At 30.2% G+C, this 461,373-nt stretch carries 414 protein-coding genes, 10 tRNA genes, 1 other RNA gene and 4 pseudogenes (1 of these 429 only partly in view); 230 read left to right on the forward strand and 199 right to left on the reverse strand.

The genetic code is table 11. The annotated features are described in order from the left end of the window. From GQR92_RS15445 to GQR92_RS15455, 4 genes are all read right to left on the reverse strand, one after another. Positions 1–424 carry the 5' end (the start) of a PorP/SprF family type IX secretion system membrane protein gene (locus GQR92_RS15445; protein ID WP_158841083.1) on the reverse strand. Its footprint begins 539 nt before the window's first position, so 424 of the gene's 963 nt are visible here — the first part of the coding sequence; its start codon is at positions 422–424; its stop codon lies beyond the left edge, outside the window. After that, positions 421–5,142, reverse strand: coding sequence for a cadherin-like domain-containing protein (locus GQR92_RS15450; protein WP_158841084.1), 4,722 nt, complete (start codon positions 5,140–5,142; stop codon positions 421–423). Before GQR92_RS15450 ends, GQR92_RS15445 begins: the two co-directional genes overlap by 4 nt. A 158-nt stretch (positions 5,143–5,300) precedes the next feature. After that, positions 5,301–5,474, reverse strand: coding sequence for a hypothetical protein (locus GQR92_RS18025; protein ID WP_233269886.1), 174 nt, complete (start codon positions 5,472–5,474; stop codon positions 5,301–5,303). A 144-nt stretch (positions 5,475–5,618) separates the two neighbouring features. Then, a complete protein-coding gene (locus GQR92_RS15455) occupies positions 5,619–5,825 on the reverse strand; it encodes a hypothetical protein (protein WP_158841085.1) in 207 nt (68 codons plus the stop codon). Positions 5,826–6,040: 215 nt separating this feature from the next. Here GQR92_RS15455 and GQR92_RS15460 point away from each other — a divergent pair, with 215 nt between their 5' ends. After that, positions 6,041–6,427 carry a nucleoside triphosphate pyrophosphohydrolase family protein gene (locus GQR92_RS15460; RefSeq protein WP_158841086.1) on the forward strand — a complete coding sequence of 129 codons (387 nt, stop codon included), beginning with the start codon at positions 6,041–6,043 and terminating at the stop codon, positions 6,425–6,427. 4 nt (positions 6,428–6,431) lie between these two features. Here the strand turns inward: GQR92_RS15460 and GQR92_RS15465 are convergent, their stop codons facing one another. The 3 genes from GQR92_RS15465 to GQR92_RS15475 form a co-directional block, all read right to left on the reverse strand. Beyond that, entirely contained in the window at positions 6,432–6,914 is a 483-nt protein-coding gene (locus GQR92_RS15465; protein ID WP_158841087.1) for an ABC transporter ATPase, read from the reverse strand. A gap of 91 nt (positions 6,915–7,005) precedes the next feature. Continuing rightward, positions 7,006–7,617: a thioredoxin family protein gene (locus GQR92_RS15470; RefSeq protein ID WP_158841089.1), complete on the reverse strand. Its 612-nt coding sequence runs from the start codon at positions 7,615–7,617 to the stop codon at positions 7,006–7,008. Positions 7,618–7,738: 121 nt separating this feature from the next. After that, positions 7,739–8,689, reverse strand: coding sequence for an NAD-dependent epimerase/dehydratase family protein (locus GQR92_RS15475; protein WP_158841091.1), 951 nt, complete (start codon positions 8,687–8,689; stop codon positions 7,739–7,741). Positions 8,690–8,869: 180 nt separating this feature from the next. On the opposite strand from GQR92_RS15475, the gene GQR92_RS15480 reads away from it, so the two are divergent. Further along, positions 8,870–9,514, forward strand: coding sequence for a hypothetical protein (locus GQR92_RS15480; protein WP_158841093.1), 645 nt, complete (start codon positions 8,870–8,872; stop codon positions 9,512–9,514). An 85-nt stretch (positions 9,515–9,599) separates the two neighbouring features. Then, on the forward strand, positions 9,600–10,037 hold the full coding sequence (locus tag GQR92_RS15485) for a nuclear transport factor 2 family protein (protein WP_233269887.1): 438 nt from the start codon (positions 9,600–9,602) through the stop codon (positions 10,035–10,037). Positions 10,038–10,209: 172 nt separating this feature from the next. Here the strand turns inward: GQR92_RS15485 and GQR92_RS15490 are convergent, their stop codons facing one another. From GQR92_RS15490 to GQR92_RS15510, 5 genes are all read right to left on the reverse strand, one after another. Further along, a complete protein-coding gene (locus tag GQR92_RS15490; RefSeq protein WP_158841096.1) occupies positions 10,210–10,683 on the reverse strand; it encodes a regulatory protein RecX in 474 nt (157 codons plus the stop codon). A 74-nt stretch (positions 10,684–10,757) separates the two neighbouring features. Continuing rightward, on the reverse strand, positions 10,758–14,291 hold the full coding sequence (locus GQR92_RS15495; protein WP_158841098.1) for an efflux RND transporter permease subunit: 3,534 nt from the start codon (positions 14,289–14,291) through the stop codon (positions 10,758–10,760). Positions 14,292–14,302: 11 nt separating this feature from the next. Further along, positions 14,303–15,475 (reverse strand): efflux RND transporter periplasmic adaptor subunit, encoded by a 1,173-nt coding sequence (locus tag GQR92_RS15500; RefSeq protein WP_158841100.1) that lies wholly within the window; start codon positions 15,473–15,475, stop codon positions 14,303–14,305. A gap of 10 nt (positions 15,476–15,485) precedes the next feature. Further along, entirely contained in the window at positions 15,486–16,829 is a 1,344-nt protein-coding gene (locus GQR92_RS15505; protein WP_158841102.1) for a TolC family protein, read from the reverse strand. Positions 16,830–16,836: 7 nt separating this feature from the next. Further along, on the reverse strand, positions 16,837–17,436 hold the full coding sequence (locus GQR92_RS15510; protein ID WP_158841104.1) for a TetR/AcrR family transcriptional regulator: 600 nt from the start codon (positions 17,434–17,436) through the stop codon (positions 16,837–16,839). Between the two features lie 127 nt (positions 17,437–17,563). Here GQR92_RS15510 and GQR92_RS15515 point away from each other — a divergent pair, with 127 nt between their 5' ends. Further along, on the forward strand, positions 17,564–18,535 hold the full coding sequence (locus tag GQR92_RS15515; protein WP_158841106.1) for a polyprenyl synthetase family protein: 972 nt from the start codon (positions 17,564–17,566) through the stop codon (positions 18,533–18,535). A 66-nt stretch (positions 18,536–18,601) separates the two neighbouring features. Then, positions 18,602–18,675: transfer RNA gene (locus GQR92_RS15520), tRNA-Ile, on the forward strand. A 244-nt stretch (positions 18,676–18,919) separates the two neighbouring features. Here GQR92_RS15520 and GQR92_RS15525 read toward each other — a convergent pair. After that, on the reverse strand, positions 18,920–19,723 hold the full coding sequence (locus GQR92_RS15525) for an ISAon1 family transposase (protein WP_233269889.1): 804 nt from the start codon (positions 19,721–19,723) through the stop codon (positions 18,920–18,922). A 95-nt stretch (positions 19,724–19,818) separates the two neighbouring features. After that, the gene (locus GQR92_RS15530; protein WP_158841108.1) at positions 19,819–20,169 is read right to left on the reverse strand and encodes an ISAon1 family transposase N-terminal region protein; all 351 of its coding nucleotides are present in this window, start codon (positions 20,167–20,169) and stop codon (positions 19,819–19,821) included. 704 nt (positions 20,170–20,873) lie between these two features. Between GQR92_RS15530 and GQR92_RS15535 the strand changes: the two genes are divergently transcribed. Beyond that, positions 20,874–21,053 carry a PID-CTERM protein-sorting domain-containing protein gene (locus GQR92_RS15535; RefSeq protein WP_158841110.1) on the forward strand — a complete coding sequence of 60 codons (180 nt, stop codon included), beginning with the start codon at positions 20,874–20,876 and terminating at the stop codon, positions 21,051–21,053. On the opposite strand, the gene GQR92_RS15540 is transcribed toward GQR92_RS15535, so the two are convergent. Further along, positions 21,043–21,627: a riboflavin synthase gene (locus GQR92_RS15540; protein ID WP_158841112.1), complete on the reverse strand. Its 585-nt coding sequence runs from the start codon at positions 21,625–21,627 to the stop codon at positions 21,043–21,045. The two genes, GQR92_RS15535 and GQR92_RS15540, sit on opposite strands and share 11 nt — an antisense overlap. A gap of 59 nt (positions 21,628–21,686) precedes the next feature. On the opposite strand from GQR92_RS15540, the gene pdxA reads away from it, so the two are divergent. The 10 genes from pdxA to GQR92_RS15590 all read left to right on the forward strand — a co-directional run bounded on the left by pdxA (position 21,687) and on the right by GQR92_RS15590 (position 28,734). Continuing rightward, the gene (pdxA, locus tag GQR92_RS15545; RefSeq protein WP_158841114.1) at positions 21,687–22,721 is read left to right on the forward strand and encodes a 4-hydroxythreonine-4-phosphate dehydrogenase PdxA; all 1,035 of its coding nucleotides are present in this window, start codon (positions 21,687–21,689) and stop codon (positions 22,719–22,721) included. Positions 22,722–22,792: 71 nt separating this feature from the next. Continuing rightward, the gene (locus GQR92_RS15550; protein ID WP_158841116.1) at positions 22,793–23,329 is read left to right on the forward strand and encodes a YceD family protein; all 537 of its coding nucleotides are present in this window, start codon (positions 22,793–22,795) and stop codon (positions 23,327–23,329) included. Between the two features lies 1 nt (position 23,330). Then, positions 23,331–23,528, forward strand: coding sequence for a 50S ribosomal protein L32 (gene rpmF, locus GQR92_RS15555; RefSeq protein WP_158841118.1), 198 nt, complete (start codon positions 23,331–23,333; stop codon positions 23,526–23,528). Positions 23,529–23,681: 153 nt separating this feature from the next. Continuing rightward, positions 23,682–24,677, forward strand: coding sequence for a beta-ketoacyl-ACP synthase III (locus GQR92_RS15560; protein ID WP_158841120.1), 996 nt, complete (start codon positions 23,682–23,684; stop codon positions 24,675–24,677). Between the two features lie 25 nt (positions 24,678–24,702). After that, complete coding sequence (accB, locus tag GQR92_RS15565; RefSeq protein WP_158841122.1) at positions 24,703–25,182, forward strand: acetyl-CoA carboxylase biotin carboxyl carrier protein; 480 nt, start codon at positions 24,703–24,705, stop codon at positions 25,180–25,182. 81 nt (positions 25,183–25,263) lie between these two features. Then, on the forward strand, positions 25,264–26,601 hold the full coding sequence (gene accC / locus GQR92_RS15570) for an acetyl-CoA carboxylase biotin carboxylase subunit (RefSeq protein ID WP_158841125.1): 1,338 nt from the start codon (positions 25,264–25,266) through the stop codon (positions 26,599–26,601). A gap of 91 nt (positions 26,602–26,692) precedes the next feature. After that, a complete protein-coding gene (locus GQR92_RS15575) occupies positions 26,693–27,142 on the forward strand; it encodes an Lrp/AsnC family transcriptional regulator (protein ID WP_158842203.1) in 450 nt (149 codons plus the stop codon). 114 nt (positions 27,143–27,256) lie between these two features. Further along, complete coding sequence (locus tag GQR92_RS15580; RefSeq protein ID WP_158841127.1) at positions 27,257–27,664, forward strand: response regulator; 408 nt, start codon at positions 27,257–27,259, stop codon at positions 27,662–27,664. A 30-nt stretch (positions 27,665–27,694) separates the two neighbouring features. After that, positions 27,695–28,009: an Hpt domain-containing protein gene (locus GQR92_RS15585; RefSeq protein WP_158841129.1), complete on the forward strand. Its 315-nt coding sequence runs from the start codon at positions 27,695–27,697 to the stop codon at positions 28,007–28,009. A 17-nt stretch (positions 28,010–28,026) separates the two neighbouring features. Further along, positions 28,027–28,734, forward strand: coding sequence for a LytR/AlgR family response regulator transcription factor (locus tag GQR92_RS15590; protein ID WP_158841131.1), 708 nt, complete (start codon positions 28,027–28,029; stop codon positions 28,732–28,734). Between the two features lie 239 nt (positions 28,735–28,973). Here GQR92_RS15590 and GQR92_RS15595 read toward each other — a convergent pair. After that, positions 28,974–29,046 (reverse strand) — tRNA-Phe (locus GQR92_RS15595). Between the two features lie 98 nt (positions 29,047–29,144). Here GQR92_RS15595 and GQR92_RS15600 point away from each other — a divergent pair. The 6 genes from GQR92_RS15600 to GQR92_RS15625 all read left to right on the forward strand — a co-directional run bounded on the left by GQR92_RS15600 (position 29,145) and on the right by GQR92_RS15625 (position 36,757). Continuing rightward, positions 29,145–29,873 (forward strand): type III pantothenate kinase, encoded by a 729-nt coding sequence (locus GQR92_RS15600; RefSeq protein ID WP_158841133.1) that lies wholly within the window; start codon positions 29,145–29,147, stop codon positions 29,871–29,873. Continuing rightward, positions 29,870–31,153 carry a hypothetical protein gene (locus GQR92_RS15605; RefSeq protein WP_158841135.1) on the forward strand — a complete coding sequence of 428 codons (1,284 nt, stop codon included), beginning with the start codon at positions 29,870–29,872 and terminating at the stop codon, positions 31,151–31,153. The genes GQR92_RS15600 and GQR92_RS15605 overlap by 4 nt, the downstream gene beginning before the upstream one ends. An 18-nt stretch (positions 31,154–31,171) precedes the next feature. Further along, positions 31,172–32,491, forward strand: coding sequence for a tetratricopeptide repeat protein (locus GQR92_RS15610; RefSeq protein ID WP_158841137.1), 1,320 nt, complete (start codon positions 31,172–31,174; stop codon positions 32,489–32,491). A gap of 6 nt (positions 32,492–32,497) precedes the next feature. After that, positions 32,498–33,058, forward strand: coding sequence for an LPS export ABC transporter periplasmic protein LptC (lptC, locus tag GQR92_RS15615; RefSeq protein WP_158841139.1), 561 nt, complete (start codon positions 32,498–32,500; stop codon positions 33,056–33,058). Between the two features lie 220 nt (positions 33,059–33,278). Further along, complete coding sequence (locus GQR92_RS15620) at positions 33,279–34,544, forward strand: hemolysin family protein (RefSeq protein ID WP_158841141.1); 1,266 nt, start codon at positions 33,279–33,281, stop codon at positions 34,542–34,544. Positions 34,545–34,666: 122 nt separating this feature from the next. Then, positions 34,667–36,757 carry a peptidylprolyl isomerase gene (locus tag GQR92_RS15625; protein ID WP_158841143.1) on the forward strand — a complete coding sequence of 697 codons (2,091 nt, stop codon included), beginning with the start codon at positions 34,667–34,669 and terminating at the stop codon, positions 36,755–36,757. Positions 36,758–37,117: 360 nt separating this feature from the next. Here the strand turns inward: GQR92_RS15625 and rho are convergent, their stop codons facing one another. Beyond that, complete coding sequence (gene rho, locus GQR92_RS15630) at positions 37,118–38,824, reverse strand: transcription termination factor Rho (RefSeq protein ID WP_158841145.1); 1,707 nt, start codon at positions 38,822–38,824, stop codon at positions 37,118–37,120. A 196-nt stretch (positions 38,825–39,020) separates the two neighbouring features. On the opposite strand from rho, the gene GQR92_RS15635 reads away from it, so the two are divergent. The 4 genes from GQR92_RS15635 (at position 39,021) to GQR92_RS15650 (ending at position 43,068) form a co-directional block, all read left to right on the forward strand. Continuing rightward, positions 39,021–39,452, forward strand: coding sequence for a DUF4293 domain-containing protein (locus GQR92_RS15635; protein ID WP_158841147.1), 432 nt, complete (start codon positions 39,021–39,023; stop codon positions 39,450–39,452). Positions 39,453–39,739: 287 nt separating this feature from the next. Beyond that, positions 39,740–40,405: a response regulator transcription factor gene (locus tag GQR92_RS15640; protein ID WP_158841149.1), complete on the forward strand. Its 666-nt coding sequence runs from the start codon at positions 39,740–39,742 to the stop codon at positions 40,403–40,405. A gap of 174 nt (positions 40,406–40,579) precedes the next feature. After that, a complete protein-coding gene (locus GQR92_RS15645) occupies positions 40,580–41,239 on the forward strand; it encodes a hypothetical protein (RefSeq protein ID WP_158841151.1) in 660 nt (219 codons plus the stop codon). A 14-nt stretch (positions 41,240–41,253) separates the two neighbouring features. Further along, complete coding sequence (locus GQR92_RS15650) at positions 41,254–43,068, forward strand: tetratricopeptide repeat-containing sensor histidine kinase (protein ID WP_158841153.1); 1,815 nt, start codon at positions 41,254–41,256, stop codon at positions 43,066–43,068. Here the strand turns inward: GQR92_RS15650 and GQR92_RS15655 are convergent. Further along, positions 43,055–43,552, reverse strand: coding sequence for a metallophosphoesterase family protein (locus tag GQR92_RS15655; RefSeq protein ID WP_158841155.1), 498 nt, complete (start codon positions 43,550–43,552; stop codon positions 43,055–43,057). The genes GQR92_RS15650 and GQR92_RS15655 overlap by 14 nt on opposite strands. Positions 43,553–43,652: 100 nt before the next feature. On the opposite strand from GQR92_RS15655, the gene truA reads away from it, so the two are divergent. The 3 genes from truA to GQR92_RS15670 are packed head-to-tail and all read left to right on the forward strand — an operon-like array spanning position 43,653 to position 46,798. After that, positions 43,653–44,378 carry a tRNA pseudouridine(38-40) synthase TruA gene (truA, locus tag GQR92_RS15660; protein WP_158841157.1) on the forward strand — a complete coding sequence of 242 codons (726 nt, stop codon included), beginning with the start codon at positions 43,653–43,655 and terminating at the stop codon, positions 44,376–44,378. 3 nt (positions 44,379–44,381) lie between these two features. Beyond that, positions 44,382–46,148 (forward strand): ABC transporter ATP-binding protein, encoded by a 1,767-nt coding sequence (locus GQR92_RS15665; RefSeq protein ID WP_158841159.1) that lies wholly within the window; start codon positions 44,382–44,384, stop codon positions 46,146–46,148. A 50-nt stretch (positions 46,149–46,198) separates the two neighbouring features. Next, complete coding sequence (locus GQR92_RS15670; protein WP_158841161.1) at positions 46,199–46,798, forward strand: hypothetical protein; 600 nt, start codon at positions 46,199–46,201, stop codon at positions 46,796–46,798. A gap of 78 nt (positions 46,799–46,876) precedes the next feature. On the opposite strand, the gene cdaA is transcribed toward GQR92_RS15670, so the two are convergent. Together cdaA and GQR92_RS15680 are read right to left on the reverse strand one after the other, a co-directional pair. Further along, the gene (cdaA, locus tag GQR92_RS15675; protein WP_158841163.1) at positions 46,877–47,653 is read right to left on the reverse strand and encodes a diadenylate cyclase CdaA; all 777 of its coding nucleotides are present in this window, start codon (positions 47,651–47,653) and stop codon (positions 46,877–46,879) included. Between the two features lie 52 nt (positions 47,654–47,705). After that, a complete protein-coding gene (locus GQR92_RS15680; RefSeq protein ID WP_158841165.1) occupies positions 47,706–48,311 on the reverse strand; it encodes an ExbD/TolR family protein in 606 nt (201 codons plus the stop codon). Positions 48,312–49,099: 788 nt separating this feature from the next. Here GQR92_RS15680 and fabD point away from each other — a divergent pair. Continuing rightward, the gene (fabD, locus tag GQR92_RS15685; RefSeq protein ID WP_158841167.1) at positions 49,100–49,987 is read left to right on the forward strand and encodes an ACP S-malonyltransferase; all 888 of its coding nucleotides are present in this window, start codon (positions 49,100–49,102) and stop codon (positions 49,985–49,987) included. A gap of 203 nt (positions 49,988–50,190) precedes the next feature. Here fabD and GQR92_RS15690 read toward each other — a convergent pair whose 3' ends face one another. The 5 genes from GQR92_RS15690 to GQR92_RS15710 form a co-directional block, all read right to left on the reverse strand. After that, positions 50,191–50,745, reverse strand: a complete 555-nt coding sequence (locus tag GQR92_RS15690) for a radical SAM protein (RefSeq protein ID WP_368074183.1) — start codon at positions 50,743–50,745, stop codon at positions 50,191–50,193. A gap of 370 nt (positions 50,746–51,115) precedes the next feature. Continuing rightward, a complete protein-coding gene (locus GQR92_RS15695) occupies positions 51,116–52,033 on the reverse strand; it encodes an IS3 family transposase (protein ID WP_158842205.1) in 918 nt (305 codons plus the stop codon). Further along, positions 51,928–52,368, reverse strand: a complete 441-nt coding sequence (locus tag GQR92_RS15700; protein ID WP_158841171.1) for a helix-turn-helix domain-containing protein — start codon at positions 52,366–52,368, stop codon at positions 51,928–51,930. The genes GQR92_RS15695 and GQR92_RS15700 overlap by 106 nt, the downstream gene beginning before the upstream one ends. Before the next feature lie 288 nt (positions 52,369–52,656). Continuing rightward, on the reverse strand, positions 52,657–53,667 hold the full coding sequence (gene galE / locus GQR92_RS15705) for a UDP-glucose 4-epimerase GalE (protein ID WP_158841173.1): 1,011 nt from the start codon (positions 53,665–53,667) through the stop codon (positions 52,657–52,659). Positions 53,668–53,676: 9 nt separating this feature from the next. Beyond that, positions 53,677–54,825 carry a DegT/DnrJ/EryC1/StrS family aminotransferase gene (locus GQR92_RS15710; RefSeq protein ID WP_158841175.1) on the reverse strand — a complete coding sequence of 383 codons (1,149 nt, stop codon included), beginning with the start codon at positions 54,823–54,825 and terminating at the stop codon, positions 53,677–53,679. A 98-nt stretch (positions 54,826–54,923) separates the two neighbouring features. On the opposite strand from GQR92_RS15710, the gene GQR92_RS15715 reads away from it, so the two are divergent. Then, the gene (locus GQR92_RS15715) at positions 54,924–57,308 is read left to right on the forward strand and encodes a penicillin acylase family protein (protein WP_158841177.1); all 2,385 of its coding nucleotides are present in this window, start codon (positions 54,924–54,926) and stop codon (positions 57,306–57,308) included. Positions 57,309–57,343: 35 nt separating this feature from the next. On the opposite strand, the gene GQR92_RS15720 is transcribed toward GQR92_RS15715, so the two are convergent. From GQR92_RS15720 to GQR92_RS15740, 5 genes are all read right to left on the reverse strand, one after another. Next, entirely contained in the window at positions 57,344–57,709 is a 366-nt protein-coding gene (locus GQR92_RS15720) for a hypothetical protein (protein ID WP_233269891.1), read from the reverse strand. 218 nt (positions 57,710–57,927) lie between these two features. Beyond that, the gene (locus GQR92_RS15725; RefSeq protein WP_158841179.1) at positions 57,928–59,301 is read right to left on the reverse strand and encodes an aldehyde dehydrogenase; all 1,374 of its coding nucleotides are present in this window, start codon (positions 59,299–59,301) and stop codon (positions 57,928–57,930) included. Positions 59,302–59,467: 166 nt separating this feature from the next. Continuing rightward, positions 59,468–60,154, reverse strand: a complete 687-nt coding sequence (locus GQR92_RS15730; RefSeq protein WP_158841181.1) for an RluA family pseudouridine synthase — start codon at positions 60,152–60,154, stop codon at positions 59,468–59,470. 6 nt (positions 60,155–60,160) lie between these two features. After that, positions 60,161–60,772 (reverse strand): ribosome biogenesis GTP-binding protein YihA/YsxC, encoded by a 612-nt coding sequence (gene yihA / locus GQR92_RS15735; RefSeq protein WP_158841183.1) that lies wholly within the window; start codon positions 60,770–60,772, stop codon positions 60,161–60,163. A gap of 5 nt (positions 60,773–60,777) precedes the next feature. Continuing rightward, a complete protein-coding gene (locus tag GQR92_RS15740; RefSeq protein WP_158841185.1) occupies positions 60,778–61,542 on the reverse strand; it encodes an alpha/beta fold hydrolase in 765 nt (254 codons plus the stop codon). Positions 61,543–61,745: 203 nt separating this feature from the next. Between GQR92_RS15740 and mraZ the strand changes: the two genes are divergently transcribed. The 14 genes from mraZ (at position 61,746) to GQR92_RS15810 (ending at position 80,022) form a co-directional block, all read left to right on the forward strand. Then, positions 61,746–62,213, forward strand: coding sequence for a division/cell wall cluster transcriptional repressor MraZ (mraZ, locus tag GQR92_RS15745; protein WP_158841187.1), 468 nt, complete (start codon positions 61,746–61,748; stop codon positions 62,211–62,213). Further along, entirely contained in the window at positions 62,200–63,099 is a 900-nt protein-coding gene (gene rsmH / locus GQR92_RS15750) for a 16S rRNA (cytosine(1402)-N(4))-methyltransferase RsmH (RefSeq protein WP_158841189.1), read from the forward strand. The genes mraZ and rsmH overlap by 14 nt, the downstream gene beginning before the upstream one ends. A gap of 1 nt (position 63,100) precedes the next feature. Then, on the forward strand, positions 63,101–63,427 hold the full coding sequence (locus tag GQR92_RS15755; RefSeq protein ID WP_158841191.1) for an FtsL-like putative cell division protein: 327 nt from the start codon (positions 63,101–63,103) through the stop codon (positions 63,425–63,427). A 59-nt stretch (positions 63,428–63,486) separates the two neighbouring features. Next, the gene (locus GQR92_RS15760; RefSeq protein WP_158842207.1) at positions 63,487–65,448 is read left to right on the forward strand and encodes a penicillin-binding protein; all 1,962 of its coding nucleotides are present in this window, start codon (positions 63,487–63,489) and stop codon (positions 65,446–65,448) included. Between the two features lies 1 nt (position 65,449). Continuing rightward, on the forward strand, positions 65,450–66,916 hold the full coding sequence (locus tag GQR92_RS15765) for a UDP-N-acetylmuramoyl-L-alanyl-D-glutamate--2,6-diaminopimelate ligase (RefSeq protein WP_158842209.1): 1,467 nt from the start codon (positions 65,450–65,452) through the stop codon (positions 66,914–66,916). A gap of 2 nt (positions 66,917–66,918) precedes the next feature. Further along, positions 66,919–68,145 carry a phospho-N-acetylmuramoyl-pentapeptide-transferase gene (mraY, locus tag GQR92_RS15770; protein ID WP_158841193.1) on the forward strand — a complete coding sequence of 409 codons (1,227 nt, stop codon included), beginning with the start codon at positions 66,919–66,921 and terminating at the stop codon, positions 68,143–68,145. Continuing rightward, positions 68,146–69,480, forward strand: a complete 1,335-nt coding sequence (gene murD / locus GQR92_RS15775; RefSeq protein WP_158841195.1) for a UDP-N-acetylmuramoyl-L-alanine--D-glutamate ligase — start codon at positions 68,146–68,148, stop codon at positions 69,478–69,480. Positions 69,481–69,581: 101 nt separating this feature from the next. Next, on the forward strand, positions 69,582–70,766 hold the full coding sequence (locus GQR92_RS15780; RefSeq protein ID WP_158841197.1) for an FtsW/RodA/SpoVE family cell cycle protein: 1,185 nt from the start codon (positions 69,582–69,584) through the stop codon (positions 70,764–70,766). Continuing rightward, positions 70,750–71,844, forward strand: a complete 1,095-nt coding sequence (gene murG / locus GQR92_RS15785) for an undecaprenyldiphospho-muramoylpentapeptide beta-N-acetylglucosaminyltransferase (RefSeq protein ID WP_158841199.1) — start codon at positions 70,750–70,752, stop codon at positions 71,842–71,844. The genes GQR92_RS15780 and murG overlap by 17 nt, the downstream gene beginning before the upstream one ends. Further along, complete coding sequence (gene murC / locus GQR92_RS15790; protein ID WP_158841201.1) at positions 71,841–73,193, forward strand: UDP-N-acetylmuramate--L-alanine ligase; 1,353 nt, start codon at positions 71,841–71,843, stop codon at positions 73,191–73,193. The genes murG and murC overlap by 4 nt, the downstream gene beginning before the upstream one ends. Next, complete coding sequence (locus tag GQR92_RS15795) at positions 73,183–73,908, forward strand: cell division protein FtsQ/DivIB (RefSeq protein ID WP_158841203.1); 726 nt, start codon at positions 73,183–73,185, stop codon at positions 73,906–73,908. Before murC ends, GQR92_RS15795 begins: the two co-directional genes overlap by 11 nt. Before the next feature lie 6 nt (positions 73,909–73,914). Further along, positions 73,915–75,273, forward strand: coding sequence for a cell division protein FtsA (gene ftsA / locus GQR92_RS15800; protein ID WP_158841205.1), 1,359 nt, complete (start codon positions 73,915–73,917; stop codon positions 75,271–75,273). A 61-nt stretch (positions 75,274–75,334) separates the two neighbouring features. After that, positions 75,335–77,188, forward strand: coding sequence for a cell division protein FtsZ (gene ftsZ / locus GQR92_RS15805; RefSeq protein WP_158841207.1), 1,854 nt, complete (start codon positions 75,335–75,337; stop codon positions 77,186–77,188). Positions 77,189–77,373: 185 nt separating this feature from the next. Beyond that, the gene (locus GQR92_RS15810; protein WP_158841209.1) at positions 77,374–80,022 is read left to right on the forward strand and encodes a DUF6923 family protein; all 2,649 of its coding nucleotides are present in this window, start codon (positions 77,374–77,376) and stop codon (positions 80,020–80,022) included. A 1,007-nt stretch (positions 80,023–81,029) separates the two neighbouring features. Here GQR92_RS15810 and GQR92_RS15815 read toward each other — a convergent pair. Continuing rightward, positions 81,030–82,217, reverse strand: coding sequence for a pyridoxal phosphate-dependent aminotransferase (locus GQR92_RS15815; RefSeq protein ID WP_199269150.1), 1,188 nt, complete (start codon positions 82,215–82,217; stop codon positions 81,030–81,032). A gap of 26 nt (positions 82,218–82,243) precedes the next feature. Beyond that, positions 82,244–83,335 carry a fatty acid desaturase family protein gene (locus tag GQR92_RS15820; protein ID WP_158841211.1) on the reverse strand — a complete coding sequence of 364 codons (1,092 nt, stop codon included), beginning with the start codon at positions 83,333–83,335 and terminating at the stop codon, positions 82,244–82,246. 123 nt (positions 83,336–83,458) lie between these two features. Here GQR92_RS15820 and rsmG point away from each other — a divergent pair, with 123 nt between their 5' ends. Continuing rightward, positions 83,459–84,088 carry a 16S rRNA (guanine(527)-N(7))-methyltransferase RsmG gene (gene rsmG / locus GQR92_RS15825; protein ID WP_158842213.1) on the forward strand — a complete coding sequence of 210 codons (630 nt, stop codon included), beginning with the start codon at positions 83,459–83,461 and terminating at the stop codon, positions 84,086–84,088. Positions 84,089–84,095: 7 nt separating this feature from the next. Here the strand turns inward: rsmG and GQR92_RS15830 are convergent, their stop codons facing one another. Then, a complete protein-coding gene (locus tag GQR92_RS15830; protein WP_158841213.1) occupies positions 84,096–85,175 on the reverse strand; it encodes an SGNH/GDSL hydrolase family protein in 1,080 nt (359 codons plus the stop codon). A gap of 127 nt (positions 85,176–85,302) precedes the next feature. On the opposite strand from GQR92_RS15830, the pseudogene GQR92_RS18030 reads away from it, so the two are divergent. After that, positions 85,303–85,452: pseudogene (locus GQR92_RS18030) on the forward strand (16S rRNA (guanine(527)-N(7))-methyltransferase RsmG); the annotation flags it as partial. Between the two features lie 54 nt (positions 85,453–85,506). On the opposite strand, the gene GQR92_RS15840 reads toward GQR92_RS18030, so the two are convergent. From GQR92_RS15840 to GQR92_RS15865, 6 genes are all read right to left on the reverse strand, one after another. Further along, entirely contained in the window at positions 85,507–86,463 is a 957-nt protein-coding gene (locus tag GQR92_RS15840; protein WP_158841215.1) for a bile acid:sodium symporter family protein, read from the reverse strand. A gap of 15 nt (positions 86,464–86,478) precedes the next feature. Further along, a complete protein-coding gene (locus tag GQR92_RS15845) occupies positions 86,479–87,177 on the reverse strand; it encodes a hypothetical protein (protein ID WP_158841217.1) in 699 nt (232 codons plus the stop codon). 125 nt (positions 87,178–87,302) lie between these two features. After that, positions 87,303–89,609: a type I pullulanase gene (pulA, locus tag GQR92_RS15850; protein WP_158841219.1), complete on the reverse strand. Its 2,307-nt coding sequence runs from the start codon at positions 89,607–89,609 to the stop codon at positions 87,303–87,305. A 61-nt stretch (positions 89,610–89,670) separates the two neighbouring features. Further along, entirely contained in the window at positions 89,671–90,588 is a 918-nt protein-coding gene (locus GQR92_RS15855; protein ID WP_158841220.1) for a glutaminase, read from the reverse strand. A 173-nt stretch (positions 90,589–90,761) separates the two neighbouring features. Then, a complete protein-coding gene (gene lysS, locus GQR92_RS15860; protein ID WP_158841222.1) occupies positions 90,762–92,456 on the reverse strand; it encodes a lysine--tRNA ligase in 1,695 nt (564 codons plus the stop codon). 572 nt (positions 92,457–93,028) lie between these two features. Beyond that, positions 93,029–93,529, reverse strand: a complete 501-nt coding sequence (locus GQR92_RS15865) for a DUF456 domain-containing protein (protein ID WP_158841224.1) — start codon at positions 93,527–93,529, stop codon at positions 93,029–93,031. A 165-nt stretch (positions 93,530–93,694) separates the two neighbouring features. Here GQR92_RS15865 and GQR92_RS15870 point away from each other — a divergent pair, with 165 nt between their 5' ends. The 10 genes from GQR92_RS15870 to GQR92_RS15915 all read left to right on the forward strand — a co-directional run bounded on the left by GQR92_RS15870 (position 93,695) and on the right by GQR92_RS15915 (position 107,218). Beyond that, a complete protein-coding gene (locus tag GQR92_RS15870) occupies positions 93,695–94,057 on the forward strand; it encodes a BlaI/MecI/CopY family transcriptional regulator (RefSeq protein ID WP_158841226.1) in 363 nt (120 codons plus the stop codon). A gap of 245 nt (positions 94,058–94,302) precedes the next feature. Next, positions 94,303–95,658, forward strand: coding sequence for a M56 family metallopeptidase (locus tag GQR92_RS15875; protein WP_158841228.1), 1,356 nt, complete (start codon positions 94,303–94,305; stop codon positions 95,656–95,658). Positions 95,659–95,665: 7 nt separating this feature from the next. After that, positions 95,666–96,919, forward strand: a complete 1,254-nt coding sequence (locus GQR92_RS15880) for a tetratricopeptide repeat protein (protein WP_158841230.1) — start codon at positions 95,666–95,668, stop codon at positions 96,917–96,919. A 42-nt stretch (positions 96,920–96,961) separates the two neighbouring features. Further along, a complete protein-coding gene (locus GQR92_RS15885) occupies positions 96,962–97,438 on the forward strand; it encodes a hypothetical protein (RefSeq protein WP_158841232.1) in 477 nt (158 codons plus the stop codon). 336 nt (positions 97,439–97,774) lie between these two features. Then, a complete protein-coding gene (locus GQR92_RS15890) occupies positions 97,775–98,356 on the forward strand; it encodes an RNA polymerase sigma-70 factor (RefSeq protein WP_158841234.1) in 582 nt (193 codons plus the stop codon). 118 nt (positions 98,357–98,474) lie between these two features. After that, entirely contained in the window at positions 98,475–99,614 is a 1,140-nt protein-coding gene (locus GQR92_RS15895; RefSeq protein WP_158841236.1) for a FecR family protein, read from the forward strand. A 149-nt stretch (positions 99,615–99,763) separates the two neighbouring features. Next, positions 99,764–103,348 carry a SusC/RagA family TonB-linked outer membrane protein gene (locus tag GQR92_RS15900; protein WP_158841238.1) on the forward strand — a complete coding sequence of 1,195 codons (3,585 nt, stop codon included), beginning with the start codon at positions 99,764–99,766 and terminating at the stop codon, positions 103,346–103,348. 11 nt (positions 103,349–103,359) lie between these two features. Beyond that, positions 103,360–104,853, forward strand: coding sequence for a RagB/SusD family nutrient uptake outer membrane protein (locus GQR92_RS15905; protein ID WP_158841240.1), 1,494 nt, complete (start codon positions 103,360–103,362; stop codon positions 104,851–104,853). A 2-nt stretch (positions 104,854–104,855) separates the two neighbouring features. Further along, positions 104,856–105,836: a substrate import-associated zinc metallohydrolase lipoprotein gene (locus GQR92_RS15910; protein ID WP_158841242.1), complete on the forward strand. Its 981-nt coding sequence runs from the start codon at positions 104,856–104,858 to the stop codon at positions 105,834–105,836. Between the two features lie 8 nt (positions 105,837–105,844). Continuing rightward, entirely contained in the window at positions 105,845–107,218 is a 1,374-nt protein-coding gene (locus GQR92_RS15915; protein ID WP_158841244.1) for a DUF4302 domain-containing protein, read from the forward strand. A 237-nt stretch (positions 107,219–107,455) separates the two neighbouring features. On the opposite strand, the gene obgE is transcribed toward GQR92_RS15915, so the two are convergent. The 8 genes from obgE to gyrB form a co-directional block, all read right to left on the reverse strand. Then, positions 107,456–108,445 carry a GTPase ObgE gene (obgE, locus tag GQR92_RS15920; protein WP_158841246.1) on the reverse strand — a complete coding sequence of 330 codons (990 nt, stop codon included), beginning with the start codon at positions 108,443–108,445 and terminating at the stop codon, positions 107,456–107,458. 73 nt (positions 108,446–108,518) lie between these two features. Further along, the gene (locus GQR92_RS15925; protein WP_158841248.1) at positions 108,519–109,637 is read right to left on the reverse strand and encodes an adenylate kinase; all 1,119 of its coding nucleotides are present in this window, start codon (positions 109,635–109,637) and stop codon (positions 108,519–108,521) included. 97 nt (positions 109,638–109,734) lie between these two features. Next, a complete protein-coding gene (secDF, locus tag GQR92_RS15930) occupies positions 109,735–112,710 on the reverse strand; it encodes a protein translocase subunit SecDF (protein ID WP_158841250.1) in 2,976 nt (991 codons plus the stop codon). Between the two features lie 154 nt (positions 112,711–112,864). Further along, on the reverse strand, positions 112,865–113,467 hold the full coding sequence (locus GQR92_RS15935) for a hypothetical protein (RefSeq protein WP_158841252.1): 603 nt from the start codon (positions 113,465–113,467) through the stop codon (positions 112,865–112,867). Positions 113,468–113,655: 188 nt separating this feature from the next. Then, a complete protein-coding gene (gene recQ / locus GQR92_RS15940) occupies positions 113,656–115,767 on the reverse strand; it encodes a DNA helicase RecQ (RefSeq protein WP_158841254.1) in 2,112 nt (703 codons plus the stop codon). A 303-nt stretch (positions 115,768–116,070) separates the two neighbouring features. Next, positions 116,071–116,997 (reverse strand): malate dehydrogenase, encoded by a 927-nt coding sequence (locus GQR92_RS15945; RefSeq protein WP_158841256.1) that lies wholly within the window; start codon positions 116,995–116,997, stop codon positions 116,071–116,073. 132 nt (positions 116,998–117,129) lie between these two features. Beyond that, on the reverse strand, positions 117,130–118,122 hold the full coding sequence (locus tag GQR92_RS15950; protein ID WP_158841258.1) for a DUF6588 family protein: 993 nt from the start codon (positions 118,120–118,122) through the stop codon (positions 117,130–117,132). Positions 118,123–118,374: 252 nt separating this feature from the next. After that, the gene (gene gyrB / locus GQR92_RS15955; RefSeq protein WP_158841260.1) at positions 118,375–120,312 is read right to left on the reverse strand and encodes a DNA topoisomerase (ATP-hydrolyzing) subunit B; all 1,938 of its coding nucleotides are present in this window, start codon (positions 120,310–120,312) and stop codon (positions 118,375–118,377) included. A 921-nt stretch (positions 120,313–121,233) separates the two neighbouring features. Between gyrB and GQR92_RS15960 the strand changes: the two genes are divergently transcribed. The 13 genes from GQR92_RS15960 to trpA all read left to right on the forward strand — a co-directional run bounded on the left by GQR92_RS15960 (position 121,234) and on the right by trpA (position 135,363). Then, a complete protein-coding gene (locus GQR92_RS15960) occupies positions 121,234–121,500 on the forward strand; it encodes a hypothetical protein (protein ID WP_199269151.1) in 267 nt (88 codons plus the stop codon). Between the two features lie 2 nt (positions 121,501–121,502). After that, positions 121,503–122,903, forward strand: coding sequence for an amidase family protein (locus tag GQR92_RS15965; RefSeq protein WP_158841262.1), 1,401 nt, complete (start codon positions 121,503–121,505; stop codon positions 122,901–122,903). Beyond that, entirely contained in the window at positions 122,903–126,241 is a 3,339-nt protein-coding gene (gene gatB/aspS / locus GQR92_RS15970; RefSeq protein ID WP_158841264.1) for a bifunctional amidotransferase subunit GatB/aspartate--tRNA ligase AspS, read from the forward strand. The genes GQR92_RS15965 and gatB/aspS overlap by 1 nt, the downstream gene beginning before the upstream one ends. A 258-nt stretch (positions 126,242–126,499) precedes the next feature. Then, on the forward strand, positions 126,500–126,751 hold the full coding sequence (locus GQR92_RS15975) for a hypothetical protein (protein WP_158841266.1): 252 nt from the start codon (positions 126,500–126,502) through the stop codon (positions 126,749–126,751). Then, on the forward strand, positions 126,752–127,057 hold the full coding sequence (locus GQR92_RS15980; RefSeq protein ID WP_158841268.1) for a type II toxin-antitoxin system RelE/ParE family toxin: 306 nt from the start codon (positions 126,752–126,754) through the stop codon (positions 127,055–127,057). Positions 127,058–127,416: 359 nt separating this feature from the next. Beyond that, on the forward strand, positions 127,417–128,808 hold the full coding sequence (locus GQR92_RS15985; protein WP_158841270.1) for an anthranilate synthase component I family protein: 1,392 nt from the start codon (positions 127,417–127,419) through the stop codon (positions 128,806–128,808). Between the two features lie 259 nt (positions 128,809–129,067). After that, positions 129,068–129,646 (forward strand): anthranilate synthase component II, encoded by a 579-nt coding sequence (locus tag GQR92_RS15990; RefSeq protein ID WP_158841272.1) that lies wholly within the window; start codon positions 129,068–129,070, stop codon positions 129,644–129,646. A gap of 91 nt (positions 129,647–129,737) precedes the next feature. Then, complete coding sequence (gene trpD, locus GQR92_RS15995) at positions 129,738–130,727, forward strand: anthranilate phosphoribosyltransferase (RefSeq protein WP_158841274.1); 990 nt, start codon at positions 129,738–129,740, stop codon at positions 130,725–130,727. Positions 130,728–130,923: 196 nt separating this feature from the next. Then, entirely contained in the window at positions 130,924–131,712 is a 789-nt protein-coding gene (gene trpC / locus GQR92_RS16000) for an indole-3-glycerol phosphate synthase TrpC (protein WP_158841276.1), read from the forward strand. A 170-nt stretch (positions 131,713–131,882) separates the two neighbouring features. Further along, positions 131,883–132,569: a phosphoribosylanthranilate isomerase gene (locus GQR92_RS16005; RefSeq protein ID WP_158841278.1), complete on the forward strand. Its 687-nt coding sequence runs from the start codon at positions 131,883–131,885 to the stop codon at positions 132,567–132,569. 57 nt (positions 132,570–132,626) lie between these two features. Beyond that, positions 132,627–133,811: a tryptophan synthase subunit beta gene (trpB, locus tag GQR92_RS16010; protein ID WP_158841280.1), complete on the forward strand. Its 1,185-nt coding sequence runs from the start codon at positions 132,627–132,629 to the stop codon at positions 133,809–133,811. Continuing rightward, a complete protein-coding gene (locus tag GQR92_RS16015; RefSeq protein ID WP_158841282.1) occupies positions 133,811–134,602 on the forward strand; it encodes a DUF3050 domain-containing protein in 792 nt (263 codons plus the stop codon). Before trpB ends, GQR92_RS16015 begins: the two co-directional genes overlap by 1 nt. Next, positions 134,599–135,363, forward strand: coding sequence for a tryptophan synthase subunit alpha (gene trpA, locus GQR92_RS16020; protein WP_158841284.1), 765 nt, complete (start codon positions 134,599–134,601; stop codon positions 135,361–135,363). Before GQR92_RS16015 ends, trpA begins: the two co-directional genes overlap by 4 nt. A gap of 77 nt (positions 135,364–135,440) precedes the next feature. Here trpA and GQR92_RS18195 read toward each other — a convergent pair whose 3' ends face one another. Then, positions 135,441–136,277, reverse strand: coding sequence for an FKBP-type peptidyl-prolyl cis-trans isomerase (locus GQR92_RS18195; RefSeq protein ID WP_368074165.1), 837 nt, complete (start codon positions 136,275–136,277; stop codon positions 135,441–135,443). 112 nt (positions 136,278–136,389) lie between these two features. On the opposite strand from GQR92_RS18195, the gene GQR92_RS16030 reads away from it, so the two are divergent. Continuing rightward, positions 136,390–136,623, forward strand: coding sequence for a CDGSH iron-sulfur domain-containing protein (locus GQR92_RS16030; protein WP_158841286.1), 234 nt, complete (start codon positions 136,390–136,392; stop codon positions 136,621–136,623). Between the two features lie 210 nt (positions 136,624–136,833). Next, complete coding sequence (locus GQR92_RS16035; protein WP_158841288.1) at positions 136,834–139,047, forward strand: FUSC family protein; 2,214 nt, start codon at positions 136,834–136,836, stop codon at positions 139,045–139,047. Positions 139,048–139,176: 129 nt separating this feature from the next. Here the strand turns inward: GQR92_RS16035 and GQR92_RS16040 are convergent, their stop codons facing one another. The 4 genes from GQR92_RS16040 to GQR92_RS16055 all read right to left on the reverse strand — a co-directional run bounded on the left by GQR92_RS16040 (position 139,177) and on the right by GQR92_RS16055 (position 145,497). Further along, on the reverse strand, positions 139,177–139,917 hold the full coding sequence (locus GQR92_RS16040; protein ID WP_233269893.1) for a hypothetical protein: 741 nt from the start codon (positions 139,915–139,917) through the stop codon (positions 139,177–139,179). Further along, positions 139,907–140,584, reverse strand: a complete 678-nt coding sequence (locus GQR92_RS16045) for a hypothetical protein (RefSeq protein ID WP_158841290.1) — start codon at positions 140,582–140,584, stop codon at positions 139,907–139,909. Before GQR92_RS16045 ends, GQR92_RS16040 begins: the two co-directional genes overlap by 11 nt. A gap of 75 nt (positions 140,585–140,659) precedes the next feature. Then, the gene (locus tag GQR92_RS16050) at positions 140,660–142,426 is read right to left on the reverse strand and encodes a TonB-dependent receptor (protein ID WP_158841291.1); all 1,767 of its coding nucleotides are present in this window, start codon (positions 142,424–142,426) and stop codon (positions 140,660–140,662) included. Continuing rightward, the gene (locus GQR92_RS16055; protein WP_158841293.1) at positions 142,426–145,497 is read right to left on the reverse strand and encodes a tetratricopeptide repeat protein; all 3,072 of its coding nucleotides are present in this window, start codon (positions 145,495–145,497) and stop codon (positions 142,426–142,428) included. The genes GQR92_RS16050 and GQR92_RS16055 overlap by 1 nt, the downstream gene beginning before the upstream one ends. Before the next feature lie 160 nt (positions 145,498–145,657). Between GQR92_RS16055 and GQR92_RS16060 the strand changes: the two genes are divergently transcribed. From GQR92_RS16060 to GQR92_RS16070, 3 genes are read left to right on the forward strand one after another with little or no spacing between them, the layout of a single operon-like run. After that, positions 145,658–146,344 carry a cell division ATP-binding protein FtsE gene (locus GQR92_RS16060; RefSeq protein ID WP_158841295.1) on the forward strand — a complete coding sequence of 229 codons (687 nt, stop codon included), beginning with the start codon at positions 145,658–145,660 and terminating at the stop codon, positions 146,342–146,344. Further along, positions 146,344–147,222: a glycosyltransferase family 2 protein gene (locus GQR92_RS16065; RefSeq protein WP_158841297.1), complete on the forward strand. Its 879-nt coding sequence runs from the start codon at positions 146,344–146,346 to the stop codon at positions 147,220–147,222. Before GQR92_RS16060 ends, GQR92_RS16065 begins: the two co-directional genes overlap by 1 nt. Next, positions 147,215–148,027 carry a 2OG-Fe(II) oxygenase gene (locus GQR92_RS16070; protein WP_158841299.1) on the forward strand — a complete coding sequence of 271 codons (813 nt, stop codon included), beginning with the start codon at positions 147,215–147,217 and terminating at the stop codon, positions 148,025–148,027. Before GQR92_RS16065 ends, GQR92_RS16070 begins: the two co-directional genes overlap by 8 nt. Here GQR92_RS16070 and GQR92_RS16075 read toward each other — a convergent pair whose 3' ends face one another. The 3 genes from GQR92_RS16075 to GQR92_RS16085 form a co-directional block, all read right to left on the reverse strand. Further along, the gene (locus GQR92_RS16075; protein ID WP_158841301.1) at positions 148,028–149,113 is read right to left on the reverse strand and encodes a glycosyltransferase; all 1,086 of its coding nucleotides are present in this window, start codon (positions 149,111–149,113) and stop codon (positions 148,028–148,030) included. It abuts the gene before it with no gap. Positions 149,114–149,626: 513 nt separating this feature from the next. Next, on the reverse strand, positions 149,627–150,775 hold the full coding sequence (locus tag GQR92_RS16080; RefSeq protein WP_158841303.1) for an alpha-hydroxy acid oxidase: 1,149 nt from the start codon (positions 150,773–150,775) through the stop codon (positions 149,627–149,629). A gap of 64 nt (positions 150,776–150,839) precedes the next feature. Then, entirely contained in the window at positions 150,840–151,070 is a 231-nt protein-coding gene (locus GQR92_RS16085) for a hypothetical protein (RefSeq protein WP_158841305.1), read from the reverse strand. Between the two features lie 1,016 nt (positions 151,071–152,086). Between GQR92_RS16085 and GQR92_RS16090 the strand changes: the two genes are divergently transcribed. The 6 genes from GQR92_RS16090 to GQR92_RS16115 all read left to right on the forward strand — a co-directional run bounded on the left by GQR92_RS16090 (position 152,087) and on the right by GQR92_RS16115 (position 160,555). Further along, complete coding sequence (locus GQR92_RS16090) at positions 152,087–153,325, forward strand: tyrosine-type recombinase/integrase (RefSeq protein WP_158841307.1); 1,239 nt, start codon at positions 152,087–152,089, stop codon at positions 153,323–153,325. 207 nt (positions 153,326–153,532) lie between these two features. Beyond that, the gene (locus tag GQR92_RS16095) at positions 153,533–154,558 is read left to right on the forward strand and encodes a BT4734/BF3469 family protein (RefSeq protein WP_158841309.1); all 1,026 of its coding nucleotides are present in this window, start codon (positions 153,533–153,535) and stop codon (positions 154,556–154,558) included. Positions 154,559–154,696: 138 nt separating this feature from the next. Continuing rightward, on the forward strand, positions 154,697–156,496 hold the full coding sequence (locus GQR92_RS16100; protein WP_158841311.1) for a reverse transcriptase/maturase family protein: 1,800 nt from the start codon (positions 154,697–154,699) through the stop codon (positions 156,494–156,496). A gap of 222 nt (positions 156,497–156,718) precedes the next feature. Further along, positions 156,719–157,723, forward strand: coding sequence for an IS30 family transposase (locus GQR92_RS16105; RefSeq protein ID WP_158838205.1), 1,005 nt, complete (start codon positions 156,719–156,721; stop codon positions 157,721–157,723). A 39-nt stretch (positions 157,724–157,762) separates the two neighbouring features. Next, on the forward strand, positions 157,763–159,667 hold the full coding sequence (locus tag GQR92_RS16110; RefSeq protein ID WP_158841313.1) for an ATP-dependent nuclease: 1,905 nt from the start codon (positions 157,763–157,765) through the stop codon (positions 159,665–159,667). A 186-nt stretch (positions 159,668–159,853) separates the two neighbouring features. After that, positions 159,854–160,555 carry a hypothetical protein gene (locus tag GQR92_RS16115; protein ID WP_158841315.1) on the forward strand — a complete coding sequence of 234 codons (702 nt, stop codon included), beginning with the start codon at positions 159,854–159,856 and terminating at the stop codon, positions 160,553–160,555. A gap of 182 nt (positions 160,556–160,737) precedes the next feature. Here the strand turns inward: GQR92_RS16115 and GQR92_RS16120 are convergent, their stop codons facing one another. The 9 genes from GQR92_RS16120 to ssrA all read right to left on the reverse strand — a co-directional run bounded on the left by GQR92_RS16120 (position 160,738) and on the right by ssrA (position 167,781). Next, a complete protein-coding gene (locus tag GQR92_RS16120; RefSeq protein WP_158841317.1) occupies positions 160,738–161,199 on the reverse strand; it encodes a hypothetical protein in 462 nt (153 codons plus the stop codon). A 3-nt stretch (positions 161,200–161,202) separates the two neighbouring features. Then, positions 161,203–162,063 carry a relaxase/mobilization nuclease domain-containing protein gene (locus GQR92_RS16125; protein ID WP_158841319.1) on the reverse strand — a complete coding sequence of 287 codons (861 nt, stop codon included), beginning with the start codon at positions 162,061–162,063 and terminating at the stop codon, positions 161,203–161,205. After that, on the reverse strand, positions 162,035–162,367 hold the full coding sequence (locus GQR92_RS16130; protein ID WP_158841321.1) for a plasmid mobilization protein: 333 nt from the start codon (positions 162,365–162,367) through the stop codon (positions 162,035–162,037). Before GQR92_RS16130 ends, GQR92_RS16125 begins: the two co-directional genes overlap by 29 nt. Before the next feature lie 118 nt (positions 162,368–162,485). After that, positions 162,486–163,337, reverse strand: a complete 852-nt coding sequence (locus tag GQR92_RS16135) for a toprim domain-containing protein (RefSeq protein ID WP_158841323.1) — start codon at positions 163,335–163,337, stop codon at positions 162,486–162,488. Between the two features lie 210 nt (positions 163,338–163,547). After that, a complete protein-coding gene (locus tag GQR92_RS16140) occupies positions 163,548–164,762 on the reverse strand; it encodes a primase-helicase family protein (protein ID WP_158841325.1) in 1,215 nt (404 codons plus the stop codon). Positions 164,763–165,079: 317 nt separating this feature from the next. Further along, positions 165,080–165,967, reverse strand: a complete 888-nt coding sequence (locus tag GQR92_RS16145) for an IS3 family transposase (RefSeq protein ID WP_158842018.1) — start codon at positions 165,965–165,967, stop codon at positions 165,080–165,082. An 8-nt stretch (positions 165,968–165,975) separates the two neighbouring features. Then, positions 165,976–166,287, reverse strand: coding sequence for a transposase (locus tag GQR92_RS16150; RefSeq protein ID WP_158838313.1), 312 nt, complete (start codon positions 166,285–166,287; stop codon positions 165,976–165,978). A 152-nt stretch (positions 166,288–166,439) separates the two neighbouring features. Further along, positions 166,440–167,075 carry a hypothetical protein gene (locus GQR92_RS16155; RefSeq protein WP_158841327.1) on the reverse strand — a complete coding sequence of 212 codons (636 nt, stop codon included), beginning with the start codon at positions 167,073–167,075 and terminating at the stop codon, positions 166,440–166,442. Positions 167,076–167,387: 312 nt separating this feature from the next. Beyond that, positions 167,388–167,781, reverse strand: a transfer-messenger RNA (tmRNA) gene (ssrA, locus tag GQR92_RS16160). Positions 167,782–168,001: 220 nt separating this feature from the next. On the opposite strand from ssrA, the gene GQR92_RS16165 reads away from it, so the two are divergent. The 3 genes from GQR92_RS16165 (at position 168,002) to GQR92_RS16175 (ending at position 171,816) form a co-directional block, all read left to right on the forward strand. Continuing rightward, the gene (locus GQR92_RS16165; RefSeq protein ID WP_158841329.1) at positions 168,002–169,207 is read left to right on the forward strand and encodes an NAD(P)-dependent oxidoreductase; all 1,206 of its coding nucleotides are present in this window, start codon (positions 168,002–168,004) and stop codon (positions 169,205–169,207) included. Then, positions 169,207–169,434 carry a DUF3820 family protein gene (locus GQR92_RS16170; protein ID WP_158841331.1) on the forward strand — a complete coding sequence of 76 codons (228 nt, stop codon included), beginning with the start codon at positions 169,207–169,209 and terminating at the stop codon, positions 169,432–169,434. The genes GQR92_RS16165 and GQR92_RS16170 overlap by 1 nt, the downstream gene beginning before the upstream one ends. 366 nt (positions 169,435–169,800) lie before the next feature. Continuing rightward, positions 169,801–171,816, forward strand: a complete 2,016-nt coding sequence (locus tag GQR92_RS16175; RefSeq protein WP_158841333.1) for a thiol-activated cytolysin family protein — start codon at positions 169,801–169,803, stop codon at positions 171,814–171,816. 330 nt (positions 171,817–172,146) lie between these two features. On the opposite strand, the gene GQR92_RS16180 is transcribed toward GQR92_RS16175, so the two are convergent. Next, positions 172,147–172,356, reverse strand: coding sequence for a lipopolysaccharide assembly protein LapA domain-containing protein (locus tag GQR92_RS16180; protein WP_158841335.1), 210 nt, complete (start codon positions 172,354–172,356; stop codon positions 172,147–172,149). Between the two features lie 188 nt (positions 172,357–172,544). On the opposite strand from GQR92_RS16180, the gene GQR92_RS16185 reads away from it, so the two are divergent. The 3 genes from GQR92_RS16185 to GQR92_RS16195 are packed head-to-tail and all read left to right on the forward strand — an operon-like array spanning position 172,545 to position 174,135. Beyond that, positions 172,545–173,114, forward strand: coding sequence for an RNA polymerase sigma factor (locus GQR92_RS16185; RefSeq protein ID WP_158841337.1), 570 nt, complete (start codon positions 172,545–172,547; stop codon positions 173,112–173,114). A gap of 6 nt (positions 173,115–173,120) precedes the next feature. Next, a complete protein-coding gene (locus tag GQR92_RS16190; RefSeq protein ID WP_158841339.1) occupies positions 173,121–173,321 on the forward strand; it encodes a hypothetical protein in 201 nt (66 codons plus the stop codon). Then, positions 173,308–174,135, forward strand: coding sequence for a mechanosensitive ion channel family protein (locus tag GQR92_RS16195; protein WP_158841341.1), 828 nt, complete (start codon positions 173,308–173,310; stop codon positions 174,133–174,135). Before GQR92_RS16190 ends, GQR92_RS16195 begins: the two co-directional genes overlap by 14 nt. Before the next feature lie 487 nt (positions 174,136–174,622). Here GQR92_RS16195 and GQR92_RS16200 read toward each other — a convergent pair whose 3' ends face one another. After that, the gene (locus GQR92_RS16200) at positions 174,623–176,470 is read right to left on the reverse strand and encodes an outer membrane beta-barrel protein (RefSeq protein ID WP_158841343.1); all 1,848 of its coding nucleotides are present in this window, start codon (positions 176,468–176,470) and stop codon (positions 174,623–174,625) included. Between the two features lie 167 nt (positions 176,471–176,637). On the opposite strand from GQR92_RS16200, the gene GQR92_RS16205 reads away from it, so the two are divergent. Beyond that, entirely contained in the window at positions 176,638–177,648 is a 1,011-nt protein-coding gene (locus GQR92_RS16205) for an OmpA family protein (RefSeq protein WP_158841345.1), read from the forward strand. A gap of 7 nt (positions 177,649–177,655) precedes the next feature. Here the strand turns inward: GQR92_RS16205 and GQR92_RS16210 are convergent, their stop codons facing one another. The 6 genes from GQR92_RS16210 to GQR92_RS16235 form a co-directional block, all read right to left on the reverse strand. Beyond that, positions 177,656–177,898: a DUF2809 domain-containing protein gene (locus GQR92_RS16210; RefSeq protein ID WP_158841347.1), complete on the reverse strand. Its 243-nt coding sequence runs from the start codon at positions 177,896–177,898 to the stop codon at positions 177,656–177,658. Positions 177,899–178,277: 379 nt separating this feature from the next. Continuing rightward, positions 178,278–179,666 carry a cell envelope integrity protein CreD gene (gene creD / locus GQR92_RS16215; protein ID WP_158841349.1) on the reverse strand — a complete coding sequence of 463 codons (1,389 nt, stop codon included), beginning with the start codon at positions 179,664–179,666 and terminating at the stop codon, positions 178,278–178,280. 31 nt (positions 179,667–179,697) lie between these two features. Continuing rightward, positions 179,698–180,087, reverse strand: a complete 390-nt coding sequence (locus GQR92_RS16220; protein ID WP_158841351.1) for a hypothetical protein — start codon at positions 180,085–180,087, stop codon at positions 179,698–179,700. A 54-nt stretch (positions 180,088–180,141) separates the two neighbouring features. Beyond that, on the reverse strand, positions 180,142–180,438 hold the full coding sequence (locus GQR92_RS16225; protein ID WP_082864288.1) for a winged helix-turn-helix domain-containing protein: 297 nt from the start codon (positions 180,436–180,438) through the stop codon (positions 180,142–180,144). A gap of 26 nt (positions 180,439–180,464) precedes the next feature. Further along, positions 180,465–181,073 (reverse strand): hypothetical protein, encoded by a 609-nt coding sequence (locus tag GQR92_RS16230; RefSeq protein WP_158841353.1) that lies wholly within the window; start codon positions 181,071–181,073, stop codon positions 180,465–180,467. Positions 181,074–181,211: 138 nt separating this feature from the next. Then, positions 181,212–181,769, reverse strand: coding sequence for a hypothetical protein (locus tag GQR92_RS16235; protein WP_158841355.1), 558 nt, complete (start codon positions 181,767–181,769; stop codon positions 181,212–181,214). A 37-nt stretch (positions 181,770–181,806) separates the two neighbouring features. Between GQR92_RS16235 and GQR92_RS16240 the strand changes: the two genes are divergently transcribed. Continuing rightward, a complete protein-coding gene (locus GQR92_RS16240) occupies positions 181,807–182,175 on the forward strand; it encodes a DUF5655 domain-containing protein (protein ID WP_158841357.1) in 369 nt (122 codons plus the stop codon). 203 nt (positions 182,176–182,378) lie between these two features. Here GQR92_RS16240 and kdsA read toward each other — a convergent pair whose 3' ends face one another. Then, complete coding sequence (kdsA, locus tag GQR92_RS16245) at positions 182,379–183,197, reverse strand: 3-deoxy-8-phosphooctulonate synthase (RefSeq protein WP_158841359.1); 819 nt, start codon at positions 183,195–183,197, stop codon at positions 182,379–182,381. A gap of 78 nt (positions 183,198–183,275) precedes the next feature. Here kdsA and GQR92_RS16250 point away from each other — a divergent pair, with 78 nt between their 5' ends. The 3 genes from GQR92_RS16250 to GQR92_RS16260 are packed head-to-tail and all read left to right on the forward strand — an operon-like array spanning position 183,276 to position 185,152. Continuing rightward, complete coding sequence (locus tag GQR92_RS16250) at positions 183,276–184,265, forward strand: M28 family peptidase (RefSeq protein ID WP_158841361.1); 990 nt, start codon at positions 183,276–183,278, stop codon at positions 184,263–184,265. Positions 184,266–184,274: 9 nt separating this feature from the next. Continuing rightward, positions 184,275–184,796 carry a DUF4136 domain-containing protein gene (locus GQR92_RS16255; protein WP_158841363.1) on the forward strand — a complete coding sequence of 174 codons (522 nt, stop codon included), beginning with the start codon at positions 184,275–184,277 and terminating at the stop codon, positions 184,794–184,796. Then, entirely contained in the window at positions 184,796–185,152 is a 357-nt protein-coding gene (locus tag GQR92_RS16260; RefSeq protein ID WP_158841365.1) for a TfoX/Sxy family protein, read from the forward strand. The genes GQR92_RS16255 and GQR92_RS16260 overlap by 1 nt, the downstream gene beginning before the upstream one ends. A 31-nt stretch (positions 185,153–185,183) precedes the next feature. Here GQR92_RS16260 and GQR92_RS16265 read toward each other — a convergent pair whose 3' ends face one another. The 3 genes from GQR92_RS16265 to GQR92_RS16275 all read right to left on the reverse strand — a co-directional run bounded on the left by GQR92_RS16265 (position 185,184) and on the right by GQR92_RS16275 (position 192,988). Then, a complete protein-coding gene (locus tag GQR92_RS16265; RefSeq protein ID WP_158841367.1) occupies positions 185,184–185,666 on the reverse strand; it encodes a hypothetical protein in 483 nt (160 codons plus the stop codon). Positions 185,667–185,823: 157 nt separating this feature from the next. After that, positions 185,824–186,270, reverse strand: coding sequence for a hypothetical protein (locus GQR92_RS16270; RefSeq protein ID WP_158841369.1), 447 nt, complete (start codon positions 186,268–186,270; stop codon positions 185,824–185,826). A 91-nt stretch (positions 186,271–186,361) separates the two neighbouring features. Then, complete coding sequence (locus GQR92_RS16275; protein WP_158841371.1) at positions 186,362–192,988, reverse strand: alpha-2-macroglobulin family protein; 6,627 nt, start codon at positions 192,986–192,988, stop codon at positions 186,362–186,364. A gap of 171 nt (positions 192,989–193,159) precedes the next feature. Here GQR92_RS16275 and GQR92_RS16280 point away from each other — a divergent pair, with 171 nt between their 5' ends. Further along, a complete protein-coding gene (locus tag GQR92_RS16280; RefSeq protein ID WP_158841373.1) occupies positions 193,160–194,512 on the forward strand; it encodes a UDP-N-acetylmuramate--L-alanine ligase in 1,353 nt (450 codons plus the stop codon). Here the strand turns inward: GQR92_RS16280 and GQR92_RS16285 are convergent. From GQR92_RS16285 to trkA, 4 genes are all read right to left on the reverse strand, one after another. Beyond that, positions 194,496–195,596 (reverse strand): nucleotidyltransferase family protein, encoded by a 1,101-nt coding sequence (locus GQR92_RS16285; protein WP_158841375.1) that lies wholly within the window; start codon positions 195,594–195,596, stop codon positions 194,496–194,498. The two genes, GQR92_RS16280 and GQR92_RS16285, sit on opposite strands and share 17 nt — an antisense overlap. Then, positions 195,583–196,722 carry a hypothetical protein gene (locus GQR92_RS16290; protein ID WP_158841377.1) on the reverse strand — a complete coding sequence of 380 codons (1,140 nt, stop codon included), beginning with the start codon at positions 196,720–196,722 and terminating at the stop codon, positions 195,583–195,585. Before GQR92_RS16290 ends, GQR92_RS16285 begins: the two co-directional genes overlap by 14 nt. Before the next feature lie 106 nt (positions 196,723–196,828). Next, positions 196,829–198,328: a TrkH family potassium uptake protein gene (locus GQR92_RS16295; RefSeq protein ID WP_158841379.1), complete on the reverse strand. Its 1,500-nt coding sequence runs from the start codon at positions 198,326–198,328 to the stop codon at positions 196,829–196,831. A 3-nt stretch (positions 198,329–198,331) separates the two neighbouring features. Beyond that, a complete protein-coding gene (gene trkA / locus GQR92_RS16300) occupies positions 198,332–199,678 on the reverse strand; it encodes a Trk system potassium transporter TrkA (protein ID WP_158841381.1) in 1,347 nt (448 codons plus the stop codon). A 185-nt stretch (positions 199,679–199,863) separates the two neighbouring features. Between trkA and GQR92_RS16305 the strand changes: the two genes are divergently transcribed. From GQR92_RS16305 to GQR92_RS16320, 4 genes are all read left to right on the forward strand, one after another. Next, positions 199,864–202,128 carry a tetratricopeptide repeat protein gene (locus tag GQR92_RS16305; RefSeq protein WP_233269895.1) on the forward strand — a complete coding sequence of 755 codons (2,265 nt, stop codon included), beginning with the start codon at positions 199,864–199,866 and terminating at the stop codon, positions 202,126–202,128. Positions 202,129–202,224: 96 nt separating this feature from the next. Then, complete coding sequence (gene radC / locus GQR92_RS16310) at positions 202,225–202,911, forward strand: RadC family protein (protein ID WP_158841383.1); 687 nt, start codon at positions 202,225–202,227, stop codon at positions 202,909–202,911. A gap of 65 nt (positions 202,912–202,976) precedes the next feature. Next, positions 202,977–204,281, forward strand: a complete 1,305-nt coding sequence (locus GQR92_RS16315; RefSeq protein WP_158841385.1) for a polysaccharide deacetylase family protein — start codon at positions 202,977–202,979, stop codon at positions 204,279–204,281. Between the two features lies 1 nt (position 204,282). After that, on the forward strand, positions 204,283–205,170 hold the full coding sequence (locus GQR92_RS16320; RefSeq protein WP_158841387.1) for a hypothetical protein: 888 nt from the start codon (positions 204,283–204,285) through the stop codon (positions 205,168–205,170). Here the strand turns inward: GQR92_RS16320 and GQR92_RS16325 are convergent. Both GQR92_RS16325 and GQR92_RS16330 read right to left on the reverse strand, forming a co-directional pair. Next, positions 205,150–206,415: an oligosaccharide flippase family protein gene (locus tag GQR92_RS16325; protein WP_158841389.1), complete on the reverse strand. Its 1,266-nt coding sequence runs from the start codon at positions 206,413–206,415 to the stop codon at positions 205,150–205,152. The two genes, GQR92_RS16320 and GQR92_RS16325, sit on opposite strands and share 21 nt — an antisense overlap. A gap of 1 nt (position 206,416) precedes the next feature. Continuing rightward, positions 206,417–207,550 carry a glycosyltransferase family 4 protein gene (locus GQR92_RS16330; protein WP_158841391.1) on the reverse strand — a complete coding sequence of 378 codons (1,134 nt, stop codon included), beginning with the start codon at positions 207,548–207,550 and terminating at the stop codon, positions 206,417–206,419. A gap of 74 nt (positions 207,551–207,624) precedes the next feature. Here GQR92_RS16330 and GQR92_RS16335 point away from each other — a divergent pair, with 74 nt between their 5' ends. Then, complete coding sequence (locus GQR92_RS16335; RefSeq protein WP_158841393.1) at positions 207,625–208,308, forward strand: YjjG family noncanonical pyrimidine nucleotidase; 684 nt, start codon at positions 207,625–207,627, stop codon at positions 208,306–208,308. Between the two features lie 134 nt (positions 208,309–208,442). Continuing rightward, the gene (locus tag GQR92_RS16340) at positions 208,443–209,201 is read left to right on the forward strand and encodes a hypothetical protein (protein WP_158841395.1); all 759 of its coding nucleotides are present in this window, start codon (positions 208,443–208,445) and stop codon (positions 209,199–209,201) included. Positions 209,202–209,358: 157 nt separating this feature from the next. Here GQR92_RS16340 and GQR92_RS16345 read toward each other — a convergent pair whose 3' ends face one another. Continuing rightward, a complete protein-coding gene (locus GQR92_RS16345) occupies positions 209,359–210,630 on the reverse strand; it encodes a replication-associated recombination protein A (protein ID WP_158841397.1) in 1,272 nt (423 codons plus the stop codon). 77 nt (positions 210,631–210,707) lie between these two features. Between GQR92_RS16345 and GQR92_RS16350 the strand changes: the two genes are divergently transcribed. After that, on the forward strand, positions 210,708–211,394 hold the full coding sequence (locus tag GQR92_RS16350) for a rhomboid family intramembrane serine protease (protein ID WP_158841399.1): 687 nt from the start codon (positions 210,708–210,710) through the stop codon (positions 211,392–211,394). Between the two features lie 94 nt (positions 211,395–211,488). Here GQR92_RS16350 and rlmB read toward each other — a convergent pair whose 3' ends face one another. From rlmB to GQR92_RS16380, 6 genes are all read right to left on the reverse strand, one after another. After that, on the reverse strand, positions 211,489–212,250 hold the full coding sequence (gene rlmB / locus GQR92_RS16355; RefSeq protein WP_158841402.1) for a 23S rRNA (guanosine(2251)-2'-O)-methyltransferase RlmB: 762 nt from the start codon (positions 212,248–212,250) through the stop codon (positions 211,489–211,491). 83 nt (positions 212,251–212,333) lie between these two features. Next, positions 212,334–212,816 (reverse strand): lipid-binding protein, encoded by a 483-nt coding sequence (locus tag GQR92_RS16360; RefSeq protein ID WP_158841404.1) that lies wholly within the window; start codon positions 212,814–212,816, stop codon positions 212,334–212,336. Between the two features lie 17 nt (positions 212,817–212,833). Beyond that, positions 212,834–213,568 carry a BT_2262 family domain-containing protein gene (locus tag GQR92_RS16365; protein ID WP_158841406.1) on the reverse strand — a complete coding sequence of 245 codons (735 nt, stop codon included), beginning with the start codon at positions 213,566–213,568 and terminating at the stop codon, positions 212,834–212,836. 23 nt (positions 213,569–213,591) lie between these two features. Beyond that, the gene (locus tag GQR92_RS16370; protein ID WP_158841408.1) at positions 213,592–214,974 is read right to left on the reverse strand and encodes a SusD/RagB family nutrient-binding outer membrane lipoprotein; all 1,383 of its coding nucleotides are present in this window, start codon (positions 214,972–214,974) and stop codon (positions 213,592–213,594) included. A 19-nt stretch (positions 214,975–214,993) separates the two neighbouring features. Then, the gene (locus GQR92_RS16375) at positions 214,994–218,167 is read right to left on the reverse strand and encodes a SusC/RagA family TonB-linked outer membrane protein (RefSeq protein WP_158841410.1); all 3,174 of its coding nucleotides are present in this window, start codon (positions 218,165–218,167) and stop codon (positions 214,994–214,996) included. Positions 218,168–218,282: 115 nt separating this feature from the next. Then, positions 218,283–219,947: a ShlB/FhaC/HecB family hemolysin secretion/activation protein gene (locus GQR92_RS16380; RefSeq protein WP_158841412.1), complete on the reverse strand. Its 1,665-nt coding sequence runs from the start codon at positions 219,945–219,947 to the stop codon at positions 218,283–218,285. A gap of 176 nt (positions 219,948–220,123) precedes the next feature. Between GQR92_RS16380 and rpsL the strand changes: the two genes are divergently transcribed. The 40 genes from rpsL to GQR92_RS16580 all read left to right on the forward strand — a co-directional run bounded on the left by rpsL (position 220,124) and on the right by GQR92_RS16580 (position 247,953). Continuing rightward, positions 220,124–220,498, forward strand: coding sequence for a 30S ribosomal protein S12 (rpsL, locus tag GQR92_RS16385; protein WP_018943587.1), 375 nt, complete (start codon positions 220,124–220,126; stop codon positions 220,496–220,498). 139 nt (positions 220,499–220,637) lie between these two features. Beyond that, positions 220,638–221,117, forward strand: coding sequence for a 30S ribosomal protein S7 (gene rpsG / locus GQR92_RS16390; RefSeq protein WP_087522435.1), 480 nt, complete (start codon positions 220,638–220,640; stop codon positions 221,115–221,117). A 5-nt stretch (positions 221,118–221,122) separates the two neighbouring features. Next, complete coding sequence (gene fusA, locus GQR92_RS16395; RefSeq protein ID WP_158841414.1) at positions 221,123–223,240, forward strand: elongation factor G; 2,118 nt, start codon at positions 221,123–221,125, stop codon at positions 223,238–223,240. Positions 223,241–223,259: 19 nt separating this feature from the next. Continuing rightward, the gene (rpsJ, locus tag GQR92_RS16400) at positions 223,260–223,565 is read left to right on the forward strand and encodes a 30S ribosomal protein S10 (protein WP_004568745.1); all 306 of its coding nucleotides are present in this window, start codon (positions 223,260–223,262) and stop codon (positions 223,563–223,565) included. Positions 223,566–223,847: 282 nt separating this feature from the next. Next, complete coding sequence (gene rplC, locus GQR92_RS16405; RefSeq protein ID WP_105050445.1) at positions 223,848–224,465, forward strand: 50S ribosomal protein L3; 618 nt, start codon at positions 223,848–223,850, stop codon at positions 224,463–224,465. Beyond that, positions 224,465–225,094 (forward strand): 50S ribosomal protein L4, encoded by a 630-nt coding sequence (rplD, locus tag GQR92_RS16410; protein WP_158841416.1) that lies wholly within the window; start codon positions 224,465–224,467, stop codon positions 225,092–225,094. The genes rplC and rplD overlap by 1 nt, the downstream gene beginning before the upstream one ends. 8 nt (positions 225,095–225,102) lie before the next feature. Then, on the forward strand, positions 225,103–225,393 hold the full coding sequence (rplW, locus tag GQR92_RS16415) for a 50S ribosomal protein L23 (RefSeq protein ID WP_158841418.1): 291 nt from the start codon (positions 225,103–225,105) through the stop codon (positions 225,391–225,393). A 12-nt stretch (positions 225,394–225,405) separates the two neighbouring features. Beyond that, positions 225,406–226,230 carry a 50S ribosomal protein L2 gene (gene rplB, locus GQR92_RS16420; protein ID WP_158841420.1) on the forward strand — a complete coding sequence of 275 codons (825 nt, stop codon included), beginning with the start codon at positions 225,406–225,408 and terminating at the stop codon, positions 226,228–226,230. A 6-nt stretch (positions 226,231–226,236) separates the two neighbouring features. Continuing rightward, the gene (gene rpsS / locus GQR92_RS16425) at positions 226,237–226,515 is read left to right on the forward strand and encodes a 30S ribosomal protein S19 (RefSeq protein ID WP_158841422.1); all 279 of its coding nucleotides are present in this window, start codon (positions 226,237–226,239) and stop codon (positions 226,513–226,515) included. A gap of 6 nt (positions 226,516–226,521) precedes the next feature. Next, a complete protein-coding gene (gene rplV, locus GQR92_RS16430; RefSeq protein ID WP_158841424.1) occupies positions 226,522–226,926 on the forward strand; it encodes a 50S ribosomal protein L22 in 405 nt (134 codons plus the stop codon). A gap of 11 nt (positions 226,927–226,937) precedes the next feature. After that, entirely contained in the window at positions 226,938–227,663 is a 726-nt protein-coding gene (rpsC, locus tag GQR92_RS16435; protein ID WP_158841427.1) for a 30S ribosomal protein S3, read from the forward strand. Between the two features lie 22 nt (positions 227,664–227,685). Beyond that, positions 227,686–228,117: a 50S ribosomal protein L16 gene (gene rplP / locus GQR92_RS16440; RefSeq protein WP_158841429.1), complete on the forward strand. Its 432-nt coding sequence runs from the start codon at positions 227,686–227,688 to the stop codon at positions 228,115–228,117. An 11-nt stretch (positions 228,118–228,128) separates the two neighbouring features. Continuing rightward, positions 228,129–228,320 carry a 50S ribosomal protein L29 gene (rpmC, locus tag GQR92_RS16445; RefSeq protein ID WP_100947456.1) on the forward strand — a complete coding sequence of 64 codons (192 nt, stop codon included), beginning with the start codon at positions 228,129–228,131 and terminating at the stop codon, positions 228,318–228,320. A gap of 20 nt (positions 228,321–228,340) precedes the next feature. Next, entirely contained in the window at positions 228,341–228,598 is a 258-nt protein-coding gene (gene rpsQ, locus GQR92_RS16450) for a 30S ribosomal protein S17 (RefSeq protein ID WP_065320234.1), read from the forward strand. Between the two features lies 1 nt (position 228,599). Further along, positions 228,600–228,968: a 50S ribosomal protein L14 gene (gene rplN / locus GQR92_RS16455; protein ID WP_068451523.1), complete on the forward strand. Its 369-nt coding sequence runs from the start codon at positions 228,600–228,602 to the stop codon at positions 228,966–228,968. 12 nt (positions 228,969–228,980) lie between these two features. Beyond that, a complete protein-coding gene (gene rplX, locus GQR92_RS16460) occupies positions 228,981–229,283 on the forward strand; it encodes a 50S ribosomal protein L24 (RefSeq protein WP_158841431.1) in 303 nt (100 codons plus the stop codon). Between the two features lie 8 nt (positions 229,284–229,291). After that, positions 229,292–229,843: a 50S ribosomal protein L5 gene (rplE, locus tag GQR92_RS16465; RefSeq protein WP_158841433.1), complete on the forward strand. Its 552-nt coding sequence runs from the start codon at positions 229,292–229,294 to the stop codon at positions 229,841–229,843. 3 nt (positions 229,844–229,846) lie between these two features. Continuing rightward, positions 229,847–230,116 carry a 30S ribosomal protein S14 gene (gene rpsN, locus GQR92_RS16470; protein WP_158841435.1) on the forward strand — a complete coding sequence of 90 codons (270 nt, stop codon included), beginning with the start codon at positions 229,847–229,849 and terminating at the stop codon, positions 230,114–230,116. 164 nt (positions 230,117–230,280) lie between these two features. Beyond that, positions 230,281–230,679, forward strand: coding sequence for a 30S ribosomal protein S8 (gene rpsH / locus GQR92_RS16475; RefSeq protein WP_158841437.1), 399 nt, complete (start codon positions 230,281–230,283; stop codon positions 230,677–230,679). 9 nt (positions 230,680–230,688) lie between these two features. Further along, the gene (rplF, locus tag GQR92_RS16480; RefSeq protein WP_158841439.1) at positions 230,689–231,234 is read left to right on the forward strand and encodes a 50S ribosomal protein L6; all 546 of its coding nucleotides are present in this window, start codon (positions 230,689–230,691) and stop codon (positions 231,232–231,234) included. A gap of 11 nt (positions 231,235–231,245) precedes the next feature. Next, positions 231,246–231,596, forward strand: a complete 351-nt coding sequence (gene rplR, locus GQR92_RS16485) for a 50S ribosomal protein L18 (RefSeq protein WP_158841441.1) — start codon at positions 231,246–231,248, stop codon at positions 231,594–231,596. Between the two features lie 3 nt (positions 231,597–231,599). After that, complete coding sequence (gene rpsE / locus GQR92_RS16490; protein WP_158842221.1) at positions 231,600–232,124, forward strand: 30S ribosomal protein S5; 525 nt, start codon at positions 231,600–231,602, stop codon at positions 232,122–232,124. Between the two features lie 11 nt (positions 232,125–232,135). Continuing rightward, the gene (gene rpmD, locus GQR92_RS16495; protein WP_068451547.1) at positions 232,136–232,318 is read left to right on the forward strand and encodes a 50S ribosomal protein L30; all 183 of its coding nucleotides are present in this window, start codon (positions 232,136–232,138) and stop codon (positions 232,316–232,318) included. A gap of 14 nt (positions 232,319–232,332) precedes the next feature. Next, positions 232,333–232,782: a 50S ribosomal protein L15 gene (rplO, locus tag GQR92_RS16500; protein ID WP_158841443.1), complete on the forward strand. Its 450-nt coding sequence runs from the start codon at positions 232,333–232,335 to the stop codon at positions 232,780–232,782. Between the two features lie 13 nt (positions 232,783–232,795). Further along, positions 232,796–234,118, forward strand: coding sequence for a preprotein translocase subunit SecY (gene secY / locus GQR92_RS16505; RefSeq protein WP_158842223.1), 1,323 nt, complete (start codon positions 232,796–232,798; stop codon positions 234,116–234,118). A 1-nt stretch (position 234,119) separates the two neighbouring features. After that, positions 234,120–234,335: a translation initiation factor IF-1 gene (infA, locus tag GQR92_RS16510; RefSeq protein ID WP_004568721.1), complete on the forward strand. Its 216-nt coding sequence runs from the start codon at positions 234,120–234,122 to the stop codon at positions 234,333–234,335. 13 nt (positions 234,336–234,348) lie between these two features. Beyond that, positions 234,349–234,465, forward strand: a complete 117-nt coding sequence (gene ykgO, locus GQR92_RS16515) for a type B 50S ribosomal protein L36 (RefSeq protein ID WP_004568720.1) — start codon at positions 234,349–234,351, stop codon at positions 234,463–234,465. Next, positions 234,465–234,830 (forward strand): 30S ribosomal protein S13, encoded by a 366-nt coding sequence (rpsM, locus tag GQR92_RS16520; protein ID WP_036825726.1) that lies wholly within the window; start codon positions 234,465–234,467, stop codon positions 234,828–234,830. The genes ykgO and rpsM overlap by 1 nt, the downstream gene beginning before the upstream one ends. A 77-nt stretch (positions 234,831–234,907) precedes the next feature. Then, on the forward strand, positions 234,908–235,291 hold the full coding sequence (gene rpsK / locus GQR92_RS16525; RefSeq protein WP_036825729.1) for a 30S ribosomal protein S11: 384 nt from the start codon (positions 234,908–234,910) through the stop codon (positions 235,289–235,291). Between the two features lie 82 nt (positions 235,292–235,373). Beyond that, positions 235,374–235,979 (forward strand): 30S ribosomal protein S4, encoded by a 606-nt coding sequence (rpsD, locus tag GQR92_RS16530; protein ID WP_158841445.1) that lies wholly within the window; start codon positions 235,374–235,376, stop codon positions 235,977–235,979. Positions 235,980–236,072: 93 nt separating this feature from the next. Continuing rightward, entirely contained in the window at positions 236,073–237,065 is a 993-nt protein-coding gene (locus GQR92_RS16535; RefSeq protein WP_158841447.1) for a DNA-directed RNA polymerase subunit alpha, read from the forward strand. Positions 237,066–237,125: 60 nt separating this feature from the next. Beyond that, on the forward strand, positions 237,126–237,599 hold the full coding sequence (gene rplQ / locus GQR92_RS16540) for a 50S ribosomal protein L17 (protein ID WP_158841449.1): 474 nt from the start codon (positions 237,126–237,128) through the stop codon (positions 237,597–237,599). 93 nt (positions 237,600–237,692) lie between these two features. Further along, positions 237,693–238,811, forward strand: coding sequence for a glutamine-hydrolyzing carbamoyl-phosphate synthase small subunit (gene carA, locus GQR92_RS16545; RefSeq protein WP_158841451.1), 1,119 nt, complete (start codon positions 237,693–237,695; stop codon positions 238,809–238,811). A gap of 274 nt (positions 238,812–239,085) precedes the next feature. Continuing rightward, the gene (gene eno, locus GQR92_RS16550; protein WP_158841453.1) at positions 239,086–240,375 is read left to right on the forward strand and encodes a phosphopyruvate hydratase; all 1,290 of its coding nucleotides are present in this window, start codon (positions 239,086–239,088) and stop codon (positions 240,373–240,375) included. A 177-nt stretch (positions 240,376–240,552) separates the two neighbouring features. Continuing rightward, positions 240,553–241,839 carry a citrate synthase gene (locus GQR92_RS16555; RefSeq protein ID WP_158841455.1) on the forward strand — a complete coding sequence of 429 codons (1,287 nt, stop codon included), beginning with the start codon at positions 240,553–240,555 and terminating at the stop codon, positions 241,837–241,839. Between the two features lie 63 nt (positions 241,840–241,902). Beyond that, on the forward strand, positions 241,903–242,817 hold the full coding sequence (locus tag GQR92_RS16560) for a dimethylarginine dimethylaminohydrolase family protein (protein WP_158841457.1): 915 nt from the start codon (positions 241,903–241,905) through the stop codon (positions 242,815–242,817). Between the two features lie 101 nt (positions 242,818–242,918). Then, a complete protein-coding gene (locus tag GQR92_RS16565; protein ID WP_158841459.1) occupies positions 242,919–243,362 on the forward strand; it encodes a hypothetical protein in 444 nt (147 codons plus the stop codon). Between the two features lie 333 nt (positions 243,363–243,695). Continuing rightward, positions 243,696–245,789 (forward strand): HAD-IIB family hydrolase, encoded by a 2,094-nt coding sequence (locus GQR92_RS16570; protein ID WP_158841461.1) that lies wholly within the window; start codon positions 243,696–243,698, stop codon positions 245,787–245,789. A gap of 4 nt (positions 245,790–245,793) precedes the next feature. Further along, a complete protein-coding gene (locus tag GQR92_RS16575; RefSeq protein ID WP_158841463.1) occupies positions 245,794–247,068 on the forward strand; it encodes a glycosyltransferase in 1,275 nt (424 codons plus the stop codon). Between the two features lie 3 nt (positions 247,069–247,071). Continuing rightward, complete coding sequence (locus GQR92_RS16580; RefSeq protein ID WP_158841465.1) at positions 247,072–247,953, forward strand: carbohydrate kinase family protein; 882 nt, start codon at positions 247,072–247,074, stop codon at positions 247,951–247,953. A gap of 15 nt (positions 247,954–247,968) precedes the next feature. Here the strand turns inward: GQR92_RS16580 and GQR92_RS16585 are convergent, their stop codons facing one another. The 5 genes from GQR92_RS16585 to GQR92_RS16605 all read right to left on the reverse strand — a co-directional run bounded on the left by GQR92_RS16585 (position 247,969) and on the right by GQR92_RS16605 (position 253,348). After that, complete coding sequence (locus GQR92_RS16585) at positions 247,969–249,336, reverse strand: M28 family peptidase (protein ID WP_199269153.1); 1,368 nt, start codon at positions 249,334–249,336, stop codon at positions 247,969–247,971. 143 nt (positions 249,337–249,479) lie between these two features. Then, positions 249,480–250,430, reverse strand: a complete 951-nt coding sequence (locus GQR92_RS16590; RefSeq protein ID WP_158841467.1) for a succinylglutamate desuccinylase/aspartoacylase family protein — start codon at positions 250,428–250,430, stop codon at positions 249,480–249,482. Then, positions 250,420–251,295 carry a 30S ribosomal protein S6--L-glutamate ligase gene (gene rimK, locus GQR92_RS16595; RefSeq protein ID WP_158841469.1) on the reverse strand — a complete coding sequence of 292 codons (876 nt, stop codon included), beginning with the start codon at positions 251,293–251,295 and terminating at the stop codon, positions 250,420–250,422. The genes GQR92_RS16590 and rimK overlap by 11 nt, the downstream gene beginning before the upstream one ends. After that, positions 251,295–251,732, reverse strand: coding sequence for an ATP-dependent zinc protease family protein (locus tag GQR92_RS16600; RefSeq protein ID WP_158841484.1), 438 nt, complete (start codon positions 251,730–251,732; stop codon positions 251,295–251,297). The genes rimK and GQR92_RS16600 overlap by 1 nt, the downstream gene beginning before the upstream one ends. A 59-nt stretch (positions 251,733–251,791) precedes the next feature. After that, positions 251,792–253,348, reverse strand: a complete 1,557-nt coding sequence (locus tag GQR92_RS16605) for an NAD(P)/FAD-dependent oxidoreductase (protein WP_158841486.1) — start codon at positions 253,346–253,348, stop codon at positions 251,792–251,794. Positions 253,349–253,532: 184 nt separating this feature from the next. On the opposite strand from GQR92_RS16605, the gene GQR92_RS16610 reads away from it, so the two are divergent. The 4 genes from GQR92_RS16610 (at position 253,533) to GQR92_RS16625 (ending at position 259,011) form a co-directional block, all read left to right on the forward strand. Next, positions 253,533–254,390 carry a PPK2 family polyphosphate kinase gene (locus GQR92_RS16610; protein WP_158841488.1) on the forward strand — a complete coding sequence of 286 codons (858 nt, stop codon included), beginning with the start codon at positions 253,533–253,535 and terminating at the stop codon, positions 254,388–254,390. A gap of 101 nt (positions 254,391–254,491) precedes the next feature. Next, entirely contained in the window at positions 254,492–255,319 is an 828-nt protein-coding gene (locus GQR92_RS16615; RefSeq protein ID WP_158841490.1) for a 3'-5' exonuclease, read from the forward strand. A 96-nt stretch (positions 255,320–255,415) separates the two neighbouring features. Beyond that, complete coding sequence (locus GQR92_RS16620) at positions 255,416–255,901, forward strand: ABC transporter ATPase (RefSeq protein WP_158841492.1); 486 nt, start codon at positions 255,416–255,418, stop codon at positions 255,899–255,901. Between the two features lie 191 nt (positions 255,902–256,092). Further along, positions 256,093–259,011, forward strand: a complete 2,919-nt coding sequence (locus tag GQR92_RS16625) for a glycoside hydrolase family 3 N-terminal domain-containing protein (RefSeq protein ID WP_158842227.1) — start codon at positions 256,093–256,095, stop codon at positions 259,009–259,011. 111 nt (positions 259,012–259,122) lie between these two features. Here the strand turns inward: GQR92_RS16625 and GQR92_RS16630 are convergent, their stop codons facing one another. The 7 genes from GQR92_RS16630 to GQR92_RS16660 all read right to left on the reverse strand — a co-directional run bounded on the left by GQR92_RS16630 (position 259,123) and on the right by GQR92_RS16660 (position 266,136). Beyond that, on the reverse strand, positions 259,123–260,181 hold the full coding sequence (locus GQR92_RS16630) for a 1-acyl-sn-glycerol-3-phosphate acyltransferase (RefSeq protein ID WP_158841494.1): 1,059 nt from the start codon (positions 260,179–260,181) through the stop codon (positions 259,123–259,125). An 11-nt stretch (positions 260,182–260,192) separates the two neighbouring features. Next, positions 260,193–261,104, reverse strand: a complete 912-nt coding sequence (locus GQR92_RS16635; RefSeq protein ID WP_158841496.1) for a bile acid:sodium symporter family protein — start codon at positions 261,102–261,104, stop codon at positions 260,193–260,195. Between the two features lie 184 nt (positions 261,105–261,288). Beyond that, positions 261,289–262,239 (reverse strand): alpha/beta fold hydrolase, encoded by a 951-nt coding sequence (locus tag GQR92_RS16640; protein ID WP_158841498.1) that lies wholly within the window; start codon positions 262,237–262,239, stop codon positions 261,289–261,291. 6 nt (positions 262,240–262,245) lie between these two features. After that, the gene (locus GQR92_RS16645; RefSeq protein ID WP_158841500.1) at positions 262,246–262,887 is read right to left on the reverse strand and encodes a DUF4159 domain-containing protein; all 642 of its coding nucleotides are present in this window, start codon (positions 262,885–262,887) and stop codon (positions 262,246–262,248) included. A 39-nt stretch (positions 262,888–262,926) separates the two neighbouring features. After that, positions 262,927–263,634 (reverse strand): 16S rRNA (uracil(1498)-N(3))-methyltransferase, encoded by a 708-nt coding sequence (locus tag GQR92_RS16650; RefSeq protein WP_158841502.1) that lies wholly within the window; start codon positions 263,632–263,634, stop codon positions 262,927–262,929. Positions 263,635–263,829: 195 nt separating this feature from the next. Continuing rightward, positions 263,830–264,951, reverse strand: a complete 1,122-nt coding sequence (locus tag GQR92_RS16655; protein ID WP_158841504.1) for a GTP cyclohydrolase — start codon at positions 264,949–264,951, stop codon at positions 263,830–263,832. A gap of 30 nt (positions 264,952–264,981) precedes the next feature. Continuing rightward, a complete protein-coding gene (locus GQR92_RS16660) occupies positions 264,982–266,136 on the reverse strand; it encodes a transporter (protein ID WP_158841506.1) in 1,155 nt (384 codons plus the stop codon). A gap of 178 nt (positions 266,137–266,314) precedes the next feature. On the opposite strand from GQR92_RS16660, the gene GQR92_RS16665 reads away from it, so the two are divergent. From GQR92_RS16665 to GQR92_RS16690, 6 genes are read left to right on the forward strand one after another with little or no spacing between them, the layout of a single operon-like run. Continuing rightward, positions 266,315–266,575, forward strand: a complete 261-nt coding sequence (locus GQR92_RS16665) for a DUF4834 family protein (protein ID WP_158841508.1) — start codon at positions 266,315–266,317, stop codon at positions 266,573–266,575. Between the two features lie 3 nt (positions 266,576–266,578). Next, positions 266,579–269,002, forward strand: a complete 2,424-nt coding sequence (locus GQR92_RS16670; RefSeq protein WP_158841510.1) for a YfhO family protein — start codon at positions 266,579–266,581, stop codon at positions 269,000–269,002. Beyond that, the gene (locus GQR92_RS16675) at positions 268,995–269,510 is read left to right on the forward strand and encodes a methyltransferase (protein WP_158841512.1); all 516 of its coding nucleotides are present in this window, start codon (positions 268,995–268,997) and stop codon (positions 269,508–269,510) included. Before GQR92_RS16670 ends, GQR92_RS16675 begins: the two co-directional genes overlap by 8 nt. Further along, positions 269,497–270,741 carry a glycosyltransferase gene (locus GQR92_RS16680; RefSeq protein WP_158841514.1) on the forward strand — a complete coding sequence of 415 codons (1,245 nt, stop codon included), beginning with the start codon at positions 269,497–269,499 and terminating at the stop codon, positions 270,739–270,741. Before GQR92_RS16675 ends, GQR92_RS16680 begins: the two co-directional genes overlap by 14 nt. Then, the gene (locus GQR92_RS16685; RefSeq protein ID WP_158841516.1) at positions 270,738–272,003 is read left to right on the forward strand and encodes a glycosyltransferase family 4 protein; all 1,266 of its coding nucleotides are present in this window, start codon (positions 270,738–270,740) and stop codon (positions 272,001–272,003) included. Before GQR92_RS16680 ends, GQR92_RS16685 begins: the two co-directional genes overlap by 4 nt. A gap of 1 nt (position 272,004) precedes the next feature. Continuing rightward, positions 272,005–273,495, forward strand: coding sequence for a lipopolysaccharide biosynthesis protein (locus GQR92_RS16690; RefSeq protein WP_158841518.1), 1,491 nt, complete (start codon positions 272,005–272,007; stop codon positions 273,493–273,495). Here the strand turns inward: GQR92_RS16690 and GQR92_RS18040 are convergent. The 10 genes from GQR92_RS18040 to GQR92_RS16735 all read right to left on the reverse strand — a co-directional run bounded on the left by GQR92_RS18040 (position 273,486) and on the right by GQR92_RS16735 (position 282,255). Then, entirely contained in the window at positions 273,486–273,794 is a 309-nt protein-coding gene (locus GQR92_RS18040; RefSeq protein ID WP_233269896.1) for a DUF6122 family protein, read from the reverse strand. The two genes, GQR92_RS16690 and GQR92_RS18040, sit on opposite strands and share 10 nt — an antisense overlap. A 123-nt stretch (positions 273,795–273,917) precedes the next feature. Then, positions 273,918–274,496, reverse strand: a complete 579-nt coding sequence (locus tag GQR92_RS16695) for a Crp/Fnr family transcriptional regulator (RefSeq protein WP_158841520.1) — start codon at positions 274,494–274,496, stop codon at positions 273,918–273,920. 50 nt (positions 274,497–274,546) lie between these two features. Further along, positions 274,547–275,149 carry a WbqC family protein gene (locus tag GQR92_RS16700; protein WP_158841522.1) on the reverse strand — a complete coding sequence of 201 codons (603 nt, stop codon included), beginning with the start codon at positions 275,147–275,149 and terminating at the stop codon, positions 274,547–274,549. 72 nt (positions 275,150–275,221) lie between these two features. Further along, a complete protein-coding gene (gene lepB / locus GQR92_RS16705; RefSeq protein ID WP_158841524.1) occupies positions 275,222–276,919 on the reverse strand; it encodes a signal peptidase I in 1,698 nt (565 codons plus the stop codon). A gap of 78 nt (positions 276,920–276,997) precedes the next feature. Continuing rightward, positions 276,998–277,699: a 4-hydroxy-tetrahydrodipicolinate reductase gene (gene dapB, locus GQR92_RS16710; RefSeq protein ID WP_158841526.1), complete on the reverse strand. Its 702-nt coding sequence runs from the start codon at positions 277,697–277,699 to the stop codon at positions 276,998–277,000. A gap of 1 nt (position 277,700) precedes the next feature. Further along, positions 277,701–278,291, reverse strand: coding sequence for a DUF5683 domain-containing protein (locus GQR92_RS16715; RefSeq protein ID WP_158841529.1), 591 nt, complete (start codon positions 278,289–278,291; stop codon positions 277,701–277,703). Then, on the reverse strand, positions 278,292–279,176 hold the full coding sequence (locus GQR92_RS16720) for a ParB/RepB/Spo0J family partition protein (RefSeq protein ID WP_158841531.1): 885 nt from the start codon (positions 279,174–279,176) through the stop codon (positions 278,292–278,294). Position 279,177: 1 nt separating this feature from the next. Continuing rightward, complete coding sequence (locus GQR92_RS16725; RefSeq protein WP_158841533.1) at positions 279,178–279,942, reverse strand: ParA family protein; 765 nt, start codon at positions 279,940–279,942, stop codon at positions 279,178–279,180. A 192-nt stretch (positions 279,943–280,134) separates the two neighbouring features. Beyond that, complete coding sequence (locus tag GQR92_RS16730; protein WP_158841535.1) at positions 280,135–281,595, reverse strand: aminoacyl-histidine dipeptidase; 1,461 nt, start codon at positions 281,593–281,595, stop codon at positions 280,135–280,137. Between the two features lie 27 nt (positions 281,596–281,622). Next, positions 281,623–282,255 (reverse strand): NAD(P)H-dependent oxidoreductase, encoded by a 633-nt coding sequence (locus GQR92_RS16735; protein ID WP_158841537.1) that lies wholly within the window; start codon positions 282,253–282,255, stop codon positions 281,623–281,625. A 112-nt stretch (positions 282,256–282,367) separates the two neighbouring features. On the opposite strand from GQR92_RS16735, the gene GQR92_RS16740 reads away from it, so the two are divergent. Beyond that, positions 282,368–283,639, forward strand: a complete 1,272-nt coding sequence (locus GQR92_RS16740) for a DUF2851 family protein (RefSeq protein ID WP_158841539.1) — start codon at positions 282,368–282,370, stop codon at positions 283,637–283,639. A 3-nt stretch (positions 283,640–283,642) separates the two neighbouring features. On the opposite strand, the gene GQR92_RS16745 is transcribed toward GQR92_RS16740, so the two are convergent. From GQR92_RS16745 to uvrA (GQR92_RS16765), 5 genes are all read right to left on the reverse strand, one after another. Continuing rightward, positions 283,643–286,069, reverse strand: a complete 2,427-nt coding sequence (locus GQR92_RS16745) for a zinc-dependent metalloprotease (protein WP_158841542.1) — start codon at positions 286,067–286,069, stop codon at positions 283,643–283,645. 147 nt (positions 286,070–286,216) lie between these two features. Further along, entirely contained in the window at positions 286,217–288,670 is a 2,454-nt protein-coding gene (locus GQR92_RS16750) for an alpha-ketoacid dehydrogenase subunit alpha/beta (protein WP_158841544.1), read from the reverse strand. A gap of 156 nt (positions 288,671–288,826) precedes the next feature. Beyond that, a complete protein-coding gene (locus GQR92_RS16755; RefSeq protein ID WP_158841546.1) occupies positions 288,827–291,637 on the reverse strand; it encodes an aminopeptidase in 2,811 nt (936 codons plus the stop codon). A gap of 145 nt (positions 291,638–291,782) precedes the next feature. Then, complete coding sequence (locus GQR92_RS16760; protein WP_158841549.1) at positions 291,783–292,490, reverse strand: TIGR00730 family Rossman fold protein; 708 nt, start codon at positions 292,488–292,490, stop codon at positions 291,783–291,785. Positions 292,491–292,588: 98 nt separating this feature from the next. After that, positions 292,589–295,411 carry an excinuclease ABC subunit UvrA gene (uvrA, locus tag GQR92_RS16765; protein WP_158841551.1) on the reverse strand — a complete coding sequence of 941 codons (2,823 nt, stop codon included), beginning with the start codon at positions 295,409–295,411 and terminating at the stop codon, positions 292,589–292,591. A 180-nt stretch (positions 295,412–295,591) separates the two neighbouring features. Between uvrA (GQR92_RS16765) and GQR92_RS16770 the strand changes: the two genes are divergently transcribed. The 24 genes from GQR92_RS16770 to GQR92_RS16885 all read left to right on the forward strand — a co-directional run bounded on the left by GQR92_RS16770 (position 295,592) and on the right by GQR92_RS16885 (position 317,277). Beyond that, the gene (locus GQR92_RS16770) at positions 295,592–295,813 is read left to right on the forward strand and encodes a PspC domain-containing protein (protein WP_158841553.1); all 222 of its coding nucleotides are present in this window, start codon (positions 295,592–295,594) and stop codon (positions 295,811–295,813) included. A gap of 3 nt (positions 295,814–295,816) precedes the next feature. Beyond that, positions 295,817–296,821 carry a potassium channel family protein gene (locus GQR92_RS16775; RefSeq protein WP_158841555.1) on the forward strand — a complete coding sequence of 335 codons (1,005 nt, stop codon included), beginning with the start codon at positions 295,817–295,819 and terminating at the stop codon, positions 296,819–296,821. A gap of 98 nt (positions 296,822–296,919) precedes the next feature. Next, positions 296,920–297,819 (forward strand): SDR family oxidoreductase, encoded by a 900-nt coding sequence (locus GQR92_RS16780; RefSeq protein ID WP_158841557.1) that lies wholly within the window; start codon positions 296,920–296,922, stop codon positions 297,817–297,819. Positions 297,820–297,906: 87 nt separating this feature from the next. Further along, positions 297,907–299,517, forward strand: coding sequence for an alanine/glycine:cation symporter family protein (locus GQR92_RS16785; RefSeq protein WP_158841559.1), 1,611 nt, complete (start codon positions 297,907–297,909; stop codon positions 299,515–299,517). Between the two features lie 11 nt (positions 299,518–299,528). Continuing rightward, complete coding sequence (locus tag GQR92_RS16790; RefSeq protein ID WP_158841561.1) at positions 299,529–300,416, forward strand: ComEA family DNA-binding protein; 888 nt, start codon at positions 299,529–299,531, stop codon at positions 300,414–300,416. A 25-nt stretch (positions 300,417–300,441) separates the two neighbouring features. Next, positions 300,442–301,608 carry an acyl-CoA dehydrogenase family protein gene (locus GQR92_RS16795; RefSeq protein ID WP_158841563.1) on the forward strand — a complete coding sequence of 389 codons (1,167 nt, stop codon included), beginning with the start codon at positions 300,442–300,444 and terminating at the stop codon, positions 301,606–301,608. A gap of 453 nt (positions 301,609–302,061) precedes the next feature. Then, the gene (gene rpsU / locus GQR92_RS16800) at positions 302,062–302,259 is read left to right on the forward strand and encodes a 30S ribosomal protein S21 (protein WP_036822200.1); all 198 of its coding nucleotides are present in this window, start codon (positions 302,062–302,064) and stop codon (positions 302,257–302,259) included. A 177-nt stretch (positions 302,260–302,436) separates the two neighbouring features. Beyond that, positions 302,437–303,327, forward strand: a complete 891-nt coding sequence (locus GQR92_RS16805) for a tyrosine-type recombinase/integrase (protein WP_233269898.1) — start codon at positions 302,437–302,439, stop codon at positions 303,325–303,327. A gap of 6 nt (positions 303,328–303,333) precedes the next feature. Further along, a complete protein-coding gene (gene hpf / locus GQR92_RS16810) occupies positions 303,334–303,642 on the forward strand; it encodes a ribosome hibernation-promoting factor, HPF/YfiA family (RefSeq protein ID WP_158841565.1) in 309 nt (102 codons plus the stop codon). A gap of 104 nt (positions 303,643–303,746) precedes the next feature. Next, positions 303,747–303,820, forward strand: a tRNA-Thr gene (locus GQR92_RS16815). 54 nt (positions 303,821–303,874) lie between these two features. Further along, positions 303,875–303,956: transfer RNA gene (locus tag GQR92_RS16820), tRNA-Tyr, on the forward strand. 16 nt (positions 303,957–303,972) lie between these two features. After that, positions 303,973–304,045 (forward strand) — tRNA-Gly (locus GQR92_RS16825). Between the two features lie 15 nt (positions 304,046–304,060). Further along, positions 304,061–304,133: transfer RNA gene (locus tag GQR92_RS16830), tRNA-Thr, on the forward strand. Positions 304,134–304,191: 58 nt separating this feature from the next. Beyond that, entirely contained in the window at positions 304,192–305,379 is a 1,188-nt protein-coding gene (tuf, locus tag GQR92_RS16835; protein WP_158841567.1) for an elongation factor Tu, read from the forward strand. Positions 305,380–305,453: 74 nt separating this feature from the next. Beyond that, positions 305,454–305,525, forward strand: a tRNA-Trp gene (locus GQR92_RS16840). A gap of 20 nt (positions 305,526–305,545) precedes the next feature. After that, positions 305,546–305,740, forward strand: a complete 195-nt coding sequence (gene secE, locus GQR92_RS16845; RefSeq protein WP_158841569.1) for a preprotein translocase subunit SecE — start codon at positions 305,546–305,548, stop codon at positions 305,738–305,740. 2 nt (positions 305,741–305,742) lie between these two features. Next, entirely contained in the window at positions 305,743–306,294 is a 552-nt protein-coding gene (gene nusG, locus GQR92_RS16850) for a transcription termination/antitermination protein NusG (RefSeq protein ID WP_158841571.1), read from the forward strand. Positions 306,295–306,370: 76 nt separating this feature from the next. After that, positions 306,371–306,808: a 50S ribosomal protein L11 gene (rplK, locus tag GQR92_RS16855; RefSeq protein ID WP_158841573.1), complete on the forward strand. Its 438-nt coding sequence runs from the start codon at positions 306,371–306,373 to the stop codon at positions 306,806–306,808. 20 nt (positions 306,809–306,828) lie between these two features. After that, on the forward strand, positions 306,829–307,518 hold the full coding sequence (rplA, locus tag GQR92_RS16860; RefSeq protein WP_158841575.1) for a 50S ribosomal protein L1: 690 nt from the start codon (positions 306,829–306,831) through the stop codon (positions 307,516–307,518). A 19-nt stretch (positions 307,519–307,537) separates the two neighbouring features. Further along, positions 307,538–308,056: a 50S ribosomal protein L10 gene (gene rplJ / locus GQR92_RS16865; RefSeq protein WP_158841577.1), complete on the forward strand. Its 519-nt coding sequence runs from the start codon at positions 307,538–307,540 to the stop codon at positions 308,054–308,056. Positions 308,057–308,107: 51 nt separating this feature from the next. Next, positions 308,108–308,482: a 50S ribosomal protein L7/L12 gene (rplL, locus tag GQR92_RS16870; RefSeq protein ID WP_158841579.1), complete on the forward strand. Its 375-nt coding sequence runs from the start codon at positions 308,108–308,110 to the stop codon at positions 308,480–308,482. A gap of 146 nt (positions 308,483–308,628) precedes the next feature. Next, a complete protein-coding gene (rpoB, locus tag GQR92_RS16875) occupies positions 308,629–312,438 on the forward strand; it encodes a DNA-directed RNA polymerase subunit beta (RefSeq protein ID WP_158841581.1) in 3,810 nt (1,269 codons plus the stop codon). Positions 312,439–312,533: 95 nt separating this feature from the next. Next, positions 312,534–316,808 (forward strand): DNA-directed RNA polymerase subunit beta', encoded by a 4,275-nt coding sequence (rpoC, locus tag GQR92_RS16880; protein WP_158841583.1) that lies wholly within the window; start codon positions 312,534–312,536, stop codon positions 316,806–316,808. A 157-nt stretch (positions 316,809–316,965) separates the two neighbouring features. Continuing rightward, positions 316,966–317,277, forward strand: a complete 312-nt coding sequence (locus GQR92_RS16885) for a DUF3467 domain-containing protein (RefSeq protein WP_105050526.1) — start codon at positions 316,966–316,968, stop codon at positions 317,275–317,277. 219 nt (positions 317,278–317,496) lie between these two features. Here the strand turns inward: GQR92_RS16885 and GQR92_RS16890 are convergent, their stop codons facing one another. The 3 genes from GQR92_RS16890 to aroC form a co-directional block, all read right to left on the reverse strand. Further along, a complete protein-coding gene (locus GQR92_RS16890; protein WP_158841585.1) occupies positions 317,497–318,384 on the reverse strand; it encodes a carboxylesterase family protein in 888 nt (295 codons plus the stop codon). 6 nt (positions 318,385–318,390) lie between these two features. After that, entirely contained in the window at positions 318,391–319,479 is a 1,089-nt protein-coding gene (locus GQR92_RS16895; protein WP_158841587.1) for a heparan-alpha-glucosaminide N-acetyltransferase domain-containing protein, read from the reverse strand. 80 nt (positions 319,480–319,559) lie between these two features. Continuing rightward, positions 319,560–320,624: a chorismate synthase gene (aroC, locus tag GQR92_RS16900; protein WP_158841589.1), complete on the reverse strand. Its 1,065-nt coding sequence runs from the start codon at positions 320,622–320,624 to the stop codon at positions 319,560–319,562. A gap of 248 nt (positions 320,625–320,872) precedes the next feature. Between aroC and GQR92_RS16905 the strand changes: the two genes are divergently transcribed. Beyond that, a tRNA-Ser gene (locus tag GQR92_RS16905) sits at positions 320,873–320,957 on the forward strand. Between the two features lie 230 nt (positions 320,958–321,187). Here GQR92_RS16905 and GQR92_RS16910 read toward each other — a convergent pair. Further along, the gene (locus tag GQR92_RS16910; protein WP_199269154.1) at positions 321,188–321,478 is read right to left on the reverse strand and encodes a DUF6922 domain-containing protein; all 291 of its coding nucleotides are present in this window, start codon (positions 321,476–321,478) and stop codon (positions 321,188–321,190) included. A gap of 305 nt (positions 321,479–321,783) precedes the next feature. After that, positions 321,784–322,281 (reverse strand): Abi family protein, encoded by a 498-nt coding sequence (locus GQR92_RS16915; RefSeq protein WP_158842233.1) that lies wholly within the window; start codon positions 322,279–322,281, stop codon positions 321,784–321,786. Positions 322,282–322,321: 40 nt separating this feature from the next. Between GQR92_RS16915 and GQR92_RS16920 the strand changes: the two genes are divergently transcribed. Next, complete coding sequence (locus GQR92_RS16920; RefSeq protein WP_158837462.1) at positions 322,322–323,215, forward strand: IS1595 family transposase; 894 nt, start codon at positions 322,322–322,324, stop codon at positions 323,213–323,215. A gap of 10 nt (positions 323,216–323,225) precedes the next feature. Here the strand turns inward: GQR92_RS16920 and GQR92_RS16925 are convergent, their stop codons facing one another. Both GQR92_RS16925 and GQR92_RS16930 read right to left on the reverse strand, forming a co-directional pair. Then, positions 323,226–323,630: an Abi family protein gene (locus GQR92_RS16925; protein ID WP_158841591.1), complete on the reverse strand. Its 405-nt coding sequence runs from the start codon at positions 323,628–323,630 to the stop codon at positions 323,226–323,228. Positions 323,631–323,888: 258 nt separating this feature from the next. Further along, positions 323,889–327,494, reverse strand: coding sequence for a type IIG restriction enzyme/methyltransferase (locus GQR92_RS16930; protein WP_158841593.1), 3,606 nt, complete (start codon positions 327,492–327,494; stop codon positions 323,889–323,891). A 313-nt stretch (positions 327,495–327,807) separates the two neighbouring features. On the opposite strand from GQR92_RS16930, the gene GQR92_RS16935 reads away from it, so the two are divergent. The 4 genes and pseudogenes from GQR92_RS16935 to GQR92_RS18210 form a co-directional block, all read left to right on the forward strand. Continuing rightward, a complete protein-coding gene (locus tag GQR92_RS16935; RefSeq protein WP_158838034.1) occupies positions 327,808–328,185 on the forward strand; it encodes an ISAon1 family transposase N-terminal region protein in 378 nt (125 codons plus the stop codon). Between the two features lie 104 nt (positions 328,186–328,289). Next, on the forward strand, positions 328,290–328,454 hold the full coding sequence (locus GQR92_RS18200; RefSeq protein ID WP_233269879.1) for a hypothetical protein: 165 nt from the start codon (positions 328,290–328,292) through the stop codon (positions 328,452–328,454). Between the two features lie 35 nt (positions 328,455–328,489). Beyond that, a complete protein-coding gene (locus tag GQR92_RS18205) occupies positions 328,490–328,693 on the forward strand; it encodes a transposase (RefSeq protein ID WP_368074166.1) in 204 nt (67 codons plus the stop codon). A 70-nt stretch (positions 328,694–328,763) separates the two neighbouring features. Further along, positions 328,764–329,120: pseudogene (locus GQR92_RS18210) on the forward strand (ISL3 family transposase); the annotation flags it as partial. Between the two features lie 112 nt (positions 329,121–329,232). Here GQR92_RS18210 and GQR92_RS16945 read toward each other — a convergent pair. Together GQR92_RS16945 and GQR92_RS16950 are read right to left on the reverse strand one after the other, a co-directional pair. Then, positions 329,233–329,305 (reverse strand) — tRNA-Gly (locus tag GQR92_RS16945). A gap of 66 nt (positions 329,306–329,371) precedes the next feature. Continuing rightward, positions 329,372–329,818, reverse strand: coding sequence for a GNAT family N-acetyltransferase (locus GQR92_RS16950; RefSeq protein ID WP_158841595.1), 447 nt, complete (start codon positions 329,816–329,818; stop codon positions 329,372–329,374). Between the two features lie 217 nt (positions 329,819–330,035). On the opposite strand from GQR92_RS16950, the gene GQR92_RS16955 reads away from it, so the two are divergent. The 7 genes from GQR92_RS16955 (at position 330,036) to GQR92_RS16985 (ending at position 337,532) form a co-directional block, all read left to right on the forward strand. After that, on the forward strand, positions 330,036–331,886 hold the full coding sequence (locus tag GQR92_RS16955) for a tetratricopeptide repeat-containing sensor histidine kinase (protein WP_158841597.1): 1,851 nt from the start codon (positions 330,036–330,038) through the stop codon (positions 331,884–331,886). Continuing rightward, positions 331,886–332,623: a LytR/AlgR family response regulator transcription factor gene (locus GQR92_RS16960; RefSeq protein WP_158841599.1), complete on the forward strand. Its 738-nt coding sequence runs from the start codon at positions 331,886–331,888 to the stop codon at positions 332,621–332,623. Before GQR92_RS16955 ends, GQR92_RS16960 begins: the two co-directional genes overlap by 1 nt. Before the next feature lie 107 nt (positions 332,624–332,730). After that, on the forward strand, positions 332,731–333,141 hold the full coding sequence (locus GQR92_RS16965) for a hypothetical protein (protein WP_158841601.1): 411 nt from the start codon (positions 332,731–332,733) through the stop codon (positions 333,139–333,141). A 41-nt stretch (positions 333,142–333,182) separates the two neighbouring features. Beyond that, entirely contained in the window at positions 333,183–334,154 is a 972-nt protein-coding gene (locus GQR92_RS16970; protein ID WP_158841603.1) for a hypothetical protein, read from the forward strand. 15 nt (positions 334,155–334,169) lie between these two features. Further along, positions 334,170–334,826, forward strand: a complete 657-nt coding sequence (locus GQR92_RS16975) for a hypothetical protein (protein ID WP_158841605.1) — start codon at positions 334,170–334,172, stop codon at positions 334,824–334,826. 51 nt (positions 334,827–334,877) lie between these two features. Then, positions 334,878–336,035, forward strand: coding sequence for a DUF6882 domain-containing protein (locus tag GQR92_RS17845; RefSeq protein ID WP_199269155.1), 1,158 nt, complete (start codon positions 334,878–334,880; stop codon positions 336,033–336,035). 6 nt (positions 336,036–336,041) lie between these two features. After that, positions 336,042–337,532 (forward strand): M48 family metallopeptidase, encoded by a 1,491-nt coding sequence (locus tag GQR92_RS16985; RefSeq protein ID WP_158841607.1) that lies wholly within the window; start codon positions 336,042–336,044, stop codon positions 337,530–337,532. An 89-nt stretch (positions 337,533–337,621) separates the two neighbouring features. Here the strand turns inward: GQR92_RS16985 and GQR92_RS16990 are convergent, their stop codons facing one another. After that, the gene (locus tag GQR92_RS16990) at positions 337,622–338,230 is read right to left on the reverse strand and encodes a hypothetical protein (protein ID WP_158841609.1); all 609 of its coding nucleotides are present in this window, start codon (positions 338,228–338,230) and stop codon (positions 337,622–337,624) included. Positions 338,231–338,777: 547 nt separating this feature from the next. Between GQR92_RS16990 and GQR92_RS16995 the strand changes: the two genes are divergently transcribed. After that, a complete protein-coding gene (locus GQR92_RS16995; protein WP_158841611.1) occupies positions 338,778–339,479 on the forward strand; it encodes an Ig-like domain-containing protein in 702 nt (233 codons plus the stop codon). A gap of 14 nt (positions 339,480–339,493) precedes the next feature. Further along, a complete protein-coding gene (locus tag GQR92_RS17000) occupies positions 339,494–340,360 on the forward strand; it encodes a hypothetical protein (RefSeq protein ID WP_158841613.1) in 867 nt (288 codons plus the stop codon). A 654-nt stretch (positions 340,361–341,014) separates the two neighbouring features. Here GQR92_RS17000 and GQR92_RS17005 read toward each other — a convergent pair. Then, positions 341,015–341,908: an IS1595 family transposase gene (locus GQR92_RS17005; RefSeq protein WP_158837673.1), complete on the reverse strand. Its 894-nt coding sequence runs from the start codon at positions 341,906–341,908 to the stop codon at positions 341,015–341,017. 191 nt (positions 341,909–342,099) lie between these two features. Here GQR92_RS17005 and GQR92_RS17010 point away from each other — a divergent pair, with 191 nt between their 5' ends. Further along, a complete protein-coding gene (locus GQR92_RS17010; protein WP_158841615.1) occupies positions 342,100–342,993 on the forward strand; it encodes a hypothetical protein in 894 nt (297 codons plus the stop codon). A gap of 259 nt (positions 342,994–343,252) precedes the next feature. On the opposite strand, the gene GQR92_RS17015 is transcribed toward GQR92_RS17010, so the two are convergent. The 5 genes from GQR92_RS17015 to GQR92_RS17030 form a co-directional block, all read right to left on the reverse strand. Beyond that, the gene (locus GQR92_RS17015) at positions 343,253–343,924 is read right to left on the reverse strand and encodes a DDE-type integrase/transposase/recombinase (protein WP_233269900.1); all 672 of its coding nucleotides are present in this window, start codon (positions 343,922–343,924) and stop codon (positions 343,253–343,255) included. Further along, positions 343,905–344,096, reverse strand: a complete 192-nt coding sequence (locus GQR92_RS18055; protein ID WP_233269902.1) for a hypothetical protein — start codon at positions 344,094–344,096, stop codon at positions 343,905–343,907. The genes GQR92_RS17015 and GQR92_RS18055 overlap by 20 nt, the downstream gene beginning before the upstream one ends. A gap of 50 nt (positions 344,097–344,146) precedes the next feature. Beyond that, positions 344,147–344,458: a transposase gene (locus tag GQR92_RS17020; RefSeq protein WP_158838313.1), complete on the reverse strand. Its 312-nt coding sequence runs from the start codon at positions 344,456–344,458 to the stop codon at positions 344,147–344,149. Positions 344,459–344,502: 44 nt separating this feature from the next. Continuing rightward, positions 344,503–344,982 (reverse strand): ion transporter, encoded by a 480-nt coding sequence (locus GQR92_RS17025; protein WP_158841617.1) that lies wholly within the window; start codon positions 344,980–344,982, stop codon positions 344,503–344,505. A gap of 72 nt (positions 344,983–345,054) precedes the next feature. After that, positions 345,055–346,059, reverse strand: coding sequence for an IS30 family transposase (locus GQR92_RS17030; protein WP_158838205.1), 1,005 nt, complete (start codon positions 346,057–346,059; stop codon positions 345,055–345,057). 412 nt (positions 346,060–346,471) lie between these two features. Here GQR92_RS17030 and GQR92_RS17035 point away from each other — a divergent pair, with 412 nt between their 5' ends. Next, positions 346,472–347,440: an IS110 family transposase gene (locus GQR92_RS17035; RefSeq protein WP_158838331.1), complete on the forward strand. Its 969-nt coding sequence runs from the start codon at positions 346,472–346,474 to the stop codon at positions 347,438–347,440. 128 nt (positions 347,441–347,568) lie between these two features. On the opposite strand, the gene GQR92_RS17040 is transcribed toward GQR92_RS17035, so the two are convergent. From GQR92_RS17040 to GQR92_RS17060, 5 genes are all read right to left on the reverse strand, one after another. Continuing rightward, positions 347,569–348,075, reverse strand: coding sequence for an Imm63 family immunity protein (locus tag GQR92_RS17040; RefSeq protein ID WP_233270121.1), 507 nt, complete (start codon positions 348,073–348,075; stop codon positions 347,569–347,571). Positions 348,076–348,222: 147 nt separating this feature from the next. Then, positions 348,223–348,543, reverse strand: a complete 321-nt coding sequence (locus GQR92_RS17045; protein WP_158841621.1) for a hypothetical protein — start codon at positions 348,541–348,543, stop codon at positions 348,223–348,225. A gap of 63 nt (positions 348,544–348,606) precedes the next feature. After that, a complete protein-coding gene (locus GQR92_RS17050; protein ID WP_158842018.1) occupies positions 348,607–349,494 on the reverse strand; it encodes an IS3 family transposase in 888 nt (295 codons plus the stop codon). Positions 349,495–349,502: 8 nt separating this feature from the next. Beyond that, on the reverse strand, positions 349,503–349,814 hold the full coding sequence (locus GQR92_RS17055; RefSeq protein ID WP_158838313.1) for a transposase: 312 nt from the start codon (positions 349,812–349,814) through the stop codon (positions 349,503–349,505). 326 nt (positions 349,815–350,140) lie between these two features. Further along, positions 350,141–351,034 carry a transporter gene (locus GQR92_RS17060; protein WP_158841623.1) on the reverse strand — a complete coding sequence of 298 codons (894 nt, stop codon included), beginning with the start codon at positions 351,032–351,034 and terminating at the stop codon, positions 350,141–350,143. Between the two features lie 315 nt (positions 351,035–351,349). Here GQR92_RS17060 and GQR92_RS17065 point away from each other — a divergent pair, with 315 nt between their 5' ends. The 4 genes from GQR92_RS17065 to GQR92_RS17080 all read left to right on the forward strand — a co-directional run bounded on the left by GQR92_RS17065 (position 351,350) and on the right by GQR92_RS17080 (position 353,984). Then, positions 351,350–352,384: a quinone-dependent dihydroorotate dehydrogenase gene (locus tag GQR92_RS17065; RefSeq protein ID WP_158842235.1), complete on the forward strand. Its 1,035-nt coding sequence runs from the start codon at positions 351,350–351,352 to the stop codon at positions 352,382–352,384. A 99-nt stretch (positions 352,385–352,483) separates the two neighbouring features. Then, the gene (locus tag GQR92_RS17070; RefSeq protein ID WP_158841625.1) at positions 352,484–353,098 is read left to right on the forward strand and encodes a LysE family translocator; all 615 of its coding nucleotides are present in this window, start codon (positions 352,484–352,486) and stop codon (positions 353,096–353,098) included. Between the two features lie 314 nt (positions 353,099–353,412). Then, a complete protein-coding gene (locus GQR92_RS17075) occupies positions 353,413–353,571 on the forward strand; it encodes a YqaE/Pmp3 family membrane protein (RefSeq protein WP_076686390.1) in 159 nt (52 codons plus the stop codon). 29 nt (positions 353,572–353,600) lie between these two features. Beyond that, positions 353,601–353,984 (forward strand): hypothetical protein, encoded by a 384-nt coding sequence (locus GQR92_RS17080; protein ID WP_158841627.1) that lies wholly within the window; start codon positions 353,601–353,603, stop codon positions 353,982–353,984. On the opposite strand, the gene GQR92_RS17085 is transcribed toward GQR92_RS17080, so the two are convergent. The 4 genes from GQR92_RS17085 to GQR92_RS17855 are packed head-to-tail and all read right to left on the reverse strand — an operon-like array spanning position 353,981 to position 356,063. Then, the gene (locus GQR92_RS17085) at positions 353,981–354,319 is read right to left on the reverse strand and encodes a tRNA-binding protein (protein WP_158841629.1); all 339 of its coding nucleotides are present in this window, start codon (positions 354,317–354,319) and stop codon (positions 353,981–353,983) included. The two genes, GQR92_RS17080 and GQR92_RS17085, sit on opposite strands and share 4 nt — an antisense overlap. A gap of 1 nt (position 354,320) precedes the next feature. After that, complete coding sequence (locus tag GQR92_RS17090) at positions 354,321–354,788, reverse strand: Mpo1 family 2-hydroxy fatty acid dioxygenase (RefSeq protein WP_158841631.1); 468 nt, start codon at positions 354,786–354,788, stop codon at positions 354,321–354,323. A gap of 57 nt (positions 354,789–354,845) precedes the next feature. Continuing rightward, on the reverse strand, positions 354,846–355,382 hold the full coding sequence (locus GQR92_RS17850) for a YfiT family bacillithiol transferase (RefSeq protein WP_199269156.1): 537 nt from the start codon (positions 355,380–355,382) through the stop codon (positions 354,846–354,848). Then, on the reverse strand, positions 355,383–356,063 hold the full coding sequence (locus GQR92_RS17855; RefSeq protein ID WP_199269157.1) for a tetratricopeptide repeat protein: 681 nt from the start codon (positions 356,061–356,063) through the stop codon (positions 355,383–355,385). Between the two features lie 197 nt (positions 356,064–356,260). Between GQR92_RS17855 and GQR92_RS17100 the strand changes: the two genes are divergently transcribed. From GQR92_RS17100 to leuB, 5 genes are all read left to right on the forward strand, one after another. Beyond that, positions 356,261–357,181 (forward strand): 1-phosphofructokinase family hexose kinase, encoded by a 921-nt coding sequence (locus GQR92_RS17100; protein ID WP_158841633.1) that lies wholly within the window; start codon positions 356,261–356,263, stop codon positions 357,179–357,181. Between the two features lie 663 nt (positions 357,182–357,844). Next, positions 357,845–359,242, forward strand: coding sequence for a 3-isopropylmalate dehydratase large subunit (leuC, locus tag GQR92_RS17105; protein WP_158841635.1), 1,398 nt, complete (start codon positions 357,845–357,847; stop codon positions 359,240–359,242). 91 nt (positions 359,243–359,333) lie between these two features. After that, positions 359,334–359,933: a 3-isopropylmalate dehydratase small subunit gene (gene leuD, locus GQR92_RS17110; protein WP_158841638.1), complete on the forward strand. Its 600-nt coding sequence runs from the start codon at positions 359,334–359,336 to the stop codon at positions 359,931–359,933. A gap of 108 nt (positions 359,934–360,041) precedes the next feature. Next, on the forward strand, positions 360,042–361,562 hold the full coding sequence (locus GQR92_RS17115) for an alpha-isopropylmalate synthase regulatory domain-containing protein (protein ID WP_158841640.1): 1,521 nt from the start codon (positions 360,042–360,044) through the stop codon (positions 361,560–361,562). 101 nt (positions 361,563–361,663) lie between these two features. Continuing rightward, entirely contained in the window at positions 361,664–362,719 is a 1,056-nt protein-coding gene (gene leuB, locus GQR92_RS17120) for a 3-isopropylmalate dehydrogenase (RefSeq protein WP_158841642.1), read from the forward strand. Positions 362,720–362,867: 148 nt separating this feature from the next. Here the strand turns inward: leuB and GQR92_RS17125 are convergent, their stop codons facing one another. The 3 genes from GQR92_RS17125 to GQR92_RS17135 all read right to left on the reverse strand — a co-directional run bounded on the left by GQR92_RS17125 (position 362,868) and on the right by GQR92_RS17135 (position 368,907). Beyond that, positions 362,868–365,081, reverse strand: coding sequence for an endonuclease MutS2 (locus tag GQR92_RS17125; protein ID WP_158841644.1), 2,214 nt, complete (start codon positions 365,079–365,081; stop codon positions 362,868–362,870). A gap of 12 nt (positions 365,082–365,093) precedes the next feature. Then, positions 365,094–365,234 carry a LytTR family transcriptional regulator DNA-binding domain-containing protein gene (locus GQR92_RS17130; protein ID WP_158842237.1) on the reverse strand — a complete coding sequence of 47 codons (141 nt, stop codon included), beginning with the start codon at positions 365,232–365,234 and terminating at the stop codon, positions 365,094–365,096. 253 nt (positions 365,235–365,487) lie between these two features. Next, on the reverse strand, positions 365,488–368,907 hold the full coding sequence (locus GQR92_RS17135; RefSeq protein ID WP_158841647.1) for a DUF7619 domain-containing protein: 3,420 nt from the start codon (positions 368,905–368,907) through the stop codon (positions 365,488–365,490). A gap of 210 nt (positions 368,908–369,117) precedes the next feature. On the opposite strand from GQR92_RS17135, the gene GQR92_RS17140 reads away from it, so the two are divergent. Continuing rightward, the gene (locus tag GQR92_RS17140; protein ID WP_158841649.1) at positions 369,118–369,780 is read left to right on the forward strand and encodes a uracil-DNA glycosylase; all 663 of its coding nucleotides are present in this window, start codon (positions 369,118–369,120) and stop codon (positions 369,778–369,780) included. On the opposite strand, the gene GQR92_RS17145 is transcribed toward GQR92_RS17140, so the two are convergent. From GQR92_RS17145 to GQR92_RS17195, 11 genes are all read right to left on the reverse strand, one after another. Then, a complete protein-coding gene (locus tag GQR92_RS17145; RefSeq protein ID WP_158841651.1) occupies positions 369,764–370,777 on the reverse strand; it encodes a glycosyltransferase family protein in 1,014 nt (337 codons plus the stop codon). The genes GQR92_RS17140 and GQR92_RS17145 overlap by 17 nt on opposite strands. A 5-nt stretch (positions 370,778–370,782) precedes the next feature. Beyond that, entirely contained in the window at positions 370,783–371,661 is an 879-nt protein-coding gene (locus tag GQR92_RS17150) for a UDP-2,3-diacylglucosamine diphosphatase (protein WP_158841653.1), read from the reverse strand. A gap of 264 nt (positions 371,662–371,925) precedes the next feature. Then, on the reverse strand, positions 371,926–372,066 hold the full coding sequence (locus GQR92_RS17155; protein WP_158841655.1) for a hypothetical protein: 141 nt from the start codon (positions 372,064–372,066) through the stop codon (positions 371,926–371,928). Between the two features lie 18 nt (positions 372,067–372,084). Continuing rightward, entirely contained in the window at positions 372,085–372,945 is an 861-nt protein-coding gene (locus tag GQR92_RS17160; protein ID WP_158841657.1) for a substrate-binding domain-containing protein, read from the reverse strand. Then, positions 372,946–373,815 carry a nucleoside phosphorylase gene (locus GQR92_RS17165; RefSeq protein WP_158841659.1) on the reverse strand — a complete coding sequence of 290 codons (870 nt, stop codon included), beginning with the start codon at positions 373,813–373,815 and terminating at the stop codon, positions 372,946–372,948. It lies immediately after the preceding gene. Next, positions 373,816–374,760: a DUF1835 domain-containing protein gene (locus GQR92_RS17170; RefSeq protein ID WP_158841661.1), complete on the reverse strand. Its 945-nt coding sequence runs from the start codon at positions 374,758–374,760 to the stop codon at positions 373,816–373,818. A 54-nt stretch (positions 374,761–374,814) separates the two neighbouring features. Next, entirely contained in the window at positions 374,815–375,138 is a 324-nt protein-coding gene (locus tag GQR92_RS17175; protein ID WP_158841663.1) for a translation initiation factor, read from the reverse strand. 223 nt (positions 375,139–375,361) lie between these two features. After that, complete coding sequence (locus GQR92_RS17180) at positions 375,362–376,309, reverse strand: isopenicillin N synthase family dioxygenase (protein WP_158841665.1); 948 nt, start codon at positions 376,307–376,309, stop codon at positions 375,362–375,364. Positions 376,310–376,372: 63 nt separating this feature from the next. After that, a complete protein-coding gene (locus GQR92_RS17185) occupies positions 376,373–377,080 on the reverse strand; it encodes a DUF6048 family protein (protein WP_158841667.1) in 708 nt (235 codons plus the stop codon). After that, a complete protein-coding gene (locus tag GQR92_RS17190; protein ID WP_233269904.1) occupies positions 377,061–377,534 on the reverse strand; it encodes a DUF6452 family protein in 474 nt (157 codons plus the stop codon). The genes GQR92_RS17185 and GQR92_RS17190 overlap by 20 nt, the downstream gene beginning before the upstream one ends. A 16-nt stretch (positions 377,535–377,550) precedes the next feature. Next, on the reverse strand, positions 377,551–377,841 hold the full coding sequence (locus GQR92_RS17195; protein WP_158841671.1) for a 4a-hydroxytetrahydrobiopterin dehydratase: 291 nt from the start codon (positions 377,839–377,841) through the stop codon (positions 377,551–377,553). Positions 377,842–378,011: 170 nt separating this feature from the next. Here GQR92_RS17195 and GQR92_RS17200 point away from each other — a divergent pair, with 170 nt between their 5' ends. The 3 genes from GQR92_RS17200 (at position 378,012) to GQR92_RS17210 (ending at position 382,100) form a co-directional block, all read left to right on the forward strand. Then, entirely contained in the window at positions 378,012–378,905 is an 894-nt protein-coding gene (locus tag GQR92_RS17200; RefSeq protein WP_158838075.1) for an IS1595 family transposase, read from the forward strand. Positions 378,906–379,059: 154 nt separating this feature from the next. Then, on the forward strand, positions 379,060–381,642 hold the full coding sequence (locus tag GQR92_RS17205; protein WP_158841673.1) for a sulfatase-like hydrolase/transferase: 2,583 nt from the start codon (positions 379,060–379,062) through the stop codon (positions 381,640–381,642). Beyond that, a complete protein-coding gene (locus GQR92_RS17210; RefSeq protein ID WP_158841675.1) occupies positions 381,639–382,100 on the forward strand; it encodes a DUF6702 family protein in 462 nt (153 codons plus the stop codon). Before GQR92_RS17205 ends, GQR92_RS17210 begins: the two co-directional genes overlap by 4 nt. Positions 382,101–382,132: 32 nt before the next feature. Here the strand turns inward: GQR92_RS17210 and GQR92_RS17215 are convergent. Next, positions 382,133–382,318, reverse strand: a pseudogene (locus GQR92_RS17215) (23S rRNA (uracil(1939)-C(5))-methyltransferase RlmD); the annotation flags it as partial. A 78-nt stretch (positions 382,319–382,396) separates the two neighbouring features. Here GQR92_RS17215 and GQR92_RS17220 point away from each other — a divergent pair. Together GQR92_RS17220 and GQR92_RS17225 are read left to right on the forward strand one after the other, a co-directional pair. After that, positions 382,397–382,651, forward strand: coding sequence for a DUF6364 family protein (locus GQR92_RS17220; protein ID WP_158841677.1), 255 nt, complete (start codon positions 382,397–382,399; stop codon positions 382,649–382,651). Beyond that, a complete protein-coding gene (locus GQR92_RS17225) occupies positions 382,641–383,066 on the forward strand; it encodes a type II toxin-antitoxin system VapC family toxin (RefSeq protein ID WP_158841679.1) in 426 nt (141 codons plus the stop codon). Before GQR92_RS17220 ends, GQR92_RS17225 begins: the two co-directional genes overlap by 11 nt. A gap of 226 nt (positions 383,067–383,292) precedes the next feature. Here GQR92_RS17225 and rlmD read toward each other — a convergent pair whose 3' ends face one another. From rlmD to GQR92_RS17245, 4 genes are all read right to left on the reverse strand, one after another. Then, a complete protein-coding gene (gene rlmD / locus GQR92_RS17230; RefSeq protein WP_158841681.1) occupies positions 383,293–384,747 on the reverse strand; it encodes a 23S rRNA (uracil(1939)-C(5))-methyltransferase RlmD in 1,455 nt (484 codons plus the stop codon). A gap of 100 nt (positions 384,748–384,847) precedes the next feature. Continuing rightward, positions 384,848–385,543, reverse strand: coding sequence for an OmpA family protein (locus GQR92_RS17235; protein WP_158841683.1), 696 nt, complete (start codon positions 385,541–385,543; stop codon positions 384,848–384,850). 13 nt (positions 385,544–385,556) lie between these two features. After that, complete coding sequence (locus tag GQR92_RS17240; RefSeq protein WP_158841685.1) at positions 385,557–386,036, reverse strand: hypothetical protein; 480 nt, start codon at positions 386,034–386,036, stop codon at positions 385,557–385,559. Positions 386,037–386,292: 256 nt separating this feature from the next. After that, positions 386,293–386,658 carry a c-type cytochrome gene (locus GQR92_RS17245; RefSeq protein WP_158841688.1) on the reverse strand — a complete coding sequence of 122 codons (366 nt, stop codon included), beginning with the start codon at positions 386,656–386,658 and terminating at the stop codon, positions 386,293–386,295. A gap of 202 nt (positions 386,659–386,860) precedes the next feature. Between GQR92_RS17245 and rocD the strand changes: the two genes are divergently transcribed. Continuing rightward, positions 386,861–388,102, forward strand: a complete 1,242-nt coding sequence (gene rocD / locus GQR92_RS17250) for an ornithine--oxo-acid transaminase (protein WP_158841690.1) — start codon at positions 386,861–386,863, stop codon at positions 388,100–388,102. A 148-nt stretch (positions 388,103–388,250) separates the two neighbouring features. Further along, positions 388,251–388,691, forward strand: coding sequence for a DUF5362 family protein (locus tag GQR92_RS17255; RefSeq protein ID WP_233269906.1), 441 nt, complete (start codon positions 388,251–388,253; stop codon positions 388,689–388,691). A 70-nt stretch (positions 388,692–388,761) separates the two neighbouring features. Here GQR92_RS17255 and GQR92_RS17260 read toward each other — a convergent pair whose 3' ends face one another. The 4 genes from GQR92_RS17260 to GQR92_RS17275 form a co-directional block, all read right to left on the reverse strand. After that, positions 388,762–391,389: an AsmA family protein gene (locus GQR92_RS17260; protein ID WP_158841692.1), complete on the reverse strand. Its 2,628-nt coding sequence runs from the start codon at positions 391,387–391,389 to the stop codon at positions 388,762–388,764. 150 nt (positions 391,390–391,539) lie between these two features. Continuing rightward, entirely contained in the window at positions 391,540–391,872 is a 333-nt protein-coding gene (locus tag GQR92_RS17265; RefSeq protein WP_158841694.1) for a CCC motif membrane protein, read from the reverse strand. Positions 391,873–391,881: 9 nt separating this feature from the next. Continuing rightward, a complete protein-coding gene (locus tag GQR92_RS17270) occupies positions 391,882–392,181 on the reverse strand; it encodes a DUF2752 domain-containing protein (protein ID WP_158841696.1) in 300 nt (99 codons plus the stop codon). Positions 392,182–392,186: 5 nt separating this feature from the next. Further along, entirely contained in the window at positions 392,187–392,510 is a 324-nt protein-coding gene (locus GQR92_RS17275; RefSeq protein WP_158841698.1) for a YbaB/EbfC family nucleoid-associated protein, read from the reverse strand. Positions 392,511–392,648: 138 nt separating this feature from the next. Between GQR92_RS17275 and GQR92_RS17280 the strand changes: the two genes are divergently transcribed. The 3 genes from GQR92_RS17280 to GQR92_RS17290 all read left to right on the forward strand — a co-directional run bounded on the left by GQR92_RS17280 (position 392,649) and on the right by GQR92_RS17290 (position 397,249). Continuing rightward, entirely contained in the window at positions 392,649–394,757 is a 2,109-nt protein-coding gene (locus GQR92_RS17280) for a S9 family peptidase (protein ID WP_158842241.1), read from the forward strand. Between the two features lie 165 nt (positions 394,758–394,922). Beyond that, complete coding sequence (locus tag GQR92_RS17285; RefSeq protein ID WP_158841700.1) at positions 394,923–395,918, forward strand: PLP-dependent cysteine synthase family protein; 996 nt, start codon at positions 394,923–394,925, stop codon at positions 395,916–395,918. Between the two features lie 83 nt (positions 395,919–396,001). Beyond that, the gene (locus GQR92_RS17290; RefSeq protein ID WP_158841702.1) at positions 396,002–397,249 is read left to right on the forward strand and encodes an aminotransferase class I/II-fold pyridoxal phosphate-dependent enzyme; all 1,248 of its coding nucleotides are present in this window, start codon (positions 396,002–396,004) and stop codon (positions 397,247–397,249) included. A 135-nt stretch (positions 397,250–397,384) separates the two neighbouring features. Here the strand turns inward: GQR92_RS17290 and GQR92_RS17295 are convergent, their stop codons facing one another. From GQR92_RS17295 to GQR92_RS17320, 6 genes are all read right to left on the reverse strand, one after another. Next, positions 397,385–398,821 (reverse strand): TolC family protein, encoded by a 1,437-nt coding sequence (locus GQR92_RS17295; RefSeq protein WP_158841704.1) that lies wholly within the window; start codon positions 398,819–398,821, stop codon positions 397,385–397,387. After that, entirely contained in the window at positions 398,811–402,062 is a 3,252-nt protein-coding gene (locus GQR92_RS17300) for an efflux RND transporter permease subunit (RefSeq protein WP_158841706.1), read from the reverse strand. The genes GQR92_RS17295 and GQR92_RS17300 overlap by 11 nt, the downstream gene beginning before the upstream one ends. 22 nt (positions 402,063–402,084) lie before the next feature. Then, positions 402,085–403,161 (reverse strand): efflux RND transporter periplasmic adaptor subunit, encoded by a 1,077-nt coding sequence (locus tag GQR92_RS17305; RefSeq protein WP_158841708.1) that lies wholly within the window; start codon positions 403,159–403,161, stop codon positions 402,085–402,087. A gap of 161 nt (positions 403,162–403,322) precedes the next feature. Continuing rightward, positions 403,323–403,715 carry a hypothetical protein gene (locus tag GQR92_RS17310; protein ID WP_158841710.1) on the reverse strand — a complete coding sequence of 131 codons (393 nt, stop codon included), beginning with the start codon at positions 403,713–403,715 and terminating at the stop codon, positions 403,323–403,325. 589 nt (positions 403,716–404,304) lie between these two features. Beyond that, positions 404,305–406,140, reverse strand: coding sequence for a DEAD/DEAH box helicase (locus GQR92_RS17315; RefSeq protein ID WP_158841712.1), 1,836 nt, complete (start codon positions 406,138–406,140; stop codon positions 404,305–404,307). Positions 406,141–406,273: 133 nt separating this feature from the next. Beyond that, positions 406,274–407,665, reverse strand: a complete 1,392-nt coding sequence (locus GQR92_RS17320; RefSeq protein WP_158841714.1) for a hypothetical protein — start codon at positions 407,663–407,665, stop codon at positions 406,274–406,276. A 187-nt stretch (positions 407,666–407,852) separates the two neighbouring features. On the opposite strand from GQR92_RS17320, the gene GQR92_RS17325 reads away from it, so the two are divergent. Next, the gene (locus GQR92_RS17325; RefSeq protein ID WP_158841716.1) at positions 407,853–409,472 is read left to right on the forward strand and encodes an ABC-F family ATP-binding cassette domain-containing protein; all 1,620 of its coding nucleotides are present in this window, start codon (positions 407,853–407,855) and stop codon (positions 409,470–409,472) included. 101 nt (positions 409,473–409,573) lie between these two features. Here the strand turns inward: GQR92_RS17325 and GQR92_RS17330 are convergent, their stop codons facing one another. Continuing rightward, entirely contained in the window at positions 409,574–410,515 is a 942-nt protein-coding gene (locus GQR92_RS17330) for a hydrogen peroxide-inducible genes activator (RefSeq protein ID WP_158841718.1), read from the reverse strand. Positions 410,516–410,620: 105 nt separating this feature from the next. Here GQR92_RS17330 and GQR92_RS17335 point away from each other — a divergent pair, with 105 nt between their 5' ends. After that, the gene (locus GQR92_RS17335) at positions 410,621–411,094 is read left to right on the forward strand and encodes a Dps family protein (RefSeq protein WP_158841720.1); all 474 of its coding nucleotides are present in this window, start codon (positions 410,621–410,623) and stop codon (positions 411,092–411,094) included. 52 nt (positions 411,095–411,146) lie between these two features. Here the strand turns inward: GQR92_RS17335 and GQR92_RS18060 are convergent, their stop codons facing one another. The 3 genes from GQR92_RS18060 to GQR92_RS17350 all read right to left on the reverse strand — a co-directional run bounded on the left by GQR92_RS18060 (position 411,147) and on the right by GQR92_RS17350 (position 413,849). Next, positions 411,147–411,785 carry an acyloxyacyl hydrolase gene (locus tag GQR92_RS18060; RefSeq protein ID WP_233269908.1) on the reverse strand — a complete coding sequence of 213 codons (639 nt, stop codon included), beginning with the start codon at positions 411,783–411,785 and terminating at the stop codon, positions 411,147–411,149. Positions 411,786–411,791: 6 nt separating this feature from the next. Beyond that, positions 411,792–412,679, reverse strand: a complete 888-nt coding sequence (locus GQR92_RS17345; protein WP_158841722.1) for a 3-hydroxybutyryl-CoA dehydrogenase — start codon at positions 412,677–412,679, stop codon at positions 411,792–411,794. Between the two features lie 210 nt (positions 412,680–412,889). Beyond that, complete coding sequence (locus tag GQR92_RS17350) at positions 412,890–413,849, reverse strand: Gfo/Idh/MocA family protein (RefSeq protein WP_158841724.1); 960 nt, start codon at positions 413,847–413,849, stop codon at positions 412,890–412,892. A gap of 175 nt (positions 413,850–414,024) precedes the next feature. On the opposite strand from GQR92_RS17350, the gene GQR92_RS17355 reads away from it, so the two are divergent. After that, positions 414,025–414,666, forward strand: a complete 642-nt coding sequence (locus tag GQR92_RS17355) for a protein-L-isoaspartate(D-aspartate) O-methyltransferase (RefSeq protein ID WP_158841726.1) — start codon at positions 414,025–414,027, stop codon at positions 414,664–414,666. Here GQR92_RS17355 and GQR92_RS17360 read toward each other — a convergent pair. The 4 genes from GQR92_RS17360 to GQR92_RS17375 all read right to left on the reverse strand — a co-directional run bounded on the left by GQR92_RS17360 (position 414,663) and on the right by GQR92_RS17375 (position 417,801). Continuing rightward, entirely contained in the window at positions 414,663–415,901 is a 1,239-nt protein-coding gene (locus tag GQR92_RS17360) for an ATP-binding cassette domain-containing protein (RefSeq protein WP_158841728.1), read from the reverse strand. The genes GQR92_RS17355 and GQR92_RS17360 overlap by 4 nt on opposite strands. Before the next feature lie 134 nt (positions 415,902–416,035). Beyond that, entirely contained in the window at positions 416,036–416,464 is a 429-nt protein-coding gene (locus GQR92_RS17365; protein WP_158841730.1) for a DUF2147 domain-containing protein, read from the reverse strand. A 51-nt stretch (positions 416,465–416,515) separates the two neighbouring features. Further along, positions 416,516–417,043: a KdsC family phosphatase gene (locus tag GQR92_RS17370; RefSeq protein ID WP_158841732.1), complete on the reverse strand. Its 528-nt coding sequence runs from the start codon at positions 417,041–417,043 to the stop codon at positions 416,516–416,518. Between the two features lie 59 nt (positions 417,044–417,102). After that, positions 417,103–417,801 carry a Rossmann-like and DUF2520 domain-containing protein gene (locus GQR92_RS17375; RefSeq protein ID WP_158841734.1) on the reverse strand — a complete coding sequence of 233 codons (699 nt, stop codon included), beginning with the start codon at positions 417,799–417,801 and terminating at the stop codon, positions 417,103–417,105. A gap of 72 nt (positions 417,802–417,873) precedes the next feature. On the opposite strand from GQR92_RS17375, the gene GQR92_RS17380 reads away from it, so the two are divergent. Then, positions 417,874–419,031, forward strand: a complete 1,158-nt coding sequence (locus tag GQR92_RS17380) for a trans-sulfuration enzyme family protein (protein ID WP_199269159.1) — start codon at positions 417,874–417,876, stop codon at positions 419,029–419,031. 37 nt (positions 419,032–419,068) lie between these two features. Here GQR92_RS17380 and pckA read toward each other — a convergent pair whose 3' ends face one another. Next, positions 419,069–420,679, reverse strand: a complete 1,611-nt coding sequence (pckA, locus tag GQR92_RS17385; protein WP_158841738.1) for a phosphoenolpyruvate carboxykinase (ATP) — start codon at positions 420,677–420,679, stop codon at positions 419,069–419,071. A 385-nt stretch (positions 420,680–421,064) separates the two neighbouring features. Between pckA and bshB1 the strand changes: the two genes are divergently transcribed. Together bshB1 and GQR92_RS17395 are read left to right on the forward strand one after the other, a co-directional pair. Further along, a complete protein-coding gene (gene bshB1, locus GQR92_RS17390; RefSeq protein WP_158841740.1) occupies positions 421,065–421,781 on the forward strand; it encodes a bacillithiol biosynthesis deacetylase BshB1 in 717 nt (238 codons plus the stop codon). 54 nt (positions 421,782–421,835) lie between these two features. Then, positions 421,836–421,911, forward strand: a tRNA-His gene (locus GQR92_RS17395). Positions 421,912–422,151: 240 nt separating this feature from the next. Here the strand turns inward: GQR92_RS17395 and GQR92_RS17400 are convergent. The 10 genes from GQR92_RS17400 to GQR92_RS17445 all read right to left on the reverse strand — a co-directional run bounded on the left by GQR92_RS17400 (position 422,152) and on the right by GQR92_RS17445 (position 435,175). Then, positions 422,152–422,901, reverse strand: a complete 750-nt coding sequence (locus tag GQR92_RS17400) for a LytR/AlgR family response regulator transcription factor (RefSeq protein WP_158841742.1) — start codon at positions 422,899–422,901, stop codon at positions 422,152–422,154. Position 422,902: 1 nt separating this feature from the next. After that, positions 422,903–423,748, reverse strand: coding sequence for a metallophosphoesterase (locus GQR92_RS17405; RefSeq protein ID WP_158841744.1), 846 nt, complete (start codon positions 423,746–423,748; stop codon positions 422,903–422,905). A 4-nt stretch (positions 423,749–423,752) separates the two neighbouring features. After that, complete coding sequence (locus tag GQR92_RS17410; protein WP_158841746.1) at positions 423,753–425,774, reverse strand: sensor histidine kinase; 2,022 nt, start codon at positions 425,772–425,774, stop codon at positions 423,753–423,755. A gap of 246 nt (positions 425,775–426,020) precedes the next feature. Further along, entirely contained in the window at positions 426,021–427,109 is a 1,089-nt protein-coding gene (locus tag GQR92_RS17415) for a hypothetical protein (RefSeq protein ID WP_158841748.1), read from the reverse strand. 104 nt (positions 427,110–427,213) lie between these two features. Beyond that, a complete protein-coding gene (locus GQR92_RS17420; protein WP_199269160.1) occupies positions 427,214–427,567 on the reverse strand; it encodes a DUF6686 family protein in 354 nt (117 codons plus the stop codon). A gap of 11 nt (positions 427,568–427,578) precedes the next feature. After that, complete coding sequence (locus tag GQR92_RS17425) at positions 427,579–429,768, reverse strand: PepSY domain-containing protein (RefSeq protein WP_199269161.1); 2,190 nt, start codon at positions 429,766–429,768, stop codon at positions 427,579–427,581. A gap of 10 nt (positions 429,769–429,778) precedes the next feature. Then, the gene (locus GQR92_RS17430) at positions 429,779–430,270 is read right to left on the reverse strand and encodes a DUF2271 domain-containing protein (protein ID WP_158841750.1); all 492 of its coding nucleotides are present in this window, start codon (positions 430,268–430,270) and stop codon (positions 429,779–429,781) included. Positions 430,271–430,281: 11 nt separating this feature from the next. Then, a complete protein-coding gene (locus GQR92_RS17435; protein ID WP_158841752.1) occupies positions 430,282–431,751 on the reverse strand; it encodes an ankyrin repeat domain-containing protein in 1,470 nt (489 codons plus the stop codon). 7 nt (positions 431,752–431,758) lie between these two features. Then, on the reverse strand, positions 431,759–434,173 hold the full coding sequence (locus GQR92_RS17440) for a TonB-dependent receptor (protein ID WP_158841754.1): 2,415 nt from the start codon (positions 434,171–434,173) through the stop codon (positions 431,759–431,761). Between the two features lie 99 nt (positions 434,174–434,272). Beyond that, entirely contained in the window at positions 434,273–435,175 is a 903-nt protein-coding gene (locus tag GQR92_RS17445; protein ID WP_158841756.1) for a DUF6607 family protein, read from the reverse strand. A 99-nt stretch (positions 435,176–435,274) separates the two neighbouring features. Between GQR92_RS17445 and GQR92_RS17450 the strand changes: the two genes are divergently transcribed. Beyond that, positions 435,275–437,404: a TonB-dependent receptor plug domain-containing protein gene (locus tag GQR92_RS17450; RefSeq protein WP_158841758.1), complete on the forward strand. Its 2,130-nt coding sequence runs from the start codon at positions 435,275–435,277 to the stop codon at positions 437,402–437,404. A gap of 25 nt (positions 437,405–437,429) precedes the next feature. After that, the gene (locus GQR92_RS17455) at positions 437,430–438,512 is read left to right on the forward strand and encodes an HmuY family protein (protein ID WP_158841760.1); all 1,083 of its coding nucleotides are present in this window, start codon (positions 437,430–437,432) and stop codon (positions 438,510–438,512) included. Positions 438,513–438,587: 75 nt separating this feature from the next. On the opposite strand, the gene GQR92_RS17460 is transcribed toward GQR92_RS17455, so the two are convergent. Together GQR92_RS17460 and uvrA (GQR92_RS17465) are read right to left on the reverse strand one after the other, a co-directional pair. Continuing rightward, the gene (locus tag GQR92_RS17460; RefSeq protein WP_158841762.1) at positions 438,588–439,700 is read right to left on the reverse strand and encodes a MauE/DoxX family redox-associated membrane protein; all 1,113 of its coding nucleotides are present in this window, start codon (positions 439,698–439,700) and stop codon (positions 438,588–438,590) included. A gap of 318 nt (positions 439,701–440,018) precedes the next feature. After that, complete coding sequence (gene uvrA, locus GQR92_RS17465; RefSeq protein ID WP_158841764.1) at positions 440,019–442,811, reverse strand: excinuclease ABC subunit UvrA; 2,793 nt, start codon at positions 442,809–442,811, stop codon at positions 440,019–440,021. 215 nt (positions 442,812–443,026) lie between these two features. On the opposite strand from uvrA (GQR92_RS17465), the gene GQR92_RS17470 reads away from it, so the two are divergent. Together GQR92_RS17470 and GQR92_RS17475 are read left to right on the forward strand one after the other, a co-directional pair. Further along, positions 443,027–443,614 carry an RNA polymerase sigma factor gene (locus tag GQR92_RS17470; protein WP_158841766.1) on the forward strand — a complete coding sequence of 196 codons (588 nt, stop codon included), beginning with the start codon at positions 443,027–443,029 and terminating at the stop codon, positions 443,612–443,614. 304 nt (positions 443,615–443,918) lie between these two features. Beyond that, entirely contained in the window at positions 443,919–444,542 is a 624-nt protein-coding gene (locus GQR92_RS17475) for an SDR family oxidoreductase (protein WP_158841768.1), read from the forward strand. A 35-nt stretch (positions 444,543–444,577) separates the two neighbouring features. Here the strand turns inward: GQR92_RS17475 and GQR92_RS17480 are convergent, their stop codons facing one another. After that, positions 444,578–445,240, reverse strand: coding sequence for an endonuclease III domain-containing protein (locus GQR92_RS17480; RefSeq protein ID WP_158841770.1), 663 nt, complete (start codon positions 445,238–445,240; stop codon positions 444,578–444,580). A 235-nt stretch (positions 445,241–445,475) separates the two neighbouring features. Between GQR92_RS17480 and GQR92_RS17485 the strand changes: the two genes are divergently transcribed. Further along, positions 445,476–446,333 (forward strand): follicular epithelium yolk protein subunit, encoded by an 858-nt coding sequence (locus GQR92_RS17485; protein WP_158841772.1) that lies wholly within the window; start codon positions 445,476–445,478, stop codon positions 446,331–446,333. 126 nt (positions 446,334–446,459) lie between these two features. Continuing rightward, the gene (gene bcp, locus GQR92_RS17490) at positions 446,460–446,912 is read left to right on the forward strand and encodes a thioredoxin-dependent thiol peroxidase (RefSeq protein ID WP_158841774.1); all 453 of its coding nucleotides are present in this window, start codon (positions 446,460–446,462) and stop codon (positions 446,910–446,912) included. Here the strand turns inward: bcp and GQR92_RS17495 are convergent. Next, complete coding sequence (locus GQR92_RS17495; RefSeq protein WP_158841776.1) at positions 446,909–447,535, reverse strand: response regulator transcription factor; 627 nt, start codon at positions 447,533–447,535, stop codon at positions 446,909–446,911. The genes bcp and GQR92_RS17495 overlap by 4 nt on opposite strands. Then, positions 447,528–449,351 carry an ATP-binding protein gene (locus tag GQR92_RS17500; protein WP_158841778.1) on the reverse strand — a complete coding sequence of 608 codons (1,824 nt, stop codon included), beginning with the start codon at positions 449,349–449,351 and terminating at the stop codon, positions 447,528–447,530. The genes GQR92_RS17495 and GQR92_RS17500 overlap by 8 nt, the downstream gene beginning before the upstream one ends. Positions 449,352–449,433: 82 nt before the next feature. Between GQR92_RS17500 and GQR92_RS17505 the strand changes: the two genes are divergently transcribed. Then, complete coding sequence (locus GQR92_RS17505; protein WP_158841780.1) at positions 449,434–449,841, forward strand: helix-turn-helix domain-containing protein; 408 nt, start codon at positions 449,434–449,436, stop codon at positions 449,839–449,841. 70 nt (positions 449,842–449,911) lie between these two features. Here the strand turns inward: GQR92_RS17505 and GQR92_RS17510 are convergent, their stop codons facing one another. Continuing rightward, a complete protein-coding gene (locus tag GQR92_RS17510) occupies positions 449,912–452,302 on the reverse strand; it encodes a TonB-dependent receptor (protein WP_233269909.1) in 2,391 nt (796 codons plus the stop codon). A gap of 64 nt (positions 452,303–452,366) precedes the next feature. Further along, positions 452,367–454,106 carry a M23 family metallopeptidase gene (locus tag GQR92_RS17515; protein WP_233269911.1) on the reverse strand — a complete coding sequence of 580 codons (1,740 nt, stop codon included), beginning with the start codon at positions 454,104–454,106 and terminating at the stop codon, positions 452,367–452,369. Positions 454,107–454,218: 112 nt separating this feature from the next. Between GQR92_RS17515 and GQR92_RS17520 the strand changes: the two genes are divergently transcribed. From GQR92_RS17520 to rny, 3 genes are all read left to right on the forward strand, one after another. Then, complete coding sequence (locus tag GQR92_RS17520; RefSeq protein WP_158841784.1) at positions 454,219–454,509, forward strand: hypothetical protein; 291 nt, start codon at positions 454,219–454,221, stop codon at positions 454,507–454,509. Between the two features lie 13 nt (positions 454,510–454,522). Continuing rightward, a complete protein-coding gene (locus tag GQR92_RS17525; RefSeq protein ID WP_158841787.1) occupies positions 454,523–454,813 on the forward strand; it encodes a cell division protein ZapA in 291 nt (96 codons plus the stop codon). 233 nt (positions 454,814–455,046) lie between these two features. Then, entirely contained in the window at positions 455,047–456,615 is a 1,569-nt protein-coding gene (gene rny / locus GQR92_RS17530; protein ID WP_158841789.1) for a ribonuclease Y, read from the forward strand. 458 nt (positions 456,616–457,073) lie between these two features. Here rny and GQR92_RS17535 read toward each other — a convergent pair whose 3' ends face one another. Both GQR92_RS17535 and GQR92_RS17540 read right to left on the reverse strand, forming a co-directional pair. After that, positions 457,074–457,865, reverse strand: coding sequence for a TerC family protein (locus tag GQR92_RS17535; protein ID WP_158841791.1), 792 nt, complete (start codon positions 457,863–457,865; stop codon positions 457,074–457,076). A 139-nt stretch (positions 457,866–458,004) separates the two neighbouring features. Further along, complete coding sequence (locus tag GQR92_RS17540) at positions 458,005–458,784, reverse strand: sulfite exporter TauE/SafE family protein (RefSeq protein WP_158841793.1); 780 nt, start codon at positions 458,782–458,784, stop codon at positions 458,005–458,007. Between the two features lie 77 nt (positions 458,785–458,861). Between GQR92_RS17540 and GQR92_RS17545 the strand changes: the two genes are divergently transcribed. Both GQR92_RS17545 and GQR92_RS17550 read left to right on the forward strand, forming a co-directional pair. Next, positions 458,862–459,116 carry a DUF4212 domain-containing protein gene (locus GQR92_RS17545; protein ID WP_158841795.1) on the forward strand — a complete coding sequence of 85 codons (255 nt, stop codon included), beginning with the start codon at positions 458,862–458,864 and terminating at the stop codon, positions 459,114–459,116. Between the two features lie 33 nt (positions 459,117–459,149). Further along, positions 459,150–460,835 carry a sodium:solute symporter family protein gene (locus GQR92_RS17550; protein WP_158841797.1) on the forward strand — a complete coding sequence of 562 codons (1,686 nt, stop codon included), beginning with the start codon at positions 459,150–459,152 and terminating at the stop codon, positions 460,833–460,835. Between the two features lie 9 nt (positions 460,836–460,844). On the opposite strand, the pseudogene GQR92_RS17555 reads toward GQR92_RS17550, so the two are convergent. Continuing rightward, positions 460,845–461,027, reverse strand: a pseudogene (locus GQR92_RS17555) (helix-turn-helix domain-containing protein); the annotation flags it as partial. Positions 461,028–461,373 lie beyond the last annotated feature (346 nt).

Raw genomic sequence — 461,373 nt, forward strand, 5'->3', positions numbered from 1 at the left:
TATTAAAAAAAGTTAAACCCCCTTTTAAACCAAAGGATAATCTTCCGAATCTGGAAGTAGGAAGCGTGTAAGAAGCATCTATATTTATGTTTGTGCTATTTGTTAAGCCTAATTTGTCGTTTATAACAGTTGCTCCATAACCAAAACCGTCCTTAGATCTTGCATTTATAGAAAAAGTTTGAGTTCTTGGAGCACCTTCAAAACCAACCCATTGTTGACGAGACAATAAGGAGATGTTTAAATCTGCTCTAGAGCCAACAAAAGCAGGGTTTAATATCTGCATATTGTACATATATTGTGTATAATGTGGGGCTTGTTGGGCGTAGTTAATTGTGTTAAATAAAAGAATTAAGATGACAACAACAAAGTGTTGTCTATAAAAATATTCAATTCTTAAATTTTTTAAGGGGGTTTTGTATATCATCTTATTAATTGAATAAAACTTCTTTTTGGGTTTGTAATACCATCATTAAAATCTAAAGTGTAATAATACACTCCTTCCGTAACTGGTATTCCATTATTTGTGCCATTCCACCATTCTGGGTTTGTGTCTCCATTGTTATTATAAGTATATACTTCACTTCCCCAACGGTCCATTATGGTAATTTTAAAGTATGGAAATTTAGACAATCCATTAATTTCAAATTCATCACTTTTTCCATCTCCGTTTGGTGTAAACAAGTTGGGGTAATCATTGTCTTCTATGGTTCCAATTCCAAATGTTATCGGAGAAAGGTTAGAAATATCTTTAGATGTTATTGTAGCTTGTAATAACATTGTTTCTGTATTTTCATTTAAATTATCATCTATGGTTAATATTGCTTGTGTTATAGATGCTGTATATGCAGGAATTGAAGTACTCGTTGATAAATTTTGATAATCTTCCAAATCGCTTGCAGTTTCGTTAACTGTATTTAAATTAAAATTGATAGGAAGTGAGTTTTGCATTGGTTCTTCTGTATCTGGGTTTACAAGTGAAATTGTAAAAACTAAAGTATTTCCTTCCATAACCGTTACATTGTCTATAAGTACTTTTGGTTCTGGGTTAATATCTAGTATTGTTCCTGTTTTTGTTAAGTCTTGCGCACCTACATTTGTTGATGCAGCTACTCCTAACACATTTAAAAACTCATCTGGTTCATTTAAATTATCAATTTTAGTAGGAATGTTAAATGAGGTTTCAATATTAGGATTATTAGGGTCTACAGTTTCTTCTATTGTTAAGGTTGTGTAAAAAGAATTGTAATCATCTGGACTTATTGCAGATCCATTAGTTGTATTTATATCAATATAAATAGGTCTTGATGATGGATTACTTATAGTAACAATGTGTTCTAAATCTTCACCTTCATTACTGATGGCATTGTTCATTGTTATTGAAGGAACTTCATCATCATCTAAAATAGTAGCAACTCCACTTATTTCTGTGTTAATGGTGTTGTTAGAGGTTATTTTGCCGTTTAAAGTAAATAGTTCATCCAGTTCATCAATAAGATCTTGTAAAGAAGCAACTGTAAAATGATCTACCTCTGTAAAAGGAGGGACGGTTAAAGTAACAGCTGTTTTCTTATCATAATCAAAAGGAGCAGTGGCTATATTGTATTTTTCTGTTGTGTCTGTTCCATCTTCTGTAGTAAAACTAATATGAATTGGAGATGCACTTTGAATTAATTTAGACTGATCATTTTTTTTAACTAATGAAATGGTAAAAATTGCATCTTCACTTTCATTTACAGTAACATTATCAATAAGTACCACAATGGCTATGATCTCTCTCCAATCTCTGTCAACATCATCAGCATCACCATCAGGTGTATCTATGTTTGGGAAATCTGTAGGAATTTGACCGTTTGTAGGGTTTAAAATAGTGTTATCCGTATCAAAAGCATCATCTAAACCATCATTATCGCTGTCTAAATTTAAAGCTATTGTTTCTGCAATTCCGTCATTGTTAAAATCCCAACCCTCAATGGCATCATTACGGATGTCGTTATCAGAATTGATATCAATATAATCTGGAGTCGCATCTCTATCTGTGTCTGTTGGTGTAATTCCGTTTGGATATGCTGTGTCAATTCCTAAATCCGTAATAGTTCCGTTTGGTGCTTTGTAATTAGCAGTTGTTTGTCCTTCGATATTATCAACAATTCCATCTCCATCAGCATCAATATCTATAAAATTAGGAGTCTTGCTTCTGTCTGTATTCGGAATTGTATAATTCGTTGCAGTTGTAAGAGAATCGTTATTTTCAACAGTATTGTCAAGTCCGTTTGTACCAACACTTTTATTTGTTCTACCAGTACGGTTGGTATCTGAAGCTTTATTACCGGCCTCTACAATATCTAAAATACCATCATTATCACTATCTAAATCAAAGTGGTTTGGTACGCCGTCATTATCAAAATCAAAAAGATCTACAATACCATCGTTATTAGCATCAACACCATAATCGGTATCTCTGTAGTTAGGTGTTAAATCTCCATCATGATCATCTAAAGGATTTAAGCCGTTATATTCATCAATATCTCGTATGGTATCATTATCGTCGTCAATATCAGTAACATTTGTAATTCCATCATTATCTGTATCTGTGGATGCGTTTACAGCTACAGAACCCCTAGAAGTTATAACTCTATTTAAAGGATCTGTTGCAGAAAAAACAGAAGTATTGGTACCCAAACAGTCTTCATTTAAAATTACAGAAAATTGAACCGTAATGGACTCTCCTTTCATTAATATACCCGATGTACCGTTAAAAAAATCAATATCAGATGTTCCGTTATAATCAGGGTTTAAGGTTGGGTCTGTTGTTGCGCTAGAGCTTTCTATAAAAGGAGTGCTCACAGAAACAATGTTTCCAGAACAAATATTCTTTAAGTTGTCTTGTAATTTAAGGTTTTCTAATTGTACAATATTACTCGTGTTTTTTATGGTAAGCTGAAACGTAATTTCTTGGTGTTCTAAGATACCATTTGGAATTTTATCTATTTTTGATATTGTTTTTTGATTACTCGTTAAAGAGTTAAATAAAAACACCATACTTGCCGATGTACAGCTACATTGCAATGAAGAAGACACTGGGTTTATAGGTGAATTAGTAGGGTAATATCTATCTAGATGATTTCCTAAACTATCTGACCAATTTACAAAAGAATAACCTCTGTTGTTAGCTGAAGTTGTTTCATCAAACCCATCTAAGATTCCTTGTGTTTGAGAAAGTTGTAATTGATTAAAATGATTTGTCTGAGAAGAAGAAAAAGGGGCTGTTAAATAAAATATTTCTAAAATTACGGTTTCTCCTGCATCAAGAGAATTATTAGGCATTAGTAATTGCGTGTTTGTGTTTCCGTTATAAGAGTCATTAACAGTAACTGTAGGTCCAGAGATTTGGGTAATTTTAAGTTCATTAAAAACAATTCGTTTATCTAAGAAATTACCTAGTCCCATGTTGTAATTAACATTGTTGGCAGTAGCAGTTCCTTCATTTGTTATAATTACTCTATTGGTGTAATCGAAAGTTCCATCTGGATTTACAGTTGGTTTTGGTACTGGAACATATAAACCACCTGCTATAATAGCCTCTGTGGTATGAAAATCTTTAAGTAATAAGTCTGTAGAATGGCTTCCTATTGTTGATGTAACCTCTAAAACGTGGTTAAAATCGATGCCAGAACCAGAAGGAGTAGGGCTTGGTCTACCATTACAAAAAGGATTTACAATAACACAAAACTCTATATTAATAGATTGCCTTGGGTATAAGGTAAAATTATTTATGGCATTTTGGTTAAAAATAGAATTTGATGTAGCCTTAAAAAAATCATCATTTATAGCATCATTATTAAACTCTAAAGGATAAGGATTGCCTACGTAATCTTTAACAGCAGTTGTGTTAATAGTAACACCTTCTACTTGAGTAACACATCCGTTTCCATAAATAGCGTTTAATTGATTTGTTAAATCTATGTTTTTAATAAGGTTTGTAGCATGATAATCTCTTGCTGTACTTGTGTTTGTAAGGGTTGTACTGTATTTAATTTTGTACATTCCATCTACAGTATATCCTTGGTTACAACTAGATAGCGATTTAATTTCTATTAGATTTGTAATATGTTCTACTGTTAAATATAAAGTAGCCGTGTCTGTAAAAGTTCCGTCAGAAACGGTATAGTTAATTGCAGGAACATTACCTGTGTAATCTTTAGTAGGAATGAATGTATAGCTACCATCCGCTTTAAAAGTAATACTACCTTGTATAAAGGAAGCTGTTTGTCCTATAGTGTAAGTGATATTATTTACTGTAAATTCTGTAACAGATAAAGCATTGTTATCTCTATCTGTATCATTTATTAAAACACCAGGGCCATCCACTTTTAGAGTGGTATTTATCTCTGCAGTATCATAATTGTTTTTCGCCTCTGGCGGATATAAGTTAATAATTTTAATATCTAAATTAGCAGAACCGGTAAAAGTTCCGTCAGAAACGGTATAGTTAATTGTAGGGATGCCATTATTATAATCTGAAGCAGGAGTAAAGTAAAAACTACCATCTGCATTTATAGAAATAGACCCTTCATAAAAAACAGCTTTTTCACCAACGGTGTAGCTTATTGTATCTATTTTAAAGGATGTAATTAATAAAGTGTTTCCATCTTTATCTGTATCATTATTTAATAAACCTGGGGCATAAATATTTAGAGCTGCGTTTGTTTCTGTTGTATAATTATCATTTTTTGGATCTGGCGGATATACATTAATAATGCTAAGGGTTAAATCAGCAGCATTGGTATAAGTTCCATCAGAAATGATATAGTTAACCATAAGAGTAATGTTATTATCATTAGCTGTAGGATTAAAAATAAAACCACCATTAGCTTTTATAGAAATAGTACCTTCGGGTAAACTAGCAGTATCACCAGCGGAATATGTATTGCCGTTTGCAGAAAAGCCTGTTACCTTTAAAAGATCTCCATCTGGGTCTTTATCATTAGCTAATACACCAAGAGAATCAATTCTTAGTGTTGTATTTGTTTTGGTAGAGTAGCTATCTGGTTCTGCTGTAGGAGCTGTTTGAGCTGTAACAAATTGAGAGAATAATAATAGGAATATAAATATTCTATATTTATTTTTTTTAGGGGTTATCATTTTATTAGGGGATAAATGATTTTAATAAGTAAATGTTAAAAGACGTAGATCTATTTTAAATATATCTGGGTAAATTATAGTTTTATGCTATAGAGAAATTAGGGCTTTGCCATGAAAATCTAGTGATTGAATAATTATCCAATCCTAAGATTGTATCATTAACGAACAAACTTAAATGAAGATTTTTTTTGAATAGAATAGTTATTCTTTGGTACTTCTGTATCTGCTAATGCAAATTTATTGAAGAATACATAAAATAGAATAAATAATAGTAGTAGACTTACAGAATATAATACAAACGTTTTGTATTTACTTTTTTTAGGGGTTATCATTTCTAGGGGGGTTAAATGATTAATTAGATATCTATAAAAGTATATAAAAATATTTACTTTACAAGTAAAATGTCTATTTTTTTTTAAAAAAAAAGTATTTAAATTACAAATATGTAATTTATTTTAAGCTGTTGTTTTTTTAGTTTATTGACCAAAAAGTAATCTAATGGCTATAAAGACCGCAATAATAAGACCTCCGTACATAAGAACCTTTTTTCCGGCATCTTTATAATAACGTTCATGATTTTTAATGTCTTTTCTGTAACTGTAAATCATTAAAGCTATAAAAGAAATGATAAAGAAAATCATAAAAATAATTCTTCCTGTTGTAAAATAAGCGCTTAAAAACATAGTTTATATTCTTTATAAGTTTTGAATTATTAGCAGAAAAGAAGCTTTTATTTTATCAGAAAGTTTCTATATATTGTCTAACTAAATCAACATAATTTTATTTTGCAAAAATACAAATTAAAAGAAGAACAATATCTTTTTTGGAGTAACTTCTAGCATTAGAAAATTATAGATAGAATGCTTTAAGTAAATAATTATAAATACATATATAAGTAATGAAAAACAAAATAGCAGCAGTAACTGAATTTCATACTGCTTTTAAACTAAACATGAATCAAGAACCAATTGTAAACATTGGTGAAGATAGAAAAAAACTTCGCTTTGATTTAATGAAAGAAGAAAATGAAGAGTACTTAGAAGCAGCAGAAAACAATGATTTGGTTGAGGTTGCAGATGCCTTAGGAGATATGTTATATATTTTATGTGGTACTATTATAGAACACGGTATGCAAGATAAAATTGAAGAGGTTTTTAATGAAATTCAACGAAGCAATATGAGTAAATTAGGTGAAGACGGTAAACCTATTTACAGAGAAGATGGTAAAGTTTTAAAAGGGCCTAATTATTTTAAACCCAATATTGCAGAAATTTTAGAAAAGTAAAATTTTATAAGTATCTGTTGTACCAACTTTCTTCAATAGGAATTTCCCAATTATGATCAAAATCTACCTTTGTGGTAATTAAGTTATCAAAAATGATGCTTTTTGCTGTTACAGCTTTATTTTTAAGTAACTTTTTAAAATCTTTTAGTTCTTTATATTGTACAAACTCACCTTGTTTAAAACAAGCATTCATTTTGTCTAACAATTCTACTTCGTATTCTTGTTGTAGGCCTAAGATAAAAGATACAGAAGCATCAATATCTGCATTTGTTAAAGAAGAGTTTTCATCATCAGCAAAAAGAACAATAAATCTGTTGTATAGAAATTGATAAGATGCTTTAAAATTTTCGTCATCCGATTTCCAGCTTTCGATAAAGGTTTTAATTTTATTTTCTAATCCTTCAATTTCGTTAGGATAAAATTTTCTGCTAGAAGGGTACACCCAAACTTTAGCATCATTAGTAATTATGGAATAATCTACAAACATTTTTATATAATTTTCGTTGCAAAGATACAGAAAAGAAAAACCGCAAATCAATTTATTAATTTGCGGTTTTAAAATTTTATTTTCTAGTAAATTAAACTTCTTTTGCTTGTACACTTTTTGTTAGCTTAACAAAATCATCTTGTACACTTTGTCCTTTATTTTTGTTATACCAAACTTGTAAGTCTTGCTTAAATTCTGCATCTAAAGCACCATGTTTGGCTTTGTAATCTGCAACCATTTGAGTAGCAATAGTTGGTCTTGGTCCCCAAGTATTTATTACATTATTATCTTTATCTAAGATAATTAATTTAGGAATAGATTTACCGCCGTTGGTTAAAAACAAATCCATTAACGCTTCATTGTCATCTCTTAAAACGAGTTTAAGTTTAATCAGTTCGTTTGCTTCTGCAATTTTAGCAATTACAGGTAAATTTTGTGCAGCATCTCCACACCATCCTTCGGTAATAACCAACCACGTTTGTGGGTCTTCAATTTTTTTAATTTCTGTAATTGTTTCATCAGAAATTTTTATGGTTTTATCTAGTCGCTTCATTCTTTTGTCATTTAACATGCTGTAATTTGTTAAATCTTCAGATTGATTATGACCTGTAGCTTTTCCTTCTGCTAATAAATTGCTTACTAAAGCTCTAAATTCTAGATATGATAATGTGTTTTCTAAACTTTTTTTAATAATATTTTTCATCTCCTAATATTTTATACAAAGGTATTTTTATTGATTAAAATATACTGTAACCTTTGTTACAAATGTGCTTTCTTTTAATCTTTTATGTAGACGAGAAAAAAGAAATACCTTACAAGCTTATTTAAAGGAGTGCTTTTTTTAGGTTCGTAATAATGTCTTTTGTCATAGAAGTTAAATCAAATTGATGTTGCCAATTCCAATCTGTTCTTGCTTCAGAATCATCTATAGATGCTGGCCAACTATCTGCAATTTGTTGTCTAAAATCTGGTTGATAAGTTATCTTAAAATCTGGAATATGTTTTTTTATTTCTAATGCAATTTCTTCTGGCGTAAAGCTCATAGCAGCTAAATTATAGCCTGTTCTATTTTTTATATTCTTTGCATCAGTTTGCATTAACTCAATGGTAGCATTAAGAGCATCATCTATATACATCATTGGTAATCTTGTTTTTTCTGATAAAAAACATTGATAAGTACCTTTTTCTATGGCATTAAAATAAATGTCTACCGCATAATCTGTTGTTCCGCCACCAGGTTTAGAGTTCCAAGAAATAACACCAGGGTATCTTAAACTTCTAACATCTACTCCAAATTTTTCATGGTAATAGTTACACCAAAATTCGCCCGCAACTTTACTAATACCATAAACTGTAGAAGGCTGCATAACTGTATTTTGAGGCGTATTCATTTTTGGAGTTTTAGGTCCAAAAACAGCAATAGAACTTGGCCAATATACTTGTTTAATATGTTTTTCTTTAGCTAAATCTAAAACAGCAAATAAAGAGTTCATATTTAAGTTCCAAGCTTTTTGTGGGTGTTGCTCTGCAGTAGCAGATAGCATAGCTGCTAATAAATAAACCTGCGTAACCTTGTGTTTTTTAATAGTTGTAAGTATTGTTTCTTTGTCAGTTGCATCAATAATTTCAAATGGACCAGAAGCCATCATTTTTTTATTGCCTTCTCTAATGTCAGAAGCAATTACATTATTGTTGCCATATAAAAGGCGAAGTTTCTGCGTCAATTCATTTCCTATTTGACCACTAGCTCCTAAAACCAAAATTATTTCACTCATATTTTTAAAATGTGATTTTAATAAAAACAAAGGTACTTAATTTTGTTATTCGTAAAATATTTTACGTAAAATAATTATTCAATAATTTAAAGCTTGTAAATAAGCATATTGTTACAATTTTCTTAAATACATGCTAGATGCTCTTAAAATGTGTATTTTTACCACTTATTATATATGGTCGTGAAACAATTAATGTACTTATTGCTGTTTGTAGTTTTATTTTCTTGTGGAAATAAGAAGACAGAAACTCTTAAAACAGATAAAGAAAAACCTAAATTAAGTATTGCTAAACAACATGTTGCTTTGGTAAATGTAAAACCTACTTATGAAAAAGAAGTAGAAAATTGGCAAGAGTTAAAATCGGTAAAAGCATTTATACAAAAATTCGAAAAAGTATCTCCTAACGAGGCTTTAAGTAATGCTTTAGAACTAAGAGATTTGGTTGTAAGTTTAAAAGATAGCGTAAAACCAACGCTTTTTGATAATAAGCCTTTCCAAACAAGAGTAAATGTACTACATAATGAAGTACTTCGTTTGGCAGATTTAACCTTTATACCTGCCATTACATCAGAAGAAGTTAATTTGCAAGTAGATAAAACAATAACAGCTTTTTCGTCTGTAAATTCAAAAATAAATAGCATACTGGCTAAAAAATCTTTTGAAGATGCCATAGATATCGAAATCGATTATATTGGAATAGATTCTACAAAAATAGATAGTATTTCTAAAAAATCTATCAATATAAAAAGGAAAGAAGATTCCTTAGAAAAGAGTGATCGAAATAAAGAGATACATCGAGAAATGAAACCAATAACAAGAGAATAAAATGAGAATATTTTTTTTCTTTTGTATGTTAATCTTTTCTTTTTTTGGATGTAGTCCTGCAAAAAAAGTTACAACAATTAAAAGTGTGTCAACTATAAAGGTAGAAGTAAACACTTTGTTAGATAATTGGCACAAAGCCGCTTCAGAAGCAGATTACAAAGGTTATTTTGGTGCAATGGATAGCGTTTCTGTTTTTATAGGGACAGATGCTACAGAAAATTGGAATAAAACGGAATTTGCAAGTTTTAGTAAACCTTTTTTTAACAAAGGTAAAGCTTGGTCTTTTAAACCTCTAGAAAGAAATGTTTACGTAAGTGAGCAAAGAAATTTTGTATGGTTTGATGAATTGTTAGATACTTGGATGGGAACTTGCAGAGGTTCTGGTGTTTTAGAGAAAAAGCAGAATATTTGGAAAATTAAACACTATGTTTTATCTGTAGAAATACCTAATAATAATGTTCAGGCGGTGATTAAAGCAAAGAAAAAAAGTGATTCTATTTTTTTAACTAGGTTTCATAACTAGTATTAGAAGCTATTTCCTGCTTTCGCTACTCGCTTTTTTTAGGTTATTTCGAGTAAATTTTTCATTCTTCAAAATTTACTCGAAATAACCTAAAAAAGAGCTCAAACACGCCGTTCTATCAGGGCTAAACTAGTTTGCTAGCTTTTAGTAATTATTTTACACCAATAGAAAATTAAGAAACTACTTCTGCAACCACTTTAAAAATCAACTCATTTTCAAAGCCTTTTCTCATTAAAAAATCGATGAGCTTTTTCTTTCTTTTGTAAATATTAGGTTCAGAAATTACATTGTTTCTGTTTTCTGTAATTCTGTAAATTGTTTCTAAATATTCATTTTCATCAATTTCTTTTAAAGCTGTTTTAATGTTGTATGCAGAAATGTCTCTAAACTTTAACTCTCTAACAATACGTTGTTTTCCCCAAGATTTAATTCTAAATTTTCCACGAGCATAACTTTTAGCAAAACGTTCTTCATTTAAAAAGTTGTCTTTCATTAAACTTAAAAGAATCATTTCTCTGGCTTCTGGGATTAAATTGTATTCATACATTTTTTGCTCCACTTCTTTGTGGCTTCTATCTTGGTAAACGCAGTAGTTTTCTAACTTTCGTTTTATTTCATCAACAGTAAAAGACTTCTTTTTTATCATTAGGTCTAAAATACAAAAAGAGATGAAATTATATGAATCTCATCTCTTTTATTATAAAAATATATGCTTAAAATTTAGATTTGATTTTTCTTATCTATTCTTTGATCTGTATTAAAAACTTCTTCAGTAATCATCTTTTTAGGAGATGTTTTGCTTTTTAACCACATTTTAAATAATGTAATTAGATAAAATAGAATAGGTACAACAATTAAGGTTAAGAAGGTTGCTATTAATAAACCATAAATAACTGTCCATGCTAAAGGTCCCCAGAAAACTACGTTATCTCCTCCAAAATATATATGAGGGTTAAACTCTGTAAATAAGCTAAAGAAGTCTATGTTTAAACCAATTGCTAAAGGAATTAAACCTAAAATAGTAGTAATTGCTGTTAATAATACCGGTCTTAAACGTGCTCTACCAGCTCTTACAATAGTTTCGAATAATGTTTCTTTATCTAAAAAATCATCCTCTTCTAAATCTAATTCACCTTTCTTTCTATCTATTAATAACTGAGCGTAATCTAACAGTACAACTCCGTTGTTTACAACAATTCCTGCTAACGATATAATACCCATCATGGTCATCATAATCACAAAAGAACTACCAGAAATAACAATTCCTCCAAAAACTCCAATAAAGCTTAAGAAAATGGCAATCATTATAATTCCGGGTTTAGAAACCGAGTTAAATTGGAAAATTAAAATAAAGAAAATTAACGCCAATCCAGTAAAAAATGCACCAACTAAGAATAACATTTGTTTGTTTTGCTCTTCTAACTGACCTGTATAATCAATTTTAATTCCTTTTGGTAAATTTTTAAAGTTTTTCATTTCTTCTCTAATTTTACCAACAACAGCACCAGCATCTGTTTCTCCTGGAGCTAAAGCAGAATAAACGGTAACAACTCTTCTTACATCTTTGTGTTTAATGGCACTAAAACCAGAGTTGTTTTTTTGTGTTGCCACAGTAGAAACCGGAATCTCTTTTATTTTACCAGAAGCCATGTCTCTAAATATAATGTTTTGGTTAAAAAGGGCACTTGTATTGTACCTGTCTTCTTTATTAAAACGAACATAGATGTCAAAATCATCTCCATCTTCTTTGTAGACACCTGCTTTGTTTCCAAAAATAGAAGCTCTTAATTGTGATCCTACTTGACCTGTAGAAACGCCTAATTCGCCAGCTTTTTTCCTGTCTACCAAAACTTCCATTCCTGGTTTGTCTCTGTTTACATCAATCTTTAATTCATCAATACCAGAAATGCTTTTTGTGTTGATAAAATCTCGCATTCTTTGAGCTGTATGAATTAATTCTGCATAATCATCTCCTTCAATTTCAATATTAATAGGAGAACCAACTGGTGGTCCGTTTGCATCTTTTTCAACAGAAATTAAAACTCCAGGATAAATACCAACCAAAGCAGTTTGTACTTTCTGACGCATTAATTCACTATCTAGGCCTCTTCTATATTTGTATTCTCTCATAGAGGCGGTTACTTTTCCTTTGTGAGGCATTTCTGCAGCAGAACCACCATCGGTTTGTGGGTTTCCTGCTCCTTCACCTACTTGAGAAACTAAACTTTCTACCATAAAATTATAGTCACCGTCCATATATTCATCACTATATAAAACGTCGGCTACATTTTTTTCAATCAATTTAGTAATCGAATTTGTTTTTTGAATATCTGTACCTTCGGGATATTCTATGTAAACAATTATTTGGTTTGGCTTGTTGTCTGGAAAAAATTCTACTTTGGTTCTTTGTGTATCTAAAGACCAACCAAAAGCCATAAATGATGCAATTAGTAAAACAAAAGTAAGAATAACCAAAGCGTAAGGTCTTTTACCAGATAAAGCTTTTCTCAGTCTAATTTCGTACCAAGCCTCTAATTTAGGTAACACTTTATTTTGAAAACTATTTGCCCAACCTCTTAAGAATAATCGGTAAGCCCATAACATAATTGCTGTAAAAATTATTAGTGTACCTAAAGCACTATAAGTACCACCTAATAGTAAAATAAGAACACCTATTACAGTCATTACACTTGTAATCATTACAATTTTTTTAATTGGCATATCTGCATCTTCTACACTCATAAACTGAGAAACCAATACCGAGTTAAAGAAAATGGCAACTAATAAAGAAGAGCCTAAAACGGTAGATAATGTGATTGGTAATAAAACCATAAAATCTCCCATAACTCCAGGCCACAAGCCTAAAGGAATAAACGCGGCAACAGTAGTTGCAGTAGAAATGATAATAGGAAAAGCAATTTCGCTAATTCCTTTTTTAGCAGCTTCAATCCTGTTCATTCCTTCTTCATCCATTAATCGATATACGTTTTCTACAACTACAATTCCGTTATCAACCAACATTCCAAGTCCCATAATTAATCCGAAAAGAATCATGGTATTCATGGTGTAGCCTAATAAATTTAAGATCATTAAAGACATAAACATAGACATTGGTATTGCAAAACCAACAAAGACAGCGTTTTTAAACCCTAAGAAAAACATTAAAACAACTACTACTAAAATAACACCAAAAATAATATTGTTAACTAAATCGTCTACTTGACCAATAGTTTTAGAAGATTGATCGTTAACAATTTTAACGGTTAAGTCTTTAGGAAAATGATTTGCAATTGCTTCGTTTACAATTCCTTGTATTTGTTCTGATGCCGCAACCATGTTTTCTCCAGCTCTTTTTTTAACGTCTAGCATTACAACAGGTTTTCCTTTTTCTCTAGCAAAGGTTGTTTTGTCTTTGTCTTTAAAGGCAACAGTAGCTACATCTTTTAAGTAAATAGGATTGTTAAATTCAGACTTAATTACAAAGTCTTCTAAAGCAGCAGGTTTATCAATTTCTCCAATAATTCTAACCGTTCTTCTTTGTCCGCTTGTAATAAAGTTACCTGCAGACATGGTTACGTTTCCGTTGCTAATTGCAGAGGTAATATCGTTAAAACTCACTTTTGCAGCCATCATTTTATAAATGTCTACAGCAACTTCTACTTCTTTTTCTTGGGCTCCACGAATATCAGCTTTCTTAATTTCTGCTAAATCTTCAATTTCATCTTGTAAATATTCTCCAAATTCTTTTAGCTTGTAGACAGGGTAATCACCAGAAATGTTAATATTTAAGATAGGTACCTCTTCAGACATACTTAAATTAAAAACATTAGGTTCAATTTTAGCGCCATTAAATGTAGGCCAATCTTCACTTGATGTTTCTGTAGATAGCTCGTCTTTAATTTTCTGTTTAGCAAGTTCTACAGATATGTTTTCATCAAACTCAACAACAACCATAGAGTAATCTTCTTGAGATGTAGAGGTAACTTCTACCACATTACTCACTGTTTTTACTTTATCTTCTATAGGATCTGTAATTAGTTTTTCTATATCTTCTGCTGTATTACCAGGGTAAATAGTGCTAATGTATATTTTGGTTTCTTTTACCTCTGGGAAGTTTTCTCTAGCCATGCTTAAATAAGCAGAAATACCATAGAAAAATAATACAGCCATTATTACATAAATGGTTGTTTTATTATGAATTGCCCAAGAGGATAATTTAAACTCTTTATCGACTTGTTTTTTTTGTTTTGTCATCCTTAATATTTTTATTTATTGATAACTTTTACTGTTTGTCCGTTGTTTACACTACGTGCCCCTTCTTTAATAATTTCTGTGCCAACGGTTAAGTTTTCTAAAACTTCAATAAAATTTCCTTGTGTTTTACCTGTTTTAATAACAACTCTTTCTGCAATTGCTTCGTTGTCTGAGTTTTTACCTTTTATGACATATACAAATTGTTCTCCGTTTGCATTTTCAGATATAATACTTTGCGGAATTAAAACAGCGTTAGCGTCAGTATAATCGTTAATTTGAAGTTTTGCGGTTAAATTTGGTTTTACATTGCCATTTTTATTTGTAACAGGTACTTCAATTTTAAAAGATCTATTATTAGGGTTGATAAAACTACCAACTTGTCTAATACTGCTATTTAAACTTGTGCCAAGTACCGGAAATTCTATTTTTACCTCTTTGTTTTTTTGAACACTTGTAATATATCTTTCAGGCACTTCTGCCTCTACATACATGTTGTTAAGATTTACAATTCTAAAAACTTCAGATCCTTGACCAGGAGCAATAACGGTTCCTGCTTCCTTCATAACATCATCTATAACACCAGAAAAAGGTGCTCTTATAGATGCTTTTGTTTGTTGACTTTTTAGTTGTTTTAAAGAGTTAACTTGAGATTGATAACTTGTTTTTGTTTGTAAAAACTCAATTTCTGAACCTATTTTTTGCTCCCATAAACGTTTTTGACGTTCAAAAGTTGTTTTAGCTAATTGGGTAGTACCTTCTAATTGTGCTACTTGGCTGCTTAAACCACCATCATCTATAGTTGCTAATAATTGTCCTTTACTAACCTTTTGTCCTTCTTTAACATATACTCTTTTTAAAATACCTGACATTTCTGGGTAAATTAAAATGTTTTGTTTTGTTTTTACATTTCCCTGAATTTCTAAATAGTGATTAAAAACTTCTTCTTTTACTGTGATGGTGGTAATTAAAGGAAGTTTTTTGATGGTGTCTTTTTTAGAAATAGCTGCGTTTATAGCTTCTAAATCTACATTTATAGCTTCTAAATTTGCTGTAATTTCTTTCTTTTTAGCTGTTAACTCCTTTAAATTTCCTGTAGCAACTATATCTGCCACAGAAGTTGTTTTTTCTTCTCCACAAGAAATTAAAACAAGTGTAATTACTAATAATGAATATATTTTTCTCATCGTTTGGTTATTATTTAATTGGTAGGTTTAATGCGTTTTCTAATGTTGCTTTTTTAGCAATAACATCTAACATAGATTGAATGTAGTTTTGTTGTTGCGTATATAATTGGTTTTGTGCCTGTAGTAAATCGAAACTAGAAGAAATTCCTTCAAAGAATTTAATGCGTTGTTTTTTTTCTATTCTTTCTGCTAAACCAACATTTTTCTTTGCGGTTGCATAATTTTCTATAGTTAGCTGATAATCACTTTTTGCTGTTTCTGCTAATAAACTTAAACGTTGTTTGGTTTCTTGTAATCTTATATCTGCTGTTTCTAAAGCAATTTTTGCTTGTGCAGTTTTAGAACTTCTTTGTAAACTACTAAAAATAGGAATGTTTAAACTAACCCCTAATAAAGAAGAGTTAAACCAATTCTGTTCTTTTCTAAAGAAAGAAAAATCACTTGAATATGCTTGTGCTCCATAGTTTACGTAAGCAGATAAACTTGGTAGCGCTTTGCTTTTTTCTAATTTTACAAGTAATCTTTTAGACTCTCTGTTGTTTTCTGCAATTTTAAAGTCTATATGATCATTTACATTAAATTCATCAGCAATTAAGCCTAAGTTAATGTTTTTCTCAGCTAAAGAGTCTAAAGAGTCTGTTAATACAAGTTTTGTTTCAATAGGGCTTCCTAAAGAAAGGTTTAGCATTTTGTATGCAATGTCTTTCATTCTTTTAACACTATTCAACTGACTTTTTATATTTCCTAAGGTAATTTCTAGTTGCTCTACATCTTCCTCTTCATTAAATCCATTTTCGTAGATTTTTTTAGCATCGTGTAGGTTTTTTTCTAAAATTTCAATATTTCCATTAAAAATTTCAATACTACTTTCTGCCACTAGTACATTTCCATAAGCATTAATAACAGCCTCTCTAGTTAAGAACTCTGTTTTTTCATTTGCTTGTTTAGAAATTTTTAAATAGGTTTTAGATGCTTGTAGGCCTACCAAGTAAGAACCATCAAATAATAACTGTTTTAAGGTTACTGTAGCACTTGTGTTTTGTTTTGGACTGAAAGTTACGGGTTCAAAAGTTCCTGGCGTTCCACCAACTAATTCTGCAGGCAACAAGGAAACTTGTTGTTTTAACCAATTGGTATAATCGATAGCTCCGTTAATTTGAGGTAAACCAGTTGCGGTTGTTTCCCAAACTTTTTCGGTTGCAGCTGTAATGTCATTTTTAGATGCTTTTGTATTGTAGCTACTTTCAATTGCAAAGGTTATGGCTTCATTTAGCGATAAGTGCATTGTTTTTTCTTGCGCATTTGTTATCAAGAAAAAGCAGGTGCTTATACAGGCTAGAATTAATTTTTTCATATGGTTATTATTTCAGTTTTAATTGGTTTTCTACTTGTTGTATTCCTTTTTCGGTGCAAATTCCTCGTAAATGATATTCTAAATAGTAGTTCATTAATGTGTTCATAGAATATTTTGTTAATGGAAATAAATCTTTATCTTTTATACCTATCATTCCGTTAAAGTAAATTCTGGAGATAAACTCTAAATCTATAGATTCTCTATATAACTTATTTTCAATCCCTTTTTTTAAGTTACTTATTACACAGTTTTGCATAACATGAAACTGTTTTTGTCTTAAAGTGGCATATATTTTAGGATAATATTTTTGAAGTTGATATTGTGGTGAAGATTTTTCGTCCTTTAAATTTTCTAATATTAACCTTTTTATAGAAAAAAGTTCGTTAATAGGGTTTAGGTCTAATGCACAAATACCATCAATACCACAACAAATAGTATTAAACATGTGTAAGGCTACAGCGTCTACAAGTTCGGTTTTATTCTTAAAGTACTTATAAATAGTCTTCTTTGAAACTCCTAAAGAACTCGCAATTTCATCCATAGTGACACTCTTAAAGCCTAGGTTTAAGAAGAGTTCGTTTGATTTTTCTAATATTTTTTCTCTCATAATTCGAGCGCAAATGTACGAACGGAAACTTTAGAAACCAATTTAGTTTCCAAAGTTTTAATTATTTTTTAACATTGGAATTATAAAGTAAAATTTCTTTACGTTATTTTTACAAAAAATTACAGATTTGGACATTCTACATTATCAGAAAGATTTTATTAATTATTTAGAATCTAAAAAGTGGGTTAATGAACCTAAAAATTTATATGAACCCATAGATTACATTATTAAATTAGGAGGTAAAAGAATGCGTCCTATTTTAACATTAATGGCAGCAGATATTTTTTCTGAATCATATGAAAAAGCAATGCCAGCTGCTTTAGCTGTTGAGGTTTTTCATAATTTCACTTTGATTCACGATGATATTATGGATGATGCTCCTTTAAGAAGGGGTAAAGAAACAGTGCACGAAAAATGGGATCTTAACACAGGTATTCTTTCGGGGGATGCAATGTTGATTTTAGCATATCAATATTTTGAAAATTATGAGCCTATCGTTTTTCAGAAATTGGCAAAATTATTTAGTAAAACAGCATTAGAAGTTTGTGACGGACAACAATTAGATGTCGATTTTGAAACCAGAAATGATGTAACTATTGATGAATATATCAATATGATTCGTTTAAAAACATCGGTTTTAGTAGCAGCGGCATTAAAAATGGGTGCTATTGTAGCAGAAACGAGTGATGAAAATGCAAACTTAATTTATGAATTTGGTTTAAACTTAGGGATTGCATTTCAATTGCAAGATGACTATTTAGATACTTTTGGGGATCCTAAGACTTTTGGGAAGCAAATCGGAGGTGACATTATAGAAAATAAGAAAACTTACATGTATTTAAAAGCTTTGGAAGTTGCGTCTGAGGATGATAAAAGAAAATTATATTTTTTTTATAACCAAAAAATTGAAGATAATTGGATAAAAATTAATGAGGTAACTCAAATTTTTGAACAAAACAATATCCCTGTTTTAATAAAAGAACAAATTAAAGATTATACAGAAAAAGCGTTTGAGACATTATTTTCAATGAATATATCTAAAGAAAACAAGCAGGGGCTAAGAAATTTTGGACTTTGGCTGATGAATAGATCTGTTTAATTAATTTTTTTAAAAAAAATATATAAATTATTCAAAATAAGTGTTACATTTGCAGCCAAATTATTCGGTCCCATAGCTCAGCTGGTTAGAGCATCTGACTCATAATCAGAGGGTCCTTGGTTCGAGCCCAAGTGGGACCACTTAAAAGCACTCTTATAGAGTGCTTTTTTTTTGTTTAAAACACATTTATTTAATGTTTTACCGGATCAAGTCAAAAAGTTGTGGGATTTAAGAATTACGCAAAAATAGTAGTAAGTCTATATAAGAAAAAATCGGAGATCAAGTCAAAAAGTTGTGGGATTTAAGAATTACGCAAAAATAGTAGTAAGTCTATATAAGAAAAAATCCACATTTCTGACGCCTCTAAACTGTACTCTAAAGGCTTTAAATTTTAGCATTGAATGATTCTGCTGATGCATTCGTACTTCGATTATCAAAATAGTTTAAGATGTTTTTATAATGTATCGACATCGTTCTAGCTATAGTGTTGAAGCTTTTAAAGTGTGCCTGTCTTACTTTTTCATCCCATTTAGCAAGTCTTATAAGTGCTGATGTTTTGTCTGTAGTGTTATTGAATATCCAAGATAGATTTTGACATAACTTGTATGCTTTCTCTATATCAGGATATTTTTCAAACAATATTTCTGCTCTTATAGATTGATTTTTAGTCCATTTACTACTTGATTTATATAATAGATATCTGCTTCTAGCTAATAGTTGTTTGAGTGTATCTCCATTTGGTAATAGTTTTTGGGTGTATTTTAAAGATTTACTTCTGGCGTTTTCAATGGCATCATTCTCAACATCAATCGCTTCCCACCGATGTTTAATTCTTATTTCTTGCAGTGCATCTAATGCTAATTTTTGCACATGAAAACGATCTATTACTAAGGCAGCGTTTGGAAAGGATTTCTTGACTATAAGCCCCATATTTCCTGCCATATCCAAGGTTACTTCCCTGACTTTCTTCCTATGTTTTAAAGGAATTTTATGAAGTATTTTTATGACAACTTCAGCTTTAGTTCCTTTGATCATGGCTACTATTGCTCCTTTCTTTCCTTTAGCTAATTTATTTGTTATTATGGTATATAAATCACCGTTAGAAAAGGCAGTTTCATCAAGTGATAAGTGAGTCCTAAATTCTTTGCAAACAATAACCAGTCTGTTGCGTGCTTCTGTTGATCCCAAGCTTTAAAATCACTTAAATAATCCTTATACTGTCTTTGTAAACTTCTGGGATTTACCCGTAGAAATTAGCTACAGTACTAGTGCTAGTGGCGTTATTACTGACTGATATCTTTTAAAAAAGCAGCAAATTCACTAGTTATTCTAGTGCCTTTTGCTACTAATTGCCAATCTCTAGTAACCACTTTTTTAGAATTTTCCTCAACCCAACGTCGTCTAATAACGTGTAGAAAAACGTTTTTACCTCGAATTGGGAAATCTTGAACAGTAGCTTCAGGAAAGAAACCTTTAGAATTTAATTTAAGTGCTTTGAATTCTTCAGGAATCGTATTTAATTCTGTGAAATGGAAATGAAGTTCTCCATTTTTAACTTCGTGCTTAGTTAGTTTAAAATAGTCAACAAGAATTTCTGGTAATAATAGTTTTGTTAGTTCAATTGAAGTATCCAAAATAGAGGTTTATTAGACTGTAAAGTTCATGCTTTTTAATTTACTCCACAACTTTTTGTGTTGATCCGTTTTACCTTTCTTTTTACATTTTCGATACCTTATAGATTCGTATGTTTTTGATCCTAGATTGATGCCTCAATTTATTCGGTATCAATTTACGAAGTAGTATTTTTAATATGCTTATTCAAAACTAACCATAAGTCACTCTTATTTTCTGTTTTTCTTCCCGTTTACTCTGTTTGTTTGTTAATTGTTTAGTTATCATTAGTCTAGATCTAATAATATGAGCCAGATATCATATTCCAAATTGGAAATAACTGAATGATAAGATGTATGGGGTGAAATTGTAATTTAATAATTAAAATAAGCTAACCCTAGTGCTTACCACTAGAACTCATTCTTTTTTTTTGATTATTAGTATGATTATGAAAAAAAAATAAAATTATTTTTAAAACAGGAGAAAAAAAATGTAATTAATAAAGAAAAGTCTATATATTTGCCGAATAAATTTTTAGATACTATTTTGATATCCAAAATAGTTAATTATTTTAAGTAGTTATAAAAGAGGTTTTTGTAGTCGTTTGGGTTATACCAAATCAGATCACTTTAGTTTTTTTTATTTCTTTTATTGTTAAAAGTTTTTTTTATATTTGTTATATGAAAGAAAAAAGTAATAATAAAATTTTAATCTGGGGGGGTATAAAATGAAAAACAAAAGATATTTTGCATTAATTATAATGCTAGCAATTACAAGTATAGGTATAGCACAAGGTCCACCGGGTTTAGGTCCACCTTCGCCACCGGGATTACCAATAGATGGTGGTCTACTTTTTTTAGTTATTTCGGGTGTTTTATACGGTGTAAAAAAGAAATTTAAGAATTAGTTAGTCTACTAACATATTTTCCAATAACATCAAATTCTAAGTTAACACAATCATTTTGTTTAAGAGACATAAAGGTTGTGTTTTCTTTTGTATATGGTATTATAGCTACACTAAATTCATTTTGTTTAGAATTAACTACCGTTAAGCTTACGCCGTTAACAGTTATAGAACCTTTTTCTATAGTTATATTTTTATTGGAAGAGTCGTAATTAAAAGTAAAAATGGTACTTCCATTGTCATTTTTAATATTTATACAAGTTGCTGTTTGGTCTACATGGCCTTGCACAATATGACCATCTAATCGGTCACCTAATTTCATTCCACGTTCTAAGTTAACAGAATCTGTTTCCACTAAATTGCCAATATTTGTTTTATTTAAGGTTTCTTTAATAGCTGTAACGGTATATTCATCATTATGTATTGCTACAACAGTTAGGCAAACTCCATTGTGAGCAACGCTTTGATCTATCTTTAATTCATTTGTAAAATTACTTCTTACAGTTAAATGAATATTATCTTGTTCTTTAGTGATGTTTGTTATTGTGCCAAGTGTTTCTATAATTCCGGTAAACATATTTGTAAAATTTAGTTACTTTTGTAGTATTCAAAAATAGGAATAATAGAAGAGTTACTATGAATAAATCTGATAAAATTATAGTTGGTATTTCAGTAGGAGATTTAAATGGAATAGGTTTAGAGGTAATTCTAAAAACTTTTCAAGACAAAAGAATGCTAGATTTTTGTACACCAGTCCTTTTTGGTAGTACAAAAGTAGTTTCTTATCATAAAAAAGCTCTAATGTCTGAAACTCCCGTTCATGGTATTACTTCTTTAAATCAAGTTAATCATAATAAGATTAATGTATTAAATATTTGGAAAGAAGATGTTTCTGTTGAGTTAGGGAAAGCTACTAAAGAATCTGGTGAGTATGCTGCCAAATCATTAGAAGCAGCTGTTGCTTGTTTAAAAGATAAAACGATTGATGTTTTATTAACAGCACCTATTAATAAGGAAACCATACAGTCGGAAACTTTTAATTTTCCTGGACACACAGAATATTTAGAAGATAAACTTGATGGAAAAAGTTTAATGATTTTAATGACTGATGCTTTAAGGATTGGTTTAATAACAGGTCATATTCCCATTTCTAAAGTAGCAGAGTCTATTACTCCAGCTTTAATTAAAGAAAAAGTAGCTACGATGTATACTTCTTTAGTGCAAGATTTCGGAATTAATAAGCCTAAGATAGCAGTATTATCGTTAAATCCTCATTGTGGAGATAAAGGCGTTATTGGGGTAGAAGATGATGAAATTATAAAGCCTACAGTTGATGAAATTAAGGCGACTGGTAAGTTGGTTTTTGGGCCTTATGCAGCAGATGGATTTTTTGGTTCTGAAACTTATAAGCAGTTTGATGGTGTTTTGGCAACCTATCATGATCAAGGATTAGCTCCTTTTAAAGCATTGTCTTTTGGTAATGGCGTTAATTTTACAGCAGGCTTAAGTGAGGTTAGAACTTCTCCGGATCATGGTACAGGCTTTGATATAGCTGGAAAAAACATTGCAAACCCTTCTTCTTTTAAGGAAGCTTTGTTTACTGGAATTCAAATTTATAAGACAAGAAAAGAATATAAAGAGCTTTCAGAAAAACCTCTTTTAGTAAAGTAAAAAACTTTTGACAGAAAAGATTGTAAAATAATAAATTTTTATATCTTTGCACGCTTAATTGATATTTGGAAATGAAAGACTTAAAGGAGTTCGACATACAGTTTGTAGGATTAAAAGAAGGAATTCATTTATTTGAATATGAAATTAATAATACGTTCTTTAATGTTTTTAATTTTGATGAATTTGAAAGTTCATCAATTAAAATATCGTTAAATTTTATAAAGAAGAGTACATTATTAGAGTTAAGTTTTACTGCCAATGGGTATGTAGAGGTACCTTGTGATGTTTCTAACGAACTTTATAAGCAAGATGTTCAAGCAGTTTTACCATTAGTTGTAAACTTTGGACCAGAATTTAATGATGAAAACGAGGAAATTTTAATATTACCTCATGAAGCGTATGAGTTTAGTGTAGCTCAATATATTTATGAACTAATAATATTGTCGGTTCCTAATAAAAGAGTTCATCCAAAAGTTTTAGACGGAACTATGGATTCTGAAGCATTAAATAAGTTAAGAGAGTTAGAAATAAAAGAAGTAAAGACTGTTGAAGAGACAGACCCAAGGTGGGATAAATTAAAGAATTTAATAACAGAAAAAAAGACATAAAATGGCACATCCTAAGAGAAAAATATCCAAAACTAGAAGAGACAAAAGGAGAACTCATTATAAGGCATCTTATCAGCAAATTGCTACAGATCCTACAACAGGAGAATCTCACTTATACCACAGAGCTCACTGGCACGAAGGTAAATTATACTATAGAGGACAGATCGTCTTAGAATCGGCGTCTGCAGTAGAAGCATAAAAGAATCAAAAGTTTTCTAAAAACCCTCATTAATTGAGGGTTTTTTTGCGTTTTTTAAGTAGAAATTGTCTCTTTTGATGATTATTACTTAAAAAAGTGAAATAAATTTCACTACTTTTGATCTTCCTAACCACATGGAAAACAACTAAAAATATGACAAAAATCACTGCAGCAATTACAGCAGTAGGGAAATATGTTCCTGAATATGTTCTGACTAATAAAGAGTTAGAAACCATGGTAGAAACCAATGATGAATGGATTACAAGTAGAACAGGCATCAAAGAAAGAAGGGTTTTAAAAGGAGAAGGTTTAGGTACTTCATATATGGCAATAAAAGCCGCTGAAGAATTATTACAAAAATCTAACGTTAACCCAGCAGAAATAGATTTAATAATTGTAGGGACTGCTACTCCAGATTTACCAATTGCATCTACAGCAGCATATGTTGCATCAGAAATTGGAGCTACAAATGCTTTTGGTTATGATTTGCAAGCGGCATGTTCTAGCTTTTTATTTGGTATGTCTACGGCAGCTGCTTATATAGAGTCTGGTAGGTATAAAAAAGTATTATTAATTGGAGCAGATAAAATGTCTTCAATTATAGATTATAGCGATAGAGCTACTTGTATTATTTTTGGAGATGGAGCAGGAGCTGCTTTATTTGAACCAAATTACGAAGGCTTAGGTTTGCAAGATGAGTATTTAAGAAGTGATGGAGTAGGGAGAGACTTTTTAAGAATTGAAGCAGGTGGGTCTTTAATGCCAACAACCAAAGAAACGGTAGCAGAAAATAAACATTTTGTATATCAAGAAGGGAAAACTGTTTTTAAATATGCCGTTTCAAGTATGGCAGACGTTGCAGAAAAAATGTTAACTAGAAATAATCTTACAGAAAAAGATGTTCAATGGTTAGCAGCGCATCAAGCTAATAAAAGAATTATTGAAGCAACAGCTAAAAGAGTTGGAGTGCCATCAGAAAAAGTGATGATGAATATTCAAAAATACGGAAACACTACTTCTGCAACCTTGCCACTTTTATTGGCAGATTATGAAAGTCAATTAAAAAAAGGAGATAACTTAATTTTTGCGGCATTTGGTGGCGGTTTCACATGGGGAGCAGCTTACGTAAAATGGGCATATAATTCATAAATACAACAATTAAACAATTATGAGTATGGATATTAAAGAAATTCAAAATCTTATAAAATTTGTAGCTAAATCTGGCGCTAGCGAGGTAAAGTTAGAGATGGAAGATGTAAAAATTACAATTAGAACTGGTTCTGGTAAAACAGAAACAACAATTGTACAAGCAGCTCCAATGGCTGGGATACCTCAAGTTGCAGCACCTGTTGCGGCTCAACCTGTGGCAACTGCAGATGCAGTAGCTCCACAAGCAGAAAATGAAAATTCTAAATATATTACTGTAAAGTCTCCTATTATTGGTACTTTTTATAGAAAACCGTCTCCTGATAAACCTAATTTTGTAGAAGTAGGAACTGAAATTTCTGAAGGTGATACGGTTTGTGTTATTGAAGCAATGAAGTTGTTTAATGAGATAGAATCTGAGATCTCAGGTAAAGTCGTTAAAATATTAGTTGATGATTCTTCTCCTGTAGAATTTGATCAACCCTTATTTTTAGTAGATCCGTCATAGTATAAATCATAATTTTTAAATTACAGATTCTATAAGAATATCTTAGAATTTGTTTTTTGAATATTGAAAATTTAAGACTTTATGTTTAAAAAAATATTAATTGCCAATAGAGGTGAAATAGCACTTCGTGTTATTAGAACCTGTAAAGAAATGGGCATTAAAACTGTTGCAGTATATTCTACTGCAGATGCAGAAAGTTTGCACGTTAGATTTGCAGATGAAGCAGTTTGTATTGGACCTCCTTCAAGTTCAGAATCATATTTAAAAATGTCTAACATTATTTCGGCTGCAGAAATAACGAATGCAGACGCAATTCATCCTGGTTACGGGTTTTTATCTGAAAATGCTAAGTTTTCAAGATTATGTGAAGAGCACAATATTAAATTTATTGGAGCTACAGGTGACATGATTGATCAAATGGGAGACAAAGCGAATGCTAAATCTACTATGATTGCTGCAGGTGTACCTTGTGTGCCTGGTAGTGAAGGTGTTATTGTTGATTTTGAAGATTGTGAAAAAGTTGCAATTGAAACAGGATACCCAGTAATGTTAAAAGCTTCTGCAGGTGGTGGAGGTAAAGGTATGCGTGCTGTTTGGAAACCAGAAGATTTAAGAGATGCTTGGGATTCTGCAAGACATGAATCTAAAGCTGCCTTTGGTAATGATGATATGTATATGGAAAAGCTTATTGAAGAGCCAAGACATATAGAAATTCAGATTGTTGGAGATTCTTACGGTAAAGCATGTCATTTATCTGAAAGAGACTGTTCTGTACAACGTCGTCATCAAAAGTTAACGGAGGAAACTCCTTCTCCTTTTATGACTGATGCTTTAAGAAAAAAGATGGGAACTGCAGCTGTAAAAGCAGCAGAATTTATAAAGTACGAAGGTGCCGGAACTGTTGAATTCTTAGTAGACAAGCATAGAAATTTCTTCTTTATGGAGATGAATACTCGTATACAAGTAGAACACCCTATTACTGAAGAAGTAGTAAATTACGATTTAATTAGAGAACAGATTTTAGTGGCTGCAGGTGTGCCAATTTCAGGGAAAAATTATTTTCCGCAAATGCACTCTATAGAATGTAGAATTAATGCGGAAGATCCTTATAGTAATTTTAGACCTGCACCAGGAAAGATATTAACTTTTCATGCACCAGGAGGTCACGGAGTAAGAATAGATACGCATGTATATGCAGGTTATATGATTCCGCCAAATTACGATTCTATGATCGCTAAATTAATTACTACGGCTCAAACTAGAGAAGAAGCAATTAATAAAATGAAACGAGCATTAGATGAGTTTGTGATAGAAGGAGTAAAAACAACAATTCCTTTTCATAGACAATTAATGGATCATCCAGATTATGTTGCAGGAAACTATACAACTAAGTTTATGGAAGATTTTGTAATGAAATAGAACATTAAGTTTTAGTTTAAATTTTATATAAAAATAGAGAACACAATTTGTGTTCTCTATTTTTTTTATCTTTATAGTTAAAGAAGAAATGATGAAAATTGACGGAATTGATAAAAAAATTATTAGAAGTTTAATAAAAGATGCAAGAACCCCTATCTTAAGTATTGCAAGAGATGTGGGGATCTCTGGAGCTGCAATTCATCAAAGGTTAAGGAAATTAGAGAAGTCTGAATTAATTGATGGCTATCAAATGATGATAAACCCCAAAACATTGGGATATAATACCATCGCTTTTGTTGGTCTCTTTTTAGAAAATACCGCTGTTTTATCCTCTATAATAAAAAGGCTTAAAGAGGTTGCGGAGGTTGTAGAATGTCATTATACAACAGGTAGTTTTACAATTTTTATTAAAGTATTATGTAAGGATAATGAAGATTTAATGAGGGTTTTAGATACTAAGATAAAAGAAATTAAAGGAGTTGTTAGGTTTGATACGTTTACATCTCTAAATAAACAAATTGATAGGCAAGTACAGATCTAGAAAGTAAATTAAACATTAAAATTTTACCATTTAACGAGTTTTTGAAACGGATAAACTAACAAATTTCTTTTTAGTATTTTTTTACACCACTTTTGTGTCAATAAAAAAAAATATATGAAATCCCTCTCCATCTTACTTATTGACGATGATGAATTAGAAAGAATGAAATTTAAAAAAGTATGTAAAGATATTCGTTTTCCGTGCGCTATTACAGAAGCGGTTAATGGAGAGCAGGCTTTAAATATTTTAAATATTTCTAAAAATGTATTTGATATTATCATTTTAGATCTACATATGCCTAAAATGTGTGGACTTAAACTTTTAGAGATTCTAAAATCTACCATAACTTTTAAATATACACCTATAATTATTATGTCTAATTCAGAAGATGATTCTGAATTAAAAAGATGTTATGAGTTAGGAGTTTCGGGCTACTTTACAAAACCAGTAGATTATACTAAATATTTTAAAAAAGTAAAATCATTATTAAACTATTGGAAACGTAACGAACTTATTGATTAATAATTCTATTAAAAAAAACAACATTAATATATGGAAACCCCTAATTTAAATTACATAAAAGAGCTTTCTGTGGGCGATATAGAATTTGAGGAAAGCATGCTTAAGGTCTTGAAAAAAGAATTCCCTGAAGAATATTTACTTTTTAATAAAAATTTTGAACAAAGAAATTATTTAGAAGTGGCAAACAATGTTCATAAAATAAAGCATAAAATTAGTATTTTAGGTCTAAAAGAAGGCTTAGAATTGGCTTCTAGATTTGAAAAAGATTTAAAAGTAGGAGATATAAAACTATATGGGGATTTTATAAAGCTTTTAAACAAAATTCATGTATATTTATTGGTCTAATAATTTTTAGAAATAGTATGATTTGTATAGTGATAGATGATGATTCCACGGCGAGATTAATTGTTAAGCAGTTATGTAGTAAATCTAAAGAAGTTTCTGTTATTGAGGAGTTTAGTTCTGCTATAGAAGCAATGAAGTATCTTAACTCTAATGATGTTGATTTAATTTTTTTAGATATACATATGCCTACCTTTTCTGGTTTTGATTTTATGGAAACCTTAAAATCTCCACCAAAAATAGTTTTAACTACTTCCGACAAGGATTTTGCTTTACAAGCATTTGAATATGAATGTGTGGTTGATTATCTTGTAAAGCCAATTGCAAAAGAAAGGTTTGACAAGTCTTTACTTAAATTAGCTGGTTTAAAACAAGCTAAAAACACTATTGAAATTGCAAATACATTAAATGATAACTCAGATTTTATATACGTAAGTGTAGATAGAAGATTAGTTAAAATTAATATTGCAGATATTTATTTTGTAGAAGCAAAAGGAGATTATATTAGTATAAAAACTGCAAGTAAAAATTACATAGTACACTCTACGCTAAAGAAAATTGAAGATAAATTACCTTCTTCGTTATTTCTTAGAATACATAGATCTTTTATTATTAATGTTTCTGAAATTGTAGATATTGAAGATAACAGTGTTCTTATTCAAAAAAGTGTTATTCCTATTAGTAGATCTAATAAAAGCGAATTAATGAGAAGATTAAATTTACTTTAGTTCTAATTTTTTTTAAAAGAATCCTTTTTTATTGATCAATTAATAACTAAAAAAAAAAGTTAGTTTTACTCCAACTTATATTTTAGTTTTATTTGTTTATAATTCTAAACTTTGTTTAATTTTAAGAAGTCATCATAAGTAAATGTATTTATGATGATTTTTAAGTTTTAAAATTTGGGTATTTTGTTTTATATAAAAATAAAAAACCCTATAAACATTGTGTTTAAAGGGTTTTTAAGTGGTACCTCCAGGAATCGAACCAGGGACACAAGGATTTTCAGTCCTTTGCTCTACCAACTGAGCTAAGGTACCGTGCCTTAGCGGCTGCAAATATACAACCTTTTTTAACTTCTCCAAACAAAAAACAAAAAAAAATGCATTTTTTTTTAAAATTTTTCTAAATTTGAATAATGAATATAGCAATTGATATAGGTAATACAAGAGTTAAATCTGCTGTTTTTGAGGGGGATAAGTTTGTGGAATTACATATTTTTGAGAAAGAAAAAATTATTTCAGAAATTAAAAAAATTTTAGAAAAAAATATAATTACTACTGGAATTATATCTAATGTGGCGTCTGTATCTGATAAAATAATGGCACAGTTAAAGAAAATGGTAAATCTTCAAGTGGTTTCAGCTTCTTCTAAAGTTCCTTTTATCAATTTATATAAAACTCCAAAAACATTAGGGGTAGATAGAATAGCCTTAGTGTCTGGTGCTGTAAAACATTTTCCAAATAAAAATGTTTTAGTTATTGATGCTGGAACTTGTATCACTTTTGATTTTGTTAGTGAAAATGCAGAGTATTTAGGAGGAGCAATATCTCCAGGAATAAAAATGAGGTTTAATTCCTTAAATCACTTTACTGCAAATTTACCCTTATTAGAAAAAGAAGATGTAACTTGTTTTGTTGGGGGCAATACAAAAGAAAGTATGAATTCTGGTGTTGTAAATGGTGTAATTCAAGAAATAGATGGCACTATTAATCAATATAAAGAGAAATATATCGATTTAACAGTGGTTTTAACAGGTGGAGACACAAATTTCTTGTCAAAGAAATTAAAAAGTAGCATATTTGCCAATCAAAATTTTCTTCTTCAAGGATTAAATGAAATATTGATATTTAATATAGACAAATGATTAGAAACATCTTATTAGTTTTTCTACTTATAACTTCTTTAGCTTTAACAGCTCAAAGAACAAATTCATCACCTTACTCTTTTTTTGGCATTGGAGACGAATTTAAACCGGTTACTGTAGAGCAAAGTGCAATGGGAGGTATTGGAGTTGCATATAGCCACTATAAATACTTAAACTTTACAAACCCTGCTGCCTATGCTAATTTAAGGTACACAACGTATTCGTTTGGTATGTTAAATAATAGGTTAGCAATAGAAAATGATGGTGAGAAACAGGTTTCCAACTCAACGAGTCTAAGTTATTTTACATTAGCATTTCCTATAGGTTCTAAAGCAGGTATGTCTCTTGGTATTCAACCTGTTTCTTCTGTAGGTTACTCGCTATCTGACTTGAATGAAGATATTTCAGAAGTAACTCTTTTTTCTGGTGATGGTGGTGTAAGTAGAGTATATGGAAGCTTTGGAATAAAAGTATATAAAGAATTATCTTTGGGTATTGAGGCAGATTATAAGTTTGGTACTATAGATAATAGTATAACTTCTCAGAGGTCAGATGTCTTATTAGCTACAAAATATAAAGAAACTACAATGGTTAGAGGAGGTTCTATAACACTTGGAGCTCAATATAAAAAAGAACTTAAAAATAAACTTATTGTAAGTGGTGGAGCTACTTTAAAATTGGGGAATAATTTAGATGTATCGGGAGACGATTATCTTTATTCTCTTAGTTTTACAAATACTGGTGGAGAGTTTGGGAGAGATACAATTTCTCAATCTGAAATTACAGGAAAGTATAAATTGCCTTTAAAAACAATTTTAGGAGCAGGGTTAGGTAAAGATGATAAATGGTATGTAGGTCTAGAATATGAAAGTCAAGATGCAATAGAAACTTCTGGTTTTTTAAATACAACTAATAACGCATATAAATATGGTAAATCAAATAGAGTTTCTTTAGGTGGGTTTTATTTGCCTAAAATAAATTCAATATCTAGTTATTGGCAAAGAGTTACTTATAGAGCTGGTGTTCGTTTAGAGAAAACAGGATTGTTAGTAGACGGATCTGGATCTAGTACTTCTAATAATTTTAATGCAATAGACGACTTTGGCATATCTTTTGGTTTAGGTTTACCAATGAAACAATTATCCTCTGTAAATATGGGGTTTGAATTTGGTAAAAGAGGAACAAACTCTAATAATTTAATTAAAGAAAATTATTTTAACTTTAGATTAAGTTTATCTTTGACAGATACAAATTGGTTTCAAAAAAGAAAGATAGATTAATACAAAAAACTAACAAAAATGAAGAAAATTACGTTTTTACTAGCTGCAATGTTATTATTAGCCTCAGCAAAAACAAATGCTCAAGATGATGCAAAAAGAGAGTGTACTATTAAATATAATCTTTTTAAAGGAGATTTTCAATCCAAAAAATATGAAGAAGCATATACAAATTGGATTTATTTAATGGACAATTGTAAAGATTTATCTGTAAACATTTATAAATTAGGTTCTAAACTAGCAGAAGATGTTAGAAAAGACCCTGTTTTAGCAAAAAGAGTTTATGAGCAAAGGTTGCAATATTATCCAAAGCAAAACCCAGCAAAATTACATAGTGATTATGCTACTTATTTGTTAGATAATAAATTAGCTTCTGATGATGAAGTTTTTTCAATTTTAGAAAAAGGATATAATATAGATCCAACTAAAATGGGAGTAAAAAACTTATACATTTACTTTCAGGGAGTTACAGATAGAAATAAAGATACTAACCCACAAAAAGTTTTTGATACGTATGATGATGTTTTAGAATCTGTAAGTTCTAAATTAGAAGGGTATGCAGCTAAACTTAAAGAACTTTCTAAAGATTCTGTAGCTAATAAAAAATTGATACATGCATATTCTACCAACTCTAGAGCATTAGGTACTGTAGAGGGAGGTTTAGATAATATTATTTCTGAAATAGCAACTTGTGAAAGATTAATACCTATTTACAAAAGAGATTTTGAAGCAAATAAATCTAATGCTGTTTGGTTAAAAAGATCAGTTTCTAGAATGTTTAATAAAGATTGTCAAGAAGATCCTTTATATCAAAAATTAGTGAGAGCTTATGCAGAAGCTTCTCCTTCACCAGAAGCATATTCTTTCTTAGCAAGTGTTTTAGAAGATAATGGAGATACTGCAGGAGCAAATGAAATGAGACAAAAATCTTTTGACTTAGAAACAGATCCTTTAAAGAAAGCAAAATATAAATTAAAGTTTGCACATGCAGCTAAGGTAAGAGGTCAATTAAGTAAAGCTAGAGGTTTAGCAAGAGAAGCATTAAGCTATAACCCTAACTTAGGTAAAGCATATTTATTTATTGGAAGCTTATATGCATCAAGTGTAAATAATTGTGGTGAAAACGAGTTCGAAAAAAGAATGGTATATGTTGCGGCATTAAACCAAGCACAAAGAGCTGCGTCTGTAGATCCTAGTATTTCGTCTACTGCAAGTTCATACATTAGAAGTTATAGAGGAAACGTACCAAGTAAAAAAGTTATTTTTACTGCAGGTGTAAATCCTGGTAGCAGTTATACTATTAAATGTTGGATAGGAGAAACTGTAAAAGTTCCTAATTAATACTTTGTGAGTAACTATAAAAAAATATTATATAAAAGCATTGCTGTACTTATTGTTACAGTAATGCTTTTTTCTTGCTCTAACAATACAAAGGAAGTTAGAGATTTTTTGGCTTCAAAAAACTTGCCGATTGCTGTTGCTAAAGATGCATTTCATGTGTACAAAGATTCTGGTAGAATTACATCAAAATTAATTACACCTTTAATGTATGATTTTAGTAATAGAAAACAACAACCTTATAGTGAGTTTCCGGAGGGAATTAAAATTATAAATTTTGATGGAAAAGACTCTGTAACTATTACAGGTAATTATGCATTATCTTATTCTAATACCCTAATTTCTGAAATTAAAGGAAATGTAGTTGTGGTTAATCCTAAGGAAAATTCTAAGTTAGAAACAGAGCAATTATTTTGGGATCAAAATACAAATTATTTTTTCTCAGAAAAACCATTTACTTTAACTACTTTAAAAGATACTATTTATGGTGTTGGTTTTGAGTGTAAAGAAGATTTAAGTAAGCATTTGGCAAAGAAAACAACAGGAAAGTTAATAACTTCAGAAGAATAATAAAATGAATACAGTTTGGAAATTTTTTCAGTATGGCTATTTGGTAGTCGCTCTAATATGTTTAGTAGAAGGTATTGTAATATGGAGTGAAGAGAGAGAAAAAGCCTATATGTTTCTTGGTGCTTCTATTTTTATTACCTTAGTTTTTTTCTTTAAAAGACATTTTAGAAAAAAAGTTGTAAAACGTAACAATCAAAACAAATAGATTATAAATTTCTTAATGGAAATTGAAGTCATAATTATTCTAATCTCAATCATTCTTTCCGCATTCTTTTCGGGAATGGAGATTGCATTTGTTTCCGCAAATAAACTTCATATAGAATTAGAGAAAAAAAGAGAAGGTTTTATTCCTAATATTCTTAATAAAATTACTCAAAAATCATCAAAGTTTATTACCACAATGCTCGTTGGTAACAATATCGCTTTGGTAATTTATAGTTATTATATGGGTAAATTCTTACTAAGGGTACTTCCAATAAATACTTTTAATGATTTTTCTATACTTCTTTTACAAACCATTATTTCTACAATAGTTATTTTAATTACTGCAGAATTTTTACCAAAAGCTATTTTTAGAATTTATGCTAATGAGGTTTTAAAATTATTTGCTGTACCAGCGTATGTTTTTTACGTCATATTTCATTTCTTTTCTGAGTTTATTACCTATATCTCAGATTTTTTTCTTCGAGTATTTTTTAAAACAAATGCAGAAGAACAACAAACAGAATTTAGTAAAGAAGAATTAGGCTATTATATTACAGAACAATTAGAAACAGGTAATAATGATGATGAAGTAGATTCTGAAATTCAAATATTTCAGAATGCTTTAGATTTTCATAATGTAAAAGCAAGAGAGGTTATGGTTCCTAGAACCGAAATTGTTGCTGTAGAACTTCATGAAAAAGTAACCAATTTAAAAAATATATTTATAGATTCTGGTTTGTCTAAGATACTAGTCTATAAATCATCTTTAGATGATGTAATTGGTTATATAAGTGCTTTCGAATTGTTTAAGAAACCAAAAACTATTAAATCTATTTTATTGCCCGTAGAGATTGTGCCAGAATCTATGATGATAAATCATATTTTAAATAGTTTAATGAAAAAGCGTAAAAGCGTTGCTGTTGTTGTTGATGAATATGGTGGTACTTCTGGTATGATCACGGTAGAGGACATTGTAGAAGAGTTATTTGGCGAAATTGAAGATGAACACGATAATCAAGAGTTTTTAGAAAAGAAAATATCTAAAACAGAGTTTAATTTTTCTGCAAGATTAGAAGTAGATTATTTAAATGAAGAGTATAATCTTAACATACCAAAAGCAGAAGCTTACGAAACTTTAGGAGGTTTTATTATAGAACACACAGAAAATATTCCGAAAGAAAATGAAGTGGTTGATATTGAGGATTTTGAGTTTAAAATCCTGAAAATGAGTAGTGCCAAAATAGAAGAAGTCCGCTTAAAAATAGTGGATGAAGATGCTTAAAAACTTGCTATTTATTTATAACTAGCTAGATGCCTAACTACTTGCCACTAATAAGTATAAAATCGGTTGCAATATTAAAACCCAAATCGTATATTCGCCAACTGAAATAAAATAAATTACTTATGGCAATTTTATCAAAAATTAGAGAACGTTCAATGTTCTTAATCATTATAATTGGTTTAGCACTTTTTGCTTTTGTATTAGATCCATCTACTTTAGGTGATTTTTTCAATTCAAGTAAAGTGAATCAAGTAGGTGAAATAAATGGGGAGTCTATATCAAGACAAGAATTTTCTACAGAATTAGAAGCCTACAAGCAACAATCTGGTAATGGAATTTCTGAAATGCAAGCATCTAAAAATGTTTGGGATAATATTGTTAGAAAAAAAATCTATCAAAATCAATTATCAGAAGCAGGAATTTCTGTGGGTGAAGCAGATGTTTGGAATGAAGTTATAAATGCTCCTTCTGTTAAAGATAACCCTCAGTTTCTAAATGAAGCTGGCTTATTTGATGAAGTAAAATTCAAACAATTTTTAGCTGATACAAAAGAAAATAACCCAGAAATGTGGAGTGCTTGGTCTAATTATATGACTCAAATTAGAGATAATGGAGAAAGAAATACATATAATAACTTAGTTACTGCTGGTCTTGGCGCTTCTTTAAAAGAAGGAGAATCTCAATATTTTGCAGAAAACACAAAGTTAACTACTCAGTTTGTATTTGTACCTTATACATCTGTTTCAGATAGTTTGGTTAAAGTTTCTAAAGCAGAAATAGAATCTTATATTAAAGCGAATGAGAATGATTTTAAAGTAGATGAATCTAGAGATATCTCTTATGTAAAATTTGATATTACAGCAACGACTGAAGATGAAAATAATATTAAAGCTGCAGTTGCAGAATTAATTGAAGATTATAAAACTAGCGCTAACGATAGAGAGTTTTTAAGTGAAAATGATTCTGATACAAGTATCGATGACAACTTTAAATTTGAAAGAGAAGTAAATGCTACAATAGCTTCAGAAATTTTTAAAGGAACTAAAGGTGATGTTTTTGGACCCTATAAAGAACAAGGATTCTTTAAAATATCTAAAATTACAGAAGTAACTAGTATGCCAGACTCTGCAAGAGCAAGTCATATTTTAATTCCTTTTTTAGGAGCACAAAGAGTTGCACCAGAAGTTACTAGAACAGAAGCTGAAGCAAAGGTTTTAGCTGATAGTATTTTAACAGTAGTAAAAAGAAATAAAAATAAATTTGCAGACTTAGCTAAAGAACTTTCTTCTGATAAAGGTTCTGGAGCAAAAGGTGGAGATTTAGATTGGTTTACTTATAATAGAATGACACCTGCTTTTAGAGATTTTGTTTTTGAAGGTAGTACAGGTGATATTGATGTGGTTTTAACGCCATTTGGTTACCATGTAATTAAGGTAGATGGACAAAAAAACAAGCAAACAGCTTTAAAGTTAGCTACATTTAGTAAGCAAATAATAGCTTCTGAGGCTACAGAAAATGCAGTTTTTCAAAAATCAGAACAATTTGCTTTATCAACATCAAAAGATAAAAAGTTTTTTGAAATTGCTAAAGAAAATAAATATGTTACAAGACCGGCTATTGGTTTAAAAGTTTTAGATGAAAATGTACCTGGTTTAGGAAACCAAAGACAAATTATTTCTTGGGCTTTTGGTAATGATACAAAACCTGGAGATTTTAAACGTTTTGATTTAGAAGGAAGTCATGTTGTTGCTTTTGTAACAGCTAAAACAGAAAAAGGACTAATGTCTGCTGCCAAAGCTACAAATAGAGTAAAACCTATTTTAGTAAATCAAAAGAAGGCAAAATTAATAGCAGGTAAATTTAACGGAAGTACTTTAGCTGATCTTGCAAAAGAGAACAATACAAACGTAAGAAATGCAAGTGGTGTTAATTTAAAAAGCCCTACATTATCTGGTGCTGGTTCTGAGCCTAAAGTTGTAGGGGCAATGTTTAATGCAGCATTAAATAAAGTGTATAAAAATATTGAGGGTAATAGAGGGGTGTATGCTTTTATTGTAACTAATAAAGAGTTACCAACTGCTTTACCTAATTACGAAGCTACAAGAAAGAGTATTGCTGAAACAAGAAAAAATAAGACTTTTCAAATTTATGAAGCGATTAAAAATGCTTCTGATGTAGAAGATAATAGATCTAACTTATACGTAGGGAACTAAGGTAAGTTTTTATAAAATATTAAAACCGTTCAATTTATTTGAACGGTTTTTTTGTGCATTAGATTTTAAATAATTGATTTTTCATACCGTGTAGAAAGTAACTGTTGTTATTTAAAGGCATTAAAAAGGCAAGTGTGTGTAGCCCTGATTGAAACGGCATCCTTTTTATAGCGTTTATAAATAAGCGTCATTGCGAGGCACGAAGCAATCTGTTTCTAATTATGAGATTACCTCGGTTTACAATAAGTAAACTTTGCAATAACTATATAAAAAGATATAGTGGAAAGCAGGAAATAGCTTCTAATAAAAAAAACCTTCTTGATTGCTCAAAAAGGTTTTATATAAATTAAAAGGTTATTTCTAACCGTTCATAGAGATTAAAAACTCGTCATTATTTTTAGAGAACTTAATTCTATCGTTTATAAATTCCATTGCTTCTATAGGGTTCATGTCTGCAAGATACTTACGTAAAACCCACATTCTTTGTACAGTTTTAGCATCTAATAATAAATCATCACGTCTTGTAGAAGATTTGATTAAATCGATAGCTGGATAAATTCTTCTATTAGAAATATTTCTATCTAATTGAAGTTCCATATTACCTGTTCCTTTAAATTCTTCGAAGATTACTTCGTCCATTTTAGAACCAGTTTCTGTAAGTGCTGTAGCAATAATGGTTAAAGAACCACCGTTTTCTATGTTTCTAGCGGCTCCAAAGAAACGTTTTGGTTTGTGTAGTGCGTTTGCATCTATACCACCAGAAAGTATCTTACCAGACGCAGGTGCTACAGTGTTATATGCTCTAGCTAAACGTGTAATTGAATCTAAAAGAATAACAACATCATGCCCACATTCTACCAAACGTTTTGCTTTTTCTAAAACAATGTTTGCCACTTTTACGTGTTTGTCTGCAGGTTCATCAAAAGTAGAAGCAACAACTTCTCCACGAACATTACGTTTCATGTCTGTAACTTCTTCCGGGCGCTCATCTATCAATAAAACAATTTGATAAACTTCTGGGTGATTGGCTGCAATTGCATTGGCTACATCCTTTAATAACATGGTTTTACCAGTTTTAGGTTGCGCTACAATCATACCACGTTGTCCTTTTCCTAAAGGAGAAAATAAATCGATAATTCTAGTTGATAAAGAGCTTCCTCTTTCTGCTAAATTAAATTTTTCTTGAGGGAATAAAGGGGTTAAGTGCTCAAAAGAAACACGATCTCTAACTAAGTTAGGGTTTAATCCGTTTATTTTTGATACTCTAATTAATGGAAAATATTTTTCACCTTCTTTTGGTGGACGAACATTTCCTCTAACGGTATCTCCTGTTTTTAATCCAAATAATTTAATTTGAGATTGAGAAACATAAATATCATCTGGTGATGATAAATAATTATAATCAGAAGAACGTAAAAAACCATAACCATCAGGCATCATTTCTAATACACCTTCACTTTCAATAATTCCATCAAATTCAAAATCAGGATCTTTATAACGGTTACCAGATTTATTTCCATTACTTCTATTAGAGTTGTTTTTGTCTCTATTTTGGTTTGGATTTTTCTTTGGAAGAGGTTTGTTAGCTTGCGGTTTGTTAGCAGGCTTTTGTTCCTGTTTTTCAATTTGCTTAACAACCCTTTCTTTTGGTGCTTCTGTTTTTGTTTCTATTTTTGCTACCACTTTTTTTGGTGCAGCTTTTCTAGGAATGGGTTTGCGTTGAGGCAGCTTTTCTTGTTTTGGTTTTTCTACTATTTTTTCTTTAGTAGTTTCTGAAATTATTGCCGGAATTATTTCTGGAGTTTCAATTATGCTTGCTGCTTTAGCTGGAGCAGAAACTTTAGAAACTCGTTTTCTTTTAGGTTTTTCAGTTTTTTGTTTTACTTCAGGCTCTTGTTCTGTAGAAGTTGAAATTGAAGTTTCTACAGGGTTTGCTGCTTGTGTATCTAAAATTTGATATACTAAATCTAGTTTTTTAAGTTGACTCGTCTTTGATAGACCAATAGATTTTGCAATTACCTGTAAATCAGCAAGCGTTTTTGCTTTTAGTTCTGAGATTTCGAACATTCGTTATATGTTAAGTTAAAATGTAAATCTTAATTATGTAAGATTAATTATAATATTTTTTGAGTTTGTGTATTGTATATAGTACTATACAATATTCAATGAGTAGTTATTATATTACAAATATATACTTTTTTTTTAAGTTTTAGGTTTTCTTTTTAAAAAAGAAAGTCTTACTTTTGTATTCTTACTTTTTAAGATGATTCAAAGAATACAGAGTATATATTTATTAGTAGCAACTGCCGTTTCGGGAGGCTTGATTTTTGTACTTGATCTTTGGAATAATCTTAAGGAAGAAGTTTATGCAATGGATTTATTTTCTAGGGATGCTGTCCTTTTAAAAATAATTCCTATATTGTTTTTGCTTTCTGCTGTTGTATCTTTTTTAGATATTTTTTTATTTAAAAATAGAAAATTACAATTTGTAGTTGGGCGTTTAGTTATTTTGATCAATCTCTTTTTACTAGGATTATTGATTTATGTATCTCTGACTTTACCTGGAGAAATTTCGATTTCGGAGAAAGGTATTGGGATGTTCTTACCAATTTTGGTTGTTTTGCTTATTGTTTTGGCAAATAAAGCTATTAAAAAGGATGAAGATCTTGTAAAATCTGTAGATAGATTGCGATAAACCTAACATATTAGTATATTTAGTGCGAAAAAAAAACCGAGAATTTATTTCTCGGTTTTTTGTTTTATATCTTATTGTGTTTAAATGTTATTCTAATATTTAAATTGTATTTTTAAATAATAAAATATTTAAATTATTGTTATTTATAACTAGATGACTTACAGTGTTTTGTGTGATGTGTCTCACTGTTTTCAGGGAGTAGTCTCACTGTTTTCAGGGAGGTGAAAATTTCACTGAAAATGGGTATTGTATAGTTCTAATTAGTATTCTAAATTTGTAATGTAATAATGAAAGAAAAGATATACGTTCACGTAGCTGATGATCATAAGATATTAATAGAAGGTATCATCGCTGTAATAAATACTGATAATGATATTGAGATTAAAGGTTATTCTTTAACAGGGCAAGAAGTTATTGATTGGTTTCATCAAAAAGAAAATTCTGCAGATGTTTTAATACTAGATATTACGATGCCTGTTTTAGATGGTTTTGAAGTTTTAAAACATTTTAGAAAAAAAAAGATAGATCAAAAAGTAATTATATTATCTAGTTATGATGATCTTAAAATTGTTCAAGAAGTTTTAACCCTTGGTTGTAAAGGTTATATTTCTAAAAACAATGCAGGTGAGCATATTATAAATGCTATAAAAGCAGTTGCTAGAGGAGAACAATATTTTAGTAATGATATTCAAAAGATTTTATTACAGTCTTTATCAGGTCAAATAGTGCCAAAAGGAGAATTGCCAGATAAATACTTGTTAGAGAGTTTAACAGAAAGAGAATTGGATGTTTTAAAGTTGATAACAAAAGAGTATAGTACCATAGAAATGGCAGACCTAATGAATCTTAGTACTAATACCGTTGAAACGTATAGAAAAAGTTTGTTAAAAAAATTAAAAGTTAAAAATGCAGTAGGCTTAGCAATGTATGCGGTAAAAAACAATATAGTATAATTCTTATTCCCCCTAAAATAACTATTTATAAACTTTGATTTTGTAAAAAAAAACGTCCCCTAAAAGGTTTTATAGTTGTTTAAGAAATATTATTTGTCGCATACATTTTAGCCTTACTATTTAAATATAAAAACACCCCTTATATCTAATTAAAATAACTATCAATCCATTACTATGAAAAATTTAAACTTATTTGTATTATTAGTGTCTGTAGCGCTTGTTTTTTCTTCTTGTTCAAACAATGAAACTCAATTACCAGAAGAACAATCTTTAGATTTATTAAAAACATACACCATAAAAAGAGACGCCAGTGGAGCTTATTCTGTTGATTTTGATTTAAATGATAATGCCAAAACAGAAACGGTAATTGATAAAAGTATTAATAATATTTTTTTATATTCGTCGGATAGTGAAACAAGTAGAAAAACTACGCAAAATTTAGTTATTGATAATTCTGAATTAATTGTAGGCTTTGTAGATACAAGTTCAGAGAAGTCTCCTAAAATTATCATTAAAGATACCAATATAAGATTGGCAAAAAGTTCTAATGATAAATTAAAGGAATACAGTATTAAGAGTAACGAAGATGGTACTTACAGTTTAGATTTTTCTGTATTTGAAAATGTAAGTGTAGATTTTGTTTTTAATGAGGATATTAAAACTTATGAAATTCATTTGGAGGATGGAAAAGAAGGTAAGACCAATTTTTCTAGAATTTTAGAAAAAGAAGAAGGAAAAGCTTTAAAGTTTGATTTTGTGAATCACATTATTAATTCTCAAGCAAAAAGTGAATCTACTACTATAGAAAGAAAACCAAGAGGTATTATTATTTAATTTAAAGTGAAATTTTGAAAATTCAATTATTACTGATAGTTTTTTGTTTACTATCAAACCATTTTTTTAAATATAAAAAAAAAGAAGTTGTATCTAATGCAACTTCTTCTTTTGTTATACAAGCAGATACCCTCTCTTCTGATTACCTTAAAGCCAAGGAATATTTTGATAATAAGAAGTATACAAATTCTTTAAAGTTAGCTTTAAAAATTGTTGATAACAAAAGTAATTTGTATTCTAAAGATAATATATTAATCAATTATTTAATAGCTAATATATTTTTTTCAACAAAAAATAATCATAATGCTATTAAATATTATAAGAAAACAATTAGTTACATTGAAAAATATCCTAGGACTGATAAAAATTATGATAATTTAAAGTCGGAATATGATTTTAATGAAAATAATATTTTAGCCGAAAGCTTATTGAGTTTAGGTAGTTCTTATTATAGATTAAATAATGTTAATAATTCAGAAACTCATAAAGATAGTGCCTTGTATTATTATAGGGAAGTGGATAGGATAGGGGTTCTGAATGATAATGTTTATAAAGTAAAGTCTAGGGCTTATACAAATATTTCTGCAATTTATATGAACGATAGTATTTATGATAAAGCAAAGTATTTTGCTTATAAAGCTATAGATATTCATAAAAAATTAAACAATAAAGTAAATGAAGCTGCGGCTTTAGGAAATTTATCAAGTATTTATTTGTCTCAAGGTAATTTGGATGAAGCAAAAAAAATTTATTTTGAAGCTTTAGATTTAATTAGAAATTTAAAAACTACGAAAGCTGTAAAAGTTAAAGAAGATTTATACTATAATCTAGCTTATAATTTATACAAGTTAAAAGATTATAAAGCTTATAATTTTCAAGAATTATCCTACAAAATTAAAGATAGTTTACGTGATAATGAATTTAGAGGTATGATTTCTGAAATTACTGAAAAGTATAATTTTGATGTAAAAAAGAATTTATTACTTAAAGAAGCCGAAAATCAACAATTAAAAAATCAACGGACTTTTTGGTTATTTGGTATTGGTAGTTTTATTGTAATTGTTACTTTATTATATGGGTTGAATTATTATAAACTTCGTCAAAAGAATTTAGGATTACAATTAACGCAAACTCAATTAGTTCAAAATCAGAATTTAGAGAAAATAAAATCTGAGTCTCAGGTTAGAATTTTAAATGCAACTATAGATGGTAAAGAATCCGAGCGCAAACAAATAGCAGAAACTTTACACGATAGCGTAAGTGCACTTTTGTCTTCTGCAAACCTTCATTTACAGGCTTCTAGAGGTTTGTTTAAGGAAGAAACTCCAGTAGAGATTAATAAAACACAAAAAATTATAATGGAAGCTTCTCAAACTATTAGAGATTTATCTCATACATTAGTTTCTTCGGTGTTGTTAAAGTTTGGGTTAAAATACGCCATAAAAGACATGGCAGATAAATATTCTAATTCTCAAATTAAGATTGATACAAGAATAGGTAAAGTTGTTAGATATGAACAAAACTTTGAAATAAAAGTATATAACATCATTCAAGAATTTATTAATAATATTTTAAAGCATAGTAAAGCAGAAAAAGCTATGATTAAATTAGATGAATCTGGCGGTCTCTTGTATCTAAGAATTTCAGATGATGGAATTGGTTTTGATAAAAACAAGATTATAAATAAAGATGGTCTTGGTTTAAATCAAATTGATGCAAGAATACAAATGATGGAAGGAGAGTTTCATATAGATTCTAGTAAAAAAAATGGAACTGTTATTAAAGTTGTTTTACCTATTTTAGAAAAAGAACCAATTAACCTCGTTTAGCAAGTTCTATAATTTCCATATTTTTTATCTCACCATTGTCTAACTCAAAACGCAACATGGTTCTTACTTTATGAAAACCATGGTTTCCTGCTGCACCAGGGTTTAAGTGTAGTAAGTTTAGTTTTTTATCAAACTGTACTTTTAAAATATGAGAATGCCCCGAAATAAATATTTTAGGAGGGTTTACTTTTATTTCTTCACGAATTCTTAAGTCGTATCTATTAGGGTAACCACCAATATGTGTCATCCAAACAGCTACTTTCTCAACCTCAAATTTAGCGTCTAAAGAAAACTCAGATCTTGCATCCGCACCATCAATGTTGCCAAAAACAGCACGTAAAGGTTTTAGTTTCTTTATAGTATCTGTTACGTCTAAATTACCAATATCTCCAGCGTGCCAAACTTCGTCTGCTTGTTTAACAAACTTTAAAATTTGAGTATCTATAAAACTATGAGTGTCAGATAATAATAGTATTTTTTTCATGGAAACAAATAGTAAGAAAAGTTTAACGTCTCTATTAGCTTCAAATGTAATCATAACAAAATAAATTCCGTAATTTTGATGGCTACAAAAACATATTTTCTTGAGGTATTTTATAGAACTTTCTTATAACGGAAAAAATTATCATGGTTGGCAAATTCAGCCAGATGTTATTTCTGTACAAGAAAAATTGAATAAAGCTGTGAGCACTATTTTTCAAGAAAAAATAGAGGTAGTTGGTGCAGGAAGAACAGATACAGGAGTTCATGCGTCCCAAATGTTCGCACATTTTGATTTAGAAAAAGAATTAAAAGGAGATATTCCTCATAAATTGAATTCGCTTTTGCCTTTAGATATCGTTGTGTACAATGTATTTGCAGTTGATGATGAAAAACACGCTCGTTTTGGAGCACTTAGCAGAAGTTATGAATATAAAATATGGTTAGGTAGAAATCCTTTTCTGTTAGATTTTTCTTGGCAAATTCATTCTCAGGGTTTAAATATAGATTTGATGAATGAAGCTGCAAAACTATTATTAGAATATACAGATTTTCAAACCTTTTCTAAGGTAAAGACAGATGTTTACACGTATAATTGTGATGTTACAGAAGCTGTTTGGAAACAAAACGGAAAGGAATTGGTTTTTTATATTACTGCAAACCGTTTTTTAAGAAATATGGTGAGAGCAATTGTGGGGACTTTAGTTGATGTTGGTTTAGGTAAAATAACAAAAGACGATTTTAGAAAAATTATAGAGAGTAAAAATAGAGGGAATGCAGGTCTTTCCGTTCCTGCAAAGGGGTTGTTTTTAACACAAATAAAATATTAAATTTTGGCAAATAAAACAGGTAAAACTTTCGATTTACAAATTTTTTTAAGATTAATGTCTTATGCAAAACGCTATAAATTAAACTTTTTTATTGCGGTTTCTTCCACTATTATTCTAGCTCTTGTAGCTTTACTGAATCCTTATTTAATAAAAGAAACTGTAGATAAATACATTACAGAAAAAGATACACAAGGTCTTATTAACAATGTTCTTTTAATGTTTGTTGTGGTACTTATTGAAGCATTACTACGATTTACATTTATCTATTTTGCCAATTGGGTTGGCCAGCATATTATTAGAGATATTAGAGCAAAAACTTTTAGACATATTTTACAGTTTAAAATGTCTTATTTTGATACAAATTCTGTAGGTAAATTAGTCACAAGAGTTGTTTCTGACATAGAAACTATTGCTGCTTTTTTTAGTAGTGGAGTTTTTACCATTGTAAGCGATATTTTACAAATGTTTGCTGTTGCTGTTTTAATGTTTTATCTTAATTGGAAACTGGCTTTAATTGCGTTAGCGGTTTTACCAATTTTAATTTATGCGACTAATGTTTTTCAGAAAGCAATAAAAGCAACCTTTCAGGAAGTAAGAAATCAAGTTGCAAATTTAAATGGTTTTGTTCAAGAGAGAGTTGCAGGAATGAAGATTGTACAACTCTTTAATAGAGAGAAAGTAGAGTATAAAAATTTTATGGATATCAATAATAAGCACAAAGATGCTTATGTAAAAACCATTTGGTATTTTTCAATTTTCTTTCCTATTGCAGAAATTTTATCATCAATAGGTATTGGTTTAATCGTTTGGTTTGGAAGTAAACAAATTATTGGGGGGGCAGTTCCTGGTCCTGGAACGGTAATGGCTTTTGTACAAATGGCACAAATGTTATTTAGACCTTTACGACAAATTGCTGATAAATTTAACCAATTACAAATGGGTATTGTGTCTGGAGAGCGAGTTTTTAAAGTGATTGATACACAAAGTAGTATTGTTAAAAACGGAACCGTTATAGCAAAACAATTAAAAGGCGATATCTGTTTTAAAGATGTTAGATTTAGTTATATAAAACAGGAAGAAGTTTTAAAAGGAATTTCATTAGATGTAAAAAGCGGACAAACGGTTGCCATTGTTGGCGCAACAGGAGCAGGGAAATCTACAATTATTAACTTAATAAACCGGTTTTACGAAATAGACAGTGGTACTATTTGTGTTGATGATGTTTCTATTGATGAATATGATCTAGAAAGTTTAAGAAATCAGGTTGCTGTGGTTTTACAGGATGTTTTCTTATTTTCAGATTCAATTTTAAATAACATTACGTTAAAGAATAATAAAATTTCTTTTAAAGAAGTAGAAGAAGCTGCAAAGCAAATAGGAATTCACGACTTTATAATGACACTTCCTGGAGGTTATCAATATAATGTAAAAGAACGTGGTGCCATGTTATCTTCTGGCCAACGACAATTAATTGCTTTTTTAAGAGCTTATGTTAGTAAACCAAGTATTTTAATTTTAGATGAGGCTACCTCTTCTGTAGATTCTCATGCAGAACAAATGATTCAATATGCAACAGAAACGATAACAAAAGGAAGAACTTCTATTGTAATTGCGCATCGTTTAGCAACCATAAAACAAGCGGATAAGATTATTGTAATGGATAAGGGGCTTATTGTAGAAGAAGGAACTCATAACGAATTGTTAGATAGGGAAGAAGGGTATTATAAAAATTTGTACGATAAACAATTTAGTCTAGAAAAAGCATCTTAAAGTTAGTTTTTTTGATATACATTTGTAGTTCAAACAAACAAATCAAAAAAATGAAAAAAATCGTATTATCTGTATTAGTTGCAGGTTCTTTATTAGCAACGTCTTGTAAAGAGGCAAAAAAAGGAGCATTAGATTTAAAAGATGCAACAGTAGAAACAGCTGGTAAAGCTGCAGACGCTACAACAGAAGCTGCTGGTACAGTAGCAAATGAGGCAAAAGAAGCAGCAGGTGCTGTAGTAGAAGGAGCAACTGACGCTGCAAATACTGTTGTAGATGGAGCAAAAGAAGCTGCTACTACAGTTGCAGATGGAGCAACTGATGCTGCAAATGCTGTTGTAGAAGGTGCTGAAAGTGCTGTAGAAGGAGTTAAAGAAACTGTTTCTGGAGCAAAAAATTCTGCATTAGCAGGAGTTACTATTCCTAGTTTTTCTAACGAAGCTGTAACAGAAAACTTAACTCAATATGCTGCTTATGCAAAAAATTATATTGCTGCTAATGGTAATTTAGCAAAAATAACTGCATTAGCGCCTAAAGGAGCTGCTTTATTAGCAAAAGGAAAAGAGTTAGCATCTAAATTAGATGTTACAGAAATGGCAAAATACAAAAGTGTATTATCTGCAATCCAATCTAAAATGGCTGCTTCTAAATAAGTAAAGTTATTTTTAAAATTTAAAAAGGTTCTCTATTTAGAGAACCTTTTTTTGTAAAATAGTAAAGTGTAAAAGTATTTATGTAAAATCTTTTCTAAGCTTTTCGTTTAGATCATTATGGTCAGAATAGAGCTCAAAACCTCCATCTTTTATATAAGATATTTCTCCTGTTTCTTCTGAAACTAATAAACAAACAGCATCTGTTTTTTCAGAAACACCTATTGCAGCTCTGTGTCTTAAGCCAAATCTTGCAGGTATTTTTGTACTGTCTGAAACGGGTAAAACTACACGTGTTGCAACAATATAATTATCTCTAATAATTAACGCTCCATCATGTAAAGGACTGTTTTTATAGAAAACACTTTCTAAAATAGCTACATTAACTAAAGCATTCATTGTATCGCCAGTGTTTATTAAAAAGTCTAAAGCATTTGTACGTTCAATAACAATTAAGGCTCCTGTTTTTGTTTTAGACATTTTTTTACAAGCGTCTAAAATTGTTTCTGTATCAATTTCTGAACTAATTTCTGTTTGTAAAAACTTTAGTTGTTTTAAAAAACTTCGTTTATTGGTAAAGTTTGTAGTACCGATCATCAGTAAGAATTTACGTATTTCTTGTTGAAATACAATAATTAAGGCAATAACTCCACCAGAAAGTAAGTAGCCTAAAATACCACTTAGCATTTCCATTTTTAAGGCTTGGGTAATTTTCCAGATTAAGAAAATAAATGCAATACCAATAACTATATTAATAGCAACTGTACCTTTTAATAGTTTGTAAATGTAGTAGAGTAGTGTTGCAACTAATAAAATGTCTAACACATCTAATAAAGAAAATTCAATAAAGTCGAACATGAAAACGGACTGATTTTAGGCTAAAGTACTAATAAATTTACTGATTATAGTATCAGTTATTAATTTCTGTCTCGGATAATAAAAGCGGATATTTTTCTCGAATTAATTTTATTTTTTCTTGAATGTTTTTATCACTGTTGTTAGAGGTATTGAAGTCTTCTAATAGGCTCTCATAATTTCGGTTGTGTAACTTAACTGCTAATTTATTTCGTAAATGTGTGTATGCAGAATTTAAAATGTTTAACGAAGAAATATAGGTTTCATAATTTATTAACCGGTCTGTTTTTATAGATATAATTGCTTTGGATGGATGATCTGATGATGATTTATCTCTTTTTCCTGTACACCAATCACAGTTGTTTTTGTTGATGTCTAAACCGCCACCATTATCTATAAAGTTAATCGCAATTTGTTTTAACTCTTTTAATTGAATTATTTTTCCGTCTACAAATAATTGATTGTTTTTGTTGATGTTTACTTCTAAGATATTCCTTTCATTGATATCTAAATCTGTTGGGTTTTTTTGCTTTTCCGGAATTTTCCTTGCTATTCCTGAATCAACGGTCATTGTTGTGGTTACTAAGTAGAAGATTAATAATAAAAACGCAATGTCTGCCATAGAGCCTGCGTTAATTTCTGGAGATTCTTTTCTACTCATAATTTCTAGTTATTAAAAGTTAATAAATGGGTTGTCTATCCGAATTATTTCGAATTGATTTATTAAAGTTTGATTAGGTAGATTTTTGATGTTAACATTTATTTAACAAAAAGAATGCCAGGTATCTTTATGTTAGCTAGTTGAAGTAAATAGATTTAAGAGGTGTCTTTAATTTTTCATTTTATTTATTAAATTTTTGTTAGTAAGGCAGAAAAGGCATGCTATGATTTTCCTTCTTGTATTTTTGTTTTAGTAATAATAAATTAATGTTAACAGGTTTTAAACTGTTGCACTTCACATTAAATGACTACTAATAATTGTGTATAAATAGTTCTTAGTATTATATAATTCCTCCCTTTTGTATTTTTTCTATTATTGTTTCAGATAGCGTTTCAAGTGTATTGTAACTAGCGTAATTAATAACCTTTTACAGGATTTTTTAGTTCTTTTTTTTTAGATTGATGAAAAAAGGATAAGTGTATTTGCTCATGTTTTATATAGATTTTACTGCTGAAGTTTAAATTGTTATTAAAACAAAATAGATTCGTTAAAGGTCAAAATATCATCTAAATGATATATTTCTCCCTGATAGAATTTTACTGTTTGGTTATTCTATTGAGCTCGATTAAAGTGATTATTTGAACCTTTTTTTACTCTTTTTCGGAATATAAAAAAGGAGTGCCTTTCGACTACACCCAAGATAAACTACAAGCGGGATTAGCTTCCAATAAAAATGATTATTTTTGTCACTAATTAAAAGAATAAATAGTTACAAAAACACATATTTTATGAAAGCATATATTTTTCCGGGTCAAGGAGCGCAATTTACAGGAATGGGATTGGATTTATACGAAAAGTCTGCATTAGCGCAAGAATACTTTGAAAAAGCAAACAAAATTTTAGGATTCTCGATTACAGATATTATGTTTGAAGGAACTGCTGAGCAATTAAAAGAAACGAAAGTTACGCAGCCAGCAATCTTTTTACACTCTGTAATTTTAGCGAAAGTTTTAGGAGATTCTTTTCAACCAGAAATGGTTGCAGGACACTCTTTAGGAGAATTATCTGCTTTGGTTGCAAACGGAGTTTTAACTTTTGATGATGGTTTAAAGTTGGTTTCTAAACGTGCTTTAGCAATGCAAAAAGCATGTGAAGCAGCTTCTTCTACAATGGCTGCTGTTTTAGGATTGGCAGATAATATTGTGGAAGAAACGTGTGCAGAAATTGATGGAGTAGTGGTTGCTGCAAATTACAATTGTCCTGGACAATTAGTTATTTCTGGGGAAATTGCTGCAGTTGAAAAAGCGTGTGAAGTATTAACAGAAAAAGGAGCAAGGAGAGCCTTGTTATTACCTGTTGGTGGAGCATTTCACTCACCAATGATGGAGCCTGCAAGAGCTGAATTGGCTGCTGCAATTGAGGCAACTGATTTTAGCACGCCTACATGTGCTATTTATCAGAATGTGGTAGCAAAAGCAGTTACAAGTCCAGATGAGATTAAAGAAAATTTAATTGCTCAATTAACTGCGCCAGTAAAATGGACGCAATGTGTACAAGCAATGATTGCAGATGGAGGAACTGAATTTATTGAAGTTGGACCTGGTAAAGTTTTACAAGGTTTAATGCGTAAAATAGATAGATCTGTTGCTGCTAGTGGAGCAAATTTACCAGAATAAATTTCAAAGAATTATTTATAATTTAAAAAACGAACTCGTAAGAGTTCGTTTTTTTTATGTGTTATTTTGAGGTTTCGTTAACTATATGAATATAGAATCGTTTCAATGTTTTATATTCGAAGTTAAGTTTTTAAAAAATTTAGAAACAAACTAAATTATTTTTGTTGCTGATGTTTCTAAGGATCTGTTTCTTTATTTTAAAACTATTTATTAATTGAAATGGATTTATAATTCTTTCCTTGCCAAGAATCTTCGTCTATCATTTTTTTATCAATTTTAGCAACCATTTCAAAGTTTTTTAGTCCGTTCCATTTTGGTGCTATTAATAAGTCAATAGGAGCTTGACTGATAAAACGTTCTATCACAATATCTGGTCTTAATAATGCTACGAACTCGGTTATAAATTGAATATAGCTCTCTGGAGTAAAAAGCTGAAAATCTTCTGGGTTTCGATTGTATTGAGAGACCATGATCGATTTTTTTACAATTTGTAAATGGTGTAATTTTAAGGAGTCAATAGGTCGTTTAGAAATTTCAATAGCGTGGTTTAATAAGTCTTCTTTGGTTTCTCCTGGTAAACCCATAATTAAATGGGTACCTAAATGAAAACCTCTGTTTTTACATTTGTTAAAAGTAGCAACAGTGTCATCATAGGTATGACATCTGTTTACTTTTTTTAATGTTTTATTTAAAGTGCTTTCCACACCAAATTCTAGAGAAATAAAATATTTTTTTGATAGAAAAGATAGGTAATCAATAACTTAATCAGAAATACAATCGGGTCTTGTGCCAATAACCAAACCAACTACATTTGTTACACTTAAAGCCTCGTCATACATTTTTTTTAACGATTCAAAATCTGAATACGTATTTGTGTATGCCTGAAAATACGCTAAGTATTGTTGTGTTTTATATTTGGTAGCAAATCTAGAAACACCTTCTTCTAACTGTTGTTTTATGTCTTTTGTTGGTTGGCAATAATCAGGGTTAAAAGGTGTTGTTATTGCAATAGGTACAACCTCTGTATTGTCCTGATATAGGTTGACCTTTTTTTAGGTTAATTTATACCGTTCAAACTATTTTTTTAGCCGTTTAGAAGGCAAAAAATATTTTGAACTATGTTTGTTTTTAAATTGTAAGTTCCGTCAAATTTACATTATTTTTTCGATAGGATTTGTATTTGATGTTTGGATTTAAATGTACTTCAGCTGGTTTTCTTAATTCTAGGCTAAAATGTGTTCTTAAATTGTTGTAAATATATACAGCTTGTTTAGCTGATTTTTGAGCAATAAGAGTGTTTTTAAGGCAGTTTCTAAGTCCATATTCATATTTCAAAGTTCTATTGATTCTCTCAGCAATAGCGTTTTCATATGGATCATATTGCTCTGTCATGCTCATTGTTATTCCATTACTTTCAGCAAACAGGGTATATTCTGGGCAACAGTATTGCATACCTCTGTCAGAATGATGAATCAACTTTTTCGATGGATATTTTCTATTTTTTAAAGCCATTTTTAAAGCATCTTTACAGAGTGATACCCTCATATGGTCATCTAATTTATATCCCATAATTTTCTTAGAGTATGCATCGGTTACAATTGCTAAATAGTTGTGTCCTTTTTCTGTTTTAATGTATGTAATATCGCTTACCCAAAGTTGTTCGGGTCTAGTAGGTATTTTGTTTTGAATGAGGTTTTTATATTTTTTAAATAGATGATTAGAGTTTGTGGTAGTTATGTAGTTTTTGAGTTTAGGGACGAGTAAATTATGCAGTCTTAATACATCAAAAAACTTATCTCTACCGATTTTAATTCTTTGTTCTATCAACTGATTTTTAAGTTCTTTATAGAGTTTTTTACCCCCAGTTCTGGAGCTTACTTTTTTACGATATTCTTTGACCATCGTAATTATTTTAGTGTCGTTTATCGCTTTACTTTGTTTTACTTTTTCTCTTTTGTAAAAGGCTTGTTTACTAATCCCAAAACATTGATAGAGCCATTTTCTTTTAAAATTTTTTTCTTCTTTAGTTCTATCTCTTTTGCTAATGTTTTGGGTAGCGACTTTTTTGACAAATCGACGCCAGTAATGATTTCCATATCAGCAATAATATCTTGCTGAAAGTCCTTTACAAACTCCAGTTCTTCAATACGTTCCTTTAGTTTTTTAATTTCGTCTAGTTTACTCATACCTTTATTTTGTTGAGCTAAGGTACTATATTTTCTAATCCAATATGAAATAGTAGTTCTAGGAATATCGTATTTTATGGAAGCAAAGTTTGTAGAGATCTGACCATTTTGAATTTGGTCAACGACGAATAATTTGAGTTCTAAAGTTACTTTTTCGTAGCTTTTTTTTCGCCAGTGTTCTTTTTGTGTTTTCATAAGTGACTATAATTAAATGTTTAATTTTTAGTCAACCTATTTCAGGACGCTTCACTCCGTAACCTTTAGATCCATCTCTATTAGGACAAGAAAACCCAATGTCTAATGATGTTTTTTAACTCTTTCGCCGAAAGTTAATTTAATAAATGATGAATAATCTAAATAGCGTTTCCCAGAAAATTTCATAAAAAATACCTTTAAGAAATAATATAAATAATAAGGTTATTGAAAGAAGGTGTGCTAAAAAAAAACTCCAATTTTAATAATTGGAGTTTTTTAGTTTTGAATTTATTTTTGAGCTAGTTGCCATTTCCATGAAGACGCTAATGCTTCTTCTAGAGTCTGTTCTGTTTTCCAGTTTAACTCTTTGTTTGCAATGGTAGTATCTGCATAAGCAGCAGTAATATCTCCTTCTCTTCTTGGAACAATTTTATAATTTAATGGTTTTCCAGATGCTTTTTCAAAAGCTTTAATTACTTCTAAAACAGAACTTCCTTTTCCTGTACCTACATTAAAATATTCAAATGCTTTTTTATTGTTCTTTTTAATCAAACGCTGTAAAGCAGCAATATGTGCTTTTGCTAAATCTACTACGTGAATATAATCACGAACAGCAGTACCGTCTACAGTATCATAATCATCACCAAAAACAGATAATTCGGCACGCATACCTGCTGCAGTTTGTGTAATATAAGGAATTAAGTTTTGAGGAACGCCTAAAGGTAATTCTCCAATTTTAATTGATGGATGCGCTCCAATTGGGTTAAAGTATCTTAAAGCGATAATGTTTAAGTTATGTGCTCTACTAGCGTCACTTAAAATTTCTTCACCAATTTGTTTTGTGTTTCCATACGTAGATTCAGCCGCTTTTACAGGTGCATTTTCTGTAATAGGTAATTCATCTGCTTGCCCATAAACTGTACAAGAAGAAGAAAAAATAAAATTGTCTAATTTTCTATCTCTCATTTCTTGTAATAAGTAGATAAGAGAACCTAGATTATTTTCATAATAATCTAAAGGTTTGTGCATGCTTTCTCCAACTGCTTTAAACGCAGCGAAGTGAATAATTCCATCTACTTTGTTATTGTCAAAAAAGTTTTTTACATCACTTTTAATTCTTAAATCAATTTGATGAAAATCTGGTTTAACACCTGTTATAGATGTTATGTTGTCTAAAACATTGATAGATGTATTAGATAAATCATCAATAATTACTACTTCAAAGCCTTCATTTTGTAACTCTACTACTGTGTGAGAACCAATAAAACCTAATCCTCCTGTTACTAATATTCTTTTCATTATGTTGTTTTAGTTAACGAAATCTAAAATCGTTTTTGTTATAAATGTAAGTTGTTCTTTATCTAGTTCTGTATGCATTGGTAAAGAAATTACAGTCTTTATCAATTCGTTTGTTACAGGGAAATCACTTTCTTTATAACGGGCGTCGGCATACGCTTTTTGAGAATGCAGTGCAACTGGATAATAGATTGCATTCGGAATTCCTTGTGCTAACAAATGTTTGTGTAAATCATCTCTTTTGCCATTTGTAATTTGTAATGTATATTGATGAAAAACATGGCAATCACAAGTGTCGCAAATTTCTCCACATGCGCTTGTTGTTGGCGTAATAATATGTTCTGAAACAGAAAGCGCTTTGTTGTAAAAACGAGCAGCATTTCTTCTAGCTTCACAATACGTATCTAATAAAGGTAGTTTCGCTTTTAGTACTCCAGCTTGTATAGAATCTAAACGAGAGTTTACACCAACTACATCATGATAATAACGTGTGTACATACCGTGATTTACAATACCACGAATGGTATGTGCTAATTCATCATCATTGGTGAAAATGGCTCCACCATCACCATAACAACCTAAGTTTTTAGAAGGGAAAAAAGAAGTTGTACCAACGTTTCCGATAGTTCCTGCTTTCTTTTTGGTTCCGTCTTTAAAGGTGTAATTAGCACCAATTGCTTGTGCATTATCTTCAATTACAAAAAGATTATGTTCTTTTGCTATTTCCAGAACAGCATCCATATTTGCTACTTGTCCGAATAAATGAACAGGTACAATGGCTTTAGTTTTTGGAGTGATGGCTCTTTTTAAAGCTTCAATATCTATGTTGTATGTTTCTGCATCTACATCTACCAAAACAGGTGTTAGTCTTAACAATGCAATAACTTCTACGGTTGCAGCAAAAGTAAAATCTGCGGTAATCACTTCATCACCTTGTTCTAAACCTAAACCCATCATTGCAATTTGCAATGCATCGGTTCCGTTTGCACAAGGGATTACGTGCTTTACGCCTAAATATTTTTCTAAATCTGCTTGAAACTCATGAACCAAAGGTCCGTTGATATATGCTGAAGTATTTAAAACTTGTTCTATAGAAGTATTTACAGCTTCTTTTATTTGTTGATATTGACCTTGTAGGTCAACCATTTGAATTTTTTTCATATAAAAAATTTTGCACCTCAAAAATACAAAATGTCTTTCATTTTCTTTGCAGTTATCCTTAAATAATAATTCTGTTATCTTTGATAAAAATCAATTTTATGAAGTTTTTAAGACGTTTTTTAAGAATTCTGTTAATTCTTGTGGTATTGCTCGCAGTTTCTGTTTGGTTGTACTCTAAAACATATCATCCAAATTATTCTGGAGAATTAGAATTGAAAAACCTTTCTGATGAGGTAACCGTCTATTTTGATGATATTGGTGTGCCACATATAAACGCCCAAAATCAAAAAGATGCCTATGTTGCTTTAGGATATTTGCATGCGCAAGATCGATTGTGGCAAATGGAATTAATGCGAAGAATTGCAGCCGGAAGATTGTCTGAAATTTTTGGAAAAGACTTGGTGAGAGTCGATCAGTTTTTTGGAGGGTTAGGGATAGAAGAAGCGGCAGATAAAACCATTACAGGTTTAGATAAAACGGCCGATTCTTATATTTTAACGCAATCTTATTTAGATGGTGTAAATCAATTTATAAAAGAAGGAAAAACGCCTATAGAATTTACTTTAGTAGGAGTAGAGAAAGAAAAATATACCCTAAAAGATATTTATAATGTTTTTGGGTACATGTCTTTTAGTTTTGCGGTTGCGCACAAAACAGACCCTTTATTAACGGAAATAAAAGAAAAATTAGGAAACTCTTATTTAAATGAATTGTTAAGTTCTAATAGTGACTACTTAACCATTAACAGAACAAGTGTACCAACAAAAATAGAAGCGACAATTTCTAATTCTGTAGCTTCTATTATGGACGATTTACCAGTGTCTCCTTTTATAGGAAGTAATTCTTGGGTACTTGCACCGGAAAAAACAAAGAACGGAAAAGTGATTTTTGAAAACGATCCGCATATTGCGTATTCACAGCCTTCAGTTTGGTATCAGAATCATATAAAAACTCCCAATTTTGAAATTTATGGTTTCAATATTGCGTTGATGCCGTTTCCTTTGTTAGGTCATAATAGAGAGTATGCTTACGGATTGACCATGTTAGCGAATGACGATTTAAATTTTTATGTGGAAGAAAGTAACCCTGATAATGCTTTAGAGTATAAAACAGTAGCTGGTTATAAAGCGTATGAATTAAGGAGTAAAACCATTTCTATAAAAAATGAGAGAGACACTACTTTTCAAGTAAAAGTAAGTAAACACGGACCTATAATGAATGGTTTAATAGAACATGTTATAGATGATAGGCCTATTGCCATGAGTTGGATTTATACGCAGTTGCCAAATGATATGCTAGATGTTTCTTATGGCCTTGCTCATGCAAATTCTATCAGTGATTTTAAAAAAGCGGTTTCTAGAATTCACGCACCTGGTTTAAATGTAATGTATGGAGATGCTGAAGATAATATTGCTTGGTTTTCTTCTGCTAAATTATATGCGTTAAGAGAAGGTTTATCTTCTAAAACGTATTTAAATGGAGCTTCTGGAGAGGATGAAATACTTGAGTATTTACCTTTTGAAGAGAATCCGAAAGCAATTAACCCGAGTTGGAATTACGTGTATTCTGCCAATAATCAAGTGGATTCTGTGCGAGGTAAATTGTATTCAGGCTATTATCAACCACAAGATAGGGCTAAAAGAATTGTAGAATTATTAGACAAAAAAAATGATTTTACAAAAGAAGATATTGCTGATATGACGTATGATGTAAAATCCGCTACAGTGCCAGGAATTATTCATAGTTTGTTAAAAAGTGTCGATAAGTCTATTTTAACAGTATCAGAAAGAAAAGCTTTTTCAGTTTTAGAAAATTGGGATGGAACGTATTTAAAAACGGCAGTTGCACCAACGATTTATAATCGTTTTTTATATGAATTTTTAAAGGAAACGTATCAAGATGAATTAGGAGGTAGTTTTGATTTGTTTATCAATTCGCAATTGCAAGATGAGGTTTTACCAAATCAAGTAAATAGAGAGAATTCTGTTTGGTGGGATAATATTGCTACCAAGAATAAAATTGAAACTAGAAAAGACATTGTTCTAGCATCCTTTAAAAAGTCTTTTGTTTTTTTACAAAATCAATTAGGAGAAAATGTAGATGATTGGACTTGGAATCGTGTTATTTCTGTAGAGTATGAACATGCAATTGGTAAAGCAGGTGGATTGTTGCGTGCTTTTTTTAATGTTGGTCCGTTTGAAACTATTGGAGGGAATGAGGTAATTAACAATCAGATTTTTAAACTAGATAGCACAGGGTATTATAAGGTAACTGCGGGGCCATCAACAAGAAGAGTTATCGATTTTTCTGATATAGAGAATAGTTTGGCAATTATTCCTACAGGTCAATCTGGAAATAGGTTTAGTGAGTATTACAAAGATCAAACTCAAAAGTATTTAGATGGAAAGTTTGTGAAGATGAGACTGAATCAATCTGAAATTGAAGCAAGTGAAAATGTGTTGATTTTGAAGCCCAAGGAATAATGATTATAACTTTGTTCTTTGTGGGCAAAGCGTTTTTATGCTTTTGTATGTCCGTTTAATATTTTCTTTAAATCATTTATTGATTTTTCTTTTTGACTATTGAATCCGTAATTAATTAATCCAATTCCGAAACCAATCATAATTAAGGGAACAATTAAAAATAAAGGGTTAATTCCTTGGTTTATGACTCCAATGATTCCTGTAATGAATGCAAAACCAACAAAAGTCAACCAGAATAGCATAAATACAATTACAGAAGAGTGAATTTTTAAATCTGCAACCAATCTAGTTCCGTTGATACTCGGTAGAATTTGTCCTTTAATTTGAGGGAGAAAAGAATTTCGACCAGTTATAATTCGTTGTATTTTAAAACTATCTTGCTCAAAATCTGCTTCAAACAATTCCTTTTCTTGGGGGTTGGTTAAAACTAAATTTAAATATTTTTTTTGGCCGAATATTTTCTGACAATATTTTTCTAGCTTCTTGAATTGAAAGAGTCGTTACTATTTCAATTTTATCAGATGGAATTATCTTCATTTCTGTTAAATGTTTACCAATGTTTATTATCTAAAGGTTTAGAAGTTATTTTACACTTTTAATAATTCTGGTTGTATAAAATTTATGTCCACTTTAATAATGCCCGTAATTTTTTTAATTTATCAGTATAAGGAGCGTATCTAATTGTTAAGTCTAACCAATTACCTCTTGTAACAACACCTTTGCTATGAGAAAATATTTCGAAAGTTAGTTTACCATGATAACTACCAATTCCACTTTCTCCTACGCCACCAAAGGGCAATCTATGATTTACAAAATGGACTGTTGTGTCGTTAATTGTTCCTCCGCCAAAAGAATATTTTGCAATCATTTTTTTAGCGATTTTCTTATCCGTAGAAAAAATATAGAATGCAAGTGGTTTATCGTATTTAGAAATAATTTTGTCTATTTCTTCTTCAGATTCATAAGAAATTACAGGGAGTATTGGGCCGAAAATTTCGCCTTTCATTACTTCGCTGTCTAAAGAAGGTTCGTTAATTAAAGTCGGAGTAATAAATAGGTCTTCTTTATTGGTTTTTCCGCCAATTAAAAAGCTTTCATTTTCTAACATTAAAGCAAGTCTATTAAAGTTTTTTAGGTTTATAATTCTAGGAAAATCTTTGGAGGTTTCGGGGTTTTCTCCATAAGCTTTTATCAATTCGTTTTTAAAGCAATTAACAAATTCTTCTTTTTTTGATTTGTGAATCAATAAGTAGTCTGGTGCAATACAAGTTTGTCCTCCGTTAATAAATTTTCCCCAAACAATTCTTTTAGCAGCTAATTTAATGTTAGCTGTTTTATCAACAATACAAGGACTTTTACCTCCTAATTCTAAGGTAATAGGAGTAAGGAATTCTGCAGCAGCCTTTGCTACAATTTTCCCTACAAAAACACTTCCTGTAAAGAAAATATAATCCCAACGTTGTGCTAATAATTTTGTAGAAACTTCAACACCACCCTCAATAACTGCAACTTGTTTTTTATCAAAAACGGTTTCAATTATTTTTTTGGTAATTGCACTTGTGTTTGGTGTAAGTTCAGAGGGTTTTAAAACAACAGTATTTCCTGCTGCAATTGCGCCTATTAATGGAGCAAAAGCTAATTGATGCGGATAGTTCCAGGGAGCAATTACTAAAACGGCTCCATAAGGTTCTTTGTGTATTTTTGCCGAAGAAGGAAAGTTTAAAAGGGATGGTAAAACACTTTTTGGTTTTGCCCAAGAGGTAAGTTTATCGATTGTCATTTTTAATTCAGACAATACAATAGAGGTTTCTGTTAAAACGGCTTCATATTCAGATTTTTTAAAATCATCGTGCAATGCTTTTACAATAGCAGACTCTCTTTTAATAAGTTCTTTTTCTAGTTTTTTTAAACACTCTTTTCTAAAAGAAATATCTTTTGTTTGTTGTTCTGAGAAGTAATTTCTTTGCGCTTGCAAAATATTAATTATATCCATAAATTATATTTCTTTTATTTTTTTATTTATTACTAAAAACCAACAAGAAGAGCAGAATGCGGGTAAAACCTGATAGATATAAAGTGTAAGCAGTTCTGGGTAAAGAACTTGTTAGTAAGTGCTTTAGCTTCTTCATAAAGAAAAATTAATTCTTTAAAGATAGCAATTAGTTACAAGCGTTCCAAATAACTTCTTTAGGGGTTGGAGCGGTAATGTTAACTTCCTCTTTGGTTACAGGGTGTATAAATTTAATTCTACGGGCATGCAAGTGGATGCTTCCATCTTTATTGCTTCTGTCAAATCCGTATTTTAAATCTCCTTTTATTGGGCTTCCAATATTAGCTAATTGAGATCTTATTTGGTGGTGTCTCCCTGTTTCTAAATCTACTTCTATTAAAGAGTAGTTGTCTAATTTTTTAACAACAGTATAATGTAGAATGGCTTTTTTACTGCCTTCAATTTCTTTAGGGTATGCGGTAGATTTATTGTTCTTTGGGTTCTTTCTTAAGAAATTAATTAAGGTATCTTTTTCTTTCTTCGGATGATTTTTTACAACCGCCCAATACGTTTTATTAATAGTTTTATCGCGTAGCATCTTATTAAGACGCTCTAAAGATTTAGACGTTTTAGCAAAAATAATAATACCAGAAGTGGGTCTGTCTAATCTGTGTACAACGCCTAGATAAACGTTTCCCGGTTTGTTATACTTGTCTTTAATATATTCTTTAACAACGTCACTTAAAGGTTTGTCGCCTGTTTTATCACCTTGCGTAATATCGCCAGCGCGTTTATTTACAATGATAATATGGTTGTCTTCAAATAAAATCTGTAGATTTTCTTTTGTAGAATGCATTCAAATTTATTTAAAATCTTTAGCAACATCTTCGTTAACACCATCAATAAATGTTAAAAATTCTTCTCTACCTAATCCTGTACTAGAAGAAGTGATAAAAGAGGTAGGGAGCGTTTCCCAAGTGTTTAATAATTTCTTTTTATAAGAAGTAATTTGTTTGTTTATTTTAGAGCTTCCTAATTTGTCTGCTTTTGTAAAAACAATACAAAACGGAATTTGGTTTTCTCCTAAGAACTTCATGAATTCTAAATCAATTTTTTGAGGATCGTGTCTAGAATCAATTAAAACAAAAGTACATACCAATTGTTCTCTTTCTTTGAAATAGTTTTCTATAAAAAACTGAAAAATAGTTCTTTTCTTTTTAGAAACTTTGGCGTAACCATACCCAGGTAAATCTACTAAAAACCACTCATCATTTATTTTAAAATGATTAATAAGTTGTGTTTTACCAGGTTTTCCAGAAATTTTAGCTAAATCTTTACGTTCCATTAACATATTAATTAATGAAGATTTACCAACGTTAGAGCGACCAATAAAAGCATATTCGGGCACTCTTTCTTTTGGAGCTTTAGTAACATTACTATTGCTCATTACAAACTCTGCAGATCTAATTTTCATAAAATTTATATATTTCTAGAAACAAACCATTTGTGAAGAACTTGATTGAATTCTTCTGGTTTTTCCATCATTGCTGCATGCCCGCATTTGTCTAACCAAAACAAGTCTGAGTTCGGTAAAAGTTTATGAAAGTCTTCTGCCGATTCAGGAGGTGTAACACCATCTTGTTTTCCCCAAATTAAACATGTTGGATGTTTCATATTTGGTAAGTCGTTTGCCATATTGTGTCTAATTGCGCTTTTGGCAATAGATAATGTTTTTAAAGCTTTCATTCTGTCATTTACAGTACTGTAAACGTCATCAACCAATTCTTTGGTAGCAATCGCAGGGTCGTAAAAGACCTCTCTAGCTTTCTGTTCTATATATTCGTAGTTTCCTCTTTTAGGAAAACTATCTCCCATCGCTTTTTCATATAAACCAGAGCTTCCTGTAAGTACAAGTGCGCTTACTTTTTCTGGGTATTGTTTTGTAAAATACAATGCAATATGACCTCCTAAAGAATTGCCTAAAAGGATGGCGTTATTTATATTTTTATGTTCTAAAAAATCTTTTAAGAACTTTGCTAAGTTTTTAACATTGGTTTTTATAAGAGGTAAAGAGTATAAAGGTAGTTCTGGGATTAAAACTTTGTATCCATTATTAGAAAAATGATCAAATGTTGAGTCAAAATTACTTAAAGCTCCCATCAATCCATGTAAAATAATGATTGCAGGTCCTTCTCCGGCTTCTGCATATGTAAATTTCCCTTCCGTTGTTAACTTGTCAGTCATTAATTTTTTTCAATTGTCTAAAAGCAAATGTAATTCTTTTTTGTGAAATAGATATCGTTTTCGGAAACGACTATTTTTAAATTAAATCAGATTTTAAATGCAATGATTTGTTAACAAATGCGTTATTTATTAACAATGTGGTAAAAAGTGGTAAAAAGTGGTAAAATTTATATATTTTTGATGTCAATTAACAATATACTAGAGTGGTAAACCTAATTGGTACATATGAGTGTAAATCAGATGCTAAGGGGAGATTGATGTTTTCATCAGCCTTTAAAAAGCAACTGAGTTCTGTGTTACAAGATGGTTTTGTGGTAAAGAGAGCTGTTTTTCAGCCGTGTTTAGAGTTGTATCCGATGCAAGAATGGAATTTGATGATGGAAAAAATCAACAAACTAAACAGATTTAATAAAAAGAACAATGATTTTATTAGAAGATTTACGGCAGGTGTAAAAATGGTTGAGTTAGATGCAACTGGAAGAATTTTAATTCCGAAAGATTTATTTGAGTTTGCGGGTATTAAGAAACAAGTTGTTATGTCGTCCTCTGTAAATATTATAGAGATTTGGGATAAAGACAAGTATGAAAAAGCCATTGATGATGCGGCAGATGATTTTGCTGATTTGGCTGAGGAAGTAATGGGAAATACAGAATTTGATGAATTATCATAATCCAGTTTTATTGCAAGAAAGTGTAGATGCGCTTTCTATTAAGGAAGACGGTGTCTATGTAGATGTAACGTTTGGTGGTGGGGGTCACTCAAGAGAAATCTTGAAGAGATTAGGTGAAAACGGAAGGTTGTTTGGTTTTGATCAGGATCCGGATGCTTTAGAGAATGTAATTGATGATGAACGTTTTGTTTTGATTCCTGAGAATTTTAGGTTTATCTCAAGATTCTTGAGGTTTCATGGAGTGAGGAAGGTAGATGGGGTTTTGGCTGATTTAGGTGTTTCTTCTCATCAGTTTGATGAAGCGGAAAGAGGGTTTTCTACTCGTTTTGATGGTGATTTGGATATGAGAATGAATCAAAAATCAAAAACATCGGCAAAAGAAATTGTTAATAAGTATTCTGAAGAGAAATTAGCAGAAATATTGTTTTTATATGGAGAATTAAGAAATTCTAGAAATATAGCAAAAACGATTGTTGAAAAAAGACAAGAAGAAAAAATTGACACAAGTTTTCAGTTAAGACAAGTTTTGCAAAAGTATTTGCCAAAAGCAAAAGAACATAAAATCATAGCACAGATTTTTCAAGCGATAAGAATAGAGGTTAACGAAGAGTTAGATGTTTTAAAAGAGTTTTTAGAGCAAATGCCTAATCTATTAAAAGAAGATGGTCGATTAAGTGTAATCTCTTATCATTCTTTAGAAGATAGATTGGTAAAGAGATTTATAAGAACCGGTTTGTTTAAAGGAGAGTTAGAAAAAGATGCTTTTGGGCGCAGTAATGAGCCGATGCAGAAAGTTGGAAAGTTGATTATTCCTACTCCAGCGGAAGTTAAGATAAATAATAGGGCTCGGAGTGCTAAATTAAGAATAGCAACATTAAAGAAGTAAGATGTCTAAGGCAAAAAAAAACATCTACGATTTTTTAAGAGGGAGTTTCCTTACGGATGATTATGCTTTTAAAAACTGGCGTATTATCATTTTTGTGGTGGCCTTGTTGCTGATAATGATAACAAGTGCGCATAATGCGGATAAAAAAGTTATTCAGATATCAAAATTGAATAAAAAGAAAAGAGAGTTAAGAGCAGTGTATGTAGATACGGGTACTATTTTAATGAGAATGAAAATGGAATCGAGTATCAGAGAAAAAGCAAAAGTAAGAGGTTTAGAGCCTTTAAAGTCCCCTCCAAAAAAAATTAAAGTAACCATTAAAGATTAATAAAATTGGCAACTCAGAAAAAAAGCATACTTACCAAATTCTACTTGATAGCTGCTTTTATGACGCTTTTTTTGTTAGCTATTGTGTTTCGTGTATTTACGATTCAGCATTCAGAAGGAGAAAAATATAGAAAGCTTTTTACAGAGTTAGCAATTAGGCAAGATACCATTTACGCTAATAAAGGTAATGTGTATGCGGCAGATGGTAATTTGTTGGCAACATCGATGTCTAAATTTACTATTAGAATGGATGTGGTTGCTGTAGCGAGTGAGGTTTTTGAGAAAAACATTGTTGGTTTGTCTAAAGAACTTTCCGGTATGTTTGGGAGAACTCCTTATTATTATCAAAATAAATTAAGAACGGCAAAAAAGAGAAGAAATAGGTATCTCTTAATTGCAAGAAATATTGGTTATACAGATTACTTAAAAATAAAGCAATTTCCAATTTTTAATAAAGGGGTTTATAAGGGTGGTTTTATTGCAGAACATAAAACAGTTAGAGCGCATCCGATAGGTAAAATAGCAGAGCGTACTATTGGGTATGATGATTTTAGAGGAGAAGCCGGTATAGAAGGTGCTTTTGCAGATTATATGCAAGGAGAAAATGGTTTAAGATGGAAGCAGAAAATTGCTAAAAACCAATGGAAACCAATTAATGATGTAAATGAGAAAGAGCCTATCGATGGCCATGATATTATTACAACAATAGATGTTAATATTCAGGATATAACGCATCATGCGTTGTTAGATAACTTAAAATATTTTGAGGCAGAACATGGTTGTGCGGTAGTTATGGAAACGGCAACTGGTGAAATTAAAGCAATTTCTAATTTAGGGAGAACTTCTAAAGGAACGTATTACGAAAAAAGAAACTATGCTGTTTGGGAAAGTCATGAGCCTGGTTCTACTTTTAAGTTGGCAAGTTTAATGGTGGCTTTAGATGATAAAGTGATAGATACTTCTACAATTGTAGATACCGAGAAAGGGAGGATTTATGTAAATAATAGAAAAGTAGAAGATTCTCACAGAGGTGGATATGGTAAAATTTCTGCAGCAAGAGTTTTAGAGGTTTCTTCTAATGTTGGTGTGGTGAAGATTATAAAAAAGTTTTATGATAAAAATCCTGAAAAATATTATAATAAAATAGTTGAATATGGTTTTACAAAACCTATTGGGTTTCAGATAAAAGGAGAAGGAATGCCTTATATACCGAATCCTAAAGATAAAGCTTGGAGTAAAATATCTTTAGAATGGATGGCTTGGGGGTATGGGATTTCTGTTACGCCAATGCAAACATTAATGTTTTACAATGCGGTTGCAAACAATGGTGTTATGGTAAAACCAAGATTTGTTAAGGAGTTAAGAAAAGAAGATAAAACGGAGAAACTTTTTGAAACCGAAATTGTGAACCCTAAAATAGCTTCAGATGAAACTTTAGCAAAGTTAAAGAAAGTGTTAGAAAATGTTGTAACTAAAGGTACGGCACGTAATATTTATTCTCCTAATTTTTCTATGGCAGGCAAAACAGGAACGGCACAAAAATACATTCCAAAACATGTAGATGATAAGGGCAAAACAGTATATGGGCATTATTCTACCAAGCATTATGTGACGTCATTTGTAGGTTTTTTTCCTGCGGATAAACCAAAATATTCTTGCATTGTGGTTATTCACGATCCAAAGAAAGAGAAAGGGTATTATGGGGCAACGGTTGCTGGACCTGTGTTTAAAGAGATTGCTCAGAAAATTTACACAACAACACCAATAGATAATCAATCTGTAAAAGATAAAACAGAATTTGCGTCAATAGATAAGCAATACTTAAATTTTGATAAAAAATTAAACAAGGAGTATCAAGAAATTCCAGATGTTAGAGGGATGTCCGGAATGGATGCTTTGTCTTTGTTAGAGAATATTGGATTAAAAGTGCAAGTTTCAGGATCAGGAAAAGTGAAGTCTCAATCACTACGTAAGGGAGAAAAGTTAATAAAAGGAAGAACAATTATTTTAAAACTTTCATAAGCTGAAGAATTTAAAAGACATATTATATCAGGTTGCTATTCACCAAGTATTTGGACTTACAGATGTTGAGGTGAGTGCTATTGTTTTCGATTCTAGAAAGATTGAAAAGAATGCTGTTTTTGTTGCTCAAAAAGGAGTTTCTGTAGATGGTCATTTATATATAGAGAAAGCAATTTCTTTGGGAGCAATCGCAATTATTTGCGAAGATTTTCCTGCGGATAAAAAAGAAGGCATTACTTATGTTCAAGTTGCAGATGCAAATGTAGCTTTGGCTGTTATGGCTTCTAATTTTTATGATAATCCATCAAAAAAACTTCCTTTAGTAGGAGTTACAGGGACAAATGGAAAAACAACAATAGCATCGCTTTTATATCAATTATTTAAAAGAGCAGGTTATAAAGTTGGTTTGCTTTCTACGGTAAAGGTTTTGGTTGATGAAACGGAGTTTAAAGCAACACATACAACACCAGATTCTGTAACAATCAATAGTTATTTAGATAAAATGATTGATGAAGGTGTAGATTATTGTTTTATGGAAGTGAGTTCTCATGGAATTCATCAAAAAAGGACAGAAGGGTTAACGTTTGCAGGTGGGGTTTTTACCAACTTATCACACGATCATTTAGATTATCATAAAACATTTGCAGAATATAGAGATGTAAAGAAATCATTTTTTGATTTGTTACCAAAATCTGCTTTTGCATTGACAAATATTGATGATAAAAATGGCGACTTTATGTTGCAAAACACCAAAGCAAAGAAGAAAACGTATGCGTTAAAAACGCTAGCAGATTATAAAGCGAAGATTTTAGAAAAGCAATTTTCTGGAACCCTTTTAAAGTTAAATGATACAGAAGTTTGGACGAAGTTAATCGGTCAATTTAATGCTTCTAATTTATTGGCAATTTATGCTACGGCAGAATTATTAGGTTTAGAAAAATTAGAAATCTTAACGATTATAAGTCAGTTAGAAAATGTAAGCGGACGTTTTGAATATGTGGTTTCTGGTGATGGAGTTACAGCAATTGTAGATTATGCACATACGCCAGATGCTTTAAAAAATGTGTTAGAAACTATTAATGATATTAGAACTGGTAACGAGAAATTAATTACAGTTGTTGGTTGTGGTGGTGATAGAGATAAAACAAAAAGGTCTAAAATGGCACACATTGCTTCACAATTAAGTAGTCAAGCAATTTTTACGTCAGACAATCCAAGAACAGAAAATGCGCAAACTATTTTAGATGAAATGGAAGTTGGTGTTGCTGCAGAAAATTATAAAAAAACATTATCAATTTTAGATAGAAGACAAGCAATAAAAACAGCTTGCAAGTTTTCTGAAAATGGAGATATCATATTAATTGCCGGAAAAGGACATGAGGATTATCAAGAAATAAACGGATTTAGAGTTCATTTTGATGATTTAGAAGAAGTGAAAAGTTGTTTCAACCAATTAAAAAATAATTAAGAATGCTGTATTATTTATTTGAATATTTAGAAAGTATAATGGATTTTCCTGGTGCAGGATTGTTTCATTTTATCACATTTAGAGCTGCAGCGGCCTTTATTTTATCCTTATTAATTTCTACCATTTATGGTAAAAGAATTATCGATTTTTTAAGAAATCAACAAGTTGGAGAAACGGTAAGAGATTTAGGTTTAGATGGTCAAAAACAAAAATCAGGCACACCAACAATGGGTGGTGTTATTATCATTTTAGCAACATTAATTCCGGTTTTATTATTAGCCAAATTAGATAATATTTATGTAATCATTTTGATTATAACCACGGTTTGGATGGGGTTAATTGGTTTTTTAGATGATTATATAAAAGTTTTCAAAAAAGATAAAGGCGGTTTAAGCGGTAAGTTTAAAGTTTTAGGTCAGGTTGGTTTAGGGATCATTGTTGGGTCTATGCTTTATTTTAACGATGGAGTTACCATTAAAGAACAATTACCTAAAGACCAGCAAATAGTAAATAAAGAAGGTAGAAAAATTGTTTTTGGTGAAGCGCATAAATCAACAAAAACAACGGTTCCTTTTTTAAAGAACAATGAGTTAGATTACTCTAAAGCATTGAGTTTTTTAGGTGATGGTTATGAAAAATATGGATGGATAGTTTTCATATTTGTAGTTGTTTTTATTGTAACAGGTGTTTCTAATGGAGCAAATTTAACGGATGGAATAGATGGTTTGGCAGCAGGTTCGTCGGCTATTATGGTTATAGCTTTGGCGCTCTTTGCATGGGTTTCTGGTAACATCATTTTTGCAGATTACTTAGATGTAATGTATATACCAAACTCTGGAGAAATGACTGTTTTTATATTGGCATTTGCAGGGGCTTTAATTGGTTTTCTTTGGTATAATACCTACCCAGCACAAGTTTTTATGGGCGATACAGGTAGTTTAACAATTGGTGGTATTATAGCTGTTATTGCAATTGCAATTCGTAAAGAATTATTGTTACCAATTTTAGCAGGAATATTTGTGGTTGAAAACCTATCGGTAATTATGCAGGTTTCTTGGTTTAAGTATACTAGGAAAAAATACGGAGAAGGAAGAAGAATTTTTAGAATGTCTCCGTTACATCACCATTATCAGAAATTAAGTTATCACGAAAGTAAAATTGTAGTCCGTTTTTGGATTGTTGGAATTTTACTAGCCGTACTTACAATTGTAACCTTAAAATTAAGATAGATGAAAAGGTTAGTAATTCTTGGTGGGAGAGAAAGTGGTGTTGGTGCAGCGCTTTTAGGAAAACAAAAAGGCTATGAAGTTTTTGTGTCTGACAAGGGTGCTATATCAAAAAAATATAAAGAAGTTCTTTTAAATAACGAGATTGATTTTGAGGAAAATCAACATACAGAAAACAAAATTTTAAATGCAGCTGTAGTTGTAAAAAGTCCTGGAATTCCAGATACCGTTGCTTTAATTGTAAAGTTGAAGGAAAATTTGATTCCTGTTATTTCGGAAATTGAATTTGCAGCTAAATATACCAAGGCAAATATTATTGGTATTACAGGTTCTAATGGTAAAACAACCACCACATTATTGTTGCACCATATTTTAAAAAATGCAGGTTTAGATGTTGGTGTTGCAGGAAATATTGGAGATAGTTTTGCACAACAAGTTGCGGAACAATCGTATGAGAATTATGTGTTAGAATTAAGTAGTTTTCAGTTAGATGGCATCGAAGAGTTTAATAGTCATATTGCTATTTTAACCAATATTACACCAGATCATTTAGATAGATATAACTATGATTTTGATAAATACATCGCCTCAAAATTTAGAATAACAAAGAATCAAAAAGCAACCGATTATTTAATTTATGATGCAGATGATGAAGCCATTAATACTTGGTTAAAGAAAAATAAAACAAGTGCAAAATTAGTTCCGTTTTCACTTGAAAAAAAATTAGAGTATGGAGCGTATATCAAAGACAACAATATTATTATCAATATAAATAAAGAAAAAATTAACATGCCGATATCAACTTTATCAGTAAAAGGAAAACATAATACTAAAAATGCAATGGCAGCAACAATGGCAGCGCAATTGTTAAAAGTAAGAAGACAAGCGATTAAAGAAAGTTTAGAAGATTTTGAAGGAGTAGAGCATCGTTTAGAGAATGTTGCAAAAATAAAAGGTGTAGCGTTTATAAATGATTCTAAGGCAACCAATGTAAACGCAACTTATTATGCCTTAGAGTGCATGGATAAAACAACTATTTGGATTGTTGGTGGTGTAGATAAAGGAAATGATTATAATGATTTATTGCCTTTGGTTAGAGAAAAAGTAAAGGCAATTGTTTGTTTAGGTCTTGATAATGAGAAAATAAAAAACACTTTTGGTAATGTAGTTGATATCATTGTAGAAACTGCCGGAGCAGAAGAAGCTGTAAAAGTTTCTCAAAAATTAGCAGAAAGAGGAGAGTGCGTTTTGTTATCTCCATGTTGTGCAAGTTTCGATTTGTTTGAAAACTATGAAGACAGAGGTATCCAGTTTAAAAATGCTGTAAGAAGTCTTTAAAAAGTGTAATTGTTTATTTGTTTAATTGTGTAAATGTTGATAATTAATTTTTGAAAAGATTATTTAAATCTTTTTAAAAACTAAAAACTAAAAATTATAAAGTGAAAACCATTTTTCAATACATAAAAGGAGATAAAACCATTTGGGCTATTGTTGCTATTTTAGCAATATTCTCATTTATGCCAGTATATAGTGCAAGTACAAACTTGGTCTATGTGGTAGGTTCTGGGTCTTCTTTGGGGTATTTAATGAAGCATATTTTGCTGTTAATTATGGGGTTTGCTATTATTTATGGTGTACACAAAGTACCTTATAGATATTTTTCTGGAGGCTCTGTTATTATGCTTCCGGTTATTATCTTTTTGTTGATTTATACGTTATCGCAAGGAACAACCATTGGGGGGGCAAATGCAAGTAGATGGATTCGAATTGGTGGTATTGGTTTTCAAACATCCACTTTGGCAGGTTTGGTTTTAATGGTCTATGTAGCAAGGTATTTGTCTAGAAATAAGGATAAAATAATTAGTTTTAAAGAAAGTTTATGGCAATTGTGGTTGCCTGTTGCTGTTATTTTACTCTTAATTTTACCTGCAAACTTTTCTACAGCAGCTATTATTTTTGTGATGATTTTAATCTTAACTTTTCTTGGAGGATACCCAATTAAGTACTTAGGATTTATAATGGGAGCAGGAGTTGGATTTCTCTTACTTTTTATTTTAGCAGTAAAAGCTTTTCCGGATGCTATGCCAAATAGAGTACAAACTTGGCAAAATAGAATAGAGAGTTTTTCTGATGATGAAGGCAAAGAAGCATATCAAGTAGAAAAAGCAAAAATAGCCATTGCTATGGGGCAAACATTTGGTGTTGGTCCAGGTAAAAGCATACAGAAAAACTTTTTGCCACAGTCTACATCCGATTTTATTTATGCAATAATTGTAGAAGAATATGGCTTAGTTGGTGGTTTTTTAATTGTGTCTATCTATTTTATTTTGTTGTTCAGAATATTTGTAGTCATTAGAAAAACAACAACAATTTTTGGAACTTTATTAGTGTTAGGAGTTGGATTGCCAATCATTTTTCAGGCATCCATAAATATGGCAGTTGCTACCAATTTATTTCCAGTAACAGGGCAAACTTTACCGTTAATAAGTAGTGGAGGTACTTCTATTTGGATGACGTGTTTTGCGTTGGGAATGATTTTAAGTGTAAGCGCATCCAAAGAAGAAACAGAAGAAGATATTTTAGATGATAACCCTTTAGACATACTTCATGAAGCACTCGATTAACATATTAATTTCTGGAGGAGGAACAGGAGGACACATCTATCCTGCAATTGCAATTGCAAACGAATTAAAGTTGCGTTATCCAGATGCAAAGTTTTTGTTTGTAGGTGCAAAAGATAAAATGGAAATGGAAAAGGTTCCGCAAGCGGGATATGAAATTAAAGGATTGTGGATTTCTGGTATTCAAAGAAAGTTAACGATTGCTAATTTATCGTTTCCTTTTAAGTTGATAAGTAGTCTGTGGAATGCATCAAAAATTATTAGAAAATTTAAACCAGACATTGCTATTGGTACTGGTGGTTTTGCAAGCGGACCAACATTAATAATGGCAAATAGAAAGGGAATTCCGACGTTGATACAAGAACAGAATTCGTATCCAGGAATTACCAATAAATTATTAAGTAAAAAAGCAAACAAAATTTGTGTTGCTTATGATCATTTAGAACGTTTTTTTCCTGTAGATAAAATAGTAAAAACAGGAAATCCTGTTCGGCAAGATTTATTATCAATTCATTCTAAAACGGAGGAAGGAAAAGCATTCTTTAAATTAGATGTGAATAAGAAAACGATTTTAGTTTTAGGAGGCAGTTTAGGTGCGAGGAAAATAAATCAATTGGTAGAAAATAATTTAGATTTCTTTAAAAAAGAAGGGGTTCAGGTTATTTGGCAATGTGGTAAATTGTATTTTGAAGAGTATAAAAAGTATAATAAATTAGATGGTGTTCAGGTTCATCAGTTTTTAAATAGAATGGATTTTGCGTATGCAGCATCCGATATTATTATTTCTAGAGCAGGCGCAAGTTCGGTATCAGAATTGTGTATTGTTGGTAAGCCGGTAATATTTATTCCATCGCCTAATGTGTCGGAAGATCATCAAACTAAAAACGCAAAGTCAATTGCAGATAAACATGGTGCAATTTTGTTAAAAGAGAGTGAGTTAGAAACGTTTTCAATAGTTTTTGAAACATTGCTAAAAGATAAAGGAAAACAAGAGCATTTATCAGAAAATATAAATGAATTAGCGCTTCCAGGAGCAACAACAGATATTGTTAACGAAGTAGAAAAATTATTAAAAAAGTGAATTTAAACAATATACATAACGTCTTTTTTGTCGGTATTGGTGGCATAGGAATGAGCGCAATTGCTCGTTACTTTGCTACGAATGGAAAAAAAGTGGCTGGTTATGATAAAACTCCTTCTCAAATCACTTTAGGTTTAGAAGATTTAGGAGTTGAAATTCATTTTGAAGATGAGGTGAAAAACATTCCAATTTCGTTTTTAAATACCAAAAAAACGTTGGTAGTATATACACCTGCAATTGCTAAAAATAATGCTGAATTAAATTATTTTTTAGAGAATGGTTTTACGGTTTTAAAAAGATCAGAAATTTTAGGAAGAATCACAGAAACTACCTTTTGTTTAGCGGTTGCAGGTACGCACGGAAAAACAACTACATCTTCTATTTTAGGTCATATTATGGCAACAGTTAATGCAACTTCTTTTTTAGGTGGAATTGCAGAAAACTATAACTCTAACCTAATTTTGGGTGAAGATAAAATTAGTGTGGTAGAAGCAGATGAATTTGACAGGTCTTTCTTAAAATTGAGTCCTAATATTGCTTGTGTAACTTCTATGGATGCAGATCATTTAGATATTTATGGAGATGCCGAAGCTTTAAATGAGTCTTTTATAGAGTTTGCAAACAAGGTTTCCGGAACGTTAATTGTTGCAAAAGGGTTACCGTTAAAAGGATTGACGTATGCTGTTAATGATGAAGCTGATTATACCGCTTTAAATTTAAAAATTGAAAGTGGAAAATATATTTTTGATGTAAAAACACCTGCGTCGGAAATTAAAAATATTGAATTTCATTTACCAGGTCAGCATAATGTTATGAATGCTTTAGCGGCATTGGCAATAGCAGATGTTTATGGTATATCGTTAGAAAATATCAAACAACGTTTGTCAACTTTTAAAGGGGTAAAACGTAGGTTTTCTTATAAAATTAAAACAAACGATTTAGTGTTGATTGATGATTACGCACATCACCCAACAGCAATTAATGCAGTAGAGAGTTCTGTGAGAGAAATGTATCCGGATGAAAAAGTGTTGGTTGTTTTTCAGCCTCATTTATTTTCTAGAACAAAAGATTTTATTGAAGATTTTGCTTCGGCTTTATCTAAATTCGATGAAGTTTTGTTGTTAGATATTTATCCTGCAAGAGAAGAACCTATTGTTGGAGTTGACTCTGAATGGTTGTTGAATAAAATTGATTGTAAGAATAAAAAATTAACTAAAAAAAATAATTTAATAAAAGATATTAAGAATTCAGACGCAAAAGTAGTGGTAATGTTAGGTGCAGGTGATATTGGAGTGATGATTAATGAAGTTACAAGTCAACTTTTAAAAACAACTAATAATGATGATTAAGAAGTTTTTAAAATACATAGCTTTCCTTTTGTTGATAGTGGTTTTGGGGTTATTGTATAGTTTTTCATCAACCAGAAATTCTAATAAAAAAGTGAAGGATATTGTGGTGGAATTTGAAGCTGGAGAGAATAATTTTTTGACACATGCCATGGTTAATAAATTGTTAATACAAAATGATTCAACCGTGAAAAACCAAGCAAAATCTGTGATAAATTTATACAGTTTGGAGAAAATGGTTTCTAAAAACCCGTATGTAGAACATGCAGCTGTATTTTTAACCATTGCCGGTACCTTAAAAACAATTATAAAGCAGCGAACACCTGTGGTGAGAATTATGAATAAAAATGATTCTTATTATGTTGATAAACAGGGTGTAAAAATACCTTTATCTCCTAATTATTCGGCAAGAGTAATGTTAGTTTCTGGTGTTAAAAAAGAGGAAGAAATTAAGGAGTTATTGCCATTAATATCCTTTATCTTGCAAGACAATTTTTTGCAAAAAGAAGTGGTTGGTATTGAGAAGTTTAATGACGGTGAGTATCAGTTTACCGTGAGAAGTGGAAGTTATAAAATCGATTTTGGGCAATTAACCGAAATGGATGTAAAATTTAAGAAGTTAAAAGCGTTTTATAATAAAGCATTTGAAGATAAAACGATTGAGGATTATAAAACGATTAATTTAAAATATCACAACCAAGTTGTGTGCGCAAAATAAATCAAAATGGAGAACAATAAAATAGCAATTGGTTTAGATATTGGTACAACCAAAATCGCAGCAATGATTGGACGCAAGAACGAATATGGTAAGATAGAGGTTATTGGTATTGGTAAAGCAAAAAGCTTAGGTGTAAAACGTGGTGTTGTAAGTAATATTACACAAACCATACAGTCTATTCAGCAAGCTGTAGAAGAAGCAGAAAGTGTTTCTGGTGTTAAAATAGAAGAAGTTGTTGTGGGTATTGCGGGTCAGCATATTCGTAGTTTACATCACAGCGATTATATTACAAGAAACAATGCAGATGAAGTAATTGATGAAAATGATATTGAAAATTTAGTAAACCAAGTTCATAAGTTGGTGATGCTACCTGGAGAAGAGATTATTCATGTGTTACCACAAGAATTTAAAGTAGATTCTCAAGCAGATATTAAAGAACCAATAGGGATGTATGGAGGTCGTTTAGAAGCGAATTTTCATGTAGTTGTAGGGCAAGTTTCATCTATTAGAAATATAGGACGTTGTGTTAAAAGTGCAGGTTTAGGATTAAGTGAAATTACTTTAGAACCTTTAGCGTCTGCATCCGCAGTATTAAGTCAGGAAGAAAAAGAAGCAGGTGTAGCATTGATTGATATAGGTGGCGGAACAACTGATTTGGCTATATTTAAAGACGGAATTATTAGACATACAGCAGTAATTCCTTTTGGAGGAAACGTAATTACAGATGATATAAAAGAAGGTTGTTCTATTATAGAAAAACAAGCAGAGTTATTAAAAATAAAATTTGGTTCTGCATGGCCAGGAGAAAATAAAGAAACAGAAATTGTTTCTATACCTGGATTAAGAGGCAGAGAACCAAAAGAAATTACGCTTAAAAATTTATCTAAAATTATACATGCAAGAGTGCAAGAAATTATTGAGCATGTGTATTTAGAAATTAAAAATTACGGTCATGAAACTGCAAAAGGAAAATTAATTGCAGGTATTGTATTAACAGGTGGTGGTGCACAATTAAAGCATTTACGTCAGTTAGTAGAATACATTACAGGTATGGATGCCAGAATTGGGTATCCTAACGAACATTTGGCAGGTGATTCTGATGAGATATTATCAAGTCCTGCTTTTGCTACCACTGTTGGTTTATTAATGGAAGGTTTAGAAAAGCAAAAAGCTAGAGAAGAAAAAGAAGTGGCTGAAGAAGTTATAGAAGAAGTTATAGATGAAAGTACAGAACAGGTTTTAGAAGAAAGACCACCTGTAGAGGAGGTACAACCCAAACCTATAGAAAAACCAAAGCCCAAAAAGAAGTCGTTTTTTGAAAAGTTTACAGAAGGATTAAAAGACTTTTTAGACAACGCAGAGTAAGATTAAGAGAAAAAGATAGAACAAAAAATAAAAAATAATAATAAACAATATATCGGTTATTATGAGCGCAGAATTCGATAACATTTCATTTGACATGCCTAAAACGCAATCTAACACAATTAAAGTAATTGGTGTTGGTGGTGGTGGTAGCAACGCAGTAAACCACATGTTTACGCAAGACATTAAAGGAGTAGACTTTGTAATTTGTAACACAGATGCACAGGCTTTAGAAAATAGTCCTGTTCCTAATAAAATTCAATTAGGGGTAAGCTTAACATCTGGTTTAGGTGCAGGAGCAAATCCGGAAGTTGGAGAGAAGGCGGCTAAAGAAAGCATGCAAGAAATACAGCAAATGCTAAATACCCAAACAAAAATGGTATTTATTACTGCTGGTATGGGAGGTGGTACTGGTACAGGAGCAGCTCCAATAATAGCTAAAATAGCTAAGGATATGGATATCCTTACTGTAGGTATTGTTACAATGCCTTTTGCTTTTGAAGGTAGAAGACGTTCTAAACAAGCTCAATTAGGAATCGATCAACTGCGCCAAAATGTAGATTCGTTAATTGTTATTAATAATAATAAACTGCGTGAAGTTTATGGAAATCTTGGTTTTAAAGCTGGTTTTTCTAAAGCAGATGAGGTTTTGTCTACTGCTTCTCGTGGAATTGCAGAGGTTATTACGCATCACTATAAACAAAATATTGATTTACATGATGCTAAAACGGTACTTTCTAACAGTGGAACCGCAATTATGGGTTCTGCAAAAGAAGAAGGACAAACTAGAGCTAAAACAGCTATTGTAAAAGCACTAGATTCTCCTTTATTAAATGATAATAAAATTACAGGAGCAAAGAATGTGTTGTTGTTAATTGTATCTGGTACAAACGAGGTTACGTTAGATGAAATTGGAGAAATAAACGATTACATTCAGGATGAAGCGGGTTATGATGCCAACATTATTATGGGTATTGGTGAAGATGAGAATTTAGGTGATGCTATTGCTGTAACTATTGTTGCAACGGGTTTTGCTGCAGATCAACAAAGTACCATTACAAATACTGAGGTAAAAAAAATTGTACACACTTTAGAGGATGAACAAAAAGCTACGTATGACTTTAGTGAAAAAACAGTTACAAAAGCACCATCATTAAATGAGCCTTTAACAAATAATGTAGAGCAAAAAATTGTACATACATTAGAAGAAGAGGTTGATGTACCAAAGTTAAACTTGGTTAAGACAACTAATGAAATAGCAAATATGTCTGTTGTTTATGATGAAATTCCGTTAGAAACTATTTCTGAAGAAGATTTTGTTATTACAGATGTAACACCTGTTCAAGAAATACAGGTTGTTGAAGAATCAAAAGCGAGTCAACCTAATTTATTGTTTGATTTACCTTTAAACCCAAAAGCAGAGGCAAAAGTAACAAAAGTAAATGAGATTGAAGTTTTTGAAGAGGAAGAAATTATCTTTAAGAGAAAGGACGTAGAAAAACGTTATGTTTTAGAAGATTTTGATGCACAACCAACCATTGGTAAAAGTTCTGGAATTGTTGAGAGAAAAGCTGTTGAAGAGGAAATTAAGTTTGAATTGAAAACGAGAACTCCACAAGGAGATATTAATCAAATTGATACGCAAAGCGAAGAAGTTTCTCCTTTAGATTTAACAATTACAGAATTGCAAAAGAGAGCAGAAGAGCGTCGTAAAAAAATGAAAGGTTTCAACTATAAGTTCAATGATCAAATGAACAAGAATATAGATGAAATTGAGCGTCAACCTGCATATAAAAGATTGGGTGTTAATTTAGATATAAACAGTCCGATAAGTAATACGAAAACATCTATTAAACAAGATGCTGACGAAATTGGTTTAAAATCTAACAATTCATTTTTACATGATAATGTAGATTAGTCACTACATACAACTCCCCTTTATAGACTTAGAACCACACCTTTTATCGGTGTGGTTTTTTTGTTTTAAAGAATATATTAATTCGTCATTTTAAAACATCAGTTCGTCTACACTTTTAGGTTAATTGTCTTGGTATGTGATGTTAAAAAGTAGTATATTAATACCTTTACATAAAAATACGAATTATGATTAAACATTTACCCTCTTCAATTACTAGCGTTTTATTCTTTTTAGTGGTCATTTTAAGCATATCTATAACTGCGCAAAATGAACCTTTTAATTGTGATTATAATGCATATTTATTTCAAAGAAATGATATTTATGCTTTAGATTTAGCTTCAGGTAGCTCTTATGTTGTTAAAGAAGATGTTACAGAAGGATATGTAAATGCAGTAGGTTATAACCCTGCAGACGGGTATATTTGGGGATCATTAAGTGCGCCTGCAAAAACAATTGTAAGAATCGGAAAAAACTTTAATGTAGAAACTTTTTATATAGACGAGTTACCAACTTCTAGTAGGTATGTTGGTGATGTTAGTTCGGAAGGAATTTACTATTTAAAAGGTGGTGGAACCAGTTATTTTAAAATAGATTTAAATCCAGAATCTGCTAATTACACAAAATATGTAAGTACAAATACTTTATCAAAAAATATTTCTGTACATGATTGGGCTTTTAATGCTGTGGATGGTCATTTATATACTGTAGAAAAAAAGACAAATATATTGTATCGAATTAACGCTGCTACAGGTGAAGTAACTGACTTAGGAGAAGTTCCAATTTTAGCAGGATTAAATTATACCTATGGTGCTGTTTATTTTGATGCTTCAGGTCGTTTTTATGTTTCAGCAAACCAAACAGGAACTGTATATGTAATTCAAAGTGTACAAACATTACAAGAAGGTAGTTCTTTAGATTCTAATCTTTTTGCATACGGACCTTCAAGTAGTTCTAATGATGGAGCAAGATGTCCTACGGCACCAGTGCCTCAAGAAGATTGTGCAAATGGAGTTGATGATGATGGTGATGGTTTAGTAGACTGTGATGATCCGGCTTGTTCTGGGGTAGCAGCGTGTCCTGTACTTGCACCGCAAGTTTCTAGTGGAAATGATGGTGGTTTAGAAAGTAATGACCGTCTTTCTCAGCAAATTAATCAAAGAAACTATTTAAGAAAAAAAGGAAACTATAAGTTTGATAAATTAAAAGCCAAAAAAGTTGTAAAATCTAAGAGTTATAAGAAGTCTGCGTCAAAAAGTACCAGTTTTGAATTAAAAGATTTAATTCCTTTGGATGTAATTCCTGGAACCACAACTGTGGAATCTTCACCGTCAGATTTAATTGCTATTACAAATGCAACCGAACTGTATTCTGTAGATTATGTAAAAGATGGTGAAACAGTAGCAGTTGTTTTAGCGACAAAAACAGAAAACGGAGTGTATGAACACACAAAGTTTATTTGTGATAGATTGTTAGGAGCAGAATTATTGTCTGTTTCTACGATAGAATTATTTCAAGAAGAGATTGAAGAAGGTGAAGAAGGAGAGGGAAAAGAAGGCGTGCATTTTATTAAATCAATTATAAAGAATAGCAACGGATCAAAGGAATTTGTTTTAAGTTTTTCTGGAAGATTGATAAACAACGATGTGAATTTTGAAATAGACAGTCATTGGAATATAGATAAATATGAAGCGGGTGCAACTTACTATAACTTTCAAATCTGGACAAATAGTGTAGATGATTTGTTAACTTTAGGAGAGGAAGCTTTGGCTTTATTTGAAATACAAAAACCTATTTCAGATTACGTTACATCAACACCACCACCTGTATTTGTTAAAAAAGGAGCTTATGTAAATGGTACTTTAGAGTTAGAGTTGATTAATATACGTAGGAGTAAAAGTGTGGTTATAGATGCAGGTTTTAAAAGAACGGAAACTTCTACAACAGAATATTTTAATAATACAATAGATTTAACTGGTAATTATATTGAAACTTTGGTTATTGAAACAGGAAACATTTTTGATATCGGTTTTAGAATAGAAAATGAATATAATTTAACGCCAGATGATTTATTTATGTCGGATGGTGTTTGGGGAAAAGACGATTCTCCTGCAGGAACCACTGTTAACGAATTTGTAATTACACAAAATGATAATATTTATGCTGGAAGTGGTTATAGGGTAGAAAGAAATATTTCTATAAAAGCAAGCACAAGTGAGTATGTTTCTGCATTTAGATCATTTACACCAAGAAGTACTGCTATAGATTTATCTGAATTTGATACGTTTGAATTAGATGCAAGCGGAACAGGAGATTTAGAAATTACCATCTTAAAAGAAGGTATTGATGCTTGGCAAAATCAATTTAGAACCACTATAAAATTAAATGAAACAGAAGCGCATTATGCAATTCCTTTATCGCATTTTGTGTCTGCAGCGGGCGGTAGTATTAATTTAACTGATGCTATAAATATTACTTTTACAATGTCTTCTGATGGAACAGCAGTTTTAGAGAAAGCAATGAATTTAAAAGACATACAGTTTACACAACAAGCACTTAGTGTTAATACAGATGTTATTGCAGAAAATGAAGCGCTTTTAATACCAAACCCAATGAAATCTAATGCTGAATTAAGTTTTTATTCAGAAACAAATGCAACCACCAAAATTGAAGTATATAATGTAACAGGTGCTTTGGTTAGAAAAATGGAAGAAAATACTACGATAGGAAACAATAGTATATCTATGTTAAGAGAAGGTTTAAAATCTGGTGTTTATTTTATCAAAATTAGAAATGATTTTAGAAATTATAAAACAATTAAATTGGTTGTGAATTAAAAATAATTTAAGCTTTTATTATTTATAAATCCCGTAATTAATTTTTAATTACGGGGTTTATTTTTAGAAAATTTTCTTTTTCCGTAAATTATCAATGCTATAATTCCTTCTTTTTTAGGTGATTGTTACTTTTTTGTTTTGTAACGTTTTTATTTAGAGGTTGTCTTCTTTGCATAATTAACTAAACAAAATATCATGAGATATAAACAAACAACTACCTAAGAGGAAAGAGGAATTTTAACATCTGTTTACAAACAAGATCTTAAAAAGAACATGAGGTTAAAGAAAGTTAAGTCTGTGTCTAGAATTAAATCTATGATTTTAAATCACCAAGGAAAAATAGAACGTCAGGTTGGTACAATCTTGTAGGTTCCTTTATTAGTTTGGTTATTATTATTTCCTCTTAATAGGGGTATTGTTGTTTATTTAGTGTTTTGCTGTTAATTAAGTTCTTAGTTACGGTTTAAGTAGCATTTTTTGTCTGGTTTGTAAGTAAGATTATCTTATAATCTAGTGTATTCGTTCTTTAAAAGGTTTTTAACTTACAAAACTCCGCTGAAAGGAGCAAAGTTGCTCTTTAACTATAGTTAAATGTTAATGAGCTGATTTGGTGTTTTTTAAGTTGTTTTAAAATTATCTTTGAGTAAGATTATAAGAAACTGATATAAATATTAAAGATATATAGCCCCCTAGAGAGTTCCCCCAAATTTTCTTAAAACCATGTCTAAATTTAGATGTGGTTTTTTGTTGTTATAGCTTTTAGAGAATATTAGAAATCTTTGTTCTTAATAAATAATTGGGCTTTAGGTGAGTAAATCTGTTTGCAAGTAATTATGCGTGAAGGATTGAAACAATTGTTTGAGCTCTTTTTGTTTTTACAAAAAAGCGAGTGTTGAAAGCCTGACCTGAAAGGGCACGCCATAAAATAGTAGATGCTGAAAATAAATTTGGCACAAAAAAAAATCCATCTAAAAAAGATGGATTTTATATTTAAGATATTTTAAAGTTTAGCTTAATGCTTCTTTAATTCTTTTTACTGCTTCTCTAATTTGTAATTCTGATGCTGCATAAGATATTCTAATACAGTTTGGTGTACCAAAAGCTTCACCAGTTACTGTAGCTACATTTGCTCTTTCTAAGATAAATAAAGAAAAATCGCTTGCAGTTTCAATTTTATATCCGTTGATGGTTTTACCAAAGAATGCTGAAACATCTGGAAAAACGTAAAAAGCTCCTTCTGGAACGTTTACTTTAAAGCCGTCAATTTCTCTTAATAAACCAATAATGATATCTCTACGAGTTTTAAACTCGTCTACCATATACTGAATTTTAGAAACTGGTGCTAAAACCGCTGTAATTGCTGCTCTTTGAGCAATACAGTTTGTACCAGAAGTAATTTGACCTTGCATTTTTGTACAAGCCTTAGCAATCCATTCTGGAGCACCAATATAACCGATTCTCCAACCTGTCATAGCAAATGCTTTTGCCAAACCGTTTACGGTAATGGTTCTGTCGTACATGCTTTCAATTGCTGCAAAACTAAATGGTTTTGTTTCGTAATTGATATGTTCATAGATTTCATCTGATAAGATAAAAATCTGTGGGTGTTTTTCTAAAACTGCTGCCAACGCTCTGTATTCTGCTTCACTATAAATAGTTCCACTTGGGTTGTTTGGTGAGTTAAAGAAAATCATTTTTGTTTTAGGCGTAATAGAAGCTTCTAACTGTGCTGGAGTGATTTTAAAATCATTCTCTATAGAAGAAGGAATTTCTACATACGTTGCTTCGCATAGAATTGCAATTGCAGAGTAACTAACCCAATAAGGTGCTGGTAATAAAACTTCATCACCTGGGTTTAATAATACTTGTGCAATGTTTGCTATAGATTGTTTTGCTCCTGTAGAAACGACAACTTGACTTGGTTTGTATACTAAATCGTTATCACGTTTAAACTTTACGCAAATAGCTTCTTTTAAATCTGCATACCCATCTACTGGAGAATACGAATTGTAATTTTGATTGATAGCTTCAATAGCAGCGTCTTTAATAAAATCTGGCGTATTAAAATCTGGTTCTCCCAAACTTAAACCAATAATATCTTTTCCTTCTGCTCTTAGTTCTCTTGCTTTAGCAGCCATTGCTAAAGTTTGAGATACAGGTAAACTGTTAATTCTGTCCGATAATGGATTTTTCATTTTACTGTTAGTTGTTGTTGTTCTACTTATGCTATTTCAGGGTTTTTACCCAAAACTCCCAAATGTCTAAAATGTTCTATAACTGCTTTACGCATAGTATCGTATTCGTTATATGGCAAATTAAATTCCTTGGCGGTTTCTTTTACAATTTTAGCTAATTTATCATAATGTACATGAGAAATGTGCGGAAAAATATGATGTTCAACTTGATGATTTAAACCACCTGTATAGAAATTTACCAACCAATTACTAGGCGCAAAGTTAGATGTGGTGTATAATTGATGGACTGCCCAAGTGTGTTCTAAATTTCCTTCTTTATCTGGAAGTGGCATTTCTGTATTTGGTACAATATGTGCCAACTGAAAGACCAAACTTAAAATCATACCTGCAGTATAATGCATAACAAAAAAGCCAATTAAAATTTTCCACCAAGCTACGTCTAAGACTAATAGCGGTAAAAGGATCCAAAGTGCATAATAAGCTACTTTAGAAATTATTAATTTAGTCCATTCTGTTGCTGGGTTTGGAAATTTACCGTAAGATAATTTTTGTTTTAAATAACGGTGCATTTGTTTAATGTCTGTAGTAATAGCCCAGTTTATAGTTAATAACCCGTATAAAAAGATAGAATAATATTTCTGAATTTTATGAATTGGTAACCAAGTAGAATGTTGAGAAAAACGAATAATTCGTCCTGCATCTATATCTTCATCATGGCCTTCTACGTTTGTAAATGTATGGTGCAACACATTGTGTTGTACTTTCCAATTATAAACATTACCAGCTAAAATATACATACTACTTCCCATGAGTTTGTTTACCCATTTTCTTTTAGAAAAAGAATCATGATTAGCATCGTGCATTACATTCATACCAACACCAGCCATTCCTATTCCTGTAACTACCATTAAAAGTGCCATTACCCATTGTGGCATAGAAACGGTTAAAATTAAAATAAATGGAACTAAGAAAAGAGAAAACATTATAATTGCTTTTGTGTACAATTTCCAGTTTCCTGTTTTTTGTAATTCGTTTTCCTTAAAATATGTATTTACTCTTTTGTTTAGAGTTCTAAAGAATTTCGCTTTATCTACTCTCGAAAAGTTTATTGTTTTCATGTACTGTTTTAAATAATTTACAAAAATATGCTTTTTGAAATAGCTTTTTATGATAAACGTCACTTATTGTTAAGAATTGTTTCAATACAAATAACTATTTTTGCAATTCAAATATATTTATTGATGGAAATTATACACAAGTATTTTAAAGACTTAACGGCTATTCAGATAGAACAGTTCTCTAAGCTTCAAGAATTATACCAAGACTGGAATTTAAAAATAAACGTTGTTTCTAGAAAAGATATAGACGAATTGTATTTGCGCCATGTGTTGCATTCTTTAGGAATTGCAAAAGTGATACAATTTAAACCAGGTTCTAAAGTAATGGATGTTGGTACAGGTGGAGGATTCCCTGGTATTCCATTAGCAATTTTGTTTCCAGAAACTCAGTTTCATTTGGTAGACTCTATTGGTAAAAAGATAAAAGTAGTAAAAGAGGTTGTAGAAGGTTTAGGTTTAGAAAACGTAAAAACTACAAACGGTAGAGTAGAAGAAGTAAAGGATACTTATGATTTTATTGTAAGTAGAGCAGTAGCACAAATGGAAACATTTGTGGGATGGACTAAGGGTAGAATTGCTAAAAAGCAAAATCACGATTTAAAAAACGGAATTTTATACTTAAAAGGTGGTGATTTATCTGAAGAATTAAAATTATATACGTCTGCAACAATTTATAATTTACCAGATTATTTTGATGAAGATTTTTATGAAACCAAAAAAGTGGTTCATTTAGCGATGAAATTTAAAGGGTAGGTATTATCTACCAATCTATATTTTCTTTAATAAAATTAATTAAACTTTTTGCCATTAATTCTTGTTCTTTTATAGATGGATGACCAACACTTTTTTTATATGGCATAACGTGTGTGTAAATTGCACTATCATTTAAATGATCAACTGCTTTTCTAATATATTTAATCCATTTAGAGCCTTTTTTACTTGCATCCATAGATCCTAGTGTGCAGATAATATTGGCTCTAGGATAATGTTTTCTTATTTTAGATACAAATTGTTGGTATGCATTTATAATATATTTTTCATTTGGAGGTTTAGTGCCAAACCTAGCTTTAAACTCATCGTTTTCTGGCATATTTACTAACCAAGAATCATTTTGTAATAAGTTAATCACTACTACATCCGGAGTATAAAGAGAGAAATCCCATTTGCTATTTGGGTCTTTAGGTATTAATCGATCATACATTTCTGGCATTATTAGTGGAAACCAACTAACTGTTATTCCAATTCCACTTTTACAGATGCATTGATATTTTGCATCAAAGTGTCTGGCAGTAATGGCAGCATAACTTAAATAATTGTTAGTGTAAGTACTGTCTGGAGAATCTTTTTCAGATAAATCTTCAACTGCATATCCAGCAGTTATAGAGTTTCCGTAAAATTCTATTTTTCTTTTTTTACTTATAGGCTTCTTTAGTACTTTTGAATTTCCTTCTAATTTGAAACCGTAAAAAGAAGTTTTACCTCTATTCCATTCAGTTCTTTTAAAAATTTCAAGGGTATGTTTTCCTTTCGGTAATTTTGATGCAAGTTTATAATAACGTTTAATTGTATCTGGACGTAAAATAAAGAGGCTATCATTATCAATTATAATATTGTAATAATTATCTCCTTTTTCATTTTTAAGCAATGCTGATATAGATTCGCCTTCAAAATTAATTTTTATGGAAGTTCCTGACCAATATAGTTCTGCTGCTTTCGTTTTTGAAGAGTCTATTCTGCCCGAATATTCTATTTGCGAATTTGTATAATTTATGAGTGTTTCTTTTTTTGAAGAACACGCAAAAACAAGAGATAAAACTATAAGTAAAAGTATCCTTCTCAAAATGATAGGTATTTTTTTTTGTATTTAAATGTGCAGCAACGTTATGTTTAGTAAAAAACAACATAATAACGAAGATACTTTAAAATCAAATAAAAATGTATTCTATTTAAAATAAACTACGGTTTTAAACGGAATTTTATACTTAAAAGGTGGTGATTTAACTGAAGAATTAAAATTATATACGTCTGCAACGATTTATAATTTACCAGATTATTTTGATGAAGATTTTTATGAAACCAAAAAAGTGGTTCATTTAGGGATGAAATTTAAAGGATAGGTTTTTTCTTTACAATTAAAAATTAGTAGTTTTTAGAATTTTATAGGCTGCTTTTTAAGGTTTTTTTTTTGTTGCCACAATACTAATTATTAGTATTTGTGTGGCATGAAACAGCATGAGTGGTAATAATATAATACCAATAGTTGCCATGTTGCCAAATAGTATTTTTGAAAAAACAGTGCCATGTACTAAAGATTTTTTTGTACCACAAAATTGTGCTGTAATTTGATCTTCTCTATTAAGGTTTATTTTTTTAGACAAAAAACCAGTGAGATAAAAGGCTGTAGAAAACAATAGCATAACACCAACTAAAATAATACTTAAATCTAAAAAGGAAACAGCACTAAATATGTTTCTTTCAAAAGATTCAGCAAAACTTTTGTAAATAATTAAAAGGATAATCGATTTATCAAAAATGGTAAGTTTACTGCTATGTTTTTGTACAAAAGCACCCAGAAAACGTTGTAAAAGAAGTCCAATTACAACCGGTACAATTATTTGAAGCATCAATTTTAGGTAAATGTCTGTAAAATTAAAATCCGTTTGTATCTCATTTACAAAGAGTCCCATCCATAAAGGAGTGATAGCAATACCTATAATTCCGGATATACTTGCATTAAAAATAGCTGCAGGAATATTGCCCTTTGCCATAGAGACCATAACCACAGAAGAAGATACTGTAGATGGTAAAGCAGCTAGGAAAAAGAAGGCTAACCAAATGGTTTCTTGTTCTTCGTTTTGTATGAAAGGGTGCAGTAATAAAACGAGTAAAGGAAAGATTAAAAAGGTAGATAGTTGCACTAGAATATGCAATTTCCAATTTTTGAGCCCTTCTTTTAGTTTACTAGGACTTAATTTTAGTCCATAAAAAAAGAAGATAAGTGAAATACCAATCGAACTAATAGTATTTATCGGAATTTCGCTTTCTTGTGTTCCCCATTGAGGAAATATATAAGCGATTAATATTACGATTATAATGGATACTACAAACTTATCAATCTTTATTTTCATTGACTATTTTTAAAATTAACAAATCATCATTAAACGAGTTTCTCCTGTTTTTTCTTTAGGAGCTCTATGAAGGCAAGGAAGTATTTTGCTTTCTGGATGGTCTATTGCTAGTTTCCATAAATGACCAATACCTAAACTAATTATTTGTGCTTCTGGTTTTGCTTGATAATGTAAATCAAAGAAAAATTCACTTAAAAAGGCTTCAAAACCAGCATCTGGTCCATCATAAAGTTTTTTGAGCTCTGCTCTTATTTCTGGAATAAGTATTTTTTGTGTGCCTTGTGCATTGGGTAAAATATCACTTGCTTCTCCGTAATACGTGCATAAAAAAGTGTCTGTTGGTATTGGAGAACGATCTACATGAAAAGAATACACGTCTGTAGGTAAAGAAGGAAAAACATCATCTCTCTCATAACATCTAATAAGGTTAATTGTAGGAGACGCTCCATGAGTTTTTAATAACTTAAAATCATTTAAAAGGATAGTACGAGCCAATTGTCCTTCTTTACTTAATTGAAGTTCTAGAAGTTTTTGGGGGGTAAGTTCTGCCATGTTTCCTTCTAGAGGTGCTTTTTTAACAATTTCAGAAAAATCTCCAATTAAATTACGAGACCAACACATTGCGTTTACTTCTCCTTGAAAAGGTGATGAAGTAAGGTCTTTAAAATTGGTAACTTGCTGAATTTGATTTTCAGTTTGAGACGAATTAATCATAAGAAATTATAGCGTTGTGTTTATTTGAGATAGGTTTTAATGACTTAAATTCCTAGCGCACAAATTTCTGTTTTTTCTTTTAGAAATAAACTAAATTTAAAAGGTTTTATTAATAGAATGAGTTTTTAATTTAACCTTGAGATTTCTTTTAATAAAAATAACAAATATTTTTCTAATGCAGTATTCTCTTTAGATTGAATGGTCATTAAGAATGATGATTTAAGCTCAATTGTATTATTAAAAAGAGCCTCTTTTTCGTTTAAATCATTCCATAGATTATCCCAAAAAGCAATAACATCATTAGAGTTAGATTCAATTTTAGAAGCAGTATAAGCAGCTTTTAATCTTTCTTCGCAATTTATAAACCGACTTCTAGCGTCTCCCGTTTCTATAAAAAGTTTTTCTACCAACTCTAAAAGTTTCTCTTTATAATATTTTTCTTTGGCAGTCATTTTTTTCTGAAACAAAACCATCATAGAAATAGCAGGAACAGTTACAGTGTCGCTAACACTTTCTTTGCCTTCAAAATCAAAAGAATCTTTTAGCACTGCAATTTTATAAGATTGGTTTAGCTCATAATTTATGTCATGATTTTGTCCATTAAAGATGACCAATATTTTTGACCAAGAATCATTATTTGCGTTGTTTTTTAGCAGATAAGAAACCAAACCATCATCTATTTTTTTAAATTTTAAATTATCTTGAACGTCCTTAGCTGTTGGCATTCTAAAAGCAGGGTGCTCTTTTCTTAGTTTGATAAGGTTTTTATAATAGGATAAAACATCGGCATTTTCTATTTTTAAATTCCAATCAATTTCATTGATAGCATCGGGAGATTTATAAGAGTTACGATCTCCTTTTTTTGTGCTCATCATTTCTGAACCTTCATGTAAAAAAGGAGTTCCTTGAGAGGTCATTACAATAGCGGTAGACAATTTATGCATTGCCTTAATTTCTTCTGCAGAAGCATCTGGGCTAGATATTTTTAATTTATCGAATAAGGTAAAATTATCATGACAGGAAACATAATTAATTGCTTGCCAAGGTTGTTGAGCCCAAGGAGCTTTCGAATAATTTACGTATTCATAATTTACTTGTGGATGCTCTATGGCACCTACAATTCCGCATTTAATAGATTCTTCAGTAAATTTTGCACCACTAACAAAACCTGTACTCTCATCTTCAAAAACGGCTCCTTTTATAGCATCTCTAATATCATCAGAAAAAGCAGCAATTTGTGGCATTTGCGAAATGTGTTTTTTTAAAGCACGCTTTTCTTCTGGTAGCGGAGAGCTACCACCAACCCAACCTTCACCATAGATAAGTGCATTGGGGTTTATTTTTTTTACTTCATTGGCAATTAAATTCATAGTTTCTATGTCGTGAATTGCCATTAAATCAAAACGAAAACCATCTAAATGATATTCTTCCGTCCAATATTTTACAGACTCAACCATAAATTTTTGAGTCATTTTTCTTTCAGAGGCAGTTTCATTACCACAACCCGATGCATTAGAGTAAGTACCATCAGTATTAAATCGATAATAATAACCTGGGTTTTCTAAGTTAAAATTAGAAGTTTCTGTTTTTCCTGTATGATTATAAACAACATCCAAAATAACTCCGATACCTGCATCATGAAAAGCTTGTACCATTGTTTTAAATTCGTAAATACGGACTTCTGCTTTAAAAGGATCTGTAGAAAAAGAGCCTTCTGGAACATTGTAATTTTGAGGATCGTAGCCCCAATTGAATTGTGGAGTTTCTAAATGCGTTTCATCAATAGAATATTGATCAAAAGTTGGTAATAAATGTACATGTGTAATTCCTAATCTTTTTATGTGGTCTATTGCAGTTGGAACATTTTGAGTGCTTTTTACGCCTTTTTCTATCAAACCTAAATATTTACCGGGATAAGATGAGTTGGCTTCTTTTTGAATGGTTATATTTCGAATATGAAGTTCATAAATAATAGCATGATTTGGCATGTCTAACGGAACATATTTGTCTTGCTCCCAATTTTCGGGATTCGTTTTATCAGTATTTAAAACCATGGCTCTATTTCCATTTACTCCAACTGCCTTAGCATAAATTCCTGGGGTTTCTGCCAACCAAGTTTCATTAATACATGTTTGGTATGTATAGTAGGTTCCGTCTAAATCTCTGTCAATAGTTTTAAACCAAAGTCCATTTTCTTCAGCAATTAAATCTAAGGTTTCAAAAGCATCAGTATTATTACCAGTTTTATATAAATTTAGCTTTATAGCGTTAGCTCTTGGAGACCATATTTTAAAAGTAGTTTTTTCTTTAGAGTAGTCTAACCAAAGGCTTTTATCTGTTGTAGGGTATTCTTCAAAAGAAGAAAAATTGTGTTTATTTTGTTCCATCTCATCCTTATTGAAAGTACAAGAAAGTTCCTCTTTTTTATTCATATATCCAATGTAATTATTGAATATATTTTGAGTTTTTATTGCGCTGTTATTTGTCTATTTTCTAAAAAATAGAAGAAGTAGTTTTTGAGGTAAATTTCTCTAAAAACAACATTCCTTTATAAGAATTTCCTTTGATGTTTAACTTCGGACTCCAAACAGCAATGCAGTATTTATCTGGGTGAATGGCAACAATTCCGCCTCCAACACCACTTTTACCAGGTAGTCCAACACGAAAAGCAAACTCACCAGATTCATCATAAAAACCACAAGTAAGCATAATGGCGTTAATTCTTTTTGTTTGACTTTCTGTAATTACTTTTTCTCCTTTTTGTGTTGTAAAATTATCAATCGTTAGATATAAAAATATTTTTGAAAGTTCTTTACAGGTCATTTCTAAAGAACACATGTGAAAGTAAAAGTCTAAGACTACATCTACGTCATTTTTAATGTTTCCAAAAGATTTTATAAAATTACAAAGCGCAACATTTCTATACCCAGAACTTTTTTCCGATTGTGCTACTTTCTCGTTATATTTTAAAGTAGGAATGTTAGAAATATCTTTACAGAAGTCTAAGAAGTCTTCTTTTGGGTTGTTAAGGTGACTGACCAATACATCGCAAACCACAATTGCGCCAGCATTTATAAAAGGGTTTCTAGGTTTTCCTAAATCTGCTTCTAATTGTAATAAAGAGTTAAACGGATTTCCAGAAGGTTCTACATCTACTCGGTCCCATAATTTTATGCCTTCAAATTTATAAGCTAAGGTTAATGAAAGAATTTTAGTAATACTTTGTACCGAAAACTTTTTGTCAAAATCGCCAACACCAAAAGATTCTTTATCAATAGTTGTAACAGCAACGCCAAAATTAGATGGATCTACAAATGCCAATTCAGGAATGTAATTGGCTACTTTACCAATGTCAGCTACATTTTTTACATCAGCATAAACGCATTCAATTACTTCTTTATAATTTTCCATTCTTATTGGTGTTCTTAGTAACACAAACCTATTCTAAAATTATGTAAGAAACAACATAAAAAGACATCATAAAAAAAAGGAACTACATTGCTGTAATTCCTTTTGTAAATTATGAGATTCCTCAATCGCCTAAAAAGGCTCATTTCAGAATGACAAGTCTTATCAAAGTATTGTTAAACAAGCTCCACAAACAAACCATCGTCTGTTTTAGTAACCTTTGCAACTTTATGTTTTGTTAAACCTTTAATGGTTTTATCCCATTTTTTGTTAGACAAACCAGATTTTACTTTTAAGTCGTTTAAATCTATTTTTTCTGCTTTGGTAACAATTGCCAAAACAGCTTTTTCATCAGCATTCAATTCTACTGCAGTCGCTTTTTTCTCTGGTCTCATTTGAGGGAAGAATAAAACTTCTTGTATAGATTGGTTGTTGGTTAAAAACATAATTAAACGGTCCATTCCAATTCCCATTCCAGAAGTTGGAGGCATTCCGTATTCTAACGCTCTTAAGAAATCTTCATCAATAAACTCAGTTGCTTCATCATCTCCTTTTTGAGCTAATTTTAATTGGTGCTCAAAACGCTCACGTTGGTCAATTGGGTCATTTAATTCAGAATATGCGTTGGCAATTTCTTTACCACAAACCATTAACTCAAAACGCTCTGTTAATTCTGGGTTGTCTCTGTGTTCTTTACAAAGCGGAGACATTTCTTTAGGATAATCGGTAATAAAAGTTGGCTGAATGTAGTTTCCTTCACATTTTTCACCAAAAATTTCATCAATTAACTTTCCTTTTCCCATTGTTTCATCCACAGGAATATTCATGCCTTTTGCAGCAGCTCTAATTTCATCTTCTGTTTTACCAGTAATATCAAAACCAGTAAAATGTTTAATAGAATCTGCCATTGTAACTCTGGCATAAGGCGCTTTAAAGTCTATTTTGTGTTCACCAAAAGTAGCTTCAGAAGTTCCGTTTACTGCAATAGCACAATGCTCTAAAAGTTGCTCTGCAAAATCCATCATCCAATTGTAATCTTTGTAAGATACATAGATTTCCATGGCTGTAAATTCAGGGTTATGAGTTCTGTCCATTCCTTCATTTCTAAAGTTTTTAGAGAATTCATACACACCATCAAAACCACCAACAATTAATCTTTTTAAATACAATTCATTGGCAATTCTCATGTATAACGGAATGTCTAATGAGTTATGATGCGTTATAAAAGGTCTTGCTGCTGCACCTCCAGGAATTGGTTGTAAAACCGGAGTTTCAACTTCAAAATAACCAGCATCATTAAAGAAAGAACGCATTGCGTTAAACAATTTTGTTCTTTTTATAAACACCTCTTTTACGTGTGGGTTTACTACTAAATCTGCATAACGTTGTCTGTAGCGTAATTCAGGATCTGTAAAAGCATCATAAGTAACACCGTCTTTTACTTTTGGTAAAGGCAATGGTTTTAAAGACTTACTTAACAATGTAAAGTTCTTAACACGTACTGTTTTTTCTCCCACTTTAGTGGTAAACAATTCTCCTTCAATCCCTACAAAATCACCTAAATCTAGTAATTTTTTAAAAACATCATTGTACAAGGCTTTATCCTCACCAGTACAAATTTCATCACGGTTAAAATACACTTGTATTCTACCTTCTCCGTCTTGTAATTGTGCAAAAGAAGCTTTTCCTTGTATGTTAATAGACATTAGTCTACCAGCAATAATTACCTTTTTTCCTTCAGCATAATCTTGCTTTATCTTTGCTGAATTTGAATCTATTGGATATAAATCTGCAGGATAAGGATTGATGCCTAAAGCGCGTAATTTTACGAGCTTTTCTCTACGTACAACTTCTTGTTCTGATAATTGCATTTGCTGTTTAGTTTTCTAATGTTTATTTAAGAATGCAAAGATACAATCAAATGAATTAATAGACAATTGAGAATAAAATAAAAAACAACTTCTTTATTTGAGAATATCTAAAAACATCGTATATTTGTCGGCTGCTTTTTGTTAGGGCAGCATTAGTTGTGTTGTTTTGGCGCTTTAGTAAAAGCGTCGTGGTTTTGTTAACCAATGGAAAGCTTCCCTGAAACGGGACGCTTTTTTTTATGCCTTTTTGTGAATAGAATGCACGTTTGTTTTTGTATAATGTGCTAATTGGTCTCTTAAATTTTCTTTTTTTTAGTAGCTATTTCCAGCTTTCCGTTATATCTTTTTTCTGAAATAGAAAAAAGGATGCCACTACAATCTGGGCTAGACTTGTTTGCAGACTTATATCAATCTTTAAATTATATGTAATCCTCGTTAAGGAATTGTCTCGTCATTGCTAAGAATGAAGCAATCTCTAAATATAGAATACGTAAATCTTAATAAACAGATTACTTCGTCGTTCCTACTCGTAATGACGCTTCTCATGATTTGTTGAGAATAAAAAATAGTATTTAAAAAAAGCTTCCTTTAAATTCCCAAAACTGAATTATAAATAGCACAAAATAGATCGCTGCAATAGAAAATTTAATGGTAGCTGAAGCTAAAAACCCAATAAATGCACCGAAAGAAGCTTTTAAAGCTCTGTTTGTGTCTTTGCTATCATAAAGTAGTTCTCCTACAAAAGCACCCAAAAAAGCGCCAATTAACATTCCAAACGGAATAGGAGAGAACAAGCCTACAAATAAGCCAATTGTAGTACCGTAAACTCCATATTTTGTGCCGCCAAAACGTTTTGTGCCCATGCCAGGTATAAAATAATCGAGAATCCAAATTAAAATGGCCACGGCTAATGTAATTCCTAAAAAAGTCCAATCCATCGGAATTATTTTAGTAAAATGTAATAAAAGTAAACCTACCCAACTTGTTAAAGGTCCGGGTAAAATGGGTAAAAAAGCGCCAATAATGCCTAAGCAAACAAAAAGGAATCCTAATAGTAATAAAAATATATCCATAAATATTTTAATAATTATACGGGTTTAAAGTCAATAAACATCACAGTTTTCTAATTATAAGACGATTATAGTTAAGTTATGTTACAAAATTTTTAACTAATAAATTAGTTTAAACTATATAATTAGTTATATTTGCATTGTTGAACTAAAAACTTAGTTATAATTATGAGCAAACAATTAACAAAAGCAGAAGAGCAGATTATGCAAGTCTTATGGGATTTAAAAGAAGCTTCTGTAAAGGAAGTGATAGAAAAATTACCGGAACCAAAACCTGCATATAATACCGTTTCTACCATTGTTAGAATTTTAGAAACCAAAGAATTTGTTGGGCATAAACCTGTAGGAAGAGGATTTATCTATCATCCTATTATTGAAAAAGAAGCCTACAGTAACCAGAGTTTACACAAATTAATGAATGGTTATTTTGATGGTTCTTTTAAAAGTATGGTTTCCTTTTTTGTAAAAGAAAATAAAATGGACGTTGCGGAACTAGAATCTATTTTAAAGGAAGTGAATAAAGGGAAGTAAGGATTCAGTATTCAGTCACAGTTTGCAGTTTACAAAACCTGTCATTCCGATGAGATACGAAGAGGAATCTCATTTTAGATTTCTCAATCGTCTAAAAAGACTCATTTCGAAATGACAGAAAAAGGAAAATAAGTAAGCAGTAATTCAGTAATAAGTTGGCAGTCTCAGTTTTCAGTTCCTGTCAGTTCGAGTGATTTTGACTTTTCGTTAAAATTGTATCGAGAACATTTAAAAATAAAAAAGCGATGATCAATTATATTCTACAAGTCATATTATTTCAAGTATTGTTTTTGGCTATTTATGATTTCTTTCTAAGTAAAGAAACCTTTTTTACTAAAAACAGATGGTATTTAATTAGTACACCAATTGTATCTTTCATTTTACCGTTTATTAAAATTCCTACGTTTCAAAAAGCGGTTCCAAAAGAGTTTATTATTTATTTACCAGAAATCGTTTTATCACCAGAAAAAGTAATTCAGGATGTTTTTCAAGAAACGAGTTTGTATCAATCTATAAATTATGTACACCTGTTATTTTGGTTTGGTTTCAGTCTTTTTTTGATACTTTTTTTAATAAAATTGTTTAAAATAACAAACCTAATTAGAAAAAGCGAAGTTGTAAAAAAAGCGAATCACACTTTAGTTTTAATACCGAATCAAACCAAGGCATTTTCTTTTTTCAACTTTATTTTTTTAGGGAAAGAAATTCCAATTTCTCAACAAACACAAATTATAGCACATGAACTAGTGCATAGTAATCAAAAGCATTCTTTAGATTTATTATTCTTCGAATTTTTAAAAATCATGATGTGGTTTAACCCAATGATTTTTATTTATCAAAAGAGAATAACACTCATTCACGAGTATATTTCTGACGAAGTAGCTGCAAAGTCTGAAACAAAAGAAATTTATATCAATAATTTGCTATCCAACTTTTTTCAAGTTGAAAACATTGCCTTTGTAAATCAATTTTATAAAAAAACCTTAATTAAAAAAAGAATTATTATGATGAAAAAGAAACAATCAAAAAAAATGAATCAGTTAAAGTATTTGTTACTAATTCCGGTATTGGCGAGTATGTTATTTTATACTTCTTGTGTATCTAATGATAGTACAAAAGAATCTGAAATAGAATTGTTAAAGGTAGAAAATCAACAATTAAGAGATTCGTTAAGTGTTAAAAATAAACAGTTAGAGATTTCATCTAAACTTGCTAGATATAAAAGAGATACTAAAAATAATATTTCTCCAGACGGTTCTGTTTCATTTATGATCATAGATAAAGCACCAACTTTTCCAGGTTGTGAGCCTGGAGATAAAGCTTGTTTCTCAAAAATGGTGCAAAAACATTTTATTAAAAACTTCAATAGTGAATTACCAAATACTCTTGGTTTAGAATCAGGTAAAAAGAGAGTGTTTATTGGTTTTAGAATAGATAAAGAAGGTAATGTTGTAGATGTAGATTCAAGAGCTCCACACCCAGATATTAAAGAAGAAGTGATTAGAGTTATGAATATGTTGCCGAAAGTAGCACCTGGCGAACAAGACGGTAAAACGGTGGGTGTAAAATATTCCATTCCATTTACAATAGTAATTGAATAATAAGTTTATGAAAAAGAACATTGTACTTGTATTTTTATTTGTAATTGTTAAAGTCGGGGCGCAAACTCCGGCTTTTTCTAAAGTAGATAGTTTATTTGAAATTGGTCGATATAAAATAGCTTTAATGGAGTTAGATAAAATAGAAAGTCCTTCCTTTTTATCAAATTATAAAACAGCTATTATTTATGAATCTATCGATAATTATAACAAAACGATAGAGTTTTTAGAAAAAGCATTGGTTTTTAAAGCAGATTACCAAGCAAAATTAAAATTAGCAAAAGCCTATCAAAGAATTAAAAATACGAATAAGGCTGTTGAAATTTATGAAGAAATTGTAGCAAAAGATTCTTTAAACTTAGTTTTAAAATATCAGTTAGGTAAGTTGTATTTATCAGCAAAGAAAGGAGATAAAGCAATTATTATATTTAAAGAATTGATAAAAGAAAATCCTTTAAATGCGCATTATTCATATCAATTAGGGATTGGGTATGCTCTAAAAAATGATAGAAATAGAATGATAAACAGTTTTTTAGATACGTACGCTAAAGATGCTACTCATTTTAATGCTGTTTTAAGATTGGCAACTAGTTTTAATAAATTAAAAGAAATTGATTCTACTCAAATATTTGTAAAAAAAGGACTTGAGTTGGATAGCAATCATATTGCTTTAAATAAGTTGAAAGTAAATCAATTATATAGAGATAAGAAATATGTAGAAGCAATTCCGTTTTTATTAAAATTAGATGCTATTTCTAAAAATGATACATTTCCGACTTCTATGTTGGGGAGAACTTATTACAATTTAGATAGTTTAGACAAAGCAGATATCTATTTTAAAAAACTATTTTCTATGGATGGAGAAAATTATAAAGCGTTTACATATCGTGGTCATATAGCATCAAAACAAAAGAAATATTTAATTGCTGCTACGTATTACAGAATGGCGACTTTTATAGGGAAAGATAAAAGAGATGAAGAATATTATGGTTTAGGAACTGTGAATTATGAGTTAAAGAAACCTAAAGAAGCAATTTTTTATTTCGATAAAGCGTTTTCGGAAAATAGAAATAATTACAAAGCATTGTATCAAGTAGCTAAATTATCTGATGATTATTATAAAGACAAATCGATTGGATATAAAAAGTATGTAAGGTTTTTAGAACGTTTTGAAAGTAGAGACACAATAATGGCTAAATTCGTAAAAAAACGAATTTTAGACATCAAAAAAGGCTATTTTTTAAGAGGTGAAAAGTTGGAATAAAAAGTCGTTAAAGTTTTGTAAATTCACACTCTAAATAAAAGTATGTTTTTAAAGGGTTTATCTTTTTTAATAATGTTGGTTTTTATCACTTCGTGTGATTTATTTTGCCCTCCAAAGGTTAAAAACACATCAGATTTAGACACTATTGTAGATTTTTCTTCTGTAGATACTTTTCCTTCTTTTAAGGCTTGTGATGCTATTATTGATAAACAAGAAAAAATGGATTGTTTTAGAATAACCATTCATCAGAAAATAGGGGCGGAGTTACAGAAGCTAGAATTATCGATTAAAGATTCTATTGATGAAATTATCTATGTAGATGTAATTATTAATTCTGATGGAATTTTTAGATTAGATGCTATTCAATCTTCAGATACTATAAAAAAAGAATTACCTAAACTAGACAGTTTACTTAAGGCTAGTGTAGAAAAACTACCAAAAATTTATCCTGCAAATAAAAGAGGCATTCCTGTTACTACAAAATATAGGTTGCCGATTAGAATTCAATTAAAAGAATAAAATATATATAATTTACTGCCTATTATTTAACTTTTTAATTTTTTTATTAAAGAGTCTAATAACTATATTTTAAAGCTAATATTATTTTGCTGATATGCCTTTTTTTCTGCGCATAATTTATTTTTTAATCGATTTTTATATAGTAAATGTAATGGTTTCGTAATAATTACTTTACAAAATGATAATTATGGTAACATTAAATTAATTTGTATTTAATGTTTTATATTTACGGCTAACAAAAATAGTTTTAACTTTCTTTTCTCTTTAAAAGAAGAATTTACGATTGTTTTGTAAGTTAAAAGTATTTTTAGAAATAAGTAAAATAGTATAGTTTTTATGAATAACCATTTTTTAATAGCGCAAATAAAAAAGAAAGATACTGTCGCTTTTGAAAAATGTTACGATTTATTTTTTCAAGATTTAGTGATTTTTGCAAATAGATATGTATCCGATTTTTCAGTTAGTGAAGATGTTGTTCAAGAAGTATTTGTTTATATATGGGAACACTCAGAAAAAATGGAGATTAAAACATCACTAAAAGCTTACTTATTTGTGATGGTAAAAAATAGGTGTTTGAATCATTTAAAATCTATAAAAATTACCGATAACCAAGATTATATAGAATATAGTAGGTCTTTAATTGATCGTGTAGAAATACTTAATTTTACAGAAGAGAACAATACTCTTTATTTAAAGGTTTTAGCAATTGTAGATGAGATGCCTTTAAAAATGCAAAAAATTTTTAAATTAAAATTTATAGAGGATTATAAGTATAATGAGATTGCAGAAGAGCTAAATATTTCTCTAAATACGGTTAAAACACAGTTAAAGAGAGCGAAAATTAGGATTAATGATTCTTTAGTGATTTTGCTTTTTTGGTTAATATTCATCAATGTTTTTGCCTTATTGTTGATTTAATTTAAATTTTATTTAAAAATTATTGCTTTTTTTGTCACCCTTTTTTAGTTTCATGTTGTCTATAGTGTATAGTATTTAATTACAAATTATAATTACACTTAAAAAAGACATTTTTAAAATGGAATTTCTCTTAATAATAAAAAAGATAAACAATACGCTTTCTGAGGAGGAAAAGGTAGCGTTTGATGCATGGTATTCAGAGTCTGAAAAACATAGAGCGTATTTTAAAAGTGTGCAAGAAAACAAGAATTCTGAAAAATACCTTTTTGATAAAGAAAAGAATTGGAAAGTAATTAAGAGTAAAACAAAAATTACAAAAAAAACAATTTGGAAATATTACGCGGCAGCAGCTTCAATAGCATTATTGTTTTCAATATCTTATTTATTTAATCCTATAAATAAAAAAGTAAATACTTCAGTAATAATTACCGATACAGGTTATAGTAATAAAGCAATACTAACTTTAGAAAATGGAGAGGAAATACTTCTTTCTAAAGATCATAAAATAGAAAATTCACTTTTTAAAAGTGAAGATAAAAGCATTGCGTATAAAAAGCCAGTTACAAAGCAATCTGAAGAAGTTGCAAATCAACCTGAAATTATCTACAACTACCTAACAACAAAAAAAGGAGGAGAATTTTCTTTAACCTTGGCAGACGGAACAAAAGTGTGGTTAAATTCAGAATCTAAGCTTAAGTATCCTGTCAGCTTTATAAAAGGACAACCAAGAAACGTAGAATTAATTTATGGAGAAGCTTATTTTGAAGTTTCATCAAGTGAAAATAATTTTGGAGATTGTTTTAATGTTTTAAATTCTTTACAGAAAGTATCTGTTTTAGGTACCCACTTTAATGTAAAAGCATATCCAGATGATCATTTAATAACTACTACATTAATAGAAGGTAAGGTAGTTGTAGAAAATAATAAAAACCATAAAATGTATTTAGAATCTAATCAAGAGATAACTTTAAATATCTTAACATTAGAAATGCAAAAGAAGTACGTAGATGCAAAAGATAAAATTTATTGGGTAAATGGGTATTTTAATTTTGAGAATACTTCTTTGTTAGAAATTACAAAAATACTTTCTAGATGTTATGATGTTAACATCTCTTTTGAAAATGACAAAATAGAAGATTTAAGATTTAATGGAGTTTTAAGTAAAAAGCAAGATATAAAATCTGTCTTAGATGCAATTATAAATACAACAGATATTACTTATGAAATAAATAATAAAAAAATTAAATTTAGAAAATAAAAAGGAACGTGGTTTGCCTATCTCTCACAATATTAAAACCACAATTCCTTAGGTTCATGCTTATTAATAATTAAACACTTAACAAATTTATGGAAATTAAATTTACTGGAGACTTTTTTCTGTTTCGAAAAAAGCTATTAACAACTATTATGAAAACATTCATATACTTATTCTGCGCAATTTCGTTTGCATTTGTACCAAGCGAAGGAGTGTCTCAAAATGCAAAAATTAAAATTGATACAGATAAAATTATATCTGTAGAAGAGGTTTTTGATTTAATTAAAAAACAAACAGATTATACGTTTGTTTACGAAAATAGTATCTTTAAAAAGCTGCCTAAAGTAAGCTTACATAAAGGTGTTATTATTGTAAAAGATCTTTTAGATAAAAGTCTACATGCAAGTAATGTAGTTTATCAATTTAATAAAAATGGATCAATATTATTAAAGAAGATGCCAGTGCAACAAAAAGTTTCTGGTGTTTTAGTTGATAATAATGATATGCCTGTTATAGGGGCGTCTGTGCGTGTAAAAGGAACAGGTGTTGGTACTGCTACAGATTTTGATGGGCAGTTTTCTATAGCCGCTTCTAAAGGAGATGTTTTGGTATTTCAATCTTTAGGTTTTCAATCTAAAGAAGTTGTGGTTGGTAGTTTGTTTGTAATTAAGGTAACCTTACAAGAATCATCAGAAAACTTAGCAGAAATCGTCATCACAACAGGTTACGATAAAATTAACAAGAAAAGTTTTACAGGTGCAGCAACAACAATTAAGTCGGCAGATTTAAAAATTGATGGTATAAATGATGTAAGTAGAATGTTAGAAGGTAAAGTAGCCGGTGTTGTTGTACAGAATATTACAGGAACTTTTGGGGCAGCACCTCAAATTACAATTAGAGGTTCTTCTTCTGTTTTTGGTAACAATAATCCATTATACGTAATAGATGGTGTGGTGCAAGAAGATATTGTAGAGCAAGATTTAGATGCCTTAACTTCTGGGGATGCTTCTACTTTAATTAGTTCTTCTATAGCTGGTGTAAATGCTACAGATATAGAGAAAATAGATATATTAAAAGATGCTTCTGCAACCTCTATTTATGGTGCAAGAGCAAGAAACGGAGTTGTAGTTATAACTACAAAAAGTGGTAAAAGAGAGAGCCCTTTAAAAGTAAGTTATACGCTAGAGCAAACGGTAAGAGATATTCCATCATATTCTCAATACGATATTTTAGATTCTAAAGAAACTATTGGTGTTTTAGAAGGCTTAAGAAGTCAAGGTTATTTAAGATTACCAGATGTTGGTAATTCTAGATTTTCTGGAGTTTACGGTATTTTAGAAAAGAAAATTAACAGCTATTCTAATGGTGGTTTTGGGGTGCCAAATACAGCAGAAGGAAGAAGTGCTTTTTTAAAGGATTATGAGTTGGCAAATACCAATTGGTTTAAAAAATTGTTTAGACAATCTTTAATGCAAAATCATACGCTAAACTTTACAGGAGGTGGAGAAAACAATTCTTTTTATGCGTCTATTGGTTTTTTACACGATCCAGGGTGGTCTGTTGCAGATAAAGTATCTAGAATAACAACTAATTTAAAGAATACATTTTATTTTTCAGATAAGTTTAATTTATCAATTGCTACAGTTGCCTCTGTTAGAAATCAAAAAGCACCAGGTTCTTTTAATAGAGAAGCCAATGTTGTAGACGGTCAGTTTAGTAGAAATTTTGATATCAATCCATTTAGTTACGCATTAAATACTTCTAGAGCTTTAAGACCAAGAGATAATGATGGTAATTTAGAATACTACACAAATAATTGGGCAGCATTTAATATCTTAGAAGAATTAGAAAACAATACATTAGATTTAGATGTAAAAGATATTCGTTTTCAATTAGATGCTTCTTATAAAATATCAGATAATATTACATACGATTTAAACGCATCAGCTAGATATGTAAATAGTGTTAGAGAACATCAAATTAGAGAAAACTCTAATGTTGTTAGAGCCTATAATGCCGATGAAACAAGTGTAATAGCAAATGCAAATATCTTTTTATATAGAGACCCAAATAATTTAGATGCAATTCCTATTCCTGTTTTTCCAGAAGGCGGTTTGTATCGTAAATTTGATAACAGTTTAACCTCTTATTATGTTAGAAATAGTTTTCAGTTAAAAAAAGAGTTTAATGAAAAACATGATTTTAATGCTTTATTAGGTCAAGAATTAAGATACGTAGATAGAAATAACGAAAATTTTACGGGTTATGGTTTGCAATATGAAAATGGATTTGTACCATTTACAGATGCTAGATTATTAGAAAAAGTAATTGCAGAAGGAGGAAACTATTTTGGTTTAGGTAGAGATAGAGAAAGAACAGTAGCTTTCTTTGGTAGAACTACTTATACCTACAATAATAAATATGTTTTTTCTTTAACAGGAAGGTATGATGGTTCTAACAGACAAGGTAAAAGTACCAAGTCTAGATGGTTGCCTACAGGTACTGTAAGTGCAAAATGGAATGCAACTGAAGAGAATTTTATACAAAAATCAGACGTTATTAATAATTTACAATTTAGAGCTTCATATGGTTTAAGTGCTTCTCCTGGTCCTGCTACCAACTCTTTGGCTATTTTTAGAAGTGAAATTACAGATAGGTTAACGCCAACGGAAAGAGAAACATATTTAGATATTCAAGATTTAGAAAACTCAGAATTAACTTGGGAAAAACAAAACGAATTAAATATTGGTGTAGACTTAGGTTTATTTAATAATAGAATTCAGTTTACAGCAGATGTGTATAAAAGAGATATTTTTGATAATATAGATTTTGTAAGAACTTCTGGTATTGGAGGTGAATTTGTTAAAAGAGGAAATAATTCTGATACAACTCAAAAAGGTGTCGAATTTGCTTTAACATCAACAAACGTAAAAACAGATAATTTTAGCTGGACTTCTTCTTTCAATTTCTCTTTTTTCGATCAAAAAATAACAAAACTTCAAAATACACCTAGAGTAATAGATGTTGTTGGTTTACAAGGAGGCCAGTTAGAAGGGTATCCAAATAATTCTTTGTTCTCTTTTCAATTTGATGGATTAAATTCAGACGGTATTCCAACATTTGTTTTACCAGAAGGAGACAACCCTGTTACCGATGTAAATTTTCAAGACAGTTTTAATATTACAGATTATTTAGTTTATAACGGTTCTGTGTTGCCAAACATAGCAGGTGGTATTTCTAATTCTTTTAAATATAAAAACTGGGATTTAAATATGTTAATCACAGGGTCTGGTGGTAATGTTGTAAGATTAAACCCTGCTTTAGACAACTTTTATTCTGGTACAAATGTATTTACAAAAAGTAGTGTAAATAGATGGCTTTTACCTGGTGATGAAAACATAACCAATATTCCTAAAGTTATAGATGTTAGAGATAATAATATTTATGACAGTAGCGATTTATCTAGAGCTTATAACGCTTATAATTTTTCTGATGCAAGAGTTGCAGATGGAGATTTCTTAAGAATGAAAAGTATTTCTTTAGGATATAGTTTTAATAAAGATGTATTGGATAAATTAAGTCTTTCTCATTTAAAAGTAAAATTTCAAGGAACTAACCTGTTTTTATTGTATTCAGATGATAAATTAAATGGGCAAGATCCAGAATTTTATGGCACAGGTGGTGTTGCTTTACCTATAACTAGACAATTTACAATGTCTTTAAATATTGGACTATAAAATATATTATAATGAAAAAAATACAGACAAATATTTTAAAAATAACCACAATTATATTTTTATTTTTAATAATTAGTTGTGATGATTATTTATCTGAACTACCAGATAATAGAGCAGAAATAGATTCTCCAGAAAAAATAAGTGGTTTAATTACCGGTGCTTATTCAGAAGGAAACTATCAATTAATGGCAGAATTAATGTCAGACAATGCTACTTCTAGATCAAATATAAGAAGTTATATAAATGTTTTTCTTGGAGAACAAATGTTTACTTGGAATACCAGTTTAGATGACGACCAAGACACACCAACATTTTTTTGGTCTAATACTTATGCTGCAATTGCACAAGCTAACCAAGCATTAGCTTCTATAAAAGAATTAGAAGGTCAATCTAATTTAGATGCACAAAAAGGAGAAGCTTTGTTAGCAAGAGCGTATGCACATTTTATGTTGGTTAATTTTTGGGGTAAACATTACAATCCTTCTACTTCAGAATCAGATTTAGGGATCCCTTATGTAACAGAACCAGAAACGGCTTTAATACAAAGTTATACTAGAAATACAGTTGCAGAAGTGTACGATTTGGTAGAGAAAGATTTATTAGAGGGAATGGATTTAATACAAGATAGAGAAAAAAATGCTAAATTTCATTTTTCTAAAGCAGCTGCAAATGCCTTCGCTGCTAGGTTTTATCAATATAAAGGAGATTGGGCTGAGGTTATTTCTTATGCCAATAAAATTCTTACCAATCCTAAATCGCAAATAAGAGATTTACTTGCATATCAAAATTTATCTTATTCACAAAGAACACTTCAATATAGTAATTCTTTAGAAGATTCAAATATTCTTGTAAGCTCTACAATGTCTTGGTGGGCAAGAAATTTTTGGAGAACTAACTATGGATTATCAAATTTAAATTCTGATGCAATATTTGAGGCAGACAATCCTTTTGGTAAAGGTTGGGCTTATGATATTTTTGGTTCTGTAGAAGGTTTTAATTTACCTAAATTTGATGAGTATTTTAAAATAACAAATCAATCTGCAGGTACTGGTAGAGGTTTTACAAGCCAGGTTTTATTTGGTTATGATGAAGCACTTTTAAATAGAGCAGAAGCTTACGCAATGCAAGAAGATTATGCAAACTGTTTAAAAGATTTAAATGATTTTTTATCAAAGAAAACTGAAGGACATGATAGCGGTTCTGATGTTTTAACTGAAGAAATGGTAGTTAACATGTTTCCTGTAACAAAAGATGAGTTAACCCCTTTTTATACTTTTAAAGATGATAAACAACTTTCTTTTATCAATGCAATCTTAAAATTCAGACAAAAAGAATTTTATCACGAAGGAATAAGATGGTTTGATGTAAGAAGATTTAATATAGCTATAGAAAGATATTACAGAAAAGACGATATAGATATAGCGTTGGCTAAAGAAGATTTAAGAAAACAATTACAAATACCAGAGTCTGCAATAAACTTTGGATTAACACCAAATCCTAGATAATTATGAGAAAATTATATATATACATTACAGTACTATTTTTAGGAGTTATAACTGCTTGTAATCAACAAGAAGAGGCATTAACAGAAAGTAATTTAAATACTCAAACACCAAATTTAAATACTACAGATCTGTGGTTAAGAGAAAACTTTACCAATCCATTTAATATTGATGTAAACTACCAATGGGATGAAGGTAGGGTAGATTTAAATAGATATTTATTTCCACCAACTTTAAATAAAGTAGTTCCTGTTATGGAAGTAGTTAAAAAAGTTTGGATTGATACCTACACGGAGTTAGGTGGTGAAGATTTTGTAAAAAATATTGCACCAAGAGAAATGGTTTTAGTTGGTGGTATAAATTTAAATGCTAGTGGAACAAGAACTTTAGGTTTTGCTGAAGGAGGAAAAAACATTGTTTTATTTGAAACGGATTTAGTAGATGTAAAAAGTAAAAGTGGTGTTGTAGAATTTATTAGAACGATACAGCATGAATATACACATATTTTAAATCAGCAAATACGTTATGATGAAGAGGCATTTAAACAAATAACACCAGGAGGTTATACAGCACAATGGTTTAACCCTGCAAATGAACAAGAAAGGTTTGATATTGCAAACAGTCTTGGTTTTATTACCGATTATGCGAGGTTAAATGAGAATGAAGATTTTGCAGAAATGGTAGAAACCATGCTTACTAATAATGCTACAGAATATCAAGAACTTATAGACAATATTAAGAGTAGAATTATTTCTAATGCTGTTTCTAATGCCTTAGATAATTTAGGTAGTAGTGCTTCGCAAGCAGAAAAAGATGCTGCAACACAAGCCGCAACTGTAACAGCAACTCCGCAAGCAGATAATGCTATTGCGCTTATAAAAGCAAAAGAGGCAATTGTTGCAGAATATTTCAAGAAATCTTTTAATATAGATTTATATGAATTGCAAAAATTAGCTACAGATAATATTTTAGAAGCAATAAAATAAATAAGAACATGAAAAATTTTAAAATAAATAGATACCCATTAATTTTGGCTCTTTGTCTTTTAGTGTTTAACAGCTGTCAAGATAATAGCGACCCAGAACTGTTGTTTGATGATGTACCAACAGTTAGAATAGAAAAGAGTATTGCAGCGTTAAAAACATCTTTACAAAGTTCAGAAAACGGTTGGAAAACAACTTATTTTACAGATGATACAGAATTAGGTGGTTTTACTTTTTTATTCGATTTTATTAGCGATTCTGAAGTAATTATGGATTCTGATTTTGGTACACCAGATGTTTCTACAGCTAGTTTGTATGATATTACATTGGGGTCTACTATTAAGCTTACTTTTACAACAAAAAATGTAATTCATGAGCTATCAGATTCAAATAATTCTCCAGACGAAGATCTTAGAGGACAAGGATATAAAGGTAGTTTTGAGTTTTTATACTTTAAAACAGACGGAGAAGATATTCTTTTTAAATCTAATAGAGACAGAGATATTATCATTCGTTTTTCTAGAGCATCTAAAGAAGACTGGACTAGTTTAATAACTCAAAATAGGTCAATGTTAGCATCGAATATTCCAATAGACCCATTAAAATCTGTTTTTAGAAATTTAACTTTAGAAAGTGGTGGTAAAACTACTTTATATGGTTTTTCTTTTAATGAGGCTAGAAGATTTGCAACAGTTACAGCAATAAGTAAAGATGCTACAATAACAGATTTTAAATTTGGTATTGCACCTACACCTACTGGTTTTAGTGTTAGTCCTGCAGTAGAAATAGACAATGTAACTTTAGACGAGTTTGTTTATAATGTAGAAAAGGATGAGTTTGTAGCGGAGGTTGATGGTGTTAAAATGACTTTAAATTATGCTGATGAGTTAAATTTTTTATTACCTTTTTATGATTTCGGTAACGAGTCTAGAGGCAATAATAGCTTACGTTTGTATAGAACAAGATTTGCAGATAGTGATTTATCAAGTCAACGATTTATTAATTTTTATAAAGACTGGGAGCAGCATTTTACAGATACACAGAGTGGTAGAACTATAGATCGTGTTTATATATATAATTTAGAGACAGACCCTTATGTAGAAATTCGTTATTTTTCAAGTGGAAGATCTTTTAGCTTGCGTTTTCCTTTTACCTATACTGTAACAGAAGCTGCTAATGGCAATAATATTATTAAGCTTACAGAAACTTTACCTGTAGCAACTGTTAGAAGAAGTGGAGCATTACCAATGCTAGAATTTCTTTTTAGAGATAGTGGTTTTTATGTACAAAAAATGATAGATTTAAATGCTGTACAAAATACATTAGGTATAATTCCTGTAGATGATACTACAATGCTTGCGCAATGGTATGATTTTATTAACTAATATAATGCTCATTATTTTAAGTAATAAAAATTTATAATTTTTATTTAAAAAAGAACCTTTTTATATATAAAAAGGTTCTTTTTGTTTTCTGTAAGTATTAAGTAAACTATTATTCTTTTTTAACTTTACAATAAAAAAAAGGTTATAATTTATGCTTTTGCAATAATTATAACCTTTCATCTATATGTATATTCTAAGTTTAGAATCTAAAAAAAGAAAAAATTGGTATTATACAGTTTAATTTAGCATTTTCCAAAGCTTGTCTTTCAATTCTTGTAGACCAATTTCTGCTACAGATGATATAAATATAGCTTCTACACCTTTTGGTAAATCTGCTTTTATTTCTGCTTGTAATTCATCATCTAACATATCTGTTTTAGAGATAGCCAATAATCTGTCTTTATCTAATAATTCTGGATTGTGTTTTTTTAGCTCATTTAAAAGAATTTCGTATTCTTTGTTAATGTCATCACTATCTGCAGGAACTAAGAATAACAAAGCTGAATTACGTTCTATATGACGTAAAAAACGATGACCTAATCCTTTTCCTTCTGCAGCACCTTCTATAATTCCAGGGATATCTGCAATTACAAATGTTTGATGATTTCTATGTTCTACAATCCCTAAGTTAGGTTTTAACGTTGTAAAAGCATAATCTGCAATTTTTGGTTTTGCAGAAGTTAAAACAGATAACAAAGTAGATTTTCCTGCATTAGGGAAACCTACTAAACCAACATCTGCTAATAATTTTAATTCCATTCTAAACCAACCATCAGCACCATCCATTCCTGGTTGAGAATATCTTGGGGTTTGATTTGTAGATGATTTAAAATGCCAGTTTCCAAGGCCACCTTTTCCACCACGTAATAAAACTACTTCTTTTTCGTGTTCTGTAACTTCTACAATTATTTCATCTGTATCGGCATCTTTTATAATGGTACCTAAAGGCACATCTATATAAATGTCTTCTGCATCGTGCCCAGTACTTCTACTAGCACTACCACCACCACCACCTTCGGCTCTAAAATGACGTTTAAACTTTAGGTGGAATAATGTCCACATATTTTTATCACCACGTAAAATAATGTGTCCTCCACGTCCACCATCTCCACCATCTGGACCACCTTTGGTAATATACTTCTCTCTATGCAAGTGCATAGAACCTTGGCCTCCTTTACCAGAAGAAGCATAGATTTTTATGTAATCGACAAAATTTCCTTCAGTCATAATTGTTGTTTAAGCGTGTAATTAATTTTTACTTTACCTATTAAAGTTTTACACAATTTAACAGTTAAACGATTTATAAAGTATCAAATACGGTAGCAATGCGTTGTGTAATATCGTCTATAGATCCTACACCATTAATTCCGTAGTATTTATTTTGGGCATCAAAATAATCCTTTAAAATAGCTGTTTTTGTGTTGTACTCGTTAAAACGATTTCTAATTTTACTTTCATCAGTATCGTCTGTTCTACCACTTGTTTTTCCTCTTTCTAATAAACGCTTTACTAAAGCATCTTCTGGCACTTCTAAAGCAACCATACCGTTTATTTGTTCTCCTTTTTCTGCTAAGAATAGATCTAAAGCTTTCGCTTGTGATTCTGTTCTTGGAAAACCATCAAAAATAAACCCATTAGCATCTGCATTTTTTTCTACTTCTGCTTTTAGCATGTTAATTGTTACTTCATCCGGAACTAAATCTCCTTCATCCATATATTTTTTAGCTAATAGCCCTAATTCCGTTTGATTTTTAATATTGAAACGGAATACATCTCCGGTAGAGATATGTACCAAGTTGTACATGTCTTTTAAAAATTCTGCTTGTGTTCCTTTTCCTGCTCCTGGAGGGCCAAATAATACAATGTTTTTCATTTTGGGTTGTGTTGATAATTGATAAATTGCTGGGTAATTTCTACCCAAACCATTGTAATCTAATCCGTAACCAACAATAAATTTATCTTCAATACTTTTTCCGATATAATCTATTGGTAATTCTTTTTTAAATACATCTGGTTTAAAAAATAACGTAGCAATTCTTAGTTGTTTTACGTTTTTATCTCTAAAGATATTATAAATTTCTTGAAGTGTATTTCCTGTATCAATAATATCCTCTAATATAATTACAGTTCTTCCTGTTAAGTCTTCATTTATACCTACTAGTTCTTTTACGTTGTCTGTAGATGAGGTTCCGTTATAGGAAGCTAATTTTACAAATGAAACTTCGCAGTTTCCGTTAAATTCTCTAATAAAATCTGCAGCAAATAGAAAACATCCATTTAAAATACCTACAAAAAGAGGAATTTCGCCTTTAGGCAAATCTGCTTTTACTTGAATTGCTAAATATTTTACAATAGCGGCAATTTCTTCCTGATCTATATAAGGTTTAAAGTGTAAGTCTTGAAGTTTTATAATACTCATTAGATTGCAAATTTAATAACTATATGTTGAATGAAAAAACCGTTTTTAATCTGATAGTCACAAATTAAAAACGGTTTTAATATCTCTTAAAATAATTTTAATTATTTTTTTCTTCTTTTTTAGAAGTGTCAAACATAATTGGTGTTGCCACAAATAATGATGAATATGTACCAACTACTACACCAATAATTAAGGCAAACATAAATCCTTTAATAGAATCTCCTCCAAATAAGAAGATTGCTAACATTACTAATAATGTTGTTAAAGAGGTGTTTATTGTTCTTCCTAATGTAGAGCTTAATGCTTTGTCTACAACTTCACTGTATTTCCAGTTTGGATGTGTACCTGTAAATTCTCTAATTCTATCAAAAATAACCACCGTATCATTCAGTGAGTATCCGACCACCGTTAGAATTGCAGCAATAAAAGATTGACCTATTTCCATATCAAAAGGCATAAAGCTGTACGTAATAGAGAATACACTTAATACTATTAAAACGTCATGGAAAACTGCAACTACAGCTCCAATAGAGAAAGATACCTTTCTAAAACGTAATAATATGTATAAGAAAACTACTAATAAAGATCCTAGAACGGCATACAATGCTGATGTTTTAATATCATCTGCAATGGTTGGTTCTACTTTCATGTAGCTCATTACACCAGATCCTTCTTTTTCAAATCCTGGTTTAAAGTCTTCGTAAGAAGTTGTACCTAAATACGATTTTAATCCTGTAAATAATGCATTTTGAACTTGGTCATCTACATCTTGTCCTTCTTCATCAATTTTATAAACTGTTGTTATTTTTAATTGACGGTCAGATCCATACGTTTTTACTTCTGGAGCAGTACCAAAAGCGTCTTTTAAAGTTGATGCAACATCAGTTGCGTTCATTGTTTGATCGAAACGAACAACATAAGAACGTCCTCCTTTAAAATCTACCCCTTGTTTTAATCCGATAGAGAATATAGAGATAATTCCGGCAACAATTACAGCTCCAGAAACGAAGTATGCAATTTTACGTTTCTTTAAGAACTCTACATTAATATTTTGGAACCATCCTTTAGAAATAGAAGTGTTAAAAGTTAAGCTACCATCTTTTTCAACAGCTCTGTCAATTAATAAACGTGTAATAAATACAGCAGTAAATAAAGAAGTAGCAATACCAATCATTAATGTTAATGCAAAACCTTTAATTGGTCCTGTTCCAAAAACATATAAAATAACACCTGTTAAAAGGGTAGTAATATTTGCATCTATAATTGCAGATAAAGCTCCTTTAATAGAGAAACCTTCTTCTACAGATTGTTTTAATCCTTTTTTAATTGATAAACTTTCTTTAATCCTCTCAAAGATAATAACGTTTGCATCTACAGACATACCAATGGTTAAGATAATACCCGCAATACCAGGCAATGTTAACACAGCGTTGAAAGAAGCTAAAATTCCGAAGATAAATAAGATGTTTACTGCTAAGGCAATATCTGCATATAAACCTGCTTTACCATAGTATAAAATCATCCAAACTAATACTAAGAAAATAGCTAAACCAAATGACTGAATACTGTGATCTATAGATTCTTGACCTAAAGATGGTCCTACAACCTCTGCCTGAATAATTCTTGCAGCAGCTGGTAATTTACCTGCTTTTAGTACAGTAGAAATGTCTTCAGCTTCAGAAATCGTCATAGTCCCTCCTGAAATAGAAGTTCTACCACCTGTAATTGGTGTGTTTACAGAAGGAGCCGTATACACATAGTTGTCTAAAACAACAGCTACAAATTTACCTTGGTTGTCTGTAGTCATTTTAGCCCATTGTTTAGTACCAGAACTATTCATAGTCATACTAACCTCTGGTTTGTTTAATTGGTCAAATACTTGAGAAGCATCTAAAATTACATCACCTTCAATTGTAGCTCTATCGTTACGGTTTCCTTTAATAGCATATAATCCTATTAATTCTGTTCCGTCTACACCTTTGTTCGCTTTATAGTCCCATAAGAATTTAACGTATTTTAATTCATTTGGCAATAAAGCTCTAACTTCTTTTCTTTTTAATAAACTATTTACAGTAGCAGTATCTAAAACTCTAGCCTGAGCAACTAAAGAGCTCATTTGTTGTTGAGATTGTGCTACATTAGGATATAAATACGTAAAAAGGTTTTTTTGATTTACGTCTGTAGAATCTTTTGTTTCACCTAATAAATCATCAATATCATCTTTTTTAGTAGAATCGATTGCTTTTTCTAAAACGGTGTTGTCTTTTAAAATTTCTGCAACTTTACTATTTGCTGTAAAAAAGAAATTCTGAACTTCTGCATTGGTATATACTTCCCAAAATTGTAATTCTGCTTTACTAGTAATTAATCTAGTTACACGCTCAATATCTTTTGCTCCTGGTAATTCAATTTGAATTCTTCCAGAATTTCCAATTCTTTGAATGTTAGGTTGTGTAACACCAAATTTATCAATTCTACTTCTTAATACTTCAAAAGCAGTACCAATAGAACTGTTAATTTCTTCTTGTAATGTTGCTTTAACAGTTGCATTGGCTTCATTAAAAGTAATTTTTTCACTTAACGCTTTGGTTCCAAAAATAGATGGATCACTTAATTTAGTATCTCCTGCAACTTTTTCAAATTCTTGAAAAAATAAGTCTAAGTATGTAGCATTACTGTTTTTTTGAGCTTCATCTGCCGCTTCTAAAGCCTGGTTAAAAACTACGTTTTTAGAATCGTTAGATAAACTTTTTAAAACTTCTTTTACAGATACTTGTAAAATAGCATTAATACCACCTTTTAAATCTAGACCAAGATTCATTTCTTTGTCTTTTACATCATTATAAGTATATGTTGTTACACCTAAATTAATAATGTCTTTGTTTGCAACACTATCTAAGTACTTTCTTTCAAAAGTAGCTCTTTGTCTTGCATCTGTATCAGTTCCTTTACTTTCTGCATAACTAACTGCGTCATCTTCAACCTTATTGGCTAAAAACGTAAATGATAATTGATATAAACTCACTAATCCAAAAAGGATTGCGAATAACTTAATAAGTCCTTTGTTTTGCATGTTTTTTATTTTATTGTCGACTTTTTTTTAGAACGAGCAAATATATAGTTTCTCGTATAACCTGACAATTATTTTTGTTGATTGTTTTTTTGTGATTATGAGTGTGATACTCATTAATTTAAGAAGGTAGAAAAAAATGTAAATGAATACTTTTTTAGCTAATGTTATTTTTTGGACCAGCTCTAACTTCTGGCTCTTTGTATGAAGTTCTATCCTTTGAAAAAGGATTCTTTTTATTGACTTTGTAAGCCGTTTTAAAAAGTTGATTTGTTTTATATTGCTCAACATTTTTTGCCAGAGCAGAATAATCTAATGTTGTAAATCTATCTGAGTTATACTTAATTTCAAAGATAAACTTGTCATCTAAATTAGAAATATCTGTTTGATCCGTTAATTCATAGATGTCAATATTGTAATTAGAAGAGTTTTTGCTTTTTTTGTCCTTTTCAGAATCTTTATTTAAAGCTAATTTAGTCTCTTTAGCAAGTTCTTTTTTAATATTATCAATATTATCAGCACTGTAATAAGAAATTTTTAAAGTGCCGCTTTTTGTTTTATTGATGATAATATTTGATACACCAACTTTTAGTAGTTTTTCTTTTACTTCTGCAATGGTATTTTCAATATCTTTTTTGTTAATTTTAGCATCAAAAAATTCTAGCGCAATTTCTTGATTTGGTATAGAAACCTGATCTTGAAATGCTCCAAAGCAAATAAATAATAAAAATAAAGTACAGATGTACCATTTTGTATGCATGTGTCAAATATATAAAAAAGTTTGCTTCCTTTTTCTGAAATAAATAATCTTATTTAATTATAAAAGTTACTTGTTTTACAGGTGAATTTATAAGGTGAGAGACAATGAAAAAAGTACTAGGAGTAAAGTTCATTTTTTTTAATTTGTAAGAAAGATGCAAATACCTAGGTTGTTGATGATAATGGGTTTTATTCATTTTTTAAGATGAGTGTAATACTTAGTCTTATTTCTCCATAAGATACTTCTTCGTTTAGCTTATCGTAAATAGGTTTCAATTCTATTTTTCTTTCTAATTCATTAAATGCAACGCGTACTTTGTCTACAACTTCTTGGGAAACAAGTTTTTCTAAATCAACATTTTTTCCTTCCATGTATAATTGAGATAAATGAGAGTAGATCGTGGTAATAGATAAACTTCTTTCTTCTGCGATCTCTGTTGGGGTTAAACCTGTATTATATAAATTAAAGGTTTTTTGTATCGTTGTAATTTTTCTGGGTTTTGCTACGCTTTTAAATTTGCGGATGACACTCATAAACTCATCACCATATTTTTCCATTTTGTTCATACCTACTCCAGAAATTGCTAAAAATTCATTTTCTGTTGTAGGAAGTACACTTGCCATTAATTTTAATGTTTTGTCATTAAAAATGATGTAAGCGGGCATTTTTTCTTCCTTTGAAATAGTGTATCTTATTTTTTTAAGTTCTGATAATAAATCGTTATTAGATTCGCCTCCAGTTATTGTTTTTGTTGTTTTTTGAATTTTCTTTTTATCATCAACCTTTACAGGCGTTGTTAATCGTATTGTTTTCTCTCCTTTTAAAACTTCCCAACCAATTGGTGATATTTTTAAGGCAGAATTTTCGCTATACATTATTTCTATAAGCCCTTGATTTGCCATTTGAATTACATAATCTCGCCAATCAAAAAAGCTAACATCTTTACCAATTCCGTAGGTTTTTAAATTGAAGTATTGTTTTGTGTGAATATCTGCATTATTACTTCCTCTTAACACATTTATCAACATGGTAATTCCGTCTTTTTCTTTCATTCTTGCAATTCCAGAAAGTGCTTTTTGAGTTAAAACAGTGCCTTCAAAATCTTTAGGAGGATTTTCGCAAACATCACAATTGCCACAGTTTTCAGTAAGATGTTCTCCAAAATAGGATAATAATATTTTTCTTCTACAAGATTTTGCTTCTGCAAATTGAAGCATTCTATTTAATTTTTCTTTTTGCATGGCACTATTTGCTCCTCCATCTGCAAACTGACTGTACAATACAAAATCTCTCATATTGTAGTATAAAACAGTTTCTGAAGGCAATCCATCTCTTCCTGCTCTTCCTATTTCTTGGTAATAGCCTTCAAGGTTTTTTGGTAAGTTATAGTGAATTACAAAACGAACATTAGATTTGTCAATTCCCATTCCGAATGCGATGGTAGCAACTACTATTTTTATATCATCATTTATAAAATCTGTTTGTGTGCTTTCTCTTTCTTCATGATTCATGCCTGCGTGATAAAACGCTACAGAATGTCCTTCTTTTTTAAGGTAGTTTGCAACTTCTTCTGTGTTTTTTCTGCTTAAGCAATAGATAATACCACTTTCATCTTTTCTTCTTCTTATAAAACTGGTGATTTCTTGTAGCTTTTTCTTTTTTTGAACTTGTCCTCTTACTTCAATGCTTAAATTTTTTCTATCGAAAGAAGAAATAAATAGTTTCGAATTTGTTAAACCTAATTGATTCTCAATATCTTTTCTAGCAGATTTATCCGCTGTAGCGGTTAAGGCCATAAAAGGAACCTTTGGTAATGAATTTCTAAAGACTTTTAATTGTGTGTATTCTGGTCTAAAATCATGTCCCCACATACTAACGCAATGGGCTTCATCAATGGCTACTAATTTTATGTTTAGTTGTTTTAACCAAGTATTACGAACGGCTATTAATTTTTCTGGTGATAAATATAAAAGTTGTATTTCTCCGTTAATGGCTTTGTTAATTACTTCGTTTTCTTCTTGTGTAGAAATAGAGCTGTTAAAGAAATCGGCTTTTATTCCGTTTGCTTTTAAAGCTTGTACTTGGTCTTTCATTAATGAAATAAGCGGAGAAACTACAATTGTAATTCCATCAAATAATAATGCAGGAATTTGGAAGCAAATAGATTTTCCTCCTCCTGTTGGCATTAATACAAAACTATCTTTTCCTTCTATGGTTCGGTCTATGATTTCTTCTTGCAAAGGACGAAAATTATCGTAACCGTATATGTTTTTTAAAAGAGTATGTGTTTGCTTTTTCACTTTTTCAATAATTAGAATGCGAAGATACGGGTTCTCTGTAAATCTATAGGAAGATAGCTTGTTGATGTTCTTTTATAATTACATCTTATTGGGAGTTTGACAATAATAAAGATTGTTAGAATTAAGTATAGTATTGTGCTTTTAGAGAAAATATTAAGACCAATAGGAGTGGAGTTAAAGTGTTTTTTATTGTTGATAAAAGTTGTGTTTTATAAATATTGAAATATAAAAAAAGCCTCAAAGAAAATGTCTTTAAGGCTTTTAAATATTAAATAATATGTTAGATAAAATCTATTAATAGATTTATAATTCTAATAATCCGTTAGTTGCTTTTACACCAACTGCAGATTCTGCTAATTTTGCTTTTTCAGCATCTGTTAAGCTAATTTCAACAATTTTTTCAATTCCGTTAGCACCTAATACACAAGGTACACCAATTGATAAATCGCTTAAACCAAATTCACCTTCTAATAAAGCAGAACAAGGGAATATTTTTTTAGTATCACAAGCAATTGCTTGAACCATTGCAGAAACTGCTGCACCTGGAGCATACCAAGCAGAAGTACCTAATAAACCTGTAAGGGTTGCTCCACCAACTTTAGTATCTTGTACAACTTGATCCATACGTTCTTCAGATAAAAATTCTGAAACAACAACACTATTTCTAGCTGCTTTTCCTATTAATGGTACCATTCCTTTATCTGAGTGACCTCCAATAACCATTCCGTCAACATCAGAAATAGGAGCTCCTAAAGCTTCTGCCAATCTGTATTTAAAACGAGCAGAGTCTAAAGCACCACCCATTCCAATAATTTTGTTTTTAGGTAAACTTGTAGTTTTGTGAACCAAGTAAGTCATTGTATCCATTGGGTTAGATACTACAATTATGATTGTGTTAGGAGAATGTTCGATTAAGTTAGCTGAAACTGTTTTTACAATACCTGCATTAATACCAATTAATTCTTCACGAGTCATTCCTGGTTTACGAGGAATACCAGAGGTAATTACACAAACATCAGAATTTGCTGTTTTAGAATAATCATTTGTACTCCCTGTTATTTTGGTGTCAAAACCATTTAAAGAAGCAGTTTGCATTAAGTCCATTGCTTTCCCTTCTGCAAAACCTTCTTTAATGTCTAAAATAACTACTTCTGCTGCGAAATCTTTAATTGCGATGTATTCTGCACAACTTGCTCCTACTGCACCTGCTCCTACTACTGAAACTTTCATATATATAATTTTAAGATTTATAATAAATATTAACTCTAACAAAAATACGAAATTTACTTAAGATTTTAGTTCTTTAAAAGTAAAAAGACACCCTAAAAAGGTGTCTTTTTGCGAAAAGGATTTCGAGCTTTTCTATCTAATACTAAATGCAATACCTGCCGAAACAGTATTGTATTCTTGTAGGGTGTAATCTGCAAATATTTTAAAGAAACCTAAGCTAATTCTTGCTCCAAGAGTTGTTTTAAAACTTGCTGCAGAAAATTTTAAATCAGGTGGCGTTAATTCTTCTTCATTAGCGCCGTCTTTGTCATAAGTGTAGGTTCCGTTCATTTTAAAGTCACTGTTTCCAGATCCATAACCAATACCTCCATATACGTTTATAAAAGGAAAGTTTAAAGAAGCCAATGCTTGTACATTAAAAGCTTTTAAATCAAATTCTGCTGCTCCGTTTTCTATAGTAAGTTCTTCATTGTCAGTATTTTCAAAGCCATATATTACGTTTAAAGTAGTGTAGGAAGCAAGTAAAGAAACGTGTAGAGGTAATTTGTCTAAAGGTCCAAACCAGCTTGTAATTTCTTTCTTTAAACCTAAACCAATCATTTTTGCACTTCCTCCATCATCACCAAAATCTGTTTCTGGAAAATAACGAACCATTGCCTCAAATTTGTAAGGTAAACCTACGTTTAATTGTAGGGTAGGTGCAGGGACAGCGCTTACTGGTAAGTCTTCTGCAATACCTCCAGGCATTTCTACAGAGATTGTTTGTCCATCTTTTTCAATTGTATATGTATTTCCTTGGCTCTCTCCCATTAAAGTAGGTCCTTCATAAGAACCTCCGTTATGTGTTAGTCCAGTAACCTTAAATATTTCTTTTGAAGAAGGAACTAAAGCACCACTTGCTCCAATAGTTAAATCGAATCCTAAAACTTTATGTACTTCTGCGGTGTGAGCCCATCCATTATTCATTGAAGATATAAAGCCTTCCATTGCAGGAGCAAAATAACCTTCAAGAAGCTTTTTAGAATCCTCTTGTCCTCCTAGAATAATTTCTTCAAAACCATCTTGTGCTTTTGCGCTAAATGTTAAGGCGAATACACCTATAAAAATTAAAATTCCTTTTCTCATTTTTAATATATTTTAGTTTGTAATTGGTTAAATTTTACTGGTTTTACGGCTAAAATATAAAAATATATCAATAATCATAGCTGATGAACTTTTTAAACGGTGAAAAAAAGGTGTTTTTCATTAGTAGTAAGTAGTTTCTGTTTTTTTTAAATAATTGATTTTAAGAATTATTTCATTAAAAAAGGTCATAAAAAAAACACACATTTCTAGTATTAGAAATGTGTGTTTCATAAAATTATTTAGGTTGAAATTTTATACGTCTATATTTGCGTATTTTGCATTTCTTTCTATAAAATCTCTACGAGGTGGAACTTCATCTCCCATTAACATAGAGAATACTCTATCTGCTTCTGTTGCATTGTCTATAACAACTTTACGTAAAGTTCTAAATTCTGGATTCATGGTTGTGTCCCAAAGTTGGTCTGCGTTCATCTCTCCAAGACCTTTATAACGTTGTACACTTACAGAACCGCCCATTTGTTGTGCTATAACATCACGTTGATTGTCATCCCAAGCGTATTCTCTCTTTTGTCCTTTTTTAACTAAATATAATGGCGGTGTTGCAATGTAAATATAACCTTGCTCTACCATTTCTCTCATATATCTAAAAAAGAATGTTAATATTAAGGTAGCAATATGCGATCCATCTACATCGGCATCACACATAATAACTACTTTATGATAACGAACTTTAGATAAGTTTAAAGCTCTTGGATCTTCTTCTGTACCAATAGAAACACCTAAAGCAGTAAACATGTTTTTGATCTCTTCGTTTTCAAAAACTTTATGTTGCATTGCTTTTTCCACATTCAAAATCTTACCACGTAATGGTAAGATTGCTTGAAAGTTTCTATCTCTACCTTGTTTTGCTGTTCCACCTGCGGAATCTCCCTCAACTAAGAAAATTTCACATTGTGCTGGATCCGTTTCAGAACAGTCAGATAATTTACCAGGTAAACCACCAATAGACATTACCGTTTTACGTTGTACCATTTCTCTGGCTTTACGTGCTGCGTGTCTTGCGGTTGCTGCTAATATTACTTTCTGAACAATGATTTTAGCATCATTAGGGTTTTCTTCTAAATAGTCAGTTAACATTTCTGAAACTGCTTGCGAAACTGCGGCAGAAACTTCTCTGTTTCCTAATTTTGTTTTTGTTTGCCCCTCGAACTGTGGTTCTTGTACTTTTACAGAAACAATAGCGGTTAAACCTTCACGGAAATCATCTCCAGCAATATCAAACTTTACATTTTTAAGTAAACCAGATTCATCAGCATACTTTTTTAAAGTTCCTGTTAAACCACGTCTAAAACCAGATAAGTGTGTTCCACCTTCATGAGTATTAATGTTGTTTACGTAAGAGTGTAAGTTTTCTGCATAAGAAGTGTTATAAACCATAGCAACTTCTACAGGAATACCATTTTTTTCACCTTCCATAGAAATTACAGAGCCAATTAATTGCTCACGCGTAGAATCTAGGTATTTAATAAATTCTGGTAACCCTTCATCAGAATGAAAAACTTCTGAAATAAAGTTTCCTTCATCGTCAGTATTTCTTTTGTCTGTTAACGTAATGGTGATTCCTTTATTTAAAAAAGATAATTCACGCATACGAGTTGCCAGCGTATCGTAATTAAATTCTGTAGTTTGCTTAAAGATCGTCTTGTCTGGTAAGAAAGTAACAATAGTACCTGTAAAGTCAGATTCTCCAACAGTTTTTACTGGGTATAATGCTTTTCCTTTAGAGTATTCTTGTTGCCAAACTTTTCCTTCTTTATGAACTGTAGCTACTAAAAGGTCAGAAAGTGCGTTAACACAAGAAACACCAACACCGTGTAAACCACCAGAAACTTTATAAGAATCTTTATCAAATTTACCACCGGCACCAATTTTTGTCATTACAACTTGTAATGCAGAAACGCCTTCTTTTTCGTGCATTCCAACAGGAATTCCACGACCGTTATCTTTTGTTGTAACAGAATTGTCTTCATTTATAGTAACATCAATTGTATCACAATAACCACCCATTGCTTCATCAATAGAGTTATCTACAACCTCATATACTAAATGGTGTAAACCACGTATACCAACATCTCCAATATACATGGAAGGACGCATTCTTACGTGTTCCATTCCTTCCAGTGCCTGAATACTGGAAGCATCATAATTATTTTTTTTCTCTTCGCTCATTATATAAAGTGCATTATTGTTTTTTTGATTGATGAAATTCGTCTTTAAAAAAGAAATTTCAGTAAAACCAAAATTACAATTTTTAGAACGTTTTTCAAGTGTTTTTAGCTATTTAGTTCAAAAATTATCAACATTTGTTGATTTCTTAAAAGTGGCTTAAATGGCTTAAAAATGATTTTATTTTTGATTTTTGAATTTTTCTTTTGATGTTTTGAAATCAAAAAAATAAAAAGTGCTTAAATCTTTAAATTTTGAATTTATGGATTTTGAAAATAACAACATATTTAGAATAATAATACCAATTATATGAAATTAGTGTAAAATAGAATGATAATTTTTTTAGTGATAGTATTTCTATAAAAAAAAGTCAATAGTAATGGGTTTTAACCCATTGTAAATGTTTTTTTGGCTAAAGCTATCTGTGTAATTTATCAATAGCATCCAGCTAAAGCTGGATGCTATTGACAGGGTTGTCTTAAAAAAAAAGGTGTTTTATTCTCGTTATTTCAAAACAGGTTAACGGCTTGCGTTAGGGATTGCAGTGAAAATCCTTTTGCCTTTTTGTGGCAAAAGATTGTAGTGTAAAGCCCGACCTTTAGGAACGCCCAAAAAATATAAGTAAGGTTTTAAATTATTTGATATGATATTTTATGATATCTATAATTACAAGTTAATATTTTATTGATTATGCAATGGATGTATAAAATGATAGAAAAGAGGTTTTTGTACCATATTTTCTACATATATTTGTCCATATTAATAGATTATATGACCATTAATAATAACAATCGTAATTTCAATAATCCTAATTGTTAGGGTAAGAAGGTTGTTGTTTAGAAATATATAAATAAAGCCTTCCAAATCGGAAGGCTTTTTTCATGTTCTGAACTGGTTTCAGAATCTTAATTAAAAAATAAAGAAATGAGCAAAATAATGACGGTAGACATTTTGTCTAGTATTAAAGGAGCAGAGCCATCGGAATCGGTGAATCAATTATTTGAGGTAATTAAAAATGCAAATACATCAGATACTAACGTTAATACCAATCATAACAATGCTGTAACTTTAGATGATTTAAGAGAAGATGTTGTTATTGATAGTCCGCAGGCAGAAAAACAAATAATTATAGAAAACTTTCCGAAAGAAAAGAATGGTTTTTTAGTAGTTTCTAAAGTGATAGAAGAATAATTATGGAATCGCAAATACATAAAATTCACCAGCAATTGGTGAACAAAGAAATTTCGTGTACAAAACTGGTACAAGAAAGATTAGATTTATTAAAATCGAACACCCACAATACTGTCAATTCACTTTTAGATACATTGGCGCTAGAATTAGCTGCAAAAGTTGATGCTAAGATTGAAAACGGACAAGAAATTGGTTTGTTAGAAGGAATTCCGTTCGGAATTAAAGATGTGTACATGGTACAAGGAACTTTAACAACGGCGAGTTCAGATTTACTTAAAAAATATAAATCGCCTTACACGGCAACTGCCATTCAGAAATTATTTGATGCAGGCGCAATACCGTTAGTAAAAGAAAATTGTGATTCTTTTGGACACGGTTCATCATCTGAAAACACCATTTTCGGAGCCGTTAAAAACGCAATCAATACAGATTTAGTTTCTGGTGGTTCTAGTGGAGGTTCTGCAGTAAATGTTGCCAAAGATTTTACAGTTTTTTCAATTGGTGGAGATACGGGAGGTTCTGTTCGTCAACCGGCAGGTTATAATAATGTCTACGGATTAAAACCAACCTACGGAAGAATTTCTAGATTTGGATTAATGGCATACGCATCTTCTACAGATTGTGTTGGACCCATTGCAAAATCGATAGAAGATATTAGAATTGTTTTAAATGTGATGAGTGGTCAAGATATTAAAGATCAAACCACGTATCAATCGGAAGCTATATCAGAAGAAAATATTTTAAATGCTGATGAAATAAAAACTGTTGGATACTTTAAAAATTTCATCGAAAACGATGCAATTGATGCAAAAGTAAAAGCGGACTTTTTAGCAACCATAGAAAAAATAAAAGCCAAAGGAATTGAAGTAAAAGAATTAGATTTCTTTGAGTCTGATACTTTAGTTTCTACCTACTATACTTTAGCAATGGCAGAAACAGCATCGAACCTTTCTAGATTAGATGGTACAAATTACGGAAATAGAATAGAGGGCGATACTTTAAAAGATACGTATTCTATTACACGATCAGAAAATTTCTCTGAAGAATCTAAACGTAGAATTGTTGGTGGAAACCAAGTATTATCTCAAGGTTTTTCTGATGAAATCTATTTAAAAGGATTAAATGTAAGAGATCAAATTATAGCTAATTTTGAAAAAGATTTTAAAGAAGTTGCTATTATTTTATCTCCAGTAACACCAAATTCGCCACCAAAAATTGGCGATAGTTTAAACGATCCTTTAGCAATGTATTTGTCTGATGCGTATACGGTTGGTTTTAGTTTAGGACAATTGCCAACGTTAACAGTGCCACAAGGAACAGAAACAGGATTGCAAATTACGGCAGCAAAAAATAATGACGAACTTGTTTTGAAGTTTGCTAACTTCTTAAAAGATATGATATAATGGAACTGGAACAATTAAATGAGCTTATTAAAAAGCACGACTTAGAGTTAGTAATAGGTATTGAAACTCACGTTCGATTAAATACAAAAACAAAGTTATTCTGTTCTTGTGCAAATCAAGAAATAGAACAACCAAATCAAAATATATGTTCGGTTTGTACTGGGCAAATGGGAGTTTTACCTTCTATAAATAAAGAAGCAATTACCAAAGCTATTTATTTCGGTAAGGCAGTAAAATCTACTTTTTCTAATGAGGTAATTTCTTGGGATCGTAAACATTATGAATACCCAGATAACCCAAAGAATATTCAAATTACACAGTTTCACAATCCTGTAATTCCAGACGGACAAGTTTCTTGTTTTAGAAATGATGGCTCGCAATTTACAGTGAGTTTGACACAAGTTCATATTGAAGAGGATGCTGCAAAATTAATGCACGAAAAGAAAGTTTCTTTAGTAGATTTTAATAAAGCAGGTGTTCCGTTAATAGAAATTGTAACCGATCCTTGTATTCGTCATATAGAAGATGCATCAACATACGCACAATACATTCAAAGAATTGTTCAGAATTTAAAAATCTCTGAAGCAAATCTAGAAAAAGGAGAGTTTAAGTCGGATGTTTCTGTATCACTTAGAAAAAAACATACGTATGATTTAAACCCAAGAACAGAAATCAAAAACTTAAATTCTTTTAAGTTTATGGTAGATGCTTTAAAGGAAGAAATTGAAAAGCAATTAAGTTATTACGTAGAAAATAAAGCGTTTAGACCAGACCAAACAACGGTTTTATGGGATGCAGATTTAAAGCAGACTAAAACCATGCGTAAAAAGGAATTTGAAGCAGATTATCGTTTTATTTCTGAGCCAGATTTACCTTTTGTAAACATCAAAAAAGTTGTAGATAGTATACATGTTGATATTAGTTCTTTGCCTTTTGCAGTAGAATCTATTTTGATAAAAGGTGGCGTTTTACCACAAGATGCTAAGTTTTTTACTGCAGATTCTTTACGTTCAGAAGTTTTTGTTGCTATCAATAATAAAATAAATGATGCTTCTTTTGTTGCCAAAACATTGGTAAATAATATAGGTGCTGATGAGTATGAGAATATTCATAGTGTGGATCAGTTAATTGAAATTTTTCAATTATTTAAAGAAGATAAAATAACGTCTGTTTTAGTGCAAAACGGAATTACATCTTATTTAAAAGATAGAACTTTCGATTATAAAAAGTACTTTGAAGACAATACCATTTCTGAAGATAAAATTAAAGCTGCCGTTGCAAAAGTAGTTTCAGAAAACGAAGCAACTGCAAATGATATTAAAGCAGGAAACCAAGGGAAAGCAGGTATTCTTGTTGGTAAAGTAATTGGTATTATTGGTAAAGGAGCTTCAGGAAAAGTGATTCGTCAAGAAATATTAAATGCTTGTTCTGGTGATGGAATAAGGAAAGAGAAAAAAGAGACGAGAAGTCAAGAACAGGAAACCAACAACCAACAGCCAACAACCAAAAACCAAGAAGAGGAATTACCTCAAGTTCCTATTATTATAAAAGAGGAATACAGAACACATAAAATTTCTCAAATATCAGAAGATTCAATTAATGATGAGGTTACTTTATCGGGTTGGGTTTCTAGTGTTAGAGATCATGGTGAATTAATTTTTATTGATTTACGCGATTCAAGTAATGAGGTTTTTCAAGTACGTTTAAGTAGAGAAACATTTCCTAATTTAGATGAGCTTGTAAAATTAAAATCAGAATCTGTTATTTCTGTAACCGGAATTGTGGTGCAGCGTAAAGAAGATGATTATAATGCAGGTTTAAGAACCGGTAAATTAGAATTAGAAACAGCTGCTTTAGATATTTTAAACTTATCTAAAACGCTTCCTTTTGAAATAAAAAGAGCCATGAAATCGAACGAGAATGTTCGTTTTCAATATAAGTTTTTAGATCATAGAAATGATGAGGTTCGTAAAGCAATTGTAAACCGTCATAGAGTAATCAAGCTAATGCGTGATATCTTAGATGAAGAAGAGTTTTTAGAAATTGAAACGCCTATTTTAACTGCAGGTACAGACGAAGGAGCAAGAGAATTTATTGTGCCTACAAGAAAACAAGCAGGTTCTTTTTACACGTTACCACAAGCGCCACAACAATTTAAGCAAATGTTGATGGTAGGTGGTTTTGAAAAATATTTTCAAATAGCACGTTGTTTTAGAGATGAGGATTCTCGTGGAGATAGACAACCAGAATTCACACAATTAGATATAGAAATGGCGTACGCAAGTATGCAGCAAATTATCGATTTAAACACCAAAATGTTTAATGAAATTGTCAAAAAAATATATGGTAAAAAATGGACTTTACGTCCGTTTGAAGTAATTACGTATAAAGATGCAATGGATAAATATGGTTGTGATAGACCAGATTTACGTTATGGCTTACAAATGCAAGACATTACAGATATTGTAAAAGATACCACATTCCAGGTTTTTAGTAAACCAATTGAAGACGGCGGAATTGTAAAATGTATTAAAGTTTCTGCAGCAGAGCAAGGAAACAAACGTATGTCTAAAGGACAAATAGAAAACTTAACAGCTATTGCACAACAAAATGGTTTAGGTGGTTTGGCATATATTATTGTAAATGAAAACGATTTACAATCGCCAATTATTAAGTTTTTAGGAGAAGAAATTGCAGCAAATATTATAAAAGCTACAGATGCACAAGTTGGTGATATTGTATTTTTCTCAGCAGCAGATTATGCAACAGCAAACAAAGCATTAGATGCGGTTCGTCAAGAAATGGGGCGTATTTTAAAGTTGATCAATCCTAAAGAATTAAGACCAGCGTGGGTTGTAGATTTCCCAATGTTTGAAAAAACAGATGAAGGAAGATGGACATTTACACACAATCCTTTTTCTATGCCTGCAATCTATGACTTAGAAAAGCACATGACTGGAGAAGGAGAAGAAATAGGAACCATTATAGCGCAACAATACGATTTAATCTTAAACGGTTACGAGATTGGTGGAGGTTCTGTTCGTGCTCACAAAGCAGAAATTTTAGAAGCAACCTATAAAAATATGGGTTACAATAAAGAAGAAATGATGAAAAGTGTGGGTACGATGTACAAAGCTTTTCAGTATGGAGCGCCACCTCACGGAGGAATTGCTTGGGGAGTAGACAGATTAATGATGATTTTAGAAAAGAAAGCTTCTATTAGAGAGGTAATGGCTTTTCCTAAAACAGGTTCATCAGAAGATTTATTATTTAATGCACCATCAATTTTATCTGATAAAAAGGTAGAAGAAATGAATGTTAGAATTATTAGGAAATAGTCTTTTAAGAATTCTTTAAAATATAAAAATCTCGCGAAAGCGAGATTTTTTTGTTATTATTATTTAATTAAGAATGATGGGGTATTAAGTGTTTGTTAACCATTTTTTTATGAGAATAGTTTAAAAATATTTGTTATTGCTCATTTTCAACAAGTACCACAACCATTATTTTAAACTCTCGATAAGAAAGCTGTAAGAGACTGAATTCCGTATTTATTTTAAAATTCCATATATTTGTAATACTTAAACCTTCACGTTATGGATTTAGCTGCAAGAAAAAATATATTTAAAGAACGTTTCGATCAAATAAAAGACATCGACTTAATTCAGCGTTTTGAAGAGTTTTTAGAGTTGCAACTATCTAATAAAAAAATTGTAGCTTATACAGTTCAGGGAGAAGCTTTAACTAAAGAAATGTATGTAGAAAAGGTGCAAGACACTTTAAAATCTGTAAAAAACGGAAACTTTACCACAGTAGAAGATTTAGAAAAAGAATCAGAAAACTGGTAAATGGTTACTTCAATTAGTATTGTTTGGTCAGATAAAGCAAAAGCAGATTTAAGATATATTCATGATAGAATACTAGATAGAACGAAATCTAGAAACAACGCTAAAAATGTTAAACTAGATATTTTACATGCAAGTAAAAATATCGAGTTTGTTGAACAGTATCAAGTAGATGAATTTTTAGGAAAACCATTTAGACGTATAATTGTTAGACACTTTAAACTAATTTATTTCGTGGAAAGTAAATCTTCAATTATAATTTTAGAAGTATTCGATTCTTATCGAAATCCTATTGAAATAAGAAGGTAAGACACAAATAATTTTCGCAGAGTAAAAACTTTGCGACCTTTTGCATTTTTTTCTTTGCTGTTAATTCCAAAATAAATCAAACTAAAGGTTGCTTGTTTAAAAAATCTATCTTACTTTTGTTAAACAATGAAAAATAATACAATAAATACAGGTTGGTGGAACTCTCTTATATAATAAGTGAGAAAAAACCTATATGTATGTAACATAAAATTTAAAAAGGCTTATCTCACGATAAGCCTTTTTTTTATGATGATTTTTTAAATCATCCAAAGTAAAAAAGAATAGACAAATGTCCCCTCGAGCGCAGTCGAGAGGTTCTAAAATAAGTCTCGACTGCGCTCGACCAGATAAAAAGTAACATGAAAAAATTACAGTTTAAAACAATTCACAAAACAAAGATTGCAGATACCGTTACACCGGTAGGTTTGTACCTGCGTTTTAGAGACAAATACGCTAACACTTTGTTGTTAGAAAGTTCAGATTATCATAGTAAAGAAGAAAGTTTCTCATTTATTGCCGTGGAGCCAATTGTTTCTATGAAAGTAGATAATTATCAGTTTTCTGTTTCTCACAAAGGAACACAACTAGATGAACAACCTATTAACAAAAACTTTTATGAGTTATTCGATAAATTTACCAATTCTATAGAATTAGATTGTCCGGCCGAATTAAAATCATTCAACGGATTATACGGGTATACTACTTTTGATTCTGTTCAGTATTTTGAGAATATTAAATTTAAAAACAAAAAAGCACCTTCTGCAATTCCAGAAATGCAATACAGTTTTTACCGTTTTATTATTGCCATCAATCATTTTAATGATGAAATGACGTTGATAGAAAATATAGAAAAAGGTACCGAGTCTCGTATTAAAGAAGTTCAGACGATTATCGATGCACAAGCATTTAATACGCAGAAATTCGAAATTGTAGGCGAAGAAACTTCCAATGTTACAGGTGAAGAATTTAAGGACTATGTAAGAAAAGCAAAATATCACTGTAAAAGAGGAGATGTTTTTCAATTGGTTTTATCACGCCAATTTCAACAAAAATTTAAAGGAGACGAATTTAATGTGTATAGAGCATTGCGTTCTATAAACCCGTCGCCATATTTATTTTATTTCGATTATGGTTCATTCAAATTAATGGGCTCTTCACCAGAAGCACAAATTAAAATATCCGGAGGTAAGGCAACTATTAACCCAATTGCAGGTACGTTTAGAAGAACGGGCGATATGGCAGAAGACATTAAGCTGGGTAAAAAATTATCCGAAGATAAAAAGGAAACGGCAGAACACGTTATGTTGGTAGATTTAGCCCGTAACGATTTAAGCAAACATGCCGATAAAGTTACGGTAGAGGTTTTTAAAGAAGTGCAGTATTTTAGCCACGTAATTCACTTAGTTTCTACGGTTAGAGGTAAGATTAAAGGAAACCCAATAGAAATTGTTGGAGACACTTTTCCTGCCGGAACCTTAAGTGGTGCGCCAAAGTACAAAGCAATGGAGCTGATAGACAAATATGAAAATCAAACTCGTGGTTTTTATGGAGGAGCAGTCGGAATTATCGGTTTAGATGGTTCTGTAAATTTAGCGATTGCCATTCGTTCTTTTGTGAGTAAAAACAACGTTTTGTATTCGCAAGCAGGCGCAGGAATCGTTATTCATTCCGATGAAGAAAAGGAATTACAAGAAGTAAATAATAAATTAGCAGCGTTAAATAAAGCGTTAATTTTAGCAGAAAATATATAAAGTATCCAGCAAGGTTTTCAAAACCTTGTAGGCATAAAATAAAAAGAGATTGATTTTAATTTGGGCGTTTTAACGGGCTTTCATTACTCGCTTTTTTTGAGAAAAACAAAAAAGAGCTCAAACAAACCATTCAATCCCTAACGCGAAATTGAGTATTAAGTAATTACGAGGAGTTTTTCCGACGAAGTAATCTCTTAATTAATAAACAGATTGCCACAGCAAATGAAAAATTTGCTTCGCAATGACAATTAGAAAAAACATGAAAATATTAATTTTAGATAATTACGATTCGTTTACCTACAATTTGGTACACATGGTAGAAAAAATTACAGGAAACTTTCCTGCGGTTTTTAGAAATGACGAAATCAGTATTGCAGATGTAGGTACGTATGATATCATTATGTTATCTCCAGGTCCAGGAATTCCGGATGAAGCAGGAATCTTAAAGGAAGTCATTAAAACATACGCCGGTGTAAAACCAATATTCGGAGTTTGTTTAGGTTTACAAGCAATAACAGAAGTTTTCGGAGGGAAAATCATCAATTTAGACGATGTTTTTCACGGAGTTGCCACAGAAATGAGGGTCTCAGACCCTTCAGCCACAATTTTTAAAGATGTTTCTGAAACATTTATGGCAGCACGTTATCATTCTTGGGCAGCAACAGATGAAGGTTTTCCAGAAGAAATACAAGTAACCGCAAGAGATGAAGATGGATTAATTCAGGCAATTGAGCACAAAATATTTCCAATATCTGCGGTTCAATTTCATCCAGAATCTATTTTAACAGATGTTGGTGAGCAGTTGGTTACTAATTTTATTAATAGTGTAAAAAAGTAATGTCATTATGAGAGAAACGAAGTAATCTCATTTTTAATTAAAAGGTTGCCACATCAAATTATCATTTGATTCGCAATGACAAGTAAGAATTATGAAAGCAATTTTAAACAAACTATATAATCACGAGAGATTGTCTAAATCTGAAGCAACACAAATCTTAAAAGATATTGCTGCAGAAAAATACAATGACGCACATTTAGCGTCATTTATGACGGTTTTTATGATGCGTCCTATTACAGCTGATGAACTTGCTGGTTTTAGAAATGCCTTAAAAGAATTGTCTATAAAAGTAGATTTATCAGATTATAATACCATAGATATTGTTGGTACTGGTGGCGATGGAAAAGATACATTCAATATATCTACCTTAACTTCTTTTATTGTTGCCGGAACAGGACAAAAAGTAGCAAAACACGGTAATTATTCTGTGTCTTCTCAATCTGGTTCTTCAGATATGTTAGAAAGTTTTGGGTACAATTTCACCAATGACGAAAGTGTTTTAATAGAACATTTAGAGAAAGCAAATATTTGCTTTTTACATGCTCCAAAATTTCATCCAGCAATGAAAGCTGTAAGTCCTACAAGAAAAGCATTGGCTCTAAAAACGTTTTTTAATATGTTAGGCCCTTTGGTAAACCCAAGTTCACCTAAAAACCATATGTTAGGGACTTTTAATTTAGAAATTGCACGTTTGTATAATTACATTTTACAAGAAGAAGATATTAATTATGGTATTATTCACGCGTTAGATGGTTATGATGAAATTTCGTTAACAAGTGGATTTAAGTTCTTCACGAAGAATGGAGAACAAATTATAAATCCAGAAGATTTAGGGCAGAAAAGAATTCAGCAATCAGAAATATTTGGAGGAAATTCTGTTGCAGATGCAGCCAAAATTTTCAAATCTATTTTAGAAGGAAAAGGAACAGAAGCACAAAATAATGTGGTTTTAACAAATGCTGCTTTTGCATTAACTATTGTTGATGAAAATAAAAGTTTTGAAAACGCTTTTGAAGAAGCAAAAAGTTCGCTTTTTGGATTGAAAGCAAAACAAACATTAGAAAAATTAGTAAGTTTATAATTAGAACGTCATTACGAACGAGGTTACGAGTGAAGTAATCTGTTTATAAAAAAAGGTTGCTTCGTTCCTCGCAATGACAGAAGTAAAATAAATAGTAATAAATAAAACGTCATTCCGAATGAAGTATGACTGAAGGAATCTTGTAATTTGAATTAACAGATTGCTTCGTACCTCGCAATGACAGAATATATAAGAAATGACAATTTTAGATAAAATAATAGCATTTAAAAAGAAGGAAATTGCTAAGATAAAAGCAGAAGTTCCTGTTCAGAATTTAGTAAAAAGTCCTAGTTTTGGAAGAACAACTTTTTCATTAAAAAAATCTTTGTTAGAAGTTGGTTCTACAGGAATTATTGCTGAATTTAAACGTCAATCTCCTTCTAAAGGAATTATTAATGACACAGCAACTATTGCAGATGTTACCAATGGATATTTAGATGCAAATGTAGCGGCACAATCTATCTTAACAGATACTTCATTTTTTGGAGGTTCTATGGCAGATTTGATGGAAGCAAGAATCATCAACCAACAAAAACCAATTTTAAGAAAAGATTTTATTGTTGATGGATTTCAAATTGTAGAAGCAAAAGCAATTGGAGCCGATGTAATTTTATTAATTGCTTCTTGTTTAACAGCAACCGAATTAAAAAACTACGGAAACTTAGCAACAGATTTAGGTTTAGAAGTTTTATATGAAATTCATACCCAAGAAGATTTAGATAAAATTAACGATTTAGATAATAAAATTATCGGAATCAATAACAGAAACCTAAATACTTTTGAAGTTGATTTGGAGCATTCTATTAAGTTGGCAGGTCAAATTCCGGATACTTGTTTGAAAGTTTCAGAAAGCGGAATTTCTGATCCAAAAATTATTACAGGATTAAAAGAGTTTGGTTTTCAAGGATTTTTAATTGGAGAAAATTTTATGAAAACGGATAACCCAGGAGAAGCTTGTTTAGATTTTATCAATCAAATTAGATAAAAAAAAAGAGCCCATCCTAACCTTCCCGAAGGGAAGGGACTCTCACTGTTGAGAAATTGATAAAAGACAAAAAAAGAAATATAATTTTGAATAAAAGCGAAGACAACAACACATCGATTCCATTGTTCCCCCCTTCGGGGGAAAGGGGGCTTTTTCTAAAGGTTTGCGGAATGAAATTCACAGAAAATATCCAACAAGTTGCCCATTTGCAACCTGACTATTTGGGCTTTATTTTTTATGAGAAATCAAAAAGAAATTTTGAAGGTATTATTCCAGAGTTTTCAAAATCAATCAAAAAAACGGGTGTTTTTGTAAATGAATATCCAGAGATTGTAATTTCTTTGGTAGAAGAATATAGAATAGACGCTATTCAATTACACGGAGATGAATCTGTTGATTATATAAAAGAATTAAAATGTCAGTTCGAGCGCAGTCGAGAACTAAAGATTGAAGAAAATAAAAGTATCAAAAAGCAAAAAAACAAACACTACATTTCTAAAAATGAAGTTGAGGTTATTAAAGTATTCGGAATTAAAGACGAATTCGATTTTGATGTTTTAAAACCTTATTTAGAAATTGTAGATTTCTTTTTGTTTGACACTAAAGGAAAGGAAAGAGGAGGAAACGGAACAAAATTCGATTGGTCTGTTTTAGAGAAATATCCTTTTGATGTACCTTTCTTTTTAAGTGGAGGAATCGGATTAGATGATGTAGAAGAGGTTCAAAAAATATTGAAATCTAATTTACCAATTTACGCTTTAGATGTAAATAGTAAATTTGAAAGTAAACCAGGAGTTAAGAAAATAGAAGAATTAAAGGAATTTAAAAAGAACGTTATTACGAACGTAGTGAAGTAATCTGCTTATTAATTAAGAGATTGCTTCGTTCCTCGCAATGACAGAATATTATAAAATATGAAATCAAAATTTCACCCAGACAAAAATGGTTATTACGGACAATTTGGAGGCGCATTCATTCCGGAATTGTTATATCCAAATGTAAAAGAATTAGAAGATAATTACATTCAAATATTAGAATCTAAGGAGTTTCAAGAAGAATACAAATCGTTATTAAAAGATTACGTAGGTCGCCCAAGTCCGTTGTATTTGGCAAAACGTTTGTCAGAAAAATATGGCGCTTTTATTTATTTAAAACGAGAAGATTTAAATCATACAGGAGCACATAAAATTAACAATACAATTGGTCAGATTTTGGTTGCCAAGAAATTAGGGAAGACTAAAATTATAGCAGAAACAGGAGCAGGACAACATGGTGTTGCTACTGCTACGGTTTGTGCTTTAATGGGCTTAGAGTGTACCGTTTTTATGGGAGAAAAAGACATTGTTCGTCAAGCACCAAATGTTGCTCGTATGAAAATGTTGGGAGCAAAAGTGGTACCTGCTTTAAGCGGAAGTAGAACTTTAAAAGACGCAACAAACGAAGCAATAAGATATTGGATTCAGCATCCAGAAACCTTTTATTTAATTGGTTCTGTTGTTGGTCCACATCCATATCCAGATATGGTTGCACGTTTACAAGCTGTAATATCCGAAGAAATGAAATGGCAACTAAAAGAGAAAACAGGTAAAGAAAACCCGGATACAATTATTGCTTGTGTTGGAGGAGGTTCTAATGCTGCTGGGGCTTTTTATCACTATATGGATGATGAAGAGGTAGAACTAATCGCAGTAGAAGCTTCTGGTTTAGGAGTGAATTCTGGAGAAAGTGCTGCAACTTCTCAATTAGGAGAAGTAGGGATTATTCATGGTTCTAAAACCATTTTAATGCAAGATGAATACGGGCAAATTGTGGAGCCTTATTCTATTTCTGCTGGGTTAGATTATCCTGGAGTTGGTCCTTTACACGCCTTTTTATATGAAAGTAAAAGAGCCAAGTTTATGGATGCAACGGATAAAGAAGCGTTGGCAGCAGCATATGAATTAACTAGAATAGAAGGAATTATTCCAGCGTTAGAAAGTGCACACGCTTTGGCTGTTTTATCAAAAATTAAGTTTAGAAAAGACCAAGTTGTGGTAGTAAATTTATCGGGTAGAGGAGATAAAGATTTAGAAACGTATATCAATCATTTAGAAGAATAATGAATTCTAAAATAGCATATATAGAAAATGAGTTGGTGTCTTTAAGAGAAGATTTAAAGAACCATCAACTTTATAAAAAGTTAAACTCTATAGAAGATATAAAAACTTTTATGGAAGCACATGTGTATGCAGTTTGGGACTTTATGTCTCTTTTAAAAGCATTACAAATAAATTTAACAACGGTTTCTATTCCTTGGATTCCGAAGAAAAACACCAACTTAGTTCGCTTTATAAACGAAATTACGTTGGCAGAAGAAAGTGATGTTAATAAAGACGGAGTTTTAAAAAGTCATTATGAAATGTATTTAGATGCGATGCAAGAAATGAATGCAGATTGCTCTAAAATAGAAGGTTTTATTAATAAAATTATCAAAGGAAAAGACGTTTTTAAATCTATTGATAATTTAGAGGTGCATAACGCTATAAAGGATTTTGTTTCTTATACTTTTAAGGTTATAGAAACAAATGAAAGTCATAAAATAGCAGCAGCATTTACGTTTGGTAGAGAGGATATTATACCAGATATGTTTATAAAAATTGTAGATGAAACTACCTTAAAAAGTAATAAGAAGTTTGATAATTTTATTTATTATTTAGAAAGACATATTGAGTTAGACGGAGATGAACATGGGCCTTTATCATTACAAATGATTGAAGAATTATGTGGTAATGACGATAAAAAATGGCAAGAAGTTTTAGAAGTAGCCAAAGAGTCTTTGCAAGTAAGAATCAATTTGTGGAGTGCTGTAGAAGAAGAATTAAAAAGTAAAAACGAACCAATTTTAGCATGAAAAAATTAGAAACAATCTTTCAGGAAAAGAAAAATTTATTATCGATTTATTTTACTTGTGGTTATCCTAAATTAGATGATACTACTAAGGTAATTACTGCATTAGAAAAAAGTGGTGTCGATTTTATAGAAGTTGGTTTGCCTTATTCAGATCCTTTAGCAGATGGTCCTACGATACAAGAAAGTAGCCAAAAAGCATTAGAAAACGGTATTAATTTAGATCTTATTTTCGATCAATTAATGACGATTAAAGACACTAATAAAACACCTTTAGTTTTAATGGGGTATTTAAATCAGATGATTAAATATGGTGAGGATAAGTTTTGTCAGAAAGTAGTAGATTGTGGTATAGAAACGGTTATTCTTCCAGATTTACCAATGGTAGAGTTTGAAAATCATTATAAAGCATTGTTTGAAAAATACGGAATTACAAGTGTATTTTTAATTACTCCGCATACATCCGAAGAAAGAATTAGAAAAATAGATGCGTATTCTAAAGCGTTTATTTATGTAGTTGCTTCTGCTTCTATTACCGGTGCAAAAGGCGATATATCTAATCAACAAATTGAATATTTCGAAAGAATTAAAAACATGAACTTGCAAAGTAATTTAATTGTTGGTTTTGGTATTTCTGATAAACAAACTTTTACAACTGCTTGTAAATATGCAAATGGAACCATTATTGGTTCTGCATTTATAAAGAACTTAGGAGAAAATGGTATTGATAAAATTGATGATTTTATTAAACCGATTATTTCATAAATAAAACCTCATACATGTCACAAAAAAAAAAGCGAAACTGATTAAGTTTCGCTTTTTTTTATGAGTTTTAAATTGGGTTAGTTTACACTAATTAATTTTATATCAAAAATTAAAACAGCTCCTCCTGGTATAGCGGCATTTCCAGCATCACCATAGGCTAAATGAGAAGGGATTAAAAGGATTCCTTCTCCTCCTTCTTTAAAAAACTGAATTCCTTCTGTCCAACCAGAAATAACGTTATTTAGGTTTGTGGTAAAACCGTTTGAATTTTCGTCAAAAACACTTCCATTTAATAGGTAACCTTTATAAGCAACAGTAACATTAGCAGTGCTACTTGCTGGTTTATTTCCATCACCTTCTTTGGTTTTTACATAGTATAAGCCAGAATCTGTTTTTGTTGCTACTAAATTATTATCATCAATATATTTTAAAATTGAAGCATCATTTTGAGATTCATAATCAGGATAAGAAGCCTTAAGTTTTATTTCGAAAATTAAAACAGTACCTCCAGGAATTGAACCAGAGCTATTGCCACTTTCTCCAAAAGCTAATTGATAAGGTATTAATAAAGTTGCGTCTCCGCCTTCTTTTAAAAGTTGAACACCTTCTCTTAAGCCGTTAATAACTATGCCTAAATTTAATATAATAGATTCTCTTTCATCATAAATAGTTCCGTCTAACAAATAGGCTTTGTAATCAAGCTCTACAATATCGTTTTCTGTTGGCCTTGTTCCTGTACCTTCATTGTTGATAACATAATATAAGCCAGAATTGGTTTTTGTAGTGGTTAAGTTGTTTGCTTCAATGTATTCTAGGATGTCTGCTTCTGTTTGTGGTTCAAAAGTAGAAGAATCATCACCAGTACAAGAAGTGAAAAGAATTAGTGAGAAAAATAAATATAAGTATGATTTCATTTTATGAATTTAAAAATTATTAGCGAATATAATAGAATTACTAATCATTATATAATTTGAAAATAGAAATTAATCATAAAATTGCCTATATTGATAAACTAAATTAAAAAATATGGAATTACCAAAAAGAGCAGGAAATGCATCTATTGCAGTAGCATTAGAAGAAGGGAAAAATTACGCATGGTGTACTTGTGGATTATCGGAAAAGCAACCACTGTGTGATGGAAAACATAAAGGAACAGGGATGAGTCCGAATGTATTTACTGCAGAAAAAACAGAAACAAAAAACTTATGTGCTTGTAAAGCAACTAAAAACGAACCTTTTTGTGATGGTTCTCATAGATAGAAAAAAATAGCATTTTTGAGAAAATGGGATTGTATTTTAATTTTATGGTATGTTGTTTTTTAATAATATAATCAACAAACTGACCTTCTTTATAAAACCATTTTTCTCTTTAATTGTCAATAAAACCATTCTTTCATTTAGAAGTTAAATTGATAAAATTAATAGATTTACCTAGAAAAAACTGCTTAAATTTGAATATTAATTTTATTCATGATTAAAAATTTAATTAGATATTTTAAAGGGGTGTATTTTGTTAAAGCACTAGTAGTTGCTATTGCGATGGTAATTCCTGTACTAATATCAATTTATTTCTTTGATAGTTTTCATATCGGATTTAGTATTGCTTTAGGTGCTATTTTTTGTGCTCCATCTGATATTTCTGGAAGTTTAAAACATAAGTTTTTTGGCATCGTTGTTTCCATCATTTTAACCTTTGCAATAACATTACTAATAGGCTGTTTTACAAGTTATTTTGTTTTAATTCCGCTGTTAATTATTCTCGTATTTTCAATCTCTTATCTTTCTGTTTTTAGCTTTAGAGCTTCTTTAATTTCATTTGCGGGTTTAATTTCGTTGGTTTTGGCTTTTGCACCACATAGCGCAGAAGTCTCTGTTTTTGAGCATGCCTTATTTATTGCTTTAGGTGGTATTTGGTATTTGTTTTTAACCATTTTAACAGAATTAGTACTCACAAAAGTGCAAATAGAGTATTTGTTTGTTCAATTAATTGAAAAAACGGCTGATTTTGTAAAAATTCGTGGAAAGTTATTGGTTGAGAGTGAAAATAGAACCGCACTTTTAGATGAGAATTTTAAACTTCAAATAACTATTAATGAACTACATGAAACGATAAGGGAAGTTGTTTTAGAGAAAAGATTTAACTCTGGGTTTAGTAATAGAACAAGACGTCAACAGTTAATTTTTTCTAAAATTATTGAGATATATGAATTAGCTATTTCAAATGTGGTAGATTATGATAAGTTTGATGATTTATTTAAAGAGCATCAAGAGAAAGTAGACGAGTTTAAACTATTAATTTTTGAAGTTTCAGAAAGGTTAAACCATATCTCAAAAGTTATTTTAAAAGAAGAAAAACTTACATTTCAAAACAATTTTAAAATTTTACTTAAAAAAATACAAAATCATATAGAAATTTATAAAGTTACTGTTGGTTTGCCAGAATCTAGAGAAGGGGTTATTTTTTTATTAAATTATAAAGCGTATCAAGAAAAGCAAATAGGGAATTTAATGGATATTTTTAGGGTACTAGATAACTACTCTAAAAACGATAAAATTAGGCCTATAAAGGATGCAGAACAGTTTTTGACACCTCAAGATTATGACCTTAAAAAACTAAAAGCAAATTTCACTTTAAAGTCGCCCATATTTAGACATTCGTTAAGATTAACACTTACAATGTTTATTGGTTTAATGATTGGTTATGCTATTGATATGCAACAACCTTATTGGATTTTATTAACCATAGTGGTTATTATGAGGCCAAGTTATGGTTTAACCAAAGAAAGAACAAAGCATAGAGTATTAGGTACATTAATTGGTGCTGCAGTTGGTGTCGGAATCGTTTTTTTAACACAAAATCCAATTATTTACGCTTTAATATCTGTAACATCATTAATTATTGGTTTTTCTTTGGTGAAACAAAATTATAGAAATGGGGCTGCATTTATTACGCTCTATGTTATTTTTATTTATGCCTTAATTAATCCCAATATTTTAACGGTTATAAAGTTTAGAGTTTTTGATACGTTAATTGGATCTTTATTAGCCTATGTTGCTAATTACTTTTTTTGGCCAGCGTGGGAAGCTAAAAGTATTAAAGATTTCTTTTTACATTCTATAGAAAGTTTTTCAAAACTATTAATACAAATAGATTTTTTTTATCATAAAAAAGGCGAAGTCCCTACCGAGTATGCTTTGGCTAGAAAAGAAGCTTTTTTACAAGTAGGAAACTTAAATGCAGCTTACCAAAGATTGGCACAAGAACCAAAATCTAAACAAGAAAATATTGCAACATTTTATGAGTTGATGACTATTTTTAACACCTACTTATCTTCTCTATCCTCATTAGGGATGTATATAAGAACTAATGAAACCGGTAAGGTACCACAACAATTTGAAATTTATGTAAAGCATATTTTATTTCAGTTAGATAAAGCAATTGCTATTTTAAATAATACGGAGTCGAGTAGTAGTTTAGACAGCGAAGAGCTTCGTCTGGCAACAAAAAATTATGAAGATTATTTTCATAATTTATCAGAACAGAGAGATGCCGAAATTGAAAAAGGATTGCCTATTTCTAAAGAAATGAGATCACAATTGCATGAAACACAATTAATTTCTGAACAAGTAAGATGGTTGCTGAGTTTGTCTGAAAGTTTGGTAAAAAACATAAAAAAAGTTTAGTTCTACATTTTGTAAAAGTATTTTTTATGAAAACAGTTAATACTTGTTTTGAAGTTTTTATTTAATTTGAAAATGAATATGATCATCATGCCTTACAGCTCCACAACCATGAAATCTTATTTTAGAATGCTATAACTTTAGTCTAGATTTTAGATGCGGTTCTATAAAAAGTTTACTCACCGCATCATTTTTTAAAATTTGGTTGATGATGTTTTTTGTAGCTTTTTTAGAGAGTTTTAAATCTGTATTAAAGCTACTTAAAGTTAAGTATTTGGTAAAATCATATTGCCAAAAACCTTTTTTCTTACAAATTTTAGTTTGATTGATTTCATATTTTGTTGGTGAAACAAAAATGCCATAGCCACTATTTGATGGTTTTAAGTTTGTTAAGATTCCTTTTTTAGTTTGATAAACAAAAGAAATATCAATTTTTTTTCCATCATTATGGCTCAAATGCGGAAGCAAAGGAAAACCGTTTATAAAAGGGAAGTTTGCATCTAAATAGACCACTTTTATTGTAGGATACTCTTTTTGCATACTTAAAGAAACAGTAGTTAAAACAGCAGCCATTTTAGGAGTAACATAATTTCTGTTAAAGAGCTTTGTTATAAAATTATGTGCTTGTAGCTGTTTATTGTTTTCAATTTGAATACGACCAAATATTGGGGCGACTTTTGGAACTATTAAAAAAGTGCTTGTTAGGTATAAAAAGATAAAAAAAAGCGTTCTTTTTAGTTTGTATTTTGATGATTTTTTAGAAATAATAAGTAAAGAAATTAAATAAATAACACCACCAATTTGAGTTATTACTGTTAAAACAACGGAAATAAAGAGGTGAATAATTCTTTTAATAAAAGATTTAATGAGCATTTAATATTTTTTCTGCTTCAGAAATTACGCTTCTATATTTTCTAGAATTTGCTTTTGTCATTGAAGCTATTTCGCTAGTAATTTCATTTAAAACTTCTTTGGCAGCTGCCTTATTGTTTCTTCTAATTAAAAACTTAGAAAATTCTAACCTTTCATTATAATTAGAATATCTTTTATCAATTTTTTTCAATTGAATTTCAGCTTCCTCAAACCTGCCTTTTTGTTCTAAGGCTAAACCGTAGAAAAAGATGGTTTCTTTAAAGTCCTTTTCTAAATTTATTTTTTGTGAATATTCAATAACTTTATCAAAATTTTTGGTTTCGAAATAACAACGAATCAATTTATTTAAGGTGTAAGGTTCATTCTTAAAATTACTATCTAAAGCTTTTTCATACTGTACAATTGCACTTTTATAATCCTTAATTTCTACATAAGCATCAGCTAAATTAATGTTGTTTTGAAATGTGTTAGAAAAATCTAAAACTTTCTCAAGGTCTTTAATTTTTTTTGTAGGATTGATAATTGTAGTTATTTCCTCCGTGATATTTGTAACATCCTTTTTGTTAATTACTTGTGTTAAAAGATAAATGATACAACCAAGTAACGGAATAAAAAAGATGATAAAATACCAATAGAAATTGTTCTTATTCTTGTAAGCGTGGTACACACAAAAAATTTGAAAAGCGATAATAAAATAGTAATAGAACATAATGTAAATATAATGATGTTTTATTGATGTTCTCTAAAAATCAAACTTGTAAGTAATACCACCTAATACCTGAAAACCTTGTGTGTTGTAATTTGCAAAACGTTGGTAATCTGTGTTTAGAATATTATTAAGTTTTAGAAACGCAGAGAATTTATCATTAAAATGATAACCTCCATTTAGATTTACATCAACAAAAGAAGAAATTGTTTCTATACCTTTAAAACTAGAAGGATAGATGTTGTTATACAACCCATCTTTTCTTTCACTTACATAAAAAATATCCGAAGAAGCAAACCACTTATTTCTTTTGTATTTTGTAGAAATACTTCCTTCAAAAGAAGGCAGGTTCCAAGCTTCTAGTGCGTTTTCTAAAGTGTAATTATTGTAAGCTCCTTGAAGACCAAAAGATAAGTTTTTAGAGTATTCATAAGCTAACTCTGCAAGTATAGCGGTTGTTTTAACATCGTCATAATACACATTAAAAGAGTTTCCGTATTCATATCCGCTTAAAGTATATCCGTTTAAGGAATTACTAGTTCCATTAGACTTTGATACATTTCTTAAAAAGAGAGGTTTGTCTTCTTCGTTTTTATAACTTCCTTTAATATTAAAACTAATATCTCTGTTTACTTTTCCATTAAACCCAACAAATAAATTTGATTTTTCTAATGTTTGAGTGATAAAGAGAGTAGGTGAAACATAAGGATTTTCGTCCGTAAAGTTCTTGTAGGTATTTGTATGTAAATCTCCCGAATAGCCACCATAAATATTTAAATATTTTTCTATTATTGGACCTTCAATAAATAAGTCTGGCAATAAGAAAATATTATTCGATTTGTTTTCTGCATCTAATGATGCTATTATTTTTACACCAGCATTTAAAGAAAAATCTTGGTAGGTTAATTTGTATTCGGGGTTAATTTTAGCAGTAACAGTAAAATAATTAACTTTATCTTTATCCGCATAACTATTTTTAAAATTCCCTTTTAAAAACTCTATTCCTGCTTTTATAGGCATATCATTTAATCCTAAGTTTAAAAAGCGCAATGGAAAAGCAAATTTTGCTTCAAAATTTGCAAGAATTTCATTACTATCATATTGATCTGTAAAGTAGGATACGTCTATTTTTCCATAATCAATATAAGAATCTATAAAATTAAACTCACCAATTAGGTTAAAGTAATTATAGGTTTGTTGTGGTGTAATTAAACTTGTGGTAGCTTCTGTATAGTTACTCTGGTTAGGTAAACCATACCAATTATAAAGATTTCTTTCTGAGTTTAAAGCTACTTTCCAGTCAAAATAACGATCTTGTTGTTTGTAGAAAGTACCAATGTTTAAATTCGAAAAATTACTATTAAGCACAGAACCTCTAACATCATCTAGAGATGCCAAATATTTTGCATTAAAACCAAACTCACTTTCAAAGCGGGTAGCATAATGTAAATTAGCTTCTAAGTAAGGCGTTGTATAATTACCAAAACCAGCGGCTAAATAATTCTGATAAACACGCTCTTTTACACCAACGTCAATTCCTTTTACAACACCACTTTTAGGAATAAAAGTAGAAGCAACAGGAGCAGAGAAAATAGTGTATTCTAGTTTTTTCTTTTCACTGTTTTTAAGCAATTGAATTTTGGGTTGCTTGTTAATTTTTTTAGCATCAGCAATTTTAGGGTTGTATTTTGTAACAATATTTACAACCTCTGTTTTTACGGTGTCTATAGCTTGTTCCTTTTTTTGAGCGTTTAAACTTAAAAAAGCAAAATATATTAGAAATAATGTGAAACCTTTTTTCATTAATTTTTATTCTTTTTAGAGTCTTTTGGTGCTGTAATTTCTTCCTTAATAGGTGTTACAGAATTATTAGTTTTGGCTTCGTTTTCTTTAATCTTTTTTAATTCTTTTTTTGCTTCTTCAGCAATATCTTCAAATTGTGTAAAGTTTTTAATAATGTTTTCTAAAACAAAAGTAGCTTGATACACGTCTTTTAAACCATAATAATTTTTACCCATTATTACATAACTCTTTACAGCCCAATATTTGTAAGAAGAAAAATTAGCAATTAATTCTTGTACAACTTTATTAGAGTCTTCATACTCTTTTTGTATGTTTTTAAAGTAAGCATTGTAATATAAAGCCTCTGCTTTTACTTCGCCAGCTGCTGTTTTTTCTACTTCGGTATAATATTCTTCTGCAGTATAAAAATCTTCATTTTTAAAGGAAGCACGAGCAATAATTATTTTAGCATCGTTTTCTAACTTTGCGTCTAATTTATTTCTTAGTAATATCTTTTTTGCATAATCTACAGCTTGCTCGTAAGAAGCTGTTTCATAATACCCTTTCATTAAATTACTTTGGGCAAATAAAACATTTTCTGTTGTATAAGCTTCTTGTTCTAATCTGTCTAATACTGGTATTGCATTATTAAATTGGTCTTTTTCAAGAAAAATTTGGGCTAATTTAGCTAGAGAATTTTCGCTATATTCATTTTGTTCTTCTTCTAATACATTTTGATAATAAGGAATTGCTTTGTCGAATTCTTTTTCTTTAAACAAAGTGCCTGCTAGGTAGTAATTTGCTTTTAATTTATGAATTCCATCAGGAAAAGAAAGGGTGTATTTAGAAAGTGCTTTTATAACATCATTACTATCTTTAGATTCAAAATACTTTTTCTCTGCCACAGCAAAAGTTGTATTGTCTATATCTGAATCTGTAACATTAATAAATTTTAAATCTGTAATCCAAGTTACATAATCATTTAATTTGCCACTATCTATATAAATATTTCTTGCATTTGCAACGGCTTCAAAAGCATCGGGAGAATTAGGGAATTGACTTGCTGTTTGTTTGAATTTTTCTAAAGCTTTTTGATTTTGATTTTCATTGTAATATAATAAACCTTGTCTCACTAAAGCTTTTGGTATAAACACACTATTTGGGTATTTTTCTAATAATCGATCATAAGCTATATGTGCTTGTTCATTATCTTTTATGATGGTGTAGGTGTTTGCAAGTTGAAATAAAGCATCGTCTTTTAAATTAGAAATTTGATATTCATTTACCACATTCTTTAATGCTTTTATCTTAGCTTGGTTATCTTCTGTAAAACCATAACTCATCCCTATTTGATATTGAGCATAATCTGCTTCAGCACCAAAGGTTTTAACTACATTATTGTAGGTTGTAATTGCATTTTTATAATTTCTAAGTGCAAAGTAAGAATCACCTAAACGGATATAAGCATCATCTTTAATTTCTTTTTCTATAGCGTCTGTTTTTATGAAGTTTTCGAAAGAAACTGCAGCATTGCTATAATCCTTTAACTTAAAATTACTGTAACCTATATTGTAATCAAGTAGCAAGAATTCTTCACTATCAGATTTTAAGTCCTTTTTTAAAGCGGTAAATTTGGTTAATGCTTCTTTTGGTTTTTCTAATCGATATAGGGTTTCTGCTTCCCAATATTTTGCTCTTTCATTTATAGATACGTCCGTAGTTTTTTTACTTTCTACAAAGAAAGGGAGCGCTTCCTCTAGTTCTTGATCATTAAATAACTGAATACCTTTGTACAAAGAAATTTCAGAAATTAAAGAAACATTTTTTACAGATTTCTTTTTCTTTAAAAACGCTAAAGCACCTGTGTAGTCTTGTTGGTGTAAAAAAGAAGAAACTACTAAATCATTAATTTCTTCGTATGCTTTAGATTTTGGATAGGCTTTTAAATAATCTTGTAAAACTTCTGCAACACTTTTAAATGGATTACCAGTTTCATAACTTAACTTGGCATAATTTAAGGCTGCATCTTGTTTAATTGTTGTGTCAAAATCCATTTCAGAAGCCGTTTTAAATGCATTTAAAGCTTCTGTTTTTTTATCTAAATTAAGGTAACATTCTCCTAAATGATAATACGCATTTTGGGCAACAAAGTTTTTTTCATCAATAATTTTATTAAAGTTGCTAATCGCATTTTCAAAATCATTCTGTTTGTAATAAGCAAACCCAAGTTGGTAAAAATCGGTGTTGTTCCATTTTCCTTTTTTACCGGTGTAACCTTTTAAATAAGGAATTGCTTCGCTGTATTTTTCTAGATTAAAATAGCTTTCGCCAATTATTTTAGAAATTTCTGATCTATCTTTTCTCTTAAACGTATCAATAAGTTTTTTACCAACCACAATGCAGCGTTCAAAATTTCCTGCTTGAAAACTAATGTCTAATAAATAATAAGAAATTTCTACTCTATAGGTTTCATTATCAGCAATTTCTTTTAGTGTAGATTCTGCAATTCCGTAGTCTTCTAATTTGTACGCAATGTAGCCGTAATAATATCTAGAGTCATTACCATATTTAGCATCGTTAATTAAAGGAAGAAATTTATCTCTAGCTAAGGGTAAGTTTTTGGCTATTATATAAGCATACCCCATTTTAAAGTTGAGTTCTTTTGTATCTTCTTTAGAAAGATTATCAACATTAACTTTTTGAAACCATTTAAGAGCGTAAGCAGCTTTTTTATTTGCAAAGTAGTAATTAGCAACTGTAAAAAAGGCTTTGTTTTTTTTACTGCTATTTGGGTTGTCTTCTATAAAAGCAAGTATTTTTTTATCTGCTTCTGGCTGGTTTAACCGTATAGCACACATGGCGTCATAATAAGCTGCATCTGCTTTTAGGTTAGAGCCTTTACTGGCCTTTTTAGTAATCTTAACAAAACTAGTTTGTGCTGCAGCGTAAGCTTTGTCATTAAATAATTTTATGGCGTCATTATATTTTGTAAAAATATTAGTGTCTACAATTGTTTGCTGACTATAACCAACAACAGAGACTAGGAAAATGAAAAAAGTTAGCAAACGTTTCTTAAAAAAAACAAACTTCATATAATTATTTTTGATACTTAAAATGGATAACGAACATATTTTTGTTTTGTTTGATAGACAAATAAAAAATGTGAAATATTTTACATCAAAAATAAGAATTGTTTATAATTCATAGTATAAAACCGTTAGAAACTTTTAAGTTTGTAAAAACAAGTTTTTTATGGAAAACCCAGTCTTATTTTTAGAAAACGCAGAGATTTATCAAAGAGAGAATTTGGTATTGTCTAAAGTGAATTTATCGATACAAAAAGGAGAGTTTTACTATTTAATTGGTAAAACCGGAAGCGGAAAAAGTAGTCTGTTGAAAACGTTGTATGGAGATTTAACGTTACAAAAAGGTGCAGGTAGTATTGTAGATTTTGATTTAAAGAAATTAAAAGAAAATGATATCCCTTTTTTACGACGAAAAATAGGAATTGTTTTTCAAGATTTTAAATTGTTAAGCGATAGAAATGTCTTTGGTAATTTAGAGTTTGTTTTAAAAGCTACAGGCTGGAAAGATAAAACTAAGATTAAAGATAAAATTGATGAGGTTTTAGATAAAGTTGGGATGAAGGCGCAAGCTTACAAAAAAACCTATGAACTTTCTGGAGGAGAACAGCAAAGAATAGCCATTGCAAGAGCCTTATTAAATGATCCTGAATTAATTTTAGCAGATGAGCCGACAGGCAATTTAGACCCAAAAACTTCTTTAGAAGTTATGGAGCTTTTAAATGAAATTCATAAAAGTGGAAAAACAATTTTAATGGCAACGCACGATTATCAATTAATTGTAAAATTTAAGCAAAAAACTTTGAAGTGTGAAGGTGGAGAGTTGTTTGAAGTAGCTCAAAAAGCAACTGTATAATGCTTTCTGTACTTATACCAACATATAATTACAATGCTTTTTTTTTGGTAAAAAAAATTCATCAACAATTAATTTTAGAAAACATAGCATTCGAAATTATTTGTTTAGATGATGGTTCTAAGTCGCCTTTAAATGTAAAAAATAAAGAAATAAATAAACTTTCATTTTCTAGCTTTAAAAATCTAGAGCATAATATTGGAAGAAGTGCTATTAGAAACTTGTTAGCCAAAAAAGCAACGTACGATTGGTTGTTATTTTTAGATGTAGATGTTATTCCTGTAAAATCTAATTTTATAAAAAAATATATAAATTGTTTCGCAAAAGATAAAACTGTTTTTTGTGGAGGATTGTTATATGAAGATAAAATAGAAAACGTTAAGTTATTACGTTATAAATATGGTAAAAAACATGAAGAAATTTCTGTAGAAAAACGCATTGAAAATCCAGATAAGTATTTTTTTACCTCTAATTTTTTAATTAAGAAAGAAGCCTTTAATAGGGTAAAATTTGAAGAAAAATTAATCTTATATGGTAGAGAAGATTTATTGTTTTCTTTAGAGTTAATAAATAAAGAGTATAATATTGAACATATAAGTAATGAAGTCTATCATTTAGGTTTAGATAAAAATGATTTGTTTGTTGCTAAAACTAAAGAGGCAATGGAAAACCTTATTTTTATTGATAAACAAAGCTTAATTGATACAACAGAAATGCCTTTGTTAGGTTTGGTTAGAAAAATATCAGCAGTAAAAATGACAAGAATAGTTGGAATGTTTCATCTCTTTTTTGAAAAATTAGCTATTAAAAAATCTTCGGTTTTCTTCTTAAATTGTATGAAAGTAAGTTATATGTGTCATTTAAAATTAAAGCATGAATAGAAATGAAATTGCTCATTTAATTAGCACTAAATTAATTGCTAATAAAGAGGTCTTAAAAACTCAGTTTTTAGAATCTAAAGATACTATTGGTTATTTTTTTATTGATGATTTGTTACCGGAAGAATTAGCGCTAGAAATTCATAATAAATTTCCTACAACAAAGGAAGCTATTAGAAAAAAGAATTTAAGAGAGTTTAAGTATACAGCCTATCAAATGGATAATTATAATGCGCTTTTAGAAGAAGTTATTTATGCATTTCAAGATAAAAAAGTTGTTGCATTAGTTTCTGAAATTTGCCAATTAGAAGAGATTTTTGAAGATAAGCACCTGTATGCTGGCGGATTGTCTTTAATGGAAAAGGATAATTTTTTAAATCCGCATTTAGATAATTCTCATGATAAAGATAGAAATAGATGGCGAGTTTTAAACCTTCTATATTATGTAACACATAATTGGAATACAGAAAATGGAGGTCATTTAGAGATTTGGCCACAAGGATTAAAAAACAAACAAACTACTCTAGAAAGTAAATTTAATAGATTGGTTGTTATGACAACTCATCAAAATTCTTGGCACTCTGTAAGTAAAGTTTTAAAGGATGATGTTAGGTGTTGCGTGTCTAATTATTACTTTTCTGATACCCCTATTTTAGTTTCAGATAGATTTCATATAACAACATTTAGAGGTAGATCTTCCGAAAAAGTGAAAGATATTTTCTTGAGGATAGATAACAGTATGCGTTCTAGTTTACGTAAAATGTTTAAAAAAGGGATTAGAGAAAATCCCCATCAATATAAAAAATAGTTATTTTAAATTATTAAAAATAGCAAGCAGTTTTTTTTCTTGATTTTCCCAAATTAATTCTTTTTTAGCTTTTTTTAGTTCTGCAGAAAAATCTTTTTCTAGTAAAGTTTTAATTTGTGCGGCAAGTTCTTTTGGACTTCTATTTTTAATTACTTCACCTACTTTATAAGCTATTGCAATTCTTTTCATTTCTGGTAAATTAGATACTAAAATGGGAACTTCTGCCTGTATGTAATCAAATATTTTATTAGGTAAGGCAAATCTGTAATTTAAACCTAAATCTTCTTCTACGCTAATACCTAAATTGGCTAAAGGTGTTATTTTTTGTAATTTTTTGGGCGTAAGTTTACCTAAAAAATGTACGTTATTATCTAATTTTAGACTGGTAACTTTTTGTTTTAAGGTATCAGAAATATCTCCATCACCAATAATTATTAAAATTGTATTTTCTAAATATAACATGGTGTCTATCATTAATTCTAGTCCTCTGCCTATATTTAGTGCACCCTGGTATAAAATAATTTTTTGCTTAAAATATTGAAAAGGTAATTTGCCTACTTGTATTTCTTTTTCTGTAGGTAAATTCATAATTGTTGTAAAACCAACATTGTATTTTTTAGTATAAAACTCAGCAATACTTTTACAAACGGTGTAGTTATTTTTAAGTTTAGGTAGTATAAAAGATTCTAGGTTAGTCCAACATTTTTTAACAAAAGGTTTGTGTACTAATTCTGGAATTTCAGGAAATAACTCATGACTGTCGTAAACTATTTTTTTACGTTGTAGAATACTAACTAAATAATTAGGCAATAATGTATCTAAATCATTAGAAAGTAGTATGTCTTTTTTATAGAAAAGTAAAATAAAAAATAAGCGAAAATTATATTCAGCATAAAATAAGAAACCCTTGTTAAATATTAATCGGATTCTTTTTGTGGTATAAGTTCTATTTAATGGAGTGCTATTCTTAAGTTTTCGTCCTATTAAAATAATTTTGAACCCATTTTTTTGTAAAGTACAACAAACTTTATCAACACGTTGATCTGTTGATATATCATTAGTTACAGAAACGATTATTTTTTTCAAAGTTTTTTTACGATATAATACAAAAATAGGCTTTTAATTTATTAAAAGAATAAAAATGAATGTAGGTTCTTTTTTCTAGTGATGACTATTTATTTTTTTAATAAAATAAATGTAAGTTTGTTTAATTGCAATGAGAAAGATTGTTTATAACCAAAACCAACTATAAATTAATCACTCAAAATTATGCCTAAATGTCCCTCATGTAAATCTAGTTTTAGGAAAAGACTCGCTCGTAATTTTATTTTAAAATTAATTCCTAAATCAAAACTTTATAGCTGTTATAGTTGTAAAACTAGGTTTATAAAGATTCCTTACTTTTTTAAAACAATCGTTGTAAAAAGAGTAAAATCAAAAAAAAGTGAACTAGTAACAAATTAAAAATATAAAGCCTCCAAATTTGGAGGCTTTATATTTTTAGATACATATATGTTTTGTTGTTTAGGTAGTTAACCTTCTGCTACAGTTAATGATATCTTTTTCATTTTGATGTTATTTAAGAAACATCCTTAATAATTATTTAATTAAATGCGGTTTAAAAGCCCCTGTTTCTTGACAACAAATTTGCTCCATAACTTGTAGTAATTCTCTTTTCATTAAAGAAATTGTATGATCTCCACCTTGTTTACCTAAAGCTCCTACGCCATACATAAAACTTCTTCCCATAAATGTAAATTCTGCTCCACTAGCCATTGCTCTAGCAATATCTGGACCTCCACGTAAACCAGAATCTACCATTATTTTTGTTTGGTTTCCAAACTTTTTAGCTAAGTTGGTCATAGGGACTATAGAAGATTGTCCTGCGTCTAATTGTCTACCTCCATGATTAGATACAATAATACCATCTACACCTAATTCTATAGCTCTCTGTGTATCTTCTTCACTAACCACTCCTTTAATAACTAATTTACCTTTCCATTGGTCACGAATTGAAGCAATTCTATCTTCATTTAATCTACCAGAAAAAGTTACATCCATAAATTCTCCTAGTTTTTTTAAACTAAGTCCTTTAGGCATATATTTTTCTAATGTTTTAAAACTAGGTTGTCCATGTATTAAAGTTTGCAAAGCCCAATCTGGCTTTCTCATTACCTCAATAATATTCTTAACACTCATGCTTGGTGGCATTGCTAAGCCGTTTCTAACATCACGTGGTCTATACCCAAAAGTAGGCACATCAGCTAAAATAACTAATACATCTGTACCTGCAGCTGCGGCTCTATCTAACAAATCTCGTTTTACAGATTCTTCTGCCGGATGATACAATTGAAACCATGATTTTCCTTCGGTAATTTCTGCTACACGTTCTATACTAGAAGTGGTAACTGTACTTAAAATAAAAGGAACATTATGTTTTTGTGCAGATTTTGCCAAAATTTCTGGAGAATTTGGCCACATTAATCCTTGTAAACCAACAGGAGAAATACCAAAAGGCGCATCATAGGTATGCCCAAATAATTCTGTTTTCATTTCTGATTTCTCAAACTTAGATAAGTATTGAGGCATCAATTCTATTTTTTGTAAATCAGTTCTATTTTTATCTAAATTGATATCTTCATTACATCCTCCATCCAAATATTCGAAAGCAAACTTTGGCATTTTTACCATAGCTCTTTTTCTTAAATCGTCTACCGACGGGTATTTTGGATTAATTGTTAATTCCATATTTTTATTATTTTTATAACTTATAAATTTTATCCATTAGTATCTATTCAGTTAAGTAAATGTTCTATAACCGCATGTAGCAATAAAACAGAAACAAATAAAAGGAAGGATAAAAGAAAAATTTACTCCAGAAAAAGGACTTATTTTCTCCATACCTATCATTGTTCCTTGTAAAAAATGGCATTAAAGCACCACCTACAATTACTATAACTAAACCGGCTGCTCTAAGAGCAGTATCTTTTTTACTTAATACGTCTAATGCAATTCCGTATATTTTAGGAAACATTAATGACATAAATGCTGATGTTGCAATTAATATATAGTCCCGTCATTCCTTCTATTAAAATAACTCCAGATACGGTTAGTATCGCACATAGTGCAAATATCATTAATAATTTTTTAGAATTTATATATTTCATTAAAAAAGTACTTATAAATCGGCTATATAAAAAGATAGACATTGCAATAATGTTATAATTTTGAGCTTCTGCTTTTAGAAATACCTAAATTACCAGCATACCGAATAATAAATAACCAACACATTATTTATGCAGCTACATAAAAAAGTTGTGCTAAAACCCCTTCTTTATACTTACTATTTTTAAATAATTTTTTAAAAGATGATATTGCGCTAGGTTGGGTTTCTGTATTTTTTCTTTTAAGTATTTTATTAAACTAATAAGAATAAACATTGCTATAACTACAAAGCCTAAAATTACATAAGGGGTTCTTATGATTGATAAATTGTGTGTTCTTACAATTGCCTTTTCAATTTCAGAAAGTGTACTAAAAATTATTTCGCCGGTTTCATTTCTTTTATCAGAATCTAAAGCAACTAAAATAAATTTAGAGGCTACAAAATACCAAATAAAGAACCTATTGGGTTAAGTGCCTGAGCCAGATTTAAACGTTGTGTTGCCGTTTTCTCATTTCTCATTGATAATATAAAAAGATTTGCAGTTGTTTTTAAAAATACTAACCCGAGTGTTAAGGTGTTTACATTACAGAAACCGGATGTTACTTAAGAGACTTAGTAGACATGTTAGAAGAAGTGTCTTTCTATAAAATAAACAGTACCTAAAACGGTGTCTTTAAAGAAAAATAAAACCCTATAAATTAATTATTTATAGGGTTAAAAGTGGAGACGCCGAGTATGTTTGATTATGTTTTAAATATTGCTTAAATTGTTGTATGTTTCTGGAAAACAGGTAGTTATACTTGTTTTTTTTATAGTTTGTTATAGAAAGTTTTATAAACAAAATATAACAATTATGTCAACGATTTTGTCAACGTATTTAAAAATTAAAAAAAATGAAACATTCTTTTTTTCTGAGAAACCCAAAAGCTGAAAGCGAAACATTAATTTTATTTTCTTGTAATTTTAGTAAAGAAAGTAAAAGATTAAAGTATTCAACAAAGTTAAGTATTTTACCAACGCAATGGAATTTTAAAACAAATCTACCCAAAAACAAAGGGAAAGGACTATCTCCTAATCGTGTTGATGTTAAAACAAAGATAGATAAGTTTTCAAGTGAATTTCAAACCATTAGCTCACGATGTGATGCAATGGGAATAGAATTTACTTTTGACGAACTAAAAAATCATTTTGATGCTGTTTTTGGTAATGTTAGAAAGCGAAATGATTTTTTTGGAGTGTATGATTTATTTGTGGAAGAAAAGGTTAAAAGAAAGGAATGGTCTCTTTCTACAATTAAGCGCTATCAAAATATTAAAAACTTACTTCTTGAATTTGAAAAAATAAAAAAGTACAAACTTACTTTTCCAAGAATTAATGAAAAATTTTACACGGAATTTATAGATTTTTGTTATGAATACCGTAACCATTATGTAAACACATTTAATCGTAACATTGGATTAGTAAAAACGTTTTTATTTTGGTCTTTAGAAAACGAATATCATTATAACACTAAATTTAAAAAATTCAAAAAGCCGCAAAGAGTTTTAACCAGAGAAGAAGCCATAAATCTTGATGACATTAAGGCTTTATGTTATTTTGATTGTAATGATGAAAAATTAAATAAAGTAAAAGATGCATTCATTTTTCAATGCTTAACAGGTATGAGATATGGAGAAATGAAAAAAGTTAATAAAAGAACGGTTGTAGAAGATAAGTATGTGCTTTTGAAAGAAGAAAAAGACAAATCAAAAGGGGAACGACAAATTCCTTTAATGTCAATTTCATTAGAAATTCTTCTGAAATATGATTATCAACTTCCGCTTATATCTAATCAAAAACAGAATGATTATATAAAAGAAGTTTTAGAAAAAGCAGGCTATACTCACGAGGTAGAATATTCAAGAACAAGGGGAGCGGAACAAAAAACCTTTGTTAAACGTTTTTGTGATAGAATTTCAACCCATACAGCAAGACGTTCTTTTATAACAATTATGAGAAATAAGGGAATTCCTGATAAAACGATAATGAGTATTAGTGGACATAGACATCTTAAGACTTTTAATATGTATCACCAAGTTACTGATAACACTAAAATTGATGCAGTTAAGTCTGTGTTCGAGGATTTTTATTAACATTAACATTGAAATTTGAAATTAGAAAAGATTAATCAGAATTGAAAATAAAGGATGACAAACATTTTTAATAATAGAGTATAAAAACGTACATTTACGAATAGGTTTTTTAATTCGATTTTTTATTATTTTAGTACTTATTTCGTTTATATAATAATCTAAGTATACCTTAAAAAAAATGATACTTTACATAAGAAAAATTACTTTTTGAATTCATTAAATAAAATATTAGAATACAGCATATCCTATCAAGAAGATACTCGGGCTAGATTATCAAAAGAGATTACAATTGAAGAATCTTTAAAGCTAATAAAATCCGAAGTATATAAAGCTAGAATTGAGGATCTAAGAACTCATCTTAAAAACGGAAATAAGACTGAATACGATAAGCAAAAAGTAAAGTTACCAGCAGTAACATTTTGTGCTACATTCGAAAACAAAAGAAGAAAAGAGCATATAAAAAGATATAATTCAATTATTGTAATTGACATTGATAAACTTGAAGAAGAGGAATTAAAAAAAGTTTGGAGCCTTTTGGAAGAAGATCCTTTAATTTTTACTTTTTGGAAATCACCGTCAAATAAGGGGATAAAAGGATTAATATCCATTCAATATAATTTTGAAATAAATATAGGTAATATTGATTTAGCACATAAAAGTGCTTTTAAAAAACTTTCTGACTATTTTAATAATAATTATGCCATTGAATTAGACAAAAGTGGGAGCGATACAACAAGGTTATGTTTTTTTTCTCATGATAATGGATTGGTTTTAAAAGAAAATTTTAAAGCCTTTGAGTTTTTAGAATCTGAATTATTACTTAAGAGTAATGAGCAAAAAGAAAAAATAATAAAAGTAAAAAGTGTTAGTGACAGTGATTTGTTATACAATCCGTTAGATAGAAATAATCAAATTAATAGAAAAACTATAGGTGCAATAATTAAGTTTTTAGAACGTAAAAATTTATCAATTACAACCTCGTTCGATAATTGGTTTAAAGTAGCAATGTCTATCTCTAATTCATTTACTTACGATGTTGGATTGAACTATTTCAAGCGACTTAGTCAAATGGATAAAGAAAAATATGATGAAATTAATTCAACAAATTTTTTATTAAATTGTTATGAATCAAGAAATGGCTCAATAAAATTTAATTCAATAATTTATTTAGCAAACCAAAAAGGATATTTAACTAAACAACAAAAGAAAAAAGGTTCCGAGGCGGAAGGGTGACCTCTCGTAAGTATCATCCTCCATTATCAACGTTGATTTAGTCATCAACGGAGGACTTAAAAAAATGACTTCATTTATGTGTCAGTATCAATTGTCGTGTGCAAGCACAAACAGGAACCTTTTTTCTTATTTTTATTTATGAAAGATTTTTCTACATATTTTACAGAAAGAGCAATTGTAACTCACATTTGTAAACTACGTGTGAAAATTGCTAAAACACGTAACAAAAAACATCTAATTCACCTTTTAACTGATTCTGATAGATATAACTACCATAACAATGAATTAAATATTGTTGATAAAAATGAATTTTCAGAATACCAATTTGAATTAAATACTCAATTAAGTGAAATTCTTCCTCCACGAAAAAGATGGGTAAAACTTGGTTATAAATCAAGAATGAATAGGAATGGAACTGAAAAATTAACTTCAAATGATAAAAATTACTATTCAATATTAAAAACGATTAAACTTTACAGAAAAAAAGCTCCTCAAACGAAATGGCTTCTAGAGCTTGATAAGTTTGTAAAAGATATTCAATCAACAATTAAAGAAGATGATTTCAATATAAAAAAGCCTCTTATTTTTCCAAAATTAAAGGAAGAGTTTATTTCTGAAATTGACATTAATAAATGTAGGCCTATTTCAATGTTTTCTCTTAAAGAAAGAATAATTTTGAGTATTTCGAATAATTTTTTAACTAATCTCTTTGATGGGTATTTTGAAGATTCATCATATGCTTTTCGCTCAAAAAAAAATAAAGAAGGAACATCTGTGATTTCACATCAAGATTGTATAAGAGACATTGTTGAGTTGCAAAAAACAAATAATTATAAAGATCAATTTGTTGTTGAATGTGATATGGAAAAGTTTTATGATTCAGTAAATCATAAAATCGTAAAAAAATTATTTAATATTTTAATTGATAAATCAGAAGTAGATAATCCAAATTTTGATTTCAAAATTGTGAAACATATTTTTAATGAATATTTAAATTGTTATGCTTTTAATATAAATGTACCATTAGCAAAAGATACTAAGTATTGGAATAGTTATAAAATTCCAAACGGCGAATTTGGCTGGGTTAAGAATCGATTAATAGAATTAAAATACTATTCAGACATTGAGAAAGAAAGAATTGGAGTACCTCAAGGTGGTGCTTTATCAGGTCTAATAGCAAACATAGTATTAAATGAAGCAGATAAAGAATTATTAAAAACAGATGTGTTTTATATTCGATTTTGTGATGATATGTTAATAATACACGAGGATAAAAATAAATGTGAGGAAGCAAAAGCTATTTATAAAAAATCTTTAAGAGAGTTGAAATTAGTTCCACATAAATTTGTAGATAAATTAACAAAACAAATAAGTCCAACAAAATTTACATTTCACCCATTTTGGCATACGAAATCGAAGGGGGCGTATAAATGGGGGGCTATTGAAAATAATGGATTTCCTTGGATTACTTTTGTTGGTTATGAAATTCATCATAAGGGAAATATTCGGGTGAGGAAAAAATCATTAGAGAAGGAACTTAAAAAGCAAAAAAAAATAGTAACTGAGGTTAAAAAAGCAATCGAACATGGACAAAGAAAAGTTAAAGGGGCTGTAATTCAATCTGCAATAAATAGGTTAATTGGAATGTCAGTTGGAAGAATTGGATTAAATAATTATGAAGAAGTCTCAACAGATATGTGTTGGAAAAATGGTTTTAAAGAATTAAGTATTAATAAAGATTCAATAAGGCAAATTAAAAAGTTAGACAGAAATCGAAGTAAATTATATTATGATCTATTCAAGAGTGTAAAGGAACTTGAAGAAGTAAATGGAGAAGATGAAATCAATAAAAATACAAAACGAGAAATTATTTTTTATGACAAACCTTTTAGTTACTATTATCAAATATTAGAACGAAATAAAAATAATAAGAGTTAGGTATAAATCTTAATTTTGTTGATATCAACAAAATTAACAAAATCAGAAAAGAGATTATATTTAAATACCATTATTTACCTTATTGTAATTATTAAAAACAAAAATAGACGGTGCATTTAAAAGAATTTTACATTGATAATTTTAGAGGTTATAGGAAATTTAAAATTAAAGCCCTCCATTCAATAACTTAACGCAACAAATCTAAATTAATAGATTTGTAAAATGGAATTAAAAAAACATAGAAGATTAACTTTAAAAGAAAGAGTGATTATTCAGACACTTTTAATAGAAAAAAAGTCAAAATCATACATCGCTAAAAAACTAAAAAGAGCACCCTCAACAATTACAAGAGAAGTGAATAAATGGGTGCAGAAAAAGGAAGATAATTACGATGCTGAACTTGCTCATTGGTGTGTTAAAGAAGATTATTTAAACAAAAGAAACTTAGATAAAATAAGTACATATTCTCTACTTAAATTTTTTGTCTATAGAGGCCTTTTGTCAAACTGGACACCTGAACAAATTTCAGGAAGACTCAAAGAGCTGTATCCTAATGATCCAATAATGTCTATTTCTCACGAAGCTATTTATAGACATATTTACACAAGACCACAAGCACGTTTAAACAAAAAATTAATCAAACTATTAGTACGTAAAAAAACAAGACGTAGAACCCCTAAAAAAAGACGTGGTGGCGGATCTAAAATAATAAACCAAGTAAGTATTGACAATAGACCACAGCATATTGAACTTAGAAATGAAGTCGGACATTGGGAAGGTGATTTAGTCATTGGAAAGAACCATAAAAGCGCTATTGGAACTATAGTAGAACGCAAAACTAGATTTACTTTAATTGTAAAATTAGAGTCCAAAAAAGCAGGTGAAGTAGCCAATGAGTTTTCTAAAATATTAAACAAATTAAATCCTATTTATAAAAAAACAATGACTTACGACAACGGAATTGAAATGGCTAGACACGAAAAAATTACTCAAAATACGGGAATGAAAATATACTTTGCTCACCCCTATTCTTCCTGGGAAAGAGGAACAAATGAAAATACGAACGGACTCATTAGAAGGTATCTGCCAAAGGGAACTAATTTTAATGAAATTGACATTAATCAACTCCTAATTATTCAAGAAAAATTGAACAACAGACCTCGAAAAATTATTGGTTATAAAACACCTAAAGAAATGATGGATTTAGAACTTAAATTTGTAGCTTAGTAACATCAAAAAACATAAACGTTTTGTTGCGTTACAACATTGAATCCAAGAGCTAATAGTAATACCAATATACTAACAGGTGTTAATAACAGTGGGAAAACAACAATTCTTGAAGCTATTTCACTTTGGAATGAAATTTTTAGCAAACTAGTTTTTCAAGCTCAAAAAAGCGACGGTAGCCTTGGGATTTCTTCAGGAGACTATAGGTTAGGTAGAAAAAATCAAAACTATATAGATTATAGAGATATTAATTCTGTAAGAAGTTTCGGTTATAAAGATATTTTTTACAAGTTAGATGATAGTAAAATTATAAAACTATCTGCAACGATATTTATTGATGAGGCGAATGATTTAGAAATATGCTTTATAATGAAATTAGCAAATGGAAATAATTATAATGTATATCTTGATAAACATGATGATTTTAATTTTTCAAAATTCAATGAAGTTTTCAGTACTTTGCCAGAAAGTATAGGGTGTTATTTTTCTACACCTGTAGCAACAATTTCCTCATTTGAAGAATTTGCAATTACACCAAAAATAGAAGAAGGAATTAAAATTAGAAAATCTTCTTTGTTTTTTAGAAATAGACTTTTTAAACTATATAAATATGGTGATTTTGAGGGTTTCAAAAAGGTTTTGTCTAAGATTGTTTACAATGAATTCGGTCTTATTGATTTTAAAATCAACGGAGATATAAGTAAAGATATTTACATTTTAATAGACGTAAATCTAAAAGGTACTGGATTTAGAAATATATCTCTTCTAGGTAGTGGTACTATACAAATTATAGAAATACTTCTTCATATTTATGAGTCAAATAAAGAGTTAAATATTATTTTACTAGATGAACCCGACAGTCATATTCATAGAGATATTCAAAAAAGATTGCTTAATTTTTTGAAAGATAGTGAAGTCCAGGTTTTTTTAACTACGCATAATGAATCATTGATACGAAGTGCAAATCCTAATAATTTATTTTTTATAGATGACACTGTTTCTAATGAAGAAGATACAATTATCGAACCCGTAGTTAAAATTAAGTTACCACAAAGACAAATTGGTATAGAAAACTCTCATCATTCTAAAATAATGAATCAAATTGGAAGTGAAACATCTTTAGATATTTTAAATGCTCTTGAAGCAGATAAAATTATTTTTGTTGAAGGTGTAGGTGATTCAGAATATATTCAGAAGTTAATGGAAGTTAAAAATATTGACAAAGAATGTGTTTTTTGGTCTTTTAGAGGTTTAGATAATTTATTGAAAAGGATAAAATATTATAAGGAATTTTTTGAAAGCTTAGGTTCTAATCAATCTATTTGGGATAAATGTTCTATAGTCATAGATGCTGATTTTATGACGGATGTCCAGAAAGAAAAATTGAAATTAAAACTTGAAAGTAAACTTAAGATACCTGTTTTTATATGGAAAACTTATACAATTGAGGGAACAATTTTACTTGATATTAACAAGTTAGAACAACTGATGAAAAATGAATGTACCAAACAAAATATTACAGTAACACAGCAAACTGTTAATAGTAAAATACAAGAATCCTTAGATATTTTAAAGGAACAAAAATTGACATCGTTAGATCAGGATGAAAAATTTTGTGTAAAAGTAACAGGTCAAATTGAAAGTCGAATTAAAAATTTACATGAAAATTTAGATATTCAAAGAAAATATATATTCGATAAGATAACGCTTATCGAATCTTTTAATCATTATCGAATTTTTGCAAAAAAAGAACTAGATGCTAATAGAGTTTCTCACATATGTGATAAAGATGACGTAGAAAAAATACTTAAGTTAATTTTTAATAATTTAAATATAGAAAAAGACCCTTTATTTAGTAATTATTTTTCTTTTATCTTTAACACAATAGATTCACATTTTATAAATAGTGAATGGGATGAGTTATTGGAGTTTATATCCGAATAAAAAAACTACTCTGTATTCTATTAAATATAGGATACAGAGTAGCTTTTTTATTCGTCATTTAGGCAGAGATTACCTTCTTAATATATGTTGGCAACAAGCTAAAAACCGAAAACTATCGAACAGAAAATCGACCACATCAGAATAAAAGATTTATTTTGGATTCATATAAGACCACATTTATGGAGTTTGGGATTTAAAGGAATTCCCGAAAATCAACATTTCACATTTGCGAAAAATAGTGATTCTGGAATTAACTTTCACATTACAAAAAATATCTTTGATCCAGAAAATCCGAATAAAAAACCATTTATTCCAATTTTAGAAATTGATAAAGAAGTCATCACATCAGATCCAGATTCACTTGCATTATCATTAGTTTTTGGAATGCTTACTGAAATTAATATTCTGGAAAAATCTGAATTTAACTACTTAAGCTTTGAGGAATTAAATAAAGACAAATCTTTTGGAGAGAACAACGAAGATTTTTTTAAAACATTTGAGGAAGTTTCTAAAATAACCAAAAAAACAAGATTGAAAGTAAACGAAGGTTGGACTGACAAACTTTTGGAAGTAACTCAATCTGAAAAAATGATTAATTTAATAAATGAAAATACTAAAGAAATTGAAAAAACGGAATTAAAGGATATTGAAGCAGGAATTTTAATTAACGAAGAAGAATTATTACACGTGATTAAAATTTATGACAAATGGTATGAATTCTCAACAAATAAAAAACCAATTGAAATTTTCAAGAACATAATAGACGAAAAACTTGCAAAATTTATTTGGTATAATATTAAGCGTTCAATTATTATTTTAAAATCAGTAAATTCTTGGAAAGAAACAGAAAATAAATTTGAACCTATAAAAATAATTCTGAATAAATAAAAGCCTGTTGCCAACACCGTGTAAAAAAAATTGCTTGTTTTAGCTTACTTGCGAAAATCCTCTCGGATTTTCTTGGTTTGTGTTTTATTTACTAACTTTAGTGCTTAAACCCGCAACTTTTCCTACACAACAACGTTGTAGCTAATAAAAACTAAAAGTATTTGAGTAGTGTACCTTTAGTTTTATTTCTTAATATATTTATCACGTTCTTTTTTAGGTATTTGCTGTAATACGTTTAAATAATAATCTCTTTCTTTTCTGACTTCCTTTAGTTCGTTGTAAGTATTAATTTTAGAGGAGAAAAACACAAAACTAATACAAAGTAAAGAGAACCCAATTAAAACATAAATAACGCTATTAGGTAGCCTTAACTTACTTTTGCTTTTTAATTCTGAAATTTCATCTAAAAGACTTTTATTATGATTTAAAAACCTATGTTGGTTTTGTTGAAATTCTTCTATAATTATTTTCATATCAGAAACATCAGGCTTTTCAACTTTTAAAACCGAACCACTAACTGTTTTTATCTGTTCTGTAATGTTTTTAGCTGTGCGTTCTATAGCAATATTTGTTTGCTCTAATTTACCGATGTTTTTAATTAATATTTCAGCGATTTCTTGTGTACTTATTCTATTATTTGCCATATTTTAATGTCTTATACCTTTTGATTTTTTTTTGATTATTTCTTTAGTAACGTTAACGGCTAATTTTGGAATGCTCACGCCAACATCTAAAGCTTTAGAAAGTGGTTTAGCCTTAGAGATGTTTTTAAGTTTAGGTACATCCGTTTTTAAACCTGTACGTGATAAGCTCATATTTTTATGAACTTGCGTAGCCTTTAAATCAAAGCCTTGATGTTTTACTCTAAAACCTTGAATTTTATTCTGCTTGGTTATTGTTGAATTCACTTCAACATCTTTTAATTTCATCTGTTTAATATATTCATTAAAATCTCTTGGCTTTCCTATTTGCATAACTTCGTTGTGCTTATTGTATATATGTTGTCGAATTTCTTTTAGATTCACTTTATCTAAAATTTGTTGATTTTTCTGTATATCCTTTGCATTTACTAACCCTCGTTCTTGTGCTATTTCTTGCGCTACTCTTTGTGCCTTTTTTCCTATAAAATTATCTTTAAAAGCTTTTCCGTTTTCGTTAATTCGATTGCAATACACGTGTACGTGGATTCTGCCGTTTGGCGGCGTATGTTTAATAGCTACATATTGATGTGTATCTAGTTCCATTTTTTTCATAAAGTCTTTTGTAATACTTCTTAATTGCTCGTTATCTAGTTTCTGAATATCTTCTGGACTTGGTGAAATAATTATATTGATATTGTTGTTGTTACATCTTGAGTTTTGTTCTTGGTATATTTTAAATTCGTCTTCTAATTCTTTTCCGTTTTCAGCAACTATTCCGTGTTTTTCTATGACTTCGGCTTGGTCTTTTCCAAGAGCATAATTATATCCACTACCACCACTACTTACTGATGTTGCTTTTCCTACCATTTCGTAAATCTCTTATATATCTTAATTCAACTTTTATTTCTTGTGCTACTTTTCTAATTTCATTTGAAAAATGAGGGTCTTTATGTTTGAAATAATTAGCTAATCTTTCAAAATCATTATTAAAACGGGTAAGGTTTTTATACACCTTTTCTTCTTCTTCTGAAAGAGCATAATTTATCCTTTTATTAAAAATTGAATTTCTGCAATAATCAGAAATAGTAAGATTTGTTTTTTCTGCTCTATGTTTTATAGTTTCACTTTCAAGGAGTGTAACTCTAAACCTTAAAATGATTTCTTTATTCATTAAATTTCTTTTTTAAATTTTTGACCAAAGGGAGAAAATCGAGTGGGTTTTTGGGGGTATGAAAATATGAGGGACGAATTATTTTTGTAGCCACAAAGACACATCTCGCATTCCACCGCTATAAACTTTTATTGTTTTTTTGTTGTAGGTATATATTTAAGTCTTTAAATTTTTTGTAATGAACTCTATAATCTTCTACTTTTACATTTGAATATTTACATATAATATTGAATGCATTATCTGCGGCTTCATCATTATCAAAAAAGCATTTTATTTTTGAGTAACCTTCAATTAATTCAAATGTTTTTTTAATCAAAGAAGTAGAATTTAAAATGATAAAGTTCTCTTCTGGGATATGTTTTTTTAGTGTTAAATAAGAAAGGAAATCAGACCAAGATTCAAATAAACAAATTACATCAGAATTATTATTTATAGTAGTAATAGATTTTTTACCCAAGCAACCTTTAAAGGATTTATTTCTAATTTCCCATCCTCCAAAATCATTCATAAAACCAATACCATAATATTCTTTTATAGAATCGAAAGAATAGTGAACTTGAAACAAAAATTGCTTAGCAAATTCAATATTTATTTTTCTGGAATTTAGATAATCAATCAAATTGAAATGAGACAGTTCTGCTACTTTTGTAATTGAATAATTCGATTTTTCAGGAATAGTAGTTTTTTCTTTTTGCTGATGAAAGGAAAAATTATTTGAACTTAATATTTCTAATGATTTTTTAATGTCACATTGATGTAATTTCATTACAAAATCTAATATATTGCCGCCACAGCCTTCTCCAAAGTCATACCAGATATTGTTGTGATTGTTTATTTTTAGTGATGGGGTAGTTTCGTTTCTAAAGGGAGATAAAAACCACGTATCGTTATTTGTTATTTTTTTAGGTGTAAAACCTAATTTTTTAAAGAATTCAATTAATTTTATTCTTTTTGCTGTATTACAGTTCATAGTATGTTTTTTTTTGATGATTTGATGAGTTGTAATGGAAAACCCTTGTATTCATTAAGATTTAAAACGCATCACTAATTCATCTTTTCATCAGGTTATTATAAAGTTTTTCATCAGTTTCAAATAATGATGAGCTATTGATGAATATTTGATGAGAGTAATTATCTATTTATTTACTATTGTTTATTAGTCAATAAGTTATAATCATCATTAACTCATCAATTCATCAAAATTTTCCTTTAAAAATTCTTTAGTAATTGTAAAATAACGAGCCTTACTACTAATTGTAGCCATAGTAATATCACCATCGCTATGGAAATAGAATTTTTTATATGATAAACTGTTATCTGCAATGGGTAACTTCCATTTTACTTTTAATAACTTTCTTAGCTCGTTACTGTTGGTTAAAAACCTTCTTTTTAGTAATACGGATAAAATATCATCAGTAGTAAACTTTACTTCATCTAATTCAAATTTGTCAATAATTGTAATCAAAATACTGGCTATCTCACTTTCCAATTTATTACGACTATTCTTAATTAATTTAGCAAGCGCAGGAGTATAGATTTGTTTACGAGTAAACCACATCCTTGTTTTTCTTTCATTAGCAAATTTTCTATTAAGAATAAAGTATAGAAAAGCAGGGATTTCATTTGTAAGTTTATTTAGTAAATCAATATCATCAACTATTATTTTAGGTACTTTACGAACCCAAAACCTAATTTCATCTGCGTCAATTTTAATAAAGTTGTCTTCTTTATTACTGCACATAATAAATTTGCCAAAGAATTCTACTTCAATTTTTTCTTTACCTTTTGCCTCTATTTTATTCTTATCAGAAGTTGATAGGTATTTAATTCTCTCGATAATTTCTTCTTTTTGAAAAAAAGCTTCGTCAAGTCCTAAAATAAGTTTGTTCCCCCAATCTAAATTGAAATTACTATTTAGCGAGTGACTGTCTAAGTATGACATATTGTTAGAAAATACTTCCTTAAGATATTTAAGAAATGTACTTTTTCCTGTAGCACGTTCGTTACTAACCAAACATAAAATAGGGAGTATTTGCAAAGGGTATTCGTATAATATTTTTAAATAATCAAGACCTATTTCTATTTGTTCTCCAAAAATATGATTGAAAAACTTTAAAGTGTTTTCAATCTCTCCTTTAATCGGTTTGTATTTAAGTTGTGAATAGGTATTGTAGAAGCCTTTAATCTCTTTTGAGAAATTAATATGGTTAGGATAACAGACGCTTCCATCGTATTTGGGTATTTTTCCTAAATAATTTCTGTTATGATCTTGAATAATGGTGTTTTTGTCCCATCGTATTAGAACTTCTACTAACTGACCATTAAGAGAAGGGAATTGTACAATTTTATAATATGTTGTGCCAATTCTTAAGTATTGTTTAGACCTATCTATCATTTTCTTTTGTATTTAAATTCTTTCAATGTTTGGTCTTCATTGAAAATTTGAAAATGATGTATGCGTTTTTTTCGAGGACCGAAACTTTCCGCTTTTATGAATTCAGAGTTTACATAATTTCTGATACTCTGGTAATCTACGTGTAATAGGTCTGCAACTTGTTGATATGTGTAATACTTGTTACTAAAATCTTCTTTAGGAGCATTTTTTATTTCGAGAACTATATTTTTTAGTTCTGAAAGTTGATTGAAAATATGACCAAATGGGTGTTTTGACCCCTATAAAACAAGAGTAATCTTTTAAATTTCGATTATTGGTTAAGCGGTTAACTTTTTCATTCTAATAAGATGTTCATCTGCATTCCATTTTTCCATTGGTGTTATACGTCCTAACAAGCCGTGAAGTCTTCTATTATTATAAAATTTCACGAAGCGTTTTAGTATTTGCTCTATTTCTCCAAAATATTGGTAGTCCCACCTATTAAAGACTTCTTTTTTCAATATTCCATGATAGGCTTCTATATGTGCATTCTCTTCTGGGGTTGCTACGTGTGTAAATTCTTGTTGCACTCCAATGAGACCTAAATATTCACGTACTTTTTTTGCTATAAACTGGCTTCCATTATCACTTCTAATGACCACGTTTTGAGGGTAGTCATAATTTTCAAACAACTCAGAAAGTAGCGCTATAACGTGATTTTGTTTAATAGTAAAAGAAAAATAGTCTTTTACTATTCTTCGAGTGTGAACGTCAATAACTGATAGTAAATAAGCATTCTTTCCTACACTTGGTATCCAAACCATCTTTATATCCATCTCCAGGCATTCTAAAGGTCTAGAAGTTTGCACCTTTCTAAACTTTACAAACTTGCGTCCAGAACCACTTCTATCTATCCTATTATCAAGTTTCAACAAGCCTTCTTCCTTCATAATTCTATACAACTTTTTATGATTGATAGTGTAACCATCTCTAGTTAAATAGCTGGTCATTAATCGATAACCACAATCTATAAACTCGTGCTTTAAAATCTCTTTTATAGACACAACTACAGCGTCTTGTAATACAAAACCTTTAGTCTTGTGGAAAGTCTCTTTAGATGGCTTATTTCCTTTTTTACCGCCACTAGGTTCTCTATAATAGCTACTCGATACAATACCAACCATCTTTATAATCTTAGCCTTAGAGATTTTATGTTTGTTATAAATAGTGTCTACTAGATCTTTCTTGGATCGGACGTCCCAAACTTTTTTTTTAAAAGCTCACGTTGCACTTCAAGCTCGATTTCTCTATCACTCAGCAATTTTCGTAACACTCGATTCTCTTCTTCAGCTGCTTTAAGTTCTTTACTTTTAGTGTCATAGGTAACTTTTAAACCTGCTTCTCCTTTGTGCTCAAACTTCTTTTTCCAACTATAGAAAGTGCCAGTACTTACGCTGTATTTTCGGCAGGCCTCAACGATACCTATTTCTTCGGAAACAGATAGTATTTCTAACTTCTGTTCTAAAGTCCATTTCTTGTATTTCATATCTCAAATATATTAGTTTTGAAATTTAAAATATCACTCCGAACTTATTGGGGGCTAAAATAATGGGTCTGTATAGTTTGCATTCATAATCTATAGTTTTTTATGTTATGAGTGCAATTTTAGCTAATAAAGCATATAAGAATTAGTTCGAATTAATTCATTTTTTGGTTCTTTTTTAGTTTATCTAAAAAAAGTATAATATCCTTTTCGTTTGCTATATCAGTATCTTGTTTTAAAACATCAATATAATCTGAATTTTTATCCTCTCTAAGAAAGATTTCAAAATTACTTATTTTATTAAAAGTGTTTTTCACTACATCTGTACTAACAAGTGTTTTGTAAAGGTTAGATTCTTTCTTTATTATTTTATTATTTCTATCTGTATAATTAAAATATTCAAAAGGAGTTTTCTTAAACTTATCTAAAATCATATATTTTACAACTATTAAGTTGTATTCAGATTTAGCTTTCTTCTTTATTAACTTTGTTTGTTTTGTGTTTTCTCTTGATTCACTATTATTTTTTTCTAAATCAATAGAATGCTTTTCCTCAATCATAGAAAAAATAGTTTTCAAACTAACAAAAAAATCTCCTCTTTTATCTTTTACAACATTGTTCGCAAAGACTTCTTGTTTACTTTCAAAAAAATCATTTGTATATAAAGTATTTTCTTTTTTTAATCTATTAAAATAATCAGTAATAATATCATAGCTTATATCACAATATTCTTCTAATGTATTTATCTTTTTACGATATGATATTAAATCCTCAATGAAAGGGTGCTGCATTACGAGACTTAAAAAATTAAGTTCATTTTTATTATCCCAATGAATTATTTGATTTTTGTTAAAAGGAATTGAATCAAAAGCAAAATAGAATCTTTTATTAAAGTATTGTTTGCTATCAGAGTAAAATTCTCGTTGAATAAAATTATGTAGTTTTAAAAATTTTGTTTTCATATTAAAGAATAACTTATATTGAACAATAAAATTAGTAAATTTGAATCATAGAAACTACAATAATTTGAAGTAAATATATTGTCAACGACTATGTCAACGCAAATAAAAAACCCTTACAAACACTAGGTTTATAAGGGTATTTTGTGGAGACGCCGAGAATCGAACTCGGGTCCAAACGAGCAGCCAAAAGGCTTTCTACATACTTAGTTCTTTCTTAATTTTCGACTAAAAGTTGATTAAGAACAATCTGCTTTTAGCTTAACTTCTTTAGTTTCAAAAACCCTCCGAAGTACCAGGTTTTCTATATTTACTTTTACGATATCCAAAAGTGAAACGCCGTAAATCAGGGCTTTCCGTGGACATAAAGCTTGCACACCTAGTGTGCCGAGGCCAATCCTACTGTGATTCGGATTAAGCAGCTAAAGCGTAGTTATCTTCGCCGTTTAAAAAGTTGAAATTAGGTTTAACGAGTGTTATTTCATAACTCGGTATGCTTACAAATTCACTGTCCTCGCTGTCAAAACCAGTCGTCCCCGTTTTAATAGTTTGTGCGTTACCACGAAAAAAAATCGTGGTCAGGCTTTCCGTTATATCTTTTTAATGAAAAATTAAAAAGGATGTCACTTCAATCCTTAACGCGGTCTGCAAAAGTATAAAAAATACAGTTGCTTATCACCATAAATTCTAATATCTTCGAGCAAATATTATACCAATCCTACAGAACTTGTTTCAAGGTCTCTAAAAACACTAAAATTATGAAGTTTGGCATTATAAAAGAACGTAAAAACCCACCAGATAGAAGAGTTGTTTTTTCACCAGGAAAGCTACAAGAATTTAAGAAAAACTATCCGGAAGCGGCTATTAAAGTAGAATCTTCAGATATTAGAGTCTTTTCTAACGAAGCTTATAAAGCTGCAGGATTAGAGGTAACTGAAAATGTGTCAGACTGCGATGTTTTATTTGGTGTCAAAGAAGTGCCAATTGAGGCTTTAATCAACAATAAAAAATATTTTTTCTTTAGTCACACTATTAAAAAGCAACCCTATAACAGAAAATTGTTATTAGCTATTCTAGAAAAAAACATAGAATTATATGATCATGAAACGATTGTAGGTGAAAACGGAATGCGTTTAATTGGTTTTGGTCGTTATGCAGGTATTGTTGGTGCTTACAATGGTTTTAGAGCAATAGGTTTAACAAACGAAACATTTAATTTACCAAAAGCAGCAACGTTAGATAGCCAAAAAGAACTAATAGCTGAATTAAAGAAAATAAAATTACCAAACATAAAAATTCTTTTAACAGGAAACGGAAAAGTGGCTTACGGAGCAAAAGAAATGTTAGATGGAATAAATATTAAAGAAGTTTCTGTAAATGAATATTTAAACAACTCGTTTAACGAGCCTGTTTACTGTTTGGCAGATGTGTTAGATTATAACAAGCGTAAAGACGGACAGATTATTGATAATTTCGATTTTTATGAGCATCCTGAAAATTACGAATCTGATTTTATGCGTTTTGCAAAAGTAACAGACTTTTTTATTGCTGGTCATTTTTATGGCAACGGAGCACCTTATTTATTTACAAGAGAAGATGCAAAAGCCAAAGATTTTCATATAAAATTTGTGGCAGACATTTCTTGCGATGTAGATGGTCCTGTTGCTTCAACTTTAAAAGCATCAACCATTGCAGATCCTATTTATGGTTACCATCCACAAACGGAGTCTGAAGTTAGTTTTAAAAACAAAGATGCTATTGTTGTAATGGCAGTAGACAATTTACCTTGTGAATTGCCTAAAGATGCAAGTGAAGGTTTTGGAGAAATGTTTTTACAAAACGTAATTCCTGCTTTTTTTAATAACGATAAAGACGGCGTTTTACAACGTGCAAAAATGACAGAAAACGGAAAATTGACCCCACGTTTTTCTTATTTACAAGATTATATTGAAGGAAAAGAATAATGATTCAAGACAGACAGTTTCTTATCGATTTAGCAAAAATGAAAATGCCTTTTGGAAAATACCAAGGCAGATATTTAATCAATTTACCAGAACATTATATAGTTTGGTATAAAAATAAAGGCTTCCCTAATGGAAAATTAGGAAAACAAATGGAATTGGTTTATGAACTGCAACTAAATGGATTAGAAGATATTATTAGAAAAATTCAACAAGATTTTACTTCATAAATAATGTTTTTTGGTAGAAAACTGTTTATCTGATACGGTGCAATCTTGCATTATGTGTTAGGTTATACATTGATGCGAGGTACAAAATCTGTGTAATTCGATACAATTTTGTTGGTAATAACTGCATCCGCAGAAAGATTTGAGGTAGCTTGTATTGTCATAAAAATTACTGTTTTTCCTCAGGATTAAATCACTTTTATAAATTAGAATTAATTTTTATAGCTCTAATGATTCATACATTAAGAGCTATCATTTACGTAGTTGTGCTTTTTTATTTATTCCCTTATAAAAAAAACAGGAAAAACCCTTAAAGTGCTGGTGGTTATTGTTTTGTATATTAGATTCTACAAATTTAAAACAAATAACATGAAAAATTTACTAAATTTTACCTTAATATTATTTTTTACTTTGGGAATAAATGCTCAAATTAAAAAAACAGACACCGTTAAAAAATCAGTTAAAAAGGGTAGGCTAATCAAACTGAAAACTAACCCAAAATTGATAAAAAAAGACACCGAAGACAAAGAGATTCCTAAAAAATATTATAGCCTTAATGGGAGTAAATCAGGCGTAATTAATGCCAAGAATCCAAAATTTTCTTTTCTAAAAAACTTTAAAGTAAAAGATAATTTTTCTAGTATTTCTGATACGTATGGAGAGAGGAGTGTTACAGTTATTAGTGATGATGAAAAAAACTCCATCGAAACGACTGTTGTAGATACAAGTGGTAAAGAATTAGAAGATGGTTTAGAATGTGTTAATCAAACTATTACCGTAAACGCAAATAGTAGTTCTTTTAAAGAGTTTGTAGAAGAAGCTGTGCCAACTTGGATAAAACCTGGAGTTATTTTGAATGTAACTGATTTTTTAAATTTTAATAGAAGACCAGTTGTTGCGGCAAGAAAACCTATTACAATTTTCACTGATTTGAATAGAAATGGAAGTGTTACCGAAATTATTGAAAACCCTGGTTCAATTAGTCAAATACAAACCGCAGTAAATAACTTAAATAAAGGCGGAAACGTGATGTCTAATTTTGCCCCAGAGTATACAGAAGTTCATAATATAGATGAATTTAGTTTTGAGGTTTATGGCGAGTATAGAAACAATATTATAGGTATTGAAACAGCTGCTAGCTATGCAAATAGAAATAGAAAAGAAAGTCATTATTATATTGTTGAGGTTTTTCAAAATATGTTTAGCATCTCTGTAGAGGGGTTAGATGCCGAGCAAGTTTTTGTAGAAGAACAACCTAATATGCAAGATTTTTTATATGTGTCTAAAGTAAATTATGGTCGTAGAATTATTGTGGTTTTAGAAACTAAATTTAAATTAAATACTAAAGAAACAGATTTAAGTGTAGAAATAGATAGATTATTTCAAGATGGAGGTGTAGAGTATAACTCTAATCGTTTAAAAGTTAAAAATGAAGTTACAATTAAAGCCCTTTTTTATGGTGGAGATCCAACAACAGATTATAGATTAGTTGGAAATTTAATTGAATCTGGTGGTTTAAATGCGGGGGCTAGTTTAAGGAGTTACTTTGAAAGCCTTCCATCTAACTCAGAGCAAGCTGCACCTATAAGTTATGAGCTTAGTAATTTAAATAACGAACGTTTAGGTATGAGAAGTGTTTTTACACAAAATATTAGAACATGTACTCCTAAATTAACCAATAATTTAAAGTTAAAAGTAACGCTTACAGGAATTCAGAATATTCAAACTAGAGATTCTCAAGATAGAAAGTTAACTGATATTTATGGTTTACAACAATATATTGAATACAAGAAAACAAGGTCTACATTTAATAATATGAACCTAAAAAGTATTCCTGGTAAAGAACAGTATCCCATGTTTTCTAATAGAATAGGTGTTGCAAATGAAGATGGTATAATCCATACCAACCAAATTATAAATGGTAATGGAGACAATACAATTACAGTAAAGCAAGATAGAAGTCTTAATCCAGAACAAATTAATAATTCATTAATATTTACTATTACACCTAACCTATTTGATGAGTCTGTAAATACTCGTTTTAGAATACATTCATGGTTAAAAGAATATACAAAACTTAAAAACGGATTAAATAAGAACGTTAATCCTAAAGTACTTGTAGATTGGGCTTATATTGATGTAGATTTAAAAAAAATTATTCAAAATTTAATGTACCCAGATTCAGGAATGCTTTTTGATAAACCTTATCCTGATACGAGGTTACAAACAGGTGATAGCTTTTTGATAGAAGAAGGAGGTACAAATGTAATGATGCCGCTAGCTAAAAGTAAAAACGGAAATGCTTTAGTAGGGCCAATAAAGCTAAATTTACCTGGCACAGAAACAACTGCTATTGCTTGGTATGAGTTTAGGTTGGTAGATTAATTATTTTATTTGCTTTATTATTAGAGCTACAATGTGTTGTTGCTTTTGATTTTAACTAAAAATAATTCCTCGAGATTTAATTTCGAGGTTTTTTACTTTACCGATTATTTCAATCTTTACAATAGAACATAAATCTAATGTAAGTTTTAAACAATACTCCAACTTTAAAAGTAAATTAATATCACGAAATGCTATTTCTATATAAATTGTAAAATCGTTAAAATCATCATTTACAATAATTACCGTTGGTAAAGAAACTAGTTTTACTGATAAAAATTTGGCCTTTCGTTTTTTTTTAAGGAGTTATAATCGTTTCAACTTTAAGCTTATTTAATAAGAGTTTGTTCTATCATTTTTAAATTTAATAGACATTAAAACACCAACCAAAATACCTATAGAAAAGCTACCTAAAATTACCAATACTCTAGAAATTGATACTTTCCAAAATAAAAAATTGACGTCTGTGGCTTCTGCATTTTGTATAGAAAAAACAACTATAAGAATTATAAAAATAAGGGATAAAATATTTTTTAACTTCATGGTATTAGAGTTTTATATTCATATAGAAAACACAAACAAAATTAAAAAGTCACCTTTTAATTAGTTTCCTTAAATAAAATTAACCTTATAAATGAGAAATAAAAATGTATATTAATATATAATTATTTCTATAATAATAAAGTGACTTTTTAAAATTACTTGTGTTGTATGTTTAAAGACAATATTAAATGAAGCTTACGTCGTATAAAAAATTATCCGATGATGAAATTATTAAAATTATATGCGAATCTAACAACTCTTTAGTTTTTGGTGTTCTTTATGATAGATATTCTCTAATCATTTACAATAAATGTTTAGGGTTTACAAAAGACAAGGATGATGCTAAAGATTTAACGCAAGAAATTTTTATAAAACTTTTTTTTAAACTAAAAGATTATCAGTCCCAATCTAAGTTTAAAGCATGGTTATATGTCTTTGTTTATAATACATGTATCAACTATGTTAATAGAGATAAACATCATAATCAATTAAAGTCTAAAGCCCCAATTTATGAATTAGACGATCTCCAAGAGGAGGAGGTTAGTGATTCAAGTATTTTTGAGTTAAAAGTAGAAGCGTTAGATAAGTTACTTATGCTAATAAGTCCGGAGGATAAAACGATATTATTGCTAAAATATCAAGATGAACTGACAATTAATGATCTCTCTAGGTTATACAATGTTGGGGAAAGTGCAATTAAAATGAGACTACAGAGAGCAAAAGAAAAATTAGTGCAATTAAAGAACATAAATAATTGATATAAAATGGAAAACCCTTTTAAAAAATTATTGACACCACTTCAGGAAGTACCTCAAGAAATTAAAAGCGAGGTAAATAATAAAATTGCTTTGCGTTTGTTAGTTAGTGATTTAGCTAATTTATTTACAGTTAATTACGCAGAGGCCGCTAAAAGTATTATAGAAAAAAAATCAACAACTAAAACGAATAATAATGGAGAAGTTTAATGCTTGGAAAGAAATATCAATAAATTCTTTTAATAATTTATTTGAGGTGATAACCGAATTATTACCAAATATTATTGGTGCAATTTTAATACTTTTTGTAGGGTGGTTAACAAATAAGGTAATAGCTTTCTTTTTAAAGAAAGTTTTAAAATTGATTAAAATTGATGCTTTATCTGATAGAATTAATCAAAAAGGAGTTTTAGGTAGGGAAATTAGAAATTTAGATGTTTCAAAAATAATACTACTTTTTATTAAGTGTACACTTTTTTTGATAACGATAACTTTAGCTTTTGAAATTTTAGAACTTCAAACAATTTCTTCTGTAATTAGTGATTTACTTTTATACTTGCCAAAGTTATTCGGAGCAATTGTGTTGTTTATTTTAGGTCTATATATTGCTAACTTTATTAAAAGCTCTTTAAATAAAGTCTTTGAATCTTTTGATATTATGGGAGGTAATATTATTGGTGATTTTGTTTTTTATATAATTGTTACTATTGTTACCATTGCTGCAATTAACCAAGCCGGTATAGATACTAGTATTATATCTAACAATTTAACCGTTATTCTTTTTATCGTGTTAACTTCTATTGGTTTATCTCTTGCTTTGGGGTCTAAGGAAGTAATTAGTCAATTAATGAAAGCCTTTTATGTAAGAAAGAAATATAATATTGGGCAAAAGATAAAAGTAAAAAATTACACGGGTTATATAGAGTCTATAGATGGTATTTCTCTTACATTAAATACAGAACCTAATAAGGTTGTTTTTCCTATTTCAGAAATTGTTACAAATGATATTGAAGTATTAGATTAAAAGATTCCTTTATATTTTATACTAAAAAGAGAGCATTCTAGAATGCTCTCTTTTTTTATTTTAGTACTTTTTTTAATCCCTATTATTTATTGTTCTTAATTCACTTTTCTAACAATTATAAAATCTTGTTTAAATTATAGTTTTATGAATGTTTAAGCGAAATCTACTTTAGCACTCTTTCTCTAAAAAGATAAAAGTGAAGACACTTTTTATATTTCTATTGCGCATATAAATAGTATAGAAGAAAGCTTGCGAGTTTGTTTAAGGCTGTGTTTCTTTATGTTGTAATAATACAAGCTAGTCTAACTATTTACTACAGGCCTTTAATTATTGCTAGAATAACTTGTTTTTTAACTTATAGAAATAAAAAAAGCTGTTCTTATCTAGAACAGCTTTTAATCTAACTTCGCTAAAGATTTGTTTACTAGTTGTTTAAATTCACTATGGATTCAAACAGTTTAAGTGTTTTTTCTTTTAGTAAAGAAGTCTACTGTTTCTTATTATCTTCTTTATTTAAATCATTTATTTTATTAATAAGTTCACTATTCTTATCTTTTTCTGTTTGTTTTTTGCTATTTAGTTGTAATAATAACTGCTCTAATAAATTAACTCTAGTATTTAATTCTTCAATTTTTTTGTCTTGTTCTATAGTACTACTTTTTGTCTGTATAGATTTATCATCTTCTATTTTAGCAGGCTCAAGGTTCTCGTTATCTAAATTTTTAAGAATTCTCTCTATAAGAGATTCAAATTCTACAGGTGTCATTTTAATTAACTTCGATTTTTCTTCTAGTTGAATAGGAGCTGTTACTATCTTTTTTGTATTTACTTCTTTAGAAGTAGACACCACAGGTGTAACAGAAGTAACTTGTTGCTTAACTGTTTTTACTTGTATTTTTTCAACTTCTTTTACTTCCTTTAAAGATGCTACTACTTGTTTTTTCTCTTCAAGAATTTCTACTGCTTTTTCAATATCTTTTGTTTCGTAGGCTGCTTTAAGATCATTATTTAAAGTATTAATATTAGATTGATATTCTTTTTTAAGTTGTTCAATCTTTATATGATTTTTATCATCCTGAGCTGTTAATTCTCTCTCTAAATTTTCTGTATTAACGCTACTAGGAGCTTTTGATTTTTTACCTAAAGAAAATTTAATTCCGGCGTTGTAAAAAATATGAGTTTGAATGTCATCTGTGGTAGTAATGTCTTTAGCATTTTCACCAGAAGTTATCATTGCTCTTGCAGCTGCTGTAATTAATACATGTTTACCTAAAGGAATATTTAAACCTAAACCACCGGTAGCAAACTCGCCACCTTCTACATTCGTTAAAAGGCCATTTACATTAGGTGCAGAAACATAATTGTTACTTGTACTTATATAACCACCACCTAAAGTTAAGAAAGGTATTACGCCATTACCATCATTTAACCTAGCTCTAAACTCCCCTCCATACATTGCCATATTATCAAAGTTGGTAGAAATCTCTTCATTTTCAGTTGCTTGAAAATAGAATGCTCTAATACCAATGTATTCATTTAAATCTAAACCAGCATAACCACCTAACATGTACGTGTCTTTGTATAAAGATTCTCCAGTAAAATCTACATAAGCAAGACTTGGCTCTATTACCCATTTTATACCTTTAAAACCGCCTTTAAAATTTTGAAGATACGCCTTATCTAAATCAGATAAAGTTCCAGGTTTTCTTCCTCCTAAATAAAACTGTAAAGACCCCTGAGCAGACCAGTTAGACAAGCGCTCGCTATTAAAATTGGCATCTGTTACACCAAAGCTTGCTTTATCTTCACTAGATAATAAAGCAACACCAGAATTAAATTTGTAGGTGGTATTTTTTGCTTCTAAAGCAAAAACAATACGGTTTGTAATATTAAATTTAACACCTAAACCTAAAGTAGCGTATACTTGTTCAAAATCTTCATTAGTATCTAAATCTATATTTTGCACACCAGCACCTAATGTAAAATAAGGCTTCACTCCTTTAGTACCAATGTTTGCTTTAAACTCACCTCCATAACGAGAAACGGATACCTTTTGTGTGTTAAAAAGTGAAGGGTTAAAATCGGTAATACCAAAGTTACTAAAATCTGTTTTTTGATCTAAAGATTGTAAATAAATACCTCTAAGCTCTATAAATTCACCAAAACCAAAACCTAGTTTTCCTCCAACCAGTACATTGTCTTCTAGCCCTGATTTATCATCCCACCAAGTGTATTCTGCTGCTGGTGATATTGTAAAACTGATATCTTTTACTTGTGCTTTACCAACGTAGGCACATAGAATAAGAAGCATTGTTGCTAATTGTAATTTTCTCATTTTATTTAATTATTAATTAGTTATTGATTTCAATATTATAAACACACTTTTAATTGTTAAGTCACATTCGTTAAAATAATTCGTTAATTATGTGACTTATATTTATATTGTTGTGTTTTATAAATAAGTGGTGGTAATTACTATTAAAATTTTAAAAAAAAATTAAAATGAATTCAATAAAATATATTAGTATTTCTTTTCTTCTATTAGGTTCTTTAACTATGAGTTATGGGCAGCAGAAGGATGTTAATGATACTCAGGAAAGTATTGTGGTAATGAGTGAGGCTGATATTTTGTCTTTAACCCAAAAGTTTAGGCTTTACAAAAAAGAGAAAAGCTTAAAAAAGAATTCTAAGATAACATTAGTTAAGCAGAATGATTCTATTTTTACCAAACAAAATAATTCTAGTTTTGACTTCGATTATTTAAAAAGTAGGATAGAAGAATTAGAAAATCGCTTAAATAATCAAAATAATAGTGCTCAAAAAAATAATACTTTTAGCTCTGAGTCTAATGAGTTTAAAAACCTTAAGTTAGAAATTAGTGAGCTTAGGCATGCGTTATTACAGAAACAATCAAATAACGTTAAATCGAATGTTGTTTATTTACCTTTTATTAATCGGAATGTAGAAGAACCTGAGCAAATTACAGAAGACCAGGCTGCTAATAATTCAATAATTGTACAACAAAAACAAGATTCAATTTATAAAGAGGGGCATCATTTAAATCAACCAAATAAAGCAATTTCTGTAAGCGATTTAGAAGCATTAGAATTTAAAATACAAGAGCTTAAAAATGAGATCTCTCAAAATAAAACATTACCTAGTAATTATGAAAAATTAATTGCAAAGTATAAAAATTATAAAAAAGAGATCTATTTTGCCAATAATTCTAAAGTTTTAAATGATAACTCATTACAGACGGTAGAAGACTTGTATGCTATTTTAGAGGTAAATGAAAATTTAGACATAATTGTAAAAGGTTTTGCAAGTAATAAAGGAAATGCAATCTATAATGAAAACTTATCAATGCTACGTACAGAAGGGGTTAAGAAAGCCTTAATGTTAAGGGGTGTGCATGCAACAAGAGTATTAACACAATACCATGGAATTGATTATAGCGCACAAAGTGACTCACAAGCAAGAAGAGTTGAGGTTTCTTTTTTGGTAAGAAAATAATTATAACTTAGAGTGCTGTGTGTTGCTCTTTTGCTTTTTCAAAAATTAATATAGTAATAACTCCAAGGGTATAGGCTATTAAATCTCCAATACTAAAAGAGGTGCCTAATATTATTTTTAATGTTTTAGAATAGGCTGATGGAAAGTTATTTTGTAAATCGGATAATTGAAGAAATTCAATGCTAAAAGCGATTATAAAGGTTATTAAAATTGCTTTTTCTATCGATATGCTAACGATACTTTTTATCAAGGTATAACCAACATAACAGCTAAATAATCACCTATTGTAAATCTAATAAAACCTGTAGCAAATTTTTCGATAAGTATTTCTATGATCAATAGTAAAATAAAAGCGATAAAATATTTTAAGTGTATTTTCATGGTTTAGTTAAATAATAGTAGCATTAAAGCACATATAATTAAGATGGTTGTTAGTATTGTAAATACCGTTTTCTTCTCACTATTTTTTATATTAAAAGTTGATATTATCAATTTTGAAGTTAAGTAGCTTATATAAGATATTGATGTTAAGAATAAGAGTGCTAATAGTGTAAATGAAATCATTTTCTTTTTTGTTAAAAAGCAAAACCTCGAGTAGGTTAGAGGCTTTGCTTAATTAAAACGGACTATTAACTATTTTCCCAATCTATTTTTCTTGAAGCAAACATAACCGCTGCTAGAATTACAAATAGACCAATACTGCCTACTAATAAAGCATAATTTTCTAACTGAATAATTACAAAAATAAAGGTGTATAATGCGGTTAATGAAACTCCAATAAAAATTGGAAATTTGATGTTTTTTAAAATTGATTTAGAGTATAAAGTGATTAAAGAAACCACGGAAGCTCCTGAAATTAAATATGCTTTTAGGTAACTACTATGTTCAGATATTGAAATTAATAAGGTGTAAAACATGGTTAAAGCAATACCAATCATTAAATATTGAAACGGATGGATATTTATTTTGCTCATAGATTGTATCAAAAAGAAAATTAAGAACGTAAGTCCAATTACTAAAAACCCATATTTGGCAGAACGTTCACTTTTTTGATATTCATCTACAGGAATTAAAAAATTAACTCCAAAAGCATAGTTTTTTAAATTAGGAATTCCGTTAAAGTATTCTTGAGAAAAAGGTCTGTTGATATCTAATATTTTCCATTTTGCATTAAAACCTTCTTCTGTAATTTTATCAGAATTATGTGGTAAATATTCTCCGATAAAATTAGCAGTTTTCCAGTCTGAATTGATGCTAACATCTGTTTCTTGACCTACTGGTATAAAACGAATTTGTTTGCTTCCTTTCATTTTTATGGTTATAGCAAATGAAGTTTCCTTTCCGTTTGGTACATCTAAAAGTTGTAAGTTATTGCTTTCTAATTCGTTTAAACCTACATAATCTGTGTTGTAGACTATTTGAGAATCTGTATTTTTAAAGTTCTTAGAAGTTAACTGATACTTGTTTTTATGAAACTGAATTTCAAACAAACTAGCGGCTCCTTTTAAATTTGAAGATTGTATAATTACTCTTGTTTTATCCCAAAGAATATCTTCGTCGTTAATTTCTATTTCAGAAAAATTGGGTTTAGAGAAGCTTCCATTAATAGCAATGCTACTTTTATAAACAGCAGTTTTATAGATTCCTCTTGTTTTTTCTTCTGGATTTATGGTTGAATTTATGACCAACTTTTTAGGGAAAAAGTGTGCATATTTTATTTTGGTAATTGTTTCCTTTTGTACCTCTTTAGTAATTGGATTTGTTATCGTTTTTTCTGAATATCTTTTATAAGGTACTTTTAAAATAGGACCATAAATTAGAGCTTCTTCTCCCCATTTTTGATTGATTTCACTAACAACTTCTTGCTGGCGTATCATTCTTTCGTAAATTAAACTTTTAATATAAGAGAGCGGAATCATCAATACAAGTATTAAGATTCCTACCATTAGCATTCTTGCGGTAATTGAAGTTTTTACCCATTTGCCAAACTTTCCTTGTTGTTGATTATTCGTTTCCATAGTTATTAAATTTTTATAATTTGTTGTTTTTTTATTGATTAATTTTTATTCCTATTACATAAATAATAGCCGCTATTATACTAGAAAATATAAGTCCAGTTATAAACGAAAAATTTCGACCAGTATCTGAAATTACATTTTTCATAGCAATTTTAAATTCTGGAGTTATTTCTGTATTATTAAAAGTTCCGTTCTTATCTAAATCAAACTTTTGTAAAATTAAGTTTGAGGAATAGTGAGCGTAAGTTGCGCTACCAACGATAAATAAATAGCTGAAAAAAAATACAGTGACGCTAATCCAAAACCATTTATTTTCATTGTTTTTAAAGATTGTTTTCCTTTTATATATTAGTATCCCTAAGGTAATTATGGAAATTACTGTAGGAATAATTAAATGGTATGGTACATTTATTTCTTTCATAAATTTTGTTTTAAAAGAACTTTGAAATTCAAAGTAAGTGTGTAAAAAAAAAGTTTATTTATTTTTGATTAATTTTTCGAGTGCTTCAATGTGTTTTTTAAATTCCATTTTACCTAATTCGGTTGCTAAGTATTTTGTGTTTGGTTTTCTGCCAATAAATTGTTTTTCAACTTTTATAAAATCTACTTTTTCTAAAGCCTTTGTATGACTTGCTAAGTTGCCATCGGTTGCGCCTAATAATTCTTTTAAAGTATTAAAATCAGCATATTCATTCACCATCAAAACAGACATAATACCAAGTCGTATTCGATGATCAAAAGCTTTGTTTATATTTAGAATTATATTTTTCAACTTAGGTCTATTTATTATTAAACAGGTTATTTTCTATCGTATTTAAAATACATAACAGCTCCATATAAAATGTGCATTATTCCAAAACCAAGTACCCAAAACCAAAAACCATAACCAGGTAAAATAGCTGATAATAAACCCAAGACTATCTGAGTAAGTCCTAAATATTTTACATCTCCCAAAGTATATTTAGAGGCATTAAATAGTGCCAAACCATAAAACAATAGCATTAAAGCACCTGTTTGTCCGTAACGTTGTTGATTTAAAATTATGATAATATAAATTGCACCAGCCACTAAGGGAGTAATAAAGTTGAATAATAATCTTCGTGTTAAAGGATCCCAAATTTTTTCATTATTTTTTTTTGCTTTTCGTGTGGTTAGAAAGATAGCAGTTGCTACACTAAGTGCTCCAACTAAAAGTAAATCTATTAGTGCCAAACGGAATACTTCTCCGTCTAAAGTAAGAATTCCATTTCCTTTTTGCGTTACCAACCAATATGCATAGGCAGAACCTATTAAAGCGTAAATTCCTGCTAAAATACCAGACAGACCACTCAATGAAATAAATTTTGATGATTTACTCATTAAGTTTTTAATTTCTGATATGTCTCTTAAATAATCTTCTTGACTCATTTCTTAAAGAACTTTGAACTACAAAGTAAATGTAAAATTTTGAATTGTACAAAAAAAAGTTTAATAAATAAGTTTTGATCTTTTATTGAAGTTTTTTGAATAAATCTGCTAGCTAATAAAACCAATTTAAAAAAGAAATTATTCTTTAACAACAACTCCGTAAGCAACATGTGCAATCCCTAAAATAGAAAGAGAAGAAGCCCAATATGTAGGAATTAAGAAACACATAACTGCCAAAAGAATACTTACTCCAGATAAAATTAATAGGTTTTTTCGTTCTTTATTTTTGAATACAAATAATAAAACAGCATATAAAATTAGAAAAGTAGGAGTGATGTAGTCTATAAAACCTAGGTTCATTAAAATAAGTAAAGAAGCAAAGATTATAATAATTCCTAGAAAATATTTTTTGGTTGCAGCTTTGGTTTTTTCACTCCAAAGTTTATGTTCTTGTTTTTTAGCAGTTCTTTTTCCATTAAAAAATAAAGTTAAAGAAGAAAATAAAAAAGCAAAAATGGTTATAGTAATGATTAAGATTTCTAATGTTTCTGCGGATAACATTCCTAAAGGATTATCATCAATTAAAAAACCATTTAAAATAGTTTCTATTAAATAGCTTGCAACAAAAATAAAAGCTCCAATTAAAATACTTGTAATCCCTTTTAAAGAAAAATTAATTTGAATATTATTGTTCATTTACTTGTGTTTTTTTATCTTCCGCGAATATACAAAAATGAAACCAGCAGAAGCCTTTATCTTAGAACAACCAGAACCATTCAAATCCATTTTAATGCATTTGCAACTATTAATTGAAACCAATTTTGCTGAGGTTGATTTACAGTTTAAATGGAAAATGCCTTTTTATTATTTAAACGAAAAACCACTTTGTTATTTAAATCCGTCTAAAAAGAAAGGATATGTAGATGTTGGGTTTTACGTAAATAACGAATTTAAAAAATTTAATGAATTTGTAATTTCTGATAACAGAAAAGTAGTGAAATCTTTACGTTATACAAAGGTAAGTGATATAAATGCAGAGGTGCTAATTTCTGTTTTAGAAGAAGCATATAACCAAACTACAAAAGGTTTTTTTGGAAAGTGATTTTTATAAAATTTTAATGTCTTTTTAAGTTTTATAAGATAAAAAAAATCCTATAAGATCTAAAGAAAGACCTTGTAGGGTTTATGTAATTAATTTATCAAATAAGAGCGTTAAGGATTGAACGGCTTGTTTGAGCTCTTTTTTCTTTTTCAGAAAAAAAGCGAGTAGTGAAAGCCTGTTAAAACGCCCTAAAAATGTATGTTTTATAAACTATTAATCGTTTTTCTAATAGTAACTAAGTTGGTTAATAAACCTTCTAAATTGTCTAAATGTAACATATTTGCTCCGTCAGATTTTGCATTTGCAGGATCGAAATGTGTTTCTATAAACAAACCATCTACGTTGTTTACAATTCCGGCTCTTGCAATGGTTTCAATCATATCTGGTCTTCCGCCAGTTACTCCTGCAACCTGGTTTGGTTGTTGTAAAGAATGCGTAACATCTAAAATTGTTGGTGCAAATTTGCGCATTTCTGGAATTCCTCTAAAGTCTACAATCATGTCTTGGTAGCCAAACATAGTACCTCTGTCTGTTATCCACGCTTTTTCAGAACCTGCATCTTTTACTTTTTGTACTGCGTGTTTCATAGCACCCGGACTCATAAATTGTCCTTTTTTTAGGTTGACTACTTTACCTGTTTGTGCTGCTGCAACTACTAAGTCTGTTTGACGTACTAAAAATGCAGGAATTTGTAAAACATCTACATATTCTGCCGCTTTTATGGCATCTGAAACTTCGTGAATGTCAGTTACCGTTGGTACATTAAAAGTTTCAGAAACTTTACGTAAAATTTTCAATGCTTTTTCATCTCCAATTCCTGTAAAACTATCAATTCTACTTCTGTTTGCTTTTTTAAAACTTCCTTTAAAAATATACGGAATTTCTAGTTTATCGGTAATTGTAATTACTTTTTCGGCAATTCTTAAAGCCATTTCTTCACTTTCTATAGCACAAGGGCCTGCAAGTAAAAAAAAGTTGTTAGACTTTGTGTGTTTTATGTTTGGTATAAGAGATAAATCCATCAGAAAAAAAATTTTAACAAAAGTACAAAATATTTATTGCGAATGATTGGTTATATTTATCAACTTAAAATCAATATAATGAAAAAAATCAACCTAGTTTATATCCTTTTAATAGCAACTATTTTTTCTTGTAAAGAGAGTTCTAATGTTGTTAAATCAGAAAAAAAGATAGCAAAAATAGATTCTGTTACTGTTAAAAAACACCTTTATACATTAGCTTCTGATGACATGGAAGGAAGAATGACAGGAACTCCCGGAATTGAAAAAGCAGCTAAATACATAGAAAATGAGTTTAAAAGAATAGGATTATCTACGTATGATACTTTAAAAAATTACAGACAAACTTTTACATTTACAGATAGAAGGTCTAATAAAGAAATTACAACAAGTAATATTATTGGTATTTTAGAAGGGAAATCTAAGAAAGATGAAATTGTAATTGTTTCTGCACATTATGATCATTTAGGTATTAGAAAAAAAGAAGGACAATTAGATAGTATTTATAATGGTGCAAATGATGATGCATCTGGAGTAACTGGAGTTTTAGCTTTGGCAGAATATTTTAAAACGAAAGGGGCTAATGAAAGAACCATTCTTTTTGTAGCTTTTACCGGAGAAGAATTAGGCTTAATAGGTTCTACACATTTTGGTAAAGGAATTGATGCTAGTAAATTTGTTGCTGGTATTAATTTAGAGATGATTGGTAAGGTGCCCAGTTTTGGACCAAATACAGCTTGGTTAACAGGCTTTGAAAGATCTGATTTTGGTAAAATAATTCAGAAAAATTTAGTGGGTTCAGGGTATCAATTGTTTCCGGATCCGTATAAAAAGTTTAATTTATTTTTTAGGTCAGACAATGCTTCTTTGGCTAGATTAGGCGTTCCTTCACATACTTTTTCTACAACACCAATAGATGTTGATAAAGATTATCATCAAGCTTCGGATGAAGCGGAAACACTAAACATGACCGTAATTACACAAACCATACAAGCGGTTGCAAAAGGCACAGAGAGTATTATTAATGCTAAGGATACACCAACGAGAGTTGTACTTAAAGAGGGTAAATAATAGTTGTTGATGAAAAATAGTAAATACATATTTTTGTTTTTATTGATAGGATGCGCATCACCTAAAGTAATTACAGATTATGATGATAAAGAAGATTTCTCTAAGTTTAAAACTTATGAGTTTTATGAAGACAACGGCGATAACTTAAATGATTTTGATGTAAAACGTATTGTGACTTCAATTGAACAAAGACTTAAAGAAAGTGGAATGTTGCAAAAAAAGGTACCAGATTTTTTTATCTATTTTGATATGGAAACTTCAGAAAATCAAAATAGCAATACAATTGGAATTGGTGTTGGAAGTGGTGGAAGAAATGGAGGAATAGGAATTTCAGGAGGACTACCCCTCGGAGGAAAAAAAATGAATGAAAAACTAATTATTAAATTTATTGAAGCAAAGGATAATAAATTATTTTGGGAAGGTTCTTTAGTTTCAATTGTTAAAGAAAATAGAACTCCAGAAATAAGAAAATTACATCTACAAGAAGTCGTTCGGCAAATTTTAAAACAATTCCCATTAAAAAAACAATAATGGCATATAGTGAATACTTAGCCGATAGAGTTTCTCAATTTTTGAATGAAAAAAGTGTTTCTTTTATCACAAAAAAAATGATGGGCGGTTTGTTATTTATGGTAGATGATAAAATGTATGTTGCTGTAATAAAAGAAGAAATTATGGCACGCATTCATCCTAATATTTATGATGAATCTCTAGAAAAAGAAGGGTGTAATAAAATGAATTTTACAGGCAAACCAATGAAAGGTTTTGTTTTTCTATCTGAAGAAGCAATAGATCTAGATGACGATTTAAATTATTGGTTGCAATTAGCATTAGACTTTAATCCGTTTGCAAAAGCGAGTAAAAAAAGAAAATCCTCTAAAAATTAATTTAGAGGATTTATTATATATTGCTTTTTTTCTAGAATTGATATCTGATACTAAATGCAATATCATTATCAAAATCATTATAAGTATTTCCAAAACCAAATTCTGGTCTTAAATCTAAAGCAAGTAATATTGGTGCATCTGCAAAATTATACTCAATTCCAATATCTCCGGCTGCAAAAGCAAATGTTTCAGAAAAATCATTGTTGTTATTTTTGCCACTGTAGTTTCCTAAACCACCACCAACACCTGCGTACCAGTTAAAGCCACCTTCAATATTCCAAACCCATTGGTAAATACCTGTAGCCTTAAAACCATCGTAGTTTTTGTTATTTCTTAATCCTAAATCAATTTCTAACCTGTTATTATCTCCTAAAGCTCTTTGGTAAGAGATTTCTCCTCCAAAACCATCATTATCTCCCAAGCGTAAACCTATTGCGTTTTCAGAAATACTTTGTGCATTTACAGAAAATGCTCCAGCAACGAAAAGACCAATAATTAAAAGTGTTTTTTTCATAATTTTATGTGTTTTTATTTAAAGGTCAAAGTTATATCTATTATTTCATCTAAATGATCTTTATCCAATTAAATATTAATTCAAACGAACAATTTATCACATAAAAAACCCTTCTAATTGTTAAAGTAGAAGGGCTTATAAAAAGGTGAAATAATTTTTAAAATTGATATCTTACAGCTACACCAATATTAGAAGCTAGCCCATTTGAACTACCAGTAAAACCAACTTCTGGTCTGTAGTCTAGTGAAACTAAAATTGGAACATTAAAGTTATATTCAATTCCAACTATACCTGCTCCATAAACGCCTAATCTATTTGCAGAAACAAGTCCTCCACCAGCACCAGCATACCAGTTAAGACGTTCTTCTAAATTCCAAATCCATTGATATAAACCAGTTGCTTTAAAATCATTGAATTCATTGGCGATACCTAAATCTACTTCTAATCGGTTGTTATTACTTAAATGTTTTTGGTAGGAGATTTCTCCTCCTGTACCATTTCCGCCACCAATACGAACACCAATTGCATGGTCAGATATATTTTGGGCATTTATTGTTAAATTTATAGCAAATATTAAATTGAGGGCTAATAATATTTTTTTCATTTTCTTATATGAGATTGGGGGTTTCTCAAATCTACAACCTTTCAACTCTTATATCAAAATATAAGGGCAACTATTTTGCTAGGTAAAATGCTTAATTTTCTAAGATCTTAATTCTTACACCTTTAGAATGGCTACTAAATTCAGGAGCATACATGCTTTGTATGGTTGTAATTCCGTTACTAAATTCTCCGGCATTATTTACACGAACATCATATTCAAAAACATAGATTCCTTTTGGTAATCTGTCAAAAAAGAAATTTGTTGCAGCGTCTTTGGTGCTCTCATAATAGCCTAAATTATCTTGCCATTTGTATTGAGATAATACATTGATTGGTTCTACACCAGAAGCTCTCATGTCTTTCATGTGTATAAATTCCATATCTCTATCGCTTCTTAATTCGATACGAACCGTAATTAAATCGCCAATGTTTAGTTTGGTGTCTTTTGTAATTTCTTTCAACTCTTTTCCTGTATCAGAATTTAATTTTAAGAATAGTTTTTTATTCAGTTTTAAAGGAGTTTCTGCAGAAGTAATTTTATCTAAATCTTCAAAATATTGCCAATACAAACCACCCCAAGCAATTCCGTTTCCTTTTTTGGTGATGGTAACATCTGCCATTTCTTTTTTGATGTCACTAGTACTCCAAGAGGTTTTAAAATAACCTGTTCCTGCTTCCACTTTTACATCGTCCAACTTTGTTGGATTAATTTCTTTGTCACCAACTTTTATAGCTACCATTTCTGTAATAGAAACCCAATCGTTACCATTTAATAACAAAGCATAAACAGCTTCTGTTGTTGCCTTTGTAGTTTTCCATCTATTGGTTTGCTTGTTTTTTAGCAACCAAATTTTTAGATTGTCAATAGTTTTTGTGTCGTTTTCTATTTCAGAAAAGGTTTCAATTAATAGTGCTTGTGTTTCTACCGGAGCTTGATAATAGTAGTAACCAGATGTATTTTCTTTCCAATACATCCCTAATTCATCCGATGAAATCGAATTTTCTTTTAATGATTTTAGAATTTTCTTTGCGGTTATTTTATCATCATTTCTAAACAACGATAAAGCAATTTGACCTTTTGCATATAAATTGTAGTCGTTCCAATACGTTTTTGCTTGATTTCTATAATAATCAACCGCTTTTTGCAAATTATCATCCAAAGAAATGGAAGCATAAAAACTACGCATATACAAATACTGAATGGTAAAATACCCTAAATTATTTTTTGATAAATAATCTTTATACGCTTGTTCTCCTTTCTTTTTAGTTTTTGCTTTGTCTCTAATTTCCTCTGCTCTTTCTAACAGTTTTTTATATTGTTCTAACAATTCTCCATCTAAATATTGAACAGATTTTTCAATCATATTTTTTGTTGATGCATCAAAATCAGTAACTCCTAATTTTGATAAATGTCCAAAACCTGTTGTAATATGTTGGGTGATAAAATTGCTTTCATAGCGTCCGCCTTTAAACCAAGAAAATCCACCAGAATTCATCTGCATATCTTTTAGTTTATTGATGGCTTTTTCTTGCTCGTTTTTCATCTTATTCAAATCGAATAATAAAGCAATTCTTTTCTTTTGCTCGGTTTCTGATTGTGCATCTCGCAACCAAGGAGTTTCTTGAATAATCAACGATTTTAATTCTTGATTCTTTTCTAAATTAGATAACAAAGCATCAGATGTTTTCCAAGCATTAAAAACTTCTTGAATTCTAGGATTTGAATTAGCTACAAAACTAGCCAATGTATTTGCGTAATATCTAGAGAAGGTTTGCTCTGCACATTCATACGGATATTCCATTAAATACGGCAAAGCTTGAATGGCATACCAAACCGGATTAGACGTCATTTCTAACGTTAACTTGTGGTTTTTTAAAGTTGATGACCTATTATTTTTTAACTTATCTAACGTAAACGTTTTGGTTTGGTTAGAACGGATCCACATTGGTAAGGTTTCTGTTACCAGCATTCTGTTGGATAAAACGGGTAAAACATTTTGTTCTCCGTCAGAAAAATCACCTGCTTTTGCTACAATTTTATATTGAACCGCTTGTACGGTTTCCGGAATTGATAAATTCCAAGAAACGCTTGTATTTCCATCTGTATTTACAGTAAAGTTTTTGTTAGAATTTAAGTTCTCTAATTCAGCGTCAATTTCTTTTCCTGTAATGGCATCAGTTAAAATTAGTTTTGCAAAACCACTTAATTGATTATTTGTTAGATTTGTAATTTTAGCACTCAAGGTAATTTTATCACCCTCACGTAAAAAACGAGGCGCATTTGGTACAACCATTAACTCTTTTTGAGTAACTGTTTGTAATGTTTTTGTTGCCGATTTTAATTCCGTTGTATGTGCTAATAATTGCAGTTTCCAACGTGTTAATGCTTCTGGCATTGTAAAAGAAAAACGAACTTGACCGTTTTTGTCGGTTCTTAATTGAGGGAAAAAGAAAGCCGTTTCATTAAAGTTTTTACGGGCTTTTACTTGTAATAATTGCTTGTCTACTCCTTTTTTTGTTGTGATAATTATTACTCCATTGGCACCTCTTGCTCCATAAACAGAAGTGGCAGCTGCGTCTTTTAAAACAGATATTTCTGCAATCTGATCTGGACTTAAAGTCATCTTGTCTACTATAACACCATCCACAATATATAAAGGTTTATTAGTACCTGTTGCAGAGCCCATTCCTCTAATTAGGGTATTTTCTGAATCATCAGAAATACTTACTCCAGCAACGCTACCTTCTAAAACGTTACTGATATCGGCTTCTTCATTTTCAGGGTTTAAATGACTAACCGCTCCGGTTATATGCCTTTTCATTTGGGTTCCATAACCAACCACAACAACTTCATCTAAATTAGAAGAATCTTCTTCTAATTTTACATTAATATTTGTTTGATTGCTAATTGTCTGTTCTTTGGAAATAAAGCCTAAATAACTAAAAATTAAAACATCTCCTTTTTTTATTTTGATGGAATAATTTCCATCAAAATCTGTTTCAGTACCAAAAGAAGTTCCTTTTATTATAACAGAAACTCCTGGTAAAGGTTCGCCATTTTCATCAGCAATAAAACCTGTAATTGTACCATCAAAATCTATTCTAGTGCTTTCTATTTTTCTTTTAATGTTTCTTAGATATTGTTGATTCTGCCATCTGTTTCCATTTAAACTAAAGCCAAACCAATTGTATGAGTCATAAGAATTAGTGGCAAAATTATAGTATCTTCTTTGGTTATTTCTGATGCTAAAATTAACAGTACCAAAACTATGATTGGCGTTACTATTTGTGTAAGAATAATATTTTGGTTTTGGGGTAATAGGATTAAAATTCCAATTATGAGGTTTAAACTCATCTAAAGAAGCATCGTACATAGATGCTAAAATTTCTGCTGTAACCGTGTTTTTTTTATCATCCTTAATGGTAAAACTCCAAGTTTCATCTTGTCCTGGTTGTAACTTATCTCTAAAAATATTGGTTTCAATATCTATCGATTCTTGCTTTTCAGGAACGTTTATCAATAAACTACCACTTTTAAAATAATTGTAATTTACAAAGTGATATTTTACAGCAAAACCACCAACATCATCTTTATAAACAGGAATTTTAATGGTTTTTATAGTGTTACTCAATTTTATTAAATGAGTAGCTATTGTTTTATAATTCTTTTCAATTTGAATAATTACGGTAATGTTTTCTGAAGCAGAACCTATTTTAAGGCTAACGTCATCACCTATATTGTAAAAAGTTTTATCTGTATTTATCTCAAATAATTTATTGTCTGCAACTTGTTTTTCTTTTGATGAAAAAAGAGCAAATCTTTGTTCGTCTTTTACTTCTTGTCCGAATTTGTCTTTACTTTCTAAGACGGCAATATATTGCCCAGAAACCCAATTTTTAATGTTTTTAAGTTCAAATTCTTTTGCTTTATCTGTGTCGAAATTAAGGGTATGAACAAGTGCTCCTTTTTTCCAATTTCTTTCATCAGTTTCATTTTCTAAATACGGATCATTAGGAAACAAGGTTCTAAATGTGTTTTCTGAAATATCTTGATAATCTGGTGCAGCCCAAGGTCTTTGTCTTAAAGCATTTTTAGGTGCTTGTAATTTATAAATTTTAATACTTCCTTTTGCAGGAATAAACTCGTCATTTAAATTTCTTGTATCAACCTTTAAAGAATTTTTTGTTGAATTTTTATCAATATTATCATCCATAGAAATCGATGCAATTAAACTGTGATAACCAACTTTTACAACGCTTGTTGCGCTGTGAGTTTCACCATTTATATCGGTAACATCGGCAGTAATTTCGTAACTAAAAACAGGTAGGTTTTCTTTAGAAACACTTTCGTCTGGTATTGCTTTAAAGATAATTTCGAATTTTCCTTTATTATTGGTAACACTTTCTCCATGAGTAATTTCTTGAGAACTAGAAGTTGGGTTTGGTCTTCGCCAATAATACCAACTTGGGTATTGCACTTTTCTATGTACGCGATAAACCACGGTTGCCTCTGTAATATTTGCACCAGAAAATGCTTTTGCAAATCCAGCTATAGTAATAGAATCATTTATTTTATAACTTTCGGTTACCGATTTAAAATCAGTCTCAAATTTTGGTCTTTTGTATTCTTCAACAGAAATTGTTGTTGAATTGTTGTAGTCATATTCATAATGCTGATTATTATCTTCCTCTAAACTTTCATTAACTTTAATGGTATAATTGCCTGTTAAACCATTACTAGGTAAAATAAACTCGCCAGCAACAGAGCCAAATTCATTCAGTTTTAAATTTAACGATTTTACTTCTTGATTATTAACATCATATAAAACAACTTCTACGTATTCATTTTTTAAAATATTAGATGTATTGCCTTGTTTTTTTATAACAATTGCTTTAAAAAATACGGTTTGTCCGGGTCTGTAAATACTTCTATCTGTAAAAATAAAAGGTTTAATTATTGTTTGATGATCGTCATTATTTCTATAGTTTTTTCTGTCATCATCAGAAATATAATAATCACCAAAAGAAGCTTCATCATTTTTTGTTTTTACTGTAATTTTAACATTGTTGTAAAATTCACTGCTTTTAAAAGAAGCAAACCCATTTTTACCTGTTATTAGGTTTTTGTTGATAAAAGCACCTCTATTTCTCTTTTCATTTTTTATATGAATCTCGGCATTTTTAATAGGTTTTCCTGTTTCTCTATCTACTACTTGATAGTTATGAATATCGTTAAAATTATTTTCAACTAAACTTAAATTTGTCGCTTGTAAAGCTGCAGAGCCAAAAACTTCATCTTCTTTTAAAGCTTCATTTTCAGAAGTAATAATAAGGTAAGTTCCGTTTTTTAACTTCGGTACAATTACCTCTGTCTGGTGCTGTAAAAAATCTTTTTCATTTCTTAGTTTGGCATTCCAATTAATTACTTTTTCTAAAGAGTTTATCAATTTTATTTTTTCTTCTAATTGATATACTTTATTAAATTGATGTAATTGAGCGTCTGTAATTTTATAAGCGGTAAAAAAGAGTTTGTTAATATTTTTATAGTTCAATAATAACCTTGAGTTTGTCTCTATAGAGATGTATTTTTCTTCAGTAATAGAAAGTGACTTCTGTAAAATTTGATTTTTAAGCACTGTACAGTTTTTAGCGCCTAAACTGTTAGGAAATTGTTTAATTACGGTATTGCAAATATCGATAGCCTCTTTATTTTTAAATCTGTCTTTTTTCTCTTTAGAAGTAGTGTAAGCGTTGGCTTGGTCTCTATATATTTTTGCAGTTTCAAAAGCATATAAACCACTTACAACATTTTCCTTAAAAATATCTGTTGATGATTTTAAGGTTGATAAAAAAATAGGTTCTTTATTCTGAAAAGTAGCATGCTCATTTACAAAGTTTAAACGATGAATATCCGCATCAACCAAAGCATCTAAATTATTTTCTTTAGCATGAAACTGAATTAATTTCTGATAAATTTTTAGAGCATTAAATTGTAATGAGAAGGTATCTTTAGATGTTAGTTTTAATTTTGAAAACGTTCTGTAATCACTTAAAAAACTGGAGTCATCTAAAATAAAATTATATGCAGGCGATGCAATTGATGTTTCGTTAGATTTATAAAATTCTAATGCATTGTGTGCAAGAAAATCATAGACTGTTGGTCTGTATTTTTTAGAGTCTTTTTCAATTTGTAAGATATCTACATATTCATAAATAGCTGTTTTTTGTAATGCTTCTGCATTTTCTAAAGAAGCTTCAAAATGACAGTGAATTTCCTTAAACAGTGTATTTAAATCCCAAGTTCTAAAATCATTAACATTTACTTTGTCCTCTGTTTTTGTTCTGTTGTAAAATTTATATCTGTTCTGTGTAAAATATTGCCAATACAGATTTGCTAAGATGTTTTCTAACACATTTTTTGTTGGAAATTTACTGGTAGCAATATGTTTTTTAAAACTTTCTATCACTTTTACTTGTGCGTCTTCTTCTAAGGTTAAAGAAAATTTACTTTTATAAAATAGCGTTTTTATTAACTGAGCAGAATTGTTTTCTGTGGTTGCCTTGGTGTAGATTTTATCTACAGTTTCTAACGCTGATTTAGGTAAATTGTCTATCTCTAATTTTTCTACCTGTAACCAAAGGTTTTTAAAGGAAGTTTGTGCGTTAGAAATGGAAGAGAATGCTATAATCATTAATAATGTTGATGTAATTTTTTTCATAATCATAAGATTTAATGCTGTCAAAGCACGTGTAAATCGGTCTATAAAACAATTTAAAATTAGTTAACGGGTTGTTTCACTGCGTAAAACCATTTTTTAACTGAGTTTCGTTATAAAGATACTTTATATTGTGTAAAGCTTTTGTATTTTTACTTTTCTAAATTTTGTTCGATGAAAATTCATTTTATTGCTATTGGCGGAAGCGCAATGCACAACTTAGCAATTGCTTTACACCAAAAAGGATACCAAGTTTCTGGTTCTGATGATACAATTCACAATCCTTCTAAATCTCGTTTAGAAAAATATGGATTATTGCCTGAAGAATTTGGATGGTTTCCAGAAAAAATAGCCTCAAAACTAGATGTAATTATTTTAGGAATGCATGCTAAAAAGGATAATCCAGAATTATTAAAAGCCCAAGAATTAGGTTTAAAAATATATTCTTATCCAGAGTTTCTGTACGAACAATCGAAAGATAAAACGCGTGTTGTTATTGGTGGTTCTCACGGAAAAACAACCATTACTTCTATGGTTTTACATGTGTTAAATTATCATGAAAAAGAAGTAGATTACATGGTGGGCGCACAATTAGAAGGTTTTGAAACCATGGTGCATTTAACAGAAGAAAACGATTTTATTGTTTTAGAAGGAGATGAGTATTTAAGTTCGCCAATAGATATGCGTCCTAAATTTCACTTATATAAGCCAAATATTGCATTATTAAGTGGTATTGCTTGGGATCATATTAACGTGTTTCCTACGTTTGAAAACTACGTAGAACAATTTAAAATATTTACAGACTCTATGGTAAATGGAGGAAGTATGGTGTATAATGAAGAGGATGAGATTGTAAAAGAGGTTGTAGAATCTTCAGAAAATCATATTAAGAAATATCCATATGCTACACCAAAACATTTTATAGAAAACGGAATTACATATTTAGAAACTGAAGAAGGAAATTTACCTTTAGAAATTTTCGGAAAACACAATCTTCAGAATTTAGCAGGAGCAAAGTGGATTTGTCAACATATGGGGGTTGATGAAGATTATTTCTATGAAGCAATCGCTAGTTTTAGTGGAGCAAGCAAACGTTTAGAAAAAATAGTTGAAAATAACTCCACTGTTATTTTTAAAGATTTTGCACATTCACCAAGTAAAGTAGAAGCAACAACAAAAGCCGTTAAAGAACAATATGCAGAAAGAACTGTTTTAGCTTGTTTAGAATTGCATACATATTCTAGTTTAAATGCAGAGTTTTTAGCAGAATATAAAGGAGCATTAGATGCTGCGGATAAAGCGGTGGTTTTCTATTCTCCACATGCCGTAAAAATTAAACAATTAGAAGAAGTTACAGCACAACAAATAGCAAATGCTTTTGAAAGAGATGATTTAATTATTTATACAAATCCAGCTGAATTTAAAACATTTTTATTCAATCAGAATTTAGATAAAACAGCAGTTGTTTTAATGAGTTCTGGTAATTATGGTGGTTTAGATTTTGAAGAAGTTAAGAGTTTGGTTTAGTTTTATCTAAACCGAATTGTTTTAAGTAGAAACGAACGTTTTTAAACCGCCTAAAGGTATATTTACTGTATTCTTTATCGATAAAAGAATATTGTAGAATCTTAATTTTATCTTTAATTTTGATATAAGAATTAATCAATTTAATTTTTCTGAGTTCTTTTTTAGAATTTCCTATAATTTTTAGATATGAATCTATATATTTTTTAGATTCACTATTAATTGTGTATTCAAAAGTTTTAGGTGCGTTTAAAATTTCTGAAGCACAACTTTTATAGTTATTTAGATATTTTATGATTGTCTTATTTTTTATAATTCTTTTTGTAGAACTTGTGTTAATAGATAATAAGAAACTATCATATACATTTCTTAGTGTAATCGTTTTAGAAAAATAGAGGTTATCATTAATTTGCTTTTGTAAAATTGTTATTAAAAATTGATTTTCGAAAGATGCAACGCTACAATTACTAGAAGAAAATGAATTTTCTTTTAAAGTTTCGTAATCTAGATAACTTGTGTAAGGCTTCTTTAGAACCTTGTTGTGAACTTCTACAGCAGCAATTCTATTTTCTTTAACCATTTTAGGATAATGCCAATGAAAATCCATATAAACTTCACTTTTGGCACTATATTTTTCTTTTTTTAAAATTTCTACGGTGTTCTTAAAATCGTCTTTAGAAACGATAAGGTCAATATCACCAACCATTCTCTCTCCAATATCTTCATATAAACCTTCGAGGAGGTTTCCTGTTCCTTTTAAGAAAATAGGGGTAATGTTGTTCTTTAAAAGAAGCTCGTTAATTTCTTTAGCTTGATCAATAATTTGCTGATTTCTTGCTCTATTTAAATCGGTAATATGAATCATATAATTTACCAATTCTTCAGGTAAATAATGAAGAAAATTAGCTCTCTTTAAATTGCAATATAGCGCAGGGAAAACAAAATGACCTGTACTTAGTTTTACAACAGAATCCCAATCTGTGTTCCTTGATTTTAATTCTTTTTCTACTAAAATCTTATTTTTTTCTTCGTGATTAATTGTTAAACATTTAGCTACAAAAAACAGCGTTTCTTTATAATTCATCATTAAATATTTTTGAAACTGTTTTAATCATTTCATCGTTTTTAGAATACGTTAAACGATAACAATTTAGAGAACTGAACCAATCTAAGAATATTTGGGCATTTTCTATTTTTGGAGAAATCCAAGAATCAGGAATTAATTGCTGAAACGCATCAATCTTAGAAATCTTTTCACAAGTTAATTCAGCGTCTTTTTCATACTTAATAAAAACCAAGTCATTACAAGGTAAGTGGCTGAAGTAATTGGTGTTATTTGGCTTTAAATAGCGTACAATTTTGTTTAATCTCTTAAAATTATATTCAGCTGTAGTTGCTAATTCGGGATACATAGGAAGCAGGGTTTCTAGGCTGTTTTTTTTGATTGATATAGCTGCCGGAAAACTGTAAACTTCTTTTTTATCAATATCTATAGGTACAAAATCATCTGCTAAACAGGTAAAACCATTTGCTTGTAAAAGAGCCAAAGAAGTGCTTTTTCCGTTGCCAGAATCACCTAAAAAAAGAATGGATTTTTTTTTATTACTAACGGCAGATGCATGAAAAACTCCCATCCATTCGTTTTCTTCCTTTTGATGAATTTTCTGAATAAATTGCATCGAAAACTTTCCTTGGAAATAATGAATGTCATTACGACTCCAAGATCCAATTAGTTTTTTATCAACTAGAAGAAAAATATAATTATGTTCTATAAATACATCAAATTGATAATCAAAACTAGTTGTATCATTTATGACTAAATGAGAAAATTTTGGATGCACAAAAGATAACTCGTTTTCACTTAAATAAGAAACCTTAAAAACAACATTGTTTACTTTATAATACTTTGTAAATTCAAAAGATTCTGGAGTTTCAATATCTCTATAATCATTAATTATTTCGGATGCAGGGTTATTATTTGGTGTGTAGATTCTTTTTTCTAAATCTAAGACAAAGTCTATCGTCTTATCTAAGGGAACAGATAGTTTTTTAGACAATGCTTCTGCAATTTCGTTTACAGATATCCCTTTACTTAATCTTTTTAAAATATCTGCTGTGGTGTTTTCTAAAACTAGGTATTCATTACTGTTTTCAAACCAAACTATAGTTTTGTCTTCTGCAGTTTGATATAAGAAATTTGATTGTTTTTTCATAAATAATAAAAGTAACTATTTTATTATTTATATAAAGTAAAAATGCCCAAAAATTGAGATGAATAGATAAATTATGTTTTAGTGTAATTTTTGTGAAGTAGTAGTCTTAATTTTTTCTCCAAAAGAATGGAGTAAATAAAATAAGGACAGTAAAAAGTTCTAAACGCCCAATTAACATTAAAAAAGAACAAAACCATTTGGCAGCATCAGATAAATGAGCGTAATTATCTACAGGACTTACAGAGCCAATTGCAGGACCGATGTTTCCTAAAGAAGATGCTGCTGCACCTAAAGCAGACATAAAATCTAATCCAAAAAGAGTAAGTATTACAGAGGCTAAAATAAAAATAAGCATGTAAATAATAAAGAAAGAAAGGATGTTAAATACAATTGTATGTGGTACCGATTTTCCGTCTAACCTTACAGGTATAATAGCGTTAGGATGTAATGCTTTTTTAAATTCTAAAAAGCTATTTTTTAACATTACTATATGTCTTACTATTTTAATACCACCACTTGTAGATCCTGCAGAACCACCAGTAAAAAATAACGCAAAGAAAATACCAGTAGCTAAAAAGTTCCACATTGTAAAATCTGCAGAAACAAATCCGGTTGTAGTTACTACAGATATCACCATAAAAAGAGAATGTCTAATAGCACTTTCTACTTTACCAAAAATCATTGGGTGTGCAATGGTTGTTTGTAAATTTGGATCTTGAAAAAAGATAATTATAACTGCTATTATTGCAGAAACACCAACTGTTCCCCAAAAATAATATTTAAACTCTTCGCTTTCAAAAACTTTTTTAACCTTTCCTTTTAATGCAAAGTAAGTTAGCACGAAGTTTGTACCTGCTACAAACATAAAAAAGATAATAATGTATTGTACTAATGGTAAGTTATTATAAAAGGCAACACTGTTGTTTTTTGTAGAAAAACCACCTGTACTCATTGTTGCCATTGCATGATTAATAGCATCAAACCAAGTCATACCAGCAAATTTTAATAAAAAGAACTGAGCAAAGGTTAGGGTTATGTATATTAAATATAAACGTTTGGCAGTATCTGTAATTCGTGGGTGTAATTTATCTGCAGATGGGCCAGGAGCTTCTGCCATAAAAAGCTGCATTCCTCCAATACCTAAAAGAGGTAGAATAGCAATTGTAAGTACTATAATTCCCATTCCTCCAATCCAATGCGTTGCACTTCGCCAAAATAAAATTCCTTTAGGCATGGCCTCTATGTCTATTAAAATGGAAGAACCTGTTGTTGAGTAGCCAGATATTGTTTCGAAAAAAGCGTCTGCTATACTTGGTATCGTTTCAGAAAGTAAATAAGGTAACATACCTGTAATAGATAGTGTTAACCATCCTAAAGTTACAATTAAATACCCTTCTTTTTTTTGAATATTGGTGCTTTTAGGTTTATTTAAAAAATATAGAAGTAGACCAATAATTATAGTTACTGTTCCGGCCGCTAAAATTCCCCATTTGGCATCTTCATTATGATAAACGCTAAAAGGATAGGCAATAAACATAAAACAACCGTTTAAAATTGCAGTAATACCTAAAAAGCGAAATATAATTTTAGTGTTTAAAGTACTCATTTGTTATTTAAATAATCTTTCTACAGTACTTACAGATTCTGGTAAACAGAATACAATTACTTTATCACCAGTTCTAATTTGTATGTCTCCTTCTGGCATCAGTGCTTTTCCGTCTCTAATAATACCACCAAAAACAGCTTCTCTTGGAAATTTTAATTTTTTAATAGGACGTGCAGATACTTTTGCACCTTCTTGAACTTCAAATTCAAAAACTTCTGCATCAATATTATGTAAATTAGCTAAGGCTACAATTTCTCCTTGTCTAATATGTCTAAAAATATTACTAGCAGCAATTAATTTTTTATTGATTAAAGATTGAATTCCAATAGTTTGAGAAATATCAATATAATCCATGTTTTCTACCAAAGCAATTGTCTTTTTAACCCCTTTAGATTTTGCTACCAAACAAGACATAATATTAGTTTCAGAATTCCCTGTTACTGCAATAAAAGCGTCTGTTGCTCTAATATTCTCCTCTTCTAGAAGCTCTAAGTCCCTACCATCACCATTAATAACTAAAGTATCACTAAGTTGTTCTGCTAGTAACTCTGCTTTCTCCTTGTTTTTTTCAATTAATTTTACTTTAAAATTATCTTTACAAAGGTTACGAGCTGTTTTTTCACCAATACTACTACCACCCAGAATCATTACGTTTTTAATGTTTAATTGAGTTTTACCAATAATAGGGTAAAGATCTTTCATGCTATGGTTTGGTACGCAAAAATATACTTGATCATCTAATTGATACGTAGTATCTCCTCTCGGTATAATGGTTTGTGTAACACCCTGCCTTTTAATTGCAATGGTTATAAAGTCTACATTAGAAAACTTTTCTTTAGCTTCTTGTACCGTTAAATCTAAAATTTGTGACTTATAAGTTAACGGAGTTCCCATAACATTAAAAAGACCACTTTCAAAAGCAACGGTGTCATTAAAAGAAGACTGGTTTAACAGCATTTTAATTTCATTGGCAGCTAACTCCTGTGGAGAAATCATAAAATCTAAACCAAACTGTTTAAAATCTACTTCGCAATTATTTAAAAATTCTGGATTGTCTATTCTTGCAATTGTCTTTTTTACTCCCAAAGATTTTCCAATAACAGAAATTGTAAAATTTGTGTTTTGGCTATCTGTAACGGCAATTAATAAATCTGCAGTGTCAATACCAATTTCTTTTAATAACTTAATAGAAGTGGCATCCCCTTTTTTTGTAATAACGTCTAAATGACTGTTTAGGTATTCTAGTTTTTCACCATCAAAATCGATGATATACGTATCTTGAGATTCGTAAGAAAGAAGTTTAGCTAAGTGAAAACCAACGTCTCCAGCACCAGCTATGATAATTTTCATATGCTAAATATAGTAATAAGGGGCAAAGATATAAAGAGTTTCCGTGTAAATGATAATTTTACTAAAATATTCAGTTTTATTCAGAATTCAAGTTTTTATTATTTTCTATAAAAAGATGATAAATATCTTTTTTTATAGAAAATAGAAACTTTAGTTTTACTGTTATAATCTATAAAACTTCTTTTGTGAAATTAAAAGACATATACGCTCTTATCTTTTTTAAAATAAGCTTATTTTTTGTTTTTCAGTTTTTGATTTTTACTTTTTTTTCTTGTGATAAAAAGGTAGAATACAAAGAAGTTGAAAAGGATAAAGGTGTTTTTATTTCTGGTGAAATGATTCCAGATAGTCACTTTTTAGGAGATCAAAAATGTAAAGAATGCCATCAAGATCAATTTAAAAAATGGAAAGGTTCTGATCATGATAAAGCAATGGATCTTGCAGACAGTATTTCTGTTTTAGCTGATTTTAACAATCAAAAATTTACAAGTCAAGGTGTAACTTCTCGCTTTTATAAAAAAGGAAAAGATTTTTATGTAAATACTGATGGTCCAGATGGTAAAAACCATAATTATAAAATTGTATATACTTTTGGGGTCACTCCTTTACAACAATATATTGTTCAATTTCCTAATGGTCATTATCAATGTTTAAGAACCGCTTGGGATTCTGTTAAAAATAAATGGTTCGATCTGTATCCAGATTTCAAAGTTGTACATTCAGAATGGTTGCATTGGTCTAGAGGTGGTTTAAATTGGAATAACATGTGTTCTGATTGTCATTCTACTAATGTTCGTAAAAATTACGATGAAAAAACACATAGCTACAATACTAAATTTGCAATTATTAATGTAAACTGTGAAGCGTGTCATGGTCCAGGAAAACAACATATTTCTGATGTTGAGAAGCTTGGCGAAAAATATGTTGCAAGCGGAACTTTTCAAATGACTACAAGTACAACTCCGAGAGAATTGGTAGATGAATGTGCGCGTTGTCACATGAGAAGAGAGCAGTTTTCTGAGTTTTTTAATTTTGAAGGAACACTGCTAGATCATTATTATCCGCAACTTTTAGAAGAAAGATTGTACCAAGCAGACGGACAAATTTTAGATGAAGATTATGTATATGGTTCTTTTTTACAAAGTAAAATGTATCAAAATAATGTTACCTGTACCAATTGCCATGATGCACACACATTAAAACTAAAGTTTGATGGAAATAAGCTGTGTGCCCAATGCCATGCTCCAGAAAAGTTTGATACACCAGAACATCACTTTCATCAACCAAATACAGAGGGAGCAAAATGTATAAATTGTCATATGCCAGGTAGATTTTATATGGGGAATGATTTTAGAAGAGATCATAGTTTTAGAATACCTAGACCAGATTTAAGTGTAAAATACGGTACTCCAAATGCTTGTGCAGGTTGTCATAAAGATAAAGATGATGTTTGGGCGGCAAAAAGCTTTAAAAAATTATTTGGAGAAGTAGATTCTATTCATTATTCAGAGAAATTAGCACCAGGAATTACCATGCAACCTAATGGACATGTAGGATTAATTGAATTGATGTACGATAAACATCAACCTGAAATTGTAAGAGCATCAGCAACAAAAGTGCTTTCAAATTATAATGCACAAAATTTTGTACAAGATTATATATCTCTTCTAAATGATGATTCTGCTTTAGTGAGAGGAGCAAGTGTAGATGTTTTAAGTAGTATGAATACAACGAATTATACGTCTTATTTTTTACCGTTATTAGAAGACCCTAAAAGAAGTATTAGAATAAAAACTTTTTATGGATTAGGAGGTGTTGCTGAAACTGATATTCCTGAAGTTTACAAAGAAAGTTATGCAAAAGTAAAGAAAGAGTTTTATCTACATTTAAAAACAAATGCAGATTTTGTAGGCACAAGGATGAAAAAAGGAGATTATTATTTAAAACAAGGAAACATAACAAAAGCAATAGAAAGTTTTGAAAGTGCCTTGGCTATTGATAATATTAACAATCAAATTCGTTTAAATTTAGCAACCTTATATTATAATAATAAAGAATATAAAAAAGCAGAAGAGGCATTTACAACTGTTATTGAACAAGAACCTACTTATGGACCTGTTTATTATTCTTTAGCTCTAATGTATGCAGAGTTAAATAGAGTAGACGAAGCCATTGTTCAACTTAAAAAAGCAATTATAATAATGCCAGAAAATATTCGTGTTTACTATAATTTGGGGTTATTATATGATAAAAAACAAGATTATAAAAACGGTGAAAAAACATTGATTTCTGGTCTTAAAGTAGAAGCTACAAATGAAGGTTTATTGTATGCGTTAGCTTATTTATATTCTAAATCTAATCAAAAAGAAAAAGCAAAAAATATTGTAAAGAGATTAATTGAATTGTACCCAAACAACCAACAGTATCCAAATTTTTTAAATCAATTATAATTACACTAAGATAGTTTAGGGTATTAAACGTTAAAGCACTCTAAGATACCTAAAAGTTAAGTTAATTTCATTTTTGTATTTTTATAAAAAAAGAAAATGGAAAAGTTAACTATTAAATCTTGGGCTTTAGACGATCGGCCAAGAGAAAAACTGTTAGCAAAAGGGAAGTCTGTACTTTCTGATGCAGAATTAATAGCTATTCTTATTGGTTCTGGCAATAGACAAGAAAGTGCCGTTGCATTATCAAAAAGAATTTTACAATCTGTTGATGGAAACATTAATGAGTTAGCAAAACTAACTGTAGAAAAACTGACTACGTTTAAAGGTATTGGAGAAGCCAAGGCAATTGCTATTATTACTGCTTTAGAGTTAGGAAAAAGAAGACAGTTAGAAATAGCTTTAGAGAAACCAAAGATTACCTGTAGTAAAGATGGTTTTAGTTTAATGCAACCCGTTATTGGAGATTTAGAACACGAAGAATTTTGGGTGCTGTTTTTAAATAATTCTAACAAAGTTTTGGCAAAAAGCCAGATAAGTAAAGGTGGTTTAACCGCTACAGTGGTAGATGTAAGGTTATTGTTTAAGAGAGCGTTAGAATTGGCGTCTGTGGCAATGATTGTATGTCATAATCATCCGTCAGGAAAATTACAACCTAGTAATGCTGATAAGCAACTCACTCAAAAAATAAAAGAAGCCGGAAACACTTTAGATATAAAGCTGCTAGATCATTTAATAATTACCGAAAAAGCGTATTTTAGCTTTGCAGATGAGGGGCATTTGTAGCCCTCAGTTTTCAGTTAGTACTATACTGAATATTACAAAATGACTACTGCTAACGTAAACAAAAAATGATATTAATTTATACACATAAAATTACACCAAGAATTCGCTATGTTTTTAAGCATATTCTTACACGAACTTTATTAATTTCCGTAGATTTTACTTCTAAGATTGAAGAGTTTGTTGCTTTTAATGGTCCTAAAATGACCTATACAAAAACACCTTTAGGAAATGAGTTTTTTGTAAAAAGTAACAGCTTACTTTTTGAGCAAGGTGTTAATGATATGGAAATTTCTATTCAAAAATGGGATGAAGTTCCTTGTTTTTTTAAGGCAGGGCCTAAGTCTTCTATTCCTTTTGATGTTTTTGCAGCAAGTTTTTATTTAATTACTAGATATGAAGAATATTTACCGCATGTTAAAGACGTTCATGGTCGTTATACAGCAGATCAAAGTTTAGCGTACAAATATCGATTTTTAGAAAAGCCAGTAGTGGATATTTGGGCGTATAAATTGTTGGAAGCTTTAAAAGAAAAGTTTCCAGAATATAAATATAAAAAACGCAAATACGAGTTTATTTCTACAGTAGATATAGACAATGCTTACGCTTATAAATATAAAAGTTTAGTAAGAAGTGTAGGTGGCTTTTTAAATGATTTAGTACAATTTAAGCTCTTTAATGTTTGGAATCGGTTTGCAGTTACCTTCAACATAAAAAATGATCCTTTTGATACTTTTCAAAGAATTTTAAAAGTTAGAAAAGAACAAAAAATTAAAACTATTTTCTTCTTTTTAATAGGTGATTATACCACTTTTGATACCAATGTTTCTGCATCAAAAAGAAAATACAGATTACTTATTAAAGAAATGGTAGATTATGCAAAAGTTGGTTTACATCCTTCTTATTTTACCATGAATAATGCACCGTTATTAAAAAAAGAAAAACTTAGGTTAGAAGAAATTATCAATTCGCCAATTCAAAGATCTAGACAACATTATTTACGATTTAGTTTACCAGATACCTATCAAAATTTAATAGATTTAGAAGTAGAAGAAGATTATTCTATGGGATACGCAAGTAATGTAGGTTTTAGAGCAAGCACCTGTACACCATTCTATTTTTACGATTTAGATTTTGAAATTCAAACACCATTAAAAGTATTTCCTTTTGCTTTAATGGATACTACTTTAAATGATTATATGAAACTAACACCCAAACAATCTTTGGGTAGAATTAGAGATATAAAGAATGAAGTAAAAGCTGTTAACGGAACTTTTATCACCCTATTTCATAATGAAAGTTTAAGTGATTATTTACGATGGAAAGGTTGGAAAAGATTGTATGAATCTATGATTAAAATAGCCGTTTCATAAAATGATTCAATACATAAAAAGAAAAGATTTAGATGTTGAAAAATATGATGCTTGTATAGAAAATTCTATTCAATCTAGAATTTATGCATTTTCTTGGTATTTAGATATTGTTGCAGAAAACTGGGGTGTTTTAGTTTTAGATGATTATAAAGCTGTAATGCCAATTCCTTGGAAGAAAAAATACGGAATAAAGTATTGTGCGCAACCATTATTTAGCCAACAATTAGGTGTTTTTTCAATAGAAAAAATTACTGAAAGTTTACAAGAACAAATGATTACAATTGTTTCAGACAAATTTGTAAAGTTTTCTCTTAATTTTAATGCTGATAATTCTTTAACTTCTAAAAATATAGTTTCTATGAAGAACTATATTTTAGAATTAAACCTGCCTTATGAAACACTTTTTAAATCCTTTTCTAAAGGAAGGAAACATGCTGTTAAAGTTGGCGAAAAAAAGAACTTGTCCATTAAAAATACTACAATAGCAGCCTTAATAAATATTCAGAACAAGTTTTATAATTATCCGGGGTTTTCTGCAAAAAAGTTATCTGAGATTTCTAAAACGACTTTAAAAACAAACAACGGACTTGTTCTTGGTGTTTTTAAAGATGATGTATTAATTGGTGGTGGATTATTTTTAAAATCTAATAATAGAATTACGTATCTTTTTTCTGCCTTTATTGATGAAGGAAGGAAATTGCAAGCAGCCAGCTTTTTAATTAAAAGCATTATTAAAAGAAATGAAAATTCTAATTTTATTTTAGATTTCGAAGGAGGGAATTTACCAAATACGGCTATTTTCTTTAAAGGTTTTGGAGCAAAGTTTGAAGAATATCAACAATTTACTTCTCGGAAATTTCCTTTTAATTTAGGCTTTTTTAATAAGTAGTTTCTTGTATAGAAACCAAAACCAAAATAAGGAGATAATTCCTGTAAACCACATTAATATAGCAGAAGTAATTGCAGCTCCTTTTATGCCATATTTAGGAATTAAATAATAATTACTACACACATTTATTAAAAGAGCAACACTAGCAATGTAATAGTTTATATGTGCTTTACCAATTGATGACAGTAGATTTCCGAACAATCCTCTAAAAATATAAATTCCGGTAATTCCTATCATCAGAATTAAAAAAGTATCTACAAATTGTGTAAAATTAGGATCAAGAAGTGTTAGAATTTGTGCTGCAAATAAATAGCTAAATAAAAGCATTATGCAACTTGTTATCAAAAAGAATAACATATAACTTTTTATATAGTTAACAATGTACTTTTTATCGTAAATGTTTTCTGTAAAAGTAACAAAATCAGTAGCAATAAATACGCGTGGTAAAAAGAGTAAACTAAACGGAATTAGAGATATGTATCTGTAATTTGTAACCATTACAGTATCTTCTAATAAGTGGCCAATTAACAGAATATCAATTACAAAAAGTAATTGAGTTAGCACGTTAGACAAGCTTGCAAAAAAGCCGTATCTCCAAAATGAAAAATTGGTAATTGATAATTTTGTTTTTGATTTAAAATCAATATTCAATTTCTTTATAAATAAGAGAGATGCTAGTAAAGGTGTTATTAAAAGCGCTATTGCATATCCCGTTTCTTTAAAGAAATAACTCAATAAAAACACACTGAATAAAATGATTATGCTATGTGTTAGTTCTGTGTAAGCAAATGATTTATTGTTATGTTGTAGTCTAAATTGAGCTCTTATAATTTCAAAAATAAAAGAAGGTAGAATTATAAATGATAAAATAATTACATATAGTTGTGTGTTTTCAAATTTAAAAGTGATGAAAAAACTACTAATGATTATAAGTGCAATTAAAACTATAGAAGCTAATATACCTTTATTAAAAACATATAAAAACAGACTGTTTTTTTCTTCTTTTTCTTTTAATAAAGCACCATATCTTATTAAACTTTGGTGTAATCCCAGACCACTAATAGGTATTAAGAAAACAATAATATTGTAAGCAAAAAGTACAACGCCGAGCTCGTTATTAGAAATTAATTTTAATGCCAACCAAGAAGCAATGAAAGAGAATAATCTTGCAAATACTGTGGCTAGAAAAACATAGCTTCCTTTTCTGCCTAAAAAATTTGAAATATATGTTTTTAATAAATTCAAGCTATCTTTTTAATGATTTGTAATAAAGTAAAGAAAATTTATTAGAAATTACTTTTTTATTAAATTGTTGTTTAACAAATGTATGCATATTGGTAATGTTTAAATCAGCAAAAAGTGTTTTATAATTTAGAATTGACTTTAATAATAACTCCTCATTTTTTACTGGAATTATTTTGCAAAAAGGTACATTTTTAAAATCTAAAGCAATTCCTGTATTTGTCGATATAACAGGAGTTCCACAAGCAATTGCCTCGGGAATTACAATTCCAAAAGTTTCATAATTACTAAAAGAAATACAAATGGAAGCTTTTTGCAAATGATGAACAATTTCTGAATGACTTTGATGTTTTAAAAATGAAATTTTACAATTTTTGATGTCTAGTTCTTTTATGTATTCTTTGTATTGATTACCGTTATTACCAATAAAATTCCATTCAAAATAATCTAGTTTTTTACTTAAAGATTTTGCTACACGTAACATCCCTTTTATATTTTTGTGTTCTTCTTTTAGACTAGAAATATGTATTAATTTTAAAAAAGAGGCTTCTTTTTTGCTTGGGATAAATAACTCTGTGTCAATAATATTAGGAATAACCTCATAGTTTCCTTTAAAACCTAAATCCTTAAGATCTTTATAAAGATAGTTACTTACTGGACAAATAGCAAAAGATTTTCTTACAATGTGTTTAGATATTTGCTTCTCCCAAAAAGTAATTTTAGTGTTTGAACTTTTTAAATAACCGGTGTAATGTTCCGAAATTATATATGGAATTTTTTTTAACCATTTTAAATACAAACTAAATATACCGAAAGGAAATATTTCATTAAGATGAATAATATCTATCGATGCCGTTTTCTGTATTAAAATATTAAAACTTTTTATAAATAGTAATAGTTTTTTAAATGGGTTTTTAGAGTATTTTAGGTAAGCTATATGAGTTTCAATACCATTAATAACTTCACTTGTATATGTTGTGTTTTTTTTATTTTTTTGATCAGTAATAATATGGATAACGGTTACGTTATGTTTTAAAGAAACAGCTTCTGCATGTCTTTGAATAAAGTCTCCATTAGTTGGTAAAACTCTAGAAGGATACCAGCCACATAAAAATAAAACGTTCAGTTTATTGCTCAAAAAAGTTAGTTTGGTGGTTGCAAATATAACGCACAATAGTCTTATTTATTATTAATAATTTATACTTTTATCGGATGGATATACAACACGTCTTTTTTGATTTAGATCACACTTTATGGGATTTCGAAAAAAATTCTGACTTAACGTTTCAGAAAATATTTATTAAAAATGATATTTCTTTAGAGGTAGATACCTTTTTAAAGGTTTATAAACCTTTAAATCTTCAATATTGGAAATTATTTAGTGAAGAAAAAGTAACTAAAAATGAGTTGAGGTATGGGAGATTAAAAGATACTTTTATCGCTTTAAATTATAAAGTTTCAGATGATTTAATAGATGATATTGCTATTAAATATTTAGAATACCTTCCTGATTTTAATCATCTTTTTGATGGGACTTTTGAGATCTTAGACTATTTAAAAGATAAATATCAGTTGCATATCATTACCAATGGTTTTGATGAAGTACAGCATAAAAAAATGAAGAGCTCTAATATTTATCATTATTTTGATAAAATTATTACATCAGAATCGGTAGGTGTTAAAAAACCGAATTTAAAAGTGTTTAATTATGCTTTAGATATTGCAAAAGCCAATAAAAACAATTCAATAATGATTGGAGATAATTTAGATGCAGACATAAAGGGAGCCTTAAATGCAGGTATGCAAGCTATTCATTGTAATTTTGATAACAAAATATTAAGCAATAGCTTAGTAACATCAGTTACTTCTCTTTTAGAAATTAAACAATATCTTTAATTTTATACTATTTAAGAGCTCAATTATAAAAGTTAATTATTGTATAATAATTGATAATATTACTCAATTTAACGATATTGCGTTTGCAAATAGTATTTCTTTATAATTAGAAATTAATTTAATATTCAATTAAAATGATTAAAAAAATAGCATTCAGTTTTTTGTTTTTTATAATAATATCAGCGTTTGGTCAGCAAGTAGATATTAATAATTATAAGTATATAATTGTACCAGATCGTTTCGATTTCTTAAAGAGTGCAGATCAATACCAGACAAGTTCTTTAACTAAATTTCTTTTAGAGAAAAAAGGATTTGTTGTTTTTCTTAGTAATGAAAAATTACCGGAAGATTTTGTACTAAACAGGTGTAAAGGTTTAACAGCAAATGTTGTTGATGATTCTAGCATGTTTACAGTAAAAAGTAAAATAGAATTAAAAGATTGTTATGGTACTGTAGTATATGTTTCTGAAACAGGTAAGAGCAAAGAGAAAGATTATAAAAAATCGTATCAAGAGGCAATTAGAAATGCTTATGAAACAATGGACGGTTTAGAGTACAAATATGTGCCGATAAAAAAAGAGGGAGTTGTAAAAACAGTAGAAGTAGAAGTGGTAAAAGAAGTAATGACTACCCCTATAAAAGAAATTGTCTCTCAAGAAAAAGTTGTAGCTAGTAATAATTTAGAAACTTTATATAGCCAAGAGATCAGTAACGGTTTTCAGTTAGTAAACACAACTCCGGCAGTTGTTTATCAGCTATTAAAAACAAAGGTTAAAGATGTTTTTATTTTAAAAGATAAAAACGGAATCCTTTATAAAAATGGTAATAACTGGATTGCAGAATATTATGAAAATGACGCTTTAGTGGTAAAACAATATGCTATTAAATTTTAATTAATTTTATGGTTAAGAAGGCTAAACTTATGCTGCTTTATGCTTAATTTGGTTTAGAATTTTAGATTATCATCAAGAAATTTATCAATAGCCCTAAATTATATTTAGGGCTTCTTTGTAATTATATTTCTAGTAATAGTACTATTATAAAAAGTTATTAATAGTCGTAGTTATTTTTCCATCTGTTTTTTAAGACATCTCTAAACTGATTTTCTCTTGCATTATTACCTGGTTCATATAGTTTTGTTCCAGAAATTTCATCAGGCAAAAATTCTTGCTCTATAAAGTTATTAGGGTAATTGTGGGAGTATTTATAATCCTTACCATAATCTAAGTCTTTCATTAATTTTGTTGGCGCATTTCTTAAATGAAAAGGGATGGATAAATCGCCCGTTTTTTGAACCAAACTTTGCGCTTCATTAATGGCCATATAAGAAGCGTTGCTTTTTGCTGAATTGGCTAAATAAATAGCACATTGACTTAAAATGATTCTAGATTCTGGATACCCAACAACGGCAACTGCTTGAAACGTGTTATTTGCTAAAATTAATGCAGTAGGGTTTGCATTTCCAATATCTTCAGAAGCCGAAATGAGTAATCTTCTAGCTATAAACTTTACATCTTCTCCACCTTCAATCATTCTAGCTAACCAATATACAGCACCATTTGGGTCACTTCCTCTTATCGATTTTATAAAAGCAGAAATGATGTCATAATGTTGTTCTCCTGTTTTATCATATCTAACCGTATTTTTCTGAACTTTAGATAAAACTAAATCGTTTGTAATTTCAATTTCATCATCGACAGATACTAATAACTCAAAAATATTTAATAGTTTTCTAGCATCACCACCAGAAACTTGTAACAAAGCATCTGTTTCTTTTAACGTAATTTTTTTTGTTGATAAAAGTGCATCTTCTGTCATAGCTCTATGTAAAAGTGCTATTAAATCAGTTTTATCAAAAGAATTTAAGATATAAACTTGGCAACGCGAGAGTAGGGCGGGTATTACTTCGAAACTTGGGTTTTCTGTAGTTGCGCCAATTAAAGTTACCCATCCTTTTTCTACAGCTCCTAAAAGAGAATCTTGTTGAGATTTACTAAATCTATGAATTTCATCAATAAATAAAATAGGGTTTTTAACGGTAAATAACCCACCACTTTTTTTTGCTTTTTCTATTACTTCTCTAACATCTTTTACACCAGAGCTAATGGCACTTAATGTATAAAAGGGTCTTTTAGATTCTGTCGCAATAATATTGGCAAGTGTAGTTTTTCCAATTCCTGGAGGTCCCCATAAAATTAATGAAGGGATAATTCCTTTTTTTATTAAATTAGTTAAAACACCCGTTTTACCAACCAAATGTTGTTGACTTATATAATCTTCTAGAGTTTTAGGTCTAATTCTTTCTGCCAAAGGTTCATTCATTCAGTAAAAATAACAAAGATTTCTGACAGAAAATGTAAAAATCGAAATTGGTTAGATTTTTGTTATTTTTATGACTGATGAAAGAGGATACCCAGTTAAAAATATCAAAATCAATTTTCTTAATTCCGGTTGCTTATGTTTTTGCAATTTGGTTTATTTATTGGATTGAAATACAGTTTGATCTTAATTTTAATAAATACGGAGTTTTTCCTAGAACTTTGGTTGGTTTTAGAGGTGTTTTTTTAACACATTTTATACATAGCAATACAAGTCATCTTTTTAATAATTCTGTCCCTTTATTCGTGCTTTTAAGCAGTGTTTTTTATTTTTATAAAGATGTAGCGTATAAAGTGTTGTTTTTTGGAGGTTTCTTTACAGGATTTCTAACTTGGTGTTTTGCAAGAGAATCTTATCATATAGGAGCCAGTGGTATTGTGTATTTACTTTTTAGTTTTGTTTTTTTTAGTGGAATTATAAAAAGACACTATAGGTTAGTGGCTGTATCTTTAATAATTATTTTTCTTTACGGAAGTATGATATGGTATGTGTTTCCTGTAAAAGAAGGTATATCTTGGGAAGGACACTTATCTGGTTTTGTAATGGGGCTTATTTTTTCAATTGCTTATAGAAATAAAGGAATTGTAAAAGAAGAGCATCAATTTATAGAAACAGAATTCGATTCTTTATTTGATGAACATGGAAATTTTGCTCCGCCAATAGTAGGAGAGGAGTTAGATGATAAAAAACTAGAACAAAAGTTTTAATATAGCTTACTTTTCTAAAATAAGTTTAGAAATACAAAAAGCTGCATATAATTACTTATATACAGCTTTTTTTTAAATATATTTTTAATTATCTCTAATTACTCACAACAATTCTTTGTCTTACAGCTTCATACAGTAAAACACCACAAGCTACAGAAACATTTAAAGAAGCTATTTCACCTAATAAAGGTAGCTTTGCCTTATAATCTACCATTTTTAATATAGAAGGGTTTACACCTCTATGTTCAGAACCCATAACAATTGCTATTGGTTGATTAAAATTAACATCATATACAGAATCTTCTGTTTTTTCTGTTGCCGCAACTGTTTTAATGTCTGATGCTTGTAATAAGAATAAGGCATCTTTAATGTGATCTACTTTACAAATAGGAATTTTAAAAGCAGCACCAGCTGATGTTTTTATCGTTTCTGCATTTACGGGAGCACTTCCATTTTTCTGAATAATAATTCCGTTTACTCCAGAACATTCTGCAGTTCTAATGATAGCACCAAAATTACGTACATCAGATACTTGATCTAATAGTAAAAACAAAGGTGTTTTACCGCTTTCTACTGTTTTTTCAATCAGTTCTTCTAGATCGTAAAATTCTACAGGTGATATTTGTGCAACAGCTCCTTGGTGATTACTGTTTTTAGATAATCTATCTAATTTTTCAACAGGCACCATGCTTGTAGTAAGGTTATTTGTTTTAATTAATTTATTAAGTTCATAAAACAATTCTCCTCTTAATCCTTTTTGTAAGTATATTTTATTTATTGATGAACCACTTTCTATGGCTTCAATAATTGCTCTAATCCCAAAAATATTGGTTGTTGGTGTTGTTTCTGCTGTCATGCTGCAAAGGTATGTTAAATATTGAAAATATTGGACAAAAAAAAACCACCTCGCAAAGAGGTGGTTTTAACAAAATAATTTATTTAATGTTCATCTTCAGAGAACCCTGTTCTTTTATAACCTACAAGTTTGTATACTGTTCCAGCATCGTCAGAAAATTCTATATCTAAAGAAATTCCATCAGAAGTATTACCACCAGAGGTCGTTGCTGTTCCTTTGCTTATTGTAGCGTTAGTTATATTTATTGTTATTTCATAACCTTCATAATTACTAGCTAAATTAGAACCACCAAAAGTTAATTCATTTGTGTTTACAGGAGTTTTTGCCTTAAATTCCCAAAATGTACCTAAATCTTCAATCCACATTTCTTTTCCATTATCAGCAGCAGTATTATAAGTACTAAGATGATAATAGCTTCCAGTTCCATTAAGTTGTACAAACCAATCTCCAGCCATTTCAACAACAGATGTAGCTCCTGGGTCTGGGTCTCCTCCTTCATCACAAGATGTAAATCCTAGTATCAAAGTTAAGAAAAATGTGATTTTTAATAATTTTATATTTTTCATTTTATATTTTGTTTTAATTAAAATTGAACTTGCTCTAAATGTACTTCAAAAATAAAGTCGCCATCTCTCCAGTCAGTTTTGAAATCAATAGTTTTTGCAGCTGCGTTAACATTAAACTCTAGCATTTCAGCGGCTCCACCAAATGTTTTTACATCAAAGTCTTTATTAGCTATTGAGAAATCATTTGGACCATTTACTTTAATTGTAGCGCCCGGTGCTCCATAAGCAGTACCAAGAACTCTTCCTAACTCGTACCAAGCACCAATACCGTCTGAAATCTGGTAGATACCATCTGATTTTTTCCAAATCATTACATATTTCATATTTTGATATTGATCAGGTGCATCATCGTTTCTTGTAACAGATGAGATGTATAGACCCGAAAGATCATTTACAAGGTCTCCAGAATCAGCAATTATCACAGTTCGTCCTGCAGAAGCCAAAAAACCATCTTGATTCACTGCAGAATAAGAAACAGTATAGATATCTGAAACATCTTTACTAAATGGTAGTCCTCTATAAAGTCCAGCTGATATGGTTGTTGTTACATCCACGGCTGAACCGGCCTCTTCAGCTGTTGCTCCTGGTTCTAAGTATTCTGTGCCATTTTTTAATAAAACTTCCTGGTCTCCTGATAATGTAAAAACAGCAAAGTTTGTGATTCCTGAAATGTTAGCAGAATCATTCTCAACGCAGGCATTAAACATTAAGGCAACGGCTAATATTGTTGTATAAATTGATATTTTTTTCATTTTTATAATATTTAATTAATTAATTAATTAGCCCACCAAACTGGTATTGTAATTTTAACTATTTCTGGAGTATTTACATTTCTTATAACTTCAGAATTTGGAAATTCTAAACGTTGAGGAAATACATTATTTGTTGCACCATTTACAGAATAAGTAAAACCTGTTGGGTATCCAGTTCTGTTGTGTTCAAAAAATGACTCAAATCCATTACCAGGAAATGAAGATATCCATTTTTGCGTTATAATTGCTTCTATTTTTTGTTCAAGTGTACCTGTTGAAGGGTATGCATAAACTCCTCCAGTAGCAATATAAGAAGAACCATCTATTCCCCATTTATTAAAATTGGCTAGTACAGCAGCATCGTATAATGCTTTTGTGTTTGCCTCTGATTTGTATCTTAAATTAGCTTCTGCTTGTAAAAATAAACTTTCTTCCTCACTAATAAAATACACAGGTGTTGTAGGTGCTAATTCTACAACAGAGATACTAACAGGTGAAGCTGTACTACTATAATCTCCTTGTGCTAAAGGAGCACCAGCTCCATAAAATGAATTCAATCTTGGATCTCCGTTATTTGAAAGGTATTCATGCATTGTTGCACTTGCTCTTAGATTTGTTGAAACATTTAACTGTCTTCTATCTGACTCATATAAAGGGTTACTGTTAGATGGTAAATCTACGAAATTATGCATAGAAGCATCTTCTTTAAGAAAATTAGACAAAGTTGCAGCTTCTGAAGCAACACTTGACCTAGCTTTACTTTGTCTAAGAAGTATCTTTAGTTTTAAAGTGTTTGCAAATTGAACCCACTTATCCATATCACCAGCAAAAATAAAATCATCTTTTGCAGGTAAGCTTCCTATTGATGTAGTTAGATCTTTAGATAAAGCAGTATTTATATCTTCAATCATTAAATCATACACTTCTTCACCAGTATTAAACATTGGCGTAAAGTTATTTAAATCATTTGCTTCTGTATATGGTATTTGATCATACCAATCTGCTAAAATTTGAGAAGCATAAGATTCTAAAACTGTAGTTATTAAAAAGTAGTTCCAGTTTTCTTGAGCTAAAGCATTTCTTTTAATATTTCTAATATCACCTAATGCATCATACATATTATGCCAAGGACCATTGAAATTGGTAGAACCAATTTGGTAAGCATCAATTGTTCTATACTGGTTTGCAGCATTACTTTGAGTAAAATATTGTGACCATATACCTCCAATAATCGCTAATTCAGCACCTTGAGCACCAGCAATTCCAGCAATACCTGCAGGTAATTCTGTTGCAAATTCAACTCCCTCAGGTGAAAGTAAATCTGGGTCTCTGTTTATATCTAACTGATCATCACATGATGAGAAAAAGATTAATAAACTTAATAGAGAATAAATTATATTTTTCATTTTTATTGTTTTTAATTGATTAAAAAGATACTTTAAGACTCATACCATAAGCTCTTTGTGCAGGGTTTCCTGCAAACTCACCGAATTCACTCCTTAAATCACTACCATATGTTGATACTTCAGGGTCAACATAAGGATTGTCGTCTGGTGTCCAAAGGGCAAGATTTTTTCCGTAGAATGTTACAGATAATCTTGATACACCAATTGCATCTATTACAGAGTTAGGGAAATTATAAGATAAAGAAAGATCTCTTAATCTACCAAAGGTTTTATCAATAGTATGATTTGTTTCTCCAGCAGGATTACTTCCAGTACCAAAATAATCTGTAACTCCTCCAAAACTTACTGGTGTAGAGTTTTCTGAATAAGTTCCGTCACCATTATCATTAACTGAGTTTGGTATAATAAAAGGATTACGATCGTTGTAAGTTGTAGAAATTGCACTTCCTGTAAAGTTAAGAAGTCTATTTGTATAAGAATACATTACACCACCTTGTTTATAGTCTAGACTAAAAGACAACGTAAAGTTTTTGTATTTAAAGCTGTTTTGTAACCCCATTACAAAGTCTCTTTGAGATGTTCCAAGTTCTTGTTCTTCAGTTCCTAAAACTGCAAATCCAGTACTAGGGTTTACTATAGTTTGACCTGAATCTGTTGTTGCAGCTCCTGCAAATCTAAATACACCCAGTGGTCTACCTATTTCTGCATTAAAAGTTGTACCAAAAGCACTGTTAATGGCTAATCTATCAGATCCTTTTAAATCTGTAACTTTGTTTTTGTTTTTTGTAAAAGTATAAGTCATTTCCCAACTAAAGTCTTCTGTTTTTACAGGGTAACCACTTAATAATAATTCTATACCTTTGTTTGATACATCAGCAAAATTACCAGTTACTTGTGAATAACCTGTAGATCTAGGTAATAATCTATCAATTAACAAGTCTTTTGTTTGTTTGTCATAGTAAGCTGCATCTACTGTTATTCTATTATTAAAGAACCTTCCTTCTAACCCAACTTCATATTCAGTTGTTATTTCTGGTAAAAGAGAGTTGTTACCTAATTGCCCTGCTAATTCGAATGAATTTACACCATCTATTGGAAATGTAATATTACCAAAATAAGCACCAGCATTAGCTTTCACCAAAGTTGATTCTGTATTGTATGGGTCTGTGTCATTAGCAACTTGCGCAAAACCTCCTCTTAATTTTAGAAAAGATTCAGTATCATCCATAACAATACCACTTAAAGAAACCGATGGGTAAAAATATGAGTTGTTCTCTACAGGAAGAGTAGATGACCAATCGTTTCTTGCTGTTGCAGTTAAAAATAAACGATTTTTATAGGATGCAGTTGCAGATGCAAAAACTCCATAAGTTCTTCGTAATGTATTGTTTTGAGTAATTACTGGAGGAACAGCGCTATTACTTAATTCATAATAATTTGGAATATCTAATATTGAAATTGATGCTCCAAGGTAATCAGTTGATCTTTGATTAAAAGTAGCACCAAGTGTAGCGGCAATATTTAAATCGTCGTTTATATCATTATCATAATTAATAACTCCATAAGTATCGTATTCAATTCTCTCTACTTGAGATTCAGAAACACCACCAACAACTTCATTTACAGCTAAAAGATCCTGAGCAGACCCATCAGAATATTTTACCACTGCACCATTGCTTTTTACTTTTTGATTTGTTAAATCCATACTCATTTGCCAGGTAGCAGTTAATTTTGGTGCTAATTTATATGAAAGATTTACATTACCAAAAACCCTGTTACTTTTTATCTTTGTTGAATTTTCATTTAAAGACCAATAGGGATTTTGTGCATACGGAGTATAAAACCAATCATTTGTGTTAAAAATATTACTTTGATCTTCCATATCAACGATACTTATATCTCTTGGTACCTGAAGTAATTCTTGCATAAATATTTTTCCTTGACCAGCGTCATCTCCCTGCCCTGTATTTGTAGCATTTTGTGCTTTTTTTATAAAGTTAATAGTAGTACGGATTTTAAATTTCTCGTTTCCTACACCTCCATTAAAACTCAATGCTTTTCTTTTGTATGAGTCTGCGTCAGTAGGTATTACCCCATCACTATCTGTATCTGTAAAGCCTAAAGAAAAATCTGAATTTGCTCCACCACCGCTAACACGAATAGAGTTAGTATATGTTTCTCCAATATTGTAAACATCTTTTACATTATTAGGTAAAGCAGAATAAGGTTTTAATTGTTGAGAATTATTTACAATTTGCCCCCAAACTCTTACTTTGTTATCATAGGCAGGTCCCCAAGACCCATTTTCATTAGAAGCACCACTTCCACCTGTCGGTAATCCTGATGCATTAGAGCCATTCCAACCTTGACCAAAAGAATCCTGTAAATGCGGGATTCTTGAAACCTCAGCAAATTCCATAGAACTATTGATGTCAACTTTTACTTTTGAATTTGTTTTACCTCTTTTTGTAGTAATAAGAATTACACCTGTAGAACCTCTAGATCCATAAAGAGCAGTAGCAGAAGATCCTTTTAAAACGTTTATTGACGCGATGTTATTTGGGTCTATATCATTTATACCTGTACCACCGTCAAAAGATCTATCTGTAGAAGTAGAACCATTGGCAGAGTTATTGATAGGAGAACCATCAACAATATACAAAGGCGCATTTGAACCTTTAATAGTACTAAAACCACGAATTATCACTTTTGTAGAAGAACCAGGTTGTGATGGAGAAGTAATATCAACACCTGCTATTTTTCCAGATAAAGATTCAAAAGGGTTGTTTGTTGTTACTTTAGTTAATTCTTCAGCGCTAATAATTGTAGCTGCATAACCCGTAGATCTTTTTTGTCGTTTTTGACCAAAAGCTGTAACAACAATCTCGTCTAAAACACTTTCGTCTTCTTCAAGTATTATGTTAATAGTACTTGATGAATTAACTGATTTAGTTATTGTTTTGTAACCTATATAGCTAAAACTTAAGACATCGCCTTGTTTTACACTAATAGAGAACTTTCCATTAAAATCAGTTTGAGTTCCATTTTTCGTGCCTTTAATAGCTACACTTACTCCAGGTAGTGTACCAGATGAATCTGACACCGTCCCAGAAACTTTTTTTTCTTGTGCAAAAGATATTTGCATCAGAAACGCTAATAGTAGCGTTAAAAATCCTTTAAACTTTGTTTTCATTATTGAATATATTTGAATTAATTGGTTCAAATATCATGCTTTATTATTAAATAAGCAATTAAATTTGTTAAAAAAGGTTAAAAAGTGTTAACTAAACATAATTACTTGTGGATGCTTAAAAGTAGTTTTTCCAGTTGATTATCAGTTTAACGCTTTTAAAATCAATGTTTTGTTTGTTTATTTTGCCTACAGCAAGGCTAAGGTTAATTTGTGAAGTATTTGTGTTGAATAAATAACCTAGCCCTAGACCCAAAAGATTTTCATTTTTTGAGTTTATATTTATTTTTCCTATATCTAGCAAAGTGTATAAATATGATTTCTCTGAAGTTAAATATCGATATTCTATATTAAAGAAAGTATAGTTTTTTGTAAGTATGCTTTGTTCGTTAAATCCTCTGATACTATTTGCGCCTCCAATTCTAAAAAGTTCATTATTTATATAGAAGTTAGAATTTAGGTATCCAATTTTATTTTTGATGTAAATGCTGGTTCGTAAATTTAAATCCCATAGATATGAAATTGTAGATTCAAATTTAAATTGATTGTTAGATTTTTCACTTACCTTCCTTTGACCAAAACTTGGGTTAATTTCTAAATAAAATTTATTGTTAAAAAAAACATCGTTTTTAGGAATACTATATTTTAGTTGTAATCCTAAAAAATAATTGTCATAACTTTCAATATTATTGGTTAAATTCTCTACTAGTTTTTCTGAGGTTTCAGAATTATAAGTTAAGGCTAGTTTTATTTTATTGTTAATGTGATAAGAAATTTTTGTGTCAAATTTTGAGCTTAAGAAACTAGAATCTTGTTTGTATATAAGGAAAGATAGTTCTGGGCTAAATTTTAAATTGAATATATATGGTATTTCTGTAGATAATTTTAATTCTTGTCTTTCTTCTCCTATGCTGTTCCAATAAAGACCAAATCTTTCACCGCTATTAAGTATGTTGTTTAATTTTAGATCTATATTTCCATTAAATAAAACATCTCCGTTATCTTTAGATGCAAAACTCACAATCCCGTCAAAACTATTATTTACTTGTTTTTTTAAATACATATATAATAAGGTGGAGTCTTTTGTGAATAAAACTTCAGTAGGTTTTATTTCTGATACAAATGGTATGCCTTTGGTTGCTATAGATATGTCTTTAATTTTTTGTTGGTTAAAAAGAGTGTTTTGTTTTAAATTAAAATAATTTTTTAAATATGATTTAGGGAAATTTTCATAACCTTTTACTTTTACTTGATTGATGATTCTTTTGTTAGAAGGATTGATATTTAAATCAGCAAATAAAGTTTTGTCTTTAATTACTATATTTTGAAGCTGAACTTTAGAAAATGATTTACCTTCATCATCTAATGTTTTAGAAATTTTTAATAAACTAGTAGATAGTTTTTCAATAGGGATAGAAATAGTATTCCCTTTTAAATTTGACTTTTCGAAATAAATTTTAGAAACGGAGTTTAATTTAATTACTGCCACATCTATTTTGTTGTTTAAATTATAAAAAACAATGTAATCTTTTTTTAAATTGACAATACTATCAATTGTATTTGTAAAATAACCAGATTTTTTCAAGTACTCAGAAACTCTATCGATTTCTAAATTTAGAGTTTTGATTTTTTTGTGTTTCTTCTGATAATCTATTTTTTCTAAAGCAATTATTTCTAATTTATCTTTAGACGTAATTTTTAAAGTGAAACCTTGTGCATATATTCCTTTAAAAGAAAATAAGATAAATAGAATTATTAAGTAAAGATTCTTTTTTTTGTTCAAAATTGATATAATAGGTGTGTCAAATGTAAAAGAAAATCATAAAATTTAATCAAAAAATAAAGATTAAGAAAAAATAACTTGCTGATACTTGAATAATTAGAAAATAATTGTACATTTGCGGACTCTTAAAAAAGAGTAAAGGTTTAATTATAAACGAAAAACAGTAATAATTTAGTATGCCAACTATTCAACAATTAGTTCGTAAAGGAAGAACCAAAATAACTAAGAAGAGTAAATCGGCTGCTTTGTCGTCTTGTCCTCAAAGACGTGGAGTTTGTACTCGTGTTTATACTACAACACCAAAGAAACCTAATTCAGCAATGCGTAAAGTTGCCAGAGTTAGATTGACAAATGGTAATGAGATAAACGCATACATTCCAGGTGAAGGACATAACTTACAGGAGCACTCGATAGTATTAGTTAGAGGTGGAAGGGTAAAAGATTTACCAGGTGTTAAATATCACGTAGTACGTGGTGCATTAGATACAGCAGGTGTTGAGGGGAGAACCCAGAGACGTTCAAAGTATGGTGCAAAACGCCCAAAGAAGTAAGAGTTACAAGTTAGAGGTTGTGAGCTTTTAAGGTTAATGTTTCTGTGTTTAAGGGGTTTTCTTAAATGTCGGGTTTTAAGCTTATGGTTAATAACTGAAGGTTAGTAACAAATTAATTAACTTTTTTAATGTAAAAGACATGAGAAAAAGAGCAGCAAAAAAAAGAGTCTTATTACCGGATCCAAAATTTAACGATCAGTTAGTAACGCGTTTTGTGAATAACTTAATGTGGAGCGGTAAGAAGTCTGTAGCGTTTAAAGTGTTCTATGACGCTTTAGAGTTAGTAGAAGAAAGAAAAGGAGAAGACGAAGAGAAATCGGCTTTAGAGATTTGGAAAGATGGTTTGTCAAATGTAATGCCTCACGTAGAAGTAAGATCTCGTCGTGTTGGTGGTGCAACATTCCAAATACCAATGCAAATTAGACCAGACCGTAAGGTGTCTATGGCTATTAAATGGATGATTTTGTATACTCGTAAGAGAAACGAAAAAACTATGGCACAGCGTTTAGCTGCTGAGATTTTAGCTGCGGCTAAAGAAGAAGGAGCTGCAGTTAAAAAACGTACTGACACACATAAGATGGCAGAAGCAAATAAAGCATTCTCACACTTCAGATTTTAATAGAAATGGCTAGAGATTTAAAATATACAAGAAATATTGGTATTGCAGCGCATATTGATGCTGGTAAAACCACAACTACTGAACGTGTATTGTTTTATACAGGTGTTTCTCACAAGATTGGTGAGGTGCATGATGGAGCAGCTACGATGGACTGGATGGAGCAAGAGCAAGAAAGAGGTATTACAATTACTTCTGCTGCAACTACTTGTACTTGGCAATTTCCAAAAGAAAATGCTGAAGTTCTTCCAGAGACTAAAGATTACCATTTTAATATTATTGATACTCCAGGTCACGTTGATTTTACTGTAGAAGTAAATAGATCATTACGTGTTTTGGATGGTTTAGTTTTCTTATTTTCTGCAGTTGATGGTGTTGAGCCTCAATCGGAAACTAACTGGAGACTTGCTGATAACTATAAAGTGCCTCGTATCGGATTTGTTAATAAAATGGACCGTCAAGGATCTGATTTTATGATGGTTTGTGGTCAGGTAAAAACAATGTTAGGTTCTAATGCAGTGCCAATTGTTTTAAATATTGGTGATGAAGAGAACTTTAAAGGTATTGTAGATCTAGTTAAAAATAGAGCTATTATATGGCATGAAGAAGGAATGGGAGCAACATTTGATGTTGTTGATATTCCTGAAGATTTAAAAGAAGAAGCTAAATTATTACGTGCTAATCTTATTGAAGAAGTAGCAAGTTATGATGAGAATCTTTTAGAGAAATTTATGGAAGATGAGAATTCTATTACAGAAGATGAAGTGCATGCTGCACTTAGAGCTGCTGTTATGGATATGGCTATCATTCCTATGATTTGTGGTTCTGCGTTTAAAAACAAAGGTGTTCAGTTTCTTTTAGATGCTGTATGTCGTTACTTGCCTTCTCCGATGGATAAGGAAGGTATTGTTGGAATAAATCCAGATACTGAAGAAAAAGAATTACGTAAGCCAAATGTAGATGAACCTTTTGCTGCTTTAGCATTTAAAATTGCTACGGACCCTTTTGTTGGTCGTTTAGCATTTTTTAGAGCATATTCTGGTCGTTTAGATGCAGGTTCTTATGTTTTAAATAACCGTTCAGGTAAAAAGGAACGTATTTCTCGTATTTATCAAATGCATGCGAATAAGCAAAATGCAATTGATTATATTGAAGCTGGAGATATTGGTGCTGCTGTAGGTTTTAAATCTATTAAAACAGGAGATACTTTAACTGCTGAAAAATTCCCTCTTGTATTAGAGTCTATGGATTTTCCAGACCCAGTAATTGGTATAGCTGTAGAGCCTAAAACAAAAGCAGATGTAGATAAATTAGGTATCGGACTTGCTAAGTTAGCAGAAGAAGATCCTACTTTTACAGTGCGTTCAGATGAAGCTTCAGGACAGACTATTATTTCTGGAATGGGAGAGTTACATTTAGATGTACTTGTAGATCGTTTAAAACGTGAGTTTAAGGTTGAAGTTAATCAAGGACAACCTCAGGTAGAATATAAAGAAGCAATCACTGCTGTAACTGATCATAGAGAAGTTTATAAAAAGCAATCTGGTGGTCGTGGTAAATTTGCTGATATTGCATTTACTATTGGACCAGCTGATGAAGGTGTTCAAGGTTTACAATTCGATTCTGTAATTAAAGGTGGTAATGTTCCTAGAGAATTTGTTCCTTCTGTAGAGAAAGGTTTCAGAGAAGCTATGAAGAATGGTCCTTTAGCAGGTTACGAAATGGATTCAATGAAAGTTACTTTAAGAGATGGATCTTTCCACGCAGTGGATTCTGATGCATTATCTTTTGAGTTAGCTGCAAGAATGGGGTATAAAGCTTCTGCAAAATCTGCAAAAGCAAAAATCATGGAACCTTTAATGAAGGTTGAAGTGTTAACTCCTGAAGCTAACATGGGTGATATCGTTGGAGATTTAAATAGAAGAAGAGGTCAGGTTAATGACATGAGTGATCGTGCTGGATCTAAAGTTGTAAAAGCAATTGTTCCTTTATCTGAGATGTTTGGATATGTAACAGCTTTAAGAACGATGTCTTCTGGTAGAGCAACTTCTACTATGGAATTTTCACACTATGCAGAAACTCCTTCAAATGTATCTGAAGAAGTAATCGCAAAATCAAAAGGATAATCTACTTAATAATTACAAGATGAGTCAAAAAATTAGAATTAAATTAAAGTCTTACGATTACAATTTAGTAGATAAATCTGCTGAAAAAATCGTAAAGACGGTAAAAAGTACTGGAGCTGTAGTAAACGGACCAATACCATTACCAACACATAAAAAGATTTTTACTGTATTACGTTCTCCACACGTAAACAAAAAATCTAGAGAGCAATTTCAATTAGCTTCATACAAAAGATTGTTAGATATCTATAGTTCTTCTTCGAAAACTATTGATGCTTTAATGAAACTTGAGTTGCCAAGCGGTGTAGAAGTTGAGATCAAAGTATAAGTAAATATTAACTTTCGGTTTAATTTTGTTAAACCGAAAGTTTTTTATACTTTTGCAATCCGATTTATAGTCGGAACACTATTTTTTGAGTAAAATTGAAAAATGGTAACATGTCCAGAGCGTTTCGCGAAGGAAAAACGGAAAAAACAAAATCAGCGTTGAATTTGTTTGCGCTGTTTTTTTTGGTTGAAACTTAAAGGACGAGAATGAAACAATTGTTTCGAAAAAATAATTATTAATAGACGCGCTGGATAAATATCTATCGTCTAAAATTTTAACTAAATGTCTGGGTTAATAGGAAGAAAGATTGGAATGACCAGCTTATTTGATGAAAACGGGAAGAATATTCCTTGTACAGTAATCGAAGCAGGTCCTTGCGTAGTTACCCAAGTCAGAACCGAAGAGGTTGACGGGTACACTGCGTTGCAACTTGGTTTCGATGACAAAAAGGCGAAGAGTTCTAACAAAGCGTTAGACGGTCACTTTAAAAAAGCTGGCACCACTGCTAAAAGAAAAGTCGTTGAATTTCAAGGGTTTGAAGAAGAGTATAAATTAGGAGATTCTATCACAGTATCTCACTTTGAAGAAGGTGAGTTTGTTGATGTGTCTGGAGTTTCAAAAGGAAAGGGTTTCCAAGGTGTTGTAAAGCGTCATGGGTTTGCTGGTGTAGGTCAAGCTACTCACGGTCAGCATAACCGTTTAAGAGCTCCGGGTTCTATTGGTGCTGCATCTTATCCTGCAAGAGTGTTCAAAGGAATGCGTATGGCAGGTAGAATGGGTGGAGATAAAGTGAAAGTTCAAAACTTAAAAGTATTAAAAGTAGTTGCTGAAAAGAACTTACTTGTTGTTAAAGGAGCAATTCCTGGACACAAAAATGCTTTTGTAACTATTCAGAAATAATGAAAGTAGCTGTTTTAGATATTACAGGAAAAGATACAGGTAGACAAGTTGAACTTTCTAGCGATGTATTTGGTATTGAGCCTAATAATCATGCTATTTATTTAGATGTTAAGCAATACTTGGCGAATCAACGTCAAGGAACGCACAAGTCTAAAGAAAGAGCAGAAATTACAGGTTCTACAAGAAAGATAAAAAAACAAAAAGGTACTGGTACTGCAAGAGCAGGTTCTATCAAGTCTGGAGTTTTTAGAGGTGGTGGTCGTATGTTCGGTCCAAGACCAAGAGATTATTCTTTTAAATTGAATAAAAATTTAAAGCGTTTAGCACGTAAGTCTGCTTTAAGTATTCAAGCAAATGATAAGAATTTAGTAGTAATTGAAGATTTTAACTTTGAATCACCAAAGACTAAAAACTTTTTAGATGTTTTAAAAGCATTAGAATTAGAAACTAAAAAATCTTTATTTGTGTTAAGTAATGAAAATGCGAATGTGTATTTATCATCACGTAACTTAAAAAAGGCTAAAGTTGTTAAAGCTTCAGAAATTAATACTTATGGTGTTTTAAATGCTAATAAAGTAGTAATTACAGAAAGTTCTTTAGAAGGAATTAATACAAACTTAAGTAAATAGGGTTCATAATGAGTATTTTAATAAAACCTATTATCACGGAAAAAGCTACAAACGATAGTGAATTATATAATCGCTTTACGTTTGTTGTAGATAAAAAAGCTAATAAATTAGAAATTAAAGGTGCTGTTGAAAAAGCATACGGAGTTTCTATATTAAGCGTTAAAACTTTAAACTATCCAATTCAAAGAAATACTAAGTTTACTAAAAAAGGTTTAGTAACTGGTATTAAGAGTGGATACAAAAAGGCTATCGTTCAAGTAGCAGAAGGAGAAAGCATTGATTTTTATAACAATCTTTAAGAAAAGACAAAAATGTCAGTTAGAAAATTAAAACCAATAACACCAGGTCAGCGTTTTAGAGTTGTAAATGGGTTCGACACCATAACAACTGATAAGCCGGAGAAAAGTTTACTTGCTCCGAAAAAACGATCTGGAGGTCGAAACAGTCAGGGTAGAATGACAACTCGTAACATCGGGGGTGGTCATAAACAAAGATACCGTATTATCGATTTTAAAAGAGATAAAGCAGGTATTCCCGCAACAGTTAAAACTATAGAGTACGATCCAAATCGTACAGCATTTATTGCTTTACTTAGTTATGCTGATGGAGAAAAGCGTTATGTAATAGCACAAAACGGTTTAACAGTAGGTCAAACAATTGTAGCAGGTAGTAGCATTGCGCCAGAAGTTGGTAATGCAATGCCATTAAGCGAAATTCCTTTAGGAACTACAATTTCTTGTATAGAATTACGTCCAGGACAAGGAGCTGTTATGGCTCGTTCTGCAGGTTCTTTTGCTCAGTTAATGGCAAGAGATGGTAAGTACGCAACAGTTAAGTTACCTTCTGGTGAAACAAGATTAATCTTGTTAACTTGTTTAGCTACTATTGGTGTTGTATCTAATTCAGATCATCAATTACTAGTATCTGGTAAAGCAGGTAGAAGAAGATGGTTAGGTAGAAGACCTAGAGTTAATGCAGTAAGAATGAATCCTGTCGATCACCCAATGGGTGGTGGTGAAGGTCGTGCTTCTGGAGGTCATCCAAGATCTAGAAATGGTATTCCTGCTAAAGGATTTAAAACTAGATCTAAGACTAAAGCTAGTAATAAGTACATTATAGAACGTAGAAAGAAATAATAAGTTATGGCAAGATCATTAAAAAAAGGACCTTACGTTCACTATAAATTAGAGAAAAAAGTGTTAGCTAATGTAGAGGCTGGTAGCAAAACTGTAATTAAAACTTGGTCTAGAGCAAGTATGATTACTCCAGATTTTGTTGGACAAACAATTGCTGTTCATAACGGACGTCAATTTGTACCAGTTTATGTAACAGAAAACATGGTAGGGCATAAATTAGGCGAATTTTCACCAACTCGTTCTTTTAGAGGACACGCTGGTGCAAAAAATAAAGGAAAAAAATAGTAGGATATGGGAGTTCGTAAAAAAAACATGGCAGATCAGTTAAAAGCAGATAGAAAGCAACGTGCTTTCGCGAAGCTTACTAACTGTCCTACATCACCGAGAAAAATGCGTTTAGTCGCAGATCAGATAAGAGGAGTAGAAGTTGAAAAAGCTTTACAAATCTTAAAGTTTAGCCCAAAAGAAGCTTCAATTAATTTAGAGAAATTGTTATTGTCTGCAATTGCAAACTGGCAAGCTAAAAATGAAGATGCATCTATTGAAGAAGCTAAGTTGTTTGTAAAAACAATTTGCGTGGATAGCGCAGGAATGTTAAAGAGATTAAGACCAGCTCCACAAGGGCGTGCTCATAGAATTCGTAAGCGTTCTAATCACGTTACTTTAGAGTTAGGTAGTAAAAATTTAAGCAATTAATTAAAGTAGAAATGGGACAAAAAACAAATCCAATAGGGAATCGTTTAGGAATCATCAGAGGTTGGGAATCTAACTGGTACGGTGGTAATGACTACGGAGATAAATTAGCTGAAGATTTTAAAATAAGACAGTATGTTAATGCTAGATTATTTAAAGCAAGTGTTTCTAGAGTAATTATAGAGCGTACATTAAAACTTGTAACCGTTACTATCACTACTGCACGTCCAGGTATCATTATTGGTAAAGGAGGTCAAGAGGTAGACAAGTTAAAAGAAGAGCTTAAAAAAATTACTGGTAAAGAAGTTCAAATTAATATTTTTGAAATTAAACGTCCAGAATTAGATGCAAAATTAGTTGCAGTTAGTGTTGCTCGTCAAATAGAAAATAGAATTTCTTACAAGAGAGCGACTAAGATGGCTATTCAGGCTACTATGCGTATGAACGCTGAAGGAATTAAAATTCAAATTTCAGGTCGTTTAAATGGAGCTGAAATGGCACGTTCAGAACATTATAAAGAAGGAAGAATTCCACTTTCTACTTTTAGAGCTGATATTGATTATGCACTTGTAGAAGCTCATACTCAATACGGAAGACTAGGTGTTAAAGTATGGATTATGAAGGGTGAGGTATATGGTAAAAGAGAATTGTCTCCATTAGTTGGTTTGTCTAAAAAACAAGGCGGTAATAAAGGTGGTGGTGATAGATCTAAACGTCAACAACCTCGTAGAAGAAAATAATTTTTAAAATTAGAAATTAAAAATGTTACAGCCAAAAAGAGTAAAATACCGTAAGGTACAGAAGGCGAAAGGAAATATGACTGGTATTTCTGGTAGAGGAAATCAACTTTCTAATGGAATGTTTGGTATCAAATCTTTAGACCAGAACTTGTTAACTTCTCGTCAAATAGAAGCAGCTCGTATCGCGGCAACTCGTCATATGAAAAGAGAAGGTCAGTTATGGATTAAAGTTTTTCCAGACAAGCCTATCACTAAGAAACCTTTAGAGGTACGTATGGGGAAAGGGAAAGGAGCTCCAGATCATTTTGTTGCAGTTATTAAACCAGGTAGAATTTTGTTTGAAATTGGTGGAGTACCAATTGATGTTGCAAAAGAAGCTTTACGTTTAGCAGCTCAGAAACTTCCAGTTAAAACGAAGTTTGTAGTAGCAAGAGATTTTGATATTAACGCATAATTCTAAATAAAATGAAACAATCTGAAGTAAAAGAATTATCTATAGCTGATCTTAATGAGAAGCTTGGAGCGTTGCAAAAGAATTATACTGATCTTAAAATGGCTCACGCAATAACTCCTTTGGAGAATCCATTGCAATTGAGAGGATTAAGAAGAACTGTAGCAAGAATTGCAACAGAATTAACAAAAAGAGAATTACAATAATTCTATAGTCAGTTTTAAAGATGGAAAAAAGAAATCTTAGAAAAGAGAGAATTGGTGTTGTTTCTAGTAACAAAATGGAAAAATCTATTGTTGTTGCAGAAACTAAGAGAGTAAAGCACCCAATGTACGGTAAATTCGTATTAAAGACGAAAAAGTATGTTGCACACGACGAACAGAATGATTGCAACGAAGGAGATACTGTTAGGATCATGGAAACAAGACCTATGAGTAAATCTAAACGTTGGAGATTAGTAGAAATCCTAGAAAGAGCTAAATAATATGTTACAGACAGAATCAAGATTAAAAGTCGCAGATAACACTGGAGCAAAAGAAGTTTTAGTGATTAGAGTTTTAGGAGGAACAAGAAAACGTTACGCAAGTATTGGAGACAAGATTGTTGTAGCTGTTAAATCTGCAACTCCTAACGGAACTGTAAAAAAAGGTCAAGTATCTAGAGCAGTTGTTGTAAGAACGAAAAAAGAAGTAAGACGTAAAGACGGATCATACATCAGATTTGATGATAACGCTTGTGTACTTTTAAATCCTACAGAGGAGATGAGAGGAACACGTGTTTTTGGCCCTGTTGCACGTGAGCTTCGTGAGAAACAATTCATGAAAATAGTATCATTAGCACCTGAAGTGCTTTAAATCATTAATAAGATGAAGAAGTTCAAAATAAAATCAGGAGATACTGTAAAAGTAATTGCAGGAGATCATAAAGGATCTGAAGGTAAAGTTTTACAAATCATTAAAGATAAGGATAGAGTATTGGTAGAAGGTGTTAACTTAGTTTCTAAGCACACTAAACCTAGTGCTCAAAACCCTCAAGGTGGTATTGTAAAGAAAGAAGCTTCACTTCACATATCTAACTTAATGTTAGTAGAAGATGGTGTAGCTGTGAGAGTAGGTTATAAGGTTGATGGAGATGCTAAAACTAGAGTCTCTAAAAAAACTAAAAAATAAGAATAATCATGAGTTACGTACCAAGATTAAAAGCAGAATACAAGGAAAGAGTTATAAGTGCTCTTACTGAAGAATTCAGTTATAAGAATGTAATGCAAGTGCCAAAATTAGAAAAAATTGTTGTTTCTAAAGGTGTTGGCGCTGCAATTGCAGATAAGAAATTAATAGATTATGCTTTAGAAGAGTTGACTAAAATTACTGGTCAAAAAGCGGTTTCTACAATGTCTAAAAAAGATATTGCTGCATTTAAATTACGTAAAGGGATGCCAATTGGTGTTAAAGTTACTTTACGTGGAGATAAAATGTACGAATTTTTAGACAGATTAGTTACAGCTTCTTTACCTCGTGTAAGAGACTTTAACGGTATAAAAGCTAATGGATTTGATGGAAGAGGTAATTACAATTTAGGTATTACTGAACAAATCATCTACCCAGAGATTAATATTGATCAAGTGAAGAAAATTAACGGTATGGATATTACTTTTGTAACATCTGCAGATACTGATAAGGAAGCGAAGTCATTATTAGGAGAATTAGGTTTACCATTCAAAAAAAATTAAGAAATGGCTAAAGAATCAATGAAAGCTCGCGAACGTAAGAGAGCGAAAACAGTTGCAAAATATGCAGAAAAGAGAAAAGCTTTAAAAGAAGCTGGAGACTATGATGCATTGCAAAAATTACCAAAGAATGCATCACCAGTTAGAATGCATAATAGATGTAAATTAACTGGTCGTCCAAAAGGGTATATGAGACAATTTGGTTTATCTCGTGTTACGTTTCGTGAAATGGCTAATCAAGGATTAATACCAGGTGTTAAAAAAGCATCTTGGTAGAAATCAAAAAATAAAGCTTATAAATAAAAATAGAATGTGTATCTTTGCACGCTCTATTTTTTTTGAGTATAAGAATTTTAACTGATTATAGGTTCATTTATCACAGAGAAATCTGTAGCATAAATAGAGGTAATTGAAAACCGTAATCGCAATTTTATATAAATATGTATACAGATCCAATCGCGGATTTTCTTACAAGGGTAAGAAATGCAATCGCAGCAGGACACAGAGTAGTGGAAATTCCAGCTTCAAACTTGAAGAAGGAAATGACTAAAATTTTGTTTGATCAAGGGTATATTTTAAGTTATCAGTTCAATGACGATAAAGTTCAAGGAACAATTAAGATCGCTTTAAAGTACGAAAGAGACACAAAAGAGTCAGTAATTAGAAAAATTCAACGTATCAGTACACCAGGTTTACGTAAATATGTTGGCTCTACAGAGATGCCAAGAGTATTAAACGGACTTGGAATTGCTATTATTTCTACATCTAAAGGTGTAATGACAAATAAAAAAGCACGTCAAGAGAATGTTGGAGGAGAAGTTTTATGTTACGTTTATTAATCTAAGGAAATGAGTAGAATAGGAAAAAATCCCGTTAGCATTTCACAAGGTGTAGATGTAAACATAAAAGACAATGTAGTTACCGTTAAAGGAAAATTAGGTGAGTTAACTCAGACTATTTCTGAAGGTATTACAGTAAAAATTGAAGATGGTATTATCACTTTAGATAGAGCATCTGAAAGTAAAAACCATAAAGCGCAACATGGTTTAATGAGAGCTTTAATCAATAATATGATTGAAGGTGTGAGTAAAGGTTGGACTAAGGATTTAGAATTGGTTGGTGTTGGTTATAGAGCATCTAATCAAGGACAAAAATTAGATTTAGCTTTAGGTTTCTCTCATAATATTGTTCTTGAAATTGCTCCAGAAGTAAAAATTGAAACAGTATCTGAGAAAGGGAAAAACCCGATCATTAAATTATCTTCATTTGACAAACAACTTGTTGGTCAAATAGCTGCTAAGATTCGTTCTTTCAGAGCACCAGAGCCTTATAAAGGAAAAGGTGTGAAGTTTGTTGGTGAAATATTAAGAAGAAAAGCAGGTAAATCTGCATAATATATAGTATTATGGCATTATCAAAGCTACAAAGAAGAGTTAGAATTAAGCGTAGAATTAGAAAGATTATTTCTGGTACAGCTACTAAACCAAGATTATCGGTTTTTAGAAGTAACAAAGAAATTTACGCTCAATTAGTAGACGATGTAAACGGAGTAACAATTGCTTCAGTTTCATCTAGAAATAAAGAAATACAAGCAGGTACAAAAACTGAGCAGGCAACTGCAGTTGGTAAAACAATCGCGGAGAAAGCTACTAAAGCAGGAGTTGAAACGGTTGCTTTCGATAGAAACGGATATTTATATCACGGTAGAGTTAAAGTATTAGCAGACGCTGCAAGAGAAGCGGGTTTAAAATTTTAAGAAATTATGCAAGGTTATAAAAACGTAGAAAGAGTAAAGCCAAGTGGGTTAGAACTTGTAGATAGATTAGTAGGCGTTCAGCGTGTTACTAAAGTAACAAAAGGTGGTAGAGCATTTGGTTTCTCTGCAATCGTTGTTGTTGGAGATGGTAATGGTGTTGTTGGTCATGGATTAGGTAAATCTAAGGATGTTGCATCTGCAATTGCAAAAGCAATTGAAGACGCAAAGAAAAACTTAGTTAGAATACCTATTTTAGAAGCTACTTTACCTCATGAGCAAAAAGGTAAGTTTGGTGGAGCAAAAGTGTTCCTTAAGCCTGCTTCTCATGGTACAGGAGTTATTGCTGGTGGTGCTGTAAGGCACGTATTAGAGTCAGTAGGTATACATGATGTATTATCAAAATCTCAGGGATCATCAAATCCTCATAACGTAGTTAAAGCAACTTTTAATGCTTTATTACAATTACGTAGTGCAGCAGCTATTGCTAAACAAAGAGGAATTTCTTTAGAGAAAGTATTTAACGGATAAATCTAAGAACGATGGCAAGAATTAAAGTTACACAAGTAAAAAGTCAAATCGGACGTCTTCAGAGTCAAAAGAGAACTTTAGAGGCATTAGGTTTACGTAAAATGCACCAAACTGTAGAACATGAGGCAACTCCTTCTATAGTTGGTATGGTAAATACAGTTAAACACTTAGTTTCTTTCGAAGAAATTAAATAAGATATTTAGAAAAAATGAGTTTACATAATTTAACACCAGCAGAAGGTTCCATTAAAAAAGGAAAAAGAATTGCAAGGGGTGAAGGATCTGGAAAAGGTGGTACCGCTACAAGAGGTCACAATGGTCAGAAATCTCGTTCAGGTTATTCTAAAAAGATTGGTTTTGAAGGAGGGCAAATGCCACTTCAAAGACGTGTACCTAAATTTGGTTTCACGAACATAAATCGTATTGAATACCAAGGTATCAATTTAGATAAATTACAATCTTTAGTTGATAGTGGAAAGATAACAGATACAGTTAATTTAGATACTTTAATTGCTAATAGATTGGCAAGAAAAAACGACTTAATAAAAATATTAGGTGGTGGAGAGTTAAAGGTTAAATTAAATATAACTGTACATAAATTTACAGCAACAGCAAAAGCGGCTATAGAAGCTGCTGGAGGAGAAGCTGTTACTTTATAACATCCCGTAAATGATGAAATTGATAAATAGATTAAAAGACATTTTCAGTATTGAAGAATTGAAGAATAAAATTCTTCTTACGATCGGTTTAATTGCTGTATATCGTTTTATGGCTTCTGTTCCTTTACCAGGAATAGATCCCTTACAACTATCAGCTTTAAAAGAAAGTACTTCTGGAGGTCTTTTAGGTTTATTAAATGCATTTACAGGAGGAGCATTTGCAAGAGCCTCAGTTATGGCACTTGGTATTATGCCTTATATTTCTGCATCTATTGTAGTTCAGTTAATGGGAATTGCGGTTCCTTATTTACAAAAACTACAGAAAGATGGAGAAAGTGGACGTAAAAAAATTACACAAATAACTAGATGGTTAACTATTGGTATTACTTTGGTGCAAGCACCAACGTATATTACTGCTATTAAAACTCAATTTGGTCTTGGACCTGAGGCTTTTTTAGTAAGTGGGCCTACTTTTTGGGTTTCATCTATCATCATTCTTACTGCAGGAACAATTTTTGCAATGTGGTTAGGTGAGCGTATTACAGACAAGGGAGTTGGTAATGGTATTTCATTATTGATTACAGTAGGTATACTCGCTAATTTTCCAGCTGCTTTTTTACAAGAGTTTGTTGCTAAAACAACAAATGCCGGAGCAGGTGGTCTTATGATGGTTTTAATAGAAATAATTGTTTGGTTTGTGGTAATTTTATTAACTGTGCTATTAGTAACTGCTGTTCGTAAGATTGCAGTTCAATATGCTAGAAGAACAGTTGTCGGAAATGTTCAAAACGTTGCAGGTTCAAGAGATTATATTCCTTTGAAACTAAATGCAGCAGGTGTTATGCCAATTATCTTTGCACAAGCAATTATGTTTTTACCAGTTGCTTTGGCTCAGAGATTTCCAGCAATTGCTAGTTTACAAGATATGAATGGTTTAGGGTACAATGTAATATTTGCATTGTTAATTATCATCTTTAGTTATTTCTATACTGCAATTACTATTCCTACGAATAAAATGGCAGATGATTTAAAACGAAGTGGTGGTTTTATACCAGGTATTAGACCAGGAAAAGACACAGCAGATAGATTAGATTCTGTATTATCTAGAATTACGTTCCCAGGTTCGTTATTTTTAGCAGGATTATCAATCTTACCTTCTATTGTAGTTCAGTTTGGAGTACAGCATAGTTGGGCCATGTTTTATGGTGGTACATCATTAATAATTATGGTTGGAGTTGCAATTGATACGTTGCAACAAATTAATTCGTACTTATTAAATCGTCATTATGATGGTTTAATGAAGGCGGGGAACAGCAACAGAAAATCGAATAAATAATATGGCTAAACAATCAGCAATTCAACAAGACGGAACAATTACAGAAGCATTATCTAATGCAATGTTTCGTGTAGAATTAGAAAATGGACATATTGTTACGGCACACATTTCAGGTAAAATGCGTATGCATTATATCAAATTATTACCAGGAGATAAGGTGAAATTAGAAATGAGCCCTTACGATTTATCAAAGGCAAGAATTACTTACAGATACTAAAAAAACAAAACAGATGAAAGTTAGAGCATCAGTTAAAAAAAGAAGTGCCGACTGCAAAATAGTTCGCAGAAAAGGTAGATTATACGTGATTAATAAACAAAATCCTAGATTTAAACAAAGACAAGGGTAATGGCAAGAATAGCAGGTATTGATATTCCAAAGAATAAAAGAGGAGTTATCGCTTTAACTTACATCTTTGGTATAGGAAGCAGCAGAGCAATTAAAGTTCTAGCAGAAGCAAAAGTAGATGAGAGCATCAAAGTTCAAGATTGGACTGATGATCAAATCGCAGCAATTAGAGAACAAGTAGGATCTTTCACAATTGAAGGAGAATTACGTTCTGAGGTACAGTTAAACATCAAACGTTTGATGGATATCGGTTGTCAAAGAGGAATTCGTCATAGACTTGGTCTTCCATTAAGAGGACAAAGAACTAAGAATAACTCTCGTACAAGAAAAGGTAAGAGAAAAACTGTAGCTAACAAGAAAAAATAAGTTAGATAAAGTAATAAAGATCTAATAATAGTTTTTACTATAAAGTTAGAAAACTAAATTACTAAAACTGAAAAATTATGGCAAAAGCAAGTTCAAAAAAGCGTAAAGTAATAATTGATGCTATAGGAGAAGCACACGTAACTGCATCTTTTAACAACATCATTATTTCTTTAACAAATAAAAAAGGAGATGTTATTTCTTGGTCATCTGCAGGTAAAATGGGTTTTAGAGGTTCTAAAAAGAATACTCCATATGCAGCTCAATTAGCAGCAGAAGATTGTGCAAACGTTGCAAAAGAAGCAGGTTTACGTAAAGTAAAAGTTTATGTAAAAGGACCAGGTAATGGTAGAGAATCTGCTATTAGATCAATTCATAATGCAGGTATCGAAGTAACAGAAATTATTGATGTTACACCTATTCCTCATAACGGTTGTCGTCCTCCTAAGAGAAGAAGAGTATAATTAAATATTTTAACTTGATGGGAATCAGATTATCGAAGGAGTAAGCCTTAATTCATAATCCCTATCTATAACAACAAAAGAAATGGCAAGATATACAGGACCAAAAACTAAAATTGCTCGTAAGTTTGGTGAAGCAATCTTTGGAGAAGATAAAAACTTCGAAAAAAGAAATTTCCCTCCAGGACAACACGGTAATGCAAGAAGAAGAGGAAAAAAATCTGAATATGCAACTCAATTAATGGAGAAGCAAAAAGCAAAATATACTTATGGTATTTTAGAGCGTCAATTCAGTAACTTGTTTAAACAAGCACAATCTGCTTCTGGAATTACAGGTGAAATCTTATTACAATTATGTGAATCTCGTTTAGATAACGTTGTTTACAGAATGGGAGTTTCTAACTCAAGAAGTGGAGCTCGTCAATTAGTTTCTCATAGACACATTACTGTTAACGGTGAAATCGTTAATATTCCTTCTTATAGTTTAAATGAAGGTGATGTAGTTGCAGTAAGAGAGAAATCTAAATCTTTGGTAGCTATTGAGAATGCATTAGCTTCTAACAGCAATGTTTTTGAATGGTTAACTTGGAATACAGATACTAAAACTGGAACTTTTGTTAAAGTACCAGAAAGATTACAAATTCCAGAAAACATCAAAGAACAATTAATCGTAGAATTATATTCTAAGTAATAAATTAATCATATTGAGATTCAGCCAAAGGGTATATAAGTATTTCTTCACACTTATATACCGCGCAACTGAATAACAATTAAAACGAAGAACATGGCAATTTTAAATTTTCAAAAGCCCGATAAAGTAATAATGATTGAATCTACAGATTTTACAGGTAGATTTGAATTTAGACCTTTAGAACCAGGTTTTGGTTTAACAATAGGAAATGCTTTAAGAAGAGTACTTTTATCTTCTTTAGAAGGATTTGCAATTACATCATTAAGAATTGATGGTGTAGAACATGAATTTTCTACTGTCTCAGGAGTTGTAGAAGATGTTACAGAAATTATCTTAAACTTAAAACAAGTTCGTTTTAAGAAACAAATAGATGAAACTGATAGAGAAACTGTTTCTATATCATTATCTGGTCAAGAGCAGTTTACTGCTGGAGATTTACAGAAATTTATCTCTGGTTTTCAAGTATTGAATCCAGATTTAGTAATCTGTAATATGGATAAATCTGTAAAGTTAAATGCTGAAATTACCATAGAAAAAGGTAGAGGATTTGTGCCTGCAGAAGAAAATAAAAAGGCTTCAGCACCAATAGGTACAATTTTTACTGATTCTATCTACACACCAATTAAGAATGTAAAGTATGCAATCGAAAATTTTCGTGTAGAGCAAAAAACGGATTATGAAAAATTAGTTTTCGATATCGATACTGATGGTTCAATAAACCCAAAAGATGCATTAACTGAAGCTGCAAAAATATTAATCCACCACTTTATGTTATTCTCAGATGAGCGTATCACTTTAGAGGCAGATGAAATTGCACAAACAGAAACATATGATGAAGAATCATTACATATGCGTCAGTTATTAAAAACTAGATTAATTGATATGGATTTATCTGTAAGAGCTTTAAATTGTTTAAAGGCTGCAGAAGTTGATACATTAGGAGATTTAGTTTCTTTTAACAAAAGTGATTTAATGAAATTTAGAAACTTTGGTAAAAAATCATTAACAGAACTAGAAGAATTAGTTATTGTTAAAGGTTTAAGTTTTGGAATGGATTTAACAAAATACAAATTAGATAGAGATTAATTTTTCATATTTTGCTCCTCATAATGAGTAGATGCAAGATGAAATTATAAAACAAAGGTCATGAGACACGGAAAAAAGCATAATCATTTAGGAAGAACAACTTCGCACAGAAAAGCGATGTTAGCTAATATGACTTGTTCTTTAATAGAACATAAACGTATTAACACAACAGTGGCAAAAGCAAAAGCATTAAGAGTTTTTGCAGAACCATTAATAACAAAGTCTAAAAGTGATACTACTCACAACAGACGTGTTGTTTTTTCTCACTTACGTGATAAATATGCTGTTACAGAATTATTTAAGGAGATTTCTGTAAAAGTAGCAGATAGACCAGGAGGTTACCTTCGTATTATCAAATTAGGAAACCGTCAGGGAGATAATGCTCCTATGGCAATGGTAGAATTAGTTGATTACAACGAAATTTACAATCCTAATGGTAAAAAAGCAAAGAAAACTACTCGTAGAGGAAGAAGCAAGAAAGCAGATGCGCCACAAGTAGAAGGAAATGCAACAGAAGAAAAATCTGAAGAATAAAAAATGAAAATTTTTTAAATCATATTAAAGGGATAAGCGTTTACGTTTATCCCTTTTTTTATATTTTTGCATTAAGAAACACAACAACTATCAATGAAATATCAAACACGAAAAAAGGCGCTAGTTTTATTAGCAGATGGAACAATTTTTTATGGGAAATCTGTTGGTATAGAAGGAACTTCTACAGGAGAAATCTGTTTTAATACAGGTATGACAGGTTATCAAGAAATATTTACGGATCCATCTTATTTTGGTCAGTTAATGGTGGCAACGAATGCTCATATTGGTAACTATGGCGTAAATGATGAAGAAGTAGAATCTGATGGAATAAAAATTTCAGGATTAATTTGTAGAAATTTTAGTTTTACACATTCTAGAGTAGATTCTAACGGAAATTTAAAAGATTGGTTTACAAAACATAATTTGGTAGCAATTTCTGATGTTGATACTCGTGCATTAGTTGCTTATATTAGAGATAATGGAGCAATGAATGCAATTATATCTACAGATGTTGATAATATTGATTCATTAAAAGAACAATTAGCCAAAGTACCTAGTATGGAAGGTTTAGAATTGGCTTCGAAAGTATCTACTAAAGAACCTTATTTTGTAGGTGATGAAAATTCTGAAATAAAGATATCTGCTTTAGATATTGGAATCAAAAAAAATATATTAAGAAATTTTGTAAAAAGAGGAGCTTATGTAAAAGTGTTCCCTTTTAATGCAAGTTTTGAAGATTTGGCATCTTTTAATCCAGATGGTTATTTTATTTCTAATGGACCTGGTGATCCAGAACCACTAGTAGAGGCTCAAGAAGTAGCAAAGGAAATCATCAAAAGAAATTTACCTTTATTTGGTATCTGTTTAGGGCATCAAGTTATTGCTTTGGCTAACGGAATTTCTACTTATAAAATGCATAATGGTCATAGAGGAATCAATCATCCTGTTAAAAATTTATTGACAGGCAAAGGTGAGATTACTTCTCAAAACCATGGTTTTGCTATTAATAGAGAGGAAACTGAAGCAAATGAAAATGTTGAAATAACACATGTTCATTTAAATGATAATACAGTTGCTGGTATACGTATGAAAGACAAAAATGTGTTTTCTGTACAATATCATCCAGAAGCAAGTCCTGGACCTCATGATGCTGAGTACTTATTTGATCAATTTATTGTGAATATTAAAGACGCTAAAAAAGTTTTGTCTTAACTTAAAAGTTATCCGTCGAAACTTTATTGTTTTTCATCAAATAATAAAATATTGATGACTTTTAAATACTATTTTTGAAGTGTGATGTAATAATCACAATCTTTTTCATAGCAATTTTCCCACTCATTTTATGAGTGGGTTTTTTTATTTTATTTAAAATAATTTTAGCAAACGTTTTCGTAATTAATTAGGTACAAATTATTAAATGCTTTAGACATTTCGTAATTTAGCCACAGCAAGTATAAGATTTTAAAATAATTAAATAATAAATAAAATGAGCATTATAATTAGCGTTCACGCACGTCAAATTTTTGATTCAAGAGGTAACCCAACAGTAGAAGTAGATGTAACTACAGAAAATGGTTTTTTAGGAAGAGCAGCAGTTCCTTCTGGAGCATCTACTGGAGAGCACGAAGCAGTAGAATTACGTGATGGTGGTAAAGATTACATGGGTAAAGGTGTTTTAAAAGCCGTTTCTAATGTAAACAACATTATTGCAGCTGAGTTGTTAGGTACATCTGTTTTTGAACAAAATGCTATCGATCAATTAATGATAGATTTAGATGGAACTCCAAACAAATCTAAATTAGGAGCGAATGCTATTTTAGGCGTTTCTTTAGCTGCTGCAAAAGCTGCTGCTAATGAATTAGGAATGCCTTTATATAGATATGTAGGTGGTGTATCTGCAAATACTTTACCATTACCAATGATGAATATCATTAATGGTGGTTCTCATTCAGATGCTCCGATTGCATTTCAAGAATTTATGATTATGCCCGTTAAGGCAAAAACTTTTACTGAAGCTTTAAAAATGGGATCTGAAATTTTCCATAACTTAAAGAAAGTTTTACATGATAGAGGTTTATCTACAGCTGTTGGTGATGAAGGAGGTTTTGCTCCAAATTTAGCAGGTGGTACAGAAGATGCTTTAGAAACTATTGCTTTGGCAGTTAAAAATGCTGGTTATGTCTTTGGAGAAGAAATCAAAATAGCTTTAGATTGTGCTGCTGCAGAATTTTATGTTGATGGTAAATACGATTACACTAAATTTGAAGGAGATAAAGGTGTTATCCGTACTAGTAAAGAACAAGCAGATTACTTAGCTGAATTAGCAGGTAAATATCCTATTATTTCTATTGAAGATGGAATGGATGAAAATGACTGGGATGGTACAAAATACCTTACTGAATTAATTGGAGATAAAGTTCAATTAGTTGGTGATGATTTATTTGTTACTAATGTAGAGCGTTTGGCAAAAGGAATTGAAAATGGAATAGCAAATTCTATTTTAATCAAAGTAAACCAAATTGGAAGTTTAACTGAAACTATTGCAGCTGTAAACATGGCTAAAAATGCAGGTTATACTTCTGTAATGTCTCATAGATCTGGCGAAACAGAAGATAATACTATTGCAGATTTAGCGGTAGCATTAAACTGTGGACAAATTAAAACTGGTTCTGCTTCTCGTTCAGATAGAATGGCTAAATACAACCAATTATTACGTATTGAAGAAGAATTAGGAGCAACTGCTTATTTTCCAGGTGAAAAAGCATTTAACCTATAAGAACATTTTTTTTAAATAGAATACAACCTCATAAGAAATTATGAGGTTTTTTTTATGGAAATTTCAGATAAGTTATTGTTATTTTAAAATTTCTAAAATCTATGAGTACAACCTTTTAAAATGTTTTAAAATTTGGTATCTTCGTGAAACTAAATAAATCAAAAAAATAACCGGTAGATGTCAGATACAGCAAAATTACAGATTGGAGACAATTCTTATGAGTTTCCACTTGTAAAAGGAACAGAAAATGAAGTTGCTATAAATATAAAAACTCTTAGGAGTGCGACTAATGGAGTAATAACAATAGATCCTGGTTATAAGAATACAGGTTCTTGTGAAAGTGCTATTACTTTTTTAGATGGTGAAAAAGGAGTTCTGAGATATAGGGGTTATTCGATTGAAGAATTGGCTGAAAAAGCAGATTTTTTAGAAGTTTCTTATGCTTTAATCTTTGGAAATTTACCAAATAAAGAACAATTAGAAAAATTTCATAATGATATTAGAGACCATTCTTTAGTTGATGATGATGTTAGAAAGATTTTAGAAGCTTTTCCTAAGACTGCACATCCAATGGGAGTGTTATCTTCTTTAACAAGTGCTTTGACGGCTTTTAACCCTTCTTCTGTAAATGTTGAATCTAGAGAAGATATGTACAATGCAATTGTGCGTATTATGGCTAAATTTCCTGTTTTAGTAGCTTGGACTATGCGTAAGCAAAAAGGAATGCACTTAAATTACGGCAAAAAATCTTTAGGATATGTAGAGAATTTGATGTTTATGATGTTTAAGCAACCAAATGAAGATTTTGTAATTAACCCGATTGTTAAAGATGCCTTAGATAAATTATTAATTTTACATGCAGATCATGAGCAAAACTGTTCTACTTCTACAGTTAGAATTGTAGGTTCTTCTCATGCTGGTTTATTTGCCTCTCTTTCTGCTGGTATTTCTGCACTTTGGGGACCATTACATGGTGGTGCAAACCAAGCTGTTTTAGAAATGTTAGAAGCTATTAGAGCTGATGGTGGTGATACCAAAAAATACATGGAAAAAGCAAAAGATAAAAATGATTCTTTCCGTTTAATGGGATTTGGACATAGAGTTTATAAAAACTTCGATCCAAGAGCTAAAATTATTAAAGCAGCTGCAGATGAACTTTTAAATGATTTAGGTGTTAAAGATCCTATTTTAGAAATAGCAAGAAGTTTAGAGCAAGAAGCATTAAAAGATCCTTATTTTGTAGAAAGAAAACTTTATCCAAACGTAGATTTCTATTCAGGTATCATTTATAGAGCTATGGGAATACCTACAGAAATGTTTACAGTAATGTTTGCTTTAGGTCGTTTACCAGGTTGGATTGCTCAATGGAAAGAAATGCGTCTTAATAAAGAACCAATAGGTAGACCACGTCAAATTTATGTTGGAGAGAATTACAGACCATTTATTGGCATAGAGAAAAGATAATAATTATTACATTTACAAAAACAAAGCTTCATATTTTATGAAGCTTTTTTTATCCCTTTATATATGTTAAAACTTAATATTATAAACGAAACATCAAGGTTAAGAACCGTAATTTTAGGTATAGCAAATAGTAACGGAGGTATTCCTAAAGTAGAAAATTGCTATGACCCTAAAAGTATAGAGCATGTTTTAGCAGGTACATATCCAAAAGAATCTGCAATGGTTTTAGAAATAGAAGCCGTAGCTAATATTTTAAAAAAATATGATGTTAAAGTATTTAGACCAGACGTAATAGAAAATTATAATCAGATTTTTACAAGAGATATTGCTTTTGTTATAGAAGACATATTTATCGAAGCAAATATTCTTCCAGATAGAGAGAAAGAGTATAAAGCCATTGATAAAGTAATTACTCAAATAGACTCAAATAAGGTGGTTGTTTTACCTAAAGAGTGTCATGTAGAAGGAGGTGATGTAATGCCCTGGAATGATTATATTTTTATTGGTACTTATTCTGGAAGTGATTATGCAGATTATATTACGGCACGCACAAATATAGATGCAGTAATTGCACTACAAGAATTATTTCCTCATAAAAAGGTCAAATCTTTTGAATTAAGAAAATCAAATACCGATGCAAAAGACAATGCGTTACATTTAGATTGTTGTTTTCAGCCGATAGGAAAAGACAAAGCAATTCTTCATAAAAATGGTTTTTTAGTTGAAAGCGAATATGAATGGTTAGTCAATTACTTCGGAAAAGAAAATGTTTTCGAAATAACAAAAGAAGAAATGTATAGTATGAATAGTAATGTTTTTTCAATATCTGAAGAAGTCATTATTTCTGAAAAAAACTTTACAAGATTAAATACTTGGTTAAGGCAGAATGGTTTTACAGTAGAAGAAGTTCCTTATTCGGAGATAGCGAAACAAGAAGGGTTGTTACGTTGTTCTACAATGCCTTTGATAAGAGATTAAAGAACTAGCGTAAAATTATTTTATAATTATGGTAGGGTAAATAGATTTATAGTTGTTTTACTAATAAGAATAACAATCTGTTCACTATTAAAACTATTATTATGAAAGCAATTAAATCAATTTTTACAATAATTATATTTATTTCAGCTAGTTTCATTTCTGCTCAAGACTCAGAAAAAATGTCTAAAGAAGAAATGAGAAATTATTATAAAGTAAGAGCTAAAGAAGATGCTAAGTTTGAACAAGATTTTAAAGCAGCTTCAAAAGCTGATGAAAAGAAGTTTTGGAAAGAACAAAAAGAATACGAAAAAGGATTAGAAGAAAGAGATCACGTTGCCTATAATGCTTATATGCAAGGAAAAAAAGATGCTTATTCAGAACATTATGAGCATTGTAATAATCATTGTGAGCATAGTAGACACTATCATTATTATGCGAATTTTTATTATAATGGTTATTACAAGAATGAAAGAAGGCATTATAAGAGAACTACTAACACAAGTATTAAAATTGGTACACCAAGTGTTCGGTTAGGTCTTTTTTAATTAATTTGTAAAACAAAAAAACGAGCAACTTGCTCGTTTTTTTGTTTTACAAATTAATATTGTTTCTAGTTTTCAGTATAGAAATACAATATTACAAGCAATTTAAAAGCGCACTTATAAAGACTTTTTATTTATATAATTGAAAGTAACTTTGAAGGAAAAATAAAATTATTTTCTTTTACGATTCCTTATTTAGTATTTTATGATAGCCATAATTATCACAATCATAAAAATTAAACTACAAATAACGATACTCGTCCTAACTTTTGGTTGCTCTTTAATTTTTAATTAAATTCAGTGTTATTAATGATTCTCTTTTAAAAACACAATGAAATGACCTTAAATAGCTTAAAAATTGAAAATAAAATAAAATTATTATCATTTGATATTGATAATACCTTAATTGATTTTCACACCTATAAAAGTAATTTTAAAAAAACTTGGGAAAAGTATCAAGATCAAAACGATGTAATTCTAACCTATAATACGGGACGTTTAATTGATGATGTTTTAGATTTAATAGATAAAAAAGTGCTTCCTAAACCAGATTATATTATTTCTGGTGTGGGTACTCATATTTATAATTATAAAAAAGGAGCTGTAGAAAAAGAATTCAATGATGTTTTAGATGATGGTTGGAATTTAGAAGCTGTAGAAAATATCATTCAAAAAATAACACATCCTATTAGTGATCAACCCAGTAAATTTCAACACTCATATAAAAGAAGTTATTTTTTTCATGATGCTAGTAATGAACTGATAGATGAAATAGCACAAGATTTTGCAGATGCAGATATGGATGTAAACGTGGTATATTCTGGTAACAAATTTTTAGATATTTTACCTAAATGGGCAAATAAAGGAAACGCACTACAATGGCTATTAAGAAGATTAGATTTAAAATCAGATCAGGTTTTAGTTGGGGGTGATAGTGGTAATGATTCTGCTATGTTCGATTTAAAAAATGTTTCCGGAATTGTAGTTGCCAATGCACATGATGAATTATATCTATATACAAAACATAAAAAAGTCTATCATACAGAAAAAGAAAAAGGAGATGGTATTATAGAAGGATTAATTTTCTATGAAATCTTACCAAAAGAAGCCCTTGAAAATACAAATATTGATCATTCTGAAGATTTCTTTATCAAAAAGGAATTAGACAATATTGCTTTAGAAGATGATGATGAAAAAATAGCTTTAATTCAAGAAGGTTATGTAAAAGCAATAGAAGCGTTAAGAAAAAATATTACGCCACTTGGTTTTTCAGCCTGTTCTATAAAAGACAATATTCCGAATGGTACAGATGAAAATTATCATAGTGTTTGGGCTAGAGACGGTGCCATTACAGTAATTGGTTCGCTGTCTTTAATAGATGATGAGGATATACACCAATGCCAAAGACAGACCTTAATAACTTTGCTAGAAAATATTTCTAGAAATGGACAAATCCCCGCAAATGTAAGATTAAAAGATGGTGAACCAGATTATTCTGGAGTTGGTGGTATTTGTTCTATAGATAGCGGTATTTGGGTGGTAATTGCATTTTACGAATATGTAAATGTTACTAAAGACATTCAGTTTTTAAGAAAATATATTGGAGATATAAAAGAAACCATGCGTTGGTTAGGCGCTCATGACAGTAATAATGATGCACTTTTAGAAATTCCTGAAGCAGGAGATTGGACTGATTTATTTGGTAGGAGTTATAATATTTTATATGATGAAATTCTTTGGTATCGTTCTAATGTTTGTTTCGGGCGAATGTTAGAAATGTTAGGTAATCATGAAGATGCAGGAGAATATATACGATGGTCTCAGGTGATAAAAAAAGAGATTGTACAAAATTTTTGGCCTTCTACTCAGCAAAAATTATTTCAATCGGTTTCTTTTGCCGAAAAACAATTTACTTTAGGAGATACGTCTTATTTAATAGCGCAAACAACACCTTTTGATTTTAGTTGGCGTTGTGATGTTTTAGGAAATGTTTTAGCCTTTCTACATGGTACCATAGATGCAGAAAAAGCACATCAAACTTTTAAATTTATGTTAGGTGTTGGTGTAAATGATCCTTTTCCTGTTGCAAATGTATATCCTGTTGTAAGTCCTGGAGATCCAGATTGGAAACCTTATTATACTGTAAATCTGCTGAATTTACCAAATCACTATCACAATGGTGGTATTTGGCCTTTTGTTGGGGGATTTTGGGTAAAATTTGTAAATAAATTAGGCTTTAAAGATGTTGCCATTGCAGAGTTACACAAATTAGCGCTAATTAATAAAGAAGGGATTAATGAAGCGTGGGAGTTTACAGAGTGGGCACACGGAACTACTGGAAAACCTATGGGGAAAGCATATCAAGCTTGGTCTGCAGCCCAATACATCTCAGCTTGTAATGATTTAAAAATAATTAAAACTAAAAACTAAAAATATGAAATCAATATTAATGATCTCTTTACACGGATATGTGGCAGCAAATGCTGAATTAGGAAAACCAGATACAGGAGGTCAAGTAGTTTATGTATTAGAATTAGCAGATAGATTTAGTCGATTAGGTAAACGTGTAGATTTGGTAACACGGCAGTTTGAAGATCAACCAGAATATGACCATGTAGATGATAATTTTAATGTGTGGAGAATTCCTTTTGGAGGTAAAAAATTCATAAGGAAAGAAGATATGCACGATCATCTTAAAAAATTTGTAACCAATACGTTGGCAGCCATAAAAAAAGAAAATAAGAAATATGATGTGGTGTATTCTCATTATTGGGATGCAGGTTGGGCAGGACAAAAAATAGCAGAAGAATTAGGTATTTGCCATGTGCATACACCACATTCTCTAGGTTGGTGGAAACAACATTCTATGGGAAGTGATATGGACGAGAAAGAAATGGAAAAAACCTATCGTTTTAAAGAACGTATTAGAAAAGAATATTTTGTGTATCAGATGTGTAATTTTGTGATTGCCACGACACTTCCGCAAGTAGATTTACTAGTGCAACAATATGATGTATTATCTAGAAATTGTAGCATGATTCCTCCAGGAATTGATGAAAATAGGTTTTTCCCAGTTCCGTCAAAAGAAAATGATAAAATCCGATTAAAATACGATATCAAACCAACCGATATTTTAGCGTTGGGCAGGATGGCGCATAATAAGGGGTATGATTTGTTATTGCATGCACTACCTACTGTTTTTGAGTTGTGTCCGGAAGCTAGATTAGTAGCTGCTATTGGTGGAGATTCTCAGCAAGATAGAGACGGAATTGAAACTTTAAAAGTATTAGCTAAGGAACTAGGAGTTATGGATAAAATTAAATGGAAAAATTACATTGCTGATGAAGATTTAGCAAACGTATACAGATCTGCAAGTATTTTTGTAATGCCTTCTAGATATGAGCCTTTTGGTATGGTTGCTATTGAAGCTATGGCTTGTGGAACACCGAGTGTAATAACGGTTCATGGTGGTTTGTGTGATTTAATTGATTTTGGAAATCAGGCTTTATTTGCAGATCCACACAGGCCAAAAGAATTTGGCGCAATGATGGCAATGCCGCTGTTGTATCCTAAATTAAGAAACGAAATGTCTGTAGAAGGTGCACGTTTTGCACGAAGAAATTTTGGTTGGACAGGAATAGCAAAAAGGATGTTATCAATTTTTGCAAGTTCAATTAATCAAAGAACATCAGAAACTAATATTTATTAAAGTATGTCTAAAATTGTATGTTTTGGTGAAGTTTTATGGGATGTTTTTCCTAATCATAAAAAAATAGGAGGAGCCCCTTTAAATGTTGCCGTTCGTTTAAAATCTTTTAACAATGATGTTGCCATGATTAGTGCTATTGGTAATGATGTTTTAGGTAAAACAATTTTAAAATACATCAATGATTTAAAAATAAATACAGAAGCTGTTGAAGTTTTAGAAGATTTTAATACAGGAGAAGTTGTCGTAACGTTAAACAAAAAAGGTGCAGCAACTTATAAAATTGTGCATCCGAAAGCTTGGGATAAAATTCTATTTACAGCAAAATCATCAGAATTGGTAAAACAAGCTGATGCTTTTGTTTTTGGAAGTTTAATAACTAGAGATGCTGTTTCTAAAAACACGTTGTTTCAACTTTTAGATTATGCAAAATATGCTATTTTTGATGTGAATTTAAGAGCACCTTTTTATACCAAAGAAATATTGGTAGATTTAATGCAGAAAGCAAACTTCATCAAATTTAATGATGACGAATTGTATGAGATAAGTGAATTTTTAGGCTCTCCGTTTCATAATTTAGAACAAAACATCCATTTTATAGCAGAAAAAACTAAAACAGCACATATATGTGTTACCAAAGGAGAACATGGTGCTGTTTTATTATATGATCATCAGTTGTATTATAACAGTGGTTATAAAATTAAAGTAAAAGATACTGTTGGATCTGGAGATTCTTTTTTAGCATCATTAATAAGTAAATTAATAAATGGATCAGCACCACAAAAAGCAATTGATTTTGCTTGTGCAGTTGGTGCATTAGTAGCACAAAATGAAGGAGCAAATCCTATTTTAACAGAAAAAGAAATTGCTGATTTTAGTTGCTTGTAATTTTAATTTTTAGAACTATCTCCAAATTTTATTTGGAAAAACAACTACACTTTCATGATCGTTTTCGCCAACAGCAGCAACACCAAAAAAGAAATTATCTATTACAATTCCATCTAAAGTAAACTCGGTAGTTTCTACGTATCTAGAATGATCCCAAGTAGGAGAAGTAGTATCTCTCCAGTAAATTTTATATCCTTTTGCACCATCAACTTTATTCCATTTTAACTTTACAGATGCTTGTACAATACCTCCAATAGCTACTTCTTTTGGAGCTTCTGGAGCCCACGCTAAATTGGCCATTGTTATAGCGTTAACGGCAGTTAATTTTTTTGCATACTCAAAATTTACATGCTCAAAAGTATCTCCGTATTTTATACCGTTTTCGGTTCTAATGTCTTGATGTTGTTGTGTATAATTTTCATGTGCTTCCATAATTCTAATTCCAGCAAAGCCTAAATCGTTAAAAGGCCTGTGATGTCCTCCACGTCCAAATCTATCCAATCTATAAATCATCATCGGATTCATTTCTGGCATATAGGTTTTTACATTTTTGTGAATATATCTAGCCAACTGTCTCGAAATTCCATCTACTTCACCACCATAAAACCTGCGCATTTTACGTTGGGTTTCTGTTTCGTTTGCAGGTACAGGTTCCGAGAAAATTCTAAAACTACGATTGTCAATAACACCATCTACACCTGTAATATTACCAATCATATCGTTGTTTAAAACTCCAATAATATCCCAACCATTTTCTTTTGCATATTTTGCCAAACCTGCTCCACCAAACAAGCCTTGTTCTTCACCAGAAAGACCAACATAAACAATACTGCTTTCAAATTGATATTTACTTAATACTCTTGCAGCCTCAATTGTACCTGCCATTCCAGAAGCATTGTCATTTGCACCAGGAGCGTCTGTTGTAAAATCCATTGTATCACTTGCTCTAGAATCGATATCACCACTCATAATAATATACTTGTTCGGGTATTTTGTTCCTTTTTGAATGGCTACAACATTAACCACCCAAGCATCATGAGGAACTCTTCTATTTCCTTTTTTAGTTACAAAATCCTTTTGATAAAAAGTGTTGATACAATTGTTGCAATTATTTGATATTGCATCAAATTCAGATTTTATCCAACGTCTTGCAGCTCCAATACCTCGAGTTGTAGAAATTGTATCAGAAAAAGTATTTCTTGTGCCAAACTCGGTTAATGTTTTTATATCAGCTTTAATGTTATCTGCAGAAATAGTATTTATAATATCGTAAATTTTTTGATCCGTTTGGGCGGAAATTGACAGGGTAATAAATAAAAAAAGGAGTGTAGTTTTTCTTATAATTTTATTAATTACAATACTAGGAAGAAATTTGGATAACATCTATTAAATTTTTTGCTCTAATATACAGCCTTTTTAAAAATAAGAAACCATATCAATAAAAATGATATGGTTTTAACTTTTTCTTTAGTAAAGGTTTATTACTTGTTTTTTCTATTATAAATTTAAGCAGAAGAATACTCTTATTATTCCTCGATACTCACATGAAATAAAGCATCACCTTTATTTACAATAGGTGTTTTATTGATACAGAAAATATGACAATCAAATGGTGCGTACACCTTCTTTTTAAATTCACCAAAAGGATCTTGAATAACGCCTAAAACTTCTTTCTTTTTTACAAAACTTCCGTTTGCAACTCTAATTTTAAACATTCCAGAATCTAAGGCTCTTATCCATTTTGCTTTATGTACAAAAATTGGTGTTGCTCTAACGGTGATTTCTCCTTCAATTAAACCTAAACGAATTAACACGTTTTTAGTTCCGTTTACACCTTCGTTAATAATAGTAGGGTTTAGTTCTTTCGTTTTTCCTCCTTCAAAAAGTAAAACCGTTTTGCCCATTTTATGTAACGTATCTCTCAAAGATTTTTTAATGTTTTCAGAGAAAACAATCATTGGTGGGTTAAAAACCTTGGCCAATTCTAACGCTTTTTCATCTTCTTCACTACATCTTATCTGTGCAATATTATCACGATCTCCTCCTCCAGTATGAAAATCAATAACATAATCTACAATCGGAGCAATTTCTTTTGTAAATTGAAAGGCAAATTGGCTGGCTAAAGAACCACTTGCAGACCCAGGAAACATTCTATTTAAATCACGTCCGTCAGGAAATTCTCTAGTCTGAATTAAATACCCAAAAATATTAAAAACAGGAATGCAAATAATGGTTCCGTTTTTTGGTTTATTAATCTTTAAATTGATAATTTCTCTAATAATTCCAACACCATTTGTTTCGTCACCATGTATACCCGCTAGTAATAAAACAACAGGCCCAGGGTTCTGAGAACGTTCTATAATTATGGGAACTTTTACGGTAGTTCTTGTATGTAACTTTGCTACCTCTAAATCTAAAACGGTGCGTTTTCCTAAAGGAATTACTTTTCCTAAAAGGATAAAAGGCTTATTCGACATGAATTTCTAAATAACGAATGATTTCTTTTGCAATATTTTTACCTGTAGCTACTTCAATACCTTCTAAACCGGGAGATGAATTTACTTCTAAAACCAAAGGTCCTTTAGAGGATTGTAACATATCTACACCAGCAACTCCTAAGCCTAAAGCTTTGGTTGCTTTTAAAGCAGTTTTTTCTTCTTCGTCTGTTAATTCTATAACAGTAGCATTACCACCTCTATGTAAATTAGAACGGAATTCGCCTTCTTTACCTTGTCGTTTCATGGCACCAACCACTTTTCCATCAACAACAAAAGCTCTAATATCTGCACCACCAGCTTCTTTAATAAATTCTTGCGCAATTACTCTTGCACCTAAACCATTAAAAGCTTCTAAAACAGAAGTTGCAGCGTTCTTAGTTTCTGCTAAAACAACCCCTAAACCTTGTGTTCCTTCCAATAATTTTAAAATTAATGGAGCTCCACCTACAGATTCTACTACATGTTCTACATCTTTAGTATAATTAGCAAAAACCGTTTTTGGTAAACCAACACCTGCTCTTGCTAAAATTTGTAAACTGCTTAATTTGTCTCTAGATTTTACTAAGGCCTGAGAAGAAACGGCAGAAAATACTTTCATCATTTCAAATTGACGAATAACTGCGGTTCCATAAAAAGTTACAGAAGCTCCAATTCTAGGTATAATAGCATCGATATTTTCGATGTATTCACCTTTGTAAAATATTTTTGGTGATCTTCTTTCAATTTCAATGTTACATTTTAAATGGTCTACAACCATTACTTCATGACCTCTTTTTTCAGCAGCTTCGACCAATCTTCTAGTTGAATACAATTTTGGATTTCTAGATAGAATTACAATTCTCATTACTTTTTGTTTTTTAATTTGTGTGATAAATCTTTCATCGTTGTATCTATCAAAAATTTATGATTTAAAAATTTTCTTCCCAATAATACGGGAAAAGTCATGTCTTTACGTTCACTTAATGTTAAATGAATAGGAAAAGATTTGTTAAAAATTACGATTTCAGTTTCTATTAAGAATCTTTCTTCTGAAATACCATTAGAGCTTTTAACCAATTTAGAAGCATATTTTTTAGTGGAAAACTCTTTGTTGTTATAAAAAGGGTGTTCAGGATCTAATAATGTAAATCTAATAAATTTTTCAGTATCTACAGTAATTTCTTCAATGTTTGAACAATGAATTGATGACGTATAAGCTCCAGAATCAATTTTCACATCAATATCTTCTAAAATTAATTCAGGGAAATCAGCTTTGTCTATTCTGCCAATTGTAATTTTCATTCGTAAAATATATTAAGAAGTAAAATTACAGATACTTATTCATTAAAAAAGAAAAAGTTTTAAAATTTTGCAATTGCCGCTTCTGCACAACGTTCTCCGTCCATTGCAGCAGAAACAATTCCGCCTGCATAACCACCACCTTCGCCACAAGGAAACAAACCTTCTATTTCTGTATGTTCTAAATTTTCTTTTCTAGGGATGTTTACGGGTGATGAAGTTCTAGATTCTACACCAATAATATTAGCTTCATTGGTATAATAACCATGCATTTTTTGTCCGAATGCAGCAAAACCTTTTCGCAATCTACCACCAATAATTTTTGGTAATAAAGAATGCAAAGGCGCAGATTTTAGTCCGGGTTGATATGAGCAATCATTTAAATCGTTAGAAAGTCTACCATCAACAAAATCTACCAATCTTTGTGCAGGAGCGGTTTGTGTTCTTCCGCCTGCAAAAAAGGCTATTTTTTCTAAATCTTTCTGAAACTCTAATCCTTTAAGCGCTCCAAATTCTTCGTATTTTTTAAAATCTTTATCAATATCTAATTCAACAACAATTCCAGAATTTGCAAATCGGTTATTTCTACGAGAAGGCGACATTCCGTTTACAACAACTTCTCCGTTTGCTGTGGCTGCTGGTACAATAAACCCCCCAGGACACATACAAAAAGAATACACACCTCTGTTATTTACTTGATGCACCAAACTATACGCAGCAGCAGGTAACAATTCATCTCTTTCGCCAGCACAATGATATTGAATCTGGTCTATAATTTCTTGTGGATGCTCTACACGAACGCCCATAGCAAATGACTTTGCTTTTAATGCAATTTCTTTTTTATGTAGCAATTCATAAATATCTCTTGCAGAATGACCTGTTGCCAAAATAACCGAGTTAACAGCCATTTCTGTTCCATTCTTTAATTGAATTGCTTGTAGTTTATTATTTTTTATCGTAAAATCTGTAACACGAGTTTCAAAATGAATTTCGCCTCCGTATTTTATAATATTATCACGAATATTTTCTATAATCTTAGGTAATTTATTGGTTCCGATATGAGGATGTGCATCTACCAAAATTTGCTCTGTTGCTCCGTGATAGACTAGGTTTTCAAAAATTCTACGAACGTCACCACGTTTTAAAGAACGGGTATATAGTTTACCATCAGAATACGTACCTGCACCACCTTCTCCAAAACAATAATTAGAATCTTCATTTACAAAATGATCTTGATTAATCGCTTTTAAATCTCGTCTTCTATCTTGTACATTTTTACCACGTTCTAAAACAATAGGTTTGTAACCTAATTCTATACAACGTAAAGCTGCATACATTCCTGCAGGACCAAAACCAATAATATGTATTTCTTTGGCATTAGAAACGTCTTTGTACTCAAAAATATAATCAGATTTTTCTGGTACTTTTTCATTGATATAGACAGCCACTTTGTAATTAAAAATGATGTCTTTTTTACGAGCATCTATAGATTTACGGAGTACTTTTACGGCAGAAATTTCACTTTTATCAAGGCTTAATTGTTTAGAAGCTTTGTATAAAAGAATGTTTTCTTTACGTTCTTCTATTAAATTTACTCGAAGTTGAATTTCTTTTACCATGTGGCAAAAATAACAAATTTTAAAGGTTAATAAATAAATAACTTTATGCTAAAATTATGATTTAAATATTTTATTTTTTTTAAATTTAAACAAAGACTAGATTGTGAATATAATTATTAGAAAATGCGGTAAAAATTGGAGGTGAAATCATGATTTTATCTATCTTTAAAAAATATTTAAAAGGATGCTAGACAAAGGTAAATACAAAGTAAAAAATAACATTCAACTTGCTGATTTTAATACAAAAGAAGTAGTTGAAAAGGCAGATAAAAAGCTTAAAAAAATAAGAAAAAAGCTAAGTAAAATTCAGGATACCATGTATGCAGAGGGCAAATATAGTATGCTAATTTGCTTGCAAGGAATGGATACTTCTGGTAAAGACAGCTTAATTAGAGAGGTTTTTAAAGATGTAAATGCGCGTGGAGTAGAGGTTCATAGTTTTAAAGTGCCTACGGAGTTAGAATTAAAGCACGATTTTTTATGGAGGCATTATATTGCGCTACCTGCAAAAGGGAAAATTGGCGTTTTTAATAGAACACATTATGAGAATGTGTTGGTAACAAGAGTGCATCCAGAATATGTGTTTGGCGAAAATTTACCCACCATAAATACTTTAGAAGATATAAATGATGATTTTTTCCATAATAGAATGGATAGAATCAATGCTTTTGAAAAACATATTGTTGATAGTGGAACAATTGTCTTAAAATTCTTTTTAAACTTATCTAAAGGAGAGCAAAAAAATAGGTTGTTGCGTAGGTTAAATTTGCCAGCAAAGAATTGGAAGTTTTCTGCAGGAGATTTAAAAGAACGTAAACTTTGGGACAAGTATCAGTTTTGTTATCAAGATTTATTAAATAGAACTTCTAAAGAAAATGCGCCTTGGTTTGTAATTCCTGCGGATGATAAACCAACAGCAAGATTTATTTTAGCAGATATTGTATTAGAAGAATTAGAAAAATATAATTTTAAAGAGCCTTCACTTCCTGCAAAAATACAGGGTCAGGTAGCCGAATTTAAAAAACAATTAAATAACGAATAAATAATAGTTATAAAGTAGAACGTTTAAAAGTTGTAACGTTTTGGTAACAGAATTTTCAACTTTAAAAGCTTTATAATCTAAAAAGAATAAGAACTAGAAGAATGAATTTAAATTTAACAAAACCAATCGTATTTTTCGATTTAGAAACAACAGGTATAAATATAGCAACGGATAAAATTGTAGAAATAGCAATTTTAAAAGTGTTTCCAAACGGAAATAAAGAAAGTAAAACGTGGTTGGTAAATCCAGAAATGGAAATTCCACAAGGATCTATAGATGTACATGGAATTACAAACGAAAAAGTAGCTACAGAACCAACTTTTAAAGAATTAGCTTCTAAGATTAATGAGATGATTGCAGATGCTGATTTGGCAGGTTTTAACTCTAACCGATTTGACATTCCTTTACTAGCAGAAGAATTAATGCGTGCAGGAATTGATTTTGACATGAAAAATAGAAAAGCGATTGATGTACAAGTTATTTTTCATAAAAAAGAACAAAGAACGTTAAGTGCTGGTTACCAATTTTATTGTGGTAAAGAATTAGAAGGAGCGCATGGAGCAGAAGCAGACACCAACGCAACTTACGAGATTTTGTTAGCACAATTAGATAAGTATGAAGATATAGAAAATTCTGTGGATGCTTTAAGTGAATATTCTACACACGGAGAACGAGCAGATTTTGCAGGATTTATTCTAATGAATGATAAAAAGCAAGAAATATTTTCTTTCGGAAAATACAAAGGAAGAACCGTAGAAGAAGTGTTTAAAGAAAACCCAGGTTATAATAATTGGATGCAGAATGCAGATTTTCCTTTATACACTAAAAAGGTGTTAAATGAAATTAAACAAAGAATGACTGCTCCAAAAAAGAAAATGTCTGATGCAGAAAAGCTAAAGGCTTTGCAACAGAAGTTTAATTTAAGATAGGTTTTTAAAGGTTTTTGTCATTTCGAAATGAGTCTTTTTAGACGATTGAGAAATCTAAGAAGCCAATAATACAAATATCTTATAATCTAAAAAATTATGTTTACAGAATATAAAAATTTACCAAATAATTCTCGCGTTTGGATTTACCAAGCAGATAGAGAGTTTACAGAGAATGAAATAAACTTTATTTCGGATAAAGCAGAAGACTTTATTAACCAATGGACGCGTCATGGAGACGATTTAAAAGGTTCTTTTACTATAAAATACAATCAGTTTTTAGTGTTGGCAGTAGATGAGAGTTTTAATAATGTGTCTGGTTGTTCTATTGATAGTTCTGTTCGTTTTATTAAAGAACTAGAAAACGAATTAAAATTAGATTTAATGGACAAAATGAACATTACGTTTAAAGATAATGACAATATTAACTTAGTAAAATTATCAGATTTTCAGAGGTTTGCCAAAGAACAAAAAGTAACTTCAGATACTATTGTGTTTAACAATATGGTAAATACCAAGGCAGATTTTGAAAACAATTGGGAGATTCCTGCAAAAGAAAGTTGGCACAAACGCTTTTTGGTATAACTATTGATTTTTAAGTTATAACTGAGGTTACTAAATAAGTTGCGTTAAGGATTGAGCGGTTTGTTTGAGCTCTTTTTTAGGTGTCGGTTCGAGTGATTCTGCTTTTTTGCAGAATTGTATCGAGAACAAACCTAAAAAAAGCGAGTAGCGAAAGCCTGTTTAAACGCCCAAAAAATATGTTCGAAAATAAGATGAAGAAAGAGTTACTGATTATCCTTTTTATAGGTTTTGTTTTTAATATATCTGCACAGAGTGTAGATCCTTTAATTACAAAAGATAGCGAAGCACAAGATGTTTGGATAGATAGTATTCTAAAAAATATGACTTTAGATGAAAAAATAGGTCAGTTATTTATGATACAAGCCTATTCTAATAAGGATAAAAAACACGAAGATTACATTACAAATATGATTAAAAAATATCATGTGGGTAATTTAATTTTTATGCAAGGAACGCCAGATAAGCAAGCGGCACTTACTAATAAATATCAAGATTCTGCAAAGGTGCCTTTATTAATTGGTTTTGATGGTGAGTGGGGCTTAGATATGCGTTTAAAAAATACGTATCGTTTTCCTTGGAATATGACTTTAGGGGCCATTAAAAATGATTCTTTGATTAAAGAATTTGGAGTGCATTTAGGAAAACATTGCAAGCGTTTGGGGATTCATTTAAACTTTGCACCGGTTGTAGATATTAATACAAACCCAGATAACCCTATTATTGGTAATCGTTCTTTTGGTGAAAACAAAGATAATGTTACAGAAAAAGCAATTGCATTTACTCAAGGAATACAAAGTATGGGGGTTTTAGCAAGTGCCAAACATTTTCCTGGTCATGGAGATACCGCAACAGATTCTCACCAAACATTGCCTGTTTTAAATTTTGATTTGGCTCGTTTAAATGATATAGAACTTTATCCGTATAAAAAAATATTTGATGCTGGTATAACAAGTGTGATGACTGCGCATTTAAGTGTACCTAGTTTAGAGCCAGATAACAGATTGCCTACTTCTTTGTCTAAAAAGGTAGTTACAGATTTATTACAACAAAAACTAGGCTTTTTAGGTTTGGTAATTACGGATGGTTTAAACATGAAAGGCGCTGCAAATTATGCAACATCAGCAGAAATTAATTTAGCAGCAATTCAGGCAGGTAATGATTTATTGTTAATTCCGCAAGAAATTCTTGCTACTGTAAATTTAATTAAAAAAGCAATTGAGTTAAAAACGCTTACAGAAGAACGTATAGATCATTCTGTTCGTAAAATATTAAAAGCAAAATATTGGGCAGGTTTAAACAATTACAAACCTGTGCAATTAGAAAATCTAGATGCCTATTTAAATTCTATAGACGATGAATTGTTGCACAGAGAATTGGTTAAAAATTCTTTGACGGTTCTTAAAAACGTAAACGGAAATATACCTGTTAGAAATTTAGAAAACAGAAAAATTGCTTATGTAAAATTAGGAGATGATTCTAGTTCTGATTTTGTGAACATGCTGCAAAACTACGGTAAAGTAGATGTGGTTTCTGATAAAAATTTAGACGGACTTATAAAAAAATTAAAACCTTATAACTTGGTAATTATCGGTTATCATAAATCGAATGCAAACCCTTGGAAAAGTTATAAGTTTAAAGACAAAGAATTGGTTTGGTTGCAAGAAATTGCACGTGAAAAAAATGTAATTTTAGATGTTTTTGCAAGTCCGTATAGTTTGCTACAAGTAAAATCATTTACCAATATAGAAGGGCTTATTGTTTCTTATCAGAATAGTAAATTAGGGCAAGAATTATCTGCACAACTTATTTTTGGAGCTTTTGGTGCCAAAGGAAAATTACCGGTAACCATTAAAACCGATTTTTTTGAAGGTAGAGGTTTTACCACATCTAACCTTGGTAGATTTGAGTATACGTTGCCAGAAGCTGCTAATTTATCCTCCAAAAAATTAAAAGAAATAGATTCTTTAGCTAATATTATATTAAAGAAAAAAATGGCACCAGGTTTTCAGGTTTTGGTCGCAAGAAATGGTAAAATTGTTTTAGATAAAAGTTATGGGTATCATACAGATAAAAAGACACATAAAGTAAAAAATTCTGATGTGTATGATTTGGCTTCGCTTACTAAAATTTTAGCGTCATTACCTTTAATAATGAAAGCAGAAGAAGAGCAAAAAATATCTTTAAACGAAAAAGTACAAGAGCTTTTACCAAGTTTTAAAGGGTCTAATAAAGCAGCTGTTTCTGTAAGAGAAATACTATCGCATTATGGTCGTTTAAAAGCATGGATTCCTTTTTATGTAGCTACGCAAGATAGTGTAACACATAAAAATTCTCCAATTTTTTATGGTAAAGTTCGGTCTAAAAAATTTGGAATAAAAGTGGCACAAAACTTATATATAAACAAGAGTTACAAAGACAGTATTTATAAATTTATAAGAGATGCAGACCAAAGAGAAAGACCAGGTTATAAATATAGCGATTTAGGATATTATTTATTTAAAGAAGCTATAGAAAACACCTACCAAAAACCATTAAATACATTAGTAGATGAAGAATTTTACCAATCTTTAGGCGCAAACAGAACTAGTTATTTACCGTTGCAAAAGTTTGCTAAAAACGAAATTATACCCACCGAAAAAGACGACTATTACCGCAACCAATTAGTGCAAGGTTATGTGCATGATATGGGTGCAGCAATGTTGGGCGGAGTAGGAGGTCATGCAGGTTTATTTGCCAATGCAAACGATGTTGCTAAAATTATGCAAATGTATTTGCAGAAAGGATTTTATGGTGGCAAACGTTATTTAAAAACCGAAACTGTAGATAAATTTAACCACCGTTATTTTTCTGATCAACAAGTACGTAGAGGTTTAGGTTTCGATAAACCACAGTTAAACCCTAAAGTAAAAGCCACTTGTGGTTGTGTTTCCGATGAGAGTTTTGGGCATTCTGGTTTTACAGGTACCTATACTTGGGCAGATCCCAAAAGTGGAATTGTGTACGTGTTTTTGTCTAACAGAGTGTATCCTACGGCGGCAAACATGAGTTTGGTAAGAAGTAATATGCGTACCGAAATTCAGCAAGTTATTCAAGATGCTATTATAGATTAGTAGCTATTTCCTGCTTTCACTACTCGCTTTTTTTATCCTAAAAAGGGATAAAAAAGAGCTCAAACAAAAACCGTTCAATCAGGGCTAAACCTGTTTGAATGGTTTGTTTTTTTAAGAACTAGCTTCTGTATTTGTTGGCGATAATTTGCTATATATAAATATAATTAAAAGGCTAAAGGCAAAGTAGAATAACCCCATTTTATTACCAAAGAAATAGGATACAATAAAAGCTTGTAATACATAAAATAGCGGTAAAATAAACAGATTAAAAGTAAACCTAAACGTATCTATAAAATCGATATCAGGATTCTTTTTAGCTTGTTTTTTATAAATGAAATACTGAATAATACTATTTAAAACAATTAAGTAATACAATGGTTTTAAAGAATTTTTAGAACCTTCCTTTTTAGGCGGAAATGTATTTGTTTTTATCATTTCTTGTACTTTTTTAACTTCTGTAAAATCTACTTGAGCCTCATTTAATTTTGTTAAAACAGTATCATAGTTTTCATCCTTTTTTATATGTACAGATAAATTTTTTAATTGAGCATCTACTTCATTTTTTAAAATGTTTATAGATTTACTTAGTATGTTATTTGCGTAAATTTTACTCGCATCAATCGGTGTTCCGTAATGCAAAGCTACTTTACTAGGAAACTGAGAAGCATTTTGATAAGTAAGACCAACAGGTACAACTTGTATTTGTAAATCGGGGTATTTTTCAATAGCACCATATACAATTCTTGTAAACCCTTTGCTTAAAGGTCTTACAGTTCTATCTCTACAATCACTTCCTTCCGGGAAAATCATTAAGGATTTACCTCTATTAAAAATGCTGTAACATTTATTAAAAACTTCTTCGTTTTTTGCTAATTGATCAATTCCGTCTCTCATTCTATAAATAGGAATAAGATTTAAAGAATTAAGAATTTTTTCTATAATAGAATTTTTAAAAGCAGCAGCTTTTACTAAAAAATAACTTGCTCTAGGATTATTAGTAGTTACAATTAACGGATCTATCAATCCGTTAGGATGGTTTACCGCAAAAAGGACAGCGCCTTTTTTAGGAACATTTTTAAGACCAACTATCTTTATTTTTTTTGTGTAAAAAAAGAGGCCTAGTTGTACATAAAAACGAACCAATCTAAACCAAATCTGTGAAACTTCCATATATTTTATAATTATTTTAGAGATGATTTTCTACCCCAATAAGTAGCCAATGCCATGCCAGAAAAAACATCCCAAATTCCCCAAAAAGCAGCTAATAAAGCCATGCCTCCTAAGCCTTCAAAGAAACCAAAAATAAGCAATAAACCTAAGCCTCCATTTTGTATTCCTGTTTCCATTGCAATTGTTTTACAATCTTTAGATTTCAGTTTAAAACTTTTTGCGGTATAGAAACCTAAGATATAGGCAAATATATTGTGAAAAATCACCAAGAACAATACATGATGAATATGATTTACAAAAACATCTAAATTTTGAGAAAAAGCAATAAAAATTAGCGCAATAAAAACCAACATAGACAGCGGTTTTAAAACCTTTTCTATCTTACCAGCCATTTTAGCATGGTAATGTTTAATAAGCATTCCAAGAAGTAAAGGAATTCCTAATATTAGAGAAACAAGTTTAAATAAATCAAACGGGTTTAAAGAAACTGTTTTTAAAATTTGATTTGTCGGTTCGTATAAACTTCCCCAAAATTGAAGGTTAAACGGAGTCATTACAATACAAATTAAGGTTGCAAAGGCAGTTAAACTAACAGATAGAGCTGCATTTCCACCAGCCATTTTACTAAAAAAATTAGATACATTTCCACCAGGGCAGGCGGCAATCATCATCATTCCAAGGGCAAAACTAGGATGAGGTTTTATCAATAAAATTGCTAAAAAAGTAAATGCAGGTAATAATATAAATTGCGATAAAACACCTACAAAAACGATTTTAGGATTTTTAAAAAGCCTTTTAAAGTCTTCTATTGAAATACCCAAAGCAACGCCAAACATAATAATGGCAATAGCTATGTTTAAAACCCATAAACCACTCTCATCAAAATTTATTTTAATATCGTCTATGTCTATGTTGTTTTGCATGGTTTTTAATTAGTTGAGAGTCTAAAAAATTTATTATTATTTATTGCTTACGTATTTGTGTATCGAAAGTTGCGTTTAAAATGAACGGTTATTTTCCGAAGGAAAATGGACGTTTACAAAAATGCGACTAGTTTTGTTAAGTACTAATTTAGCAATTTTTACTACACGGTGTTAGCTGTAGTTCTTATTCATTCAGGTATGATATCATTGCGTTATTAACTAATTCAGGTTTTTCGATATTTACCCAATGTGCTGAATTTTTAATTCCGATAACTTTTGAATTTGGAATTAATTTTTTAGCCTTTTCTGCATTTGAATAAGGAAAACTAACATCATTTTTGCCCCAAATAAATAAAATTGACTTTTCTTGTTTTCCAAGTTTTTTCCAACCCTCTAAATTATCTATAACAGGTGAATGTTGTAAAGCTGATAAGGCAGAACGAGAATAGCCATCATAACTTGCATACTTTTCCCAATATTCAACAGCCCAATTATGATTTTTTTTATCGTAAAGGTAATCCTCAACTTTTGGTTTTATTATATTTTGTCCAAAATAGTGAAAAACTGTTTGCGATAAAATGGGCACTTTAATCAGACTTGAAGGCGTATTTTGGTCAGATGGCCAACCAGCTGGTCCAATAAAGATTAATTTCTCAACTTGATTCGGATAATTCAGAGTGTAGTCAGATGCAATTACGCAACCAAAAGATGAACCTATTAAACTAACTTTGTCCGAATCTATAAATTCAATTAAGTCGTTTAATTGAGTTCTAAAAACTTCAATTTTTAAATCTACTCTTGGTCTATCAGAAAGTCCTCTTCCCCATAAATCATATAGCACAACTTTATAACCTGCTTCTACAAGCGAATTTATATTTGGATTCCAACATTCCATATAGCCATTAAATCCGTGTATTAAAACTAAAGTATTCTGATTTTCGTTACCATAAACCTTATAACGCATTTTTCCTATTTCCAATTCTAAATATTCGTCACTTGAATTGTTTTGAGCTATTTTCAATTCTGTTGTATCTTCATTATAGTAGTTGTAAACCAAAATTGAAATAATTACTAATAATAAAAGGAATATGCGTTTTTTCATATGTATCTCAACTTGAATTACAGCTAACTGCAAATAATATTAGTTTTTAAAAGTAAACTCAATAATATTCGCTCCCATTTTTAAAGATTTTTCACGAATATTTTTAGGGTCGTTATGTACAATTTCATCTTCCCATCCATCACTTAAATCGGTTTCATAATCGTAAAATAGAACCAATTGTCCTTCGTAAAACAATCCAAAGCCTTGCGGCACTTTTTTATCATGTTCATGAATTTTCGGAATTCCGTTTGGAAATTTAAACGTTTGATTATAAATAGGATGATTGTTTGGTATTTCTTTCAATTCTAAATTCGGAAATACTTTTTTCAATTCTCTTCGGATGTATTTATCCAAACCATAATTGTCTGAAATATGTAAAAATCCGCCAGAAATTAAATAATTTCTAAGGTTGTTAGCGTCGTCATCAGAAAATAAGATATTTCCATGACCTGTCATAAATAAGATTGGGAAGTTAAAAATATCTTCGCTGTCAATAGATACGGACTCTGGGGTTTTAGAAATATGAGTACCAATATTTGCGTTTGCAAATGCTATTAAGTTAGGTACTGCAGTTGGGTTTGCATACCAATCTCCACCACCATTGTATTTAAGAATGGCAACGTCTTGTGCGTTAATAGAAAAATATAGAAATAGAAATATTAGAAATAAAGGTTGCTTCATTAATTATGTTGGTAAGAATTGAAAGCAATATAGTAAAAATTACTGATTGATAAACGAAACTGTATTTACAGCCACCAAAGCTGCCGTTTCTGTGCGCAATCTACTTTCTCCTAAAGAAATCGGAATCATATTTTTTGCCAAACATTTTTTTATTTCATCCGGAGAAAAATCACCTTCAGGACCAATTAAAATGGTTGTTTTTTCTGATGGTTTTACAACAGACTGTAATAAAGTTTTTTCTTGATCTTCACAGTGAGCAATACAAATTGGTTCTTCAAAATCTTGTTTTATAAAATCGGCTAATTTTACAGGCGCATTTAGTTTTGGTAATGTAAATTTTAAAGACTGTTTCATGGCAGATTGAATAATTTTTTCGAAACGTTCTAGTTTTACAACTCTACGTTCTGAATTAGCACAAATAATTGGTGTAATTTCATCAATACCAATTTCTGTCGCTTTCTCTAAAAACCATTCTATTCTGTCGTTTAGTTTTGTTGGCGCAATGGCAATATGCAAGTAATAATTCCATGGTTTTGGTTTTTCTTCAAAGCAAATAACTTCTGCAAGACACTTTTTATCGCTGGCAATTATAATTTTCACATCAAACAAATAGCCTTTTCCGTTTGTTATTTTAAGAACATCATTAACTGTTTTACGTAAAACGCGGACAATATGTTTACTCTCAATTTTATCGAAAGTAATTTGTGTGGTGTCTGTAGAAATTTCTGAATTATAAAATAATTGCATGATTTTTAATTAGTTTTAAAGTTGCAAAGTTATAAAGTTGAAAAATGTTCAAAGCCATAAAGTTGAGATTTCTCAATCGCTTAAAAAAGCTCATTTCGAAATGACATTCGTTAGATTTTTTTTTATTTTTGCTTACTGCTTACTGCTTACTGCTTACTGCTTACTGCTTACTGCTTACTGCTTACTGCTTACTGCCTACTGAATATTCTTTCGATACGTTCTACGTCTTTTATGAGTTACAGGATCAAAGTTTTCCCATAATTTTTTAATAGCTTCATTGTCTTCTAACTCAGGAGTTCTAATACAATTATCGATACCTAGAGGCGCAAAAGTTTTGGTGTATTGATCAAAAATAATAGCATGTACACCTTTATTTTGGTAATCTGGATGCACACCAATTAAGTAAAAAGTAACGTCTTTAGCATGTTTTCTGGCATGCAATAAATGGAACAACCCAAAAGGAAATAACTTTCCTTTTGTTTTTTGTAAAGCTTCAGAAAAAGAAGGCATCACAATAGCAAAGGCAACTAATTTATTGTTTTCATCAACCACAAACTTTATATATTCTGGGTTGATAAAACTGATGTATTTCTTTTTAAAAAAAGCAATTTGAGCATCAGAAATAGGTACAAAAGAAGATAGCTTAGCGTAAGAAGCGCTAAAAACTTCAAACATTTCATCTACATAAGGCATAATGTCTTTTGTCTTTGTAAAATCTAAAGCTTTTAATTTAAAACGTCTTTTTATAATGTTACTTACTCGATCAAAATAAACACCATCAACATTTTTAAACTTAAACTTATTCTCTAAATATTCTTTCTCTTTTACAAAGCCTAATTGTTCTAAATGCTCTTTGTAATATGGGTGATTGTACCAAGTAATCATGGTGCCTATATGATCAAAACCTTCTACTAAAACACCTGTTTTGTCTAGGTTGTTAAAACCAATAGGGCCTTCTATATATTCTAATTTATTTTCAAGGCCAATTTCTTTTACCTTATTTAGTAAAGCTTTACTTACTTCAATGTCATCAATAACATCAAACCAGCCAAAACGCATTTTTTTAATTTGTTGCTTTTCAACCTCAAACCAATTAATAATTGCAATAACTCTACCAACAATTTTGCCATCTCTAAGAGCTACAAAAAACTGTGCATCAGCATTTTCGAAAACAGGGTTTTTTGTTGGGTCAAAATTGTCAACTTCATCTTTAATTATAGGCGGTACCCAATACTTATTATCTTTATATAACGAAAAAGGAAATGTAACAAATTGTTTCATTTCCTTTTTCGTTGTCATTTTTTTAATTGTAATCATATTACAAAAATAGTATTTCTAATTGTTATTTTAGTCATCTCCTTTTTCAACTTCTTTTTCTAGCTCTTTAATTTCTCGTTCTAGTTTTTCTATATCTGTTTCTTCTTTTTTCTTTTTCTTACCAAAGATTCCTAAAAAACCACCTTTCTTTTCTTTTGTAGAAGTACTTTCTCTACTTCTTTTCCTACTTCTTTTTTTAATTGTTTTCTTTTTATCTTTTTTCTTAAAAACATTAAAAATTCTATTAAAGAAACTATTTTGTTTTTTATCGTATCTACTTATTGGAGTGCTTTTTAGTTGTTTTCCGTTTTCATCTAAATCTGTATATGCATCGTGATGTGAGTCAATTCTATAAGAAATTCCGAAACCTCCATAAAAACCTTGAGCTTTTCCTTCTTTAATATATCTGGCTGAGGTGTTAATTTGTAAATCTTGATGGAATAGATAGGCTAAACCAGCACCTAAATTTAAATTATTTTGATTATTTAAATAGGTTGCTTGATGCTCTACAAAACCAGACCAATTGTAGTTAAAGTTTTGGGTAGCAGTAATGATGTATGAGAATTCAGAAAAATCTGTTCCCATTTTATCATAATACACATTATAAATAATATTAAACTCGTTGGTAAGATTTTGTTGTAGGAGTATGCCTAATTTAGGCGATACACTTTCTGCTTTATAATCTTTACTTACAACATCTGTATTTACACCTAAATAAAGAGCAACCGAGGGTATTAACCTTTTTTTGTCATACGCATTTCGTCTTCTCCAACTTCTAATTTCTTTTGTCTTATCGGTGTATTCTGGTTGAAACAATAAATACTTTGCACCAATGGTAAATTTACTAAAACCAGAAGTAAAATAATGAGACGTAAATATGTTTTTAAAAGCTACTTTATCTTTTTGATAGGTTACTTGCGCATTTAATTCTAGTTTTTCAAGAAAAAAACCAGTTCTAAAAAGTAAATCTGCACCATAAGCTTGTGGTCTCGAAAAAAGAGGTTCTATACTCGTGTTTTTAAAGAAAAAATTACTCTCAAACTGATAAACGCCTGTACCAACACTATAAGGACTTTCCGAAAAACCAGGTTTATTAGAGTTTATGATGTCTGTGTATTGTGCTTGTAGGGAGTGGTTTACAAGTATTATAAAGACAATAGAAAGTTGTAGAAAAAGTTTTTTCATAAATTAGGATACGATTTTATAAGTTGTATCTATCTGTTACACAAACATAGGTTAAAAATGCTATTTTTTAAAAGCAAACGCTAGTTTTTTGAGTTTAAGAAAGTTTTATAGTTTCTAAACGCTGCAATTGTATTCAAATTGTTATTTTTGATTGATTTTTTTATAAATATATATTTGAATGGGATTATTAAAAACAATTTTTTTTATTGTTCTTTTTTATTATGCTTTTAAGTTTTTAGCAAAATTATTTGCGCCTTTTTTAATTAAAAAAGCTGCGGAAACAATTCAAAAGAAGGCAGAACAGCAATATGGAGGAGCGCAACAAGAACAAAAAAGTACGGTTTCTGAAGGAGAAACCGTAATAGACAAAAAACCAGGTGGGCAGCAACAAAGTAAAAACTCTGTTGGAGAATATGTCGATTTTGAAGAAATAGATTAATTTATGAAGTTCACCAAATTTTTACCATATATAGGTGCTGTAGCCATTTTTGCATTGGCTTCAATTATCTATTTTCATCCGCTTTTAAAAGGAGAAAAACTAAATCAGTCTGATATTACTCAATTTACCGGAATGGTAAAAGAGATTAAAGATTTTAGAGCGGATAAAAATGCAGAACCTTATTGGACAGGTGCTTCTTTTAGCGGGATGCCAGCATATCAAGTAAGTGCTTATTATCCGAATGATTTTGTAAGAGTTTTAGACAGAACTTTACGCTTTTTACCAAGACCTGCAGATTATACTTTTTTGTATTTTTTAAGCTTTTTTGTATTGATGATGGCTTTAAAAGTCAATTGGAGATTGGCCATTTTAGGATCGCTCGCCTTTGGTTTTTCTACTTATCTCATCATTATTTTTGGTGCAGGTCATAATGCAAAAGCACATGCAATTGCTTATATGCCTTTAGTTTTAGCCGGATTATTATGGGTTTTTCAAAAACGATACATTCTTGGTTTTTTGGTTACTGGAGTCGCAATGGCTTTAGAAATTTATACAAATCATCCTCAGATGACCTATTATTTGGGCTTTGCCTTAATAATTTTAGGTATTGTAGAGTTGATCCATGCAATTAAAGAAAAAATAATTCCGACTTTTATAAAACAAGTTGTTGTAATTCTTGCAGCGGTTTTATTAGGCATTGGTGCCAATTCTTCTCGTTTAATGGCGATGAAAGAATATGCAGATTATAGTACCAGAGGAAAATCTGAATTAACAATTAATCCTGATGGAACAAAAAAAGCCGCAAGTAAAGGACTAGATAAAGCCTATATTACAGAATATAGTTATGCCAAATTAGAGACTTTTAATTTATTCATTCCACGTTTTATGGGGGGTGGAACGGTTGAAAAATTAGGAGAAGGCTCTAACTTTTTTCAAACCATAGAAGATAAAGCAGGTAAAAAAGCGGCAAAAGAATATTCTGAGCAAGCGCTTACTTATTGGGGAGATCAAAATATTGTAGAAGCACCTGCTTATATTGGTGCCGTAATTTTCTTTCTATTTTTCTTAGGGGTTTTCTTGGTAAAAGGACGTTTAAAACAATGGTTAGTTGCCGCAACAGTCTTTTCAATTTTAATGAGTTGGGGAAGGAATTTTGATATTTTAACCAACTTTTTTATTGATTACTTTCCTTTATACAATAAATTTAGAGCAGTTTCATCTATACAAATCATTGCCGAATTATGTGTGCCTATTCTAGGTATATTGGCTTTAAAACAATTCTTTTCTTCTAAAATTTCTTCGGATGAAAAACAAGACGCACTTAAAAAAGCAGTATATACTTTTGGAGGATTAATTATTGTAGGATTTTTATTAGCACACGGATTTTCTACTTTTGAAGGAATAAGAGATGCACAATACAAACAGTTACCGGGTTTAACAGACGCTATTATTTCTGATAGAAAATCGATGTTATTTATGGATACTTTGCGTTCGTTATTTTTAATGATACTTTCTGCAGGTGTTTTATGGATGCTGTTAAAAAATAAGCTAAAACAAGGGATTGCAGTAATTGCATTAACGGTTTTTGTGTTGTTTGATTTAATTTCTGTTGATAAGAAATATGTAAATGAAGACGATTTTGAATCTGCAAGAAAAATAGAAAAACCATTTACAGCTTCTACAGCCGATAAAATGATATTGCAAGACAAAACACATTTTAGAGTTGGTAATTTTACAGTAAACCCAATGAATGATGGAAGTACCTCTTATTTTCATCAATCTATAGGAGGATATCATGCGGCAAAATTAGGTCGTTATCAAGAATTGTTCGATTTTCAAATTGCTAAAAATAACATGCAAGTTTTAAACATGTTAAATACAAAGTATTTTATTATTGGTAATGATAAAGGAGAAAAGCAATCGCAATTAAACCCAGATGCTAATGGAAATGCTTGGTTTGTAGAACGTGTAAAAGTTGTAGGTTCTGCTAATGAAGAAATTCTGGCTTTGGATTCTTTAAATACAAAGCAAGTTGCCGTTTATCAAAAGGATTCTTCTAAAGAAAATGACATTCGTTTTCCAAAAGAAGTTGATTCAACTGCAAGAATTCAACTTTTAAAGTATGATGTTACCACGTTAACATATCAATCTAAAACAGCAAAAGAACAGTTTGCCGTTTTTTCTGAAATTTATTATAAAGATGGTTGGAATGCTTATGTTGACGGAAAATTAACACCTCATGTAAGAGTAAATTATGTGTTAAGAGGAATGAGTATTCCTGCCGGAGAACATACCATTGAGTTTAAGTTTGAACCCAAAGTAATTCAGCAAGGAAAAATTATTTCATTATCATCGTATGCTTTATTATTGTTGATAACAGCTGGTGGAATTTTTTATAATCAAAAGAAAACAAAAATGAATGTATAGTAAAATTCCATCTAAAAGATACGAACACACTTTAGCTTTTTTGCAAAAAGTACTACCAAGTCCGGCAGTAATTTTAGATTTAGGAATTAGAAATCCTTTTTCTGAAATTATGGAACAAAATGGATATACTGTAATTAATACAGAAGGAGAAGATTTAGATGTTTTGCCCGAAATAGTAAAAAAACATAAGGTGGATGCTGTTACTGCTTTTGAAATTTTTGAGCATTTGTTAGCTCCTTTTAATGTTTTAAAAGAAATAGAAACTACTAAATTGATAGCAACCATTCCTTTAAATTTATGGTTTGCAAAAGCCTACAGAAGCAAAATAGATATGTGGGACAGACATTATCATGAGTTTGAAGATTGGCAATTTGATTGGTTGTTAGAGAAATCTGGTTGGCAAATTCAAGAAAAAGAAAAATGGACAAGTCCGATTGATAAAATTGGGTTTAGACCCATTTTACGCAAATTTACTCCAAGATATTACGCAGTGTATGCAACAAAATAAACCGAAAGTGCAATCTATTTTAATGATTGTAGATGGATATTACCCTGCAGATATTCGGGTTAGAAAAGAAGCTGAGTCTTTAGCGTTAAAACACACTGTATTTGTTTTATGTTGTAAAAAAGAAAATGACCCTAAGAAAGAGGTTATTAATAACGTAACGGTATTAAGAGACATATTTTATAAAAGTTTTACAGAAAAAGGATTGATTGATATGCGGTTAGCTATCAATTTTGTGCATCCAAAGTTTCATGATATTTTACCAGAAATTATCAAAAAAAATAATATTAATGTACTTCATGTGCATGATTTACCTCTTGCAAAAACAGGTTTTTTAGCGGCTAAAAAGTACCATTTAAAATCTGTTTTAGATTTACATGAAAATTATGCAGCTGCTTTATTAACTTGGTTTTCTTGGAGAAAAAATCCTGTAATAAGATTAAAAAATAAACTATTTTTTAATTATAATAGATGGCAAAATTATGAAAACCGTATCATTAAAAAATACGATAAAATTATTGCGGTTGTAGAGGAGATGAAAGACAGAATTGTTGCTGATACCTTAATAGATGAAAGTAAAATTACTGTAATTACCAATTCGGAAAAAAAAGACTTTGTAGCTAATTTTGGTACTGTTGAAAATTCTTTTTTTCAAGAACATAAAGATCAATTTATCATTTCGTACGTTGGTGGGTTTGGTCCTCATAGAGGTTTACAAACAGCTATTGAAGGGATGCAAGAGGTTTCTAAACAAATTCCTAATGCTTTATTGGCACTCGTAGGTCCTGCAAATAAAGATGTGAGAAATTATTTAGAAAATTTAATAGATGAATTTGATGTTCGTAAAAATGTAGTTATTTACGGAAATCAACCATTTAAAGAAGTTGCTAGAATTATGCAAAGTTCTGATGTAAATATAATTCCACATATTTCTAACTTGCATACAGAAAGTACAATTCCGCATAAATTATATCAGGTTTTACTATCAAAAAAACCGTTATTAGTATCTAATTGCGCTCCTTTAGAAAGAGTTGTAAAATCGAATGACATTGGATTCATTTTTAAAGCAGGAAAAGCCAATAGTTTTTCTAAGGAAGTGGTAGAAATTTATAATAATTATGAGCTAGCAACCCAAAAAGCTGCTAATGGTTTTGAGTTATCCTACAATGGTGATTTAAACTGGGAGTTTACTGAAAAAAAACTGCTACATTTATACGATAATTTAGAATCTTGAAAGTATTAATAATTACATATTATTGGCCACCTGCGGGAGGATCAGGAGTGCAACGTTGGTTAAAGTTTGTAAAATATTTACAAGAATTTGGTGTAGAACCTGTTGTATATACGGTTGATAATGCCAATTATCCGAAAGAAGATGCTACGCTTATTAATGAAGTTCCTAATAATATTGAAATTTTAAAACAACCAATTTTGGAGCCTACAGATGTCCTTTTTTGGAAAAAACATAAAAAACAAAAAAGTGGAATTTCTAATGTAAGTAACGGGGGAGTTTTGTCTTTTATTCGTGGTAATTTTTTTATTCCAGATCCTAAAGTATTTTGGGTAAAGATTTCTGTAAAATATCTTCAAAAGTATTTAGATGTTAATAAAATTGATACCATAATTTCTACAGGTCCACCTCATAGTATGCATTTAATTGCTCAGAAATTACATCAAAAAAATAATATTAAATGGCTTGCAGACTTTAGAGATCCTTGGTCAGATTTATATTATAACAAAGATTTTAAGCAATTGTCTTTTGCTAAAAATAGAAATAAAAGATTAGAAGAAAGTGTTTTAAAAAATGCTGATTGTGTGTTAACTGTTAGCAATTCTCTAAAAGAGGAATTTGCTAAAAAAGCAAGTAGAGTAGAAGTGATTACCAATGGTTTTGATGATGAAGTTTTAACAAGTAAGACAACTGTTTTAGATGATAAATTTACAATATCTTATATTGGTTTGTTACCTAAACAAAGTAACCCTAAAAGATTATTTAAAGTTTTACAACAATTATGTATAGGTAATTCAGCTTTTAAAAATGATTTACAGTTAAATTTTATTGGAGATATTTCTGAAGAAGTAAAACAGGAAATAAAAAGCAATAACCTAAAAGAAAACACAAATTTTGTTGGGTATGTTTCTCATGATGTAGCTATTAATTATCAACAAAAAGCTCAGGTTTTATTATTGTTGATACCGAATGTAAAAAAATCAAAAGGAATTTTAACCGGAAAATTATTTGAGTATTTAACAGCAAAAAGACCCATTTTAGCAATTGGTCCAGAAGATGGAGATTTATCAGAAATATTAAAAGACACCAATGCCGGTGTTGTAATTGATTTTGATAATGAAGAAAAATTATCGTCAGAAATAGAAAAATTATATCATCAATATAAAATAGGAAATTTAGATGTAAACTCTAAAAATATAGAGAAATACCACAGAAAAGAATTAACCAAAGAGTTAGCCTTGATTATTAAAAGTTTACATTCGTAATATGGGAATTGTATTAAAACAATCTTTTAGAAATACCATTATTATTTATGCAGCATTCTTAATCGGCGGAGTAAATACTATTGTTTTTTATCCAAGATTTTTAGAGTCTGAGTTTTATGGAATGGTTACATTTCTGTTGTCTGCATCTAATTTAATTATGCCATTAACGGCATTTGGTATTCAATATACTATTGTTAAATTTTATTCTTCTTACGAAACAAAAGAACAAAAAGATAGGTTTTTATCTTCTGTAATTTTCTTGCCTATTTTTATTGCGTTACCAATTGGTTTTTTTTGGGACTATTTTCACGAATGGATTATGAGTAAGGTAACTAAAGAGAATCAAATTATAGAAAATTATACTTTTTTTATTTACTTAGTAGCAGTTGCTTGTGCTTATTTTGAATTGTTTTATTCTTGGACTAAGGTGCAGTTTCAAACGGTTTTTGGAAATGTTTTAAAAGAACTTTGGAACCGTGTTATCGTAATGGTGTTGTTATTAGCCGTTTTCTTTGGTTTTATAACAAAATCTGAATTTATATTCTATTTAACGATTGCATACATTGTTAGAGCATTTGTAATGATGTTTTATGCTTTTTCTATGTATTTTCCTAAGTTCTATTTTAAGTTACCCGACAATTTCTTAGAAGTTATAAAATATTCTGGATACATTATTTTGGCAGGAAGTGCTGGAGCCATTTTATTAGATATTGATAAAATTATGATTCCAGGAAAAGATGCTATCGAAAAAGCGGCATATTATTCTGTAGCTGTTTTTATTGGCTCTTTTATAGAAGCTCCAAGTAGAGCGATGACGCAAATTTTACAACCACTAACATCAAAATCTTTAAATGAATTTAATACAAAAGAAGTAGAAAATTTATATAAGAAAAGTTCTATAAATCTTCTTTTAATAGGAGGATTGTTTTTTTTATTAGTGAATTGTGGTGTTAGCGAGCTTTTTAAATTGATGCCAGAAAAAGGATATGCAGGTGGAGAATATGTAGTTTTAATGATTTCTTTAGCTAAACTATATACCATGTTTTTAGGAAGCAATGGAGCAATTATAAACAATTCTAAATTCTATAAAGTTGCTTTACCTTTAGCTGTAGGAATGTCTGTTTGCGTCTATTTTTTAAATGAGTTATTTTATTTTAATGTTGATTTAGGTACAGATGGTTTGGCTTTGTCTACGCTAATTACAATTGTTCTTTTTAATACAGTTAAGTTGTGGTTTGTGCATAAAAAGTTTACAATTACACCTTTTACAGAGAAATCTTGGAAAATGGTTTTGATTATACTTGTTTTATTTAGTGCTTTTTATTTTTGGGATTTTTCTTTACCAGAAATTCAAATCTTTAAATTTAATATATCACCAGTAATCAACATTGCATTAAAAAGTATATTACTTACTGTTGTTTATGTTTATTTGGTTTTGAAATTGAGAATTTCTAATGAAATTGATAGTTTACTTAAAAAATACTACAAATAACAATCTATATAGTCTGTTAGCATATGAAAAAGTAATGCTAAACAAAGTACTCTTATTCTCTTAAAGAGTAACCCAATACTATACAGCCCAATGGCAATATAAGAGTGTAAGGGGTGAAAGTTAATGCTACATCTATTTTTGTCAAAAATAGGGGTAGCTAACAAATGATCTAAATCTACAAGCATAGAACAGATAAAAATTACATAAACAATCTTCCAGTTACTTTTAAAGAAAAAGTAAGCTATAAAAAATGGTGCTATAAAATGAAGGGAATAATGGATAAGAAACTCGATAGTCATAAAAAATCAAAAAGGCTTACCCGAAAGTAAGCCTTTTTGATATAAAAAAATAATATTCGGGGGATATTGACAACAAATGTATCAAATTATAGGGCTATAAAAATTGACATATGTTAATAGAATTTATTTTGAGTAGATTTCTTTTCTAATTCTACTTAACTGAACTGCAGTTATATTTAAATAGGAAGCAATATGATATTGAGCGATAAGGTTTTCTATATCTGGTATTTCTTCTTTTAATTTCAAGTATTTTTCTGTGGCATTCAATAGCGTTAAATCGTAAATTCTAGATTCCATGTTTAAAAAAAGAAACTCTAGCATAGTACAATACAGGTTTGCTATTTCTATATCTGTTGCTGCTAAATTTTTTAATTCATTAAAGTTAAACTTATAAACAACACAATCTGTTAAGCAGTCATAGGTAAGTATACTTGGTTTTTTAGTAATAAGAGATGCTAAAGAACCGGTAGTTCTATGTGCTGTAAAAAGGGTTCTTATAGATTGTTTTCCTTTTTCATCAGAATAAAAAGACCGAACAACGCCTGATTTTATAATATAAAAATCTTTAGAGACTTCTCCTGTTTTACTAATAACTTCTTTTTTTTTATAGGTATCTTCTGTCGCTAAACTTAAAAACTTTTTAATACTATTTTGAGAAATACCTTTAAATTTAGCTGTAAAATCTTGTAATATTTTTTGCATTAAGAAATATTATTTGTTTTAATTGATAAGAAAGGGGTGACTAAAGATAGTTATAAATAACTAATGGTATTTGGCCCTTCCATAAAAAGTAAGTCTAAAATAGATAAATTTGGTATAAAACCATGTTTATCATCAAACATTTGAATATATTTTTCTACTGGAATTTTAGGTTGAATTTTTACATCAGCTAATTCTCTAAAATCGTTTCCATCTGGATTTATACTATATTCTTCTGTTTTATAATAAGTTAAAGGTATTTGCAATGCATCAGCAATAAACAGATGTGCATCAATATTTACATCTTGTAAAAAAGTATATTTTTTTGTAAAAATAGTACGTAAATCATCTTCATAGAATTCGTAAAAAGGAGAAGTTCTATAAGCTGTTTGTAAAGATTTTAGATGATGTAATTGCCAATGGGCATCATTATCTACCAACAAGTCTTTTGTTTTTTTTCTTTTAGAACTGCCTTTGTTTTTATCTTTAACAGGAATGTTTAATAACTGTTTTCCGTTAGCATTAAAGATGTAACATCTATTTCTATAGCTTTGTTTCTGAAAATTATCTTCCATTTCAAAAACAACTGAATCTGATTTTACAATTTCTGTATATTGAGAAATAGGACCAAAGTATGTTGGTATAAACAGTGCCATTTTTTATTGGTATTCAATTTTCAGTAGCAATTATTAGAATTGTTATTTGCTACTGAAAATTTTTTATTGAAACTATTTTTTTACTTTTTTACCTTTATAGTAACTAAAGCCAATATATAAACCTATTAAAGCTAAAACGTAGTATCTATAAGAAATAGGTTCTCCATCTCCACCAACAGTAGTAAACATTCTGTCCCAACGGATAGATTTTATTTTTTCTCCAAAAGTAGGTGCATTTGCATCCCAACTAAACCAAATCATAACTGGTTTACCTAAAACGTGATCAAAAGGCACATATCCCCAATAACGGGCATCTAAAGAGTTGTGTCTGTTGTCTCCCATCAACCAATAATAGTTTTGTTTAAAAGTATAAGAATCTGCTTTTTTACCATTGATAAAAATATTTTCTCCTACAATTTGTAAATCGTTGTTTTCGTAGTTTTTAATAATTTGGGCATAATAAGGAATAGATTTAGCATCTATTTTTACTGTGGCACCAGCCTTTGGTATGTAGATTGGTCCAAAATTATCTTGACTCCATTTATTTGCCTCTATATGCGGAAAAATAGAATTATCAGCACCATAATTTACCTTTTTAACAGAAACTGTTGAAGGATATTTTTTAAGCTCGATAACTTCATCTTCTGTTAAATTGATGTTTATTTTGTTAGCTACATTCGTCATCTTTAGACGGCTCGCTAAATCTTGAGAAACGCCACCAGCAACTTCTGTATATAGAGAGTCAGAACCTATTTTAGATAAATTTGCTCCGTTTTTAAAAGCTTCTTGTACTTTAGGGTTGTTCCAATATTCATTTAAAATTTTGTAAACACCCGTTCTTTCTTTCTTGATTAAAAACTTAGGAAAGTTATTGATGTCAATGGCAGATTTTGCTTCGTATGTATAATAAAATTGAATTTTTGCTCTGTATGGTAATTTATTCTTTTGTCCGTTAATGTACACGTAACCATCTCTAATTTCTAAAGAATCTCCTGCAATACCTACACTACGCTTAACATAGTTGGTTTTCTTATCTACAGGTTTGTAGGTGAATTTACCAGAAGTATCTCCCCACATAGTTGCCAACGTGTCTGCAGGCCAATTAAAACAAACAATATCGTTGTTTTTAATATCTTGTAAACCAGGTAAACGGGTATAAGGTAATTGTGGCTTTTTTAAATAAGATGCAGTTCCTACAATAGGTAAAGAGTCATGTACCATTGGTGCAGCAATTACTGTAGATGGAACTCTTGCTCCGTAATGAAACTTACTAACAAAAAGATAATCTCCTACTAATAAAGACTTCTCTAAAGAAGATGTTGGTATGGTAAAAGGTTGCATAAAATAAGTATGCACTAAGGTTGCTGCAATAATAGCAAAAGTAATAGAGCTTACCCATTCCCCTAATTCAGAGCGTGGTTTTAAACTTCTTTCTGCGTTATACGCAGCATCTGTACCATAGTTGATATAAAAAATATACAAACCTAAGGTTAGAATTACTAAAAGGGAATCTATTTTTTTATAAAAACCAAAAGTTCTAATGGTTTCTATCCAAATAACAGGAAACATTAATAAGTTTACAATAGGAATGAATAATAAAATAATCCACCATTTTGGGCGTTTAATAATACTCATTAAAACAATACCGTTATAAATAGGTATTGCTGCTTCCCAAGGTTTTCTACCTGCTTTTACATACAATTTCCAAGTTCCAAGAAAATGAATTACTTGTATCACTAAAAAAAAGATAAACCATTCTGTAAATGTCATAATTGTATACTTTAATTTTCTCTAAAGAGAATAATTTTATTTTTTATAAGACGATAAATCGCCGTAATGTTACTGTTTTTAACGGATGTTTAACACATCTTTCATCGTAAAAACGCCTTTTTTTCCAATAATCCATTCTGCAGCAACAACAGCTCCTAAAGCAAATCCTTTTCTGCTATGTGCTGTGTGTTTTATTTCTATAGAATCTACTTCAGAGTCATACCAAACGGTGTGAGTTCCTGGTACATCAGGAATTCTTTTTGCCACAATAGGGATGTTTTCTTCGGATGTTTTTTCGTCTAACTCCCAATTATTTTTAGAAGAATTTTCTATAATTCCTTCTGCCAACGTAATTGCAGTTCCACTTGGAGCGTCTAATTTTTTTGTATGATGAATTTCTTCCATAGAAATATTGTAGTCTTCTAAAGAACTCATCATCTTTGCCAATTGTTTGTTTAGCTCAAAGAAAATATTTACTCCTAAACTATAATTAGAAGCATAAATAAAGGCGCTGTTTTTTTCTTTACAAAGTGCAACTGCATCATTATATTTATCTAACCAACCTGTAGTTCCAGAAATAACAGGAACCTTATTGTTTATACAGTTTGTTATGTTGTTATAAGCAGAAGAAGGTACGCTAAAATCGATGGCAACATCTGCCAAAGTAATATCTATTACATCATCTACGTCTTTTCTAATAACTATTTCATGTCCACGAGATAAAGCAATTTTTTCAATTTCTTTCCCCATTCTTCCATATCCTAATAGTGCAATCTTCATTTTAAAAATTATATTTAATGGTTAGACCTACTTTTGGAGCCTCTACATATATTGGGTCGTTTATAAAAGTAGGTTTAAATGATAAATTATCATCTGTATTAAATTGCAGTAAATGTGCATTTACACTAGCTTCTACAATTTGCAAAACATACAAGATTACTGTTGTTAAAAGAGACATATCTCTATTTTCTCTTAATTGATCTTGTGCTCTTTCTAAAGTTTCTAAAGAAATAACCTCTTTTCCATCAACCGTAAATTCATCTACTAAGTTGTTTTTTCTTAGTTTGTATGCAGTTCTATATCTTTTGTATTCTTTGTTGTTGTCTAAATAATAATAAATACTAGTTCCCATAGCACCCCAAACAATTGGAGCTTTCCAGTATTTTTTATTATAAACTTGTCCCATTCCAGGAAATATAGCAGAATAAAATGCTGCTTTAGATGGGGCTACAGCATTGTAAATTCCACCTTTTTCAATTTTAATGTCTCCTTTAACTTTTACACCTTTTACATTAAGAGAATCTTTCTGCCCAAAAAAGGTTGCAGAAAAAAAAGCAAGGAATATTATAAGTATATATTTTTTTGAAAGCACTTATTTTAATAAGTTTTTTATTCGATTGAAATCTTCTTCAGAATGAAAAGGAATTGAAATTTTTCCTTTACCATTATTACTAACTGTAACGTCTATTTTATGCCCAAAGTATTCGCTAATATCTTTAACACTACTTTTAATGTAGTTTGGTACTGCTTTTTTCTTTGGTTTAGCAACCGTACCAGATTTTAAACTCTTTACTAAGTCTTCCGTTTGTCTTACAGACAATTTATCTCTTAATATTTTTTCGTAAATTGCTAGTTGGTCTTCTGTGTTTTCTACGTTAATCATTGCACGTCCATGACCCATAGAAATAAAACCATCTCGCATACCAGTTTGTAAAATTGGGTCTAATTTTAGCAAACGTAAATAATTGGTTACTGTAGAGCGTTTTTTACCAACTCTTGTACTTAATTCTTCTTGAGTTAATTGAATTTCATCAATTAAGCGTTGGTAAGACAAGGCAACTTCTATAGGGTCTAAGTTTTTACGTTGTATGTTTTCTACCAAGGCCATTTCTAGCATTTCTTGGTCGTTGGCAAGTCTTATATATGCTGGTACTGTTGTGTTTCCTATTAGTTTTGATGCTCTAAAGCGTCGCTCACCAGAAACTAATTGAAATTTATTTTTATCTATCTTTCTAACTGTAATTGGCTGAATTACACCTAATTCTTTTATAGAACTGGCTAATTCTCTTAAGGACTCTTCATCAAAATAAGTTCTTGGTTGATATGGATTTACATCAATTAAGTCTAATTCTATTTCAATAATACTTCCAACAAGTTTTTCCGCATTTTTATCAGATGCAGAAATAACATTAGATGATTCTTGTAATAAAGCAGATAATCCTCTTCCTAAAGCTTGTTTCTTAGTTGCTTTTGCCATTTTACGAATTCTTTTTTAATAATTCTTGTGCCAAATTTAAGTAATTTACAGCACCTTTACTTGTTGCATCGTATGCAATAATACTTTCTCCGTAACTAGGAGCTTCTCCTAAACGGGTATTTCGTCTAATAATGGTGTCAAAAACCATGCTAGAAAAATGTTTCCTAACTTCGTCTACTACTTGATTAGATAGTCGTAATCTAGAGTCGAACATGGTTAATAATAAACCTTCAATATCTAACTCAGAATTATGAATATTTTGTACACTTTTTATGGTGTTTAATAATTTACCTAAACCTTCTAAAGCAAAATACTCGCATTGAATAGGAATAATTACAGAGTCTGCAGCTACTAATGAGTTTAAAGTAATTAAACCTAATGATGGTGCACAATCAATTAATATATAATCGTAATCGTCTTTTAACTCGACTAGCGCTTTTTTTAACATGTATTCTCTATCTTGCTTGTCTACTAATTCTATCTCAATAGCCACTAAATCTATGTGTGCAGGTATAATGTCTACATTTGGAGAATCTGTTTTTACAATCGCATCCTTAACCGAGACAGAATGCTCTAATACTTGGTAGGTTCCGTAAGCTACAGTTTCTATATCAATACCTAAACCCGAAGAAGCATTTGCTTGTGGATCTGCATCAATTAACAAAATCTTTTTCTCCAAAACCCCCAAAGAAGCAGCTAAATTAATGCTTGTTGTTGTTTTACCAACACCCCCTTTTTGATTTGCAATTGCAATTATTTTACCCATTATACAAGTTTTCTTTAGAAAAAGTAAAATTACGTTTTTTTCTGTTTTTATAAAGTGAAAGATGTTAACAAAAAGGTAAAAATGTAACTAGCTTGTTTTTAGTTGTATATGTTTGTTTTTTTAAAGCTTTTAAACAAAATTAAATAAAAAAAACCGAAGCGTAAACTTCGGTTTTAAACATGTTGTAATATTTTATTTTTTTGGTATGTTCTTTAAAATTTCTATTAAAAACTTCCAGAATTTTTGTGTAGATATTATCCCTGCTCTTTCGTCTGGAGAGTGTGCTCCTCTTATAGTTGGTCCAAAAGAAACCATATCCATTTCTGGGTAATTCTGTCCTAATATTCCACATTCTAAACCAGCATGACAAGCAGCAACATGTGCTTTTTCTCCATGTAAAGTTTCATATAAATTAGATACTACGTCTAAAATAGCTGAGTTTACATTTGGTTGCCAACCAGGATATTCACCAGATAAATCAACATCAAAACCAGATAATTCAAAAGCAGATTTTAACGAGTTTGCTAAATCAGATTTATTACTTTCTGATGATGAACGCGTTAAACAACCAATTTTAATATGTCCGTCTTTTACAATTACTCTTGCAATGTTGTTAGAAGTTTCTACCAAGTCAGCAATATCTGGACTCATTCTATAAACTCCATTATGAGCTGCATAAATAGATTTTAATAAACCTTCTTGTACACCTAATTCCATTACGTTTTCTGGAGAAGTAATTTCTTGTATTTCAACAGTTAAGTTAGGTTCTAATGTTAAGAACTCTTCTTTTATAATGTTAATAAGTAAGTTGGTTTCTAAAAGAAAAGCTTCTTTAGAAATAAGGTCTACAGTAACAATTGCACTACTTTCTCTAGGAATTGCGTTACGTAAACTACCTCCATTTATTTCAGAAATATGTAAACCAAAATTTGTGTAACCGTCAAATAACAAACGATTCATAATCTTGTTTGCATTTCCTAATTCTTTTATAATGTCCATTCCAGAATGGCCTCCATTTAAACCTTTTACGGTAATTGAATATGCAATAGAGTTTTTAGAAACTTCTTCTTTAGCATAAGTTCTAGTTGCTGTAACATCTATGCCACCAGCACAACCCATTCCTATTTCATCATCTTCTTCTGTATCTAAATTTAAAAGAATATCACCCTTTAAGATTCCTCCTTCTAAACCCATTGCACCTGTCATACCAGTTTCTTCATCAATGGTAAATAAAGCTTCAATATTTGGGTGTTGTAAATCATCCGAAGATAAAATAGACATAATTGCTGCAACACCTAAACCGTTATCTGCACCCAAAGTAGTTCCGTCTGCCGTAACCCAATCTCCATCAATCAACATTTTAATTCCTTCTTTGTCAAAATCAAAATTAGTGTCTGAGTTTTTTTGATGAACCATGTCTAAATGACTCTGTAAAACTACTGTTTGTCTGTCTTCTAAACCTTTTGTTGCTGGTTTTGTAATAATAACATTACCTACTTTGTCTACAAAAGTTTCTAGGTTTAATTTTTTTCCAAAATCAACCATAAACTTAATTACACGTTCTTCTTTTTTAGAAGGGCGAGGAACTGCATTTAAATCTGAAAAGTGATTCCAAACAATTTTAGGCTCTAAATTTCTTACTGCTTCACTCATTTTATCAAATAATTTTATGGTATAAATTTAGTTTATTTCTATTACAATGTCTTGCGTTTCTTTTCTAACTTTTGTTAAATCTTTCATGTAGCAATCGTCTGCTCTAAAACCTACAGGTAATACCAAAATCGATTTTAAATTTTGAGTATTTAGGTTTAAAACTTCATCATATTTTTCAGGAATAAAACCTTCCATTGGGCAAGCATCAATTTTTTCTACAGCACAAACGGTCATTAAATTACCTAATGCTATATAAGCTTGGTTTTTATTCCATAAAGTTAATTCTTCTTGCGTTTTTCTTTCAATATCTGCAGTTAAAAAATCTTTAAAAGGTTTTATAATAGCATCTGGTGTGTTTCTGATTTTCTTTAACAAACTAAAGTAATTTTCTACTTCTGTATTTGTGTAGCTGTCTGGAATGCAAATAACCAAAACATGAGATGCTTCTAGTATTTGGTTTTGGTTCCAAGAATGAGTTACCAATTCTTTCTGAATTTCTTTATTTTTAATTACGATTAGCTTTAAAGGCTGCAAACCGTAAGAAGTTGCTGTTAAGTTAAAAGCTTCTTTTAATGTGTTTATTTGTGTTTCTGAAAGTTGTTTTTCTGAATCAAATTTTTTAACAGCATAGCGCCATTTTAAACTATCTATAATATTCATTTATCTTAATTATAGTGCAAAAATAAGGCATTCTTTTAGATGAGTTCTCTAAAGCGATTATAAATGTTTATAAGTGTATAAATGTTTTTTTTGTATCTTGAAAACAAAAACTATGAATGAGGATTTTCTTCATTATGTATGGAAGTACCAGTTATTTTCTATTGATGATTTAAAAACGACGACTAAAGAGTCGTTATCAATTTTAAAAACAGGAATTCATAACCATAATTCTGGACCAGATTTTTTAAATGCTCAGTTAAAAATAGACAATCAACTTTGGGTTGGTAATGTAGAAATTCATTTAAAATCGTCTGACTGGTATGTGCATCACCACGAAGTTGATGAAAATTACGATGCTGTTATTTTACATGTTGTATGGGAAGATGATGCAACTGTTTTTATGAAAAACAATAAACCTTTACCTGTATTGGTTTTAAAAAATTTTGTATTTAATACTGCGTTAAACAATTATCGGAATTTATTTTCTGCGAAACAAGGTTGGATTCCTTGTGAAACAGAAATTAATGCTATTGATGATTTTACGATTGATAATTGGAAAGAACGCTTGTTTTTTGAAAGGTTAGAAAGAAAGTCTAATGAAATGAATCAGCTTTTAGTTGCAAGTAATAATGATTTTGAAGTGGTTCTGTTTCAGTTATTAGCCAAGAACTTTGGATTAAAAGTAAATGGAGATGCTTTTCTGTATTTAGCAAAATCTTTTGATTTTTCTGTTTTAAGAAAGGTAAGAGATGATGAAAAACAACTTACCTCTTTGTTATTTGGACAAGCAGGTTTTTTAGAAGATGTTGTTGAGGAGGAGTATCATCAAGAATTAAAAAATGAGTACAAATATTTGCAGCACAAATATCATTTAAAAGCTATTTCTAAGAATCAGTTTTCTTTTTTTAGAATGCGACCACCAAATTTTCCTACCATAAGGATAGCTCAATTAATTTCTTTGTATCATCTGCATGCTAATTTGTTTTCTAAAATGATGCAAACAGAAACATTAAAAGAATTTTATGATTTGTTTGAGGTAAATGTAAATCCGTTTTGGAAAACACACTTTACTTTTGATAAAGTTTCTAAATCATCACCTAAAAAAATAACAAAATCGTTTGTAGATTTATTGTTGATAAATACCATTGTTCCGTTAAAGTTTTTATATCAAAAGAATAGAGGAGAGGTTGATGAAAATGAGTTTTTGATAATCCTTAAAAAAATAAAATCAGAAAAAAATAGTATTATTTCTAAGTTCGATGAAATAGGGGTTACCATAAAAAACGCTTATGAAAGTCAGGCTTTATTAGAGCTTAAAAATAACTATTGCGCAAAGAAACAATGTTTACAATGCGCAATAGGAATTAAAATATTAAGAAAATAAAGATTATTTCTTAGGATTTAAGATGTTATTTATTTTAGCGTAACAGTCTTTGTAATGATATTTAGAAATTGTATTTATTGCTCTTTTGCTAGCAACATTTACTTGGTATTTTAATGCTTCTAATTCACCTCTTACGATAGAAGAAATATCGGTGTTTTTTGCATCTTCATCATTCATTAAAACATGCATTCTTTCAATAAAAGCCTTTTGAAGGTTTCTTCTTTGTAAGTCTACATTTTTGGTTGCAATAGTTTCAGAAAAAACACCTTTTCTTAAATCTTTAACCATGTTTGAAGCTGCATAAAATTCTTTTTGAATTACTTCTGCATCAATCATTCTATTTAAAGTACGGTAATTTAATAGAGTACCTAAATATCTGTCTTGGTAACGACCTAATTTTTCTGTGTATCCTGTTTCTTCAATCTTATTTAAAATGTTTTTATCTAACAACCAGTATTGAGTTTTAAAAACATTGTTTTGTAACCAAGCCATCGCTTCTTTTTGCTTTGCTTTTGTAACAGGTACATAAACGTCTCCAGATTGCGATGGTTTTTTATTAAACTCATAAACACCACCTATGTTTCCGGTAACATGCCCCACGTATCTGCCCCAAACACTTAATAATTCGCCATATAATTCATCTAAATCTTCGTAATTATTTGTTTGATCAGAGGTCCAACTAGGAAGATTTTTAGCAACAATTTTTAAGTTTTTAACACCGTAAGTGCTTGCTTTTACTTGGTCGTTTCCAATTCCTTCAGTTTGTGCAGAAGGGTCAAAACGTTGTCCACCAAATCTATAAACAGGGTTGTCTGCTTTGTCTTCAATCCATTTGTCTAAAGTTTTTACTTCGTCTTCTGGTTTTGTGATATTTGGTATTGCGCGATATCCCCAATTAATAGCGTACTGATCATAAGGACCTAATTGTCTTATAAAACGGATGTTTTTATCACCAGGTTGGGCAATATAATTGTAACGAGCGTAATCCATAATCGTTGCTGCAATTCCGTTTTTCTGTGTAAAACTTCCAGAACGTAAAGAATCTATAGGATACGCATAACTTGCAGCCATGTTATGAGGTAAGCCTAAAGCATGACCAACTTCATGAGAAATTACCATTCTCATCATTTCTCCAATATCTTCTGCAGGTGTATCTAATGTTCTTGCAGATGGGTTTGCAGCACCAGTTTCTATTAAATATCTGTTTCTGTAAGATCTTAAATGGTTGTGATACCAAATAATATCGCTTTCTAAAATCTCTCCAGAACGAGGGTCAGAAACACTTGGTCCTGTTGCGTTTCTTGTTGTACTTGCTACATATCTAATAGAAGAATAACGAACATCTTCCATACTAAAATCGGGGTCTTCTTCTTTTGTAGGTGGCATTTTTGCCATAATTGCATTTTTAAAACCAGCAGTTTCAAAAACTTTAGCCCAATCATCAACCCCTTGTTTTATATCTTTTCTAAGTTTTTCTGGCGTTGCAGGATCTAAGTAGTACACAATTGGTTTAATTGGTTCAACCAATTCACCTCGATTATACGCTTCAATATCTTTTGGCTCTAATCTCCAACGTTTAATATATCTTTTTTCATCTGCTTTTAAAGCTTCAGAACTGTAGTCTACATTTCCAATAGAAAAATAACCAACCCTTTTGTCGTAAATTCTTGGTGTCATTGGCTTTTCTGGTAATAAAATCATAGATTGATTGATGCGCATTGTAATGGTATTTGTACTTGTATTACTTGGTGGTGCATCCGCATCAAAAGTAAAGTTTTGTACAACTTCTATGTTTTTAGGAAAACTTCTAATAGAGCTTATAAAACTTCTAGAATCATCTAATTTTTTTACTTTATATGTTTTTCTGAAGCTAGATGGTAGCCCAGAAATTGCTTTTACATCCGAAGAAAAGAATTTTGTTATATCAACCAATACAGCGGTAGAGTCTGGATTCTGTGTTTTAATATCAAAAGAATAAATAATAGGTTCTAAGTTGTTCGATTTTACTGATTTATAAATTGGTAAAGAATCGTTTGCTACTGCATTGTAAGATTTTACTTTAAGTAATATTTTGTCTTTTAATTGTTCCCAAACGACTACTTGTGTGTTAATTTTAGAACCAGCATTTACATAGCCACCGCCTAAACCAGCAGGAATGTCTTTTAATCTGGTTACTAGTAGCATTTCTTTACCTAAGTAAGATTTTGGAATTTCATAAATAAATTTTTCTTTATTGATATGAATTTTAAAAAGTCCGTCATCTGTTTTTGTGTCTTTATTTACAAAGTCAGAATATTTAGGCGTTTTACTTTTTGGGGATACTTTTGAGGTTTGATCTGTTTTTTTGTCTTTTGATTTTTTCCTTTGAGCTTCTACAGTTGTAGTTATTGAAAGGAATAAAATAAAGTAAAATAGTAAGTTTTTTTTCATAAAGAGTTTGATAAAAGGATTAAGAAGCTAAATTAGTTAAATAGCTTTTTGTATTTTCTTAAGTATATCTTATAGTTCTGTTAAAAAAAACAAATGCTCAAAATTATTCAATTTTGAGCATTTGTTTTTTAGATTAAAATTACCGTTTTAATACAAACTCTTAAATTTATTTGGATTCTCTTCATGCATTATCTCGTAAATTTTTTCAAAAACATCTTCAGAAGAAGGTTTAGAAAAATAATCTCCATCTGTTCCATAAGCGGTTCTATGTGCTTTTGCGGTTAATGTAGCAGGTTTACTGTCTAGATGCATGTATGCATTTTGATTTTCTAAAATATTTTGTAAAATATATGCAGAAGCTCCACCTGGTACATCTTCATCAATTACTAATAATTTATTTGTTTTTGCAACACTTTTTACACAATCATGATTTAAATCAAAAGGAAGTAAACTTTGTGCATCTATAATCTCTATATCAATGTTTACTTGTTGTAATTCTTTAGCCGCTTCTTCTACAATTCTTAAAGTAGATCCATAAGAAACAACAGTAATGTCTGTACCTTCTTTAATGGTATCAATAACACCGATGGGTGTTTTGTATTCTCCTAAATTGATAGGTAATTCTTCTTTTAATCGGTATCCGTTTAAACATTCTATAACCAATGCAGGTTCATCACCTTCTAATAAAGTATTGTAAAAACCAGCAGCTTTTGTCATGTTTCTTGGTACTAAAACATGAATTCCTCTAACATTGTTTATAATCCCTCCCATTGGAGAGCCAGCATGCCAAATTCCTTCTAGTCTATGACCACGAGTTCTAATAATTAACGGTGCTTTTTGTTTTCCAAAAGATCTATAATGTAAGGTTGCTAAATCGTCACTCATAATTTGTAACGCGTAAAGCAAATAGTCTAAATATTGTATTTCTGCAATAGGTCTTAAGCCACGCATTGCTAGTCCGATACCTTGACCAATAATAGTTGCTTCTCTAATACCTGTATCTGCAACTCTTATTTCTCCATATTTTTCTTGAAGACCTTCTAAACCTTGGTTTACATCTCCAATAAAACCAGCATCTTCACCAAAGATAATTACCTCTGGATGTTTTTTTAAGATAGCATCAAAATTATCTCGCATAATAATTCTTGCGTCAACCAGTGTTTTGTTTTTAGCGTAAACGGGTTTCTTTTCTACAACAGCTACCGCATTAAAATCCGATTCACTGTGTAAGTGTGTAGAGAATTTTTCAGTTCCTTTTTCTATTGAATTTTTTATAAAATTTTGAAGTAATATTTTTTCTGCAAAATTTTCATCCTTTATATAACGAAGCGTTTTTCTTGCTGCAGATAATATGTCTTTTCTAGTTGGTTCTACAATAGCTATTAAGTCTTTTTTATGCTTATTAATAAAGCTACTGTTTTTACTTTTATTTGCAACTTTGTCTAATAATTGACAAGCTGTATTTACTTCTGTTTTTATCTCATTAATAAACGCATTCCAAGCATTTCTTTTTGCGCTTACAACTTCTTTTTTTATTTTTTTTTCTAAGATAATAATTTCTTCTTCAGATTCTACAAAACGTAAAATTTCCCCGCTTTCAGTTTCTAATTCAAAGTCTAAAATCCAATTTCGCATTTTTGTAATGCAATCATGTTCTTTTTCCCAATTTAATCGATCCTTACTTTTGTATCTTTCATGAGAACCAGAAGTAGAGTGTCCTTGAGGTTGTGTTAATTCTTTTACGTGAATTAAAACGGGTACGTGTTCTTCTCGTGCAATTTTTGCAGCTTTGTTATAAATATCTACTAATTTAACATAATCCCAACCATTTACAACAAAAATTTCATATCCGTTTTTTTCATGGTCTCTCTGAAAACCTTTTAAAACTTCAGAGATACTTTCTTTTGTCGTTTGATGTTTAGCGTGTACAGAGATTCCGTACTCATCATCCCAAACACTCATTAACATAGGTACCTGTAAAACTCCTGCGGCATTTATGGTTTCAAAAAACAAACCTTCACTGGTACTTGCGTTTCCAATTGTTCCCCATGCAACTTCATTTCCGTTGATAGAAAAATTAGATTTATGCTGAACACTTTTTTCTGTTCTATATATTTTAGATGCTTGTGCTAAACCTAATAAACGTGGCATTTGACCAGCAGTAGGAGAGATGTCTGCACTAGAATTGTATTGTTTTGTTAAATCTTTCCAGCTACCATCTTCATGCAAACTATGTGTAGCAAAATGACCACCCATTTGTCTTCCGGCAGACATTGGGTCTGCTTTAATATCTGTATGTGCGTAAAGCCCCGCAAAGAATTGTTGGGCAGTTAATTCTCCAATAGCCATCATAAAAGTTTGATCTCTGTAATATCCAGATCTAAAATCACCCAATTTAAAGGCTTTTGCCATTGCTAATTGTGGCACTTCTTTTCCGTCACCAAAAATTCCAAACTTTGCTTTACCAGTTAAAACCTCTCTACGTCCTAATAAACTACATTCTCTGCTAATTTTAGCAATTCTGTAGTCGTTTAAAACTTCTGTTTTAAAGCCCTCAAAAGAAAGTTTTTGTTTATTCTCTATATGTGTATCCTGCAGCATTTATGTGAGATTTTTAAAGTAGTACAAAGATAGTTTTTTTAGTTGATATCTAAAAATTTAATAATTTATAAAGAATTATGTAAATTTAAAGGTGTTTTTGGTGTTTTTGTTGAAAATAATTCAATAAAAATTAAAGCAGCGCTAATTGTTGTTAAATTATAAAAAGCCACGTTTAAAAAAATTGTAAATAGATTTGATATCTGCTGATAAAGAAAACCTAATTTTTTGTGGATAAGCAGCTTTAGATATTTCCCAACCATTGTTTGAATAAAAAGGAAAATAAATTTCAAATATCTCATGAACAAAGTTAAAACGAACTCCGTTTTCGTAGGCAAAATATAGGGGTTGGTTTTTGTTTTTTAAGAAAGCAACATCATTATATACTTCTAACCAACGCCACAAACCTATACTTGAGTTGTTAGAAACCATAAACTGATTTGCAAACCTTGTTGGAAGTACAGATTTAAAACCTCCTTCGGTTATTATATATTGTTGGCTAAAAAAACCACTACTTTCAGATCTACCTAAATAATTTAATTGAAATAGATAATCGTTACTTCTGTCTAATCCAAAACTAAAATAATCTCCTTCTGTTTTGTTGTTAAAGAAAACTCCCGCAAAAAGCCTGAAATCTAATTGAGTATCTGTTGCTGTTAAAGTTCTAAATCTAAGGTCTAGTGCCGCTTTAGAAAAGTTTTTTGCAAGTTCGGTACTAAAATTATATCTAAATTCTTTAATGATATCTGGGTTGGAGTAATTGTAACTTAAACTTAAAACACTGTAACTATCTTGATCTGTTTTTATAGCATTCGGAGCAATTTCTTTTTCTATATGAATCAATTTTGCTCTTAGAGATTCTGATGTAGCATCTCTTAATGTTTTTCTTTTAAAAGAAATGTTTACGTATGGAGTAAGTGATTTATAAGATAAATTTGGGGCATAATCAGAGGTGCCTCCCGCCAAACCGTAAGATACTTTGTAAATTTTTGTTTTTTCAAAATATTGATTAAATAATAAAGAAAAACTGCCTACAACTGTTTTACTTTTTGTTGCGTAATAAGGGGCAACTTTAAATTCGAAGTTTCTTTTTATTAGGGGGCTATTGTGCAGTTTTACACCAAGAATTAAGCCGTTATAAAAATTGTAACTTGCATCTGGTTGGTAAAAAATTTGATTGTAATCGGGGCTACTTACATCTTTTAAAAATGAAAACTTAATGGGTTTGTTAAGTATTTTTCTGTCAACCGACTTCCAGTTGTTTAAGGTATTTAATTCTGGATATAAGTTTTCGTAATTTAAAACAAAAGTATCATAATTACCATTTTTAAATTTTACAGTTTTAGAACTATCAATGTCAGAAACCCATTTTTTAATTTTAATTTTTTTGTCTTTTAGAGCGTAAATTGCCAAAGGAGTGGTTATGTTTCTTTTGTTTTTTATGGTTACTGATGTACTGTCGTTTCCTACTTTTATATCTTCAATTTTGTGATCTATCTTTTTATTTGTTTTTACAAAGTCATTAAAAAACCAATCTAGATTCTTGTTTGTTTTAGAAGCAAGTAATTTGTTAAATTTAGTGCTAGAGATTATTTTTAATTGGTTGTTTTGGTAAAATTCTTTAATTGTTTGGTTTAAAACACTGTCTCCTAAAAAACCTTTTAAGAAACGAAAACCCAAACCTGCTTTGTATTTACTAACAATTCTTCTGTTAAAGTTAGAGAGTGAGTCTGCAGAGGTGTTTAATGCTTGGTCTAAAAATTTACGTGCTGTAAACTGATATACAAAAGGGTATTTATCATTAAAATTTAATTTAGATACATTAAATCTTTTTAAAAACCAATAATCTGAAGCATTACCCAAAAGTTTAATTTCTGGGTAAAATTCCTCTACATATTCTATCATTAAATAGTTTTGTATGCCATCTATTAACCAATAATCTTTTCTCTTATTTAAAAGAAGGGTGTTTTCTATATATCTTTTTGTAAGTGCTTTAAACATAGTTATGTCCCATTTAAAAGTGTCAGAAAAAGGACGTAAAAAATTAGGCAATTGGTTTAATCCATAGATTCTATTTTTACTTTGAGTAGCTTTATCTATATAAATTTCTTTATGTGGATATTTTCCTAAATATTTTTGAATAAAAAGTAATTCTCTATTTAAGATACTTGTTGTTAAAGTGTAGTCTAATTCTTTAGAAAAAACATCTGTATGTATATTAATTGATTTTGTTTTGTAGGTTTTTAGTTGTTTGGTTTTGTTAATGCTAAGAATAATATCCGTTTTGTTTTTTCCAACTAAATAGTAATTAATAATGCTTTGCTTAGCTATTTTATATTGATACAAATTAGATTCTACAACAAAATCTTTAGGGACATCAAGTTCAATTTTAAAATCAGTGCCTTTTTCGTATAAATCATCTAAATTTAGATTACTCATAAGTTGCCAACCATGGTTGTAAATAGCAGGCGTTAGATACCAGTTTCTAAGTTGATAACCTGTTTTGGTTTTGCCGTATTTAGTAAAACGATCGCTTGGTATTTTTACAATATAAGTAGCAGATATTGTAATTTTAGAATTTGGATACAAAGGTCTGTCAAGATCAATTTCTATAATGTCTGATTGTTTGTCTACTTCTTTAAAATAAACATTTTCATAATCTACAGAAATACTTTTTATGGTTGATGATCCTAGGTCATCTTTATTGGCAAAGTATAAATCTTTTCTAAAGTCTTTAATAAATCGTTTAGATAATGGTGTTTTTCTATCTCTATAACTATTTGCCCAATTATGAAGGTAGATATTTGTTAGAATTGAATCTGAAGTGTTGTAAAAAACGATTTCTTGTTGAATTTTTAATTCGTCTTTACTTATATCTAGTTTCGCTTTTAACTTGATTGAATTCTGTTGTGAAAACAGAAAAGGAGATGCTAAAAAGCATAGAAGTAATATGACGTAACGTTTTTTCAATTAAAGGATAATATTTTTTTTAGGTTTGTGCTTACAGAATTTGTTTTTTAATGACGTTTTTATTAAAATATAAAGTTTAATGTATTTTGTCTGTAATGGTTTAGCAGGCAAAATACATTAAAATATATATGGTTTTTTAAATTTTTTAAAAATTAGGCTTAAATTGATATTTATCATAGAAGTTGTTAAGGTGTTCTATTGCTTCTTCTGCGGTGTCTACAAGTCTAAATAAGTTTAAGTCTTTTTCACTTATGTTTCCTTCTTCTAGAAGCGTATTTTTTATCCAATCGAATAATCCACCCCAGAATTTTTTATCAACTAAAATAATTGGAAAACGACCTATTTTATGCGTTTGGATTAAAGTAATTGCTTCAAAAAGTTCATCCATTGTACCAAAACCACCAGGCATTACAACAAAACCTTGAGAGTATTTTACAAACATTACTTTACGTACAAAAAAGTAATCAAAATCTAAACTTTTTCCTTGGTCAATCCACGGATTGTCATGTTGTTCAAAAGGAAGTTCTATATTTAAGCCAACAGAGCTACCCTTTCCTCTATGCGCTCCTTTGTTTCCTGCTTCCATAATTCCTGGTCCACCACCAGTTATTACTCCGTAGCCATGTTGTGTAAGTTGGTATGCAATTTCTTCTGCTAATATGTAATGTGGATTGTCTGGTTTTGTTCTTGCAGAACCAAAAATAGATACAGAAGGGCCAACTTTACTTAACTTTTCATAACCATCTACAAACTCTGCCATTATTTTAAATATAGCCCAAGAATCGTTTGTTTTTATTTCATTCCAAGTTTTTGTTTTTAATTTTTCTTTTATTTTTCTATCATCACTTGTCATAATCTTTGTTTTTTTAAATTTTTATTTTTTCCTCGAAAAAAAGAAAGCCTGCTAAAATAGTTCTTTTTCTACATTTCGAATGCTTGCAATGTGATAATTTAACGTAATTCTTTTTTTAAAAACTTAGCTGTATAACTTGTTTTATGTTTAGAAATTTCCTCTGGAGTTCCGGTACAAAGAATTTTCCCTCCTTTTTTTCCACCTTCCATACCAACATCAATAATATAATCGGCTAATTTTACAACATCTAAATTGTGTTCAATAATTAACACCGTATTTCCTTTGTCAGCTAATTTATTAAGCACATCCATTAAAACTCTAATGTCTTCAAAATGAAGTCCGGTTGTTGGTTCATCTAAAATGTAAAATGTATTACCGGTATCTCTTTTAGATAATTCTGATGCTAATTTTATTCGTTGAGCTTCTCCTCCAGAAAGTGTGGTAGATTGTTGGCCTAATGTTATGTATCCTAAACCAACATCTTGAATTGTTTTTAATTTTCTATGGATTTTAGGGATGTTTTCAAAGAAGTTCGTGGCGTCTTCAATGGTCATGTCTAAAATATCAGAGATCGATTTTCCTTTATAACGAATTTCTAGAGTTTCTCTATTAAAGCGTTTTCCTTGGCAAGTTTCGCATTCTACTTGTACATCAGGTAAAAAATTCATTTCTATGACACGTACGCCTCCACCTTGGCAAGTCTCACACCTTCCTCCTTTTACATTAAAAGAAAAACGACCAGGTTTGTAGCCACGTATTGCAGCTTCTGGAGTTTTTGCAAACAAACTTCTAATTTCGCCAAAAGTTCCGGTGTAGGTTGCAGGGTTAGAACGCGGTGTTCTTCCAATAGGAGATTGATCGATATCAATTACTTTATCTACATGCTCTAAACCTTCAATTTTTTTATAAGGCATCGGTTTTTTTACACCTCTATATATATGTGCATTTAAAATTGGGTATAAAGTCTCATTTATTAAGGTAGATTTTCCACTACCAGAAACTCCAGTAACACAAATCATTTTGCCAAGCGGAAATTCTACAGAAACATTTTTTAAATTATTTCCGGTGGCACCTTTTAGTTTGATGAATTTTCCGTTTCCTTCTCTACGTACTTTTGGAACCGCAATTTCTTTTCTTCCGGTTAGGTAATCTGCGGTTAAGGTATTTTGTTTTTTTAACTCTTCAAAAGTTCCAGAACTTACAATTTCGCCTCCATGTCTTCCTGCTCCAGGGCCAATATCAAAAACAAAATCGGCATGTTCCATCATGTCTTTATCGTGTTCAACAACTAAAACAGAATTTCCAATATCCCTTAATTTGACTAGAGAGTCTATTAATTTCTGATTATCTCGTTGATGCAACCCAATACTTGGTTCATCTAAAATATAAAGAACACCAACTAATTGCGATCCAATTTGAGTTGCCAATCGAATTCTTTGTGCTTCTCCTCCAGAAAGTGATTTGGATGTTCTGTCTAAAGTTAAATAATCCAATCCGACATCTAATAAAAATTGAATTCTAGTTCTAATTTCTTTTAAAATTTCGGCAGCAATGATTAATTGCTTTTTTGATAATTCTTTTTCAATGTTTTTAAACCATTTCGCTAATTCGGTAGCATCCATTTGTGCTAAATCGCTAATGTTTTTATCGGTAATTTTAAAATGAAGTGCTTCCTTTTTTAATCTTTTTCCGTTACAAGTAGAGCAGGAAACTTCATCCATAAAACCCTTTGCCCATCGTTTTATGGTTGTGCTTTCTGCATTTGCATATTGATTTTCTATAAAAGAAATAATTCCTTCAAAATCAATTTTATAATTTCTAGTAACACCAACGGTTTTAGATTCAATTTCAAAAGATTCATTTCCTCCATTTAGAATAATATCTAAAGCTTCTTTTGGAATACTTTTTATAGGATCTGTTAATTTAAATTTATAGCGTTCGGCAATATTTTCTAATTGCTTAAAAATCCAACTACTTTTTTGTTCTCCTAAAGGAATAATTCCTCCGTTTTGTATGGAAACAGTAGTGTCTGGAATTACTTTTTCTAAGTTAATTTCATTAGTGATGCCTAAACCATTACACTTGTCACATGCGCCTTTTGGCGAGTTAAAAGAAAAAGTATTTGGTTCTGGGTTCGGGTATGCAATCCCAGTTGTTGGGCACATTAATTCTCTACTAAAATAACGAGGTTCATTGTTATCAATATCAATAACCATCATTATGTTATTTCCAGAATACAATGCTGTTTTTATTGTTTCTTCTAAACGTTTCTCTGCAGATTCGTTTATTAGAAGTCTATCAATAACAACTTCTATATCGTGCGTTTTATATCTGTCTAAACGCATTCCTTTTTCAATCTCTTTTATTTCTCCGTCTACACGAACACGTAAAAAACCTTGTTTAGAAATTTGTTCAAAAAGTTCACGATAATGTCCTTTTCTAGATTTAATTAAAGGAGCTAAAACAGCTATTTTTTTATCTGTAAAATCTTTTAAAATTAGTTGTCTAATTTGTTCATCAGAATAACTCACCATTTTTTCTCCTGTATTATAAGAGTAAGCATCAGCAGCTCTTGCAAACAGTAATCTTAAAAAATCGTAAATTTCTGTGATGGTACCAACGGTAGAACGCGGACTTTTATTTGTTGTTTTCTGTTCTATAGAAATTACTGGCGAAAGGCCATCAATTTTATCAACATCAGGTCTTTCTAATCCGCCTAAAAACTGACGTGCATATGCAGAAAAAGTTTCAATATAACGTCTTTGCCCCTCTGCATAAATAGTGTCAAAAGCTAAAGAAGATTTTCCACTACCGCTTAAACCCGTAATTACTACTAGTTTTTCGCGAGGAATTTTTACATCAATATTTTTTAAGTTATGGACTCTTGCTCCGTATACTTCTATATATTCTTGGTCTTTCAAATGAGATGTTTTTTTTGGAAAAAAGCAAAGTTAAAGAAACCAATTTTAATTTAAGGGCGATTGTAGAATGCTTTTAATATTAAACTTTTTATAAAATAATATTTCATTAAAAAGAGCAATTTAAAAAAGGTTGTTATCAAACCATAAAATAGTATATTGCATTTAAATATTACAATGTAAATGATAGATAGTATTAGACATTTTTTTGAGAGAAACGGATTTCATGTTTCATCAAGATTAGCTGATAGAATAGGGATGAGAGCCTTAAATGTGCGGTTGTTTTTTATTTATGTTACTTTTTTTACGGTAGGTTTGTCTTTTGGTTTTTATTTAACCTTGGCTTTCTTATTAAAATTAAAAGACATGGTGTATACCAAAAGAAGTTCTGTTTTTGACTTATAATATATGAAGATAAACGTATTAGAATCTAAAATAAATATAACTTTATTTTTAGTTGTTACTATTTTATCCCTGGGTACAATTGGCTATATGGTGTTGTCTCACTATACTTTTATAGATGCCTTGTATATGACGGTAATAACTGTAACTACTGTGGGGTTTGGTGAGTTAAGACCATTTTCTCCAGAAGAAAAAGTTTTTACAATTTTTTTAATTTTAACCAGTATTACTGTTTTTGGGTATGCCGTTTCAGCTTTCTCAGAGTATTTAGTTAGCGGTAAATTATTTGAACATTTTAAGCATAGAAAAGTGGAGAAGAAAATAGCCAGTTTAAAAGGACATACCATTGTTTGTGGATATGGAAGAAACGGTAAACAAGCAATTTTAAAATTAAAAAATTACAACAAAGACTTTGTTGTTGTCGAGAAAAATAAAGAAAGAACAGAGGTTTTAGATGCCGCAGAAGTTTTAAATATTAATGGAGATGCTACTTTAGACGAGACATTGTTACAGGCAGGTATAGAAAATGCAGCTTTTTTAATAACGGCATTGCCTTCCGATGCTAATAATTTATTTGTTGTTTTAACAGCAAGTCAGTTAAATAAAGATTGCAAGGTAATAAGTAGAGCTTCTAATGAGTCTTCTCTTAGTAAACTGAAAATTGCAGGAGCAAGTAATGTAATTATGCCAGACAAGTTAGGTGGAGATCATATGGCTTCTTTAGTTACTACACCAGATGTTATAGAATTTGTAGATCGGTTAACAATTGAAGGAGAAACAACGGCAAATTTAGAGGAAGTTGCAGTAGATGATTTACCTAAAAAATATATTAATAAAACGCTTCTAGATTTAGATTTAAGAAGACAAACAGGTTGTACTGTTATAGGTTTTATTAGTCCAAGTAAAGAATATATTATAAATCCAGAAGCAGATTGTAAGCTTATAGAAGGTTCGCATTTAATTGTTCTGGGTAGGCCGAATCAAATTATCAAATTAAGAGAGTTATTTTAATAAAAAGAAAATAAGGTGAGTTTTAACTTTTATGCATTGGTGTTTTTGTAAAATTCATGCTCACAATATAAATTATAAAAAAAGGAATTTATTTATTTATGAATAAAGTAGTTATTACAGGTAGTAACGGGTTGCTAGGTCAGTCTTTATTAAATTTATTACTTCAAGATAAAGAGATCTATGAAGTTTATGGTTTTTCAAGAGGAGAGAATAGAAGTGGTAGAAATGATTTTTCTTACGTTTCAATTGATATTACAGAAGAAGATAACCTTAAGAAAGCGTTGTTAGAAATTCAACCAAATTTCATTATTAATACAGCAGCAATGACTCAGGTTGATGATTGCGAAAATAATAAAGAAGCGTGTGATTTATTAAATATAACTGTAGTTAAATGGTTGTCTGAAGTTTCATCAACCATAAATGCACATTTAATTCATATTTCTACAGATTTTATTTTTGATGGAATAAAAGGGAACTATAAAGAAACAGATACACCTAACCCATTAAGTTATTATGGATTATCAAAATTGAAATCAGAAGCACTTTTATTAGATTCAAAAATTGACTATACCATTTTAAGAACTATTTTGGTTTATGGTAAAGTGTTTGATATGAGCCGAAGTAATATTGTACTTTGGGTAAAAAGCATGTTAGAAAAGGGAAAGGAAGTTACTATTGTAGATGATCAGTTTAGAACGCCTACATATGTAGAAGATTTAGCATTAGCGTGTAAGATTTCTATAGATAAAAAAGCCACCGGAATTTTTAATATTTCTTCAAATGAATTATTGAGTGTTTATGAGATAGCGCAACAAATTGCATATGTTTTTAATTTGGATAGAAGTTTGGTTAAACCAATATCTACATCCACTTTAAATCAAACTGCGGCAAGACCCGTAAAAACAGGTTTCGATTTATCAAAAACAAATAAAGTATTAGAGTTTTATCCTAAATCTTTTAAAGAAGATTTACATAGATTTAAGAATATCATAATGTAAAAAACACATTTAACGTTCAAAAGTTGTCAAAAGAGCAATTTTTTAGGATATTGCGACCTACTAATTAAATATTAATTAAAATTAATTATGAATAAAAAACTTCTTTCGTTGCTGTTATTAGCAATCCCAATGTTCTCTTTTGCACAAGAAATGTCCATGGATGAAAAAATAGAGGCACAATTTAAACCGTTTGCAGATGCCGTTAGTTCAGTAGTTTTTTACCCTGTTTCAATCGTAGGTATAGATGTTCCAATCGTAATTATTATATTATTACTTGGAGCTCTTTTTTTTACATTTTATTTTAAATTTGCTAATATAACCTTGATGGGGGTGGCTTTTCATGCAACAAGAGGGAAATATGATAAGATAGATCATCATTCTGTTGATGAAGCTGCTGGAGATCCAACTCCTGGTGGAGATGTTTTTGAAAGCGTACAAGCAGAAGGTGTTGTGGGTGAGGTTACGCATTTTCAGGCCTTAACAGCCGCATTATCTGCAACTGTAGGTTTAGGTAATATTGCTGGTGTTGCGGTTGCTATTGCAATTGGTGGACCCGGTGCTACTATATGGATGATTGTAGCTGGTTTTTTAGGAATGTCTACAAAATTAGTAGAAGCTACTTTAGGTGTAAAATATAGAGAAGTTGGCGAAGATGGAAAAATTTATGGTGGTCCAATGTATTACCTTAAGAAAGGATTAAAAGAAAAAAACTTAGGTGGTTTGGGTAAAGTTTTAGCTGGAGCCTATGCTGTTTTTGTAATCGGAGGTTCTTTTGGTGGTGGAAATATGTTTCAAGCTAACCAAGCGGCTGCTCAATTTAAACAACTTTTTGGTCTTGATTCTGGGTTTTTATTTGGAATTATAATGGCTGTATTAGTAGGTGTAGTTATTATTGGAGGGATTAAAAGAATAGGGCAAGTAACAGAAAAAATAGTTCCATTTATGGGAATTATGTTTGTAGGAGCTTCTTTAGTGATTATTGCCATGAATTTAACAATATTACCAGATGCTATAGTTCAAATCTGGAACGGAGCTTTTAATGAAACTTCAGTTGTTGGTGGTTTAATAGGGGTAATGATTGTTGGTTTTCAAAGAGCAGCTTTTTCTAATGAGGCAGGTGTTGGTTCTGCATCTATTGCACATGCAGCAGTAAAAACAAGATTTCCTGCAAGTGAAGGAATTGTAGCTTCTATTGGTCCGTTTGTAGATACTGTAATCATCTGTACAATGACTGCTTTGGTTATTGTGGTAACGAATTTAAAGAGTAATTTATTTAATTATTCAAATTTAGATGAAGGAGGTAATGTAATTATGAATAGTAATGGAGAGCATTTAGGAGGTGTAGATTTAACCTCAGTAGCTTTTGATTCTGCAATTCCAAATTTTTCTATTTTACTTACTATAGCTGTAATTTTATTTGCTTTTTCTACGATGCTTTCTTGGTCGTATTACGGAATACAAGGATGGAAATATTTATTTGGAAAAAGTAAAATAGTTGACATCACTTATAAAGCATTATTCTTAATTTTTGTAATAATTGGTGCGTCTTCTAGTTTAGGTTCTGTTATTGAATTTTCTGACGCAATGATCTTTGCAATGGTGTTTCCGAATGTCATTGGTTTATTCTTACTGGCTCCAAAAGTAAAAGTTGAGTTAAAAAGGTATTTAACTGCAATCGGTCATAAAAACAAAAAATAAACTTCAATAAAATGAATTTTTTTAAATCCCATTTCTGGTATCACAAAAGCCAAAGAAATGGGATTTTCTTTTTAGTGATATGTATCATTATAGTACAGTCTGTTATTGTTTTTGGCGATTTCTCTTCAGAAGACACAGCAGATTTACATGCTACAGAAGTCTTAGCGTTTCATCATCAAATAGACAGTTTACAAGCAATTGAGATAGAAAACAGAAAACCTAAAATATACCCATTTAACCCTAACTATATTACAGATTACAAAGGCGAACAATTGGGTATGGCTTTAGATGAAATAGACCGGTTATTAGTGTTTAGAAAAACAAACAAATTTGTAAACTCTAACAAAGAGTTTCAAAAAGTAACCAAAGTCTCAGATTCTTTATTAAATAAAATTTCACCTTATTTTAAATTTCCAGATTGGGTTGTTCGTAAAAAACAATCATCAAATACTTCATGGAAAGATTCAAAGCAACCTCATTACAAAAAGAAGGTTGCATCCACTACAGATATCAATAAAGCCACAGCAGAAGATTTTAAAACCATTAGCGGAATCGGAGAAGCTTTTTCAGAAAGAATTATAAAGTATCGTACCAAATTACAAGGTTTTTCTTTTAATAATCAATTGAATGAAGTTTGGGGTTTAGAAAAAGAAATTACAGATAAAGTATTGGCGGTATTTAAAATTATAGACAAACCTATTATCAAAAAAACAAATGTAAATACGGCAACATTTAAAGAGTTATTAAAGAATCCGTATATAGATTATCAACTTTGTAAAAATATTTTCGAGTATAGAGATGAAGTAGCTGAACTTCAAAATATTTCAGAATTAAAAAATATCAGGGATTTTCCTTTAGATAAGTATGACAGAATAGTCTTATATTTGGTCGCTGAATAACAACAACAAACACATTTATTGGCTTATGAACAGTATGTATTTTACTGAAGAGCACGAAGCATTTCGTGAAAGTTTTAAAGAGTTTTTGAAAAAAGAAGTAGTTCCTCATATAGATAAGTGGGAAAAGGAAGGAAGTATAGAACGTTTTATCTGGAAGAAATTCGGAGAAATGGGCTATTTCGGTTTAAACACACCAGAAGAATTTGGAGGTTTAAACTTAGATTTATTTTACACCGTTATCTTTTTAGAAGAATTACAGAAAGTTAATTCAGGTGGTTTTGCAGCTGCAATGTGGGCACACGAATATTTAGCAATGACGCACCTTACAAAAGAAGGTGATGATTTTATCAAAAATAAATACTTAGTACCAAGTGTAGCAGGAGATATGATTGGTTGTTTATGCATCACAGAACCTTTTGGAGGATCTGATGTAGCAGGTTTACGTTCTACAGCAATCAAAAAAGGAGACAAATATATCTTAAACGGATCAAAAACGTTTATTACAAACGGAGTCTATTCAGATTATTTAATAGTTGCAGCAAAAACAGATCCTTCAGATAAATATAAAGGAATCAGTATTTTTGTAGTAGATAGAAACTCAAAAGGTCTTACGGCAACTAAATTAGATAAACTTGGTTGGAGAGCTTCAGATACAGGAGAAATAGCATTCGATAATGTAGAAGTGCCAGCAACAAACTTAATGGGCGAAGAAGGAAAAGGTTTTCCTTATATAATGCAACATTTTGCTTTAGAACGTTTAATAATGGGAGTTAATGCACACGCCAGAGCAGAATTTGCTTTAGAATATGCGTTAAATTACATGCAAGAACGCGTAGCATTTGGTAAGTCTTTAGATAAGTTTCAGGTTTTAAGACACAAGATTGCAGAAATGGCGAGTAGAGTAGATATGTGTAAAGAATATAATTACTCAATTACAAAACGCTTAAATGACGGTCAGTATGTGGTAAAAGAAGCAAGTATGTCTAAATTACTTTCTACAAAAATGGCAGACGAAGTTATTTACGATGCATTACAAATGTTAGGCGGTTACGGTTATATGGAAGATTACCCAATGGCACGTTTACTTAGAGATAGTAGGTTAGGGCCAATAGGAGGAGGAACATCAGAAATTTTAAAAGAAATCATTGCTAAAATGGTCATCGACGGTAAAGAATATAAACCAGCGACTTAGTCTTAAGGTTTCAAAAAAATTAAGGAAAAACTTGTTTTTAAATCACTATTTTTTAATTTTCGATAACTGATAACTGATAACTGATAACTGATAACTGATAACTGATAACTGATAACTGATAACTGATAACTGATAACTGATAACTGATAACTGATAACTGATAACTGATAACTGATAACTGATAACTGATAACTGATAACTGATAACTGATAACTGATAACTGATAACTGATTATGGCGTTCCCTAAAAAGGTCGGGCTTTTCACTATATCTTTTTGTAAAAAACAAAAAGGATGCCGTTGCAATCCCTAACGCAAATAGCATATTTAAAATATAATGCAATAACTAATTGTCAATTCATAATTTGTAATTACATTTGCAGTCCAAAAAATAAAAATAATAGTTTAAATACTATTCAAAAATATAAAGAGACTATGAAGGGAGGTGCCAACTTATGTTAATTATACCAATTAAAGAAGGAGAGAATATCGATAGAGCTTTAAAGCGTTACAAGAGAAAATTCGATCGTACAAAAACGATGAAGAACTTGCGTGCTAGAAAGAACTTTACAAAACCTTCAGTAGCAAACAGAGCTCAAAGAATTAAAGCTTCTTACGTTCAGAGATTAAGAACACAAGAAGAAGTAGGTTAATGAAACTCAATTTTAATAAGTCTGAAAGACAAAATTAAAATTGTAAGTTGAATTAATCCTGATGAAAATCAGGATCTATAACTTCAAATTATAAAACTCGTAATACATATTGTATTACGAGTTTTTTTATGCTCTAAATTTTGTAATTTTACAAATAACCAAATAACCACCAATAATTTGATTACTGCATTTTTAGAATATCTCTCTTTAGAAAAAAAATACTCAGTACATACAATTACTGCGTATAAAAAAGATTTAATATCATTTAGAGATTTCTTAGTAATAGAATATGCTCAAGAAAACTTATTAGAAGTCAATTACCCACAAATAAGAAGTTGGGTCGTTGCTTTGGTAGAAACTAAGATATCAAATAGAACCATTAATAGAAAAGTCAGTTCATTAAAATCTTTTTATAAGTTCTTGCAAAAGACAAAACAGATAGATGGTAATCCGCTTTCTAAACACAAAGCCTTAAAAACAGAAAAAAGAGTACAAGTACCATTTACGTCAAATGAAATTAATGCTGTTATAAATCATTTCGAAAAAGAAGGTCAAAGTGAGTTTGTATCTGTAAGAAATAAATTAATTGTAGAGTTATTTTATTCAACAGGTATTAGAAGGGCAGAATTAATTAATATAAAAGAAAGAGATGTTAGTTTTTCAGATAAAACAATAAAAGTACTAGGTAAAAGAAATAAAGAGCGTTTTGTACCCTTGTTAAGTTCTGTAATTCAAACACTAAATAGATATTTAGAGTTAAAAGCAGCGTTTGCCATTGGTTTAGAAGAACTCTTTATTACAGAAAAGGGAAATAAAATTTATGAAACGCTTGTCTACAGAATTATTAATTCTTACTTTAGTAAAGTCTCTTCGAAGCAGAAAAAAAGCCCACATATATTAAGGCATTCTTTCGCAACACACCTATTAAATGAAGGGGCAGATTTAAATTCGGTTAAGGAGTTGTTAGGGCATTCTTCTTTAGCATCAACACAAGTCTATACGCAAAATAGCCTTGATGTTATAAAAAAAGTATATAACCAGGCTCACCCTAGAAGCCATAAAAAATAATAATATATGAAAGTATTCACGCAATCAGTAAATTTTAATGCAGATAAGGAACTTATAGCATATGTAGATGAAAAAATTTTAACATTAACAAAATTTCATGACAAAATAGTTGATGCAGAAGTTTTTTTGAAAGTTATAAATACCAGTGATAAAGAAAATAAAATAACCGAAGTAAAAATAAATATTCCAGGAAGCGAGTTAATTATTAAACGAGAAGCAAAAACCTTCGAAGAAGGCGTTAATGCTGCAGTAGATAACTTAAAAAGACAGTTAAAAAGGTCTAAAGAAAAGCAGAGGGACTCTATAATTTCATAAAATTGAAAAAAAAGTAAAAAAACTTTAAAAAAAGTTTTGAAAAGTAAAAAAACTTTGTACATTTGCAATCCGTTAGAAATAGCGGATTGTTTTTTACATCAAAAGCCGATGTAGCTCAGTTGGCTAGAGCAGCTGATTTGTAATCAGCAGGTCGTGGGTTCGAGTCCCTCCATCGGCTCAAAAAAAACAATAATTGCGAAAGCAATAAGGTTCATTGAAATAGTAAATTAAAGGGGAGATACTCAAGCGGCCAACGAGGACGGACTGTAACTCCGTTGACTACGTCTTCGCAGGTTCGAATCCTGCTCTCCCCACAATTTACATATTAATGCGAAAGTAGCTCAGTTGGTAGAGCGTCAGCCTTCCAAGCTGAATGTCGCCGGTTCGAACCCGGTCTTTCGCTCAATATTATCAGCAAGCCGGTGTAGCTCAGTTGGTAGAGCGCATCCTTGGTAGGGATGAGGTCGTGGGTTCAAATCCCATCGCTGGCTCATTTTAAAATTATTACACACTAAATATATTTAAACTAAAGAATAAAAATTAAGAATCATGGCAAAAGCAAATTTTGACCGTTCGAAACCACACTTAAACATTGGTACTATCGGACACGTAGATCACGGTAAGACTACATTAACTGCGGCTATTACTAAAGTATTAGCTGATGCAGGATTCTCTGAGGCTAGATCATTTGATCAGATTGATAACGCACCAGAAGAAAAAGAAAGAGGTATTACAATTAATACTTCACATGTAGAGTATCAAACAGCTAATCGTCACTATGCTCATGTTGACTGTCCAGGTCACGCGGATTATGTGAAGAACATGGTAACAGGTGCTGCTCAAATGGACGGTGCAATTTTAGTTGTTGCTGCAACAGATGGGCCAATGCCTCAAACTAGAGAGCATATCTTATTAGGTCGTCAGGTTGGTATTCCTCGTATGGTTGTATTCATGAATAAAGTGGATATGGTTGATGATGAAGAATTAATCGAATTAGTAGATATGGAGGTAAGAGAATTACTTTCTTTCTATGAGTATGATGGAGATAATGGACCTGTAATTGCTGGTTCTGCTTTAGGTGCACTTAACGGTGAGCAAAAATGGGTTGATACTGTTTTAGAATTAATGGCAGCTGTTGATGAGTGGATCGAAGAGCCTTTAAGAGAAATTGATAAAGATTTCTTAATGCCAGTTGAGGATGTATTCTCTATTACTGGACGTGGTACTGTTGCAACTGGTCGTATTGAGACTGGTATTGCTAACACGGGAGATGTTGTTGATATTATTGGTATGGGAGCTGAAAAAATGACTTCTACTATTACTGGTATCGAAATGTTCCGTCAAATCTTAGATAGAGGTGAGGCTGGAGATAATGCAGGTATCTTATTAAGAGGTGTTGCAAAAGAAGATATTAAAAGAGGTATGGTAATCTGTAAGCCAGGTTCTGTAACTCCTCATGCTAAGTTTAAAGCAGAGGTTTATGTTCTTAAAAAAGAAGAAGGTGGACGTCACACTCCATTCCATAACAACTATCGTCCTCAGTTCTATGTAAGAACTACAGATGTTACAGGTACTATTAACTTACCTGATGGAGTTGAAATGGTAATGCCAGGAGATAACTTAACAATTACAGTTGACTTAATTCAACCAATCGCATTAAATGTTGGTTTACGTTTCGCTATCCGTGAAGGTGGTAGAACAGTTGGAGCTGGTCAGGTAACTGAATTATTAGACTAAGATTTTAGTTTATTAATAAATAAATTCAAAGGGTGTTCCGTTTTTAACGGAACGCCTTTATCAATGAATAAAATACGGGCGTAGTTCAGCGGTAGAGCACTGGTCTCCAAAACCAGCTGTCGGGAGTTCGAATCTCTCCGCCCGTGCTATAAAACATAAATGTAAAATGAACTTTATACAATATATCAAAGATTCTTTTGACGAATTAAGTAACCACATGACTTGGATCTCTAAAGAGGATGCGCAAAAAACAACGGTAACTGTCGCTGTTTTTACAATTGTATTCGCATTAGCTGTTGCTGGTATAGATTATGTTTTTCAAACAGGATTAGATAACTTTTTTAAAATATTTTCAAACTAATTATGGCGACTGACTCAGTAATGAAGTGGTATGTTGTTAGGGCCATTGGAGGACAAGAGAATAAAGTGAAAGCTTATATTGAAACTGAAATTTCTAGAGTAGGATTATCTGACTATGTTAGTCAAGTAATTGTACCAACTGAAAAAGTAATTCAGATTAGAAATGGTAAAAAGGTAAATAGAGAAAGAGTATACTTTCCGGGTTATATTATGGTTGAGGCGAATCTATCTGGAGAAGTACCTCACGTAATAAAAGGAATTACTGGTGTTATTGGATTCTTAGGAGAAGTAAAAGGTGGAGAACCTGTTCCTATGCGTAAAGCTGAAGTTAACAGAATGTTAGGTAAGGTTGATGAGCTATCTGTACAAGATGAAAATATTGCAATTCCTTTTAATATCGGTGAAACAGTAAAAGTTGTTGATGGTCCATTTAACGGATTTGACGGAACTATAGAAAAAGTAAACGAAGAAAAGCGTAAACTTGAAGTAATGGTTAAGATTTTCGGAAGAAAAACACCATTAGAGTTAAGTTATATGCAAGTAGAAAAGATATAATTGTTACACAAATATATATTGATATCGATTTATTTTTTGGCTTCCAACTTAAAATAAATCATTAAACATTTTTAAAATGGCAAAAGAAGTTAGTAAAGTAGTTAAGTTACAAGTAAAGGGAGGCGCAGCGAATCCATCGCCGCCGGTTGGACCTGCTTTAGGAGCTGCTGGTGTTAACATTATGGAGTTCTGTAAACAGTTTAATGCAAGAACGCAAGACAAACAAGGTAAAGTTTTACCTGTTGTTATTACTGTTTTCAAAGATAAATCATTCGATTTTCTTGTAAAAACTCCTCCTGCAGCAGTCCAGTTACTAGAAGCAGCCAAAATTAAAAAAGGTTCAGGAGAACCAAACAGAAAGAAAGTAGCATCAGTTACTTGGGATCAAATTAAAGTTATTGCAGAAGACAAAATGGTAGATTTAAATGCCTTTGAAACTTCTTCAGCAATGCGTATGATTGCAGGTACAGCACGTTCTATGGGATTAACAGTAAAAGGAGATGCACCAGCATAAACTTTATAAAAAGTAGTAAAATGGCAAAATTAACAAAAAAGCAAAAAGAAGCTTACGCAAAGGTAGATAGCTCTAAATCTTATGATTTAGCAGCAGCTTCAGCGCTAGTCAAAGACATTACTAATGTAAAGTTTGATGCATCAGTAGATTTAGCTATACGTTTAGGAGTAGATCCTCGTAAAGCAAATCAAATGGTACGTGGTGTTGTAACATTACCTCACGGAACAGGAAAAGATGTAAAAGTTTTAGCATTAGTAACTCCAGATAAAGAAGCAGAAGCTACAGCAGCAGGTGCAGATTATGTTGGGTTAGATGAATACCTTCAAAAGATTAAAGGAGGATGGACAGATGTAGATGTAATTATTACAATGCCAAGTGTAATGGGTAAATTAGGTCCCTTAGGAAGAATTTTAGGTCCTAGAGGTTTAATGCCAAACCCAAAAACTGGTACGGTAACAATGGATGTTGCAAAAGCTGTTACAGATGTAAAAGCTGGTAAGATTGACTTTAAAGTTGATAAAACTGGTATCGTTCATGCTGCAATTGGAAAAGTATCTTTTGATGCTAAGAAAATTGAAGAAAATGCAAACGAGTTAATACAAACAATTATTAAATTGAAACCTACAACTGCAAAAGGAACGTATGTAAAAAGCGTTTTTATGTCTAGTACCATGAGTCCTAGTATCGCTGTTGAGGTGAAAACTGTTTAATACGTTAAAACTTATAATTATGACTAGAGAAGAGAAATCACAAGTAATACAAGATTTAACAGCAGTATTAGCAGGAACAAATACATTATATTTAGCAGATATCTCTGGATTAGATGCACAAACTACCTCTAACTTACGTAGAGCTTGTTTTAAAGCAGATATTCAGTTATCAGTTGTTAAAAACACATTACTTGCAAAAGCAATGGAAGCTTCAGATAAAGAATTTGGAGACTTACCATCAGTATTAAAAGGTAATACATCAATGATGATTTCTGAAGCAGCTAATGCTCCAGCAAAATTAATCAAAGAATTCAGAAAGAAAACTAAAGATAGACCTATTTTAAAAGGTGCCTTTGCAGAAGAATCTGTTTACATTGGTGATGATCAATTAGATGCTTTAGTAGATATTAAATCTAGAGAAGAGCTTATTGGTGAAATCATTGGATTATTACAGTCTCCAGCTAAAAATGTTATTTCAGCATTACAGTCAGGTGGACAAACACTTTCAGGTATTATCAAGACATTATCTGAAAAATAATTACGCGCACAAATAAACTATAATAAAACAAAATTTTAAAAAACAATTACAATGGCAGAATTAAAAGATTTCGCAGAACAATTAGTTAACTTAACAGTAAAAGAAGTTAATGAATTAGCTACTATCTTAAAAGATGAGTATGGTATTGAGCCAGCAGCAGCAGCAGTAGCAGTAGCAGGACCAGCAGCAGGAGGAGATGATGCAGCAGATGAGCAAACTGAGTTTGACGTAATCTTAACAGCAGCAGGTAGTTCTAAATTAGCAGTTGTAAAATTAGTTAAAGAATTAACTGGTTTAGGTTTAAAAGAAGCTAAAGGTATCGTAGATAGTGCTCCTGCAGCAGTAAAAGAAGGTGTATCTAAAGATGAGGCTGAAGGTCTTAAAAAATCTTTAGAAGAAGCTGGAGCTGAGGTAGAGCTTAAGTAAGCTACATATCCCGAGTACGTTAAGGCGTAACGGGAAAACAAATTTAGGTTTAGGTACTAAGAACTAACGTTTTTAGACCTAAACCATTTTGTGTATATATTCGTTTTTTATTTTAATTTAGATTTTAATCAAAAAAATACTCTCTTTTGGCAACGAAAAACACTACTGAAAGAATCAACTTCGCTACTTCTCAAATGATTAAGGAATATCCAGACTTTTTGGATATTCAGGTAAAATCTTTTCAAGATTTTTTCCAACTTCAAACAAAGGCAGAAGAAAGAGGTGAAGAAGGTTTGTACAAAACCTTCATGGATAACTTTCCAATTACAGATACAAGAAATCAATTTGTATTAGAATTTTTAGACTACTTTGTAGATCCGCCAAGATATTCAATACAAGAATGTATTGAAAGAGGTCTTACACACAGTGTGCCTTTAAAAGCACGTCTTAAATTGTACTGTACAGACCCAGAACATGAAGATTTCGAAACAATTGTACAAGATGTTTATCTTGGTACAATTCCTTACATGACAAACTCAGGTACCTTTGTAATTAATGGGGCAGAGCGTGTTGTGGTTTCTCAGTTACACAGATCACCTGGTGTATTCTTTGGACAATCTTTCCATGCAAATGGTACAAAATTATATTCTGCAAGAGTAATTCCTTTTAAAGGTTCTTGGATAGAATTTGCTACCGATATCAATCAAGTAATGTATGCTTATATTGATAGAAAGAAAAAATTACCAGTTACAACATTATTCAGAGCTATTGGTTTTGAAAGAGATAAAGATATTTTAGAGATTTTTGACCTTGCTGAAGAAGTAAAGGTATCTAAAGCTGGATTAAAAAAAGTATTAGGTCGCAAGTTAGCAGCTAGAGTTTTAAAAACTTGGCATGAAGATTTTGTAGATGAAGATACTGGTGAAGTTGTATCAATCGAAAGAAATGAAATTATTTTTGATCGTGATACCATTTTAGATAAAGAACATATTGATGAAATAATTGATGCAGGTGCTAAAACCGTTTTACTTCATAAAGAAGATAACGATATGGCAGATTATGCTATTATTCACAATACACTACAAAAAGATCCTACCAATTCAGAAAAAGAAGCAGTAGAACATATTTATAGACAATTACGTAATGCAGAACCGCCAGATGAAGAGACTGCAAGAGGTATTATAGATAAGTTATTCTTTTCTGAACAAAGATATAATTTAGGTGAAGTTGGTCGTTTTAGAATGAATACTAAACTTCAGTTAAATGAACCTATAGATCAAAAAGTATTAACGAAATTAGATATTATAACGATTATAAAATATCTTATTGAATTAATAAACTCTAAAGCAGAGGTAGATGATATTGATCACTTATCTAACAGACGTGTAAGAACTGTTGGTGAGCAATTAGCAGGTCAGTTTGGTGTTGGTTTAGCTCGTATGGCTAGAACAATTCGTGAGCGTATGAATGTACGTGATAACGAGGTGTTTACCCCTATCGATTTAATTAATGCAAAAACATTATCATCTGTAATTAACTCATTCTTTGGTACCAACCAATTATCTCAGTTTATGGATCAAACGAATCCATTAGCAGAGATTACTCACAAGCGTAGATTATCTGCTCTTGGACCTGGAGGTTTATCTAGAGAAAGAGCTGGTTTTGAGGTGCGTGATGTTCACTATACTCATTATGGTCGTTTATGTCCTATTGAAACTCCAGAGGGACCAAATATTGGTTTAATTTCTTCACTTTCTGTTTTTGCAAAAGTGAATAACTTAGGGTTTATAGAAACTCCATATAGAAAAGTTATTGAAGGTGTTGTTGGAAAAGAAGAACCAACTTATTTAAGTGCTGAGGAAGAAGAGGGAATGAAATTTGCTCAATCTAACTTAGAATTAAAAGAAGATGGAACTTTTATTGCAGAAAGAGTTATTGCACGTGAAGGAGGAGATTTCCCTGTAGTTAGTCCAGATGCGATTAATTATATGGATGTTGCACCTAACCAGATTGCATCAATTTCTGCATCTTTAATTCCTTTCTTGGAACATGATGATGCCAATAGAGCGTTGATGGGATCTAACATGATGCGTCAGGCAGTACCATTATTAAGACCAGAATCTCCAATTGTAGGTACAGGTTTAGAACGTAGAGTTGCAAAAGATTCTCGTATCTTAATCAATGCTGAAGGAGCAGGTGAGGTTACTTATGTAGATGCAAACAGAATTACAATTAAGTATGATAGATCTGATGAAGAAAAACTTGTAAGTTTTGAATCTGATGAAGTTTCTTATAACTTAATTAAATTTAGAAAAACCAATCAAGGAACAAACATCAACCTAAAACCTATTGTTGAAACAGGAGATAGAGTTGAAGAAGGTCAAGTTCTTTGTGAAGGTTACGCAACACAAAAAGGAGAATTAGCTTTAGGTAGAAATATGAAAGTAGCCTTTATGCCTTGGAAAGGGTATAACTTTGAGGATGCAATTGTAATTTCTGAAAAAGTGGTTCGTGAAGATATATTTACATCTATACATATTGATGAGTATTCTTTAGACGTAAGAGATACAAAATTAGGAACTGAAGAGTTAACTAATGATATCCCTAACGTTTCTGAAGAAGCTACAAAAGATTTAGATGAAAACGGAATGATTAGAATTGGAGCAGAGGTAAATCCTGGTGATATCTTAATTGGTAAAATTACACCAAAGGGAGAGTCTGATCCAACTCCAGAAGAAAAATTATTACGTGCTATTTTTGGTGATAAAGCCGGTGATGTAAAAGATGCATCATTAAAAGCTTCTCCATCATTAAGAGGTGTAGTAATTGATAAGAAATTATTTAGAAGAGCTGTTAAAGATAAAAACAAGCGATTAAGAGATAAAGAAGCTGTATCTAAGTTAGAGGCATCTTTTGTATCTAAGTTCGAAGGTTTAAAAGATGTTTTAATAGACAAATTGTTTATGCTTATTAGCGGAAAAACTTCGCAAGGAGTTTATAATGATTTGGGTGAAGAAGTTTTACCAAAAGGTAAAAAATATACACTTAAAATGTTAAATTCTGTAGATGATTATGTGCATTTAACAGGTTCTTGGACAACGGATAAAGAATTAAATAGTTTGGTAAGTGAATTAGTTCACAATTACAAAATTAAAGTAAACGATTTACAAGGTTCTTTACGTCGTCAAAAATTTACAATCTCTGTAGGAGATGAATTACCAGCAGGTATTTTAAAACTTGCCAAAGTTTACATTGCTAAGAAACGTAAATTAAAAGTTGGTGATAAAATGGCAGGTCGTCACGGTAATAAAGGTATTGTAGCTCGTATTGTAAGAGCAGAAGATATGCCTTTCTTAGAAGACGGAACTCCAGTAGATATTGTATTAAATCCATTAGGGGTACCTTCTCGTATGAACATTGGTCAGATTTATGAAACTGTTCTTGGTTGGGCAGGTCAAAAATTAGGAACTAAATATGCAACACCAATTTTTGATGGTGCATCTTTAGAACAAATCAATGAGATTACAGATACAGCAGGTGTACCAAGATTTGGACATACTTATTTATATGATGGTGGAACAGGAAAACGTTTTGATCAACCGGCAACAGTTGGTATCATTTATATGATCAAGTTAGGTCACATGATTGATGATAAGATGCACGCTCGTTCTATAGGACCATACTCTTTAATTACGCAACAACCTTTAGGAGGTAAAGCGCAATTTGGAGGGCAACGTTTTGGAGAGATGGAAGTATGGGCACTTGAGGCTTATGGAGCTTCAAGTATCTTAAGAGAAATCTTAACTGTAAAATCTGATGATGTAATGGGTAGAGCTAAAACATACGAAAGTATTGTGAAAGGTGAAGCTATGCCAGAACCAGGTTTACCAGAGTCGTTTAACGTATTAATGCATGAACTTAAAGGTTTAGGTTTAGACGTTAGATTAGAAGAATAATTTTAGTAAACAGTCATCAGTATTCAGTGGCAAGTCGGCTTCTGAATACTGTTTACTGAATACTGCCAACTGAATACTGAATACTTTTTAAAGACATGGCAAGAAAACAAGAGAAATACACTGTAAAAAAGTTTAACAAAATCTCAATTGGTTTATCATCACCAGAAGCTATTTTAGAAATTTCTAAGGGTGAAGTTTTAAAACCAGAAACTATAAATTACCGTACACATAAGCCAGAAAGAGATGGTTTATTTTGTGAGCGTATTTTTGGTCCTGTAAAGGATTATGAATGTGCTTGTGGAAAGTACAAAAGAATTCGCTACAAAGGTATCGTTTGTGATAGATGTGGTGTAGAAGTAACTGAAAAGAAAGTACGTAGAGATAGAGTAGGGCATATCAACTTGGTAGTTCCTGTTGCTCATATTTGGTACTTTAGATCATTGCCTAACAAAATGGGATACCTTTTAGGTTTACCATCTAAGAAGTTAGACATGATTATTTACTACGAACGTTATGTAGTAATTCAACCAGGTATTGCAAAAAATGTGGAAGGAGAACCATTACAAAAAATGGATTTCTTAACGGAAGAAGAATATTTAGATATTGCTGATGAGTTACCACAAGATAACCAATACTTAGACGATACAGACCCTAATAAGTTTATCGCTAAAATGGGTGCTGAATGTTTAATTGATTTATTAGCACGTATCGATTTAGATGGGTTGTCTTTTGAATTAAGACATAAAGCAAATACAGAAACGTCTAAACAACGTAAAACTGAAGCTTTAAAGCGTTTAAATGTTGTTGAAGCATTTAGAGATTCTCAAAAAAATAGAGAAAATCATCCAGAATGGATGATCATGAAAGCAATTCCGGTAATTCCACCAGAATTAAGACCTTTAGTTCCTTTAGATGGAGGACGTTTTGCTACTTCAGATTTAAATGATTTATATAGAAGAGTTATTATTAGAAACAATCGTTTAAAAAGATTGGTAGAAATAAAAGCTCCTGAAGTTATTTTACGTAATGAGAAACGTATGTTGCAAGAATCTGTAGATTCATTATTTGACAACACTCGTAAATCATCTGCAGTAAAAACAGAATCTAACAGACCTTTAAAATCTTTATCAGATTCATTAAAAGGTAAACAAGGACGTTTCCGTCAGAATTTATTAGGAAAACGTGTTGATTATTCTGCACGTTCTGTAATTGTTGTTGGACCAGAATTAAGACTGTCAGAATGTGGTATACCTAAAGATATGGCAGCTGAACTTTATAAGCCTTTTGTAATTAGAAAATTAATTGAAAGAGGGATTGTAAAAACGGTTAAATCTGCAAAGAAAATAATAGATAGAAAAGAACCAGTTGTTTGGGATATTTTAGAAAATGTAATTAAAGGACATCCAATTTTATTAAACAGGGCTCCTACTTTACACAGACTTGGTATACAAGCATTTCAACCAAAATTAATTGAGGGTAAAGCGATTCAATTACATCCACTTGCATGTTCGGCCTTTAATGCCGATTTTGATGGGGATCAAATGGCGGTTCACTTACCATTAGGACCAGAAGCTATTTTAGAAGCACAATTATTAATGTTGGCTTCTCATAATATCTTAAATCCTGCAAATGGTGCTCCAGTAACAGTTCCTTCTCAGGATATGGTACTTGGTTTATATTATATGACTAAAGAAAGAATCTCTACTCCAGAAGTTAAAATTAAAGGAGAAGGATTAACTTTTTATTCACCAGAAGAAGTAACAATTGCTTTTAACGAAGAAATGGTAGACTTAAATGCTGGAATAAAAGTAAGAACTTATGATGTTGACGAGAATGGAGAACAAGTTAGAAAAATTATAAAAACTACTGTTGGTAGAGTTTTATTTAATGAAGTTGTTCCTGCCAAAGCTGGTTATATTAATGAGGTATTAACTAAGAAAAATTTACGTGGTATTATTGGTGGTATTTTAAAAGCTACAGATATTCCTACAACAGGAGATTTCTTAGATCAGATAAAAAATATGGGATATAAATTTGCCTTCCAAGGTGGTTTATCATTCTCATTAGGGGATATCATTATTCCTAAAGAAAAACAATCTATGATTGATGAAGCCAATAAAGAGGTAGATATCATTGTAGGTAACTATAACATGGGTATGTTAACGCAAAAAGAGCGTTACAATCAGGTAATTGATGTTTGGGGTTCTACCAACAACAGATTAACTGAGTTATCTATGAAAAACTTACGTGAAGATCAACAAGGTTTCAACTCAGTATACATGATGCTTGATTCTGGTGCAAGGGGTTCTAAAGAACAAATTCGTCAGTTAACAGGTATGCGTGGATTAATGGCAAAACCTAAGAAATCTACAGCAGGTGGTGGAGAAATTATTGAGAATCCGATTCTTTCTAACTTTAAGGAAGGTTTATCAATTCTTGAATACTTTATCTCTACTCACGGTGCGCGTAAAGGACTTGCAGATACCGCTTTAAAAACGGCAGATGCTGGTTACTTAACACGTAGATTGGTAGATGTTTCTCAAGATGTTATTGTAAACGAAGAAGATTGTGGTACATTAAGAGGTTTAGAAGTTGCTCCATTAAAGAAAAATGATGAGATTGTAGAATCTTTATCAGATAGAATTGAAGGGCGTGTTTCTTTACAAGATGTTTATCATCCATTAACAGAAGAACTTATATTAGAAGCAAATCAAGCAATTACTTCTAAATTAGCTGAAGCTGTAGAAAAATCTGGAATTGATAAATTAGAAGTAAGATCTCCATTAACTTGTGAGTCTACTAGAGGTATCTGTGCAAAATGTTACGGACAAAGTTTATCTACTCTTAGTAAAGTACAAATTGGTGAAGCAGTTGGTGTTATTGCAGCACAATCTATTGGTGAGCCTGGTACACAGTTAACATTACGTACTTTCCACGTTGGTGGGGTTGCAGGTAATATTTCTGAAGAGAATAAATTAATAGCTAAGTTTGAAGGTAAAGTTGTTATCGATGATTTACGTACAGTTGTTGGAAAAGACAATGATGGTAAATCAATTGATATTGTAATATCTAGAACTGCAGAGATTAAAATTATTGATAAGAAAACAGGAATTACTCAGAGTACAAATATTTTACCTTACGGTTCTATTATCTTTGATAAAGAACGTAAATCGATTAAAAAAGGTGAAGTAATTGTTCAATGGGATCCATTTAATGGTGTAATTGTTTCTGAATTCGGTGGAAAAGTGAAGTTTGATAACTTACAACAAGGTATTAATTACTCTGTAGAAGTTGATGAGCAAACAGGTTTCCAAGAGATTGTAATGATCGATTCTAAGAACAAAAAACTAATTGCTTCTTTAATTATTGAAGATAATGATGGTAACGCATTACGTTCATACAGTTTACCTTTAGGTGCACACTTAATGGTTACTGATGGAGATAAAGTTGATGCCGGTCATACATTAGTTAAAATTCCTAGAAAATCTGGTAAAGCAGGGGATATTACAGGAGGTTTACCACGTGTAACAGAATTATTTGAAGCACGTAATCCTTCTAACCCATCTGTAGTTTCAGAAATTGACGGTGTTGTTTCTTTCGGGAAAATTAAGCGTGGAAATAGAGAAATTATTGTTGAGTCTAAAACTGGAGATATTAGTAAGTATTTAGTTAAGCTTTCTAACCAGATCTTAGTTCAAGAGAATGACTTTATTAAAGCAGGTATGCCATTATCAGACGGAGCAACAACTCCTTCAGATATTTTAAGAATTCAAGGACCATCTGCAGTACAAGAATACTTAGTAAATGAAATACAAGAAGTATATCGTTTACAGGGTGTGAAGATTAACGACAAACATTTTGAAGTTGTTGTACGTCAAATGATGCGTAAAGTTAAAATTATAGATTCTGGAGATACATTATTCTTAGAGAATCAATTAATTCATAAAATTGACTTTATTCAGGATAACGATGCAATCTACGGAATGAAAGTTGTTGAAGATGCTGGAGATTCTGAAAACTTAGTAGCAGGTCAAATTATTTCTGCACGTCAATTAAGAGATGAAAATTCTTTATTAAGAAGAAATGATCAAAACTTAGTAGAAGCAAGAGATGCTAAACCAGCAACGGCAGAGCAAGTATTACAAGGTATTACAAGAGCATCACTACAAACAAAATCGTTTATTTCTGCAGCTTCCTTCCAGGAAACTACAAAAGTATTAAACGAAGCTGCTGTAAGTGGTAAAATAGATACTTTAGAAGGTCTTAAAGAAAATGTAATTGTTGGTAAGAGAATTCCAGCAGGTACAGGAATGAGATCTTATGAAAAAATTCTAGTTGGTTCTAAAGACGAAATGGAAAAAAGTTTCTAAATAAACGTTTTTAACGTTATAATTTTTTAAAAGTTGAATTGTTTGCTGTAACTTATTACACTATTCAATTCAACTTTTTTTTTTATTTCTTCTCGAGCGCAGTCGAGAGGTTTATAATTTAGGTTTCGACTGCGCTCGACCTGACAAATTTATTAAAATGGAAGAAGATCAAAACAAAGACGGACAAATAAATATAGAATTAGATCAAGAAATTGCGGAAGGAACGTATTCTAATTTGGCAATTATTAATCATTCTATGTCAGAATTTATTGTAGATTTTATTAATATTATGCCAGGTGTACCAAAGGCCAAAGTGAAATCGAGAATTATATTAACTCCTCAGCACGCAAAAAGGTTAACCCAAGCTTTAGCAGATAATGTTAGAAAGTTTGAACAAGCCCATGGAGAAATTAAAGATTATGAACAACCTCCAATTCCAATGAATTTTGGACCTACAGGTCAAGCTTAATATATTAAAGACTGCTTTTAAAGCGGTCTTTTTTGTTTTTAGTTTAGAATGAATTATTTGGGTAATATAATAAAGGTTAAAAAACGATATAACAATTTATATTAGTTACTAAAAAGGTATTATATACTTTAGAACTAAGTGTTGTTAGGTACTTTTAAAGTTAGGTATGTGAGGTATCTAAAGGTGTTTGTAAACTTGTTTTTTTAGATCTAATAAAATCTAAATAATGGTTTCTATTTGCCTACTTTTCTTTTTTAAGACATCATAATATAAAAAATCGATTATTTCTTTTTTACATTGATAAATTGGTCTTGAATTCCAACTATGATTTCCGTTTTGTACGCTGTATAAATAATACGGTTTGTTTATAGATTTTAGTTTATTCGCAATCGCTTTAGATCCAAATAATTTTAAATACCCAGCAGACTCTAACGTGCAGAAATGATGTGGGGCTATGTTGTATGGTACTAATCTATCTTGTATTCCATGAAACAATTGCGTAGGAATTGCTGTTTCTTTGGTGATGTTGTTAGTAGAAGTTATTGCGCCTGCCATAGCTATAATACCGGCAAATTTAAAATTGCGATTTAATATTTTATTATTATAAACATAGGCTAAATTTAAAACGGCTTCTGCGCCTGCACTAGAACCTACTAATATTATTTTGTTAGGGTCTATTTTAAACTTGTTTTGATGTCTTAAAAAATAGTTTACAGCATAACTAATATCTTTAGATGTATCGTTAAAAGCAGCTACTTTTAATGCTGCTTTTGTTGTACACCCAAAACCTGTGCCTTTCATGGTTAATCGATAAGATATCGATGCAACAGCGTACCCATATTGGGCCATTTCTTTGGCAAAATCAGTAGAAACTTTATCTTTTCTATCACCTCCAGAAAAACCACCACCATGAACATAAATCAACAAAGGAACTTTACCTTTTATTTTTTTAGGTTTATAAAAATCTAACTTTATATTTTTCTCTTTTTTTATCCTCTGATACGTATAGGTTCTCTTAGAAAATTTAGTGTTTTTTTCTAAATATCTTTCTTGTGAAAAAGTATTTAGAAAGAATATTATAAAAAAAAGAGAGAAGCTAGTTTTCATTTTAGATTATGTTTTTACTTTATTTATAATCTTCCTTAAATTTAGGTATAAAAAAGTATTTGTTTTGGCATAATAAAAAGATAATATACAAACTGAGACTAAGAATAAGATAGCCCCAAAGATTGCTTCTGTAGGTGTTAAGTTCTTACCAATGATATTTTTTAAGCCATAACCGGTAAAGCTTCCGTAAATTATAATAAAATGAATTACATAAATAGAAAGTGTTTTTTGTCCTATCTTTAAAATTAAAGGGGTTTTTAAATATTTTTCGAAGCTATAAAAAAAGGCGAAAATTAATAACACATTTCCAAACCTTGTAAAGAGGTAATTATAGCTAGCCGAATCCATTAACAGTTGAGAGTTTAATAATTTTGAAAAAAAAACGAGTATATTTGAAGAGCACAAAATTAAAATGATTCCAAAAGTGATAAAAGAAGTTATGATTATTTTCTTAAAACTTTTTTTCAATAAATTTTTATGAAAAATTGTTGCTAAAAATGCACCAAAGAAAACATAACCAGACCAAGGAATAATTGTAAATATAGATCCGTTACTTTTAGAAATGTAATTGTTTAAAAAGAGTGGGATTGATGTTGCATTTAAGGTTCTATATAAGGGTTCTGTTATAAATATACCAACACCAAAGGTTAATGTGATTATAGAGAAAAGAATCGTTTTTTTGTTGCAAATAAAATATAAACAAATAATTAATATTAGGCTTAAACCTATTATCTGTAGTACATCAATTACTAAAAAGTAAGTATTAAATTTTGCTGCCAACCAACCCAATATAGGAACCCTTAACAAATAACCAAGACCAATTAAAAAGAAACCTCTTGTGATCCCTTTTATCATTCTTTGTTTTTCTAATCCTTTCTCTTTTGCTTTTAATAAAAGATACGTAAAAATTAAACCAGAAATAGTAAAAAATGTAGGAGCTGTTATACCTCTAAAATAAGACCAAATAATAAAAGCTGGATCGTTTAAATCTCTATAAGAAACTGCCAATAGCGTATCTATAAAATGCCCTTGAAGCATCATTAAGATTGCAAAAGCTCTAACAATATCAATAAAATACAACCTGTTTATATCCACAGAAATAATATAATTTCTGTTAAAGATAAGCGAATTTATAAGTTATATAATTAATTTTAATGTTTTAGATGGTATTTAAATTAAAGCTGTCTACTTTTATTTAATAACCAAAAGTCTGCTAAAACTAAAGCAGTCATTGCTTCTACAATTGGTACAGCTCTTGGTACAACACAAGGATCATGACGTCCTTTACCTGTAATTTCTGTAACTTCATATTCCGAGTTAATAGTTTGTTGCGAACTCATAATTGTTGCAACAGGTTTAAATGCAACTCTAAAATAGATGTCCATACCATTGCTTATTCCACCTTGTATTCCTCCAGATAAGTTTGATTGTGTAGAACCATCTGCATTAAAAATGTCGTTATGTTCAGATCCTTTCATTTTTGCACCACAAAAACCACTTCCAAATTCAAAACCTTTTACAGCATTTATAGATAACATGGCACTACCTAATTGTGCATGTAGCTTCTGAAATATAGGTTCTCCTAAGCCAACAGGTACATTTTGAGCAACACAAGTAACGGTTCCACCAATGGTATCACCTGCTTTTCTTATTTCTTGTATTCTTGTTATCATTTTTTCTGCAGAAGCTTCATCCGGACAACGAACAATATTACTTTCTGTTTTAGAAAAGTCTAAATCTTGATACGGTTTGTCTATAAAAATATCTCCAACAGAAGATGTAAAAGCATTAATTTTCATGCTTGCAATTAGCTGTTTAGCCAAAGCACCAGCAACTACCCAGTTGGCAGTTTCACGAGCAGAACTTCTTCCACCACCTCTATAATCTCTGTTTCCAAACTTCTTATCGTACGTATAATCTGCATGAGAAGGTCTGTATACATTTGTATTGTGATTGTAGTCTTTAGATTTCTGATTGGTGTTTTTAATAATAAAACCAATAGAAGTTCCTGTTGTTTTTCCTTCAAAAATACCAGAAAGAAACTCAACAGTGTCTGGTTCTTTACGTTGGGTAACAATTTTAGATTGCCCAGGTTTACGTCTGTTTAACTCATTTTGAATAGCATCAAAGTCTAGTTCTAGCCCTGCAGGAAAACCATCTATAACACCACCAATAGCGGTTCCATGAGATTCTCCGTACGTTGTTACTTTTAATAAATTTCCAAAGGAATTAAATGACATAATTATATAATTAGAATAATGAAGGCAAATATAAGAAACTAGTATACAAGAACTCTAGATAAAAACAATTTTGTACCGATTTCTAAAAAAAAAATAATAGCTAGAATCCTTGATTTATAGTGTGATATGATTTGTTATGAATGATACTCAAAAAAAAAATAAAAAAAAAGTACTTTTTGTTTTTATAAACTAAAAAACCTTTCTATATTTGCAGCCGCATTCAGCGAATAGCTGATGAGACACACACTGGAGAAATGGCAGAGCGGTCGAATGCGGTAGTCTTGAAAACTATTGACTGTAACAGGTCCGGGGGTTCGAATCCCTCTTTCTCCGCAGAAAACCTCGTAATCTTTTGATTACGAGGTTTTTAATTTTATAGGTATTGTATAGCGTTTTGTTTATCTTCTTTTTAGTTCAATTTATGGAAGTTTTGACCTTTATCCCTAGTACTTCTGGTAATAATAATTTAGCAATAGCAATTGAGGTATCCAAAATAGTAAGAGTTTAAAAAAAAAGCTCTTGTTTTTTATGCTACTTCACAACTTTTTGTGTTTATCCCTCATTTAACTAAAATCATAGCGTGAAAAAGCAGGTTTGTTATAACGTTTAGAAACTAATCTACAAACATTATTACTAATACGTTCTTTTGTGTTTTTTAAAGTAGTGTAAATTTCATTGGTATTATAAACACTTTCTACAAGTTCAATATCTTTAGAAAAAGTATCTTCATTTGTAGTCATTAATACTCTAGGGATAATAATAGCCTTATCTTTTTGAACAGATAATTTATTAGTATCCATATCCCAAAATGCTTGTTTTGGAAACGTATTAGATATGTTTATTTTTTTAGCCAATGGTTTATGGTATTTAAAAATAGTCTTTAATTACTGTTTAAAAATATGTAATTACTTTATCTAAAGTAACTATGTGTATCATTTATTGTATTGTAAATGTTATACTTAACGATGTAACTTACTTACATATTAGACGTTTATTTCTATTTATCGTTACAAAAATAAAGTTAATTATTCTAAATAAAAAAACCCAGTGCGAACGACTGGGTTTATATTTCAATATTTTAAAGTGCATCGCCAAGAGCTTACGTTTGGTTGGGCACTAATGCAAGGTATGATATAAAAACAACTTATACAAAGTAACCTTAATATGATTTATTATAGCCAATTTTATTATTGATTATAGTTTTTAAAACCTCATTATTAGAATTTACTTTAAAAAGTTCATTAATAGCGTCTTTATATTCTATATACCTCTTTTCAGAAATTTGACTTAAAAAATAAAGAATTACTCTAATAGACGTATCTAAAGAGTGTGTTTTATCATTCTCTATTGGTATTTGTGGCGAACTAAATATTGTAAAATTAGTATTTGCATCAAACAACAAATCACTGTGAGTACAAATATTTCTAATATATCTAATCGTTTTTAAATAGTTTTTAAAATTTTGTAAACTTAAAACATCGTATTGTTTTGCTATTGTTCTTTTTAAAGATTCATTCAATAATGCATCATATAAATTAATTGTGCTTCCTAAAGACATAAATTCTATAGTTTTCCAAGCAGGTGCGTACTTATGATTTCTATATTTTAAATGATGCTTCTGTATTGGTTTATTATTAATGGTTTTAGAGGTCAGTATTTAAATTCATATCTTTAAAAACAACAAATACAGTAATATTATGAATATATTTAAAGGACAAAACCTTCTAGAGTTTGCTGATCGGTTTAAAACGGATGAAGATTGCAAGAAATACTTGGCAGATATTAAGTGGAAAGATGGATTTCAATGTGTTAAATGTGGACATAAAAAGGCTCAAATAAGAAAAGATTTTTCACGGACATGTAATATTTGCTCTCATCAAGAATCATCTACCTCAAACACACTTTTTCACAAGGTAAAGTTTGGTGTTAGAAAAGCTTTTTTTATTGTTTTTGAAATGAGTACAAGTACTAAAAGCCTTTCTGCTAGTTATGTTGCAGTTCGTTTTAGCGTAACAGAAAAGACAGCCCGTTTATTTATGCTCAAAATTAGAGAAGCAATGGAAAGTAGTGGAAATAGTCCTATGACCGGTATTGTTCATGTGGATGAATTTGTTTTGGGTGGACGAGAAAAAGATAAAGTAGGAAGAAGTTATAATGCTAAGAAAAAGAAAGCTATAACTGCTGTTGAACTAACTGAAGATGGAAAAGTTAAAAGAATGTATGCCATGAGAATCGAAGATTTTTCAGCTAGTTCTTTGCAATATATTTTTGTGAATCATATCAGTCGAGAAGCTAAAGTGATAACCGACAAATGGAGAGGTTACAGACCTATTGCGAAAGCTTATAATATTACTCAAATAGAAAGTAATGGAGGTATGAATTTTAAAGCACTTCATACAATGATTCATCAAGTGAAATCTTGGATAAGAACAACGTATTCTTGGGTAAGTGACTTTAATCTAAATAGATATTTTAATGAATTTTGTTTTAGAATTAATCGATCACAAAGTAAAGCAACAATATTCAATAACTTAATAACAAAAATGGTTCAAAAGGATAAAGTAGAGCAGCACAAAATTATATGTAACTAACTACTGACCTCTAAATGGTTTTAATATTCTTGTTATAAAAATTATAAAAACCTTCTACAAAACTGTTTTTAACAATTTTATTATTTGTAAACCAAATAGAATCTTTATGATATTGGTTTGATGCAAAATAAATTAATTGTGTTTTAAAGTTAATTTCAATTCTATTTAAGATTCTTACTAATATATTTTTAAGGTCTACATCTAAATAATATAAAGCTAAAACATCTGAGAATTTAGTACCTGGTTTAAAATTATGGTCTTTATCAATTTCTAAAGGACTCCAATAAAAACCTAATCTATAATAACCAATATCTAAAAGCACTTCTTTTACTTTTTCTATACCAGAATCAAATACCAAACCTCTATATTTAAGTTTTTCTACTTGTTCATTTATTGTAGTTGCTTTATTAGCCATATATTTTCTTTTTCAATTTTTAAGAGATTGCTTCGTGCCTCTCAATGACAGACATTATGGTAATAACATTAAGAATTCACTACAATCTTAATTTAGCTCACAACTTTTTTATTTTTTTGGAGTTCGTGATTCTTAAGCGTTTTCAACGATTAAGATTTCATCATCAGTTAAACCATACAACTCATAGACCATAGCATCTATTTGTTCATTCATTTTTATTGTTTTGGTATTCACGAATCTCCCTAAATTTTTCTATAATTAAGAATTTTCTACAATTGCAATTTCTTCTTCTGTTAAACCATATAATTTATAAACCATTTGATCTATTTCTTTTTCTAAACTACTGGTGTCTGCTTCTGGATTTTCTTTTTTAAGGGACAATATTTCGTTTACTAAAAAAGCTAATTTATCTTGTGATTCATTTACTGAATCCTTAATAGGAAGTAAATCAATATTGTGAATAGCTACGGCAGTAGTGAATTCTGCACCCAAATTGAAGGTATTATCATAATAAAAATCCATTAGTTTAGAATTCATTAATGATAATATATATTCAATCTTATATTTATTATTATTAATTATTGTACCATTTATAGTTTGCATATAATAAAAACCAGAATAATCGATAGTCCCTTTTATTTTGCCAGAAATATGTTGCGTAATAATCTTTTCTTCTACTTCAAAATTCTCTCTTTTTCTACTTCGAGTTAAATGTTTAGTTCCATCAATATATTCAATATATTCAATAGCGCTTTTTGGAGTGTAATATTTATCTATATTTTTACCTCTTAAAATAGGTTTATAAATTTCATTTTTTTTCTCCTTTGAAATAAATTTTTTCTCATTACCGGCTATTATGCCTTGAAGAGTTTCTGAAATTGAACCTAAGTTAATACATTGATTTTTAATCTTTTTCAATAATGAAATTTTATTTTCATTTAAATAGATATTAAACCTTTTACCTATACTTTCTTTAAAAACAGACTGCTTAATTGATTTAGGTTTTACATTTTTATCTATATACTTTACAAAATTATAAATTTCAATATCATTAATATCTGAGATAACCTTATCTAAAATTAAGATAACAACTTCACTTGTTACATCTTCAAATACTCCAAGTTTAAAACTTAATAATTCTTTAATCGACGTTTTATTTAATATAAATTCTCTAATCAATAAATACTCATTTGAGCGTATCAAGTTTCTAGGGACTATAAAACTAGATTTAGCTTTTTGATTTGATATATTATAGAATTTTTCAATAAACAATGAAAATAAGTTTACTCTATTAGAAGCAGTTTTGAAGTTTAATTTCAGATATTCAACCTGTTTTTTTGAAATTTCTCTCATATCTAAATATGGCGGATTTCCAATAATAGTATCAAAACCAACATACGCACCCTCATCACTTAAAACCTCTGGAAACTCAAAGCGCCATTCAAAAGCATTATGATAAATAGCGTTGTTTACTATTTCTTCTTTTTCTAAATAAGCTTTTTCTGCTTTGATTTTTAATTTTTTAAGCTCGTCTTTTTCTGTTTTTTTAATCTTTTCACCAAAAGTTTTTAAATTGTTTTGTCTTTCTTGTTCGTTTATTAATTTCCCTTGTGCTTTTTCAAAATTCACTAAAAAGGATTTATCTAAAGTACTTTTAAAGTTATTTTTAACTTCATTAATTATTTTTAATACCTCTCTTTTACGCTCTTTGCTATTGGTTTCTTTATACTCAGTTACAGCATTTTTATAATCTGTAAAAGTATAATTAAGGTCTTTATTTTTAAAAGCTTCTTTTAAATCGTCATCTAATTTAAATCGGCTAATTAAAGAGTTACCACATTTAATATTAATATCAATATTTGGTAGTGTTTGTAGTCTGTTTTTAGGCGTGTAGTATGCGTTTTTAAGCAGTTCTATCCATAAACGAAGCCTACATATCTTTACAGAATTTGGGTTGATATCTACACCAAATAAACAGTTTTCTATAAGGGTTTGTTTCTCGTGAAATAAAGTATGTTGCACTCTTGCACTTTCTTTATCTGTAGGGTTGTATTCAAATAATGCACCTTTATCATCAATTACATATAATTCATCATTTACAATCTCTATATCGCAACGCAAAGGCATTCCTTTGGCATCCGTTAAAATTTTTAATTCGTTTTTTATAACAATTAACTCATTTAAGGCGCTTACTAAAAAGTGTCCAGAACCTACTGCTGGGTCACAAATTTTAATACTATTTACAATGTTGTTTAATCTCTGTAAATCATCAACTTTAAATAATCTACTACAATAAGATTGCAAATCTTCAAATGTTTCTATTGTGGTTTCTTCTTGTTCTTTAAATTTTTGAATTACAGTTCTTCTTATCGTTTCTCTACACATATACATTGTTATATATGCAGGTGTATAAAATGAACCTTCTTTGTAACCGTTTATCTTCTCGAAAATTAAACCGAGTACAGAAGCGTTAATTAAAGATTTGGTTTCTTTTTCATCTTCTATACCTTCTGTACCATCTGTAGCAAAATTATAGGCATCTAAGAACTTAAAGAGGTATTCTAATGTGGTAAGTTTTCCTTTTTGCTTTTTACCGTTAGCATCTTTTAAAACAGTACCGCTATAAATTGCTATTTCATCATTATTTAAAGCAGATATTTCAAAAGCTTCCTCTTCTAATGTATTGCGCTCAAATAAAGAACTATTTAAGTAAGGTATATCTTTATACTTGTCTTTATATTTTGGGTGTCTTTGGTCTTCTTGTTTTGCTAATGCAGAAAAGAATAAATCATTTAAATCATCAAAACCATTTATAAATTTTGCGTTTAAGAATTTATACTTTTCATCGTTTTGATGATAGGTTAATAATTGAGATTCTAATAATTTTAAGAATAAAATTCTATTTACCCACGTTAAGCATAATTCTAAACCTGCATTAAAAGGCTTGTCTACACCATTAGGAATACTTTTTATATTAGATAAGTAATCTCTATCTTCTAAATGAAATATTGTGTTTTCTAATAAAGAAGCGTAATCTCTGTCTTTAACTTCTTTTCTGTTTATTATCTTTTTCCCTTTGTCTTTTACTTCTTCTAAACCAATAATGTGCAATAACTCATTATAGAATGTTTTGTTTAATTGGTTACTGTCATTACCAAAAGGATGCCCTAGAATATGTACATCAGAAAATATTTTATATAATGTGTTTAGGTTGCCATCTTTTAGTTTAGATAAATTGGTCTTGGTAAAATCTAAATGAACAAAAGGCAAATCTTGCTCTATTTCTGCAATGTATTTTTTAGCTATTTCATTGTAGAATAATTCGTTTTTAGTAGTGTCTTTTAAACCATCTCTAAAATCTTTATATTCTTTTATTAAGGCTTTATTTTTAAAGAAGTAATTGTAAAAATCTTCACTTTTAAACAAATACCATTCATAACCATTTGTAGCAATTAGGTGTTTTATATTATTGTTGTTATTATCTAATCTTTCTCTTAAATAATACAATAATAACTCTTGTAATGCTTTTCTATTAAGATTATCTTCTCTTAAAAACTCGGCTTTGTTACTTGGTTTTTTTGCTTCTATAATTACACCTATATCAGATGTTGGTTTATCTTCTAAATAAATTGCTAAATCTATTCTGTCTTTAGTGTTGATGTAATTATTAGTGTAAAAAGTAGTATTAAAAAAAGTTGTAAAATGAGATTTAATATGTTCCTCACTTTCTCCATTATCGTCACTTAATTTTACAGCATTAATACAATCTTGTAATTGTACTATAAAGTTTGTAACGTCTTTTCTTAAAGGTTTGTGTTTTCTATATGCAGGATTTAATGCTTTTCTGGTATTTGTTTTGTTCATTTAAATAGCCTCTTTTTTTGTAATCATTAAAAGTACCAAAATCAATTGAGATATAATTATGGGAATCCATATTTATATAAATATATAAGAATATAAATGTATAAAAACATAAAAGTATAAATAGATATATGTGTTTTTATATAAAGTGATTTAATGAACTTTAAATTAAGAAGTTTTAATACTATGAGAGTAGGGGAGTTTTATTTTTTTAGGCACACTATAAATTGCAGCGTTTAGATTAAAGTTGGATCAACACAAAAAGTTGTGGAGTAAATTAAAAAGCATGAACTTTGCTTTCTAATAAACCTCTATTTTGGATACTTCAATTGAACTAACAAAACTATTATTACCAGAAATTCTTGTTGACTATTTTAAACTAACTAAGCACGAAGTTAAAAATGGAGAACTTCATTTCCATTTCACAGAATTAAATACGATTCCTGAAGAATTCAAAGCACTTAAATTAAATTCTAAAGGTTTTTTTCCTGAAGCTACTATTCAAGATTTTCCAATTCGAGGTAAAAACGTTTTTCTACATGTTATTAGACGACGTTGGGTTGAGGAAAATTCTAAAAAAGTAGTTACAAGAGATTGGCAATTAGTAGCAAAAGGCACTAGAATAACTAGTGAATTTGCTGCTTTTTTTAAAAGATATCAGTCAGTAATAACGCCACTAGCACAAGTACTGTAGCTAATTTCTACGGGGTAAATCCCAGAAGTTTACAAAGACAGTATAAGGATTATTTAAGTGATTTTAAAGCTTGGGATCAACAGAAGCACGCAACAGACTAGTTATTGTTTGCAAAGAATTTAGGGACTCACTTATCACTTGATGAAACTGCCTTTTCTAACGGTGATTTATATACCATAATAACAAATAAATTAGCTAAAGGAAAGAAAGGCGCAATAGTAGCCATGATCAAAGGAACTAAAGCTGAAGTTGTCATAAAATTCCTTTAAAACACAGGAAGAAAGTCAGGGAAGTAACCTTGGATATGGCGGGAAATATGGGGCTTATAGTCAAGAAATCCTTTCCAAACGCTGCCTTAGTAATAGATCGTTTTCACGTGCAAAAATTAGCATTAGATGCACTGCAAGAAATAAGAATTAAACATAGATGGGAAGCGATTGATGCTGAGAATGATGCCATTGAAAACACCAGAAATAAATCTTTAAAATACCCCAAAACTATTACCTAATGGAGATACTCTCAAACAACTATTAGCTAGAAGCAGATATCTATTATATAAATCAAGTAGTAAATGGACTAAAAATCAAGCCATAAGAGCAGAAATACTGTTTGAAAAATATCCGGATATAGAGAAAGCATACAAGTTATGTCAAAATCTATCTTGGATATTCAATAACACTACAGACAAAACATCAGCACTTATAAGACTTGCTAAATGGGATGAAAAAGTAAGACAGGCACACTTTAAAAGCTTCAACACTATAGCTAGAACGATGTCGATACATTATAAAAACATCTTAAACTATTTTGATAATCGAAGTACGAATGCATCAGCAGAATCATTCAATGCTAAAATTAAAGCCTTTAGAGCACAGTTTAGAGGCGTCAGAAATGTGGATTTTTTCTTATATAGACTTACTACTATTTTTGCGTAATTCTTAAATCCCACAACTTTTTGACTTGATCCTTAAAGTTGCTATAGATATTCCATAACTTTTTTTAAATTTTGGGCATAAAAAAAACCTTATTATTTCTAATAAGGTTTTGAGCGAAAGACCAGGTTCGAACTGGCGACATTCAGCTTGGAAGGCTGACGCTCTACCAACTGAGCTACTTTCGCATATATTGGTAAGCGGTTGCAAATATACAACGTTTATTGAGTTCTGCAACTTTTTTTTAAAAAAAATTAATAAAATTTTTTGTCATCACGTAAAACCTTCAAAAAGTGAAAACCGTAGATATTGTACCCTTCATTATAATAGAATTTATGAGATTGTGGGTTGTTTACATAGGCATTTAATTCTATGGCTTCGCAACCTTTATTTTTAACATGATTGTCTATCCAATTAAAGAATTGTTTTCCAAGTCCTTGTCCTCTTATTGCATCGTCTATAATTACATGATCTGGCTCTACGGTTTTACCAATATAATGTCTTGTTGAATACCAAAGACCAGAAATTCCTACTAGATTATCATCAATATATAAACCGATACACTCGTAATTTTCTGTTTTTGCTATTTCTACAACTCTTTCTTTTAATATTGCTAAAGGTGTTTTTGAGTTTAATTTTGTTAAAAGAGGGATGATTGTCAGAATTTTATCGACTTCAATTACTTTTATTTGCGTTTTCATACTTTAGAATTGAATTATTGAATATAAAATAAGGCGAATATATAATTGTCTCTTTAAATTAAGGTGATTTATCAATAATAAAGATTTTTTGTGTTTTCTTCTTCAAAATTTAGGCTTTATGTTTTTTTTACTTGTATAAAAATAAAAGTAAATTCTTTTATTAGAGATTGATGATTATGTATTTTAGCTTATTCAAATTATACTCAGTTTTACTTCTATGATTTTAAAATACAAATGGCTAAGGCAATTAAGTATCGTTATTTCTTTTTTAGTATTGCTTTTTTCTTGCTCTAAACAAGATACTATTGGTCTAGATATAGAAAAAAAACTAGGTAGGTTAGATAGTATTACCCAAACACAACCAGAACAAACCCTTTTAGAATTAGATGGTTTATTGCAAAATTATAAAGATTTAACTTCTTTAGAGCAGGCCATGTTATTGTTTAAAAAAGGAGAGGTTTTGTATTTAAATCTTAAATATCAAGCAGCATTAAATGCGCATTTAAAAGCATATCAATTATTTATAGAATTAAACGACACCTACAATCAGGGGCGATGTTTAATTACATTAAGTGGTGCATCACTACATATTGGAGATGTAGAAACATCGCAAGTTTATGCGCTTAAAGCATTGCATTTGGCACAATTAATAAAGGACAAACGTATAGAAGGTAAAGCGTATAATCAGTTATTTAATCTTCATTTTAAATTAAAAGATTACAACAAAGCACTGTCTTATATAAAAGTAACCGATAGTTTGTTTGCTAAAGGAATTGATACGGCTTCTATTATATCGATAAAAAATAACAAAGCCAGTGTTTACTTACAGCTAAAAGAATACAACAAAGCTTTAAAAAGTTATTCTGAAGCAATGCAGTTAAGTCATGCTACAGGAAACCCAAAAATATTAGCAAGTGTTTTAAATAATATAGGGTATACTTACATAGAAGCTGGCAAATACCAAAGGGCCGAAAAATTTCTAAGAGGAGCGGCTACTTTAAATAACAATATAAAAGATATAAATGCTGCACCTTATAAAGGTTTGGGTAACCTGTTTTTATTACAATCCAAAAATGACTCCGCAGCAATTAATTATAAGAAAGCATTAAATATTTATGTTTCTAATAATAATGCTAAGGATGAAATAGAGGTAAGAGAAAAACTTATTGCAATAGCAATTATGTCTGCAGATTATGTAAAAGCGTTAGACAACCAAATAGTAAGAGATAGTTTGCAATTAAACGTAAGTAGATTAGAACAAAACAGGCTTTTAAATTTTGCAAATGTTACTTATAAGGTAAAACAAAAGGAAACAGAAATTAATCATCAAAAAGAAATTAATAGTAGAAACCATTGGCTTTTAATAAGTACCATATTGTTGTTTATCTTGTTAGCTATTGCTACTGCTTTTTATATTTACAATACAAAACTAAGAGCAGCTAATAAGGCATCTAAATTAGAACAACGTTTATTACGCATACAAATGAATCCTCATTTTATCTTTAACACCTTGGCTGCGATTCAGAATATCACTTTAGAAGGAAACCCGATAAAATCATCTAATTATATTGCAAAATTTTCTAAGCTGATTCGGCAAAATTTCGATTATGTTAGAAAAGAAGCTATTTCTTTAGATAAAGAGATTGCCATGATTTCTAATTATATAGAAACACAACAATTACGTTTTAATAATGTTTTTACGTATGCTGTTGAGGTTGATAATGCTATTGATGCGACTAAAATACAAGTGCCACCAATGTTGTTGCAACCTTTTTTAGAAAATGCCATAGAATATGGATTAAAAGAGAAGAAAAAAGGAGGGAAGCTTCTATTGAAAATAGAAAAGGAAGCGGAAGAATTGTTGTTTGTTATTTTAGATAATGGAGTAGGTAGATCATCTAAAGCTAAGCAAGAAGAATTAACGGAAGATTTACACGCTACAGCTATTTTTAAAGAACGTTTAAAAATGCGAAAAAAAGGAGAAGAGAAATCCTTTATTCTTCAAGATTTATTTGATAAAAACAACAAGCCTTCTGGAACAAAAGTATTTTTTAAATTAAAACTATAATGATAAAAGCAGTAATAATAGAAGACGAGTTTAATGCTTTAAATACATTAGATAAACTGATAAAATATACTCAGAAAGATATTGAGGTTATTGCAAAAATAGATACTGTTACAGATGCTATTTCGTTTCTAAAAAAGGAAACGATAGATTTAGTTTTTTTAGATATAGAATTAATTGGCGGTAATGCATTTCAGATTTTAGAAGCTTTAGATAGCATTACTTTTAAAATAATTTTTACCACTGCGTATGATGAGTTTGCTATTAAAGCCATAAAGTTTGATACGATAGATTATTTATTAAAGCCGATAGATTCAGAAGAATTATCAGAATGTATAGATCGCTTTAGAATTGGCTATAAAAAAGAACAAGTTTATAAAAATGCTTTAGACAAGGTTTCTGAAATTAATAAAAAAGAAATTGACAAAACCTTGTTAATTAAAACTGCGGATGCTCAGTATTTTTTGCAAACAAAAGATATTGTACGTTGCCAATCAGACGGAGCGTATACTGTTTTTCATACAGTTGATAAAAAAATAATGAGTGCTCGTAATTTAAAATACTACGAGAACATTTTAAGTGAACACACCTTTGTACGCGTGCATCAATCTCATTTAGTAAATATAAAATACATAAAAAAGGTGAATGCTAACAATACGGTTCACTTAACAAACCAAGAAATAATACCTGTTGCTACACGTAAAAAATCGTATTTAAAACAGGTTTTAGATAGCTTATAAATGCGAATATAAAACGAAAAAGATCAAATGTAAAACGGTTTTAAAAACATCCTAATCAAGTCTTAGTTTTGAGGTATACAAAGAAATAACCTTTAAATTAAAATATCATGGGATTAAAAGAAAACAGATTTACAAAAACATTTCAAGAAGCACAATTTCTAGAATTAAAAGCACAAATAATAGCAGCTGCAGGTTTTGATGTACCTTTAAACATTGAATGGAGCACTTTATTTGAAGATCGTTTTTTACACTTATACAACGATTCGTACCCTAAAATATATTTTTTACCACTTGTAGCCGCTTTTAAGTCTATTGCAGCAGATAAAATGGGGAAAGAAGCTTTAGCAGAAAGCTTAAAAGAAATACACATATTAAATACCAAAGACCACCACAACCCTACGAATGCGTATGCATTTTCTAATGGAGTTTTAACTGTAGACCATAGTCCTATTTTAAATGCAGATGATGTTGATAGCAGGACGAAAGTATTGGTTAATTTATTAGAAAATAATTTATAAGCAAAGGCTAAGGCTTTGTGTAATTGGTAAATAATATTGGTATGTATAAATTTATTTTTTATAGTATTTTAATCGGAATTCTATTCTTGCTGGTTGGTTGTGGCGTTTCTAATATGAAAGCTAAAAAAGGGTTTGTAGCCTACTTAAAAGAGCATCATCATAACAAATATGAGATTTTAACTTTTAAAAGAAACTTTAATGCAGCAAACATGAATCCTAATTTGTTTTGGGTAGAATTAGCACTTAAAGAAAACCGTAACATTGTTATAAATTTTGAATGGAATGCAAAAGACAATGCACTTTATGTTCCGTTTCATTATACAGAAGATAGAAGTATAGAGGCCTTAACTCATTATCAAAAACAAGAAATTTTATTAAGAGAAGCGTTGTACCAAGCATTAGATAAGGCTGTTTTAAATATGGATGTTAATGTATTTAATCATACAATTAGTATTGGTTTAGAATCTGAACCTACATTTAATAAGTTTCAATATTTTTCAAATAAAATAGTTAGCGTTTTAGATAAATATCCAAATACCTGGACAAGAGAAGCGCATGTAGAATTTAAAATTAAAGAAGAAGCAAAAGGTTTTTATGAGTTGATTGTTAAGCCCAATACATTTAATGATAGCAACGAATCTTATAGATACAAACAGCACGCTATTGTTGCTAATAATTACGGGTCTATAAAAGCAGTACATATAAACCATATTGTAGAACAAGAATTTTCTAAACCAAATTCTCCTGTGTATTTGAGTAACATTTGGGTCAATCAAAAAGATTTAAATTCATTTTACATCGCTTTCGAAAAACACGAGCCATTAAAAAGCCCCGAAAAAAACAAGAATTTAACAGAAGGTGTTGGTATGTATGTCGTGAAAATGAGTTACCCTAATTTAGAGAAGGAAACCTTAACCTATTACGATTACAAAACAACTTCTAGAGACGGAATTTTTCTGTATCTCATAGACCAATTACCAGAAGACTACCAATTTCTTATAGAACACTCATAATATCTAATTTACATCATGGAAAAAACATCATACTATAAAGCGTTTGTAGCCCAAACGCCAGAGGAAATCTTACGATCTATTTTTAAGAAAAAAGAAGCTGTTTTAATTGCTATTTCTTTAAATAATGGAACGTATCTAGAAGGTGTAATTCTAGATTTAAAGGAAGATCATAACCACAATAAATCGGTTTGTATGCTTTCTCAGAATGAAGATGTACTCTTTTTTAATACGCACAGTATTGTGTCTATTATAGTAAAACAACCTAAAAAAATGGTTGTTGAATTATCTAAAGGAGCTATTAGCAGGCCCATATCATCAGAAAATGAAAACCTAACAGTCTTGCAATTAAAACGCTGGTTGCATAGTGAAAAAAGCCTATTAGGAAATCAAATAAAAGAGTTTAATGTTGATAAACTTCCGCTAGGAGAATTAAACAATCGATTAAATATTAAAGATGTTTTTACCGCATTAAAAAGTACTGTTGATGAAATAACAAAAGATATTTTAGGTAAAGAAGCATGGCAAGGTATTGATACAATTGTACTGCAACAAGAAAATAAGTTAGGTGTTGATAATCAATCTGGAGTATTAACAATATCAATTGCAATTGATAAAGCTTTACCAGAAAACTTATTGAATATTTTAGAAGAAAAATTACTTCAAATATTATAAAACAAACAAAAAAATCATTTTAAACAATTAATAAATTATAAAATAAAAATTATGGGACTTAAAGAAAAAAGAATTATCCAAGCCTTTAAAAAAGAATTATTTCCGGCATTAGAAACAGAAATTAATAAAGCAGCAGGTTTTGCCGTTCCTTTAGATATTTCTTGGAACACTTTAATGGAAGATCGTTTCTCTCACTTGTACAATGATACGTTTCCTAAAATATATTTTTTACCATTAATAGAAGCTTTTAAAGCTATTTGTGTAGATGAAATGGGCGTTGAACTTTTAAAAGCCGGATTAAAAAACGTAGTTATTATTAATGAAAACGAAGAACACAATTTAGAACGTGCAATTACTTTTGAAGAAGGAGTTTTAAAAATAAATCATAGTCCTGTTATAAATGCCGATGCTGTAGATAGAAAAACAACTCGCATTATTTCTTTATTAGAAGAAAAGTTAGAAGAATTTGCAGAAGGAACTCCAGAAGCAGCATCTACGGAAACAGAAAGCGCACAAGAAGCATCAGCAGAAACGGCAAAAGTAACTATTCAAGAATTATATAACCAATCTGTTGTAGTTTCTTTAGAAAAACAAGAGGTGTTTGGAGAAATGGTAGAAGGCTTAGGTTGGAGTTGCGATATGTTAGAAGGAAAATTAACGTACGGAGACGATAAAGTTTTTGACATTCAGGTGTTAGGTACTTATTCCGAAAATGAAAAAAGTTGGTTATGGGCTTGGGCAAATACACAAAGTGGTATTCCAGAAAAGTTTTTACAAACAGCTTTAGCAGCAAAAGCAATAGGAGAGGCTTATCAAATTGAAGATTTTGTTACATCTAAAAAAGAATTTAGTTCAGATCCGGGAGTTTATTTTTCTACAATAATTTCTGCAATGGTAAAAGAAAGTTGTTACGTACCATTAACTTTTAAAGGCTTAACGGTTTATGTTACCATAACATCTGCAGAAGCAGATAGCAAAGCAAGAACAGTGCCTGCTTTAATTTGTTCTCATTTTACAAAGGTAGCCGCAAACTATACGTTTCCTCATAAATACAGTTTGTATTTTTATTTAAAAGGAAAAGGATACGAAGTAGAATTGCCAGGTAATAATATTGTTGCTAAAAAAGAGGATGATCAAATTCTTGGAATTTTCGACTTAAAAGGTCGATTAATGAAAATATCTAATTCAAAATTAACTGTTCAAGCCTAAAATAGTATGTCATATATATCAGAAACACTTTCAGAATTAGAAAAAGAACATCAAGCTGCTTTAAATGCAGCCCAAGAAAAAATGTTAACCGATTTAAATGATGCACAAGCATCAGGAAATTTCGAAAAAATACAAGAAGCCAGTGTTGTATTTCAAAATATAACAACAGAATTGGCAGCAGAATACACCAAACGTATTGAAGAAATAAATGCTTTAAACCATAAAGCAATTGTAGATACAGCACCAGAAATTTATACGAATAACAGGGCCGATATCGATTTAAATTTATTAGTATATGATGGTGATAGAGATTACGTAATTGCTTTTCAGCAAGACGAGTTGATACAAAAAACGTTAGAAAAGGTAAACAAAAATAGTGGTAAATTTAAGTCTAGAAAACATTTGTTAAAATCTAGTTTAAGGCTTACAAAAACCTTAGCACCAATGCTTCATGAAATTGGTGAGCATTGTAAAAGTACCTTGAAATTAAAAGCAGATATTGAGTTTTTTGTGTATCAAGGAGATACTTTTAACGCTTCTTGCTATCCGCCAGATGAGAATAAATTATACATTATTTTATCCTCAGGAGTCTTAGAGCGTTTTTCTAAAGAAGAGTTAACTTTTGTAGTTGGTCATGAAATAGGCCATGTGCTTTTTGAACACTTCGATTATCCGGTAAGACAAATATTAGATACAGGAGAAAATGATTTAGCGCCTATCCATGCCATGAAATTGTATGCTTGGAACAGAAATGCAGAAATTAGTGCAGATAGAGCAGGTTTATTATGTTGTCAAAACTTTGAAGCTGTAGGGCGTACTTTCTTTAAATTATCGTCTGGTGTAACCACAGATTCTTTAGACTTTCAATTAAATGCTTACATAGAGCAATTTGTAGATTTAGAAGAGGTTTTAAACGATTCTAATTTAGATCCATCAGATTGGTATAGTACTCATCCTTTTAGTCCTTTAAGAATTAAAGCTCTAGAACTTTTTAATAAAAGTGAAACGTATGCCGCTTTTAATACGTCTGTTTCTGGAGAAATTACAGAAGAAGCTATGGAGGTAGAAATTAAACGTATTATGTCTTTAATGGAACCAGAAAACTTAGAAGAAGAAGGAGAACATTCTGAAAAAATACAACGTTTAATGTTTTTAGGAGGTTATTTAATATCTAATGCCGATGGTGTTGTAGACGATTCTGAAATACAAGCATTAAGTAGTATTGTGGCGCCTAAAGTTTTTGCCAATTGTATGATGACTATAAAAGGGCTTACAGAAGATGAAATGATTGATGAGGTGCAACAACTTACTAAAGATTTAGATGTTGTTTTGTCTGTAATGCAAAAGCTAAATATATTAAGAGATTTATCTATTATTTCTTATGCCGATGGAGAAATAGATGATAGTGAAGTAAATGTTTTATACAACTTGGCAAGACTTTTATATATCAATTCAGATTTTATAGATCGTGTTATTGGGGATGCACAAGGAGTCTAATAAAAAGTTTATAAGTGCTGTTTAAGAATTGGGGGATTCTTACTACAGTAATAAGAAGGGTGGTAATTTTAAATTACTGCCTTTTTCTTTTAAAAACCTAAAGCTTCTAAAACTTCTAATTTTGGTAATTCTTTACTTAATATGCTGTCAACAAAAATTCCAGATTTGTAAGTACCATCTCTAAAATAGAGAATACCAAATCCACTCCATATTCCATTTTTATATTCACCAATATATTTTATTACATTTTTATAATTGTTGTTACTAAAAGGTTTGTAGTTAGACCATTTTGTAATTCCAAAACCATTTTTAACAGCATCTTGGTAAGTGCCCATAAAACTATAATCAAGACTTTGAGATAAGGTCATTCCGTTTGGTTTTGTGTTTTTCCAATTGCTAAAAATATAACTATTGTTTTTTGCTTTAAATTGAATTCCGTATCCCGTATAGTTTTCGTTTTTACCTAAGCCAGCATACCAACCACCATCTTCTAGTTCCCAAGAAACCATTTTGTTTTTAGAAAGGTTATCGGTACTATTTAAAGAACCAAATAACCAATACCAAGTGTTGGTATATCTTTTTAGTTGAGGTTGCTTTTGGTAATAATCTTCTGCTTTTTTCTGTTGAACTTCGGTTTGTGCTACACTAGAATTGGTTGAGATACATATTAAAATTAATAGTAATAATAGGCTTTTCATCTGTTATAGGCTGTACTTTAGTGGTTTATACTGATGTGAATTGTTTTTTTATCGACTGAAAACTAGACGAATATTTTAAATGTTTAAGCAGGTAAAATTACATTATTTATATGATTTCTATTTAATATTGGAGTTTAAAAGAGGTTTTTATCAAACATTAAATTCTTTGTTTACTTATTAAATTAAATTAAAAGTAAGTTGAGGTTGGCAAAGGTTTGTGTTTAAAAGAAGCGAGCAAAAAGGTGTTTATTTTTCGTAAAGTGTATTTTGATGATGTTTTGTCTTTAAATTTAGGGAGGTAATTTATAAACTCTTATTTGGTAAGGTATAGTGACTTTTAATACTTTAAAGAATCTCTACAAGAAATTTGTTACCCTATAAATAGATATATCTAAATGATGTTGTTAAAAAATAGTAACTGAAATAAAGACTCAATTCTAAACATAGCTTAAGAATTATCAAATTTTTTGTAAAATTATAAAATAAAATTATTATTATGTAATATCTTGAAAAGATATGCGACAACATACTTAAATCTTTAAAAAGTATGAAAAAAATACAATTATTAATAATTTTAGCAATCACACTAATATGCTATAACTGCATTGGAGAAGATGTTATTATTGATGAAGTTGAACCAGAATTAAGAATTTTAAGTACAACGCAAAGCATTAGCATATCACAAACCGCTAATTTAGAAGCTACTTATTTTAATAATGTAGGACAACCAGAAAGTACAAATATTACTTGGTCTAGCAATAACGAAGCCGTACTAAGTGTAAGTAGTTCTGGTTTAATAACAGCTTTATCTGAAGGAACAGCAGTTATAAAGGCCGAAGTAATTAAAGAAGGACAATTACCAACTGAAGATACAATAAGTATAACTGTTACAGAAAAAACTACAACTCCTCCTACAAACTCTAATGTTTCACAAGTAAGCACTATAAGAACAACAAGTAGTTACAACTTACAGGGATCTTTTACTGTTTCTGAAATTGAAAACACAAATAATATTTTAATAGATATACAAAGCGATTACGAAGCAACTACAGCACTTCCTGGTTTATATGTCTATTTAACAAATAACCCAAACTCTATAAATGGCGCTTTAGAAATTGGAAAAGTTACTGTTTTTAAAGGCGAACATAGTTATACGATAAACAATCAAGGTATAAACAATTATAAATATTTACTTTATTGGTGTAAACCATTTGGAGTTAAAGTAGGTGATGGAGAATTTAATAATTAAATTGATTTAAAAAGATGATTTTAAAAAGAAACATATTAATAGTTATAGCAATTATTTCATTTTCTAATTCTGTTTTTTCTCAATGGACTCAAGAAAAAAACAAAGGATTTTATAAGCTATCTGCATGGTATTTAGAAGCAGATAAACACTATACAGACACAGGAGAAACAGACCCTAACACAACAAGAGGTTTGTTTAATATAAATTTATATGGTGAATACGGTATTTCAAAAAAGTTTGATGTTATTGCCTATATCCCTTTTTTTTCTAGATCTTTTGAAAACAGTGTTGTTTCTGGAACTACAGGAGAAGTTATTGAAAAAGGCGAAGGCTTTAATAGTGTTGGTGATATAGAGTTTGGTATAAAATACGGTATTCTTAATATTAAAAATTATGCTTGGTCTACAACATTAAGCTTTGGAATACCTACAGGAAGCAGCGAAGGAGGTAGCGATGGTAGTTTTCAAACAGGAGATGGCGAATTTAATCAAAACTTAAGAACAGACTTCGGAATATCTTACCACCTTGGAGAATTACCTGTTTACTCTAAAGTATATTTAGGATTTAATAATAGAACTAAAGGTTTTTCTGATGAATTTAGAACAGGTCTAGAATTTGGAGCTAATATTATAAAAGATAAATTATGGCTTATAGGGAAAGGTGATGTTTTAAACTCATTAAAAAACGGAAGCTTAAATAGTCAAAACTCACAAGGTAGTATTTTTGCAAACAATATCGAATTTGTAAGTTTAGGTGCAGAAATTAACTACTACCTTACACCTAAATTTGGTGTTTCTCTTAATTACTCATCAGCTGTAAGCGGACGTATTATATACGCAAGCCCATCTATTTCTGGAGGTATATTTTTAGATATAAAATAAGATAATAGCATAAAATAATTTTACAGAACTAATAAATTAAAGGTAGTAATTTTTTATTACTGCCTTTTTTTATTTGTATTCTGTTTTCTTTTTTTTATGTATTTATATGATGATACGTTTTTTTTAAGTTAGGGCTAACAATCCTTGTTTTTTTATAATTAGATACAACTTTTTATGATTAATTGCCGCTACCATCCTTTTTTAAATTAGAGAAGATTAATTGGTAGCCATAATAAATAAACTAATAATTTAAAATAGCTTTAGTAGATTTTTTAAGAGCACCTTGATAAGTCTATTCTTTATAATATAGTAAGTTACTAGATCTATTCTCTTTCTTATCAAAGCATATACGATAATAACTGCCTACCTGTCAATTATTTTAGCTTTCCTTATTTTTTGTACAAAAACTATTAACTAAATCTTTCTTGGATCAAACATCCAAAACTTTTTTTAAGCTCTCTCTAAATTTTTAATTCAATTTACTTATTGCTTTGTAAGTTTCTAAGTATTAGATTACTTTATTTTATAAAATCTATTTTTTTGTACAAAAGGCTCGAAACAAACCTTAAAAGTTTAATATTTAGTAGTTTTATTTTATAAATTGATTATTTCGTAAAAATTAAAGAATTTATTCTTTTTTATAGAGGTCAGTAGTTAGTTACATATAATTTTGTGATGTTCTACTTTCTCCTTTTCAACCATTTTAGTTATTAAGTTATTGAATATTGTTGCTTTACTTTGTGATCGATTAATTCTAAAACAAAATTCATTAAAATATCTATTTAGATTAAAGTCACTTACCCAAGAATACGTTGTTCTTATCCAAGATTTCACCTGATGAATCATTGTATGAAGTGCTTTAAAATTCATACCTCCATTACTTTCTATTTGAGTAATATTATAAGCTTTCGCAATAGGTCTGTAACCTCTCCATTTGTCGGTTATCACTTTAGCTTCTCGACTGATATGATTCACAAAAATATATTGCAAAGAACTAGCTGAAAAATCTTCGATTCTCATGGCATACATTCTTTTAACTTTTCCATCTTCAGTTAGTTCAACAGCAGTTATAGCTTTCTTTTTCTTAGCATTATAACTTCTTCCTACTTTATCTTTTTCTCGTCCACCCAAAACAAATTCATCCACATGAACAATACCGGTCATAGGACTATTTCCACTACTTTCCATAGCTTCTCTAATTTTGAGCATAAATAAACGTGCAGTCTTTTCTGTTACACTAAAACGAACTGCAACATAACTAGCAGAAAGGCTTTTAGTACTCGTACTCATTTCAAAAACAATAAAGAAAGCTTTTCTAACACCAAACTTTACTTTATGAAAAAGTGTGTTTGATGTAGATGATTCTTGATGAGAGCAAATATTACATGTCCGTGAAAAATCTTTTCTTATTTGAGCCTTGTTATGACCACATTTAACACATTGAAATCCATCTTTCCACTTAATATCTGCCAAGTATTTCTTGCAATCTTCATCCGTTTTAAACCGATCAGCAAACTCTAGAAGGTTTTGTCCTTTAAATATATTCATAATATTACTGTATTTGTTGTTTTTAAAGATATGAATTTAAATACTGACCTCTACTTTTTTATATATTATTATCCTTGTTTTGTAAGGATAATACAATACAGGACAGGCTAAAATAATTAATCTTATAGTTTTACAAATGAGATTTTCTAATAAAAGTCTATTTATAAAAACTAACCCTAAATTTAATTAAAATGAAAACAAAACAAAAAATGATTAATTTAACAAAACAAATATTATTGGTATTGTTCTTTGGTATTATAGCATCATCTTGCTCAAATGAAGACGAAATGCTTTTAAATAATGACTCATCTGAAGCAGGTATAGAATCTATTAATGATAAAGAGCCCACGGTCTACGCAAGGGTAAGTTGTAATGAAACATCATTTCCTACTTTAGGACCAAGTGCGTCTAGTGCACAAACGTGTAATGATGCAACTAGTCCAAAAAATATAGGAACCTTAGATTGTAGAACTAATAGTGGAGGTTACTCTAATTTTGGTAATTATGGTAAATATCAAATAACAGGATCTTCTACAAGATATGGAGGAACAAAAACAAGAGTAGAGCGTCATTTTAGCGATATAAATCGTGCAAACAATAGAAACGGAAAACTATCTTATAGGTTTGTTATAGACGACTTAAGCGATGAGCAAACCTGTATTGTACAAGCACATGCCGTAGGAACTATTGTTGCAGGACAAAGGGTTGGGCAATCTGCAGAAAGTGCTGTTATTTTACTTTATGCAACAAAAACAAGCGATCCTAATAAATTTAATTTATATACTCACGAATCTACAACACCTTACACAACAACTAATAGTGGCGCTAGAACAGTTACTTTTTTTAGACAAGTTACAAAAGGGTTAGAGTATGATTTAACATTTAAAACAGGATATAATTCTGCTGGTAATGCATACACAGCTATAAGAGTTTGGAGAGGTGAAAGTTCTAAATATAAAAACCTAAACCATACATATTCAACAACTGGTGTTTATGTTAGATATGGTGCTTACGGAGCAAATGATACTGGAGATAGAACTGCAACAGTTAGAATGAAAAATGTTAGTTTTTGTAGAGAAAATTAATTTTTTAAAATAAAATATATAAATAACTATTAGTTTTTATAGAGTAATAAGAGGTTATCTTTTTAAGATAACCTCTTTTGTTTTTTATATTATTTGTTGGCGTAATGGACAAAATGGTTGGTCTTTTTTTTTGTGATTTCATTATCTGATATGTCGAATTTTAATAATATTGGAATTTCAAAAGTGTAAAATCAAAGTTCTTTCTAATTTGTTTTGACCCCTATAAAACAAGAGTAATCTTTTAAATTTCGATTATTGGTTAAGCGGTTAACTTTTTCATTCTAATAAGATGTTCATCTGCATTCCATTTTTCCATTGGTGTTATACGTCCTAACAAGCCGTGAAGTCTTCTATTATTATAAAATTTCACGAAGCGTTTTAGTATTTGCTCTATTTCTCCAAAATATTGGTAGTCCCACCTATTAAAGACTTCTTTTTTCAATATTCCATGATAGGCTTCTATATGTGCATTCTCTTCTGGGGTTGCTACGTGTGTAAATTCTTGTTGCACTCCAATGAGACCTAAATATTCACGTACTTTTTTTGCTATAAACTGGCTTCCATTATCACTTCTAATGACCACGTTTTGAGGGTAGTCATAATTTTCAAACAACTCAGAAAGTAGCGCTATAACGTGATTTTGTTTAATAGTAAAAGAAAAATAGTCTTTTACTATTCTTCGAGTGTGAACGTCAATAACTGATAGTAAATAAGCATTCTTTCCTACACTTGGTATCCAAACCATCTTTATATCCATCTCCAGGCATTCTAAAGGTCTAGAAGTTTGCACCTTTCTAAACTTTACAAACTTGCGTCCAGAACCACTTCTATCTATCCTATTATCAAGTTTCAACAAGCCTTCTTCCTTCATAATTCTATACAACTTTTTATGATTGATAGTGTAACCATCTCTAGTTAAATAGCTGGTCATTAATCGATAACCACAATCTATAAACTCGTGCTTTAAAATCTTTTATAGACACAACTACAGCGTCTTGTAATACAAAACCTTTAGTCTTGTGGAAAGTCTCTTTAGATGGCTTATTTCCTTTTTTACCGCCACTAGGTTCTCTATAATAGCTACTCGATACAATACCAACCATCTTTATAATCTTAGCCTTAGAGATTTTATGTTTGTTATAAATAGTGTCTACTAGATCTTTCTTGGATCGGACGTCCCAAACTTTTTTTTTAAAAGCTCACGTTGCACTTCAAGCTCGATTTCTCTATCACTCAGCAATTTTCGTAACACTCGATTCTCTTCTTCAGCTGCTTTAAGTTCTTTACTTTTAGTGTCATAGGTAACTTTTAAACCTGCTTCTCCTTTGTGCTCAAACTTCTTTTTCCAACTATAGAAAGTGCCAGTACTTACGCTGTATTTTCGGCAGGCCTCAACGATACCTATTTCTTCGGAAACAGATAGTATTTCTAACTTCTGTTCTAAAGTCCATTTCTTGTATTTCATATCTCAAATATATTAGTTTTGAAATTTAAAATATCACTCCGAACTTATTGGGGGCTAAAATAAAAACCAGTAATAGCTAATTCAGATTTTGTACTTTTTAAAACACTTGTTATTGTATTTAATGATTTTGAATATCTTCCAAGTTTAAAGATTCGTAATAATCTGAAAAGTCTCAATATTCTTAAAATTCTCAAGTCAAAAGGAAATATCAAAGGTAGATAAAAAGGTAAAATTGCTAATAAATCAATTAAGCCAAGAGTTGAAAATCCAAATTTCAGCCTTTTCTTAAAAGAATTTCCTTTGTAGGATTTTTCCAAATCAGAAGTCCATAACCTTAATAAATATTCAATCGAGAAAATAATTACAGAAATTAGTTCAAAATAATAAAAAAAATCAGAGAATGATACTTTTAATTCTCGGTATGATTCCAATATTAAAGTAATAACATTTAAAATAATTAATCCGTAAATGAATTTAACAAATCTTGAATTTTTATTTATGAATTCATAAATTCTCTTTTTCATATTATTTTTCTTCTTGGCTCAACTTGGATTCAATGTTGTAACGCAACAAAACGTTTATGTTTTTTGATGTTACTAAGCTACAAATTTAAGTTCTAAATCCATCATTTCTTTAGGTGTTTTATAACCAATAATTTTTCGAGGTCTGTTGTTCAATTTTTCTTGAATAATTAGGAGTTGATTAATGTCAATTTCATTAAAATTAGTTCCCTTTGGCAGATACCTTCTAATGAGTCCGTTCGTATTTTCATTTGTTCCTCTTTCCCAGGAAGAATAGGGGTGAGCAAAGTATATTTTCATTCCCGTATTTTGAGTAATTTTTTCGTGTCTAGCCATTTCAATTCCGTTGTCGTAAGTCATTGTTTTTTTATAAATAGGATTTAATTTGTTTAATATTTTAGAAAACTCATTGGCTACTTCACCTGCTTTTTTGGACTCTAATTTTACAATTAAAGTAAATCTAGTTTTGCGTTCTACTATAGTTCCAATAGCGCTTTTATGGTTCTTTCCAATGACTAAATCACCTTCCCAATGTCCGACTTCATTTCTAAGTTCAATATGCTGTGGTCTATTGTCAATACTTACTTGGTTTATTATTTTAGATCCGCCACCACGTCTTTTTTTAGGGGTTCTACGTCTTGTTTTTTTACGTACTAATAGTTTGATTAATTTTTTGTTTAAACGTGCTTGTGGTCTTGTGTAAATATGTCTATAAATAGCTTCGTGAGAAATAGACATTATTGGATCATTAGGATACAGCTCTTTGAGTCTTCCTGAAATTTGTTCAGGTGTCCAGTTTGACAAAAGGCCTCTATAGACAAAAAATTTAAGTAGAGAATATGTACTTATTTTATCTAAGTTTCTTTTGTTTAAATAATCTTCTTTAACACACCAATGAGCAAGTTCAGCATCGTAATTATCTTCCTTTTTCTGCACCCATTTATTCACTTCTCTTGTAATTGTTGAGGGTGCTCTTTTTAGTTTTTTAGCGATGTATGATTTTGACTTTTTTTCTATTAAAAGTGTCTGAATAATCACTCTTTCTTTTAAAGTTAATCTTCTATGTTTTTTTAATTCCATTTTACAAATCTATTAATTTAGATTTGTTGCGTTAAGTTATTGAATGGAGGCAATTCCTCTTAACTTTTGCACAACGGTTTTGTATAAGAATAGTGCGGTTTTGTATGCGAGGATTTTCCGCAGGAAAATCAGACGTAACAAAAGTGCACGGACTCTTGATTAAGCACTAAACTAAGCATTATTTTTATACGGCTTAAGTTAGCATTTTATAATAAAAGACTAAATTTAAGTATATAATCAGAAAGAATAAAAGAGAGAATTAAGGTTAATTTATACGGTGAAGCTTAGACTTCGACAACATTGGTAATCCTCTCTCTTTTCTACTAAAATCACGTTCAGTTCTGTGAGACCTAGATCTCGTTTTCAAGTTGTTGTGAGTAAAAGTAGGTTATTCTTTCATAAATCAGTTCTTATGAATAAATATAAGGAAATTTTTGGAGTTGACATCAGTAAAGACGTTTTTGATGTTTATGGAAGTACAAGTGGTCATGATCAGTTTAAAAATGATGAATTAGGGTTTAAAATATTCTTAAAAAATCTCCCTAAAAACTCATTAGTAATTATGGAAGCAACGGGTTATTACCATTACAGGTTAGCTCAGTTTTTATACAAACAAAGCATTTTTGTATCTATTGTAAATCCTTTATCTGTAAAGCGTTTTATCCAAATGAAATTGTCTAAAGTAAAGACGGATAAAAGTGATGCAAAGGCTATCTGTGAATATGGAGGCATCAATGAAGTTCCATTGTATACTGCTCTTACCAATGTTCAGAGTGAGTGCTTACAGTTGTTTAGATTATTAGATAGTGATATTAAAAAACGCACAGCGGTAAAGAATAAAATTCACGGAGAAGAAGTTTTAGGGATTCCCTCTAAGTGGGTTTATGGTTCTTTAAAACGGACTAAAAAACATTTAGATAAAGAGATTTTAGGAATCGAAACAAAAGTACTTTCGTTAGTAAAACAAGACCAGCAAGCACAATTAACATTACTAACTAGTATTCCAGGGATAGGTTTGAAAACGGCATTGTTTTTAATCGTAATTACTGATGGGTTTAGGAAGTTTGAAACGGCTTCACAATTATGTAGTTATGTAGGGATCACTCCAACGATAAGAGTGTCTGGAAGTAGTGTACGTGGAAGAAGTAGAATAAGTAAGGTTGGAAATAGGAAACTACGAAACCTCTTGTTTCTCTGTGCTTTTACAGCTTGTAAACATAATAAAGGATGTCGTGAGATTTATGAGCGAATTGTTAACAAGGGTAAGAGTAAGAAATTGGCTTTAATAGCGGTTTCAAATAAATTGATAAAACAGAGTTTTGCTATCGCAAAATCAGGTTTACCATATGACGAAACGTACGTTTCTGTTTTATCAAAATAAATAGTAATTACATAAAAAATAAAAGCTCAAAATACTAATTGATAGAATTATGAGCCTATAATAATAGTGCGTAAATTTAATGAAGAAAAGAGTTGTTTTTTAGCTCAGTTCTTTGTTGTGCAACGTATTTATTTTTCAGGATACTTCTCGTATGCTTTTTTATCAATTTCAGACTCCGAAAGTCCTTTTGCTCTTAATTCTCCGCAAAAAGTAGCTCTTAATCCAGCTAAATCATCAAACGGATTAGTATTCAGTATTGATTGATGTTCTTTCTTTTCCTTTTCTTTCCATTCCGTATTTAAAAGTCCGAGTAATTCTTCCTGTTTCTCAAACATTATTCGTCTACAATCTTTTTCCTCAATTCTATTTTTTAATTCGTAATCACAAGCCATAGAAAAAGTCACAGAAGCAAATATCCAATATAATAAATCGTTTAAGTCAGAAGTCATTTTTCTTTCATATTCGCTTCCTCGTTCCGAAATCACATAATTATAAAGTCCTAAATTATCAACTTCAATATTCGGTGTAGCATCTCCGATTGGTGAGCTAAAAGTCGGAAGTAAATAAGTTGGCGCATTTATCTTTTCTGCCAATTGATTTACTATATTTTGTATTTCAGTTACGGTTTTTGTCATATGTTGCACAACGTGTTTGTGTAATGAAAGTTGCGATTTATGTGAACGGCTATTTTCCGCAGGAAAATTGAAGTGAGCAAAAATGCAACAAACTTTGGTTAAGCTAAAATTAAGCAATTTTTTTCACACGGTGTTGGCAAATCGTTTTTATTCCTTAATTAATGAGAAACTCAATTTTTCGTACTTTTCTTGATTTTCATTTGCATCTATTTGGTATGTGTAATTTCCACCACCACTAATAATGTCTTCAAATCCTGTTGAATAGGGTAGTATTGTATATGTTTTTCCTTCAATTTCTAATTCAATATGTGGAAATAATTGTGCTTTTTCAAATGTTATATATTCAGTTATTTGTCCAGAATTTAAATTTTCAATATTTATATTTCCGTTTTCAGTTGAAGCTATAATTTCAGCATTTTTAAAATTAAATTGGCTAATATTTGATACTCGAATATTTAGTTCAGACATATCATTATCATCATGTTTTGACCCCTATAAAACAAGAGTAATCTTTTAAATTTCGATTATTGGTTAAGCGGTTAACTTTTTCATTCTAATAAGATGTTCATCTGCATTCCATTTTTCCATTGGTGTTATACGTCCTAACAAGCCGTGAAGTCTTCTATTATTATAAAATTTCACGAAGCGTTTTAGTATTTGCTCTATTTCTCCAAAATATTGGTAGTCCCACCTATTAAAGACTTCTTTTTTCAATATTCCATGATAGGCTTCTATATGTGCATTCTCTTCTGGGGTTGCTACGTGTGTAAATTCTTGTTGCACTCCAATGAGACCTAAATATTCACGTACTTTTTTTGCTATAAACTGGCTTCCATTATCACTTCTAATGACCACGTTTTGAGGGTAGTCATAATTTTCAAACAACTCAGAAAGTAGCGCTATAACGTGATTTTGTTTAATAGTAAAAGAAAAATAGTCTTTTACTATTCTTCGAGTGTGAACGTCAATAACTGATAGTAAATAAGCATTCTTTCCTACACTTGGTATCCAAACCATCTTTATATCCATCTCCAGGCATTCTAAAGGTCTAGAAGTTTGCACCTTTCTAAACTTTACAAACTTGCGTCCAGAACCACTTCTATCTATCCTATTATCAAGTTTCAACAAGCCTTCTTCCTTCATAATTCTATACAACTTTTTATGATTGATAGTGTAACCATCTCTAGTTAAATAGCTGGTCATTAATCGATAACCACAATCTATAAACTCGTGCTTTAAAATCTCTTTTATAGACACAACTACAGCGTCTTGTAATACAAAACCTTTAGTCTTGTGGAAAGTCTCTTTAGATGGCTTATTTCCTTTTTTACCGCCACTAGGTTCTCTATAATAGCTACTCGATACAATACCAACCATCTTTATAATCTTAGCCTTAGAGATTTTATGTTTGTTATAAATAGTGTCTACTAGATCTTTCTTGGATCGGACGTCCCAAACTTTTTTTTTAAAAGCTCACGTTGCACTTCAAGCTCGATTTCTCTATCACTCAGCAATTTTCGTAACACTCGATTCTCTTCTTCAGCTGCTTTAAGTTCTTTACTTTTAGTGTCATAGGTAACTTTTAAACCTGCTTCTCCTTTGTGCTCAAACTTCTTTTTCCAACTATAGAAAGTGCCAGTACTTACGCTGTATTTTCGGCAGGCCTCAACGATACCTATTTCTTCGGAAACAGATAGTATTTCTAACTTCTGTTCTAAAGTCCATTTCTTGTATTTCATATCTCAAATATATTAGTTTTGAAATTTAAAATATCACTCCGAACTTATTGGGGGCTAAAATAGCAGGAATCCAAACAAACTATTTAGAATGGTTAAATGCTAACTTTTAAAAGTAGTAATTTCTTAAATGAGTTTTAAGCACTATTTTGTTTACCAATTATAGATTCCTGCTTTCGCAGGAATGACAAAAATTAAACTTTCTCTACTCCAGTTGGTTTTCTAGATGCTTAAAAAGGTTGTTTTAATAATTCTTCTATAGAAAAACTTAAGATCAAAAAAGCTCGTGATTTCTCACGAGCCTTTTTATAGTTTTTGTTAAATAATCCTTATATGTTAAGGTTGTAAGTTAATCCAACAGAAAAGTTGGTAGATTTACCAATATTACGACCGTCAATTACGCTGCTAAAACCTAAGCTAGCACCTAATTCTGGAATGATGTTTTTGTAAATAGTTGCACCAATTCTTGTGTATTCTACTTTTGTTTCAGGAAAATTTCCTGCAAAACCTTCACCTCCAATATCTACACCGTCTGTAGAAGCTAAATAATCTAACCAACCTTCTACATAAATAAGAGAGCTAGCGTATCCTATTTTAGTAGTTGCATAATAAGCATTTGGTACATCAAATTTTGCTCCGCCAGCAGTATTGTCTGTTTTTCCTCTAAATTGGTAAGAATTTAAAAAAGTAGCAAAAAGCCCTGCATCGTTTTGTAAATGTAAACCTGCTGTTAAGTTGGTAGAAAAGGCATTGTTACCAAGAGATAAAATTCCATTTGGTTCGTAATCTGTAGGGATATCAAAACTTAAACCTGTAATTACGTTTAAATTTAATTTATCAAAATTAAAAGTATACGCATTGTATTTTAATCCGATAGAAATATCTTGAAAACCATCTTGTTCTGTAGTTCCGTTTACAGGATCTGCAGCACCATTTCCTTTAGCAGAAATATAAGGCGCATTTAAAACAACCGATAATTTGTTTGTAATACCGTATTTAGCATAAAGACTATAAACGTTTTGGTCAATTTCATTATGAACAGGAACTGCATCCATTTTAGTTTCTCCTGCATAAAATTTTTCATAATTACTAGATGTGTAAGAAGCTGTAATAGATAGATCTCCTTTTTTAGGAGTAAATCCGTCGAGTAAGCCTTGGGCATTTGTTTGTGTTGTTAATAGTAGACCAAAAATTAATCCTGATACTAATTTTGTTGTTTTCATTTTTTATGGTTTTAATAGTTCGGTTGCTTGGTCGAAGGCAAATTATTTTAATTACAATAGGGCTGAATTTTTTTTAATTTTATTTTTAATTTATTGGTTTTTTATGGAGTTTGTAGATTCTTTATTAATTTATTATAGAATAGATATTTTATATCATTGTTTTTTTTGATATACCTAAGTGTTTGTTTTAAGTAATGTTTTTTTTTAGTTACTGTTTGTGATTTTTTAAATTGAAATATGTTTTAGAGTTTTATCGCTATAAAAATTGTAATTTTGAAAACTAGAAATAAGCCACTCAAATTAATTCTAGTAAGCATGTACAAATCTATTGTAAGACCAATTTTCTTTTTATTCGATCCCGAAAAAATTCATTATTTTACTTTCTCTTTAGTTAAAACCCTTTGTAAAATTCCTTTTGTTTCTTCAATTTTTAGAAGCTTATATGTGGTTGAAGACAAACGTTTAGAAAAAACTTTATTCGGAATTACTTTTAAAAATCCTGTTGGTTTAGCTGCTGGTTTTGATAAAAATGCTGTTTTGTATAACGAATTGGCAAACTTTGGTTTCGGTTTTATAGAAATAGGAACCGTAACTCCAAAGGGACAAGCAGGTAATCCGAAAAAAAGATTGTTTCGTTTAAAAGACGATCAAGGAATTATAAACAGAATGGGGTTTAATAATGACGGAATGGAAGCTGCCATTAAAAACCTAAAAAAGAATAAAGAACAGGTAATTATTGGTGGAAACATTGGTAAAAATACTGCAACTACTCCAGAAAATTATACAGAAGATTATTGCGAAGTTTTTAAAGAATTGCATCCTTATGTAGATTATTTTGTACTAAATGTAAGTTGCCCAAATGTTGGTAGTCATGCAAAATTGAACGATAAAGATTATTTGTTAGAGTTAATTTCTGCTTGTAAAGCTTTAAATTCTAAAGAAAAGATACAGAAACCAATTTTACTTAAAATTGCGCCAGATTTAAATAACAATCAGTTAGATGAAATTATAGAATTGGTAAGCGAAACTAAAATTGATGGTGTAATTGCTTCTAATACATCAACCAATAGAGATAATCTAAAAGTATCTAAAGAGCGTTTGGCAGAAATTGGTAATGGAGGTGTAAGTGGTCAACCAGTAAAAAACCAAAGTACAGCGGTTATTAAATATCTAGCCGATACATCAAATAAATCTTTTCCTATTATTGGAGTAGGAGGTATTCATTCTGAAAAGGATGCTTTAGAAAAACTAAATGCAGGAGCAGATTTAGTGCAAGTGTATACTGGTTTTATTTATGAAGGACCTGGTTTGGTAAAACGTATTAATAAAGCCATTTTAAAACAACTTTAGGTTTTATAATTGTAGATATTTCTGTGCTTACAAGCGTTTCTGAAAATAAGTTTATATTTATAACTTATTTAGGAATGATTTTCCAATGATTAAAAATAAATGATAGAAATTTTAATTTCTTTTGCAATAGCAACTTCTATTTTATCACTTTCTCCAGGACCAGATAATATTTTTGTACTTACACAAAGTATTGTAAACGGAACAAAATATGGTTTAGCTACTGTTTTTGGTTTAATGACTGGTTGCCTTGTTCATACTACATTAGTGGCTTTTGGGATCTCTGCCATCATCAAAGAAAATGAAAGCCTTTTTTTTGTGATCAAATTAATAGGGGCAAGTTATTTAATGTTTTTGGCGTACAAAGTATTTAAAAGTGATGCAAAAATTGTTTTATCTAATGATGGTGTTAAAAAGGAATCGACTCTAGCGTTATTTAAAAAAGGATTTATTATGAATGTCTTAAACCCAAAAGTGGCTTTGTTCTTTTTAGCCTTTTTTCCTCAGTTTTTGTTTTCTAATACGATCTCAACCGTTATTCAATTTTATACTTTAGGAGGCATCTTTATTTTAGTTTCCTTTTTAGTTTTTGGAATGATTGCTGTTCTTGCAGGCAGTATTTCTAACTACTTAAAAGAACACGCTAAAATAGGAATGTATTTAAAATGGGGACAAATAATAGTATTTGTCTTTATTGCAATTATGATTTTGTTGTAATTACTTGCTGTGTGTTTTTATCTTTTTTAATTCTAAAATATCACTTCGAGTGATTTTGGAATATGAAAAAAAGGTATTGAAAACATTTAATGACATATAAATTATTACTTCTTTATTAAGTTGGTATATTTCTATAGAGAATGCTAAAGTAATTAAAAACACAGTTCTTTTTTATAGAACAAAAGATGGGGGAAATAAAGATGTTGTTTTTATAGACAATGCAAACGTAAGAGTTTTTATGGTTTAATAATGTTTTACATTGTAACAAAACGAATACTCAAACGTCTTATTTATGTAACCAACTAAATATATAAATGAGTTTTTTTAGAGTTTTATTTGCTATTATTTTCCCTCCACTTTCTGTAATAGATAAAGGTTGTGGATCTTTCTTTATTATCTTTTTACTAACACTTTGTGGATGGATTCCTGGAGTAATTGGTGCATTGGTAATTTTAAATAACCCTAAGAATTAGGAAGTGTTTATTTAGGTTAAACTATTAAAATGAAAAATAAAATACTACTTCTTTTTTGTTTTTTAGTTGCCATAAATAGTAATGCGCAGATAAAATCCATTCACTTTATTGGAAATTGGAAAATTGTTAAAGAAGATTTTAATAAAGACTTTATTACCTTAAAAAAGAATGTAAAAGGTTTTGGTACTGCTATTATTCTTTTCGATCAATATAAAATAAGAGAAACCTTTTCTGCTCCTTGTGGCAATGACACTCGATTTTTTAGTTCTGTAAAAAAAGGAGTTGGAAATTGGGTGTATAATGATAAAGACAAAATTTTTATTTCATCAATACCAATATTATGTCATGAAAAACGTTTTAAGTTAATTGCTTTCTATGATGATAAAATAGTATTGAAACCGATTAGAAATTAAGAAACCTGTTCACCATTTTTAATCTCTTTAGAAGGTTGTAATAAAACTACATCTCCCTCTACATTATAAACACCTATTACTAAGCATTCACTCATAAAGTTGGCAATTTGACGAGGTTTAAAGTTTACAATAACAGAAACTTGTTTGTGTAATAAATCTTCTTTGGTGTATAAATCTGTTATTTGTGCACTCGACTTTTTAATACCCAAAGCCCCAAAATCAATTTTTAATTGATAAGCAGGTTTTCTAGCTTTAGGGAAATCATTCACTTCTATAATGGTTCCTATTCTAATATCTACTTTTAAAAAATCTTCGAAGGTTATTTCGTCTTTCATATTATTTTTTCTTCATTCCTAATTTCTGTATCACCCATAATGGCCCTATCAATAAAAACTCTAAATCTTTTAAGAAAGAGGGTTTAGCACCTTCTACTTTATGCCCGTAAAACTGACCAATCCAAGCTAAAACAAAAATAATAATGGATGTGTACAGTAGGTTTACATGATTGCCTATTAAAAAATTAGCTATAATTGATATTAAAATAATAAAGAGCATTTCAATAAAATACCAAAAGCCCAAACGCAGATAAAAAATAGAAATAACAAGCCCTACAACTACTGCCCAATTTTCTAGTAAAGGATTAGAAAGCGCAAAAGTGTTTTCTAAAAATGTAGTTGGTATGCTCATGAGTAAACCAATAACACTAAAAAAGATAAGAGGAACACAAACGTAATGTATGGCTTGGTTTGTTTCATTTTGATGGCTTACAGCGTATTCATCAAAATATTCTTTGGCAGTTTTCATAAAATTGATATTAAAAACTTACAAGATAACTATTTTTTATAAAAAAGGGAATCGTTATTATTTCCAACCATTTCTAATCATTAGTTCTTCTATATGTGCAAAATGATGTTTACTATGCCAAGCATAAATACAGATATTCTCTTTTAAACTAACCTCTTTATGACCAACAGGGTGAATAAATGTTTTATTTAATTCGGCCTCTGTTAAACCATTTAAAAAATACACCCATCTAGAGTGCAAAGCTTTTAAAGCATCAATAGATAAAGAGATAGGTGCAGTTTTAGCATCATGTAATTCTGCCCAACGGTCTTCGTAATAGGCTTTAATTACTGGCTTATCTTCTGTTAATGCCCATTTAAAACGGGTATATGAATTATGATGACTATCATAACAATGGTGTACTACTTGTCTAATGGTCCAACCACTTTCTCTGTATGGAGTATCTAATTGTTTTTCAGATAAGTCTTTGGTTAAAAATTCTAGTTCTTGAGGAAATCGCTCTAAAATAGAAACCCAATCTTCAATATTTTTTTTTGTGATATTTTCTGGAACATTTGCTCTTCCTATTGGGTATTTTAATTCTTCTAGTGTCATTTATTTCTTTATAATTTTTTTCAAAAAACGGTTAGAATTTCTGTTTTCTGGATTTATAGTTAACGCCTTTTTAAAGTTGATAATTGCATTTGCAGTATCTTTTTTTAATAAATAAGCTTCTCCCATGCTATCAAAAACGTTTGAACTTTCTGGGTATAAGATAGCATTTATTTTAAAAATCTCTAAAGCGTCGTCAAAATTATCTTTTTTAATAAATGTATAGCCTAACTTGTTTAATGTGTGTTGATTAATGGTTGGGTTTAAAGAATCCTTTTGTTGAATCACTTTAAAAGCTTCCAAGGCTTTGCTAAATTCTTTGGCTTCAAAATATTCGTGAGGCGTTTTTTCTCCTTCTAATAATTTTCTAAAATGATATTTTACACCTTTGTGTTCTCTTTTTTCAGCCAATTCAATATGCATTTTTGGTTGACGTACAAAGAGTATTTTTTCGTTTAATTCTTTCATATAAAAAGCGCTGTCACTAACTTTTAATAATTTTAAATCATTATTACCACGCCATTTTGCATAAAGTAGTTGTTCTTTAAAATAGATTTCTATTACTTCGTTATCATTAAATAAATAACGTCCTTGTGTTGCAGTTATAAAGTCTTCAGAGTTTTTTTGCGAAGTACAACTAGCTAATAAAAAAAAGAAAAATAAAGAAGTTAGAAAGTTTTTCATGGTAGGTTGGTTATAATGAGTACATTATTTTAGACGATCAATAGGCCTATATTGTTACAGTTTTTATCAAAAAAAATCTATGAAGATTCATTAATTCGGTGAAAATTAGTTTTTTATTTTCTCAAATAAAAATCAATAAAAAAAAGTGTACTAATTTTTTTAAAAACTATCTTTACTAGTATCAAAAAATAAAATAAATGAAAGTTGTAACACTTACCATAAATCCTGCTTTAGATAAAAGCGCAAAAGTTGCAGAAATGACACCTTTTGATAAATTAGAATGTTCAGATATTACCTATCATCCAGGTGGTGGAGGTGTTAATATTTCTAGAGTGTTACATCGTTTAGCTATAGATAGCCATTGTTTGTTTCCTTATGGAGGTAAAACAGGCGAGCATTTAAAAGATTTATTAAAAGCGCAACATATCAATGTTTTTGCAACACCGATTTCTATTTGGACTAGAGAAAATTTTGCCGTGTTTGATGAGAAAACAGGCTTGCAGTTCAGATTCGGAATGCCAACAACTCCTTTTGTAGAAACAGAAATGTCACCCGTAGAAAAGTTGATAAATGAGCAAGTAGGGAATAACGATATTTTTGTAATTAGTGGCAGTTTACCAAAAGGATTACCAACGGATTATTACTCTAAAATCATTCAAAAATTAACGGCAAAAGGTATAAAAGTAATTGTAGATACTTCAGGCCCAGTTTTTAATGAAGTTTTAAAAAACGAGTTGTTTTTAATAAAACCAAATCAAAAAGAATTGGCACGTTTAGCAGGAGTAGAAGCGCAAACAAAAGAAGAGCAAGAAGCCTTTGCTTTAAAAATGGTTGCAGATCAAATAGCTCAATATGTGGTGGTTTCTTTAGGTAAAGACGGTGCATTTGTAGCACATAAAAATGGCGTAGACTATGTAAAAGCACCAGTAATTTCTGTAAAAAGTACTATTGGAGCAGGAGATAGCATGGTTGCTGGCTTAATTTATGCGATTACACAAAACGAAACGCCAAAAAATATGTTACGTTGGGGAGTTGCTTGTGGCGTATCCGCCACCTTAAGTGAAGGATCTGATTTGGCACACAAAGAAAATATTGATAAAATTTTGAAACTAGTTTAAATTTTTTTCTATAATTATTTGAAGCTATTTCCTGCTTTCCACTATATCTTTTTATTCTTGTTATTGCTCAGTTTACTATTTTGTAAACTGCGGCAATCTCTTTTTAGTTAGCAGATTGCTTCGTTCCTCGCAATAACGGTTTTAAAAAAAGTCATAAAAAGGATGCCGTTTCAATCAGGGCTAAGCTAATTTGCAAACGTTATTTATAAGTAGTTATTAATGACTATTTTTTAATAACGTGTACACTTTTTTTTAGTTATTGAATCTTATAAAAGATGTTTTTTTATCAATGGAAAAAGAAAAGAAATAAAAGAAAAATATTTCTCGTCACTCTTTTGTTGTTCTGTATAAATGACAATTTGTTTTATTTTAGGTGTAGTTTGTTGTTAAGAGTAAGACATAAAGAGAAGCTTATTTTAAGATTTTAAGGCCCATTTTATTACTTTTATAGAATTAAAATTAAAGAATTATCATAAAAATTAAAGACTCCATAAAATAAATAGACATCGTATTTTTTTAGAGGTTAACTTGTTGTTTATCAGCATTGTATAGGGTGGTTTAACAGTTGGGTATAATATACATAAATATTTACAGCAGCTTAAAGCAGAATATATTCTTATTTTTGGTAGCTGATTATCATTTAAATAATTAAAGAACAAACAAATGGCAAATACATTATTTGACAAAGTATGGGATTCACACGTTGTTCGTCAAGTTAAAGACGGACCAGATGTGTTTTTTATAGATCGTCATTTTATTCACGAAGTTACAAGTCCCGTAGCTTTCTTAGGTTTAGAAAGTAGAGGAAACAGTGTTGTATATCCTGCGCGAACATTCGCAACAGCAGATCACAACACACCAACCATAAACCAACATTTACCTGTAGCAGATCCTTTATCTGCAAATCAGTTAGATGCCTTAGAAAGAAATGCAAAAAAGCATGGTATTTCTCACTGGGGTTTAGGAGATCTTAATAACGGAATTGTACACGTTGTAGGCCCGGAAAACGGAATTACATTACCTGGTGCAACTATTGTTTGTGGAGATTCTCATACATCTACGCATGGTGCTTTTGGTGCTATTGCTTTTGGTATTGGTACTTCTGAGGTAGAAATGGTATTGTCTACACAATGTATTATGCAACAAAAACCTAAAGCGATGCGTATTAACGTAAACGGTAAATTAGGTTTAGGTGTAACGCCAAAAGATGTTGCTTTATACATTATTTCTAAGCAAACAACTTCTGGTGCAACTGGATATTTTGTTGAATATGCTGGTGATGTTTTTGAAGACATGTCTATGGAAGGTCGTATGACTGTGTGTAACTTGTCTATAGAGATGGGAGCACGTGGAGGTATGATTGCTCCAGATGCAAAAACGTTCGAATATTTAAAAGGTCGTGCTCAAACTCCTAAGGGAGCAGATTGGGATAAGGCAATGAAATATTGGGAAACTCTTTATACAGAAGAAGGAGCAGAATTTGATGTAGAATTTAATTATGAAGCATCAGATATTGAACCAATGATTACTTACGGAACAAACCCAGGAATGGGAATGGGAGTAACAAAATCGATTCCTACTGCAGAAAGTTTAAAAGGTGGCGTAGATACTTACAGAAAATCTTTAGGATATATGTCTTTTAACGAAGGCGATTCTATGATTGGTAAAGAAATAGACTTTGTGTTTTTAGGTTCTTGTACAAACGGACGTATAGAAGACTTTAGAGGTTTTTGTTCTATTGTAAAAGGAAGACAAAAAGCACCTAATGTTACAGCTTGGTTAGTACCAGGTTCTCATAAAGTTGTAGATCAAATAAAAGCAGAAGGTTTAGATAAAATTATTACAGACGCAGGTTTTGTATTAAGAGAACCAGGTTGTTCTGCATGTTTGGCAATGAATGATGATAAAATTCCATCAGGAAAATTATCAGTTTCAACATCAAACAGAAACTTCGAAGGAAGACAAGGACCAGGGTCTAGAACCTTATTAGCATCACCTTTAGTGGCAGCAGCATCTGCAGTTAGTGGCGTTGTTACAGATCCAAGAACGTTATTAGTATAAAAAAGCTATAAGCTATTGGCTTTATGCCATAAGCTTATTAAATATAAAAATTGCTTTTAGCATATAGCTTAAAGCATAAAGCAGATTAACAATGGCTTACGATAAATTTGACGTACTAACAAGTACAGCATATCCTTTACCTACAGAGAATGTAGATACAGATCAAATAATTCCTGCTCGTTTCTTAAAAGCTACAGAGCGTAAAGATTTTGATATTAATTTTTTCCGTGATTGGAGATACAATGCAGACGGAACACCAAAAGCAGATTTTCCTTTAAACAAAGAAATTTATGCAGGTTCTAAAATATTAGTTGGAGGTAGAAACTTTGGTTCTGGTTCTTCTAGAGAGCACGCAGCTTGGTCTGTGTATGATTTTGGATTACGTTGTGTAATTTCATCAGCATTTGCTGATATCTTTAAAAATAACTGTTTAAACGTAGGGGTTTTACCTGTACAAGTTTCAGCTGAATTTGCAGATACTTTATTTGCAGCAATTATGGCAGATCCAAAAGCAGAAATTAAGGTTGATTTACCTAATGAAACCGTAACGTTAGTTGCTACTGGAGAATCGGAAACTTTTGTAATTAATACTTACAAAAAAGACAATATGATAAACGGTTTTGATGATATCGATTACTTAAAAAACATAGAAAACGAGATTACCGATTTTGCTAAAACAAGACCATTTTAATTTAAAAAAAAGTCTTTGACAAAATCAGACAAACATACAGGTTACTGCTTGTAATTTGGTATAAGAATGTCTGTCGGATTTTGTTGAAGTGATTTATGCTCTAAGTAAATGACCAAGAGAAAGATTGAAATAATGGATACGACACTGCGTGATGGCGAACAAACATCAGGAGTGTCGTTTTCAGTTTCCGAAAAATTAACAATAGCAAAATTATTGCTCGAAGAATTAAAAGTAGATCGTTTAGAAATAGCGTCTGCCAGAGTTTCTGAAGGTGAATTACAAGCAGTTAAAAAAATAACTTCTTGGGCTACAGAGCATAATTTTTTAGAGAATATAGAAGTATTAACTTTTGTTGATGGTGGAAGATCTATCGATTGGATGATAGAGGCTGGCGCAAAAGTTCAGAATTTATTAACCAAAGGTTCTTTAAATCACTTAACACATCAACTTAAAAAAACACCAGCACAACATTTTGCAGATATTAAAGCAAATATTGAGTCTGCTGCTTCGCATGGTATTAAAACCAATGTGTATTTAGAAGATTGGTCTAACGGAATGCGTAACTCTAAAGAGTATGTTTTCGAATATTTAGATTTTTTAACAGCTCAAAATGTAGAACGTGTTTTATTGCCAGATACTTTAGGTATTTTAACACACGATGAAACTTTTAAATTTATAACAGAAGTTCGTGAAAAATACCCAACAACTCATTTTGATTTTCATGGTCATAATGATTATGATTTAGGAGTTGCCAATGTTATGGAGGCTGTTAAAGCAGGGGCAAATGGTTTGCATTTAACCATAAATGGAATGGGAGAACGTGCAGGAAATGCACCAATGGCAAGTGTTATTGCTGTGATTAATGATTTTTTAAAGGATGTAAAAATCACGGTTAATGAGAAGGCATTAAATAAAATTAGCAAGCTTGTAGAAACCTTTTCAGGCTTTCGTATTCCTGTTAATAAACCCGTTGTAGGTGCAAATGTATTTACACAAACAGCAGGAATTCATGCAGACGGAGACAATAAAAACAATCTTTATTTTAATGATTTAATGCCAGAACGTTTTGGTAGAAAACGTAAATATGCATTAGGTAAAACTTCTGGTAAAGCTAATATTCAGAAAAACTTACAAGATTTAGGGATTAGTTTAAATGATGAAGAGCTTAAGAAAGTTACTCAAAGAATTATTGAATTAGGAGACAAGAAAGAAGTTGTTTCTCAAGAAGATTTACCTTATATAATTTCTGATGTTTTAGACAGTGATACAATAGAAAAACGTGTTGTTGTAGAAAACTATGTTTTAGGACATGCAAAAGGAATGAAACCATCTACAACTTTACAATTAAGAGTAGAAGGGGTGCAGTATGAGGCGCACGCACAAGGAGATGGGCAATTTGATGCCTTTATGAATGCATTGCGTAAATTGTATAAAAGACATAGTAAAAGAGATTTACCGTCTTTAATCGATTATGCTGTTAGAATTCCTCCAGGAAGTAATTCTGATGCCTTGTGTGAAACCATTATTACTTGGAGATTAGAAGAAAAAGAATTTATAACTCGTGGGTTAGATTCAGATCAAACAGTATCTGCAATTAAAGCCACAGAGAAAATGTTGAATATAATTTAATACAATCTGTCATTCCGAAGGAAGTATGACTGAAGGAATCTTTTTAATTAACAAAGAGATTGCTTCGTACCTCGCAATGACACAAAACAAAAAATAAAACAATGAAATTAAATATCGCATTATTAGCAGGAGACGGAATAGGACCTGAAGTAATTGACCAAGCTGTAAAAGTATCTGATGCAATTGCTAAGAAATTTAACCACGAAATTACTTGGAAACCAGCTTTAACAGGTGCTGCTGCAATTGATGCAGTTGGAGAACCTTACCCGGATACAACACATGATATTTGTGTGGCTTCAGATGCTGTTTTATTTGGTGCAATCGGTCATCCAAAATATGATAATGATCCTTCTGCAACGGTTCGTCCAGAACAAGGATTGTTAAAAATGCGTAAAAAATTAGGTTTATTTGCAAATGTTAGACCAACGTTTACGTTTCCTTCTTTGTTAGATAAATCTCCTTTAAAAAGAGAAAGAATAGAAGGAACTGATTTGGTTTTTTTACGTGAATTAACGGGAGGTATTTACTTTGGTGAAAAAGGTAGAAGAGATGAAGGAGAAACTGCTTTTGACAATTGTGTGTACACAAGAGCTGAGGTACAAAGATTGGCTGTAAAAGGTTTTGAATTGGCTATGACGCGTTCTAAAAAATTATGTTGTGTAGATAAAGCCAACGTTTTAGAAACTTCTCGTTTATGGAGAGAAACGGTACAGGCTATGGAAAAAGATTATCCAGAAGTTGAGGTTACTTACGAATTTGTAGATGCAGTTGCAATGCGTTTGGTACAATGGCCAAATAGTTATGATGTATTAATTACAGAAAACTTATTCGGAGATATTTTAACAGATGAAGCGTCTGTAATTTCTGGTTCTATGGGATTAATGCCTTCGGCTTCTGTAGGAACTGAAAATGCTTTATTTGAGCCAATACACGGTTCTTACCCACAAGCAACTGGTTTAAACATTGCAAATCCAATGGCTACAGTTTTATCTGCAGCAATGATGTTTGAAAACTTTGGTTTACAAGAAGAAGGAAAAGCAATTAGAGCAGCTGTAAATAAAGCTTTAGATGCAGGGTTTGTTACTGAAGATTTAGCCGATGGCGGAAAAGCTTACGGAACGAAAGAAGTAGGAGACTGGTTAGCAAAAAATATCTAAGATTATCTATGTCCGTTCGAGCGCAGTCGAGAACTTATTGGGGTTTTAAATCTTAAATAATTTATTCTTCTTTATGCAACGAGACTAAAAATATATAAAAAAAAGGTTCGCAATTTGCGAACCTTTTTTAGTTTTAAAATGAATGTTATTATTTTGTTTTTTTAGCTCGTTTTACTAACTCCAGTTTATCTGTGGTTGTTTTAGTCGTGAAAAAGCCATAGTTAATGGTTACTTTTTTCTTGTCAATTCTATCGATGGTACCTACAGAATTAGAACCAATTACTTTTACACTATCATCTATTTGATATATGTATTCAGATTTTTCTTTGGCTATTTTGGCAGCTTCAATTTTCTTTTCCTTTCTAACTTCAATTACTTTTTGTAGTACTTCTTTTTCTACTTTTTTAATAATTTCTTGTTGTTGTTTTTCTTCAACTTTGGCTTTTTGTTTTTGCGCTTTTGTTTTAGGCTGTAAAGGATTTTTCATTACTTGCTTTACTTTTAAATCTGCAACCCATTTATTAAAATTAGTATTTAATTCCTTTTTATTGTTGGTCTGAAAGTATTTGTTAAGTAGCTCATTTGTTTTTCTACCTAAAGAAAGCATCTTTTGGTTTTGGTCATACAGTTCTTGAAAACCAGACAATTTATCTTGCATGCGTTGTTCTTTTTCTTGCAAGTTATCGATGTGTTTTTGACCTTTACTATGTTGGTTTTCTAGATTGTCAGAAGTTTTTTGTAATCTGTTTCGTTCTTTCTGTAGCTTAGAAATGGTTCTGTCTAAACGTACTTTTTCGGTTTCTACACGTTTTTTTGCTTTGTTGATAATACTAAACGGAATTCCGTTTTTCTGTGCAACTTCAAACGTAAAAGAACTACCTGCTTGCCCAATAAATAAACGATACAAAGGCTCTAAAGTACGCTCATCAAACTGCATATTTGCATTGGTAACATTCTCTAATTCGTTTGCTAAAACTTTTAAGTTAGAGTAGTGGGTTGTTATAATTCCGAATGCTTTTTTATAATAAAATTCTTCTAAGAAAATTTCGGCCAAAGCTCCACCTAATTCAGGGTCAGAACCAGTACCAAATTCATCAATTAAAAACAAGGTGTTTTTACCACATTTGCGCAAAAAGTTACGCATGTTTTTTAAGCGATAACTATACGTACTTAATTGGTTTTCTATAGATTGATTATCTCCAATATCTGTTAAAATAGTATCAAAAATATAGGTTTGACTGCGTTCGTCAACCGGAATTAAAATTCCACTTTGTAACATAACCTGCAGTAAACCAATTGTTTTTAAGGTAATACTTTTTCCACCAGCATTGGGACCAGAAATAACAATAATCTGTTGCTTTTCATTTAACTCAATGCTCTGAGAAACCGTATGTAAATCTTGTTGTTTATTTTTTCTCCATAAAATGGGATGAAATGCATTCTTAAAATAAATCTTTTTTTCATTAGATATTTTTGGCAAAACAGCATTCATTTCATTTGCATATTTTGCTTTTGCTCCTACCACATCAATATGTATTAAAAACGAAATATATTCTTCTAATAAATATACATAAGGACGAATAGTTGCAGATAATGTGCGTAAAATTTTTACAATTTCTTGCTTTTCATCATATATTAAATTTTGATATTCTCTGGCATAAGCAAGCGTTGCTTGTGGCGCAATGTAAACGATGTTACCAGACTTTGAAGAACCTAATAAACTACCAGCTACTTTTTTTCTATGCATGGCAGAAACAGCCAAAACACGCTGATTGTCTACAACAGTTTCTTTAATATCATCTAAATATCCTGCAGAAATAGCTTTGGATAAAGCACTAGAAAAACTTGCACCAATTTTACCACGAACATTATTAATATCCTTTCTTATTTGTTTTAATGCTTCTGATGCGTTGTTTTTTACTTCCCCAGAAATATCAATTATTTTTTTGATTTCATCATCGATAAAAGTAGTGAATTCAATTTGTTGAGAAAGTTCGAAAAATGTAGGAAACTGAACTTGAAACTTCTTAAAAAATTTAATCAATTCGTTTACAGTAAGAGAAGTGGTTGCTATTTTTAAAAAAGCATCTGTTTCTACAAAGCTATTTTCTATAGCCAAACGTTTTATGTTTTCGGTAATATTATCGAAGCTGTGGTTTGGAACTCTATTTTCACTTTCAAAAGAAGACACGTATTCATTTACCAAATACAATTCTTTAAAAAGTGTTTCTTTATCTGCTATAGGTTCAATTTCAGTAACTTTTTCTTTACCTAAACCAGAAATACAATACGCAGCAACGTGTTGTAAAACGGTAGAAAACTCTAAGTCTTGTAATGTCTTGGATGATATGTTTTTATTCAAAAAAAATCGTTTTTATTTCGAACACAAATCTATAAATTCTTTTCGTTTGGTTTTAGAAACTGGCCCTCTTTTTTTATTCTCTAAAATTAGGTATCCTTCGTTCTCAAAATGACGTACTTTTTCTAGGTTTAAAATGTGAGATTTATGACATATAAAATTTCATATATTTATTTTAGATGCTTGTAGTCAGTTTGTTTTGGGGATGTTTAATATTTATTTTATTTTCTTAAATCTTTATTTGTAATTATAAATTGCATTATTTTATATAGATTTATTTGTAAACCTTTTAAAGAGTTGCATGTCTATATTGCTACGAAAAGGAAAAAACTCCATATCGTTTTTTAAGGATATGGAGTTTTAAGATTTACAATTCTATTTTTTCTTTTCAGAATATTATAATTGATGATTAATTTACAATCACTTTTTTAGTAGATGATTTGTCTTTACTAACCAATTTAAATAAGTAAATACCTTTGGCTAAGTTTAAATTGGTAATTTCATTTTTACCAAGTATTATCTCTCTATTTTTAATTTCTTTTCCGGTGATGTCATAAATAATTAAGGTAGCTTTTTCTAAAGAATTAATATTTATTTTACCATTTGTTGGGTTTGGGAATAAAGAAAATTCTAATGAATTATATTGATCTGTGCTTAAAGAAGTACATTCAGCCTGGTTGTTTACAAAGTTAGAGGTAGTATCAATGTTAGTCCAGTTTAAAGTTGAGTACGCAGCGTCATCTACCTCAATACAAGTTAAGTTAGAATTATTTATAGTATTAAAAAGAGTAAAATTTGTGTTGTTTCCATTTTTAACATTTAATGAAGTTAATCCGTTAGACTGTGCATCTAAAGAAGTTAATAAACTATGCGTACTTAAGTCTAAAGTAGTTAATAGATTATTGCTAACATTTAAAGTTGTTAAGGCTGTAAAAGCATTGATACCTGTTAAATCGGTTATGTTTTTATTAGAAACATCTAAATTAGTAATGGTATTTACGTTGTCTGTAAATACTTTGTTATCTGGTGTTCCAGTATCTAAACCAGCATTTATTAAAGCCATTTCAAAATTATTATCAGGAATTGTAGTTTCTGTAGAAACTGCAGTATTATAAGTATTTGTAATTACAGGCGCATTATAATCGAAATAAATATTTGCAGTTGTATCAAAAGCATCACCAATTACAGCGGTACTTTTTGGTTTTATTTTATAAAAAAGCCAACCATGACTAGCAGGCTCGTTACTAGTACTGTCTGCTAAATGTATGTTTTCGAAAATAAATTCTACTTTATTTGTATTAGAAATAGCAGTTCTGTAAGAATGGCTTGCCGAAATAGGAGTAAAAGTAGCCATGTCTAAATCGGTATCAATAATTTCCTTTACCACAATATTAATAGCAGATGCTGTACCTGTATTTTGAAAACGGACTCTATACGTTAAATCGTTAGGTACTTGTGCAGTACTAATTTTATCACCTTCAAAACAAACTACATCATTTGGGTCATAAGCATTTACAATAATATCAGAAAAAACATGTGTGTTATCTGTTGGAGTTGCATCACCTGTTAAAGGTGTAATTGTTGAGGTATAGCTAATTGTATCTCCTCCATTTACTGGGTTTGTAGCATCAATAGGTGTGTTAATAGTAAAGTATACATCTATAAAATTTTCTTCAAAAGGTTGTAAGTTGGTATAATTCCAACTTAAAGAATTGCTTGTTTGTGTATCTGGATTTACACTTGCGTTATTAAATACTTCTTGGTTTTCATTAAAGTTTAAAGTAACCGTTCCGGATGGAATAATTGTAGAACCATTGTTTTTGTAAAAGATTCTTAAGTGCGTATCAAAACCAGGTCTAGATTCAGATGTTGTAAAAGAATACACTTCTACATCGTCTACTTGTGCATTTGCAGTAATACAAAAATCGATAACTTCTGTGTTACCAGAACCCGTAAAATTAGTAGTTTGTGTAGTTGGTGTTGCTGTAAAAAATGATGGAAAATTTGGTATTAACGCAGTGTCTACATTTGTATCATTTATATAAATGGTATACGTACCATCTGCAGCACTAAAAGAAGAAGCACTAACATTTGTACTTGTAGCGTTAATTCTTGTATTTACAGATTTAGTATCTGCAGCATCACAACCATCATTATTAAAATCAAAAGATACTGTACCTGTTATTGTATTCGAACTTACAGCCACAAAAGAACAGTATTCTGTAAAGTTCATGTGAGTATCGATACCGTTACCTAAACTTCCGGCAGCAACCAAAGCATCATCAACACAAATAGCATTTAAATTGGCATTATTTTTAGCGCTAAAAGTATTGTAAGCTAAAGAATTAGAATTTCCGTTTTTTAGATTTAAAGAGGTTAGTAAATTATTATTACAGTAAATTTTATTTAAACTAGAAAAATTATATAAATCTAATTCTGTAAGTAAGTTAGAAGAACATATAAAACTAGTTAGCGTATTTGTAGTTGTGGTATCTAAACTAGTAATCTGGTTATATGAACAGTCTAAATTAGTTAAAGCAGTATTAGTTAGTGTATTTAAAGAGGTAAGGTTATTGTTAGCACAAGACAAGGCTGTTAAACTTATATTTGCAGAAACATCAAGTATATTTAAGTTGTTATTGCTACAGTTTAAAGAAGTTAAATTTATAGAGGAACCTAAGTTTAAATTAGGTAAACTATTTAAATTACAAACTAAGGTTTGTAAAGATGCTGTGGTTGGTAAAGTTAAACTAGTTAAAGAATTGCTAGATGCATTTAAAGTAACCAAACCAGAAGTAACCGAAGTATCTAAAGTTGTTAAGTTATTTTGATAACATAAAAGCTTGTTTAAAGTATTTGTTGTAGGCAAAGTTAAACTAGTTAAAGAATTTCCATAAACACTAACTTCTATTAACCCTGTTGCCATAGAAGCATCTAAGGTTGTAATCTGATTAACCGAAGAATAAATATGTGTTAAAGTGCTAGTGGTTGGTAGCGTAAGGCTATTTATAAGATTATGATGACTATTTAAAGTAATTAAAGCAGTGTTATTAGTTGCGTCTATACCAGTAATTTGATTGTAAGGACATTTTAAAGTAGTTAATGCAACCGAAGTAGAAATATCTAAGGCTGGTAATTGGTTGCGTTCACAGTTTAAATTTTGTAATAAGGGGGTGTTGGTTAAAATTAAACTGGTTAATGAATTGTTATTTACAATTGCTGATGTTAATGAGGTCTGGTTAGATAAATCTAAACTAGATAGCACATTTTGATTGGCTGTTAATGTTGTTAAAGAGGTTTGATTGGTTAAATCTAAACTAGCTAAGTTATTATTATTTACGTTTAACGTATTTAACGTACTTGTATTTGGCAGGGTTAAATTAGATATACCTATAAAGTTACCAGAAAAATTATTATAGTTAATATTATTAGAGCAATCTAAAAAAGTTAATTGGGTTAAAGCAGAAACGTCTAAACTAGTTAAATCGTTAAAACTACAATTTAAAGAAGTTAAATTAATAAAAGCTTCAATACCAGTTAAATCAGAAATACCTTCAATAATAATACCGCCACCACCACCTAGGCAAGCAGGGTCATTTGGGTCTGGACAAAAACCTCCAGGGTCCTCCATACTCTGATGGTAAGAAATATTTAAACTCGTTACTGCAGCTGCTTCTGTTACTTGTATTTGGTGATCATTATTTGTATCTATAATTGGTGAGTAATTTAAAAGTACATTTTTAAATTCATTATCAGGAATGTTTACAATTTGGCAGAAAATGGTACTAGAGATAAAGAAAAGTGCAATGGAAAGTAGTTTTAGTTTCATATTTGGGTTTTTAATTTTTTCAAAGTTAGCTTTACCATCTTGATGAAAGTAGAGGTAAAACACTGTTTTTTTAATAGTTAAATTTTATATAAATGTATGTGGATTTAAGTAGTTTTTAATACCCGATTAGAGTAAACATAGGTTTCATTATAGGAAAGATACTTTTGATTAAATGAATATCTTTGAATAAATTATTAAACAGAAGTAAAAATGGAACAAAGCCTTTCTAAATCTTGGACAAAAATCTTACAAAAAGAATTTGATAAAACTTATTTTAAAGAATTAAGCGCTTTTGTAACATCAGAATATAAAGAATATCAATGTTTTCCTAAAAAGGAGGATATTTTTGCAGCCTTTAATTTTTGTTCTTTTGATGATGTAAAAGTGGTTATTATTGGGCAAGACCCATATCATGATGATGGGCAAGCAAATGGTTTGTGTTTTTCTGTAAAAGACGATATAAAACATCCACCTTCTTTAAAAAATATATTTAAAGAAATTGCAACAGATTTAAACCAAGAGATTCCACAAAGTGGTAATTTAGAAAAATGGGCTAAACAAGGTGTATTGCTATTAAATGCAACTTTAACCGTAAGAGCCCATGAAGCCGGTAGTCATCAGAAAAAAGGTTGGGAAACTTTTACAGATGCAGTTATTAAATCAATTTCTGAAGAAAAAGAAAACGTAGTTTTTTTACTTTGGGGAAAATTTGCAGAAAGTAAAACAAAATTAATAAAAACAAAAAAGCATACCGTGTTTACAGCTCCTCATCCATCTCCATTAGGTGCTTGGAGAGGTTGGTTTGGCAGTAAACATTTTTCTAAAACAAATGAAGTCTTAAAAAGCAAACAAAAGGCTAAGATAGAATGGTAGGTAAAATCATTTGGTTTTCATAAGGTAATAGAATGGCCTCTAAAATTTCTTCTGTAGTGTCTGGGTAATTTACAGCAATTACAGTATCACTCTCAATCCATTTTGCAATTTTAAGAATTCGTTTTCTATTTAATTTTTTTGTTACGGTAACGCCCATTTCTTTTAAGGCCATGGCATTACACTGTTGTTCATATTGATTTCTCATAGGAATAACCATTAATTTTTTCTTTAGAAATAAGGCTTCAGACGGTGTTTCAAACCCCGCTCCACAAAGAACTCCTGCAGAAGAAGCCATACTTTCTATAAAGTCAAATTCATTAATTGGGTAAACGGTAATGTTCTTTTTAAATATTAAACTTTTAGCTTCTTTAGAGAATATATGCCATTTTATAATGGGTATTTTAGATAAAACTTTTACAATTTTATCAATATTATAAGATGGTAAGTAAACCGTAATATGACCTTTATTACTTGTCTTTTTATTTCTAATTTTCTTTCTGATGATTGGCGGAAAAATAGCAGAACTATAATTATTAAAATGAAAACCAAACCTTGTATTAGAGGGAGCGTAGTATTTTAAAATATATTTTTCAAACTTATATTTACCATATTTAGGAGACGCAGTATCTAAAACTGCGTTTTGATGACTTAAAGAAACAATATTTACATTATTTATTTTTGCAGCCCAAGCAGAAACAGGTTCAAAATCGTTAATTACTAAATCGTACTCTTTAACTGGTACGTTTTTTATTTCTTTATAAAAACGAGCTAGATTCATCTTTTTAAAACTAGTCCAATAATCGATACCTCCTTTTTTGCCAAATGTAAAATTTAAACCTTTTAGTTTGTATTTTACTTCGAAGCCTAATTCTAAGTTATTTTCATTTCCACTAACTAAAATATCTAATTCTCCTTTTTGTTGTAGTATTGGTATAATTTCTTTTGCTCTGGTTAAATGACCATTTCCAGTTCCTTGAATAGCATATAGTATTCGCATAAATATTATTTTAGGGGTTTTTCAATATCGAATTCTCTTAGCAACTCTTCAAAAAGAAAATTGTTTTTTTCTTCTTTGTTTAAGGCCTTCAATTCTTCTTTACTTAATTTTTTTTCAGTGTTTTTTGCTATTTCATCAGTAGCATATTCGTACAAACTCCATTTTTTGTCTTTGTATTCTAAGGCTGTTAAATTCTCTATCCAATCTCCAGAGTTTAAGTAAGTAGTTTTTCCTTTTTGATTTTCAATTTCTTTAATTTCTGGTTGATGAATATGTCCGCAGATTACATAATCGTACTCATTTTCTATAGCAATGTCCGAAGCTGTTTTTTCAAAATCATTGATAAATTTTACGGCACTTTTTACACTATTTTTTATTTTTTTAGAAAGCGATAATTTTCCATAGCCTAATAGATTACTTATCCAATTGATAAAGGTGTTTATTACAATAAGTATATCGTATCCTTGGCCACCTAATTTAGCTAGCCATTTAGAATGTTGCATGGTAACATCAAAAACATCTCCATGAAATATCCATGCTTTTTTATCATCAATAGTTAAAACTAGTTTGTTTAGAATTTTAAAGTTACCGAGTCTGAAACCTTTAAATTTTCGCAGCATTTCATCATGATTTCCAGTGATATAATAAATCTCAGTTCCTTTAGATAAAAGAGAGGTAATGTGTTTTATCACATTCATGTGAGACTTTGGGAAATAGCGTTTGTTAAATTGCCAGATGTCTATAATGTCTCCATTTAGAATTAAAACTTTTGGCTGAATTGTTTTTAAATAATTTAGTAATTCTTTAGCTCTACAACCATAAGTGCCTAAATGTACATCAGAAATTACAACATAATCTAACTTGCGCTTTTTTTGCTTTTTCATTTTTGAAAATTAGATGAGAAAAAGAATTACTGTTAAAAAGTTTAGAAATAACTTTATAAAGAATTATCTTAGTTCTACGTTCTTTCAAACATAAAAAAGGTATGTGTTGTAAATGTAAAATGAAAATGAAAAAAAAGTAAGGTAAACTTTATTAAAAAGTATACTTAATGTTAGTTAAACCTTAACAGAGAGCGTTTATTATATCATAGAGAAATCCGCTGTAAAAGCGGATTCATTGAATTTGAAATTAAGAAACAAACGGATTTATGTTAAATCTGCCTGCTTTAATGTTGTTTGAATTGTTGTTGTATTGTCTGCTAAACCACAATGTTTAGAAGTGCTTCTACAAGAAGAAAAACAAATGCTTCCTAAAATACAAACTGCAATAAATACTACTTTTTTCATGGGTAATGGATTTTCGTGTTAAATGTACATATTTTTTATGAAACTGCTCGAGTTTTTCTTCTCTTCAATAACGTTAAACTGTATCATTTTATTTTGGATGCTAGTAATTAAGTTTTTTGTAATAGGTTCTCCATCGTTCCATTCTGTAATTTTTAACCATTGCTGAATGTCTTCTATTTGTTGTTCATATCTATTAGACAGCGTTTTATCAATATTTTTAACCTCTTTAAAGTCTTTTGTTTCAGCGTTTATAATGTCTAAAACTTTTTTTACTTCGTTAAAATTATTTTCTAAAACTTCATTTCTAACTGCAATTACAAAACAAGGCCAAGGAGTAGGGCAGTCGTCAATTCTTCTAAAAGTACCATTGTCTACCAAAGGTTTTGTAGTAAAATGTTCCCACATAAAATAATCTGCTTCTCCGTTTGTTAAAGCATCAATGCCGCCTTGTAAAGTACCAATTACTTTAAATTTTAGTTTAGCAATATCCCAACCTTGGTTGTGTGCATTTACAATAGCCATTAAATGAGAGCCAGAACCAAAGCGACTAATAGCAATGGTTGCGTGTTCTAAATCTTTAATGGTTTTAAAGGATGATTTTGCACCTACATGAATACCCCAAATTAATGGTGTTTTTACAAATGTTTGTACAATTTTAGAAGGATTTCCGTTGGCAATATCTTTAATAATGCCTTCTGTTAAAACAATAGCAATATCTACCTCTCCGTTTCTTAATGCTTTACACATGGCGCCTGTTCCTCCAGGATAATCTTGCCAACGAAGGTTGATGTTTTGTTTGCTGTATTCTTTATTTTTTAAGGAGGTGTACCAAGGATAATTAAAGTGTTCTGGTACGCCACCAACTTTTAAGCTAGTCATTTATTCAACTAATTTTTCTAATGCATATTCTATTAAATCGGCAACAACTTTACCTGGGTTTTCGCTAAAGGTTCCGTTTGCTCTATTGGCAATAATTGCGTTTATAGAACAAGCTTCGTGACCTAATAATTTAGACAAACCATATATGGCAGAAGTTTCCATTTCTAAATTGGTAATTCTATGTTCGTTAAAACTAAAACTATCAATTTTATGGTTTAAACCATCGTCTTGCAATGCCAAACGTAAAACTCTTCCTTGGGGTCCGTAAAAACCACCTGCAGTAGCTGTAATTCCTAAAAATGTTTTATCAGATGCAAATCTGTTTTCTAACAGTTTACTATTTTCTATTACAATAGGATAAGATTTTTTAGCACTCCAATTGGTGTGTTTTACAAATGCATCTTCTATTGCTGGACTGGCAATTGCATCTACTTGATAAGATTGTAACAAACCGTTTAAATCTAACCCATGAGAACTAATAACATAAGAATCTACCGGAATATCTTCTTGCAAAGAACCGGAAGTACCAATTCTAATAATGTTTAAAGTAGTTAAAACTTCTTTTGGTTTTCTTGTTTGTAAATCGATATTAACAAGTGCGTCTAATTCGTTTAGAACGATATCTATATTATCTGGTCCAATACCTGTTGATATAACAGAAAGACGCTTGTTTTTATAGGTACCTGTTGTGGTTTTAAATTCTCTTTTTTGAGTTGTAAACTCAATAGAATCAAAATGTTTAGAGATTTTATCGACTCTATCTTGATCGCCAACAAAAATAAGGGTGTTGGCAATATGTTCTGGTCTTAAATTTAGATGATAAACACTGCCATCGGGATTTAAGATAAGTTCAGATTGTTTTATAGACATTTAAGATGTAATTTGTAATAGTTTTTCGGATTCATTATTGAATAGAAAACTATATTTTTTTGCTCCACCAAGATACAAATTTTCATCACGAAGTTCACCATAAAAATTTAATTGGTTTTCTAGTACTTTTTTCCCTTTTCGTGATAATTTTACGGGGTTAAAAGAGGTAAATAATTTATGAAGTTGCTCTATGTGATGTTCGTACTGTAAATCTCCAAACCCATACGTAGTTTGTGTTTTTAGTAATTGATTTACTAGTTGATTCTTTGATGAGAATTTATGTGTATTTGCAGTTTCTAGAATTGTGTTTTCTAAATGATTCAAGCCATTTTTAATGGAAGGAAATCTTTGTAAATGTGCCGATAAAGCATCTGCTAAATGCGTAAAAGGAGACATTGGGTTGTATTTGTAAACGGTTTCTAATCTTAACGGACTCTCTGAACAATACAACTGCCAAATGTAATCTGCATATTCAATATCGTCTTCTGTTAAATCGATTCTGTTTTTAAAATGTTGCTGAATTTGATTTTCTGTAAGTTCAGACAAATTTTTTAGTTTCTTACTTCCTTTTATTTGACCGTTTGTAACTAACGAAATATGATACCCTTTTCTATAGGTTTTTAACCAGCTAATAACGCCAATCATATTAATTTGGCAAAACAAATCATGATCAAACCATAAAACAATTTCTTTGGTTTCTTTTTTATTACAAAGACTTCTGTATTCTTTTAATGTGTAATTAATAAATTTTTGTTTGCTTACTTTATAGGACGATTTTAAGAAGTCAAATCTATTTTTCCAAAAGGTTTCACTTCCTACATCGGTAGTAGTTTTTCCTTCACATAACATTTCTCTCCATGTGATAAAATCTCCAGTAAATTGAAGGCTTTTTAGATAGTTGGTAGTACTATCTCCATTGGTAATATGTAGTATAGCAGATGTCATAATTAAAAATAGAACGTTTTTTATAATTAATTATTGTTTGGTGTTTATAAATACTTAACCACCAACACGTTTTACCTTAAAACCTTTGTCTTTTAGCATGGTCATTATTCGGTCTCTAAAGTCGCCCTGAATAATAATTTTATCATCTTTAAAACTACCGCCAACAGATAATTTTGTTTTAATTTCTTTGGCTAGCATTTTAAAATCTGATGTTGCGCCTGTGTAGCCTTCTAAAATAGTGATGGGTTTTCCTTTTCGCTTTTCGTATTTACAAATAATTGGATCTTCTTGTAACCAAATATTAGATTTTTCTTTAATAGGTTCAGCAGTTTCTTTGTGCTCAGGAAAAAGGTTTTTTAGTTGATCTTTAAAATCCATTTTTTTTAGTGTTCAGTATTAAGTGAGAAGATAAAAGAAAAATTTAATTATTTATGATTCTATTTGTTGGCAAACAAGTTTAGCCCAGATTGAAATGGCATCCTTTTTGTTTTTTCTACAAAAAGATATAATGGAAAGCTGGAAATAGCTTCTAAAAAAGACAGTTTACAGTTGTAGTTTTCAGTTAATTAAGTACTGTAAACTGCAACTGAAGATTGCTTATTTATTTTTTAAGGCCTAATTCTCTTAATCTTTCGTCTAAAAATTCACCTGCAGTAATATCATCAAATTGTTTTGGGTGTTCTTCATCGATACAATTTTCTAAAACATCTAATTTCATATCAGAAACTGGGTGCATAAAAAACGGAATTGAATAGCGTGATGTTCCCCACATTTCTTTTGGTGGATTTACTACTCTGTGAATGGTAGATTTTAATTTGTTGTTACTGTGGCGCGATAACATATCTCCAACATTTATCATAATTTCGTCTGGTTCTGCCATGGCATCAATCCAATCTCCATTATGGTTTTGCACTTGCAATCCTTTTCCTTGCGCACCCATTAATAAAGTAATTAAATTAATGTCTCCATGGGCCGCAGCTCTTTCTGCTCCTTTAGGTTCTGTTTGTATTGGCGGATAATGAATTGGACGTAGAATACTATTTCCGTTTTTAATATAATTATCAAAATAGGTTTCTTCTAAACCCAAATGTAATGCTAAAGAACGCAATACATATTTGGCCGTTTTTTCTAACATTTGGTAGGTTTCTTTACCAACTTTATTAAATTCTGCTAATTCGTTTACAGAAACATTTTCTGGATATTCACTTGCATATTTAGAGTCGGCATCTACATACTGACCAAAATGCCAAAATTCTTTTAAGTCTCCTTCTTTTTTACCTTTTGCAGATTCTTTACCAAAAGAAACGTAACCACGTTGTCCTCCAATTCCTGGAATTTCGTATTTTTCTTTTGTTTCTACAGGTAAATCAAAAAAGTTTTTTATTTCTGTGTATAAGCTTTCTACTAATTTATCATCTAAAAAATGACCTTTTAAAGCTACAAAACCTATGTTTTCGTAAGCATGACCAATTTCATCAATAAATTGTTGTTTTTTGTTTTTATCCGAAGATAAAAAGTCAGCTAAATTTACACTTGGTATTTTATTCATACTGTTTTGTTTTAAAAAAAAATGGGATGATAAAGTTACTAAAAATTCAATAAAACGGAATTCTTATTTCTTTTTAAATGGAATTAGGTAGGTTAGGGTGTAGTTAAACCCAAAACCGGTTCCGGTTTCAAAAATTCTATTAAACCCTGGAGAATACAATGTTTTAAAGTTTTCTGGCTCTTTTACACTCATTAAAACCTTGTAAGAACCACTAAAAGACAGAAAGAAATTTTTAAAAGTCTCTACTTTTAAGCCAATAACAAACTCTGTCCAATGTGCATTTAAACCAGTGGTTGTAATTGGTGTAGTAATTTGGTTTGCCGGAAAATATTGAGTGTTTACGTTTGGCGTGTAACTATTTAAAGTTTGATCGAAAAGACTAAAGCCATAACGAGCACCTAAAAAAAGTTCATTATTCATGTCTAGCCAATTCTTGTAAGCATTGTAGTTAAAACCAAGTTTTATATAGTTTCCTTTAGCGGTAGAGTTTGTATAATCTTCTGCTGTTGTTTCTTCTTCATAACCTACCTCTGCAGCAATATATAAATTTTTCTTAATTCTATAATCTCCAACAATTTCTAAACCACTGTAAGTGCTATTAAATTGTGCTAAGATAGGTTTACTAACATCTATACCTAATCTTAAACCGTAGTTGGTTTTGTATACAATAGAGTCTGTTTTTGCGTTTATAAGTGTATCTTTTTTTTGTTTTTGAGAAAACCCACTAACAAAAACAAAAAGGAAACAGATGTTAATGAAATATTTGTACATGTGCTGTATTTTGATTGTCTATGGTGGTTAATGTTTCTGGTGTAAAATCTTTAATCCAGTTGGTGTTATCTGAAGCGAAAGAAACATCGTTAAAGAGAACTTGATACCCACAAGATCTAGAAACGTATTTTTCTTCTGGTGTATATTTAATAGTAAAAGTGGTGTATTGATTGTCTGCTTCTGCACCATCTTCATTATTTATTTTTAAATGATAAATAGTTTCTGATGCTAATGAATTTAAAGGGATAGCAATACTGTCTGTACTTACACTTGTATAATCTGCTATGGTATCTTTTCCTTCTGCCCAAACAGATAAAAGTCTAGCGTTTTTTAAAGTTTCTCTACTTGTATCATTATAAAAACGCAACACTAAATTAGGTGTTACAGGGTTTTTTAAGCAAAAGTCATCTTTTTCGCAAGATGTAATTACTAGTATAACGAAACTTAGAATCAAAAATATTTTTTTCATGTTACTCTTCAACTTCTACTATTTTATTGATGGCTTTTGCCAATTTAAAATCTAATTTGGTTACACCTTCAGCATCATGCGTAGTTAATTTAATATCTAAAGTATTGTAATTGTTTGTCCATTCCGGATGATGTTTTAAAGCCTCACATTCAAATGCAATTCTATTCATTGCAGACATACAATCTTTAAAGTTATCAAATTCAAAATCGGTATGCAGTGCATCATCATAATAATCCCAATCTTGTAGTTTTTCTAATTTTCTATTAATTTCGAAATCTGTAAGTTTTTTCATATCGGAGTTTTAAGTGCTAAAATAGTTTCATTTTCAGAGATAAAGCCTAAATTTTTAGAAATTATGATTCGATTTAACATTTGTAAGGCAAATTTTACTTTTTGAAATATAAAATATTAGAGGTCAGTATTTAAATTCATATCTTTAAAGTCAATAAATAGAGTATTATTATGAATATATTTAAAGGACAAAATCTTCTAGAGTTTGCTGATCGGTTTAAAACGGATGAAGATTGCAAGAAATACTTGGCAGATATTAAATGGAAAGATGGATTTCAATGTGTTAAATGTGGTCATAACAAGGCTCAAATAAGAAAAGATTTTTCACGTACATGTAATATTTGTTCTCATCAAGAATCATCTACCTCAAACACACTTTTTCACAAGGTAAAGTTTGGTGTTAGAAAAGCTTTTTTTATTGTTTTTGAAATGAGTACAAGTACTAAAAGCCTTTCTGCTAGTTATGTTGCAGTTCGTTTTAGCGTAACAGAAAAGACAGCCCGTTTATTTATGCTCAAAATTAGAGAAGCAATGGAAAGTAGTGGAAATAGTCCTATGACTGGTATTGTTCATGTAGATGAATTTGTTTTGGGTGGACGAGAAAAAGACAAAGTAGGAAGAAGTTATAATGCTAAGAAAAAGAAAGCTATAACTGCTGTTGAACTAACTCAAGATGGAAAAGTTAAAAGAATGTATGCCATGAGAATCGAAGATTTTTCAGCTAGTTCTTTGCAATATATTTTTGTGAATCATATCAGTCGAAAAGCTAAAGTGATAACCGACAAATGGAGAGGTTACAGGCCTATTGCTAAAGTTTATAATATTACTCAAATAGAAAGTAATGGTGGTATGAATTTTAAAGCACTTCATACAATGATTCATCAAGTGAAATCTTGGATAAGAACAACGTATTCTTGGGTTAGTGACTTTAATCTAAATAGATATTTTAATGAATTTTGTTTTAGAATTAATCGATCACAAAGTAAAGCAACAATATTCAATAACTTAATAACTAAAATGGTTGAAAAGGAGAAAGTAGAACATCACAAAATTATATGTAACTAACTACTGACCTCTATAAAATATAAAAAAAACTGCATACAATTAAACTTTTGCCATAATAGTAGGTCTAAACATGTAATTGCACTAATTTAACATCAGTGGTATTTTTATGTATTTATACTAATTGATGTTTATCAACAACCAAAAATAAACAAAAATGAGAATTTTAATACCTGTTTTAGTACTACTTTTTTCAACTTCTAGTTATTTTGGGCAACAACAATCTCCCAACATATTGTTAATCATTGCAGATGATATGGGGATTGATGCTACTCCCGGATTTGGTATTAATGAAGATTTACCCATTACACCAACATTAGATTCTTTTAGAGAAAAAGGGCTTGCTTTTACCAATTGTTGGGCAGCTCCACAATGTACACCAACGCGTGCAGCAATAATGAGTGGTAAATTTGGTATTAAAACAGGAGTTATGAGACCTCCTTTAATTTTAGATACGAGTCATACTTCATTATTTACAAAGATAAAAGAACAAAGTACAACAGATTATGCCATGGCATTAATTGGTAAATGGCATATTGGTGGTAATGATGCTAGTAATTACAGTCACCCAAAAGATTCTGGTGTACCTTATTATGAAGGGCTTTTTACAAGCCAGGTTTCTGATTATTACAATTGGACCAAAGTAAACTCTAATGGAAATGAAGAGCAAGTAACAGAATATGTAACAACGCATTTAACCAATAGCGCAATTTCTTGGATTGATGCTCAAACAAAACCTTGGTTTTTATGGTTGGCTCAGGTAGCACCACATTTGCCTTTTCAAGCACCACCAGCAGGAACTTATACTACACCACCTACAGATAATAGATCTACTTATTTATCTATGATAGAATCTATGGATTATGAAATAGATAGGCTTATAAAAAGCATGGATGCAGAAACGTTAGAAAATACAGTTATCATTTTTATTGGTGATAACGGTACGCCTGGTCAGGCAAACAATTATTGGCCATCAAGACACGCAAAGGCTTCTATATATGAAGGAGGAATTCGTGTACCTATGATTATTACTGGTAAATCTGTAGAAAGAGTAAATGAAGTAGAAACCAGTTTGGTGCAAGCAGCCGATTTGCATGCTACCATTTTAGAGTTAGCAGGAGTACAATTGTTAGGAGGAACAGAAAATAGTTTAAGTTTAAAACCTACATTAAAATTTGAAAACCAAGTTTCAAGAAAAATAAATTACACCGATTATGAAAATGGAGGTATCCAATATTGGGCAACAAGAAACGATACCTATAAATTAATTGAAGATGCTAACGGTAACGAGGAGTTTTACAATATTGTTACAGATATTAAAGAAGAAACCAATTTAATAGGCAATTTAACTACAGCGCAAGAAACTATTAAAACCATGTTACAGCAAGAAGCGCAAACCATTAGAAATGATTGGTCTTGTAATGACGGAATTAAAAATGGAACAGAAACTACCATAGATGATTGTAATAATACTTGTGGCACTACAGATGTTTTAAGTTATGACAATATAGATTGTTGCGGCACACCATCTAACCCAAGTGTTTATTACGAATTTGTAGAACAAAACGAAAGAGTTGTTTACTCTAACAATTACCCAAACCATAATTTTTGTTTTGTAGCAAACAGAACCCCAGAACCTTATTATAGGGTATACAGATTCGATTTAAAACCTAAATTATCAGGACAAGTTACTAGTATTTCTAGAACAAATGGTAGACCTGTTAACTTTTTTGGAATCGCTTTAAATGGTGTGTACATGATGCCTGCACCTGCAACACCTTTTATTTTTGAAGATGTCAATACAGGTCAATATAATTGGGATTGGGTTTTTGAACCTACAACAAATATTGGCGATGGAAGAGATTTTGTTGGTTTAGATTGCGCTTCTGCTCATGTAAACCCAAACTCAGGCTATCATTATCATGGAAACATGTTTGAGTATGTAGAAGAATTAGAAGAAGGAATTTCTACATTAAAATCTGCACCAGCAGAAGTTTTACAAGTAGGTTGGGCATCAGATGGTTTTCCTATTTTATATCGTTTTGGACCAGATAAAGAAGGTAATATTAAAGAAATGTTTCCGAGTTTTCAATTAAAAAGCGGTTTACGACCTGGAGATGGACTTAGTGCTCCTTGTGGTCCGTATTCCGGAAAATACACGAATGATTTTGGTTACGTAGCAGGAAAAGGAGATTTAGACGAATGTAACGGAATTGAAGCATCCGTGACTTTAACAACTGCCCAAGGTGAAGAAACTTTTGAATATTACTATGTGGTAACGCAAGATTTTCCTCAGATTTCTAGATGTATGAAAGGAAGTTTTAACGATAGTTTTATTAGTAATGCTGCTGCTTTAAATGATGTGGATGCAGATAGAGATGGTTTTGTAAAAGCGTATGATTGTGATGATACCAACCCAAATATAAATCCGTTTGCAACGGACGACCCAACTACAAGTTTAGATGAAAGCTGTGGCGCTACTTTAGGTACAAAAGAGCTAGCTTTAAAAGATTTAGGATATTATATCAACTCAAACCCTAATGATGGTAATTTTGCAATCATATCTACCAATTCAGAATCGTATCAAGCTAAATTGTTTTCCATAAATGGAAAGTTAATTCGAGATAAACAGGGGATAGGTGTTTTAGAAATAAATAACATAACAGGTGCCGGAGTTTATGTTTTGAGTATTCTAAAAGAAGGAAAACTATTAGGAACTTCTAAAATTATTGTAAAATGAGAATTTTAATAGTAGCTTGTTTTGCTTTCTTAAATATTAACATGACAAATGATGTACACGAATCTATTTCTGCAACATTTAATGTGATAAAAAGAGGGCATGTTTTAATGCTAGAAATTGAGTTTGATGAAGAAAACTTTGTCAAGTTTGGTGAGTCTAGTAGTTTGCATGTCTCTAAAGAAGATTTTGGTAACTATTTAAACAAATCAACAAGTTGGGAGTTTGATGGTAAAAAGTTAATACCACAAATTTTAGATGTACAATCAGGAGAACATCATACAAAAGTGATCTGTTTCTTATCTAAAAATACAGATAATATAAAGTCAGTTACCATAAAAAATGAATTTTTACTGAATCTAGTATCGCACTCTAATATTGTTCAATTAGACATCAACAATACGTTTAAAGACTTTAGACTACATAAGGGAAGAAGAGAAATAAGCTTAAATTATAATTAAAATAATTTAAGCTTATTTAGTATTTAGATTTTTTATTTCTCAAACAAAACCACAGTCTCAATATGGCTCGTATGTGGAAATTGATCTACCAAACTAATTTTTTTAATCTGGTATCCAGCTTCAGCTAACAATTCTGTATCTCTTGCTTGCGTTGCAGGCTTACAAGAAACATATACCATTCTGTCTGCATTTAAGTTGATGATTTTTTGCAAGGTTTTTGTAAAAACTATAATATTAAAAATTACACGTGTTTTAATTTAAAATATAAACACGTATATTTGTGAAAAGAATAAAAAATGAACACAAAATTAACGTTAACTTTAGAAAAAGAAGTGATAGAAATCGCAAAAAAATATGCGAAAGAAAAAGGACAAAGCTTGTCTGAAATGGTAGAAAATTATTTCAAGTTTATAACAACGCCTGAAAATGTATTGAAGGAAAAAGAACTTTCTTATAAAGTAAGTAAGTTAAGAGGTATTATAAAAACAGATACTGATATCGATTACAAGAAAACGTTAACAGAAGAATTATCTAAAAAATATGGTTTATAAATTATTTATAGATTCTGATGTGGTTATTGATTTTTTTACAGACAGAACACCATTTGCAAATGCTGCAAGCGAAATTTTTGAGTTAAATGAAAAGGGAGATGTAATTATATATTTATCAGCAGTAAGCATTAATAACATTTATTATATTGTTAGAAGGTATTTAGGTCATAAAAAAACGCTTGAAATTATTGATGCTTTAACAGAAATGACTGAAATAGTAGGAACTACAAAACAAGAAATTTCACAAGCATTGAGAAATAATTTTAAGGATTTTGAAGATTCTATTCAGTATTCTTCTGCTTTAAACATTAGCGGTTTAGACGCAATCATAACTCGAAATATTAAAGATTACAAAAACTCGAAAATTGCAGTTATGACACCAACTAATTTTTTAAAAATAAAATTCTATAAATAGTATCCAACTTTAGTTGGATGTTATTAATAAATTACACAGATGGCTTTAGCCAAAATACTTATTAAAAAATAGTTTGGCTAAAGCGAATATTATTTGAAAACACATTTACAAATGGGTAAAATCCATTGCTATTAAACCTCTATTTATCCAATTAATAATAGTGTTTTAATAGTTTTTTTTAAAATGATAAAATCATATAAATTTCTGTATTACATCAGAATATAATTTAACTGTTCTCAAACAAAACCACAGTTTCTATATGACTCGTATGAGGAAATTGATCTACTAAACTAATTTTTTTAATCTGGTATCCAGCTTCAGCTAACAATTCTGTATCTCTTGCTTGCGTTGCAGGGTTACAAGAAACATACACCATTCTGTCTGCATTTAAGTTGATTATTTTTTGCAAGGTTTTTGGTGCAATTCCTGCTCTAGCAGGATCTAAAATAATGGTTTTAATTTTATTCTGATATTCAGGATGTGCAATTAAAAACTTACCAACATCAGCAGCATAAAATTGTACCCCATCAATATTATTTCTTTTGGCATTTTTCTCTGCATCTTCAATAGCAGAAGCTACAATATCTACACCAATAATTTTTGCATTTTCACTTTTAGAAGCTACAATCTGACCGATAGTTCCTGTTCCGCAGAATAAATCCATCACAACCGTATTGTCTACTTTCGTTTTATCTTCTAAAACATATTCAACAACTTTGTTGTATAATTTTTCGGCACATTTTGGGTTTGTTTGAAAAAAGCTTTTCATGCTAATTTCAAAGTTTAAGCCTAATAATTCTTCTACAATTTTATCTTTACCATACACCAAGTCTAAACTACCAGCAGTTGCAATAGTTCTATCTCCAGTTTCATCATTTATAGTATGCAATAAACCTGCTAAACGATCTCCGAAAATACCTTTTAGAAAATCTGTAAATTTCTGTAAATCAAAATTCTCTAACTCAGGAGAAGTGGTTACTAAATTACATAGTAATTCGTCTGTTTTAAAAGATTTTCTTACTACAAAGTATCTAAAGAAACCTGTCTTTTTTGGTCCATGCCAAGGTTCTAAACCAGTATCTATACAATATTGACGAATATTTTTTAGATTGTCTTCTAGTTGTTTATCAAACAAACCAGAGTCTTTTTCTAGATTATCTCCCATCCACCAAACACCACGTCTTTTAAAACCTAGTGTAAACTCGTCTTTATCTGTTTTGTTAATTCTATCATAACCAATTGCAGAAAAACCATATTCCATTTTATTTCTGTAATGAAATACATTTGGAGAAGTTACAAATTCATCAAAAAGATCTTCAATATTTTCTACTTTTCCTATTTTTTTAAATAAGGTTAAAGTACTTTCTTTTTTATATTGATGTTGTAATTCGATTGGTAATTGAATGTAAGGTGCCCCAGGAATATCTTGAAAAGGTACTTCAACTTCATCTTCAGATGGTTCTAAAACATCAATTAGTTTCGCTTCTGCATAGTTCTTACTAGACTTACTTATTTGTGCTTTTACCAATTGACCAGGTAAGGTATTGGGTACAAAAATAACAAAACTACCGTCTTCAGATTTTAGTCTTGCAATTCCTTTTCCGCCAAAAGCGTAATCTTCAATTTTTAATTCTAAAACTTGATTCTTCTTTACAAATTTATTTCGTTCTCTACGTGGCATTCTTACATTGTTTATGGTTGCAAAATTAGGGAAAATATAGTTTGATGAAACAAAAAAGGCTACTCATTTGAGTAGCCTTTTTATAATTGTAAGATTCTGTTTAGTTTCCAGCTTCTTTTTTAGCTTCTTTAATCATTTGTTCGTTTGCTACAATAGCAAATTCTACACGTCTGTTTTTGCTTCTTCCTTCTGCAGTTTCATTCGTTGCAATAGGATCATTAACACCTAAACCTTTGGTTTCAATTCTTGCGTTTCCTAAACCTTTAGTTGTTAAATAGTCTTTTACAGAACTCGCTCTTTTTGCAGATAAAGTTTGGTTGTATTCTACTCTACCAGTGCTATCTGTATAACCATAAATAACAATATTAGTGTTCTCGTAACTATTAAAAATAGGAACTAATTTTTCTAAATTTGCTTTTGCATCTGCAGATAAAGTTGCTTTATTTGTGTCAAATCTAACAGCGTTTTCACCTAAAGTTAACATAATTCCTTCACCAACCCTTTCTACTTCTGCACCAGGTAAAGCTTCTTCAATTTCTCTAGCTTGCTTGTCCATTTTATTACCGATAACTCCACCAGCAACACCACCAATTACACCACCTAAAACTGCTCCTAATTCAGAGTTTTTTCCGTTACCAACATTGTTACCAATTACAGCACCTAAAATTGCACCTGCAGCAGTACCAATACCAGCACCTTTTTGGGTGTTATTTGCATTTTTAACAGCTTCACAAGATGTTAGTGTACCAAAAGATATTAGTATTACTGCTAAGCTATAAATTATTGTTTTTTTCATCGTTTTTTTTTTATTAATTAGTTTGTTGAAATGTATATGTAATGTTTTTTTCTTGTCCTGCAACGTTAATTTTGTCAACTAAATCAAAACTTGTAGGAGTTAAATTTATCAATTTTAAAACAAAACCATTGTTAACTTTTTTTGCTTTGTAATCGTTAATAATTTTTAATACAAAGTTTCCTTCTTTATTAACATACCAAGTTATTGGAGAACTAAATTCTTTACAAGAAGTACTTGGGCTATTTAGTGCCATTTCTCCTTTATTGTTATTAGAAACAAAGTTCCAATTACTACCTATTAAACATTTAGAATCTGCTAAATTAAAAGAGGTTACTTTTAAATAATTTGATCCTGGGAAGTTTACATCAGTAATTGTGAAGTTTCCTTTTAAACTGCGTTCGGTTTTATTGTCTAATTTAGTATTGACTGTTGATGTAGATTTACACCCAATCATTGCTGTTAATAATAAGACAACACATAAAATTTTTTTCATAAATAATATAAATTAGTTTTTGTAAAGTTAAGAATACTTGTTGGCATTTTCTTTTTTAATATGCTATAGTTTTTTTGACACGTTTACTTGTAAATAGTCACTATTATTTTAAGTGAAATTTAATTAAAAACAATTACAGAAGAAAGATTTAGTAATTTCTGATACAAATAACATTTTCATGTAAAAAAAGAATCTAAATAAAAAGCGTTACTACTTTTTACAGTGGCAACGCTTTAAAGAATTTAGAGGCTATGTATTATTTAATATTCATAATATATTCAGAAATGTCTTTTAAATCTTCAACTTTCATAGTTTTTGTAATACTAAGACTTGTCTGCATAATTGCTGTTTGTCCGGTATCTGTTTCTACAATAGGTTTCGCTTTTCCTTGTAAAAACAACACAATGCTTCCTTTTTTTGCTTTGTATTTAGCCGCAATGTCTTTTAAAGAAGGGCCTACAACTTTTACTTTTTCTTGATGACACGCACTACATGTTTTACTGTTAAAAAGTTTTTTTCCATTTTCTAAAGAAGACTTTGTATGTGTAATTGTTTCTTTTTTTAAGGTAAAACTAGATAAGACAAAAAAGAGTGCTATAGGGCTTAATATAATTTTTTTCATTGTAAGTTTAGATTAAAAATGATCGTAAAAATAATCCGATGTTTTTTCTTTTATTATGATAAAAGTCACGTTAAAATATTTCATTACTTTTGCTAAACTTCGGGGATGATTTCTTTCCCACGCTGAATTTTCAGTTTTCACTGAAAGGATAAAGGTAGAACAGGAATGGTTATTTAATTATAAACATTTAAAACGAAAAAAAATGACTGTTTTAGACAAACTTACTTCGAAAGAAGCAATCGAATTAGAAAACAAATATGGCGCACACAACTATCATCCGCTTCCAGTGGTTTTAAGTAGAGGTGAAGGTGTATATGTTTGGGATGCAGAAGGAAAAAGATATTATGATTTTTTATCAGCATATTCTGCTGTAAATCAAGGGCACTGTCATCCTAAAATTGTAGATGCTATGGTAAATCAAGCAAAAACATTAACCTTAACTTCTAGAGCATTTTATAATGATGTGTTAGGAAAATATGAAAAATTTGCTACCGAACTTTTTGGTTTTGATAAACTTTTACCAATGAATACTGGTGCAGAAGCTGTAGAAACGGCTTTGAAAATTGCAAGAAAATGGGCGTATGAAATAAAAGGAATTAAAGAAAATAAAGCAGAAATAGTGGTTTGTGAAAATAATTTTCATGGAAGAACAACTACTATTATTTCTTTTTCTAATGACCCTGTGGCCAGAAAGAATTTTGGACCATATACAAAAGGGTTTATCAAAATTGAATATGATAATTTACAAGAATTACAAGAGGTTTTAGAAAGTAGTAATAATATTGCTGCATTTTTAGTAGAACCAATACAAGGAGAAGCTGGTGTTTATGTGCCTTCTGAAGGTTATTTAGCAGCTGCTAAAAAAATGTGTACAGATTATAACGTACTTTTTATTGCAGATGAGGTGCAAACAGGTATTGCAAGAACGGGTAAAATGTTAGCCGTAGATCATGAAAACGTACAACCAGATATTTTAATTTTGGGTAAAGCGCTAAGTGGTGGAGCGTATCCTGTTTCTGCTGTTTTGGCAAATAACAACATTATGGATGTTATTCAACCAGGAAATCATGGGTCTACATTTGGAGGAAACCCAATTGCTGCCGCTGTAGCAATTGCTGCTTTAGAAGTTGTTGCTGATGAAAAATTAGCAGAGAATGCAGAAACATTAGGGCAAATTTTTAGAACCGAATTAACTGCATTTGCAGAGGAAAACGATTTGGTAAAATCTGTAAGAGGTAAAGGGTTGCTAAATGCTGTTTTAATTAACGATACAGAAGATAGTTCTACTGCTTGGGATATTTGTATGAAATTGCGTGATAACGGTTTATTAGCAAAACCTACGCATGGAAATATTATTCGTTTTGCACCACCTTTGGTGATGAATAAAGAGCAGTTAATGGATTGTATTGCTATTATTAAAAATACAATTTCTGAATTTAAATAAGTAAGTAAACCAATGCTTGTTGTTTCTGCGGATGTAAAAAGAACAAGTTGATAAATATTTAGCCACGAATGCACAAAATTATAATTGTGAATTCGTGGCTTCTTTTTTTTGTTTATTTTTGAACAGACTAAACCATATAACTTAAATTATGATAAACAATCCTATTACACAATTAGAGCAATTAACAATAACGAGTGCTGCTAAAAGCTTTTTAAAAGAAACCGCTAAATGGGCTAAGTTTTTATCAATTATGGGGTTTATATTAATTGGGTTAATGTTGGTTTTTGCCATTTTTTCGACTACTATTTTTGAATTAGCAGCTCAAATGCAACCAAACATACCAAAAGGGTTAGGGGCAACCATGACTGCAACTTACTTGGTTTTATCTGTTGTTTACTTTTTTCCGGTGTATTATTTACTACAATTTTCTATGAAGATGAAAAAAGCATTGGCAACTAAAAGTGATGAAACTTTAACAAAATCTTTCGAAATGCTAAAATCGCATTATAAATTTATTGGAGTCTTTACAATTATAACCTTATCCTTATATGCTTTATTATTTGTTGCTGCTGCTTTTGGAGCTCTTTAATAAGTAAATTTAGTTCATAAAAAAAGGGAAGCATATACTTCCCTTTTTTTATGAACTAAAATATGTAAAATTATTCTTCTTTTTTTGTAGTTTTCTTCTTTCCAAAAAGGCCACCTAAAACATCTTTTACTTTATCAGTAACTTTGTCTTTTACATCTTCTTGTTTGGTAGAGTCTTTTTTAGTATCAATACCAATTAAGTCTTTTAGTTTGTCTTTTCCTTGATTTAACAAAGCGTTTTTTTGTTTTTCTACCAAGTCTTTTACCAAGTTTGCTGTTGCATCTTTAATGTTTGATGAAAAATTAGGACTTCCAAAACTACCTGTTAAGGTTCCTTTTACCGGAACACTTTTAATGCTAGCAGCATCTTTAGCAGTTAATTTTGCTATTAAATTGGTTACATCAGCACCTAAGTATTTTACAGGAATATCAAAAACAATATCGTAATTCATTGTTTGATCAAAACCATGTTTTCCGGATACTTGCATGCCAATATCTTGGTAATTAAGTTTAATAGGTTTTACCGTTACTTGTCCGTCTTTAAAAGAAAACAACCCTGTGGCTTCATGTAAATTTAATTTGCTAATGTCTAAAAAGCTTACTTTGTCACTTAATGTGGTTAACATTTTAGAATTACTCACCTTTAATTTTGTATCTAATAATTGACCTAATAAATCACCCGAAATGGTTTTTAAATTAGGTGTCATATCTTCATTTAAGTTCCCAGAAATGGTAATGGTAGAGTTCATTTTACCTTCAATCGTTTTAGCTATCGGAGCAATCGATTTTAACATATCTAACGCTCCAAAAGATTCACCAATATTTAATTTAGAAAGGTTTAAATCCATTTTAAAACTAGCCGTTTTTCCTTTTGTAGAAACATTTCCATTCATAGCAATGTTTCCTCCAAATATATCAGATTTAAGATTTTTTAAATCCACAGTTTCATTATGAATGTAAAGATCACCAGAAACATTGGTTAAGTTTATATTGTCATAAGCTACTTTTTTAGCATTTGCTGTAAACTTTACATCTAAAAATGCAGGGATTTTTAAAGTAGAGGTAGAAGTAGCGGTTGTTGTTTCTTTTGTTTCCGTAGATTCATCTGCAGCAATAAAATCGGCTACTTTAAGGTTGTTAGAGTTTAAAAGAAAGTTTCCTTTTAAAACTTCATCCTTAAAGATAAAACCATAGAAATTATCTAAATTTCCATTTATCGATAAATCTGATGTTCCTGTTTTTGCTTCAAATTCATTTAGTTTAATAGCGTTGGTGTTAAAAGTAACCTTGGCTTTGTTAATAAAAAAAGTATTTGCAACATCTGTACCTTCATATTTAAAACCACTAACGGTAACTTCTCCAGCATTTTTAATATTTTGGTAGTTGGCTTTCTCAACAGAATTCATATCAAAATTGGTTGTAATGTCTGCCTTTAAAACACCTGCTAATGCTTGTTTTACAGGAGCAGGATATACTTTACCAATATTAGCTAAATTAATAGTTCCTTTAGCTGCTATATTAATTCTTGGGTTGGTAGTAATATTACGAACGTTTCCGTTGGTAGAAAAAACATCTTCATCAATTTTAAAATTGAATTGATCAATACTTACGTAGGTATCTTTAATAAGGCCTGTTTTGTTTACAATTTTAGTGTCTATGTTTATATTAGTTACAGATTTTGGTAAATCAGCATATTTAAACAAAGCATTTTTAGAAATGATTGCGATATCAAAAGCAGGAATTGTGTTGTCTGACAAAGTTCCTTTTACAAAACCATTTACTTCAAAATTACCCTCCGTTTTAATCGATTCTAAATTACCTGCATATTGTTTAGGTAACAACGCCAAAGCATTTTTAAAAGAAGACGTTGGTGTTTTAAAATTAAGATCATATACTTGATTGTTACCAACTAGTTGAATAAAACCATCAAACTCTAAAGGCAACTGATTAATGTACCCTGTATTTTCTTTAAAGGTGTACTTACTGTTCTTTAGGTCGATGCCAAGAACGGCGTCTAAAGAAATTTTAACTTTACTTAGGTAGTTTGTGTTATCTAAATCGAAAGAAACAAAACCAGTTGTTTTGGTGTCTAAATTAAAAACATCTTCTGCAAAATTTCCTACACCAGTATGGTAAATACTATCAATACTTAATTTAGTATTGGTGCTTCTATCAAGATAATTAAAATTGATGTCTTCTAGTTCATACCCATCAATATTTAAAGAAAAAGAACTCTCGTCACTAGAAGTAGTGGTTTCTTTTGTGGTTTTAGCAATATCAAAATTACCATTTCCTTCCTTGTCAAAAATGATATTGATGTCTCCTTCTTTAGTAGTAATGTTTTTAATAGCAAGTGTTTCATCAGACTTTTTAAAAAGTTCTGTAATATTTAAAGCTAAACTTAATTCTTTAGCATTAAATAGAGTGTCGCCCACAAAAGGTTCTTTATTAGCCACTGCCAAATCATTAACCGTTAAGTTTAAAGAAGGAAAGTTTTTAAGAAGACTTAAGTTTGCTTCTTTAAAAGTTACTGTAGCATTTATGTTGTTATTAATGGTATTTGTAACCATTACAACAATTTTATCTTTAAATATAATAGGAATTGAAATTACGGCTATTACAAGCAGTAATACAACAATAGAAACCCATTTTAGAATTTTTTTACCTATTGATTTTTTTGTTTTTTCTGTATTTGCCATTTTTTCTACTTGATTAATTGTCAACTGCAAAAATACAATTTAGACACATAGTTTTATGTTTATAGAACGTTAAATGTATCAGAATCGTACATAAAAAAATACTGTAACTCTTGGTAAGAATTACAGTATTTATTATTTTTTTCAGGTAATTTATTGCCCAAAGACTTCGTTTACTCTTTGTTCTAACAAAGCAGGGTCTTGTAAAGCATCTAAACCAATTTTATAAAAAACCCATACAATTACTAAAATAAAAAGAGTGTTTAAGATAATGCCAATAATACCGGTTATTTTACCAGCTGTTGCGTTTCCTACACTGTTGTATTCTTCTGGGTTTTGTTTGTATTTAACAGTAGCTTTATGTCCTAAAATAAAGGCGATAATTCCTAAAGGTAAACCAATAATTCCGTAACAAATACAAGTTACTAAAGATAAAATACCAAGTACTAAAGACGTGGTTGCGTTGGGTAAGTTTTGTTTTTCCATTTTGTTTTTTTAAAGTGTAAATATAGGTTTCATTTTAATACCATAACTAATTATAATAATTAGAAGGTTTATAATAGCGAATGAAATAATTATTTTTTTACTGTTTTTAAATTTTTTTCTATAGTTGATCAATAAAAAGAGCGCAAATAAAACCAATGTATAAATAGCAGGATACATTTTAAAAGCATCTGTAAACTCACCTTTTATAAGTAACACAAATGCTCTTTGTATTCCGCAACCTAAACAATCTATCCCAAAGAGCGATTTATTTAGGCAAGGCAGTAAATAATCATTTGTAGTTAAAAACATAGTTTTTATTTAAACATATCCATACCAGGAATGTTTGGCATACCGCTTTTTGCAGCAACAGCCATTTCTGCTTCGTTAATTTTGGTTGCTTTTTCAATCGCTTTATTTAAAGCAATAATTAAGTAGTCTTCTAATTCTTCTGCATCAGAAAGCAAAGCATTATCAATAGAAATAGATTTTATTTCTCTGTTGGCAGTTAAGGTAATTTTTAGTTTTCCGTCTGCAGCAACTTCATCGACTAAAACATTGTTTAATCTTATTTTTGTTTCTTCTACTTTTTGCTGTGTTTCTTTTAGCTTATTCATCATTCCAGATAGGTCTCCAAACATTGTTTTTCTTGATTATAATTTAGTTGGCTACAAATTTAGTATTTTTATAAGAATTTAAATCTCCCAAAAATGAGAAAAATTGTTATTCCTTTCGTTGTTTTAAGTCTTACATTTGCAACCGCTTGTAAAAATAAGACCATGAAAAGTACAGATGCAAAAACTCCAGTAGCAGAAAAACAGCCTACAAAGTTAGAGAAACACGGAGATGTTAGAATAGATAATTATTTTTGGATGCGTTTGTCTGACGAACAAAAAAATGCAGTAGAAAAAGATGCTCATACTCAAAAAGTAGTAGACTATTTAGAAGAAGAAAATACATATTATAAAGAAGTAACAGCTTATACAGAACCTTTTCAGGAAGCTTTATTTGAAGAAATGAAAGGTAGAATAAAAGAAGATGATTCTTCTGTACCTTATAAGGATAACGGATATTTTTATATTACTCGTTATGAAGTTGGAAATCAATACCCAATTTATAGCCGTAAAAAAGAAAACTTAGAAGCGGAAGAAGAGGTGCTTTTTAATGTAAACGAAATGGCTAAAGATTTCGATTACTATCAATTAGGCGGTTTAAATGTTTCTTCGGATAATAAATTGATGGTTTTTGCCACCGATACGGTAAGTAGAAGACAGTATTTTTTAAGAATTAAAAACTTAGAAACAGGCAAAATTTATAAAGATATTATAGAAAATACTACAGGAGGTTCTGTTTGGGCAAATGATAATAAAACTATTTTTTATACAAAAAAAGATCCTGTAACTTTACGTAGTTCAAGTGTTTATAGACATGTGTTAGGAACGCCAACAAGTGAAGATGTAGAGGTTTTTTATGAAAAAGACGATACGTTTGGTACGTATGTTACCAAATCTAAATCAGATAAATACATTATTATAGGTTCTTATAGTACGGTTTCTACAGAGGCACAGTATTTAGATGCAGACAATCCTACAGGAGCCTTTACAATGCTGCAACCAAGAGAAAGAGATTTAGAATACAGTGTAGCACATTTTGGAGATTATTTTTATTTGTTAACCAATAAAGATAATGCCATCAACTTTAAGTTGATGAAAACACCAATAACTAATACTACTAAAGATAATTGGGTAGATGTAATTCCGCATAGAGATGATACTTTATTAGAAGATTTTTCTATATTTAAAGATTATTTAGTTTTAGAAGAGCGTACTAATGGTTTAAATAAAATACGCATTAAACGTTGGGATGAAACCGAAGATTACTATTTACCTTTTAACGAAGAAACGTATTCTGTAGGAGTGTATGCAAATCCAGATTTTGATACGGATGTTATTCGTTATTCATATAATTCTTTTACAACACCAAGTTCTGTCATTGACTTTAATATGAAAGATCAATCTAATGAAATTAAAAAAGAACAAGAAGTTTTAGGAGGAGAATTTAAAAAAGAAAATTATATAAGTAAACGTGTTTGGGCAACTACAAGAGACGGAAAAGAAGTTGCAATTTCTTTGGTGTACCATAAAGATACAAAACTTAATAATTCTACACCTGTATTACAATATGCTTATGGCTCTTATGGGTATACAATACCAGATAGTTTTTCTACAACTCGTTTAAGTTTGTTAGATAGAGGTTTTGTGTATGCGTTGGCACACATACGTGGTAGCGAGTATTTAGGAAGAGAATGGTATGAAGACGGTAAAATGTTAAACAAGAAAAATACCTTTAACGACTTTATAGATTGTTCTCAATATTTAATTGATAACAACTACACATGTTCAGAGCATTTATACGCTATGGGTGGTTCTGCCGGAGGATTGTTAATGGGCGCTATTGTAAATATGAACCCAGAATTATATAACGGAATTATTGCATCTGTACCTTTTGTTGATGTAATTTCTACAATGTTAGATGATAGTATTCCTCTTACTACGGGAGAATATGATGAATGGGGAAACCCTAATGATAAGGAATATTACGATTATATTAAATCGTATTCTCCTTATGATCAAGTAGCTGCAAAAGAGTATCCAAATATTTTGGTAACTACAGGTTTTCATGACTCTCAAGTACAGTATTGGGAGCCAGCTAAATGGGTTGCAAAATTAAGAGAATTAAAAACAGACAATAATTTATTGTTATTAGAAACCAATATGGAAGCAGGTCATGGAGGAGCATCTGGTCGTTTTGATGCTTTAAAAGAAACCGCTAAAATGTATACTTTCTTTTTAGCCTTAGAACATAAATTAGATGGTAAAAAAAATTAAGTCTTAAAAACAGTTTCAGTATTTAAGGATTAACCGTACTTTTGCCACAAGAATCAAAGATAAAATAAATATCATTGCGAGCGTAACGAAGCTATTTTTTTAATAGAAATAGATAAAATTGTCACGTTATCTCGTAATGATATTTACTTTGAGAATAGTGAGAGAATGACTAGAAATAAAGGGATTACAAATTCAATATTAGATTTAGTAGGTGAAACCCCACTAATAAAACTTCATAAGATTACCAAGAATTTACCTGGTTCGTATTACGCAAAATTCGAAGCTTTTAATCCCGGTCATTCAGCAAAAGATAGAATTGCATTACACATTGTACAAGACGCAGAAAAAAAAGGCATCCTTAAAAAAGGCGCTACTATTGTAGAAACAACTTCTGGTAATACAGGGTTTAGTTTGGCAATGATAAGCATTGTAAAAGGATACAAATGTATTTTAGCTGTGAGCGATAAATCTTCTAAAGATAAAATAGATTTACTAAAATCTATGGGAGCAGAAGTGCATATTTGCCCTGCAAACGTAGCTCCAGATGATCCTAGATCTTATTATGAAGTTGCTAAAAAAATCCATAAAAAAACAAAGAATTCAGTGTATATTAACCAGTATTTTAATGAGCTAAATATAGAAGCACATTACAAAAGTACAGGTCCAGAAATCTGGGAACAAACAGATGGTAAAATTACACATTTAGTAGTAGCAAGTGGTACTGGAGGCACTATCTCTGGTACAGGAAAGTATTTAAAAGAACAAAACCCAAACATCAAAATTTTAGGAGTAGATGCTATTGGTTCTGTGTTAAAAAAATACCACGAAACCAAAGAATTCGATTTAGAAGAGGTGAGCCCATATAAAATTGAAGGATTAGGTAAAAACTTAATTCCTACAGCGACCGATTTTGATGTGATAGATATCTATGAAAAAGTTTCTGATAAAGAAGCTGCATTAGAGGCTAGAAATATTGTTAAAAAAGAAGGGATTTTTCCAGGGTATACAAGTGGAGCTGTAATGCAAGCAACAAAACAATACGCAGCAAAAAATATGTTTGATGAGAATAGTTTTGTAGTGTTAGTTTTTGCAGATCATGGATCTCGTTATATGAATAAAATTTATAGCGATGATTGGATGAAACAGAACGATTTTTTGTAAATAGAATAGAACTTAACACAATTTGATAAACTGCAAAAAAAACGGTTACTTTGCAGTTCGAAGAATAATATAAAATAGAGCACATGACGAAAGATTTATTTGAAAGAATAGAAGCAGATAAAGGTCCCTTAGGTAAATGGGCAAAACAAGCAGAAGGCTATTATGTTTTTCCTAAATTAGAAGGACCAATATCTAACAGAATGTCTTTTAATGGTAAAAAAGTTGTTACTTGGAGTATCAATGATTATTTAGGTTTAGCAAATCACCCAGAAGTTTTAAAAGCAGATGGAGCTGCTGCTACAGAGCACGGTATGGCTTACCCAATGGGAGCAAGAATGATGTCTGGGCATACTAAATTTCATGAACAATTAGAGCAAGAATGTGCTGAGTTTGTAGAAAAAGATGCTGCATATTTAGTAAACTTTGGATATCAAGGAATGGTATCTGCAATTGATGCTTTGGTAACTAAGCACGATGTTATTGTATACGACATGGATACTCATGCATGTATTATAGATGGAGTTCGTTTACACGCTGGTAAACGTTTTGTTTATAAGCATAATGACATGGTAAGTTTTGAAAAAAACATTAAGCGTGCTCAAAAGATGGCAGAAAAAACAGGCGGAGGAATTTTAGTGATTTCTGAAGGTGTTTTTGGTATGCGAGGAGAACAAGGACGGTTAAAAGAAATTGTTGCTTTTAAAAAAGAATATAATTTTAGATTGCTAGTAGATGATGCACATGGTTTTGGTACTTTAGGTAAAGATGGTAAAGGAACAGGTGTAGAGCAAGGAGTACAAGATGAAATAGATGTATACTTTGCAACGTTTGCAAAATCTATGGCAGGTATTGGAGCTTTTTTTGCAGGGAATAAAGAAGTAATTCAGTATTTACAATACAATATGCGTTCTCAAATGTTTGCAAAATCATTACCAATGGCAATGGTTAAAGGAGCATTAAAACGTTTAGATATGTTACGTACAATGCCAGAATTGAAAGAAACATTGTGGAGAAACACAAATGCTTTACAATCTGGTTTACGTGCTGCTGGTTTCGATTTAGGAACTACGCAAACTTGTATAACACCCGTATTTTTAAAAGGAGATATACCAGAAGCAATGGCAATGGTAAATGATTTACGTGAAAACCACGGAATCTTTTGTTCTATTGTAGTGTACCCAGTAATACCAAAAGGATTAATTATTTTAAGATTGATACCAACTGCAACACACACACAAGATGATATTGATGAAACAATTACCGCTTTTTCTGCGATTAGAGAATTGCTAGAAAATGGTACGTATAAAAAAATTGCAGCTTCAATGGTGTAATTCTACTTTTTATTTACATATAATATAAAAACCGAGCTATTAAACTCGGTTTTTTGTTTTTATATTTCTTATATTATTTTATTATCATAAAAAAACCACTTATTACAGTGGTTTTAATTGTTGTTTATAGTTTTATTATTTCCATCCTCCGCCTAAAGATTTGTAAATGTGAATGTTTGCTATTAATTGATCTTTTTTAGTTTCAATCAATTCAATTTTTGCATCTAACGCCTCTCTCTGGGTAAGTAAAACCTCTAAATAATCTGCTCTAGCAGATTTAAATAAACGTGTAGAAAGAGCTATCGAGTTTGTTAAAATTGATACCTGTTCTGCTTTTAAGTTATAAATAGTTTTTAGGTTTTTAATATTAGAAAGCTCATTTGCAACTTCTATATATGCATTTAAAATAGCTTTTTCATATTCAAAAATCGATTGTAACTGTTGATCACTTGCATTTTTATAAGCTGCTTTTATAGCATTTCTATTAATTAAAGGACCTACAACATCACCAATTAAAGAATACGCAAGAGATTCTGGAGTGCTTGTTAAAAATTTTGGTTTAAAAGACTCTAAACCTACACCTGCACTAATATCAACAGAAGGATAAAAATTAGCTCTAGCAACTTTTGTATTTAATTTAGAAGCTGCTAATTCAAATTCTGCTCTCCTAATATCAGGTCTGTTTTGTAGCAATTGAGAAGGAACACCAGCGTATGTAGTGTCTATTTTAGTTGTTAAAAACTCTTTAGATTTTCTTTTTACATACTGAGGTCTTTGCCCTGTTAAAAAATTAATTTTATGTTCTGTAACCACAATTTTTTGCTCAATTTCGTGCTTTTCGCTTCGGTTTTTAATCACTTCTGCTTTAAATCTACTAACGGCTAACTCTGTTGTTTTTGCAGCTTCCTTCTGTAGTTTTACAATTCTTAAAGCATTTTTCTGAATATCTAAATTTTGATTTACAATATCTAATTGATTATCTAAAGCCATCAACTCATAATACGTATCTGCAATTTCCGAAACTAAATTAGTCGTCATAAAGTTTTTACCTTCTACAGAAGATAAATATTCATAAACGGCTGCTTTTTTCTCATTTCTTAATTTTTTCCAAATATCTAATTCCCATGAAGCAGAGAGACCTACAGAATAATTAGTTAGAGGTTCAGGAAATTCTTTCCCATCAATTTCTAATTGTTTTTCTACTGAACCATTTCTGGTGTGTTCTCCTACTTTTTCTACTTCAGCTCTAGCAAAAATATTTACAAAAGGAAGGTATTCTCCTTTTTTAGCCTGAATCTGATTTTTAAACATATCTACACTTTGTAACATTATATTTAATTCTTGATTATGTACCAATGCAGTATCAATCAAAGAAATTAAATAAGGATCAGAGAAGAATGAACGCCATTCAGTTTTTGCAGTATTTAAAGTATCTACACTTTTATTTAAATATGTTTCTGGAACAGCAGTGTTTTCTTTTCTTACTTCTCTAGTAGGTACGCAGGAATGTAAAAGCATTACCGCGCAAATACCTACTAAAAATAGTTTGCTGTTTTTTATACTATTTTTCATTATCTTTTCTTTTGGTTAATTTTTTCAAAAGTTTTGAAATTTCTTGAATTTTAAGTTTTAATTTGCTTGTACTATCGTCTTGAATTTTGTGCATCAATTCTTCTGATAATGGTTGGCTTTCCTCATCTTTAATTAAACTTTTACCATCTGCCATTTTAGCAAAAACAAAGTAAAGACCAGGAATTAATAAAACACCAAATACAGTACCAATTAACATACCTCCAAGAGCAGAACCACCAATGGTTCTATTACCAATTGCACCAGCTCCAGTGGCAAAAACTAACGGAATTAAACCAGCAACAAAAGCAAAAGAGGTCATTAAAATAGGTCTAAACCTTGCTTTAGAACCTTCTACGGCAGCTTGTAAAATTGTGGCGCCTTGGCGTCTTTTTTGTACAGCAAATTCAACAATTAATACGGCATTTTTACCGAGTAAACCAACCAGCATAATAATACCAATTTGGGCATAAACATCATTGGCAAGTCCCATCGCTTTCAGTAAGAAAAAGGAACCAAAAACACCAACAGGTAAAGAAAGAATAACAGCTAAAGGCAATAAGAAACTTTCATATTGAGCAGCTAAAACAAAGTACACAAAAATTAATACAACAATAAAAATGTATAGAGATTCATTTCCTCTATTTGCTTCATCAAAAGTTAAACCTTCCCAACCAACATCATAGCCTTTTGGTAATTCTTTAGCGGCAACTTCTTTTATCGCTTTAATAGCATCTCCACTTGTAAAACCTTTTGCAGGTAAACCTCTAATGGTAGCAGAATTATATAAATTATACCTTGTAATCTCATTAGGACCTAGTTCTTTTGTGATAGTCATAAATGAAGAATAAGGAACCATTTCTCCGGATTCACTTTTTACATATAATTTTTCTAAATCTGTAGGAAGTCTTCTATATTCTGGTGCGGCTTGTGTATACACTTTAAAGAATCTACCAAAACGAATAAATCCTTGCTCGTAAGTACTACCAATTAAGATGTTAAGGTTTTCCATTGCTTTACCAATGCTTACCCCTTTTTGCATGGCAACTTTGTTGTTAATTTTTAATTTATACTGTGGATAATTAGCAGAGAAGAATGTAAACAAACCCGTTAACTCTTTACGTTTAGATAAAGCAGCCATAAATTCTTTGTTTATTCTTTCAAATTCATGATAACCTGTAGAGTTTGTTTTATCTAATAAACGCATAGAGAATCCACCAGAAGAACCAAACCCAGGAACCGCAGGTGGTTCAAAATACTCTATAACTGCACCTAAATCTTTTGTTTCTTCTTCTAATTCTTCCATAATTTCGTGTACAGAATGTTCACGATCATGCCAAGATTTTAGGTTGATGATGCATGTACCGGCATTAGACCCTCTACCTTCAGTCATAATTTCATAACCTGCTAAAGAAGAAACCGATGCAACTCCTTCTGTTTCTTCACAGATTTTTTGTAATTTCTTAGCAACTTCATTTGTTCTTTCTAAGGTTGCTCCAGGTGGAGTTTGAATAATTGCATAAATCATTCCTTGATCTTCATTAGGAATAAAACCTGCAGGTAGTGTTTTATTTGTGATAAAAATTCCCGCACAGAAAGCAATTAAAAGACCGAATGTTACAATTCTTCTCGCAACAATTTTGTTCAATATTTTTACATAACTTCCAGTAAGTCTTTCGAAACCTGCATTAAACCAACGAATAAAACGATCTATTGGAGATTTACTTTTTGGTTTACCATGATTGTTTTTTAACATCATAGCACAAAGAACTGGTGTTAATGTTAGGGCAACAATTGCAGAAATTACAATAGAACCCGCCATTGTTATCGAAAACTGACGATAGAAAACACCTACAGGTCCGGTCATAAATGAAGTAGGAATAAATACAGAAACCATTACTAATGTAATTGCAATAATTGCGCCTCCAATTTCATTTAAAACTTCATAAGACGCTTTGTATGGAGTAAGATTGTCTTCTTCCATTTTAACATGAACAGCCTCTACCACAACAATGGCATTATCTACAACAATACCAATTGCCAATACTAAAGCAAAAAGTGTAATTAAGTTAATGGAAAGACCAAATAGCTGCATTACAAAAAAGGAGCCAATTAAAGAAACAGGTACCGCAATAATAGGTATTAATGTAGAACGCCAATCTCCCAAAAATAAGAAAACAACAATTCCTACCAATATAAAAGCATCTCTAAGCGTATGTAAAACTTGTTCTACAGATGCATCTAAGAAATTAGAAACATCATAACTAATTTTAAAATCAATTCCCGGAGGTAAATCAACTTCTAACTCTTTTAATTTTTCTTTAACCGTCTTAATTACATCACTACCATTACTACCAAAAGTTTGTTTTAGAACGATAGAGGCAGAGGGATGTCCGTCTAAATTAGAATAGATATCAAAAAATTCACTTCCTAATTCTACATCAGCAATATCAGATAGTTTTACTATTTGACCATCTTCATTTGCTTTAACAATTATCTCTTTGTACTGGTCTGCTTTATTATACCTGTTTTCATAAGTTAAAACATATTCTAAAGATTGTGCTGTTTTACCAGAGCTTCTTCCTAAACGACCAGGTCTTGCCAAAATACTTTGGTCTTCCATGGCTTCTAAAACTTCTTCCGCAGAAATTTTATACGCTCTCATTCTGTCTGGTTTTAACCAAACTCTCATAGCATATTTTCTGCTTCCTAAAATTTTTGCACTTGCAATACCGTTAATACGTTGTATTTCTGGGATAATTTTTGTGTACGCGTAGTTGTATAAAAACTTTTCATCATTCTTTTTTTCTTTGCTAAAAAGATTCACATACATTAACATACTCGGTTGTACTGGTGTAATAACAACACCTTCTCGTTGTACCAATTCTGGTAATAACGGCATTACTTGATCTACTCTGGTTTTTATCCTAACTACTGCTTGGTTTGGGTCTGTACCGGGCTCGAAAATAATACGTAAGGTTCCTTCTCCAGCACTTGTTGCATCCGAAGCTATATAACGCATTCCTTGTACCCCGTTTATGGCAGTTTCTAAAGGAATTAACGTAGAGTTTACCAATACATCTGCACTAGAACCAGGATATGCAATAAAGATATTTACGGTTGTAGGTGCAATTGGTGGAAATTGTGATATGGGTAATTGCTTAATAGCAAGCGACCCTATAAATACGATCATCACCGAAATGACAATAGCCAAAACGGGTCTTTTTATAAATTTACTAAACATGTTTTTGTAGTTTTAATTCTAGTTATTCTGCGTAAAGTGCTAAGTGTGATATAACCAAATTTGGAGCTACAAATTCACTATGTATCGTTTCATTATTTTTTACTTTTCTAATTCCTTCAAGTAAAATTTTATCATCTTTAGAAAGACCTTTACTTACTACAAATAAGTTTTCTAATTCTGCAGAAATTTCAATTTCTTGTTGTTTAACGGTGTTTTCTTTATCAACAACATAAACGTATTTTTTATCTAAGATTTCAAAAGTTACTTTTTGAGGAATAATAAGAGCATCTTTTAAAGGAATTGTCATAATAACACTACCTGTTTCACCATGTCTTAAAATTCCATCTGGATTAGGAAAAGTTGCTCTAAATGCAATGTTTCCGGTTTCATTATTAAATTCACCTTCTATAGTTTCTACAATTCCTTTTTGATTAAAAGGTTTGTTATTGGCCATTAATAAAGTAACTTCTTCTTTTTCGTTCTTTTTAGTACTTATGATATAATCTAAATATTCTGCTTCTGGTACATTAAAATAAACCCACATTTTACTATTATCAGATAAAGTGGTTAGTAATGCTCCTTCGTCTAATAAACTCCCTTCTCTTGCGTGAAGATGGTCCATTATTCCATCAAAAGGAGCTCTAATATCTGTAAACCCTAAATGAGTTTCAGCTAAAGAAACTTCTGCTTTTTCTTTGTCATAATTAGCTTTAGACATGGCTAATTCATTTTTAGAAACTACATTTTCATCAGCCAACAATTTTGTGTTTTTATATTCTATTGCGGCAACTTCTGCTTCAGCTTTTGCTTTTTGTAGTTCTGCTTTGTAAACATTAGGCATAATGTTAAACATTTTTTGTCCTTTTTTAAGATGTTGACCTTCATCTACAGATATCGTTTTTAAATATCCTCTTTCTATTGCTCTAATTTCTATGTGTCTAATAGAATGAATTTGGCTAACGTAATCTTTTGTGATTATGGTGTCTTTTTTTATAGGACTCGTTATTAGGTATTTTGCAGCTTCGTGTTTTTCTTCGATTTTGTGTTTACAGCTAGTGTAAATTGGTAGCATGAACAAGACAATGAAAATTTTTTTCATAGGTTCCATAATATTAATATTGATTTTTTTGAAAATGAGTTATTGTAGAAAGTTCCCTCAAAAAAATGATGGAAAGTCCCTTTCTAAATTGAATTTAAATGATTTTAAAATGTAGTATTAAAACAGACGGAAGTTAAAATTAGTCTGTTTTTGTTTTAGAATCAAAGTATAAAAACCTCAAATTTCTTATGCAAGTTTAAAGAAGTAATTCTGATGTTAAAACACATAGAGACAATGTCTTCTTTGGTTTTTACAGCTTTACTTTCTATTAGAATCTTGTATAAAATAGCGTCTGTATTATTGTCGAAAAGAGATTTCTGACTGTAATTAATAAGATGATTTTCACTCTCTTCAAAATCTTCTGTACTAATTTCTTCTATAACTACTAAGTCTTTTTTAGAACCTGAAGTTGGTTTAAAAAAGGTGTTTTTATAGTGCTGGTTATATGAAGCGTGATAGGTTTGGGTAGTCGTTTTAGCATGTAGTAAATGAGAAATATTTGTTGTATTAGCATATAAGTTCGTAATACTACTTAAAAGTATTACGAATGCCAAAAACAAATTTGTAAAAAATTTTTTTCTCATTTGAGCACAAAATTATATGAATAGAATATTTCAAACAAGTAAAGTTGGTTCTAAGTTTTTAAGTTTATTAATTTTTATGAATACCCTTTTTTTTTAATAATAATATCTTATTTAGTATAAAATTTTAAGTTTAATTTTATTATTTATTGTTGAAAGTCATGTTTTTTAAACTTTATTGTTTCTAAAGTTTTTGTAATTTTAACTGTTTTTAGTTAGTATTCAGTCTTTTTTAGTTGTTGTAAAACTTATTTTAAGAAATAAAACGTTTAAATTTATTGTTAGAACAAATCAAAATAGAAAGGGTTTAAATGTTATTTTTTTATTTGACTGTTAAAAAAATAAGGTTAAGAATGTTGGTTTATAGCACCTTTTATATTTGTGTTGTAAAATATAGGAGGGAGGAGTTGTAAAATGCCTTAAATACTTTATTATTTAGTTAATACATAAGAAGGTTTTGGTATTAACTTTTTTGGAATTGGATGCCTCAATATTTTATGTAAGTACAAAAAAAGCCTCATCATTTTTAAATGATGAGGCTTTTATATCGTGTTTATGCTATTTAACTTTCTCTACGTTTTCTTCCGAAACCGCCAGATGATCTTCTCTCTCCAGAAGCACTACCAGAGCTTCTGTCTGATCTGTCAGAAGAACGTCTGTCTGATCTTCCTTTACTAGAAGAGTCTCCACCTCTGTTAGATGAACCTTCAGAACCTCTACGTCTTCCAAAACCTCCACCGTCTTTTTTACCGAAAGGTTTTTTACCACCTCTTCGTCCACCACCAGAACGTTCTTTCTTAGTAATCTCTATGTTTACAGAGCGTCCGTCAAAATCTGGTTGATTGCTAGAAAAAGCTTCTAATGTTTGATCTTCGAAATTTTTATCAAGCTCAAAGAAAGAAAAAGTATCTAAGATATCTATAGAACCAATTTCTATTTTGTCTCCAATATTTTGGTCATTAATTAAACCTATTAATTTACCAGGGTTTAAATTGTCTTTTCTACCAATATTGATAAAGAAACGTGTCATGTTTTCATTAACCGTTCTAGCTCTAGAGTTGTCTCTAGAAGATAAATCGTTTAAATCTTTAGCGTTTTCGTAATACGCTAACATGGTGTTGAATTCTAAAGAAACAAATTTCTTAATTAATTCTTCTCTATCTAAATCTTCTAATTTTGCATAAATACTTGGTAAAAACTCGTTAATTTGAGTTTCGTTTACTTCAATATTTACAACCTTGTCAATTAAGTTCATTAATTGATTTTGGCAAATCTCTTTACCAGAAGGTACTTTTCCTTCTACAAATTTCTTTTGAATGATTTTTTCGATTTGGCGTAATTTACCTTTCTCTTTTCCATTCACTAAAACAATAGAAATACCTTTGTTACCAGCTCTACCAGTTCTACCACTTCTGTGTGTGTAGTTTTCTATCTGATCTGGTAATTTATGGTTAATTACGTGAGTTAATTCTGTAACATCTAATCCACGAGCAGCAACATCTGTAGCTACTAGTATTTGAATTGATTTTTTACGGAATTTACCCATTACAGAATCTCTTTGCGCTTGAGATAAATCTCCATGTAAAGCATCTGCACTATAACCATCTTTTATTAAATTGTCTGCAACTTCTTGTGTTTCTCTACGAGTTCTACAAAATATAATTGCATAAATATCAGGGTTTAAATCTGCTATTCTTTTTAAAGCTGGGTAACGAGTTCTTTCTGTAACTGCATAATACTCATGACTTACGTTTTCTGAACCAGAATTCTTTTGACCAGAAGTAATTTCTACTGGGTTGGTCATATAATTTCTAGCAATAGACTCTACTTCTCTTGGAAAAGTTGCAGAAAACAATAATGTTTGTTTTGTTTCTGGTGTAGCTTCTAAAACCTTATCTAATTCATCTTTAAAACCCATGTTTAACATTTCATCTGCTTCGTCTAAGACTAACCATTGAACGTTACCTAATTTTAAAGCTCTTCTGTTAATTAAATCTACGGTTCTACCCGGAGTTCCAACAACAATTTGTGCTCCTCTTTTTAAAGATCTAATTTGATCTTCCATACTAGAACCACCATAAACGGTAGCTACTTTAACATCTGGTAAGTATTTACAAAAATCTTTAATATTATTACCAATTTGAACTGCAAGTTCTCTTGTTGGTGATAAAATAATAGCTTGTACGTTCTTACTATTGGTATCTAAAAGCTCTAATATTGGCAAACTAAAAGCAGCAGTCTTACCTGTACCTGTTTGTGCAAATGCTTTTAAATCGTCTGTAGATGAAATAATTTGTGGAATTGCTTTTTCCTGAATTACGGTAGGTTTTTCGTAACCTAAATCCGTCAATGCTCTGTTAATCGGTTCTTTTAAACCTAATTCTAAAAATGTTGACATTACTGTGTTTTTTTGGATTCACAGAACGCCCACCTGCAAACCCGATTATAAAATTCGACCTGATTATTAATGAGTTAAACTCAAAATAAAAATCGTGCAAATGTACAGATAATATATTGATTACAACAAATTATTAGAGTTTATTTAATTTTTTTAGTTCTGAGTATAGTTTTTTTGAAGAAATAGAGGCAAAACCATTGGTTACAATTCCTTGCTTATTAACAAGGATCGTTCTAGTCATTTTACTCGTTAAGAAAATATTAGCGTTGCTCTTTGCAGTAATAAAATATTGATTTTTAACATCTAATTTATGTATTCTATCATGCGTGCTTCCATCAATTTTTATTTGAATAAATTGTATGTTTGGAAACTTTTTTGTTAGATAATTAATTCTAGAGGCTATATATATAGGTGTAATATACTCCGAATTCCAAAATAATAAAAATGTGTTTTTATTTTTTGTAAGCTCTTTTATTGTGTGTTTACCATTTGTTAAATCATAAATAGTAAAATCTGTTAATTTTTGTCCTTTGTATAGTATTTTACTATCTAAAAGCAATTGTTTTACATGGTCTTTGTCTTTAGTACTTGTACTTAAGTTAAAATACGTATTAAAAGCATCCTTATTAGCGTTGCAGCTAGATTTTTTGTAAAAATGACCAATAACTGTTTGTTTTAGAAATGCATTTTTAGAAGCTTCCGATTTTATATTATTATCTATTGTTTTTAATAAATCTACCGTAAAATCAGATGAATATTCATCTGTCATTGGTTTGTGACCTAGAGAATAAGTAGTATTATATAAGAAATTACGTACGTATTGAGAATATGGAGGGTAATACATTAATGAATCATTATTAATACTTATAGATGCTCTGTATTTATAAAATGATTTATTTATGGTTGTAAATTTTGTTTTATGGTTGTATTTTACATTTGCTATTGGGTATCTTTCTATTCTTGCATAAATAGGGTAGGTAAGTGCAACTTTTAAAACATTGTTAAAACCTTTTGTTTCATCCGGATGTTGTAGAACGTATTCTTTATAGGTTTTCTCTTTTAATAATAATAAGGAGTCTGCTTTTTTTATAAATTTATTAGGTGATAGTTGGTTTAATTTATAAAACATTTTATTGTCTTTCTCTTCCTCTAAAAAACAGTCTATTAAAATATTGTTTCTTTCAGCTCCTTTACCAGCAAAGACTATAGATTCATCAAAATCCCACGTGTTTAAACGCAACATTAAACTATCTGTTGGTTCTAAATAAATGTATTGGTTTTCGTTACCATGCTTAAAATAATACAAACCCTCGTTGGCATTATCTAACTTTCCTAAAAATTTATTGTCTTTACCAAGAAACAGTGTATCTATTACTTTTTCCATAGAATACAAAACAATAAAATTAGATTTAGGGTTTATAATTTTACCGCCAAAATACGTTGCTGTATTTTTAGAAGTAGAATTACAACTTGCAAAAGCAGTAATTGTAATTAATAAAATGAAACGAAGTAGATATTTAATCATATACATTATAGGGATATACTAAGCAACAAAGTTAGGTATTCATTAGTGCTATTGTTGTTAATTGATTGTTAAAATAGCGCTGAAATAATCACTATATAAGGAATTGTAATTTCTTAAAAACCGTTTGAAATCAAGGGCGAAAAGACAAATCAAATTTGTACTTTTGCACAAATTTAAAAAATAGAGTATGTTATCAGTTTCTAATTTATCTGTACAATTCGGAAAACGAATTTTGTTTGATGATGTTAATACAAAATTTCAAACAGGAAATTGTTATGGAATTATTGGCGCAAACGGAGCCGGAAAATCAACTTTCTTAAAAATAATATCTGGTGTGCAAGAACCAACTTCTGGTCAAGTGCATTTAGAGAAAGGAAAGAGAATGTCTGTGCTAACGCAAGATCATTATGCTTTTGACGAGTTCCCTGTGTTAGAAACAGTTGTTATGGGTAACAAAGAGCTGTTTAAAATTAAAAAGCAAATTGATGATTTGTATGCTGATTATACTGATGAAAACGCAGAAAAAATTGGTGAACTTCAAATAATATTTGAAGAAATGAATGGGTGGAATGCAGATTCTGAAGCTGCTGCCATGTTATCTAATTTAGGTATTGCAGAAGACTTGCATTATACATTAATGAAAGACTTAGATGGTAAACAAAAAGTACGTGTATTAATTGCACAAGCACTTTTTGGAAATCCAGATGTACTAATAATGGATGAGCCTACCAACGATTTAGATTTTGAAACCATTGCTTGGTTAGAAAACTTTATTGCAAATTTTGATAACTGTGTAATTGTAGTATCGCATGATAGACATTTTTTAGATGCTGTTTGTACACATATTTCTGATATTGATTATGGTAAAATTAACCACTTTTCTGGAAACTATACTTTCTGGTATGAGTCTAGTCAATTAGCAACAAGACAAAGAGCACAACAAAATAAAAAGGCAGAAGAGAAAAAGAAAGAATTAGAAGAATTTATTCGTCGTTTTTCTGCAAATATGGCTAAATCAAAACAGGCAACTTCTCGTAAAAAGATGATCGAGAAATTAAATGTTGATGAAATTAAACCATCAAGTAGACGTTATCCTGCAATTATTTTTGATAGAGATAGAGAAGCCGGAGATCAGATTTTAAATGTAGAAAGCTTATCTAAAGAATTTGAAGGAGAAAAATTATTTGATGACGTACATATCAATTTAAATAAAGGTGATAAAATAGCTGTTATTTCTAGAAATTCTAGAGCTGTAACTGCTTTTTATCAAATTATTACTGATAATGAAAAGGCAGATGGTGGTAAATTTGATTGGGGAGTAACAACAACACAATCATACTTGCCATTAGATAACTCTTCTTTCTTTAAAGATGGCGAATTGAATTTAGTAGATTGGTTAAGACAGTATGCGCAAACAGAAGAAGAGCGTGAAGAAGTTTTCTTAAGAGGATTCTTAGGTAAAATGATTTTTTCTGGTGAAGAAGCTTTAAAGAAAAGTGATGTTTTATCTGGAGGTGAAAAAGTACGTTGTATGTTATCTAGAATGATGATGAAGAGAGGAAATGTATTGGTTTTAGACGAGCCAACAAATCACTTAGATTTAGAATCTATACAGGCATTAAATAACTCGTTAATCAACTTTAAAGGAACTATTTTGTTTACAACTCATGATCATGAGTTTGCACAAACAGTTGCAAACAGAGTAATCGAATTAACGCCAAAAGGAGCTATAGATAGATATACTACTTTTGATGAGTATTTATCTGACCCAAAAATTAAAGAATTAAGAGATAAAATGTATTCTTAAAATAGTTGATGGTTTTTAGTTGATAGCTTTTGGAAATATGCTTTCTAAAAAACTATCAACTAAAAACCAAAAACCAAAAACCAAAAACCAAAAACCAATTTCTATTTCTTCTGTAATGGACTAATAATTTTTACATCAGAAAAAGAAATAGCACCTCTAACAACACCATCAATAGTTTTCTTTAACGCTTCAATCATTTGCATTTTTAATTGCGATTTATGGTAAATTAAACTCACTTCTCTTGCGGGAGGAGGACTTGTAAATTCACGTAAATGGCTTTTATCAACTTCATTTAAGTCTAATGTATGTAAGTAAGGTAATAATGTCATCCCTAAACCTTCTTTAGATAGTTTAATTAAAGTATCAAAACTTCCGCTTTCTAACTGAAACCTTTTTTTGTTATCAATTTTATGGTTTCTACATAGATTCAGCACACTATCTTTAAAACAATGACCGTCTTCTAATAACAGAATATCTTCCATTTCTAGCTCATCTGCAGTAATGGTTTTGTTTTTGTATAATCTGTGGTTTTGCGGTACCAAACCAACAAAAGGTTCGTAATATAAAGGTCTTTCTTTAATTGCTTCATTTTCTAACGGTGTTGCAGCAAGACCTGCATCAATATGTCCGTCTGTTAATTTTCTTATAATTTCTTCGGTCGTTAACTCTTCTATAATTAATTTTACCTTCGGATATTTTTTAGTAAAATTCTGCAAAAACATTGGCAATAAAGTAGGCATAATTGTTGGTATAATTCCTAATTTAAATTCACCTCCAATATATCCTTTTTGTTGATGTACAATGTCTAAAATTCTATTGCTTTCATCAACAATAACTTTTGCTTGTTCAACTATTTTTTTTCCTACTTCGGTTAATTCAATTGGTTTTTTAGAACGATTAAATATCTTAACACCTAATTCGTCTTCTAATTTCTGAATTTGCATGCTCAATGTTGGTTGAGTTACAAAACTATGCTCTGCAGCTACCGTAAAATTTTGATATTCTGCAACAGATAAAACGTATTTTAATTGAGTAATGGTCATTCTGTATAAAATTTTTTGATAAAGATATTAAAACTATCAATTATAATTATGCTTTGTGTCCTTAAATTTCTCATAAATTTGTACTATCAATTAAAATAAATTAAAATGAGCAAAACTATATTAGGATTAGACAAAAACGAAACAGCAAATTTAGTGAATGAATTAAATGGTTTGTTAGCTAATTTTCAAATTTATTATCAAAATTTAAGAGGTTTACATTGGAATATTAAGGGGAAGAACTTTTTTGAATTACATGTAAAGTTTGAAGAGTTTTATACAGATTCTCAAATTAAGATTGATGAAATTGCGGAACGTATTTTAACGTTACAAGGACAACCATTACATACTTTTTCTGATTATTTAGCAACATCTTCTGTTGCAGTTGGTAAAAATATTTCTAATGATGTAGAAGGAGTAGAATTAGTGGTAAATTCACTAGCCGAATTATTAAAAAATGAACGTTTAATTTTAGATTTATCAGACAAAGCAGCTGATGAAGGAACAAACTCTATGATGAGTGACTTTATAGCGGAACAAGAAAAAACAATTTGGATGTTAAATTCTTGGTTAGGTAAATAATCTACCCGTTTTATTAAATATAATAAAAGGAGCTCTTATAAGAGTTCCTTTTTTATTTTAACAAATATGAAAAGCCAATTTCGTAACCAATAATATTAAACCCGTTGTTTGGGCTTTGTGTATTAAAGTTAGAAACATGACCAATATTACCACCTAAGTACAGAAATGTCTTTTTAGTTGTTTTGTATGAAAACCCTAAAGATCCATTTTCTATAAAAGTAAATCCCTTTGCAAGTCGTTCTGTTCTTGTGTCTATTGTTGCTATACCTAAACCAATTGTTGCCAGAAAATCTAAATTTTTAATAATTTTTCTTTTCAATGCAAAACCTAATTCAAAAGCATACAAACGCATGGTTTTAGGTGTTGTAAATTCAGTTCTTTTATCTTGGTAATTTTCTTCTGTAGGCAACACAAATTGCTCGTTTATTAACTGATGTTTTAAAGTCTGAATTTGAGGTTGAACACTCATTTCAAAATTTAATTTTTTCCAACTTCCTAAATCGTAAAAGAGTTGTGTTTTAAAAGTTTCTGTAGTATAAGAATAATCTTTATCATCAAATAAAAAATTATTGTCTTGTGCTTTGTTGTAAAGAAATCCAACTTTAGTTGGATGCCAAATTCCTGCTTTTTTTTCCTGACTAAATGCAGAAAAAACAATAAAAAACAATAAAATAAATAAGTGTTTTTTCATTTAAAACTAAGAAAACATTTTAGCAACTTTCTCTGCTTTTCTACTTTCTGAATAATCATAAAAACCCTCACCAGATTTTATACCTAATTTACCAGCCATCACCATGTTTACTAATAGTGGGCAAGGAGCATATTTAGGGTTTTTAAAGCCATCGTATAGCACATTCATAATAGACAAGCAAACATCTAAACCAATAAAATCTGCTAGTTGTAAAGGTCCCATTGGGTGTGCCATTCCTAACTTCATTACCGTGTCAATTTCTTCTACACCAGCAACATTATTGTACAAAGTCTCTATAGACTCGTTAATCATTGGCATTAAAATTCTATTTGCCACAAAACCAGGATAATCATTTACTTCTACCGGAATTTTAGCAACTTTTTTAGAAAGTTCAGCAATGGTTTCCATTACTTCATCAGACGTGTTGTAACCTCTAATAATCTCTACCAATTTCATAATTGGTACAGGGTTCATAAAATGCATTCCAATTACCTTATCGGGTCTTTTTGTTGCAGCAGCAATCTGGGTAATAGAAATAGAAGAGGTGTTTGTTGCTAAAATGGTATTAGGTGTACAAAAAGCATCTAATTCTTTAAATATTTTGGATTTTAAAACAGCATTTTCAGTAGCAGCTTCTATCACTAAATCGGCATTTTTAGCGCCTTCTTTAATAGATGTAAATGTGCTAATGTTTTGTAAAGTTTGTGTTTTATCCGCTTCAGAAATTTTTTCTTTAGCCACCATTCTGTCTAAATTCTTAGCAATAGTGGTCATTCCTTTTTCTAAAGAAGCTTCAGAAATATCAATTAAATTAACTTTATAATTAAACTGAGCAAACGTATGAGCAATTCCATTTCCCATGGTTCCGGCTCCAATAACAGCAATGTTTTTCATCAAAAAATATTTAAAGAGTTCTATTTTGGGCGTTTTAACAGGCTTTCGCTACTCGCTTTTTTTAATTTTCTATATAAAAAATTATATAGAAAACTAAAAAAGAGCTCAAACAGACCGCTCTATCCTTAACGCAATTATTAGCAAGCTTTATTATTCAATCTAAATTTATTGAGTCTTTACAACTTGTTATTTATTGTTTCGTTTTTTAATTTAAAAACAATCAATAATCATCTGAGCAACTTTTAAAGCTTCAGTTCCTTGTCTTAAACTAACTATAGGAGTTGTATTATTGTTTATAGCATCTGCAAACGTTTCTAATTCGTCTAAGATAGCATTGTTGTTTTCTACTTCTGGGTTTTCAAAATAAATTTGCTTTTTTACACCTTCGGCATTTTGTAAAATCATTGCAAATTCATCTGGGTTTGCGGGTACATCTTTCATTCTAACGACCTCAGATTCTTTACTTAAAAAGTTTACAGAAATATAAGCATCCTTCTGAAAAAAACGAGATTTACGCATATTTTTCATAGAAATTCTACTTGCAGTTAAGTTTGCAACACAACCGTTTTCAAATTCAATTCTTGCGTTGGCAATATCTGGTGTATCAGAAATTACAGAAACACCACTTGCGTGTACATTTTTTACAGCCGATTTTACTACAGAAAGAATAATATCAATATCATGAATCATTAAATCTAACACTACAGGCACATCTGTACCTCTTGGGTTAAACTCTGCCAATCTATGGCATTCTATAAACATTGGGTTTTCTATCTTGTCTTTTACAGCTGTAAACGCAGGGTTAAAACGCTCTACGTGCCCAACCTGACCTTGTACATGATATTGGCTTGCTAAAGTTTTTATAGCCTCTGCTTCAATAACTGTTTTTGTTATCGGTTTTTCTACAAAAATATGTCGTCCTTTTTCTATCGCTAATTTAGCACAATCAAAATGTGATAAAGTAGGAGTTACAATATCTACAACTTCAACAGCATCTATTAACGATTCTATAGAATCAAAAGAAGTATAGCCAAATTCTTCGGCTACTTTTTTTGCATTTTCTTTAGAAGGGTCGTAAAAACCTACTAAGTTATATTTATCTGATTGTTGTAATAATCGTAAATGAATTTTTCCTAAGTGTCCAGCACCTAATACTCCAACTTTAAGCATAAGATAGTTTTATTGTCTTCTCGAGCGCAGTCGAGAGGTATATATGAGTGGTCGACTGCGCTCGAACCGATATTTAATATTTTAAGGCAAAATAAAAAGCCAAAAACAAAGATACAATTTTATGCCTATTTATATGGATTAATTACTATTTTTAGACTCCAGAAATTTATAAAAATTGAGAGACACTTCTAAACACCAAGGACTTAGAAACCAACTTGCTAACGTATTAAAAGCAAAAGGTATTATTGATGAAAATGTATTAAATGCAGTGCGTGCAATTCCACGTCATCTATTTATTGATAGTAGTTTTGAGTCTCATGCTTATCAAGACAAAGCTTTTCCTATAGCAGCAGATCAAACTATTTCTATGCCTTATACGGTTGCTTTTCAATCTCAAACTTTAGAGTTAAAACCTGGTGAAAAAGTATTAGAAATTGGTACGGGTTCGGGGTATCAGACAGCTGTTTTGTTAGAGTTAAAAGCAGAAGTATATTCTATAGAAAGACAAAGAGAGTTGTATAGAAAAACCTCTCGTTTTTTACCTAAATTAGGGTATAACCCAAAGCGGTTTATTTTTGGAGATGGTTATATCGGTTTAAAAGAACAAGCTCCTTTTGATAAAATTATAGTAACGGCCGGCGCACCTTTTGTGCCAAAACCTTTATTATCTCAATTAAAAATAGGAGGTAGGTTATTGATTCCGGTTGGAGATAAAACACAAATAATGACTTTGTTTATTCGTAATTCTGCAACAGCGTTTGAAAAACACGAATTAGGAGACTTTGCCTTTGTACCCATGTTAGAAGAAAAAAATTAACCAACTGTTTTAACGTTTCCTAAAGAACCATCCTTAGTGGGTGTCAATTCAAATATAAAATTAGGTTGCAAGTTTTTAACAGGTCTATGAGATACAAATAAAATTGTAGTATCACTTTCTGCTACAATTTTATTAATTAAAGCAACAATAATTGCAGTTCCTTGGTTGTCTAAATTAATAAGAGGTTCGTCTAAAATTAACAAAGGTGGATGTTTAATCATAGATCTTGCAATTAAAACCAATCTTTGTTCTGCAGCAGTTAAGTTGTTAAATGGAGTATTCTTTTTACTTTCTAAATTTAATAACTGTAACCATTCATTAGCTGTTTTAATTTGTAAGGTAGACGGGGTTTCGTATAAACCAACGCTGTCAAAAAAACCAGATAACACCATGTGAGCTACCGTAATTCTTCTTTTAAATAATTCTAATATTGCAGGACTAAAATAGCCTATTTTCTCTTTTATTTCCCAAACACTTTCTCCAGAGCCTTTTTTCTTACCAAATAAATAAACCTCTTGCCTAAATGCTTTTACATTATTTCCGTAAATCATGGATAAAATAGTGGTCTTACCAGAACCATTTGGTCCTATTAAATGCCAAAATTCATTTTTATTGATAGTCCAATTTATGTTGTTTAAAATAGAGCGATCATCGTAAGAAACATTTACATCTTGTAATGATATTAACTGTTCTGGTATGTCTTTGTAAAAAGTAATAGGTTTAGGTACGTCTCCTTTAAAGATAAAATTGAATTCTTTAAATTGATAGGTGTTTAAAGGAATACTTGCTGTAATTTTATCATTTTCAATTTCTAAAACGTGCGTAATTATAGGAAGAATTTCGTCTTTTCGATTGAAAATCTGAATAAAAGTAATATCCGAAGATAGTGTAATAAGGTCTTCTTTTAAATTAGAAACCGCTTGAATATCTAAACTTTCAAAAGGGCTATCTAAAATTAAAAAACCGGGTTTTTGTTGAAGTAAATAGTTAAGCAACGCTTTTTTTTGCTCACCACTAGATAAGGTTCTAATACTTCTGTTTTCTTTAACCGTTAAGGTTTGTACGCTGTGTTTAGCTTCTTTTTCTATAAAGTGGTCTAAAACAGTGTTGGAAAATAAAAGGCCTTTTTTATTTTTTAAACTAGGTAAAGAATGTAGGCCTTTTAAGATGTTTTCTACTAATTTGCTGTTGGCAGAAAGATGTGTGTTTGTAATTGTAAAATGGATTTGCTCCATAGTTTTTTTAAAATTTATTTTACTCTTTCTCGATAAGCTATTTTTCTAAATAAAGCAACATCAATATAATCACTTACTTTTAGTTTATTATTTTTACCGAGTTATATATTCGTATTTGTAATCAATAGTAAAAGCTATTCAGCTGCACGATACCAATTTTGTGTACGATATAAAAAGGCAATATAACCTCTTACGTTTAATTTGTTAGTATTGTCTTCATCTAACCAAATTTTACAGTCATATTCTTTTCCTTTTTGAGGGTCTAAAATTGTACCTCCTTTATACTCATCACCTTTCTTTTTCATGCCTTCAATAATGGTCATACCTAAAATAAGTTTATCTTTTTTAGCTCCTTCACATTTATCACAAACAGCTTCTTGACGGTCTTTGTTAAATACTTTAACAACTTTACCATAAATTTTACCGTTTTCTTCATAAAGGTTCACGATCGATTTCGTTTCACCAGTTTCATCATCTACTGTTTTCCAATTGCCTAAAATTGATTGTGCATTTACAGTTACTGCAAGCATTAATAGTACTAAAGTAAAAATTGATTTTTTCATTTGTTTAAATTGTATTTATGTTTTGTTATTCAATAATTGTTCCAAAAAAGGTTAATCATATTTTGCACTAAAGTTATTTTCCCACTTTCCTTGAACTCTTAAAATTTGTTCTATAACATCTCTAACACATCCTTCTCCACCTTTTTTGTAAGAAATATATTTAGAAACCCCTTGAATTTCTGGAGCGGCATCATTTGGGCAACAAGGCATTCCTACCAATTCCATAACAGGGTAATCCGGAATATCATCTCCCATATACAACACATTTTCTGGTTGTAAATTGTATTTTTCTACTAACTCGTTGTATTGTTTAATTTTATCGTGAGCACCTAAATAAATATCTTTAATTCCTAAATTTGCTAAACGAGTTCTTACTCCTTCGTTTTTTCCTCCAGAAATTATACAGACATTTAAGCCTTTATCTACGGCAGTTTTTAAAGCATAACCATCTTTAATATTCATGTGTCTTACCAATTCTCCGTCTGGCATTATGGTAACCATTCCATTGGTTAATACTCCGTCTACATCAAAAATTAGTGTATTTATTTTTGGTAATAATTGCTTGTAACTAATATCCATATTTATATTTTGTAAAACTTCTAGACTATTTTAGAAGTGTCTTATTTTGTTTAAAAAAATTAATCAATTGAATTTTGAATTGATTTTGTAATGATTTTATAGATTTCTTGTTGCTCTTTATTCAGCAAATCTAAATGATTTTTAATTGTTTTACTGTCCTTTCTAATTGCGGGCCCCGTTTGCGCTTTTTTTGGTGATAAAGAAGCTATTTTAGATGCTGTTTCATTAATTAAAGGATGTAAAATTTCGAAAGGGACATTGTGTTCAGTGCAAATGTCGTTCCCAATTTTGTAAAGGTGGTTGGTAAAGTTGTTTACAAAAACAGCGGCAACATGCAATGCTTTTCTTTGTTCAGAATCTACTTTGTACGTTTTTTTTCCTATTGATTTGGCAACTTCATCAAGTAGTTCTTGGTCTTTTTTATTGGTAGCTTCTAAACAAAAAGGAATGTCATTAAAATTGACTTCTTTTCCTTTAGAGAAAGTCTGTAACATATAAAAAACTCCTTTGTTGTTTTCGTTTTTTAGCTCACTTATAGAGCATCCACCGGAGGTGTGTACCACAAATTTGTTGTTTATTTTTGATGAAACTTCTGCAATTGCATCATCAGAAACAGCAATAATTGTTAGATCTGCACTTGGTATATTCTTTAAATTTCTAGAACTAATTTGCGTAACTGTAATTGTATCAGCCTTTAAAAAAGCAGTGTATAAATGTGTTGCAACATTTCCGTTTCCGACAAGTAATACAGATATCATAAAACGAAGATATTGATTTTTTTAGTGGATTGCACAAGGAATTACTAAATTAGCAATCATAAAATGATAGAAATGAAAGAATCTAAAAAACTAGGAATAAATACTACCTGTGTTCACGTAGGAGAAGTAAAAGATGAACAGTTTAAAGGAGCAGTTTCTCCCATATATACTGCTACTTCTTATGCTTTTGATGGTGTTGATGTTAAACGTTATCCACGTTATTTTAACACACCAAACCAAGAAATGTTACACAAGAAAATTGCTGCCTTAGAAAAAACAGAAGATGCTTTAATTTTTGGTTCTGGAATGGCTGCTATTTCTGCAGCATTATTTGCTTTTTTACAAAAAGGAGATCATGTTGTAATACAGCAAGTAATTTATGGAGGAACTTATAATTTTATAGTTTCAGAATTTGATAAATTCGGAATAGAATATTCGTTTACAGAATCTGATAAAGTAGAAGATTTTAAACCTTTGATTAAAGAAAATACGAAGGTTTTATATATAGAGACGCCTTCTAATCCGTTATTAGGTATTACAGATATGAAAGCAATTGCTGCTTTGGCAAAAGAAAATGGTATACTAACAATGATAGATAATACGTTTGCATCACCTATTAATCAAAATCCTATAGATTTCGGAATTGATATTATGTTGCATTCTGCTACTAAATATATGGGCGGTCATTCTGATATTTCTGCAGGTGCAATTGCTGCGACTAAAGAACATATTGAGAAAATTTGGAAAACGGCTATTAATTTTGGTGGAAATCTAAGTGATCAAACCGTTTGGTTGTTAGAAAGAAGTTTAAAAACACTGAATTTACGTGTAAAAGAACAGACTAAAAACGCCCAAAAAATGGCTGAGTTCTTAGAAAATAACACTGATATTGATAGGGTTTATTATCCCGGATTAAAAAGCCATCCTCAGTACGAATTGGCAAAAAAACAAATGAAAGGTTTTGGAGCAATGATGTCTTTTGAGTTATCTAAAGGAATTGATGCAATGAAATTTCAGAATTATTTACAATTGATAAAACCGTCTATGAGTTTAGCTGGTTTAGAAAGTACCACAGTAAGTCCGGTACAAACAACACATGCTTTGTTAAGTGAAGAAGAACGTTTAGAAAGAGGAATTAAAGATGGTTTAATTCGTTTTTCTGTAGGTATAGAAGAATCAGAAGATTTAATTGAAGATATTTTACAAGCAATAAAAAAAGCAAAGAGTTAAAACTCTTTGCTTTTTAAAATGAAAATTTGTTAGATTTTTACATGTGATCTAATTTGTGGTGTTCGTCAATTAATGGACCACCTTCAATAATGTGTTCTGATGCTTCATTTGCAAATTTCTCAAAGTTTAAGTGGAAGAAGTGTGCTAAGTGAATTGCTTTACTAATGTATGCACTTTTGTTTACCCAAGTATTCATTGGGTTTAACATTTCTGTAGGTACATTAGGACAGTATTTTGGCATAAATAATCCGAAAATTGGGTGTTGTTCAAACTCGATGTTATCTAAACTTCCGTTTAAAATTTCGGTAATCATTGCTCTAGTGTATTTTAATTTAATACGAGAACCAGTTCCGTAAGGACCTCCAGACCAACCTGTGTTAATTAACCAAACATTTACACCAGCTTCTGTCATTTTTTTACTTAGCATTTCTGCATATTTAGTAGGGTGTAATGGCATAAATGGTTCTCCAAAACAAGCAGAGAATGATGGTACAGGTTCTGTAATACCAGCTTCTGTTCCTGCAACTTTTGCAGTATATCCAGAAATAAAGTGGTAAGCAGCTTGTCCTGGTGTTAATTTAGATACCGGAGGCAATACACCAAAAGCATCTGCTGTTAAAAAGAAAATATTTTTAGGGTTGCTTGCGTAAGAAGGTTTTGCAATGTTGTCTATATGATAAATTGGGTAACTTACACGAGTGTTTTGTGTAATTGTGCTATCCATATAATCAACGTTTCCTTCTTTGTCAAATACTACATTTTCTAATAAAGCGCCTGGTTTAATTGCTCTAAAGATATCTGGTTCTTTTTCTTCTGATAAATCAATTACTTTAGCGTAACAACCACCTTCAAAGTTAAATATATTGTTTTCTGCTGTCCATCCATGCTCATCATCACCAATTAATTTTCTTTTAGGATCTGCAGATAAAGTTGTTTTTCCTGTTCCAGATAATCCAAAGAAAATAGCAGTATCTCCATCTTCACCAACATTTGCAGAACAGTGCATTGGTAATACATTTCTTTCTATAGGTAATACTAAGTTTAATGCAGAAAAGATACCTTTTTTAATTTCTCCTGTATAAGCAGAACCACCAATTAAAGCAATTTTGTCTGTAAAGTTAATAATAGAAAAGTTTCCTTGACGAATTCCGTATGCTTTTGGATCATCACAAACATAACCAGGAGCACATAATACCAACCATTCTTCATCAAAATTAGCTAATTCTTCTTCAGAAGGTCTTAAGAACATGTTAAATACAAATGAACTAGACCATGGAAATTCTGTAACCGTTCTAATATCTGTTTTATAAGTTGGGTCTGCACACACATAACCATCTCTTACATATAATTCTCTATTAGATAAGTAGTCTACTACGTTTGCTTTTAATTTATCGAAATTTTCTTGAGAAACTGGTTTGTTGGTTTTTCCCCACCAAACTTTGTCTGCAGTATATTCATCTTTAACAATAAATCTATCTTGTGGAGATCTTCCTGTAAACTTACCAGTATTAATAGCTAAAGTCCCGTTTTTGGTTTCTTTACCCATTCCTTTTTCAATAGTGATTTTTTTAAGCTCTTCTGGAGATAAATTCCATTGTACAGTTACGTTTTTAAGTCCGTAAGTTTCCATATTTCTGTTGGTTTCCATAATCTAAATTTATAGTTATTAATTAATGTGTATTACAATTGCCAAATTATTGACGTTTATATTATTGTTTTTTAATACTGTAAAATTACTCACATTATACAGTTTGTTTTATGACATATGTCATACCAGTACCCCACAGTAAATTTTTATGATAATCCTAATAAAAAGAGGCCAACTTTATATAAAGTTAAATACGAAAACGTAATAGAAATAATTTCTTATTAAGTTTCTTTAAAAATTGATTATTTTTGATGATTCATTTTATTTTTTTATTGTAGAATAATTAGTAAAATGATGAATTTGTTGTCTATTTTAATGGCAATGGAATGATTTTTATAATAAAAACTGATAAAATATTAATTTATCTTAAATAAGTACATTATATATGAAACTAGATATTTTGGCTTTTGGAGCTCATCCAGATGATGTAGAATTAGGTTGTGGAGCTACTATTGCAAAAGAAATTTCTTTAGGAAAAAAGGTTGGGATTGTAGATCTAACCAGAGGTGAATTAGGGACTCGAGGTTCTGCTGATTTACGAGATATTGAGGCGGCAAATTCTGCTGAAATTTTAGGCGTTTCAGTACGTGAAAACCTTCGTTTTTCTGATGGATTTTTTGTAAACGATAAAGAACATCAATTAGAAGTTATTAAAATGATACGAAAGTATCAGCCAGAAATTGTTTTGTGCAATGCTGTTGATGATCGTCATATAGATCATCCAAAAGGAAGTCGTTTGGTTTCTGATGCGTGTTTTTTAAGTGGATTGTTAAAAATTGAAACAGAGATAGAAGGGGAGTTGCAAGAAAAGTGGAGACCAAAGTTGGTATATCATTATATACAATGGAAAAATCTTGAGCCAGATTTTGTCATTGACGTCTCTGGTTTTATGGATATTAAAAAGAAATCTGTATTAGCTTACACTTCTCAGTTCTATGATCCAACCAGTAATGAGCCAGAAACACCTATTACGAGTAAGAATTTTACAGACAGTGTAGATTATAGAGCAAAAGACTTAGGAAGACTGATTGGGGTGGATTTTGCAGAAGGCTTTATTTCAGAACGTTACGTTGCTGTTGAAAATTTAAGTAAATTAATTTGATATTTTATTTTTTAGAAACAGAAAAAGTTTTTATATTTGCAGCCGCAATTATATGGTGGTTGTAGCTCAGTTGGTTAGAGTATCGGTTTGTGGTACCGAGTGTCGCGGGTTCGAGTCCCGTCTTCCACCCAAAAAAAAAGCTTCTTAGAAATAAGAAGCTTTTTTTGTTTCTATATTTTAGAACAAAATAAAACCATCTAAAAAATTAATTTTAGATGGTTTTGTTGTTATTTATAAGTCCCCCGACTTATAAATAACAACAAAACAATTTTAATAACTTTAAATTATTGATTACCGTTGGTTTGTGGTATTGCATTCGATGAAATACAAAAAGATATCGTTTAAAAGAGATATCGTTTTTGATAAACGGTTAAAAAGAACTTAAAATTGCTAAAACCTCATTTCTCTTTCTTACAGAAACAGGAATATTGGAGTTATCGGTAAGCATAAGGTAACCTCCATCAGATTTTATAAACTCCTTAATATATTTTGTGTTTACTAAATGACTTTGGTGAACTCTTAAAAAACCAACTTCTTTTAACATATCTGCATAATGTTTCAGGGTTTTAGAAACTAATATTTTAGATGTATCTTTAAAAAAGAAGGTAGTGTAGTTGTTGTCAGATTTACAGTGAATGATATTTTCAATATTTACCACAATTATTTTTTGTGAAGTATGTAAAGATATTTTAGTTGGCTTATTATTTGGAGACGTTACAGCTTCTTGTAAAACATTTAGTTGTTGTTTGTCTGGCTGAATTTGATTTTGTGCTTTTTCTATGGAAGTAGCTAAATCCTCATCAGAATATGGTTTTAAAATATAATCGATTGCAGCAAACTTAAAGGCTTTTATAGCAAAAGCATCACTAGCGGTTACAAAGATAATTTTCGATTTTAAATCAGGAAAAATCTCTAAAATATCAAATCCAGTTCCATCGCCTAGCATAATATCTAAAAACAATACATCTGGTTGTTGTTTGCGTAATAATTTAGCAGCTTCTACAACAGATTTAGCTTTCCCTATGATTTTTATATCAGGATGGTTATTAGTAATATCATTTTCTAACATTTCTAATGCTACAGGAATATCGTCTACTAAAATTGCCGTTAGTTCTTTCATATTATGCTTCTTCAACTAATTTAAAAATGGTTATTTCTGGTCTCACATTTAATCTTACTTGATGTAAATTTCCGAGAGCTCTATTAATATATAAGGTTCTACCATCATATAAATCAAATTCTCCAGCAGCGTATCTTTTGTTTTTTACAGGGAGAATAGGAGGGTTTAAAAACGGCGGTTTTACTTGTCCGCCATGTGTGTGTCCAGACAAAATCCAACCTTTATAATTATTCCAAACATTTAAATCACATACATCTGGGTTGTGGCATAGAACAAGATTTGCTTTCTCTGCATCGTACTTGTTCATTATTTTTACGGGATTAAAATTAGAACTCCAATAATCATCAATTCCTAATATATTTAAACCACTAAAACTAACCTCTTCATTTCTTAAAATTGTAATATTTTTTTTATCTAAAATGTTAGAAATTCTATTGGCAACATCTGGTTCTAGCCAATTAACACCATAATCATGATTACCTAAAACACCTGCGGTTCCTAATTTTCCGTTTACAGCATGTTCAAATACTTTTTCTAATTGATCAAACTGTTCTGGGGTTTCGTAAGAAACAAAATCTCCAGTATAAACTACAAAATCTGGTTTATAAAGGCGAGCTTTTTTAAAAGAATCGATGATGTATTTATAATCAAATTTATTCCCCACATGAATGTCACTAATTTGCATCAATGTTTTGCCTATTAAGTTTTTTGGTAAATTTTTAATAGGCATTTTTACATGTACAAATTCCAACCAAAATGGTTCTACTTGCCAGGAATAAAGGCCTCCAACAATACTTGCGCCAACTCCTGTTAATAAAGTGTTTTTTATAAACGTCCTTCTTTTCATATTTTTAATAATCGGTTTTTAAAGGAATCTTAAAACTTACTTTAGTTCCTTTTATTTCCTTTTGTTCTTTTATTTCTTCGATAGAAAATGAATTGTATTTTGTTAAATGCTGAATACGTTCTTTTGTAACTTCTAACGCTATAGATTGATGATTTGTATTTGTCTTTTCTTTTTTTGATTGATGAAAACCGATCCCATTATCTTCTATAGTAAAATGTAAGAAACTATTTCTAACTTCAAAAATAAGTTTAATTTTTGCATCTGCTTTATTCGGTTGAAAAGCGTGTTTTATACAGTTTTCTATAAAAGGTTGAATTAACATAGGCGGAATTAAAATCTCTTCGGAATCTATATTGTTTAAAGTAGTTTCAATATGATATTCAAAAGATATCGAATTCATTTTTTGTTCTAAATCTAAATAGTTTTTTAAGGTTTCAAGTTCATCTTTCAAGCTAATCTCTTCTAAACGAGAATTATTTAAAACACTTCTTAAAAGGATAGAAAACTGAGAAATAGTTTTATTTAATTCTTTAAAATCGCCAGCATTACCAAGTGCTTTTATTCCGTTTAAAACATTAAAAATAAAATGCGGATTCATTTGTAATTGCAACGCTTTATGCTCTAAAGTTAATAGCTGATTTTTTACTTTTAAGGTATCTAGTTTTTGCTGATTTTTTTTATTGATCTTTCTAATATATAATTCTACAATTGCGGCTAATAGTAAACATAGAATTGCGATACATAAAATGATAAACCATGCTTTTTGGTAAATGGGAGTTTCTATAAAAAAAGAAAAGGATACTTTTTTACTAAGTAAATTTCTTTCTTTAGACTGAATTGTAAATTGATAATTACCTGCTTTTAAATTTGCAAAATCAACTTTATTTAGATTGCTCCAAGGCGTAAAATCATTATTTAGTTGATAGCGGTATTGTATGTTTTTTGGGTTCCTTAAATCGACCGTTTTAAAAATAAATGAAATGTTATTCTCATTAGGTTTTAAGGCTAATTTTTTAATATTTAATGAATCTATTAATTTATAGTTAACCGAAACACTTTCAATAAAAACACGAGGTTCAATATTTTTTATTGTAGCATCGTATTTGTATAAACCTTTATTTGAACTTGCAACCCAAATAGTGTTTTGTTGGTCTTTAATTACGGTTTTTATATCACTAGAAATTGGCGAGTTGTATTTGTTTATTTTTCTTTTAAAAGTGTAATTGTTTGCGTCTAGAATTTCTATTCCATTTCCTTTGAACGTAATCCAAATTTCATCGTTTATTCTTTTTAAAGATGTTGTGTTTTTAGAAGTAAGTATGTTTTTAACGATAGAAGTACCTTCAATAACTTTTAACCCATTTAATAAAGTGCTTGCTATTATTTTATCATTATGTATTAAAAAAGAAGTAAAATTCTCATTAGAAATTTTAGTTACTTTCTTTGGTTGATATAACTTATCAATATGCCACAATCCTTTTATAGAAGCAACATAAAAAGTGTTTTTAAAATATACAATGTCATTAATAATAGAAAAATCTATGTGAGTATTTATTTTTAAAGGCTGAATATAATCTCCTCTTAATTCTGATACTCCTTGTACAGTTGCTAGAATTATTTGATTTTGTATCTTTTTAATTTTAAGGATTTCTTTACTCTCAAAAAAGGTAGATTTTTGATTCTGAAGGATTAAAAGTCCGTTTTTTAAACCCACATAAATTTTGTTGTTTTCGATAAGAATACAATTCGCTTTTTCTTGTGTGTGGTTGATGAAATTTACACCGTCAAACTTAGAATATCCTTTATCTGTTGCCAACCATAAATAACCAATTTTATCTTGAGCAATATCATTTATTATAGTTGTTGGTAATCCGTCAGAAATAGAAAAATTTTGAAGATTTTTTTCTTGAGAATGTGTCGCGTTTATCAGAAAAAAAACAAGAAATAATATTAAAATTTTTAGATTTTTCCCTGTTTCTCTTTTAGAATAACCTAGTGAATATAAAATTTCTAAAAATATTTCCATGATAACAAACTTACTAATTAAAACGTCATTACAACTTTTTTTATGTTGTGTAATGACGTTTAATACCAAATGAATTTTAAAATGATTGATAATAAATTTGAATTATTTTTTTTTAATATGCAATAGAAAATCTAATTATAGCCTTAGTTACGGTTCTATTTTATATTAAAATATTAAGGAAAAAGAAACGAATTTAATCGGTTATTTTGATGTTTATTTGGTATAAGTTACAATTTCCATTTCAAATTACTTCATCGCATACAAGCGTTTGTTATTGGTGTCTGGTTCTATGTGTTCTAAGTCTCCGTAAGGCTTAATTAAAGGTTTTAGCACTACCAAGCCAGATGTTCTTCCTCTAATTACTAAAGTACTGTTTTTTACACTCCAGTTCCATCTATATTTTTCTAACGGAATGTTATGTGCATTCATTTCTACCATTAGTTCTTCATTTTGTTCAATCCAATCCATCACTTCTTCTTGAGAGTTAAAAATTGGCATTTCATCATCTGTATTATGATAACCAAATTCCCATTTAACTGGTATAGAAAACTGTTTTGTATAGGCTTCTCCTACATATCTTTCTTCTTCATTATTTAATGCATCATACCAATTAATATCTTTTTCTTCCGGATATTTTCTAGCGATTTCTTTAGATAAATCTATTTTTCCTGGCGAGTTTGCTGTTGGATAAAAAACATAATAAGGTTGTGCTAAGTAGTAGTTAGAGAATTTTCCGCCAAACACAGTATAATAAGGCGATGCAATAACTTTTGGTAATTTTTTAGCAGATAAAGCACTTTTTAGAGTTTCTAAAAGTGGGGCGTTTTCGACTAAACCAGAAGCATGAAACACTATTTTTGTGTTATTATTTACCACATCTTTAAGTGTTGGTAAAGTGCCTTTTGATATGCTTCTTTTTAAGGTTTCTGTGGTAATTTTGTCTCCTCTAACAACTGTTTCTAAATTCATCCCTTTATAAGGATTGCTTTTATTTACAATATGGACATCGCCATAAGGATGTTTATTTGCGTTTTTATTTAACCACACAATAATTTCCTCTAAAGAATATTGTCCGTCAATTACTTTTACTCCTTTTTCTTGAAAATAAGTGCGTGCATTCGAATAAAAATTTTCATTGCCTTTATCGAAACCTGCAATAAATACAATTGGTTTTCTAGCAACAATAGCTATCGCTGTTTCATTGTTAACGGAAATATTATTGTCTGCTATAGCAATTGTATCTTTCTTTATTTCGTTGTTATCACAACTGATAAAAGGGCTACTTAATAGGATTAAACCTGCTACAAATACGGATGTTTTTAAGATAGTTTTCATAATTTCTACTTTTTTAAGTGTTAATACATTGTAAAAGTAGTGGCGAAGTTGACTTAAATTTTACCGGTTTTAGAATCCGTCGCTAATGAATTAGAATTCGTGTTTTAATTTAAAATTAAAGAATAGTCAATGTCTGCCGTAGCTATTATTTTGTTTTTATTACCAGAGTAAATCCCTAATAGAATTTTAAGTTCTTCTATCTCATAAGTATCAAAAACTAAAACTAAATTCTGATGAAAAGTGGGTACAGGTATTTTTCTTCTTTGTGTTGTACTAGAACTATAGTCTAACCAATAGTTAATGTCTATTTCTGCAACATACTCTTTAAATTTATTTAATTGCTCTTTATCAAACTGAAAAAAGATGTTATTGAAAACAAGGTTATAATTATTACAATCTTTACAAATTGATATTTCTCCGTTTTTAACGCTAGATATTATTTTAGATTTTTGACACATTTTTTTAATTTTTAGTAACAGTCAGTTTTTATTTGATTGTTTTCTTCAAATTTATGTAATGAAGATTGTAGGTGTTTTTTAGAGATTTCTTCTAATACTTTTGTAACTCCTTTTTGCATAGCAATAGAGCCACAAATCATAATTGTATTTCCGTTTTTTAAAGTATTGGCAATTAAAGTTGCTTGTTGCTCTAATATATCTTGAACATATATTTTCTCTTTTTCTTCTTGAGAATATGCCGCATAAAAAGAAGTAAGCCCTTTGTTTTCTATAGCAGTATTAATGTTATTTTTATATATGTTAAAGGATTCGCTGGTTCTTCCTCCCCAGAATAAATGAACTTTTGTTTTTGATTTTCCCCCATTAATCATTCCTAAAAAAGGAGCAATTCCGGTTCCGTTGGCAATTAAAACAACTTCTTTTGCTTTCTTTGAAAGGTGAAATGCTGCATTTTTTTGAATGCTAGCTACCATTCTATCAGCTGTATGTAAGCTATTAAAATAGGTAGAGCAAAGTCCGAATTCATGTTTCTTAATGCTTAACAGAATTGTATTATCAATTTTCGCAATAGAATACAAACGACTTCTCGTTTCGTTTTTTGGAGTAATAGAAAGTAAGTCTCCAGACTCGAAACTTGTTTTTTTATTCGGCTTTAATTGAATTAAAAAAGTATCATCAGTATTAATAGGTGTTTTATTTATTACCGTAAATTCTTGTTCCTTTTTGTTATTTGTTAAAAGACTTTCTGCAGTTATTGTAAGGCTTGTTTTGTAAAAAGAATTCAATTCTTCTAACCATTGATTAAAATCAGAAAAAGATTGATTGTTGATTTTAGAAACGGGTAAAATAGGAGTGAACTTGTTGTGCAATTGTAAATTAGCGTGTAGTAAAATTGCAAACTTACAATACTGTGTGTATTCTTTAGAACCAAAACCGACTACAGAGAAATTTAAGGTATTGTTTTGTGGTGTATTTTCAATTTTAGAAATAAATTTTTTCGCATTTATGGGTGCTTCTCCTTCGCCGTAAGTTGCTGTAAATATAATAAGGTTTGTGGCTTTTTTATAGCTTGTGTATTGGTTTAATTCTGATAAAAACACTGTTTTTTCAGAAGCTATTAAAGCTTTATAAAATGCCGTTGCAAAATTAAAAGTGCTTCCGGTTTCAGAACCAACTAGTATAATGTATTCAGCTTCATCTTTGTGAAACTTATTTTTTATGATTGTCGTTTTCTTTCTTCTTTGTAAGGTCATTACAAAACCAGAAAAAATAAAGAATAAAATAGCAAAACATGCTAATAATAAAACAATAGACCATAAAATAGAGCCTTTTCCTGTATGGAGTAATAAACTATAATAAGACCCAAAAGTTACGAGTGGTTGTTTTTTTAGGCTGATAATTTGCCCTGTTTTTTGATGTACAGCAACTTCTTTATTTGTAAGTTTTACATAGTAATAATCTTCCTCATCTGTAGAAAAAGGGAATTCTATTTTTTTGACTTCATCTAATTTTGTGGATTTAAAAAAATCGAAATTAGTTGTTAAAGTATCTTTTTTTTGTTCAATATTTATATGAACAGACGTGTCTTTTGGTAATAAAGAAAATTTTTCTAAAGACAAATAAACGCCAGTTACGGTAATGATAATAATAGGAATTAACGTATAACGCCCTATAATAATGTGGTAATATTGGTTAAAATTTTCTTTAACAATTTTAGAGAAGAACTTAGAAATACCACCTTGTCTTTTTGCAATTAATATAACGCCAGTAACGGAAATTAAGAGTAGTAAAAAAGATACAAACCCAATAATAATTCTTCCTGTAGATTTTAAAAATAACGAACGATGTAGGTTGGTAGCAAATTCATAAATTGGTTTTTTTTCTATGATTTCTCCAATCTTTTCTCCTGTTTTTGGGTTGATATAAAAAGTAGCACTTTTACCATCTTCTAAAATAACATTTGCAGATACAAAATTATTTTCATCAACTTCTATGGTTATTACTTCATCATATTTTTGATGCAATACAGCTATTGTTTCGGCAATAGAAATTTGATTCGTAGAAACCACATCAAACGAATTTAATTTGTCTGATATTGGTTCAAAAGCCAAAATAATTCCGGTTACAGAAGCGATTATAATAAATAAAGCAGAAGATATAGCCAGGGTTAAGTGGCTATATCTCCAAATAGAAATTGTCATTCTGTTTTTTTTATTGTGCTAACATTCTTACGTAGCGTATAAATCCTTTTCCTTCAATTTTAGACTTTAAATTGGCTGTTGTCAGTTCAAATTCTATATCATCTTTATGATATTCTTGATCTTCTACAGCGGTTTCAAAACGGATTTTGTAGCCTTTGTCTATTTTATCTTTATCAATTCTAATTACACTAATGGTACGCTGTCCGCCACTAATTGTAGCTCCTGTAATTGCATCGATATCTGCTCTTTTTTTACCTTGAAAACTCCACCATTCTGTAATGTCAAAATACCATTCATCATCATCACCTTGCACGTATAAAGTTTCTTCATATTCGCCATTTGGGTTTAATAATGACACCACTACATAAGCACCCTCGCCCGTGTAGTTTTTCATTTGAATCATACATTTGTATGGAGCACTTTCGCTTGTTTTTTTAAAACTGAATAAGGCGGTTACAACCAATAAAAATATTGGAACTATAAATAAGATTTTTTTAATCATCGTTTAGGGTATTATTTTAAAAAGTTGATTTGTTGTTTTTTTAATAATTCGTTTTCAGAAGCTAAATCAAAAATAGATTCATCAAAATCTGTTTTTATATTTTTATCAGCACCAATGCTTAATAGATATTTAATAATTTCTGTATTTTTTGCTTTCATTACTGCTATTTGTAGTGCAGATAAGCTTTCTTTATTTAGTGTATTTACATCAATTTTAAATGCTGCTAACCTTTTTAATAAAGGCAAATTATTTTCTTGGGTTGCAATATGTAATAACGTATTTCCAGAATTTTGAAGTTTATTTATAACCAATCTGTTTTTTGTTAAAACGTTTAATTTGGCTTCAAAAATATCTGGTTTATTAGCTTTAAAATTGTTAATCAAATAGTAAGAAAGCGTATTTCCGTCTTTATCAACAGTATTAATATCTGCACCTTTTTCTAATAAGTACTCAATTACATCAATAGAGTTTCTACCCACAGCATTGGTTAATGCAGTATGACCGTCATTATTTTTTAGGTTGCTATTTTTTACATCCTTAGATAATAATTTAATAACTTCTAAACTATTACTATTGGCAGCATTTATAAAAGGAGAGTTTCCTTCTTTATCTTGTAAATTAGTAGATACGCCTTTATCTATAAAGTATTTAAAAATAGCAATATCCTTATTATTTCTAGCGATAAAGTGAAGCGGATTTCTATTATTTGCATCAACAACATTTGGTTTTATTCCGTTTTTTTCTAAAAATTGATACGTTTCTAAAGTGTTCTGTTTGTTTCTAGAACCTTTACTAGCATATATCATGGCGTTTTTTCCGGTATCAACCCCTTTGTTTAAAAGAATTTTTAAGAATTGTGTATTTCCTCCTTTTGCAGCATATTCAAAAAGTCCGTTGCCGTTAGCGTCTTTATCATTTATTGAAGCTCCTTTAGTAATTAAAAACTCTACAAGTTTAAAATCTTTTAAATGAGAAGCAACCAACAACAATGCATTTGCCCCATCATGGTTTTTCTCTTTTGTAATATCTGCACCAATGCTAAAACTATATTTATATAATTCTATATCTAATTGACCAGCAGAAGCTGCAAAGTTTAAAAAAGTGTTTCCGTGTGTATCTATTATATCTGTTTTTGCTCCTTTAGAAACAAGGTGTTTCATAATTTCTAAATTATTAGTGTATGCGGCCCAAAAAATATACGTTCGTCCATCGTGTGTTTTTTTATTAACGTTATTTCCATTTTTAGCTAAAATATATTCGATTGTTTTGTTATCTACTTTATTTAAAATGGCATAGACAACGCCATCAAAAGCACTTTTATTTGAAGCAGAAATATCATTTTCTTCTGCAATTTTTTGATCTATAATAGAGATACTTGGGTTTGTTTTCCAAAAAGATCTGTTATGAAAAATGTTTGTTTTTTGTGCTTGTATAAGATTTACAAAGAATGTAAATGCGAATATTAATATGTTTTTTTTCATAATTTTATTAAAATTTATAACGTAAAGTTGTTCCGTAACTAGCAGGAATAATTCTATTTAAATACACTGTACGGTAGGCATTATAACCTAATTCATTAAAAATATTGTTACCATAAACATCTAAACTTAATTGCTCATTAAACTTATATGAAACCTGTAGGTTTACGGTTGTATAAGACTTTAAGTCAAATGGTTTTACACCTGGTTCTACACCTACATGTGTGTAGTTTCTAGACCAAACATTATGAGGGCGTTCTCCTAAATAATAAACACCAGTACCTAATGATAGTTTTTTGAAAGCATATCGTAGCCATAAATTAGCCGTATGTTTAGGAGTGTTTAAAGGACTAGAATTAAAATAATAAGATGCATGATCTTTATATTTGGCATCTAAATAAGAGTATCCTGCAATAACTTCTAGGTTATGAAGTACACGACCAATAAGTTCAACTTCTATACCTTTTCTATTGTCTTCACCTCCTTTTAAATAATATCCAAGAAAAGTTCCATCTGTATCTATGGCTTCTAAATTTAAATTTTTACTAACAGTAGAAAAATAAGTAATATTAAAACGTAAAGCATTGTTTAACCAAGTAGATTTAAGTCCTGTTTCGAATTGATCCCATCTTTCTGTACCTAACTCGTTGCCGTTAATATCTCTATAAAAAGAAGTCATTGGGTTAGAGCTACTTGCATAAGAGCCAAAAAGAATAATATTTTTTGTTGGTTTTAGGTTAAACCCAACTAACGGATTTAAGGCATTATCACGTTTAGCTCCTGTTAAACTTCTACCAATAAAGTTTCCTTTTGTTCTTTCTAAAGAGGTATAACGTATTCCTAAAAACACATCAGCCCAATTTGTTACTGTAATTTTATCTTGTATTGTAAACCCATACGACTTTGTTTTAGAACCCGAAGTTCTTGTATTATCTTGTGCTACACTTACATCCGAAGGTAATACATTGTTTATAGTTGTTGTAAGATCAACAATGTCTACATAAGGTTTTGTAGTATCTGGGTATGTTGTTGCGTATGCAGCATTATCAAATTCAGTATTTCTATAATCTACACCAATTTGAAATGTGTGCTTTAAATTACCTGTTTTAATATCTTTACCTACTAAATCAATTTGTAATACGCTGTTTTTATCACTTCTTCCAGATGCACTATATTCTCTATATCTTTGCGTGTTTGATAATGTAGGTAAACCAGATCTACCACCACCTTGGTATGAGTATGCAGATTCTTCATATGTTTCTAAGTTAGAAGTAAATAAACCTGCTTTTAGGGTTAATTTATCATTAACTTTTCTATTAAAACGTACTGCATAGGTGGTGTTTATTGTATTGTTTCTGTCAGACTCAAACCCTATAAATTTATCATTCGATAATTTTAAAATATTATTAACATCGTAAGTACCAAGATTTATAGTTCCTTGATCTGGTGTTCTACTATCATCCATATAATCCATTTCTAAAATAATATTAGTTTTATCATTTGGTTTCCATGCTAAAGATGGATTGATGTAAATACGTTCTGAATTAACTTTAGCTCTATAACTATCTGCTTTATCATAAGATCCAGCAATTCTAAAAGCAATTGTTTCTTTTTCATCTAATGGTCCATAAAAATCGAATGTAGGTCTTATTTGTCCAAAACTTCCTGTTCTAAAACTAACTTCTCCTCCGTTGTAAAACTTAGGTGTTTTTGTTACTACATTAATAACTCCACCTGCAGAACCTAAATCTCCTCCTAAACCTTGGCTAATTGCAGAAACACCTTTTAATACTTGAATATTATCTACACCAGCCATATCTGTTATAATACCAATACCTCTAAAGTCTGAATTGATTCTAACACCATTTTTTAATAAAGGAATTCCTCTAAACCCTCTTAACGACATACTTTCTCTAGTATTTCCATAAGTTGCAAATGTATAAACACCAGCAACGTTTTTAGTAACATCACTTAGTGTTAATGCATTTTGTTGGTTTATAAGTTTATGAGATAATACAGAAATACTTTGCAATTGTTCATTAGGTGCTAAAGGCAAACGAGTTAGAGTTTCTAATTTCTCTGCTCTTTTATTTCTTGCACCAAAAAGTTCAATTTCATCTAGTTGTGTGTTACTTGGTAGCTTTAAAACAAGGTTAGGCATGTTTTCTTCTACATTAATATTTAAAGAGACTTTCTTGTACCCAACACTAGAGGCAATAATGGTGTAATTACCATAGGGTACTTTGTTTATTATAAATAGACCTTCTTTGTTTGCAGAAGCACTTTGTTTTGTGCCTTTTAAATATACGGTTGCATAGGGTATTACTTCATTGGTTTCGTTTTTTACAATTCCTTTTAATGTTGTTTGTCCATATATTGTGGTTGCGCAACAACACAATAATAATAAGGATAATAAGGTTTTCATAATATTATTTTTTTTCTTTTTTTTAAAATTTATAAATTTTGATATTCTTGTTATAGTTATTTACTTTTTTTTTGATTTTTAAAATGTATTTCTCTGTACTTATTTTTTTACAAATGATTCTATGATTGTGTTTATTTCGTCTTCTTTGGTAATTTTATCAGAAAATAAATGCTTGTATAAAGCTTTGTTTTCTACTTTGGTTTCTAAGGATAAATTTTTATTTCTACTATAAACATCGTCCCATTTATTTCTAACCAATTGCCATTTACTGCTGTTTGCTTTCCACCAATCAGAAGCTGCTTTACATTTGCTGTCGGCAACTTTTATGTAGGTATTGTATCCTTTTTCTTTAGCTAAAACAACATCATCTTTTCCCGCTTTGCGGATAATTTTACTATTGTCTTGGTCATGAAGCCAACCGTAATTTGTAATTTCATGTCTGTTACCTCTTAAAGTGATGTTGTAATCGCTTCTTTTTGTATATTCTCTTCTTGGTAAAGGAGCAGTGGTTTCATTTTCCCAATAGCTTTTTCCGTCTACATGAACCCAAGTTGCAGAACCTTCGTAACGCGGACTGTCATCTACTTGATATACTTTTTGCGTCCATTGTTTTTTTACGTCGCTTTTACTTTTTTGCTCAAAAGTCCAGTTATTATCACCATTATACATGTAGAAATCGTTGTTTTCATACAACCAATCTTGTCGCCAGTGTTTAATAATCATTGGGTCTTTTGGGTTACCAACTTGTAATAAATGTTGAATAGAGATTTTATTATTCTCATCTTCAATCAAGGTTGCCCATTCTAAACCTTTATCAACTTTAGTTTTAGAAGGTTTATAAGTAGCATCTTCACTATAGTTAAATGTTTCTGCAAAATTGAAAGTAACTTCATAGCAGCCACACATTTCTTTAATGGCATTTTGATCTTTCTTTTTTTTGCTTTGTGCACTTATAGTAATTGAAACTAAAAGTAGTAGTGTAGTTAATATTGATTTAGTCATTTTATAATTTTTTTTGGTTTTATAATTATTTTGACAAAAATATAAAATTTATTTAGATTGATTAAAAATAACGTATATATTTGTCGAAAATTATTAAGAATGTTTCTAAATAAAGAAATTACAGTTGTATTACTAATGTTTTCTATTGCTACTTTTAGTCAAGAAGTAAAAAAGGATTCAACAGAAATTACTGTTTTAGATGAAGTTGTGGTTACTGGGCAGTACAATCCTCAATCTGTAAAAAAATCGGTACATAATGTTACTGTTATTAAAAGAGCACAAATAGAAAGTCAGGCAGCCAATAATTTAGCCGATTTATTAAACTTTAATTTAAACTTAACAATTGTACCTAGTTCTCAAACAGGTAAGTCTACGATTTCTTTCTTCGGATTAGATGCTCAATATTTTAATATTTTGGTTGATAATATTCCTTTAGTAAGTGATAATGGACTTGGAAACAACATCGATTTAACGCAAGTAAATTTAGATGATATAGAACGAATAGAAATTGTAGAAGGTGCAATGGGCGTAGAGTATGGCGCAAATGCGGTATCTGGAGTGATCAATATTATTACTAAAAAATCGATAAAAAATAAGTGGAATATTAATGCTTCTTTACAAGAAGAAACGGTGAGTGATCAGTATGCCTGGTTTAATGAAGGCAGACATATACAGGCATTTAATATCTCTCATAATATAAATGAAAATTGGTTTGCTAGAGTTGGTGTAAACCGCAATCAGTTTGCAGGTTTTTTTAATGGTAAACAAGGAAAAAGCTATTACCAAAATGATGGTTTAAGAGGATATGATTGGTTGCCAAAAGAACAATTTAATTCAACTGCTTTTGTACAATATCAAAAAGAAAATTTTAAGTTATTTTACAAATTTGAATACTTTAATGAACTGATAAATTATTACGATGAAGCGGTTAGAGCAAATATAGATACACAAGCACAAACGAGTAATCCGTCTGCGACGGATAAAACTTTTAGAACGCATCGGTTTGTAAATAATCTAAATATTGTAGGGAGATTAAACGCTGGTGCTAATTATAATGTTTCACTTTCTTACCAACAACAAAAGCGTTATTTAAACGAGTTTAATTACTACATTTTAAGTACAGAAAGAAGTAATGAAACGGATGAATTATACCAATCTAGTAAAGTTTTATTTTCTAAAGGGAGCATTAATAACCTTGTAAAAAGTGATTTATTCAATTTTGAGCTAGGTTATGAAACAAGGTTTTTAAGTGGTTTTGATACGCAAGCTTCTGGCGATGTTACACAACAAGATAAGACGCAATCTCAGAATAATTATGCTTTTTATGGATCTGGCGAATTTAAGTTTTCTGATGTATTTTTACTAAGACCCGGAATACGATATGAATATAATTCGCTATTCAAATCTAAAATATTAGCTTCTCTTAGTGCACGTTATTTAATGAATAATGGTTTTGAGTTACGTGGTAACATTGGTACATCTTACAGAACGCCAAATTTTGAAGAGTTGTATTATTACTTTGTAGATTCTAATCACGATGTTAGAGGTAATGAAAACCTGAATCCAGAAAACGGGGTTACGGCATTTATCAACCTAAAAAAATACAGTTATATTCATGATTTTTCTTTATTAAATAGTTTAAAGGTTAGTTATTTAGATGTTAGCGATAAGATAGATTTAGCTATTGTAAATCCTTCTCCTTTGCAATATCAATACATTAATATTGATGCTTATAAATTATGGGGAATCTCTTCTGAAAATAGTATTAAAAAAGAGAATTGGACTTTTAATTTAGGTGCTACTTTACAGGGTATTTCTAGAATAGCTACCAATGAAATAAATGCAGAAAACGACTTTCTATACTCTTTTCAATTAAACACAAGTGCGAGTTACAATATAAAAAAATGGAAAACGGCTTTTACAGTGTTGTTCAAACACAGTGGTAATCAGCAAAATTATATTTCATCGGGTACAGATGATAACGGAAATGCTGTATTTTCTAAATCTTCTACCAGCGCTTATAATTGGGTAGATGCTTCTTTAAAAAAATCATTCTTTAACAATAAAATTCAAGCCACTTTAGGCGGTAGAAACTTATTTGATGTTACTAACGTAAATGTTAGTAATGCAAACACAGACGGAGTAGCACATGCTTCTAACAATAATTCTTTGTTATTGGGTTACGGACGTTCTTATTACTTAAAGCTATTATATAACCTTAATTTTTAAACACTAATAAACAAATATTAAAATCATGACGAATAAATTTTTAACCTTTATGCTATGTGCAGCTGTATTTTCTTTTACAAGCTGTAGTTCAGAAGACACGCCAATAGCTCCAATAGTTGTAGTTATAGACGGAGCAGCTATTTCACCAGAAGTTGGCGGTTCAAACGAACCAAACCAAGTCTATGTAGATTTAAGTACAAATACAACTACTGTTGTAAAAAGAGATTCTTGGGATTTCGGTTTTTACTCAGGATCTGAGTTTAGAGTAACTATTAATGGATCTCTATATATGGCTACAGGTCAATTATCATCAACAGATATAGATGCTGTAAACGCTACAACAGCAGAAGTGCAAGAATTACAAGAAAAAGTTGCTGTAGGTACTTTTGATCCAGAAAACACAACGTATGTAGATGCACCAAATGGTACAATAACAGCAACTGCAATTGCAGAAATTTCTGATACAGACGCAAATAATAAAGTGTATCTAGTAAACTTAGGTTACGAAGTTGGTACAGAAGCGGCAGCAATAGGAAGTGTCGCAGTTGCAGGAGATGCTAGAGGATGGAAAAAAATAAGAATCTTAAAAGATGGAAACAATTATGTTTTACAATATGCAGATTTAGATGCTACTACACATAAAGAAGTAACCATTGCTAAAAGTGCAACGCATCATTTTACTTTTTTTAGTTTTAATACAGAAAGTGAAGTTATTGTAGCTCCAGAAAAAACAAATTGGGATTTAAACTTTACTGTTTTTACAAATGAAATTGAAGGTTATGGTTCTTATGGGTATTCTGATTTTGTAGTTAATAATACAGCTTCTTCTGCATTGGTTTATATGCTAGATATAGAAGAAGGTGCATTTACTTATGATGATTTTTCTATTACCGATGTAGACGCTACAAAATTTACTACAGACCAACGTGGTATTGGTAGTAGCTGGAGAAACGGAGGAGGACCAGGAAGTTTACCTTCTTTAAAAGACAATGTGTTTTATGTTGTTAATGATACAGATGGTAATTTATATAAATTAAAATTTTTAGCACTAACTAATGAAGCAGGAGAGCGTGGATATCCTGAATATGTATATAGTTTATTGCAATAATTTAGTTACTCAATCAGTGCGTAAATTGTTATTTTAGTTGGAAAGGCCGTTTAGACGAAAGTTTAAATGGCTTTTTTATTTCTTAATAACTTGGTTGTAATTTACCAATTCTGTTAAACCTTTTTTTTCTGGATTTTTAGCAAAAGAACGTAAATAAGTATCTAAATATTCAATAGCTCTATCTTCTGGGTAAAATAATACTTTATTATCATGTTGAGACCATTCTGTAACGCTTATATATGTTTTTCCTTCGTAGGTTCTATAAAAACCTTTAATGTGTTCTGGTAAATTCTCTTCTAACTCTTCATCTAGATAGACAATATAGTATTTTAAATCTGCCGTAAAAAAGTGAAAAGAAAGTAAGTTGTCATAAAAACCTGTTAGGTTGTTTGCAAGTGGTAACATCATGGTAAAAACCAATATGGCTAATTTCTGTGTATTAAAAAATTGTAGAAAGAATTCAAAAGCATTTGATGTTTTTAAAGTCCAAAAGATGATAATAACACTTAATATATTCTGAATGTTCCAAGGCACAACATTGTAACCATACCCTAAATAAAATAATAGAAATGTAATTGTTGAGTGCATTAATAGGATAAAAACGACTCCGAATTTTCTAGTTTTATTGAACAATAGTAAAACGCCCATTAAAGCTTCTAACCAAGGCACTGCATAGGTAAAAGCAACCAAAAACCATTGTGGTAAAAAACTAAAATGTTTGTTAATGGCACTTAACCACTGTATGTAAAAGGCTTCATTTAATTTCTGAATTCCGCTCCAAAAATAAGTAGCGAAAAAGATAAGGATAATAGCGTATAATATTTTCCTTGGATTTGCTTTTCTATTGAAAATTTCTATTGCAAAAATGGTTAAAAAACTTTGATAAAAGTAAGGCTGCAATCTGTTTTGATCTACGAGCGCTAAAAAGAGATATAAACCAAGGATAGTCCAACCTTGCCATCTTTTATTCTGAAAAATGTAGACAATTTGTATTAAAAAGAAAAATCCGGCTAAAATATAATCGAAAGGGTAGATAGGTATTGGTAACCAATCAAACAAAGGTATTACAGGGAAAACTTTTGTTGTTAGCCATAATTTTGGTGCATAAACCATTAATACCAAAACTGCAAGAATAGCAAGTATTCTTACCCAATTTATTTTTTGTTTGTCTGTTAGATTTGTGATCATCTTATTTGTTTTTATTTTCTAACGTTTGTCATTTCGAAATGAGTTTTTTCAGTGATTGAGAAATCTCATTATTTAATTCTAATTTTTTAGATTACTCTTTATTCTCTGCTTAGAATGAAAAATAAACTCTCCTATTCACTTTGTTTGCAAACAAGTCTAGCCCGGATTGAAACGACATCCTTTTTATAGCCTTTATTAATGGGCGTTTTTGCGAGGAACGAAGCAATCTCTTTAATTAAGGGATTGCCACAGTTTACAAAAAAGTAAACTTCGCAATGACGGCTATAAAAAGATATAGTGTAAAGCCGGAAATAGCTTCTAATAAACCAATTTTTCTGCCAAATATTTAGCAGTATAAGACTCTTTATTTTTTGCTAATTCTTCTGGAGTTCCCTGAAAAATAAGGTTTCCACCGTTTTTACCACCTTCTAAACCTAAATCGATAATATAATCTGCACATTTAATTAATTCTATGTTATGTTCTATCACAATAATTGAATGCCCTTTGTCTATTAAGGCATTAAACGATGCTAATAATTTTTTAATATCGTGAAAATGCAAACCTGTTGTTGGTTCATCAAAAATAAACAATGCCTTATCTTTGGTGTTTCCTTTTACTAAAAAGGAAGCCAATTTTATACGCTGCGCTTCTCCGCCAGAAAGGGTAGAAGAAGACTGGCCTAATTTTACATAGCCCAAACCAACATCTTGCAAAGGTTTTAATTTACTTGCAATTTTTGTTACCAAATTTTCTGAGAAAAATGCAACCGCATCATCAATCGTTAGATTTAAAATATCATCTATAGATTTTCCATCGAATTTAACCTCTAAAACTTCTTTTTTAAAGCGTTTACCGTTACAAGCATCACACTCTAAATGCACATCTGCCATAAATTGCATTTCTATTGTAACTTCTCCTTCTCCTTTACAAACCTCGCAACGACCACCTTCTACATTGAAAGAAAAGTGCTTGGGTTTGTAATTTCTGATGGATGATAATTTCTGATTTGCAAATAACGAGCGAATATCATCATAAGCTTTAATATACGTTACAGGGTTGGAACGAGATGAGCGTCCGATTGGGTTTTGGTCGATAAATTCTACGTGTTTTAAGGTGTCAAAATCTCCTTTTACTTCTGTATGTTGCCCAACTTTTTCTCCATGACCAATCAGTTGTTTTTGCATTGTTGGGTACAAAATACTTTTCACCAACGTACTTTTCCCCGAACCAGAAACACCTGTAATTACAGATAAACAATTTAGTGGAAACGTAACATTTACATTTTTTAAATTGTTTTCTCTTGCGCCAATTATTTCAATTTTATTTCTAGAAGTTCTACGTTTGGTAGGAACCTCGATTTTTAATTCTTCGTTAAGGTATTTTGCCGTTAAAGAGTCTGATTTTAAGATCGCATCAAAGTTTCCTTCTGCAACTACATGCCCACCAAAAGTACCTGCTTCTGGACCAATATCTATAATATAATCGGCCTCTCGCATAATATCTTCATCATGCTCTACCACAACAACGGTGTTTCCTAAATCTCGTAAATCTTTTAAAACACCAATTAAACGTTCGGTGTCTTTTGGATGCAAACCAATACTTGGTTCATCTAAAATATACATAGAACCTACTAAAGAACTTCCTAGAGAAGTTGCTAAATTAATACGCTGACTTTCACCTCCAGAAAGTGTGTTAGAAGTTCTGTTGATGGTTAAATAAGACAAACCAACATTGGTTAAAAACAGCAAACGATTGTTAATTTCTGTTAGTAAACGCTTTCCGATTTTTGCATCGTATTTATCTAATTTGATGTTCTTAAAAAAGACAGATAATTCATCTAAAGGAAGTGTTACCAAGTCTGAAATTGTCTTTTCGTTTATTTTTACAAAATTAGTTTCATGTCTTAAACGTTTTCCGTTACACGATGTACATTTTGTTTTTCCGCGGTAGCGAGAAAGCATTACTCGGTTCTGAATTTTATAACTTTTTTCTTCTAAAACGGTAAAGAAATGGTGTATTCCATTAAAGGATTTATTGCCATTCCAAACCAATTCTTTTTGTTTATCTGTAAGTTGAAACCACGGTTTGTGAATAGGAATATCAAACTGATACGCAACATCTATTAAGTCTTCTTTATAATTTATGTAAGAAGGTGTTTTAAACGGAAAAATACAATCTTCCATAATGGATAAACCCGTATTCGGAATCACTAATTCTTCATCGATACCAATTACGCTTCCATAACCTTCGCACGTTGGGCAAGCACCATAGGGATTGTTAAAGCTGAATAAATGTGTGTTGGGTTCTAAGAAAGACATGCCGTCTAAATCGAACTTATTACTAAATTCGGCTACTTTATTGTCTTCTAAGTTTTCTATAAAACAGATTCCTTTTCCTTCAAAAAAAGCAGTCTGAATAGCATCTGCTAAACGGTTAAAAAAGTCTTCGTCATCTTTAGTAATAATTCTATCTACTACTAAAAATAAAGGTTCGTTTTTAAAATCCGCTTGCGGAAAATCTGCAATTCTATATACTTTATCATTCCATTTTAAACGCGCATAGCCTTGCTGTTCTAAAACTTGTAAAACGGTTTTTAAATCTCGGTTTTCATCAATTGTAATAGGAGCTAACAATAATAATTTTGTTCTTTCATGAAACTCTTTTACAAAGTTAACAACATCAGAAACCGTGTCTTTTTTTACTTCTTTACCAGAAATAGGAGAGAAGGTTTTACCAATTCTGGCGTATAATAATTTTATATAATCGTAAATTTCTGTTGATGTACCTACTGTAGAACGCGGATTTGTAGAATTTACTTTTTGCTCAATAGCAATTGCCGGTGCAATACCTTTTATATAATCTACTTTAGGTTTGTGTAATTTTCCTAAAAACTGACGCGCATAAGAAGATAAACTCTCTACATAACGTCTCTGACCTTCTGCATACAAAGTATCAAACGCTAAAGATGACTTTCCAGAACCAGAAAGCCCCGTTATTACAACCAATTTATTTCTTGGTATAACAACGTCTATGTTCTTTAAATTATGGAGTCTAGCTCCTTTAATTATAATGTTTTCTTTAGGATTTACTTTAGAAATATCAGTCTTCATTCATCAAAAATATATGCTATAAAAATACCCCTTTTTTAAACCATTTTAAAAGAAATGTGAATGAATTTTGCTAAAATATTTGTTGATTTGAAAAATAATATTGATATTTGGAACTCATAAGCACCACTAAATTAGACGCATATACTTAAAAAACTACTTTTAAATTATTAATTTAATAATAAAATCGGAGAGCAACTTGCTCTTCAAAAGTGGTTATGGTGGAAAAAAACTCAATTACAGACAGTACTTTAGTAAGAGATTACATTTTAGGAAAAGAAGCAGCTTTAGCCGTTTTAATTAAAAGACATCAACAAAGATTATTTAGCTTTATATATAGTAAAGTGCAAGATAGAGACATTACAGAAGACGTTTTTCAGGATACATTTATAAAAGTTATTAGAACTTTAAAAAAAGGAAACTATAACGAAGAGGGTAAATTTTTACCTTGGGTTATGAGAATTGCTCATAATTTGGTTATAGATCATTTTAGAAAAACGAATAGAATGCCAACTTTTAGAAATACAGATGAGTTTGATATCTTTTCTATTTTGGGTGATGGTAATTTAAATGCTGAAAAGCAAATTATAAAAGAGCAGATTCATACAGATGTAAGAGAACTTATAAATGAGTTGCCAGAAGAACAAAAAGAGGTTTTGATAATGCGCATGTATAAAGATATGAGCTTTAAAGAAATTAGCGAAAACACTGGGGTTAGCATTAATACAGCACTTGGTAGAATGCGCTATGCTCTTATAAATATGCGTAAATTAATAGAAAAACATAAAATTATTTTAGTAGATTAACAATAAAAGAAATTAAGTAGCGTTAGTTGTTTATAATCAGTTTATTAAATTAACTATATGATGCAACTTTACTCTAAAAAGCCTTCTGATTTGCAGATGCAACCTAAACAAGAAACAGTTCAATTTTTGATTAATTTTTCCAAATCGCTAACTTTTGTTAAAACGAAATCAAAAGACTTCATTGAATTGAATTTGAATTAAGAGAGGAAAAAGCTTCAACTAACGTTGAGGCTTTTTTTTGTATGCACTCTTATTTATGGTATATGAGGTAAAAGAGTATTGTTTTTCTAACGAACTTGCCGTTATGGAAAATATATTAGTAGCAGGTGCTAATGGCACCACAGGAAAAAAGATAGTAAACTTATTACAAGCATCACAATATTTTAATCCTATTGCAATGGTTCGTAAAGAAAGTCAGAAAAAGCAATTTGAAGATAAAAATGTAACAACTGTTTTAGCAGATTTAGAAAAAGATGTTTCATTTACCACAGAAAATATTGATAAAGTTATATTCGCAGCAGGTTCTGGAGGAAAAAAAGTAGCAGAAGTAGATCAAGAAGGTGCAATGAAGTTAATTGATGCCGCTAAAAAAACGGAAGTCAAAAAATTTATAATGTTGAGTTCTATGGGAGCAGATAGTCCAGAAAGTTCTAACACGCTTAAAGATTATTTAGTAGCAAAACAAAATGCAGATATTTATTTAAGACAAAGTACATTACCTTATTCTATTGTAAGACCAGGATCTTTAAATAACGAAAAAGGAAAAGGTAAAATAGAATTGAGTAGTAAATTAAATAAACCAGGAGAAATAAGTAGAGATGATGTTGCAGAAACCTTGGTGTATGCTTTGTATGATGCTGCACCTGTTAATACTACTTTTGAAATAATAGCAGGTAATACTTTAATTAAAGAAGCAATTATTAAGTAACGTTAACTTCTTTTATGTAAAAAAAACACCTTTTTTTAAGGTGTTTTTTTTGTTTTATAATAGTCGTCTAAAACGGTTTTTCTACCTACTGTTTTAGTGATAATATCTTTATCTAAATTCCAACCACGAGCAGGAGAATATTCTCTTCCATACCAAATAATTTGCAAGTGTAAATCGTTCCATAATTCTTTTGGAAACAGTCTTTTTGCGTCTTTTTCTGTTTGAGCAACACTTTTTCCGTTAGATAAATTCCAACGATACATTAAGCGTAAAATATGTGTATCTACAGGAAAGGCTGGAATACCAAAAGCCTGACTTAAAACTACACCAGCAGTTTTATGCCCCACAGCAGGCAATTCTTCTAGAGCTTCAAAAGTTTTAGGAACTTCTCCATCATATTTTTCAATCAAAATTTTAGACAAACCATGTATTCCTTTACTTTTCATTGGCGACAAGCCACAAGGACGAATAATTTCCTTAATTTCTTCTACGGTCATTTTAACCATATCAAAAGGATTATCCGCTTTAGCGAATAACAAAGGCGTAATTTTATTTACACGAACATCTGTACATTGTGCAGACAGTAAAACTGCAACTAAAAGCGTAAAAGGATCTTTGTGATCTAAAGGAATTGGTATTTCTGGATATTTTTCTTGAAGTGTGTCAATTACAAATTGTACTTTTTCTTGTTTAGTCATTGTTGTTTTATATGATAAAGCAAATATATGCATATTGATTTTTTCAATAATAAATTGTGTGACATATCTGTTTTTTTATTTTAAAAGGAGCAATAGGTAGAAGAGCTTGATTTTTGAATCACGTATTAATTACCTGTTTTTTAGTTGTTTATGTGTTTATTTTTGAGTTGATAAAAAATAGTTTATAAGCTATTGAAATAAACACATTTAATTAATAATTTAAAACCAAGTAATTATGGGAATTGTAATTAGTATTACAGCTGCTACAGATGCAAATGCATCAAAAGCAACAGCAACAGGAAGTATTCAGCATATTATTACAGATACTGAGCGGTCTACATTTAAATTGTCAGATTCTTCTTTAAAAAATGCTGTTGGAAAGTATTTTGGGAAAAATCCAAATGATGCATATCTTCATAGTCCAACACCTTGGAATGATTTATACAGAACGTATGGTTGGTCTCAAGTAAGTACTGTTTTAGTACCTATTAGAGCAGAAATTTTAGGAATCTCATCTAAACCAGATATTTTGGCAACCAAAACATTTACAAATAATAGTAGTGTTAAAGGCTCTTTTAATGCCAGTATTTCTGAGCAGGTTTCAAATACCGTTACAAGTTCATGGTCTACAGGAGGTACACTTTCAATAAGTGAAGCAATTGAAGTAGGAGTTAATATAGAGGTTGTAAGTGCAAAATCAACAACAACATTGTCTTATAGTCAATCTTGGTCTATTGGAGAATCGAAAAGTGAAACCACAACTGTTGGTTCTTCTTCTGGTGTAAGTGTAGATTTAGATCCAGGACAATCTGTAGAAGCTAAGCTTTCTGCAAGTAAAGGAGCTATGCAAGTTAAGGTTACTTATAGGGCATATTTAACAGGTAGTGTCGCTGTAAATTATAATCCAACTTTTAAAGGACATCACTTTTTTGCATTGCCTGTAGCTAGTGTTATGTCTGCTGCTGGTATAAAAAACTCGGTAGAATCAACAGAAGTTTTTGATATTGGTTTTTATTCTGACGGTAAAATAGAAATTATTGATGCTAAAGGTAAAATGTTACAGAATTTTGCTGTAGCGGATCAAAGAGGTTAATTTAAATTAATTAGATAGAACCTTAAATTGACCACAGTTTTATGTAAACTGTGGTTTTGTTGTTATCTTTTTTAGTTCTCTATACTTTTTTCTTTGTACTTTTAAACTTTAAAAACTATTTAGAAAATGACATCATTAAAAATAGGAGATAAGGCTCCACAATTTGAAGCACTAGACAATTTAGGAAACACCATAAAATTATCTGATTATGCTGGTAAGAAATTGGTTTTATTCTTTTACCCAAAAGCAAGTACGCCAGGTTGTACTAATGAAGCTTGCGATTTAAGAGATAATTACCAATCTTTTTTAGCTAAAGGATATGATGTTTTGGGCGTAAGTGCAGATTCTGCTAAAAGACAACAAAATTTCATTAACAAAAACGAATTACCTTTTCCGTTGTTAGCAGATGAAGATAAAGCTGTTATTGAAGCTTTTGGTGTTTGGGGGCCAAAGAAATTTATGGGTAAAGAATATGATGGAATTCATAGAACTACTTTTGTAATTGATGAAAATGGAGTAATAGAAGATGTTATTGCAAAAGTAAAAACAAAAGCACACGCTGCTCAGATTTTAGATTAAACAACTATTAAAGATTTTTGAATTCCGAATTTGATTAATTCTGGAGTGCTTTTAGTATTTGTAATTTCAAAAAGCTCTCTTTTATGAGATTTTAAAGAACTTTCTGTGATATGTAATATTGCCGAAAGTTCTTTTTCATTTTTATCAGAATGCTTAAATAAAGCTTGTAATATTTCTAATTTTCGTTTGGTAAATGTGTAATTATCAATAATAATTTTTGATGAGGTTTTATTTTTTTTAACAGTTTTATCTGTTAAACAATTTAGTATAATTGTCTTAAAATTAGCCAGATTTCCATCTTTTCCTACAAAAACATCCACACCATTTTTTATCGCTTTTTCTTTAATAAAATTATTATTCATTGTTGTTAAAGCAATAATTTTAAAATTGTTATTTACTTTCTTTATTTCATCAATAAAATCTAAAGAATTTTGACCATTAAAATTTACATCTAAGATTAAAACGTCTAAATTACAACTGTTTGTATATTGAAACAATTCTTTTAATGTAGTAAAAGTATTGGTTACATTTAATTCATTATGAGCATTTAAACTATCTTTTAAAGCGTCACAAAAAAAGCGATTATCGTCTGCAATAACAATTTTTATTGGGGGGTTAATCATTGATTATAGGTATTTTTATTTCAAAATTAGAACCTTTTTTACTTGTGTCTATTTTTAAAGTTCCTTCTATTTGTTCTACTCTTTTTTTTACGCTTTCTAAACCAAAACCTTTTTTTAGCACTAAGTCTTCATTAAAACCAATACCATTATCGGTAACGTTAAGTATTATGAGTTGGTTTTTATGGTCGTTCATACTAATTTTTATTTCTGTAGCTTTAGAATATTTTATGGCATTTGTAGTTAATTCTGAAATTACACGATACAAATGAACACATTTATCTTGTGATAATTCAATGTTTTTAAGGTTAAAGTTATAATTGATTTTATGTTTTGTTAAATTATCAATTTTAGTACAGAACTCAATTAAACTTTCAATAAAATTATCAGAATTAATTTTTGGTGCGTATAAGCTGTTTAATAAATATCTATAATCGTTATAAAAAGCATCTAAAATTTCTTTTACTTTTTCGGGTGATTTTTCATCGTTTTGTAATAAACGTAATTTTAAAGCTTCTAAATAACCACCAAAAGTATCATGAACATTATTTACTAAGTTGTTTCTTTCTGTGTGTTGAAATGCTAAGGTTTTATTTTGAAAATTGTACTTTAACTCATCACTTACTTTTTTGAGTTTAAAGTATTTAAATTGAGCTTCTATAACCGAACCAAAAATAAAACGAGTAAAAAGTAAAATTTCTAAAGCTAAAGCAATATAGTAAATTGTAGATCCGCTAAATGTTATGGCTAAATTATTGTAGACGCTCGGGTTTATAATCTGACCACTTATAATGGCTATAATAGGTAATATAAAAGCGATTACTAAATAAATAGGGAGCTGTTTTGTAATGGTTAAATACAAGTGATTTAAAATCCAAATAAATGCGATTACTTTTAAGATAGTCCAAACATAAAGATATAAAACAACGAGTCCGCCAAAGAAAAATTTATACAAATAGAATAATAAAAGTGCTAGTGCGATATAAGCACCAATTTTAAAAAGTAATTTAGGGATTGCTTGAGATTTGTTTAATTTGTAAAATTTTAAATAAAAACAACCAATTGAAGCTACACCAATTGTTTGGCTAAGGCTTCTAATATTGTTGATTGCAAATTCGCTTGCTGACCAAAAATATTGTACGCCAATTCCTTTACCTGCCAAGAATTCTATTAATACCGTAAAAATATATAAAGCGTAAAATAAAACAGCATATTCCTTTTTTATAACGGCAAAAAAGACCAAAATTAAAGCCATACAAATTAGAAAGGCGATATACATTCCAAAATAGAAATACTCCGTTTCTACGCGTTTTAAAAATTGATTTTCAGTTTCTAGAAAGTAAGACAATCGTGTTCTGGTGTCTTTATTTTTAACTTTTAAAAAGACTTCTGTTTGTTGTGTTGTGTCTATAGGCAATTTCCAAACCGGATGCCTGTAAAAAATATTTTTATGAGGAAATTCTTTGTTGTTAGAAACCCTATAAAGTGAGTCGATTTTATCACCTTTTTTTAAATATATTTTTCCATAAGGTAAATAAGGGTTTGCAATTGTAAAATACTTATAGTCGTTTTCTGTAGTCGATTGTGGTAATAAAAAATGATTCCAGAGTGTGTTTTCTCCTAAATTTTTATAGATTTTTGGTTTTTTTTCTTGTTGAAATCTACCCAATTCATAATTTTTAATAATCTCTTTAATAGAAACAACATCTTTAGAAGGTTGTTTAAAAAATGATATTGAAGTGTAAATGGAAGATGCTTCTTTTTGTGAAAAAGAAAATAAAGTAAAGAAAAATAAAATTAGGGGGAGTTTAATTTTCACATTTATGTTTTAAATACCCTACTAAAGTATGGTTTTTTTTTTTGAGTTCAAACTAATTTTGTTAACGAAAATGAAATATGCTATGGAAGTTAAAAAATTATATGAGTATAACGAATTAAAATCTGTTGATAATACATATCAAATTAGCAATAAAGAAATACCCATAAATCTTATTGAAGACTTTCTACGTTTTTTTAATTTAGGATTACAGGACCTCTCATCTCTTAAACAATTTTCTAAAAACTTACAGGAAGAAAAGCGTTTTAAAAAAGTAAATAAATCTAAATTTTATTCACTTACAAAAAAAGAACAACAAATTTTTGAGTTGGTTGTTTATGGAAAATCTACCAAAGAAATTGCAACCCAACTTTTTATAGAACCTACAACTGTTAGTACTCATAGAAAAAACATAAAACAAAAATTAGAGTTAGAATCAATTTTTGATTTGTATAAATATGCAAATGCATTTAATGTTTTTGATAAATTATAAAAAGGAGAAGTAAATTTGTTTTAATTGAAAAAGCGATTTAATGAAAGTTAAATCGCTTTTTTTTTTTGATTTAAAACTTCATACCAACTTTTAAGTTTAATACGCGTCCGGTCATAAAATTCGGAATTCCGAATTGTGTTTTAGAATATACATCTCTAACCCACGTGTTGGTAATTGAATTTTGAATATCGAACATATTAAAAAGTTCTAAACCTGCGGATAATTCTTTAAATTTAGACATCCAACCTGTTGTATATTGTTTGTTTGCATCTACAAAAATATATGACACACCTAAATCGGCACGTTTATAATCTCTTAAACGTCCTTGAAAATCATAGACATCTGCATAAGAAGGAGAACCACCCGGAACACCTGTGTTATATACCAAATTTAAATACGCTTTTAGGTTTGGTAAATTAGGAACGTAATCTTGAAAAAGAATTCCGAATTTAATACGTTGATCAGAAGGTCTTGCAATAGCGCCTCTATTATCAATATTTTCTTCTGTTTTTAAATACCCTAAACTTACCCAACTTTCACTACCAGGAACAAACTCGCCATTTAAACGTACATCCAATCCGGTTGCATAAGCAGTAGTTACATTGTCTGCTCTATAACGTATTCTAACATTATCTATAGAATAGGCATTTACATCAGATAAATCTTTATAATATAATTCTGTTGTTAACTTAAAAGGTCTTTCCCACATTTGAAAGCTATAATCCATTCCTGCCACCATGTGAATCGATTTTTGAGCTTTTACATCTACATTAATAGCACCATTAAAGTCTCTTAATTCTCTATAAGAAGGTGGTTGAGAGTACCATCCACCAGAAAGTCTAAATAACATGTCTTTATCCCAATTGGGTTTAATAGCAAATTGTGCTCTAGGACTAATAATGGTTAGATTTTTAGATTTTACTCCATTTCCAGTAACAGACCAACTTTGAGATCTAATACCTAAGTTGTAAAAAACCTCATGCTCATTCCAAAAAGAACGTTGGTTAAATTGTACAAAACCAGAAACTCTATTGATAGCAACATTATTATCTTTTCTGATATTTTGATAAGGTGTAATTTCGCCTTCAAAAGGCAGATAAGGTTGATTGTTAGAGCTGTGAAAAGGAGGTCTTATAGAAAAGCCTAAAGAATCTATTACTTCCCATTCTCTAATACGGTCTCTAATATCTTCTTTTTGATATTTAGCACCAAAGTTCCATTGAATGTCACCTTTTTTAATGGTTCCTTTTATTTGCAGATTGGTTATTAAAGCATCTAAATCGTTACGAGCATGATTTAATTGAGAACCAATTCCTTGAGAAAAATCTACTTCACCAAAGTTTTCTGAACCAATATTTGCATCAATTTCACCTAAATTATACGCAGCTGCAATATCAAAATGTTCTTCTTCTTGTGTATTGTATCTAGATGCGGTTGCTGTTAAAGTAAAATTATCATTTACCTTATAATCGGCAGATAAAGCACCAAACATTGTTAAATATTTATCTTCTTCTTGACCAGAGTAAAAAACAATTAATTCTAAAGGGTTTGCAACAGTACCAAAACGAGTTCTTCTAGAAATAGGTTGGTAATTATAATCGTTTAAAGAAAAATTACCTAAGAAGTTTAGTGAAAATTTTTCTGAAAACTCGTAAGACAAATAGGTTTGTACATCTGTAAACCTAGGTTTAAAATTCGTTTCAATTTGTTTGCTGTTTACAAACAAACTATTATCTCTATACCTAACGCCTGTAATTGTACTTAATTTTTTATTTAAAAACTGCCCCTCAAAAGTAGCACTTGCGCCTAGTAAACTGGCATCAACAGTTGTGGCAGTTTCTGTAGGTTTTCTATACGTAATGTCTAAAACAGACGATAATTTATCGCCATACTTGGCCTGAAAACCTCCTGCAGAAAAATTAATGTTTTGCACCATATTTGAGTTGATAAAACTTAAACCTTCTTGTTGACCAGATCTAATTAAAAAAGGTCTGTAAATTTCAATTCCATTTACATAGACCAAATTCTCATCAAAATTACCACCTCTAACATTGTATTGGGTACTTAATTCGTTGTTATTACTAACACCTGGTAAGGTCATTAAAACGTTTTCTACCCCTGCATTTGGACCAATAATGTTTTTAACAACTGCAATGTCTATTTTCTTTATACCCTGTGCATTTCTAATGTTATCTTTAATAACTATTTCTTTTAATTCTTCTGTTTTAGAAGTAAGTGTTACAGAGTAACGGACTCCATTTCTACTATTTGCTATATATTTTTTAGTGAATGTTCTAAATGATAAATGACTAAAAACAAGTGTAATTTCTTCTCTATAAGGAATTCTAATTTGATAATTACCGTTTTTATCTGTGGTTGTACCCACGTTGTTGTATTTTATGGATACTTTTTCTATTGGTTGTTTGTTTTTATCTTTTACAGTTCCTTTAAGGATTGTCATTTTTTGAGCAAATGCAAAAACAGGTAACAATAATAAAATTAGAAAGACTTTTTTTAGGCGCATGTTAGTTTACTTGTTTCTTAAAGAACGTTGCAGAAAGTGTATTCGTATTTCCAACATTGTCCGAGACTACAATTTTAAAGATATGTTTGCTACCAACCAATTTTTTATCACTAAAATTGTAGGTTAATATTCTTTTTTTATGATTGTACTCCATTAGAATCCATTTTCCATCTATGGAGGCTCTGTAATTTTTAATACCAGAACCACTATCAGAAATTTTTACTTTAATGGTTTTACTTTTAGAAATCCATTGGTTATTTTTAAAATACAATAAACTTATTTTTGGTTTATAAATATCACTAACTAAAGCATATTTACCCAACGTTTTTGTTGTAGTGTAAAATGTACTGTCCTTTTTTCTAGTATATTGATACCATGGATATTTAGATTTTTCTACATTGGCAATATAGAGTTGCTGTTTTTCCGTTTCAGAATACTTAGAAACATCAAAAGTTAAGGTAAAACTTTTATCTAAAGGAATAGTAGGTGTATGAATTTTGGCAACACCTTTATCAACTTTAAAATCTAAATAAAGATCTTCATAAAAAGTATTTTTAGGAAAAGCAACAGTTACATTTTCTTGAGTAAATTTTTGAAAATTTTTAGCCACTATTTTATAAGCAGTTGTATCTTCTTGTTGCGTAAAAATTACATTATTCTCTTTGCCAACTACCGGTATTTTTAGAGAACTAACGTTTCCTTTGTAATCTTTTGCAATAATTTCTATGTTATAATTATATCCGTTTTTAATGTTTATTTTTCCATTATTTATTAAACCTTCGTAAGTAGAAAGCTTGTTTGCAGTTTCTTTATATGTTTTTTGATATTTTTTCTTATATTTTTTATAATGCGGATAATCAATATGCAAGTTGATGAATTTACTTTCTGCGAAAGAGAATTTTTCTACATCATGATGGTAAAAACGCTTTCCATTTACAAACATTTCTAAGCTATAAATTCCGTTTTTATTGTTTGCTTTATCAAGTCTATCAAAAACATTTACACCAAAACCAATTATTCCCGAAGCAGAAATTTTATTCACTGAATAACTGCCTTTTTTTATACTTTTTAAAGGAAGAACCAAACTTTTATTCTTATTATTAATTCTTGCGTTGTTGTTAAGTGCATATACTTTTAATGCAAGAAAAAGAGGAGGGGTGGTGTCTTCTGGTTTTAACCCGAAAAATAACGGATTAATAACATGTTCTGTTTTTGTGTTTCTAATTTCAAAATGTAAATGTGGACCTCCAGAACTACCTGTATCTCCAGAATACGCAATAACTTCGCTCTTTTTTACAGGAAATTGATTCTCTTTAAAAAATAAATTACCGGTTTCATAATCTTCTTTTTTATATTGAATTGCTTTTACATATTCTTCAATTTTGTCTGCATATTTACTTAAATGCGCATAAACGGTTGTAAACCCATTTGGATGTGTAATATAAAGTGCTTTTCCAAAACCATACTGAGCAACTTTTAATCTAGATACATATCCGTCTGCGGGAGCATATATTTTTAAGCCTTCTCTTCCTTGTGTTTTAATATCTACGCCAGAATGAAAGTGATTACTCCTTAATTCGCCAAAAGTACCTGCTAAAACAGTTGAAATGCCTAAAGGATTTCTAAAATAGTCTTGTGGGTAGTTTTCTTGAGAAAAGCAAAAAAAAGTAGATAAGAATGTGAATAACAATACTGTTTGTTTCAAAATACTAATATTTTCTGCAAAAATACTAAAAATCATTTTTTGATTAAAATGTTAATCTTTAGAGTATTGATAAAATAAGTAACAAAATGTTGTAAAGTTTAAAACAGAATGTTAACTTTGTAGATATAGTTTTATTCTTAAAATTTAGATGTGTAATACAATAGAAGCAATTCATTTACTGGAAGATAAGCTACAGAGCTTACTCTCTAATTATGAATTTTTAAAGAATGAAAATGAAATATTGCTTCAAAGTACAAACAAGTTACAACATCAGTTAATTGAAAGTGAGCGATTATTAGCAGAACAGAAAAAAGAATATGATTTGCTTAAAGTTGCAAAAACTATAGATGGCAGTAGTACAAATACAAGAGATACAAAACTCAAAATAAATACTTTAATTCGAGAAATCGATAAGTGTATTATACAATTACACAAATAAAGTTCATTAAATTGTGGGAAAACTTAAAATTAATGTTGTTATAGCAGGTAGAACCTATCCTTTAAGTGTGAATAACACAAAAGAAGAGGAAGGCATGAGAAAAGCCGCAACCGCTATTAATAAATTAATTTCTATGTACGAAGAAAATTATGCCGTTAGCGATAAACAAGATGTTTTAGCTATGTGTGCTTTGCAATTTGCTTCGAAAGTAGAAATAGCATCATTAGAAAAGGATTCTACAGATAGAGAAGTAGTAGATAAAATAAAAGAGTTAACTAATATAGTTGATTCTCATTTAAAATAAGTTCTTTAAAATATACATTAACAACACACTGCCTACGTTAGTACATTGTTTATTAAACTCAACACGATTCAATTATGAAGGATGAGTCTTAACTACTATAGCAAGCCATAGCTACTAAATTTATTTTAGTACCAAGTGGATCCTTGAACAGTTAGTTAGTCCTATAAGTAACCATATTTGGAGTTTAAAAAACCAAACTAATGTAGGCTTTTTTTATATATTAAATTTAAATTATGGATGGAATGATACTTCCCATTATTGTGGGAGTTTTGATAGGAATTGCAGTAGGATTTTTAATTGCAAATGCTTTAGAAAAGGCGAAAGGGAAAAAGATACTTAGTGGTACAAGAAAAGAAGCCGCTACAATTTTAAAAGAGGCAAAAATAGATGCAGATTCTGTAAAAAAAGAAAAAATATTACAAGCTAAAGAGAAGTTTATTGAATTAAAAGCAGAGCATGAAAAAGTAATTCTTAGTAGAGAAAAAAAGATTTCTGATGTAGAGAAGCGTATTAGAGATAGAGAGTCTCAAGTGGCGTCTGAAGTTGATAAAAATAAAAGATTAAATAAATCTTTAGAACATAAAGAAGGAGAGTTTAATAAAAAGTTAGACTTTTTAGAGAATAAAGAATCAGAACTAGAAAAAATGCACAAGCGTCATGTAGATATGCTAGAGCAAATTTCTGGTTTATCTGCAGAAGATGCTAAAAAAGAATTGATATCATCTTTAAAAGATGAGGCAAAAACAGAAGCAATGGCTTTTGTACAAACTTCTATTGAAGAAGCTAAATTAACTGCTGAACAAGAAGCTAGAAAAGTTATTTTAGGAACCATACAAAGAGTAGGTGTAGAGCAAGCCGTAGAAAACTGTGTATCTGTATTTAACTTAGAGTCTGATGATGTTAAAGGAAGAATTATTGGTAGAGAAGGGCGTAATATTAGAGCTTTAGAAGCTGCAACAGGTGTAGAGATTATTGTTGATGATACTCCAGAAGCAATTATTCTTTCTTGTTTTGATCCTGTTCGTAGAGAGATTGCTAGATTGGCAATGCATAAGTTAGTAACCGATGGTAGAATTCATCCTGCAAGGATAGAAGAGGTTGTTAAGAAGACAGAGAACCAAATTACACAAGAGATTATAGAAGTTGGTAAAAGAACTGTAATAGATTTAGGGATTCATGGGTTACATCCAGAATTGATAAAAACGGTTGGTAGAATGAAATACCGTTCTTCTTATGGACAAAATTTATTACAACACTCTAGAGAAGTAGCAAACCTTTGTGGTATAATGGCTGCAGAAATGGGCTTAAATGCAAAAGTAGCAAAACGTGCAGGTTTGTTGCATGATATTGGTAAAGTACCAGATACAGAAAGTGAATTGCCGCATGCATTATTAGGAATGCAATGGGCAGAAAAATATGGTGAAAAACCAGATGTTTGCAACGCTATTGGTGCTCACCATGATGAAATAGAGATGAAAACGTTAATAGCGCCAATTGTACAAGTTTGTGATGCTATTTCAGGAGCAAGACCAGGAGCAAGACGTCAGGTATTAGATTCTTACATTCAACGTTTAAAAGATTTAGAAAATATTGCATTTGGTTTTGCAGGTGTTCAGAAAGCGTATGCTATTCAGGCAGGACGTGAACTACGTGTAATGGTAGAAAGTGGTAAAGTAAATGATACCAAAGCAGCAGAATTGTCTTTTAGTATCTCTCAAAAAATACAAAACGATATGACGTATCCAGGTCAGGTAAAAGTAACTGTTATTAGAGAAACTAGAGCGGTTAATGTAGCTAAGTAAAAATGCAATTACTTTCTGTTAAAACAGTATAAATGTAATCGAATAGTATTATTCGATGAAAATAAATATCAAAAAAAATCCTATTATAATTTATAACAGGATTTTTTTATACATTATATGTAATGAGATTGCAGGTTGCTTTTATTAAAAGATAATAACTAAGCTTTTGATGTTTGATAGATAAACCACAAGTATAGCTTTTGGTTGCTTAATTGTTACTATCGCTATTTATTGTTTGTAAAAAGAAAACCGTTACTATAAAGTAACGGTTTTAATAATCTATTATCAAGTGTGACAATATATCTGACTATTAATTAATTAGTTTCCCCCGAAACTAACTGGTACAAATATATATTATTTGTTTAATAAAAACAATAAAAAGTTAAACAAATTAAGTAAGGCAGAAAAAAAGAGTTTCACTTAAAATGAAACTCTTTTATAATATAGTTTAGATTCTCTTATTTTTGAGAAAGTAACTTCTTTTGGTATCTTCCTTGTACAACATCCACAATTATTAAAATAGCCAATACAAAGTAGAATGTTGTTTTACTCATTGGTACAATTTCTTCTCCAAACAGTTTTAGATGGGCTAAATGTCCGCCTTCTGTAACCAACATAATTCCAACAATAAAAAGGATAAACAAACCAAGTACTTCGTACATTCTATTTTTTGATAAGAAAGTAGATATTTTATCGGCCATAATAAGCATTAATAATCCACTTATTACAATAGCAATTGCCATAACAATAAAAGCGGTTGTAGCGCTTTCTATTTCGCTAGTAAGACCAATGGCAGCTAAAATAGAGTCGAAAGAAAAAACTAAGTTCATAATTACTATACTTGTAATAACAGCATTGGCAGATTTACTACTTTTACCGGTAGCCATTTCTGATACTTCAAGTCCTTTTGTAGAAATCATGTGCCAAATCTCTTTAATAGCAGTGTAGATGATAAAACCACCTCCAAGAAGTACAATAATACTATGGCCGTTAAATGCAAAATGTATAACATCTTTTATGCCTCCGGATAAGAAAGAAAATGGTTCTTGAAAAAAATCAATAATAGAAACTAATACAAAAAGTAAAACAATTCTTAATACGATAGCGATTAAAATCCCTACTTTTCTAACTCTCTTTTGTTCTGCTTCAGGCGCTTTTTTAGATTCTAGCGAAATATATAATAAGTTGTCAAAACCAAGCACAGCTTGTAATAAGATGAGCATTAATAATGTAAAAAGAATTCCTAACATTTTTTATTTTTTTTATAGATGTTTCAAAGATATTTCGATTGTATCGAATACACAATATTATTATTGAAAGATTGTAAGTTACAGTGTTGTAGAATTTTAAAAAAAATGAAAGCTTTAAATTTTATTTTTTTGATAATGATTACATAAAAAGATACTTCCACAGAATACGTAAGCTTACAAAGGCAATTAAAATAGCCGTTGCTTTTTTTAATTGCACAGGAGAAAAATAGTTCTTACTCACTCTACGACCTATTTGTCCGCCAATAAAAACGGTAATTAATAACACAGAAGTTAAGTTCCAATCAATAATAAAATCTGGATTAGAATATTGCCCCAACAAGCCAGCAATAGAATTTACGAGTATAAAAATACTTGCAGTAGCGGCTATTTTTTTGGGAGTATCCCAATTTGTAAGATGTAAAAGTGGCGCTAAAAAAATACCACCTCCAATACCAACCATACCAGAAATGAAGCCTATAATACCTCCAAAACTAGCGTTTCTTATAGGTGTTGAATTGTTGTTTATTTCATCCGAAGAAGATATTTTTTTTGAAGTCCACATTGTAATTGCGGCAATAAGTAGCGTGAGACCAAGTAAAATAAAAAAGAATTCTTGACTTATTTTTAAGTACCCACCCAAATAAGCTAAAGGAATACTAAATGTAATTAGAGGAATCACTTTTTTCCAATTAATTTCTTTTTGTTGATAAAATAAAAACACGTTTCCAATAACCACTACAATGTTACACAAAAGAGATGTTGCTCTAATTTGAGTAAAAACAATACCTGTTAATGCTAAAATAGCCAAATAGCTAGAGCCTCCTCCAAACCCTACGGCAGCATATAAAATGGCAACAATAAAAAATAATAAAACAATAAACCAGTTATCAAAAGATAATATGATGTCTAAATTCGGCATAAAAAAGGTGTAATTAGATATATAAGTGTGTGTTATTTTGTATATATTGTAGAAAATTAACACTAATAATAAAGAATATGAAATTAACTAATCAAGAGAGATATTGGAAAAAAAATCTAAAGTATCTAGCAATTTTGTTGAGTATTTGGTTTTTGGTTTCATTCGTTTTTGGTATTCTTTTAGTAGATGAATTAAATACCATTAGGTTAGGTGGTTTTAAACTTGGTTTTTGGTTTGCTCAACAAGGCTCTATTTATGTTTTTGTCATTTTAATTTTTGTTTACATTAAACTTATGAATCGATTAGATAAAGAATTTGGATATAATAATTAAAGGTAGAAAAAATAAATTAAAAGTAGAAGAATTATGAGTATTCAAGTTTGGACATGGATTTTAGTGGGGTTTACATTTGCCATATATATTGGTATTGCAATTTGGTCTAGAGCAGGATCTACAAAAGAGTTTTATGTAGCAGGTGGTGGTGTTTCTCCCTTGGCTAATGGATTAGCTACTGCAGCAGATTGGATGTCTGCCGCTTCATTTATTTCTATGGCAGGACTCATTTCCTTTAATGGGTATGATGGTTCTGTTTATTTAATGGGTTGGACCGGTGGTTATGTTTTATTAGCTTTATTGCTAGCACCATATTTAAGAAAATTCGGAAAGTTTACAGTACCAGATTTTATAGGAGATCGCTATTATTCTAATGTTGCCAGAAGTGTTGCGGTATTTTGCGCGCTTTTAGTTTCTTTTACTTATGTAGCTGGTCAAATGAGAGGAGTTGGTTTGGTTTTTTCTAGATTTTTAGAGGTTGATATTAATACAGGAGTAATTATTGGGATGATAATTGTTCTTTTCTATGCTGTTTTAGGAGGAATGAAAGGGATAACCTATACACAAGTTGCTCAATATTGCGTGTTGATATTCGCTTTTATGGTTCCGGCAATTTACATTTCTATTCAAATGACAGGCAATCCAATTCCGCAATTAGGTTTTGGAGGAATGGATGAAAATGGCGTATATCTTTTAGATAAGTTAGATGGTTTGCATAAAGAATTAGGTTTTGCAGAATACACGTCGGGTAGTAAAAGTACGTTAGATGTTTTCTTAATTACAGCAGCTTTAATGTTTGGAACGGCAGGATTGCCACATGTTATTGTTCGTTTTTTTACGGTAAAAAAAGTGTCTGATGCTCGTAAATCTGCTGGTTGGGCATTGTTGTTAATTGCTATTTTGTATACTACCGCACCAGCTATTTCTGTTTTTTCTAGAACTAATTTAATAGAAACAGTTAGCAATAAAGAGTACGATAAGTTGCCAGAATGGTTTAATAATTGGGAAAAAACGGGACTTATAAAGTTTGATGATAAAAATAAGGATGGAAAGATTCAATATGTTGCAGATGAAACAATAAATGAATTAACAGTAGATAAGGATATAATGGTTTTAGCAAACCCAGAAATTGCAGGATTACCAAATTGGGTAATTGCATTGGTTGGAGCAGGTGGTTTAGCAGCAGCATTATCTACTGCAGCAGGTTTGTTATTGGTTATTTCTGCATCTGTTTCTCATGATTTAATTAAGAAAATGATCAATCCAAAAATATCAGAAAAAGGAGAATTACTTGCAGCAAGATTATCTGCTGTAGTGGCAGTTTGTGTTGCAGGTTATTTTGGCATAAATCCTCCAGATTTTGTCGCCGCCACGGTTGCATTGGCTTTTGGTTTAGCTGCTGCCTCGTTTTTTCCAGCAATAGTTTTGGGTATTTTTAGTAAAAGAATGAACAAAGAAGGTGCAATTTTAGGGATGTTGGTAGGTATTTTATTAATGTTGTTTTATATGATGAAGTTCAAATTCGATTGGTTTGGAGGGGGTACAAAAGAAGATTGGTGGTTTGGAATTTCTCCAGAAGGATTTGGTACAGTTGCAATGATGGCTAATTTTATTATTTCAGTGATTGTTTCTAGGTTTACACCAGAACCACCTAAAGATGTTGTGAAAATTGTAGAAAGTATTAGAATTCCGAGTGGAGCAGGAGATGCAACACATTAAAATAAAGTATTAGTAATTAATTGACTTCTTAAACTGTCTGTTAAAGTAACTGGTGTTATTAAAACCAGATTTAAAAACAATTTTAGACATTCTAAAATCTTTAGATTCTTTTATCAATTTCTTAGAAAACTTTATTTTTTCAGAATTTAAAAAATCAATAGGAGAAATACCTAAAGTATTTTTAAACTTTTTATGAAAGTGAGATTTATATTTACGCTAATAATTTTGTTTATTAAGTTTCGTCGTTGTTTTTTATAAGAACTAAGATCTATTTGAATATTGGAAAAGACACACTTAACAGATGATGTTACCTAAGGTAAAAGTGCACGTTTTTTTTTAGTAATAGCATTAAGACTTTATTTTTTTATCCGTTCTAGTGTACTTAAAGAAAAGGAATAACTATTTTTTTAAGGAAAGTAATTTAGCAGCATAAAATATGTTTTGCATATTAAATATTAAAAGCAGTAAAAAGAGATGTAATTTTTATTTTTTATGTTAAAAAAACACTTAAATAAATCTATTAGGCTTCTTAATGAGG

Source organism: Polaribacter sp. L3A8 (assembly GCF_009796785.1).
Taxonomy (GTDB): domain Bacteria; phylum Bacteroidota; class Bacteroidia; order Flavobacteriales; family Flavobacteriaceae; genus Polaribacter.

Coding starts and splice junctions, on each gene's coding strand:
- GQR92_RS15450 (WP_158841084.1), bottom strand. CDS start 5,142: ATGATAACCCCTAAAAAAAATAAATATAGAATATTTATATTCCTATTA.
- GQR92_RS18025 (WP_233269886.1), bottom strand. CDS start 5,474: ATGATAACCCCTAAAAAAAGTAAATACAAAACGTTTGTATTATATTCT.
- GQR92_RS15455 (WP_158841085.1), bottom strand. CDS start 5,825: ATGTTTTTAAGCGCTTATTTTACAACAGGAAGAATTATTTTTATGATT.
- GQR92_RS15460 (WP_158841086.1), top strand. CDS start 6,041: ATGAAAAACAAAATAGCAGCAGTAACTGAATTTCATACTGCTTTTAAA.
- GQR92_RS15465 (WP_158841087.1), bottom strand. CDS start 6,914: ATGTTTGTAGATTATTCCATAATTACTAATGATGCTAAAGTTTGGGTG.
- GQR92_RS15470 (WP_158841089.1), bottom strand. CDS start 7,617: ATGAAAAATATTATTAAAAAAAGTTTAGAAAACACATTATCATATCTA.
- GQR92_RS15475 (WP_158841091.1), bottom strand. CDS start 8,689: ATGAGTGAAATAATTTTGGTTTTAGGAGCTAGTGGTCAAATAGGAAAT.
- GQR92_RS15490 (WP_158841096.1), bottom strand. CDS start 10,683: ATGATAAAAAAGAAGTCTTTTACTGTTGATGAAATAAAACGAAAGTTA.
- GQR92_RS15495 (WP_158841098.1), bottom strand. CDS start 14,291: ATGACAAAACAAAAAAAACAAGTCGATAAAGAGTTTAAATTATCCTCT.
- GQR92_RS15500 (WP_158841100.1), bottom strand. CDS start 15,475: ATGAGAAAAATATATTCATTATTAGTAATTACACTTGTTTTAATTTCT.
- GQR92_RS15505 (WP_158841102.1), bottom strand. CDS start 16,829: ATGAAAAAATTAATTCTAGCCTGTATAAGCACCTGCTTTTTCTTGATA.
- GQR92_RS15510 (WP_158841104.1), bottom strand. CDS start 17,436: ATGAGAGAAAAAATATTAGAAAAATCAAACGAACTCTTCTTAAACCTA.
- GQR92_RS15535 (WP_158841110.1), top strand. CDS start 20,874: ATGAAAAACAAAAGATATTTTGCATTAATTATAATGCTAGCAATTACA.
- GQR92_RS15540 (WP_158841112.1), bottom strand. CDS start 21,627: ATGTTTACCGGAATTATAGAAACACTTGGCACAATAACAAACATCACT.
- pdxA (WP_158841114.1), top strand. CDS start 21,687: ATGAATAAATCTGATAAAATTATAGTTGGTATTTCAGTAGGAGATTTA.
- GQR92_RS15550 (WP_158841116.1), top strand. CDS start 22,793: ATGAAAGACTTAAAGGAGTTCGACATACAGTTTGTAGGATTAAAAGAA.
- rpmF (WP_158841118.1), top strand. CDS start 23,331: ATGGCACATCCTAAGAGAAAAATATCCAAAACTAGAAGAGACAAAAGG.
- GQR92_RS15560 (WP_158841120.1), top strand. CDS start 23,682: ATGACAAAAATCACTGCAGCAATTACAGCAGTAGGGAAATATGTTCCT.
- accB (WP_158841122.1), top strand. CDS start 24,703: ATGGATATTAAAGAAATTCAAAATCTTATAAAATTTGTAGCTAAATCT.
- accC (WP_158841125.1), top strand. CDS start 25,264: ATGTTTAAAAAAATATTAATTGCCAATAGAGGTGAAATAGCACTTCGT.
- GQR92_RS15575 (WP_158842203.1), top strand. CDS start 26,693: ATGAAAATTGACGGAATTGATAAAAAAATTATTAGAAGTTTAATAAAA.
- GQR92_RS15580 (WP_158841127.1), top strand. CDS start 27,257: ATGAAATCCCTCTCCATCTTACTTATTGACGATGATGAATTAGAAAGA.
- GQR92_RS15585 (WP_158841129.1), top strand. CDS start 27,695: ATGGAAACCCCTAATTTAAATTACATAAAAGAGCTTTCTGTGGGCGAT.
- GQR92_RS15590 (WP_158841131.1), top strand. CDS start 28,027: ATGATTTGTATAGTGATAGATGATGATTCCACGGCGAGATTAATTGTT.
- GQR92_RS15600 (WP_158841133.1), top strand. CDS start 29,145: ATGAATATAGCAATTGATATAGGTAATACAAGAGTTAAATCTGCTGTT.
- GQR92_RS15605 (WP_158841135.1), top strand. CDS start 29,870: ATGATTAGAAACATCTTATTAGTTTTTCTACTTATAACTTCTTTAGCT.
- GQR92_RS15610 (WP_158841137.1), top strand. CDS start 31,172: ATGAAGAAAATTACGTTTTTACTAGCTGCAATGTTATTATTAGCCTCA.
- GQR92_RS15620 (WP_158841141.1), top strand. CDS start 33,279: ATGGAAATTGAAGTCATAATTATTCTAATCTCAATCATTCTTTCCGCA.
- GQR92_RS15625 (WP_158841143.1), top strand. CDS start 34,667: ATGGCAATTTTATCAAAAATTAGAGAACGTTCAATGTTCTTAATCATT.
- rho (WP_158841145.1), bottom strand. CDS start 38,824: ATGTTCGAAATCTCAGAACTAAAAGCAAAAACGCTTGCTGATTTACAG.
- GQR92_RS15635 (WP_158841147.1), top strand. CDS start 39,021: ATGATTCAAAGAATACAGAGTATATATTTATTAGTAGCAACTGCCGTT.
- GQR92_RS15640 (WP_158841149.1), top strand. CDS start 39,740: ATGAAAGAAAAGATATACGTTCACGTAGCTGATGATCATAAGATATTA.
- GQR92_RS15645 (WP_158841151.1), top strand. CDS start 40,580: ATGAAAAATTTAAACTTATTTGTATTATTAGTGTCTGTAGCGCTTGTT.
- GQR92_RS15655 (WP_158841155.1), bottom strand. CDS start 43,552: ATGAAAAAAATACTATTATTATCTGACACTCATAGTTTTATAGATACT.
- GQR92_RS15670 (WP_158841161.1), top strand. CDS start 46,199: ATGAAAAAAATCGTATTATCTGTATTAGTTGCAGGTTCTTTATTAGCA.
- cdaA (WP_158841163.1), bottom strand. CDS start 47,653: ATGTTCGACTTTATTGAATTTTCTTTATTAGATGTGTTAGACATTTTA.
- GQR92_RS15680 (WP_158841165.1), bottom strand. CDS start 48,311: ATGAGTAGAAAAGAATCTCCAGAAATTAACGCAGGCTCTATGGCAGAC.
- fabD (WP_158841167.1), top strand. CDS start 49,100: ATGAAAGCATATATTTTTCCGGGTCAAGGAGCGCAATTTACAGGAATG.
- GQR92_RS15700 (WP_158841171.1), bottom strand. CDS start 52,368: ATGAAAACACAAAAAGAACACTGGCGAAAAAAAAGCTACGAAAAAGTA.
- galE (WP_158841173.1), bottom strand. CDS start 53,667: ATGAAAAGAATATTAGTAACAGGAGGATTAGGTTTTATTGGTTCTCAC.
- GQR92_RS15710 (WP_158841175.1), bottom strand. CDS start 54,825: ATGAAAAAAATTCAAATGGTTGACCTACAAGGTCAATATCAACAAATA.
- GQR92_RS15715 (WP_158841177.1), top strand. CDS start 54,924: ATGAAGTTTTTAAGACGTTTTTTAAGAATTCTGTTAATTCTTGTGGTA.
- GQR92_RS15725 (WP_158841179.1), bottom strand. CDS start 59,301: ATGGATATAATTAATATTTTGCAAGCGCAAAGAAATTACTTCTCAGAA.
- GQR92_RS15730 (WP_158841181.1), bottom strand. CDS start 60,154: ATGCATTCTACAAAAGAAAATCTACAGATTTTATTTGAAGACAACCAT.
- yihA (WP_158841183.1), bottom strand. CDS start 60,772: ATGAAAATTAGATCTGCAGAGTTTGTAATGAGCAATAGTAATGTTACT.
- GQR92_RS15740 (WP_158841185.1), bottom strand. CDS start 61,542: ATGACTGACAAGTTAACAACGGAAGGGAAATTTACATATGCAGAAGCC.
- rsmH (WP_158841189.1), top strand. CDS start 62,200: ATGAATTATCATAATCCAGTTTTATTGCAAGAAAGTGTAGATGCGCTT.
- GQR92_RS15755 (WP_158841191.1), top strand. CDS start 63,101: ATGTCTAAGGCAAAAAAAAACATCTACGATTTTTTAAGAGGGAGTTTC.
- GQR92_RS15760 (WP_158842207.1), top strand. CDS start 63,487: ATGACGCTTTTTTTGTTAGCTATTGTGTTTCGTGTATTTACGATTCAG.
- mraY (WP_158841193.1), top strand. CDS start 66,919: ATGCTGTATTATTTATTTGAATATTTAGAAAGTATAATGGATTTTCCT.
- murD (WP_158841195.1), top strand. CDS start 68,146: ATGAAAAGGTTAGTAATTCTTGGTGGGAGAGAAAGTGGTGTTGGTGCA.
- murG (WP_158841199.1), top strand. CDS start 70,750: ATGAAGCACTCGATTAACATATTAATTTCTGGAGGAGGAACAGGAGGA.
- GQR92_RS15795 (WP_158841203.1), top strand. CDS start 73,183: ATGATGATTAAGAAGTTTTTAAAATACATAGCTTTCCTTTTGTTGATA.
- ftsA (WP_158841205.1), top strand. CDS start 73,915: ATGGAGAACAATAAAATAGCAATTGGTTTAGATATTGGTACAACCAAA.
- ftsZ (WP_158841207.1), top strand. CDS start 75,335: ATGAGCGCAGAATTCGATAACATTTCATTTGACATGCCTAAAACGCAA.
- GQR92_RS15810 (WP_158841209.1), top strand. CDS start 77,374: ATGATTAAACATTTACCCTCTTCAATTACTAGCGTTTTATTCTTTTTA.
- GQR92_RS15815 (WP_199269150.1), bottom strand. CDS start 82,217: ATGAAAAATCCATTATCGGACAGAATTAACAGTTTACCTGTATCTCAA.
- GQR92_RS15820 (WP_158841211.1), bottom strand. CDS start 83,335: ATGAAAACAATAAACTTTTCGAGAGTAGATAAAGCGAAATTCTTTAGA.
- rsmG (WP_158842213.1), top strand. CDS start 83,459: ATGGAAATTATACACAAGTATTTTAAAGACTTAACGGCTATTCAGATA.
- GQR92_RS15840 (WP_158841215.1), bottom strand. CDS start 86,463: ATGAAAATAAAGATTGATAAGTTTGTAGTATCCATTATAATCGTAATA.
- GQR92_RS15845 (WP_158841217.1), bottom strand. CDS start 87,177: ATGATTAATTCGTCTCAAACTGAAAATCAAATTCAGCAAGTTACCAAT.
- pulA (WP_158841219.1), bottom strand. CDS start 89,609: ATGAATAAAAAAGAGGAACTTTCTTGTACTTTCAATAAGGATGAGATG.
- GQR92_RS15855 (WP_158841220.1), bottom strand. CDS start 90,588: ATGGAAAATTATAAAGAAGTAATTGAATGCGTTTATGCTGATGTAAAA.
- lysS (WP_158841222.1), bottom strand. CDS start 92,456: ATGCAATTATCAGAACAAGAAGTTGTACGTAGAGAAAAGCTCGTAAAA.
- GQR92_RS15865 (WP_158841224.1), bottom strand. CDS start 93,529: ATGGATATATTTTTATTACTATTAGGATTCCTTTTTGTTTGCTTAGGC.
- GQR92_RS15870 (WP_158841226.1), top strand. CDS start 93,695: ATGAGCAAACAATTAACAAAAGCAGAAGAGCAGATTATGCAAGTCTTA.
- GQR92_RS15875 (WP_158841228.1), top strand. CDS start 94,303: ATGATCAATTATATTCTACAAGTCATATTATTTCAAGTATTGTTTTTG.
- GQR92_RS15880 (WP_158841230.1), top strand. CDS start 95,666: ATGAAAAAGAACATTGTACTTGTATTTTTATTTGTAATTGTTAAAGTC.
- GQR92_RS15885 (WP_158841232.1), top strand. CDS start 96,962: ATGTTTTTAAAGGGTTTATCTTTTTTAATAATGTTGGTTTTTATCACT.
- GQR92_RS15890 (WP_158841234.1), top strand. CDS start 97,775: ATGAATAACCATTTTTTAATAGCGCAAATAAAAAAGAAAGATACTGTC.
- GQR92_RS15895 (WP_158841236.1), top strand. CDS start 98,475: ATGGAATTTCTCTTAATAATAAAAAAGATAAACAATACGCTTTCTGAG.
- GQR92_RS15900 (WP_158841238.1), top strand. CDS start 99,764: ATGAAAACATTCATATACTTATTCTGCGCAATTTCGTTTGCATTTGTA.
- GQR92_RS15905 (WP_158841240.1), top strand. CDS start 103,360: ATGAAAAAAATACAGACAAATATTTTAAAAATAACCACAATTATATTT.
- GQR92_RS15910 (WP_158841242.1), top strand. CDS start 104,856: ATGAGAAAATTATATATATACATTACAGTACTATTTTTAGGAGTTATA.
- GQR92_RS15915 (WP_158841244.1), top strand. CDS start 105,845: ATGAAAAATTTTAAAATAAATAGATACCCATTAATTTTGGCTCTTTGT.
- obgE (WP_158841246.1), bottom strand. CDS start 108,445: ATGACTGAAGGAAATTTTGTCGATTACATAAAAATCTATGCTTCTTCT.
- GQR92_RS15925 (WP_158841248.1), bottom strand. CDS start 109,637: ATGAGTATTATAAAACTTCAAGACTTACACTTTAAACCTTATATAGAT.
- secDF (WP_158841250.1), bottom strand. CDS start 112,710: ATGCAAAACAAAGGACTTATTAAGTTATTCGCAATCCTTTTTGGATTA.
- GQR92_RS15935 (WP_158841252.1), bottom strand. CDS start 113,467: ATGCATACAAAATGGTACATCTGTACTTTATTTTTATTATTTATTTGC.
- GQR92_RS15945 (WP_158841256.1), bottom strand. CDS start 116,997: ATGAAAGTTTCAGTAGTAGGAGCAGGTGCAGTAGGAGCAAGTTGTGCA.
- GQR92_RS15950 (WP_158841258.1), bottom strand. CDS start 118,122: ATGAGAAAAGGAATTTTAATTTTTATAGGTGTATTCGCCTTAACATTT.
- gyrB (WP_158841260.1), bottom strand. CDS start 120,312: ATGAGCGAAGAGAAAAAAAATAATTATGATGCTTCCAGTATTCAGGCA.
- GQR92_RS15960 (WP_199269151.1), top strand. CDS start 121,234: ATGAGCAAAATAATGACGGTAGACATTTTGTCTAGTATTAAAGGAGCA.
- GQR92_RS15965 (WP_158841262.1), top strand. CDS start 121,503: ATGGAATCGCAAATACATAAAATTCACCAGCAATTGGTGAACAAAGAA.
- gatB/aspS (WP_158841264.1), top strand. CDS start 122,903: ATGGAACTGGAACAATTAAATGAGCTTATTAAAAAGCACGACTTAGAG.
- GQR92_RS15975 (WP_158841266.1), top strand. CDS start 126,500: ATGGATTTAGCTGCAAGAAAAAATATATTTAAAGAACGTTTCGATCAA.
- GQR92_RS15980 (WP_158841268.1), top strand. CDS start 126,752: ATGGTTACTTCAATTAGTATTGTTTGGTCAGATAAAGCAAAAGCAGAT.
- GQR92_RS15985 (WP_158841270.1), top strand. CDS start 127,417: ATGAAAAAATTACAGTTTAAAACAATTCACAAAACAAAGATTGCAGAT.
- GQR92_RS15990 (WP_158841272.1), top strand. CDS start 129,068: ATGAAAATATTAATTTTAGATAATTACGATTCGTTTACCTACAATTTG.
- trpD (WP_158841274.1), top strand. CDS start 129,738: ATGAAAGCAATTTTAAACAAACTATATAATCACGAGAGATTGTCTAAA.
- trpC (WP_158841276.1), top strand. CDS start 130,924: ATGACAATTTTAGATAAAATAATAGCATTTAAAAAGAAGGAAATTGCT.
- GQR92_RS16005 (WP_158841278.1), top strand. CDS start 131,883: ATGAAATTCACAGAAAATATCCAACAAGTTGCCCATTTGCAACCTGAC.
- trpB (WP_158841280.1), top strand. CDS start 132,627: ATGAAATCAAAATTTCACCCAGACAAAAATGGTTATTACGGACAATTT.
- GQR92_RS16015 (WP_158841282.1), top strand. CDS start 133,811: ATGAATTCTAAAATAGCATATATAGAAAATGAGTTGGTGTCTTTAAGA.
- trpA (WP_158841284.1), top strand. CDS start 134,599: ATGAAAAAATTAGAAACAATCTTTCAGGAAAAGAAAAATTTATTATCG.
- GQR92_RS18195 (WP_368074165.1), bottom strand. CDS start 136,277: ATGAAATCATACTTATATTTATTTTTCTCACTAATTCTTTTCACTTCT.
- GQR92_RS16030 (WP_158841286.1), top strand. CDS start 136,390: ATGGAATTACCAAAAAGAGCAGGAAATGCATCTATTGCAGTAGCATTA.
- GQR92_RS16035 (WP_158841288.1), top strand. CDS start 136,834: ATGATTAAAAATTTAATTAGATATTTTAAAGGGGTGTATTTTGTTAAA.
- GQR92_RS16040 (WP_233269893.1), bottom strand. CDS start 139,917: ATGCTCATTAAATCTTTTATTAAAAGAATTATTCACCTCTTTATTTCC.
- GQR92_RS16050 (WP_158841291.1), bottom strand. CDS start 142,426: ATGAAAAAAGGTTTCACATTATTTCTAATATATTTTGCTTTTTTAAGT.
- GQR92_RS16055 (WP_158841293.1), bottom strand. CDS start 145,497: ATGAAGTTTGTTTTTTTTAAGAAACGTTTGCTAACTTTTTTCATTTTC.
- GQR92_RS16060 (WP_158841295.1), top strand. CDS start 145,658: ATGGAAAACCCAGTCTTATTTTTAGAAAACGCAGAGATTTATCAAAGA.
- GQR92_RS16065 (WP_158841297.1), top strand. CDS start 146,344: ATGCTTTCTGTACTTATACCAACATATAATTACAATGCTTTTTTTTTG.
- GQR92_RS16070 (WP_158841299.1), top strand. CDS start 147,215: ATGAATAGAAATGAAATTGCTCATTTAATTAGCACTAAATTAATTGCT.
- GQR92_RS16080 (WP_158841303.1), bottom strand. CDS start 150,775: ATGGAATTAACAATTAATCCAAAATACCCGTCGGTAGACGATTTAAGA.
- GQR92_RS16085 (WP_158841305.1), bottom strand. CDS start 151,070: ATGTCATTAATGTTTCCTAAAATATACGGAATTGCATTAGACGTATTA.
- GQR92_RS16090 (WP_158841307.1), top strand. CDS start 152,087: ATGAAACATTCTTTTTTTCTGAGAAACCCAAAAGCTGAAAGCGAAACA.
- GQR92_RS16100 (WP_158841311.1), top strand. CDS start 154,697: ATGAAAGATTTTTCTACATATTTTACAGAAAGAGCAATTGTAACTCAC.
- GQR92_RS16105 (WP_158838205.1), top strand. CDS start 156,719: ATGGAATTAAAAAAACATAGAAGATTAACTTTAAAAGAAAGAGTGATT.
- GQR92_RS16120 (WP_158841317.1), bottom strand. CDS start 161,199: ATGGCAAATAATAGAATAAGTACACAAGAAATCGCTGAAATATTAATT.
- GQR92_RS16125 (WP_158841319.1), bottom strand. CDS start 162,063: ATGGTAGGAAAAGCAACATCAGTAAGTAGTGGTGGTAGTGGATATAAT.
- GQR92_RS16130 (WP_158841321.1), bottom strand. CDS start 162,367: ATGAATAAAGAAATCATTTTAAGGTTTAGAGTTACACTCCTTGAAAGT.
- GQR92_RS16135 (WP_158841323.1), bottom strand. CDS start 163,337: ATGAACTGTAATACAGCAAAAAGAATAAAATTAATTGAATTCTTTAAA.
- GQR92_RS16140 (WP_158841325.1), bottom strand. CDS start 164,762: ATGATAGATAGGTCTAAACAATACTTAAGAATTGGCACAACATATTAT.
- GQR92_RS16150 (WP_158838313.1), bottom strand. CDS start 166,287: ATGAAATACAAGAAATGGACTTTAGAACAGAAGTTAGAAATACTATCT.
- GQR92_RS16155 (WP_158841327.1), bottom strand. CDS start 167,075: ATGCAGCACCCTTTCATTGAGGATTTAATATCATATCGTAAAAAGATA.
- GQR92_RS16165 (WP_158841329.1), top strand. CDS start 168,002: ATGAAGTTTGGCATTATAAAAGAACGTAAAAACCCACCAGATAGAAGA.
- GQR92_RS16170 (WP_158841331.1), top strand. CDS start 169,207: ATGATTCAAGACAGACAGTTTCTTATCGATTTAGCAAAAATGAAAATG.
- GQR92_RS16175 (WP_158841333.1), top strand. CDS start 169,801: ATGAAAAATTTACTAAATTTTACCTTAATATTATTTTTTACTTTGGGA.
- GQR92_RS16180 (WP_158841335.1), bottom strand. CDS start 172,356: ATGAAGTTAAAAAATATTTTATCCCTTATTTTTATAATTCTTATAGTT.
- GQR92_RS16185 (WP_158841337.1), top strand. CDS start 172,545: ATGAAGCTTACGTCGTATAAAAAATTATCCGATGATGAAATTATTAAA.
- GQR92_RS16190 (WP_158841339.1), top strand. CDS start 173,121: ATGGAAAACCCTTTTAAAAAATTATTGACACCACTTCAGGAAGTACCT.
- GQR92_RS16195 (WP_158841341.1), top strand. CDS start 173,308: ATGGAGAAGTTTAATGCTTGGAAAGAAATATCAATAAATTCTTTTAAT.
- GQR92_RS16200 (WP_158841343.1), bottom strand. CDS start 176,470: ATGAGAAAATTACAATTAGCAACAATGCTTCTTATTCTATGTGCCTAC.
- GQR92_RS16205 (WP_158841345.1), top strand. CDS start 176,638: ATGAATTCAATAAAATATATTAGTATTTCTTTTCTTCTATTAGGTTCT.
- creD (WP_158841349.1), bottom strand. CDS start 179,666: ATGGAAACGAATAATCAACAACAAGGAAAGTTTGGCAAATGGGTAAAA.
- GQR92_RS16220 (WP_158841351.1), bottom strand. CDS start 180,087: ATGAAAGAAATAAATGTACCATACCATTTAATTATTCCTACAGTAATT.
- GQR92_RS16230 (WP_158841353.1), bottom strand. CDS start 181,073: ATGAGTCAAGAAGATTATTTAAGAGACATATCAGAAATTAAAAACTTA.
- GQR92_RS16235 (WP_158841355.1), bottom strand. CDS start 181,769: ATGAACAATAATATTCAAATTAATTTTTCTTTAAAAGGGATTACAAGT.
- GQR92_RS16240 (WP_158841357.1), top strand. CDS start 181,807: ATGAAACCAGCAGAAGCCTTTATCTTAGAACAACCAGAACCATTCAAA.
- kdsA (WP_158841359.1), bottom strand. CDS start 183,197: ATGGATTTATCTCTTATACCAAACATAAAACACACAAAGTCTAACAAC.
- GQR92_RS16250 (WP_158841361.1), top strand. CDS start 183,276: ATGAAAAAAATCAACCTAGTTTATATCCTTTTAATAGCAACTATTTTT.
- GQR92_RS16255 (WP_158841363.1), top strand. CDS start 184,275: ATGAAAAATAGTAAATACATATTTTTGTTTTTATTGATAGGATGCGCA.
- GQR92_RS16260 (WP_158841365.1), top strand. CDS start 184,796: ATGGCATATAGTGAATACTTAGCCGATAGAGTTTCTCAATTTTTGAAT.
- GQR92_RS16265 (WP_158841367.1), bottom strand. CDS start 185,666: ATGAAAAAAACACTTTTAATTATTGGTCTTTTCGTTGCTGGAGCATTT.
- GQR92_RS16270 (WP_158841369.1), bottom strand. CDS start 186,270: ATGAAAAAAATATTATTAGCCCTCAATTTAATATTTGCTATAAATTTA.
- GQR92_RS16275 (WP_158841371.1), bottom strand. CDS start 192,988: ATGAAAAAAATTACATCAACATTATTAATGATTATAGCATTCTCTTCC.
- GQR92_RS16280 (WP_158841373.1), top strand. CDS start 193,160: ATGAAAATTCATTTTATTGCTATTGGCGGAAGCGCAATGCACAACTTA.
- GQR92_RS16285 (WP_158841375.1), bottom strand. CDS start 195,596: ATGATGAATTATAAAGAAACGCTGTTTTTTGTAGCTAAATGTTTAACA.
- GQR92_RS16290 (WP_158841377.1), bottom strand. CDS start 196,722: ATGAAAAAACAATCAAATTTCTTATATCAAACTGCAGAAGACAAAACT.
- GQR92_RS16295 (WP_158841379.1), bottom strand. CDS start 198,328: ATGAGTACTTTAAACACTAAAATTATATTTCGCTTTTTAGGTATTACT.
- trkA (WP_158841381.1), bottom strand. CDS start 199,678: ATGAAAATTATCATAGCTGGTGCTGGAGACGTTGGTTTTCACTTAGCT.
- radC (WP_158841383.1), top strand. CDS start 202,225: ATGGAAAAGTTAACTATTAAATCTTGGGCTTTAGACGATCGGCCAAGA.
- GQR92_RS16315 (WP_158841385.1), top strand. CDS start 202,977: ATGATATTAATTTATACACATAAAATTACACCAAGAATTCGCTATGTT.
- GQR92_RS16320 (WP_158841387.1), top strand. CDS start 204,283: ATGATTCAATACATAAAAAGAAAAGATTTAGATGTTGAAAAATATGAT.
- GQR92_RS16335 (WP_158841393.1), top strand. CDS start 207,625: ATGGATATACAACACGTCTTTTTTGATTTAGATCACACTTTATGGGAT.
- GQR92_RS16340 (WP_158841395.1), top strand. CDS start 208,443: ATGATTAAAAAAATAGCATTCAGTTTTTTGTTTTTTATAATAATATCA.
- GQR92_RS16345 (WP_158841397.1), bottom strand. CDS start 210,630: ATGAATGAACCTTTGGCAGAAAGAATTAGACCTAAAACTCTAGAAGAT.
- GQR92_RS16350 (WP_158841399.1), top strand. CDS start 210,708: ATGAAAGAGGATACCCAGTTAAAAATATCAAAATCAATTTTCTTAATT.
- rlmB (WP_158841402.1), bottom strand. CDS start 212,250: ATGACAGCAGAAACAACACCAACAACCAATATTTTTGGGATTAGAGCA.
- GQR92_RS16360 (WP_158841404.1), bottom strand. CDS start 212,816: ATGAAAAATATAAAATTATTAAAAATCACATTTTTCTTAACTTTGATA.
- GQR92_RS16365 (WP_158841406.1), bottom strand. CDS start 213,568: ATGAAAAAAATATCAATTTATACAACAATATTAGCCGTTGCCTTAATG.
- GQR92_RS16370 (WP_158841408.1), bottom strand. CDS start 214,974: ATGAAAAATATAATTTATTCTCTATTAAGTTTATTAATCTTTTTCTCA.
- GQR92_RS16375 (WP_158841410.1), bottom strand. CDS start 218,167: ATGAAAACAAAGTTTAAAGGATTTTTAACGCTACTATTAGCGTTTCTG.
- rpsL (WP_018943587.1), top strand. CDS start 220,124: ATGCCAACTATTCAACAATTAGTTCGTAAAGGAAGAACCAAAATAACT.
- rpsG (WP_087522435.1), top strand. CDS start 220,638: ATGAGAAAAAGAGCAGCAAAAAAAAGAGTCTTATTACCGGATCCAAAA.
- fusA (WP_158841414.1), top strand. CDS start 221,123: ATGGCTAGAGATTTAAAATATACAAGAAATATTGGTATTGCAGCGCAT.
- rpsJ (WP_004568745.1), top strand. CDS start 223,260: ATGAGTCAAAAAATTAGAATTAAATTAAAGTCTTACGATTACAATTTA.
- rplC (WP_105050445.1), top strand. CDS start 223,848: ATGTCTGGGTTAATAGGAAGAAAGATTGGAATGACCAGCTTATTTGAT.
- rplD (WP_158841416.1), top strand. CDS start 224,465: ATGAAAGTAGCTGTTTTAGATATTACAGGAAAAGATACAGGTAGACAA.
- rplW (WP_158841418.1), top strand. CDS start 225,103: ATGAGTATTTTAATAAAACCTATTATCACGGAAAAAGCTACAAACGAT.
- rplB (WP_158841420.1), top strand. CDS start 225,406: ATGTCAGTTAGAAAATTAAAACCAATAACACCAGGTCAGCGTTTTAGA.
- rpsS (WP_158841422.1), top strand. CDS start 226,237: ATGGCAAGATCATTAAAAAAAGGACCTTACGTTCACTATAAATTAGAG.
- rplV (WP_158841424.1), top strand. CDS start 226,522: ATGGGAGTTCGTAAAAAAAACATGGCAGATCAGTTAAAAGCAGATAGA.
- rpsC (WP_158841427.1), top strand. CDS start 226,938: ATGGGACAAAAAACAAATCCAATAGGGAATCGTTTAGGAATCATCAGA.
- rplP (WP_158841429.1), top strand. CDS start 227,686: ATGTTACAGCCAAAAAGAGTAAAATACCGTAAGGTACAGAAGGCGAAA.
- rpmC (WP_100947456.1), top strand. CDS start 228,129: ATGAAACAATCTGAAGTAAAAGAATTATCTATAGCTGATCTTAATGAG.
- rpsQ (WP_065320234.1), top strand. CDS start 228,341: ATGGAAAAAAGAAATCTTAGAAAAGAGAGAATTGGTGTTGTTTCTAGT.
- rplN (WP_068451523.1), top strand. CDS start 228,600: ATGTTACAGACAGAATCAAGATTAAAAGTCGCAGATAACACTGGAGCA.
- rplX (WP_158841431.1), top strand. CDS start 228,981: ATGAAGAAGTTCAAAATAAAATCAGGAGATACTGTAAAAGTAATTGCA.
- rplE (WP_158841433.1), top strand. CDS start 229,292: ATGAGTTACGTACCAAGATTAAAAGCAGAATACAAGGAAAGAGTTATA.
- rpsN (WP_158841435.1), top strand. CDS start 229,847: ATGGCTAAAGAATCAATGAAAGCTCGCGAACGTAAGAGAGCGAAAACA.
- rpsH (WP_158841437.1), top strand. CDS start 230,281: ATGTATACAGATCCAATCGCGGATTTTCTTACAAGGGTAAGAAATGCA.
- rplF (WP_158841439.1), top strand. CDS start 230,689: ATGAGTAGAATAGGAAAAAATCCCGTTAGCATTTCACAAGGTGTAGAT.
- rplR (WP_158841441.1), top strand. CDS start 231,246: ATGGCATTATCAAAGCTACAAAGAAGAGTTAGAATTAAGCGTAGAATT.
- rpmD (WP_068451547.1), top strand. CDS start 232,136: ATGGCAAGAATTAAAGTTACACAAGTAAAAAGTCAAATCGGACGTCTT.
- rplO (WP_158841443.1), top strand. CDS start 232,333: ATGAGTTTACATAATTTAACACCAGCAGAAGGTTCCATTAAAAAAGGA.
- secY (WP_158842223.1), top strand. CDS start 232,796: ATGAAATTGATAAATAGATTAAAAGACATTTTCAGTATTGAAGAATTG.
- infA (WP_004568721.1), top strand. CDS start 234,120: ATGGCTAAACAATCAGCAATTCAACAAGACGGAACAATTACAGAAGCA.
- ykgO (WP_004568720.1), top strand. CDS start 234,349: ATGAAAGTTAGAGCATCAGTTAAAAAAAGAAGTGCCGACTGCAAAATA.
- rpsM (WP_036825726.1), top strand. CDS start 234,465: ATGGCAAGAATAGCAGGTATTGATATTCCAAAGAATAAAAGAGGAGTT.
- rpsK (WP_036825729.1), top strand. CDS start 234,908: ATGGCAAAAGCAAGTTCAAAAAAGCGTAAAGTAATAATTGATGCTATA.
- rpsD (WP_158841445.1), top strand. CDS start 235,374: ATGGCAAGATATACAGGACCAAAAACTAAAATTGCTCGTAAGTTTGGT.
- GQR92_RS16535 (WP_158841447.1), top strand. CDS start 236,073: ATGGCAATTTTAAATTTTCAAAAGCCCGATAAAGTAATAATGATTGAA.
- rplQ (WP_158841449.1), top strand. CDS start 237,126: ATGAGACACGGAAAAAAGCATAATCATTTAGGAAGAACAACTTCGCAC.
- carA (WP_158841451.1), top strand. CDS start 237,693: ATGAAATATCAAACACGAAAAAAGGCGCTAGTTTTATTAGCAGATGGA.
- eno (WP_158841453.1), top strand. CDS start 239,086: ATGAGCATTATAATTAGCGTTCACGCACGTCAAATTTTTGATTCAAGA.
- GQR92_RS16555 (WP_158841455.1), top strand. CDS start 240,553: ATGTCAGATACAGCAAAATTACAGATTGGAGACAATTCTTATGAGTTT.
- GQR92_RS16560 (WP_158841457.1), top strand. CDS start 241,903: ATGTTAAAACTTAATATTATAAACGAAACATCAAGGTTAAGAACCGTA.
- GQR92_RS16565 (WP_158841459.1), top strand. CDS start 242,919: ATGAAAGCAATTAAATCAATTTTTACAATAATTATATTTATTTCAGCT.
- GQR92_RS16570 (WP_158841461.1), top strand. CDS start 243,696: ATGACCTTAAATAGCTTAAAAATTGAAAATAAAATAAAATTATTATCA.
- GQR92_RS16575 (WP_158841463.1), top strand. CDS start 245,794: ATGAAATCAATATTAATGATCTCTTTACACGGATATGTGGCAGCAAAT.
- GQR92_RS16580 (WP_158841465.1), top strand. CDS start 247,072: ATGTCTAAAATTGTATGTTTTGGTGAAGTTTTATGGGATGTTTTTCCT.
- GQR92_RS16585 (WP_199269153.1), bottom strand. CDS start 249,336: ATGTTATCCAAATTTCTTCCTAGTATTGTAATTAATAAAATTATAAGA.
- GQR92_RS16590 (WP_158841467.1), bottom strand. CDS start 250,430: ATGTCGAATAAGCCTTTTATCCTTTTAGGAAAAGTAATTCCTTTAGGA.
- rimK (WP_158841469.1), bottom strand. CDS start 251,295: ATGAGAATTGTAATTCTATCTAGAAATCCAAAATTGTATTCAACTAGA.
- GQR92_RS16600 (WP_158841484.1), bottom strand. CDS start 251,732: ATGAAAATTACAATTGGCAGAATAGACAAAGCTGATTTCCCTGAATTA.
- GQR92_RS16605 (WP_158841486.1), bottom strand. CDS start 253,348: ATGGTAAAAGAAATTCAACTTCGAGTAAATTTAATAGAAGAACGTAAA.
- GQR92_RS16610 (WP_158841488.1), top strand. CDS start 253,533: ATGCTAGACAAAGGTAAATACAAAGTAAAAAATAACATTCAACTTGCT.
- GQR92_RS16615 (WP_158841490.1), top strand. CDS start 254,492: ATGAATTTAAATTTAACAAAACCAATCGTATTTTTCGATTTAGAAACA.
- GQR92_RS16620 (WP_158841492.1), top strand. CDS start 255,416: ATGTTTACAGAATATAAAAATTTACCAAATAATTCTCGCGTTTGGATT.
- GQR92_RS16625 (WP_158842227.1), top strand. CDS start 256,093: ATGAAGAAAGAGTTACTGATTATCCTTTTTATAGGTTTTGTTTTTAAT.
- GQR92_RS16630 (WP_158841494.1), bottom strand. CDS start 260,181: ATGGAAGTTTCACAGATTTGGTTTAGATTGGTTCGTTTTTATGTACAA.
- GQR92_RS16635 (WP_158841496.1), bottom strand. CDS start 261,104: ATGCAAAACAACATAGACATAGACGATATTAAAATAAATTTTGATGAG.
- GQR92_RS16645 (WP_158841500.1), bottom strand. CDS start 262,887: ATGAAGCAACCTTTATTTCTAATATTTCTATTTCTATATTTTTCTATT.
- GQR92_RS16650 (WP_158841502.1), bottom strand. CDS start 263,634: ATGCAATTATTTTATAATTCAGAAATTTCTACAGACACCACACAAATT.
- GQR92_RS16655 (WP_158841504.1), bottom strand. CDS start 264,951: ATGATTACAATTAAAAAAATGACAACGAAAAAGGAAATGAAACAATTT.
- GQR92_RS16660 (WP_158841506.1), bottom strand. CDS start 266,136: ATGAAAAAACTTTTTCTACAACTTTCTATTGTCTTTATAATACTTGTA.
- GQR92_RS16665 (WP_158841508.1), top strand. CDS start 266,315: ATGGGATTATTAAAAACAATTTTTTTTATTGTTCTTTTTTATTATGCT.
- GQR92_RS16670 (WP_158841510.1), top strand. CDS start 266,579: ATGAAGTTCACCAAATTTTTACCATATATAGGTGCTGTAGCCATTTTT.
- GQR92_RS16675 (WP_158841512.1), top strand. CDS start 268,995: ATGTATAGTAAAATTCCATCTAAAAGATACGAACACACTTTAGCTTTT.
- GQR92_RS16680 (WP_158841514.1), top strand. CDS start 269,497: ATGCAACAAAATAAACCGAAAGTGCAATCTATTTTAATGATTGTAGAT.
- GQR92_RS16690 (WP_158841518.1), top strand. CDS start 272,005: ATGGGAATTGTATTAAAACAATCTTTTAGAAATACCATTATTATTTAT.
- GQR92_RS18040 (WP_233269896.1), bottom strand. CDS start 273,794: ATGACTATCGAGTTTCTTATCCATTATTCCCTTCATTTTATAGCACCA.
- GQR92_RS16695 (WP_158841520.1), bottom strand. CDS start 274,496: ATGCAAAAAATATTACAAGATTTTACAGCTAAATTTAAAGGTATTTCT.
- GQR92_RS16700 (WP_158841522.1), bottom strand. CDS start 275,149: ATGGCACTGTTTATACCAACATACTTTGGTCCTATTTCTCAATATACA.
- lepB (WP_158841524.1), bottom strand. CDS start 276,919: ATGACATTTACAGAATGGTTTATCTTTTTTTTAGTGATACAAGTAATT.
- dapB (WP_158841526.1), bottom strand. CDS start 277,699: ATGAAGATTGCACTATTAGGATATGGAAGAATGGGGAAAGAAATTGAA.
- GQR92_RS16720 (WP_158841531.1), bottom strand. CDS start 279,176: ATGGCAAAAGCAACTAAGAAACAAGCTTTAGGAAGAGGATTATCTGCT.
- GQR92_RS16725 (WP_158841533.1), bottom strand. CDS start 279,942: ATGGGTAAAATAATTGCAATTGCAAATCAAAAAGGGGGTGTTGGTAAA.
- GQR92_RS16730 (WP_158841535.1), bottom strand. CDS start 281,595: ATGAGTGAAGCAGTAAGAAATTTAGAGCCTAAAATTGTTTGGAATCAC.
- GQR92_RS16735 (WP_158841537.1), bottom strand. CDS start 282,255: ATGAATATTATAGATAGTTTAAAATGGCGCTATGCTGTTAAAAAATTT.
- GQR92_RS16740 (WP_158841539.1), top strand. CDS start 282,368: ATGAATGAGGATTTTCTTCATTATGTATGGAAGTACCAGTTATTTTCT.
- GQR92_RS16745 (WP_158841542.1), bottom strand. CDS start 286,069: ATGAAAAAAAACTTACTATTTTACTTTATTTTATTCCTTTCAATAACT.
- GQR92_RS16750 (WP_158841544.1), bottom strand. CDS start 288,670: ATGCTGCAGGATACACATATAGAGAATAAACAAAAACTTTCTTTTGAG.
- GQR92_RS16760 (WP_158841549.1), bottom strand. CDS start 292,490: ATGACAAGTGATGATAGAAAAATAAAAGAAAAATTAAAAACAAAAACT.
- GQR92_RS16770 (WP_158841553.1), top strand. CDS start 295,592: ATGATAGATAGTATTAGACATTTTTTTGAGAGAAACGGATTTCATGTT.
- GQR92_RS16775 (WP_158841555.1), top strand. CDS start 295,817: ATGAAGATAAACGTATTAGAATCTAAAATAAATATAACTTTATTTTTA.
- GQR92_RS16780 (WP_158841557.1), top strand. CDS start 296,920: ATGAATAAAGTAGTTATTACAGGTAGTAACGGGTTGCTAGGTCAGTCT.
- GQR92_RS16785 (WP_158841559.1), top strand. CDS start 297,907: ATGAATAAAAAACTTCTTTCGTTGCTGTTATTAGCAATCCCAATGTTC.
- GQR92_RS16790 (WP_158841561.1), top strand. CDS start 299,529: ATGAATTTTTTTAAATCCCATTTCTGGTATCACAAAAGCCAAAGAAAT.
- GQR92_RS16795 (WP_158841563.1), top strand. CDS start 300,442: ATGAACAGTATGTATTTTACTGAAGAGCACGAAGCATTTCGTGAAAGT.
- rpsU (WP_036822200.1), top strand. CDS start 302,062: ATGTTAATTATACCAATTAAAGAAGGAGAGAATATCGATAGAGCTTTA.
- hpf (WP_158841565.1), top strand. CDS start 303,334: ATGAAAGTATTCACGCAATCAGTAAATTTTAATGCAGATAAGGAACTT.
- tuf (WP_158841567.1), top strand. CDS start 304,192: ATGGCAAAAGCAAATTTTGACCGTTCGAAACCACACTTAAACATTGGT.
- secE (WP_158841569.1), top strand. CDS start 305,546: ATGAACTTTATACAATATATCAAAGATTCTTTTGACGAATTAAGTAAC.
- nusG (WP_158841571.1), top strand. CDS start 305,743: ATGGCGACTGACTCAGTAATGAAGTGGTATGTTGTTAGGGCCATTGGA.
- rplK (WP_158841573.1), top strand. CDS start 306,371: ATGGCAAAAGAAGTTAGTAAAGTAGTTAAGTTACAAGTAAAGGGAGGC.
- rplA (WP_158841575.1), top strand. CDS start 306,829: ATGGCAAAATTAACAAAAAAGCAAAAAGAAGCTTACGCAAAGGTAGAT.
- rplJ (WP_158841577.1), top strand. CDS start 307,538: ATGACTAGAGAAGAGAAATCACAAGTAATACAAGATTTAACAGCAGTA.
- rplL (WP_158841579.1), top strand. CDS start 308,108: ATGGCAGAATTAAAAGATTTCGCAGAACAATTAGTTAACTTAACAGTA.
- rpoC (WP_158841583.1), top strand. CDS start 312,534: ATGGCAAGAAAACAAGAGAAATACACTGTAAAAAAGTTTAACAAAATC.
- GQR92_RS16885 (WP_105050526.1), top strand. CDS start 316,966: ATGGAAGAAGATCAAAACAAAGACGGACAAATAAATATAGAATTAGAT.
- GQR92_RS16890 (WP_158841585.1), bottom strand. CDS start 318,384: ATGAAAACTAGCTTCTCTCTTTTTTTTATAATATTCTTTCTAAATACT.
- aroC (WP_158841589.1), bottom strand. CDS start 320,624: ATGTCATTTAATTCCTTTGGAAATTTATTAAAAGTAACAACGTACGGA.
- GQR92_RS16920 (WP_158837462.1), top strand. CDS start 322,322: ATGAATATATTTAAAGGACAAAACCTTCTAGAGTTTGCTGATCGGTTT.
- GQR92_RS16925 (WP_158841591.1), bottom strand. CDS start 323,630: ATGGCTAATAAAGCAACTACAATAAATGAACAAGTAGAAAAACTTAAA.
- GQR92_RS16930 (WP_158841593.1), bottom strand. CDS start 327,494: ATGAACAAAACAAATACCAGAAAAGCATTAAATCCTGCATATAGAAAA.
- GQR92_RS18205 (WP_368074166.1), top strand. CDS start 328,490: ATGGCGGGAAATATGGGGCTTATAGTCAAGAAATCCTTTCCAAACGCT.
- GQR92_RS16950 (WP_158841595.1), bottom strand. CDS start 329,818: ATGAAAACGCAAATAAAAGTAATTGAAGTCGATAAAATTCTGACAATC.
- GQR92_RS16955 (WP_158841597.1), top strand. CDS start 330,036: ATGATTTTAAAATACAAATGGCTAAGGCAATTAAGTATCGTTATTTCT.
- GQR92_RS16960 (WP_158841599.1), top strand. CDS start 331,886: ATGATAAAAGCAGTAATAATAGAAGACGAGTTTAATGCTTTAAATACA.
- GQR92_RS16965 (WP_158841601.1), top strand. CDS start 332,731: ATGGGATTAAAAGAAAACAGATTTACAAAAACATTTCAAGAAGCACAA.
- GQR92_RS16970 (WP_158841603.1), top strand. CDS start 333,183: ATGTATAAATTTATTTTTTATAGTATTTTAATCGGAATTCTATTCTTG.
- GQR92_RS16975 (WP_158841605.1), top strand. CDS start 334,170: ATGGAAAAAACATCATACTATAAAGCGTTTGTAGCCCAAACGCCAGAG.
- GQR92_RS17845 (WP_199269155.1), top strand. CDS start 334,878: ATGGGACTTAAAGAAAAAAGAATTATCCAAGCCTTTAAAAAAGAATTA.
- GQR92_RS16985 (WP_158841607.1), top strand. CDS start 336,042: ATGTCATATATATCAGAAACACTTTCAGAATTAGAAAAAGAACATCAA.
- GQR92_RS16990 (WP_158841609.1), bottom strand. CDS start 338,230: ATGAAAAGCCTATTATTACTATTAATTTTAATATGTATCTCAACCAAT.
- GQR92_RS16995 (WP_158841611.1), top strand. CDS start 338,778: ATGAAAAAAATACAATTATTAATAATTTTAGCAATCACACTAATATGC.
- GQR92_RS17000 (WP_158841613.1), top strand. CDS start 339,494: ATGATTTTAAAAAGAAACATATTAATAGTTATAGCAATTATTTCATTT.
- GQR92_RS17005 (WP_158837673.1), bottom strand. CDS start 341,908: ATGAATATATTTAAAGGACAAAACCTTCTAGAGTTTGCTGATCGGTTT.
- GQR92_RS17010 (WP_158841615.1), top strand. CDS start 342,100: ATGAAAACAAAACAAAAAATGATTAATTTAACAAAACAAATATTATTG.
- GQR92_RS17015 (WP_233269900.1), bottom strand. CDS start 343,924: ATGACCAGCTATTTAACTAGAGATGGTTACACTATCAATCATAAAAAG.
- GQR92_RS18055 (WP_233269902.1), bottom strand. CDS start 344,096: ATGGTTGGTATTGTATCGAGTAGCTATTATAGAGAACCTAGTGGCGGT.
- GQR92_RS17020 (WP_158838313.1), bottom strand. CDS start 344,458: ATGAAATACAAGAAATGGACTTTAGAACAGAAGTTAGAAATACTATCT.
- GQR92_RS17025 (WP_158841617.1), bottom strand. CDS start 344,982: ATGAAAAAGAGAATTTATGAATTCATAAATAAAAATTCAAGATTTGTT.
- GQR92_RS17030 (WP_158838205.1), bottom strand. CDS start 346,059: ATGGAATTAAAAAAACATAGAAGATTAACTTTAAAAGAAAGAGTGATT.
- GQR92_RS17035 (WP_158838331.1), top strand. CDS start 346,472: ATGAATAAATATAAGGAAATTTTTGGAGTTGACATCAGTAAAGACGTT.
- GQR92_RS17040 (WP_233270121.1), bottom strand. CDS start 348,075: ATGACAAAAACCGTAACTGAAATACAAAATATAGTAAATCAATTGGCA.
- GQR92_RS17045 (WP_158841621.1), bottom strand. CDS start 348,543: ATGTCTGAACTAAATATTCGAGTATCAAATATTAGCCAATTTAATTTT.
- GQR92_RS17055 (WP_158838313.1), bottom strand. CDS start 349,814: ATGAAATACAAGAAATGGACTTTAGAACAGAAGTTAGAAATACTATCT.
- GQR92_RS17060 (WP_158841623.1), bottom strand. CDS start 351,034: ATGAAAACAACAAAATTAGTATCAGGATTAATTTTTGGTCTACTATTA.
- GQR92_RS17065 (WP_158842235.1), top strand. CDS start 351,350: ATGTACAAATCTATTGTAAGACCAATTTTCTTTTTATTCGATCCCGAA.
- GQR92_RS17070 (WP_158841625.1), top strand. CDS start 352,484: ATGATAGAAATTTTAATTTCTTTTGCAATAGCAACTTCTATTTTATCA.
- GQR92_RS17075 (WP_076686390.1), top strand. CDS start 353,413: ATGAGTTTTTTTAGAGTTTTATTTGCTATTATTTTCCCTCCACTTTCT.
- GQR92_RS17080 (WP_158841627.1), top strand. CDS start 353,601: ATGAAAAATAAAATACTACTTCTTTTTTGTTTTTTAGTTGCCATAAAT.
- GQR92_RS17085 (WP_158841629.1), bottom strand. CDS start 354,319: ATGAAAGACGAAATAACCTTCGAAGATTTTTTAAAAGTAGATATTAGA.
- GQR92_RS17090 (WP_158841631.1), bottom strand. CDS start 354,788: ATGAAAACTGCCAAAGAATATTTTGATGAATACGCTGTAAGCCATCAA.
- GQR92_RS17850 (WP_199269156.1), bottom strand. CDS start 355,382: ATGACACTAGAAGAATTAAAATACCCAATAGGAAGAGCAAATGTTCCA.
- GQR92_RS17855 (WP_199269157.1), bottom strand. CDS start 356,063: ATGAAAAACTTTCTAACTTCTTTATTTTTCTTTTTTTTATTAGCTAGT.
- GQR92_RS17100 (WP_158841633.1), top strand. CDS start 356,261: ATGAAAGTTGTAACACTTACCATAAATCCTGCTTTAGATAAAAGCGCA.
- leuC (WP_158841635.1), top strand. CDS start 357,845: ATGGCAAATACATTATTTGACAAAGTATGGGATTCACACGTTGTTCGT.
- leuD (WP_158841638.1), top strand. CDS start 359,334: ATGGCTTACGATAAATTTGACGTACTAACAAGTACAGCATATCCTTTA.
- GQR92_RS17115 (WP_158841640.1), top strand. CDS start 360,042: ATGACCAAGAGAAAGATTGAAATAATGGATACGACACTGCGTGATGGC.
- leuB (WP_158841642.1), top strand. CDS start 361,664: ATGAAATTAAATATCGCATTATTAGCAGGAGACGGAATAGGACCTGAA.
- GQR92_RS17135 (WP_158841647.1), bottom strand. CDS start 368,907: ATGAAACTAAAACTACTTTCCATTGCACTTTTCTTTATCTCTAGTACC.
- GQR92_RS17140 (WP_158841649.1), top strand. CDS start 369,118: ATGGAACAAAGCCTTTCTAAATCTTGGACAAAAATCTTACAAAAAGAA.
- GQR92_RS17145 (WP_158841651.1), bottom strand. CDS start 370,777: ATGCGAATACTATATGCTATTCAAGGAACTGGAAATGGTCATTTAACC.
- GQR92_RS17150 (WP_158841653.1), bottom strand. CDS start 371,661: ATGAAAAAGCAAAAAAAGCGCAAGTTAGATTATGTTGTAATTTCTGAT.
- GQR92_RS17155 (WP_158841655.1), bottom strand. CDS start 372,066: ATGAAAAAAGTAGTATTTATTGCAGTTTGTATTTTAGGAAGCATTTGT.
- GQR92_RS17160 (WP_158841657.1), bottom strand. CDS start 372,945: ATGACTAGCTTAAAAGTTGGTGGCGTACCAGAACACTTTAATTATCCT.
- GQR92_RS17165 (WP_158841659.1), bottom strand. CDS start 373,815: ATGTCTATAAAACAATCTGAACTTATCTTAAATCCCGATGGCAGTGTT.
- GQR92_RS17170 (WP_158841661.1), bottom strand. CDS start 374,760: ATGACATCTGCTATACTACATATTACCAATGGAGATAGTACTACCAAC.
- GQR92_RS17175 (WP_158841663.1), bottom strand. CDS start 375,138: ATGGATTTTAAAGATCAACTAAAAAACCTTTTTCCTGAGCACAAAGAA.
- GQR92_RS17180 (WP_158841665.1), bottom strand. CDS start 376,309: ATGAATAAAATACCAAGTGTAAATTTAGCTGACTTTTTATCTTCGGAT.
- GQR92_RS17185 (WP_158841667.1), bottom strand. CDS start 377,080: ATGTACAAATATTTCATTAACATCTGTTTCCTTTTTGTTTTTGTTAGT.
- GQR92_RS17195 (WP_158841671.1), bottom strand. CDS start 377,841: ATGAAAAAACTTACAGATTTCGAAATTAATAGAAAATTAGAAAAACTA.
- GQR92_RS17200 (WP_158838075.1), top strand. CDS start 378,012: ATGAATATATTTAAAGGACAAAATCTTCTAGAGTTTGCTGATCGGTTT.
- GQR92_RS17205 (WP_158841673.1), top strand. CDS start 379,060: ATGAGAATTTTAATACCTGTTTTAGTACTACTTTTTTCAACTTCTAGT.
- GQR92_RS17210 (WP_158841675.1), top strand. CDS start 381,639: ATGAGAATTTTAATAGTAGCTTGTTTTGCTTTCTTAAATATTAACATG.
- GQR92_RS17220 (WP_158841677.1), top strand. CDS start 382,397: ATGAACACAAAATTAACGTTAACTTTAGAAAAAGAAGTGATAGAAATC.
- GQR92_RS17225 (WP_158841679.1), top strand. CDS start 382,641: ATGGTTTATAAATTATTTATAGATTCTGATGTGGTTATTGATTTTTTT.
- rlmD (WP_158841681.1), bottom strand. CDS start 384,747: ATGCCACGTAGAGAACGAAATAAATTTGTAAAGAAGAATCAAGTTTTA.
- GQR92_RS17235 (WP_158841683.1), bottom strand. CDS start 385,543: ATGAAAAAAACAATAATTTATAGCTTAGCAGTAATACTAATATCTTTT.
- GQR92_RS17240 (WP_158841685.1), bottom strand. CDS start 386,036: ATGAAAAAAATTTTATGTGTTGTCTTATTATTAACAGCAATGATTGGG.
- GQR92_RS17245 (WP_158841688.1), bottom strand. CDS start 386,658: ATGAAAAAAATTATATTAAGCCCTATAGCACTCTTTTTTGTCTTATCT.
- rocD (WP_158841690.1), top strand. CDS start 386,861: ATGACTGTTTTAGACAAACTTACTTCGAAAGAAGCAATCGAATTAGAA.
- GQR92_RS17255 (WP_233269906.1), top strand. CDS start 388,251: ATGATAAACAATCCTATTACACAATTAGAGCAATTAACAATAACGAGT.
- GQR92_RS17260 (WP_158841692.1), bottom strand. CDS start 391,389: ATGGCAAATACAGAAAAAACAAAAAAATCAATAGGTAAAAAAATTCTA.
- GQR92_RS17265 (WP_158841694.1), bottom strand. CDS start 391,872: ATGGAAAAACAAAACTTACCCAACGCAACCACGTCTTTAGTACTTGGT.
- GQR92_RS17270 (WP_158841696.1), bottom strand. CDS start 392,181: ATGTTTTTAACTACAAATGATTATTTACTGCCTTGCCTAAATAAATCG.
- GQR92_RS17275 (WP_158841698.1), bottom strand. CDS start 392,510: ATGTTTGGAGACCTATCTGGAATGATGAATAAGCTAAAAGAAACACAG.
- GQR92_RS17280 (WP_158842241.1), top strand. CDS start 392,649: ATGAAAAGTACAGATGCAAAAACTCCAGTAGCAGAAAAACAGCCTACA.
- GQR92_RS17285 (WP_158841700.1), top strand. CDS start 394,923: ATGACTAGAAATAAAGGGATTACAAATTCAATATTAGATTTAGTAGGT.
- GQR92_RS17290 (WP_158841702.1), top strand. CDS start 396,002: ATGACGAAAGATTTATTTGAAAGAATAGAAGCAGATAAAGGTCCCTTA.
- GQR92_RS17295 (WP_158841704.1), bottom strand. CDS start 398,821: ATGAAAAATAGTATAAAAAACAGCAAACTATTTTTAGTAGGTATTTGC.
- GQR92_RS17300 (WP_158841706.1), bottom strand. CDS start 402,062: ATGTTTAGTAAATTTATAAAAAGACCCGTTTTGGCTATTGTCATTTCG.
- GQR92_RS17305 (WP_158841708.1), bottom strand. CDS start 403,161: ATGAAAAAAATTTTCATTGTCTTGTTCATGCTACCAATTTACACTAGC.
- GQR92_RS17315 (WP_158841712.1), bottom strand. CDS start 406,140: ATGTCAACATTTTTAGAATTAGGTTTAAAAGAACCGATTAACAGAGCA.
- GQR92_RS17320 (WP_158841714.1), bottom strand. CDS start 407,665: ATGATTAAATATCTACTTCGTTTCATTTTATTAATTACAATTACTGCT.
- GQR92_RS17325 (WP_158841716.1), top strand. CDS start 407,853: ATGTTATCAGTTTCTAATTTATCTGTACAATTCGGAAAACGAATTTTG.
- GQR92_RS17330 (WP_158841718.1), bottom strand. CDS start 410,515: ATGACCATTACTCAATTAAAATACGTTTTATCTGTTGCAGAATATCAA.
- GQR92_RS17335 (WP_158841720.1), top strand. CDS start 410,621: ATGAGCAAAACTATATTAGGATTAGACAAAAACGAAACAGCAAATTTA.
- GQR92_RS18060 (WP_233269908.1), bottom strand. CDS start 411,785: ATGAAAAAACACTTATTTATTTTATTGTTTTTTATTGTTTTTTCTGCA.
- GQR92_RS17345 (WP_158841722.1), bottom strand. CDS start 412,679: ATGAAAAACATTGCTGTTATTGGAGCCGGAACCATGGGAAATGGAATT.
- GQR92_RS17350 (WP_158841724.1), bottom strand. CDS start 413,849: ATGCTTAAAGTTGGAGTATTAGGTGCTGGACACTTAGGAAAAATTCAT.
- GQR92_RS17360 (WP_158841728.1), bottom strand. CDS start 415,901: ATGGAGCAAATCCATTTTACAATTACAAACACACATCTTTCTGCCAAC.
- GQR92_RS17365 (WP_158841730.1), bottom strand. CDS start 416,464: ATGAAAAAATCAATTTTTACTTTAGTACTATTAATGCTTGCAGTAACT.
- GQR92_RS17370 (WP_158841732.1), bottom strand. CDS start 417,043: ATGGATATTAGTTACAAGCAATTATTACCAAAAATAAATACACTAATT.
- GQR92_RS17375 (WP_158841734.1), bottom strand. CDS start 417,801: ATGATATCTGTATTACTTGTCGGAAACGGAAATGTTGCAACACATTTA.
- GQR92_RS17380 (WP_199269159.1), top strand. CDS start 417,874: ATGAAAGAATCTAAAAAACTAGGAATAAATACTACCTGTGTTCACGTA.
- pckA (WP_158841738.1), bottom strand. CDS start 420,679: ATGGAAACCAACAGAAATATGGAAACTTACGGACTTAAAAACGTAACT.
- bshB1 (WP_158841740.1), top strand. CDS start 421,065: ATGAAACTAGATATTTTGGCTTTTGGAGCTCATCCAGATGATGTAGAA.
- GQR92_RS17400 (WP_158841742.1), bottom strand. CDS start 422,901: ATGAAAGAACTAACGGCAATTTTAGTAGACGATATTCCTGTAGCATTA.
- GQR92_RS17405 (WP_158841744.1), bottom strand. CDS start 423,748: ATGAAAAGAAGGACGTTTATAAAAAACACTTTATTAACAGGAGTTGGC.
- GQR92_RS17410 (WP_158841746.1), bottom strand. CDS start 425,774: ATGGAAATATTTTTAGAAATTTTATATTCACTAGGTTATTCTAAAAGA.
- GQR92_RS17415 (WP_158841748.1), bottom strand. CDS start 427,109: ATGAAAACTATCTTAAAAACATCCGTATTTGTAGCAGGTTTAATCCTA.
- GQR92_RS17420 (WP_199269160.1), bottom strand. CDS start 427,567: ATGTGTCAAAAATCTAAAATAATATCTAGCGTTAAAAACGGAGAAATA.
- GQR92_RS17425 (WP_199269161.1), bottom strand. CDS start 429,768: ATGACAATTTCTATTTGGAGATATAGCCACTTAACCCTGGCTATATCT.
- GQR92_RS17430 (WP_158841750.1), bottom strand. CDS start 430,270: ATGATTAAAAAAATCTTATTTATAGTTCCAATATTTTTATTGGTTGTA.
- GQR92_RS17435 (WP_158841752.1), bottom strand. CDS start 431,751: ATGAAAAAAAACATATTAATATTCGCATTTACATTCTTTGTAAATCTT.
- GQR92_RS17440 (WP_158841754.1), bottom strand. CDS start 434,173: ATGAAAACCTTATTATCCTTATTATTATTGTGTTGTTGCGCAACCACA.
- GQR92_RS17445 (WP_158841756.1), bottom strand. CDS start 435,175: ATGACTAAATCAATATTAACTACACTACTACTTTTAGTTTCAATTACT.
- GQR92_RS17450 (WP_158841758.1), top strand. CDS start 435,275: ATGTTTCTAAATAAAGAAATTACAGTTGTATTACTAATGTTTTCTATT.
- GQR92_RS17455 (WP_158841760.1), top strand. CDS start 437,430: ATGACGAATAAATTTTTAACCTTTATGCTATGTGCAGCTGTATTTTCT.
- GQR92_RS17460 (WP_158841762.1), bottom strand. CDS start 439,700: ATGATCACAAATCTAACAGACAAACAAAAAATAAATTGGGTAAGAATA.
- uvrA (WP_158841764.1), bottom strand. CDS start 442,811: ATGAAGACTGATATTTCTAAAGTAAATCCTAAAGAAAACATTATAATT.
- GQR92_RS17470 (WP_158841766.1), top strand. CDS start 443,027: ATGGTGGAAAAAAACTCAATTACAGACAGTACTTTAGTAAGAGATTAC.
- GQR92_RS17475 (WP_158841768.1), top strand. CDS start 443,919: ATGGAAAATATATTAGTAGCAGGTGCTAATGGCACCACAGGAAAAAAG.
- GQR92_RS17480 (WP_158841770.1), bottom strand. CDS start 445,240: ATGACTAAACAAGAAAAAGTACAATTTGTAATTGACACACTTCAAGAA.
- GQR92_RS17485 (WP_158841772.1), top strand. CDS start 445,476: ATGGGAATTGTAATTAGTATTACAGCTGCTACAGATGCAAATGCATCA.
- bcp (WP_158841774.1), top strand. CDS start 446,460: ATGACATCATTAAAAATAGGAGATAAGGCTCCACAATTTGAAGCACTA.
- GQR92_RS17495 (WP_158841776.1), bottom strand. CDS start 447,535: ATGATTAACCCCCCAATAAAAATTGTTATTGCAGACGATAATCGCTTT.
- GQR92_RS17505 (WP_158841780.1), top strand. CDS start 449,434: ATGGAAGTTAAAAAATTATATGAGTATAACGAATTAAAATCTGTTGAT.
- GQR92_RS17510 (WP_233269909.1), bottom strand. CDS start 452,302: ATGACAATCCTTAAAGGAACTGTAAAAGATAAAAACAAACAACCAATA.
- GQR92_RS17515 (WP_233269911.1), bottom strand. CDS start 454,106: ATGATTTTTAGTATTTTTGCAGAAAATATTAGTATTTTGAAACAAACA.
- GQR92_RS17520 (WP_158841784.1), top strand. CDS start 454,219: ATGTGTAATACAATAGAAGCAATTCATTTACTGGAAGATAAGCTACAG.
- rny (WP_158841789.1), top strand. CDS start 455,047: ATGGATGGAATGATACTTCCCATTATTGTGGGAGTTTTGATAGGAATT.
- GQR92_RS17535 (WP_158841791.1), bottom strand. CDS start 457,865: ATGTTAGGAATTCTTTTTACATTATTAATGCTCATCTTATTACAAGCT.
- GQR92_RS17540 (WP_158841793.1), bottom strand. CDS start 458,784: ATGCCGAATTTAGACATCATATTATCTTTTGATAACTGGTTTATTGTT.
- GQR92_RS17545 (WP_158841795.1), top strand. CDS start 458,862: ATGAAATTAACTAATCAAGAGAGATATTGGAAAAAAAATCTAAAGTAT.
- GQR92_RS17550 (WP_158841797.1), top strand. CDS start 459,150: ATGAGTATTCAAGTTTGGACATGGATTTTAGTGGGGTTTACATTTGCC.